General features: G+C 72.0%; 396 protein-coding genes, 1 tRNA gene and 2 pseudogenes (1 of these 399 only partly in view). 237 read left to right on the top strand and 162 right to left on the bottom strand.

Annotation, left to right across the window (positions count from 1 at the left end):
- Positions 1 to 1,051, bottom strand: partial view of a L,D-transpeptidase gene (locus tag BLT97_RS05290; RefSeq protein WP_425442644.1) — the 5' portion only. The gene continues 149 nt to the left of window position 1, outside the view; 1,051 of the gene's 1,200 nt are visible here — the first part of the coding sequence; the start codon lies at positions 1,049 to 1,051; the stop codon falls past the left edge of the window.
- 177 nt (positions 1,052 to 1,228) lie between these two features.
- Entirely contained in the window at positions 1,229 to 1,981 is a 753-nt protein-coding gene (locus BLT97_RS05285; RefSeq protein ID WP_176953648.1) for a hypothetical protein, read from the bottom strand.
- Between the two features lie 272 nt (positions 1,982 to 2,253).
- Here BLT97_RS05285 and BLT97_RS05280 point away from each other — a divergent pair, with 272 nt between their 5' ends.
- Entirely contained in the window at positions 2,254 to 2,913 is a 660-nt protein-coding gene (locus tag BLT97_RS05280) for a glycoside hydrolase family 75 protein (protein ID WP_093607438.1), read from the top strand.
- Between the two features lie 24 nt (positions 2,914 to 2,937).
- On the opposite strand, the gene map is transcribed toward BLT97_RS05280, so the two are convergent.
- Positions 2,938 to 3,705: a type I methionyl aminopeptidase gene (gene map / locus BLT97_RS05275; RefSeq protein ID WP_093607437.1), complete on the bottom strand. Its 768-nt coding sequence runs from the start codon at positions 3,703 to 3,705 to the stop codon at positions 2,938 to 2,940.
- A 64-nt stretch (positions 3,706 to 3,769) separates the two neighbouring features.
- Between map and BLT97_RS05270 the strand changes: the two genes are divergently transcribed.
- Both BLT97_RS05270 and BLT97_RS05265 read left to right on the top strand, forming a co-directional pair.
- On the top strand, positions 3,770 to 4,021 hold the full coding sequence (locus tag BLT97_RS05270) for a helix-turn-helix domain-containing protein (protein WP_093607436.1): 252 nt from the start codon (positions 3,770 to 3,772) through the stop codon (positions 4,019 to 4,021).
- Positions 4,018 to 4,488, top strand: coding sequence for an NUDIX hydrolase (locus BLT97_RS05265; RefSeq protein ID WP_245769135.1), 471 nt, complete (start codon positions 4,018 to 4,020; stop codon positions 4,486 to 4,488). Before BLT97_RS05270 ends, BLT97_RS05265 begins: the two co-directional genes overlap by 4 nt.
- Positions 4,489 to 4,560: 72 nt before the next feature.
- Here the strand turns inward: BLT97_RS05265 and BLT97_RS05260 are convergent, their stop codons facing one another.
- A complete protein-coding gene (locus tag BLT97_RS05260; RefSeq protein ID WP_176953647.1) occupies positions 4,561 to 5,202 on the bottom strand; it encodes an NAD(P)-dependent oxidoreductase in 642 nt (213 codons plus the stop codon).
- 125 nt (positions 5,203 to 5,327) lie between these two features.
- On the opposite strand from BLT97_RS05260, the gene BLT97_RS05255 reads away from it, so the two are divergent.
- From BLT97_RS05255 to BLT97_RS05215, 9 genes are all read left to right on the top strand, one after another.
- Positions 5,328 to 5,714 carry a winged helix-turn-helix transcriptional regulator gene (locus BLT97_RS05255; protein ID WP_093607435.1) on the top strand — a complete coding sequence of 129 codons (387 nt, stop codon included), beginning with the start codon at positions 5,328 to 5,330 and terminating at the stop codon, positions 5,712 to 5,714.
- A gap of 41 nt (positions 5,715 to 5,755) precedes the next feature.
- Complete coding sequence (locus tag BLT97_RS05250; RefSeq protein ID WP_093607434.1) at positions 5,756 to 6,991, top strand: alginate lyase family protein; 1,236 nt, start codon at positions 5,756 to 5,758, stop codon at positions 6,989 to 6,991.
- Positions 6,988 to 8,235, top strand: coding sequence for an alginate lyase family protein (locus BLT97_RS05245; protein WP_093607433.1), 1,248 nt, complete (start codon positions 6,988 to 6,990; stop codon positions 8,233 to 8,235). Before BLT97_RS05250 ends, BLT97_RS05245 begins: the two co-directional genes overlap by 4 nt.
- Positions 8,216 to 8,614: a PPOX class F420-dependent oxidoreductase gene (locus tag BLT97_RS05240; protein ID WP_093607432.1), complete on the top strand. Its 399-nt coding sequence runs from the start codon at positions 8,216 to 8,218 to the stop codon at positions 8,612 to 8,614. Before BLT97_RS05245 ends, BLT97_RS05240 begins: the two co-directional genes overlap by 20 nt.
- 92 nt (positions 8,615 to 8,706) lie before the next feature.
- Entirely contained in the window at positions 8,707 to 9,066 is a 360-nt protein-coding gene (locus tag BLT97_RS05235) for an MmcQ/YjbR family DNA-binding protein (protein WP_093607431.1), read from the top strand.
- A gap of 169 nt (positions 9,067 to 9,235) precedes the next feature.
- Positions 9,236 to 10,594 (top strand): hypothetical protein, encoded by a 1,359-nt coding sequence (locus BLT97_RS05230; RefSeq protein ID WP_093607430.1) that lies wholly within the window; start codon positions 9,236 to 9,238, stop codon positions 10,592 to 10,594.
- A gap of 205 nt (positions 10,595 to 10,799) precedes the next feature.
- A complete protein-coding gene (locus BLT97_RS05225) occupies positions 10,800 to 11,642 on the top strand; it encodes a nitrilase-related carbon-nitrogen hydrolase (protein WP_093607429.1) in 843 nt (280 codons plus the stop codon).
- Positions 11,639 to 12,934: an aspartate aminotransferase family protein gene (locus BLT97_RS05220; protein WP_093607428.1), complete on the top strand. Its 1,296-nt coding sequence runs from the start codon at positions 11,639 to 11,641 to the stop codon at positions 12,932 to 12,934. The genes BLT97_RS05225 and BLT97_RS05220 overlap by 4 nt, the downstream gene beginning before the upstream one ends.
- A 220-nt stretch (positions 12,935 to 13,154) precedes the next feature.
- The gene (locus BLT97_RS05215; protein WP_093607427.1) at positions 13,155 to 14,219 is read left to right on the top strand and encodes a LacI family DNA-binding transcriptional regulator; all 1,065 of its coding nucleotides are present in this window, start codon (positions 13,155 to 13,157) and stop codon (positions 14,217 to 14,219) included.
- 60 nt (positions 14,220 to 14,279) lie between these two features.
- On the opposite strand, the gene BLT97_RS05210 is transcribed toward BLT97_RS05215, so the two are convergent.
- The 3 genes from BLT97_RS05210 to BLT97_RS05200 are packed head-to-tail and all read right to left on the bottom strand — an operon-like array spanning position 14,280 to position 18,150.
- Positions 14,280 to 14,990, bottom strand: a complete 711-nt coding sequence (locus BLT97_RS05210) for a sulfite exporter TauE/SafE family protein (RefSeq protein WP_093607426.1) — start codon at positions 14,988 to 14,990, stop codon at positions 14,280 to 14,282.
- Positions 14,987 to 16,558 carry an amidohydrolase family protein gene (locus tag BLT97_RS05205; protein WP_093607425.1) on the bottom strand — a complete coding sequence of 524 codons (1,572 nt, stop codon included), beginning with the start codon at positions 16,556 to 16,558 and terminating at the stop codon, positions 14,987 to 14,989. The genes BLT97_RS05210 and BLT97_RS05205 overlap by 4 nt, the downstream gene beginning before the upstream one ends.
- The gene (locus tag BLT97_RS05200) at positions 16,558 to 18,150 is read right to left on the bottom strand and encodes a uracil-xanthine permease family protein (protein ID WP_245769134.1); all 1,593 of its coding nucleotides are present in this window, start codon (positions 18,148 to 18,150) and stop codon (positions 16,558 to 16,560) included. Before BLT97_RS05200 ends, BLT97_RS05205 begins: the two co-directional genes overlap by 1 nt.
- 366 nt (positions 18,151 to 18,516) lie before the next feature.
- Between BLT97_RS05200 and hydA the strand changes: the two genes are divergently transcribed.
- Positions 18,517 to 19,908, top strand: a complete 1,392-nt coding sequence (gene hydA / locus BLT97_RS05195) for a dihydropyrimidinase (RefSeq protein WP_093607424.1) — start codon at positions 18,517 to 18,519, stop codon at positions 19,906 to 19,908.
- Positions 19,909 to 20,034: 126 nt separating this feature from the next.
- Here hydA and BLT97_RS05190 read toward each other — a convergent pair whose 3' ends face one another.
- Complete coding sequence (locus tag BLT97_RS05190; protein ID WP_093607423.1) at positions 20,035 to 21,465, bottom strand: endo-1,4-beta-xylanase; 1,431 nt, start codon at positions 21,463 to 21,465, stop codon at positions 20,035 to 20,037.
- Positions 21,466 to 21,779: 314 nt separating this feature from the next.
- Between BLT97_RS05190 and BLT97_RS05185 the strand changes: the two genes are divergently transcribed.
- Entirely contained in the window at positions 21,780 to 23,261 is a 1,482-nt protein-coding gene (locus BLT97_RS05185) for a non-reducing end alpha-L-arabinofuranosidase family hydrolase (protein WP_093607422.1), read from the top strand.
- A 56-nt stretch (positions 23,262 to 23,317) separates the two neighbouring features.
- Here the strand turns inward: BLT97_RS05185 and yjfF are convergent, their stop codons facing one another.
- The 5 genes from yjfF to BLT97_RS05160 form a co-directional block, all read right to left on the bottom strand.
- Positions 23,318 to 24,340, bottom strand: coding sequence for a galactofuranose ABC transporter, permease protein YjfF (gene yjfF, locus BLT97_RS05180; RefSeq protein ID WP_093607421.1), 1,023 nt, complete (start codon positions 24,338 to 24,340; stop codon positions 23,318 to 23,320).
- Positions 24,340 to 25,434, bottom strand: coding sequence for an ABC transporter permease (locus BLT97_RS05175; protein WP_093607420.1), 1,095 nt, complete (start codon positions 25,432 to 25,434; stop codon positions 24,340 to 24,342). Before BLT97_RS05175 ends, yjfF begins: the two co-directional genes overlap by 1 nt.
- The gene (locus BLT97_RS05170) at positions 25,431 to 26,963 is read right to left on the bottom strand and encodes a sugar ABC transporter ATP-binding protein (RefSeq protein ID WP_093607419.1); all 1,533 of its coding nucleotides are present in this window, start codon (positions 26,961 to 26,963) and stop codon (positions 25,431 to 25,433) included. Before BLT97_RS05170 ends, BLT97_RS05175 begins: the two co-directional genes overlap by 4 nt.
- A gap of 216 nt (positions 26,964 to 27,179) precedes the next feature.
- Entirely contained in the window at positions 27,180 to 28,193 is a 1,014-nt protein-coding gene (locus BLT97_RS05165) for an ABC transporter substrate-binding protein (protein WP_093607418.1), read from the bottom strand.
- Between the two features lie 114 nt (positions 28,194 to 28,307).
- Positions 28,308 to 29,354, bottom strand: coding sequence for a LacI family DNA-binding transcriptional regulator (locus tag BLT97_RS05160; RefSeq protein ID WP_093607417.1), 1,047 nt, complete (start codon positions 29,352 to 29,354; stop codon positions 28,308 to 28,310).
- A 398-nt stretch (positions 29,355 to 29,752) separates the two neighbouring features.
- On the opposite strand from BLT97_RS05160, the gene BLT97_RS05155 reads away from it, so the two are divergent.
- Positions 29,753 to 32,392 carry an RICIN domain-containing protein gene (locus BLT97_RS05155; RefSeq protein ID WP_093607416.1) on the top strand — a complete coding sequence of 880 codons (2,640 nt, stop codon included), beginning with the start codon at positions 29,753 to 29,755 and terminating at the stop codon, positions 32,390 to 32,392.
- Positions 32,393 to 32,446: 54 nt separating this feature from the next.
- On the opposite strand, the gene BLT97_RS05150 is transcribed toward BLT97_RS05155, so the two are convergent.
- From BLT97_RS05150 to rpmB, 7 genes are all read right to left on the bottom strand, one after another.
- A complete protein-coding gene (locus BLT97_RS05150) occupies positions 32,447 to 34,672 on the bottom strand; it encodes a glycoside hydrolase family 3 N-terminal domain-containing protein (protein ID WP_093607415.1) in 2,226 nt (741 codons plus the stop codon).
- 54 nt (positions 34,673 to 34,726) lie between these two features.
- Entirely contained in the window at positions 34,727 to 35,572 is an 846-nt protein-coding gene (locus tag BLT97_RS05145; protein ID WP_093607414.1) for a carbohydrate ABC transporter permease, read from the bottom strand.
- Positions 35,569 to 36,558 carry a carbohydrate ABC transporter permease gene (locus tag BLT97_RS05140; RefSeq protein WP_093607413.1) on the bottom strand — a complete coding sequence of 330 codons (990 nt, stop codon included), beginning with the start codon at positions 36,556 to 36,558 and terminating at the stop codon, positions 35,569 to 35,571. Before BLT97_RS05140 ends, BLT97_RS05145 begins: the two co-directional genes overlap by 4 nt.
- Before the next feature lie 6 nt (positions 36,559 to 36,564).
- The gene (locus tag BLT97_RS05135) at positions 36,565 to 37,872 is read right to left on the bottom strand and encodes an extracellular solute-binding protein (protein ID WP_093607412.1); all 1,308 of its coding nucleotides are present in this window, start codon (positions 37,870 to 37,872) and stop codon (positions 36,565 to 36,567) included.
- A gap of 138 nt (positions 37,873 to 38,010) precedes the next feature.
- The gene (locus BLT97_RS05130) at positions 38,011 to 39,069 is read right to left on the bottom strand and encodes a LacI family DNA-binding transcriptional regulator (protein ID WP_093607777.1); all 1,059 of its coding nucleotides are present in this window, start codon (positions 39,067 to 39,069) and stop codon (positions 38,011 to 38,013) included.
- Between the two features lie 308 nt (positions 39,070 to 39,377).
- Positions 39,378 to 39,683 carry a 30S ribosomal protein S14 gene (gene rpsN, locus BLT97_RS05125; protein ID WP_093607411.1) on the bottom strand — a complete coding sequence of 102 codons (306 nt, stop codon included), beginning with the start codon at positions 39,681 to 39,683 and terminating at the stop codon, positions 39,378 to 39,380.
- Positions 39,683 to 39,919, bottom strand: a complete 237-nt coding sequence (gene rpmB / locus BLT97_RS05120; protein ID WP_093607410.1) for a 50S ribosomal protein L28 — start codon at positions 39,917 to 39,919, stop codon at positions 39,683 to 39,685. The genes rpsN and rpmB overlap by 1 nt, the downstream gene beginning before the upstream one ends.
- A gap of 89 nt (positions 39,920 to 40,008) precedes the next feature.
- Between rpmB and rpmG the strand changes: the two genes are divergently transcribed.
- The 4 genes from rpmG to rpsR are packed head-to-tail and all read left to right on the top strand — an operon-like array spanning position 40,009 to position 41,816.
- Positions 40,009 to 40,173 carry a 50S ribosomal protein L33 gene (gene rpmG / locus BLT97_RS05115; RefSeq protein WP_093607409.1) on the top strand — a complete coding sequence of 55 codons (165 nt, stop codon included), beginning with the start codon at positions 40,009 to 40,011 and terminating at the stop codon, positions 40,171 to 40,173.
- Positions 40,174 to 40,179: 6 nt separating this feature from the next.
- Positions 40,180 to 40,440 carry a type B 50S ribosomal protein L31 gene (locus BLT97_RS05110; RefSeq protein WP_093607408.1) on the top strand — a complete coding sequence of 87 codons (261 nt, stop codon included), beginning with the start codon at positions 40,180 to 40,182 and terminating at the stop codon, positions 40,438 to 40,440.
- Positions 40,440 to 41,567 (top strand): CobW family GTP-binding protein, encoded by a 1,128-nt coding sequence (locus BLT97_RS05105; RefSeq protein ID WP_093607407.1) that lies wholly within the window; start codon positions 40,440 to 40,442, stop codon positions 41,565 to 41,567. The genes BLT97_RS05110 and BLT97_RS05105 overlap by 1 nt, the downstream gene beginning before the upstream one ends.
- Positions 41,568 to 41,570: 3 nt before the next feature.
- Complete coding sequence (rpsR, locus tag BLT97_RS05100; protein WP_093607406.1) at positions 41,571 to 41,816, top strand: 30S ribosomal protein S18; 246 nt, start codon at positions 41,571 to 41,573, stop codon at positions 41,814 to 41,816.
- Positions 41,817 to 41,864: 48 nt separating this feature from the next.
- Here rpsR and BLT97_RS05095 read toward each other — a convergent pair whose 3' ends face one another.
- Positions 41,865 to 42,266: a MerR family transcriptional regulator gene (locus tag BLT97_RS05095; protein ID WP_176953674.1), complete on the bottom strand. Its 402-nt coding sequence runs from the start codon at positions 42,264 to 42,266 to the stop codon at positions 41,865 to 41,867.
- A gap of 308 nt (positions 42,267 to 42,574) precedes the next feature.
- On the opposite strand from BLT97_RS05095, the gene BLT97_RS05090 reads away from it, so the two are divergent.
- On the top strand, positions 42,575 to 44,092 hold the full coding sequence (locus BLT97_RS05090; RefSeq protein WP_245769133.1) for a SulP family inorganic anion transporter: 1,518 nt from the start codon (positions 42,575 to 42,577) through the stop codon (positions 44,090 to 44,092).
- A 33-nt stretch (positions 44,093 to 44,125) separates the two neighbouring features.
- Here the strand turns inward: BLT97_RS05090 and BLT97_RS05085 are convergent, their stop codons facing one another.
- On the bottom strand, positions 44,126 to 45,214 hold the full coding sequence (locus BLT97_RS05085) for a PucR family transcriptional regulator (protein WP_093607404.1): 1,089 nt from the start codon (positions 45,212 to 45,214) through the stop codon (positions 44,126 to 44,128).
- Between the two features lie 312 nt (positions 45,215 to 45,526).
- On the opposite strand from BLT97_RS05085, the gene BLT97_RS37760 reads away from it, so the two are divergent.
- The 7 genes from BLT97_RS37760 to BLT97_RS05055 all read left to right on the top strand — a co-directional run bounded on the left by BLT97_RS37760 (position 45,527) and on the right by BLT97_RS05055 (position 56,330).
- Positions 45,527 to 45,688 carry a hypothetical protein gene (locus BLT97_RS37760; RefSeq protein WP_176953645.1) on the top strand — a complete coding sequence of 54 codons (162 nt, stop codon included), beginning with the start codon at positions 45,527 to 45,529 and terminating at the stop codon, positions 45,686 to 45,688.
- A 92-nt stretch (positions 45,689 to 45,780) separates the two neighbouring features.
- The gene (locus BLT97_RS05080) at positions 45,781 to 47,901 is read left to right on the top strand and encodes an SPFH domain-containing protein (RefSeq protein WP_093607403.1); all 2,121 of its coding nucleotides are present in this window, start codon (positions 45,781 to 45,783) and stop codon (positions 47,899 to 47,901) included.
- A gap of 105 nt (positions 47,902 to 48,006) precedes the next feature.
- Positions 48,007 to 53,067 (top strand): DNA repair ATPase, encoded by a 5,061-nt coding sequence (locus BLT97_RS05075; RefSeq protein ID WP_093607402.1) that lies wholly within the window; start codon positions 48,007 to 48,009, stop codon positions 53,065 to 53,067.
- Positions 53,068 to 53,071: 4 nt separating this feature from the next.
- Entirely contained in the window at positions 53,072 to 53,509 is a 438-nt protein-coding gene (locus tag BLT97_RS05070) for an NfeD family protein (protein ID WP_093607401.1), read from the top strand.
- A 55-nt stretch (positions 53,510 to 53,564) separates the two neighbouring features.
- The gene (locus BLT97_RS05065) at positions 53,565 to 54,677 is read left to right on the top strand and encodes an SPFH domain-containing protein (protein WP_093607400.1); all 1,113 of its coding nucleotides are present in this window, start codon (positions 53,565 to 53,567) and stop codon (positions 54,675 to 54,677) included.
- 153 nt (positions 54,678 to 54,830) lie between these two features.
- The gene (locus BLT97_RS05060; RefSeq protein ID WP_093607399.1) at positions 54,831 to 55,412 is read left to right on the top strand and encodes a redoxin domain-containing protein; all 582 of its coding nucleotides are present in this window, start codon (positions 54,831 to 54,833) and stop codon (positions 55,410 to 55,412) included.
- Positions 55,413 to 55,418: 6 nt separating this feature from the next.
- Positions 55,419 to 56,330 (top strand): cytochrome c biogenesis CcdA family protein, encoded by a 912-nt coding sequence (locus tag BLT97_RS05055; RefSeq protein WP_093607398.1) that lies wholly within the window; start codon positions 55,419 to 55,421, stop codon positions 56,328 to 56,330.
- On the opposite strand, the gene BLT97_RS05050 is transcribed toward BLT97_RS05055, so the two are convergent.
- The 5 genes from BLT97_RS05050 to BLT97_RS05030 form a co-directional block, all read right to left on the bottom strand.
- Positions 56,272 to 56,529, bottom strand: a complete 258-nt coding sequence (locus tag BLT97_RS05050; RefSeq protein ID WP_093607397.1) for a hypothetical protein — start codon at positions 56,527 to 56,529, stop codon at positions 56,272 to 56,274. The two genes, BLT97_RS05055 and BLT97_RS05050, sit on opposite strands and share 59 nt — an antisense overlap.
- Positions 56,526 to 56,897 carry an ArsR/SmtB family transcription factor gene (locus BLT97_RS05045; RefSeq protein WP_093607396.1) on the bottom strand — a complete coding sequence of 124 codons (372 nt, stop codon included), beginning with the start codon at positions 56,895 to 56,897 and terminating at the stop codon, positions 56,526 to 56,528. Before BLT97_RS05045 ends, BLT97_RS05050 begins: the two co-directional genes overlap by 4 nt.
- A gap of 169 nt (positions 56,898 to 57,066) precedes the next feature.
- The gene (locus BLT97_RS05040) at positions 57,067 to 57,750 is read right to left on the bottom strand and encodes a pyridoxamine 5'-phosphate oxidase family protein (RefSeq protein WP_245769182.1); all 684 of its coding nucleotides are present in this window, start codon (positions 57,748 to 57,750) and stop codon (positions 57,067 to 57,069) included.
- Positions 57,751 to 57,955: 205 nt separating this feature from the next.
- Positions 57,956 to 58,810, bottom strand: coding sequence for a class II fructose-bisphosphate aldolase (locus tag BLT97_RS05035; RefSeq protein ID WP_093607395.1), 855 nt, complete (start codon positions 58,808 to 58,810; stop codon positions 57,956 to 57,958).
- Between the two features lie 25 nt (positions 58,811 to 58,835).
- Positions 58,836 to 59,720 carry an SIS domain-containing protein gene (locus tag BLT97_RS05030; protein WP_093607394.1) on the bottom strand — a complete coding sequence of 295 codons (885 nt, stop codon included), beginning with the start codon at positions 59,718 to 59,720 and terminating at the stop codon, positions 58,836 to 58,838.
- Positions 59,721 to 60,048: 328 nt separating this feature from the next.
- On the opposite strand from BLT97_RS05030, the gene BLT97_RS05025 reads away from it, so the two are divergent.
- Both BLT97_RS05025 and BLT97_RS05020 read left to right on the top strand, forming a co-directional pair.
- Positions 60,049 to 61,140 carry a LacI family DNA-binding transcriptional regulator gene (locus BLT97_RS05025; protein ID WP_093607393.1) on the top strand — a complete coding sequence of 364 codons (1,092 nt, stop codon included), beginning with the start codon at positions 60,049 to 60,051 and terminating at the stop codon, positions 61,138 to 61,140.
- A gap of 159 nt (positions 61,141 to 61,299) precedes the next feature.
- Positions 61,300 to 62,289: a glycoside hydrolase family protein gene (locus tag BLT97_RS05020; protein WP_093607392.1), complete on the top strand. Its 990-nt coding sequence runs from the start codon at positions 61,300 to 61,302 to the stop codon at positions 62,287 to 62,289.
- Positions 62,290 to 62,328: 39 nt separating this feature from the next.
- Here the strand turns inward: BLT97_RS05020 and BLT97_RS05015 are convergent, their stop codons facing one another.
- Positions 62,329 to 63,087, bottom strand: a complete 759-nt coding sequence (locus BLT97_RS05015) for a DeoR/GlpR family DNA-binding transcription regulator (RefSeq protein WP_093607391.1) — start codon at positions 63,085 to 63,087, stop codon at positions 62,329 to 62,331.
- 287 nt (positions 63,088 to 63,374) lie between these two features.
- On the opposite strand from BLT97_RS05015, the gene BLT97_RS05010 reads away from it, so the two are divergent.
- Positions 63,375 to 64,316, top strand: coding sequence for a carbohydrate kinase family protein (locus BLT97_RS05010; protein ID WP_093607774.1), 942 nt, complete (start codon positions 63,375 to 63,377; stop codon positions 64,314 to 64,316).
- Positions 64,313 to 65,632, top strand: a complete 1,320-nt coding sequence (gene melA, locus BLT97_RS05005; protein ID WP_093607390.1) for an alpha-glucosidase/alpha-galactosidase — start codon at positions 64,313 to 64,315, stop codon at positions 65,630 to 65,632. The genes BLT97_RS05010 and melA overlap by 4 nt, the downstream gene beginning before the upstream one ends.
- Before the next feature lie 53 nt (positions 65,633 to 65,685).
- Here the strand turns inward: melA and BLT97_RS05000 are convergent, their stop codons facing one another.
- On the bottom strand, positions 65,686 to 66,894 hold the full coding sequence (locus tag BLT97_RS05000) for a Gfo/Idh/MocA family protein (protein WP_093607389.1): 1,209 nt from the start codon (positions 66,892 to 66,894) through the stop codon (positions 65,686 to 65,688).
- 179 nt (positions 66,895 to 67,073) lie between these two features.
- A complete protein-coding gene (locus BLT97_RS04995) occupies positions 67,074 to 69,086 on the bottom strand; it encodes a DUF4832 domain-containing protein (protein ID WP_093607388.1) in 2,013 nt (670 codons plus the stop codon).
- Positions 69,087 to 69,299: 213 nt separating this feature from the next.
- On the opposite strand from BLT97_RS04995, the gene BLT97_RS04990 reads away from it, so the two are divergent.
- The 6 genes from BLT97_RS04990 to BLT97_RS04965 all read left to right on the top strand — a co-directional run bounded on the left by BLT97_RS04990 (position 69,300) and on the right by BLT97_RS04965 (position 79,540).
- Positions 69,300 to 70,253 (top strand): carbohydrate ABC transporter permease, encoded by a 954-nt coding sequence (locus BLT97_RS04990; RefSeq protein WP_093607387.1) that lies wholly within the window; start codon positions 69,300 to 69,302, stop codon positions 70,251 to 70,253.
- A gap of 14 nt (positions 70,254 to 70,267) precedes the next feature.
- Positions 70,268 to 71,230 (top strand): carbohydrate ABC transporter permease, encoded by a 963-nt coding sequence (locus BLT97_RS04985; protein WP_093607386.1) that lies wholly within the window; start codon positions 70,268 to 70,270, stop codon positions 71,228 to 71,230.
- A 75-nt stretch (positions 71,231 to 71,305) separates the two neighbouring features.
- Positions 71,306 to 72,652 carry an ABC transporter substrate-binding protein gene (locus BLT97_RS04980; protein WP_093607385.1) on the top strand — a complete coding sequence of 449 codons (1,347 nt, stop codon included), beginning with the start codon at positions 71,306 to 71,308 and terminating at the stop codon, positions 72,650 to 72,652.
- A 109-nt stretch (positions 72,653 to 72,761) separates the two neighbouring features.
- Positions 72,762 to 74,261 (top strand): glycoside hydrolase family 36 protein, encoded by a 1,500-nt coding sequence (locus tag BLT97_RS04975; protein WP_093607384.1) that lies wholly within the window; start codon positions 72,762 to 72,764, stop codon positions 74,259 to 74,261.
- 141 nt (positions 74,262 to 74,402) lie between these two features.
- Positions 74,403 to 75,560: an ROK family transcriptional regulator gene (locus BLT97_RS04970; RefSeq protein WP_093607383.1), complete on the top strand. Its 1,158-nt coding sequence runs from the start codon at positions 74,403 to 74,405 to the stop codon at positions 75,558 to 75,560.
- 266 nt (positions 75,561 to 75,826) lie between these two features.
- Positions 75,827 to 79,540 (top strand): S8 family serine peptidase, encoded by a 3,714-nt coding sequence (locus BLT97_RS04965; RefSeq protein WP_093607382.1) that lies wholly within the window; start codon positions 75,827 to 75,829, stop codon positions 79,538 to 79,540.
- A 130-nt stretch (positions 79,541 to 79,670) separates the two neighbouring features.
- Here the strand turns inward: BLT97_RS04965 and BLT97_RS04960 are convergent, their stop codons facing one another.
- Positions 79,671 to 81,278: a dienelactone hydrolase family protein gene (locus tag BLT97_RS04960; RefSeq protein WP_093607381.1), complete on the bottom strand. Its 1,608-nt coding sequence runs from the start codon at positions 81,276 to 81,278 to the stop codon at positions 79,671 to 79,673.
- A 157-nt stretch (positions 81,279 to 81,435) separates the two neighbouring features.
- Here BLT97_RS04960 and BLT97_RS04955 point away from each other — a divergent pair, with 157 nt between their 5' ends.
- Positions 81,436 to 82,374 (top strand): MerR family transcriptional regulator, encoded by a 939-nt coding sequence (locus BLT97_RS04955; protein WP_093607380.1) that lies wholly within the window; start codon positions 81,436 to 81,438, stop codon positions 82,372 to 82,374.
- A gap of 118 nt (positions 82,375 to 82,492) precedes the next feature.
- Here the strand turns inward: BLT97_RS04955 and BLT97_RS04950 are convergent, their stop codons facing one another.
- Complete coding sequence (locus tag BLT97_RS04950) at positions 82,493 to 83,344, bottom strand: aldo/keto reductase (protein WP_093607379.1); 852 nt, start codon at positions 83,342 to 83,344, stop codon at positions 82,493 to 82,495.
- 167 nt (positions 83,345 to 83,511) lie between these two features.
- On the opposite strand from BLT97_RS04950, the gene BLT97_RS04945 reads away from it, so the two are divergent.
- Complete coding sequence (locus BLT97_RS04945) at positions 83,512 to 84,333, top strand: SAM-dependent methyltransferase (protein ID WP_093607378.1); 822 nt, start codon at positions 83,512 to 83,514, stop codon at positions 84,331 to 84,333.
- A 48-nt stretch (positions 84,334 to 84,381) separates the two neighbouring features.
- On the opposite strand, the gene BLT97_RS04940 is transcribed toward BLT97_RS04945, so the two are convergent.
- Positions 84,382 to 84,585, bottom strand: a complete 204-nt coding sequence (locus BLT97_RS04940; RefSeq protein WP_143041309.1) for a hypothetical protein — start codon at positions 84,583 to 84,585, stop codon at positions 84,382 to 84,384.
- A 146-nt stretch (positions 84,586 to 84,731) separates the two neighbouring features.
- Between BLT97_RS04940 and BLT97_RS04935 the strand changes: the two genes are divergently transcribed.
- Positions 84,732 to 87,233: a DUF4132 domain-containing protein gene (locus BLT97_RS04935; RefSeq protein ID WP_093607376.1), complete on the top strand. Its 2,502-nt coding sequence runs from the start codon at positions 84,732 to 84,734 to the stop codon at positions 87,231 to 87,233.
- A gap of 30 nt (positions 87,234 to 87,263) precedes the next feature.
- Here the strand turns inward: BLT97_RS04935 and BLT97_RS04930 are convergent, their stop codons facing one another.
- Together BLT97_RS04930 and BLT97_RS04925 are read right to left on the bottom strand one after the other, a co-directional pair.
- Positions 87,264 to 88,316, bottom strand: coding sequence for a hypothetical protein (locus BLT97_RS04930; RefSeq protein WP_093607375.1), 1,053 nt, complete (start codon positions 88,314 to 88,316; stop codon positions 87,264 to 87,266).
- Between the two features lie 142 nt (positions 88,317 to 88,458).
- Positions 88,459 to 89,088: a maltokinase N-terminal cap-like domain-containing protein gene (locus BLT97_RS04925; protein ID WP_093607374.1), complete on the bottom strand. Its 630-nt coding sequence runs from the start codon at positions 89,086 to 89,088 to the stop codon at positions 88,459 to 88,461.
- Positions 89,089 to 89,278: 190 nt separating this feature from the next.
- Between BLT97_RS04925 and BLT97_RS04920 the strand changes: the two genes are divergently transcribed.
- Entirely contained in the window at positions 89,279 to 89,866 is a 588-nt protein-coding gene (locus BLT97_RS04920) for a dihydrofolate reductase family protein (protein WP_093607373.1), read from the top strand.
- Between the two features lie 277 nt (positions 89,867 to 90,143).
- Positions 90,144 to 91,145 (top strand): TIGR03842 family LLM class F420-dependent oxidoreductase, encoded by a 1,002-nt coding sequence (locus tag BLT97_RS04915; protein WP_093607372.1) that lies wholly within the window; start codon positions 90,144 to 90,146, stop codon positions 91,143 to 91,145.
- A gap of 109 nt (positions 91,146 to 91,254) precedes the next feature.
- Here the strand turns inward: BLT97_RS04915 and BLT97_RS04910 are convergent, their stop codons facing one another.
- Genes BLT97_RS04910 through BLT97_RS04900 form a run of 3 tightly spaced genes read right to left on the bottom strand, consistent with a single transcriptional unit; the run spans position 91,255 to position 94,640 of the window.
- A complete protein-coding gene (locus tag BLT97_RS04910; protein ID WP_093607371.1) occupies positions 91,255 to 92,781 on the bottom strand; it encodes an ABC1 kinase family protein in 1,527 nt (508 codons plus the stop codon).
- Positions 92,778 to 93,203, bottom strand: a complete 426-nt coding sequence (locus BLT97_RS04905; protein WP_093607370.1) for a hypothetical protein — start codon at positions 93,201 to 93,203, stop codon at positions 92,778 to 92,780. The genes BLT97_RS04910 and BLT97_RS04905 overlap by 4 nt, the downstream gene beginning before the upstream one ends.
- Before the next feature lie 9 nt (positions 93,204 to 93,212).
- Positions 93,213 to 94,640, bottom strand: a complete 1,428-nt coding sequence (locus BLT97_RS04900; RefSeq protein ID WP_143041308.1) for an EF-hand domain-containing protein — start codon at positions 94,638 to 94,640, stop codon at positions 93,213 to 93,215.
- A 375-nt stretch (positions 94,641 to 95,015) separates the two neighbouring features.
- Between BLT97_RS04900 and BLT97_RS04895 the strand changes: the two genes are divergently transcribed.
- From BLT97_RS04895 to BLT97_RS04875, 5 genes are all read left to right on the top strand, one after another.
- Positions 95,016 to 95,807: a squalene/phytoene synthase family protein gene (locus BLT97_RS04895; RefSeq protein WP_176953644.1), complete on the top strand. Its 792-nt coding sequence runs from the start codon at positions 95,016 to 95,018 to the stop codon at positions 95,805 to 95,807.
- Positions 95,808 to 96,159: 352 nt separating this feature from the next.
- Positions 96,160 to 96,360, top strand: a complete 201-nt coding sequence (locus tag BLT97_RS38870) for a hypothetical protein (RefSeq protein WP_176953643.1) — start codon at positions 96,160 to 96,162, stop codon at positions 96,358 to 96,360.
- A 72-nt stretch (positions 96,361 to 96,432) separates the two neighbouring features.
- On the top strand, positions 96,433 to 97,197 hold the full coding sequence (locus BLT97_RS04885) for a bestrophin-like domain (RefSeq protein ID WP_093607367.1): 765 nt from the start codon (positions 96,433 to 96,435) through the stop codon (positions 97,195 to 97,197).
- A 173-nt stretch (positions 97,198 to 97,370) separates the two neighbouring features.
- Complete coding sequence (locus BLT97_RS04880) at positions 97,371 to 98,933, top strand: NCS1 family nucleobase:cation symporter-1 (protein WP_093607366.1); 1,563 nt, start codon at positions 97,371 to 97,373, stop codon at positions 98,931 to 98,933.
- A 52-nt stretch (positions 98,934 to 98,985) separates the two neighbouring features.
- The gene (locus BLT97_RS04875) at positions 98,986 to 99,378 is read left to right on the top strand and encodes a DUF6578 domain-containing protein (protein WP_245769132.1); all 393 of its coding nucleotides are present in this window, start codon (positions 98,986 to 98,988) and stop codon (positions 99,376 to 99,378) included.
- A 33-nt stretch (positions 99,379 to 99,411) separates the two neighbouring features.
- On the opposite strand, the gene BLT97_RS04870 is transcribed toward BLT97_RS04875, so the two are convergent.
- From BLT97_RS04870 to BLT97_RS04850, 5 genes are all read right to left on the bottom strand, one after another.
- Positions 99,412 to 100,251, bottom strand: coding sequence for a carbohydrate ABC transporter permease (locus tag BLT97_RS04870; RefSeq protein ID WP_093607365.1), 840 nt, complete (start codon positions 100,249 to 100,251; stop codon positions 99,412 to 99,414).
- A complete protein-coding gene (locus BLT97_RS04865) occupies positions 100,241 to 101,206 on the bottom strand; it encodes a carbohydrate ABC transporter permease (RefSeq protein WP_093607364.1) in 966 nt (321 codons plus the stop codon). The genes BLT97_RS04870 and BLT97_RS04865 overlap by 11 nt, the downstream gene beginning before the upstream one ends.
- Positions 101,207 to 101,238: 32 nt before the next feature.
- On the bottom strand, positions 101,239 to 102,498 hold the full coding sequence (locus tag BLT97_RS04860; RefSeq protein WP_093607363.1) for an ABC transporter substrate-binding protein: 1,260 nt from the start codon (positions 102,496 to 102,498) through the stop codon (positions 101,239 to 101,241).
- A gap of 15 nt (positions 102,499 to 102,513) precedes the next feature.
- Positions 102,514 to 104,109, bottom strand: a complete 1,596-nt coding sequence (locus tag BLT97_RS04855) for an FAD-dependent oxidoreductase (protein WP_093607362.1) — start codon at positions 104,107 to 104,109, stop codon at positions 102,514 to 102,516.
- 127 nt (positions 104,110 to 104,236) lie between these two features.
- Positions 104,237 to 105,262, bottom strand: coding sequence for a LacI family DNA-binding transcriptional regulator (locus BLT97_RS04850; RefSeq protein ID WP_093607361.1), 1,026 nt, complete (start codon positions 105,260 to 105,262; stop codon positions 104,237 to 104,239).
- Between the two features lie 372 nt (positions 105,263 to 105,634).
- Here BLT97_RS04850 and BLT97_RS04845 point away from each other — a divergent pair, with 372 nt between their 5' ends.
- The 3 genes from BLT97_RS04845 to BLT97_RS04835 are packed head-to-tail and all read left to right on the top strand — an operon-like array spanning position 105,635 to position 110,005.
- The gene (locus BLT97_RS04845; protein WP_425442642.1) at positions 105,635 to 106,651 is read left to right on the top strand and encodes a LacI family DNA-binding transcriptional regulator; all 1,017 of its coding nucleotides are present in this window, start codon (positions 105,635 to 105,637) and stop codon (positions 106,649 to 106,651) included.
- Between the two features lie 46 nt (positions 106,652 to 106,697).
- Positions 106,698 to 108,983 (top strand): glycosyl hydrolase family 28-related protein, encoded by a 2,286-nt coding sequence (locus BLT97_RS04840; protein ID WP_093607360.1) that lies wholly within the window; start codon positions 106,698 to 106,700, stop codon positions 108,981 to 108,983.
- On the top strand, positions 108,980 to 110,005 hold the full coding sequence (locus BLT97_RS04835) for a glycoside hydrolase family 26 protein (protein WP_093607359.1): 1,026 nt from the start codon (positions 108,980 to 108,982) through the stop codon (positions 110,003 to 110,005). Before BLT97_RS04840 ends, BLT97_RS04835 begins: the two co-directional genes overlap by 4 nt.
- On the opposite strand, the gene BLT97_RS04830 is transcribed toward BLT97_RS04835, so the two are convergent.
- Entirely contained in the window at positions 109,941 to 111,116 is a 1,176-nt protein-coding gene (locus BLT97_RS04830; protein WP_245769131.1) for a serpin family protein, read from the bottom strand. The genes BLT97_RS04835 and BLT97_RS04830 overlap by 65 nt on opposite strands.
- Positions 111,117 to 111,488: 372 nt before the next feature.
- On the opposite strand from BLT97_RS04830, the gene trpS reads away from it, so the two are divergent.
- Positions 111,489 to 112,595: a tryptophan--tRNA ligase gene (gene trpS / locus BLT97_RS04825; RefSeq protein WP_093607357.1), complete on the top strand. Its 1,107-nt coding sequence runs from the start codon at positions 111,489 to 111,491 to the stop codon at positions 112,593 to 112,595.
- 49 nt (positions 112,596 to 112,644) lie between these two features.
- Here the strand turns inward: trpS and BLT97_RS04820 are convergent, their stop codons facing one another.
- From BLT97_RS04820 to BLT97_RS04810, 3 genes are all read right to left on the bottom strand, one after another.
- Positions 112,645 to 113,268 (bottom strand): hypothetical protein, encoded by a 624-nt coding sequence (locus BLT97_RS04820; RefSeq protein ID WP_093607356.1) that lies wholly within the window; start codon positions 113,266 to 113,268, stop codon positions 112,645 to 112,647.
- 268 nt (positions 113,269 to 113,536) lie between these two features.
- Positions 113,537 to 114,352: a class I SAM-dependent methyltransferase gene (locus tag BLT97_RS04815; protein ID WP_245769130.1), complete on the bottom strand. Its 816-nt coding sequence runs from the start codon at positions 114,350 to 114,352 to the stop codon at positions 113,537 to 113,539.
- On the bottom strand, positions 114,349 to 115,446 hold the full coding sequence (locus tag BLT97_RS04810) for a carboxymuconolactone decarboxylase family protein (protein WP_093607355.1): 1,098 nt from the start codon (positions 115,444 to 115,446) through the stop codon (positions 114,349 to 114,351). The genes BLT97_RS04815 and BLT97_RS04810 overlap by 4 nt, the downstream gene beginning before the upstream one ends.
- A gap of 791 nt (positions 115,447 to 116,237) precedes the next feature.
- Here BLT97_RS04810 and BLT97_RS04805 point away from each other — a divergent pair.
- The 3 genes from BLT97_RS04805 to BLT97_RS04795 all read left to right on the top strand — a co-directional run bounded on the left by BLT97_RS04805 (position 116,238) and on the right by BLT97_RS04795 (position 118,792).
- The gene (locus BLT97_RS04805; protein ID WP_245769129.1) at positions 116,238 to 117,353 is read left to right on the top strand and encodes a sensor histidine kinase; all 1,116 of its coding nucleotides are present in this window, start codon (positions 116,238 to 116,240) and stop codon (positions 117,351 to 117,353) included.
- Complete coding sequence (locus tag BLT97_RS04800) at positions 117,350 to 118,012, top strand: response regulator (protein WP_093607353.1); 663 nt, start codon at positions 117,350 to 117,352, stop codon at positions 118,010 to 118,012. The genes BLT97_RS04805 and BLT97_RS04800 overlap by 4 nt, the downstream gene beginning before the upstream one ends.
- 105 nt (positions 118,013 to 118,117) lie before the next feature.
- Positions 118,118 to 118,792, top strand: a complete 675-nt coding sequence (locus tag BLT97_RS04795; protein WP_093607352.1) for a DUF4232 domain-containing protein — start codon at positions 118,118 to 118,120, stop codon at positions 118,790 to 118,792.
- 72 nt (positions 118,793 to 118,864) lie between these two features.
- On the opposite strand, the gene lplAB is transcribed toward BLT97_RS04795, so the two are convergent.
- Positions 118,865 to 119,926: a lipoate-protein ligase LplAB gene (gene lplAB, locus BLT97_RS04790; protein WP_093607770.1), complete on the bottom strand. Its 1,062-nt coding sequence runs from the start codon at positions 119,924 to 119,926 to the stop codon at positions 118,865 to 118,867.
- 60 nt (positions 119,927 to 119,986) lie between these two features.
- Between lplAB and BLT97_RS04785 the strand changes: the two genes are divergently transcribed.
- Positions 119,987 to 120,709 carry a M15 family metallopeptidase gene (locus BLT97_RS04785; RefSeq protein WP_093607351.1) on the top strand — a complete coding sequence of 241 codons (723 nt, stop codon included), beginning with the start codon at positions 119,987 to 119,989 and terminating at the stop codon, positions 120,707 to 120,709.
- 39 nt (positions 120,710 to 120,748) lie between these two features.
- Here BLT97_RS04785 and BLT97_RS04780 read toward each other — a convergent pair whose 3' ends face one another.
- Entirely contained in the window at positions 120,749 to 121,564 is an 816-nt protein-coding gene (locus tag BLT97_RS04780; protein WP_143041306.1) for a TIGR02569 family protein, read from the bottom strand.
- 75 nt (positions 121,565 to 121,639) lie between these two features.
- On the opposite strand from BLT97_RS04780, the gene BLT97_RS04775 reads away from it, so the two are divergent.
- From BLT97_RS04775 to BLT97_RS04760, 4 genes are all read left to right on the top strand, one after another.
- Entirely contained in the window at positions 121,640 to 123,436 is a 1,797-nt protein-coding gene (locus BLT97_RS04775; RefSeq protein WP_093607349.1) for a gamma-glutamyltransferase family protein, read from the top strand.
- Positions 123,437 to 123,575: 139 nt separating this feature from the next.
- Complete coding sequence (locus BLT97_RS04770; RefSeq protein WP_093607348.1) at positions 123,576 to 124,439, top strand: inositol monophosphatase family protein; 864 nt, start codon at positions 123,576 to 123,578, stop codon at positions 124,437 to 124,439.
- Between the two features lie 109 nt (positions 124,440 to 124,548).
- Positions 124,549 to 125,964, top strand: coding sequence for a phytoene desaturase family protein (locus BLT97_RS04765; RefSeq protein WP_093607769.1), 1,416 nt, complete (start codon positions 124,549 to 124,551; stop codon positions 125,962 to 125,964).
- A gap of 8 nt (positions 125,965 to 125,972) precedes the next feature.
- Entirely contained in the window at positions 125,973 to 126,479 is a 507-nt protein-coding gene (locus tag BLT97_RS04760) for an O-acetyl-ADP-ribose deacetylase (protein ID WP_093607347.1), read from the top strand.
- Between the two features lie 47 nt (positions 126,480 to 126,526).
- Here the strand turns inward: BLT97_RS04760 and BLT97_RS04755 are convergent, their stop codons facing one another.
- The 8 genes from BLT97_RS04755 to BLT97_RS04720 all read right to left on the bottom strand — a co-directional run bounded on the left by BLT97_RS04755 (position 126,527) and on the right by BLT97_RS04720 (position 133,620).
- Positions 126,527 to 126,880 carry an STAS domain-containing protein gene (locus BLT97_RS04755; protein ID WP_176953642.1) on the bottom strand — a complete coding sequence of 118 codons (354 nt, stop codon included), beginning with the start codon at positions 126,878 to 126,880 and terminating at the stop codon, positions 126,527 to 126,529.
- Positions 126,877 to 128,280, bottom strand: a complete 1,404-nt coding sequence (locus BLT97_RS04750) for a PP2C family protein-serine/threonine phosphatase (protein WP_093607345.1) — start codon at positions 128,278 to 128,280, stop codon at positions 126,877 to 126,879. The genes BLT97_RS04755 and BLT97_RS04750 overlap by 4 nt, the downstream gene beginning before the upstream one ends.
- Positions 128,277 to 129,299, bottom strand: a complete 1,023-nt coding sequence (locus BLT97_RS04745) for a SpoIIE family protein phosphatase (RefSeq protein ID WP_093607344.1) — start codon at positions 129,297 to 129,299, stop codon at positions 128,277 to 128,279. The genes BLT97_RS04750 and BLT97_RS04745 overlap by 4 nt, the downstream gene beginning before the upstream one ends.
- Positions 129,296 to 129,787 carry an anti-sigma regulatory factor gene (locus tag BLT97_RS04740; RefSeq protein ID WP_093607343.1) on the bottom strand — a complete coding sequence of 164 codons (492 nt, stop codon included), beginning with the start codon at positions 129,785 to 129,787 and terminating at the stop codon, positions 129,296 to 129,298. The genes BLT97_RS04745 and BLT97_RS04740 overlap by 4 nt, the downstream gene beginning before the upstream one ends.
- Entirely contained in the window at positions 129,771 to 130,181 is a 411-nt protein-coding gene (locus tag BLT97_RS04735; protein ID WP_093607342.1) for an STAS domain-containing protein, read from the bottom strand. The genes BLT97_RS04740 and BLT97_RS04735 overlap by 17 nt, the downstream gene beginning before the upstream one ends.
- Entirely contained in the window at positions 130,178 to 131,068 is an 891-nt protein-coding gene (locus BLT97_RS04730; protein WP_093607768.1) for an STAS domain-containing protein, read from the bottom strand. The genes BLT97_RS04735 and BLT97_RS04730 overlap by 4 nt, the downstream gene beginning before the upstream one ends.
- Positions 131,069 to 131,291: 223 nt before the next feature.
- Positions 131,292 to 131,744, bottom strand: coding sequence for an ATP-binding protein (locus tag BLT97_RS04725; RefSeq protein WP_176953641.1), 453 nt, complete (start codon positions 131,742 to 131,744; stop codon positions 131,292 to 131,294).
- Between the two features lie 199 nt (positions 131,745 to 131,943).
- Positions 131,944 to 133,620, bottom strand: a complete 1,677-nt coding sequence (locus tag BLT97_RS04720) for a hypothetical protein (RefSeq protein ID WP_093607341.1) — start codon at positions 133,618 to 133,620, stop codon at positions 131,944 to 131,946.
- 183 nt (positions 133,621 to 133,803) lie between these two features.
- On the opposite strand from BLT97_RS04720, the gene BLT97_RS04715 reads away from it, so the two are divergent.
- The 3 genes and pseudogenes from BLT97_RS04715 to BLT97_RS38390 all read left to right on the top strand — a co-directional run bounded on the left by BLT97_RS04715 (position 133,804) and on the right by BLT97_RS38390 (position 135,528).
- The gene (locus tag BLT97_RS04715; RefSeq protein ID WP_093607340.1) at positions 133,804 to 134,352 is read left to right on the top strand and encodes a hypothetical protein; all 549 of its coding nucleotides are present in this window, start codon (positions 133,804 to 133,806) and stop codon (positions 134,350 to 134,352) included.
- Positions 134,353 to 134,783: 431 nt separating this feature from the next.
- Positions 134,784 to 134,843, top strand: a pseudogene (locus BLT97_RS38395) (hypothetical protein); the annotation flags it as partial.
- Between the two features lie 190 nt (positions 134,844 to 135,033).
- Complete coding sequence (locus BLT97_RS38390; RefSeq protein WP_245769128.1) at positions 135,034 to 135,528, top strand: GAF domain-containing protein; 495 nt, start codon at positions 135,034 to 135,036, stop codon at positions 135,526 to 135,528.
- Between the two features lie 231 nt (positions 135,529 to 135,759).
- On the opposite strand, the gene BLT97_RS04705 is transcribed toward BLT97_RS38390, so the two are convergent.
- The gene (locus BLT97_RS04705; protein WP_093607339.1) at positions 135,760 to 136,659 is read right to left on the bottom strand and encodes a SigB/SigF/SigG family RNA polymerase sigma factor; all 900 of its coding nucleotides are present in this window, start codon (positions 136,657 to 136,659) and stop codon (positions 135,760 to 135,762) included.
- Positions 136,660 to 136,959: 300 nt separating this feature from the next.
- Here BLT97_RS04705 and BLT97_RS04700 point away from each other — a divergent pair, with 300 nt between their 5' ends.
- Complete coding sequence (locus tag BLT97_RS04700; protein ID WP_093607338.1) at positions 136,960 to 137,202, top strand: DUF5133 domain-containing protein; 243 nt, start codon at positions 136,960 to 136,962, stop codon at positions 137,200 to 137,202.
- 30 nt (positions 137,203 to 137,232) lie between these two features.
- Here the strand turns inward: BLT97_RS04700 and BLT97_RS04695 are convergent, their stop codons facing one another.
- A complete protein-coding gene (locus tag BLT97_RS04695; RefSeq protein WP_093607337.1) occupies positions 137,233 to 137,595 on the bottom strand; it encodes a zinc ribbon domain-containing protein YjdM in 363 nt (120 codons plus the stop codon).
- A gap of 115 nt (positions 137,596 to 137,710) precedes the next feature.
- Complete coding sequence (locus BLT97_RS04690) at positions 137,711 to 138,964, bottom strand: FUSC family protein (RefSeq protein WP_093607336.1); 1,254 nt, start codon at positions 138,962 to 138,964, stop codon at positions 137,711 to 137,713.
- A gap of 227 nt (positions 138,965 to 139,191) precedes the next feature.
- On the opposite strand from BLT97_RS04690, the gene BLT97_RS04685 reads away from it, so the two are divergent.
- Both BLT97_RS04685 and BLT97_RS04680 read left to right on the top strand, forming a co-directional pair.
- On the top strand, positions 139,192 to 140,664 hold the full coding sequence (locus tag BLT97_RS04685) for a DNA-3-methyladenine glycosylase 2 family protein (protein WP_093607335.1): 1,473 nt from the start codon (positions 139,192 to 139,194) through the stop codon (positions 140,662 to 140,664).
- 80 nt (positions 140,665 to 140,744) lie between these two features.
- Entirely contained in the window at positions 140,745 to 141,236 is a 492-nt protein-coding gene (locus BLT97_RS04680) for a methylated-DNA--[protein]-cysteine S-methyltransferase (RefSeq protein ID WP_093607334.1), read from the top strand.
- A 31-nt stretch (positions 141,237 to 141,267) separates the two neighbouring features.
- Here the strand turns inward: BLT97_RS04680 and BLT97_RS04675 are convergent, their stop codons facing one another.
- Together BLT97_RS04675 and BLT97_RS04670 are read right to left on the bottom strand one after the other, a co-directional pair.
- Entirely contained in the window at positions 141,268 to 142,008 is a 741-nt protein-coding gene (locus BLT97_RS04675; protein WP_093607333.1) for an SIR2 family NAD-dependent protein deacylase, read from the bottom strand.
- A 142-nt stretch (positions 142,009 to 142,150) separates the two neighbouring features.
- Positions 142,151 to 143,329, bottom strand: coding sequence for a glycerate kinase (locus tag BLT97_RS04670; RefSeq protein ID WP_093607332.1), 1,179 nt, complete (start codon positions 143,327 to 143,329; stop codon positions 142,151 to 142,153).
- A 155-nt stretch (positions 143,330 to 143,484) separates the two neighbouring features.
- Between BLT97_RS04670 and BLT97_RS04665 the strand changes: the two genes are divergently transcribed.
- The 4 genes from BLT97_RS04665 to BLT97_RS04650 all read left to right on the top strand — a co-directional run bounded on the left by BLT97_RS04665 (position 143,485) and on the right by BLT97_RS04650 (position 147,100).
- Positions 143,485 to 145,215 (top strand): BCCT family transporter, encoded by a 1,731-nt coding sequence (locus tag BLT97_RS04665; RefSeq protein ID WP_093607331.1) that lies wholly within the window; start codon positions 143,485 to 143,487, stop codon positions 145,213 to 145,215.
- 1 nt (position 145,216) lies between these two features.
- A complete protein-coding gene (locus BLT97_RS04660; RefSeq protein WP_093607330.1) occupies positions 145,217 to 145,435 on the top strand; it encodes a hypothetical protein in 219 nt (72 codons plus the stop codon).
- A gap of 175 nt (positions 145,436 to 145,610) precedes the next feature.
- Positions 145,611 to 146,609 carry an ADP-ribosylglycohydrolase family protein gene (locus BLT97_RS04655; protein ID WP_245769180.1) on the top strand — a complete coding sequence of 333 codons (999 nt, stop codon included), beginning with the start codon at positions 145,611 to 145,613 and terminating at the stop codon, positions 146,607 to 146,609.
- A complete protein-coding gene (locus tag BLT97_RS04650; RefSeq protein ID WP_093607328.1) occupies positions 146,606 to 147,100 on the top strand; it encodes an NUDIX domain-containing protein in 495 nt (164 codons plus the stop codon). The genes BLT97_RS04655 and BLT97_RS04650 overlap by 4 nt, the downstream gene beginning before the upstream one ends.
- Positions 147,101 to 147,474: 374 nt before the next feature.
- On the opposite strand, the gene BLT97_RS04645 is transcribed toward BLT97_RS04650, so the two are convergent.
- On the bottom strand, positions 147,475 to 148,671 hold the full coding sequence (locus BLT97_RS04645) for a PucR family transcriptional regulator (RefSeq protein ID WP_093607327.1): 1,197 nt from the start codon (positions 148,669 to 148,671) through the stop codon (positions 147,475 to 147,477).
- A 211-nt stretch (positions 148,672 to 148,882) separates the two neighbouring features.
- Between BLT97_RS04645 and BLT97_RS04640 the strand changes: the two genes are divergently transcribed.
- From BLT97_RS04640 to BLT97_RS04620, 5 genes are read left to right on the top strand one after another with little or no spacing between them, the layout of a single operon-like run.
- A complete protein-coding gene (locus BLT97_RS04640) occupies positions 148,883 to 149,692 on the top strand; it encodes an ABC transporter ATP-binding protein (RefSeq protein ID WP_093607326.1) in 810 nt (269 codons plus the stop codon).
- On the top strand, positions 149,674 to 150,495 hold the full coding sequence (locus tag BLT97_RS04635) for an ABC transporter ATP-binding protein (RefSeq protein WP_093607325.1): 822 nt from the start codon (positions 149,674 to 149,676) through the stop codon (positions 150,493 to 150,495). The genes BLT97_RS04640 and BLT97_RS04635 overlap by 19 nt, the downstream gene beginning before the upstream one ends.
- Entirely contained in the window at positions 150,495 to 151,385 is an 891-nt protein-coding gene (locus tag BLT97_RS04630) for a branched-chain amino acid ABC transporter permease (RefSeq protein ID WP_093607324.1), read from the top strand. The genes BLT97_RS04635 and BLT97_RS04630 overlap by 1 nt, the downstream gene beginning before the upstream one ends.
- Complete coding sequence (locus tag BLT97_RS04625; protein WP_093607323.1) at positions 151,378 to 152,505, top strand: branched-chain amino acid ABC transporter permease; 1,128 nt, start codon at positions 151,378 to 151,380, stop codon at positions 152,503 to 152,505. Before BLT97_RS04630 ends, BLT97_RS04625 begins: the two co-directional genes overlap by 8 nt.
- The gene (locus BLT97_RS04620; protein ID WP_093607322.1) at positions 152,502 to 153,779 is read left to right on the top strand and encodes an ABC transporter substrate-binding protein; all 1,278 of its coding nucleotides are present in this window, start codon (positions 152,502 to 152,504) and stop codon (positions 153,777 to 153,779) included. The genes BLT97_RS04625 and BLT97_RS04620 overlap by 4 nt, the downstream gene beginning before the upstream one ends.
- Positions 153,780 to 153,892: 113 nt before the next feature.
- Here BLT97_RS04620 and pssA read toward each other — a convergent pair whose 3' ends face one another.
- The 9 genes from pssA to BLT97_RS04575 all read right to left on the bottom strand — a co-directional run bounded on the left by pssA (position 153,893) and on the right by BLT97_RS04575 (position 164,814).
- A complete protein-coding gene (pssA, locus tag BLT97_RS04615; RefSeq protein WP_093607321.1) occupies positions 153,893 to 154,675 on the bottom strand; it encodes a CDP-diacylglycerol--serine O-phosphatidyltransferase in 783 nt (260 codons plus the stop codon).
- Between the two features lie 55 nt (positions 154,676 to 154,730).
- Positions 154,731 to 155,387, bottom strand: a complete 657-nt coding sequence (locus BLT97_RS04610) for a phosphatidylserine decarboxylase (RefSeq protein ID WP_093607320.1) — start codon at positions 155,385 to 155,387, stop codon at positions 154,731 to 154,733.
- Positions 155,388 to 155,556: 169 nt separating this feature from the next.
- A complete protein-coding gene (locus BLT97_RS04605) occupies positions 155,557 to 156,762 on the bottom strand; it encodes an acyl-CoA dehydrogenase family protein (protein ID WP_093607319.1) in 1,206 nt (401 codons plus the stop codon).
- Between the two features lie 2 nt (positions 156,763 to 156,764).
- Positions 156,765 to 157,274, bottom strand: coding sequence for a MaoC family dehydratase (locus tag BLT97_RS04600; RefSeq protein WP_093607318.1), 510 nt, complete (start codon positions 157,272 to 157,274; stop codon positions 156,765 to 156,767).
- Between the two features lie 6 nt (positions 157,275 to 157,280).
- Positions 157,281 to 158,246 (bottom strand): HpcH/HpaI aldolase/citrate lyase family protein, encoded by a 966-nt coding sequence (locus BLT97_RS04595; protein WP_093607317.1) that lies wholly within the window; start codon positions 158,244 to 158,246, stop codon positions 157,281 to 157,283.
- Positions 158,243 to 160,258: a protein meaA gene (locus BLT97_RS04590; RefSeq protein WP_245769178.1), complete on the bottom strand. Its 2,016-nt coding sequence runs from the start codon at positions 160,256 to 160,258 to the stop codon at positions 158,243 to 158,245. Before BLT97_RS04590 ends, BLT97_RS04595 begins: the two co-directional genes overlap by 4 nt.
- Before the next feature lie 74 nt (positions 160,259 to 160,332).
- Positions 160,333 to 161,670 carry a crotonyl-CoA carboxylase/reductase gene (ccrA, locus tag BLT97_RS04585; RefSeq protein WP_093607315.1) on the bottom strand — a complete coding sequence of 446 codons (1,338 nt, stop codon included), beginning with the start codon at positions 161,668 to 161,670 and terminating at the stop codon, positions 160,333 to 160,335.
- A 443-nt stretch (positions 161,671 to 162,113) separates the two neighbouring features.
- Positions 162,114 to 162,923, bottom strand: a complete 810-nt coding sequence (locus BLT97_RS04580) for a TetR family transcriptional regulator (RefSeq protein WP_218137282.1) — start codon at positions 162,921 to 162,923, stop codon at positions 162,114 to 162,116.
- A 91-nt stretch (positions 162,924 to 163,014) separates the two neighbouring features.
- Entirely contained in the window at positions 163,015 to 164,814 is a 1,800-nt protein-coding gene (locus BLT97_RS04575; protein ID WP_093607314.1) for a 3-hydroxyacyl-CoA dehydrogenase family protein, read from the bottom strand.
- A 479-nt stretch (positions 164,815 to 165,293) separates the two neighbouring features.
- On the opposite strand from BLT97_RS04575, the gene BLT97_RS04570 reads away from it, so the two are divergent.
- Together BLT97_RS04570 and BLT97_RS04565 are read left to right on the top strand one after the other, a co-directional pair.
- Positions 165,294 to 165,875, top strand: a complete 582-nt coding sequence (locus tag BLT97_RS04570) for a HEAT repeat domain-containing protein (RefSeq protein WP_093607766.1) — start codon at positions 165,294 to 165,296, stop codon at positions 165,873 to 165,875.
- Positions 165,876 to 165,960: 85 nt separating this feature from the next.
- Complete coding sequence (locus BLT97_RS04565; protein ID WP_093607313.1) at positions 165,961 to 166,305, top strand: SCO4225 family membrane protein; 345 nt, start codon at positions 165,961 to 165,963, stop codon at positions 166,303 to 166,305.
- Positions 166,306 to 166,341: 36 nt separating this feature from the next.
- Here the strand turns inward: BLT97_RS04565 and BLT97_RS04560 are convergent, their stop codons facing one another.
- The 4 genes from BLT97_RS04560 to BLT97_RS04545 all read right to left on the bottom strand — a co-directional run bounded on the left by BLT97_RS04560 (position 166,342) and on the right by BLT97_RS04545 (position 170,270).
- Complete coding sequence (locus tag BLT97_RS04560; protein ID WP_342742691.1) at positions 166,342 to 166,860, bottom strand: GNAT family N-acetyltransferase; 519 nt, start codon at positions 166,858 to 166,860, stop codon at positions 166,342 to 166,344.
- A 32-nt stretch (positions 166,861 to 166,892) separates the two neighbouring features.
- The gene (locus BLT97_RS04555; protein WP_093607312.1) at positions 166,893 to 167,303 is read right to left on the bottom strand and encodes a RidA family protein; all 411 of its coding nucleotides are present in this window, start codon (positions 167,301 to 167,303) and stop codon (positions 166,893 to 166,895) included.
- A 148-nt stretch (positions 167,304 to 167,451) separates the two neighbouring features.
- Positions 167,452 to 169,041, bottom strand: a complete 1,590-nt coding sequence (locus BLT97_RS04550) for an alpha/beta hydrolase (RefSeq protein ID WP_093607311.1) — start codon at positions 169,039 to 169,041, stop codon at positions 167,452 to 167,454.
- Between the two features lie 143 nt (positions 169,042 to 169,184).
- Positions 169,185 to 170,270: an Rv2578c family radical SAM protein gene (locus BLT97_RS04545; protein WP_245769125.1), complete on the bottom strand. Its 1,086-nt coding sequence runs from the start codon at positions 170,268 to 170,270 to the stop codon at positions 169,185 to 169,187.
- Positions 170,271 to 170,411: 141 nt separating this feature from the next.
- On the opposite strand from BLT97_RS04545, the gene BLT97_RS04540 reads away from it, so the two are divergent.
- From BLT97_RS04540 to BLT97_RS04520, 5 genes are all read left to right on the top strand, one after another.
- Positions 170,412 to 170,858 carry a hypothetical protein gene (locus BLT97_RS04540; RefSeq protein WP_143041305.1) on the top strand — a complete coding sequence of 149 codons (447 nt, stop codon included), beginning with the start codon at positions 170,412 to 170,414 and terminating at the stop codon, positions 170,856 to 170,858.
- A 125-nt stretch (positions 170,859 to 170,983) separates the two neighbouring features.
- The gene (locus BLT97_RS04535) at positions 170,984 to 171,436 is read left to right on the top strand and encodes an SRPBCC family protein (RefSeq protein ID WP_093607309.1); all 453 of its coding nucleotides are present in this window, start codon (positions 170,984 to 170,986) and stop codon (positions 171,434 to 171,436) included.
- A gap of 214 nt (positions 171,437 to 171,650) precedes the next feature.
- Positions 171,651 to 174,023: an MFS transporter gene (locus tag BLT97_RS04530; RefSeq protein ID WP_093607308.1), complete on the top strand. Its 2,373-nt coding sequence runs from the start codon at positions 171,651 to 171,653 to the stop codon at positions 174,021 to 174,023.
- A gap of 149 nt (positions 174,024 to 174,172) precedes the next feature.
- Positions 174,173 to 176,641: a SpoIIE family protein phosphatase gene (locus BLT97_RS04525; protein ID WP_176953638.1), complete on the top strand. Its 2,469-nt coding sequence runs from the start codon at positions 174,173 to 174,175 to the stop codon at positions 176,639 to 176,641.
- A 206-nt stretch (positions 176,642 to 176,847) separates the two neighbouring features.
- Complete coding sequence (locus BLT97_RS04520) at positions 176,848 to 177,585, top strand: class I SAM-dependent methyltransferase (RefSeq protein ID WP_093607306.1); 738 nt, start codon at positions 176,848 to 176,850, stop codon at positions 177,583 to 177,585.
- A 211-nt stretch (positions 177,586 to 177,796) separates the two neighbouring features.
- Here the strand turns inward: BLT97_RS04520 and BLT97_RS04515 are convergent, their stop codons facing one another.
- Positions 177,797 to 178,396: a TetR/AcrR family transcriptional regulator gene (locus BLT97_RS04515; protein ID WP_093607305.1), complete on the bottom strand. Its 600-nt coding sequence runs from the start codon at positions 178,394 to 178,396 to the stop codon at positions 177,797 to 177,799.
- Positions 178,397 to 178,635: 239 nt separating this feature from the next.
- On the opposite strand from BLT97_RS04515, the gene BLT97_RS04510 reads away from it, so the two are divergent.
- From BLT97_RS04510 to BLT97_RS04495, 4 genes are read left to right on the top strand one after another with little or no spacing between them, the layout of a single operon-like run.
- Positions 178,636 to 179,295 carry a (2Fe-2S)-binding protein gene (locus tag BLT97_RS04510; RefSeq protein ID WP_245769124.1) on the top strand — a complete coding sequence of 220 codons (660 nt, stop codon included), beginning with the start codon at positions 178,636 to 178,638 and terminating at the stop codon, positions 179,293 to 179,295.
- On the top strand, positions 179,292 to 180,296 hold the full coding sequence (locus tag BLT97_RS04505; protein WP_093607304.1) for an FAD binding domain-containing protein: 1,005 nt from the start codon (positions 179,292 to 179,294) through the stop codon (positions 180,294 to 180,296). Before BLT97_RS04510 ends, BLT97_RS04505 begins: the two co-directional genes overlap by 4 nt.
- Complete coding sequence (locus tag BLT97_RS04500; protein ID WP_093607303.1) at positions 180,293 to 182,485, top strand: xanthine dehydrogenase family protein molybdopterin-binding subunit; 2,193 nt, start codon at positions 180,293 to 180,295, stop codon at positions 182,483 to 182,485. The genes BLT97_RS04505 and BLT97_RS04500 overlap by 4 nt, the downstream gene beginning before the upstream one ends.
- On the top strand, positions 182,478 to 183,671 hold the full coding sequence (locus BLT97_RS04495; protein ID WP_093607302.1) for an XdhC family protein: 1,194 nt from the start codon (positions 182,478 to 182,480) through the stop codon (positions 183,669 to 183,671). Before BLT97_RS04500 ends, BLT97_RS04495 begins: the two co-directional genes overlap by 8 nt.
- A 40-nt stretch (positions 183,672 to 183,711) precedes the next feature.
- On the opposite strand, the gene BLT97_RS04490 is transcribed toward BLT97_RS04495, so the two are convergent.
- On the bottom strand, positions 183,712 to 184,407 hold the full coding sequence (locus BLT97_RS04490; protein WP_176953637.1) for a VanZ family protein: 696 nt from the start codon (positions 184,405 to 184,407) through the stop codon (positions 183,712 to 183,714).
- A 270-nt stretch (positions 184,408 to 184,677) separates the two neighbouring features.
- Here BLT97_RS04490 and BLT97_RS04485 point away from each other — a divergent pair, with 270 nt between their 5' ends.
- The gene (locus BLT97_RS04485; RefSeq protein ID WP_093607300.1) at positions 184,678 to 185,499 is read left to right on the top strand and encodes a DUF1206 domain-containing protein; all 822 of its coding nucleotides are present in this window, start codon (positions 184,678 to 184,680) and stop codon (positions 185,497 to 185,499) included.
- 57 nt (positions 185,500 to 185,556) lie between these two features.
- On the opposite strand, the gene BLT97_RS04480 is transcribed toward BLT97_RS04485, so the two are convergent.
- Positions 185,557 to 186,252 carry an aspartate/glutamate racemase family protein gene (locus tag BLT97_RS04480; protein ID WP_093607299.1) on the bottom strand — a complete coding sequence of 232 codons (696 nt, stop codon included), beginning with the start codon at positions 186,250 to 186,252 and terminating at the stop codon, positions 185,557 to 185,559.
- A 206-nt stretch (positions 186,253 to 186,458) separates the two neighbouring features.
- Here BLT97_RS04480 and BLT97_RS04475 point away from each other — a divergent pair, with 206 nt between their 5' ends.
- The 4 genes from BLT97_RS04475 to BLT97_RS04460 are packed head-to-tail and all read left to right on the top strand — an operon-like array spanning position 186,459 to position 191,649.
- Entirely contained in the window at positions 186,459 to 187,292 is an 834-nt protein-coding gene (locus BLT97_RS04475; protein WP_093607298.1) for a M55 family metallopeptidase, read from the top strand.
- Positions 187,285 to 188,643 carry a M20/M25/M40 family metallo-hydrolase gene (locus BLT97_RS04470; protein WP_093607297.1) on the top strand — a complete coding sequence of 453 codons (1,359 nt, stop codon included), beginning with the start codon at positions 187,285 to 187,287 and terminating at the stop codon, positions 188,641 to 188,643. Before BLT97_RS04475 ends, BLT97_RS04470 begins: the two co-directional genes overlap by 8 nt.
- Positions 188,644 to 188,647: 4 nt before the next feature.
- On the top strand, positions 188,648 to 190,672 hold the full coding sequence (locus tag BLT97_RS04465) for a S9 family peptidase (protein WP_093607296.1): 2,025 nt from the start codon (positions 188,648 to 188,650) through the stop codon (positions 190,670 to 190,672).
- A 17-nt stretch (positions 190,673 to 190,689) separates the two neighbouring features.
- Positions 190,690 to 191,649 carry a S66 peptidase family protein gene (locus BLT97_RS04460; protein ID WP_093607764.1) on the top strand — a complete coding sequence of 320 codons (960 nt, stop codon included), beginning with the start codon at positions 190,690 to 190,692 and terminating at the stop codon, positions 191,647 to 191,649.
- Between the two features lie 279 nt (positions 191,650 to 191,928).
- On the opposite strand, the gene BLT97_RS04455 is transcribed toward BLT97_RS04460, so the two are convergent.
- Positions 191,929 to 192,753: a class I SAM-dependent methyltransferase gene (locus tag BLT97_RS04455; protein ID WP_093607295.1), complete on the bottom strand. Its 825-nt coding sequence runs from the start codon at positions 192,751 to 192,753 to the stop codon at positions 191,929 to 191,931.
- Positions 192,754 to 192,962: 209 nt separating this feature from the next.
- Here BLT97_RS04455 and BLT97_RS04450 point away from each other — a divergent pair, with 209 nt between their 5' ends.
- From BLT97_RS04450 to BLT97_RS04435, 4 genes are all read left to right on the top strand, one after another.
- The gene (locus BLT97_RS04450; protein ID WP_093607294.1) at positions 192,963 to 193,199 is read left to right on the top strand and encodes a LapA family protein; all 237 of its coding nucleotides are present in this window, start codon (positions 192,963 to 192,965) and stop codon (positions 193,197 to 193,199) included.
- Positions 193,196 to 193,522 (top strand): hypothetical protein, encoded by a 327-nt coding sequence (locus BLT97_RS04445; protein WP_245769123.1) that lies wholly within the window; start codon positions 193,196 to 193,198, stop codon positions 193,520 to 193,522. Before BLT97_RS04450 ends, BLT97_RS04445 begins: the two co-directional genes overlap by 4 nt.
- Before the next feature lie 131 nt (positions 193,523 to 193,653).
- Entirely contained in the window at positions 193,654 to 194,199 is a 546-nt protein-coding gene (locus BLT97_RS04440) for a GNAT family N-acetyltransferase (RefSeq protein ID WP_093607293.1), read from the top strand.
- A gap of 61 nt (positions 194,200 to 194,260) precedes the next feature.
- The gene (locus BLT97_RS04435) at positions 194,261 to 195,334 is read left to right on the top strand and encodes a methyltransferase (RefSeq protein ID WP_093607292.1); all 1,074 of its coding nucleotides are present in this window, start codon (positions 194,261 to 194,263) and stop codon (positions 195,332 to 195,334) included.
- A 72-nt stretch (positions 195,335 to 195,406) separates the two neighbouring features.
- Here the strand turns inward: BLT97_RS04435 and BLT97_RS04430 are convergent, their stop codons facing one another.
- Entirely contained in the window at positions 195,407 to 195,742 is a 336-nt protein-coding gene (locus BLT97_RS04430) for a DUF6204 family protein (RefSeq protein ID WP_093607291.1), read from the bottom strand.
- 158 nt (positions 195,743 to 195,900) lie between these two features.
- Here BLT97_RS04430 and BLT97_RS04425 point away from each other — a divergent pair, with 158 nt between their 5' ends.
- Positions 195,901 to 196,806 (top strand): arginase family protein, encoded by a 906-nt coding sequence (locus tag BLT97_RS04425; RefSeq protein ID WP_093607290.1) that lies wholly within the window; start codon positions 195,901 to 195,903, stop codon positions 196,804 to 196,806.
- A gap of 48 nt (positions 196,807 to 196,854) precedes the next feature.
- Complete coding sequence (locus BLT97_RS04420; RefSeq protein WP_093607289.1) at positions 196,855 to 198,867, top strand: DUF5107 domain-containing protein; 2,013 nt, start codon at positions 196,855 to 196,857, stop codon at positions 198,865 to 198,867.
- Between the two features lie 3 nt (positions 198,868 to 198,870).
- Here BLT97_RS04420 and BLT97_RS04415 read toward each other — a convergent pair whose 3' ends face one another.
- Positions 198,871 to 199,227, bottom strand: a complete 357-nt coding sequence (locus tag BLT97_RS04415) for a VOC family protein (RefSeq protein WP_093607288.1) — start codon at positions 199,225 to 199,227, stop codon at positions 198,871 to 198,873.
- 124 nt (positions 199,228 to 199,351) lie between these two features.
- On the opposite strand from BLT97_RS04415, the gene BLT97_RS38385 reads away from it, so the two are divergent.
- The gene (locus BLT97_RS38385; RefSeq protein WP_245769122.1) at positions 199,352 to 199,939 is read left to right on the top strand and encodes a hypothetical protein; all 588 of its coding nucleotides are present in this window, start codon (positions 199,352 to 199,354) and stop codon (positions 199,937 to 199,939) included.
- Between the two features lie 48 nt (positions 199,940 to 199,987).
- Here the strand turns inward: BLT97_RS38385 and BLT97_RS04405 are convergent, their stop codons facing one another.
- On the bottom strand, positions 199,988 to 200,515 hold the full coding sequence (locus BLT97_RS04405; RefSeq protein WP_093607287.1) for a nucleoside/nucleotide kinase family protein: 528 nt from the start codon (positions 200,513 to 200,515) through the stop codon (positions 199,988 to 199,990).
- 142 nt (positions 200,516 to 200,657) lie between these two features.
- Positions 200,658 to 201,755, bottom strand: a complete 1,098-nt coding sequence (locus BLT97_RS04400; RefSeq protein WP_093607286.1) for an enolase C-terminal domain-like protein — start codon at positions 201,753 to 201,755, stop codon at positions 200,658 to 200,660.
- Between the two features lie 249 nt (positions 201,756 to 202,004).
- On the opposite strand from BLT97_RS04400, the gene BLT97_RS04395 reads away from it, so the two are divergent.
- The 12 genes from BLT97_RS04395 (at position 202,005) to BLT97_RS04340 (ending at position 210,984) form a co-directional block, all read left to right on the top strand.
- The gene (locus tag BLT97_RS04395) at positions 202,005 to 203,321 is read left to right on the top strand and encodes an NAD(P)/FAD-dependent oxidoreductase (RefSeq protein ID WP_093607285.1); all 1,317 of its coding nucleotides are present in this window, start codon (positions 202,005 to 202,007) and stop codon (positions 203,319 to 203,321) included.
- On the top strand, positions 203,305 to 205,161 hold the full coding sequence (locus BLT97_RS04390; protein WP_093607284.1) for a transketolase: 1,857 nt from the start codon (positions 203,305 to 203,307) through the stop codon (positions 205,159 to 205,161). The genes BLT97_RS04395 and BLT97_RS04390 overlap by 17 nt, the downstream gene beginning before the upstream one ends.
- 140 nt (positions 205,162 to 205,301) lie before the next feature.
- Positions 205,302 to 205,712 carry a gas vesicle protein GvpO gene (locus tag BLT97_RS04385; RefSeq protein WP_093607283.1) on the top strand — a complete coding sequence of 137 codons (411 nt, stop codon included), beginning with the start codon at positions 205,302 to 205,304 and terminating at the stop codon, positions 205,710 to 205,712.
- 70 nt (positions 205,713 to 205,782) lie between these two features.
- Positions 205,783 to 206,223 carry a gas vesicle structural protein GvpA gene (locus BLT97_RS04380; RefSeq protein WP_093607282.1) on the top strand — a complete coding sequence of 147 codons (441 nt, stop codon included), beginning with the start codon at positions 205,783 to 205,785 and terminating at the stop codon, positions 206,221 to 206,223.
- Complete coding sequence (locus tag BLT97_RS04375; protein WP_093607281.1) at positions 206,220 to 206,975, top strand: GvpL/GvpF family gas vesicle protein; 756 nt, start codon at positions 206,220 to 206,222, stop codon at positions 206,973 to 206,975. The genes BLT97_RS04380 and BLT97_RS04375 overlap by 4 nt, the downstream gene beginning before the upstream one ends.
- Position 206,976: 1 nt before the next feature.
- The gene (locus BLT97_RS04370) at positions 206,977 to 207,231 is read left to right on the top strand and encodes a gas vesicle protein GvpG (protein WP_093607280.1); all 255 of its coding nucleotides are present in this window, start codon (positions 206,977 to 206,979) and stop codon (positions 207,229 to 207,231) included.
- Between the two features lie 5 nt (positions 207,232 to 207,236).
- Positions 207,237 to 207,905 (top strand): DNA primase, encoded by a 669-nt coding sequence (locus BLT97_RS04365; RefSeq protein ID WP_342742690.1) that lies wholly within the window; start codon positions 207,237 to 207,239, stop codon positions 207,903 to 207,905.
- A complete protein-coding gene (locus tag BLT97_RS04360; RefSeq protein ID WP_093607278.1) occupies positions 207,898 to 209,058 on the top strand; it encodes an SRPBCC family protein in 1,161 nt (386 codons plus the stop codon). Before BLT97_RS04365 ends, BLT97_RS04360 begins: the two co-directional genes overlap by 8 nt.
- Positions 209,055 to 209,480: a gas vesicle protein gene (locus BLT97_RS04355; RefSeq protein ID WP_245769121.1), complete on the top strand. Its 426-nt coding sequence runs from the start codon at positions 209,055 to 209,057 to the stop codon at positions 209,478 to 209,480. Before BLT97_RS04360 ends, BLT97_RS04355 begins: the two co-directional genes overlap by 4 nt.
- A 31-nt stretch (positions 209,481 to 209,511) precedes the next feature.
- Positions 209,512 to 210,291, top strand: coding sequence for a GvpL/GvpF family gas vesicle protein (locus BLT97_RS04350; RefSeq protein ID WP_093607277.1), 780 nt, complete (start codon positions 209,512 to 209,514; stop codon positions 210,289 to 210,291).
- The gene (locus BLT97_RS04345) at positions 210,288 to 210,500 is read left to right on the top strand and encodes a gas vesicle protein (protein ID WP_093607276.1); all 213 of its coding nucleotides are present in this window, start codon (positions 210,288 to 210,290) and stop codon (positions 210,498 to 210,500) included. The genes BLT97_RS04350 and BLT97_RS04345 overlap by 4 nt, the downstream gene beginning before the upstream one ends.
- Before the next feature lie 220 nt (positions 210,501 to 210,720).
- Complete coding sequence (locus tag BLT97_RS04340) at positions 210,721 to 210,984, top strand: gas vesicle protein GvpK (RefSeq protein WP_093607762.1); 264 nt, start codon at positions 210,721 to 210,723, stop codon at positions 210,982 to 210,984.
- Between the two features lie 30 nt (positions 210,985 to 211,014).
- Here the strand turns inward: BLT97_RS04340 and BLT97_RS04335 are convergent, their stop codons facing one another.
- A complete protein-coding gene (locus tag BLT97_RS04335) occupies positions 211,015 to 211,824 on the bottom strand; it encodes a class I SAM-dependent methyltransferase (RefSeq protein WP_093607275.1) in 810 nt (269 codons plus the stop codon).
- Positions 211,825 to 211,945: 121 nt separating this feature from the next.
- Positions 211,946 to 213,448, bottom strand: coding sequence for a bifunctional phosphatase PAP2/diacylglycerol kinase family protein (locus BLT97_RS04330; protein WP_093607274.1), 1,503 nt, complete (start codon positions 213,446 to 213,448; stop codon positions 211,946 to 211,948).
- A 141-nt stretch (positions 213,449 to 213,589) separates the two neighbouring features.
- Here BLT97_RS04330 and BLT97_RS04325 point away from each other — a divergent pair, with 141 nt between their 5' ends.
- Together BLT97_RS04325 and BLT97_RS04320 are read left to right on the top strand one after the other, a co-directional pair.
- Positions 213,590 to 215,209 carry an ABC-F family ATP-binding cassette domain-containing protein gene (locus tag BLT97_RS04325; RefSeq protein WP_093607273.1) on the top strand — a complete coding sequence of 540 codons (1,620 nt, stop codon included), beginning with the start codon at positions 213,590 to 213,592 and terminating at the stop codon, positions 215,207 to 215,209.
- Positions 215,210 to 215,293: 84 nt separating this feature from the next.
- Positions 215,294 to 215,869, top strand: a complete 576-nt coding sequence (locus BLT97_RS04320) for a TIGR03086 family metal-binding protein (RefSeq protein ID WP_093607272.1) — start codon at positions 215,294 to 215,296, stop codon at positions 215,867 to 215,869.
- 102 nt (positions 215,870 to 215,971) lie between these two features.
- On the opposite strand, the gene BLT97_RS04315 is transcribed toward BLT97_RS04320, so the two are convergent.
- Entirely contained in the window at positions 215,972 to 216,400 is a 429-nt protein-coding gene (locus BLT97_RS04315; RefSeq protein ID WP_093607271.1) for a CBS domain-containing protein, read from the bottom strand.
- A 93-nt stretch (positions 216,401 to 216,493) separates the two neighbouring features.
- Entirely contained in the window at positions 216,494 to 216,631 is a 138-nt protein-coding gene (locus BLT97_RS37750) for a hypothetical protein (protein WP_176953636.1), read from the bottom strand.
- A 258-nt stretch (positions 216,632 to 216,889) separates the two neighbouring features.
- Between BLT97_RS37750 and BLT97_RS04310 the strand changes: the two genes are divergently transcribed.
- A complete protein-coding gene (locus BLT97_RS04310) occupies positions 216,890 to 217,723 on the top strand; it encodes an RNA polymerase sigma factor SigF (protein ID WP_093607270.1) in 834 nt (277 codons plus the stop codon).
- Positions 217,724 to 217,868: 145 nt separating this feature from the next.
- Here the strand turns inward: BLT97_RS04310 and BLT97_RS04305 are convergent, their stop codons facing one another.
- Positions 217,869 to 218,990, bottom strand: coding sequence for a PAS domain-containing protein (locus BLT97_RS04305; protein ID WP_093607269.1), 1,122 nt, complete (start codon positions 218,988 to 218,990; stop codon positions 217,869 to 217,871).
- A 153-nt stretch (positions 218,991 to 219,143) separates the two neighbouring features.
- On the opposite strand from BLT97_RS04305, the gene BLT97_RS04300 reads away from it, so the two are divergent.
- From BLT97_RS04300 to BLT97_RS04285, 4 genes are all read left to right on the top strand, one after another.
- Complete coding sequence (locus tag BLT97_RS04300; RefSeq protein WP_093607268.1) at positions 219,144 to 219,863, top strand: ANTAR domain-containing response regulator; 720 nt, start codon at positions 219,144 to 219,146, stop codon at positions 219,861 to 219,863.
- Between the two features lie 194 nt (positions 219,864 to 220,057).
- Entirely contained in the window at positions 220,058 to 220,618 is a 561-nt protein-coding gene (locus BLT97_RS04295) for a hypothetical protein (protein WP_093607267.1), read from the top strand.
- Positions 220,619 to 220,823: 205 nt separating this feature from the next.
- Positions 220,824 to 222,071: an aminotransferase class I/II-fold pyridoxal phosphate-dependent enzyme gene (locus BLT97_RS04290; RefSeq protein ID WP_093607266.1), complete on the top strand. Its 1,248-nt coding sequence runs from the start codon at positions 220,824 to 220,826 to the stop codon at positions 222,069 to 222,071.
- Positions 222,068 to 223,150 (top strand): MBL fold metallo-hydrolase, encoded by a 1,083-nt coding sequence (locus BLT97_RS04285; protein ID WP_093607265.1) that lies wholly within the window; start codon positions 222,068 to 222,070, stop codon positions 223,148 to 223,150. Before BLT97_RS04290 ends, BLT97_RS04285 begins: the two co-directional genes overlap by 4 nt.
- A gap of 53 nt (positions 223,151 to 223,203) precedes the next feature.
- On the opposite strand, the gene BLT97_RS04280 is transcribed toward BLT97_RS04285, so the two are convergent.
- Positions 223,204 to 223,827, bottom strand: a complete 624-nt coding sequence (locus BLT97_RS04280; RefSeq protein ID WP_093607264.1) for a DedA family protein — start codon at positions 223,825 to 223,827, stop codon at positions 223,204 to 223,206.
- Positions 223,824 to 224,597: an MBL fold metallo-hydrolase gene (locus tag BLT97_RS04275; RefSeq protein ID WP_093607263.1), complete on the bottom strand. Its 774-nt coding sequence runs from the start codon at positions 224,595 to 224,597 to the stop codon at positions 223,824 to 223,826. The genes BLT97_RS04280 and BLT97_RS04275 overlap by 4 nt, the downstream gene beginning before the upstream one ends.
- Positions 224,598 to 224,763: 166 nt before the next feature.
- On the opposite strand from BLT97_RS04275, the gene BLT97_RS04270 reads away from it, so the two are divergent.
- The 4 genes from BLT97_RS04270 (at position 224,764) to BLT97_RS04255 (ending at position 229,452) form a co-directional block, all read left to right on the top strand.
- Positions 224,764 to 225,168, top strand: coding sequence for a hypothetical protein (locus BLT97_RS04270; protein ID WP_093607262.1), 405 nt, complete (start codon positions 224,764 to 224,766; stop codon positions 225,166 to 225,168).
- Between the two features lie 212 nt (positions 225,169 to 225,380).
- Positions 225,381 to 227,462, top strand: coding sequence for a phage holin family protein (locus tag BLT97_RS04265; RefSeq protein WP_093607261.1), 2,082 nt, complete (start codon positions 225,381 to 225,383; stop codon positions 227,460 to 227,462).
- A gap of 19 nt (positions 227,463 to 227,481) precedes the next feature.
- Positions 227,482 to 228,888 (top strand): amino acid permease, encoded by a 1,407-nt coding sequence (locus BLT97_RS04260; protein ID WP_093607761.1) that lies wholly within the window; start codon positions 227,482 to 227,484, stop codon positions 228,886 to 228,888.
- A gap of 138 nt (positions 228,889 to 229,026) precedes the next feature.
- Positions 229,027 to 229,452, top strand: coding sequence for an OsmC family protein (locus tag BLT97_RS04255; protein WP_093607260.1), 426 nt, complete (start codon positions 229,027 to 229,029; stop codon positions 229,450 to 229,452).
- Positions 229,453 to 229,590: 138 nt separating this feature from the next.
- Here the strand turns inward: BLT97_RS04255 and BLT97_RS04250 are convergent, their stop codons facing one another.
- Positions 229,591 to 230,028, bottom strand: a complete 438-nt coding sequence (locus BLT97_RS04250; protein ID WP_093607259.1) for a VOC family protein — start codon at positions 230,026 to 230,028, stop codon at positions 229,591 to 229,593.
- Between the two features lie 131 nt (positions 230,029 to 230,159).
- On the opposite strand from BLT97_RS04250, the gene dnaK reads away from it, so the two are divergent.
- Positions 230,160 to 232,064: a molecular chaperone DnaK gene (dnaK, locus tag BLT97_RS04245; protein ID WP_093607258.1), complete on the top strand. Its 1,905-nt coding sequence runs from the start codon at positions 230,160 to 230,162 to the stop codon at positions 232,062 to 232,064.
- On the opposite strand, the gene BLT97_RS04240 is transcribed toward dnaK, so the two are convergent.
- Positions 232,037 to 233,062: an ArsR/SmtB family transcription factor gene (locus BLT97_RS04240; RefSeq protein WP_093607257.1), complete on the bottom strand. Its 1,026-nt coding sequence runs from the start codon at positions 233,060 to 233,062 to the stop codon at positions 232,037 to 232,039. The two genes, dnaK and BLT97_RS04240, sit on opposite strands and share 28 nt — an antisense overlap.
- Positions 233,063 to 233,137: 75 nt before the next feature.
- Between BLT97_RS04240 and BLT97_RS04235 the strand changes: the two genes are divergently transcribed.
- The gene (locus BLT97_RS04235) at positions 233,138 to 234,475 is read left to right on the top strand and encodes an MFS transporter (RefSeq protein ID WP_093607256.1); all 1,338 of its coding nucleotides are present in this window, start codon (positions 233,138 to 233,140) and stop codon (positions 234,473 to 234,475) included.
- On the opposite strand, the gene narI is transcribed toward BLT97_RS04235, so the two are convergent.
- The 4 genes from narI to BLT97_RS04215 are packed head-to-tail and all read right to left on the bottom strand — an operon-like array spanning position 234,403 to position 240,989.
- Complete coding sequence (gene narI / locus BLT97_RS04230) at positions 234,403 to 235,128, bottom strand: respiratory nitrate reductase subunit gamma (RefSeq protein WP_093607255.1); 726 nt, start codon at positions 235,126 to 235,128, stop codon at positions 234,403 to 234,405. The two genes, BLT97_RS04235 and narI, sit on opposite strands and share 73 nt — an antisense overlap.
- Positions 235,125 to 235,694, bottom strand: coding sequence for a nitrate reductase molybdenum cofactor assembly chaperone (gene narJ / locus BLT97_RS04225; RefSeq protein WP_093607254.1), 570 nt, complete (start codon positions 235,692 to 235,694; stop codon positions 235,125 to 235,127). The genes narI and narJ overlap by 4 nt, the downstream gene beginning before the upstream one ends.
- Positions 235,691 to 237,304, bottom strand: coding sequence for a nitrate reductase subunit beta (narH, locus tag BLT97_RS04220; protein ID WP_093607253.1), 1,614 nt, complete (start codon positions 237,302 to 237,304; stop codon positions 235,691 to 235,693). The genes narJ and narH overlap by 4 nt, the downstream gene beginning before the upstream one ends.
- Position 237,305: 1 nt before the next feature.
- The gene (locus BLT97_RS04215) at positions 237,306 to 240,989 is read right to left on the bottom strand and encodes a nitrate reductase subunit alpha (RefSeq protein ID WP_093607252.1); all 3,684 of its coding nucleotides are present in this window, start codon (positions 240,987 to 240,989) and stop codon (positions 237,306 to 237,308) included.
- Between the two features lie 220 nt (positions 240,990 to 241,209).
- On the opposite strand from BLT97_RS04215, the gene BLT97_RS37745 reads away from it, so the two are divergent.
- From BLT97_RS37745 to BLT97_RS04195, 4 genes are all read left to right on the top strand, one after another.
- The gene (locus BLT97_RS37745) at positions 241,210 to 241,377 is read left to right on the top strand and encodes a hypothetical protein (protein ID WP_176953635.1); all 168 of its coding nucleotides are present in this window, start codon (positions 241,210 to 241,212) and stop codon (positions 241,375 to 241,377) included.
- A gap of 55 nt (positions 241,378 to 241,432) precedes the next feature.
- On the top strand, positions 241,433 to 242,587 hold the full coding sequence (locus tag BLT97_RS04205; protein ID WP_176953673.1) for a sensor histidine kinase: 1,155 nt from the start codon (positions 241,433 to 241,435) through the stop codon (positions 242,585 to 242,587).
- Positions 242,575 to 243,219, top strand: coding sequence for a LuxR C-terminal-related transcriptional regulator (locus BLT97_RS04200; protein WP_093607250.1), 645 nt, complete (start codon positions 242,575 to 242,577; stop codon positions 243,217 to 243,219). The genes BLT97_RS04205 and BLT97_RS04200 overlap by 13 nt, the downstream gene beginning before the upstream one ends.
- A gap of 271 nt (positions 243,220 to 243,490) precedes the next feature.
- Positions 243,491 to 244,477 (top strand): aldo/keto reductase, encoded by a 987-nt coding sequence (locus BLT97_RS04195; protein WP_093607249.1) that lies wholly within the window; start codon positions 243,491 to 243,493, stop codon positions 244,475 to 244,477.
- A gap of 143 nt (positions 244,478 to 244,620) precedes the next feature.
- Here the strand turns inward: BLT97_RS04195 and BLT97_RS04190 are convergent, their stop codons facing one another.
- Positions 244,621 to 247,158 carry an ABC transporter permease gene (locus BLT97_RS04190; RefSeq protein ID WP_093607248.1) on the bottom strand — a complete coding sequence of 846 codons (2,538 nt, stop codon included), beginning with the start codon at positions 247,156 to 247,158 and terminating at the stop codon, positions 244,621 to 244,623.
- Entirely contained in the window at positions 247,155 to 247,967 is an 813-nt protein-coding gene (locus tag BLT97_RS04185) for an ABC transporter ATP-binding protein (RefSeq protein WP_093607247.1), read from the bottom strand. Before BLT97_RS04185 ends, BLT97_RS04190 begins: the two co-directional genes overlap by 4 nt.
- A 266-nt stretch (positions 247,968 to 248,233) precedes the next feature.
- Between BLT97_RS04185 and BLT97_RS04180 the strand changes: the two genes are divergently transcribed.
- Positions 248,234 to 248,662: a hypothetical protein gene (locus tag BLT97_RS04180; protein WP_093607246.1), complete on the top strand. Its 429-nt coding sequence runs from the start codon at positions 248,234 to 248,236 to the stop codon at positions 248,660 to 248,662.
- Between the two features lie 6 nt (positions 248,663 to 248,668).
- Here the strand turns inward: BLT97_RS04180 and BLT97_RS04175 are convergent, their stop codons facing one another.
- Positions 248,669 to 249,496 (bottom strand): helix-turn-helix domain-containing protein, encoded by an 828-nt coding sequence (locus BLT97_RS04175; protein ID WP_093607245.1) that lies wholly within the window; start codon positions 249,494 to 249,496, stop codon positions 248,669 to 248,671.
- 90 nt (positions 249,497 to 249,586) lie between these two features.
- On the opposite strand from BLT97_RS04175, the gene BLT97_RS04170 reads away from it, so the two are divergent.
- From BLT97_RS04170 to BLT97_RS04150, 5 genes are all read left to right on the top strand, one after another.
- Positions 249,587 to 249,892 (top strand): 4a-hydroxytetrahydrobiopterin dehydratase, encoded by a 306-nt coding sequence (locus tag BLT97_RS04170; RefSeq protein ID WP_093607244.1) that lies wholly within the window; start codon positions 249,587 to 249,589, stop codon positions 249,890 to 249,892.
- The gene (locus BLT97_RS04165; RefSeq protein ID WP_093607243.1) at positions 249,893 to 250,624 is read left to right on the top strand and encodes a class I SAM-dependent methyltransferase; all 732 of its coding nucleotides are present in this window, start codon (positions 249,893 to 249,895) and stop codon (positions 250,622 to 250,624) included. It begins immediately after the preceding gene.
- A gap of 119 nt (positions 250,625 to 250,743) precedes the next feature.
- Positions 250,744 to 251,796 carry a class I SAM-dependent methyltransferase gene (locus BLT97_RS04160; RefSeq protein ID WP_093607242.1) on the top strand — a complete coding sequence of 351 codons (1,053 nt, stop codon included), beginning with the start codon at positions 250,744 to 250,746 and terminating at the stop codon, positions 251,794 to 251,796.
- A 205-nt stretch (positions 251,797 to 252,001) separates the two neighbouring features.
- On the top strand, positions 252,002 to 252,628 hold the full coding sequence (locus tag BLT97_RS04155; protein WP_093607241.1) for a ClpP family protease: 627 nt from the start codon (positions 252,002 to 252,004) through the stop codon (positions 252,626 to 252,628).
- A 2-nt stretch (positions 252,629 to 252,630) separates the two neighbouring features.
- Positions 252,631 to 253,239 (top strand): ClpP family protease, encoded by a 609-nt coding sequence (locus BLT97_RS04150; RefSeq protein WP_093607240.1) that lies wholly within the window; start codon positions 252,631 to 252,633, stop codon positions 253,237 to 253,239.
- A gap of 48 nt (positions 253,240 to 253,287) precedes the next feature.
- On the opposite strand, the gene BLT97_RS04145 is transcribed toward BLT97_RS04150, so the two are convergent.
- From BLT97_RS04145 to BLT97_RS04110, 8 genes are all read right to left on the bottom strand, one after another.
- Positions 253,288 to 253,761 (bottom strand): helix-turn-helix domain-containing protein, encoded by a 474-nt coding sequence (locus BLT97_RS04145; protein ID WP_093607239.1) that lies wholly within the window; start codon positions 253,759 to 253,761, stop codon positions 253,288 to 253,290.
- Between the two features lie 145 nt (positions 253,762 to 253,906).
- Positions 253,907 to 254,740 carry an aldo/keto reductase gene (locus tag BLT97_RS04140; RefSeq protein WP_093607238.1) on the bottom strand — a complete coding sequence of 278 codons (834 nt, stop codon included), beginning with the start codon at positions 254,738 to 254,740 and terminating at the stop codon, positions 253,907 to 253,909.
- A gap of 215 nt (positions 254,741 to 254,955) precedes the next feature.
- A complete protein-coding gene (locus BLT97_RS04135) occupies positions 254,956 to 255,729 on the bottom strand; it encodes an ABC transporter ATP-binding protein (RefSeq protein ID WP_093607237.1) in 774 nt (257 codons plus the stop codon).
- The gene (locus tag BLT97_RS04130; RefSeq protein ID WP_245769119.1) at positions 255,726 to 258,647 is read right to left on the bottom strand and encodes an ABC transporter permease subunit; all 2,922 of its coding nucleotides are present in this window, start codon (positions 258,645 to 258,647) and stop codon (positions 255,726 to 255,728) included. Before BLT97_RS04130 ends, BLT97_RS04135 begins: the two co-directional genes overlap by 4 nt.
- A gap of 12 nt (positions 258,648 to 258,659) precedes the next feature.
- Positions 258,660 to 259,922: an ABC transporter substrate-binding protein gene (locus BLT97_RS04125; protein WP_093607236.1), complete on the bottom strand. Its 1,263-nt coding sequence runs from the start codon at positions 259,920 to 259,922 to the stop codon at positions 258,660 to 258,662.
- Positions 259,923 to 260,064: 142 nt separating this feature from the next.
- Entirely contained in the window at positions 260,065 to 261,891 is a 1,827-nt protein-coding gene (locus BLT97_RS04120; protein WP_093607235.1) for an AMP-dependent synthetase/ligase, read from the bottom strand.
- 203 nt (positions 261,892 to 262,094) lie between these two features.
- The gene (locus BLT97_RS04115) at positions 262,095 to 262,568 is read right to left on the bottom strand and encodes a hypothetical protein (protein ID WP_093607234.1); all 474 of its coding nucleotides are present in this window, start codon (positions 262,566 to 262,568) and stop codon (positions 262,095 to 262,097) included.
- Positions 262,565 to 263,053: a hypothetical protein gene (locus BLT97_RS04110; RefSeq protein WP_093607233.1), complete on the bottom strand. Its 489-nt coding sequence runs from the start codon at positions 263,051 to 263,053 to the stop codon at positions 262,565 to 262,567. The genes BLT97_RS04115 and BLT97_RS04110 overlap by 4 nt, the downstream gene beginning before the upstream one ends.
- 133 nt (positions 263,054 to 263,186) lie before the next feature.
- On the opposite strand from BLT97_RS04110, the gene BLT97_RS04105 reads away from it, so the two are divergent.
- Both BLT97_RS04105 and BLT97_RS04100 read left to right on the top strand, forming a co-directional pair.
- A complete protein-coding gene (locus BLT97_RS04105; protein ID WP_093607232.1) occupies positions 263,187 to 264,122 on the top strand; it encodes an ADP-ribosylglycohydrolase family protein in 936 nt (311 codons plus the stop codon).
- A complete protein-coding gene (locus BLT97_RS04100) occupies positions 264,119 to 265,078 on the top strand; it encodes a helix-turn-helix transcriptional regulator (RefSeq protein ID WP_093607231.1) in 960 nt (319 codons plus the stop codon). The genes BLT97_RS04105 and BLT97_RS04100 overlap by 4 nt, the downstream gene beginning before the upstream one ends.
- 90 nt (positions 265,079 to 265,168) lie before the next feature.
- Here BLT97_RS04100 and BLT97_RS04095 read toward each other — a convergent pair whose 3' ends face one another.
- Positions 265,169 to 265,957, bottom strand: a complete 789-nt coding sequence (locus tag BLT97_RS04095) for an ABC transporter ATP-binding protein (protein ID WP_093607230.1) — start codon at positions 265,955 to 265,957, stop codon at positions 265,169 to 265,171.
- A gap of 188 nt (positions 265,958 to 266,145) precedes the next feature.
- On the opposite strand from BLT97_RS04095, the gene BLT97_RS04090 reads away from it, so the two are divergent.
- The gene (locus BLT97_RS04090; RefSeq protein WP_093607229.1) at positions 266,146 to 267,138 is read left to right on the top strand and encodes an ABC transporter substrate-binding protein; all 993 of its coding nucleotides are present in this window, start codon (positions 266,146 to 266,148) and stop codon (positions 267,136 to 267,138) included.
- Between the two features lie 137 nt (positions 267,139 to 267,275).
- On the opposite strand, the gene BLT97_RS04085 is transcribed toward BLT97_RS04090, so the two are convergent.
- The gene (locus BLT97_RS04085) at positions 267,276 to 268,427 is read right to left on the bottom strand and encodes a M20 family metallopeptidase (protein ID WP_093607228.1); all 1,152 of its coding nucleotides are present in this window, start codon (positions 268,425 to 268,427) and stop codon (positions 267,276 to 267,278) included.
- Positions 268,428 to 268,622: 195 nt separating this feature from the next.
- Between BLT97_RS04085 and BLT97_RS04080 the strand changes: the two genes are divergently transcribed.
- From BLT97_RS04080 to BLT97_RS04070, 3 genes are read left to right on the top strand one after another with little or no spacing between them, the layout of a single operon-like run.
- Complete coding sequence (locus BLT97_RS04080) at positions 268,623 to 276,353, top strand: amino acid adenylation domain-containing protein (protein WP_093607227.1); 7,731 nt, start codon at positions 268,623 to 268,625, stop codon at positions 276,351 to 276,353.
- Positions 276,350 to 276,553 (top strand): MbtH family protein, encoded by a 204-nt coding sequence (locus BLT97_RS04075; RefSeq protein WP_093607226.1) that lies wholly within the window; start codon positions 276,350 to 276,352, stop codon positions 276,551 to 276,553. The genes BLT97_RS04080 and BLT97_RS04075 overlap by 4 nt, the downstream gene beginning before the upstream one ends.
- Complete coding sequence (locus BLT97_RS04070) at positions 276,550 to 277,977, top strand: DHA2 family efflux MFS transporter permease subunit (protein ID WP_093607225.1); 1,428 nt, start codon at positions 276,550 to 276,552, stop codon at positions 277,975 to 277,977. Before BLT97_RS04075 ends, BLT97_RS04070 begins: the two co-directional genes overlap by 4 nt.
- A gap of 51 nt (positions 277,978 to 278,028) precedes the next feature.
- On the opposite strand, the gene fes is transcribed toward BLT97_RS04070, so the two are convergent.
- Positions 278,029 to 279,219: an enterochelin esterase gene (fes, locus tag BLT97_RS04065; protein WP_093607224.1), complete on the bottom strand. Its 1,191-nt coding sequence runs from the start codon at positions 279,217 to 279,219 to the stop codon at positions 278,029 to 278,031.
- Positions 279,220 to 279,276: 57 nt separating this feature from the next.
- A complete protein-coding gene (gene fhuB, locus BLT97_RS04060) occupies positions 279,277 to 281,412 on the bottom strand; it encodes a Fe(3+)-hydroxamate ABC transporter permease FhuB (RefSeq protein WP_093607223.1) in 2,136 nt (711 codons plus the stop codon).
- 110 nt (positions 281,413 to 281,522) lie between these two features.
- On the opposite strand from fhuB, the gene BLT97_RS04055 reads away from it, so the two are divergent.
- The 6 genes from BLT97_RS04055 to BLT97_RS04030 all read left to right on the top strand — a co-directional run bounded on the left by BLT97_RS04055 (position 281,523) and on the right by BLT97_RS04030 (position 287,430).
- The gene (locus BLT97_RS04055; protein WP_093607222.1) at positions 281,523 to 282,335 is read left to right on the top strand and encodes a 2,3-dihydro-2,3-dihydroxybenzoate dehydrogenase; all 813 of its coding nucleotides are present in this window, start codon (positions 281,523 to 281,525) and stop codon (positions 282,333 to 282,335) included.
- A gap of 109 nt (positions 282,336 to 282,444) precedes the next feature.
- Positions 282,445 to 283,668, top strand: coding sequence for an isochorismate synthase DhbC (dhbC, locus tag BLT97_RS04050; protein ID WP_093607221.1), 1,224 nt, complete (start codon positions 282,445 to 282,447; stop codon positions 283,666 to 283,668).
- Complete coding sequence (locus BLT97_RS04045) at positions 283,665 to 285,308, top strand: (2,3-dihydroxybenzoyl)adenylate synthase (protein WP_093607220.1); 1,644 nt, start codon at positions 283,665 to 283,667, stop codon at positions 285,306 to 285,308. Before dhbC ends, BLT97_RS04045 begins: the two co-directional genes overlap by 4 nt.
- A 35-nt stretch (positions 285,309 to 285,343) precedes the next feature.
- Complete coding sequence (locus BLT97_RS04040; RefSeq protein WP_093607219.1) at positions 285,344 to 286,003, top strand: isochorismatase family protein; 660 nt, start codon at positions 285,344 to 285,346, stop codon at positions 286,001 to 286,003.
- A gap of 3 nt (positions 286,004 to 286,006) precedes the next feature.
- Positions 286,007 to 286,240 (top strand): phosphopantetheine-binding protein, encoded by a 234-nt coding sequence (locus BLT97_RS04035; protein WP_093607218.1) that lies wholly within the window; start codon positions 286,007 to 286,009, stop codon positions 286,238 to 286,240.
- A complete protein-coding gene (locus BLT97_RS04030; RefSeq protein ID WP_093607217.1) occupies positions 286,237 to 287,430 on the top strand; it encodes an AMP-binding protein in 1,194 nt (397 codons plus the stop codon). Before BLT97_RS04035 ends, BLT97_RS04030 begins: the two co-directional genes overlap by 4 nt.
- 38 nt (positions 287,431 to 287,468) lie before the next feature.
- On the opposite strand, the gene BLT97_RS04025 is transcribed toward BLT97_RS04030, so the two are convergent.
- Positions 287,469 to 288,335: a LysR substrate-binding domain-containing protein gene (locus BLT97_RS04025; protein WP_093607216.1), complete on the bottom strand. Its 867-nt coding sequence runs from the start codon at positions 288,333 to 288,335 to the stop codon at positions 287,469 to 287,471.
- 250 nt (positions 288,336 to 288,585) lie between these two features.
- Between BLT97_RS04025 and BLT97_RS04020 the strand changes: the two genes are divergently transcribed.
- Positions 288,586 to 289,662, top strand: coding sequence for a bile acid:sodium symporter family protein (locus BLT97_RS04020; protein WP_093607215.1), 1,077 nt, complete (start codon positions 288,586 to 288,588; stop codon positions 289,660 to 289,662).
- Here BLT97_RS04020 and BLT97_RS04015 read toward each other — a convergent pair.
- Together BLT97_RS04015 and BLT97_RS04010 are read right to left on the bottom strand one after the other, a co-directional pair.
- On the bottom strand, positions 289,595 to 290,809 hold the full coding sequence (locus BLT97_RS04015; protein WP_425442641.1) for a DUF4185 domain-containing protein: 1,215 nt from the start codon (positions 290,807 to 290,809) through the stop codon (positions 289,595 to 289,597). The two genes, BLT97_RS04020 and BLT97_RS04015, sit on opposite strands and share 68 nt — an antisense overlap.
- Before the next feature lie 71 nt (positions 290,810 to 290,880).
- A complete protein-coding gene (locus tag BLT97_RS04010) occupies positions 290,881 to 292,650 on the bottom strand; it encodes an exo-alpha-sialidase (RefSeq protein ID WP_425442640.1) in 1,770 nt (589 codons plus the stop codon).
- Here BLT97_RS04010 and BLT97_RS39060 point away from each other — a divergent pair.
- Together BLT97_RS39060 and BLT97_RS04005 are read left to right on the top strand one after the other, a co-directional pair.
- Positions 292,604 to 292,756 (top strand): annotated as a pseudogene (locus BLT97_RS39060) (hypothetical protein); the annotation flags it as partial. The gene BLT97_RS04010 and the pseudogene BLT97_RS39060 sit on opposite strands and share 47 nt — an antisense overlap.
- 408 nt (positions 292,757 to 293,164) lie before the next feature.
- Entirely contained in the window at positions 293,165 to 295,201 is a 2,037-nt protein-coding gene (locus BLT97_RS04005; RefSeq protein ID WP_093607212.1) for an NAD(+) synthase, read from the top strand.
- 124 nt (positions 295,202 to 295,325) lie between these two features.
- Here BLT97_RS04005 and fdhD read toward each other — a convergent pair whose 3' ends face one another.
- The 6 genes from fdhD to BLT97_RS03975 form a co-directional block, all read right to left on the bottom strand.
- On the bottom strand, positions 295,326 to 296,189 hold the full coding sequence (fdhD, locus tag BLT97_RS04000) for a formate dehydrogenase accessory sulfurtransferase FdhD (RefSeq protein WP_093607211.1): 864 nt from the start codon (positions 296,187 to 296,189) through the stop codon (positions 295,326 to 295,328).
- Positions 296,190 to 296,195: 6 nt separating this feature from the next.
- Positions 296,196 to 297,068, bottom strand: coding sequence for a 2Fe-2S iron-sulfur cluster-binding protein (locus BLT97_RS03995; protein WP_093607210.1), 873 nt, complete (start codon positions 297,066 to 297,068; stop codon positions 296,196 to 296,198).
- 11 nt (positions 297,069 to 297,079) lie between these two features.
- Positions 297,080 to 298,999, bottom strand: a complete 1,920-nt coding sequence (locus BLT97_RS03990; protein WP_093607209.1) for an NAD(P)H-dependent oxidoreductase subunit E — start codon at positions 298,997 to 298,999, stop codon at positions 297,080 to 297,082.
- A gap of 8 nt (positions 299,000 to 299,007) precedes the next feature.
- Positions 299,008 to 300,987, bottom strand: coding sequence for a molybdopterin oxidoreductase family protein (locus BLT97_RS03985; RefSeq protein ID WP_093607208.1), 1,980 nt, complete (start codon positions 300,985 to 300,987; stop codon positions 299,008 to 299,010).
- Positions 300,988 to 301,132: 145 nt separating this feature from the next.
- A complete protein-coding gene (locus BLT97_RS03980) occupies positions 301,133 to 302,110 on the bottom strand; it encodes a 2-dehydropantoate 2-reductase (protein WP_093607207.1) in 978 nt (325 codons plus the stop codon).
- Positions 302,111 to 302,349: 239 nt separating this feature from the next.
- Positions 302,350 to 302,772 carry a pyridoxamine 5'-phosphate oxidase family protein gene (locus BLT97_RS03975; RefSeq protein WP_093607206.1) on the bottom strand — a complete coding sequence of 141 codons (423 nt, stop codon included), beginning with the start codon at positions 302,770 to 302,772 and terminating at the stop codon, positions 302,350 to 302,352.
- Positions 302,773 to 302,908: 136 nt separating this feature from the next.
- Between BLT97_RS03975 and BLT97_RS03970 the strand changes: the two genes are divergently transcribed.
- The 5 genes from BLT97_RS03970 (at position 302,909) to BLT97_RS03955 (ending at position 306,486) form a co-directional block, all read left to right on the top strand.
- Positions 302,909 to 304,243 (top strand): OFA family MFS transporter, encoded by a 1,335-nt coding sequence (locus tag BLT97_RS03970; RefSeq protein WP_093607205.1) that lies wholly within the window; start codon positions 302,909 to 302,911, stop codon positions 304,241 to 304,243.
- A complete protein-coding gene (locus BLT97_RS37740) occupies positions 304,212 to 304,367 on the top strand; it encodes an MFS transporter small subunit (protein WP_176953633.1) in 156 nt (51 codons plus the stop codon). Before BLT97_RS03970 ends, BLT97_RS37740 begins: the two co-directional genes overlap by 32 nt.
- A gap of 204 nt (positions 304,368 to 304,571) precedes the next feature.
- Positions 304,572 to 305,249 carry a GntR family transcriptional regulator gene (locus tag BLT97_RS03965; RefSeq protein ID WP_093607204.1) on the top strand — a complete coding sequence of 226 codons (678 nt, stop codon included), beginning with the start codon at positions 304,572 to 304,574 and terminating at the stop codon, positions 305,247 to 305,249.
- Between the two features lie 23 nt (positions 305,250 to 305,272).
- Positions 305,273 to 305,695 carry a DUF6153 family protein gene (locus BLT97_RS03960; protein ID WP_093607203.1) on the top strand — a complete coding sequence of 141 codons (423 nt, stop codon included), beginning with the start codon at positions 305,273 to 305,275 and terminating at the stop codon, positions 305,693 to 305,695.
- A gap of 128 nt (positions 305,696 to 305,823) precedes the next feature.
- On the top strand, positions 305,824 to 306,486 hold the full coding sequence (locus tag BLT97_RS03955; RefSeq protein ID WP_093607202.1) for a DUF305 domain-containing protein: 663 nt from the start codon (positions 305,824 to 305,826) through the stop codon (positions 306,484 to 306,486).
- 90 nt (positions 306,487 to 306,576) lie between these two features.
- Here BLT97_RS03955 and BLT97_RS03950 read toward each other — a convergent pair whose 3' ends face one another.
- The gene (locus tag BLT97_RS03950; RefSeq protein ID WP_093607201.1) at positions 306,577 to 307,401 is read right to left on the bottom strand and encodes an NAD(P)H-binding protein; all 825 of its coding nucleotides are present in this window, start codon (positions 307,399 to 307,401) and stop codon (positions 306,577 to 306,579) included.
- A 288-nt stretch (positions 307,402 to 307,689) separates the two neighbouring features.
- Here BLT97_RS03950 and BLT97_RS03945 point away from each other — a divergent pair, with 288 nt between their 5' ends.
- The 6 genes from BLT97_RS03945 to BLT97_RS03920 all read left to right on the top strand — a co-directional run bounded on the left by BLT97_RS03945 (position 307,690) and on the right by BLT97_RS03920 (position 315,304).
- Complete coding sequence (locus BLT97_RS03945) at positions 307,690 to 308,880, top strand: ROK family transcriptional regulator (RefSeq protein ID WP_093607200.1); 1,191 nt, start codon at positions 307,690 to 307,692, stop codon at positions 308,878 to 308,880.
- A gap of 384 nt (positions 308,881 to 309,264) precedes the next feature.
- The gene (locus tag BLT97_RS03940; RefSeq protein WP_093607199.1) at positions 309,265 to 310,755 is read left to right on the top strand and encodes a sugar ABC transporter ATP-binding protein; all 1,491 of its coding nucleotides are present in this window, start codon (positions 309,265 to 309,267) and stop codon (positions 310,753 to 310,755) included.
- Positions 310,752 to 311,798 carry an ABC transporter permease gene (locus tag BLT97_RS03935; RefSeq protein WP_093607198.1) on the top strand — a complete coding sequence of 349 codons (1,047 nt, stop codon included), beginning with the start codon at positions 310,752 to 310,754 and terminating at the stop codon, positions 311,796 to 311,798. Before BLT97_RS03940 ends, BLT97_RS03935 begins: the two co-directional genes overlap by 4 nt.
- A gap of 85 nt (positions 311,799 to 311,883) precedes the next feature.
- Entirely contained in the window at positions 311,884 to 312,927 is a 1,044-nt protein-coding gene (locus BLT97_RS03930) for a substrate-binding domain-containing protein (protein WP_093607197.1), read from the top strand.
- 120 nt (positions 312,928 to 313,047) lie between these two features.
- On the top strand, positions 313,048 to 314,274 hold the full coding sequence (locus BLT97_RS03925) for a Gfo/Idh/MocA family protein (protein ID WP_245769118.1): 1,227 nt from the start codon (positions 313,048 to 313,050) through the stop codon (positions 314,272 to 314,274).
- 28 nt (positions 314,275 to 314,302) lie between these two features.
- A complete protein-coding gene (locus tag BLT97_RS03920) occupies positions 314,303 to 315,304 on the top strand; it encodes a sugar phosphate isomerase/epimerase family protein (RefSeq protein ID WP_093607196.1) in 1,002 nt (333 codons plus the stop codon).
- Between the two features lie 93 nt (positions 315,305 to 315,397).
- Here BLT97_RS03920 and BLT97_RS03915 read toward each other — a convergent pair whose 3' ends face one another.
- Both BLT97_RS03915 and BLT97_RS03910 read right to left on the bottom strand, forming a co-directional pair.
- Complete coding sequence (locus BLT97_RS03915; RefSeq protein ID WP_093607195.1) at positions 315,398 to 316,123, bottom strand: hypothetical protein; 726 nt, start codon at positions 316,121 to 316,123, stop codon at positions 315,398 to 315,400.
- An 11-nt stretch (positions 316,124 to 316,134) separates the two neighbouring features.
- Positions 316,135 to 316,752: a hypothetical protein gene (locus tag BLT97_RS03910; protein WP_245769117.1), complete on the bottom strand. Its 618-nt coding sequence runs from the start codon at positions 316,750 to 316,752 to the stop codon at positions 316,135 to 316,137.
- Positions 316,753 to 317,091: 339 nt separating this feature from the next.
- On the opposite strand from BLT97_RS03910, the gene BLT97_RS03905 reads away from it, so the two are divergent.
- The 9 genes from BLT97_RS03905 (at position 317,092) to BLT97_RS03865 (ending at position 330,110) form a co-directional block, all read left to right on the top strand.
- On the top strand, positions 317,092 to 320,826 hold the full coding sequence (locus tag BLT97_RS03905) for a ThuA domain-containing protein (protein WP_093607194.1): 3,735 nt from the start codon (positions 317,092 to 317,094) through the stop codon (positions 320,824 to 320,826).
- A 352-nt stretch (positions 320,827 to 321,178) separates the two neighbouring features.
- Positions 321,179 to 322,321 carry an inositol-3-phosphate synthase gene (locus BLT97_RS03900; protein ID WP_093607193.1) on the top strand — a complete coding sequence of 381 codons (1,143 nt, stop codon included), beginning with the start codon at positions 321,179 to 321,181 and terminating at the stop codon, positions 322,319 to 322,321.
- A gap of 485 nt (positions 322,322 to 322,806) precedes the next feature.
- Complete coding sequence (locus BLT97_RS03895; protein ID WP_425442660.1) at positions 322,807 to 323,850, top strand: SCO3242 family prenyltransferase; 1,044 nt, start codon at positions 322,807 to 322,809, stop codon at positions 323,848 to 323,850.
- A gap of 31 nt (positions 323,851 to 323,881) precedes the next feature.
- Positions 323,882 to 324,754, top strand: coding sequence for a sugar phosphate isomerase/epimerase family protein (locus tag BLT97_RS03890; protein ID WP_093607191.1), 873 nt, complete (start codon positions 323,882 to 323,884; stop codon positions 324,752 to 324,754).
- Positions 324,751 to 325,503 (top strand): EboA domain-containing protein, encoded by a 753-nt coding sequence (locus tag BLT97_RS03885; RefSeq protein WP_176953632.1) that lies wholly within the window; start codon positions 324,751 to 324,753, stop codon positions 325,501 to 325,503. Before BLT97_RS03890 ends, BLT97_RS03885 begins: the two co-directional genes overlap by 4 nt.
- Complete coding sequence (locus BLT97_RS03880) at positions 325,503 to 326,351, top strand: TatD family hydrolase (protein ID WP_093607190.1); 849 nt, start codon at positions 325,503 to 325,505, stop codon at positions 326,349 to 326,351. Before BLT97_RS03885 ends, BLT97_RS03880 begins: the two co-directional genes overlap by 1 nt.
- 3 nt (positions 326,352 to 326,354) lie before the next feature.
- Positions 326,355 to 327,524, top strand: a complete 1,170-nt coding sequence (gene eboE / locus BLT97_RS03875) for a metabolite traffic protein EboE (protein WP_093607189.1) — start codon at positions 326,355 to 326,357, stop codon at positions 327,522 to 327,524.
- On the top strand, positions 327,521 to 328,993 hold the full coding sequence (locus BLT97_RS03870) for an alkaline phosphatase family protein (protein ID WP_093607188.1): 1,473 nt from the start codon (positions 327,521 to 327,523) through the stop codon (positions 328,991 to 328,993). Before eboE ends, BLT97_RS03870 begins: the two co-directional genes overlap by 4 nt.
- Positions 328,994 to 329,051: 58 nt before the next feature.
- A complete protein-coding gene (locus tag BLT97_RS03865) occupies positions 329,052 to 330,110 on the top strand; it encodes a sugar phosphate isomerase/epimerase family protein (RefSeq protein ID WP_093607187.1) in 1,059 nt (352 codons plus the stop codon).
- Between the two features lie 92 nt (positions 330,111 to 330,202).
- Here the strand turns inward: BLT97_RS03865 and BLT97_RS03860 are convergent, their stop codons facing one another.
- The 5 genes from BLT97_RS03860 to BLT97_RS03840 all read right to left on the bottom strand — a co-directional run bounded on the left by BLT97_RS03860 (position 330,203) and on the right by BLT97_RS03840 (position 337,383).
- Complete coding sequence (locus BLT97_RS03860) at positions 330,203 to 330,820, bottom strand: dihydrofolate reductase family protein (protein WP_093607186.1); 618 nt, start codon at positions 330,818 to 330,820, stop codon at positions 330,203 to 330,205.
- Between the two features lie 327 nt (positions 330,821 to 331,147).
- Positions 331,148 to 332,536 (bottom strand): OFA family MFS transporter, encoded by a 1,389-nt coding sequence (locus tag BLT97_RS03855; RefSeq protein WP_093607185.1) that lies wholly within the window; start codon positions 332,534 to 332,536, stop codon positions 331,148 to 331,150.
- Positions 332,537 to 332,655: 119 nt separating this feature from the next.
- Positions 332,656 to 334,800, bottom strand: coding sequence for an acetate--CoA ligase family protein (locus tag BLT97_RS03850; RefSeq protein WP_093607757.1), 2,145 nt, complete (start codon positions 334,798 to 334,800; stop codon positions 332,656 to 332,658).
- Between the two features lie 4 nt (positions 334,801 to 334,804).
- Positions 334,805 to 336,043, bottom strand: a complete 1,239-nt coding sequence (gene frc, locus BLT97_RS03845) for a formyl-CoA transferase (protein WP_093607184.1) — start codon at positions 336,041 to 336,043, stop codon at positions 334,805 to 334,807.
- Between the two features lie 14 nt (positions 336,044 to 336,057).
- A complete protein-coding gene (locus tag BLT97_RS03840; RefSeq protein WP_093607183.1) occupies positions 336,058 to 337,383 on the bottom strand; it encodes a hypothetical protein in 1,326 nt (441 codons plus the stop codon).
- A gap of 188 nt (positions 337,384 to 337,571) precedes the next feature.
- Here BLT97_RS03840 and sucC point away from each other — a divergent pair, with 188 nt between their 5' ends.
- From sucC to BLT97_RS03825, 3 genes are all read left to right on the top strand, one after another.
- The gene (sucC, locus tag BLT97_RS03835; RefSeq protein WP_093607182.1) at positions 337,572 to 338,702 is read left to right on the top strand and encodes an ADP-forming succinate--CoA ligase subunit beta; all 1,131 of its coding nucleotides are present in this window, start codon (positions 337,572 to 337,574) and stop codon (positions 338,700 to 338,702) included.
- Positions 338,703 to 338,732: 30 nt separating this feature from the next.
- Positions 338,733 to 339,617 carry a succinate--CoA ligase subunit alpha gene (sucD, locus tag BLT97_RS03830; protein WP_093607181.1) on the top strand — a complete coding sequence of 295 codons (885 nt, stop codon included), beginning with the start codon at positions 338,733 to 338,735 and terminating at the stop codon, positions 339,615 to 339,617.
- A gap of 169 nt (positions 339,618 to 339,786) precedes the next feature.
- Positions 339,787 to 341,337 carry an aldehyde dehydrogenase family protein gene (locus BLT97_RS03825; protein ID WP_093607180.1) on the top strand — a complete coding sequence of 517 codons (1,551 nt, stop codon included), beginning with the start codon at positions 339,787 to 339,789 and terminating at the stop codon, positions 341,335 to 341,337.
- 68 nt (positions 341,338 to 341,405) lie between these two features.
- Here BLT97_RS03825 and BLT97_RS03820 read toward each other — a convergent pair whose 3' ends face one another.
- The gene (locus BLT97_RS03820) at positions 341,406 to 342,728 is read right to left on the bottom strand and encodes a DUF2254 domain-containing protein (protein ID WP_093607179.1); all 1,323 of its coding nucleotides are present in this window, start codon (positions 342,726 to 342,728) and stop codon (positions 341,406 to 341,408) included.
- 131 nt (positions 342,729 to 342,859) lie between these two features.
- Between BLT97_RS03820 and BLT97_RS03815 the strand changes: the two genes are divergently transcribed.
- Positions 342,860 to 342,944, top strand: a tRNA-Leu gene (locus BLT97_RS03815).
- Positions 342,945 to 342,948: 4 nt separating this feature from the next.
- On the opposite strand, the gene BLT97_RS03810 is transcribed toward BLT97_RS03815, so the two are convergent.
- Positions 342,949 to 345,003 (bottom strand): FAD/NAD(P)-binding protein, encoded by a 2,055-nt coding sequence (locus tag BLT97_RS03810; RefSeq protein ID WP_093607178.1) that lies wholly within the window; start codon positions 345,001 to 345,003, stop codon positions 342,949 to 342,951.
- Entirely contained in the window at positions 345,000 to 346,082 is a 1,083-nt protein-coding gene (locus tag BLT97_RS03805) for an amino acid ABC transporter permease (RefSeq protein WP_093607177.1), read from the bottom strand. Before BLT97_RS03805 ends, BLT97_RS03810 begins: the two co-directional genes overlap by 4 nt.
- 645 nt (positions 346,083 to 346,727) lie before the next feature.
- On the opposite strand from BLT97_RS03805, the gene BLT97_RS03800 reads away from it, so the two are divergent.
- The 16 genes from BLT97_RS03800 (at position 346,728) to BLT97_RS03725 (ending at position 364,781) form a co-directional block, all read left to right on the top strand.
- A complete protein-coding gene (locus tag BLT97_RS03800; RefSeq protein WP_093607176.1) occupies positions 346,728 to 347,879 on the top strand; it encodes an LLM class flavin-dependent oxidoreductase in 1,152 nt (383 codons plus the stop codon).
- Positions 347,876 to 348,472, top strand: a complete 597-nt coding sequence (locus tag BLT97_RS03795) for a GNAT family N-acetyltransferase (RefSeq protein ID WP_093607175.1) — start codon at positions 347,876 to 347,878, stop codon at positions 348,470 to 348,472. The genes BLT97_RS03800 and BLT97_RS03795 overlap by 4 nt, the downstream gene beginning before the upstream one ends.
- Positions 348,473 to 348,474: 2 nt before the next feature.
- A complete protein-coding gene (locus tag BLT97_RS03790) occupies positions 348,475 to 349,431 on the top strand; it encodes an ABC transporter substrate-binding protein (protein ID WP_093607756.1) in 957 nt (318 codons plus the stop codon).
- A gap of 15 nt (positions 349,432 to 349,446) precedes the next feature.
- Entirely contained in the window at positions 349,447 to 350,454 is a 1,008-nt protein-coding gene (locus BLT97_RS03785; RefSeq protein ID WP_093607174.1) for an amino acid ABC transporter permease, read from the top strand.
- Entirely contained in the window at positions 350,451 to 351,215 is a 765-nt protein-coding gene (locus BLT97_RS03780; protein ID WP_093607173.1) for an amino acid ABC transporter ATP-binding protein, read from the top strand. Before BLT97_RS03785 ends, BLT97_RS03780 begins: the two co-directional genes overlap by 4 nt.
- Positions 351,216 to 351,271: 56 nt before the next feature.
- Positions 351,272 to 352,273, top strand: coding sequence for an ABC transporter substrate-binding protein (locus BLT97_RS03775; protein ID WP_093607755.1), 1,002 nt, complete (start codon positions 351,272 to 351,274; stop codon positions 352,271 to 352,273).
- An 11-nt stretch (positions 352,274 to 352,284) separates the two neighbouring features.
- Entirely contained in the window at positions 352,285 to 353,154 is an 870-nt protein-coding gene (locus BLT97_RS03770; RefSeq protein ID WP_107406987.1) for an LLM class flavin-dependent oxidoreductase, read from the top strand.
- The gene (locus BLT97_RS03765; protein WP_093607172.1) at positions 353,151 to 354,236 is read left to right on the top strand and encodes an LLM class flavin-dependent oxidoreductase; all 1,086 of its coding nucleotides are present in this window, start codon (positions 353,151 to 353,153) and stop codon (positions 354,234 to 354,236) included. The genes BLT97_RS03770 and BLT97_RS03765 overlap by 4 nt, the downstream gene beginning before the upstream one ends.
- A gap of 53 nt (positions 354,237 to 354,289) precedes the next feature.
- A complete protein-coding gene (gene ssuE / locus BLT97_RS03760) occupies positions 354,290 to 354,847 on the top strand; it encodes an NADPH-dependent FMN reductase (protein WP_093607171.1) in 558 nt (185 codons plus the stop codon).
- Positions 354,848 to 355,196: 349 nt separating this feature from the next.
- Positions 355,197 to 356,489 (top strand): phosphatase PAP2 family protein, encoded by a 1,293-nt coding sequence (locus BLT97_RS03755; protein ID WP_176953631.1) that lies wholly within the window; start codon positions 355,197 to 355,199, stop codon positions 356,487 to 356,489.
- 105 nt (positions 356,490 to 356,594) lie between these two features.
- Positions 356,595 to 357,938 (top strand): tetratricopeptide repeat protein, encoded by a 1,344-nt coding sequence (locus BLT97_RS03750; RefSeq protein WP_176953630.1) that lies wholly within the window; start codon positions 356,595 to 356,597, stop codon positions 357,936 to 357,938.
- Positions 357,939 to 357,970: 32 nt separating this feature from the next.
- Positions 357,971 to 359,590: a nickel transporter gene (locus BLT97_RS03745; protein ID WP_245769115.1), complete on the top strand. Its 1,620-nt coding sequence runs from the start codon at positions 357,971 to 357,973 to the stop codon at positions 359,588 to 359,590.
- 152 nt (positions 359,591 to 359,742) lie between these two features.
- Complete coding sequence (locus BLT97_RS03740) at positions 359,743 to 361,137, top strand: DUF4331 domain-containing protein (RefSeq protein ID WP_093607168.1); 1,395 nt, start codon at positions 359,743 to 359,745, stop codon at positions 361,135 to 361,137.
- 31 nt (positions 361,138 to 361,168) lie between these two features.
- A complete protein-coding gene (locus BLT97_RS03735) occupies positions 361,169 to 362,719 on the top strand; it encodes a DUF4331 domain-containing protein (RefSeq protein ID WP_093607167.1) in 1,551 nt (516 codons plus the stop codon).
- 136 nt (positions 362,720 to 362,855) lie between these two features.
- Complete coding sequence (locus BLT97_RS03730) at positions 362,856 to 363,641, top strand: hypothetical protein (RefSeq protein ID WP_093607166.1); 786 nt, start codon at positions 362,856 to 362,858, stop codon at positions 363,639 to 363,641.
- A 195-nt stretch (positions 363,642 to 363,836) separates the two neighbouring features.
- Positions 363,837 to 364,781: a LysR family transcriptional regulator gene (locus BLT97_RS03725; RefSeq protein WP_093607165.1), complete on the top strand. Its 945-nt coding sequence runs from the start codon at positions 363,837 to 363,839 to the stop codon at positions 364,779 to 364,781.
- Between the two features lie 43 nt (positions 364,782 to 364,824).
- Here BLT97_RS03725 and BLT97_RS03720 read toward each other — a convergent pair whose 3' ends face one another.
- Positions 364,825 to 366,372 (bottom strand): FadD7 family fatty acid--CoA ligase, encoded by a 1,548-nt coding sequence (locus BLT97_RS03720; protein ID WP_093607164.1) that lies wholly within the window; start codon positions 366,370 to 366,372, stop codon positions 364,825 to 364,827.
- Positions 366,373 to 366,695: 323 nt separating this feature from the next.
- On the opposite strand from BLT97_RS03720, the gene oxc reads away from it, so the two are divergent.
- The 5 genes from oxc to BLT97_RS03695 all read left to right on the top strand — a co-directional run bounded on the left by oxc (position 366,696) and on the right by BLT97_RS03695 (position 371,374).
- A complete protein-coding gene (oxc, locus tag BLT97_RS03715; protein ID WP_093607163.1) occupies positions 366,696 to 368,441 on the top strand; it encodes an oxalyl-CoA decarboxylase in 1,746 nt (581 codons plus the stop codon).
- A 303-nt stretch (positions 368,442 to 368,744) separates the two neighbouring features.
- The gene (locus tag BLT97_RS03710; RefSeq protein ID WP_093607162.1) at positions 368,745 to 369,056 is read left to right on the top strand and encodes a hypothetical protein; all 312 of its coding nucleotides are present in this window, start codon (positions 368,745 to 368,747) and stop codon (positions 369,054 to 369,056) included.
- Complete coding sequence (locus BLT97_RS03705) at positions 369,049 to 370,230, top strand: hypothetical protein (RefSeq protein ID WP_093607161.1); 1,182 nt, start codon at positions 369,049 to 369,051, stop codon at positions 370,228 to 370,230. Before BLT97_RS03710 ends, BLT97_RS03705 begins: the two co-directional genes overlap by 8 nt.
- A gap of 8 nt (positions 370,231 to 370,238) precedes the next feature.
- Entirely contained in the window at positions 370,239 to 370,820 is a 582-nt protein-coding gene (locus tag BLT97_RS03700) for a hypothetical protein (protein ID WP_093607160.1), read from the top strand.
- Positions 370,817 to 371,374 (top strand): hypothetical protein, encoded by a 558-nt coding sequence (locus BLT97_RS03695; protein ID WP_093607159.1) that lies wholly within the window; start codon positions 370,817 to 370,819, stop codon positions 371,372 to 371,374. Before BLT97_RS03700 ends, BLT97_RS03695 begins: the two co-directional genes overlap by 4 nt.
- Here the strand turns inward: BLT97_RS03695 and BLT97_RS03690 are convergent.
- Positions 371,371 to 371,904, bottom strand: a complete 534-nt coding sequence (locus tag BLT97_RS03690; RefSeq protein WP_245769114.1) for an HAD domain-containing protein — start codon at positions 371,902 to 371,904, stop codon at positions 371,371 to 371,373. The two genes, BLT97_RS03695 and BLT97_RS03690, sit on opposite strands and share 4 nt — an antisense overlap.
- Before the next feature lie 42 nt (positions 371,905 to 371,946).
- A complete protein-coding gene (locus BLT97_RS03685; RefSeq protein WP_093607158.1) occupies positions 371,947 to 372,546 on the bottom strand; it encodes a gamma carbonic anhydrase family protein in 600 nt (199 codons plus the stop codon).
- Between the two features lie 256 nt (positions 372,547 to 372,802).
- Between BLT97_RS03685 and BLT97_RS03680 the strand changes: the two genes are divergently transcribed.
- The 6 genes from BLT97_RS03680 (at position 372,803) to BLT97_RS03655 (ending at position 378,608) form a co-directional block, all read left to right on the top strand.
- Positions 372,803 to 373,756: an ABC transporter substrate-binding protein gene (locus BLT97_RS03680; RefSeq protein WP_176953629.1), complete on the top strand. Its 954-nt coding sequence runs from the start codon at positions 372,803 to 372,805 to the stop codon at positions 373,754 to 373,756.
- Positions 373,749 to 374,516, top strand: a complete 768-nt coding sequence (locus BLT97_RS03675; protein WP_245769113.1) for an ABC transporter permease — start codon at positions 373,749 to 373,751, stop codon at positions 374,514 to 374,516. Before BLT97_RS03680 ends, BLT97_RS03675 begins: the two co-directional genes overlap by 8 nt.
- Before the next feature lie 14 nt (positions 374,517 to 374,530).
- Positions 374,531 to 375,373 (top strand): ABC transporter permease, encoded by an 843-nt coding sequence (locus BLT97_RS03670; protein WP_245769112.1) that lies wholly within the window; start codon positions 374,531 to 374,533, stop codon positions 375,371 to 375,373.
- A 6-nt stretch (positions 375,374 to 375,379) separates the two neighbouring features.
- Positions 375,380 to 376,132, top strand: coding sequence for an ABC transporter ATP-binding protein (locus tag BLT97_RS03665; RefSeq protein ID WP_093607156.1), 753 nt, complete (start codon positions 375,380 to 375,382; stop codon positions 376,130 to 376,132).
- Positions 376,129 to 377,385, top strand: a complete 1,257-nt coding sequence (locus BLT97_RS03660; protein WP_093607155.1) for a flavin-dependent oxidoreductase — start codon at positions 376,129 to 376,131, stop codon at positions 377,383 to 377,385. The genes BLT97_RS03665 and BLT97_RS03660 overlap by 4 nt, the downstream gene beginning before the upstream one ends.
- A gap of 92 nt (positions 377,386 to 377,477) precedes the next feature.
- A complete protein-coding gene (locus BLT97_RS03655; protein ID WP_093607154.1) occupies positions 377,478 to 378,608 on the top strand; it encodes a winged helix DNA-binding domain-containing protein in 1,131 nt (376 codons plus the stop codon).
- A gap of 98 nt (positions 378,609 to 378,706) precedes the next feature.
- On the opposite strand, the gene BLT97_RS03650 is transcribed toward BLT97_RS03655, so the two are convergent.
- Together BLT97_RS03650 and BLT97_RS03645 are read right to left on the bottom strand one after the other, a co-directional pair.
- Positions 378,707 to 380,038 carry an enolase C-terminal domain-like protein gene (locus tag BLT97_RS03650; protein ID WP_093607153.1) on the bottom strand — a complete coding sequence of 444 codons (1,332 nt, stop codon included), beginning with the start codon at positions 380,036 to 380,038 and terminating at the stop codon, positions 378,707 to 378,709.
- Between the two features lie 59 nt (positions 380,039 to 380,097).
- Complete coding sequence (locus tag BLT97_RS03645) at positions 380,098 to 381,039, bottom strand: 5-dehydro-4-deoxyglucarate dehydratase (protein WP_176953628.1); 942 nt, start codon at positions 381,037 to 381,039, stop codon at positions 380,098 to 380,100.
- A gap of 308 nt (positions 381,040 to 381,347) precedes the next feature.
- Between BLT97_RS03645 and BLT97_RS03640 the strand changes: the two genes are divergently transcribed.
- The gene (locus BLT97_RS03640) at positions 381,348 to 381,947 is read left to right on the top strand and encodes a response regulator (RefSeq protein ID WP_093607152.1); all 600 of its coding nucleotides are present in this window, start codon (positions 381,348 to 381,350) and stop codon (positions 381,945 to 381,947) included.
- Between the two features lie 56 nt (positions 381,948 to 382,003).
- Here the strand turns inward: BLT97_RS03640 and BLT97_RS03635 are convergent, their stop codons facing one another.
- On the bottom strand, positions 382,004 to 382,876 hold the full coding sequence (locus BLT97_RS03635; RefSeq protein WP_093607151.1) for an LLM class flavin-dependent oxidoreductase: 873 nt from the start codon (positions 382,874 to 382,876) through the stop codon (positions 382,004 to 382,006).
- A gap of 98 nt (positions 382,877 to 382,974) precedes the next feature.
- Between BLT97_RS03635 and BLT97_RS03630 the strand changes: the two genes are divergently transcribed.
- Positions 382,975 to 383,757 carry a class I SAM-dependent methyltransferase gene (locus tag BLT97_RS03630; protein ID WP_093607150.1) on the top strand — a complete coding sequence of 261 codons (783 nt, stop codon included), beginning with the start codon at positions 382,975 to 382,977 and terminating at the stop codon, positions 383,755 to 383,757.
- On the opposite strand, the gene BLT97_RS03625 is transcribed toward BLT97_RS03630, so the two are convergent.
- Positions 383,745 to 384,536 carry an N-formylglutamate amidohydrolase gene (locus tag BLT97_RS03625; protein WP_093607149.1) on the bottom strand — a complete coding sequence of 264 codons (792 nt, stop codon included), beginning with the start codon at positions 384,534 to 384,536 and terminating at the stop codon, positions 383,745 to 383,747. The two genes, BLT97_RS03630 and BLT97_RS03625, sit on opposite strands and share 13 nt — an antisense overlap.
- 84 nt (positions 384,537 to 384,620) lie before the next feature.
- Positions 384,621 to 385,661 carry a DUF3048 domain-containing protein gene (locus tag BLT97_RS03620; RefSeq protein WP_093607148.1) on the bottom strand — a complete coding sequence of 347 codons (1,041 nt, stop codon included), beginning with the start codon at positions 385,659 to 385,661 and terminating at the stop codon, positions 384,621 to 384,623.
- 494 nt (positions 385,662 to 386,155) lie between these two features.
- Here BLT97_RS03620 and BLT97_RS37480 point away from each other — a divergent pair, with 494 nt between their 5' ends.
- Complete coding sequence (locus BLT97_RS37480; protein ID WP_143041303.1) at positions 386,156 to 386,575, top strand: hypothetical protein; 420 nt, start codon at positions 386,156 to 386,158, stop codon at positions 386,573 to 386,575.
- Here BLT97_RS37480 and BLT97_RS03615 read toward each other — a convergent pair.
- Positions 386,480 to 387,433: a DUF3048 domain-containing protein gene (locus BLT97_RS03615; RefSeq protein ID WP_093607147.1), complete on the bottom strand. Its 954-nt coding sequence runs from the start codon at positions 387,431 to 387,433 to the stop codon at positions 386,480 to 386,482. The two genes, BLT97_RS37480 and BLT97_RS03615, sit on opposite strands and share 96 nt — an antisense overlap.
- 186 nt (positions 387,434 to 387,619) lie before the next feature.
- Positions 387,620 to 388,339, bottom strand: a complete 720-nt coding sequence (locus BLT97_RS03610; RefSeq protein WP_093607146.1) for a GntR family transcriptional regulator — start codon at positions 388,337 to 388,339, stop codon at positions 387,620 to 387,622.
- 215 nt (positions 388,340 to 388,554) lie between these two features.
- Between BLT97_RS03610 and BLT97_RS03605 the strand changes: the two genes are divergently transcribed.
- The 5 genes from BLT97_RS03605 (at position 388,555) to BLT97_RS03585 (ending at position 394,755) form a co-directional block, all read left to right on the top strand.
- A complete protein-coding gene (locus BLT97_RS03605; protein ID WP_218137281.1) occupies positions 388,555 to 389,571 on the top strand; it encodes a BMP family ABC transporter substrate-binding protein in 1,017 nt (338 codons plus the stop codon).
- A complete protein-coding gene (locus tag BLT97_RS38380; RefSeq protein WP_107406986.1) occupies positions 389,568 to 391,289 on the top strand; it encodes an ABC transporter ATP-binding protein in 1,722 nt (573 codons plus the stop codon). The genes BLT97_RS03605 and BLT97_RS38380 overlap by 4 nt, the downstream gene beginning before the upstream one ends.
- Before the next feature lie 262 nt (positions 391,290 to 391,551).
- Positions 391,552 to 392,706, top strand: a complete 1,155-nt coding sequence (locus BLT97_RS03595) for an ABC transporter permease (RefSeq protein WP_093607145.1) — start codon at positions 391,552 to 391,554, stop codon at positions 392,704 to 392,706.
- A complete protein-coding gene (locus BLT97_RS03590) occupies positions 392,703 to 393,629 on the top strand; it encodes an ABC transporter permease (RefSeq protein WP_093607144.1) in 927 nt (308 codons plus the stop codon). The genes BLT97_RS03595 and BLT97_RS03590 overlap by 4 nt, the downstream gene beginning before the upstream one ends.
- A gap of 100 nt (positions 393,630 to 393,729) precedes the next feature.
- Entirely contained in the window at positions 393,730 to 394,755 is a 1,026-nt protein-coding gene (locus BLT97_RS03585) for an ornithine cyclodeaminase family protein (protein ID WP_093607143.1), read from the top strand.
- A 65-nt stretch (positions 394,756 to 394,820) separates the two neighbouring features.
- Here the strand turns inward: BLT97_RS03585 and BLT97_RS03580 are convergent, their stop codons facing one another.
- Positions 394,821 to 395,810, bottom strand: coding sequence for an aldo/keto reductase (locus tag BLT97_RS03580; RefSeq protein ID WP_093607142.1), 990 nt, complete (start codon positions 395,808 to 395,810; stop codon positions 394,821 to 394,823).
- A gap of 106 nt (positions 395,811 to 395,916) precedes the next feature.
- Positions 395,917 to 397,005, bottom strand: coding sequence for an ATP-dependent DNA ligase (locus BLT97_RS03575; RefSeq protein WP_093607141.1), 1,089 nt, complete (start codon positions 397,003 to 397,005; stop codon positions 395,917 to 395,919).
- 91 nt (positions 397,006 to 397,096) lie between these two features.
- On the opposite strand from BLT97_RS03575, the gene ligD reads away from it, so the two are divergent.
- Together ligD and BLT97_RS03565 are read left to right on the top strand one after the other, a co-directional pair.
- Positions 397,097 to 398,116 (top strand): non-homologous end-joining DNA ligase, encoded by a 1,020-nt coding sequence (gene ligD, locus BLT97_RS03570; RefSeq protein ID WP_093607140.1) that lies wholly within the window; start codon positions 397,097 to 397,099, stop codon positions 398,114 to 398,116.
- A 32-nt stretch (positions 398,117 to 398,148) separates the two neighbouring features.
- Complete coding sequence (locus tag BLT97_RS03565) at positions 398,149 to 398,865, top strand: pyridoxamine 5'-phosphate oxidase family protein (protein WP_093607139.1); 717 nt, start codon at positions 398,149 to 398,151, stop codon at positions 398,863 to 398,865.
- 133 nt (positions 398,866 to 398,998) lie between these two features.
- Here BLT97_RS03565 and BLT97_RS03560 read toward each other — a convergent pair whose 3' ends face one another.
- Both BLT97_RS03560 and BLT97_RS03555 read right to left on the bottom strand, forming a co-directional pair.
- A complete protein-coding gene (locus BLT97_RS03560) occupies positions 398,999 to 401,224 on the bottom strand; it encodes an OmpL47-type beta-barrel domain-containing protein (RefSeq protein WP_093607138.1) in 2,226 nt (741 codons plus the stop codon).
- Entirely contained in the window at positions 401,221 to 403,749 is a 2,529-nt protein-coding gene (locus BLT97_RS03555; RefSeq protein ID WP_093607137.1) for a ThuA domain-containing protein, read from the bottom strand. The genes BLT97_RS03560 and BLT97_RS03555 overlap by 4 nt, the downstream gene beginning before the upstream one ends.
- A gap of 200 nt (positions 403,750 to 403,949) precedes the next feature.
- Here BLT97_RS03555 and BLT97_RS03550 point away from each other — a divergent pair, with 200 nt between their 5' ends.
- The 3 genes from BLT97_RS03550 (at position 403,950) to BLT97_RS03540 (ending at position 406,533) form a co-directional block, all read left to right on the top strand.
- A complete protein-coding gene (locus BLT97_RS03550) occupies positions 403,950 to 405,005 on the top strand; it encodes a multicopper oxidase domain-containing protein (RefSeq protein ID WP_093607136.1) in 1,056 nt (351 codons plus the stop codon).
- Positions 405,006 to 405,130: 125 nt separating this feature from the next.
- Complete coding sequence (locus BLT97_RS03545; RefSeq protein ID WP_093607135.1) at positions 405,131 to 405,919, top strand: VOC family protein; 789 nt, start codon at positions 405,131 to 405,133, stop codon at positions 405,917 to 405,919.
- 170 nt (positions 405,920 to 406,089) lie between these two features.
- Positions 406,090 to 406,533 (top strand): cupin domain-containing protein, encoded by a 444-nt coding sequence (locus BLT97_RS03540; protein WP_093607134.1) that lies wholly within the window; start codon positions 406,090 to 406,092, stop codon positions 406,531 to 406,533.
- A gap of 30 nt (positions 406,534 to 406,563) precedes the next feature.
- On the opposite strand, the gene BLT97_RS03535 is transcribed toward BLT97_RS03540, so the two are convergent.
- The gene (locus tag BLT97_RS03535) at positions 406,564 to 406,827 is read right to left on the bottom strand and encodes a hypothetical protein (protein ID WP_093607133.1); all 264 of its coding nucleotides are present in this window, start codon (positions 406,825 to 406,827) and stop codon (positions 406,564 to 406,566) included.
- A 142-nt stretch (positions 406,828 to 406,969) separates the two neighbouring features.
- The gene (locus tag BLT97_RS03530) at positions 406,970 to 407,503 is read right to left on the bottom strand and encodes a GNAT family N-acetyltransferase (protein WP_093607132.1); all 534 of its coding nucleotides are present in this window, start codon (positions 407,501 to 407,503) and stop codon (positions 406,970 to 406,972) included.
- A gap of 364 nt (positions 407,504 to 407,867) precedes the next feature.
- On the opposite strand from BLT97_RS03530, the gene BLT97_RS03525 reads away from it, so the two are divergent.
- Positions 407,868 to 408,104: a WhiB family transcriptional regulator gene (locus tag BLT97_RS03525; RefSeq protein WP_425442639.1), complete on the top strand. Its 237-nt coding sequence runs from the start codon at positions 407,868 to 407,870 to the stop codon at positions 408,102 to 408,104.
- 156 nt (positions 408,105 to 408,260) lie between these two features.
- On the opposite strand, the gene BLT97_RS03520 is transcribed toward BLT97_RS03525, so the two are convergent.
- Complete coding sequence (locus BLT97_RS03520; protein WP_093607130.1) at positions 408,261 to 409,238, bottom strand: acyl-ACP desaturase; 978 nt, start codon at positions 409,236 to 409,238, stop codon at positions 408,261 to 408,263.
- A gap of 225 nt (positions 409,239 to 409,463) precedes the next feature.
- Positions 409,464 to 411,104: an ABC-F family ATP-binding cassette domain-containing protein gene (locus BLT97_RS03515; protein WP_093607129.1), complete on the bottom strand. Its 1,641-nt coding sequence runs from the start codon at positions 411,102 to 411,104 to the stop codon at positions 409,464 to 409,466.
- Between the two features lie 403 nt (positions 411,105 to 411,507).
- Between BLT97_RS03515 and BLT97_RS03510 the strand changes: the two genes are divergently transcribed.
- Positions 411,508 to 412,335 carry an isocitrate lyase/PEP mutase family protein gene (locus BLT97_RS03510; RefSeq protein WP_093607128.1) on the top strand — a complete coding sequence of 276 codons (828 nt, stop codon included), beginning with the start codon at positions 411,508 to 411,510 and terminating at the stop codon, positions 412,333 to 412,335.
- Positions 412,336 to 412,437: 102 nt separating this feature from the next.
- Here the strand turns inward: BLT97_RS03510 and ssgD are convergent, their stop codons facing one another.
- Complete coding sequence (ssgD, locus tag BLT97_RS03505; RefSeq protein ID WP_093607127.1) at positions 412,438 to 412,854, bottom strand: spore wall synthesis regulator SsgD; 417 nt, start codon at positions 412,852 to 412,854, stop codon at positions 412,438 to 412,440.
- Between the two features lie 332 nt (positions 412,855 to 413,186).
- Between ssgD and BLT97_RS03500 the strand changes: the two genes are divergently transcribed.
- The 3 genes from BLT97_RS03500 to BLT97_RS03490 all read left to right on the top strand — a co-directional run bounded on the left by BLT97_RS03500 (position 413,187) and on the right by BLT97_RS03490 (position 416,500).
- A complete protein-coding gene (locus BLT97_RS03500) occupies positions 413,187 to 414,326 on the top strand; it encodes a beta propeller repeat protein (protein ID WP_176953625.1) in 1,140 nt (379 codons plus the stop codon).
- Between the two features lie 291 nt (positions 414,327 to 414,617).
- Positions 414,618 to 415,538 carry a factor-independent urate hydroxylase gene (pucL, locus tag BLT97_RS03495; RefSeq protein WP_093607125.1) on the top strand — a complete coding sequence of 307 codons (921 nt, stop codon included), beginning with the start codon at positions 414,618 to 414,620 and terminating at the stop codon, positions 415,536 to 415,538.
- Between the two features lie 71 nt (positions 415,539 to 415,609).
- On the top strand, positions 415,610 to 416,500 hold the full coding sequence (locus tag BLT97_RS03490) for an inositol monophosphatase family protein (protein ID WP_093607124.1): 891 nt from the start codon (positions 415,610 to 415,612) through the stop codon (positions 416,498 to 416,500).
- Positions 416,501 to 416,528: 28 nt separating this feature from the next.
- Here the strand turns inward: BLT97_RS03490 and BLT97_RS03485 are convergent, their stop codons facing one another.
- Positions 416,529 to 417,353, bottom strand: a complete 825-nt coding sequence (locus BLT97_RS03485) for a GntR family transcriptional regulator (protein WP_093607123.1) — start codon at positions 417,351 to 417,353, stop codon at positions 416,529 to 416,531.
- 194 nt (positions 417,354 to 417,547) lie between these two features.
- Here BLT97_RS03485 and BLT97_RS03480 point away from each other — a divergent pair, with 194 nt between their 5' ends.
- From BLT97_RS03480 to BLT97_RS03450, 7 genes are all read left to right on the top strand, one after another.
- On the top strand, positions 417,548 to 418,819 hold the full coding sequence (locus tag BLT97_RS03480; RefSeq protein ID WP_093607122.1) for a sugar ABC transporter substrate-binding protein: 1,272 nt from the start codon (positions 417,548 to 417,550) through the stop codon (positions 418,817 to 418,819).
- Between the two features lies 1 nt (position 418,820).
- Positions 418,821 to 419,786: a carbohydrate ABC transporter permease gene (locus BLT97_RS03475; protein WP_093607121.1), complete on the top strand. Its 966-nt coding sequence runs from the start codon at positions 418,821 to 418,823 to the stop codon at positions 419,784 to 419,786.
- Between the two features lie 83 nt (positions 419,787 to 419,869).
- The gene (locus tag BLT97_RS03470) at positions 419,870 to 420,619 is read left to right on the top strand and encodes a carbohydrate ABC transporter permease (RefSeq protein WP_093607747.1); all 750 of its coding nucleotides are present in this window, start codon (positions 419,870 to 419,872) and stop codon (positions 420,617 to 420,619) included.
- 18 nt (positions 420,620 to 420,637) lie between these two features.
- Positions 420,638 to 422,041, top strand: coding sequence for a beta-N-acetylhexosaminidase (locus BLT97_RS03465; protein WP_093607120.1), 1,404 nt, complete (start codon positions 420,638 to 420,640; stop codon positions 422,039 to 422,041).
- Between the two features lie 76 nt (positions 422,042 to 422,117).
- Complete coding sequence (locus BLT97_RS03460) at positions 422,118 to 423,509, top strand: cellulose binding domain-containing protein (RefSeq protein WP_093607119.1); 1,392 nt, start codon at positions 422,118 to 422,120, stop codon at positions 423,507 to 423,509.
- Positions 423,510 to 423,560: 51 nt separating this feature from the next.
- Complete coding sequence (locus BLT97_RS03455) at positions 423,561 to 424,313, top strand: endonuclease V (protein ID WP_093607118.1); 753 nt, start codon at positions 423,561 to 423,563, stop codon at positions 424,311 to 424,313.
- A gap of 60 nt (positions 424,314 to 424,373) precedes the next feature.
- Positions 424,374 to 425,150 (top strand): GNAT family N-acetyltransferase, encoded by a 777-nt coding sequence (locus BLT97_RS03450; RefSeq protein WP_093607117.1) that lies wholly within the window; start codon positions 424,374 to 424,376, stop codon positions 425,148 to 425,150.
- Positions 425,151 to 425,171: 21 nt separating this feature from the next.
- Here BLT97_RS03450 and BLT97_RS03445 read toward each other — a convergent pair whose 3' ends face one another.
- Both BLT97_RS03445 and BLT97_RS03440 read right to left on the bottom strand, forming a co-directional pair.
- A complete protein-coding gene (locus BLT97_RS03445; RefSeq protein WP_093607116.1) occupies positions 425,172 to 425,603 on the bottom strand; it encodes a DUF4240 domain-containing protein in 432 nt (143 codons plus the stop codon).
- A gap of 47 nt (positions 425,604 to 425,650) precedes the next feature.
- A complete protein-coding gene (locus tag BLT97_RS03440; protein WP_093607115.1) occupies positions 425,651 to 426,835 on the bottom strand; it encodes a saccharopine dehydrogenase family protein in 1,185 nt (394 codons plus the stop codon).
- Between the two features lie 100 nt (positions 426,836 to 426,935).
- On the opposite strand from BLT97_RS03440, the gene BLT97_RS03435 reads away from it, so the two are divergent.
- The 5 genes from BLT97_RS03435 (at position 426,936) to BLT97_RS03415 (ending at position 433,556) form a co-directional block, all read left to right on the top strand.
- Complete coding sequence (locus BLT97_RS03435) at positions 426,936 to 427,340, top strand: MmcQ/YjbR family DNA-binding protein (RefSeq protein ID WP_093607114.1); 405 nt, start codon at positions 426,936 to 426,938, stop codon at positions 427,338 to 427,340.
- Between the two features lie 203 nt (positions 427,341 to 427,543).
- Positions 427,544 to 428,776 carry a CaiB/BaiF CoA transferase family protein gene (locus BLT97_RS03430; protein ID WP_093607113.1) on the top strand — a complete coding sequence of 411 codons (1,233 nt, stop codon included), beginning with the start codon at positions 427,544 to 427,546 and terminating at the stop codon, positions 428,774 to 428,776.
- The gene (locus BLT97_RS03425; protein WP_425442638.1) at positions 428,773 to 429,933 is read left to right on the top strand and encodes an acyl-CoA dehydrogenase family protein; all 1,161 of its coding nucleotides are present in this window, start codon (positions 428,773 to 428,775) and stop codon (positions 429,931 to 429,933) included. Before BLT97_RS03430 ends, BLT97_RS03425 begins: the two co-directional genes overlap by 4 nt.
- Positions 429,934 to 429,996: 63 nt before the next feature.
- Positions 429,997 to 431,211, top strand: a complete 1,215-nt coding sequence (locus BLT97_RS03420) for an acetyl-CoA C-acetyltransferase (protein WP_093607112.1) — start codon at positions 429,997 to 429,999, stop codon at positions 431,209 to 431,211.
- Positions 431,212 to 431,363: 152 nt separating this feature from the next.
- Positions 431,364 to 433,556 carry a 3-hydroxyacyl-CoA dehydrogenase NAD-binding domain-containing protein gene (locus BLT97_RS03415; protein ID WP_093607111.1) on the top strand — a complete coding sequence of 731 codons (2,193 nt, stop codon included), beginning with the start codon at positions 431,364 to 431,366 and terminating at the stop codon, positions 433,554 to 433,556.
- Positions 433,557 to 433,639: 83 nt separating this feature from the next.
- On the opposite strand, the gene BLT97_RS03410 is transcribed toward BLT97_RS03415, so the two are convergent.
- On the bottom strand, positions 433,640 to 434,485 hold the full coding sequence (locus BLT97_RS03410; RefSeq protein WP_093607110.1) for a helix-turn-helix transcriptional regulator: 846 nt from the start codon (positions 434,483 to 434,485) through the stop codon (positions 433,640 to 433,642).
- A gap of 192 nt (positions 434,486 to 434,677) precedes the next feature.
- On the opposite strand from BLT97_RS03410, the gene BLT97_RS03405 reads away from it, so the two are divergent.
- Complete coding sequence (locus tag BLT97_RS03405; protein WP_093607109.1) at positions 434,678 to 435,622, top strand: SDR family oxidoreductase; 945 nt, start codon at positions 434,678 to 434,680, stop codon at positions 435,620 to 435,622.
- Positions 435,623 to 435,778: 156 nt separating this feature from the next.
- On the opposite strand, the gene BLT97_RS03400 is transcribed toward BLT97_RS03405, so the two are convergent.
- A complete protein-coding gene (locus BLT97_RS03400) occupies positions 435,779 to 436,615 on the bottom strand; it encodes a MerR family transcriptional regulator (RefSeq protein WP_093607108.1) in 837 nt (278 codons plus the stop codon).
- 345 nt (positions 436,616 to 436,960) lie between these two features.
- Between BLT97_RS03400 and BLT97_RS03395 the strand changes: the two genes are divergently transcribed.
- Positions 436,961 to 438,421, top strand: a complete 1,461-nt coding sequence (locus BLT97_RS03395) for an amino acid permease (protein ID WP_093607107.1) — start codon at positions 436,961 to 436,963, stop codon at positions 438,419 to 438,421.
- Positions 438,422 to 438,489: 68 nt separating this feature from the next.
- On the opposite strand, the gene sph is transcribed toward BLT97_RS03395, so the two are convergent.
- On the bottom strand, positions 438,490 to 439,467 hold the full coding sequence (sph, locus tag BLT97_RS03390) for a sphingomyelin phosphodiesterase (RefSeq protein WP_093607106.1): 978 nt from the start codon (positions 439,465 to 439,467) through the stop codon (positions 438,490 to 438,492).
- 263 nt (positions 439,468 to 439,730) lie between these two features.
- Between sph and BLT97_RS03385 the strand changes: the two genes are divergently transcribed.
- The 3 genes from BLT97_RS03385 (at position 439,731) to BLT97_RS03375 (ending at position 444,794) form a co-directional block, all read left to right on the top strand.
- Complete coding sequence (locus tag BLT97_RS03385) at positions 439,731 to 441,713, top strand: Xaa-Pro dipeptidyl-peptidase (RefSeq protein WP_093607105.1); 1,983 nt, start codon at positions 439,731 to 439,733, stop codon at positions 441,711 to 441,713.
- The gene (locus BLT97_RS03380) at positions 441,710 to 442,999 is read left to right on the top strand and encodes a M14 family metallopeptidase (protein ID WP_093607104.1); all 1,290 of its coding nucleotides are present in this window, start codon (positions 441,710 to 441,712) and stop codon (positions 442,997 to 442,999) included. The genes BLT97_RS03385 and BLT97_RS03380 overlap by 4 nt, the downstream gene beginning before the upstream one ends.
- 76 nt (positions 443,000 to 443,075) lie before the next feature.
- Positions 443,076 to 444,794, top strand: a complete 1,719-nt coding sequence (locus tag BLT97_RS03375; RefSeq protein WP_093607103.1) for a BCCT family transporter — start codon at positions 443,076 to 443,078, stop codon at positions 444,792 to 444,794.
- A gap of 118 nt (positions 444,795 to 444,912) precedes the next feature.
- Here BLT97_RS03375 and BLT97_RS03370 read toward each other — a convergent pair whose 3' ends face one another.
- Positions 444,913 to 445,836 carry an FAD-dependent oxidoreductase gene (locus BLT97_RS03370; protein ID WP_176953624.1) on the bottom strand — a complete coding sequence of 308 codons (924 nt, stop codon included), beginning with the start codon at positions 445,834 to 445,836 and terminating at the stop codon, positions 444,913 to 444,915.
- 339 nt (positions 445,837 to 446,175) lie between these two features.
- Here BLT97_RS03370 and BLT97_RS03365 point away from each other — a divergent pair, with 339 nt between their 5' ends.
- Positions 446,176 to 447,207 (top strand): oxidoreductase, encoded by a 1,032-nt coding sequence (locus tag BLT97_RS03365; protein ID WP_093607102.1) that lies wholly within the window; start codon positions 446,176 to 446,178, stop codon positions 447,205 to 447,207.
- Positions 447,208 to 447,329: 122 nt separating this feature from the next.
- On the opposite strand, the gene BLT97_RS03360 is transcribed toward BLT97_RS03365, so the two are convergent.
- The 3 genes from BLT97_RS03360 to BLT97_RS03355 form a co-directional block, all read right to left on the bottom strand.
- Positions 447,330 to 449,711 carry a Tex family protein gene (locus BLT97_RS03360; RefSeq protein ID WP_093607101.1) on the bottom strand — a complete coding sequence of 794 codons (2,382 nt, stop codon included), beginning with the start codon at positions 449,709 to 449,711 and terminating at the stop codon, positions 447,330 to 447,332.
- Between the two features lie 127 nt (positions 449,712 to 449,838).
- The gene (locus BLT97_RS37735) at positions 449,839 to 449,982 is read right to left on the bottom strand and encodes an LPFR motif small protein (RefSeq protein ID WP_176953623.1); all 144 of its coding nucleotides are present in this window, start codon (positions 449,980 to 449,982) and stop codon (positions 449,839 to 449,841) included.
- Positions 449,983 to 450,075: 93 nt separating this feature from the next.
- Positions 450,076 to 450,939 carry an SCO6745 family protein gene (locus BLT97_RS03355; protein ID WP_093607100.1) on the bottom strand — a complete coding sequence of 288 codons (864 nt, stop codon included), beginning with the start codon at positions 450,937 to 450,939 and terminating at the stop codon, positions 450,076 to 450,078.
- A 138-nt stretch (positions 450,940 to 451,077) separates the two neighbouring features.
- Here BLT97_RS03355 and BLT97_RS03350 point away from each other — a divergent pair, with 138 nt between their 5' ends.
- From BLT97_RS03350 to BLT97_RS03340, 3 genes are all read left to right on the top strand, one after another.
- Positions 451,078 to 452,064, top strand: coding sequence for a GlxA family transcriptional regulator (locus tag BLT97_RS03350; RefSeq protein ID WP_093607099.1), 987 nt, complete (start codon positions 451,078 to 451,080; stop codon positions 452,062 to 452,064).
- A gap of 56 nt (positions 452,065 to 452,120) precedes the next feature.
- Entirely contained in the window at positions 452,121 to 452,756 is a 636-nt protein-coding gene (locus tag BLT97_RS03345; RefSeq protein WP_093607098.1) for a DJ-1/PfpI family protein, read from the top strand.
- 93 nt (positions 452,757 to 452,849) lie between these two features.
- Entirely contained in the window at positions 452,850 to 453,461 is a 612-nt protein-coding gene (locus tag BLT97_RS03340; RefSeq protein ID WP_093607097.1) for a DJ-1/PfpI family protein, read from the top strand.
- Between the two features lie 84 nt (positions 453,462 to 453,545).
- Here BLT97_RS03340 and BLT97_RS03335 read toward each other — a convergent pair whose 3' ends face one another.
- Positions 453,546 to 454,301 (bottom strand): enoyl-CoA hydratase/isomerase family protein, encoded by a 756-nt coding sequence (locus BLT97_RS03335; protein ID WP_093607096.1) that lies wholly within the window; start codon positions 454,299 to 454,301, stop codon positions 453,546 to 453,548.
- Positions 454,302 to 454,393: the final 92 nt, after the last annotated feature.

Below are 454,393 nucleotides of genomic sequence, written 5' to 3'. Positions count from 1 at the left end.
GCCAGTCGGCGTCGGCGTCGCTCATGCCCACGCAGCCCGAACTGTTGTTGACCCGGCCGTAGTTGCCCGCGTTCCACGGGGCCGCGTGCACGTACATGCCCGAGTCCGTCAGGCGCATCGAGTCGCGCACCATCTTGTCGTAGGCGTCGCCCAGGCCCACCGACTGCGAGGTCATCCGGATGGTGCCCTCCTTGCGCATCAGCACCATCTTCCCGTCCCAGGAGGCCTTCTCGCCGCCGGGCGTACCGGCCGCCACCGGAATGGACTTGACCACCTGGCCGTCCCGTACGAGCTGCAGCCGCTTGCTGTCGAGGTCGACCTCGACCTGCTGGTCCTTGCCGATGGTGAAGGTGTTGTCGTAATCACGGACGAACCAGCCGCCGTCCGCGCCCGAGTCCACGCCCTTCAGGTCGGCGTCCAGCTTCACCTTCGTGCCGGGCTTCCAGTACGTCTGCGGGCGCCAGTCCACGCGCTGGCGGCCGGCCTGGTCCTGGTACCAGCCCCAGGAGCCCTTGGTGCCGTTGTCGGTGGTGAGCTTCAGCTGCTTCTCCACCGCCGCCTTGTTCTTGACCGGGTGGTCGAAGGTGATGGAGACCGGCATGGCGGTGCCGACGGTGGAACCGGCCTTGAAGTTGAAGTCCAGCTTGTTGACCTTGCCGGCCTGCTGTGTGGCGAACCGCTGCGTGCCGGTGCGGCCCCGGTCGTCCTTCGTCTCGACCGTGTACGTGGTGCCGGGCGCGGCCACGCGGTCCGAGGTCCAGGTCCTGCCGTCGCCCGCTATCTTCCCGGCGAGCGCGTCGCCCTCGCCGTCCTTCACGGAGACGTTCTCGAGGGTGCCCTCGGTGGCGGTGACCTTGACCTGCTCCCCGGCCTTCGCGTTGTCGCCGGTGAGGTTCACCGCGACCTTCGCGCCGGCGTCGGCGCCGAGCGCGCCCTTGCCGTCGCCTCCGCCGCCCGAACAGGCGCTGAGGGCGACCGCGAGCATCGAGGTGCCGGCGAGCGCGGCGATCCGGGCCGTGCGGGGCAGGGGGTGACGGCGGGTGCGGCTCACAGGGTCCTCCTCCAGTGGTGCTGTTCCTGGGGGAGGAGTCGGAAGTCGCTCGTGTGGTTGCGAATTGCCGGGAAAAATCTCGGTAATTCGGGCAGACGCGGACGCCGGAGTGCGAGGAGGTGGCTTTCGGCATGCGGTGCGGGACGAAAGTCCCGGCATGCGCAGGCGCGGGCGGTGCTAGGACTTCGCCCGGTGCGAGTTCTTCGGGGCGGGGGCCTGCTCCTGGGCCGCGCGCGTCACGTCCGCGACCAGCTCGACCACGTCCGGGCCGTACGCCTGGGAGTTGACCACCTTCAGGAGCAGCACGAAGGAGTTGCCGCCGTACTTGCGGGTCAGGCGCTCGTGATGCTTGGCGAGGTAGCGCGTGGCCGCCTGGTTGGTGACGGCGCGCTGGCCGCAGAAGAGGAACACCGGGCGGGCCTCGCGGCCCTGGCCCGCGGTGAGCCGGGCGAGGATCACGTACTCCGTGATGCCGGGCTCCATGCGGTAGCGCTCGGAGCCGATCTGGAAGGCGCCGCGGTCGGGGCCGGGCTCGGGGTCGGTGTTGACGCGGACGCCGGGCAGCAGCGAGTGCATGTGGGCGGCCATCCGGCGGTTCGACGAGGGGCCGCCGACGCAGAACTCGGTGCGCTCGCCGAAGCCCTGCTGGGCCGAGTCGTGCGTGATGAGCTGGGCGTGCGCGCCGCAGTCCTTGATCAGGGCGGAGAGTTCGAGCAGCGCGAACACGTCGTTGCGCGAGATCATCAGGTCCGGGCCGCCCGCGTCGCGGTTCACGACGAGCAGCGACTCGGAGTTCTGCGGGAGGCCGAAGAAGGCCTGCTTGCGTCTGAGCTTGCGGCGCCAGAAGTACGTACGGGCGTACCAGCCGAGGGCGACCGCGACCACGGCGACGGCCGCGGCGATGACGACTATGCGCAGGGCTTCACTCATGGGCGCGCACTCTAGCGGGCCTGCGGACCTCTGTTCGAGGGTCCCCCGGCGTCTTTTCCGCGGCCACCGAGGGTGTGTCCCGGCAAGGTGCGACACGTCGGGACACGGGGCCGACGGGGAGGTGAAAGGGATGATCCGGGCAGGCGGCAGGTGCGGACCGGGGCAGCAAAAGGTGCGAGGCGGACGGGCGTCGGTGAAGGTGGGCCGGGTGTGCGCCGGCCCCTGCGGCGTACCGAGCCGGCCCGTCCCGCCCGCGTCCGAGGAGTGGTCCCTTGCGTGCAGTCCTTCCCGCCGTACTCGCCCCGGTGCTCCTGGCCGCGGCGCTCCCGCCGGCGAGCGCGCAGGAAGGGTCGGTGGCGGCGGACGCGCTCCTGTCGAAGGTGCGCGACTGCCGTCCCGTCTCCGCGGGACGCTTCCGTACGGACGCCGGGGCACGGGCGGACATCCCGGTGTGCGGCGGCAAGGGCGTCGTGTTCTGGAAGGCCGACCTCGACATCGACTGCGACGGCCGCCCGAGCCGGGCCTGCAGCAAGAAGACCGACCCGTACTTCCAGCCCACCACCGCCTTCCAGGACTCGGCCGGCCGCCAACTCGACTCCGCCGCGCTGCCGTACGTGGTCGTGCCCGGCGCGAGCAAGGCCTGGGACCACCGCAAGTGGGGCGTGCACGGCGGGGGAGTCGTCGCCGTGATCTACCGCGGCAAGGTGCAGTACGCGGTCGTGGGCGACACGGGTCCGACCGACCTCATCGGCGAGGCTTCGTACGCCACGGCCCGCGCCCTCGGCATCGACCCGCATCCGGTGCACGGGGGCGCCGACGGCGGAGCCACGTACATCTTCTTCCGCGACTCGCGCGTGCGGCCCATCGAGAGCCACCGTGAGGCGGTGCGGCTCGGGCAGGCGCTGGCGCGGCAGTTCGTGAACGGCGGCTGACCGGGCTCGGGGCCGGAGCAGGGGTCAGAGCTGTGTGAGGATGCGCGGGCCGTCGTCCGTGATCGCCACCGTGTGCTCGGCGTGCGCGGCGCGGCTGCCGTCCACGGTGCGCAGGGTCCAGCCGTCGCGGTCCTCGTAGTAGCGGTCCGTGCCGCCGCCGATCAGCATCGGCTCGATCGCGAGCACCATGCCGTGCTTGAGGATCATGCCGCGCCCGGGGCGGCCCTCGTTCGGCACGGACGGGTCCTCGTGCATCTGGCGGCCGATGCCGTGTCCGCCGAAGCCCTCGGGGATCCCGTAGCCGGCGGCCCGGCCGACCGTGCCGATCGCGTGGGCGATGTCGCCGATGCGGTTGCCGACCGTGGCGGCCGCGATGCCCGCCTCCAGGGCGGCGAACGCGGTGTCGATCAGCTTCGTGTCCGCCGGGCGCGGGGTGCCGACCGTGAAGCTGATCGCCGAGCCGCCCGCCCAGCCGTCCAGCTCGGCGCCGAAGTCGATGGAGACGAGGTCGCCGTCGCGCAGCCGGTAGCCGTCGGGGATGCCGTGCACGATCGCGTCGTTCACCGAAGCGCAGATCACCGCGGGGAAGGGGGTGGGGGCGAAGGCGGGCTTGTAGTGCAGGAAGGGCGAGGACGCGCCCGCCGCGCGCAGCACCTCGTGCGCCACCTCGTCCAGTTCGCGCAGGCTGCTGCCCACGCGGGCCTGCTCCCGTACCGCCGTGAGTCCTTGCGCCACCACGCGCCCCGTGGCGCGCATGGCTTCGAGCGACTGATCCGTCTTGATCTCAACCATGCCAATTACTATACCGGTCGATGCGGTATAACAATAACGGTCCGGTCGGTATTAGAATAACGGCATGGTGCGCACCCCTCTCACCCCCGAAGAGCGCGAGCGCGGCGAGCGGCTCGGCCGGCTCCTGCGCGAGGCCCGCGGCTCCCGCAGCATGAACGAGGTGGCCGCGGTCGCCGGCCTGTCCGCCGAGACCCTCCGCAAGATCGAGACCGGCCGCGCGCCGACCCCGGCGTTCTTCACCGTCGCCGCGCTCGCCTCCGCGCTCGGCCTCTCCCTCGACGAGGTCCTGGCCCGCTGCACACCACTGCCCGCGTGATCCGTACGCCGCGCAGGGCGGCCCGCGTCGCGGTGCTCGCCCCCGACGGCTCGCTCTTCCTGCTCCGTTACGAAAACGAAGAGGTCGGCCCGCACTGGGCGATGCCCGGCGGCGGACTGGACGAGGGCGAGACGCCCCGGGCCGGAGCGCTGCGCGAGCTGCACGAGGAGACCGGCTGGCGCGACCTCGCGCTCGGCGGGCTGCTGTGCACCTGGGAGCACGACTTCACGCGCGCCGGGATCCCCGTACGCCAGCACGAGCACATCTATGGCGCCCACGGGCCGCGGCGCGCCCCTGGCCCCGAGGTGGCGGAGGCGCACGCCGCGGACGGCATCCTGGGCGCGCGCTGGTGGACGCCGGCCGAGCTCGCGAGCACCCAAGAGGCGCTCTGGCCCCCGCAGTTGGCGGCCGTGCTCGCCTCGGAGCAGCATCCGGTCCACCTCGGGTTCGTGCCGAACGTGGGCTGAGGGCCGCTACGGGCCGGGGTGCGCCAGGGCTTGCCCGGGGCCCGTTCCGGGCGGCCGGGGATCGGTGGCCGCTCAGGCCGACACCGCCAGCTGCACCCCGTGGTGGGCGGGGCGCTCGATCTCGTCCAGCAGGGCCACGGCCAGGTCGGCGTGCGAGATCCGGCCCGCCCCCTCGACCACCGTGCCCACGGCCGTTCGGTACGCACCCGTGGCCGGGGCGTCCGCGGCGAGGTCCATCGGCGGCACCACCATCAACCAGTCGAGCCCGCCCGCGCGTTCACCGAGCAGCTCGAACTCGGCGACATGCCCCTGTGAGAAGGCCCGGTATTCCGCGGGGAACGCCGGATCGTCCATCACCCGTACACCCGGCGCGGTTTCGAGGGTCGTCGCGATCCCGAGGACGAGCAGCCGGCGCACCCCCGCCTCGCCGAGGCCGGTGACCAGCGCGCGGGCCGCCGCGGTGAAGTGCTCCTCGGACGGGACATCGAGCCGCGCCGACGCGTTCAGCGCCGCGTCGTGCCCCGCCGCGACCGCGGTCACCACCGAGGCGTCGGTGACATCGCCGCGTACGACGGTGACCTGATCCGCGCCGAGATGCGGGTACTTCGCCGGGTCGCGCACCACGGCCGTCACCGTGTGCCCGCGCCGCACCGCCTCCGCGACCGCCGCACCGCCGACCCGGCCGCCGGCACCGAAGATCACGATCTTGCTCATGGGGACTCCCTGGTCCGTAGGTGTGCTGAGGGCTGGACCGTAGGACGGGGAGGTCCGGTTACTTCAAGGGAACCGGGGCCAGGACGCTTCGAGAAGCCCCGGAGCCGCCGCCGTACCCTTCACCCATGAGCCGGATCGAACCGCTGCGCGCGGACATGTTCGAGGCCGACTGCGGGCACCGGATGCCGTTCCGCGTCGGCGACAAGTGGAGCGGCATGGTCCTGCGCTGCCTCGAAGCGGGACCGCGCCGCTTCACCGAGCTCAAGGTGCCCCTGCACAGGGTCAGCCCCAAGGTGCTCACCGAGACCCTGCGGGCGATGGAGCGCGACGGCTGGGTGAGCAGGACCGCGTACGACGAGAACCCGCCGCGGGTCGAGTACGCGCTCACGGAGCTCGGCCGCTCCCTGATGGCTCCCCTCGACCACCTGTGCGCATTGACCCGCGCCCACCGCGAGGACCTGCTCGCCGGGGCGGGCGAGCGGCCGAGCAGGGGCGGGGCGCAGGGGGAGTAACAGATCCTGCGCGCGGGACCGGGCGGGGCCAGGCTGCCCGTATGGTTCGTCCCTCGGCTCTCGTGCGTGCCGTGCTCGCCGCGGTGCTGCTGCCCCTCCTCGTCTCCACCGCCCCCGCGCCGCGTACCGTTCCGCTGCCGCGCCCCGCCCCCGCGCCCCGCCCGCTCCAGCATCCCGGTGCGGTGCTCGACCGGGCGCGGCTCGATTTCGTACGGGCCCGGGTGCGGGCCGGCGACGAGCCGTACGCCTCGGCCTTCGACGCGATGCGGGCCAGCCGCTACGCCTCGCTCTGGTACTTCGTGCAGCCGCAGACCGAGGTCGTCTGCCCGCCGGGCGACCGCCCCGGCAAGGGCTGTGTGCAGGAGCGCGAGGACGCGATCGCCGCGTACACACACGCGTTGATGTGGGTGGTCACGCGCCGGGCGGACCATGCCCGCAAAGCGCTGGAGATCATGGACCTGTGGTCCGGCACGCTGCGCAGCCACAGCGGGGGCAACTCCGGTCTGCAGTCCGCCTGGGCGGGATCGATGTGGGCGCGGGCCGGCGAGATCATGCGGTACGTGTACAAGGGCTGGCCCCCGGAGAACGTCGCGCGCTTCGACCGGATGCTGCGCGAGGTGTATCTGCAGCAGGTGGCGGGCGGTTCGCTCGGGCGCAATGGCAACTGGGACCTGGTGATGGCCGACGCGGCGGCGGGCATCGGGGTGTTCCTCGACGACCGTGCGGTCCTGGCGCGGGCCGTCGAGCGGGTACGGCAGCGCGTGCCCGCGTACTTCTATCTGCGCTCCGACGGACCGCACCCGAAGAGCCCGCCGGGCGGACTCGTCGAATCCCGCGCGGAGTTGACCCGCTACTGGTTCGGCCAGGAGCGGTTCGTGGACGGCCTCGCGCAGGAGACCTGCCGCAACTTCGAGCACGTCGGATACGCGATCGCCGCCACCGCGCACGTCGCCGAGACCGCGCGAGTCCAGGGCATCGACCTCTACGAGGACGTGGCCGAACGGCTGCGCGCCGCCCTGGAGTTGCACGCCCGGTACCAGGTGAGCGAGGCGGAGGCGGGGCCGGAGTGGCTGTGCGGCGGGCAGCTCACGCTCACCATGGGGCCCGACGCGGAGATCGCGCTCAACCACCTGCAGAACCGCCTGGGCCTGCGCCTGCCGCACGCGCGGCGGCTGGCCGGCGAGCTGCGGCCGGCCGGGACCGACAACCTGTTCGTGGCCTGGGAGACGCTCACCCATGGCGGGGAGCCGCCGCGGACGAGGGAGCCGGTGGCATGAGGCGTTCGCTGCGGATTCGTACGGGACGGGTTGTCGTGCTGTCGCTCCTGACCGCCGCCCTGCTCGGGGCCGCCGCACCCCCGCCCCCGCCGCCCGACGACATCCGCTCCGGCTTCCGGCACCCCGGCGTGCTGCTCGACCTCGACGGGATCGACACGCTGCGGCGCGCGGTGGCCCAGGGCCGCGAGCCGCAGGCCTCCGCGTACCGCCGCATGAAGGAGAGCCGGTACGCGGCCGCGGACTACCGGCCGCACCCGCACAAGGTCGTCGCCTGCCCGCCGTACAAGAAGCCGCCCGCCTGCACGGCCGAGCGCGAGGACGCCATCGCCGCCTACACCCAGGCGCTGCTCTACACGGTCACCCGCGACCCCGCCCACGCCCGCCGCGCCGTGCGGATCATGGACGCCTGGTCGCAGGTGCTCACCGACCACACCGAGGGCAACTCCGCGCTGCAGGCCGCCTGGGCGGGCTCGACCTGGGCGCGCGCCGCCGAACTCGTGCGCCACACCTACGAGGGCTGGCCGGTCGCGGACGCGGCGCGCTTCGGCCGCATGCTGCGCCACGCCTACCTCGGCGAGTACGCGGAGGAGGTCGCCGACTACAACGGCAACTGGGACCTCACGATGACCGACGCCGCACTGGCCATCGGCGTCTTCCTCGACGACCGCCGCGTGTTCGAGGAAGCGGTACGCCGCTTCAAGGCCCGCGTCCCCGCGTACTTCTATCTGCGCAGCGACGGCGAGGTGCCCCTCGCGCCGCCCGGCGGCAAGGCCGATACGCCCGAGGAGATCCGGGAGTTCTGGTTCGGCCAGCGGACCTTCGTGGACGGGCTCGCCCAGGAGTCCTGCCGCAACTTCGAGCACGTCGGCTACGCCCTCGCCGCCACCGCGCACGCCGCCGAGACCGCCCACCTCCAAGGGGTCGACCTGTACGGGCCCGTACGCGAACGGCTGCGCGCCACCGTCGAGTTCCACGCCCGCCACCAGCTGGGCGCGCCCATGCCGACGTCGCTCTGCGGCGGCAGGCCGCGGCTGACCATGGGGCCCGACCTCGAGGTGGTCCTGCACCACCTGAGCGGACGGCTCGGCCTCGCGCTGCCGTACGGACAGAAGCTGGCGCAGCGCATGCGGCCGGCCGGCACCGACGACCTCTTCGTGGCCTGGGAGACCCTGACGCACGGCAGGGCCTTCGGCGGCTGCACCGGCACGGATAGGGTCGGCTGTCATGACCAGCGATGCCCTTGAGGCCCTCGGCCGCTCCCGCTACATCTCCCTCACCACGTACCGGAAGAACGGCACCCCCGTCTCCACACCGGTCTGGGTGGTCAGCGACGGCGCGCTCCTCTACGTATGGACGAAGACCGACACGTGGAAGGTGAAGCGGCTGCGCCACGACAAGCGGGTCGTCGTGACCGCCTGCGACCTTCGCGGCCGCGTCGCCGACGGGGCCGTCAGCGCGGAAGGCACCGCGACGCTCCTGGACGAGAGCGAGATGCCGAAGGTGCGGCGGCTGCTCTCGCGCAAGTACAAGTGGCAGTACTGGATGGTGGATTACCCGGCGATGCTCGCGCGGCTCGGCAAGCGGCCGCACACGGGCATCGCGGTGAGCCTGTCGCAGACCTGAGACCACAAGGGCGACTGCGCCGGCCCGACACCCGGGCCGCGAGGCGCCCGCACACCCGGGGCCCTCGTGCCCCGGACCGCCCGGAGGCCGTGATGCCCCTGAACTCCGACGACGCACGCCGGATCGCGCTCGCCCTGCCGGGCGCCTTCGAGAAGCTCGCGTGGGGACTGCCCACGTTCCGGGTCGAGGGCGGCAAGGTGTTCGCCTCGCTCGACGACTCCGACACGGTGCTCGGCGTGAAGTGCCCGCAGGAGGACCGGGCCGAACTGATCGCCGCGGAACCGGAGAAGTTCTTCCTGCGCGAGGGCCACGACGACCGCTACCCCTGGCTGCGGGTGCGGCTCGGCGCGCTGGACGACGAGCAGGAGCTCGCCGCGATCCTCGCCGACTCGTGGCGGCAGGCGGCGCCCAAGAGGCTGGTGGCGGAACATCCGGAGACCGGGTCCATGTGAGAGGGAACGGGGCGGTTTGTCACTCTGCCCGGCAGACCCCGCGGTGCCACCTTTTCCTCGGCTCTTATGCGCACCTACGAAAACTCCGCGTAGCCGCCCCGTAACGCGCGAGGTGTGGAATGCTGCCGGACACACATGGACCGGAAGGGTCCAGTCTGGTGGGGGACACATGACGGCGGGGCAACACGCGGACCCTGTGCGGGAGTTCGCGGAGTATCTGCGAGGCCTGGTCGGACGCATCGACCAGGACGGTGGGTGGTGCGGCGTGTTCCTCCGCCGCGACCCCGACGGGATGCGCGCCTGCCTGCAAGGACGCGAGGCCCCGCCCTGGGACGTGGTCGAGGCGCTGCTCAACGATCTCGCGGCAGCCCACGGCCGGGACCGGGCCGCCCAGGAGATGGCCCACGCCCGCGCCCTGCACCAGCGCCTGCTCCGCCATGTCGACACCCGCCCCGGCGCGCGCGAACGGCTCGGCGAGCGGCTCGAGCTGATGCTCAAGGAACAGCGGTACGCGGCCGAACGGCAGGGCGAGATAGGGGAGTTGCTCCAGACCGCCTCCCCCTTCGACGCCGACCGGCTGCGGCTCGACCTCGCGTGGGCGCAGGACGACCACGAGCGGGCGAGCGCGCGCGTGGCGGAACTCCAGGGGCGGTTGCAGCGGATCCAGGCACCGCCGCGGCACGGACAGCCGCGCCACGAGCCCCGCGTCATGCCGCCCGACACGGACCACTTCTTCGCACCCCGGCAGCCGGATGCGGCACCCGCCGAGGAGGAGCGGAGCAGCCGGGGCGCCCCGCACCCGCGCCGGTTCGCGCGCAGAGGCGCCCGGTACGCGCCCGGGGCGGACACCGCCGGTTCCGTCCCGCCGACCGCGGCGCAGACCCCGCCGCGCGGCGCCCGCTACGGCCAGATCGCCGAGCAGACCCCGCCCCGCGGCGCCCGCCACGGCCGCATGTCCGAGCAGGCCGCACCCGCGGCGCCGCCCGGGAGCGCACCCGGCGCCGCGGCCCGCGCCACCGCCGCCACCGTCGCCCAGCTGATCGCGCTGCGCGGCGCGGGCCGCACCGGCGAGGCCCATGTGCTGCTGTGCGAGGCGGCCCGCCGGCCGCCCGGGCAACTGCCGCTGCTCGCCGAGGAGTTGCAGCGCGCCGGGCTCGGCGCCGACTGGGCCACGCTCCTGTGGGAGGCGGCCTCGCTGCCGCCCGCCGACCTCGTCGCCGTCGCCGAGGCGCTCGGCACCGCCGGCCGCCACGACGACGCGAAGCGTCTGCTGCGCCAGGGCGTGGGCCGGCCCGCGTCCGAGATCGGCGAGGCCGCGCTCGTGATGGCCGACGCCGGGCGCAGGGTGCAGGCCGAGGTGCTGCTCGAGGCGTTCCTGCGCGTCCGTACGCCGGAGGAGGCCGCGCGCATCGTCACCGCCGACCCGGACCGTCTGATCCCGCCGCTGCTCAAGGCCGCCGAGTCGGTCTCGGGGGACTGCCGGCGCGACCTGGCGCACGCGCTGCGGGTGGCGGGATTCGGGGTCTAGCCCGCCTCTCCCGGTGCCCGCGCGCCGGGAGCGTCCCTCACCCGTACGAGTAGGAAAAGCCGCCGGTGGCGCGGGCTTGCGGCAGGCGGTCTTGCCCCGCACCTGGACTGGTCGTACGTTCATGGCTCCACCTCCGTCGTCTACGGGCGTAGAGCCCGGCGGGGTCGAGAGGTCGACAGCGAGCGTCTCGTCGAAGGAGCAGCTCATGGCCACCGTCGTACGCGCCGCACTGGTCCAGGCGACCTGGACAGGCGACACCGAATCCATGATCGCCAAGCATGAGGAGCACGCCCGGGAGGCCGCGCGCCAGGGTGCGCAGGTGATCGGCTTCCAGGAGGTGTTCAACGCGCCGTACTTCTGCCAGGTGCAGGAGCCGGAGCACTACCGCTGGGCCGAGCCGGTGCCGGACGGGCCCACGGTGGTCCGGATGCAGGCACTCGCCCGCGAGACCGGCATGGTGATCGTCGTCCCGGTCTTCGAAGTCGAGCAGGCCGGCTTCTACTACAACACCGCGGCCGTGATCGACGCGGACGGCACGTATCTCGGCAAGTACCGCAAGCACCACATCCCGCAGGTCAAGGGCTTCTGGGAGAAGTACTACTTCAAGCCCGGGAACCTGGGCTGGCCGGTGTTCGACACCGCGGTCGGCAAGGTCGGCGTGTACATCTGCTACGACCGGCACTTCCCCGAGGGCTGGCGGCAACTCGGCCTGAACGGTGCCCAGTTGGTCTACAACCCCTCCGCCACCTCGCGCGGTCTGTCCGCGTACCTCTGGCAGCTGGAGCAGCCCGCCGCCGCGGTCGCCAACGAGTACTTCATCGCGGCCATCAACCGGGTCGGCCAGGAGGAGTACGGCGACAACGACTTCTACGGGACCTCGTACTTCGTGGACCCGCGCGGCCAGTTCGTCGGCGAGACCGCGAGCGACAAGACCGAGGAACTGGTGGTCAGGGACCTGGACTTCGGCCTGATCGAGGAAGTGCGCAACCAGTGGGCGTTCTACCGCGACCGCCGTCCCGACGCGTACGAAGGGCTGGTGCAGCCGTGACGTCGACGTCATCCGCGGAGCTGTACGAACGGCACCGCAAGGTGCTGCCCGACTGGCTCGCCCTCTACTACGAGGACCCGATCGAGCTGACGCACGGCGAGGGCCGCCACGTCTGGGACGCCGACGGCACCAAGTACCTGGACTTCTTCGGCGGCATCCTCACCACGATGACCGCGCATGCGCTGCCCGAGGTGACCAAGGCGATCAGTGAGCAGGCGGGCCGGATCATCCATTCGTCCACGCTCTACCTCGACCGCCCGATGGTCGAACTCGCCGAGCGCATCGCCGCGTTGTCCGGCATCCCCGACGCCCGCGTGTTCTTCACCAGCTCGGGCACCGAGGCCAACGACACGGCGCTGCTGCTCGCGACGGCCTACCGCGGCTCGAACACCCTGCTCGCGATGCGCAACAGCTACCACGGCCGCTCGTTCTCGGCGGTCGGCATCACGGGCAACCGCGCGTGGTCGCCCACGTCGCTGTCCCCGCTCCAGACGCTGTACGTGCACGGCGGCGTCCGCACCCGGGGCCCGTACGCCTCGCTGAGCGATGCCGAGTTCATCGCCGCGTGCGTGGCCGACCTGGAGGACCTCCTCGGCCACGGCCGTACCCCTGCCGCCCTGATCGCCGAGCCGATCCAGGGCGTCGGCGGCTTCACCTCGCCTCCCGACGGCCTCTACGCCGCCTTCCGCGAAGTCCTCGCCGCGCGCGGGGTGTTGTGGATCTCGGACGAGGTGCAGACCGGCTGGGGCCGCACCGGCGACCACTTCTGGGGCTGGCAGGCGCACGCGCAGTCCGGGCCGCCGGACATGCTGACCTTCGCCAAGGGCATCGGCAACGGCATGTCGATCGGCGGGGTCGTCGCCCGCGCCGAGGTCATGAACTGCCTGGACGCCAACTCCATCTCCACCTTCGGCGGTTCTCCGGTCACCATGGCGGCGGGCCTGGCGAACCTCTCGTACCTCCTGGAACACGACCTCCAGGGCAACGCCCGCCGCGTGGGCGGCCTCCTCCTGGAGCGCCTGCGCGCGGCCTGCGCCTCGGTCCCCGCCGTACGGGAGGTCCGCGGCCGGGGTCTGATGCTCGGCATCGAGCTGTGCGAACCGGGCACGGACGAGCCGTCGCCGCAGCGCGCCACGGCGGTCCTGGAGGCCGCACGCGCCGGCGGCCTCCTGATCGGCAAGGGCGGCGGCCACAGCACGAGCGCCCTGCGCATCGCGCCCCCGCTCAGCCTGACCGTGGCGGAGGCGGAAGAGGGCGCGGCGATTCTGGAGCGGGCGCTGCGCGAGGTGTGAGACGCGTGGCTGTAGCTGTAGCTGTAGCTGTAGCTGTAGCTGTAGCTGTAGCTGTAGCTGTAGCTGCGGGCGGGCCCGGGGCGTGGAGTGCCGCGTGGTGCTCCGGGCGCCGGGCCCGGCCGATGAGGCGGCGGCTGCCCGGTCGATGGGGATCGCCTGTGTCCGGTGGGCGAGGATAGGGTCGTCGTCCGCCGTCCGCACGCGAGGAGTCCGCGCCCAGATGTCACCTTCCGGTTCCGGTACGTCCGGTACGCGGCCGCCGACGATCGCCGATGTCGCCCGGGTCGCCGGAGTGTCGCGTACGACGGTCTCGCACGCGCTGAACGGGCTCGGCAAGGTGGACCCCCGTACCAGGGAGCGCATCAAGCAGGTCGCCGCCGACCTCGGCTACCGGCCGAACCTGCGTGCGCAGCGCCTGCGTCGGGGGCAGGCCAAGGCCATCGCGCTGGCCTCGTCGATGCCCTTCTCCGTGGCCGGCGGACCGTCGCGGCTCGGCTTCTACATGGAGGTGGCCGCCGCTGCCGCCGAGAGCGCCCTCGCCCACGACTACGCCCTCGTGCTCGTGCCCCCGGTGGAGGCGTCCGGATCGGCGCTGTACTCCGTGGACATCGACGGCGCCATCGTCGTCGAGCCCGACGTGGACGACGCGGCCACGGCCCGGCTCAAGGAGCGCGGCCTGCCGTACGTCACGCTCGGCCGTCCCGTGGCGCCGGAGGAGGACGCGCCTTACGTGGACCTGCGCGGCGCCCTCGTCACGGACCTGCTCCTGTCCCACCTGAAGGAGCAGAGCGCGCGGCAGCCCGCGCTGATCATCGGCTCCGGCGCGCGGCACTCGTCGGTGGACGCGCGGGAGGCCTACGAACGCACCGCCGCGGCAGAGGGGTGGACGCCGCTCGTCCGTACGGCGCCCGAGGCGGGCGGCGAGGAGGCCGGTTACGCGGCCTGCGCGCAGCTGCTCGCCGAACACCCCGGCATCGACGCGGTCTGCGCCCTGGTGGACGTGTTCGCCGTCGGCGCGGTCCGGGCGATCAAGGACAGCGGACGCGCCGTCCCGGACGACGTCCTGGTCGTCACGCGCTACGACGGGCTGCGCGCCCGCACCTGCGAACCGCCGCTGACCGCCGTGGACCTGCACCTGGACCGGGCGGCGGCGGATGCCGTGGAACTGCTGCTCGCCCGCCTGCGCGGCGACGCGGAGGCCGCACGAACGGCCACGGCGCCGGCGCCCCGGGTGGTCGTCAGGGCTTCGTCGGTACGGAACAAGCCCTCGCAGCCCGGCAATTGACGGGGAGGGCCGGCGCCCGACCGGGACCGGCCCTCCCAACTCCTGCGCGCACGCGGCCGGTTACAGGCCCAGCATCAACACGGCCCCCGAGACCAGCGCGAAGACGAGCACGAACAGGCGCATCCTGCGTGCGTCGAAGCGGTGGTGCACCAGGCGGCTCAGCCACGCGCCCACCGCGATCGCGGGCAGCAGCGCGAGCGCCCAGCCGAGGTCGGCCGCATGGCCCTCACCGGTGGCGAACAGCAGCAGCAGGGACGCGAGTTCACCGACGAGGAAGCACAGGGCGACCGTCGCGCGCAGTTCGGCGGGCGGCCGGTGCTGGTAGACGAGGGCCAGCGGAGGGCCGCCCACTCCCGTCGCGGTCTCCGTCAGGCCGGTGACCGCACCCGCCGCCACGTACGCGGAACGCCCGGGCGCGAACGCCGGAGCGAGCAGGCTCACCACCGCCGCGAGCACCGTCGCGAGGCCCACGAAGAGCCCGAGACTGCGGTCGGGGATCAGCCAGAGCAGCGCCAGCCCGCCGGGAGTGGCGGCGATGCGCGCCACCGTGATCCAGCCGGCCCCGCGCAGATCGAGCGCGTCCCGCTCGCGCCATGCCACGTACACGTTGAGCGGGATCATCGATGCGAGGACGAACACCGGGAGCAGGCCGGGATCGAGGATCCCGGCCACGGGTGCCACGATCAGCGCGAAGCCGAGCCCGCTGCTGCCCTGGACGAACGAGGCGGCGGCCACCGTGAGGGCGAGCACCACGAGGGTTGTGACGGTCACCGCTCCGCACTCCGTCCCGGTGCCGTCAGGGCCCGCGCGCGGGCCGTCGTGGAGGTGGGATGGGCGCGTCTCACCTCGGCCCTTTCCCTTACGGTGCGGGCCAGTTCGCCGGCTCTGCGCACCAACGCGCGGCCGTCCCAGCCGACCGGTGCGCCCTGCCACAGGCGCAGCCGCCCGCCGACGAACACCGCGCTGATCTGGTCGCGGTTGCCGCGCCGCACCAGCTCCCAGGGCAGGTCCCAGGAGAGCGCGAGTTCCGGGGTCTCGGTGTCCACGAGCAGGAAGTCGGCGGCGCGCCCCGCGGCGATCGTGCCGGTGCGGGCGCCGAGTCCCAGGGCGTCGGCGCCGCCCCGCGTGGCCTGTTCGAGCCAGGTCCAGCCGGCGCCGCAGGACGAGTCGCCGGTGGCGAGTCCGTACGCGAGCCGCTGGGCGAACTCCGCGGCGTCGGCGAGCCGGAACCCGTCGCCGCGGGTGCCGTCGGTGCCGAGCCCGAAGCGGATGCCGCGCTCGGCCAGGGCGACGGCGGGCGCGACCGCGTTGCCCTTCCAGGCGCTGGCGACCGGGTTGTAACTGACGGCGGTCCCGGTGTCGGCGAGCAGGGTCAGCTCGCGCGGCGTGAGCAACGTGGCGTGCGCGGCCAGGAGTTGAGGGCCGAGTGCGCCGATCCGGTGCAGGTGTTCCAGCGGGCGCAGACCGTGGCGTACGAGGGAGCGCTCGACGCCCGCGAGGTGCTCGTTCACGTGGATCTGCACCACGGCACCGGCCTCGGCGGCCAGACGTGCGGTGTGCCGCAGAGTCCGCTCGGTGGCCGCCTCGGGGATGGAGATCGCGAGGGAGGGGTGGACGAGCGGGTCGCCGGCGTACCGGGCGAGGTGCTTCTCGGCACGCTCGGCGACGGTGGAGCCTCCGGGAGTCGCCTCGGCCACGGGAGCGGCGGATGTGCGGGCCGGGTCCTCCGCGGGGGCGTCGTTGCAGACGAGCCCGAGCACGCACCGCAGGCCCGCGTCCCGGGCCGCCGAAGCGATCACGTCCACGTCGACCGGCGCGCGCGTGCCGGCGTCGGCGACCGTGGTGAAACCGCCGCGCAGGGCTTCCAGCGCCGCCAACTTGGCGGCCACGTACGCCGATTCCTCGTCGAGCGCGTTCTCCAGGGGCACCCACACGCGGCGGAAGATCTCCGAGGGCTCACCGAAGGCCAGCGCGGAACCGAAGCTCTGGGTGAGGTGGTGGTGGGCGTCCACGAAGCCCGGCATCAGGAGGTGGCCGGCCAGGCGGACCGGGGCGAGGCCGGGGTGGGTGCGCCGCAGCTCCGCGAGGGGACCGACGGCACGGAAGACACCGCCGTCCACCACCACGCCGTACCCGTCGGCCGGCCCCTCCGGCAGCAGGACGGCGTCGGGGGCGAGGAGCAACGGGCCGGTGGTGTCGAGGAGTTGGGAACGGAGCCGATCGGGAGCGGCGGGGGTTCCGGGGTGGCGCGGGTCGTCCGGGCGGTCCGGGCGGTCCGGGCGTTCGAGGTTGTCCACGGGCTCAGGGCCGGCCGGGGGAGCGTCGGTGCGCTGGTTCATCAGTCGCTTTCGGTACGGGGGCGGGTCAGGCGGGCGACGACGCCGGGCCTGACGTGGTGGAAGAGGACGTTGAGGACGGCGGCGACGAACGCGCCGACCGCGACTCCGCTTTCGAGGAGGATGCGGAGGTTCGGCGGGAAGCCGCCGTACACCCCCGGGACGAGGATCGGCAGCAGACCGAGGGCCAGCGCGACCGCGCAGATGAACGTGCTGGTGTGCCGGTCGAGGTCGGAACGGCCGAGCATCTGCACCCCGAGCACGGTGATCACCGCGAACACCACCATCGCGGTGCCGCCGACCACCGCCGACGGGATCACGCTGATCGCGTGGGTCACGGGGGCGAGGAAGCCGATCGCGATGAGCACCACACCGGCCGCGGCGGTCACGTACCGGCTGCGGACGCCGGTGACCCGGACGATGCCGATGTTCTCGCCGCTGGTCACCATGAGCGGCAGCCCGAAGAAGCCGCCGGCGAGCGAGGTGAGCGCATCTCCGCGGATGGTCTTGGGCACGGCCGTGCGCCGGTCGATCTCCTTGCCCACGGCCTCGGCGTTGATCACGGTCTGGCCGGTGGCCTCCGCCATGGACGCCAGGCTGTAGAGCATCAGCGGCAGCGCGGCCACGAGGTTGAACTGCGGTGAACCGAACGGCATCGGCTGCGGCACGCTCAGCAGACCGTCCGCCCCGGCGGCGCCGAAGTCGATGCCGCCGAGCACGGCGGCGAGCGCGGTGCCCGCCAACAGGCCGAGCATCACCGCGAGTTGCCGCAGGATGCCGCTGAACAGCAGATAGAACGCGACGGTGAAGCCGATCGTCGCCATGCCGAGACCGAGGTTGCCCGGGTCGGCGAAGCCGGGCTCGCCGGGCCGCCCGGTGACGAGGGTCGCGCCGACCTTCACCAGGTTCACGCCCACGATGACGATCATCGTGCCGATCACCAGGGCGGGGAAGAAGGCCAGGAGCCGCGAGAACACCGGCAGCACGACGAAGTAGAACACCGCGGTCAGGACCACCGCGCCGGTGGCCGTGGGCAGGCCGTGCTGCTCGGCGATGGCGAGGAAGAGGATGAGCGGCGCACCGCCCGGCAGCATCACGAACGGCAGCCGCGGCCCGAACTTCCAGGGCCCGAGCGACTGGACGAGCGAGCCGACGCCGGAGAGCACGAAGGCCGCGGAGAGCAGCCCGACCGTCAGCTCGGGGTCGAGCCGGAGCGTGGCGCTCATCAGGAAGATGGCCGAGATGGGCGTGGCCGCCATGACGAGGACGTGCTGGATCCCGAAGAGCAGGATCCGCCCGCGGGGGCGGGATTCGTCTACGGGGTGGGGGAGTTGACGTTGCGCCCCGGCCTCGGTTCCGGACCCGGACCCTGCCCCTGCCCCGGCCTCGGGTGGTGGCTCGGCGTCCATGGGCGGGGGGACTTCGGCGGCGCGGGGCGCGGGTACTGCGACCTGCTCCGTACCGGAGAGAGTTTCCGTGCCGGGGAGCACTTCGGCGTCGGGCTGGGCCTCGGTACCGGGCCGGGCCTCCGCACCGGGCTTGGCCTCGGCGCTGGGCAGAGCTTCGGTGTTGGAGTGGGTCTCGGCGCTGGGCATGGCTCCGGCACTGGACCGGGCTTCCGTACCGGGCGGGGACTGGCGTGGTCGGGACACGTTCGGGCTCCTCTCGGGAGTCTCGGCACGCTCGGATGTCCACTTCGATCCGGCCCTGGAGCGGAGAGCCAAATCGATTTGGCCAAATCGATTTGGCCGTCAGTATCCGAGGGTGTGGGTGGGCCGTCAAGGGGTCCCGCGCGGCGGGCCCTCTTGGCAGCGGCCCGCGCGCGAGAGAGGGTCGGGGGATCGACGCCTGCCGACCTGCGGGCCGGCGGGTTCACCGGCGACCTGACCTGGAAAGAACCCCGACACCCGACCCGACGACCGAACCGGGGTGTGCCACCCGCGGTTGAGGAGGTGCGAACGATGACCCGCACGCTGATCACTGGTGGCCTCGTCATCACGGCTGCCGACGAGATCCACGCCGACGTGCTGATCGAGGGCGGCCGGATCGCCGCGCTCGGCACGCCGGGCACGCACGGGTGGACGGCCGACCGCGTGATCGACGCAGCCCAGAAGTTCGTGATCCCGGGCGGCGTCGACGTCCACACGCACATGGAGCTGCCGTTCGGCGGCACCTTCGCCTCGGACACGTTCGAGACGGGCACGCAGGCGGCGGCCTGGGGCGGTACGACCACGATCGTGGACTTCGCCGTGCAGTCGAAGGGGCAGTCGCTGCGCGCCGGCCTCGACGCGTGGCACGCGAAGGCGGACGGCCGGTGCGCGATCGACTACGGCTTCCACATGATCATGTCGGATGTCACCGAGCGGTCCCTGAAGGAGATGGACCTCCTGGTCGAGGAGGGCGTCAGCAGCTTCAAGCTGTTCATGGCCTACCCCGGCGTCTTCTACAGCGACGACGGACAGATCCTGCGGGCGATGCAGCGCGCCGCGGCCAACGGCGGCATGATCATGATGCACGCGGAGAACGGCATCGCGATCGACGTCCTGGTCGAACAGGCCCTCCAGCGCGGCGAGACGGACCCCCGCTACCACGGGGAGGTGCGCAAGGCCCTGCTCGAAGCCGAGGCGACCCACCGCGCCATCAAACTGGCCCAGGTGACCGGCGCCCCGCTCTACGTCGTGCACGTCTCGGCCGAGCAGGCGGTCGCGGAGCTGGCCCGCGCCCGGGACGAGGGCCTCCCGGTCTTCGGCGAGACCTGCCCGCAGTACCTCTTCCTCTCCACGGACAACCTCGCCGAGCCGGACTTCGAGGGCGCGAAGTACGTCTGCTCAACTCCCTTGCGCCCGAAGGAACATCAGGCCGCCCTGTGGCGGGGCCTGCGCACCGACGACCTCCAGGTGGTCTCCACCGACCACTGCCCGTTCTGCTTCGTGGGCCAGAAGGAGCTGGGCCGCGGCGACTTCTCGAAGATCCCCAACGGCATGCCGGGCGTCGAGAACCGCATGGACCTCCTCCACCAGGCGGTCGTCGAGGGCCGCATCACCCGCCGCCGCTGGATCGAGATCGCCTGCGCCACCCCGGCCCGGATGTTCGGCCTCTACGGCAAGAAGGGCACGATCGCCCCGGGCGCGGACGCGGACGTGGTGATCTACGACCCGCACGCGGAGCAGGTGATGTCCGCCGAGACGCACCACATGAACGTGGACTACTCGGCGTATGAGGGCAAGCGCGTGACCGGGCAGGTGGAGACGGTCCTTTCGCGCGGTGAACTCGTCATCGACAAGCGGGAGTTCGTGGGCCGGGCCGGACACGGCGCCTATCTGGCGCGGGGGACCAGCCAGTACCTCGGCTGATCAGGACGGGCGGGCGACGCCCCGGGGTCGCGGGTGCGCCCGGGGTGTCGCCCGCCCATCCGGACGCGCAAGGGTGTCACCTGCCCGGCCCGGAGCGCTCCTCCAGACCGGGCCGGGCAGGCTGGATCAGCTGCGGGTCCAGCGCTGGTTGCCGCTGTTCCAGCAGGAGTAGAGCTGGATCATGGTGCCGTTGGCGGTGCCCGCCGCGGCCGCGTCCAGGCAGAGGCCCGACTGGACGCCGACGATGGAGCCGTCGGAGTTGAGCCGCCACTTCTGGTTCTCGCCGCCCCAGCAGCTGTAGATCTGCACCTTGGCGCCGTTGGCGGTGCCCGCGGCGTCCAGGCACTTGTTGCCGTAGACCCTCAGTTCGCCGGCGGCCGTGTGGGTCCACTGCTGGTTGGTGCCGTTGCCGCAGTCCCACAGCTGGACCTGGGTGCCGTCCGTGGTGCTCGCGCCGGGCACGTCCACACAGCGGCCCGAGGCGACGCCTCGGATCCGGGCTGCGCCCGAAGGGGGCGTGGTGGAGCCGGAGTTGAGTGCGTTGAGCACGGCGTCGTAGGCGGGCTTCTTGCTGCCGTTGCCCTGGAAGAGCAGAGGTGTGTGCTCCGGGCGCCAGGAGTCGGTGTCCCGCACGCCCCAGACGGTGATGCCGAGGCAGCGCGGGACGGCCAGGCAGTCGTTGGTGACGCCCGCGTAGGCCGAGGACGGGGCGCCCTGGATGTCGAGCTCGGTCACCGCCACGTCGACGCCGAGGGCGGCGAAACTCTGGAGCGTGGTGCGGAAGTTGCTGTGGTACGGGTTGCCCTCGTTGAAGTGCGACTGGAAGCCGACGCAGTCGATCGGCACACCCCGCTGCTTGAAGTCCTTGACCATGTTGTACATGGCCTGGGTCTTGGCCGCGGTCCAGTTCTCGACGTTGTAGTCGTTGTAGCAGAGCTTGGCGGCCGGGTCGGCGGCGCGTGCGGTGCGGAAGGCGACCTCGATCCAGTCGTTTCCGGTGCGCTGAAGGTTGGAGTCGCGGCGGGCCCCCGAAGGGCCGTCGGCGAAGGCCTCGTTCACGACGTCCCACTGGGCGATCTTGCCCTTGTAGTGGCCCATCACGCCGTTGATGTGGCTGATCATGGCCTGGCGCAGGGTGCTGCCGCTGAGGGCCTGCATCCAGGCGGGCTGCTGCGAGTGCCAGGCCAGGGTGTGGCCGCGCACCTGCTTGCCGTTCTGGACCGCCCAGTTGTAGACCCGGTCGCCGGCGGTGAAGTTGAACTGCCCCCGCTGGGGCTCGGTGGCGTCGATCTTCATCTCGTTCTCGGCGGTCACCGAGTTGAACTCGCGGTTCGCGATCGTGGTGTACGCGGAGTCGCCGAGCCGGCCGCCGGCGATGGCGGTGCCGAAGTAGCGGCCGCTCTGCGCCGCCGCCGCGCCGAGCGTGCTCTCGGCCGCCTGGGCACTCGGCGGCGCGGCCAGCACGCCGGTCGTACCGAGTGCGCCGACGGCCAGTGACGCCAGCAGGACGCGGAGCCTTCTGCGGCGGGCAGGTGGGGGGAGGGCGTACGAGCCCATGACGGTACCTCCAGGTCGTGACGGGGCGGGCTGATCGGACGGCAGCCCGTATTCGAAATGTCGAACGCTGACCGGTACTTCAGACGGGAAGATTGGTCGCTTGACGGTGGCGCGTCAACACCTCGGGCGGAAGAGGTTTCCGTTCATCGTCCGAGAGTTTTCGGGAGGCGCAAGGTCACCGAAATGGCGTCAGCAGCGCTTGTTTTACGGCCAGTTCAACCCCGTCCCTTGACCGATGGCTCGCCCCTCCCTACTTTGTGGCGTCGTTTCTCCGTTACGTTTCCGGAACTTTTCCGATACCTAGGAGACCCTCGATGCGTTTCCGCTCCATCACCCTGCTCCACCTCAGACGACTGCTCGCCGTCCTCGCGCCCCTGCTCCTCGTGGCCGGCGTCCTGGGCGCCCAGCCCGCCGGTGCGGCGACGGTCGACCCCACCGCCTCGTATGTGCTGGTCAACCGCGGCAGCGGCAAGGCACTCGACGTCTACAACCTGGCGACCGGCGACGGCGCCCGCATCACCCAGTGGGCCAGGAACGACCAGCCCCAGCAGCAGTGGCAGTTCGTCGATTCCGGCGGCGGCTACTTCCGGATCAAGTCCCGCCACTCCGGCAAGGTGCTCGACGTCAGCGGCGCCTCCACCGCCAACGGCGCCGCGGTCCACCAGTGGACCGACGTGAACGCCGCCAACCAGCAGTGGCGCCTCGCCGACAGCCCGGACGGATACGTGCGGCTCATCGCGCGCCACAGCAACAAGGCCCTTGAAGTGCAGGGGGCTTCGACCGCCGACGGCGCGAACATCGTCCAGTACGACGACTGGGGCGGCGCCAATCAGCAGTGGCAGCTGGTCAAGGTGGGCGGCGGCAACCCCGGCACCTGCGCCCTGCCTTCGAGCTACCGCTGGTCGTCCACGGGTGCGCTGGCGCAGCCGAACCCGGGCTGGGCCTCGCTGAAGGACTTCACCGTCGCCCCGTACAACGGCAGACAGCTCGTCTACGCGACGACGCACGGGGCCGCGGGGACGGGCAAGGCGTGGGGCTCGATGGCCTTCACTCCCTTCACCAACTGGCCGGAGATGGCCACGGCCGGCCAGAACGCGACACCGTTCAACGCCGTCGCCCCGACGCTCTTCTACTTCCGGCCGAAGAACATCTGGGTGCTCGCCTACCAGTGGGGCAGTGCCAAGTTCACGTACCGGACCTCCAGCGATCCCACCAACCCGAACGGCTGGTCCGCGGAGCAGCCGCTGTTCACCGGCAACATCTCCGACTCCGGAACCGGGCCCATCGACCAGACGCTGATCGCCGACGGGTCGAACATGTACCTGTTCTTCGCCGGTGACAACGGCAAGATCTACCGGGCGAGCATGCCGATCGGGAACTTCCCCGGCAGCTTCGGATCCTCGTACACGACGATCATGAGCGACACGGTGAAGAACCTCTTCGAGGCCCCGCAGGTCTACAAGATCAAGGACCGGAACCAGTACCTGATGCTCGTCGAGGCCCGTGGCGCGGACGAGAAGCGCTACTTCCGCTCCTTCACCGCCACCAGCCTGAACGGCAGTTGGACCCCGCAGGCCGCCACGGAGGCCAACCCCTTCGCGGGCAAGGCCAACAGCGGTGCGACCTGGACCGACGACATCAGCCACGGCGAACTGCTCCGCACCAGCGCGGATCAGACCATGACTGTCGACCCCTGCAACCTTCAGCTGCTCTACCAGGGGCGCAGCCCGAGTTCGGACGGCACCGACTACGGCCTCCTGCCGTACCGCCCCGGCCTGCTGACCCTCCAGCGCTGACGGCGTGACGCGGCCGGCCCGAGCTCCCCCTCGGGCCGGCTCCGTCCTGCTGTCGCTCAGGTCTTCCTGCGGGCCGTCATCGCCCGCTGGATCAGGATGAACGCGCAGAGCAGCACGCCTGTCGCGATCTTCGTCCACCACGAGCTGAGCGTGCCCTCGAACTGGATCAGGCTCTTGATCAGGCCCAGGACGAGGACGCCGAACAGCGTGCCGATCACGAAGCCGGAACCGCCCGTCAGGAGGGTGCCGCCGATGACCACCGCGGCGATCGCGTCCAGCTCCATGCCGGTGGCGTGCAGCGGGTCCCCGGACTGGATGTAGAGCGTGAAGAGGAGCCCGGCGAGCGCCGAGCAGAAGCCGCTCACCGTGTAGACCGAGATCTTCGTGCCGCCCTGCGGCAGACCCATCAGCAGGGCCGACTGCTCGTTGCCGCCGACGGCGTACACCCGCCGCCCGAACCGCGTGTAGTGCAGGACGTAGAAGGCCGCCGCGAGGACGACGAGAGCGACGATCGCCCCGATCGACAGGAAGGCTCCGCCCAGGGAGACCTGGGTCTGGGCCATGCTGCTCACCGAGGCGTCGCCGATCGCGATGGACTCCTTGCTGATGACCAGGCACAGGCCCCGGTAGAGGAACAGACCGGCGAGCGTCACGATGAACGGCTGGATCTCGAAGTTGTGGATCACATAGCCCATCAGGAAGCCGCCGAGCGCACCCACGCCGAGTGCCAGCGGGATCACGAGCACGAGCGGCAGGCCCTGCCGCTCCACCAGCCACGCGGTGAACATGGTGGTGAAGCCGATGACGGAGCCCACGGACAGGTCGATGCCGCCCGAGAGGATGACGAAGGTGGCACCGACCGCGGCGACCAGCAGGTAGCTGTTGTCGATGAACAGGTTGAGGAAGACCTGCGCCTCGCCGAACCCGTAGTTCTGGTAGCGGCTCAGGCCGGCCGCGTACATCACGAGGAAGAGCGCGGCCGTCACCATGACGGGCAGCCGCCGGTCGGCGAGGACGCGTGCGGCCTTGCTCGTGGGGTGGCTGTCGGCCGCCTTCGGCCTCGCGGTGGTCGTGCTCATCACGACACCTCCAACTTCGGTGCGGCATCGGCGGTCGGGGCGGTGTCCGCGGGGGCCGCCGGTGCCGGGGGCTGCTGGGCGGCGCGCTTCGCGCCGAACACCTTGGCGCGGAACTTCGGGGACTGCATCAGGCAGACGACGATGACGACGGCGGCCTTGAAGACGAGGTTGGTCTGGGTCGGTACGCCGATGGTGTAGATCGTGGTGGTCAGCGTCTGGATCACCAGGGCGCCGACGACCGTGCCGCCGATCGAGAAGCGGCCGCCCGTCAGCGCCGTACCGCCGATGACCACGGCGAGGATGGCGTCGAGTTCGATCCACAGACCGGCGTTGTTGCCGTCCGCGGCCGAGGTGTTGGAGCTGATCATGAGGCCCGCGATGCCGGCGCACAGCGCGCAGAACACGTACACCATGATTTTGATACGGCGGGAGCGGATGCCGACCAGCCGGCTGGCCTCGGCGTTGCCGCCGACGGACTCGACGAGCAGGCCGAGCGCGGTGCGGCGGGTGAGCAGCGCGGTGACGGCCACGACGGCGAGCACCACGAAGATCGAGAAGGGCAGGGTCAGCCAGTAGCCGCCGCCGATGAGCTTGTACGGCTCGCTGCTGACCGTGATGATCTGCCCGTCGGTGATCAGCTGGGCGACACCGCGCCCGGCGACCATGATGATCAGCGTGGCGATGATGGGCTGGATGCCCATCCTGGCGACCAGGAAGCCGTTCCACAGACCGCAGACGACCGCGGCCGCGAGTCCGATGGCCAGGGCCGTGAACACCCCGGACAGGGCGTTCTGGTCGGCCTGTTCACTGAGGTGCGCACAGGTCAGGGCGCCGGTGATGGCGACCACGGCGCCGACGGAGAGGTCGATGCCGCCGGTGGCGATGACGAGGGTCATGCCGACCGCGACCAGGATCAGGGGCGAGCCGAACAGCACGATCGAGACGAGGCTGCCGTAGAGGTGGCCGTCCGTCATCTTGATCGAGAAGAAGTCGGGCGTGAAGGGGATGTTGACCAGCAGCAGGACGACCAGGACCGCGACCGGCCAGAACAGGTGATGGTGCGTCAGCGCTCGCCAGCGTGGCGTGGTGGTCACTGGTGCTCTCCGCTCGCGATGGTCTCCAGGATCCGGGTGGGCGTGATCTCCGGCCCGTTGGCGATACGCGCCACGAGCTTGCGGTCGCGCAGCACGCCGATGGTGTGGCTGAGCCGGAGGACCTCCTCCAGCTCGGCCGCGATGTACAGGACGGCCATGCCCTCCTCGGAGAGCGAGACCACGAGTTTCTGGATCTCGGCCTTCGCGCCGATGTCGATACCGCGCGTCGGCTCGTCCAGGATCAGCAGCTGGGGCCGGGTGATCAGCCAGCGGGCGAGCAGCACCTTCTGCTGGTTGCCGCCGCTGAGTTGGCCGACTCGCGCCTCCGGATTGGCGGGGCGGATGTCGAGGGCCGCGATGTACTTGGCGACGAGTTCGTCGCGCTGGGCGGTGGGGATGGGACGGGTCCAGCCGCGGGCTGCCTGGAGCGCGAGGATGATGTTCTCGCGCACGGTCAGGTCCGGTATCAGGCCCTCGGTCTTGCGGTTCTCCGAGCAGAAGGCGACGCCTGCGCCGATCGCGTCGTTCGGCGCGCTCATCGCGACCTCCTTGCCGCCGACGGTGACCTTGCCGCTGTCCGGCTGGTCGGCGCCGAAGAGCAGCCGGGCGAGCTCGGTGCGGCCCGAGCCGAGCAATCCGGCGAGTCCGATGACCTCGCCCTTCTTGATCTCCAGGTCGAACGGCTCGATGCCGCCGGCCCGGCCGACGCCCTCCGCCTCGAGCAGCGGCTCGCCTACGTCGGCGTGCAGTTGGTGCTCGTGCAGCTCGTCGAGCTGGCCGAGGGCCTTGCCGATCATCAGCTGGACGAGGCCGACCTGGTCGAGATCGCGGACCATGTGCTCGCCGACGAGGGTGCCGTTGCGCAGCACCGTCATGCGGTCGCAGACCTCGTAGATCTGGTCGAGGAAGTGTGAGACGAACAGGATCGCGACGCCCTCGTCCCTGAGCCGCCGCATCAGGGCGAAGAGTTCGAGCACCTCGCCGCGGTCCAGACTGGAGGTCGGCTCGTCCAGGACGAGCACCTTGGTGCCCGCCCCCTCGCCGTCCGCGGTGCCCACCGACCGTACGATCGCGACCAGTTGCTGCACGGCCAGCGGGTACGAGGACAGCGGAGCGGTGACGTCGATGTCCAGGCCGAGCCGGTCGACGAGCCCGGCGGCCTCGCGGCGCAGCCGCTTCCAGTCGATGCGGCCGAAGCGGGTGGGCTCGCGCCCGATGAAGATGTTCTCCGCCACCGACAGGTTGGGGCAGAGGTTGACCTCCTGGTACACGGTGCTGATGCCGGCCTGTTGCGCCTGCGCCGGGCCGGCGAAGCGTACGGGCCGGCCGCTCAGCGTGATGCTGCCGCCGTCCAGGGTGTGGACTCCGGTCAGCACCTTGATGAGGGTGGACTTCCCGGCGCCGTTCTCGCCGAGCAGGGCGTGGATCTCGCCGGGGAAGAGCCGGAAGTCGACACCCGACAGAGCTCGCACCCCCGGAAACTCTTTGACTATGCCCGTCATCTCCAGGACGGGCCGCGGCTCTGCCATGGCAGCGCTCCTCATGGATGTCGTATCCGCCTGCGGGGAGCCCTCCGGCCGGCCCTCGGTCGTCGGGCCGGCCGAGCGGGGCTCCCTGCCGGTGTGTGCGGTGGGTCGTGACGTGCGCGTCAGCGGGTCGTGACGTGCGCGTGCAGGTGGGTCCTGACGTGCGCGCGGTGCGTCGTGATCTGCGCGCGCGGTGGGTCGTGACCTGCGTGCGGCAGGTCAGTACTTGCGGGTGGGGAGCGCGTCCTTGGCCTGCTCCTGAAGGAAGTCGCTCTCCTCGGTCTTGACCCAGCGCTCGACCTTCTCGCCGTTCTTGACCTTCTGCACGACCTCCATCAGCTGGGGGCCGAGCAGCGGGTTGCACTCGACGATGGCGTTGATCTTGCCCTCGGACATGGCGACGAAGCCGTCCTTCACGCCGTCGACGGTGACGATGAGGATGTCCTTGCCCGGCTTCTTGCCGGCCGCCTCGATGGCCTGGATCGCGCCGATGCCCATGTCGTCGTTGTGCGCGAACAGCACGTCGATGTCCGGGTTGGACTGGAGGAAGGCCGACATGACCTGCTTGCCGCCGGCGCGGGTGAAGTCACCGGTCTGGCTGACGACGATCTTCCAGTCGTCCTTGTGCTCCGCGTCCATGACCTCCTTGAAGCCCTTGGCGCGCTCGATCGCCGGGGCGGCACCGGTGGTGCCCTCCAACTGGGCGATCTTCACAGGGCCCTTGTGGCCGGCCTTCTCGAGGACCTTCTCCAGGATCTTGGCGGCACGCCGCCCCTCGTCCGTGAAGTCCGAGCCGACCAGGGTCACGAACAGGGACTCGTCGGAGGTCTCGACGCTGCGGTCGGTGAGGACCACCGGGATGTTCTTGGCCTTGGCCTCCTTCAGGACCGCGTCCCAGCCGGTGACGACCACCGGCGAGAAGGCGATGACGTCCACCTTCTGGGCGATGAAGCTGCGGATCGCGGAGATCTGGTTCTCCTGCTTCTGCTGTGCGTCGGAGAACTTGAGGGTGAACCCCGCCTCCTGGGCGGCGGACTTCACCGACTCGGTGTTGGCGGTGCGCCAGCCGCTCTCCGAGCCGACCTGCGAGAAGCCGAGGGTGAGCTTCTTGCCGCCCCCGCCGCCGTTGCTGCCGGTGCCCGTCGAGCCCTTGTCCTCCTTGGCGCAGGCCGCCAGGGCACCCGCGGATGCCACGCCGACCGCGGCGGTCAGGAACTTCCTTCGGTTGAGCATGGTCCATCTCCTTGCGTTCCGGGACAGGCTGCGCGTTGTCCAGCCTGCCGATCACTGTTCGAAATCTCGGCCAAAAAAACGGGGTGGAACATCGGTGGTACGTCGGGTGCCGTCTCAGGCGGTGCGGGCATCCTGCCCGGGCGTGTACGGGAAAGTGCTGGCGCGCACGACCAGTTGGGGCTCGATGGCGATCGGCGCGGGACCGGGCGGGCCGCACCCCTCGATCAATCCGAGGAGCATGGCGATGCTCTGCCGGCCCACCGCCGGGAAGTCCTGCCGCACGGTGGTGAGCGGAGGAGCGTAGAACTCCGACTCCGGAATGTCGTCGAATCCGACCACGGCCACATCCTCAGGAGTGCGCACGCCCGCCTCGCGCAGCGCCCGCAGCACCCCGAGTGCCATCTGGTCGTTGGCGACGAAGACCGCGGTCAGCCCGCTGCCCGCCCGGCGGGCCAGTTCCTGGCCCGCCCGGTAGCCGGACTGCGGACTCCAGTCGCCGCGCAGCATCAACGGCGGTTCCACGCCCGCCGCTTCGAGCGTGGCCCGCCAGCCGGCGGCCCGGTCGGCGGCTTCCTGCCAGTCCTCTGGGCCGGCGAGGTGCCAGACCTGACGGTGGCCCGCGGCGAGCAGATGGCCGGTGGCCAGACACGCTCCCGCGTACTGGTCCACGCAGACGCTGGGGATGCCGAGGCCGGATCCGCTGCCCACCGTCACCACCGGGAACGGGTAACGCAGTCCGGCGAGCGCCTCGACCGCCGACCGCTGCGGTGCGATGGCGACCACGCCCTCCACTCCGCCCTCGCTGAGGTGGTCGAGCGCCTCGGACAGTTTGTCCACGGTCAGCCTGCGCAGGCTGACCGTGGAGACGAGATAGCCCTCGGCTCGTGCGGCCTCCTCGAGTGCGAACAATGTGCTGGCGGGGCCGTACAGCGTGGTGTCGGAGGCGACCACGCCCAGGGTCCTGGTGCGCCGGGTGGCCAGGGCGCGTGCGGAGGAGTTGCGGCGGTAGCCCATCTCCTCGATCGCCCGGAGCACCTTGGCCCGGGTCTCCTGCCGCACGTTGGGGTGGTTCCCCAGGACGCGCGAGACGGTCTGGTGGGACACGCCGGCCAGCCGCGCGACATCGGCCATGGTGGGCGGCCGAAGCTGCGCCTGCGTCATAACCACCCACCCCCTCAAGCCGATTGGACAACCGCGGGGGTCATTGTGAGCGCTAACAATTCACCTCGGTCAAGAGGTCGCGCAGCAGGGCGACGTCACGTTTGCGTAACGCGGCCGAAGCGTGCGGGCCATGGGGAGAGGGCTCCCGACGCGGTTCCGTGAGAGGTGTTGACGCGCCCGGAACGCGGCTCTACCTTCTGCACCGAAACTTCGAACTCCGTACGAAATACCGGACGTTGACCGTTTCGCCGCGCGACGGAGAAGAAGACGGAGAGAAAAGTGCCGACCGACGGCAACCTTTGCGACGCCCGTGACGACCAGAAGGCGGAACCCGGCTCCGACCAGGCCCGGTTCGTCCGACTTCCGTCCATGAACGGCACGCAAGGAGAACACCCCCCATGAACCACCACTCGCCCGGCAGACGCCGCGGACGTCACCGCCGCCGCTGGACCGCCACCGGACTCGTCGTCGGTGTGCCGGCCGTCCTCGTGCCGTATCTCCTGTTCGCCCAGGAGGACTCGCAGGCGGCGACCGTCGAGGACGGTGTCTTCTACCGGCTGGTGTCCGTGCGCAGCGGCAAGGTCCTGGACGTCAACGCCTTCTCCACCGCGGACGGCACCCGCGTCCAGCAGTGGAAGGACCAGAACACCGCCAACCAGCAGTGGCGGCTGCGACCCACCGGGGACGGCTATCACGAGCTGGTCAACCGCAACAGCGGCAAAGTCCTCGGCATCGCGCGGGAATCGGCCGCGCGCGGGGCCGCCGCCGAGCAGCAGAGCGACAGCGCCTCGACCGCGCAGGAGTGGAGGATCGAGGACGCGGGCGGCTCCGGCGCCGTCACCCTGGTCTCGCGCAGGAGCGGACAGGTCCTCGACGTCTCGGGGGGCTCACGCACCGACGGCGCGGCAGTGATCCAGTATCCGGGGCACGGCGGCACCAACCAGCAGTGGAAGCTGGTGAAGGCGGCCCCGGCCGGTGACCCGCAGGAGGCCGCGGCCTCCGGTCCGTACACCTGGAAGAACGCCCAGGTGGTGGGCGGCGGTTACGTCACCGGCCTTGTGTTCAACCCGAGCGAGAAGGGCCTGCTCTACGCGCGCACCGACATGGGCGGTGCCTACCGCTGGGACACCGGCGCCGAGCAGTGGATCCCGCTGACCGACTGGATCGGCGAGAAGGACTGGAACCTGCTCGGCATCGACGCGGTCGCCACGGACCCCGTCGACCCCCGGCGCCTCTACCTCGCCGCGGGCACCTACACCAACGGCTGGGCGGGCAACGGCGCGCTCCTGCGCTCCACCGACCGGGGCCGCACCTTCCAGCGCACCGAACTGCCGTTCAAACTGGGCGCCAACGAGGACGGACGCGGCGCCGGCGAGCGCCTCGCGGTCGACCCCGCCGACCACCGCACCTTGCTGCTCGGCACCCGCAAGAACGGCCTGTGGCGCAGCACCGACCACGGCGCGACCTGGAGCCAGGTCTCCTCGTTCCCCGTGCAGGACGGGGCGAGCAGCGGCGGCGGGATCTCCTTCGTCTCCTACGGGAAAGCCGGCAGCCGGACCGTGTACGTGGGCGTCGGCGACACCTCGACCTCGCTGTACCGCTCGACGGACGGCGGCAGCACCTGGCGGGCCGTCGCCGGGCAGCCCACGGGCCAACTGCCGCAGCACGGCGTGGTCTCGGGCGACGGCTCGCTGTACCTCACGTACACCGACAAGCTCGGGCCCAACGGTGTGACCGCCGGCTCGGTGTGGAAGTACACGCCGGCGAGCGGGACGTGGAAGAACGTCTCGCCGTCCAAGGGCGCCTACGGATTCTCCGGGCTGGCCGTCGACCCGCGCAGGCCGGACACGGTGATGGTCACCACCCTCGACCGCTGGTGGCCCGAGGACGAGATCTACCGCAGCACCGACGGCGGTTCCACCTGGCAGGCGCTGGCCGAGAAGTCGGTACGTGACGCCACCGCCGCTCCGTATGTGGGCACCCACACCGGCCACTGGATGACCGCCCTGGCCATCGACCCCTTCGACTCCGGGCATGTGCTGTACGGCACCGGCAACGGCATCTGGCGCAGCAGGGACGCCACGGCGACCGACAGCGGCGGCACCAGCCACTGGAGCGTGGGCGCGCGGGGTCTGGAGGAGACCGCGCTGCTCGACGCGGTCGCCCCGCCCGGCGGCGCCTCCGTCGTCACGTCCATGGGGGACCAGGGCGGCTTCCGCCACGACGACCTGACCAAGGTGCCCGCAGGGCGCCTGAGCAACCCGCTGATGACCAACAGCACCGACATCGACTTCGCCCAGGCCGAGCCCTCGACGATGGTCCGCGTCGGCCGGGGCGGCGCCCAGGACGGGGCCTACTCCACCGACGGCGGCCGCAGTTGGCAGGGCTTCAAGGCGGAGCCGGTGCCCGGTGCCCAGGACGGACGCGTCGCACTGTCCGCGGACGGCTCCGCCCTCGTCTGGACCCAGGCGGGCCAAGTGCCGTACCGCTCGACGGACATGGGGGCGAGCTGGGCGAAGGTCGGCGGCCTCGGCACGGACGCCGTGGTGGTCGCCGACCGCCGCGCGGCCGGGACGTTCTACTCCCTGTCCGGTGGCACGCTGTACGCCAGCACCGACGGCGGCGCGAGCTTCCGGGCCCGCGCCACGGGCCTGCCCGAAGGGCGCCTGACGGCCGTGCCCGGCGTCTCCGGAGACCTGTGGATCGCCGGACACGGCAAGGGGCTGCTGCACTCCACCGACGGCGGGCGCACCTTCGCGCCGCTCGCCACGGTGCAGTCCGCCTCGGCCGTCGGCTACGGCAAGGCGGCACCGGACGCCTCGTACCAGACCCTGTATCTGATCGGCACGGTCAAGGACGTCACGGGCGTGTTCCGCTCCACCGACAAGGGCGCCACCTGGCTCCGGGTCAACGACGACGCCCACCAGTGGGGCGGCATCGGCGGCACCGGCGTCATCACCGGTGACCCCGACGTGTTCGGACGCGTGTACGTCGGCACCAACGGGCGCGGGCTCCAGTACGGGGACCCGGCGTCCTGACGGCGAACCGACGACGGGGCCACGGGCACCCTGCCCGTGGCCCCGCGCGGCGGGCTACTTGACGCGCAGCTCGCAGCGCAGCCGCCTGCCGGGCCCGGCCTCGCGTACCGGACCGGTCAGGGCGAGCGGCACGGTGTGGTGGACGCGGGCGCTGGAGGAGGCGACCCGCAGTTCGAGCGCACCGGGTTCGACGACGCGCCGGCCGTCGGCCCCGGTGTAGGCGGCGAGGTCGGCCGGGAACGTGGCGTGGACCTCCGCCTCCGCGCCGGCCTCCAGCGGCACGCGGACGTAGCCGACGAGCCGGACCTCGGGCCGGGCGACGGTGCCCACGGGGTCGTGCAGATAGAGCTGGACGACCTCGGTGCCCGGCCGCTCGCCGTTGTTGCGGACGGTCAGCCGGATCGTGGTCTCCCCGTCGGTGGGGAGTTCGGGTGCCTCGCACTGGGGGACGCCCCACTCGAAGCTCGTATACGACAGGCCGTGCCCGAACGGGTACAGCGGCGTGGGGTCCACGGTGCTGGGGAAGCCGTTCATGCCCAGCGGCGGAGCGAGGTAGGAGGCAGGCTGGCCGCCGGGGCCGCGCGGCACGGAGACCGGCAGCCGCCCCGACGGCTCCACCCGCCCGGACAGGACTCCCGCGACGGCCGGGCCGCCTTCCTGTCCGGGGAAGAAGGCCTGCACGACGGCCGCCGCACGCCCGGCCCAGCGGCCCAGGGCGTAGGGCCGGCCGCTGAGCGCGACGATCACGAACGGCACGCCCGAGGCCGCCACTTCGTCGAGCATCTCGGCCTGCCCGTACGGCAGTTGCAGGTCCTCGGCGTCGCAGCCCTCGCCCGAAGAGCCCCGCCCGAAGAGGCCGGACCGGTCGCCGACCACGGCGAGGACGACGTCCGCGCCGTCCGGCCCGGCGAGGAACTCGGACCCCGGGAACGCGGCACGGAGCGACTCGGCGAGGGTCGGCACCTCGACGCCGGCGGGCAGTTCGGGGTGGTGCACCCCGACGTGCCGCGGGAACGTGTAGCAGCCGAGCATGGCCGCCTGCTCCTCGGCGAGCGGCCCCACGAGGGCGATCCGCAGCCCGTCGTCCAGCGGCAGCACCCCCGTGTCGTTGGCGAGCAGCACCACCGACTCCTCGGCCACACGGCGGGCGAGGTCGCGCAGGTGGGGCGGGTCGAGGTCGACGGGCGCGCCGCCGGTGCCTTCCGGTTCCCATCCCGGGTCGAGCAGCCCCAGTTCGCACTTCTGGGTCAGGACGCGCAGCACCGCCCGGTCGAGATCCGCCTGGTCCAGGGGCCGGCCCGGGGTGTAGCAGCGGGCGGCGGGCAGTTCCACGTCGACCCCGGCGGCGAGGGCGAGCCGGGCCGCCGCGTCCTCGCCGTCGGCGACCTTGTGCGCCTCCTCCAGGAGCGAGACGCCGAAGTAGTCGGAGACGACCGTCCCCGTGAACTCCCACTCCTCGCGCAGGAGTTGGGTGAGCAACTGCGGGTGCGCGTGCGCGGGCAGCCCGTCGATGTCGTTGTACGCGGGCATCACGGACCGGGCGCCGCCCTCCCGTATCGCCATCTCGAACGGCGGCAGGATCACATCGGCGAGCTCGCGCGGACCGATCGAGGCGGGTGCGTGGTTGCGGGCCGCGCGCGAGGCCGAGTACGCCGCGAAGTGCTTGAGCGTGGCGACGATCCCGGCGGCCTCCAGGCCCTTCACGTACGCGCTGCCGACCGTGCCCACCAGATACGGGTCCTCGCCGATGGCCTCCTCGGTACGCCCCCAGCGGGCGTCCCTGACGACGTCGAGCACCGGGGCGAGGCCCTGGTGGACGCCGACCGAGCGCATCGACGCTCCGATGCCGCGGGCCATCTCGCCGACGAGGTCGGGGTCGAAGGTGGCGCCCCACGCGAGCGGGGTCGGGAAGACGGTGGCCTGCCAGGCGGTGAACCCGGTCAGGCACTCCTCGTGCGCGATCGCCGGCAGCGCGAACCGGTTGCCGGCCCGGATGGCGCGCTGGAGACCGGCCAGGCGCTCGGCGCCTTCGGCCGGATCCACGGGGACCGTGCCGAACGGGCGGGTGAGATGGCCGAGTCCGTACGGGAGCAGCGCCTCGAGCGCGGCGCTGCGCGAGGCGTAGGTGTGCTGGCCGGGAGCGACGTCGGCACCGTCGGTATCGGCGCCGATCCACACACTGGCCAGTTGGGCGGTCTTCTCCTCGGTGGTCATCCGGGCGAGCAGGTCCGCCGCCCGGGTGTGCGCGGGCAGGGTGGTGTCCTGCCATGGCTCGACCATGGAACTCCTCAAGTGCGGTACGTGTAGGTGGTGTTGGCGAGTGGGTGGCGCAGGTCAGCCCTTGGTCGCGCCCATCGTGATGCCGCCGATCAGCTGCCGTTCGGCCACCGCGTAGAAGGCGAGCGCGGGCGCCATGGACAGGACGAGGTAGGCGAAGATGCGGGCCGTGTCGCTGGAGTACTGGCCCTGGAACTGCTGCACGCCGACGGGGATCGTCCACCAGGTGGGTTCGCTGAACACGAGCAGCGGGAGCAGGAAGTTGTTCCAGCTGGCGACGATGGCGAGGACCGAGACCGTGCCGAGCGCGGGGCGCGCCATCGGCAGCAGGATGCGCCAGAAGAACCCCAGCGGCGAGCAGCCGTCGAGCGTGGCGGCCTCCTCCAGCTCACCGGGGATCTCCCGGAAGAAGCCGCGCAGGATGACGATGGTCATGGGCAGGCCGAACGCGGCCTGCGGCAGGATCACGCCCCAGGGGTTGTCGAGCAGCCCGAAGGTGCGCAGCAGCACGAACAGCGGCAGGATCGCCACGGCGAACGGGAACATCAGGCCGACGGTGAAGAGGGTGAACATCACCTCTCTTCCCTTGAAGGCGAACCGGGCGAGCCCGAACGCGGCGAGCGCGGCCGTGCCGACGGTGAGCACCGTCGTGCCGACGGCGATCAGCGTGGACGAGCCGAGCATCCGCCAGAACGCGCTGTCCGCGAGGATGTCCGTGTAGTTCGAGACGTTCCACGGCGACGGCAGCCCGAAGGGGTTCTGGGAGAGCTGGTCGGTGGATTTGAACCCGGACACCAGCGCGTACAGGATCGGCGTGACCATGAGGACGCCGACGAGCCACAGGGTGACGTACAGGGGAGTGGAGCGCAGGCGCCGGCGCGCGGTGTGGCTGAGGCCGCTCATCGGTTGCCTCGCATGGTGGTGAGGGCTCCTTCGGTGTCGCGGCGCAGCACGAACCGCTGGTAGGCGAGGGCGAAGACCAGGCTGATGAGGAACATCGCGATGCTGATCGCGCTGGCGTAGCCGATCTGGTAGCGCTTGAAGCCGAACTGGAAGAGGGTGACCGCCATCGTCTCGGAGTGGTGGTCGGGGCCGCCCTGCGTGGTCACCCACACGAGGTCGAACAGCTGGATGGCGCCGATCACGGAGAGGAAGACGCTGATCCGGATGGTGGGGCCGAGCAGCGGCAGCGTGATGGCGCGGAACCGCTGCCAGGCGTTCGCCCCGTCGATCCGGGCCGCCTCGTGCAGCTCGGCGGGGATCCCCTGGAGACCGGCGAGGTAGAGCATCATGTGGAAGCCGAAGTACTTCCACATCATGACCAGGAACAGGGTGGGCAGCACCCAGTCCTGGTCGGCGAACCACAGGCCGCCGACGTGGTCGAGGCCGACGGCGCCGAGGACCCGGTCGGCGAGCCCCTCGTCCGGCGCGAAGATCATCGCGAACAGGACTCCGGTGATCACCTCCGACAGGACGTACGGGGCGAAGAACAGCATCCGGTAGACGGCCCGCCCGCGCACCTTCTGGTTGAGCAGCACCGCCATGGCGAGCGCGAACGGCAGTTGCAGGCCCACGGACAGCAGGACGAGCAGCAGACCGCGCCACAGGTCGCCGAGGAAGACCGGGTCGTCCAGGAGGCGGGAGTAGTTGTCGCCCCCGGCGAAGTCCGAAGGGGCCCCGAATCCGCCCCAGTTGAAGAAGCTGACGTACAGGGCGTACAGGATCGGTGTGAGCACGAACAGCGCGAACAGGACGAGCGCGGGGACGGTGAACGAGAAGGCGGTCAGCCAGTCCCGTACCCGCAGCGCCAGGGGGCGCCGGTTGGCCGGCGGGTCGGCCTGCTCCTTCGCGGGAGCGGGCCGCGCCTCCTTGATCTGGGTCGAGGTCATCGTCGGTTACTGGCTCTTCGCCACCTGGGTGATGGAACGCGCCACGTCCGCCGGGGACTTGGAGCCCGCGATGAGGGCGGCCACCGAGTCGTTGACCTCCTGGCCCACGGCCGGCGGGTAGGCCTGGTCGAGGTAGAGCTGGAAAGCCGTGGTCGAGTTGAGCAGGTCCGAGACGGCCTTGAGGTTGGGGTCGGTGAGCGCGTCCAGGGCCTTCGTGTTCACCGGGATCATCCCGCCGTCCTTGACGATGACGCGGTTGTTCTCGGGGCCGACGAACCACTTCAGGAACTCGAGGGCCTCCTTGGGCGCGCCCTTGCGCAGGGCGTAGCCGCCACCGCCGCCGAAGACGTCGGTGGACTTGCCCTTGCCGCCCTCGACGGCCGGGAAGGGGAAGAAGCCGAGGTCGTCGCCGAGGCCCTTGCCCTCCGAGCTCTGCACGTTGGGGGCCCACTGGCCCATCAGCTCCATGGCCGCCTTGGCGTTGCCCATGGTCGCGCCCTGACCGGTCGGGCCCGGGTACGCGGCGCCAAGGAAGCCCTTCTGGAACGGGTCGAGGTCGACCAGCTCCTTGAGGTGCTCGCCCGCCTTGACGAACTCGTCGCCGGTGAAGTCCTTGGCGTCGGCGGCCTTCTGCATGCCGTCGACCCCGGCGATGCGGATCGCCAGATACGCCCAGTAGTACATGCCGGGCCACTTCTCCTTGCCGGCCAGGGCGATCGGCGTGATGCCGGCGTCCTTGAGCTTCTTGACGGCGTCGAGGAACGCGGCCCAGGTCGCGGGCGGGGAGGCTATCCCGGCCTCCTTGAAGTGCGCCTTGTTGTACCAGAAGCCGACGGCGCCGATCTCCTCGGGAACGGCGTAGATCCTGCCGTCGAACTCGTACGGCACGCGCGACGCGGGCACCAGGTCGCCGATCCAGTCCTTCACCTGGTCGGTGATGTCCTCCGTCAGACCGGCGTCCACCTGCTGCTTGAGGACACCGCCGCCCCAGGTGTTGTACATGTCCGGCAGCTTCCCCGTGCCGACGAGCGCCGTCATCTTCGCCTTGAACGCGTCGTTCTCCAACGGGACGAGCTTGATCCTGGTGTCGGGGTGCGCCTTCTCGTACGCCTTGGCCTGCTGCGGCCACAGGGTCTTGCCGGGCTCGGTGGTCCGGATGTGCCACCACTCGACGACAGTTCGGCCCTGGCTGTCCGTGCTGCCGCCGTCGTCGGAGTCCCCGCAGGAGGTGAGCACGGCGGTGCCGAGGCCGGCGACGGAGACCACCCCGAGGAACCGGCGCCGGGAGAAGGACGAGCGGACTGCATGCGGCATGGCGCACCTTCCGGAAGAGATCCGATAATTATCGGGAGATGGTCACGGAAGTTACGGACGCACGACGGGGGTGTCAACGGCCTGAACAAAAAAGGCCGTTGACACCCCCGGGAGGAGTGCCGGATCGCGGTGCCGCCGCTATACGCCGCGGGGCGCCGCCGTACTGGCTCTGACCACGAGTTCCGTCGCCAGCTCCACGCGCGGCGCGGCCGGTGCGACGGACCGCGCGAGGTCGAGCACCGTACGGGCCCCCAACTTTCCCATGTCCGCCAGCGGTTGGCGCACCGTGGTGAGCGGCGGCGAGGACCAGCGCACCTCGGGCAGGTCGTCGAAGCCGACCACGCTCATGTCCTCGGGCACCCTGAGGCCGCGCCGGCGCAGGGCCTCGATCGCGCCCAGCGCCATCTGGTCGCTGGCCGCGAACACCGCGGTCGGCGGGTCCGCCAGGTCGAGCAGCTGGTTGCATCCGGTGAACCCGGACTCGTGGTAGAAGTCGCCGGGCACGATGAGCGCGTCGTCCACCGCCACGCCCGCGACGTCGAGCGCCGCCCGGTAGCCGTCGAGCCGGGCGCGCGAGCACAGCAGCCGGGGCGGGCCCTCGATGAACCCGATCCTGCGGTGCCCGAGCGTCAGGAGATGCTCGGTCGCCGCCATGCCCCCGGCCCAGTTCGTGGCACCGATGGTGGGCTCCTGCGAGGCGGGCGAACCGGCGGGGTCGATGACCACCAACGGCACGCCCAGGCGGCGCAGTTCCTCGTGGAAGACCGGTTCGAGCACCGACGTCACGAGGAGCACGCCGTCCGAGGCGCGGGCCCGCAGATTCGTCATCCACTGCTGGGCCGAGCCCACCCGGTCGTGCAGGGCGGAGACCACGGTCCCCACACCGGACTCGTGCGCGACCTCCTCGACCCCTCGGATGATTTCCACCGCCCAAGGGCTGTCGAGATCGTTGAAGACCAGGTCGATCAGGGCCGCGCGGTCGCCGGGCGCGGGCGGCTTCCGCCGGTAGCCGTGCCGGTGGAGCAGGTCCTCGACCTTGGCCCGGGTGGCGGGTGAGACATCCGACCTCCCGTTGACGACGCGCGACACGGTCGGTACGGAGACCCCGGCCTCCCGCGCGATCTCGGTGATCGTCACCTTGGCGGGCCCGTCCGGGCTCCGCGTGGCTGTCTTGCGCTGAGCGGCATCCGGGGCCACCGTCACACCTCCGTCACGTCACGTCCGGAAAAAGCCGGGCGTCTTCCGGAAACCGTAGAGCATGGGTGCGTCCGTCCGGCAGTCGAGGCGTCCAACTCGTCCGACCCGTCGGACACACGCCCCAGAATCTACGCCCGCGCCGCGCCGGACGTCCCGGCCGAACGTCCCTGCGGGCCGGCCGGACCAGTTGCGGCCGGCTCGCAGGGGGTGCGGGTACGCGTCCGACCTCCAGGCGTGAGGTTCCGCGGGCCCGACAGACGAATGCCTCCCGCAGCGCGCGCCGCGGGAGGCATCCGCCTTCATGCGTCCTACCAGGACGACTTGCGCACCCCGGGCAGATGCCCCGCGTGCGCCAGCTTCCGCAGGTTCACGCGCGAGAGGCCGAACGCGCCCACGTATCCGCGGGGCCGGCCGTCCACGCTGTCGCGGTTGCGGACGCGGGTGGCGGAGGCGTCGCGCGGCTGGCGGGACAACTCCTCGCGGGCGGCGAGGCGTTCGGCTTCGCTGGACGACGGGCGGCGGAGGATCTCCTTGAGTTCGGCCCGGCGGGCCGCGTGGCGTGCGACGGTCGCGCGCCGCCGCTCGTTCGCCGCGATCTTGCTCTTCTTCGCCATCAGATCTTCACCCCTCGCGCGCGGATCCGGGCCACCGCGGCCTCGATGCCGATCGAGTCCACCGTCTTGACGGCGGCGGCGCTCAGCGTGAGCCGGACATGGCGGCCCTCGCTCGCGAGCCAGTAGCGCTTGCGCTGGATGTTCGGGTCGAAGCGGCGCGAGGTGCGCCGGTGCGAGTGGGAGATGCGGTGGCCGAAGCCGGGCTTGCGGCCGGTCAGCATGCAGTGCGCGGACAAAGGTCGGTCGCCTTTCGGTGGGCGGGCCTGCGGCGCTCGTCGCAGACCGTGGTTGGTAATGGGAACCATTTTCATTTACTGTACCGGACATGGCCCGCAACGAACTGCGCCCCGTGATCAAACTCCGCTCCACGGCAGGCACCGGATACACCTACGTCACCCGCAAGAACCGCCGGAACAACCCCGACCGCCTCGTCCTGCGCAAGTACGACCCCGTGGCCGGGCGGCACGTCGACTTCCGAGAGGAGCGCTGAGCATCCATGAAGCAGGGCATCCACCCGCCGTACGGCCCGGTCGTCTTCCGTGACCGCGCCGCGAACCACGCCTTCCTGACCCGGTCCACCGCGACCAGCGACAAGACGATCGAGTGGGAGGACGGCAACGTCTATCCCGTCGTCGACGTCGAGATCTCGAACGTCAGCCATCCCTTCTATACGGGCACCGCGCGCGTCCTCGACACCGCGGGGCGCGTCGAGCGCTTCGAGCGGCGCTACGGTTCCGTGCGCGGCGGGGAGAAGTGATGGAGCTCGCCGTCGCCCTGGTCGGCGGCCTGCACGCGGACGCGCGCCGGGCCGCCGTCGAGCGGCTGCTCGCCACGGTGCCCGGCAGCGTGGCGCTGCACCATGACCTCTCAACCGCCGCCCACGGCACGGTGATACGGACCCTGCGCGACGCGAACGGCCCGGTGAGCAGCGGCGAGGCGCCGCTCGTCAACGACTGCGCCTGCTGCGCGCTGCGCGAGGACCTGCTGCCCGAGCTGGAGCGGCTGGCCGACGCGGGACTGACCCGGCTCGCGGTCGTCGAACTGTGGGACTCGGTCGAGCCCAAGGCGATGGCCGAGGTCGTGGCCGGCGGCGGGTTCACCGTCACCGCCGTGATCACCGCCGTCGACCCGGCGCTGCTGCTGCCCTGCCTGGGCAACGGGGACGATCTCGCGGCCGCCGGTCTGGCCGCCGCCCGCACCGACCAGCGCACCGTCGCCGACACCTTCGCGCGGCAGCTGGAGTACGCGAATGTGCTCGCCGTGGCCGACAGCGAGGAGGCGGACGACGAGGACCGGGCGCTGTTGCGCCAGTTGCACCCGACCGCACGTCAAGTGCGGCTGGGGGAGTGCGACTTGGCGGCCGCGGCGCTCGCCGGGTTCGATGTCGAGGCGGCCGCCGCCGCCCAGCACCCCGCCTGCGCACTGCTGCCGCAGGAGGCCGACGAGGCCGGTGTCGCCACGTACGTCTGGCAGGCGCGCCGGCCCTTCCACCCCGCGCGGCTGTACGCGGCCCTGGAGGATCTGACCTGCGCCGCCGCTCGCAGCCGCGGCCGGTTCTGGCTGGCCGACCGGCCCGACACCCTGCTCGCCTGGGACGCCGCGGGCGGCGCCCTGTGCGTGGAGAGCGCCGGGCCCTGGCTGGCCTCGCTGCCCGACGCCGCCTGGGAGCTCGTACCGCCCGTGCGCCGCGCGGCGGCGGCCCTCGACTGGCATCCCGAGCACGGCGACTGCGGCCAGCATCTCGTGTTCACCTCGCCGGGTCTGGACCGCGACGGGCTGCAACAGGTCCTCGAATCCTGCCTGTTGACCGACGGCGAGTACGCGGCCGGGCGCGCCGCCTGGCAGCACCTGCACTCCGACTTCGACACCCTCCTGGAGGTCTGACCCATGTCCCCGCGCCGCGACAGCGCCGCCCGCAAGCCCCTCAAGTCCCGTCCGAACCCGCTGGATCAGGCAGGGATCACGTACATCGACTACAAGGACACCGACCTGCTGCGGAAGTTCATCTCCGACCGGGGCAAGATCCGCAGCCGCCGGGTGACGCGGGTGAGCGCCCAGCAGCAGCGGCAGATCGCCACGGCCGTCAAGAACGCGCGCGAGATGGCGCTGCTGCCGTATGGGACGGGCAAGTGACGGTTTGACCGGCTGGTCCGCCGGCGCCCGGCTGCCGGGGTCGGCGGGTCAGCCCTGCCCCGACCCCGGGTCGGCCTGCCGCAGCCGTGTGCGCAACGTGGCCGCGAAGTCCTCGGCGCGGGCGAGCTGGACGCGGAGCTTCTCGACCTGTTCCGTCGCGGACTGCTCGTAGGTCCGGACACGCTGGAGAAGGTCCTGGCGCTCTTCGGGCGGCAGGTCCCCGCCGGTGTCGAGGCGGTCGGTGGCGTCCAGGAGCTCGCGCATCTGCTCCAGGGTGAAGCCCAGCGGCTTCATCCGGCGGATGACCATGAGGCGCGCCACGTCGGCCTCGGTGTAGAGACGGAAGCCGCCCTGCGAGCGGGCGGACGGCGTGACCAGGCCCGTCTCCTCGTAGTGCCGGATCGTGCGCAGCGACAGCTCGGTGCGTGCGGCGACCTCGCCGATCTGCATGTGCCCGCTGCCCACGTGGCCCGCCACCCTTCTCTCTGTTCCGCCGAGCCGCCGGACCCGGTTCATCTCTACCGTAACGTGAGGGTAGAGTTGTGAGCGTCGGGTCCGGCTCCGTGCCGTCCCCGCTTCCATGGTGCGGGAGCGATCATCCCGCATCTCGGGCGGAACCCCCTCAGGTGCTCCCGCCCCATGACGTCAGCCCGCCGTCGTCCGCGGGTCCGGCGCGGGAACCTTCGTGCGTTCCCGCGCGCAGTTCCGCGCGCCGGTGGTGATCTCCGGAGTGCCCGAGCCCGATGGGTCCGCGTTCCGTGTCCTCTGCCGCTGCCGTGTCCCCGCGCTCCGCCACCGAGCGGCTGCGCGGCCTGAAGCCCGACTGGTGGTCCGATCCGAAGGTCTGGCGCACCGAGATCCTCGGCGGTCTCGTCGTGGCCCTCGCCCTGATCCCCGAGGCGATCTCCTTCTCGGTGATCGCCGGGGTGGACCCGGCCATCGGTCTGTTCGCCTCCTTCACCATGGCCGTCACCATCGCGGTCGTCGGCGGCCGGCGGGCGATGATCTCGGCCGCCACGGGTGCCGTGGCCCTGGTGATCGCGCCGCTCAACCGCGAGCACGGTCTCGGCCACCTGGTGGCCGCCGTCATCCTCGCCGGCGTCTTCCAAGTGGTCCTCGGCCTGCTCGGGGTGGCCAGGCTGATGCGGTTCATCCCGCGCTCGGTGATGGTCGGCTTCGTCAACTCCCTCGCCATCCTGATCTTCATGGCCCAGATCCCGGAACTGACGGACGTGCCCTGGGCCGTCTACCCGATGCTCGCGGCCGGGCTCGCGCTGATGGTGTTCTTCCCGAAGGTCACCACGGTGGTGCCGGCGCCGCTGGTCTCCATCGTCGTCCTCACCGTCGTCACCCTCGCCGCGGGCATCGCGGTGCCGACCGTCGGGGACAAGGGCCAACTGCCCTCCTCGCTGCCGGTTCCGGGGCTGCCGGACGTGCCGTTCACCCTGGACACGCTCGGCACCATCGCGCCGTACGCCTTCGCGATGGCGCTGGTCGGTCTGATGGAGTCCCTGATGACCGCCAAGCTCGTCGACGAGATCACCGACACCCCCTCGGACAAGCGCCGGGAGTCCATCGGGCAGGGCATCGCCAACATCGTCACCGGGTTCTTCGGCGGCATGGGCGGCTGCGCCATGATCGGCCAGACGATGATCAACGTGAAGGTGTCCGGGGCGCGCACGCGGCTCTCCACCTTCCTCGCGGGCGCCTTCCTGATGGTGCTCTGCATCGTCTTCGGGCCGGTCGTCTCCGACATCCCCATGGCCGCGCTCGTCGCCGTCATGGTGATGGTCTCCTTCGCCACCTTCGACTGGCACTCCGTCGCCCCGAAGACCCTCAAGCGGATGCCCGCGGGCGAGCTGGCCGTCATGGCGGTCACGGTCGCCGTGGTCGTGGCCACGCACAATCTCGCCATCGGAGTCGTCGTCGGCTCGGTCACCGCCATGGCCGTCTTCGCCCGGCGGGTCGCCCATGTCGCCGAGGTCACGGCCGTCACCGACCCCGACCGCACCACCGTGGTCTACCGGGTGACGGGCGAGCTGTTCTTCGCCTCCGCCAACGAACTCGTCGGCCGCTTCGACTACGCGGGCGACCCGGACAGGGTGGTCGTCGACCTGAGCGCCGCCCACGTCTGGGACGCCTCCTCCGTGGCCGCCCTCGACACCGTCGAGGCCAAGTACCGCCAGCGCGGCAAGTCCGTGGAGATCACCGGACTGAACGCACACAGCGCCCACCTGCACGGCCGGCTCAGCGGCGAGCTCGAAGCAAGCCACTGAGCGGGCGGGCCGCGCCAAGGTCTTGGCCGAGGCCTACAGGCCCTCGCCCGGCCAGCCGAGCAGTCGTGCCCCGATGACGGCGGTCTGCAAGGTGTAGCGGTGGGTGGGATTCGCGGTGTCGTAGCCGGTGAGGGTGTGGATGCGTTCGAGGCGGTACGTCATCGCGCGCACGCTCAGGGACAGCCGGCGGGCAGCTTCGGCGGCCACGCAGCCGCTGTCGAAGTAGGCGGCCAGGGTGTCGATCAGAGGTTGGGCGCCGCCGCGGGCCCGGGCGAGCGGGCCCAGTGCGCTCTCGACCAGGTCGGTCATGGCCTGCCGGTCGCGGGCGAGGACGGGGTAGACGAGCAGGTCGGCCGCGTGCAGCACCGGTCCTTCGAGGTCCATGCGCGCGGCGAGGTCGAGGGCGCCGAGCGCCTCCTCGTAGGAGTGGACCACGCCGCCCGCGCCCGGGTGGGGGCGGCCGATGCCGACGCGGCCGCCGTCCGTGGCCGCGTACGCCTGTTTGGCGAAGTAGGTGACGACCTCGGACTCGTCGCCGGGCGCGATGCAGATCAGCCGGTCGTCCTTGGTGGTGAGCAGGATGCGGCGGTGGCCGAAGCGGGCGGTGAGTGCCGCTTCGATGCGGCGGCTCGCGGCGTAGCCGTCGGCGTACGGTTCCGGGCCTTCGGCCACCGCCACCGTATGGGCGTGGGACAGGAGCAGGCCGAAGCGTTCGGCGCGCTCGGCCAGGCGTCCCAGGTCGCTGCGGCCGTAGAGGAGGTCGTCGATGAACTCCCGGCGGGCGGCCTCCTCCTGACGGATCGCCAGGCGCTGCGCGCGTTCGTGGCCCTCGGCGAACGCGTCCACGGCCTGGGCGGCGGCCGACAGCAGGTGGCCCGTCTGCGTGCCGGGAAGTGACGGACGGACGTCCTCGGCGGCCGCGAGCAGGACGCGGACGAGGGAGCGCAGGCCGATGCCTGCCTCCGCGGCCAGTTCGCCGTGCGCGCGCTGCGTGTCGAGTTCGTCGCGGGTCAGGCGACGGCCGGTCGCGCAGGCCTCCGTCAGACACCGGGCGTATCCCGCCAGGTGCTCCTCGGGTACCTCCGGCCGCGTGCCGACTCCCGTGCTGCCTTCGCCCGTCATGCCGTTCCGCCAGTCATGCCGTTCCGCCCGTCATGCTGCCCGCCCCTCATGCCGTCCCTCCGGTCGTGCCGTCCCGGTGGCGCGGGCCCGGTGCGCGTCGGCCGGGGACGGTGCGGTGCCTCCATGGGACCGCTCCGGCATTAAAGACGCGTCAAGACTGCCGGTCAACGGCAATGTGCCGGTGCGCGCTCCGATGCGAGGATGCCTTCCGAGCGGCACCGAGGGGGATCCCGGTGGGATTCCGGTGAGATTCCGGTGCCGGGTACCGGCAATGCGTGCTTCCCGAGGGCGCGCGGGCAAGGGAGGGGAACCATGGGCGGCTTCATCGACAGCCTCGCCGTTTCCCTCGTGCCCGTGGCCGCGCTCCTGCTGCTCGCCGCCTCCGCCTTCCGGCCGCCCGCCTCCGCGCCGGCGAAGTGGGTCCCCGACGAACCCGGGGCGGACGCCCGGCCGTCCGCCGACCGCTCCGTCTGAGGCTTTCGACCCGTCCGAACCCGTCGCGCCCCGCGGCCAGTTGTCCGCGCCCGCGCGCCGCGCTCCACCCATCTCTCGACCGGGGATTTCACATGGATGCCACCACTGTGGGCATCGGCCTGTCCGCTGCCGCCGTCCTGCTCGTCACCCTCGCCGTCCTCTTCGCGCTCAGCCGACTGTTCCGCAAGGTCGAACAGGGCAAGGCGCTGATCGTCTCCAAACTCCGCAAGGTGGACGTCACGTTCACCGGGCAGGTCGTGCTGCCCGTGCTGCACAAGGCCGAGGTCATGGACATCTCGGTGAAGACCATCGAGATCAGCCGGACCGGCCGGGACGGGCTGATCTGCCGGGACAACATCCGCGCCGACATCCGGATCTCGTTCTTCGTACGGGTCAACAAGACCGTCGACGACGTCATCAAGGTCGCCCAGGCCATCGGCACCGCACGCGCCAGCGACCAGGCCACGCTCCAGGAGCTGTTCAACGCCAAGTTCTCCGAGGCGCTCAAGACCGTCGGCAAGCAGATGGACTTCACCGACCTCTACACCAAGCGCGAGGAACTCCGTTACAAGATCATCGAGTTGATCGGCATCGACCTCAACGGCTACAGCCTGGAGGACGCGGCGATCGACTACCTGGAGCAGACCCCGCTCACCCAGCTCGACCCGGCCAACGTCCTGGACGCGCAGGGCATCCGGAAGATCACCGAGCTGACCGCCGTCGAGCACGTGCGCACCAACGAGTTCCAGCGGCACGAGGAGAAGGAGATCACCCGGCAGAACGTCGACGCGCGCGAGGCCATCCTCGAACTCGAGCGCCGGCAGGCGGACGCGGAGATCAAGCAGCGCCGCGAGATCGAGACGGTGCGGGCCCGCGAGGAGGCCGAGACCGCGAAGGTGGTCGAGGAGGAGCGGCTGCGCGCGCAGAGCGCCTTCCTGCGCACCGAGGAGGCGCTCGGCATCCAGCGCGAGAACCAGGCGCGCGAGGTCGCGGTCGCCACCAAGAACCGCGAGCGCGTCATCGCCATCGAGAACGAGCGCATCGAGAAGGACCGCCTCCTCGAAGTCATCGCCCGCGACCGCGAGACCGAACTGACCCGGATCGCCGCCAACAAGGAGGTCGAGACCGAGAAGCGGGACATCGCCGAGGTCGTACGGGAGCGGGTGGCCGTGGACCGTACGGTCGCCGAGCAGGAGGAGTCCATCAAGAGGCTGCGGGCCGTCGAGGAGGCCGAGCGGGAGCGGCAGGCCGTGATCATCGCGGCGGAGGCCGAGGCGCAGGAGAAGCTGGTCAAGGACATCAAGGCGGCCGAGGCCGCCGAGGCCGCGGCCACCCACAAAGCCGCCGAACAACTCACCCTGGCGGAAGCCCAGTTGAAGTCCGCCGACCTGGAGGCCAAGGCGAAGCTGCGGCTGGCCGAAGGCATCCAGGCCGAGTCCGCCGCCGAGGGCCTGGCCGCCGTCCAGGTGCGCGAGAAGGAGGCGGACGCGATCGAGAAGGCGGGACGCGCCGAGGCCGAGGCCACCGAGGCGCGGCTGCGGGCCGAGGCGGAAGGCCTGCGGGCCAAGGCCCTGGCCGAGGCGACCGCGATCGGCGAGAAGCTCAAGGCCGAGGCGGAGGGCCTGAACCAGAAGGCCGTGGCGATGGCCGCCCTCGACGAGGCCTCGCGCGGACACGAGGAGTACCGGCTGCGCCTGGAGGCGGAGAAGGACATCCGGCTCGCCGGTATCGATGTGCAGCGCCATGTGGCCGAGGCGCAGGCCACGGTGCTCGCGACCGGCCTGGAGAGCGCCGACATCAGCATCGTGGGCGGCGAGTCGGTGTTCTTCGACCGGCTGCTCTCGTCGATCTCGCTCGGCCGGAGCGTGGACGGCTTCGTGCAGAACTCGCAGACCGCGCAGTCCCTGGCCGGCCCGTGGCTGGACGGTTCGGCCTCCTTCACAGACGACCTGACCCGCGTCCTCGGCTCGGTGTCCTCGGCCGATGTGCAGAACCTGACGGTGTCGGCGCTCCTGATGCGGCTGATGCCCTCCGGCGGCGGCGCACCGGGCGGGCCGCTGGGTGAACTCCTGGACAAGGCACGCCAGTTGGGCGTGGCCGACATGCCGCTCAGCGAACTGGCCACCGGCAGCGGAGCGGGCGCGACCACCGGCACGGCAGCGGACGCGGACCCTGTCACGGCCGCCACGCTCAACGGCACCGCCAAGGCCTGACCGCCCCAGGGGGGAGCGGTCGGGGTGCCGGAGCCGCCGCACGGGGGGCGGTGGCTCCGGCACCGGAATCAGCAGGTGGGCGGGGCCCACGGAGGAGGGCAATTCATGGGGACCGGCAGGGAGGCGACGGCGGGGGCCGATGTGACGGGTGCGGGCGTGGGTGATGTGACGGGGGCGGGCGCCGGTGGTGTGTCGGCTGCGGCCCGTGGTGACGCGACGTCAGCCGATGGGGACGTGACGGCTTCGGGCAAGCCTGACGCGGTGGCGGCTGCGGGCCGGAGCCCTGAGGGGGGCGACGCCGCCCCCGCCGTCGGGATCGACGCCGGCGCGTACGAGGTGCTCCGCGACCGTCTCGCCGCGCAGGCCGCCGAACTGGCCCGCCGCGCCCAGGCCTTGAACGAGGCGCGTATCGCCGAGTTCGGCACCACCGGGCTCACGCTCACCGGGACGGCGCAGCTGCGCTCCGACTCCGCCCGGGTGCTGCGGGATGTCGTCGCGGTGGACGGCCGCCTGCTCGTCGGCGCGCGGACGCCGCTCGCGCCGGGCGCCGCCCCCGCGGTCGGCGACGTACTCGCCCTCTATGACCGGGAGTTGACCCGGCTGCCCGACGACGCCGTGCCCGGATTGCTCGACGATCCCTCCTTCGCCCACGAGTTCACCGCCCTGCACCGCTACTTCCGGGGTGCGCGGCTGCTCCGGCTGCGGCACGTGGACGGCAAGCTGCTCGCCGTCTTCCAGGCCGGTGAACAGCCGGACGACATCCGGGTCCTGCGCTGGTCCGTCTCCCGGGACGGCGTGCGGTTCCTGGACGCGCGCGGCGAACGCGACCATGTCCTGCCGCCGCCCCACGACTTCGACTGGACCGCCGCCACCCGCGACGACCACGTCACCGGCCGTCACCCGCACGTGCGGATCGACGACGGTGCGGTGTACGTCTCGACCGTCGGCGGCCGGCTCACCGTCAAGACCGAGGACGACACCGAGACGGGCGAGGGGATCCACGCCGAGCCTGTCGAGGAGCAGTTGCAGTCCCTCGCGGACGCCGAGATCGCGTACGCACGGCTCGGTGTGCTCGTGCTCCTGCGCGTCCGCCCGTACAAGGAGGACACCTACCGCCACCTGGTCTTCAACACGGTCACGCGCGGCGTGGTGCGCCTGGACGCGATCGGCCGGTCCTGCCGGCGTCTGCCGGACGGCCGGGGCATCGTCTTCCCCGGCGGCTCCTGCCTGGCCACCGGCGAGGTGAAGACCTTCGACACGGACACCGATGACCTGGAGTTCGAACGCTGCGTCCGCTCGCCGAACGGCGAGGACCTCCTGTACGCCTACCACTCCCGCGCATCGGGCCGCAGCCTCCTGCTGCCGTACAACCTGATCCGCGAGGAGATCGCCACCCCGCTCGTCTGCGCGGGCCACGCGCTGTTCGAGGACGGCACGATGGCCGTGCTGCGGGGCGGCGCGGGGGAGCCCGCGCGGGTGCACCCGTTGCAGTTCTGGCAGACGCCGTACGTCTCCGACACCCATATCGCGCCCGCGGGCGACGGCCCCCTCGGCCGCTTCGGCAACGCCGACCTGGTCACCGGCATCTCCGACTGCCTCTCGCTCGCCCGGCAGGCACGGGAGGCGACACCGAACAGCGCGGTGTACGCGGCGCTGGCCGCCGCCTGCGTCCGCGCCGCCGACCGGCACCACTGGCTCGGCGACCCCGTCACCGGCGATCTGCGCACGCCGCTCGACGCCCTGCGCGCCACCGCCGAACAGGTCCTGACCGAGTTCGAGACCGTGCAGACGCTCACCCGGCAGGCCGCCGAAGCGCTGGCGGATTCGGCCGCCCACATCGCGCGCCTCGTGCGCCGGATCCGCGGCGAGGCCCCCGCCGGCGCCGACGCGTGGGTGTCCCGGATCAGCGAACTGCGCCGGGCGCAGGGGCACTTGGCGACGCTCAAGGAGATGCGGTACGCGGACACTGAGCGGATCGACGCCCTCGCCGCGGACGTCGCGGGGGACATCGAAGCGGCGGCCCGGCGTGCCGTGACCTTCCTGCGGCGCGAGGACGCCTTCGCCGACCACCACGCGGAGACCGAGCGGCTGACCGCCCGGGCCGCAGCGATCGCAACGGCCGCCGAGGCCGCGCCGGTCGGCGAGCGCATCGACGCGCTCACCTCCGGTCTGCGCACCCTGACCGAGGTGGTCACCGGCCTCGACATCGCCGACGCCACCGTCCGCACCGCCGTCCTGGAGCGGATCGCGGCCGTCCTCGGCGGCGTGAACCGCGCCCGTGCCGCGCTCGCCGCCCGCCGAGCCGAACTGCTCGAACGGGAGGGCCGCGCGGAGTTCGCCGCCGAACTCGCCCTGCTCGGCCAGTCCGTCACGGGCGCGCTCGCCGCGGCCACCACCCCGGACGCCTGTGACGACCAACTCGGCGGTCTCCTGGCCCAGTTGGAGGGCCTGGAGTCCCGCTTCGCCGAACACGAAGACCTGCTCGCGGAACTCGACGGCCGGCGCGAGGAGATCCACGAGGCGTTCACCGCGCGCAAACAGGGCCTTCAGGACGCCCGCGCCCGCCGCGCACAGCACCTCGCGGACTCGGCCTCCCGCGTCCTTGCGACGCTCACCCGCCGCGCCGCCCGACTGGACTCCGCGGACGCGGTCGCCACGTACTTCGCCTCCGACCCGATGGTGGCCAAGGTCCGCCGCACCGCCGCCGAGCTGCGCGAACTCGGCGACCAGGCACGGTCCGAAGAGCTGGCCGGCCGGCTCAAGTCCGCCCGCCAGGAGGCCGTACGGTCCCTGCGCGACCGCACCGAGCTGTTCGCCGACGGAGGGGCCACCGTGCGGCTGGGCCGGCACCGGTTCGCCGTGCACCGGCAGCCGCCCGAGCTCACCCTCGTCCCGCACGGGGACGGCCTCGCGTTCGCCCTGACCGGCACCGACTACCGCGCGCCCATCACCGATCCCGAGGTCACCACCGGCAGCCCTTACGGGGAGCGGCAGCTGCCCTCGGAGTCCGCGTCGGTGTACCGCGCCGAGCACCTGGCCGCCCGATTGCTCGCCGCACACGGTGCGGAGGCGTTGGGCGAGGCCCTGGCCGCGGGTCAACTCGCCTTGCTGGTAAGGCGGGCGGCCGAGGCCGCGTACGACGAAGGCTACGAGCGCGGCGTCCACGACCACGACGCCACCGCGATCCTCACCGCCCTGCTGCGTCTGCTCGACGGCGCCGGGCGGCTGCGTCACACGCCCCGGGCCAGGGCGGCGGCTGCCCTGTACTGGGCTCACGACATCGCGGAGGACGAGCGTGCCGCCCTGTCGCGGCGGGCGGTGTCCCTCGCCCGGGCCCGCGACACCTTCGGGCCCTCGCCCGCCGTGGCCGCCTTCGAGGCGGAACTGGCCGCCGCGACCGGCAGCGCCGCGGCCGCCGCGTACCTCTTCGAGGAGCTGACCTGCGCCCCGGCCGGGTTCGCGCGGTCCGCCACGGCCCGCACGCTCCTGGACAAGTTCCGCCGCGCGGTGGGCGGTTCGGCCTACGCCGACGACCTGAGCGCGCTCACCGGGCCGGCCGAGCGGCGGCAGCTCGTCGAAGGGTGGCTGCACGCGTACGCCGCGGCGTCGGGCGAGGACCTCGACGCCGGGGACCTCGCCGAGGCGGTGGCCGTCGAGCTCTGCCCGGACCTCACGTGGTACGAGGCCGAGGGCCGCACCACCGCCGTCGTCACCGGTCTGCTCGGCACCCACCCCCGCATCACCCGGGGCGTGCTCGCCCTGCGCCTGGACGAATTCCTGGCGCGCACCGGGGAGTTCGCCGCGGTGCAGGTCCCCGGCTTCCGCGCGTACCAGAAGCGGCGCGGCGCACTCCTCGCGGCCGAGCGCGCGCGCCTCGACGTGGACGCGCACCGCCCGCGCGTGATGACGACGTTCGTCCGCAACCGGCTGGTCGACGAAGTCTTCCTGCCGCTGATCGGCGACAGCCTCGCCCGGCAGATCGGCGCGGCGGGCGACGCGAAGCGCACGGATTCCAGCGGGCTGCTGCTGCTCGTCTCGCCGCCCGGATACGGCAAGACGACGCTCATGGAGTACGTGGCCGACCGGCTCGGCATGCTCCTGGTCAAGGTCGACGGGCCCGCGCTCGGCTCCACCGTGACCTCGCTCGACCCGGCCGAGGCGCGCGACGCCGCGGCCCGCAGGGAGCTGGAGAAGATCGCCTTCGCGCTGGCCGCCGGCACCAACACCCTGCTGTACCTCGACGACATCCAGCACCTCGCGCCGGAACTGCTCCAGAAGTTCATCCCGCTGTGCGACGCGACCCGCACCCTCAACGGCCACGACCTGCGCGGCAAGCGGTTCGCCGTGTGCATGGCCGGCAACCCGTACACCGAGTCGGGCAGCCGCTTCCGTATCCCCGACATGCTGGCCAACCGGGCCGACGTGTGGAACCTGGGCGACGTCCTGACCGGGAAGGAGGAGGCGTTCGCGCTGAGCTTCGTCGAGAACGCCCTCACCTCCCATCCGCTCCTCGCCCCGCTGGCCGGGCACTCACGCGCCGACCTCGACCTGCTGGTACGGCTGGCGTCCGGCGATTCGGCCGCCCGCCGCGACCGCCTGGAGCACCCCTGGGTGCCGGCCGAACTCGACGCGGTCCTGGCCGTGTTGGGGCATCTGCTCACCGCGCGGGCCACCGTCCTCGCCGTGAACGCGGCGTACATCGCCTCGGCCGCCCAGGACGACGCGACCCGCACCGAGCCGCCCTTCCGCCTCCAGGGCTCCTACCGCGACATGAACAAGATCGCGGCCCGGATCTCCCCGGTGATGAACGAGGCCGAGCTCGCCGCCGTCGTCGAGGACCACTACCGGGCCGAGGCCCAGACGCTGACCACGGGCGCCGAGGCCAACCTGCTCAAGCTGGCCGAGCTCAGGGGGACGCTCACCCCGGGGCAGGCCGCGCGCTGGGCGGAGATCAAGGCCGCCCACGTACGGCGGCACACGCTCGGCGGCGCGGACGAGGACCCCGCCGTGCGGGCGGTCGCCGCGCTCGGTCTGCTCGCCGACCGCCTCGGCGCGATCGGGACGGCCCTCGGCACGCGGGCCGCGGACCCCCGGCCGCAGGGAGAAGTCTGTTCTGTCCGGGTTCCGCGGCGTAGCGTGGTGGACAAGTCCCCCGAGGGAGGCTGATCCCATGCCGTGGTTCCTGTGGCTGCTCGCCGCCGGGGTGCTCGGTGTCGCGGAGTTCTTCACCATGACGCTGGTGCTCGGCCTGCTCGCGGGCGCGGCCCTGGTCGCCGCGGTGGTCGCCGGCGTGGGCGTCGGGCTGCTCGGCCAGCTCGTGGCCCTGGGCGTGGCGGCCGCGGCGGGCCTCCTCGTCGTCCGGCCCGTCGCCCTGCGCCAGCTGGACCAGGCACCCCTCTCGCGCGACGGCACCGACGCCCTGATCGGCAAGCGGGCCGAGGTGCTGCGGGAGGTCACCGCGACCCGGGGGCTGATCAAGATCTCCGGTGAGGAGTGGTCCGCCCGCAGCCTCGACGAAAGCCATGTGATTCCCGCAGGCGCGCTGGTGGACGTGATGGAGATCGACGGCGCCACCGCCCTGGTCTACCCCCGGGAGCTGCTGCCCTGAGCGGACCTCGCACGGAACGGTCCGTGCACGGCCGACCCCTCGAGAAGGAGGAAACGTGGATCCGGTGGTCATCCCGATACTCGTCGCGGCGCTCGTCGTGGTCTTCCTGGTGGCCTCGACGGTGCGGATCGTTCCGCAGGCGCGCCGCTACAACATCGAGCGGTTCGGCCGGTACCGGCGCACGCTCCAGCCCGGCCTGAACTTCGTGCTGCCGGTCGCGGACCGCATCAACACCAAGCTCGACGTGCGCGAGCAGGTGTACTCCTCCGACCCCAAGCCGGTGATCACCGAGGACAACCTCGTGGTGAACATCGACACGGTGCTCTACTACCAGATCACCGACCCGCGGGCGGCGGCCTACGAGGTGGCCGACTACCTCCAGGCGATCGACCAGCTCACCGTCACCACGCTGCGCAACGTGATCGGCAGCATGGACCTGGAGGAGACCCTCACCTCCCGCGAGGAGATCAACACCCGGCTGCGTACGGTCCTCGACGACGCCACCGGCAAGTGGGGCATCCGCGTCAACCGCGTGGAGATCAAGGCCATCGACCCACCCCACACCATCAAGGAGGCGATGGAGAAGCAGATGCGCGCCGAGCGGGACAAGCGCGCGGCGATCCTGCACGCCGAGGGCGAGCGGCAGGCGAAGATCCTCACGGCCGAGGGCACCAAGCAGAAGGACATCCTGGAGGCGCAGGGCACCCAGCAGGCCATGATCCTGCGGGCGGACGGCGAGGCGAAGGCCGTCGAGCGGGTCTTCCAGGCGGTGCACCGCAACAACGCCGACGCGAAGGTCCTGGCGTACAAGTACCTGGAGACGCTGCCGCATCTGGCACGCAGCGACAACAACACGTTCTGGGTGATCCCGGGCGAGCTGACCGAGGCGATCCGCACGGTGACCAGCGCCTTCGGCGACCAGTCGGGCGCCGCGCGGCCGGGAGAGGGCGGCGCGGACGGCTCCGACGGCGGGTCGGCGGCCGCGCTCGAAGCGGGCGGGCAGCTGTCCCTGGACTCCGCTGCGCCGGACGTCGCGTCGCTGGACTCCGCCAAGGCGGCCGACGAGGTCGCCGAGCAGGCGGCAGCCGCGGTGAACGACGCGAAGGCTGAGGCGGAGGCGGCGCGCACGAACCGGGTGCCGGGGCGGGACGGGGCGGTCGGCGCCTGAGTGCGGAGCCCGGCCGGCTGAGGGCACCGTCACGCCGCCACAACTTCACGACTGCACGACGTCACAGAACCGTAAGCCGCACGGCAGGCCGCCCGTCCGCCTGCCGTGCGTAGGGTCGGCTCCGACCGGCAACTGCCCCTGCCAGGAGGAGCGATGCGCCCCCGAACCGCCGTGCCCGCCTTGTTGACGGCCGCACTTCTGACCGCCGCCGCCACCGGCTGCGGTACGGAGGAACCCCCCGCTGCCGGCACCGACAAGCCTGCCGCGCGGGCGAGTTCCACCCCGGCCGCACCGTCCACGACGCCTCCGTCCAAGGGTGGCGCCGAGGTGCCCGAAGCGCTGCGCTTCACCGGAACGACCGTGGACGGCAAGGAGTTCGACGCCGCGACGCTCGCCGGCAAGCCCGTCGTGCTGTGGTTCTGGGCGCCGTGGTGCCCCAAGTGCCGTGCGCAGGCGGCCGAAACCGCGTCCGTCGCCGCGGACTTCGCGGGGAAGGCACACGTACTCGGCGTCGCAGGACTCGACGGCAACGACGCCATGCGGGAGTTCGTCGCCGGCACCGGCACCGGCGGATTCCCGCATCTGTCCGACGGGAAGGGCGAGATCTGGCGGCGGTTCGAGGTCACCGAGCAGAGCCGCTACGTCATCCTCGACGGGGACGGCAAGCAGGTGTACGAAGGCGTGCTGCCCGCGGGCAAGGGCCTCGCGGACAAGCTGACCGGCCTCACCGGCTGACGCCCCGTGGCCGACATCCCCTTCGCCCTCGCGGTCGGCGCCGGGCTGCTCGCCGCCGTCAACCCGTGCGGATTCGCCCTGCTGCCCGCGTATCTCTCCCTGCTCGTCCTGGGCGACGGACCCGGCGCGCAGCCCGCGCGCCGCAGCACCGCCGTGACGCGCGCGCTCGGCGCCACGCTCGCACTCACGCTCGGGTTCGGTGCCGTGTTCGGCGTCTTCGGCCTTGCCGTGCAGCCGGTGGCCGGCCGGGTGCAGGAGCAACTGCCCTGGTTCACCGTGGTGTTCGGGCTGCTCATGGCCGGCGCGGGCGGCCTGCTGCTCGCCGGGCGGCGGCTGCCGCTGCCGCTGCCCACGGTGCGCCGGGCCCCGTCCGTGACCCGCTCGCTGCCGTCGATGTTCCTGTTCGGAGCGGCGTACGCGGTCGCCTCGCTCGGCTGCACCATCGCGCCGTTCCTGGCCATCGTCGTCTCCGCGTTCCGCGCCGGGTCCACCGTCGAGGGCATCCTGCTGTTCGTCGCGTACGCGGCCGGGATGGGCCTCGTCGTCGGCGCGGCCGCCCTCACCGTCGCCCTGACCCGCAGCACCGCCGCGACCCGGCTGCGCCGCCTCGGCGCCGGCGCACCGCGGGCGGGCGGCGCGCTGCTGCTGCTCTGCGGGGCGTACGTGGCGTACTACGGCTGGTACGAGATCCGCGTGCAGCGCGACCCGGCCCACGAGGACCCGGTGATCGACGCGGCCGGCACCGTCCAGCGAGGGCTCGCCGACGCCGTGGACACCGCGGGCCCCTGGGCCTTCGGCGGGCTGGTCGTGGTGCTGGCGGCGGGGGCCTGGGTGCTGCGGCTTCGCGCCCGCGGCCGCCCTACTCGATCTCGCGCATCATCTTCTCCATCGAGGCCACCGACATCCGGGCCTGCGTGAGCTCTTCGACGGTACGGCGCTGCATCTCGACGCTGTCCTCCAGGAGTTGCTGGTACTTCAGCGCCATCAGCTTGTACTGCTCCTCGCGGGCGGCCAGCATCCGGGCCCGCCAGGTCGCGGCGAGCTGCCAGACGACCACGATCAGGAAGAGGAAGAGGCCGCCGGCGCCGACCGCTCCCGCCCAGTCCGCACCGTTCATGTCGAGGTCTCCTTCACTGGCGTCTTCTTCTCTTCTTCCTTGAGCGTCCGCTCTTCCTCGGTGAGCGTCCGCGCGGCGGCCGCCACGGCCTGAGGGGTCAGGGCGTACGAGAACGGGGTCAGCTCGTAGAACTTCATCGCCTTGCCGCTCTCGGACAGCTCCAGGGACCCGCTGATCAGCCCGGCCGCCTCCAGGCGCTGGAGATGCATGTGCAGCAGCGGCCGGCCGATGCCGATGTCACGGGCCAGCGCGCTGACGTAGTTGCGGCCCTCGGCCAGGGCCGCGACGATCCGCATCCGGTGCGGATTGCCCAGCGCCGAGAGCACCTTCAGCAACTCGTCTCCCGAGGGGACGGGACCGTGTGCCATGCCGATCCCTCCGCTCGTTCCGGGCCCTGCCACCGTCGCGCCCACCCGCCGCACCTGTCAAAGGAATCTGACACATGTCGGGGAAGGCTGGGGGCTTCTCGGGGTTGTCTCGGGGTTCCCCTGACCAGGCGGGTCCTGCGGTCCGTCCCGGGGCCCGCACGGGCGCTCCTCAGCCCTGCAACGCGGCGATGTGAGCCGGGAGTTCGATGCCGGGTGCCAAGTCGGGGGCGGGGACGGGGGCGTCGCGCACCGTGCGGATCGGGACGTTGCCCGCCCACAAACCCAGAGCCGCGTCCGGGCCCTCGCCGTCGTCCGGGGGGCCGGCCGCGATCTTGACGGAGGCCTCGGCCAGGTCGAGGGCCAGGAGCGTGGTGGCGGCCAGTTCCTTGCGGGACGGGCCGCGCGCGTAGTCCCACTGGCCCGGGGCGCACTGCTCGGTGAGGACGCGCAGACCCTCGAGCTTCTCCTCGCCCTCGGTCACGCGGGGGACGCCGTAGACCATCGCGCAGCGGTAGGCGATCCCGTGCTCGAAGACCGAACGGGCCAGGATGAGGCCGTCCACGTGCGTCACCGTCACGCACACCTCGGCCGCCGGGGCCTCGCGCAGACTCCGGCTCGCGACCGAGCCGTGGAAGTAGAGCGTGTCCGCGGTGGCGCCGTAACACGTCGGGACGACCATGGGCGTGCCGTCGACCACGACCCCGAGGTGACAGACGAAACCGGCCGCCAGCACGGCGTCGAGGTCGGCCTTGCGGACCCTCCCGTTCTCGCGCAGCCTGCGGTGCCTGGTCCGCTCGGTGACGCCGATCTCGGGGTCGCCGGGCTGTTCGCTCTGTGCCTGCGCTTCGACGATTTCCGACACTGTGAAGGCCCCCTGGCTGCTGATGTCGTCAGTGGTACTCGGGTGTGACGACGCATTCCGTGCTGATCGCCCGTACGGTAAAGGACTTCGTCACGAGCGGCAACGGGTGGCAACGGACGGCAACGGGCGGGAATGAGCGGCAACGAGGGCAGGCATGGCAGCGGCGCGGTCCGCGCCGCACCGCTGCCGTGGTGCGTCACCCGGCGGCGAGCACCCCAATCGTCCGCGCCACCGCTGCCGCCATCGCCTCGCGTCCGGGCGCCAGGTACTTGCGCGGGTCCACCACGCTCTCGTGATCGGCGAGGTAGGTGCGCACGGCACCGGTGAGGGCGATGTTCAGGGCCGTGCCGACGTTGACCTTCGCGATGCCGCCGGCGACCGCCTCGGCGAGCTCCGCGTCCGGGACGCCGGAGGAACCGTGCAGCACCAGCGGCACGTTGAGCGTCTCGCGCAGCCGGGCGATCAGCGCGTGGTCGAGGGCCGCCGTGCGCGAGGTCATCGCGTGCGAGCTGCCGACGGCCACCGCGAGCGCGTCCACCCCCGAGTCGGCGACGAAGGCGCGGGCCTCGTCCGGATCGGTGCGAGCGCCGGGCGCGTGCGGGTCGAGCGGGGGCCTGCCGTCCTTGCCGCCCACCTCGCCCAACTCGGCCTCGATCCACAGACCTTGGGTGTGCGCCCAGTCGGCGGCGGCGCGCGTGGCGGCGAGGTTCTTCCCGTACGGCAGATGCGCCGCGTCGTACATCACCGAGCTGAACCCGGCGTCGGCCGCCTGCCGCAGCAGCTCGTCCTTCTTGACGTGGTCCAGGTGCAGCGACACCGGGACGGAAGCCGTCTCGGCGAGGGCGACGGCGGCCCGCGCGAGCGGGAGCAGCCGGCCGCCGCGGAAGGCGACCGCGTTCTCGCTGATCTGGAGGATCACCGGGGACGCGGCGGTCTCGGCGCCCGTGACGACGGCCTCGACGTGTTCGAGCGTGATGATGTTGAACGCGGCTACGGCGCGCTGTTTCGCGGCGGCCTCGGCGACGAGTGCGCCGGTCTCGGCGAGTGGCATCGGACTCTCCCCCCTTCCCTGTCCGTCAGGCCGAGGGCAGGACGACGGAACGGGTCAGGTGCCGCGGCCGGTCCGGGTCCAGGCCCTTGAGCGCGGCCACGGCGACGGCCAGGCGCTGGGCGCGCACCAGCTCGGCCAGCGGGTCGAGCGTGCCCTCGATCCAGAGCGCACCGGTCTCGCCGACCTGCGCGGCGAGACCCTCCGGCGCCTCGCCGAACATCCATGTGGCCGTGTCCGTGGTCGAGATGGAGATCGGGCCGTGCCGGTACTCCATCGCCGGGTAGGCCTCGGTCCACGACAGGGAGGCCTCACGCATCTTCAGGGCTGCCTCCTGTGCCAGGCCGTTGGTCCAGCCGCGGCCGAGGAAGCTGAACTGGGCGCACTCCACGAGCCCTTCGGGCAGCGGCTCGGCCAGCGCGGTGCGCGCGTCGGCCACGGCCTGCGGCGTGTGCAGCCCGAGGTGGGCGCGGAGCAGCGTGAACGCGGTGGTGGCGAAGCGGGTCTGCACCACCGACTCCTCGTCGGCGAACGCGAGCACGACCACGTCGTCCGCGGCCTCCATCACCGGCGTGTGCGGATCGGCGGTGATCGCCGTCGTCGCCGTACGGCCGCGCAACTCGCCGAGCAGCCGCAGCACTTCGGTCGTGGTGCCGGAGCGGGTCAGGGCTATGACGCGGTCGTACGCGCGCGAGACCGGGAACTCCGAGGCCGCGAAGGCGTCGGTCTCGCCGAGTCCCGCCGACTCCCGCAGCGCGGCGACGGCCTGCGCCATGAAGAACGACGTGCCGCACCCCACCACGGCGATCCGCTCGCCGGAGGCGCCGAGTACATCGCGGTGCTCCGCGGCCAGCGCCGCGGCGCGCTCCCAGCACTCCGGCTGGCTGGTCAGTTCCTTGTGCACGTGGCTCATGCGCGCGACTCCAGTCATCGGGATGATTGTTTCTGCAAGATATAGCCTCTGTTCGAGCAGGAGCAAGCAATCGGGTGAGCGCTCGGCCGAGCACGCGGACGCAGGGCGGGATGCATCGCTCCCAGGCCCCCGGCGCACGTCCTCGCGGACCCGTATCGCCCCTGGTCGCAGGCCCGCATCGGGCCCGTCCGCTATTAGTCGGGCATTAGCCGGCCACCCCTCTTGACGCTGCTTTCGCGGGGGCGGCAGGGTTCGGCTCGATCCGCATCGCACGACGGCGCCCCGCGCGCTGCCGGTGACTAATGCGCATTAGTCAGGGGAGTCGACCATGGCCGAGCAGCCGGTGGCGAAGGCGCGGCGGGGGCGTCCGCGGCAGGCGGAGGTGGCCCGGCTCGCCGGGGTCTCGCAGACCACGGTGTCGCTGGTCCTGAGCGGCAACAAGCAGGGCATCGCGCTGCACCCGGACACCCGGGCCCGAGTCCTCGAAGCCGCACGGCAGTTGGGGTACGCGCCCGACCCGGCCGCCCGGCGCCTGGCGGCGGCCCGCAACGACCTGCTCGGGGTGTTCAGCTTCACCGCCACCTTCCCCACGGATGTGGCGCACTCGTACTACCCGATCCTGGTCGGGGTCGAGCAGGAGGCCGTCGCGCGCGGCTACGACCTCGTGCTGTTCACCGGGTCGAGCGCCGCACCGGGGCGGGGCGGCGGCGGGGCGGCCGAGCTGAACCGGGTGCGGCTGGCCGACGGCTGCCTGTTCCTGGGGCGGCACGTGCCGGCGGACCCGTTGCGCCGGCTGGTCGAGCAGGGCTATCCGGCGGTGCACATCGGCCGCCGCGACGAACTCGAGGGCCTGGCCTGGGTCGGTGCCGACTACGCGGCGGCCACGGCGGAGGTCGTACGGCGGCTCGCCGCCCTCGGCCACCGGCGCATGGTGCTCGTCTGTGAGAGCGACCAGGCGCTCGCCTCCGTCGACCGCGAGCGCGGATTCCGCGCGGCCCTGGGGGAGGGGGAGTTGGCGCGGGCTTCGGACGCCGGGCCCGGCCCCGTCGTGCGCGTCGCCGACCCCGCCGCCGAGATCACGGCCTCCTGGGTACGCGCCCGGCTCGCCGAGGGCGTCACGGCGTTCGTGGCAGAGGAGACCGACACCTGCGCCGCCTGGCGGGCCCTGGTCGCCGCCGTCGACGCGGCCGGGCTCACCGCACCGGCCGACCTCTCGCTCGCCCTCCTCGGCGCACCGCCCGCCGACCTCGCCGGCCGCACCGAACCCACCGGCTTCGACGTCCCCAAGGCCGAGTTGGGTGCCGCCGCCGTCCGCACCCTCACCGCACTCCTCACCGAAGGCGGGGCCGACTGCTCCCCGCTCGTGCCCTGCGCGTTCCGTTCCGGGCACACCGCCGGACCGCCGCCGCCCGCTCCGTAACCCGCCAGGCCGGACCCGGCCGCTCCACAACTCGACGACCCCGCACGGCAGTTTGCACCGCACCGCGCCGGCTGCCGACCACCCCTGCCCGCATGCCCCACACCGCATGCCCCCACCACCCGCACGCACCCGTACCCGCACCCGAAGGAGCCGCATCTCATGTCACTCGACCGCCGCCGTTTCCTGCGGACCGCCGCCACCGGAGGAGCCGCCCTCACCTTCGGCGCCCTCGGCGCCCCCGCGGCCGCCGCCGCTCCCGGCGGCTTCCCCGACTACCGCTACGTGCGCACCCTGCTCACCCCGGGGCAGCTCGCCTACAACCCCACCGGCGAGATCATCTTCCCGTGCGTACGGGGTGTCTACGACAAGCTGACCTCCCCGTTGGGCCGTTACTACCTCTACTACGCGCCGCACGACGCCCCCGGCGGCATCTGCCTCGCGTACGCGGACTCCCTGGAAGGGCCGTTCACCGAGTACCCGGGCAACCCGGTCGTGTCGAACGACTGGTCCCCGCACTACAAGGTCAGCCACGTGTCCTCGCCGCACGTGATGTGGAACGCCGAACACCGCGAGCTGTGGCTGTACTTCCACGGCGAGAACACCACCACGCGCCTCGCCCGCTCCAAGGACGGCATCCACTTCACGTACGACCGGACCGTCCTGACCACGTCCATGCTCCCGGCGGGCACCACCGAGGCCTCCTACGCCCGGGTCTTCCGGCACGACCTGCCGGCCCGGGGTGCCAAGTACGTCATGGTCTTCATGCGCAACGACACCACCAACCACCGCGACATCGGCTGGGGTTGGTCCCCGGACGGGCTGAGCTGGCAGTACGCCGCCGAGCCGCTGATCGACCACGCCGACGTCGGCGCGGTCAACGTGTCCGGTGCGCACCTGCTCTCGCGCGGCGGCAGCACGTACGTCGTCTACCACACGGACAAGGCCAGCGGCGGCAACATCCTGATCACCGAACTCGGCAACGACTTCTCCCGCCGCACCCACCTGGGCGTCTTCTACGACTCCTCGTCCGCGGCCCCGGAGAGCGGCCGCGCGGCCGCACCCTGCTTCGGCACGGACGGCGGGGTGCCGTACATGATCTACGAGGCGGGAGACCGGCTGGCCGGGTCCATCGCCCTCGCGCGCGGCTGAGCCAACGGTGCGATGAGGCGGCGGCGCCGGGCCGTCGCCTCACACCACCGTGATCCGCGCCCCCGCCGCCGCGATGGCCGCCAACTCGCCCTCGGGCGCCCGCTCGTCGGTGATGAGGGTGTGCACCTCGGACACCGGGCAGATCTTCGCGAAGGTGGCGCGGCCCAGCTTCGTGTGCTCGGCGACCACGACCGTGCTGCTCGTGTGCCGTGCGAACGCCCGGTCCGTCGCGGCCTCCAACTGGTCGTGGGTGGTGCACCCCTGGGCCGCGCTGATGCCGTCCACGCCGAGGAAGGCGATATCGGTGTGGTGGTCGGCGAGGGTCTTCTCGGCGATGGGGCCGACCAGTTCGTAACTCTCCTTGCGCGCCGTGCCGCCGACCACGATCAGCGTGACCTCGGGCCGCAGCACCAGCGCGGCCGCGATGTTCACGGCATTGGTCACGATCGTGACGGGCCCGCGGTCGGCGAGGAGCCGCGCCACCTCCGTGGTGGTGCTCCCGCCGGTCAGGCCGACCACCGCCCCCTCGGGCACGAGATCCGCCGCGGCCCGCGCGATCGCCTGCTTCTGCGGGGAGCGCTGGTCGAGGCGGTGCTGGAGCGGCAGTTCGAGACTGAGCCCGCCGCGCACCGCACCCCCGTGCGTGCGCTCGAGCAGACGCTGCTCGCTCAGCTGCTGGAGATCGCGGCGCACGGTCGCCTGGGAGACGCCGAGCAGCAGCGAGAGACGGCTCACGTCCGCGCTGCCGTGCGCGGCGACGTGCTCGATGATGCGCAGGTGGCGGTCGCTTTTCAGCACGTGGTGAGCATAGTGCCGAGGGCGCGTTCCTGATCCCGTACGGGACCTGCATCTTGCGCGAATCTGCGCGATCAGGCGCGCTTCCGCTCAACTCCGTGCTCTTGACATGGCTGAGCGCGCTCGGTTTACTCCCTGGCGCGCCGATGCCGCACCTCGGCGCAGAGGTACGCCCAGCCGGTAATGCAGGCCGCAGCGCCGTGAGTCCGGACCGAGTCGCCAGGACCGTTCCGTGTCCGAGGCGGGGACGTGCCCTCCACAGGTGGAGCTCCGTGATGAGCCTCGATCGTGTGCCGCACCGGTACGACCTGCTCGTCGTCGGGGACGCCAACCCCGACGTCATCCTCGGCCCCCTCACCGAACCACTCGCCTTCGGACAGCGCGAACAGCTCGTGGCATCGGGCTCGTTCACCGTCGGCGGCTCCGCCGCGATCATGGCCTGCGGGGCCGCGCGCCTCGGCCTGAGGACGGCCTTCGCCGGCCGGGTCGGGGACGACGACGCCGGACGCTATCTGCGCGACGCCCTCGCCGCCCGCGGCGTGGACACCCGCGCCCTGCACATGGACCCCGCCCTGCCCACCCCGCTCACCGTCGTCCTCACCCGCGGCGACGACCGTGCCGTCCTCACCTCGCCCGGCACCCTCACCGCCGTCAGTGGCGCGGACGTACCCGAGGAGCTGCTCGCCGCCGCCCGGCACGTCCACACCTCCTCGTACTTCCTCCAGCCGCGGCTCGCCGCCGACCTGCCCGGGCTCCTGCACACGGCACGCTCGTACGGGGCGACCACCTCGCTCGACACCCAGGACGATCCGTCGGGACGGTGGCACGGACTCGGCCCGGTGCTCGCCGAGACCGACATCCTGCTGCCGAACGCCCAGGAGGCCCGGCGCCTCGCCGGACCGGACGCACGGACCCCGCACGAGGCGGCCGAACTCCTCGCCGCACAGGGCCCGTTGACCGTGGTCAAGAACGGCGCGGACGGCGCGCTCTGCCACGACGGCCGCACCCTGCACAGCGCGCCCGGCCTTCCGGTGGAGGTCGCCGACGCCGTCGGCGCGGGCGACAGCTTCGACGCCGGCTTCGTCGCCGCGACCCTCGACGGCCAACCCCCTTACGAAGCCCTGCGGTTCGCCGTGGCCTGCGGTGGCCTGTCCACGCGGGCCCACGGCGGCACCGCGGCCCAGGCCACCCGGGACGAAGCCCTCGCCCACACCGGAGCACACCTCGCATGAGCCACGCACCCCGCCCGAAGATCGCCTTCATCGGCGCCGGCAGCGTCGTCTTCACCCAGGGCCTGCTCGCCGACCTGTTCGCCTTCCCCGAACTCGCCGGCGCCCATATCGCCCTGCACGACATCGACCCCGGGCGCCTCGCCACCGCACAGGCCGCCGCCGCGTACATCGCGCACGAGCGCGGCGCCCGCGCGACGGTCACCGCGCACGCCGAGCGCCGCGCGGCCCTCGCGGACGCGGACTTCGTCATCGACATCGTGCAGATCGGCATGGGCGAGGCCACCCGCACCGACTTCGACGTGCCCGCCCGCTTCGGGCTGCGCCAGACCATCGGCGACACCCTCGGCATCGGCGGCATCTTCCGCGCCCTGCGCACCTTCCCGTTCCTGAAGGAGCTCGGCGAGGACATCGCGGAACTCTGCCCGGACGCCTGGCTGCTCAACTACACCAATCCGATGGCGATGAACGTCCAGTACGTCACGGCCGCCACCGGCCTCACGAAGGTCGTGGGCCTGTGCCACTCGGTGTACTGGACCATGCACGACCTGGCGAAGCTGGTGAACGTCCCCTACGAGGAGATCACCTACCGGGCCGCGGGCGTCAACCACCAGGCGTGGGTCCTGCGCTTCGAGCACGAGGGCCGCGACCTCTACCCCGTACTCGACGAACGCATCGCCGCCGACCCGGAGTTGCGCCGCCGCGTCCGCGTCGACATGTACCGCAGGCTCGGCGCCTACCCGACCGAGACGAGCGAGCACTCCAGCGAGTACGTGCCCTGGTATCTGCGCCACGACAGCGAGGTGGAGCGGCTGCGGCTGCCGGTGGGCGCGTATCTCGGCATCGTCGAGGAGAACGTGGCCGCGTACCACCGCACGAGGGAGTCGCTCGCGACCGGCCGGCCGCTGCCCGTCGAGGGCACGATGGAGTACGCGCCGCAGATCATCCACAGCGTCGTCACCGGCACCCCGCGCACCGTCTACGGCAACGTCCCGAACCACGGCCTGATCGACAACCTGCCCGCGCACGGCGTGGTGGAAGTCCCGTGCCTGGTCGACGCCTCCGGCCTCCAGCCCACGCGCATCGGCTCACTGCCTCCCCAACTGACCGCGCTGAACCGTACGTATCTGAGCGCCAACGACCTCGTCGTGCGCGCCGCCCTCGACGACGATCCCCGGCACATCCGGCACGCCGCGATGACGGACCCGGCGACCGCGGCGGCCCTGCCGGTCGAGCGGATCTGGGAGCTGTGCGACGCGATGGTGCGGGCGCACGGGGAGCGGCTGCAGCCGGGGTTGCGGGCGCTGCTGGGTTCCTGACGCAGCGGTGCGGCGCCCTTCCCGTCCGGCGGGAAGGGCGCCGCCGATGCTGCCTACAGGCTCTGCCCCCGCTCGAAGTACGCGACAAGCTCCGGATCCAGGTCCGGGACCGCACGCGGCATGCCCCCGTCCCGCAGCGACTCCGTGGCCCGTACCCCCGCCGCCACGGCCATCCGTGCCGCGACCGGCGAGGTGTCGGTCGGGCCGCCCTCGCGCGCGAACCGGAGGAACTCGTCGACGAGCAGCGGATCGGCGCCCCCGTGGTCACCGTCCGCGTCCGGCACCCGGTAGGCGGCGTCGGGTTCGGCCCGGTACGCGGACCGGCGCGCGTTCCACACCTTCACGACCGCCCCCGGACCGTCCCCGAAGTTCTCCAGCCGGCCCGCGTCCCCGATGACGGTGTAGTTCCGCCAGTAGTCGGGCGTGAAGTGGCACTGCTGGTACGCGGCCAGCACCCCGTTGTCCAGGCGCAGGTTGACCAGGGACACGTCCTCCACATCGATGACCGGGTTCAGGCCGCGCTGGGTGTGCGGGGGCCAGTGGTCCTCGTCGGCGGATTCGGCGTCCGCGGTGTTCCAGTCGTCCCGCTTGGGCTCGCCCGGTGCGCGCCGGTGCGGATTGTCCCCGTACACCATGAGGTCGCCGAGCGCCTGCACCTGCCGCGCGTAACCGCCCGCGAGCCAGTGCAGCACGTCGAGGTCGTGGGCGGCCTTCTGGAGCAACAGGCCGCCTGTGTACCGGCGTTCGGCATGCCAGTCCTTGAAGTACCAGTCGCCGCCGTACCCGACGAAGTGCCGTACCCACACCGACCTGACCCGTCCGATTTCGCCGCGCGCGATCACCTCGCGCATCAGGCGAATCACGGGCATGTGCCGCATGTTGTGCCCGACGTAGAGGCGGGTGCCGGTCTCGCGGGCGGTACGGAGCAGCTCGTCGCAGCGTTCGACGGTGATGTCCAGGGGCTTCTCCACGAAGACCGGTCTGCCCGCGCGCAGTGCCGCGCAGCCGAGGTCGGCGTGGGTGTGGTCCGGGGTCAGGACGAGGACGGCCTCGACCTCCGGGTCGTCGAGCACCTTCCGGTGGTCCTCGGATATCCGCGCGCCGGGGAACGCCGCGGCCGCCTCGGCCCGTACGGCCGGAAGGTGGTCCGCGAGTGCGACCACGCGCGACCCTTCGCCGGGCCGGTGCGCGAGGCGGGCGATCGAGCCGCGCAGTCCGAAGCCGAGGACGCCGAGGCGCAGGTCGGAGGAGGGGTGGGGCATGTGCGGTGTGCCTTTCGGTGGATCGGGCGGGCGAGCCGCCCGGGCCGGTATCGGGCGGGTGAGCCGCCCCGGGCCGGTGGCGGACGGGTGAGCCGCCCTGGGCCGGTATCGAGCGGGTGAGCCGCCCCGGGCCGGTGGCGGTCCGGGGCGGCTCACCCTCGGGGTCGGTGCGCGCCGGGTCAGCTCACGGTGATCCGGTCGATGTCGGGAGCCCAGCCGGAGGGGTTGGCGATCGTGACGCGATTACCCGTCCCCGCCTGGAGATTCACCTGCACCGTGACCGTCGAGGTGGTCCACCAGTCGGCGGTAGGACCGAACTGGACGGTCTGCGCCGTGCCGTTGTTCGCCTGCACGGTGGCGGTGCGCGCGGTGCCGGTGGCGTAGTGCAGGGTCACCGTGCGGGTGCCGCCGCTGCCGCCGTCGATTCCGTTGAAGGTGAGCGTGCCGCCGTTGCCGAGGTATCCGACCTTCTTGCCGCCGGAGCAGCCGCCGCAGTCGGCGACCACCGCGCCGCCCGCGAGCGTGTTGCCGCCCGCTTCGGCCTCGTAGCTCTTCGGATCCGAGCCCTGGCCCGCGTCCACCGTCATGTCACCGAGGTCGAGCCAGCCGTCGGCGCCCTGCCCGGCGTTGGCGAAGCGCAGCTTCTTCGCGTTCGGACTGATGTCCTCCAGCGGATTCTTGGCCTTCATGACCAACTGGTAGTCACCGGCCGCCACGGCGGACAGGTCGACCGTCGTGTCGAAGTAGTGCGGCCGGCCGAAGTCCAGGTACGTGGGGTCGGATCCGACGTTCCAGTCCGGGAAGGCGCGGATCTTGAGCGGCATGACCTTGCGCAGGTCCCAGGAGGTGTTCCAGGTCTTCACCAGGTTCCCGGCACTGTCCTTGAGGCCGAGGCTGACCTGCCAGGGGTAGTAGAAGGGCGCCACGCCGTTGTTGGCGAGCTGCACGCCCACCTTGGTGCTGCCCTGCGCGCTGCCGTGGAAGTACGCATTCTTGACGCTGAGGTCGTAGCCCATGAGCCGGACCGCCTCGGCCACCTTCGGATCGCCGGCCGCGTACTCGCCGCTGCGTTCGTTGATCTTCCAGGTGGTGTGCTCCAGCTCGATGCAGGCCTTCATGTCGTCGACGCTGCCCGAGCCGCCGGGCCAGTTCGCGAACGCGGTGCTCTGGATCTCCGGGCGCACCTCACCGCCCATGGACGCGGTGATCCACTTGTTCTCCACGCCCTGCTCGACGGCCTTCTGCAACTGCGCCCAGGGCGCGCCGCCCATCGAGACCGGCAGCGTCACACCGGCCGCCGGGCTGCCTTCGCGGTAGCAGAAGGAGTCGTCGTGGTAGCCGATGGCGGGCAGGCTGTTCGCGGCGCCGCCCGCCGACTCCGGGTAGCGCACTTCGAGGCGGGTCTTCTTGAACGCCGTGTTGTACGCGTTCATGATCTCCGCGCCGTGCGCGTCGGTCGGCATGTAGTTCGGATACGAGTCGCCCGCCGTGTCCGTGTCGTAGGGCCAGGTGTGCCACTCGCCCCACAGGCCGATCAGACCCAGGTGGATGTAGCCCAGGCGCGGATCGCCGTCGTAGCGCGCGCCGAAGGCGGCGATGAAGTTCTTGAGCCCGGCGAGCAGGTCCGGGTCGTCGTAGTCGGGGCTGGTCGTGCCCCAGTACGCGTTGTCACGGTTGGCGACCTTGCCGGCGAAGCAGGGCGGGATGGCGTTGGCGGGGTGGGTGCCGGTGCCGCCCGGATACTCCAGGTAGAAGCGGATGGCCGCCTGGTGCCCCTCCTCGGCGATCTCCGCCAGGGCGCTGTCGAGCACGCTCCAGTCGTAACTCCCGCAGTTCGAGGCGTTGTTCATGACCTCGGAGAGCCCGAAGTACGCCCAGGTCAGGGAGTGCGGGTAGCCCGCGTTCTGGTCGCCGCCGGGCTGGTAGAAGCGGGCGAAGCCCTTGAGCGGGTTGTCCACGGGGGACTGGCCCGGCGCCAGGGCGTGGACCGGCAGTGAGGGGTCCGGGCTCGGGCCGGGTGCCGGGCGCTCGGGGACGCCCGCGGCCGCGACGGCGGCCTTCTTGCGGGCGGTCTGTGCCTCGGGGTCCGCGGCGTGGGCGCCGGCGGGCAGCGCCACGAGGGCCAGGGCCGCCGCCGCGGCGCCGAGGGCGGCCGTCAGTCCTCTGCCGCGTCTGCGCAGGGACATGCGCATGGATCAACCTCCAGGAAATCGGGGGGAGTTGCAGGTCGGTTCCGTCGGCCCGTGCGTACCGGGCCCGAGAGCCCCGAGCCGAGCCGGATGTTCGGCCCGGTCTCACAGGGTTATGCGCCAGCATTGACAAACTTTCGCTGTTGCTCATCAATATGTGTGCACGGCGCCACACTGACAAGAGGTGCGGCACGAGTTCTCTTCGGAGGCGTAACCATGGGCGCCAACACGGCAGTTGCGCCGCCGCACAAGAGCAACGGCATACGCACGGGTGAGGCCGCGGGGCCGGAGAAGCCGCGACGGCCGCGCGACGACCGCAAGGCGGCCTGGTTGTTCCTGGCCCCGGTCCTGGTGGGCTTCGCGCTGTTCTACGCGTATCCGACGCTCCGCGGCGTCTACTACTCGCTCACCGACTACAACATGCTCGCGCCGCCGAACTTCACGGGCGCAGAGAACTACCAGCAGCTCATCGGGGACGAGCAGTTCTGGAACGCGCTCCGGGTCACCGGCTACTACGTGGTCCTGAACATCGGCTCGCAGATCCTGCTCGCCCTGATCCTCGCGACGCTGATGCACCGCCTGACGCGGTCGGTGGCGCTGCGGGCGCTGCTGCTCGTGCCGTGGCTCGTACCGAACGTCACCGTCGGCCTGGTGTGGCTCTGGCTGCTCGACGCCAACCTCGGCTTCGTCAACCACATGCTCGACGCGCTCGGCATGGAGACCACCAGCTTCTTCAACTCGCCTTCCCTCGCCATGCCGACCGTGGCCCTCGTCAACACCTGGGCGTACACGGGCTACACGGCCCTGCTCCTGTACGCCGGAATGCTCCAGGTGCCGCAGCACCTCTACGAGAGCGCCTCCCTGGACGGCGCCGGCGAGTGGCGGATGTTCAGCCGGATCACCCTGCCGCTCCTGCGGCCCGTGCTCGCGCTGGTCCTGGTGGTCTCGCTGATCGGCTCGTTCCAGATCTTCGACACCATCGCCGTGACCACGAAGGGCGGCCCGGTGAGCGCCACCCGGGTCATCTACTACTACATCTACGAACAGGCCTTCACACAGTTCCACATGGGCTACGCCTCGGCCATCGCAGTCGTCCTCGCCCTGCTGCTCGGCGTGCTGACCGCCGTGCAGATGCGGCTGCTGCGCGCCTCCCGCTCGGACCTGGCCTGAGGAGGACGACGACCATGAGCCGCACCACGACCGCCACCACGACTGCCGCCACGACGCCCGCCATCGGCCGCAGTGACCTGCGCACCAAGCGCCGTACCCCGACGAGGATCTCGCCCGCCCGGATCGCCGCCTGGACGGTGCTCGTCCTCGCCCTCGCCGCCACCCTCTTCCCCTTCTACTGGATGGTCCGCACCGCCCTCACCCCGGCGGGCGACCTCTACACCGACTCCGCCGGGCTCGTCCCCGACCACCCCACCCTGGTCAACTTCCTGCGGGTGCTCGGTCTGACCAGCCAGGAGGAGGCCGTGGCCGCCGGCGGGTCCGGCGCCCAGGTGGACTTCCTGCGCTATCTGCTCAACTCCGTGGTCTACAGCGGGCTGATCGCCACGTTCCAGACCCTGTTCTGCGCGATGGCCGGCTACGCGTTCGCCCGGCTCCGCTTCCCCGGACGCGACGCCGTCTTCGGCATCCTGATCGCCGCCCTGATGGTGCCGCCGATCTTCACGCTGCTGCCCAACTTCGTCCTCGTGAAGAACCTCGGCTGGCTCGGCACCTTCGCCGGCATGGTCGCGCCCAGCATCCTCATGACCCCGTTCGCCGTGTTCTTCCTGCGGCAGTTCTTCCTCTCCATCCCGCGCGAGGTGGAGGAGGCCGCCGTGCTCGACGGTGTCGGCGCCTGGGGGGTGTTCTGGCGGGTCGTCCTGCCGATGAGCCGCGGTCCGCTGATCACCATCGGCCTGACCACGACCGTATGGGCCTGGAAGGACTACCTCTGGCCGCTGCTCACCGGCCGCGACGAGGAGACCCGGCTGCTCACCGTGGCCCTCGGCATCTTCCAGCAGCAGTCGCCCAACACCAACCCCGACTGGACCGGCCTCATGGCGGGTTCGACCTTGTCCGTGCTGCCCGTCCTGCTGCTCCTGCTCCTGGTCGGCCGCCGCCTCGTGGAGTCCCTGAACTTCACCGGCATCAAGTAGCCCGGCAGGTTCCTCCCCCCCCCACCGCACCACGCACGTCCTCCCGTAACCCACCCATCAGAGAGGTTCGCCATCATGCGATCCATCAACCGGCGTGCGGGCGCAGCCCTGCTGTGCCTGGCCGCCACCGCCGGTCTCGTCTCCTGCGGAGGTTCCGACAGCGCCGGAGGAAAGACCACGCTCGACTACTGGCTCTGGGACGACCGGCAGCTGCCCGCGTACAAGGAGTGCGCCACCGCCTTCGAGAAGGCCAACCCGGACATCACCGTCAAGATCACGCAGACGGCCTGGGACCAGTACTGGCAGAACCTCACCACGCAGCTGGCCTCCGGCGAGGCGCCCGACGTGTGGACCAACCAGAGCACGTACTACCCGCAGTTCGCCGCCAACGGCCAGCTCCTCGACGTCCAGCCGCTGGTCGACCGCGACAAGGTGGACCTCAGCGGCTTCCAGGCCGGCCTCGCCGACACCTGGGTGAAGGACGGCAAGCGGTACGGGCTGCCGAAGGACTGGGACACGATGGGCCTGGTCTACAACACCGCGCACTTCGAGAAGCAGGGCGTGTCCGCCGCGGAGCTCGCCGACCTGACCTGGAACCCGCAGGACGGCGGCACCCTGGAGCAGGCGATCGCCAAGGCCACCGTCGACGCCGAGGGCCGCAACGGCCTCGACCCCGACTTCGACAAGAAGCACGTCAAGACCTACGGCTTCCTGCCCGAGTGGGCCGACGGCGGGCACGGGCAGAACGGCTGGGGCCCGCTCGCCGCCTCCATAGGCTTCCAGTACCTCGACAAGAACCCCTGGGGCACCCACTACAACTACGACGACCCCAAGCTCGCCGCCACCATCGACTGGTTCAAGCACCTGATCGACAAGGGCTACGCACCGCGCTTCGACAAGTCCTCCGACGTGGCCAACTCCGAGCTGATCACCGCGGGCAAGGGCGCGATGACCATCGTCGGCTCCTGGACCATCTCCATGTTCACGGACCCCAAGGTGAAGGAGAAGTTCGCCTTCGCCCCGCTGCCGGCCGGTCCCGAGGGGCGCAAGTCCTCCATCAACGGGCTCGCGGACTCGATCTGGGCGGGCACCGAGCACAAGGAGGAGGCCTGGAAGTGGGTGAAGTTCCTCGCCTCGCCGGAGTGCCAGAAGAGCGTGGGCAAGCACGCCGTCGTGTTCCCCGCCCAGAAGGCGGGCACGGAGGAAGCCCTCGCGGCCCACAAGGCGCAGGGCCGTGACGTGACGGCCTTCACCGACGCCGCCGCTTCCAAGGACGGCACCTTCCTGCTGCCCGTCACCGAGCACGGCACCGAGATCAACCCGCTGGTCCAGGACGCGGTCCAGTCCGTGATCCTCGGCCAGACCGGGGCGGAGTCCGCCCTCAAGAGCGTCAACGACAAGGTCAACGGCCTCTTCAAGTAAGCCCGTTCCCCACGGGTTCAAGCGAGCCCGTTCCGCACGGGACGACGTGACCGGCATGGGCGGCAGGACTCCTGCCGCCCATCCCCCTCGTACACACGCAAGGAGATCCATGGCCCAGCTCCTGGACGTCGGCGAGCGCACCTTCGCCGTCGAACTCGAAGGCGAAGGCGCACCGCGGCCCGTCGACGGCGGACTGCTGCTGCCGCCCGGTCGCGTCGCGGTCCTGCACGGACTCGGCGACGCGCAGTTCTACCGGCACGGACACAACTCCTGGAGCCCCTGCGGCTGGCGCCGGCTCTCCGAGGAGCCGCTGCGCATCGAGAGCGCCGAGCGCCGCCTCACCGCCGACGACACGGTGTGGGACGACCCCGCACGCCACCACTCCTCCGCGCTCGCTGCCCTGGAGGGACCCGACGGCAGGGTGCTGCTGCTCGGCGCGCTCGGCCTCGACATCCCGCGGCTCGTGGCCGACCGGGACACCCTCGCCGGCTGGTACGAGGACGGCGGCGCGCCCTGGTTCCTCGCGTACGGCAGCGAGGAGGAGGTCTTCGCCGCATACGCCGCCCAGCTCGGCGAGCGGCTCGGGCGCAGCACCAGGCGGGCGGGCAACGTGTGGTGCAGCTGGTACGCGTACTACGAGAACATCACCGAGGAGCAGCTCACCAAGGACATCACCGCCCTGCGCGGACTGCCCTTCGACGTCGTGCAGGTCGACGACGGCTGGGAGCAGCAGGTGGGGGACTGGGAGGCGAACGACAAGTTCCCTTCCGGCATGCGGGCGTTGGTGGACCGGATCCAGGACGCCGGACTGCGCGCGGGGCTGTGGATCGCGCCGTTCATCGCCCTGCCCACCTCGCGCACCGCGCGCGAACGCCCGGAGCTGCTGCTGCGCGGCGAGGACGGCGAGCCGGTGATCACCGGGCACAACTGGGGGACCGGCTACTACGCGCTCGACCTCAGCCGCCCCGACGCGCAGGACCATGTGCGCGAGATGATCCGGCGCATCACGCAGGACTGGGGATTCGGCTATCTCAAGGCCGACTTCATCGGTGCCGCCGCGGCGCCCGGCGTCCGCTCCGTGCCCATGGGTCGCGAGGCCTCGTACCGGCTCGGTCTGGAGATCATCCGCGAGGCGGCCGGCCCGGACACGTATCTCCTCGGCAGCGGCGCCCCGTTGCTGCCCTCGCTCGGTCTCCTCGACGGCATCCGCAGCGGGCCCGATGTCGCTCCACAGTGGGAGCACTACGCCACCCAGGACCCGTCCGACGCCCTGGCCCGCAACGCGGTGGTCAACACGCTGCACCGGCTGTGGCAGTCGCCGCTCCTGGAGGTCGACCCGGACGTGGTCTACTTCCGCAGCCGGCTCAACCTCCTGACGGAGCATCAGCAGAGCTGGCTGCGCGATCTCGCGGACATCTGCGGGTTCCGCGCGGTCTCGGATCCGCCGGGCTGGCTGCACCCCGACGAACTCGACGCGCTCACCGCGTACTTGGCGGCCCGGCCCGAGGTCCGCAGGCTGGGACGCTACCGGTTCGCACTGGACGGGCGGGAGGTGGACTTCACGGCGGCCGTGGAGCGCGAGGGCCAACAGCGCTATCCGATCTCGTGAGGTGAGCCGGCCGCACCCCCGAGGTGCGGCCGGACCCGGGCGGCCCGCGGGATTCGTCCACGGGCCGCCCGGGGATTAGTAAACTGCTCAGCGATATCCAACGGCGGGTACCGCGCGATCCCCACCAGGGAGTAGACCAGCATGGCGACCACGGGCACGGACCTGTCCCGGATGCGCGAGATGAACCAGTTGTCCATCGTGTGGGCGCTGCGCGGCAACCCGCCCTCGACCGTCACCGAACTCGCCGGCCGCACGGGCCTGTCCCGCCCCGCCGTCGACGTCCTCGTCCAGGCGCTGGTGACCGAGGGCTGGGCCGCGGTCGAGGAGCCCGGCGCCAAGAGCGTCGTCGGGCGCCCGGCCCGCCGCTACCGGTTCCGCGCCGACGCCGGTCACGCACTCGGCATCGACATCGGGGTCCACAAGATCCTCGTGATGCTCAGCGACCTGGAGGGCAACCTGGTCAGGACGGTGCGCCGGCCCGCCGACCCCGAAGCGGACCCGGCGGCCCGCCTCGCCGCGGCGGACGCCGCGATCGACGCGCTGCTCGACGAGTCCGGCATGACCCCGTCCGACATCTGGGGCATGACCGTCGGCGTGACCGGACCCGTCGACGCGAGCGGCCGCACCTCGCTGTTCACCCCGCTGCCCGGCTGGAGTTCGGCCGACCCGGCCGGCCACTTCGCGGCCCGCTTCCGCTGCCCCATCCAGGTGGAGAACGACTGCAAGCTCGCCGCCGTGGCCGAACGCTGGAAGGGCGTCGCGCAGGACGCGGACGACATCGTGTACCTGCTCGCCGGCATCCGTACGGGCGCGGGCCTCATCCTCGACGGCACCCTGCGGCGCGGGCACGGCGGCGCGGCGGGCGAGATCGGCGCGCTCAAGGCGGTCCGCTGGCTGGACGCGCCGGGCCATCTCGCCGCCTGCGCCGGGGTGCCCGCGAGCGCGCGGCCGGGCGAGGCGGCGGCCTGGGTGTTCGAGGCGGCCCGCGCGGGCAACCGCGAGGCGAAGACGGCCGTACGGCGCTACACGCGCGACCTCGCGGTGGGCGTGGCCGCGCTGGTGCTCGCGCTCGACCCGGAGATCGTGGTGCTCGGCGGCGGCTTCTCGCGCTCGGCCGACGTGATCTTGCCGCTCCTGGAGGGCGAACTCACCAAGCACTGCCTGCGCCTGCCCGAGCTGCGCACCTCCACCCTCGGCGACGAGAGCGTGGCACTCGGCGGCCTGCGGCTGGCCCTCGACGACATCGACAGCCGCCTGCTCAGCGCGGAACTCGCGGCTCCGCGGGCGCCGCGCGGCTGAGAGCGGGCGGTGTACGGCTGACTGTGGGCGCCGCGCGGCTGAGCGAAGGCGGCGTGCGTGCAGGCGAGCGCGGGCGGCACTTGCCCGAAGACGTGCAGGTGGGCGGCGGTGTGAGCCGGTTGTCCCGGTCCCTCCTGGCAGGTTGCCGCCATGGCGGCTTCCCGCCCGGATCAGGTCATCGTGCTGCAACATTCAACAGCTGACACTCTCCCCAGCACCCGGGAACACCCCACCCCGCCCGGGGCTTTCGCAGGAGAGGCAGTTCCATGGACAGAGCACCCTCGCGGCGCAGAGCCCGGCTGACGGCAGCCGGGCTCGCGCTCGTCCTGCTCCCGCTCGGGCAGCAGGCGCACGCAGCCGGCGACCCGGCCGCGGCGCCAGGGGCGGCAGCCGGGCAGACCGCCCGCGCCGCGCACACCGTCATGCTGATCACCGGCGACAAGGTGACCGTCACCGACCTCGGCGGCGGGCGCAGGACCGTCGACGTGCAGCGGCCCGAGGGCGCGCGGGGCAAGGTGTGGACGCGGACCGACTCCGACGGCGACCTCACCGTGATCCCCGAGGAGGCACGCGGGTTCCTCGACTCCGGCCGCCTCGACAAGCGGCTGTTCGACGTCAGCGAGCTCATACGCCAGGGATACGCGGCGAAGGCCGGCCAGCGCGCCGAAGGACTGCCGCTGATCGTCACGTACGCGAAGAACGCGCGGGCCGGGCGGCTCCAAGGGGCCGAGCGGTCACGGGAGTTGCCCAGCATCAACGGCGCGGCCTTCGAGGCCGGGCGCAGCTCCGCACTGTGGCGCACCCTCACCGACGACGCCGCGCGCTCCCGCAGCTTCGGCGCGGGCGTGCAGAAGGTCTGGCTGGACGGCAGGGTCAAGGCCGAGATGGCCGAGTCCAACGCGCAGATCGGCACGGCCAAGGCCTGGGAGGCCGGGCTCACCGGCAAGGGCGTGAAGGTCGCCGTCCTCGACACCGGCGCCGACCTCACCCACCCCGACCTCAAGGACCGTGTCACCCGGTCCAAGTCGTTCATCGCCGGCCAGGAAGTCGCCGACCGCAACGGCCACGGCACCCACGTGGCCTCGACCGTCGGCGGCAGCGGCGCTGCGAGCGACGGCAAGGAGAAGGGCGTCGCACCCGGCGCCGAACTCGCCGTCGGCAAGGTGCTCTCCGACGAGGGCTCGGGCCAGGACTCCGAGATCATCGCGGGCATGGAATGGGCGGCGAAGGAGATCGACGCGAAGATCGTGTCGATGAGCCTCGGCAGCCAGATCGGCACCGACGGCACCGACCCGATGGCCCAGGCGGTGAACAACCTGACGGAGGAGACCGGCGCCCTGTTCGTGATCGCCGCCGGCAACAACGGCGCGCCGGGCACGATCGGTTCGCCCGGCTCCGCCGACTCCGCGCTCACCATCGGTGCGGTCGACCGCACGGACACCGCCGCGTACTTCACCAGCAAGGGCCCGCGCACCGGCGACCAGGCGCTCAAGCCCGACCTGTCCGCGCCCGGCGTCGAGATCCTCGCCGCCCGCTCCTCGCTGATCACCGAGGGCGGCGACGGCCCGTACTGGAGCATCAGCGGTACGTCGATGGCCACCCCGCACGTCTCCGGTGTCGCCGCGCTGCTCGCCGAGCAGCACCCCGACTGGGACGCGCGGCAGCTCAAGAACGCGCTGATGTCCACCTCCAAGACCCTCACCGACTCCCCGTACGACCTCGGCGCGGGCCGGCTCTCCGTGCCGGACGCCGTCGGGGCTCAGATCACGGCGACCGGCAGCGTCGACTTCGGCTTCCACTGCTGGCCGTACGAGAACAACGAGCCGGTCACGAAGACGCTCACCTACACCAACCACACCGGCCGGCCGGTCGAGTTGACGCTCGCGGCCGAGGGCGCCGACTACCTGACCCTCGCCGACCGCACGCTGACCGTCCCGGCGCACGGCACCGCGTCCACGACCGTCACCGGCGACGGCGCGAAGGCCCCCGTCGGCAACAACGGCGGGCAGATCACCGCGACCGCGGGCGGCAAGCCCGTCGCGCACACCGCGTGGGGCCTGGTGAAGGAGGAGGAGCGGTACACGCTCACCGTGCACATCAAGGACCGTGACGGCGCACCGGCGCCCGGCTCGTTCAGCCTGCTCAAGCTGGCCGCCCGCGAGCAGGCCGAGGGCTACGGCGTGGACGAGAGCGGCACCGTCGAACTCCGGCTGCGGCCCGGCTCCTACGCGCTCAACGCCTTCGCCGACGTGCGGGGCAGCCACGGCAAGGACTCGCTCGGCCTCGGCTACTTCACCGAGCCCGAGATCGAGCTCGACCGCGACCGCGAGATCACCCTCGACGGCCGCAGACTGCGGGAGCTGGACACCGAGGTCGACCGGCGCACCGAGACCCGCCAGCTGACGATGGAGTTCACGCGCGAGGCCAACGGCACGGCCGTCTCCGAGGCCGTGCAGGTCCCGCCGCTGTACGACTCGGTGTTCGCCGCGCCGAGCAGCAAGCCCGCGACCGGTACGTACGCGTACCGGACCGTGTGGCGCCTGGGCAAGCCACTGCTGTCCGTCGAGGCCGGCGGCCGGCGGCTCGGCGAGGCCACCGTGCAGAACGGCGGCGCGATCCTCGACGGCGAGCTGCGGCTCCCGGTCGTCGACGCGGGCGACGGCACCGCGGCCGCGTACGCCGGCAAGGACGTGCGCGGCAAGGCCGTGGTGATCCACGCCGACGGGGCGACCCCGGCCGCACAGTTGGCGCAGAACGCGCAGGACGCCGGTGCGAAGGCGCTGTTCGCCAGCGACGACGCGGCGGGCCGGCTCATGGACTGGTGGGGCACCGAGGCGTACGAGCCCCGCGAGCTGTACGTGGCCACGGTCGGCGACACCGACGGCGACCGGCTGCGCGAGGCGGCCCGCGAGGGCGACCGGCTGGCACTCGAGGGCACCGAGTACACCCCGTACGTGTACGACCTCACCGACGGCCACGCAGGCGCCGTCCCGGACCGCGATCTGACCTTCGCGCCCACGCGGCGTGAACTCGCGGTCGTGGAGCAGAAGTTCCACGCGGACGAGAAGGTCGCGGGAAGCGAGTTCCGCTACTCGATGACGGACACCTACCCGATCGGGGTCGGCTTCCCGGAGCGCATCGCGTTCCCGCGCGAGCGCACGGACTACGTCTCCACCGGGGCGGGCCAGGAGTGGCACGAGTCGGTGACCACGGGGCCGGGCGTGGTCGAGCAGCGCAGCGGCGTGTTCCCGTACAAGGGCGGCAGCCGCCAGGAGCTCGACTGGTTCAAGCCGGTGCAGCACCCGTGGCTCGGCACCGGCCTGGGCTGGGGCCAGACCCGCAACGGCGACAACCTCGAGTTCAACGTGCCCGGTTGGGGCGACTCGGGCCCGGACCACACCGGCTTCGGTGACGTCTGGAGCGAGGGCACCGGACTGACCCAGGCCACCAAGGTGTACGTGGACGGCCGCCTCGTCGACGACCGGCAGGGCTCCGGCGCCTATGCACGGCCGGAGGACGTGGCCTCACGCGAGCAGCAGTTCAAGGTCGTCACCGACACCACGGCGGACCCCGCGCGGTACAAGCTGACCACGAAGGGCCACACCGAGTGGACCTTCAAGTCCGCCCCGACGCCCGCCGACCGCCTCACCTTCCTGCCGATGCTCAACCTCGGCTACGCCGTGGACACCGACCTCGCGGGCGACGTCCGCGGCGGCCGTCCGCTCCCCGTCGGCCTCTTCGCCGAGTACGTGAAGGGCGCACCGGACACGGGCCGGATCGGCTCCGGCAGCCTGGAGGTGTCGTACGACGACGGCGCGACCTGGCAGCGCGTGCAGCTCCGCGACGGTGCGGGTGCGGCCTGGAAGGGCACGCTCGCGGTCCCGCGCGACGCGGAGTTCGTGTCACTGCGCGCCTCGGTCTCGGACGACCGCGGCGGATCCGTGCGGCAGGAGATCATCCGGGCGTTCGGGGTGAAGTAGGTCGGTGGTGACGGCGCACTGAACCGGACGGCGCCGACGGCCCGGCGAGGCGAACTGCCTTGCCGGGCCGTCGTGTTGCCGGGACCTTGCGCTCAGGCTCCACAGCTCCACAGGGTCCGCGGGCTCCCCCTCAGGCGAGCCCGAGTTCCGTCAGGACCAGTCTCATCGCCTCCCGTACCGCCGCGCGGGACTCGTCCGTCGGGTCGAGGCCCTCGAAAGCGTGGTGGCCGTTCGGGACGTCCACGAGGCGCAGGCGGGCGCCGGCCTGCTGAGCCGCGGTGACGAACTCCGCGACCGTGGCCGCGATCGCCGAGGTCTCCAGGCCCGCGCGGGTGAGGACCAGCGGCAGGCGGCCCGCGGAGGCGACCACGTCCGCCGGGCGGAAGTGCCCGGCGGGCAGGCCCCAGTTGGGGAGCGGGGCCATGATCGGGTAGTTGGCGGCGAGGCAGCGCAGCCACGGGGGAGGGGCACTCAGCCACGGGGTCGTCAGGGGGCCGCTGCCCGAGAAGAACCAGAGGGCGATGCGGGAGGAGTCGACGCGCGGATCGGCACGGATCTGATCCACCGCGGCCGCCAGGTCCGCCGCCGCCCGCGGGTAGTCCGAGACGTCGTGCAGGCCGTGGTTCAGGGTCACGCCCACCGCCCCCCGCGCGGCCGCGTACCGCGCGTATCCGACGAACGTCGGCCACTCGCGCGGCTCCGGGCGCATCCCCGCGGGGACCGGCCCGCCGTGGATGATCACCACGGCGGGGCGCGGTGGCGCCGAAGGGGTGTCCGTGGCCGGGAAGAAGAAGTCCACGCTCCCGTCGCGTACCGGTGCGATCTCCGGTGCGATCTCCGGTACGTCGAGGAGGAAGGGCCTCAGGTAGCCCGGCGTCTCCGGCTCTTCGTCCGCCGCGAGGCTGACGCCCCGGCCCGCGGCCGCGTCGAGGAGGGCCTGCGCCAGTTCGCGCGGCTGCGACAGCATCGGCCAGTGCCCGGTGGACAGTTCGAAGAACGTGACCTCCGGACGGGCCAGCGCCTGAAGGGCCGGATCACCGAAGCCGACCAGCATGCGCACCGTCGCGATGGTCGAGCCGCTCTCCGCGCACAGCACCCCGGTCGTCGGGAGCGCCGCGGCCGCACCGGTCAGACGCAGCGGCTGCACCAGGGTGCCGGACGGATGGGGTGCGGCCAGGGCTGTGAGCCGGTCAAGGTGGGCGTCGGACAGGCCGGCCGTACTGCCCCAGCGCGCCCACTCCTCGCGGTCGGGCGGTGGCAACTGGTCGGCAGTCCCCAGGAGTTCGCGCAGCTCGGGGTCGGGCACCGTGGCCGCGGCGACCGCGCCGTCCTGCACCAGCGGGCCGTCCACGTAGACGACGCGGGCGACCTGACCGGCGCGTCGGTCCGCCGCGCCCACGGCCGGGTACACGCCGTACGCGTGCCCGACGAGGACCACCTCCGGTGCGTTCCGGGCCGCGGCCTGCCCGTCGCCCGCGTCCGCGTCGCTCCCGTCCGCCTTGCCCCCGTCAGCGTCGCCCCTGACCACGCCGGCCCGGTCCACGCCGCCGCCGTCCGCGTCGATCGCGGCGACCACGCGTGCGATGTGCGCCTCCAGGTCGACGGCCGCCGCGCCCTCACCGGTACGCGGCGCCTCCACCACCTCCGCCTTCGCGCCGGCCGCGAGCAGCGCGTCGATCGTCTCCTGCCAGATCCCGGCCCCCGTGAACAGGCCGGGAACCACAATGAACCGGGTCATCCCGTACTCCCTCCTCCGTCGCCCGCGCACCGGTCCGCAGCCGGTCCGAGGTCGCGGGTACGTTAGGAACTCCCCCCAAGGGAGGTTCAAGGGATGGCCCGCGCGTCCCGGAACCGGCCGCGGGGGCGCGCACCGGCCGCAGGAGAGGGAGGGGCAGATGCCGACACCGCCCGAGGGTTCGTGGAGCATCGGCGAGCTCGCCGAGCACGCCAGGACCACGGTGAAGACGGTCCGCTTCTACTCCGACCGCGGCCTGCTGCCCGAACGCCCGCGCAGCGGCGGCGGCCACCGGCGCTACGGGCCCGACGCCCTGGACCGCCTCCGTCTGATCCGCTCCCTGCGCGGCCTCGGCGTCCCGCTGCCGGAGGTCCGGCGCATCGTGGAGGAGCGCGCCGGCGCCCTGGAGGACGCCGTGGCGGGCCAGTTGCGCACCCTCGGCTCCCAACTGGCCGCGCTGCGCTGGCAGGAGGCCGCACTCCGCCTCGTACAGGAGTCGCCCGAGCGCGAACGCGCCGACCGGCTGCACCTGATCGGCGCGCTCGGCACCCCGCCGAGCACCGAGCCGCTCGCCCGGTTCTGGCGTGCGTGGCTGCCGGTGCGTATGCCGGCCAAGGCGACCGCGGCCTTCCTCGACGTGGCCGTGCCGCAGCCCCCGGACAGCCCGACCGCCGGCCAGGTCCTAGCCTTCGCCCGCCTCAACGCCCTGGTCACGCGCCCCTGCACCGTGAAGGAGCCCACGCAGCCCGCCGCGCACGGCTCGGCGGGCGCCCGCGAGTCCGCGCTCCTGTACACGGGACTCGCCGAGGCGTACGAGCTGGCGAACCGGCAGATCCTGGCCGGTGCGGCCCCGCATTCCGGCGAGGCGCTGGTCTCGTTCGTGCACACGTACGCGGCGGTGGCCGGGCACCGCGACACCCCCGCGTTCCGCCGCGCCCTCGCCGACCAACTGGCCGCCGATCCGCGCTTCGACGGCTACTGGGAGCTGGTGTCCGAGGTGACCACGCCGCCGGGGGAGCGGCCGGCGCCGACCCCGGGCGAGTCGCACGACTGGCTGCTCGCGGCGCTGACGGCGGAGGTGCGGCAGGAGGCGGCCTGAGCGGCTGGCGGTGGCTTGAGATGGAGTGGGGCGGCCTGAGCGGCTGGCGGTGGCTTGAGGCGGAGTGGGGGCGGCTGCCCGGTCCGACGGCCTGCACCCGGCGGCGGCCCGCCGGACCTCACGCGGGCAGCGCCCCCAATCCGTCCAGCCGCCCCAACTGCTCGGCCGTCAGCCGCACATCCTGCGCCGCCACGTTCTCCTCGAGATGCGCGATCTTCGCCGTGCCCGGGATCGGCACCATGACCGGGGAACGGGCGAGCAGCCACGCGAGCGCCACCTGCGTGGGCGTGGCGCCCGACTCGGCCGCCACCGCGGCGACTTCCTGCCGTGCGCCCGCGTTCCCCCACGCCACCGTGCGCCACGGCAGAAACGCGATGCCGTCCCGCTCGCACGCGGCGAGCACCGGCTCGTGCTCGCGGTCCAGGAGGTTGTAGCGGTTCTGCACGCTCGCCACATCGATGATCTGCTGCGCCGCACGCAGCTCCTCGACCGACACCTCGGACAGGCCGAGCCGCCCGACCTTCCCCTCGTCCTGGAGTTCGCGCAGAGTGCCGAGCTGGTCCTCGAGCGGGGTCTTCGGGTCGATGCGGTGCAGCTGGAGCAGCTCGATGCGCTCCACGCCCAACCGCGTCAGCGCCCGCTCGACCTGCTCGCGCAACACCTGCGGGCGGCCGTCCAGCTCCCATTCACCGGGCGCCCCCGTCAGCGCCACACCCACCTTGGTGGTGATCAACAAGCCTTCCGGATACGGGTGCAGGGCCTCGCGCAGCACTTTCTCGTTCTCGCCCCCGCCGTACATGTACGCCGTGTCGATCAGCGTGACCCCGAGCTCGACGGCCCGCCGGGCCACGGCCACCGACTGCTGCCGGTCCGCGCCGGGCCCGGCCGGCAGATGCATCGCGCCGAAACCGAGCCGCCCCACCTCCAGATCCCCGCCGATCCGGAACGTCGTCCTGTCCGCTGCCCCCATGATGCTTCCCCCTCGCTCCACGCCGGCCGCTGCCGGCGGACGATCACGCTAACAGCGTGGTCCGACACCGCAGTCGATTCCCGGGCTGTTCGGCCGAGGACCTCCCAACAAGCTGCGCAAACCCGTAAGTTGACCTCGGACGGTTCGAACAGAGGGAGGGGCCGACCGTGGCCAACGAAGAGTCCGAGAAGTCCGGTTCCGCGGTACAGGGCCGGATCGACGTGTCACGGCCGCACTCGGCGCGGATCTGGAACTACCTCCTCGGCGGCAAGGACAACTACGAGGTCGACCGCATGGCCGGCGACAAGGTCGTCGAGGTCTATCCCGGCATGCGCGACGTGACGCGGCAGTCCCGCCTGATGCTCACGCGCGTCGTCTCCCACCTCGCGGGCGAGGCGGGCATCCGCCAGTTCCTCGACATCGGCACCGGCCTGCCGAGCGCCAACAACACCCACGAGGTCGCCCAGTCCATCGCCCCGGACGCGCGCATCGTCTACGTGGACAACGACCCGCTGGTCCTCGTCCACGCGCAGGCGCTCCTCACCAGCACACCCGAGGGGGCGTGCGACTACATCGAGGCGGACGTGCGCGATCCCGAAACGATCCTGCGCGAGGCGGCCCGCACACTGGACTTCTCGCAGCCGGTCGCGCTGATGCTGATGGGCATCCTCGGCCTGGTCACCGACGAGCAGAAGCCGCAGGCCCTCGTCGACCGGCTGCTCGCCGCCCTGCCCTCCGGCAGCTACCTCGCCCTGTACGACGGCTCGGACGCCGACCCCGCGTACGTCGAGGCCATCACACGCCACAACAAGAACAGCGGCGCCGTCCCGTACACCCCGCGCAGCATCGAGCAGATCGCCCGCTACTTCGACGGCCTCGAGCTCCTCGAACCCGGCGTGGTCTCGGTCGAGCGCTGGCGCCCGGAGCCGAACCGCTGGGGCGAGGCGGTCCCGGTCTCGTGCGCGGGCGGAGTGGCGCGCAAGCCGTGAGCACGGGCGGGTGCACCTTGGTACGCAGACCGTGAGAGGTGCGGGGCCTCAGCCTACGTACGCGCTAGTGAACTCGGGTCCCTCCAGGCCCTGTTGACACCCCTCGTGGTCGTCGGGCGCGCCCACCTTCGTCAGAACCAGCGCGTACCCCTGCCCCGGGCTGCACCCTTTGTCGCTCCAGGCCCGCGCCATGACCGTCCAGACGACGGCGAGCGCGACGGCTCCGATGATGAGGAACAGCCGTGGCTTCATGAACCCCCCTTGTGCGTCGGCCCGCCCCATGGTGGCGGGCCGGCGCCGGCGTCGCCAGCCTCGTCCGCGGGGCGCCGCCGCCCGTGCGGGGATCGCATGGCCCGCGCGGGGACCGCATTGTCAGACCCCCCTGCCATGATCCCGGCATGCTGTACGAGACCTTGGCGGCCGAAGCCCGCAAGAACGACTCCCTGGACGAGGTGCGCCTCGCCGCGCTCGACCGCGTCCGGTGGCTGCCCGACGTATTGGAGCGGCAGCGCGAGGCGCACGCGCGGGCGCTCAGGTTCGACTGCACGCGGGCTTCGGACCTGCGGGCCTCCGCCACCAGGGCCGCCGTGGACGAGCAGTTGGCCGCCTGCGGCGACGAGGACGGCCGGGCCGCGGTCCTCTGTCTGATGCTCGCCGCGCGCTCCGACGCCGTCGCCCTGTGGCACCACGGGGACGAGATACGGCCCTTGCTGCGCCGGGTGCGCGGGTGGACGGCGCCCGAGGCCGCCGTGCTGCTCGCGCGGGTCGCGGAGTACGACACGGGCTGGTGGTTCGCGGACGGCCTGACCTTTGCGCTCGACGCCGCCGAGCAGCTCGGCACGGAGGAACGGCGCGCCATCGCGCCCTGGGTGCGGCAGGCGTACGTGGCGCTGCGGGACCGGAGCATGGAGGCGCCCGTGCGCTCCCGGCTCAGCCGCCGGCTGAGCTCCCTCCTCGCGAGCGCGGACGAGGCGGACCTTCCCGCCGCCCTGCTGCCGGCCCGCGCGCCCTGGGCCGCGGCGCTGCGCGAGCGGGCCGAGAAGGAGCCGACGGCCGAACTCGCCGCTCTGCTGAGGCACTTCACGGCACTCTCCGGACCCCGCCCGTCCCAGAAGTGGCGAGGCACCTGCCAGGAGCTCATGGCGGCCGCCGACGCCGCGGACGCGGTGGCCGCGACCCTGCGGGACCTCGCCGAGGGCGAGACGGTGTGCAGCCGCGGGCACGGCCCGCACACCGCCTGGCTGCCCGACGACTACCACCACCACTACGTGGCGCACCAGAATGACGGCGACCTCGTCCGCGGCCTCGTCTGGGCCGCCGCGCTGTCCGACGGACCGGCCGCCGTGCGGCACCTCGGCACCCTCGCGCTGCGGGTGAGCGGCGCCGAACGCGGCATCCTCGAGGACCTCAAGCTGGCGGGCGCGGCCCTCAACGCGCTGTCCGAGACCGGGGACCCGGCCTCCCTTGACGCCCTCTGGCGGCTGCGCACCCGCATCAGGCACCGTGCCCTGCGCAAGCAGCTCGACACCGCCCTGACCACCGCGGCCGGCCAACAGGGCATCACCCCGCAGCAGCTCGTCGAGCGCACCGTGCCCGACCACGGACTCGGCCAGGACGGCCTCCGCGCCTGGGAGTTGGGCGACCACCAGGTGCGCGTCACCATCGAGGACGCCACCACCGTGCGCCTCACCTACGTCCGCCCCGATGGCACCACCTCCCGCACGGCCCCCGCAGCGGTGAAGAAGCAGCACGCCGAGGGACTGAAGCAGGCCAAGGCCTTCGCCAAGGAGCTGCGCGGCACCCTCGCGAGCGAGCGCGCCCGCGTCGAGGCCCTGCTGTCCACCGAACGCGAGTGGCCGTACGACGAGTGGCGCCGCCACTACCGGGACCACCCCGTGACAGGGGTCCTGACACGCGCCCTGATCTGGGAGTTCCGCACCGCGGACGGCCCCTGGCGGCCGGCTGCCCCCGGCAGCGCGGCGCCCGCCGAAGCCTCCCGCGTACGCCTCTGGCACCCGGCCCGCTCCTGCGCCGACGAGGTCCGCGGATGGCGCGAGCACCTCATGGCCGAGCGGCTGCGCCAGCCCTTCAAGCAGGCCTTCCGGGAGATCTACCTGCTGACGCCGGCCGAGGAGGAGACCCGGACCTACTCCAACCGCTTCGCCGCCCACATCGTCCGCTACCAGCAGCTCTACGCCCTGTTCAAGGAGCGCGGCTGGCAGGCCCGGTACCTCGGGCGGCACGAGGGGGGATACGACGGTGCCGCACGGGGCGAGTTCGCCGACGGCACCTGGCGCGCCGTACTCCACCACGAGCCCGCCGACGAGGACTTCGACCACTCGCCCGCGCACGCCGCCACCGACCAGGTCCGCTTCGAGCGCCGCACCGGCCGCCAGTGGCGCGAGGCACCGCTCACCGAGGTGCCGCCGCTGGTGTTCAGCGAGGCGATGCGCGACGCGGACCTCTTCATCGGTGTGACCTCCATCGCCGCCGACCCCGAGTGGACCGACCGGGGCGAGCACCGCCACACCGCCTACTGGCGCACCACCGCCTTCGGCACCCTGACCGCCGGTGCCGAGATCCGCCGCGCGGCCCTGGAACGCATCGTCCCCCGACTGAAGATCGCCGACCGGTGCGCACTGGAGGGCCGTTTCCTGGTCGTGCGGGGGGAGTTGGCCACGTACCGGATTCATCTCGGGTCGGCGAACGTCCTGATGGCGCCGGACGACCGGTACCTGTGCATCGTGCCGGCGGGGCGCGCGCCCTCGGGCGGCGGTCGGGTGTTCCTGCCGTTCGAGGACGACCGCCTGTCGCTGATCCTGAGCAAGGCGCTGTTGCTCGCCGCCGACACGAAGATCACCGACGGGACGATCCTGCGGCAGATACGGGGAGAAGGCTGAGGCATCCGGTGACGCGCGGGCGGCGTCGGCTCAGGAGCGGCTCGCCGTCTCGCAGGCGTCGCCGCGGCCCGTGCCCTCCAGGCCCTCGGTGCGGTCGTACGGATCCAGGGACGGGCCGCCGTCGGCCGGCTTGTGGTCCTCCGTGAAGGTGGGCGAGAGGAAGCCGAAGACGTCACAACCGCCGTTCGTCGTATGGAGTTTGTAGGAGAGGAAGGAGAACGTGCCGGGTTCCGTCTTCACCTCGGCCGGGTCGTCCCAGCTCATCACCAGCTCGCGGCGCACGATGGTGCGGGTGACCTCGTCGTCCCCGCCGGTGCGGACGAAGGGGTAGACGAAGGTGACGTCCGCGGTGACGACCACCGAGCCGTGCTCGCCCTCCTCGTACGTGAGACCGCCGCGCGACTTGACCACGTCACCGACGAGTTCGACCTCGTCGGTGCGGTAGCGCGTGAACAGGAGCAGGGGGTCGTTGTCGCGGGTCGGCTCGGTGAGCGCCGTGGTGAGCAGGCCGCGGACGTCCTTCTGGTGCGGGTTGACCAGGGCGATCGCCGTGTCGGGGCGGCCGCCGCGCAGGACGTCGGGGTCCAGGTTGGACTCGGTGAGGAAGTCCAGGGAAGCGTCGAGGGCCTCGTCGACCTGCCGCTGGTCCATCCAGCCCGTGGCCCGCGCCTCGGGCCGCTCGATGCCCGCCGCGCCCTCGGCCCAGCCGGCGGCCGGGGAGCCCTTGAACGGGTCGCTCGGAGTGGCCTGCCCGGCGTCCGCGCCGCCGCCCGCTCCGCGGCTGCCGCTGCCGCCGCCCGTCAGCCCGGACAGGGCCCCCGGCCAGAGCGCCAGGACCAGCGCGGCGAGGGCGAGGAGGAGTCCGAGGACCTGCCAGGCCTTGAACCGCCGCTCCCGGGGCGGACGATGGGCCCGCCACGCCTCCGGCTGCTGCGGCTGCGCCCGCAGCCGGCCGGCCACCATGCGCGCCCGCGCCGAAGGTTCCTCGGGTGCGCCGGGAGTGCCGGACTCGGCCTCGCGCAGGAACCGCTCCCACTCGTCGTCCGGTATCGACGACCCCGACTCGTCCTTGCGGCTGCTCAACTCCCCGCCCCCTGCCTGTTCCCGCGGGCGTTCGACTCCCGGATCCCCTCCGCCCGCCGAGCGATGATCGCACAGGGGCGGAAGGGAGGGGAGGGGTGCCTGGGAGGGGTGGGCCGCTCCGTGATCCGGCAGGGACCTGCGGTCAGGCTCCGTGGTGCAGCGTCACGAACGTCCCGCGCTCCTGCGCGTCCTCCGGCGGCTGCCATACGGCGGTCACCCGCCCGGCGGCCGTCGCGTCGCCCTCGCCGGGCTCCGGCACGCGCACGAGACGCAGCACGGCGCCACCGGTCAACCGGATCTCGGTGCCGGCCTCCGTGTCGGTGACCGCCGCGATCCCGGCGTCGCCGAGGGGGCCGCCCTCGTAGGCGGCCAGGACCTCACGGTCCTCCTGGTCGCTGATGCTCTGCGCCTGCGCCTTCACCCGGCCCTCGAAGAACGCCGCCAACTCCGCGACCAGGACCGGGTCCTGGCACCCGTCGTACACCCAGCGCCTGCCGAGCACGCCGTGGTCGGCGGTCCCGATCAGCGCGTCCTCGACACCTTCCAGGGGAGCGCCCCGGTAGGTCAGCGGCACCAGGTACGCGACCTCCGCATCGCGCACCACCATGAACTCGATCCCGACCTCGCCCGCGGGGTCGTCGAGCCGGAACCCGCCGGCCTTCGCGAGCTGCGGTGCCCGGCCGCCGCCCCGGTACCAGGGCCGCCCGGGCAGCCAGCCGGTGAGCAGTTCCAGCTTGGCGGGTGTGAGGGTCGTGCGGTGGATCTCGGCCATACGGAAGTGTCCTCCAGCAAGTCGGGCTGCGATCGCCGTCTCCGGCCACCCTTTCATCCCGCCGGCGCCGCCTCGCGCCGAGGTCACGGACCGCCGGGGCGCAGTGGGCCCCGGACCGATGACTTCCCGCGCCGCCGGCGGTCTGTCCAGGTGAAGGGCCGCGCGGGCCCACCGGACCACGGGAGCAGCCATGGGCAAGGTAGTGATGCAGAACGTCGTCTCCGTCGACGGGTTCATCGCCGATGAGAACGACGAGGTCGGGCCGCTCTTCGAGTGGTACGGCAACGGCGACGTGGACCTCGGCGGGCCCGGCGGACCGCGGGTCTCGAAGGTGTCGGCCGCCTATGTGCAGCCCGTGTGGAACGCACTCGGCGTCCTGGTGATCGGGCGCCGGCTCTTCGACATGACCAACGGCTGGGAGGGCAACCAGCCCGCCGGCGAGCACGTGGTCGTGGTCTCGCACCGGCCCAAGCCCGAGGGCTGGCACCCCGAAGCCTCGTACCACTTCGCGACCGACGTGCGCGGCGCGATCGCGAAGGCGCAGGAACTGGCGGGGGAGCGCCCCGTCGGGGTCGCCGCCGGGGACGTGGGCGGTCAGGCGCTCGCGCTCGGTCTCGTGGACGAGGTCGCGATGGACGTGGTGCCGGTGGTGTTCGGGTCAGGGAAGCGGTTCTTCGGCTCGGTCGCCGCCCAGCATCTGCTCGAGGATCCGCATGTGGTCATCCAGGGCGAGCGCGTCCTGCACCTCGCGTACCGCGTACGGCGGGAGAACGGCTGACTCCGTACGACGGGACTACGGCTCGCCCCGTACGGCAGGACAACGGTGACCCCGTACGGCGAGGGCGACGACCGCCGCCGTACGGGGCCGGCGTGCGTGTCCCCGTACGGCGGCAGGACGGGGAAACCGTCTGGGTGGACACGCGTAGAGCCCTCTTGCCAACCCCTCGGAACAAGTCCACGATGGTCGCTTCCCGGTGGCCCACGGCCTGCGGAAGCGCCCCCGGAGACGCAGGTCGCGAACCACCCGACGCGGGCCCTGATTCCTGGAGACCAGCATGGACTTCGGACTCGTTCTGCAGACCGACCCGCCGGCCGCGCAGGTGATCAGCCTGATGAAGCGGGCCGAGCGCAACCGCTTCCGCTACGGCTGGACCTTCGACTCGGCCGTGCTGTGGCAGGAGCCCTTCGTCATCTACAGCCAGATCCTGGCCCAGACGCAGCGGCTCACCGTCGGCCCGATGGTCACCAACCCCGGCACCCGCACCTGGGAGGTCACCGCCTCCACCTTCGCCACCCTCAACGACATGTACGGCAACCGCACGGTGTGCGGGATCGGGCGCGGCGACTCCGCGATGCGGGTGGCCGGACGCAAGCCCAACACCCTTGCCCGGCTGGGCGAGGCGATGGACGTCATCCGCGATCTCGCCGAGGGACGGGAGGCCCAAGTCGACGGTGCGGCCATCCGGTTGCCGTGGGTGCGGGACGGGAAGCTGCCGGTCTGGATGGCCGCGTACGGCCCGAAGGCGCTGGCGCTCGCCGGGCAGAAGGCCGACGGGTTCATCCTCCAGCTCGCCGATCCGTTCCTCACCGAGTGGATGGTGCGCGCGGTACGGGACGCCGCGGAGGCGGCCGGGCGCGACCCGTCGTCCGTCACCATCTGTGTGGCCGCCCCCGCGTACGTGGGCGAGGACCTCGCGCACGCGCGCGAGCAGTGCCGCTGGTTCGGCGGCATGGTCGGCAACCACGTGGCCGACCTGGTCTCCCGCTACGGCGAGCACTCCTCGCTCGTGCCCGAGGCCCTCACCGCGTACATCAAGCAGCGCGAGGGTTACGACTACAGCCACCACGGGCGGGCCGGGAACCCGTCGACCGACTTCGTGCCGGACGAGATCGTCGACCGCTTCTGCCTGCTCGGCCCGGTCGAGGCGCACATCGAGAAGCTGCGCACGCTGAAGGCGCTGGGCGTCGACCAGTTCGCGGTGTACGCGATGCACGACGCACGGGAGCAGGTCATCGACGCGTACGGGAGTTCCGTCATTCCGGCGCTCCAGGACTGAGGGGGCGGAGCGCGCGGGACGGGGCTCACGGCGCGCTCGCCGCGTCCACCGGGCGCGGAGCGGCCGACCGGCCGGGTTCAGCGCTCCTCGGCGGGCCGGTCAGCCGCGTTCAGCCGCTCCTCGGCGGGCCCGTCAGCCGCCGTACGCCCCACACCGCGAGCCCGCCCGCCACCACCGGGGCGACACGGCGGGTCAGGATGCCGTTGCTGTCGCTGCCGATGCCGTGTCCGGGCAACAGGCCGATGCGCATGGTCAGTTCACGGTTCGCCAGGTCGCGCAGGGTGGAACGGAGCTGGTCGAAGGTCGAGTTGGCCGCCAGGATCAGCTCAAGGGCCCGGCGGGCCGCCTGCTCACGGGAGAGCACATCGCGCGCGAGCTCCACCATGACGTCGGTGAGCGCGTCCTCGAAGACGTCGAGGGCGGACAGTTCGGGGGCGACCAGGCGCACCGAGCCCTCGATGTTGGTGATCGACTTGCCGAGCATGCCGACCATGGGACTGGTGCGGATCCCGCGCTGGGCCGCGCAGCGAAGCACCTGGGTGAGGGCCACGCCGAAGTCGAGGTCCTCCAGGGCCGCTGCGGTGATCAGCGGCACGAGCCGGGTCATGTCCTCCTGGAAGCCGAGGAGATCGGCGAACGGGGTCGCCCGGCCCATCTCGGTCCAGGCGGAGGCGAGACCGCGCGCGTCGTTCTGGGCCAGGCTGGTGAGGGCCATGATGCCGAGTGACCCGAGGTTCCGGTCGATCCGGCCGACCATGCCCCAGTCGATGAGCGTGGCGCCGTGTTCCGGGTGCACGAAGATGTTGCCCGGGTGCGGGTCGGCGTGGAACATCCGCTCCACGAAGTAGCCCCGGTACATGAAGGTGAGCAGGTCGCGGCCGATCCGGCGGCGCTGCCTGGCCGAGAACTCCGACAGGTCCGTCTGGTTCAGCGCCGTGCCCCGTGCGGTGCTCTGCAACAGGACCTCGGGCGTGGCGAGATACACCTCGGGGATGTGGATGCCCTTGAAGTCCCGTGCCATGCGCCGGCCTTGGGCCATGTGCTTGGCCTCGGTGGTGAAGTCCAGCTCCGGCTGCATGCAGTCGAAGATCACCTGAAGGGTCGCCTCGACGTCGAGCACGGACCCGATCCGGGGCACCGCGTGGCCCGCGAGCCGCGCCCCGCGCCGCAGATACGCCATGTCGGCGTACACGCGCTCCCGGGTGCCGGGCCGCATCACCTTGAGCACGCCGTCGCGGCCGTCGGCGAGCACCACCCGGTAGACCTGGGCGAGCGAGGCCGAGCCGAGCGGTGCCTCCGTGTCGATCTCCCGGAACGTGGCGGCCCACCGGGGGCCGAGCTGCTGCCGGAGCACCGGTTCGAAGACGGGGAACGGCTCGGAGTGCACGGAGTCCTGGAGCCCGGCCAGCTGTGCCAGGACGGCGTCGGAGACGACATCGGATCGGGTGGCGAGGATCTGTCCGACCTTCACCCAGAACGGCCCCAGGTGCTCGATCACCTCCCGGATGCGGCGGGCGCGGCGCTGTCTGCGCGCCAGCTCGGTGTGCTCGACGCCGATGCGCTCGCGCGAGGTGAGCACATCGGCGACGAGCAGCGTCATCAACTGGCCGACCTTGAAGCTGCGTCCGTGGGTCACCGGGCCCGCTCCCTGCCCGCCGCTCCCGGCCCACCGCCGCCGAGGAGTCCGGCGGGTCCGCCTCCGAACAGCCCCGCGAGACCGCCCGGCAGTGCGCCCTCCTGTGGCAGGGCGGAGACGAGGAGCTCGGTGACCACGTCCAGCGTGCAGTCCCCGCCCGTCGTCCCGTCCCGTACCCGCAGCCGCTGGCCCGCCTGCAACAGCGCCCGCACCTCGGCGAGGCCGACCGTGCGACCGGGGGATCCGTCGCCGGTGGGACGTCCGTCGTCGGTGGGACGTCCGTCGTCGGTGAGCCGCCCGTCCTCGGCAGGGCGTCGGTCCTCGGTGAGCCGCCCGTCCGCGCTCCGCAGCAGCCTGCGCGCAGGCCGTGGACCCTCGGCGGTCCCGTCCGGGGACTCGTGCTCTTCGTCGTGGTCGCGCAAGGGCACTCCTCAGGAACGGCCGAACAGGTGCACGGCGGCCTCGGTGTCGCCGCGCGCGGTGAAGAACTGCGCCAGGGCGTCGAGGAGTTCGGGTTTCGTGATCTGCCCGTCGCCGTCCCGGTCGATCTCACGGAACCCGCGGCCCAGGTCGTCCGGATGCAGCTTCGGGCCGAAGATCCGGCGGTACTCGGCCAGGTCCAGACAGCCGCTGCGGTCGCTGTCGGCCGCGTCGAAGACCGCTCCCATGGCGGTGAGCAAACCGGACGGCGGCTCCCCCGCGGACTCCGCCGCCGTGTCGGCCGGCGACTCCACCCGCGCGCCCGCCACGAACTCCTCCCGCGAGACACGGCCGTCGCCGTCCGTGTCCAGGCCCGCCAGCTGTTCCCACCACGCGTCGAAGGCCTCGTAGACCCGCTGCTCGGCGTCCTCGTCGAGGTCCAGGGGCCAGCACACCGAACGCACCATGGCCTGGAGGTCCTCGCGGGTCAGATAGCCGTCGCCGGTCTGGTCGAGCACCTCGTCGAAGAAGCGCCCCACCCTGACCGGGCGCGCATCGCCCGCGCGCTGCACCGGCACCGGGCCGCGCCGCCGCGCCGGGCGCGGCAGAACCGGGCGGCCCTCGAGCGCGGCCGCCGCGAGCGGCAGGTACCGCCACCGTACGGGCCGTCCGGCCAGACAACTGCGGGCCGTACGGTGCACCAGTCGCGAGAGGACACGGTCCCGGCGCCGGGCGGTGAGCCCCAGGCGCCGGCGGTACGCGGCGGGCAGGTCGGCCCGCAGCACGGACCGCATCACCACCTCCGCGAGGGCGCACGCCGCCTTCCACACCGGCGCCGGACAGCGGGCGAGCCACGGCGGCCGGGGCAGCGAGGCGTACAGGGCGCCGAGGAGATGGCGCACCTCGGGGTTGTCCTCCAGGGTCTCCTCGACCATGGACGCGAGGTACGCACGGCACTCCGCCACATCCCGCGGGATGGTGCTGTCGGCCATGCCGAACGCGAGCATGATGAGCCGCCACTCGTCGTACAGCTGCGCTTCCTGGTCCTCGGTGAGCGGCCGTCCGCCCAGGCGCTCCATCGTGACCATCGCGTCGTACAGCGTGACCGCGATCCAGGTGCGGCTGGAGTCGTCCAGGCCGTCGTAGCGGCGGCCCTGTTCATCGGTTCCGTTGATGTGCCGGTGGACGCGGCGGATGCGGGCGAACTCGCGGGCCCGGGTGTCCGGGTCGCCGTAGGTGAGGCGTTGCAGGCTCTCCAGGGTGAGTTCGAGCCGGCGCAGCGGGCGCGTCCGGTACGTGGAGTGCCGGGCCAGTGCCGCACCGCCCGCCGGCAGGGCGGCCTCCAGGACCAGCGCCCGGCCGGTCACGAGGAGCATTCTGCGCTGGCCGAGCAGCCGCCAGCACAGCGATCCGGGTCCGGGCAGGGGAAGGTCACTCACGAAGGTACCTCCTGCGAACAGGCCGGGCGGCCGCTGTCGTACGGATACGCGGCGGCCCGGCGCATTTCTACGGCGCGGCCCCCGCAGACTTCCTGGGGACCGCCGCTCGTAAACGCGGCGTGACGGCGGCGACCGGGACTCCCGACGGCGGCAAAAGTGCCTTTTCCCGCGCCAGTTCAGGCATCCGTGCTTTCAAACACCGGGATTTATCAAGGGATGACACGGAGTGTGGGAACACGATCGAGTGATGAGTTCCCGGATTGCGGCGGAAATTCCCGCTCCCGGAATGCCGTCAAAGCGCCCTGGGTAACACGGAATCGTCCACGCGGAGCGCCGAATGCCACGAGACGGAAGTACATGCTGGATACGCACGTCATGGAAACGCTGAAGGGCACGAGCAGGACGTTCTTCCTGCCCATCATGCGCCTCGACGGGGAGTTGAGGGACGCGGTCGCGGCGTACTACCTCGCGAACCGCGCCCTCGACCAGATCGAGGACCACCCGCGCCTCCCTGCCGAGGCCAAGATCGCCCTGCTGCGCGGGGCGAGCCGCCTGCTACAGACGGATGCGTTCACGGAACAGCAGGTGGACCACCTCTTCCGCCCGTACCGCGCCCAACTGGAGCCCGTCACACGGGACTTCCACCGCTGGGCCGTGCAGCTGCCGCCGCACGACATGGCGCCCCGCCTGTGGGACTCCCTCGCGGCGCTCGCCGACCGGATGGCGGACTGGGTCGCGGCCGGATTCCGGATCAAGGATGAGGCCGATCTGGACCGCTACACCTTCGCGGTGGCGAGTTCCATCGGCATCACGCTCTCGGACCTGTGGAACCGGCACGCCGCGATCGTCACCCGCTTTCCCGAAGCCGTCGCATTCGGCCGTGCGGTGCAGGCGGCGAACATCGCCTGGAACCGTGAATCAGACCTCGGGCGGGGTGTGGATTTCTTCCCCGAGGGCTGGTCCAGGGACGACATGTGCCGTTACGCGCGCAGGCATCTGCCCGGCGCGCAGGCGTACACGGACTCCATTCCCCGCGGGCCGGTGAGAGATTTCTGTGCGCTCACTCTGGACATCTTCCGCGCCACCCTGTCCGCGCTCCAGGACGGAACTCCCATGAACCGCAAGACCATTGCCGCCCTCGCCGAGCGCTATGCCGTCCCGGAGTGAGCCGCCGCGCGCCGCGGTGCCGCTGAGAGTGGCCGGCGCACTGCTCGTCTGCGCCGCGGCCGTGGCGGTGCCCGTCCTGCCGGTCACGCCCGCCGCGGCGGCAACGGCACACGCACCCGCTGCCCTCCCGGCCGAAGGCTGCGGCTTCACGGGCACAGACCTCGATCTCGGTGAACTCGCCCGGATCGCCCGAGAGAAGGACGTCGAGGACGCGGTACGGGCAGCCTGCCGGCGCACGCCGCCACCGCCCCCTGCCCCGACCAGACGGCCACCACCGCCGCCACCGCCTCCACCCGCACCGCCCCCACCCCCGCCTCCGGCCTCCGCACCACCCGCTCCTCCGCCGGACCCCGTGCGCGCCGATCCGCCGCCGCGACCCACCCCCACTCCCACCCCAACCCCGAGCCCCACTCCCGCCATCCCGCGCGCCTATCGCGGAGCGTCCGCCGCCGAGAAGCCCGAGGGCGGGGCCCTCACCACCAGAACCCTGCTGCTCGTCGCCCCTGCCGTACTCGCCGCCGCCGCGCTCGGTGCGGGCCGCGGCCGACGCTGACCCGCGCACACCCGCCATCCCGCAGCACAGCGCTCCACCCCGCACCACCCGTACACACACCCGGAGTTGGGCATGCCTCCTTGGCTCGTCATGCTGGCCGCCGTGGCCGCGATCGGTGCCGTCATCTACGTGACCAGCGGGCTCATCCGGCGCCGGCTCGGCGACGACGACGATCCCACGCAGACCCCCGACGTGATCGAGTACATGACGATGATGATCGGCGTGGTCTATGCCATCGTGCTCGGCCTCGCGATCGCCGGCGTGTGGGAGGCCCGCGGCGCCGCCCAGAGCGTCGTGGACACCGAGGCCCAGGCGCTGCACGAGGTGTACGAGCGGGCCGAGGTCTTCCCCGGGGCCGAACGTGCCGCGATCCGGAGCAGCGTGGACGCGTACGTCACGTACGCGGTGCGCAGCGAGTGGGCCCACGTGGCCGAGCACCACCGGCCGACCGAGGAGGGGAACCGGCTCTTCGCGGCCGTGCGCCGCACCGTGCAGGAGAGCGAACCGCGCGACGAGCTCCAGGGACAGGCCTACGCGCCGATGACCGACCAGGTCGCCCTCGCCGACGACGCCCGCGCCGACCGGATGGCCGCGGCGGAACCCACCATGCCCGGCGTGGTGTGGTTCGGCCTCGTCACCGGCGCGCTGGTGTCCATCGGCATGGTCTTCGCGCTGCAGATCCGGCGCACACCGCGGGAGTTGACGGTGGCCGGCCTGTACTCCGCGCTCTTCGCCTTCCTGCTCTACCTCATCTGGGACATGGACACGCCCTTCAGCCGCTCGATGGCGATCGGCGCGGACGCGTTCCTCCAGCACTTTCCGGCGGCCGGTACCTGACCCGCGCGCCGCTGCTCCGGCCGCCCGGCGCACCACTGCTCCGGCTGACCGGACCGCCGCGGCCCGGGCGACCGTACCGCCACGTCCCAAGGGGTGTATTCCAGCCGTCGGGTGGGCAGTTTCCGTCATCGGCTCGGTGTGTCATCACGGCAATCCTCAAGAGGGGACCGGACATGACGTACGCGAAACCTGCACCCCAAGACAGCGGCGAGACCGGACCCGGCACCCAGTCGGTCAACGCGGAAGGCCAGGTCGAACTCGCACCGGGCGCCTATCCCGCCGACAGTCCGTACGCCAACGAGGACCTGCGGCCGGTGCCGCTGGCCGACCGCCACTGGACCACGTACAACTTCGCGGCCCTGTGGATCGGCATGGCGCACTGCATCCCCTCCTGGACGCTGGCCTCCGGCCTGATCGCGCTGGGGATGGACTGGAAGCAGGCGGTGTTCACCATCGCGCTCGCCAACGTCCTGGTGCTCTTCCCGATGCTCCTGACCGGGCACGCGGGCCCCAAGTACGGCATTCCGTTTCCGATCCTCGCGCGCGCCTCCTTCGGGATCCGGGGCGCCAACCTGCCCGCGCTGCTGCGGGCCGCCGTGGCCTGCGGCTGGTTCGGCATCCAGACCTGGATCGGCGGCCAGGGCATCTTCGTACTGCTCGACAAGCTCTTCGACGGTTCGTTCGCGAAGACCTCCGTGATCGGCGGCCAGCCCTGGGCGCTGTGGCTGTGCTTCCTGCTCTTCTGGGTGCTCCAACTCGCCATCATCTACCGGGGCATGGAGACGCTGCGGCGGTTCGAGAACTGGGCGGCGCCGTTCGTGCTCGTGGGCGCCGCGGTGCTGCTGATCTGGATCGCGGACAAGGCCGGCGGCTTCGGCCCGCTCCTCGACCAGCCCTCGACGCTCGGCTGGGGCGCGGAGTTCTGGCCCGTCTTCTTCCCCGCGCTCATGGGCATGATCGGCTTCTGGTCCACGCTGAGCCTCAACATCCCCGACTTCACGCGCTTCGGGCGCGGCCAGCGCGCGCAGGTGTGGGGACAGACTCTTGGTCTGCCTACGACCATGACATTGTTCGCCCTCATGTCGGTCCTGGTCACGTCCGGTTCGCAGGCCGTCTACGGCGAACCGATCTGGGAGCCGGTCCCGCTCGCCGCGAAGGCCGACAACGCCTTCGGGCTGGTCTTCGCGCTGATCACGGTCCTGGTGGCCACGATCTCGGTGAACCTCGCGGCGAACGTGGTCTCGCCCGCCTACGACCTGTCCAACCTGGCCCCGCGCCTGATCAGTTTCCGTACGGGAGCGCTGATCACGGGCGTGGTCGGCGTGCTGATCTTCCCGTGGGAACTGATCTCCACGCCCGAGTTCTACATCTTCGTCTGGCTGGGTGTGGTCGGCGGACTGCTCGGCACGGTGGCCGGAATCCTGATCACCGACTACTGGCTGCTGCGCCGAACGCACCTGGCCCTGGTCGAGCTGTACGTGAAGGAGGGCCGCTACTGGTACCGCGGCGGCTGGAACTGGCGCGCGGTGACCGCCTTCGTGGTGGGCGCGGTCCTCGCGGTGGGCGGCTCCCACTCGGCCCCGGGCAAGGGCCCGTTCCCGGAGGACGGCCTGATCCCGTTCCTCAAACCCCTGTCGGATTACGGCTGGGCGGTGGGGCTGGCCTCGGCGGCGCTGCTCTACCTGCTGCTGTCCACCGGGTCCCGCGACCGGGCCGCGGGGCGCGGCATCGCGTGACGCGGCACTCCGGCACCGGCTCCCGGCGCCCCGCACCTGGTAGACACGGCGCATGGACGCGCTGACGGTGACGGTGTGGATGGACAGCTGGCAGATGGAGTGCTGCGGTGAGCCCTTCTCCACCGGGGACGCCGTGGACTGGACCGTGCACCGGCCCGACCGCGAGTGGCTCGCGAAGGTGCTGGGGCCCGAGCGTGCCGCGGGGGTCGACTTCGCCGAGGAGCATCACGGCGACGCCGACCCCGAGCGGGAGGAGAACAGGGTGCGCGGCACCGTGACCGCCCTCCAGTACGTGCACTGCCGGTACGCCCCGGGAGCGGACCGCACCCTGCACGCCGTGCCGGGCACCGCTCTGCTCAGCGACGTGGACCGGGCCGAGAAGTGGGTCGAGGACCGCGGCGAGCACCGGTTCCTCGGCTACCTGGTGCGGCTGCGACGGGCCTGACCGAACCGCCGCAGCTTCAGTCACGCACCACCCCTACTTCAGCCCCGTATGCGCAAGCCCCTCCACGAACTGCCGCTGCGCGAACACGAACACCGCCAGGACCGGGAAGGCCGTCAGCGAAGCAGCCGCCAGCTGGACGTTCCACATCGGGCCGCCGTACGCGTCCACGTACTGCGTGAGGGCCTGGGGGAGCGTGAACATGTCCGGGGTCGTCAGGTACACGATCGGTTCGAGGAACAGGTTCCAGCTGTGCAGGAAGGTGAAGATGGCCACCGCCGCCAGGGCCGGGCGGGCCAGCGGCAGCGCGATCCGCCAGTAGATCGCGAAGCGGCCGAGACCGTCCATGCGGGCCGCCTCCTCCAGCTCACCCGGCAGCGCGATGAAGAACTGCCGCATGATGAAGGTGGCCAGCACGCTGGGCGCGCCCAGGACCGGGACGAGGATCAGCGGCCAGTGCGTGTCGATCATGCCCCAGTCGTTGAACATCTGGAACAGCGGGACGATCGTCACCTCGGACGGGATCAGCAGGCCGGTCAGGACGACCAGGAAGAGCACGTTCTGGCCGCGGAAGCGGATGCGCGCGAAGGCGTAGCCGGCCATCGACGACACGACCAGCGTGCCGAGCGTCACGACCACAGCGATGTACATGCTGTTGAAGTACTGCTGCCCGAATGGCTGGAGCTCGAAGACCTTCTCGTACGCCGAGGCCGTCGGGTTCGCCGGAAGCAGCGACGGCGGGAAGGCGAACACCTCGCTCACCGGCTTCAGGGACGAACTGGCCATCCACCACGTCGGGAAGACGAACGGGACGCACAGGACCAGCATGACCCCGTACAGGACGAGCTTCGCGCGCGGCGAGAGCTTACGACTCATGGAAGACCCACTTCTTGCGCATCTGCCACTGGATCACGGTCAGCACGAGCACGATCACGAAGAGGAGCACGGAGAGCGTCGCGCCGTAGCCGAAGTGGTGGAACTTGAAGGCCTGTTGGTAGAGGTAGTAGACGAGGACGGTCGTGGAGCTGTTCGGCCCGCCCTGCGTGAGCACCGCGATCTGCGCGAACACTTGCAGTGAGCCGACCACCGTGATGATCGAGGTGAGCAGCACCGTCGGGCTGATCATCGGCATCGTGATCTTCCAGAACTGCAGCCAGCGCCCGGCGCCGTCCATCGTCGCCGCCTCGTACAGCTCGCGCGGCACGCCCTGGAGGGCGGCGAGGAAGAGCACCATGTTCAGGCCCACGTTCTTGAAGACCTGGACCACGATGACGGCGGCCATCGAAGTGCCTTCGCTGCGCAGCCAGTTGGGCCCCTCGATGCCGAACAGGTCCAGGCCCGCGTTGATGCCGCCGTTCTTCTGGAGCAGGAAGCCCCACACGATCGTCCAGGCGACGAGCGAGACCACGACCGGCGAGAAGAACAAGGTCCGGAACACCACGCTGCCGCGCAGCTTCTGGTTGAGCAGCACCGCGAGGGCCAGGGCCAGCGAGAGGTTGAGGACGACGAGCCCGACCGAGAAGTAGGCCGTGGACTTCAGGACGCCCGGAAGCTTCGGATCGTCCAGGAGCTTCTGGTAGTTGTCGCCGCCCACCGAGTGGAAGGTGCCGGCGAGCACGTTCCACTCGTGGAAGCTGTACCAGACCACCAGGCCCAGCGGGATCAGCACGAACAGGACCGAGCCGATCAGCTGCGGCGCGATGAAGAGGTAGCCGGCCAGCTGGTCGCGGCGCCTGGCGGTCCACAGCGGACGCCGGGTGGCGGGGCGGCCGGCCTCCCCGCCGCCGGACCGGCCGGCGGCGGGGGTGCGGGGACGTTCGAGGGTTTTCATGGGGACGTCCGATCGGGGGTCTTCATCCGAGGTCACTGCTCCAGCAGGGGCTTGATCGCGGTGCACACGCCCCGCAGGACCTTCTCGACGTCCGCGTCCTTCTTCCACAGCGGGTCGAGCGCGCCGCGCACCGCTTCGTTGATCTCCGCCTGGCCGATGTGGACCGGCTTGACCTTGCCCTTCTTGATGCCGTCGACCACCACGTCCGCGAGCTGCTGCTCACTGAGCTTCGGATTCGACTTGGCGAGGGTGGCGGGGTCCAGCTGGGAGGTGCGGGCCTGCGGGAAGTAGGCGCCGAGCTTCGCGGAGTTCTCCGGGTTCGTCAGGAACTCCAGGAACCCGTCGGCCTCTTCGGGGTGCGCGCTCTTGGCAAGCCGCGCGATCCCAGCCTGCCCGATCACGTCGTACTCACCCTTCGGGCCGCTCGGCAGCGGCACGAAGTCCCACTTGAACTTGTCCTCCAGGAGGGAGGCGCGGCTCATCTGCGTGACGGTCATCGCGGACTCGCCCGCGAAGAAGTCCGCGGTGGTGCCCGGGGCGAGCATCGACTCGTCCTCGAAGACCGCCTTGTGCAGCGAGGTCATCGCCTCGACCATCTCGGGCTTGTCGAACCCGCAGGTCTTGCCGTCCTCGGACCAGGCCTCGGCGCCCCAGGCGCTCCAGTACGTGGCGAGGTTGTCCCAGGCCTTGTAGTCGAAGTCGCGGATCACCATGCCGGTCCTGCCGCTCTTGTCGTGCACCGCGGCGCCGAGCTTCGAGACCTCGTCCCAGGTCCACTTGCCCTGCTCGATCAGCTCGGCGGGCGTGGGCTGCCCGGCCTCCTTCAGCATGTCCGTGTTGACGAACACGCCGAACGGGGAGGTGGAGAAGGGGTAGGCGTACAGCTTGCCGTCCTGCTCCCAGAGCTTCTTCGCCGACGGCAGGACGTCCTCGGCGTTCTTCACCTTCGCCTCGGCGAGCGCGCCCGAGGACACGAAGTCCGCGGCCGAGTTCTCGAAGATCCACGCCAGGTCGGGTGACTTGCCGCCGGCGATCTGGGTGGTCAGCGTCGTCGTGTAGTTCTCCAGCGGCAGCACGTCGAACTTGACGGACTTCACGTCCGGGTGCGCCTTGCGGTACTCGTCCGCGATCCCGTTCAGGAGCTTCAGGTGCTCGGGGGAGCCGGACCAGACCGTCATCCGCAGATGGACGGGACCGTCGGACGCGGTGCCGGATCCGCCGCCGCAGGCGGTGAGCGCCAGGACCGAGCCGGCGGCGAGTGCGGTGAGCCGTATGCGGGTCTGCTTGCGCATGAGGGGTGCTCCTGATCAGTAGCCGCTGATGTCGGGCCAGCGCAGCTCCACGCCATGCGAGGTGAGCAGTCGCTGGAAGGTCTCGAGCCGTTCGGGGGTGTTGCGCACGGCGCGCGGGCTCAGCCCCTGCTCGACGCAGTGCGCCGCGAGGAGCCCTGCGGCCTCGCCGATGTTCCACTCGACGGGGTGCAGCCGGTAGCAGCCGTTGGTGATGTGGGTGGTGCCGAGGTTCTTGGACGCCGGCAGGAGGTTCTCCATGCGCTGCGGGATCAGCGCGCCCAGCGGGATCTCGAACGGGCTGGACGGCACGTCGATGTAGTTGTCGCCGCCCGTCGAGGGGTGCAGGTCGATGCGGTACATCCCGATGCCGACCGTGTCCCCGTAGTTCACGGCGCCCTTGCCGCCGCGCACGTCGAGCGAGAGATCCTGCTCGACGACGGTGTACTCGGCGCGGATCCGGCGCGATTCACGGTGGTACGGGGCCTGCGCGAGGCCGTCCGCCGAGCCGGTGACGTCGCCGCGCAGCCGCAGGCCCGGGAAGCCGGTGCCGCCGTCGGCGCGCGGGGCCTCGGTCTGCAGCCAGTACAGCATCGAGAACGACAGCTCCTTGGCCCGCGCCAAGTGCCCCGCGGCGTCCGGCACTTCGAGGGCCGGACCCTCCAGGTAGTCGATCATCGGCCAGTTGACGAGCGTGATGTCGCTCTCGTACGCGCCCGGCGTGAACATGTCGCGGGCCGCGATACGCCGGAACGTCCACAGGTTCATGTCCCCGCCGCTGACCCGCTGGTCGGCGATCACCGACAGCGGATCGTCCCCCGGGTTCGGCGTGAACCCGCGCTCGACCAGCTCCAGGGTGCGCGGATGCGGGGCCTTGAAGGAGAGCAACGGCGCGCCCCAGAAGGAGGGTTGGTAACTGCGCCAGAAGTCGTACGAGGCCGGCTTGTCGATGGTGTGGTCGCCGTCGACGTGGTCGAGCGCGAAGCAGTACGAGACGGCCTGGAGGTTCAGCGGCTGCGCCTCCTCGGGCGCGCTGGGCTCCCCGGTGTCGGACTGCGCCTCGAACCCGGTGACGTACTCCGTCCCCGTGAGCGGCAGCAGCTCACCGGTCTCGGTGGCGTCCAGGACGTACGCACCGGTCAGGGTGAGCCGCTCGCCGGTGTCCCGGTGCTCCACCGTCACGGCGGTGACCCGGTCGCCGTCGGTCTCGGCCGCGACCGGACGGTAGGGCTGGAGCACGGTCAGCCGGCCCGAGCCGCGGTACGGGGCGAGCATCGCGTCGATCACGGCCACCGAGACCCGGGGCTCGTGGCACAGCCGGCTGACGTGTCCCGCACCGGGGTTGAGGTCCCGGCGGGCGCGGGCCGCCTCGGTGAGCGGGTAGTGGCGCCGGTAGTAGTCGCGGACGCCGTCCCGCAGCGAGCGGTACGAGGCCGTCGCGCCGAACTGCTCGATCCACGTGTGCTCGTCCGGGGGCACGGCCTGGCTGGTGAGCTGCCCGCCGAGCCAGTCGTACTCCTCGGTGAGCAGCACGCTCCGGCCGGCCCGCAGCGCACCGAGCGCCGCGGCGACTCCGCCGGTGCCGCCGCCTATGACGAGGACGTCCGCTTGCATGGGTCTCCTTTGTGTGGAAGGAACGTGTGCGGTGGTGCTGTGCCGTGCGGTGGTGCTGTGCGGCGAGTTGCCGTGGTGCGGCCGTGGTGCGTCGGTGCAGTGCGTGGTGCTGTGCAGGGGCGTCGGTTCAGCGGCGCGGCGGCGGGGCGAGCGTGCCGCCCTGTACCGGCCGGCAGGCGAGCAGGCGCTGGGTGACCGGCGCCTGGCCGTGCAGCATCTGCGTCAGGAGCTCGACGGCCTGGCGGCCCATCTCCTGGCGGGGGATGGTGAAGCCCGTGTAGGCGTACGGGGCTTCGACCGGCGTCGTGGGATCGCCGAGCGCGATCACCGAGAGGTCCTCGGGGATGCGCAGACCACGGGCGTGCGCCGCGTGGGTCAGCTCCACGGCGTCGGAGAGGAAGTCCACGAAGACGGCCGTGGCGCCCGCGTCGAGGATCCGCTCCAAGCGGTCGGCCGGCTCGGGCACCTCCACGCCGACCTGCGGCGCGTCCTCGCCGGCCGCGCGGCGGAAGCCCGCGAGCCGGTCCGCCGAGGACTCGGCACCCGCACCGGGCCCGACGAACGCGAACCGCTCGTGCCCCGACGCCCGTGCCCGGTCGACCTGTTCGGCCGTCGCGGCCACATAGTCGGCACCCACGTACGGCACCGCGCGCCCGTCCGCGTCGTCCCGCCGTCCGACGCAGACGAACGGGTACTCCTCGGCGACCAGGCGGCTCAGCTCGGCCGCGGGGATCTCGCGACCGAGCAGCACACAGCCGTCGGCCACCCGCAGCCGGTTGTTCTCGTGGAAGATCCGGCGCAGCCCGTCCTGCACCGGAGCGCTGGTGAACAGCAGCAGATCGCAGCCGCTCTCCTCGGCGCTCTCCTCGATCCCGCGCAGGAACGGGTAGTAGAAGTCGGCGCTCGTGGAGGGGAAGACCGGCTCGTAGGTGAACACCCCGAGGATCTGGTTGAGCTGCTTGAGCATCCGGCGGGCCAGCGGATCGGCCGCGTACCCGGTCTCGCGGATCACCCGCAGCACCCGCTCCCGCGTCTCGGGCGCGATACGGGCCGCGTCCGGCCGGTTGTTGAGCACCAGCGACACCGTGGTCTGGCTGACTCCGGCGAGACGCGCGATGTCCCGCTGGGTGAGCCGGCCGGGAGCCTGAGACATGGGCGGGAAACCCCTCACGTAGCGTGGCTAATACGTATTGCTTGGAGCGGATGCCGAGGAAGCTAGGGGCGGATCACGCGCTGCGTCAAGGGTGTTGCGGCAGGAGTAATACGGATTAGCAATTCAGTGCCGACGCTCGGGTGGGGTCACGCCCGGCAAGTGCCCTGGTGGGGGCGGGAGTTGGGGCCCGGAAGGTCCGGCGTCCGTCCCCCTCGGCCGGCAAGTCCGCGCCTCCCGGTTATACGGATAACAACAGCCCGGCCCTTGACACCCCGGTTCCGCAGCCTTGAGCATCCGTGCCCAGACGGCCCCGGCGGACAGCCCGGCCGGGGCAGCCAGTTATGCGCATGACGGACCGGCGGGAGGTGGGGCGTGGCAGGGCGCGTGACGCAGGCCGATGTGGCACGGATGGCCGGGGTGAGCCAGGCGACTGTCTCCCTCGTCCTCAACGCCGCGCACGACCGCGTGGGCGAGGCCACCCGGCGGCGCGTCATGGACGCGATCACCCGTACCGGATACACCGCGAACCCGCTGGCCCAGCGTCTGGCGCGGGGCCGCAACCAGATCGTCGGCGTCTTCACGTACGAGCCGGTCTTCCCCTCCACCGGCGCCGACTTCTACTTTCCGTTCCTGCGCGGCATCGAGGCCGAGGCCGAACGGCGCGCCTGCGACCTGCTGCTGTTCACCAGCGCCCCGGTCGTGGACGGCCGGCGCAGCCTCACCGCACAGGGCCGTGCCCAACTGGCGGTCACCGACGGCTGCGTGCTGCTCGGGCGCGGCGAGGACAAGGCGGAGCTGGCACGGCTGAGCGAGGACGGCTTCCCGTTCGTTTTCGTGGGTCGGCGCGAGCTGCCCGGCGGGGCGGACCTCGCGTTCGTCGGGGCCGACTATGCGCGGGCCACGGCCGACGTCGTCGGCGTCCTCCTCAGCCATGGCCACGAGCGCATCGGATACGTGGGTGCCGCGGGCGACCGGGAGGCGCACCGGGACCGCCTCGCCGGCTACCGCGCGGCGCTGCGCGAGGCGGGACTGCGGCCGCTCACCCTCGACCCCGCCGGTCTCACCCCGGACGAGATCGTCGACCTCGTCCTCGACAACCGGCTCACCGGGCTGCTGCTCGCCGAGAGCCACCGCGCCGAGGAGCTCCGCGCCGCGGCAGCGCGGCGCGGCCTGGACGTGCCCCGCGACCTGTCCCTCGCCGTGCTCGGACAACCCGAACTGCCCCTGCGCAGCGAGCTGTCCTGGACCGGCTTCCGCATCCCCCGCGAGGAGATGGGTGCGCAGGCCCTGGCCCTGCTCGCCGACCTCATCGACGGGCGTGCGGTGGACCGCCACCGGATCCTGCCCTGCGCCCCGCAGCCGGGGCAGACCGTGGCGGCCGCCCGCTGACCGCACCGAACCATCCCAACTGCCCGCACAGTAGAGGGAGTTCCGCATGTCTTCGCCTGCCCCCGGCGCGTCCGGCACGCCCGGCGCGTCCGGAGCGACACACCGCGGCGCGACCGCCGCGCCGGACCGCAGCCTGTCCAGACGAGGCTTCGTCGGCCTCGGAGCCGCCGTCGCCGCCGTACCGCTGCTGCCGCGGCCCGCGTCGGCCGCGACCCCGGCGGCGTCACCGGCCGCCTACGCCGACCCCGTCCCGTACCGCTCGATCCACACCAGCCGGCCGCCGGACCCCGCCGCCGTCCTGCTCGGCAGCCCCGGCTACGAGGTGCACGCGGACGGCGTGGGCGACGACACCGCCGCCGTCCAGGCCGCACTCGACGAGGCCTCGCGGCGCGGCCAGGCCAACGGGCTCGGCGACATCCTGCTCGGCGCCCGGGACTTCCCGAAGGGCGACGGCGGCGGAGTCGTCCTCGTTCCCGAGGGCAGCTACCGGCTGACCTCGCGCGTCACGGTGCCCGACTCGGTGCGCGTCATCGGATACGGCCGCCGCCGCCCCCTCTTCGTGCTCGCGGCCCACACCCCCGGATACGCCGACGGCACACCGCGCGAGATGTTCGGCTTCCTGCGCCGCCCGGTCGGCGGACCCGTCTCGTACGCCAACAACGACACCTTCGGCTCCGGGCTGATCAACCTCGACCTGCGCATCGAGCCCGGCAACCCGGACGCGCTCGCCGTCCGCTTCGGCGGCGCCCAACTGTGCGTCCTCCAGGATCTGGACATCGAGGTGGGCGAGGGCCTCGCGGGCATCGACCACAACGCCAACCTGATCCAGCGCGTACGGGTCTTCGGCGGCGACGTCGGCCTCCAGGCGTACGCGGCCTCGGCGGGCTGGCAGACCACGCTGCTCGACTGCCGCTTCGAGGGGCAGCGCAGGGCCGCGGTCACGATGTTCAACGACGCCAAGCTGACCGTCGTCCGCGCCGTGGTGGCCCGCACCCCGCGCGGCTTCGAGTCCTTCCCGGACCAGTGGCAGCACCTCTACGTCGAGCGCTCCCACTTCGACGCGGTCACCGACGCGGTGGCGGTGCTCAACGACAGTACGTCGATCCCCGGCGCGGAGAACGACCTGATCCGCCTCGGCAACCAATTCACGCTCCTCGACTGCACGACCACCGCGACCCCGACCCTGCTCCGGCGTGCGCAGAGCGGCACGCGTACCGGCGGCCCGGGAGACGGCGTCGTCCGCGAGCTCACGTACGGCCTGCGCGTCGAAGACGCCCTGACCGGCGCCGAGTCGAGGCGCGACGGCGTTTCCGTGCAGACCGCGAGCGGAGTGAGTGCCGACCGTGTCCGGTCCGTGCTGCGCACCGACGCCCCACCGCCCCCACCCGTCGAGGAATGGGTGAGCGTGGCCGACGTGGCGCGGCGGATGGGCCGCACGATCGGCCGGGGCGCGGACGACCTCGCGGTCTTCCAGGCGGCGGTCGACCGGCACGACACCGTCTTCGTGCCCATCGGCCAGTACCACCTGAGCGACACCCTGGCCCTGCACACCCGTTCACGGCTCATCGGCCTGCACCCGCGCCAGACCTGGCTGCGCACGGTGGACGCCCACCCGCACTTCGGCGACCCGGACCGCCCACGGGCCCTGCTCTCCACGCCGCACGGGGGACGCAACCACGTCAGCGGCCTCGGCCTCGACACCGCCGAGCAGACCCCCGGCGCGGTCAGCCTCCTGTGGCGCTCCGGCCCGGGGTCCCAACTCGCCGACATCACCACCCAGTTCGTGAAGTGGCACCCCGAGGGGGCCGCCGAGACCGGCAACCCCGGCTACACCTATCGCGGCCGCCACAAGCACAGCATCTGGGTGCGCGGCGGAGGCGGCACCTTCGCCAATATCTGGAGCGCCAACGGCTGGTCGGACAACGGCCTTCTGGTCCAGGACACCGCGATACCCGCGCGCCTGTACGAGCTGTCGGTCGAGCACCACGAACGGCGCGAGGTCGTCCTGAGCGCCGTGGCGCACTGGGAGTTCCTCGCCCTCCAGACCGAGGACCACATCCACGGCTGGCGCTCCCAGGCCGCCGTACTCGACCGCTGCCGCGACCTGCTCTTCGCCAACTCGGTGTTCTTCCGCGTCGCGACCGTCCTCGGACCGCACCCGTCAGCGATGAGCGTCCGCGACAGCCGACGCATCACCCTGCGCGGCAACCGCGGATACCGCGACAAGACACCGGAGTTCACCCAGTGGGGCGCGGCCGTCACCGACGCGCGCACCGGACGCCGCGTACCGGAGCCGGAGTTCACCCTGATCGAGATCGGGGGCGGACGATGACCGGCCTTCCCGGGCCGGGCCCGTCCCGACGCGGCTTCGGACGCGGCGCGCTGGCGCTGGCCGCGGCACCCCTGCTCACGGCGGTCCCGGCGCGGGCCGCCGGCACGGCATCCACGGCCTCGCTGATCCCGCCCTCCGGCGCGCACCTCGGCGCGTACAACTACATCGGCGACGACACCGGTGTCTCCGGACCCGAACCACTCGAATCGAAGCTCGGGCAGAGGCTCGGCATCAACCACTGCTTCCAGATGTACGACGCCGCCCCGCCCCTGGCCCGGATGCGCACCGACCTCGCGGCCGGCCGTATCCCGATGCTCTCGTGGGCCGCGGGCGACACCGCACGCCTGCGGGCGATCCTCGCGGGCACGCACGATGCGTGGATCGACGGCCAGGCACGGGCGCTCGGCTCGCTCGGGGCGCCTCTCCTGCTGCGTTTCACCTGGGAGTTCGATCTGCGCTACGCCGACTCCGCACTGTTCAAGGACGTCTGGCGGTACGTGCACGGCAGGTTCGCGCGGGAGGCGCCCCTGGTCGCGTTCGTGTGGTGCCCGACCTGGCGGGCCTACCGCGAGACGGCCAAGGCGGAACCGTTCTACCCCGGGGACGCGTACGTCGACTGGATCGGCGCCGACGGGTACGCGCGGCCGCGCCCGGCGGAACCGGCGTACGACTACCGGCCGTTCAGCCTGCTGTTCGACGCGGCGCACGCCTTCGCGGTGGACCGCGGCAAACCGTTCGTCGTCGGGGAGACAGGGGTGCACCGGGCGGACTCCGACCCGGTGCAGGCCGCCTGGCTGACCGCGGCACACGGCGCGGTCAAGGAGTCCTTCCCCGGCCTCAAGGCCCTGGTCTACTTCCACCGCGACGGCGAGCAGGAGGACGCGCACTGGCGGGTGACGGTCCCGGACGGAGGTCCCGCGCAGCGGGCCTTCACGGCGATCGCGGCCGACCCCTGGTTCAGTCCCACGGGCCGTCGTCGTCCTCGGAGTACGGCACCGGATCGGCGACCCAGCCGGCCGTGAGCGCCAGCTTCGAGGTGCGGTGGACGGTGAGGAAGCCGAAGGGGCGGTCGAAGACGGCCTCGATGTGACGCACCGTGTGCCGCGGCGGGCGCGGGGCCGAACCGGGCGCCGCGAGCAGCACCGAGACGGCGGCGGACTCGAAGCCCTCGGAGTCGAAGACCGCGAGCGCCGCCTGCGCCGCGGTGGTGACGGCCAGCGGCTCCGGTCCCGTGCCCGGGAAGTGGCCCCGGCCCGCATCCGAGGCGGTGCGCAGCCCGTACAGCTCCGCCCGCTTCAGCAGATCGTGCTGAGACCGGATGCGGAACGGGCTGGTGGTGACGTCGAGTTGAGGGTCCGGGCGGGTGCTGCGCTCGTGGCTGACCGTGAGCCCGGGCCCCGGCCGGCCGAGCGGCAGCCGGTCTCCCGTGACGAGATCCTTCGCGTGCAGCGCGTCCATGCCCTGCGCCAGGACCTCGGAAGGCTCCGCGTCTTCGGGGCCGAGCAGCAGATGGACGTCCACGCCGGTGTCGCCGAGCACCTTCAGGACGGTGAGCGGCCCCGACGGAGTCCCCACGACGGCCACCCGGTCGAGTACGGAGGTGAAGCGGTGCAGCCCGAGCAGTTCGCGACCGCGCCAGGGTCCCCGGTCGGTCCGGAGCAGCGTCTCGCGGAAGGGCCGCAGCCACCGCGTCCGCACCAGCTGGGCGGCGGCGAGGACGAGCCGCGTGTCCTGGTCGAACTTCGCCGGCATGGCCGGGATCAGGCCGTCCGTGCGCTCCGCGGCCCACGCGTCCAGCCGCTCCTTGCTGACCCGCGGATCCTTGTCGAGCCGCCCCGCCATCCCCGCGGGCAGCCGCAGCGTCCACTCCGGATGCAGCGGGAGATCCTCTCCGGTCCAGAGCCCGAGTGCGGTGCGGGTGCCCCGCAGCGCCGCGAACGCGTCGAGCAGGTCGTGCACCGCCCGTATCGCGTGCTCGGCCCGCAGACCGACGGCGTCCTCCAGCTCGTCGCGGGCCGCACCCGCGGCCGGATCCGCGAGCAGCGCGAGCAGCGGCCAGAGGCTCGGCGCCGAGAACACCGTCGACTCGTCCCCGGGCAGCGCCTCGGCCCAGCGCCGCGTCAGACGGTTCACGGCCCGTACGGTGCCGGCCCTCGGCTGCATCGGATCCTCCCGGATCGGTTCGGAGTCCGGTGATCATACGGATCCGACGGCCACCGACGCCGGGCCATTTCCGCTCGCGGGGCGCCCCCACCGCGGTCAGGACGAAAGCCGTACCCGAAGACGGGCAGAAAGGCCGGTGCGCGCCCCGGCCGCCCTGCCGTACGCTGAACCCATGTCGATCACGTGCTGTCCGTCCTGGTGGCGCTCCTCCTAGGAGCGGCCACTGTTCAGACACACCCCGGGCCGATCCCTTTCGGACGGCCCGATCCCTGCGTGCAGTGGACCCGCTCGGCCCGTTCCGGCCCGGATGCCCACCCCGCCCACGCACCGCAGGAGCCCCCGATGCAGACCGACATCCTCACCCGCGCCACCCCCACCGCCGACACCATCACCGGCACCGCCCTCACCACCGACAGCCTCGCCGTCGCGCGCCGCCGCAGCGCCGAGCTCGAAGAGCGGATCCGGCGCGAGCCCGGCAGCTTCCGGGTGCTCACCGGCGACCGGCCCACCGGGCCGCTGCACCTCGGCCACTACTTCGGGACGCTCCGCAACCGCGTCAGACTCCAGGACGCGGGCGTCGAGACCTTCGTCCTCGTCGCCGACTACCAGGTGCTCACCGACCGCGACGTCGCCGAGCGGCAGGCGGAGACCGTCGAGGAGCTGCTGCTCGACCACCTGGCCGTCGGCATCGACCCCGAGCGTTCCGTCATCTTCGCCCACAGCGCCGTCCCGGCACTCAACCAACTCCTGCTGCCGTTCCTGTCGTTGGTGTCCGTGGCCGAGTTGCAGCGCAACCCCACCGTCAAGGACGAGATCGCCCACTCGCGCCAGTCGGCGGTCAGCGGCCTGATGTTCACGTATCCCGTGCACCAGGCGGCGGACATCCTCTTCTGCAAGGCGAACCTGGTGCCCGTGGGCCAGGACCAGCTGCCGCACCTGGAGGTCACGCGCACCGTCGCGCGGCGCTTCGACGACCGCTACGGGCCGGTGTTCCCCGTCCCGGACGCACTCCTCTCCGAGGCGCCGCTGCTGCTCGGCACCGACGGCACCAAGATGAGCAAGTCCCGCGGCAACTCGATCGCGCTCGGCGCCACGGCCGACGCGACCGCGAAGCTGATCAAGGGGGCGAGGACCGACGCCGAGCGGCACATCACGTACGACCCGGAGCACCGGCCCGAGGTGTCGAGCCTCGTGCTGCTCGCCGCGCTGTGCGAGGGCGGGGACCCGCACGCGGTCGCCGAGGAGATCGGCGGCGGGGCGGCCGCGCTCAAGCGGCGCGTGACCGAGTCGGTCAACACGTTCATGGCGCCGATGCGCGCCCGCCGCGCCGCGTACGCGAAGGACCGTACGTATCTCCGCGAGGTGCTGCGCAGCGGCAACGAGCGGGCCGGCGCCGTGGCCGAAGCCACCCTCGCCGAGGTGCGGCAGGCGATGGGGACGCACTACTGAGCCAGGCGCGGGCCGGCGTCGAGGGCCCGGAGCCGCAACCCCTGAGGGCTCAGGCCTGCGCGGTGAGCTGCTCCATCGCCGCGCGGGCCGCCGCCTCCGCGCCCTCCTGCATCGCGGAGGCGCCCGGCGCCTTGCGGGACTCGAAGTCGCACCCGTTGTACGTGACGGTCACCAGGGCGTTGCCCGAGCGCGCCACCACCACGGCCTCGCGCGTCTGCTGCTTGTCCTTCGTGGTGAGCTCGACGCCGAGCGTCGCGGACTCGCCGAGGCCGTCGAGCGGCCGCGGGTCCTTGAGCTCGCGCTTCTTGTACGCGGCCGCCGCGGCCTTCTGCGTGGCGAACACCTCGTAGGAGACGTCGAGCCAGCGGTAGTCGTAGTCCTTGAGTGCGCTCCAGGAACAGGTGCGCCGCCGGTCGGGGTCGGTGAGCTCTATCTCCTTGCCCGCCGGCTTGGCGCCGGGCACCAGCTTCTTGACCGCGGCCGAGTCGATCGCGCCGCAGGGCTCCGGCGGCTTGTCGTAGGCGACGGCCTCCGCGGTGGGCTGGGGGCGCGGTGCGGCGGCCGGCTTGATGTCGTCGGGAGCGTACGGGCCGCTCGTCCAGGCCCAGCCGGCCGCGGCGAGGACGGCGACCGGCAGCAGGCGCGCGGCGAGCAGCAGTGGCAGCGAACGCATGGCGTCCACCTCCTGCAAGGGAAACGCGGGGGTCAGCCGCGCGAGAGCGGGGGTGTGAGGGAAGACAGTGCCACAAGTGCAGCCGTGGGGAACAGGGGAGCCGGACGAGAGGAAGGTCATGTCCCGTCCGGCGCCTGCCAGTTGCTTCCTTGTTTGGTCCATTTTGGTCAGGTAATGCCGGAATTGCGGCAGATGGCCGGTCGCTGCGGAGCTGCGGCCTCGCGCCGAGCTGCCAGGGCCGTCAGCGCCGTCAGGGCCGTCAGGTCCCTCAGGGCCGCCGCCCCGTCACCAGCCACACGCTCGACGGCAGCCGCACCCCGAGCGGGCCCGCGTACGGCGCGAACTCCTCGGCCATCGCCGCCCGCGTCCCGCCGGGCACCTCGGTGTGCGGACGGCGCGAGAGCACGAAGTCCACCGCATCCTCGGGATCGCTGCCGTACCGCGAGGTGGCGTGCACCGCGCTGATCGCCACGTCCGCGAAACCGGCGAGCGCGGCCCGCAGCTGCTCGGGCCGGGAGAGCGAGGCCATCGCCCGGTGGGCCGCGAGCGCCGCCGGATCGGGCGCGGCCGGATCGATCTCGGCGAGCCGGCCGAAGACCCGGGCCTCCGCGCTGTCCGCGTCCACCGGCCGCGGACAGACGAAGGCGAAGCGGCCGCCCGGCGCGAGGGCGCGGGCGAGGTTGGCGAAAGCGGCCCGGTGGTCGGCGAAGAACATCACGCCGCCCCGGCTGATCAGCACGTCGAAACCCGCTTCTTGGAAGGCGTACGTCTCCGCGTCCGCCAGCTCGTACCAGAGGTTGGGCAGCAGATCGGCCCGCGCCCGCTCGATGAGCGGCGCCGAGATGTCCACGCCCAGCACTCGGCCGCGTCCCGCGAGCCACGCCGCCTCGCGCGAGGTCGCGCCCGCGCCGCAGCCGATGTCGAGCACCCGGTCGGTGGACCGGATCGCGGCCGCCGCGAAGAGCGGCTTGTCGAACTCGGCGAGCATCGCGTCGTAGCGGTCGTGGTGCGCGGCCCAATGGGCGCCGACGCTGCCGTTCCACACCTCGGACTGCGGCAGGGCGGAGGTGTCGAGCGTGGTCATCGTGTCTCCTGGGCGGGGTCGTCGGCGGTGTCGGCCGCGCGGTCGGTGGCGTCGGTGAGCCGGGCCGGCTCGGGCGGGGGAGCGTGCCGGTCGGTGAGCGCGGCGGCGTCGACCGCGGCGGCGTCGATCGCGGTCGCGATCCGGTCCACGGCGAGGAAGGCGCCGTAACCGATCAGATGCACCAGGCAGTGGTCGGCGTGCTGCGGGGTGCGCCAGGCCGCCACGTCCGCGTCCGTGATGCGGTACGGGGCCAGCGCGGCGAGCAGCGCGACGCGGACGCCGGGCCGCTCCTCGCGTGCGGGCAGCGCGGGCCAGTCGGGCGGCGGATGCTCCCCGCGCCATGCGGCGACCCGCGCCTCGACCTCCTTCCGCTCGTCCGGCTCGAGGAGGCCTGCGCCCATCAGGGCGGCGTTGCGCAGCGCCGCGAACGCGCCGCCGACCTCGGTGCCCGCGGCCCAGGCCGGACCGGCGGCGCGGTGCGTGAGCAGCGGCAGGCTCAGACCGGGCTCCAGGGTGCGGCGCACCGCATGCGCCAGGGAACGTCCGGCCAGCGAGCGCACCGCGCGGTACCGCTGGGCGCCGCCCGGCAGCAGATCCGGCGTGAGCAGCGCGGAGGCGATGCGGTTGATGAAGTGGAACGACAGGGCCGTGCCGATGTACGCGGGGTGCTCGGCCGTCGCGACCGGCGGGAGCGCGGCATGTTCCGGTGCGCGGCTCTCCCGCGCCCAGGCGAGGATCCGCGCCTGCCCCTCGTCCTCCGGTACGCCGTCGGCCGCCAGCCGTTCGGCGAGCCGGTGTTCACCGGTGGCGTGCAGCAGCATGGTGTGCGCGTCCACGCAGAACCGGCAGCGGTTGGCCTGCGAGACACCGAGGGCGGCGAGCTCCTTGCCGGTGCGCGAGCCCTCGCCGGCGAGCAGCGACTCCCGCATCAACGCCCAGGCGGAGCTGAGGAGTTCGTACGAGGGCGAGAGGACCTGGAAGGTGGGCAGGCTGTCCCTGCCGAAGTCCGTGCCGATCTGGGCGTAGACCGCGGCGGTGCGGCCGGTGGCCGCCTTGGCCGGGGTGGGGTTCGTGTAGCGGAACGGTCCGGGCATCGTGGGCCTCCGAGGTGGGTGCGGGGCGCCCGTCCGGCCTGCGGAACCGGCGCCTTCCGATGCCCTCGATGCTGGCCCCGGCAGGCTGCCCGGGTCGTCGTACACCCGGACCGCCCCGCGGCTGCTGCCCGCGACGCGGTGCCCAACGGGCCCTACTACAGGGGGAGTAGACGGGAAACGGTGCCGACGGATGACGTGGGGCGGGGTGAGCTGCGTCTAGGGTGCGCGTGGGGCGGGGTGCGGGTGTGCCGGGTGCGTGCGTACGCGGAGTTCGCAGGCCGGGGGTGCGGGTGCGCCAGGTGCGTGCGGGCAGGGTGCGTGCGGGCCGGAGCGTCAGGTGCCGCCGTGCATGGAGGGCGCGGCCCGCGTGGGTCGGTAGGTAAGGACGGGAGGGGAGCGCGGTGGCGGCAGAGGGGCAGGGCGAGGGCGGCGTGGGTGCGGTCGGGGCCGCCGGCTCGCGGACCGGAGGCTCGGGTGATGCGCACCCGGCGGGCCTCGGCGCAGCACATCCGGCCGGTCCCGGCGATTTGGCCGGCCCTGACAACACTGCGGGTCTCGAACACCCGGCTGGCCCCCACGACTTGGACGGTTCCGGCGATTCGGCCGACCCTGGCCGCCCGGCCGGTCGGGACCACCCAGGTGGTCGCGATGACTCGGCCGGGCCCGTCCACCCCACCAGTCCTGACCGCCCCGCCGATCCCGCCCACCCGCAGCCCGCCAACTCGCGCAAGGCACGCGCGGCCGAGTACCGGAGGGCGCAGGCGGCTGCCGCCGAGCGGGTGCGGCCGCCCGTGACCTGGCGGGCCCGCGCGGCCGACGCCGTGCTCGCCGTCGTGGTCGGCGGCCTCGTGGCCGCCTCCGCGCCGGACGACACCCGCGTGACCGCCTATGCCCTGGCCCTCGCGGGCTCCCTCGCCCTGGCCGGCTACCGCAGCGCACCGCGCGCGGTCCTCGCCGTCACCACCCTTCTGCTGTCCGGTTACGTGGTGCTCGCCGAGCCGGGCGCGGCGGCGGCCCTGCCCGTCGTCGGCGCGGTGCACACGGCGTCGCGGGCGGGACACCGGGGGCTCGGCGCCCTCGCCGGCCTGCTGTTCCTCGCCGTCTTCGCCGTGGCGGGGGAGGGGCTCGACGCGACGCTGCTGCTCGCCGGCTGGTTCCTCTGCGCGGTCGTGACCGGGCTCGCCGACCAGAACTGGCAGGCGTATCTGCGCCAGACCGAACAGCGCGCCGTGGAAGCCGAACGCACCCGCGAGGAGGCCGCCCTGCGCCGCGCGGGCGAGGAGCGCCTGCGGATCGCCCGCGAACTGCACGACTCCCTCACCCACAGCATCGCCGTGGTCAAGCTCCAGGCGGGCGTCGCCGTGCACCTGGCCCGCAAGCGCGGCGAGGAGGTGCCGCCGGCGCTGCTCGCGATCCAGGAGGCGAGCGGCGAGGCGATGCGCGAACTGCGCGCCACCCTCGTGGTGTTGCGCGACCAGGGGCCCGCGGGCCGGGTCGAGGAGGTCGTGGAGCGGGCCCGCGCGGCCGGCCTCGCCGTCACCCTCACCGACTACGACGGCGACCTGCCCGACGAGGTCGGCCACACCGCGTATCGCATCGTCCAGGAAGCCCTCACGAACGCGGCCCGGCACGCGGGCGCCGCGCGGGTGCGGGTCCGACTCGGCGTCGAGGCAGGGGTGTTGGAGGTGGCGGTGGAGGACGACGGACGAGCCCGCGCCGGCGCGGACTTCGTCCCGGGCATCGGTCTGACGGGGATGCGCGAGCGGGTCGAGGCGGTGGGCGGCACGCTGGAGTGCGGTCCCCAGGAGGCGGGCGGCTTCCTCGTACGGGCCCGACTCCCGCTCCTCGTACGGCAGTCGGCGCCCGACCGCGGGGACGGGCACGTGCGGGTCGGTGAGGCGCAGTGATCCGCGTCGTGCTCGTGGACGACCAGGCCCTCATGCGCGCCGGCTTCCGTGCGCTGCTCGATGCCGAGGACGGGATCGAGGTGGTGGGCGAGGCGGCCGACGGGGCACAGGGCGTCGCACTCGTGCGCGCCAAGGTGCCGGACATCGCGCTCGTCGACGTGCAGATGCCGGTGATGACCGGGATCGAGGCCACCCGCGCCATCGTCGCCGACCCCGCGCTCGCCGGGGTGCGGGTGGTGATCCTCACCAACTACGGCCTGGACGAATACGTCTTCGAGGCACTGCGGGCCGGGGCGAGCGGCTTCCTGCTCAAGGACACCGAACCCGCCGACCTGCTCCAGGCCGTCGAGGTCGTCGCGGCCGGGGACGCGCTGCTCTCACCCGCGGTGACCCGTCGCCTCATCGGCGAGTTCGTCGCCCGCCCGCCGGACCGCGCGACGGCACCCGGTCTCGAACACCTCACCCCGCGCGAACGTGAGGTCACCGCGCTCGCGGCGCGCGGCCTGAGCAACGAGGAGATCGCCGCCCACATGGTGATCAGCCCGTACACGGCGAAGACCCATGTCAGCCGGGCGATGACGAAGCTCGGGGCGCGGGACCGGGCCCAGCTGGTGGTCTTCGCGTACGAGAGCGGGCTCGTCCGGGCCCGCGGTGCGTGAAGCGCCGGTGCCCCGGGCCCGCGGTGCGTGAAGCGCCGAAGCGCCGGTGCCCCCAGGCCCTGAAGCCCCGGAAGGCGCGGCGGCCGCTCGTGGCATGATCGGCCCGTGACCCGCATACCCGTACGGACCGCACTCGCCCTGGCGCTCGCCGCCTCCCTTGCCGCCGGGTGCAGTTCGCTCGCCGACGAGCTGGAGCGCGAGGCCGACCCGGCGCGCTCCTCCCAGCCGGCCGCGGGCGGGGAACCGCCGGTCGACGTCGACCCGTTGACGCCGCCCGGCCCCACCGACCCGGCGGGCGATCCGCCGTCGGTGCCGATGGAGGTCCCCTGCTCCGGCGAGGGGTTCAAGGCGTCGGCGGGCATGGTGAGTTCGGCGATGGGGCTACGTGCCATGAGCATCACGCTCACCAACTGCGGTACGGGCGCCTACGAGTTCCACGGCTATCCGGCCCTCACGGTCCTCGACGAGCAGCGCGACCCCGTCGCGATCGAGGTGCTCAAGGGCACCGACGGCATCTCCAGCGGCATCAGGAACACCGAGCCCAAACCGATCCTGTTGCAGCCGGGGGAGTCCGTCAGCGCCACCGTGGCCTGGCGGAACACCGTCACCGACGCCGCGCGGCCCGCCCCGCACGGCACCTACTTCGACGTGGCACCGGCACCCGGACGGGCCGGCCACGCGGTGAAGCCGGGCGACGGCGGCCCCATCGACATCGGCAGCGCGGCCCGCATCGGCGTCTCCGCCTGGGAGAAGACCGCCGCCGACGGCACGCCCGAATGAGTCGGCGCGGGCAAACGAGCCGGCAAACCCGAATGAGCCGGCACGCCCGAACGAGCCGTCCCGGCCTCGCGCCTACGGAACGCGGGCCGTCCACTCCGGCGAGCCGAACTTGGTGCGCGCGAGCTCCTCGGCCCGCGCCAGCTCCTCGTCCGTGACCTTCCCCGCCGTGAGTCCGTAGCGCGTGCGGAAGGACTCCACCATCCGCTCGATGACCGCCGCCCGCGGCAGACCGGTCTGCCGCCGCAGCGGGTCCACCCGCTTCTTCGCGCTCTTGGTGCCCTTGTCGGAGAGCTTCTCGCGGCCGATCCGCAGCACCTCGAGCATCTTGTCCGCGTCGATGTCGTACGCCATCGTCACGTGGTGCAGCACGGCGCCCCCGCCGGCCGCGACCCGCTTCTGCGCGGCGCCCGCGATCTTCCCGGCCTCGGTCGCGATGTCGTTCAGCGGCTGGTACCAGGCCTTGATCCCCATGTCGCCGAGCGCGCCGAGCACCCAGTCGTCGAGGTACGCGTAGCTGTCCGCGAAGGACAGGCCCTGCACCAGGGCGTCGGGCACCGACAGCGAGTACGTGATGGTGTTGCCCGGCTCGCAGAACATCGCGCCGCCGCCGCTGATCCGCCGGACGACCTCGATCCCGTGCCGCTCGGCACCTTCCGGGTCCACCTCATTGCGCAGCGACTGGAAACTGCCGATCACCACCGCCGGTGCGCCCCACTCCCAGATCCGCAGGGTCGGCGGCCGCCGCCCCTCGGCGACCTCGGTGGTCAGCACCTCGTCGAGGGCCATGTGCAGGGCGGGCGGCTGCGGACCCTCGTGGATCAGCTGCCAGTCGTAGTCGGTCCAGTCGGTGGCGTGCGCGAGCGCGCGGCGCACCGCGATGCCCACGCCCTCCGTTGTCAGCCCGTACAGGACCGTGCCGGGCGGCAGCGCGGCGTCGATCCGGGCCGCGAGGCCCGCCGCGTCGGTGTCGGCGGGCGTGCCGTCCAGCGCCCGGCTCAGCACCTCGAAGGCGTCGTCGGGCTCCAGGAAGAAGTCCCCGGCCACCCGCACGTGCCGCAGCACGCCCGCTCTCTCGTCCACGTCCAGATCGACGGTCACGAGCTTGCCGCCGGGAACCTTGTACTCGCCGTGCACTGTGCTGCCTCCCGGCTTGTCGACCGAGCCCACCCCGGTCGCCCTCTTTATGGTGATTCGGTGGAAATCGTACTTCGGGTCGCTGCCGCGGCCGGTGCCCTGCTGCTCACGGCCGGCGCGAGCCCCGCGGCGGCCGCGCCTCCTCCGACTCCCTCCCCCTCACCCGTGCGGTCCGCGCCGTCGCAGGCCGCCCTCCAGGCAGCAGCGCCGGAGCGCCCCGTATTCCGGCACCGCACCCTGCCCGTCACGCGGGCCGCGCTCGGCCGCACCTACCGGCCGGGCTGCCCCGTGCCGCCGCACCGCCTCCGCCTGCTGCGGATGAGCCACTGGGGCTTCGACGGCAAGGTGCACACCGGCGCGATGGTGGTGCACGAGCGGGTCGCCAAGGAGGTGCTTTACGTGTTCGGGAAGGCGTTCGCCGCGAAGTTCCCGATCCGCAAGATGCGGCCCGTCTCCGCGTACAACGGCAGCGACCACGCCTCGATGGCCGACGACAACACCTCGGCCTTCAACTGCCGCCAGGTGGTGGGCAATCCGGGCCGGCTCTCGCAGCACGCGTACGGGGACGCGATCGACATCAACACGGTGGAGAACCCGTACGTCGACCGCACGGGCCGGGTCCATCCGCCGGCCGGGGCGCGCCACCTCGACCGCACGCACAGGGCCAAGGGCGTGATCCGCGAGGGCGACGCGCTCACGCGGGCGTTCCGCGCGGTCGGCTGGCAGTGGGGCGGCCGCTGGTCGAACCCGGACTACCAGCACTTCTCGCGGAACGGGCGCTAGTACGGAGGAGGGCGGCCGAGCGCCCAGTGTCCGGCCGCCCTACGCGCCGCCGAGCACCAGCTTCGCCGTGCGCGCGTACGTGGGTTCGGGCGCCCGGCCCAGCTCCTGTGTCGTCGCGATGCGGTAGACCAGCGCGCGCAGCAGGAGTTGATGCCGGTACGGGTCGTCGGTCCACGGCGCGAGCAGGCCCGGGTCCTTCTCGTCACCCTCGTACCAGAGCAGGGAGTCCACGACGGCGACCGCCGAGGCCCAGGCCGGCGGCCGCCAGTACACCGGCCAGTCGATCACGGCGGGCGGCAGTCCGTCCGCGAACAGGACATTGCCGAGGAGATCGCCGTGCACGGGCTGCTCGTCGCGCGGGGAGATCGGCTCCCGCGCGGCGAGCAGCGGCGCGAGCATCCCGAACCCTCCTTCGCCGTCGGCCGGTCGGCCGTCCTGGGAAAGATCCCACGACATCCGGTCGGCCCGCGTCCAGGCGTCGTCCCGCTCGTCCAGGAACTCCGGCCGCCCGAGGGCGAGTTCGGCGACCGCCGCGTGGAAGGCGGCTCCGGTGCGGACGACATCGGCCGTACGGTGCGGATCGGGCCGGCCCGCCACGAGCCGCCAGGCCTCCCAGCCGTCCGCAGTCCACCGGCCGTCGGCGGCACGCACCGGACGGGCCACCCGGAACTCCGGGGACTCGGGCAGCGCGGCCACGACCTCCGCGCGCCAGGCCGCCTCCTCGGGCATCCCGGTCGGCTTCAGGACGACCTCACCGGCACGCCATGTGGTGCCCTGACCTCCGGGCAGCGGAACGGGCGCGGCCCCGGCGGCGAACGCGGCCAGCACGTGGGTCGGGGGCGGTGATCCGGTCATGAGGCCCGAGCGTAAGGCCTGTTGACAGACCCCGGCGTCAGGCCTGTTGACAGACCCTGGCGTTAGCCTGCGGGCATGGCCGATCATCAGTTCACCACACGACCCACCCTCCAGGGCACGTTCGGCATGGCGTCCTCGACGCACTGGCTCGCCTCGCAGAGCGCGATGGCCGTACTCGAGGACGGGGGGAACGCCTTCGACGCGGCGGTCGCCGCCGGATTCGTGCTGCACGTCGTGGAGCCGCACCTCAACGGTCCGGCCGGCGAGGTGCCGATCCTCCTCGCGCCCGCCGGCGGCGAGGTGCGGGTGCTGTGCGGGCAGGGGCCCGCGCCCGCAGGCGCGAGCGTGGCGCACTACCGCGGGCTCGGCCTCGACCTCGTGCCCGGCACGGGACCGCTCGCCGCCGCCGTGCCCGGCGCGTTCGACGCATGGATGGTGCTGCTGCGCGACCACGGCACCAAATCCCTCGACGAGGTCCTCAAGTACGCGATCGGATACGCCGATTCAGGGCACCCGCCCGTCGAGAAGATCCGCGAGACCATCACCACCGTCGGCGAACTCTTCGCGACCGAATGGACCTCATCGGCCGAGGTGTACCTGCCGGTGGTGCGCCCGGGCCGGCTGCTGGTGAACCGCCCGCTCGCCGCCACCTGGCGCCGCCTGCTCGCCGAGGCCGCCGGGCCCACGCGCGAGGCCCGGATCGACGCCGCGCGCCGCATCTGGCGCGAGGGCTTCATCGGCGAGGCGCTGGTCCGCCAGAGCGCGCGGCCCACCCTCGACACCAGCGGCGAGCGGCACACCGGCACGCTTACTGGCGAGGACCTCGCCGCTTTCCGTGCCGGATACGAGGCGCCGGCCACGTACGACTGGAACGGCTGGACCCTCTGCAAGGCCGGCCCCTGGAGCCAAGGACCCGCACTGCTCCAGCAGTTGGCGCTGCTGCCCGGCGAACTGCCCGCGCGTGGCACCGCCGACTACGTCCATCTGCTCGTCGAGGGCTGCAAGCTGGCCATGGCCGACCGTGAGGCCTGGTACGGGGACGCCGGGTCCGACGTGCCGCTCGACGCGCTGCTCTCGGAGGCGTACAACGCGGAGCGCCGTGCGCTGATCGGTGCGAAGGCCTCGCTCGAACTGCGGCCCGGTGCGCCGCTCGGCCGGATACCCCGGCTCGCCGCCCCCGCGCAGGACGTGGAGGGCCGCACGGCCTTCGACGCCCTCGGCCTCGCCTCCGGCGCCGGCGAACCGACCGTGAGCGAGTACGGAGAGACCCGGGGCGACACCTGCCACATCGACGTGGTCGACCGCTGGGGCAACATGGTCGCCGCCACCCCGAGCGGCGGCTGGCTCCAGTCCAACCCCGTCGTGCCCGAACTCGGCTTCCCGCTCGGCACCCGGTTGCAGATGGCCTGGCTGGAACCGGACCTGCCGAACTCCCTCACGCCCGGACGCCGGCCCCGCACCACCCTCACGCCCTCGCTCGCGCTGCGCGGCGGCGTCCCCGTGATGGCCTTCGGCACCCCGGGCGGCGACCAGCAGGACCAGTGGCAGCTGCCCTTCTTCCTGCACGTGGCGGGCGCGGACGCGGTCCGCGGCGGGCTCGACCTGCAAGGGGCGATCGACGCCCCGAACTGGCACACCGACCACGTGCCGTCCTCCTTCTACCCGCGCGGCATGCTGCCCGGCCAGCTCACGGTCGAGTCCCGCCTCGGTGAGCCCGTGATCGAGGACCTGCGGCGGCGCGGGCACCAGGTCACGGTGGGAGCGCCCTGGTCGGAGGGCCGACTGAGCGCGGTGGCCCGTGATCCCGAGACCGGGGTGCTGTCGGCGGGCGCGAATCCGCGGGGGATGCAGGGGTACGCGGTGGGGCGCTGAGCTTCGCACCGGGCCGGGCCCGGCGGGCGGGTCCGGCCCCGGCGGTCCGTGCGGGGGCCGAGCCCAGGGTTCACGTGGATTCCACCCGGGGTCCACCCTCCGGGTGGGGGCTGTCAGTGCTCCGTGGTGGGATGGACACATGATCGACGACAAGACAGGCAACGAAGACCTTCTCGACATCCGGCTCACCGACCTCCTCGACACCCGCCTCCACGAGGTGGAGGCCGCTGTGCGCAAGGCCGCCGCCGAGGAGATCACACCGCGCTTCCGCCAGCTGGCCGCGCACGAGGTGGTCCAGAAGAACGGGCCGCACGACCTGGTGACGGTCGCCGACCGCCTCGCCGAGCAGCACCTCACCCGGTCCCTGACCGCCCTGCTGCCCGGCTCGGTCGTGGTCGGCGAGGAGGCGGTGCACGCCGACCCCTCGATCCTGGAGGCGCTGCACGGCGACGCCCCGGTGTGGATCGTGGACCCCGTGGACGGCACCCGCCAGTTCGTCCACGGCGACCCCGGCTTCTGCACCCTCGTGGCCCTCGCCCGCCGCGGCGAGGTGCTCGCCTCGTGGACGTACGCGCCCGCGCGCGACGAGATGGCGGTGGCCGTGCGCGGCCGCGGCGTGCAGCTCAACGGGCAGCCGCTGGTCCGCCGGCCCGCCGCCGCGGACTGCGAGCTCCAAGTGGCCACCTCGCACCCGGACTTCACCACCCCGGACCAGAAGCGCGCCCTGCTCGGCCTGCGCACCGAAGGCGTGGCCCCGCGCCCGTGCGGCTCGGCGGGCCTGGAGTATCTGGCCATCGCCAAGGGTGAGTTGGACGCGGTGGCGTTCAGCTGGGAGAACAGCTGGGACCACGCGGCGGGTCTGCTCCTCGTCACGGAGACGGGCGGCGGCCACCTGACGGTGGCGGGCGAGCCGTTCCGTATCGGGGGAGGCAATGCCCTGCCGTTCACGGCGGCGCGGGACGCGGAGACGGTGCGGCGGATCGTGGCGCTGCTGGCCGGCTGAGGGAGCGAGCGCTTTCCGTGCAAGTGGGGGCACGGAGCGAGGGCGCGGACCGGGGTCCGTATGCTGAACGCACTGGCCCCGGCCGACAGAGGAGTCCAAGGTGCCGTCGATGCTCGACGCCGTAGTCGTGGGCGCAGGTCCGAACGGGCTGACCGCCGCGGCCGAGCTGGCCCGCCGAGGCCACTCCGTGGCCGTGTTCGAGGCCAAGGACACCATCGGCGGCGGCGCCCGCACCGAGGAGCTCACCCTCCCCGGCTTCCGCCACGACCCGTGCTCGGCCGCCCACCCGCTCGGCATCTCGTCCCCGGCGTTCAACGCGATGCCGCTGGGGCGCTACGGCCTTGAGTGGCGGCACGCCCCGCTCCCGATGGCGCACCCCTTCGACGACGGCACGGCCGCGGTCCTTTCCCGTTCCGTCGCGGAGACGGCCTCCTCCTTCGGGCCGCGTGACGCGGGCGCGTACCGGCGGCTCGTCACCCCGTTCCTGGCGCACACGGACACCCTGTTCCGCGACTTCATGTCGCTGCCGCTGAGCTCCCTGCCGCGCGACCCGGTGGGTCTCGCGCGCTTCGGGCTCGCAGGCCTGCCGCCGTCCACCTGGCTGATGAACCGCCGCTTCCACGACGACCGCGCCAAGGCCCTCTTCGCCGGCCTCGTCGCCCACGTCATCGCCCCGCTCGGCGGCTTCGCCACCAGCGCGGTGGGCCTGGTCTTCGCGCTGGCCGCGCACGCGCACGGCTGGCCCGTGGCCCGCGGCGGCTCGCAGTCCATCTCGGACGCCCTGGCCGCGTATCTGAAGGACCTCGGCGGCGCCGTGCACACGGACTACGAGGTCAAGCGCCTGGACGACCTGCCGCCCGCGCGCGCGTACGTCTTCGACACTTCGCCGACTGCGCTCGCCCGGATCGCGGGCCTGGGAAGCGCGTACGCGAACTACCGCTACGGCGCGAGTGTGTTCAAGGTCGACTACGCCCTGGACGGGCCGGTCCCGTGGACCGCCGAGGCGCCGCGCCGGGCGGGCACCGTGCAGGTGGGCCCGGGCAGCCGGGACATCGCCGCCGCCCTGCATGCCGCCGCCCGCACGGACCTGGCGCCCGAGAACCCGTTCCTGATCACGGTGCAGCCCACCCTCGCGGACCCCTCGCGCGCCCCGGAGGGCAAGCACGTCTTCTGGGCGTACGGGCATGTGCCGAACGGCTGGACCGGCGACCTCACCGAGGCCATCGAGCGCCAAGTGGAGCGCTTCGCCCCGGGGTTCAGGGACCTCGTCCTCGCCCGCGCCACGGCAGGACCGCCCGAACTCGCCGCGCGCAACGCCAACTACGTCGGCGGCGACATCGCCTGCGGAGCCGCCTCGGGTCTTCAGCTCCTGCTGCGCCCGAAGCTCTCCGCGTCCCCGTACACCACCTCCCACCCGGCCGTGTTCCTCTGCTCCTCGGCCACGCCGCCGGGCCCGGGCGTGCACGGCATGTCGGGCCACAACGCGGCGAAGGCGGTCTGGCGCCGCCTCCGGCAGCAGCGCTAGGAGGCGCCGTGCCCACGCTCACCCTCGTTCAGGGGGACATCACGGCGCAGACCGCCGACGCGATCGTCAACGCCGCCAACTCCTCGCTGCTCGGCGGCGGGGGAGTGGACGGCGCGATCCACCGCAAGGGCGGCCCGGAGATCCTGGAGGCCTGCCGCAAACTGCGGGCTTCGCACTACGGCAAGGGACTCGCGACCGGGGACGCCGTCGCGACCACCGCGGGCCGGCTCGACGCGCGCTGGGTGATCCACACGGTCGGTCCGGTGTGGAGCGCGGGCGAGGACCGCTCGGAGCTGCTGGCCTCCTGTTACCGCCGCTCGCTCGCCGTGGCCGACGAGCTGGGCGCGCGTTCCGTGGCCTTCCCGGCGATCTCCACCGGCGTCTACGGCTGGCCGCTCGACGACGGCGCGCGGATCGCGGTCGCTACGGTGCAGGGCGCGGAGACCGCCGTGGAGGACGTGCGGTTCGTGCTCTTCGACGAGCGGGCGTACGAGGCTTTCGCGCAGCAGGTCTGAGCTGTACGGCCGGACGGTCCGAGCCTTACGGCACGCCGGTCCGAGCCTCACGGCACGTCGGCGAACGCCTCCTCCGGCGTCCCGTACACGGCGAGCACCGTGTCGAGCCCGGTGATCCGCAGCACCTTCGCCACCGGCGGCAGCAGCCCTGTGACGGCGAGGTCCGCGTCCTGTGCGCGGGCGGTGCGGTGGGCGCCGACGAGCAGCGTGACGCCGTTGGAGTCGCAGAAGGTGACCGCGGACAGATCGAGGACCAGCCGCTCCCCGGCGGAGAGCCGCACATGCCGCAGGGCCTCCTGCACGCACCCGGTGGCCTCGTAGTCGAGCTCTCCGCACAGGGTGAGCAGGGTGCCCCGGCGGTCGGACGTATGGTCGACGGTGAGCGGGCGTGGCTGTATCACGGTGATTCACCTTGGTCGGGGTGCGTACGGCGGTCCGCTTGGTCGGGGTGTCCACGGCGGGGTGCCGGTCCGGAGTCCGTACGGCGTACCGCGAGCGCGACCGTGTCGTCGGCGTGCAGGATGCGGGTGTGCAGCCGGGCCGCGAGCGCGCCGGGGATCTCCTCTATGGGGTGGTGCCGCAGTTCGGCCGCGCAGGCCTTGAGGCGGGCCTCGCCCTCGATCGGATCGCGCCGGCTCTCGGTCAGCCCGTCCGTGTAGAGCACCAAAAGGTCGCCGGGGAGCAGCCGTTCGTGCAGGACGTCCTCGCTGCCGGCCAGGGGGTAGCCGATGCCGCGGCCCCGGGCCTCGATCAGCGCGGTGCCGCCGTCGGTGCGCACGATCAGCGGGGGCGGGTGGCTGCCGTTGGCCACGGCCACGCGTCCGTCGGCGGGATCGATGCGCGCCAGGAGCACCGTGGACATCAACTCCTGGTCCAGCGGCAGCAGGATCTCGTCCGTGCGGGCCACGATGGAGCCCAGCGGGTGCCCTTCGAGGGCCAGCGTGCGGACGGCATGGGTGACGTCGAGGGCGCCGCGGGTGCTGGTGACCCCGTGCCCCAGGGCGTCGACGACGGTGATGTGGATCGTGCCGTCGGGCAGCTCGAACCAGTCGTAGAGGTCGCCCCCGGTCGGGGCGTGCGGATCGGCGGGCGCGTAGTGCACGGCCATCTCGAGCCCCGCCACCTGCACGGGCGGCGGGCGCAGGGCGTCCTCCAGCTCGCGCAGCACCCGGCCGTGGGCGCTGCGCAGTTGCTCGTCCCGCTCCTCCAACTGCACGTACAGGGCGAGCACCCCGCTGTTCGTCTCGCTCAACTCGCGGGACAGACGCTCGTGTTCGGCGGCGAGCCGGTCCGCCCGCTCGCGGGCCGCACGCAGCTCCTGCTCGAGCTGCTCGACCACGGACGCAGGGCGCGCCGAGCCTTCGGCCTGAACGGGGATCGCGGACTGCGCGCAGAGCCCTCCGGACGCGGCGGCCGCGGGCTGCGAGGGCACGCGCCAGATCGTCAGTTCGCCGCCCAACCGCTCGGCGGGGAGCGGGAGTCCGGCCAGAGCGGGGGCGCGCGGCGCGAACGGGGTGTGCAGGTGGAAGACCAGCTGGGGCGGTCCGCCGTCCGCGGCCGGCTCCGCGGCCACCTGGAGCGAGACCTGGCGGCCCGCGTCGAGTTCGGCGGCGGCCACGGCCGACACCGAGTGCAGCAGCCGCGCCCGCAGGTCCGCGGGCAGCCGCAGCTCCTCGGTCAGCTGCATCAGGGTGTCCCGCAGGCAGGACAGGGTCCGGTGCGTGGTCCCGTGCGGGATCACCGAGTGTCCCCCGTCGTACCTCGGCATCATGGAGCGCTCCTCGCGTGCGGCGTGACTCATGGGTGCGGTGCGTCCGGCCGTGCCGTCCCGGTGACCACGACCGTCGCGTCGTCCCGCCGCAGCCGGTGGCCGTGGACCAGGGACGCGGCGAGCAGCGGCGCGGGCAGACGCAGCAGCGCGGGCGGCGGCTGGTGGGCCCAGGGGTCGCCTATGCCGTCGCTGTGCACGACCAGGGAGCTGCCCGTCGGTGTGGCGAGCTGCTCCACGTACGGCTCGGGCAGGTTCCAGCCGACCACGCCGGGCCGCCCGGCCAGACGGCGCACGGTCCCGTCGGGGCTGGTCAGCGCGGCCCGTACGTTGCCGATGGCGCAGTACTCCAGCCCCGCGGGCCGCAGCCGCCCGAGCGCCACCGCCGCACCGCGCGTATGCCGCAGGGCGCGGTGCATCGTACGCAGCACCTCCGGCAGCGGCCGCGCGGCCGACGTACGGAAGGCGCGCACGGCGGCCTGCGCGGCCTGTGCGGCGGCGTGTCCGTGGCCGAGCCCGTCGACCAGCGCGACGCAGCGGCCCTCCCCGGTCTCCGCGACGGCCCACGAGTCCCCGCACTCCTGCTCGCCCTCCGCGGGCAGGCACAGGGCACCGATCGGGGGGCCGGGCACGGCGGGCGCGCCGGGCGCGGTCACCTCGGCGCAGGCCAGCGTGCCCCGGCCGACCTGCGAGCGGATCGTGAACGTGCCCGCCATGCGGCGGACGGCGCCGAGCCCGGAGCCGAGCGAGCCGGTACTGGTGTAGCCGTCGTCCATGCACCGGGCCGGATCGGCCATCCCGGGACCGCGGTCGACCGCGATGATCTGGACGCCGGTCCCGTGCGGTACGGGCTGGATGTAGAGCGCGCCGTCCCTGGCGTGCTTGACCACGTTGGTGGCGAGCTCGCTGGCGAGCACCGCGGCCCGCTCCGGCAGCGGGCCCGGCAGCCCGCAGGCCACGGCCGAGCTGCGTGCCGCGTTCGCCGCCACATGGACCGCGCTGTGGTGGTCGATGCGGATGTGCGCCGTGGTGTCGGCGGCCACGGCGCTCACCGGTCGTTCCAGCGGATCGCGGTCACCGTGGTGCCCCGGTCCACGGCCGTGTCGATCGTGAACTCGTGCATCAACCGCCGTGCCCCGCCCAGGCCGTGGCCGAGTCCGCTGCCGGTCGTCCAGCCGTCGGTGAGGGCCTTGTCCACGTCGGGGATGCCGGGACCCTGGTCCCGCACCGTAAGGCGGACCCCGCGCCGCGGCCCGTGCCCGAGCACCTCGATGGTCAGGGAACCGCCCCCGCCGTGCACATACGCGTTGCGCGCGAGCTCACTGGCCGCCGTGACGATCCGGGTCTGGTCCACCAGGGCGAAACCGGCCTCGACGGTGGCCGCGCGTACGGCGTGCCGCACGGACAGCAGGTCCTGTTCGCTGCGCACCGCGTGGGTGGCGTGCACCGGTTGCGCCGTCCGCGTACCGCCGGGCGCGCTGGCGTGTCCGCGCAGCGTGAGCCGTCGACGGGCGCTGAACTCCTCATCGTAGAGCGTCATACGGGACCCCTCCCGGTGGCTGGTGCACCTGACTCCAGCCCAGGGCCGACATGCCCTGCTCCGCGTTGAGCGCGGTCTCCACACCCTTCAGTTCGAGGCCCAGCTCCACCAGCGTGATGGCCACGGCGGGGCGCATGCCCGCGACGAGCACCCGCGCGCCCAACAGGCGGGCCATGGTGGTGAGTTCGGTCAGCGTGCGGGCCACGAACGAGTCGATGATCTCAAGGCGCGAGATGTCGATCAGGACGCCCCGCGCGCCCTCCGCGGCGATACGCTCGGTGAGCTCGTCGGTGAAGGCGAGGGCGGAGGTGTCGTCGAGCTCGTTGAGGAGCCCGGTGACCAGGACGTCGCCGAGGCGCAGGATGGGTACGGCCGACGGCCGCGGGCCGTTCACCGGGAAGCCGCCGCGGGGTCGGTGGCGCCACCGGTGGCAAGCGTCGGCTCGTCCGTGAGCTGGATCGCCGCGGCCAGGGCGTCGGCCAGCGTCGCCTTGGTGAGGATGGTCGACAGGTCGATGCCGAGCTGCGCGATGGTCTGCGCGATCGGCGGGCGGATCCCGCTGATGACACAGTCCGCGCCCATCAGGCGTACGGCGTTGACGGTGTGCATCAGATGCTGCGCGACGGCGGTGTCCACCGCGGGCACCCCGGTGATGTCGATGATCGCCACCTGCGCCTCGTGGTCCTGGATCGCCTGGAGCACGCTCTCCATGACCACTTGGGTGCGCGTGGTGTCGAGGGTGCCGATCAGCGGCACCGCGAGCACATGGCGCCACAACCGCACCACGGGCGTGGACACTTCGAGCAGCTGCCGGCTCTGCCGCTGGATGATCTCCTCGCGGCCTTCCACGTACGTCTCGAAGGAGAGCGCACCGGCCGCGTCGAGCAGCCGGTTGATCAGCACCGCCGCCGCGAACAGCTCCGCGGTGTCCCGGGTGGTGTGCTGCACCGCTTCGAGCAGGGCCTGCTTCAGGGAGAGCACGGCGAGCGAGGTGTCGGTGGGGGAGGCGCCGGCGCGGGCGCGGTGCAGCGACAACTCCATGACGCAGCTCCGCAGTTCACCCTGCGAGACGACCAGCCGGTGCACCGGTGTGTCCCCCGCGAGCCCCGCGGTGAGCGCCGAGATCAACTGGGCGGCCTCGGTGTGCAGGTCGCTCGCGTCGAGCTCGTTCGCATCGGTCTGCTCGAGCTGCAGACCGACCCAGCGGTCGGCGATCTCCTTCTCGCGCTCGCAGAGCACGTCGTGCAGACGCTGCCTGGTGGCGTCTTCCCGCGGACTCACATACACCTCTCGTGTTCGACGGCGGTTCCGTCCCGCACGGTGGCCTCGAAGCGAAGATCCCGGCGGAATTCCGGTGCTGCGATTACCCCGATGGAAAGAGGTGATGCCTGGCGAGGTGATGTGATGTGCGGCGCACGTGTATCCGACGGGTCGCCGGGGTGGGTGAGGCTCCTGGTGTACGAGGTCTGGGAGGAGTAAGAGGTCTACGAGGCCGGGGTGCCGCTCAGGCGGAGGCCTCCAGGCTCTCGGCGGGCGGCCTGCGCAGCGGCATCCACACGCTGACCACCTTGCCGTCCGAGCACAGCGTCACGCTCGCCCGGCCGGCCAGGCGGTGGATCAGACGCCAGCCGTAACCCCCCGGCGCCAGGTGCGGTGAGGACTCCGCCCGTGTCACGGGCAGCCGGAAGGAGTGGTCGGCCACGTCCAGGGCCAGACCGCCCTCCTCGAACCGCGCCCGGAACGCCGCGATCCCGCCGCCGTGGGCCAGGGCGTTGCTGCAGAGTTCGGAGGTCACCAGGAGGATGTCGGTGACCCGGACGTCCTTGCACAGATCATCGTCACTGCGGCCGAGACGGCTGCTCAACAGCCGCCGGATCCTGCTCCGTGCCTCCGCGGCCGAGGAGGGCGGCGCCGCAGCCCCGGAGGACAGGTCGGTCCGGCCGGTACGCCGGTGCATGCCCGGCTCCTTTCCTTGCAGGTGTGCGTCGGTCCTGTTGTGCGTCGGTCCTGTTGTGCGTCGCGGTCATCTCGTGCGGCGCGTGGCGTCTTGCCGTCGTATGGCGGACGCCGTGCCTGGTGCCCTGCCCTGCCGTGCGGGCGCGTCGGACCGTGGGCGGCAAGCACCATTGGAGAACGCGTGCCCGACGTGACGGGAGTCACTCCCCGCCACGCGCATCGGACGAGGATCCGTTCGTACGGCCGCCGGACCGCGCGGCCGGGCGAGGGTGTCCCTCTCCGTCGCCCTGCCCCTCCCCGCCGTCGCGCTCCTCCCCGCCGTTCCATTCCTCTACGCCGTTCCGTTCCTCTACGCCGCTTCGGACTTCCCCGAGGAGACCGGCCGACAGCGCGACCAGACGGGCCAGTTCGGGACGCAGGACGTCGTGGTGTGCGCCGGCCGGCGCGTCGCCCTCACGGACCACGGCGGAGACATCGACGTTGAGGCACCGCCGGTCGCCCATCCCGTGCCGCAGCACCTCGTCCAGCGTGGTGGCGGTGAACGACGCCGCGGCCTGGGCGCCGTCGTGGCCGAGCGCGCCCCACTTGCGGTCGAGGCCGACGATGGAGGCCGAGTCGCCGACCATGCGGGTGGCCAGCGGATGCATCAGCGCCAGTTCCAGATCGTAGTGCGAGTAGCAGCACACGATGGGCCCGGACATCCGGTGCTCGCAGTCGGCCAGGACTCCGCTGCCGCGCATCTGGTGGGGCATGTGGTCGGCGAACGCGAAGTGGGACAGGGCGCCTTGGAGCAGCACCAGCGAGGAGACCGTACGCGAACCCTCGGGCTGACAGCGCACGGCGAAGGCCACAAGGCGCGCCCCGAACCCGTGCCCCACCAAGTGGATACGGGCCTGCGGGAGCGCCTGGGCCAGCAGGCCGAGGACCGGAGCGAGCCCGTAGGCGCCCACCACTCCCGCCCGCCGCCGGAAGGTGTGCCCGGCGACCTGGCGCAGCAGTTCGTGCGCCCCGCGCCACAGGTCGGCGTAGTCCGTTTCGTAGCGGTCCGAGCCGAATCCGCCGGCCGTCTGGGTCGGCCCCGGCTCCTGAAGCCGCGGGCTCGGCGGATCAGCGGCGCGTGGTCCGAGCACCGCGGACTCGGCGAGCGTGCCGTGGTGCGAGACCTGCCCTCCGGCCGGTTCCTCCTGCTCCTCGGTGCGTTCCGGACGGCGCCGGTCCGCCTCCACCGCCTCGTGCGCCTCGTCGAGCGCGGTCGCGAACTCCCCGCACACGGCGGCGGTGTCGTCGAACAGGATCACCGGGTCGTGCTGCGGCAGCGCGTCGCCCTCGGCGTCCGTCGCGAACTCCGCGCGGGCGTCGGTCAGCGGCAGTTCGGCCATACGGCGCAGCTCGGAGCCGAAGTCGTCCAGGGCGGGATGGGCGGCGGGCCGGCGGGCGAGCAGGTCGCACAGCCGCTCCACCGCCTCGGTGCTCTCCGGGTACGCCGCCGCGAGGGCCCGTGCCGTCGCCTCGTCCAGAGCGGGGAGCGCGGCGCGCGCGCTGCGGCGCGTCTCCTCGGGGACATGCGGCGCCGACTCGTCCGGAAACCGCATCACCGGCCAGCGCACGCCGACGAACGTCGGTGCGGCGCCGGGCACTTCGGCCCGCAGCAGCTGCGCGAAGAGCTCGTCGAACCGGGCCGCCAGCGCACGGTCGTTGTGCCAGTCGTGGGCCAGGACCACCACGTCGCGCGGATCCTCCTCGCGCAGAGCGGCGATCAGCCGGTCACGTTCCCCGGCGTCGATCTCTCCCCGTGCGTCGAACTCCCAGATGCCGTGGGCGCCGCCCCCGGACGTCCACGAGCCGCTGCCGGAAGCCTCGTGTGCCCGACCGGTCATGTCCCCGCCTCCTCGGCCGTCGTGCGCCGCGGGCACCACCGCCGACGGCCGCTCCACGCGAGTGCCCGGCCGGCCGCGTGTCATGTGGGGTGCCGGGACCGAGGACGTACCGGTGCGCGGGTTCCGGCCGCCGTGATCTTCACCCTGTGTTTGTCCGGCGAAGATCGGGCTAACCGCAACCGCATGACGCATGACAACGGAGAACCGGGCAGCAGCACACAGGGCAAGCGGACCGGCAGGACGGGCACCGGCCGCGCGGCCACGAAGGCCACAGAGGCCACGAAGCAGACGCAGGCCGCGGCGGAGGCGAAGACCGCCGAGGCCACGGAGAAGGCCAAGGGGAGCGCCCGCGCCAAGGGCGGCGCGGCGGCGGAAGCGGCCGAGGCGGCAGGCCGTGCGACGGGTGCGGCCGCCGAGTCGGCGGGCCGTGCCACCGGAGCGGCCGCGCGCAAGGCCGGACAGGCGGCGGAGGAGACGGCCGGGGCCGCGGGGAAGGGCGCGAGCACAGCACTCAAGGGCATCGAGAGCGGCCGCAAGGCGGTTACCTCGGCCGTGGGGCAGGCGGGTGCCGTGGCGCTCACCGCCTGGACCGTACTGAAGAACCGCAAGCTGATCGCCGCGGGCGCGGCCCTCGGCGTCACCGCGGTGAGCGCCGGGTCCTACGCCGTGGGGCGCCGGGCCGAGCGCGGCCGCCGCGGCCCGGTCGCCCGCTGGACCGGCGGGCGCCTCTGAACGGGGCGCGCCCGGTCCGGTCCGGATTTCTGCGTTTCTCCGGTGCTCAGTCGGCGAAACAGGTTTGGCGGATCAGCGGCCGGACTACTCGGAGCGCACCCGAAGGAGCAGTTCTGTCAGTACGTTCCCTGGGTAGGCGTCGGCCGGTTGGGCAAGCAGCCGCCGGCGCCGCTTCGTGTACGGCGGTCCCGCTCGGCCTGCCGTCGGGGACGGGGTGGCAGACATGCTGCCCGAGAGGACCTGAGGAGCGGACCGGATGGATCTGAGGCCCGACCCCGAGCGACGCGATCAGGACACCGAGGACGACGCGTCCGCCGCGCTGCGCAACAGCAACAGCAGCAGTCTCGAAGCGCTCCGCGAGGAACTCGCCCGCTCCGCGGGGGGAGTTGCGTCACCTCAGGGCCCGCGACCGCAGTCGTCCCACCGTCGCCATGGCGCAGGGCATCATCATGGAGCGCTATCGGCTGGCGCACGCCGACGAGGCGTTCGCGCTGCTGCGGCACGCCTCGCAGCGGTTCAACATCAAGCTGCGCACGGTGGTCGACGCGGTGCTGACCACCGCCCGCCCCGCCACCGCGACCGGCCTCTGGTTCCCCGGCCGCCGCGGCCCGGTCGCCCGCGCTCCCGGCCCTGCGCCTGGACGGTTCCCAGCCGGTCCACCACAGCGGAGTCCTGCGCGCCGTGCTGTCCCAGGTGATGGCGATCACCGGCACGGACATGGGCAACGTACAGCTGCCCGACCCGCACACGCGCGGACTGCGCCTGGAGCGGCACGCGGGCCTGAGCGAGGAGTTCGTGGACTACTTCGCGCTCGTCGACGGCCCGGGCACCGCCTGCGCCGCGGCCGAGACGGAGGTCGCGCTGCGTACCGTGCACGACATGCACACGGACCCCGTCTTCAGCGAGGGCGCCCGCCGGGCCGTCCTCGAGGCGGGCAGCCGCGCCTGCCACAGCATCCCGCTGGTCGGCACGGACGGCCGGTGCGTGGGCATGGTCTCCGCCCATCTGGCCGCGCCCACGGCCGAGTTGACCGCCGCGCAGGTCCGCGCCCTGACCGCGATAGGGGGCCAGGCCGGACGGTGGCTGGGCCGGCACCAGGAGACGGTCGTACGGGACGCCCTGGAGTACCTGCACGCCCTCGCCACCCGCCACCGGCGCGGCCACCCCCACCGCTGACCTTCGCCTCACAGGCGCGGTTGATTCCCGCCTGCACAGTCAGCCGGTGATTGCCGCTACGCAGCCGGTGATTCCTGCTCACACCGCTGACGAGGCCACCGGGTCCCGCTCACGCTACCGACCCGGCCCGCCCTGCCGTCCGCCCCCGCAGGCCGCCGGTACGAGCAACCGCCCCCGTCCGGCGGCCGTGGTCACCGGCCGCCGGACAGCACGCGGACAGCACGCCGCCCCTCAGGCCGCGCGGGACAGCCCGGCCGGCTCCGCGACCCCGGCCGCCCCGGCCGTTTCCGCGGTCCCGGCCGCGTCGTCCGCGAGCGCCTGCTCGCGGACCTTGGAGCAGCTGCGCGAGATGAGCCGGGACACGTGCATCTGCGAGAGGTTGAGCCGCTCGGCGATCGCCTGCTGCGTCATGTCCTCGAAGAACCGCAGGTAGAGGATGGTGCGTTCACGCGCGGGCAGCATCCGCAGACCGCGCTTGGCGGCCTCGCGGTCCACCACCGTGTCGTACGCGGTGTCCGGGGCGCCGAGCGCGTCGGCCAGCGTGAACCCGCTGTCGGACGAGCTCAGTTCGACGTCGAGCGACAGCGTCGTATGGCTGTGCAGCGCCTGCATGCCTTCCTTGACCTCGTCGACCGTGATACCCAGATGCTCGGCGAGCGTCTCGATCCCGGCGGTGCCCGTGCCCGGATCCTGCGCGAGCTCCTGCTGGGCCACGCGGATACGGTTGCGCAGATCCTGCACCCGGCGCGGCACGCGCAGGCTCCAGGAGCGGTCACGGAAGTGCCGCTTGATCTCGCCGGTGATCGTCGGCACCGCATAGCTCTCGAACGCGCCGCGCTCGGGCTCGAAGTGGTCGATCGCCTTCACCAGGCCGAGAGCGGCCACCTGGCGGAGATCGTCGAGGTCCTCGCCCCGGTTGCGGAACCGGCCGGCGATGCGGTGGGCCATCGGCAGCCAGGCCTCGATGAGTTCCTCCTTGATGAGATCACGCTCAGGCCCGTCGTCCAGGGACTGCAACCGTGCGAACTGCGCCGAGGTGTCGGGTGCGTCGTCGTGCGGATGACGCCCGCCGCGGACACTGGTGAGCGCGGCACGGTCGGTGTGCGGACGGGCCTGGATGTCGGTGGACATGTGTTCCCTCTTCGCCGTGGAGTCGTGGTGATGTGAATCCGCAGCGACGGATGGTCCAGAACCGGGAGAGCCGGACCCTGGACACACCGCTCCTGCGGCAGCGCCTCCGGTCCGAAGCACGAGACTCGCTTGCCCTGGCCCCACACGCCCAAACGCATCGGACTTCCGGCAGATTTCCGGTGGCCACGGCGGTCCGTGAGCGGCCGCAAAAGGTTCGGAATGATCGTCGGACCGCCGGGTATCCGGCCCTGTGCCGCGATGGAGCTCGCGGTCAACCGGCGTACAGAGAGGGGTATTTCCATGTTGCTGGCGCACCCGGCCGTGCTGCAGGACCTCGTCGAGCAGTACGAGTCGTTGACGGCGTTGCAGGCACACGAGGGTTCGGCCGAGGCGGCACGGCGGCTGGACGACGTGCAGTACACCCTCTGCGTGGCCACGGGGACCCGTGACATCGACATGGCCCTGATCGCGGCCCGCTACCGGCTCTCGGGCGCCCGCACCGAGGACGACTCGCTGCTCACCGAGCCGGTGGCCACCGCCTGACCGCAGCCCGGTGCCGGGCGGCCCCCCGGCTCAGGCCTTCTTCACCACGCTCGACTTCAGCTGCATCGCGCCGAAGCCGTCGACCTTGCAGTCGATGTCATGCCCGTCGACCCCGTCGATCAGGCGGATGTTGCGCACCTTGGTGCCGGCCTTGATCCCGGACGGGCTGCCCTTGACCTTGAGGGCCTTGACGACCGTCACGCTGTCGCCGTCGCGCAGCACATTGCCCACGGCGTCCTTGACCACCCGCTCCTCGGGTCCGGAGCCCTCGGCGCCTTCGGCGTTCTGGCCCGGCACCCACTCGTGGGCGCACTCGGGACACACCACGAGCGCGTTCATCTCGTACGTGTACACACAGGAGCATTTCGGGCAAGGAGGGGGATTCTCGCTCATCCGCCCAGCCTAGCCACGTGGCCCACAGGCGGCTCGCGCAGGCTCGGCACGGAGGCCGGCTCGGTCACCCGAGGCCGAGCGGCCGCAGAAGGCCGACTGGCCACGGATGGTGTGCTCAGTCACGAAAGGCCCGCTGGTGCGGTCCCACCTGCGGATCCAGTTCGTGCAGCACCTTGCGGGCGTCCTCGAGGATCCCGGCCGTGCACAGCTCGCGCCACTCGGCATAGGCGGGCTGCTGTGCGAGTGCACTGGTCAGGAAGCTGGTCTCGGCCGCGCCCAGGCGGTCACGGAGCGTGGCGCGCAGCTGCGGCGTCGGAGTGTCGTGCAGCAGCCGGGGTTCGGTGAGGACCGCGAGCGAGCCGGCGAGATCGGCGAGCACCTGGTCGAGACCCTCCGGCGCACGCGTCGGCTCGGGCCGCAGCGCCCGGTCGTGCTGCGACCAGTGCAGGGCCGGCGGGCGGCCCTCGCGATACGTGAGGTTGTACAGACCGCGCGCGATGCCCCGTATCTGATGCCCCACGTGGTCGAGGCAGCGGGTCGACTCGACGAGCCGCTCCACACGGCGGACCGCGGCCTCGGTGTGCGGGCGCCAGCGGTTGGCGTCCTCGGCCGCCGCGACCGCCTTGCGGACCTTCGTGAGCCGCTCGGACAGGCCGCGCGCCCGCTCCACCCACTCCCCGCAGTGCCGGTCCCAGTCCTCACCGCGCAGCGCCTGCGCCATCTCCGTCAGGAGCGCGCTCATCTCCCCGGACAGCCGCGCGAGCTTCTCCGCGGCCCGTCGTGCGAAGGGCGGCGGCGGCACCGCGAGCCCGACCGCCGCGCCGATCGCGACCCCGATCAGGTTCGCCGCGAGCCGGTGCACGCCGTAGTCGAAGTGCCCGGGCACGCCCATCACGAGCACCGCGGTCAGCGCGATCTGGTGCACCTGGCCGCCGAGCCGCAGCAGCCGGCCCGCGCACATGCCGACGAGCACCGTCGCGAACATCGTCAGGGGCGTGACCCCGACCGTCATCGAGGCGGTCAGGCCCAGGGCCCCGCCGAAGGCCACCCCGGCCCCGCGGTGGAAGGCCCGCCGGGCGGTGCCGTACGGGGTGAGCTGGCAGGCCAGCATGGCGCCGACCGGAGCGAGGTCCGGCGCGGACAGGCCGAGCAGATCGGCCGCGATCCACCAGGCGAGGGCACTGGCCAGCGCGGCCCGCAGCACCAGGTTCGCGTCCCCGAACTGGGGCACGGCGCGCGAGGTGAAGGCCTTCGCGGAGGCTTTCGCGGACGCCTTCACGGAGGCGTGCCCGGAGGTCTTCACAGGCGCGGGCGCGGGCGCGGGCGCGTGCGCGGGGGAGGGGCGGGACGGTGCGGTGGGCTGCGGCATGGTGGGAGGATTCGCGGTGGACAGTGGGCCGCCTTCCAATGTCCCGCGTCCGCGAGGTCCGCCCGGTCAGCCATTGGACCTGTTCCGCCCGCCATTGCTCCCGGACCTTGGCCCTGCCCGTACCGCCCGGACCGTACGTGCGGTGGGACCGTGCCCTCGCCGCTCCCGCACAGGTCCATGTCGGATTTCCGCCAGCCAAGCCCGCGGCCTTGCCCGAAGCTGGTGCCATGCACACCGAGACCGAGCGCTGCATCCGAGCCGTCCAGTCCAAGGACGCGCGCTTCGACGGATGGTTCTTCACCGCCGTACGGACCACCGGCATCTACTGCCGGCCCAGCTGTCCGGTGGTCGCACCCAAGCCCGAGAACATGACCTTCCTGCCCAGCGCGGCCGCCTGCCAGCAGGCCGGCTTCCGGGCCTGCAAGCGCTGCCGCCCCGACGCCACCCCGGGCTCGCCCGAGTGGAACCATCGCGCCGACCTCGTGGCCCGCGCGATGCGGCTGATCGGCGACGGGGTCGTGGACCGCGAGGGCGTGCCCGGCCTCGCCGTCCGGCTCGGCTACAGCACCCGCCAGGTGGAGCGCCAGCTCCAGGCGGAGCTGGGCGCCGGGCCGCTCGCACTCGCCCGCTCCCAGCGGGCCCAGACCGCGCGCCTGCTGATCGAGACGACCGCGCTGCCGATGGCCGAGATCGCGTTCGCCGCGGGGTTCGCCTCGATCCGTACCTTCAACGAGACCGTACGGGAGGTCTTCGCCCTCACCCCGGGCGAGCTGCGCACCCGCGCCGCCGGCCGGCGCGCCGAGGCGGCGGCACCGGGTGTGCTGAGCCTGCGGCTGCCCTTCCGCGCCCCGCTCAACCCGGACAACCTGTTCGGGCACCTCGCCGCCACCGCCGTGCCGGGCGTCGAGGAATGGCGCGACGGCGCGTACCGGCGCACGCTGCGCCTGCCGTACGGACACGGCGTGGTGTCCCTGTCCCCGCGGCCCGACCACATCGCCTGCCGGCTCGCCCTCACCGACCAGCGCGACCTCACCGTCGCGATCAGCCGCTGCCGCCGCATGCTCGACCTGGACGCCGATCCGGTGGCGGTGGACGCCCAGTTGAGCTCCGACGAGCTGCTCGCGCCGCTGGTCGCGAAGGCACCGGGGCGGCGGGTGCCGCGCACGGTGGACGAGGCGGAGTTCGCGGTCCGCGCCGTCCTCGGCCAGCAGGTCTCCACCGCTGCCGCCCGCACCCACGCGGGCCGCCTCGTCCTGGCGCACGGCGACCGGATCGACGACCCCGAGGGCGGACTCACCCACCTCTTCCCCGACCCGCGGACCCTCGCCGGCCTCGACCCCGAGACCCTGGCGATGCCCCGCACGCGCCGGGCGACCCTCCTGAACCTCGTCCGCCGACTGGCGGACGGCTCACTCCAGTTGGGCGTGGAGACCGACTGGAACGAGGCCCGGGCGCGCCTTGCCGCCCTGCCCGGATTCGGCCCCTGGACCATCGAGGTGATCGCGATGCGCGCCCTCGGCGACCCGGACGCCTTCCTGCCCGGCGACCTCGGCGTCCGCAAGGCGGCCCAGGGACTCGGCCTGCCCGCCACCCCCGCCGCGCTCACCGCCCGGGCCGCGGCCTGGCAGCCCTGGCGCGCCTACGCGGTCCAGTACCTCTGGGCCACCGACGACCACCCCATCAACGTCCTTCCCGTATAAGCCCGTTCGAGCCCCTGCGACCCCGCAAGCCCCGACAGGCATCCGGGAAGCGGGAGTTCGAAAGACCCGAGGATCCCGCCATGCGCACCCACACCGTGATCGACAGCCCGTACGGACCGCTGACCCTGGTCGCGACGGACGGCATCCTGTCCGGCCTGTACATGACCGCCCAGCGCCACCGGCCGGCCGAGGAGACCTTCGGCGCACCGGACGACACCGCGTTCGCCCCGGCCGTCGAACAGCTCACCGCCTACTTCGCGGGCGAGCGCACCACCTTCGACCTGCCGCTCCACCTGGACGGCACAGACTTCCAACGCACCGTATGGGCCGAGCTGTTGAAGATCCCGTACGGCGAGACCCGCACGTACGGCGAACTCGCCGAGGCCCTCGGCAACCCCGCCGCCTCCCGCGCGGTCGGCCTCGCCAACGGAAAGAACCCGATCGGCATCATCGTCCCGTGCCACCGCGTCGTCGGCGCCAACGGCAGCCTCACGGGCTACGGCGGCGGCCTCGACCGCAAGCGCCGCCTGCTCGACTTCGAACGCCGGGGCGCGGCCGAGGTGTTGTTCTAGCCGACCGCCCGGAAACGCAGGCTGTCAGGCGCTACGCCGAGAGCGCCGCTAGCAGCCGCGGCAGCGCCGTCCCGATCGGCTCCCGTACGACCTCGTGCGCCACGTCGTCGTACGGGGTCGGTTCGGCGTTGACGATCACCAGGCGTGCGCCGTGCTCGGCCGCGATGCCCGCGAGCGAGGCGGCGGGCTGCACCTGAAGGCTGCTGCCGACCGCGAAGAACACCTGGCAGGCCTTCGCGATGCCCATCGCCTCGCCGATCACCATCGGATCGAGCCGCTCACCGAACATCACGGTCGCGGACTTGAGCACGCCCCCGCAGGAGCGGCAGGCCGGATCCTCCTCACCGGCCTCGACCCGCGCGAGCGCGTCCTCCATCGGACCGCGCTCATGGCAGGCGAGGCACACCACTTCCCGTGCGGTGCCGTGCAGTTCGAGCACCTTGCGGGCGGAGAGGCCGGCGCGCTGGTGCAGTCCGTCCACGTTCTGCGTGAGCACGCGCACGGGGAAGCCGCGCTGTTCGAGCGCGGCGACGGCGCGGTGCGCGGCGTTGGGCTCCGCGTGCCGGGCGGGGCCTTGCAGGCGCATCTGCCAGGAGCGGCGCCGGATGTCCGGATCGCTCACGTAGTAGTCGTACGTGACGAGCTTCTCCGCCTCCGGATCGCGCCGCCACAGCCCGTTGGGCCCGCGGTAGTCCGGGATGCCGGAGTCCGTGGAGATCCCGGCACCCGTGAGGACGGCGACAAGGGGCAGCGCGGCACGTGACTGGGTCATGCCGCGAGGGTACGGAGCCCGGGGTGCGGGGGCGAGCGGGTTTCCACCCGGCCCACCCGGCATCCCGACCCGTTCGGTGTCCGTGCCGCACCCCGGCCCGTGCGCTGTCCGTGCCGCCCCGCCCGCACCCGGGCCCGCGCGCTCAGTTCAGGAAGTCGCGGGCGATCTGCTCGGCCACCCGCTCCAGGATCGGTCCTGCCTCGGCGATGCACTTCGCCACGTCCGGCTCCACCGAGGTCAGCGGGTACGCCCGGCGGATCCCGGCCTTGCCCAGCGCCTCCGGCGGCAGGGCGAGCCGCCCGCACACCGCCACGACCTCGACCCCGGCCGCACGCGCCGCCGCGGCCACACCCGCGGGCGCCTTGCCGTGCAGGGTCTGCTCGTCCAGGGAGCCCTCGCCGGTGATCACCAGCGTGGCCCGCTCCAGGGCCGGCGCGAAGCCCAGCACGTCGAGCATGACCTCGATACCGGGACGGAAGCGGGCACCGAGCGCGACCAGCGCCCCGTAGCCGATACCGCCCGCGGCGCCCGCGCCGGGGGAGGCGGCCAGCTCGCCGGCCTTCGGGCCCACGGACTTCTCCAGGACCTGCGCGAAGTGGGCGAGCGCGGCGTCGAGGGTCTCGACGTCCTCGGGGGTCGCGCCCTTCTGCGGACCGTAGACCGCGGGGGCGCCCTTCGGGCCGGTCAGCGGGTTGTCCACGTCGCTGGCCAGGACCAGGTCCACCTCGGCGAAGCGCGGGTCGATGCCCGACAGGTCCGCGGAGGCCAGGTCGCGCAGCGGACCGCCGCCCGCGCCCACCGGCTCGCCCGCGCCGTCCAGGAAGGTCGCGCCGAGCGCGGCCAGCATGCCCGCGCCGCCGTCGGTCGTGGCGCTGCCGCCGACACCGAACACGATGGTGCGCGCGCCCGCGTCGAGGGCCGCGAGCAGCAGCTCGCCGGAGCCGTACGTTGTGGAGGTGAGGGGCGCGAAGACGCCCTCGGGAAGGAGCTGGAGCCCGGAGGCCTCGGCCATCTCGACCACGGCCGTGTCGCCCCGCAGCGCGTACGCAGCTGTGACCGGCGTGCCCAGCGGGCCCGTGACCTGCACTTCACGTCGCTCGAAGCCGCCCGCGACCGCCGCGGCCACCGTGCCGTCGCCGCCGTCCGCGACGGGCAGCGCCTCGACCGCGAGCTCCGGCAGCACCCGGCGCAGCCCGGCCGTGACCCGCTCGGCGACCTCCACGGCCGTGAGCGAACCCTTGAACTTGTCCGCGGCTATCAGCACCCGGTTCTCTGTCGACGAGTGAGCCGCCGAGTGAGCCGTCTCTGCAGCGTCCGCCACCTTGGTTCCCCTTGCTTTCGGGCCTTGCTCGCGTCAAGGCAGTCGCGCCGCCCCGACCTTAACCGGAGCAAGGGGTCCCTGCCCATGGCCACCCGTACGGCGAGACGGCGTGCCCAGGAGAAAAACCGGTCTATTTCCCACCATAGTGGGGCGTCATGAGCACGGAAACGATCGATCAGAACGGTCCCGCGGACCCGCCGGGCCCGCCCGGACGCACCGAAGAGCCGGCCGCGGGCGGCGGCCCCGGGGAGGCACGGGAGCCCGACTTCACCGTCGTCGGCATCGGCGTCGCGGTGGTCGTGGGCGTGGTGGCCTGGGCCGCGATCGGCAAGGACTCCTTCGCCGGCGCCTCGTCGTCCGCCCTCGCCTGGGTCCTGGAGAACTTCGCCTGGCTCTTCGTGATCGCCGCCGACATCTTCCTGGTGCTCTGCGCCGTGATCGCGGTCAGCCGCTTCGGCCAGATCCGCCTGGGCCGCGACGACTCCGAGCCCGAGTTCACCAACCTCGCGTGGATCGCGATGATGTTCAGCGCCGGCATGGGCATCGGCCTGATGTTCTACGGCGTCGGCGAACCGCTCCAGCACTACCTGAGCCCGCCGCCGGCCGCCGCGGGCGTGGAGCCGCGTACGGCCTCGGCGGCCGGCACCGCGCTGCAGTACTCGTTCTTCCACTGGACGTTCACGCCCTGGGCGATCTACGGCATCGCGGGCCTCGCGCTCGCCTACGCGGGGTTCCGCAAGGGCCGCGGCAACCGGCTCAGCTCGGTCTTCGTGCCGCTGATCGGCGAGCGGCGCGCGGCCGGCTGGCCGGGCCGGATGATCGACCTGCTCGCGGTCTTCGCCACCGTCTTCGGCACGGCGACCAGCCTCGGCGTCGGCGCCCTCCAGGTGGCCAAGGGCCTCAACCTGACCACGGGCGTCAAGGACACCACCACCCTCGAAGTGATCATCATCGTGTCGCTGGGCGCGGCCTTCGTCGCCTCCGCGTTCTCCGGCCTGCACAAGGGCGTCAAGTGGCTCTCGACGCTCAACATCGTGCTCGCGGCCTGCCTGATGACCTTCATCTTCGTCATCGGCCCGACCGTCTACATCCTCGACGCGATCCCCGCGAGCGTCGGCAACTACCTGATCAACCTGATCCCCATGGCCACCCGCACCGGAGCCTTCACCGACGGGTCCTGGCTGGGCAGTTGGACGATCTTCTACTGGGCGTGGTGGATGTCCTGGGCGCCGTTCGTCGGCACCTTCATCGCCCGGATCTCGCGCGGCCGCACCATCCGCGAGTTCCTCGTCGGCGTGCTGCTGGTGCCGAGCGCGGCGACCGTGGTCTGGTTCTGCGTCATGGGCGGTACGGGCATCCGCCTCGACTCCACCGGCAGGACCGACATGGCCGCCGAGATCGCCTCGGGCCCCGAGGCCGCGCTGTTCGCGATGCTGGACGCGCTGCCGATCGGCACGGTCACCTCCTGGATCGCGATGCTGCTCGTCATGACGTACTTCGTCACCAGCGCCGACTCCGCCTCCCTGGTGATGGGCTCGCTCACCAGCCGCGGCGCCCTGCACCCCAAGACCTGGCTCGTCGTGCTGTGGGGTGTGCTCATGGCGGCGGTGGCCGCGGTCCTCCTGGTCGCCGGCGGCCTCAACTCGCTGCAGAGCGCCACGATCCTGGTGGCCCTGCCGTTCGTCGTCGTGATGCTCACGCTGTGCTGGGCGCTGCTCAAGGAACTCCGCGAGGACCCGGGCGCGGGGCCGCGCAGGCACCACGCGCTGCACGGTCTGCGCGACGCGGTGAAGGCGATGGTCGGCGACGCCATCACCGAGCAGTCGCCGACCCGCCACCACCGGCTGCGCAGGGCCGTGAAGTCCCGCAGCCAGGACGAGGACTGAGATGGCGGCCGTGCGCAAGGCGGGTGCGGTCGCGGCGGCGGTGGTCACGGCGCTCACCGTGACCGCTGCCGCCGCCCCCGCGGGCCCGCGCCCCGAACCCCTCATCAGGACCGGGGACATCGACGTACTCGAAGACGTACTCGAACACATCAGCCTGCCGCTCGGCGAGGGCGGCAGGGCGGTGCACCAGTGGTACGGGCCGGAGCAGCAGGAGAGGTGACCGGCCCCCGTGACCGCCGCGCTCCGGTGGGTACACCGGATCCATGACCCCACCGGAGACGGACCGGAGCGCACCACCGGCCCCGGCGGACGTGCCGGACCCGAAGACCTCACCGGACGCGAAGAACCTCGGCGACCGGATCCTGGGCGGCTGGCTCGGCCGGATCGCCGGCAACATGCTGGGCAAGCCGGTCGAGCGGGGCGACTACTGGACCCGTGCCCGCATCGACCGCTACCTGCGCCGCTACGACGCGCTGCCGCTCACCGGCTACCTGCCCGAACCGGTCGGCGCGGAGGCCGAGTTCGAGCTGCGGCCCGAGTGGCGCGCCTGCGTCCGCGGCCGGGTGCGCGGCAGCTGCCGCGACGACGACATCGACTACGCGATCCTCGGGCTCGAACTCCTGGAGACGTACGGCTTCGACTTCACCACCGAACAGGTCGGCGCCCTGTGGCTGCTCCGCCTGCCGTACCTCCAGACCTTCACCGCCGAACGCGCGGCCTACCGCAACCTCGCGAACGGCCTCAAGCCCCCGCTCACGGCCACGTACGACAACCCGTACCAGGAGTGGATCGGCGCCCTGATCCGCGCCGACATCCACGCCTGGACCCACCCCGGACAGCCGCGCCGCGCCGCCGCGAGCGCGCGCCGCGACGCGGTGCTCTCGCACACGGGCAACGGGGTCTACGGGGAGATGTGGGCCGCAGCCCTGATCTCTGCGGCGTTCACCGCCTCCTCGGTCCGCGAGGCACTCGACGTCTCGCTCACGGTCTTCCCGGCGAGCAGCCGCCTGGCGCGCACCGTCCGCCGCGTCATGGGCCTGCACGCCTCGGGCCTCGACTGGTCCGCGACCCTGGACGCCGTGGACACCGAACTCTCCGGCCTCGGCTGGATCCACACGCTCCCCAACGCGGCGGTCCTGACGGCCGGACTCCTGTACGGCGAGGGCGACTTCACCTCGACCATCGCGCTGACCGTACGCGGGGGCCTGGACACCGACTCGAACGGCGCGACCGCGGGCTCCTTCGCCGGGGTCCTGTGCGGCGCCTGCGCGATCCCGCCCTCGTGGGTGGAACCGCTCGAAGACCGGGTCAGCAGCGCGGTGTTCGGCTGGGACGGCACCGCGATCACCGAACTGGCCGCGCGCACCCTGGCCCTGGCTAGAGTTCCAGGGTGACGACCGCTGACTTTGCCACGTACATCGCAGGCCTCCCCAAGATCCTCGCGGGCGCGGCGGCGCTCCTGCGCGACGAGGCGGGCCGCGTCCTCCTCGTCGAGCCCAACTACCGCGAGGGCTGGGCGCTCCCGGGCGGCACGATCGAGTCGGACACCGGCGAGACCCCGCGCGAGGGGGCCCGCCGCGAGACCCTGGAGGAGACCGCCCTGGACATCACCCCGGGCGCACTCCTCGCCGTGGACTGGGTCCCCCTCCGCCCCGACCGCCCCCCGCTGGCGGCGTACTTGTACGACGGCGGAATCCACCCGGAGGCGACCTTCGCCTCGATCGTCCTCCAGAGCGAGGAACTCGACTCGTGGAAGCTGGTACCGGAGGCCGAGTTGGACACGTACCTCCTCCCGAGCCTCGCCCGCCGCGTACGAGCGGCCCTCACGGTCCTGCGGGAGGGCGGCGGGGCGGTGGAGTTGGTGGACGGCCACCGTACGGGGTGAGGCCGGCTGTGGGCACCTCGCGGCTGTGGGCACCTCGCGACTGTGGGTGCCTCGCGGCTGTGAGCGGATGCCGCCCGTGGGGCAACTGTCAGCCCGTCCGGCGTTTGAGGACGAGCGCCGTTCAGGCGCGATACGGGGGCAAGGGGCGAAGCCCCAAAGGGGGGGTGCAGGGGGCGAAGCCCCCGCGTGGGTGCGCACCAAGGCGGGCCCCGAGGCGCAAGCCCCAGCTCGGGTGCCCACCCAGGGGGTCCGGGGGCGAAGCCCCTGGTTTCGGGAAGGGGCGGGTAGGGGAAACCGCCCCCACCGCAACCACGCCCCACCCGCACCCAAGAAGCCCTCCGCACCCAAAGAGCCCCCGGCACCCAAAAACCCCTTCACCCCGCCAACCGATGCGCATCCAACGCCAGCGTCATCTCCGTGAGATCCCGCGGCCGCGACAGATCCCGCCCCGTCAACTGCTCAAGCCGCCGCAACCGGTTGAAGACCGTGTTGCGGTGGCAGTACAGCCGCCCGGCCGCCCGCCCCGCGGACCCCTCGCACTCCAGCCACGCGTCCAGCGTCTCCAACAGCACCGCACGGTCCGCGGGATCGAGCGCGAGCAGCGGCCCGAAGACGTCCTTCACCAGGCGCCCCGCCAGCTCCGGCTGGCCCACGACCAGGGCCGTCGGCACCCGCCGGTCAAGGCGCACGATCGCCGTCGAGTCCGGCGGACAGGTCCGCAGCGCCAGCTCCGCGAGCCGCCGCGCATGCCCCAGCTCCGCGAGCCCGCCCACCACCGGCGAGATACCGCCCGGCCCGGTGCACCCCGCTTCGAGGAGCCCCGACAGGGCGTCCAGACCCACCGAGTCGTCCAGCGCCGCGACCCCCAACTCGCAGTCCGCACGCATCCGCCACACGAACCGCACCCCCGTCACCCGGATCAGCCGGTGCAGCGGCTCGCTGCCGTCACGCCGGTCGAGCGGCAGCACCACCACCGCGTACCGGCCCTGCTCGGGCAGATCGAGGCCGGCCGCCGCCCGCGAGGTGAGCTCCGGCGCGTCCTGGCCGTCGAGCAGCGCGTCGAGCAGCGCCTGGAGCCGTTCGTCCGTGCGCCGGCGCAGCTCCAGTTCCGTGGCCCGGTACGCCTCCGAGAGGATGTCCTCCTGCTCGTTCACCGAGGACCACACCATCGACGCCGCCTGCATCAGGACCGGCAGCCGCTCGGGATGGTGGGACTGCGCCTCGGCGAGCAGCTCGTCCCAGACCAGCCGGCCCGCCTGCCGGTACGCGTGCACCAGGAGGTTCAGCGGCAGCCCCTGCTGCGCGCTGTGCCGCCCCATCCACTCCGCGTTCTCCAGATCGCGGCGCGGCGCGTGCCGCGGCGCGCACATCGTCTCGATCCCGATCCGCATCGCCCGCTCGGCCTGCTGCCAGTGCTGGTCGTACGGGACGACGTGTTCGTAGGTCGGTGAGTGCGCGTCGAGGCGCCGAAGGTGCGCCTCGACGAGGTCCGGCAGGCGCCCGAGCAGCGCCTCGCAGGCCTCGGCGAGGACCTTCCACTCTTCTTTGGTACGCGGTCCACGAGCCGCCATGAGCGCTGAGGATGCCACCTCCCGCGCCGGGCGCACAGGCCCCTGACACGCGATGTTGTGCTGCAGCACAACCGCGGGACCCCTCCTCTGGTCACGGGCAACGTTTCGCTACCGGTCCGTAGACGTACCGACCGGTCGGTGCTGATTCTGTGCCATCCCACCCCGCGCCGGCCCGCCCCCGCGGACGGGCCCCGCCTTCGAAAGGGGAGCCATGCAAGGTGCCGCACTCACTGTGCGCGACCTGTCGGCGTCCTACGGACCCGTGCGCGCCCTGCGCTCGGTCTCGCTCGACGTGCCCGAGGGCGCGTGTGTCACGGTGCTCGGCGGCAACGGCGCCGGCAAGTCGACGCTCCTGCGCGCCATTTCCCGCACCCTCGCCTTCCACGGCGGCTCCGCCACCGGCACCGTGCACTTCGACGGGAAGCCGCTGCACGGCACCGGAGCCGACCGCGTGGTCGGCGAGGGGATCTGCCAAGTGCCCGAAGGGCGGCAGGTGTTCGCGCGGATGACGGTGGAGGACAACCTGCGCGCCGGAGCCCTCGGCGCACGCGGCGACCGCGCCGCGAAGGCCGCCGCACTGCGCCGCGTCCACGAGCTCTTCCCCGTCCTCGCCGAACGCGCCCACCAGCGGGCGGGGCTGCTGTCCGGCGGCGAGCAACAGATGCTCGCCGTGGGCCGCGCCCTGATGGCGGGACCCCGGCTGCTGCTCCTCGACGAGCCGTCGCTCGGTCTCGCCCCGCTGATGGCGGCCCGGATCGCCGACACCATCCGGGAGATCAACTCCCAAGGTGTGTCGGTCCTGTTGGTGGAGCAGAACGCCGCGCTCGCCCTGAAGCTGGCCGAGACCGCGTACGTCCTCGAAGTCGGCGAGGTGACCCTCTCCGGCAACGCCGACACCCTCGCCGCCTCCGACGAGGTCCGCCGCCGCTACCTCGGCGTGGTCGACGAGGACGCCGCCGCGGACGCCGGCCGCGCCACCGCCGAGCATCCGGTCCTCACGCGATGGGAGGACACCCCGTGAGCGACACCGCAGCCGCCACCGCCCAGGACGTGCCCGCGCTCGAAGTCCGCGCCCTCACCGTCAAGTTCGCGGGCCTCACCGCCCTGGACGCGGTGGACTTCACCGTGGCCCCCGGCACCGTGCACGCCGTCATCGGACCCAACGGCGCCGGCAAGTCCACCTGCTTCAACGTCCTGTCGGGCGTCTACCGCGCCACCTCGGGCAGCGTCCGCTTCGGCGCGCACGAACTCACCGGCGAACCCCCGCACCGCATCGCCGCCCGCGGCATCGCGCGCACCTTCCAGAACCTCGCCCTGCCCCCGCGCGCCACGGTCGCCGACTCCCTCCTGCTCGGCCGCCACCGCCTCACCCGCACCGGCTTCGTGGCCGCCGGGCTGCGGCTGCCGCAGGCCGTACGGGAGGAGGCCCGGCACCGCGAACGGGTGCGCGAGATCGCCGCGTTCGTCGGCATCGAGGAGCACCTCGCCAAGCCCGCGGGCTCGCTCCCGTACGGCTTGCAGAAACTCGCCGAACTCGCCCGCGCCCTCTGCATGGAACCCCGGCTGCTGCTCCTCGACGAGCCGGTGGCCGGCATGACCGCCGACGAACGCCGGCGCACGGCGGCCGTGATCGCGGGTGTACGCGACAGCCTCGGAATCTCGATCGTCCTCGTGGAGCACGACATGGGCATGGTCATGCGGCTCGCCGACTCGGTGACCGTCCTCGACTTCGGCAAGCGCATCGCCGACGGCACACCCGCCGCCGTACAGAACGATCCGGCAGTGGTACGCGCCTACCTCGGCCAGAGCGAGGAGTCCGCCTGATGTCCACCTTCGTCGAACTCCTCCTCAACGGCGTCTCGATGGGCTCCGTCTACGCCCTGATCGCCCTCGGCTTCGTGGTGATCTTCAAGGCAACCGAGGTGGTCAACTTCGCCCACGCCTCGCTCCTGCTGGCCGGCGGCTACGTCACCGCCGTCCTGCACGACGACATCGGCTTCTGGCCCGCGCTGCTCGTGGGCATCGCGGGCGCGGCCCTGGTCGGCGCCGCGATCGAGTTCCTGGTGATGCGCCGCTACCGCGGCCACGACCACAGCGTCCTCGCCATCGCGACCATCGGCGTGGACATCCTGCTGGTCACCGATCTGACCCGGCGCATCGGCACCGACGTGCTCGCGGTGGGCGACCCCTGGGGGGACGCGGTCCTGGAGATCGGGCCGCTCACGATCGCGCACACCCGTATCGCCGCCTTCCTCGCGGCCGGACTGCTCATCACCGCGTTCCTGCTCGCCTTCCGCTACACCTCCTGGGGCGTGGCGATGCGCGCCGCAGCCGAGAACGCCGAGACGGCCGCCCTCATGGGCATCCGCCTGGGCCGGGTCTCGCTCGGCGCCTGGGCCGTCGCGGGCGGACTCGCGGCCGTCGCCGCACTCTTCCTGACCGTCTTCCCGACGCCGGGCCTCGAACGGGCCACCTCGCTGGCCGCCCTGAAGGCCTTCCCCGCGGCCATCCTCGGCGGCCTCGACTCCACCACCGGCGCGCTGGTCGGCGGCCTCGTCGTCGGCATCACCGAGTCGCTCGCCACCGGCTACCAGAGCGACCTCACCTTCCTCGGCCGCGGGCTCGGCGAGCTCGCGCCCTACCTCGTGATGGTCGCGATCCTCCTCGTCCGCCCCGCAGGCCTGTTCGGTACGAAGGAGCTCGCCCGTGTCTGACGTCCTCACCAAGCCGGCACCCGAGGCGGCCACACCCCGCACCCGCAAACTGCCGGGCCCGCGCGTCTACGTGTGGCTCGCGGGGTTCGTGCTCCTCCTCGTCCTGCCGTTCTACCTGGAGCGGTTCTGGCTCCAGGCGGGCCTGTTCGCGATGGCCGCCGCGATCGGCGCGATCGGCCTCAACCTCCTCACCGGAGCCACCGGCCAGCTCTCCATGGGCCACGCCTTCTTCCTCGCCGTGGGCGCGTACGGCTACTGCGCCTTCGCCGGGGACGGCGCCGACGGCCTGACCGGGCTCGGCCTGCCGACCTGGCTCGCGGCCGTGCTCGCCGTGGGGCTCGCGGGCGTCGCGGGCGGCGTGTTCAGCCCCATCGCGGGCCGGCTGCGCGGCGCCTACCTGGGCATCGCCACCCTCGCGCTGATCTTCATCGGCCAGCACGTGCTCTTCAACGCCCACGACCTGACGGGCGGCTTCAACGGCCGGGACGTGCCCCCGTTCAGCATCTTCGGCCTCACCTTCGACGACAGCGAGCTGCTCGTCGCCGCCGTGCCCTTCGGCACCGCCGAGAAGCTCTGGTACCTCGGCCTCGTCCTGCTCCTGGCCGGCGGCCTGTTCGCCCGCGGGGTGCTGCGCGGCCGGCCGGGACGCGCGATGAACGCCATCCGCGACCACCAGATCGCCGCGGGCGTCATGGGCGTCCCCGTGGCCCGCTACCGCGCCGCCGTCTTCGTGCTCTCCTCCATGTACGCGGGCCTCGCGGGCGTCCTGCTGGCCCTGGTCTTCCAGCGCACCGTGCCCGAGTACTTCGGCATGGTCCTCTCGCTCGAGTACCTCGCCATGATCGTGATCGGCGGTCTCGGCTCGGTCTCGGGCGCCGTCGTGGGCGCGGTGTTCGTCTCGCTGCTGCCCCAGATCCTCACCCGCTACAGCGACTCCCTGCCGCTCGTCTCCGAGGCCGGCACCGGCGGGGTCAGCCCGGGCGAGGCCGCGAAGTACCTCTACGGCGCCGCGCTCGTGGCCGTCGTGCTCTTCCTGCCGGGCGGGCTCGTCCGCCTCGCCGCCCGGCGCCCGAAAGCAAGCTCCGCCCAACCCTCAGGCACCGAAGGGAACGACCGATGACAACACCACGTGCACACAGGAGCCGCAGGCCGCACAAGGCCACGGCCGCCGCGCTGGCGGCCCTCCTGGCGATCGCGGGAGCCGCGGGCTGCAGCTCCAAGGCGAAGGACAAGGACAGCGGCAAGGCGGGCGCCGGCGGCGTCAAGACCGATGTGGGCGTCACCGACAAGACCATCAAGCTCGGTGTGCTGACCGACATGACGGGCGTGTACGCCACGCTCGGCAAGAGCGTCACCCAGGCCCAGCAGCTCTACGTGAAGCAGGCGAATGCCGAAGGCGGCATTTGTGGTCGCAAACTGGAGCTGGTGGTCAGGGACCACGGTTATGACCCGCAGAAGGCCGTCGCGGGCTACTCGGAGCTGGAACCGGACGTGCTCGGCTTCGCCCAGTTCATCGGCTCGCCCTTCGTCGCGGCCGTCAAGCAGCGCATCACCACGGACAAGGCCCTGGTCCTGCCGCAGGCCTGGTCGGCGTCCCTGCTCGGCAGCGAGTACATCCGCGTCCTCGGCTCCACGTACGACATCGAGACGATCAATGCGATCGACTTCCTGATGAAGGAGAAGGGCCTCAAGAAGGGCGACAAGCTCGGCCATGTGTACTTCGAGGGCGACTACGGCGAGAACGCGCTCGCGGGCTCGAAGTACATGGCGGAGCAGAACGGCCTGACCGTCGTCGAGCAGAAGATCAAGCCCACGGACAACGACATGACCGCCCAGGTCGCCGCCCTGAAGAAGGCCGGCGTCAAGGCGATCGTGATCAGCGCGGGCCCGCGCCAGGCGGCCTCGCTGGTCGGTGTCGCGGCGGCCACGGGTCTCACGGTGCCGATCATCGGCAACAACTCCGCGTACGCCCCGCAGCTGCTCGGCACCCAGGCCGCGCCCGCCCTGGAGAAGATGTACTACATCTCCACCCCGTCGCTGCCCATCGGCGACGACGCCGAGGGCCCGAGCAAGCTCGCCGCGGACTACGCGGCGGCCTACCCGAAGGACTCGCTGGACAACGGCGTGGTCGCCGGCTGGACGGCCGCCGAGACCTTCGGCGAGGCGCTCAAGCGGGCCTGTGAGGCCAAGGACCTGACGCGTGAGGGCGTGGACAAGGCGCTGCTCGGCATCAAGGACTGGAACGCCGGCTTCGGCGTCCACGACTTCACCGACCCGAGCGCGCCCTCGTCCCTGGAAAGCGTGATCATCAAGCCGGACAAGGCGGCGAAGGGCGGCTCGTCGGTGGTCCGCGAGGCCGAGATCTCCGACGCCGCGAAGTCCTTCAAGAGGTAGCCGCTCATCCGCACCCTGCCGGACGGCACTGATCCACCCGCACCAGCCGCCCAAGCACGCGAAGGGCCCCGAACCGAAACGGTTCGGGGCCCTTCGTCACGTACGAGCAAGCCCTACGGCAGCTGCGCCGCCCGAGCCTCCCGCCGGTTGTCCCGGAAGTTGTTCACCCGCCGAGCGGTGGCGAACAGCGGGATCACCGCACCGAGCACCAGCTGCAGCGCACAGCCCGTCTGCAGCAGCAGCTGACCGCCGGGGGCGTCGAAGGCCCACGCGGCGAGCAGACCCATGCTGAGCACGATCCACGACAGCATCGCGACCGCGAGGCGCCCCCGCGGCTTCGGGTACTCGACCCGCGAGACCATCAGCCACGCCGTACCGGCCACCGCGAGCAGCGTCGCGATGAAGGGCAGCTCGAGCAGCACGATCGAGACCACGGTCAGCGCACCGAACGGCGAGGGCATGCCCTGGAAGGTGCCGTCCTTCACGGTGACGCACGAGAATCTCGCAAGCCGCAGCACCACCGCCAGCAGCACCACGATCGCCCCGACCGCGGCCACCTTCTGGTGGGCACCGTCGGTCACCATGCCGTACACGAGCACGAAGTACGCCGGCGCGAGCCCGAAGCTGATCAGGTCCGAGAGGTTGTCCAGCTCGGCGCCCATCGGCGAGGAGCGCAGCTTGCGCGCGACGAGGCCGTCGAACAGGTCGAAGACCGCGGCGCACAGCATCAGGATCACGGCCGTGGCCGCGCTGTGCCGCGCCATGCCCACCTCTTCACTGCCCGTGAAGTGGGGGATGAGGATGCCGGTGGTGGTGAAGTACACCGCCATGAACCCGCAGGTCGCGTTCCCGAGGGTCAGGGTGTCCGCTATTGAGAGGCGGAGCGACAGAGGCATTTCCTCCTCGTCGTCCTCCTCCGCCTCGGGAACCCAGCCGGCCTGTGTGTCAGGATCAACCACGGTCAATGCGAGTCACCCCAGCCACGGTCTTCTGCCCGACCTCGACGTCCACCTCGATGCCCTCGGGCAGGTAGATGTCGACGCGCGAGCCGAAGCGGATCAGACCGATGCGCTCGCCCTGCTCGACCTTGGTGCCCTGGGGCACGTAAGGAACGATGCGGCGGGCGACCGCTCCCGCGATCTGGACCATTTCGATGTCGCCGAGCTCGGTGTCGAAGTGCCAGACAACGCGCTCGTTGTTCTCGCTCTCCTTGTTGAACGCCGGGACGAACCCACCGGGGATGTGCTCGACCGACGTCACCGTGCCCGCGAGGGGCGCACGGTTGACGTGCACGTTCAGCGGGCTCATGAAGATGGCGACGCGGGTGCGCCCGTCCTTCCACGGCATGATGCTCTGCACCACGCCGTCGGCCGGGGAGATGACCCGGCCCTGGGCGATCTCGCGCTCGGGGTCGCGGAAGAACCACAGCATGCCCGCCGCCAGGGCGGTGGCGGGCACGGCGACGGCCTTCGCGGCGCCGGAGCGGCGCGCACGGGCGAGGCTGAGAGCTGCGGTGGCGACGGTCGGCAGAAGCCACGGCGACGCTCCGCGAGCAAGGCGTACGCCACGGCGGCTGTCGCTTGGTGCAGAGTTCTGGCTGTGGGGCATGGATGACCTTCGTAGCGGATGATGCCGCGCTGTGACGGGGGACGGCGGCTTTCCCGGGATGGTAGCGGTTGCGCACCGCAACTGGGCAAGCCAGGAAGCCGAGTCGGAGTCCGAAGAGTGCTCACAGGGTGTGATCTTCGTCCTTGACTTATCGCCCCATTCCGGACGTTCAGCCCTGAACTCGATATTCCTCGAGCAGCCTCCGACCAATGATCATTTTCTGGATCTCGGCGGTACCTTCACCGATCAGCAGCATCGGGGCCTCGCGGTAGAGACGCTCGATCTCGTACTCCTTGGAGAATCCGTAGCCGCCATGGATACGGAACGCGTCCTCCACGACCTCCTTGCAGTACTCGGAGGCGAGGTACTTCGCCATCCCTGCTTCGAGGTCGTTTCGCTCCCCGCTGTCCTTTTTGCGTGCTGCATTCACCATCATCGCATGGGCCGCCTCCACCTTGGTCGCCATTTCGGCCAGCTTGAACTGGATGGCCTGGTGCTGGGCGATGGGCTTGCCGAAGGTGTGGCGCTGCTGCGCGTACGAGACGCCGAGCTCGAAGGCACGCTGAGCGACACCGCAGCCACGCGCTGCGACGTTCACGCGCCCGACCTCGACCCCGTCCATCATTTGGTAAAAACCTCGGCCGGTCTCGCCGCCCAGGACGCGATTGGCCGGAATTCGCAGGTCCTGCATGATGAGTTCGGTGGTGTCGACCCCCTTGTAACCCATCTTGTCGATCTTGCCGGGAATGGTCAGACCCGGTCGGACCTCGCCGAATCCCGGCTCCTTCTCGATCAGGAAGGTGGTCATCGACTTGTGGGCGGCGGTGCCCTCGGGGTGTCCTTCGTCACTTCGTACGAGAACGGCGACCAAAGTTGACGTTCCGCCGTTGGTCAGCCACATCTTCTGGCCGTTCAGGACGTATTCGTCGCCCTCCTTGACCGCCTTCGATGTGATCGCCGACACATCGGAGCCGAGCCCGGGCTCCGACATCGAGAACGCGCCCCGCACCTCGCCGGCCGCCATCCGCGGCAGGAAGTAGTCCTTCTGCTCCTGCGTGCCGTGCTGCTTGAGCATGTACGCCACGATGAAGTGCGTGTTGATGATCCCGGACACGGACATCCAGCCGCGCGCGATCTCCTCCACGCAGAGCGCGTACGTGAGCAGCGACTCGCCCAGGCCCCCGTACTCCTCGGGGATCATCAGGCCGAACAGGCCCAACTCCTTGAGCCCGTCGACGATGTCCTGCGGGTACTCGTCGCGGTGCTCGAGCTCGGTGGCGACCGGAATGATCTCTTTGTCCACGAAGTCCCGTACGGTGGACAGGATTTCCTGCTGTATCTCGGTGAGACCGTGGGTCTGGGCGAGGCGGCTCATGGCTAGTTCTTCTCCTGCAGCTCCGGGCGGCCCGGCTGCTCGCCGCCGCGCTCCTTGATGTACGTCTCGGTGGGGACCATGACCTTGCGGCGGAAGACGCAGACGAGGGTGCCGTCCTGCTTGTAGCCCTTCGTCTCCACGTAGACGATCCCGCGGTCGTTCTTGGACTTCGACGGGGTCTTGTCGAGGACGGTCGTCTCGCCGTAGATCGTGTCGCCGTGGAAGGTCGGCGCCACGTGGCGCAGGGACTCGATCTCCAGGTTGGCGATGGCCTTTCCGGACACGTCCGGGACGCTCATGCCGAGGAGCAGCGAGTAGATGTAGTTGCCCACGACGACGTTCTTGCCGAAGTCGGTCGTCTTCTCCGCATAGTTCGTGTCCATGTGGAGGGGGTGGTGGTTCATGGTGAGCAGACAGAAGAGGTGGTCGTCGTACTCGGTGACCGTCTTGCCGGGCCAGTGCTTGTAGACGGCGCCGATCTCGAACTCTTCGTAGGTGCGGCCGAACTGCATGGTGTCTTACGCCTCCGGGGCCTCGAACTTCGACGTGCGCTGCATGCCGGCCGCACGTCCCTTGCCGGAGATGACAAGCGCCATCTTCCGGCTGGCCTCGTCGATCATCTCGTCGCCGAGCATCGCCGAGCCCTTCTTGCCGCCCGCCTCGGACGTGTAGTACTCGTACGCGTCCAGGATCAGCTCGGCGTGGTCGAAGTCCTCCTGCGAGGGCGAGAAGATCTCGTTCGAGGCCTCGACCTGGCCCGGGTGCAGCACCCACTTGCCGTCGAAGCCGAGAGCGGCGGCGCGCTGGGCGACCGCGCGGTAGCCCTCCACGTTGCGGATCTGGAGGTAGGGGCCGTCGATCGCCTGGAGGTCGTTGGCGCGGGCCGCCATCAGGATCTTCATCAGGATGTAGTGGTACGCGTCCGCGTCGTAGCCGGGCGGCTGCTCGCCCACGACCAGGGACTTCATGTTGATCGAGGCCATGAAGTCGGCCGGGCCGAAGATGATCGTCTCCAGGCGCGGGGAGGCCTCGGCGATCGCGTTGACGTTGTTGAGGCCCTTCGCGTTCTCGATCTGCGCCTCGATGCCGATCTTCCCGACTTCGAAGCCCATGGTCTTCTCGATCTGCGTGAGCAGCAGGTCCAGGGACACGACCTGCTCGGCCGTCTGGACCTTCGGCAGCATGATGCAGTCGAGGTTCTGGCCCGCGCCCTCGACGACGGTCACGACGTCGCGGTACGTCCACTCGGTGGTCCAGTCGTTGACCCGCACCACGCGCGTCTTGCCGGTCCAGTCGCCCTCGTTGAGGAACTTCACGATGGTGTGCCGCGCCTCGGGCTTGGCCAGCGGCGCACAGGCGTCCTCCAGGTCCAGGAAGACCTGGTCGGCGGGGAGGCCCTGGGCCTTCTCCAGGAAGCGGGGGTTGCTTCCCGGCACCGCGAGGCAGGAGCGACGCGGGCGAAGCCGGTTCACGGGGCTGGTCATGCGGGGACCTCCAGAGGGTCGAGCTGGTTCGCTTGCCGGATCTCGTCGACGATACGGCCGATGATCTCCGTGATACCGAAGTCCTTCGGGGTGAAGACGGCGGCCACTCCGGCCGCCTTCAACTGCGCGGCGTCGGCGCTCGGAATGATGCCTCCGACGATGACGGGCAGGTCGGCCGCCCCCGCCTCGCGGAGCCGGGCGAGCACATCCGGCACCAGCTCGGCGTGCGAGCCCGACAGGATCGACAGACCGACGCAGTGCACGTCCTCGGCGAGCGCGGCCGAGACGATCTGCTCGGGCGTGAGTCGGATGCCCTGGTAGACCACCTCGAAGCCGGCGTCACGGGCCCGTACGGCGATCTGCTCGGCGCCGTTGGAGTGCCCGTCGAGGCCCGGCTTGCCGACCAGGAGCCGCAGCTTGCCGCCGAGCTCCTCGCCGGAGCGGCGCACCTTCTCGCGGACGAGGGCGAGAGGGGAGCCCTCCTCCGCGGTGACCGCGACCGGGGCGGAGGAGACGCCCGTGGGGGCACGGAATTCGCCGAACACCTCGCGCAGCGCCCCCGCCCACTCGCCGGTGGTGACCCCGGCGCGCACGCACTCCAGCGTGGCCTCCATGAGGTTCTCCGTGCCCGCCGCGGCCTCCTTGAGGCGTTCGATCGCCTGCCGGGTGGTCGGGTAGTGGAACGGGTCGCCCAGGCCCTGGCGGTCGCTGGACTCCTCACGGGTGGTGCGCCACTCGCCGATCGCCCGCACGACCTTCGCCTCGACGGCGTGGTCCACGGTCATGATCGCGGTGTCCAGGTCGGCGGTGAGCGGGTTGGGCTCGGTGGTCTCGTAGATGTTGACCCCGACGATCTTCTCCTCGCCGGCCTCGATCCGGGCCCGCCGCTCGGCGTGCGAGGCGACCAGCTGCGACTTGAGGTAGCCGGACTCGACGGCCGCCATCGCGCCGCCCATCTCCTGGATCCGGTCGATCTCCGCGAGGGACTCCGCGACCAGCTCGTCGACCTTCTTCTCGACGACGTGCGAGCCCGCGAAGATGTCCTCGTATTCGAGCAGGTCGCTCTCGTGCGCGAGGACCTGCTGGATACGGAGCGACCACTGCTGGTCCCACGGCCGCGGCAGTCCCAACGCCTCGTTCCAGGCCGGGAGTTGTACGGCGCGGGCGCGGGCGTCCTTGGAGAGCGTGACGGCCAGCATCTCCAGGACGATCCGCTGGACGTTGTTCTCCGGCTGGGCTTCCGTGAGGCCCAGGGAGTTGACCTGGACCCCGTAACGGAAGCGCCGCTGCTTGGCGTTCTCGATGCCGTACCGCTCGCGCGTGATCTGGTCCCAGATCCGCCCGAACGCCCGCATCTTGCACATCTCCTCGATGAAGCGGACTCCCGCGTTCACAAAGAAGGAGATGCGGGCGACGACATCCCCGAACTTCTCCTCGGGGACCTGCCCTGCGTCGCGTACGGCATCGAGAACGGCGATGGCGGTGGACATCGCGTACGCGATCTCCTGGACCGGTGTGGCCCCCGCCTCCTGGAGGTGGTAGCTGCAGATGTTGATCGGGTTCCACTTGGGAATGTGGGACACCGTGTAGGCGATCATGTCGGTCGTCAGGCGGAGCGAGGGTCCCGGCGGGAAGACGTGCGTGCCCCGCGACAGGTACTCCTTGACGATGTCGTTCTGCGTCGTGCCCTGCAACTGGGCGATGTCCGCGCCCTGTTCCTCGGCGACCACCTGGTAGAGGGCCAGGAGCCACATGGCCGTGGCGTTGATGGTCATCGAGGTGTTCATGTGCTCCAGCGGGATGTCCTGGAACAGCCGGCGCATGTCGCCGAGGTGCGAGACCGGGACGCCCACCCGGCCGACCTCGCCGCGGGCCAGGATGTGGTCCGGGTCGTAGCCGGTCTGGGTCGGCAGGTCGAAGGCGACCGACAGACCCGTCTGGCCCTTGGCGAGGTTGCGGCGGTACAGGGCGTTGGAGGCCTCGGCCGTGGAGTGGCCCGCGTACGTCCGCATCAGCCACGGACGGTCCTTCTGCCGCGGCCGCTGCGTGGGCTCCCGCGGTGTCTGGGGTTCCTGAGGGGGAGTCATCAGACGTTCCGGAAGCGGTTGATGGCGTCGATGTGCTTGGCGCGCATCTCCTCGTTCCGCACGCCGAGGCCCTCCTCGGGCGCGAGCGCGAGCACGCCGACCTTGCCCTGGTGCAGGTTGCGGTGCACGTCGTACGCGGCCTGCCCGGTCTCCTCCAGGGAGTACGTCTTGGAGAGCGTCGGGTGGATCTTGCCCTTGGCGATCAGGCGGTTGGCCTCCCACGCCTCGCGGTAGTTGGCGAAGTGCGAGCCGATGATGCGCTTCAGGGACATCCACAGGTAGCGGTTGTCGTACTCGTGCATGTAGCCCGAGGTGGAGGCGCAGGTGGTGATGGTGCCGCCCTTGCGCGTGACGTACACGGAGGCGCCGAAGGTCTCGCGGCCCGGGTGCTCGAAGACGATGTCGATGTCCTCGCCGCCGGTGAGCTCGCGGATCCGCTTGCCGAACCGCTTCCACTCCCGCGGGTCCTGGGTCTGCTCGTCCTTCCAGAACTTGTAGCCCTCGGCGTTGCGGTCGATGATCGCCTCGGCGCCCATCTTCCGGCAGATCTCCGCCTTCTGGTCGCTGGAGACCACGCAGATCGGGTTGGCGCCGCCGGCCAGTGCGAACTGCGTGGCGTACGAGCCGAGTCCGCCGCTCGCGCCCCAGATCAGCACGTTGTCGCCCTGCTTCATGCCGGCGCCGTTGCGCGAGACGAGCTGGCGGTACGCGGTGGAGTTGACCAGACCGGGAGCGGCGGCCTCCTCCCAGCTCAGGTGGTCCGGCTTCGGCATCAGCTGGTTGGACTTGACGAGCGCGATCTCGGCGAGGCCGCCGAAGTTGGTCTCGAAGCCCCAGATGCGCTGCTCGGGGTCGAGCATGGTGTCGTTGTGGCCGTCGCTGGACTCCAGCTCCACGGAGAGGCAGTGCGCGACGACCTCGTCGCCCGGCTTCCAGGCGTTGACGCCGGGGCCGGTGCGCAGGACGACGCCCGCGAGGTCGGAGCCGATGACGTGGTACGGCAGGTCGTGCCGCTTCGCCAGCTCGTTGGTGCGGCCGTAGCGCTCCAGGAAGTTGAAGGTGGAGAGCGGCTCGAAGATCGACGTCCACACGGAGTTGTAGTTCACGGAGCTGGCCATGACGGCCACCAGGGCCTCGCCCGGGCCGAGTTCGGGCACCGCGACCTCGTCGAGGTGCAGCGACTTGCGCGGGTCCTTCTCGCGGGTCTCGAGACCGGCGAACATGTCGGCCTCGTCCTTGTGCACGGTGATCGCGCGGTAGGACTCGGGGATGCGCAGCGCGGCGAAGTCGGCGGGGGTGGAGTCCGGCGACTGGATCGCGTCCAGGATTTCCTTCACGGTGTTGCCTCCGGCGAAAGCGGTACGTCGGGGTGAGGGTGCGTTGAGGAACTGCTGGGGTGGTGCCGTCGGTTCGGCGGAGACTGCCAAGTGCGGTGGTATGGCGGCGCGTTGTGTGCGCAGGAGGTGCCTGTGACGCAGGCGTCCGGGCGCTCAGGAGCCTTGCGGAGCCCTGAGGGGACAGCCGGCGCACGAGGGTTCTCTGCGCGCCGGCCGCCCGGACTGATTTCAAGTTATGGCACGGCGTGCCAAGCGGCAAGACACCGAGTGCCAACATTTTCTCTCAGGTGTCACCAGGTGGATTCAGATGAGCGATGATCGATCAAATTCGACGAGCAAACACCCTCTGACCTGCGGAAATGCAAGAACGGCCACCCCTTTTCAGGGGCGGCCGTCCGGTGAATGTGGCGTACGTTACTTGCGAGTATTCGGGGCCTTGCGGGTCAGGCCTGCGGGCGCAGCGCTCGCTCGATGGTGCGCATGACCTCGTCCAGCGGGGCGTCCGTGCGCGCCACCGTCACCAGGACCTCGCCCTCGGTCCGTGCGGAGGCCACGGGCGCCGAGGTCGAGGGGGCCCGGCCCGCGAGGATGCCCGTGCCGAACGTGCGGCGGACGATCGCGAAGGCGTGGTCGAGCTGGCCCTCCAGGTCGCCCTGGCCGCCGGCGCGCAGCCAGCGCCGCAGGACATGGTTGTGCGCGGTCACGACCGCGGAAGCCGCCACCTCGGCGAGCAGCGGGTCGTCGTCGCCGTCGTGGTGGGCCTGCTCGTCGAAGTGGCCGAGCAGATAGCGCGTGAACAGCCGCTCGTAGCGGGCCACCGAGGCGATCTCGCGCTCGCGCAGCGTGGGCACCTCGCGGGTGAGCCGGTAGCGCTCCACGGAGACGGCCGGCGAGGCCGCGTACATCTTCATGACTTCCTTGATGCCGCGGCACACCGTGTCGAGCGGGTTCTCGTGCGGGGGAGCCGCATTGAGCACCGCTTCCGCGCGGATCAGGGTGTCGTCGTGGTCGGGGAAGATCGCCTCTTCCTTGGAGCGGAAGTGGCGGAAGAAGGTGCGGCGCGCGACTCCGGCGCGCGCCGCGATCTCGTCGACGGTCGTGGCCTCGTACCCCTTGGCCGCGAACAGCTCCATCGCCGCGGCCGCCAGCTCCCTGCGCATTTTCAGCCGTTGGGCGGCGGCGCGACTGCCCGCGGCACTTTCCGGTGCGTCGGACGCGGAGGTGGTTCTGGGCGTGTTGGCGGCATTGGGCATGGACCGAACGTACTGCATGGCCTCGGGGTGCTGCGCCGCGGAGGGAGGGCCGGCCGCCGGATCGAGCAGCCCTCCCCAGTCCTGTGCGGTCTCAGCGCCTGGCATATTCGCGGAAGCCGCGACCGGTCTTGCGGCCGAGGCAGCCCGCGGCCACGAGGTGCTCCAGGAGCGGCGCCGGAGCCAGACCCGGGTCGCGGAACTCGCGGTGCAGGACCTGCTCGATCGCCAGCGAGACGTCGAGGCCGACCACGTCGAGCAGCTCGAAGGGCCCCATCGGGTAGCCGCCGCCGAGCTTCATCGCGGCGTCGATGTCGTCGAGGCTCGCGTAGTGCTCCTGGACCATCTTGATCGCGTTGTTGAGGTACGGGAACAGCAGCGCGTTCACGATGAAGCCGGCGCGGTCCCCGCAGTCCACCGGGTGCTTGCGGATCTTCGCGCAGACCTCGCGCACCGTGGCGTGCACGTCGTCCGCGGTGAGGACCGTGCGCACCACCTCGACCAGCTTCATGGCCGGGGCCGGGTTGAAGAAGTGCATGCCGATCACGTCCTGCGGGCGCGAGGTGGCGCGGGCGCAGGCGACGACGGGCAGCGAGGAGGTGGTGGTGGCGAGCACCGCGCCCGGCTTGCAGACCTTGTCGAGCGTGGCGAACAGCTGCTGCTTGATCTCCAGGTCCTCGGCGACTGCCTCGACCGCGAGGTCGACCTCGGCGAAGGAGTCGTACGAGCCCGCGGGCGTGATCCGGGCGAGGGTCTCGTCCCGCGCCTCGGCGGTCATCCGGCCCTTGTCGACGGAGCGCGAAAGCGACTTGGCGATACGGGACTTGGCGGTCTCCGCCTTCTCCTGGCTGCGGGCGGCGAGCACCACGGCGTACCCGGCCTTGGCGAACACTTCGGCGATCCCGGAGGCCATCGTCCCCGAGCCCGCCACGCCCACGCTGCGCACCTCGCGGCCCGCGGCGAGCTGCGCGTCCTCCAGCGGGGTCAGCGCGTCGCGCACGACCTCGGTGCTGCCCGGGGCGGCGTACGTGTAGAAGCCGCGGCCCGCCTTGCGGCCGGTCAGACCGGCCTCGCTGAGCTGCTTGAGGATGGGGGCCGGTGCGTGCAGCCGGTCGTGGGACTCGGAGTACATCGCGTCGAGGACGGTGCGCGCGGTGTCGATGCCGATCAGGTCGAGCAGCGCGAGCGGGCCCATCGGCAGACCGCAGCCGAGCTTCATCGCGGCGTCGATGTCCTCGCGGCTGGCGTACTTCGCCTCGTACATCGCGGCCGCCTGGTTGAGGTAGCCGAAGAGCAGCCCGTCCGCGACGAACCCGGGGCGGTCGCCGACCGACACCGGCTCCTTGCCGAGGTCGTGGGCGAGCGAGATGACCGCGTCCACCGCCTTCGGGTCGGTCAGGACGGAGGAGACCACCTCGACCAGCTTCATCGCGGGGGCCGGGTTGAAGAAGTGCAGGCCGAGCACCCGCTCGGGCCGGCTGGACTCGGCGGCCAGGCGGGTCACCGACAGCGCGTTGGTGCCGGTGGCGAGGATGGTGTCCGGGCGCACGACCGCGTCCAGTTCGCGGAAGAGCCGGCTCTTCTGCTCGTACGACTCGGGGATCACCTCGATGACCAGGTCGGCCTCGGCCGCGGCGGCCAGCTCGGTGAACGTCCGGAAGCGGGCCAGGAGTCCGGCCCGCTGCTCCTGCGTCAGCCGCTCGCGCTGCACGGCGCGTGCGGTGGAGGACTCGAGGGCGGAGACGGCCTGCACGGCCTGGGCCTCGCTGATGTCGATGCCGATGACCTCGCGGCCGGCGCGGGCGAGCACCTCGGCGATGCCGGTGCCCATCGTGCCCAGGCCGATGACGGCGATGGTGCGCAGATTCTGTTCGGGACGGTCGGGACGGTCCATCGAGGACTCCAGGGAGGGAGAGTGACGACTGAGGAGGGGCGCACGCACGGTCGCCGACAGGCCTACGGCGTACGGGAGTTGTGTCGTGTGTCCGGCCGGCCGCGCGAAGGCGGGGCCGGTGAGATCAGGTCCGCGCGAAACGGGGGCCGGTGAAGTCCGGTCCGCGCGCTGCGGCGCGACCGGTGAAGTCCGTTCCGTGCGCACAACACGGAGCCGGTGATCCGGCCCGCGCGCCGAGGCGCAGGGCCGGTGAATTCCGACGGGCCCTGTCCCGGGGCCGCGTCGCGAACGATGTACCGAACCGACAAGCTCTCGCCGGCTGCGTCACCAGGCCGACGGGAGTATCTCTACGGGGTGTGCCCCGCTCGTCTGAGCTTAACCGGCGGGTAACGAGCGCGCCAGCCCCCGGAGTTTGTGGTCTGCCTCACGGCGCCGGGGTCTCGCGGGCGCGCGGAAGTCCCCTCGCTAGGGTGGCCGTCATGGACGAAGCGTGGCGATCAGTGACAGAGCGTTTACGGCGCGAGGCGGGTGAGGAGGGCGCGGTCACCTTCGAACGGCTGCGCGCGAGCAAGGATCCGGACGCCCTCGCCCGCGTGCTCACCGAGCCCCAACGCCCCCTGTGGGCCCGTGAATTCGCCGCGCTCCGGCTGGGCCGGGAGGGCGACGGGCGCGCCTTCGAGCCCCTGGTGCTGCTGCTCAACCACCGTGACCCCGAGCGCTGTTCGGCCGCCGCCCACGCGCTCGCACGCCTCGGCGACCCCCGCACGGCCCGCGCCGCCGCGGCCCTCGCCACCAACGAACTCCGCGTCGCCTACGCACTCCACCCGGTGCGGCTGCTCACCGAGCTGCGGGCGCCCGAGTCGGCACCCGCCCTCATCACGGTCCTCGAACGCCGCCTCGCCTCACCCACCGACCCGTACTGGCGTGTGGCGCTGGCCTGCGTCGAAGGCCTGGGCGCGCTCGCCGACTCGCGCGCGGTCCCGGCCCTCACGGCGGCCCGCGCCCATCCACGGCTCGCCGCGGCGGCCACGGCATCCCTGGCGCGGATGACCACGCCCTGATCCGGCCACTGTCGCACCGCACGCCGTGACGGCGGGCCGTGTCCGCTGCTGTACTGGCCCTGTCCGTACGGGACTTGGGGGAGCGATGAAGTCTCTGCTGCGGCGGCTGATCCGGCTCACCGTCACCAACCCGCTGTCCTTGGGCTACCTCGGCCTGATCGCCGCGTGCGCCCTGGCCGGCGCGGTCTACGAAGGGACCGTCGCGGATGCCGAGGGCTTCGTCCCCGGCTACTGGGCGGCCCTGCTCCCGCTGCTGCCGACGCTGCTCCTCTACGTTCCCCTGGAGGACGTCGTGTACGGAGGGCCCGCCCCCACGGGCTGGCTCTTCCACACCACCGCCGTCCTCAGCTTCCTGCTGCAGTCGGCGGCGATGGGCCGGCTGTGGTCGACCAGGGAACCGGCCGAGGATCAGCCGAGCCGTCGGACGTAGCGAACGATCAGCCGAGCCGCCGGACGTAGCGAACGATCAGCCGAGCTGTCGGACGTAGCGCACCTCGGGCACCGGCACCCCGTCCACGTCGTACGTGGCGGAGGTCCCGTCGGTGCGGAAGCCGGCCCGCTCGTAGAAGCGGCGGGCGCGCTCGTTGCCCGTGAGTACCCACAGGCAGACCGCGGGCGCGCCTGCGGTGCGGCAGCGGTCGAGGGTCGCGTCCATGAGGGCGCGTCCGGCACCGGTGGCGAGCTCCGCCGGCCGTACGTAGATCGCATACACCTGGTACGCGCCCTCCGGCTGATCGTCGTCGCGCGTCGGTCCGAACCCGCAGAAGCCGACGATCCGGCCCGCGCGCTCGGCCACCAACGCCCGCACCCCGGGCGGCCTTTTCGCCCAGAACTCCCGCCGTGCGGCCGCGTCCTCCTCGATGTCCAGCGCGTCCAGATGCGCCTGCGGCATCAGGCCCCGGTACGCGAACTGCCAGCCGCGCACCCGGATCTCGGAGACCGCGTCGATGTCCTCGGCCGTCATCTCGCGTACGTGGGCGTCCACGTGCGCACCTCCCGGGGGCGGCTCGGACCCCTTCACGTGAGCCGCCCGCCGCGGAGCACGGCCAGCGCCTCGATCTCCATCAGGAAATCCGGCGCCACCAGGCCCGCGACCTGCACGGCCGTCGAGGCCGGCAGCCGCTCGGGGTCGATGTACGCGGCGCGGGCGTCCCGGATCGCCGGCATGTACGCCGTGTCCGTCACGAAGTAGGTGAGTTTCACGACGTCGTCGAAGCCGGCGCCCGCGGCCGCCAGGCAGCGCTTCAGGTTCTCGAAGACCTGCCGTGCCTGCGCCGCGGGATCACCGGGACCGACGAGTGCGCCGTCCTCGTCGAGTGCCACCTGACCGGACACGGCGACGAACGTGCCCGTGCCCAGGACGACATGGGTGTACGCGGTGGCCGGGTGGACGCCCTCGGGCGCAGGGATGCGGGTGAGCTCGCTCATGGGGCCCATCCTCTCCCGCACCACGCGGAGTTGTCTGTGGCGGGCCTGCGCCTGACCGTGCGCTGCGCCTGGCCGAGGGTGTGCCCGGCCCGCCCCGGAATGTGCGCCGGGGCGGGCCGGACACCGACGGTTCACGCGGAACCGGGCCTCAGGAGCGGAAGCCCATCAGGCCGTGCAGTGCCGCCCCGCCCCCGGAGGACGAAGCCGCCGCTGCGGTCTCCGGCTCGGGCTCCGGCAGCGCGGCGCACGTGGCATCGACCTCACCGGAACCCCGTGGCACCTTGCCCGAAGCGAGGTAGTCCGCCAGGTACGTGTCCAGGCACGCGTTGCCGCTCAGCGTGATGCCGTGGTTGCCGCCGCCCTCCTCGACCACCAGGCTCGACCCGTGCAGCTTGCGGTGGACGACGAGTCCGCCGCCGTACGGGGTCGCCGCGTCGTCCGTGGCCTGGAAGAGCAGCACCGGCGGCAGCTTGGAGTTGGAGACGTCCGGCGGGTTCAGCGGCTTGGTCGGCCAGAACGCGCACGGCGCGTTGTACCACGCGTTGTTCCACGTCATGAACGGTGCCTTGTCGTGCGCCTTCCACATGTCGTGCCGCCACTGTCCCCAGTCACGCGGCCACCAGGCGTCCCGGCACTGCACCGCGGCGTACACGGAGTACCCGTTGTCGCCCGCGGCGTCCACCGCGGCGAAGTTCTCGTACGCCTCGATCAGCGGGGCGTCGTCCTTCTCGTTCACGAAGGCCGCGAACGCCTCGGCGAGGTAGGGCCAGTAGCCGTTGTAGTACCCGCCGGGGATGAAGGTGTCCTCGAGCTCGCTCGCGCCCACCTTGCCGCCGGCCGGCTTCTTCGCGAGCGCGGCGCGCATCGCGTACCACTTGGCCTCGATCTTCGCCGGGTCCTTGCCCAGCTTGTACGTGGCGTCGTGCTTGGCCACCCACGCCGCGAAGGCCTTGTGGCGGGCGTCGAAGGCGTGGTCCTGGTCGATGTTGTCCCGGTACCAGACGCCCGTCGGGTCGACGATCGAGTCCAGGACCGCGCGGCGTACGCGGTCCGGATAGAGCTTCGCGTAGACGGCGCCGAGGTAGGTGCCGTACGAGTAGCCGAAGTAGTTGATCTTCTTGGCGCCGAGCGCCTTGCGGATCGCGTCCATGTCGCGCACGGCGCTGACCGTGTCGATGTGATCGAGGAGCGAGCCGTACTTCTTGCCGCAGGCGTCGGCGAAGGCCTTGGCCCGCTTGAGGTTGGCCTGCTCGATGCTCTTGGTCACCGGCACCGTGTCGGGCCTGACCGGATCGAAGTGGCCCGGCCGGCAGTTGAGCACCGGTTCACTTTTGCCCACGCCGCGCGGATCGAAGCCGATCACGTCGTACGTCGAAGCGACCTTCTTCGGCAGCGAACCCGCCACGAACCCGGCGAGCGTGAGCCCGCTGCCGCCCGGGCCTCCGGGATTGACGAGGAGCGGTCCCTGGTACGACTTCGCGTCCGAGGTGTGCGGCACCCGCGAGAGCGCGAGGGTGATCTTCCTGCCGTGCGGCTTCGCATGGTCGAGCGGAACCTTGAGCGAGGCGCACTGGAGCGTCGGATAGTTCTCGGTGGAGCAGTCCTTCCACTTGAGCGTGGTGCTGCGCGCCGCCGGGGCCCGCTCGGCGCCCGGGGTGCCCGCGGCCGACGGGACCGCGCTCAGCAGTCCCCCCACCAAGGCGGCGACACCGGCCAACGCGACTGTGCGAGTTCTCATCTGACCTCCCGGTACGGAGGATCCGGACCGCCTCCCGCGGCCCGGGGCCGGGCTGCGCGTGCCGCAACCCACGCCGATCGTCCCGGAATCGGCCTCCGGAAGGACAAATTCTGAAGAGAGTTGACCGTTTCGAGGGGAAACAGTCAGAGGAGGGTGAGCTGAGTCGGTTCCTGGCTTAGTGCTTGACGGGGCACGTGGGGGAGCGGTGCCGGCCCGGAACGCGTGCCTTCCCTGCGGGCCGGTTCTGCGGCGGGACGCTCGATCCGCCGGGCCGCGCCGCGCGAGGAGGGCCCGATCCCGAACTCGGTGGCCAGTTCGTGCACATGGCGGGTGATCCGCCGCTGGTACCACTTCGGCGCGTACGCCCCCTCCGCGTACAACCGCTCGTAACGCCGTACGAGGTGGGGGTGGTGGCGGCCCAGCCAGGCCATGAACCACTCGCGGGCGCCGGGGCGCAGATGCAGCACGAGCGGGGTCACCGAGGTGGCGCCCGAGGCGGCGATCGCCCGCACGGTCGAGCGCAGCTGCGCGGGGGAGTCGCCGAGGAACGGGATCACCGGGGCCATCAGGACCCCGCACCCGATCCCGTGCTCGGTGAGGGTGCGCACGACGTCGAGGCGGCGCTCGGGCGCGGGTGTGCCCGGCTCGACCGTGCGCCACAGCGTCTGGTCCGTGAAGCCCACCGAGACGGAGATGCCCACCTCGGTCACCTCGGCGGCCTGCTTGAGGAGTTCCAGGTCCCGCAGGATCAGCGTGCCCTTGGTCAGGATCGAGAAGGGGTTCGCGTAGTCGCGCAGGGCGGAGATGATGCCGGGCATCAGGCGGTAGCGGCCCTCGGCCCGCTGGTAGCAGTCGACGTTCGTGCCCATCGCGATGTGCTCGCCCTGCCAGCGGCGGTCGGCCAGCTTGCGGCGCAGCAGCTCCGGCGCGTTCACCTTCACCACGATCTGCGAGTCGAAGCCGAGCCCCGTGTCGAGGTCGAGGTAGCTGTGCGTCTTGCGGGCGAAGCAGTACACGCAGGCGTGGGTGCAGCCGCGATAGGGGTTCACGGTCCACTCGAAGGGCATCCGCGAGGCCCCGGGGACGCGGTTCACGATCGACTTCGCCCGGATCTCGTGGAAGGTCATCCCCGCGAACTCCGGAGTGTCGAACGTCCTGGTCGTCACGGCGTCCGCACCGAACAGGGCGGCGTCCCGCGGTCGTTCGTGGGTCAGGTTGTCCCAGCGCATGGAGCCTCCTCGGTTGCACTGCCGCACAGAATAGAACATGTGTTCCCTTGATCGTGCGACTCCGGTCCGGAGACCCGGTGAAGGGCAGGTCATGCGGCGTGTCGCGGCGGGGCGGCCCCGGGCGGACCGGACGCTGACCCCATGACTCGAACCACTCGCCTGTGGAGCTGCGCGCTGGCCGCCGCACTGCTGCTCCCCGTGGCCGCCTATGCGGCCCCCGCGGCCGCGGCCGGCCCCGGACCCGCCCACCACGAGACCCGCCCGCACCGGAGCGTCGTCGGCACCTGGATCTCCCCGCGCGGGGGCGCGGACCGCGCGTACGAGCGCCGCATCACGTTCGAACGCGACGGCCGCTTCGCGATGCAGGAGCGGGTGGCGCCCTGCCCGCCCCGCGTGCAGTGCGTCTGGTCCGGGATCGTCGACATCGACGGGACGTACCGCATCGAAAGGGGGGAAGTGGTGCTGACCTACGCCGTCGTCGGCAGTCACGGCATCGCCGAACTGCCCGCCACCCTGGAGCAGGCGGGTCCGTATCTGGTGCAGAAGCTGGAGGGTTACGGTCGCGCCGTCTATGTCAAGACCGGCTGACGGTGTCAAGGCGGACCGGCCGTTCTCTCCACCCGCGTGACGGAGGGCCTGTGCGTCGCGACACAATGGGGCCCGCCGGGCGAATCGCCCGGCGAGCCCCGTAACGCAGCAGTGGAGGAAAGACCATGGCCCAGGTCGAAGCCGTGACCGAGCGGATCATCGCGGCGGAGCCGGACGATGTCTTCGACGCCCTCGCCGACTACAGCGGCACGCGTGCGAAGCTGCTGCCCGAGCACTTCAGCGAGTACGAGGTGCGTGAGGGCGGCGACGGCAAGGGCACCCTCGTGCACTGGAAGCTCCAGGCCACCAGCAAGCGCATCCGCGACTGCCTGCTCGAAGTCGACGAGCCCACCGACGGGCAGCTGGTCGAGAAGGACCGCAACTCCTCGATGGTCACCACCTGGACCGTCACCCCGGCAGGCGAGGGCAAGGCGCGCGTGGTCGTGCAGACCGTCTGGAACGGCGCGGGCGGCATCGGCGGCTTCTTCGAGAAGACCTTCGCGCCCAAGGGGCTCGGCCGGATCTACGACGCCGTGCTCGCCAAGCTGGCCGCCGAGATGGAGAAGCCGGCGGCCTGAGCCTGGGCCTCGGGTTCCGGCGCCGACGGTCGCCGTACGTACCCGGACACCGGTCTCCCGTGGCGAAGTGCGCCACACGAAAGGGTAGTTGCCCTGGTCACCGTTTCGAGTGGTTCTCGCCCGCTGAGGGTTTTCTGCCGTAACTCGTCGCGCTTATCGCAGTTGTCGCGTATTGCGGGAATTGAGCGAAAAGCGCGACGAGGGGAGCGGGTACGTGGGCGGGACCACTCTGGTGAAGGAAGCGCCGGCCGAGGCGGCGCCCCCGCAGGACCCCGGACCGCCGCCCGCGCAGGCCGTCGAACTCAGCCCGCGCCAGGTGAAGTTGGTCTTCATCGGCCTCATGCTGGCCCTGCTGCTCGCCGCGCTCGAGCAGATGATCGTCGCCACCGCCCTGCCGAAGATCGTCGGTGATCTTCAAGGGCTCGACCGGATGCCCTGGGCGATTACCGCGTACCTGCTGACCTCGACGATCGGGCTGCCGATCTACGGCAAGCTCGGGGACCTGTGGGGGCGCAAGGGCGTCTTCCAGTTCGCGATCGTCGTGTTCGTGATCGGCTCCGCCCTCGCGGGCTGGTCGCGTTCCATGAACGAGCTGATCGCCTTCCGCGCGATCCAAGGCATCGGCGCGGGCGGCCTGTTCATCGGTGTGCAGGCGATCATCGCCGACATCGTGCCGCCGCGTGAGCGCGGCCGCTACATGGGCCTGATCGGCGCCGCCTTCGGGCTCGCCTCGGTCGCGGGACCGCTGCTCGGCGGCTTCTTCACCGACCACGCCTCGTGGCGCTGGTGCTTCTACTTCAACGTCCCGTTCGGCCTGATCACCCTCGCCGTCGTCGCGGTGGTGCTCAAGCTGCCGAAGCCGAAGGTCAGGCCGCGGCTCGACGTGCTCGGCTCGGTGCTGCTCGCCGCGGCCTCCACCTGCCTGGTGCTGCTGACCAGTTGGGGCGGCACCGAGTACGAGTGGGGCGACCGCGTCATCATCGGGCTCGCCGCCGGCGCCGTGGTCTCCACGGCCCTGTTCCTCGTCGCCGAGAAGTACGCGGCCGAACCGCTCATCCCGCTGCACCTGTTCCGCGACGCCACCTTCAACCTCACCGGTGTCGTCGGTGCCGTGATCGGCGTCGGGCTCTTCGGCGCGGCCAGCTATCTGCCGACCTTCCTTCAGATGGTCGACGGCGCCACCGCCACCGAGTCCGGCCTCCTGATGCTGCCGATGATGGGCGGCATCGTCTTCGCCTCGATCATCTCCGGACAGCTGATCAGCAAGACCGGTCACTACAAGGTGTATCCGATCGTCGGCGGCCTCGTCTCCGCGGTCGGCATGTGGCTGCTCTCGCTGCTCGAGACGGACACCTCGCGGCTCGCGTACAGCATCTGGATGGCCGTACTCGGCGTCGGCATCGGCCTGATCATGCCGGTGCTCATCCTCGCCGTGCAGAACGCGGTGCCGCCCGCCGACCTCGGCACCGCCACCAGCGCCAACAACTACTTCCGGCAGATCGGCGGCAGCGTCGGCGCGGCCGTCTTCGGCACGCTCTTCGCCAGCCGCCTCACCGACGCGCTCGCCGACCGGCTCCCCGCCGGAGCCGACCTGCCGGACGCGGAATCGATCACCCCGCAGCTCGTCCACGCCATGGAGCCCGCACTCAAGGACGGCTACATCCAGGCGTACGCGGACGCCATGCCGCGGATCTTCCTCTACCTCGTGCCGGTGCTGCTGCTCGGCTTCGTCCTCGCCCTGTTCCTGAAGGAGAAACCGCTGGTGTCCCACAACGCCCCCGCCGCCGAGCCCGCCGCCCAGATCCCGCCGGCCCGTACGGCGTACGCGGCCGGGGTCCCCGTCTGCGGAACCGTGCAGCACTCCGACGGCAGCAGCGTCCCGCGCGCCGCCCTCACCCTGATCGACGTCTCCGGGCAGCAGATCGGCCGCGGCGCGAGCGGCGAGGACGGGCGCTATGCCCTGTCGACGCCCGGCGCCGGCTCGTACGTCCTGATCGCGGCCGCCGGCGGGCATCAGCCGCAGGCCGTCTCCGTCACGGTCGGCGAACGGCCCGTGGAACTCGACGTGGTGCTCGGCGGCGCGGGCCGCCTGGCCGGGGTGGTCGTCACCGCCGAGGGCACGCCCGTGCGCGACGCCGCCGTCACCCTCACCGACGTGCGCGGCGAGGTGGTGGCCAGCACCCGCAGCGGCCGCGAAGGCGGCTATGTGATCAACGAGTTGGTGGCGGGGGAGTACACCCTGGCCGCCAGCGCCCCCGCCTTCCGCCCGGCCGCGCTGCCGGTCAGCGTGCAGGCCTCGCGCGAGACCCGGCAGGACATCGAGCTCGCCGGCGGGGCGGTGCTTCGCGGCACTGTGCGGGCGAGCGGCGGACGCCCGGTCGAGGACGCGCGGGTGACCCTGCTCGACGCGGCCGGCAACGTGGTCGACACGCTCACCACGGGCCCCGACGGCACCTTCCGTTTCGTCGACCTGTCCTCCGGCGAGTACACGGTGATCGCCGCGGGCTATCCGCCGGTGGCCACGGTCCTCCAGGTCGCGGGCGGCGGACGCACCGAGCGCGATCTCCAACTGAGCCACGAGGACTGAGAGTTGGGCTGACGCGGGGCAGGGGGCGCGCGTGCGCCCCTATTTCCCCGTTGCCGCACATCGCGAGGTGCCGCCGCCGTACCGTGGTTGATGTCGGCATGGACCTTTGGCGCGCCCACGCGCCACGGGAAGGGAGGGGAGCCCACACGATGGACCGGTCCAGGGATCCCCTGCAGGGACCCCGCGAGCTCACGGGCCACGGCGACGGACTGGGGCCGGACGCGCTGCGCGCGGTCACCGGCCGCATCCCGCTGGCCGTGGTCGTCGTGGACGGCGCGGGCTTCGTCTCGCACTGGAGCACCGGCGCACGCCGGCTGTTCGGCCCCACCCGCGAGGAGGCGGTGGGCCGCCCCGCCGTCGACCTGCTGCCCGTCTCCGGCGCGCTCCCCGAGGACCCGGCGCCGATGAGCGCGTACGAGGACTACGAGGCGTACCGCGAATTCGGCCAGGACCTGGAGGCCTCGCTCGGCGGCCGCACCTCCTACCCGGCCGCGGGCCGCGCCCGCCTCGGCGACCCCGGGCCCGACCGGATCGACGTCCTGTGGTGGGCGTATCCCCTGGTGGGCCCCGGGCCCGAGCGGCTGCTCGTGCTCGCCGCCGACGCCGCGGGCCTCGACCAGGACGAGGACGGCACCCCGGTGGAGCGGATCGCCCCCGGGTTCGCCCTGCACACCGAGTTCGACGGCAGCGAGGAGCTGGCCCGCCGGCTGCCCGAGATCCTGCCGAGCATGAGCGTCGGCGAGAGCTCCCGGATCGTCTCGCAGGTGCTCGAACTGGGCTATCCGGTCCTGGAGTTCAGCCAGAGCGACCGCGTTCCCGTGACCCCCGACTGGGGTGTGCCCCGGCGCGAGGAGCGCCGTGCGCGCCGGCGCGCCGCGCAGGAGTCCGCGATCCCCCCGCCGCGACAGGCGCAGGCCGCGGTCGAGGAGGACCTCGAATACGCCGCCGTGCGCGAGCACTTGGAGTTCCTCAACGAGGTCTCCGGGCGCATCGGCACCTCCCTCGATCTGGCGCAGACGATCATCGAGGTGAGCCGCGCGGTCGTGCCGCGGTTCACGGACGTGGCGGGTACGTATCTGCGCGAGCAGGTCGTGGCCGGTGAGGGCTTCCCCGACGGACCGCCGGACGCCACCACCCTGTGGCACCGGGTCGCGGTCGAGCACACCGACGAGCCGGGGCGCTGGGACGACGTGGTGCCGGTGGGCGAGTCCATGCCCTTCCCCGTGCACACCCCGTTCTTCCAGTGCATGACCACCGGGCAGCCGGTGCTCGTGCCGCGGATCAGCGAGGAGATGGGCACCAAGATCGCGGCCCAGTTCGAGAAGCGGGACATCCGGCCGCTGATCAACAACCGCTCGATGCTGGTCGTCCCGCTCAAGGCGCGCAACGTGGTGCTCGGCTTCATGATCCTGCTGCGCCACCCGGAGCGGGCCGTCTTCAACGACATGGACCGCGTCACCGGCGCCGAACTCGCCGCGCGTGCGGGGCTCGTGCTGGACAACGCGCGCATGTACACGTACCAGGAGAGCGTCGCCGAGACCCTCCAGGACTCGATGCTGCCGCACATCGCCCCGCGCATGGCCGGCTGCGACATCGCCACCCGCTACCTGCCGGGCACGCTGCTCGGGCGGGTCGGCGGCGACTGGTTCGACTCGGTCAAGCTGCCCGGCTCGCGTACCGCGCTCGTCGTCGGCGACGTGATGGGACACGGGCTCAACTCGGCGGCGATGATGGGCCAGTTGAGGACCGCCGTGCAGACCATGGCGGCGCTCGACCTGCCGCCCGCACAGCTTCTGCGCAACCTCGACGACCTCGCGCAGCGCCTCGGCGACCAGTACCTCGCCACCTGCCTGTACGCGGTGTACGACCCCATCGCAGGCGAGCTCCAGATCGCCAACGCCGGACACATCCCGCCCGTGGTCGTACGGGCCGAGGACGGGCGCAGCGAGCTGCTCGATCTGCCCACGGGAGCGCCGATCGGCGTCGGAGGCGTGCCCTTCGAGACCGTGCGGGTGCCCGTGGAGCCCGGGGACCGGCTCGTGATGTGCACCGACGGTCTCGTCGAGATGCGCGGCGAGGACATCGGCGTCGGGCTCGCCACCCTCTGCGAGTCGGCCGCCCACCCCGCCGCGTCCATGGACGACGCCTGCGACACCATCATCCGCGCCCTCAACACGCGCGGCGGCCGCAAGGACGACGTGGCGCTCCTGATGGCGCGGCTCAACGGGGTGCGGCCGGAGGACGTGGCGCACTGGCAGCTCGCCCTCGACCCGCGCGAGGCGGCCCGTGCCCGACGTCTGGTGCGCGAGCAGCTGACCGCCTGGGGCCTCCAATCCGTCAGCGACAGCGCCGAGTTGCTCGTGGACGAACTGGTCTCCAACGCACTCCGGCACGCGCACGGCCGCCACATCGGCCTGCGGCTGGTGCGCACCGACGTGCTGCTGTGCGAGGTCGAGGACGACGACCACACCCTGCCGACGCTGCGCAGCGCCGGGCCCGCCGACGAGGCGGGACGGGGGCTGAACGTGGTCGAGCGTCTCGCGCGCGAATGGGGCGCGAGCCGGACCGCCGCCGGCAAGTCCGTATGGTGCGAACTGGGGTTGCCCCGGCGGCGTTGAGCCGGAGTGGCCCCGGGACTGCCGAGGCCGGCTGTTCTGAAGCTGCCGGATGACGTCCGCTCCAGGTGGGGCAGGGGGCGCGCACAGGCGCACATGGGGCGTGCGACGCCCGGATGATCGGTGAAGGAATGCGCCGGTGGCTTGTCCGCATGCCCTTGCCGACGGTAGACCGATCTCTACATGCGACAACCTGGGGAGAGTCGGTCATGAGCGTGACGAGCCGGTACAAAGAGGCGTGGGAGGGCTTCTGGCGCGCGGCGCCGGAGGAGCAGGGCGCCGTCTTCTGGGATGCGGAGCCCGCGCTCACCGCGGGCCTCCATCTCGCCCTGGCGGAACCGTACTTGGCGGCCACCGGCCTGCCCCTGGTCGACCTGGGGTGCGGCAACGGGACACAGACGCGCTTCCTCGCCGACCGCTTCCCGCACGTCGTGGGCGCCGACCTGTCGCAGGCGGCGATCGACCACGCCGAGCACGCCGACCGGGCCGCGCCCGAAACCGTCGGCCGGGCCGAGTACCGGCAGCTCGACGCTGTCGACAAGGCGGCCGTCCAGGCCCTGCACGACGAACTCGGCGACGCGCACGTGTACATGCGCGGCGTGCTGCACCAGTGCGAACCCGCGGACCGCGGTCCCCTCGCCGAGTCGATCGCGACGCTGCTCGGCGAGCGCGGCCGCGCGTTCCTCGTCGAGCTCTCCGAGCAGGCCGGGCCGATCCTGATGGGTCTCGCCCAGCATCCCGCGGGGCCGCCGCCCAAGTTGCTTCCGGTGTTCCAGCACGGGATCGCGCCGGCCGAGGTCTCCGACGCTGCCGTCCCCGAGCTCTTCACAGCGGCCGGCCTGGCCGTGCTCGAGAGCGGCGAAATGCCCCTGATCACCACGGACTTCACCCCGGACGGGAAGCGCATCGAACTGCCGTCGAAGTGGCTGGTGGTGGGGCGGACGTAGGGGGGAGCGCGAGGGGGCGAGTGCGCGCGTACGGGAGTGCGGCTCGGGGCGGCCGGCGGGTGCGCGCGGACGAAGGCACGGTGCGGGGCGGCCGCGGGTGCCCGCGTACGGGAGCGAAGCGCGGGCCGGTGAGCTGGTGCGCGCGGACGAAAGCGTGGCGCGGGCCGGTGAGCTGGTGCGCGCGGACGAAAGCGTGGCGCGGGTCGGTCAGTCAGCGCGTGCGCAGGCTGTCCATCACCAGGTCGAGCATCCGCGTCGACCGCTCCTTCCACTGCTCGTCCGCGGGGATGCTGAACAGCCCCGCGATCAGATAGAAGAAGTCCTCCTCGGTGATGCCCTCGCGGATCGTCCCGGCCTGCTGTCCCGCCGTGAGCAGCGTGCGCACGGCGGCCATCAGGCCGGCCGGCGAGGGCTTCTCCGCGCCGGTCGCGCTCATCGCGTGCCGCAGCGCCTCCGCGAGGCCCGCCTTCGCCAGCGCGTGGTCGGCGAGCCGGTCCATCCAGGCGCGCAGCGCCTCGGCCGGCTCCAGGGTCTCAAGCAGCTGTGCCGCGCTGTCGGCCACCTGCGTCATCTCGTGCCGAAAGATCTCCAGGACCAGGGCGTCCCGGTTCGGGAAGTTGCGGTAGAAGGTGCCCTGTCCCACGCCCGCCTGGCGTGCGATCGCGCTGAGCGGGATCTCGGGGTCGCGGGTCATCTCGGCCAGGGCGACTTCGAGGATGCGCTCCCGGTTGCGCTGCGCGTCCGAGCGCAGGGGAGCCGCCGGGCGCTCAGACGCCGTCTGCTGCGCGCTGTCCGGTCGCTGCTGCGCCATGGGGCCTCATTCCTTCCGCCGCGTCGCCCGTGCGGGCGGCCGTGGCCGTGTTCTCTTGCGAAGCGGACAGCTGTCCGGTACGTTTCCAGGTGAACGGACAGCTGTCCGGTTGCCTCCAGGGTAGCGAGCCGCGCAGCCGATGGACACCGCGGGCGGGCTCGCAGTCGTCACCCGCCGCCCCGGCCCTTCCGCCGAGCCGTTCTCCGACCTTCCCTCCGCCACGCGAAAGAGGGCTGATCATGACCACGTCCGACCCGGCCGCCGCCACACCGTCCGCATCCGCGGCGCCCCCGCACCCGACCGCCGGCGCCATCGTCCTGCACGTCAACGGCGAGAAGCACGCCCTCACCGTCGACCACCGCACCACCCTGCTCGACGCCCTGCGCGAGCGGCTCGACCTGACCGGCACCAAGAAGGGCTGCGACCACGGCCAGTGCGGTGCCTGCACCCTGCTGGTCGACGGGCGCCGCTCCCTGTCCTGCCTCCAGCTCGCCGTGGCCGCCGAAGGGCGCGAGATCACCACGATCGAAGGCGTGGCCGAGCAAGGGCGCCTGCATCCCGTACAAGAGGCGTTCCTCGAATTCGACGGCTTCCAGTGCGGCTACTGCACGCCCGGGCAGATCTGCTCGGCCATCGCCGTCATCGAGGAGCACGCGGCCGGCTGGCCCAGCGCCGCGACCGCCGACGTGCGGCCCGAGGCGGGACCGCCGCCGCTCACACCGGAGGAGATCCGCGAGCGGATGAGCGGCAACCTGTGCCGCTGCGGCGCGTACGTGTCCATCGTCCAGGCGGTGGGGTACGCGGCCGAGGCGAGCCGGGCACCCGGCGCCGGGGCGACGCGCGTACACGGCACCGACGCGAACCGGGAGCCGAGCGGCGCAGAGGAGGCCGTGGCATGAAGGAGTTCGGATACCGCAGGGCCGCCGACGTCGAGGGCGCCGTCGCGCTGCTCGACGCCGACCCGGGGGCACGCTTCCTGGGCGGCGGCACCAACCTCGTCGACCTGATGAAGGCGGGGGTCGAGAGCCCCGGACTGCTCGTCGACATCCGTGACCTGCCGCTCGACGCCATCGAGACCACCGCCGACGGCGGACTGCGGATCGGCGCCACCGTCACCAACAGCGACCTCGCCGCCCACCCCGAAGTGCGCCGCCGCTACCCGGCGTTGGCCCAGGCCGTCCTCGCGGGCGCCTCCGGCCAGCTCCGCAACATGGCCACCGTCGGCGGCAACCTGCTCCAGCGCACCCGCTGCGGCTACTTCACCGACCTCACCCGCGCCTGCAACAAACGCGAGCCCGGCAGCGGCTGTTCGGCCATCGGCGGCGAGCACCGCAACGCGGCCGTGCTCGGCGCCTCCGCGCACTGCGTGGCCGTGCACCCCTCGGACCTGGGCGTGGCGCTCGCGGCCTTCGACGCGGTGGTCACGTATCAAACCGCCCAGGGAGAGGGCGAGTTGCCGCTCGCGGACTTCTACCGTCCGGTCGGCGACACCCCGCACCGCGAGACCGCGCTGCCCGCGGGCGCGCTGATCACCGCGGTGACGCTGCCGCCCGCGCCGGTCCGCTCCCGCTACCGCAAGGTGCGCGAGCGCGCCTCCTACGCCTTCGCGATCGGCTCGGTCGCGGCCGCCCTCGAGGTGCGGGACGGGCGCGTACAGGACGTACGGCTCGCGTACGGCGCGGTGGCCTCCCGGCCCTGGCGCGCCCGCAAGGCCGAGGCCTCCCTGAACGGGGCCGCGGCCGGGCCCGAGGCCTTCGCCGCCGCGGCGGACGCCGAACTCGCCGCCGCGGCACCGCTCGACGACAACGCGTACAAGGTCACGCTGATCCGCAACCTCACGATCGCCGTCCTGACGGAACTCGCCGAAGCAGCACTCGATGAGGAGGGAACGGCCCGATGACCACCACACTTCCCCCGACGACCGAGGGCACGGCAACAGGCGCCGTCGGGACTTCCCGCACCCGCGTGGAGGGCCGCGAGAAGATCACCGGCGCGGCCCGCTACACCGGCGACATCCCGCTCACCGGACTCGCCCACGGCAGCCTGGTGCTCTCCGCGGTCGCGCGCGGCCGGATCCGGTCCATCGACGACGCCGCGGTGCGCGCGATGCCCGGAGTCGTCGCCGTACTGCACCACCACAACGCGCCGCGGGTGCGCGCCGACTACCCCAGCATCATGGGCAGCGCGCCCGACCCGACGGTGCGGGCGTTCCAGGACGACCGGGTGCCGCACCTGGGCTGGCCCGTCGCGCTCGTCGTGGCCGAGACGCCCGAGCAGGCGCGGGCGGGCGCCGACGCGCTGGCCGTGGAGTACGAGACCGAGCCGCACGACACGGAGTTCCGGGCCGGGCGCGCGGACGCGTACACGGTGGACGGCGTCGTGCCCGCGACCGTCGAGAAGGGCGACCTGGACGCCCAGCTCGCCGCCTCCGCGGTCGTGGTCGACGCCTCGTACACGACACCGGAGGAACACCACAACCCGATGGAGCCGCACACCTGCACCGCGTACTGGGAGGACGGGCGGCTCGAGGTCCTCGACTCCAACCAGGGCGCGAGCTGGACCGCCGACGACCTCGCGCAGGCCTTCTCGCTCGCGCCCGGCACGGTCCGCGTGCGCTCCGAGCACGTGGGCGGCGGCTTCGGCTCCAAGGGCGTACGGGTGCACCAGATCGCGGCCGTCATGGCGGCCACCGAGCTGCGGCGCCCGGTACGCGTGGCGATGACCCGCCGCCAGATGTTCAGCCTCGCCGGCTACCGCAGCCCCACCGCCCAGCGCGTCCGCCTCGGCGCCGACCCGGACGGACGCCTGCGCGCGCTGGCGCACACCTCGCTGAGCCAGACTTCTCAGGTGTACGAGTTCGTGGAACCGGCCGGTGCCGCGGGCCGAGTCCTCTACGAGGCGGCGGCCCACCACACCGACGCCCGGATCGTGCGCCTCGACGTGCCGACCCCGACCTCGATGCGCGCGCCGGGGATGGCGCCGGGCTCCTTCGCCCTGGAGTCGGCGCTCGACGAACTGGCCGAGCGCTGCGGCGTCGACCCGGTCGAGCTGCGGCTGCGCAACGAACCCGCGGTGGGTCCGGTGAGCGGGCTGCCGTTCGCGGGACGCAGCCTGCGCGCCTGCTTCGAGGAGGGCGCCCGCCGCTTCGGCTGGGCCGAGCGCGACCCGCGTCCGCGGCTGCGCCGCGACGGGCGCTGGCTGCTCGGCACCGGGGTCGCGGCGGCCACCTTCCACGCCTTCGCGGTGCCGTCCACGGCGGCGGTCACGGCTTGGCCGGACGGGACGTTCACGGTGCGCATCGCCGCGGCCGACATCGGCACCGGAGCGCGTACGGCTCTCCTGCTGATCGCGGCCGACGCCCTGGGCGTCGGCCCGGAGCAGGTCCGCGTCCGCATCGGGGACAGCGCGTTCGGCCCCGCCTGGCTCGCCGGCGGCTCGGCCGGGACCAGCTCCTGGGCCTGGGCGATCACCCCCGCGGCCGAGGAACTGCGCGAGCGGCTCGCCCTCGGCGCCGAGATCCCGGCCGACGGGCTCACCGTCCGCTCGGACAGCACCACCGCGCTCGCCGGCCAGACCCCGGCCGAACGGCACTCGTACGGCGCGCAGTTTGCCGAGGTCGCCGTCGACCCGGCGACCGGTGAGGTGCGCGTACGGCGCATGCTCGGGATGTTCGCGGCGGGCCGGATCGTCAACCCGCTCACCGCACGCAGCCAGCTCGTCGGCGGCATGGTCTGGGGCATCTCGATGGCGTTGCACGAGGAGGCGGTGCGCGACGGGCGCACGGGCGGCCTCGTCGGCGCCGACCTCGCCGGCTACCACGTCGCCTCGCACGCCGACGTGGACCGCGTCGAGGCGGACTGGGTGGACGACCCGACGCCCGGCGACCCGGTCGGCATCAAGGGAGTCGGCGAGATCGGCGTGGTCGGTGCCGCCGCGGCCGTCGCGAACGCCGTACGGCACGCGACCGGCGTACGCCACCGGCAGCTGCCGATCCGGCCGGACCGGGTCCTGGCGGGCGAGGCGTCGGCGGCTGCGGGATCTCGCGCGGGCACGGAGCCTTCGGGGACGGGGGAGTCCCACCGTGCTTGACCTGTCACCGCAGTTGAGCCGCTGGCTGGCCGAGGGCCGGGAGTTCGCCGTCGCCACCGTCGTCGGCGCGAGCGGCAGCGCACCCCGCGGCCCCGGTGCCGCACTCGCCGTGGACGCCGACGGCACCGTCATCGGCTCGGTGTCCGGCGGCTGCGTCGAGGGCGCGGTGTACGAGCTGTGCGCGCAGGCGCTGGCGGACGGTGAGCCGGTGCTCGAGCGGTTCGGGTACAGCGACGAGGACGCGTTCGCGGTGGGGCTCACCTGCGGCGGGGTGATCGACGTCCTGGTCACCCCGGTGCGGCTCGGCACGCGCGAACGGGCCTTGTTCACCAAGGCGGTTGAGGCCGCCGCGGGGGACGAGGGCGTGGCACTCGCCCGCGTGGTCCGAGGGCCCACGGAGTTGGTGGGGCGGGCCGTGGTGGTGCGGACGGACGGGGCATACGACGGGACGCTCGGTGCGGATGAGGAGGTGCCGGACGCACCGGGCCCGGGTGACGACGGGACGCTGGGTGCGGATGAGCTGGTGCCGGACGCACCCGGCCGGGGTGGCGACGGGCTCGCGGACACCGTGGCGCGCGAGGCCCGGGCGCTGCTCGACGGCGGACGCAACGGGAACGTGGAGCTGTCGGAGGACGGCTCGCGGTGCCCCGGCGGGCTCACGGTGTTCGTGGAGTCGAGCCTGCCGCCGCCGCGGATGATCGTGTTCGGCTCGATGGACTTCGCGTCCGCGCTCGTGCGGGCGGGCAAGTTCCTCGGCTACCACGTGACCGTGTGCGACGCGCGCGAGGTCTTCACGACCCGGGCACGCTTCCCCGACGCGGACGAGATCGTGGTCGACTGGCCGCACCGGTACCTGGCCGGCACGCAGGTCGACGGGCGGACCGTGCTGTGCGTGCTCACCCATGACCCCAAGTTCGATGTGCCGCTCCTGGAGCTGGCGTTGCGCCTGCCGGTCGCCTATGTGGGGGCGATGGGGTCGCGGCGTACGCACGAGGACCGCGAGCGGCGGCTGCGGGAAGCGGGCCTCGGCGAGGGCGAGTTGGCGAAGCTGCGGTCGCCGATCGGGCTCGACCTCGGCGGCCGTACCCCCGAGGAGGTCGCGGTCGCGATCGTGGCCGAGACGGTGGCGGTGCGGTACGGGCGCGGCGGCGGGCCGCTCGGCGGGACGCAGTCCGCGCCGAGCTGACCCGCCCGCACAGGACGCTGTGAGCGGCCGGCGGTCCACGTCACGTCCGGCGCCACAGCCTCCACCCGGTGCGGCCGCTCTCCGTCGTCCTCGGTGCGGTCCCGGCCGGTGTCGGTTTCCTCGGGCGTGAGCGGCGTGCCGTACGGGAGGAGCGCTCCTCGCGTACGGCCTCGGCCTCGTCGGGCCTGCCGTACCAGCGGAACCGGCGCCGGCGCGGCGGATGGATCCTGCGGGCGAGCCGCCGCCCCACCAGCAGGTAACCGAGCAGCGCGCCGGTGGTGTTGAGCAGGACGTCGTCGATGTCGAACGCCCTGCCGGTGATCACGGCGCCCTGTACCACCTCGACGCACAGCATGACGAAAGCCGTGACGGCGAACACCCGCAGGATGCCGCGCGCACCTGGGGCGACCACCGGAAGCAGAACTCCGAACGGCACGCCGAGCAGGATGTTGCCGCCGAGCTGTTTGACCGTGTCGCGGAAGGCCGGCTGGGCGAGGTAGTCCCGTATCGACTCACCTGGCCGCAGGTTGGTGTGCGTGAGCGGCACCGATGCCGAGGACGGTTGCAGGGTGAGCCGGGCGAGCACCACCCCGAACGCCACCATCGCGGCCAGCGCGAGCAGCATCGCCAGGGCGCGCACCGGCCAGGGAACGGGCCTGCGCGTCGGGGCGGCGGACGGACGTGCGGGGCGTCTCCCGGACTTCCGGGCGACGCCCCGTGCGCGAGTCTGGGCCATCACTTCCCTCCGAGCGGTGGCGGACGGGCATTCCGCTCCAGTTCCCCGGGCAGGGGCGGCCATGCGGAATTGGTGGGCCTGACGGCTTCTGGGGAGGATGAGGTGCGGGCTCATTCAGGAATGAGGTGCGGGCTCATTGAGGAATGAGGCGCGGGCTCATTCAGGCATACGGGGCGGCAGCGGGGCCCGGGGGACGGGCACCGTGCCGTGCGCCGGAGCGGGGCCGGTTTCCCGGGTGTAGCCCCCGCGTGGCGGGCAATTCGTCAGGCCATGAGCCAACTCTCCTTCCGCGCCCGCCGCCTGGGACGGCGCGCCGACCGCAGCGACTGGGTCGACCGGGCGGCCTCCTTCGGCCTCCTCGCCTACGGGCTCGTCCACGTCGTCGTGGGCTGGCTCGCCGTGCAGCTCGCTCTCGGCGACGGCGCGGGCAGCGCCTCGCCGACCGGTGCGATCGAAGAGCTGGCGCAGGGGCCCATGGGCGGGGCGGTCGTCTGGGCGACCGCCGTCGGGATGTACCTGCTCGTCGTCTGGCAGCTGATCGAAGCCGCCGTCGGCCACCGCACGGAACGCAAACGGACACGGCGGCGGCTGGCTTCCGCGGGCAAGGCGGTCGTGTTCGGCGTGCTGGGCACCTCGGCGCTCGGCATCGCCCTCGGCTCCAAGCAGCAGGACAACGAGCAGGCCACCGACAGCCTGACCGCGCGGCTCATGGACCTGCCGGCCGGGCAGGCGATCGTCGCCGCCGTCGGCGCCGTGATCATCGGCATCGGGGTGCATCTGGTGCGCAACGGCCTCACGGACCGCTTCCTCGACACCTTCGACGGGCGCGGCACGTCGGGGACCACGGGCACGGCGTACACATGGCTGGGGCGTGCGGGCCACGTGGCGAAGGGCCTGGCGCTCGCCGTGGTGGGGGTCCTGTTCGGATGGGCAGCCCTCACCCATGAACCCGACAAGTCGGGCGGCCTGGACCAGGCGCTCCGCGAGGTACTCGACCAGCCCTTCGGCCCGGCGCTCCTGACCGGCATCGCCCTCGGCATCTGCTGCTACGGCTGCTTCTGCTTCGCGTGGGCGCGGCATCTCGACCGCTGAGGCTGCCGTCCGGCTTGCGGCTTCTGGTGACACCGGCCGAGGTGGGCCGCCCCGCCGTCAGCCCTCGCCCAGCGCCAGCGCCACCGCGGCCTCGGCGTGCAGGCGTGCCGTCGGGAAGACGGGGACGGGGCTGTGCTCGGGGGCGATGAGGAGTTCGATCTCGGTGCAGCCGAGGATGATGCCCTCCGCCCCCTCGCCGACCAGCCGGTCGATGACCCTCCGGTACGCGGCGCGGGACGCCTCGCGGACGACCCCGAGGCACAACTCCTCGTAGATGACGTGATGGACGAGCGCGCGCTCCTGCTCGTCCGGCACCAGCACGTCGAGCCCGTGGCGCGCGAGGCGGCCCCGGTAGAAGTCCTGCTCCATCGTGAACGCCGTGCCCAGCAGACCGACCCGCCGCAGTCCCGCGGACGTGACCGCGTGTGCTGTGGTGTCCGCGAGGTGCACCAGCGGGACCGGCACCGCGTCCTGCACCTGGTCGGCGACCTTGTGCATGGTGTTCGTGCAGATCAGCACCATGTCCGCGCCTGCGGCGGCCACCCCGCGTGCCGCGTCCGCGAGGATCTTCCCGGCCGCTTCCCAGGCGCCGGCGGCCTGCAGTTCCTCGATCTCGGCGAAGTCCACGGAGTACAGGACGCAGCGGGCCGAGTGCAGACCGCCGAGGCGCTCGCGCGTGAACTCGTTGAGCAGCCGGTAGTACTCGGCGCTCGACTCCCAGCTCATGCCGCCGATCAGCCCGATGGTCTTCATCTCCGCCTCCTGTCGCCGGCCGGTCCGCGGCCTGCGGCCACTGTGCCCCATAAGCGTTCCTTGGCCTCGGTGGAGGGCGTGGCGGCTAGGTCAGCCAGGTGCCGGACGGGCTCCTGGCAACCCCTGTGGAAGAGCCAGAGGTCCAGTCCAGCGACAGTTATCCACAGGGGTGGTCCGGGCCTCGGCCCAGCGCGTACGGTCTCCGCATGAAGATCCTCATCAGCGCCGACATGGAAGGCGCCACCGGTGTGACCTGGCCGGCCGACGTGCTGCCCGGCCATGCCCAATGGGAGCGCTGCCGCTCCCTGTTCACCTCGGACGTGAATGCCGCGGTGCTCGGTTTCTTCGACGGCGGTGCCGATGAGGTGCTCATCAACGAGGCGCACTGGTCGATGCGCAATCTGCTCCTGGAGCAGCTCGACGACCGGGCGCAGATGCTCACCGGCCGCCACAAGTCGCTGAGCATGGTGGAGGGCGTGCAGCACGGGGACGTGGACGGCATCGCGTTCATCGGCTACCACACGGGTGCGGGCGCGGAGGGCGTCCTCGCGCACACGTATCTCGCCAACTCCATCACCGGCGTGTGGGTCAACGGGGTGCGGGCCAGCGAAGGCCTGCTCAACTCGCATGTGGTGGCCGAGTTCGGCGTCCCCGTCGTGCTCGTCACGGGCGACGACCTCACCTGCGAGGACGCCCTCGGCTATGCGCCGGGCGCGCTCAAGGTGGCGGTCAAGGACCATGTGTCGCGGTACGCGGCGGTGTGCCGCACGCCCGCGCGCACCGCGGCCGACATCCGTGCCGCCGCGAAGGAGGCGGCGGCCCTGGCGGTGCGTCATGAGCCGGTGCGGGGCGGGCCGTTCACCGTGGAGCTGGAGTTCGACGCCGAGCACCTGTCGCTCTCCGCCACCGTGGTCCCCGGAGTCGAGCGCACCGGCGAGCGGAAGGTCGCCTACACCAGTCCGACCATGTATGAGGGCATCCGTACGTTCAAGGCGGTCACCACGGTCGTCTCCGCCGCGGTCGAGGAGCAGTATGGCTGAGCACATCACCCACCAGACGGACACCACCGACAGCGGGATCGACGCGGCCGGGCTCGACGAGGTGGTCCGGTTCACCTCCGAGCTGATCCGGATCGACACCACCAACCGGGGCGGCGGCGACTGCCAGGAGCGGCCCGCCGCCGAGTACGCGGCGGAGCAACTGGCCGGCGCGGGCCTCGAGCCCGTGCTCCTGGAGCGGACGGCGGGGCGGGCGAACGTCGTCGCGCGCATCGAGGGCACCGACCCCTCGGCGGACGCGCTCCTCGTGCACGGCCACCTCGACGTCGTGCCCGCCGAGGCCGCGGACTGGCAGGTCCACCCGTTCTCCGGCGAGCTGCGCGACGGAGTCGTGTGGGGCCGCGGCGCGGTCGACATGAAGAACATGGACGCGATGATCCTCTCGGTGATCCGCTCCTGGGCCCGCCAGGGCATCCGCCCCCGCCGCGACCTGGTCATCGCCTTCACCGCCGACGAGGAGGCCAGCGCCGCCGACGGCTCCGGGTTCCTCGTCGAGCAGCACGCCGGCCTCTTCGCGGGCTGTACGGAGGGGATCAGCGAATCCGGCGCCTTCACCTTCCACGCGGGACCCGGAATGTCGCTCTACCCGATCGCGGCCGGCGAGCGCGGTACCGGCTGGCTCAAGCTCACCGCACGCGGCCGGGCCGGCCACGGCTCGAAGGTCAACCGGGCCAACGCGGTCACCCACCTCGCCCAGGCGATCGCGCGGATCGGCGAGCACCAGTGGCCCGTGCGGCTCACCACCACCGTGCGCGCCGCCCTCGCCGAACTGGCCAGGCTGCACGGCGTCGAGACCGATGTGTACGCGGCCGACTTCGACGTGGACGCGCTGCTCGCCAAGCTGGGCCGGTCCGCCGCCCTGGTCGAGCCGACGGTCCGCAACAGCTCCAACCCGACGATGCTCCAGGCCGGTTACAAGGTCAATGTCATCCCGGGCGAGGCCGTGGCCTTCGTCGACGGGCGGTTCCTGCCGGGCGGCGAGGAGGAGTTCCGCCAGACCCTCGACGAGCTCACCGGACCCGACGTGGAATGGGAGTTCCACCACCGCGAGATCGCCCTGGAAGCCCCCGTCGACTCGCCCACGTACCGGAAGATGCGGGCCGCTCTCGAAGAATTCGAACCGGACGGGCATGTCATTCCGTACTGCATGTCAGGAGGGACGGACGCGAAGCAGTTCTCCCGCCTCGGCATCACCGGATACGGCTTCTCGCCGCTGAAGCTCCCGGAGAACTACGACTATGCGGCGATGTTCCACGGCGTCGACGAACGGGTGCCCGTCGAGGCCCTCCACTTCGGCGCCCGCGTGCTGAGCCGCTTCCTGCGAACGGCCTAGCGGAATGGGGGACATGGTGCGCACCGAGCCGTACGGCGACTGGCCCTCGCCCATCGACGCCGCACTCGCCGCCTCGCACGACGGCAAGCCCGAATGGGTCGGCTTCGTGGGCGACGAGGTGTGGTGGACCGAGCCGCGCCCGGCCGAGGCGGGCCGCCGCGCCCTGGTGCGCCGGCGCGCCGACGGCCGCGAGGAGTCGGTGCTCGCGGTGCCGTGGAATGTGCGCAGCCGCGTCATCGAATACGGGGGACACCCGTGGGCCGCGGTCGTGCGCGAGGCCGGACCGCTCGTGGTGTTCTGCGAGTTCGCCGACCAGCGCCTCTACGCGTACGAGCCGGACGTGCCCGGAGCCGAGCCCGTACCCCTGACACCGGTGTCCCCGGTGGGCGGCGGGCTGCGCTGGGCCGATCCGCGGATCCACCTCGACCGCGGTGAAGTGTGGTGCGTCCTGGAGGAGTTCACCGGCGAGGGGCCCGAGGATGTGCGGCGCGTGCCGGCCGCCGTGCCGCTCGACGGCTCGGCCGCCGCGGACCGCACGGCCGTACGCGAACTGGCGGACGAGCAGCACAAGTTCGTGACCTCACCGCGGGTGTCGCCGGACGGCGGCCTGGCCGCCTGGATCGGCTGGGACCATCCGCGGATGCCCTGGGACGGGACGGAGCTGCTGGTCGCCGAGGTGACGGCCGAGGGCGCCTTCACCCGCCCCCGCGTGGTGGCGGGCGGGCCGCGGGAGTCCGTGCCGCAGGCCGAATGGGCCCACGACGGCACGCTGTTGTTCGCCTCGGACCGCAGCGGCTGGTGGAACCTGTACCGCTGCGAGGTCACGGCCGGGAGCGACGGAAACCCGCCCCCGACCGGCGCGGGCGCCGCGGTGGCGCTCTGCCCCCGGGAGGAGGAATTCGCCGGGCCGCTCTGGAAGATCGGGCTGCGGTGGTTCGCCCCGCTGGAGAACGGGACGGTGGCGGTGCTGCACGGCGCGGGCGTGACCGCGCTGGGCATACTCGACCCCGAGACCGGCGACGTCGTCGACGTGGCGGGACCCTGGACCGAGTGGACCTCCACGCTCGCCGCGCACGGCAGCCGCGTCGTGGGCGCGGCCGCCAGCCCGCGCAGCGCCGTCGAGGTGGTCGAACTCGACACCCGCACGGGCCGCGCCCGGGTCATCGGCGCCGCGCACGACGACCCGGTCGACCCCGTGTACTACCCCGAGCCGCAGATCCGCACGTTCAGCGGACCGCAGGGCCGGGAGATCCACGCCCACATCTACCCGCCGCACCATCCGGCGCGCCGCGGCCCCGACGACACCCTGCCGCCCTATGTGATCTGGGCGCACGGCGGCCCGACCGGACACGCACCGCTCGTACTCGACCTGTCGATCGCCTACTTCACCTCCCGGGGCATCGGCGTCGCCGAGGTCAACTACGGCGGCTCGACGGGGTACGGCCGTGCCTACCGTGAGCGGCTGCGGGAGCAGTGGGGCGTGGTGGACGTCGAGGACTGCGCGGCGGTGGCGCGGGCCCTCGCCGAGGAGGGCACCGCCGATCCGGCGCGGCTCGCCGTGCGCGGCGGCAGCGCGGGCGGCTGGACGACGGCCGCGTCCCTCGCGACCACCGACGTCTATGCCTGCGGGACCATCATCTACCCGGTGCTCGACCTCGTGAGCTGGGCGAACGGCGAGACCCACGACTTCGAATCGCACTACCTCGAGTCGCTCGTCGGACCGATCGCCGAGGTCCGGGGACGCTACGTGGAGCGGTCGCCCGCGGCCCAGGCCGAGCACATCACCGCGCCCTTCCTCCTGCTGCAAGGGCTCGACGACGTGATCTGCCCGCCGAGCCAGGCGGAGCGGTTCCTGGCGCGCATGCAGGGCCGGCAGATCCCGCACGCCTACATCGCCTTCGAGGGCGAGGGGCACGGCTTCCGCCGCGCGGACACCATGATCCGGGCCCTGGAGGCCGAACTGTCCCTGTACGCCCAGGTGTTCGGGCTCCACCCGCCCGGCATCGCGACGCTGGAGCTGAGCAAGTGAGACGCGAGGGGGAGACCATCGACGGCGGCTGGGACGATCCCGCACCGACCCGGGGCCTCGCGCCCCTCACCCGGCCGCAGCGCCTGGCACCGGGAGCCCGCGTGGCCGTGGTCGCGCCCTCGGGGCCCGTGCCCGAGGACCGGCTCCAGGCCGGGCTCGACATTCTGCGCGGCTGGGACCTCGACCCCGTCGTGGCGCCCCATGTCCTCGACGGGCACCCGACGTTGGGCTACCTGGGCGGTGACGACCGGGACCGGGCCGCCGACCTCCAGGCGGCCTGGTGCGACCCCTCGGTGTCCGCCGTGCTCTGTGCGCGCGGCGGCTACGGCGTCCAGCGCATGGTCGACCTGCTCGACTGGGACGCGATGCGGGCCGCCGGGCCGAAGGTGTTCGTGGGGTACAGCGACATCACCGCCCTGCACGAGGCGTTCGCGACGCGGCTCGGTCTGGTCACGCTGCACGGGCCCATGACCGCGACCGCCGACTTCCTGAAGAACGCGCGGGCGCAGGAGCATCTGAAGGCCACGCTGTTCGCCCCGGAGACGGTGCAGACCCTCAGGGGAGGCCGCGCGCTGGTGCCGGGACGCGCCCGGGGAGTGACCCTCGGCGGCTGCCTGGCGCTGCTCGCCGCGGACCTCGGCACCCCGCACGCCAGGACGTCGGCGCGGGGCGGGCTGCTGTGCATCGAGGACATCGACGAGGAGGACTACCGCATCGACCGCCTCCTCACCCAACTCCTGCGCAGCGGCTGGCTGGACGGGGTGGCCGGCGTCCTGCTCGGCTCGTGGGAGGAGTGCGGCCCGTACGAGCAGATCCGCGCGGTGTTCACCGACCGCCTCGGCCCCCTGGGCATCCCGGTCCTGGAGGACGCCGGCTTCGGCCACTGCGACGGCGCCCTGACGATCCCACTCGGCGTCCCCGCCGTGCTGGACGCGGAGGCGGGTGAACTGCGCCTTGAGGTGCCGGCGTTGAGGTGAGCCGGGCCGGGGGCGGGGTGCAGCATGTTCGGCCGGTGAGCCTCGCTGGTCCGGGGTGCGGCACGCTGTCACGTGAGCCCCCGCCGACCGGGGTGTGGTGCGCTGCCGCATGGGCCCCTCCGCACCTGCCCGAACTGGTCCCGCACCGTCCGGGAGCCCCCTGTGACGCACCCGTACGGCGCAGGCCGACCCGACGCCATCCGCCCGCAGCGGACCGCACCCGCACGCCGCTCCTCCCGCCCCGCCCGCAGCGGCCCGCACCCGCACCCCGCCCCGCCCTCACCCGCCCGGCGTGATCCCGAACCGCAGGAACCGCAGCCCGTCGCCGAGGCCCGGGGTCCGGGCGAGGCCTCGCAGCAGGGTGCGGGAGGGGGACGACGAGCGGTGGCGGGCGAGGTCGTCCAGGGCGCTCAGGTCGCTGAGCAGGCGCAGCGGCGGGTGGGCGCGGGCGAAGACGGCGGGTGAGGCCAGGGACCAGCGGAAGGGGCTGTGGGCGCGACGGAGCAGCGGATGCAGGCCGGAGAGCGACCGCACCCAGGGCGCCACGGCGTCGAAGACCAGGCGGCCCGACGGGATGTGCTCCACGACGCGGTTCACCAGGCGGCTCACCTCGTCCGGCGGCAGATACATCAGCAGGCCCTCGGCCACCACCATGGTCGGCCGGTCGCGCGGCACTTCCGCCCACCACCCCGCGTCCGTGACCGAAGCGCTCAGGGTGCGTACGCCCTCGACGGGCCCGTAGAGCCGCTCGCGCAGTGCGATCACCTCGGGCTGGTCCACGTCGATCCACAGCGCCGTCTCCGGCCGCTCCACCCGCAGCGGTCGGCTGTCCAGACCGCAGGCCAGATGCAGCACGAGCGCGTCGGGACACTCGTACAGGAACTCCGCCGTCCACGTGTCGAAGCGCCGGGCCCGCGCCGCCACCAGCGGGGCGATGCACCGCAGGGCGCGCAGCCGCCCGAAGTCGTAGTCGATCCGCTCCACGGCCCGCCGCGCGTGCGGGTCGCCGAGGACGGGCCGCGCCCGGCCCTGGTCGACCGCGCGCAGGTACAGCGTCATCAGCGAGGTCTCCTGCACCCCGCCGAGGTCGGCCCGCTGCGTCATGGCCCGCTCCGTTCCGCGTCGCGGCGCACCCGGCCCGGTGCGCACCTGCCGTGGTCCCAGTGAGCCCGCACCCCGCCCGCCCGGCCACCGGCCTCACCCGTTAGGCCCACCGCGCCACCCGCAGGAGCACCGGCCGCGTGCGCCCCGGGCTTGTGCTGTTCATGCTGACCCCAGGGGGCGACGGCGTTACCCCGGACGGAAGGTCCCGCATGAGCTCCAACAACTCCAGCAGCGGCAAAGCCAAGGCCAAGGGGCTGATGACTCCCGGGCGTCTGACCGTTGCCGCGATCGGCATCCTCGGCCTGATCTTCATCTTCGAGAACACCCGCAGCACCAAGATCCGCCTGCTGATCCCCGAAGTGACCATGCCGTTGTGGATGGCGCTGCTGCTCACGGGCCTGATCGGGGCGCTGTGCGGGGCCTACCTCACCAGGAGACGGAAGTGACTCGACTCATCCAGCGCGCCGGCGTGCTCACCGGCACCGTGCTCGCCGCGACGGCCCTCACCGTGACCACCGCGGCGGCCGCGGGACCGCCGATGCCGGACTTCAGGGGCAAGGCCCTGATGGACGTGTTCCAGACCGTGGACTACCGCACCCGCGTCGACCTGCACGACGTCAGCGGATTCAAGCGCAACATCCTGTGGCCGCTGAACTGGAAGGTCTGCACGCAGAGCCCTGCTCCCGGCGTGGAGCTCGAGGGCCAGGCGCTGCGGATCGGCGTCGTGAAGAAGACGGAGACCTGCCCCAAGCCGGCCGCCAAGAAATAGCGGGCTGGCCGCCAAGAAGTAGCGGGGGGCCGCCCAGAAATAGCGGGCGGGCCGCCAAGAAGCAGCACGCGTGCGGATGGACGGCCCCGCCCCGGCGAGTGACCGGGCCGTCGAAGTCCTAGGGTGCCCGCATGGACGCCCGGACCACCCCGCTCGCCACCGGGCCTCGCGTCGGCATACGTCCCCTGACGTACGCCGACGGCGAGGCCTTCACCACGTTCGCCCGCGCCAGCCGCGCACTCCACCACCCCTGGCTCGCCCCGCCCCTCACCGACGAGCAGTTCACGGTGTACGCGCAGCGGCTGATCGAGGACCCCGCACGCGCCGGGTTCCTCGTCTGCGAGAACGACAGCGGACGGATCGCCGGCTACATCAACATCAACAACATCGTCCAAGGCGCCTTCCGCAACGGCGCGTTGGGATACGGGGCCTTCGCGCACGCGGCCGGGCAGGGACTGATGACCGAGGGGCTGCGGCTCGTCATCGCGTACGCCTTCGCACCCCCGCTCGACCTGCACCGACTGGAGATCAACGTCCAGCCGCTCAACGCCGCGTCCATCGCGCTGGCCCGCCGCTGCGGGTTCCGTCTGGAGGGGTTCTCGCCGGGCTTCTTGTACATCGACGGGGCCTGGCGCGACCATGAGCGGTGGGCCCTCACGAAGGACATGGTCCGGTAGGCGACGCCACCGCGTCCGCCGCCGGAGGAAGGGCCCGGGGGAGCTGGGGAGAGGACGCGCCATGACTGCGGACATTCCGGGCGGCGGAACCGAGGGTTCTTCGGACGGCACCGGCCCGCCCGCCACCGCCCCCGAGCGCGAGCGCCCCGCGCTCCACCGCCTCGCCGAACTGGCCGATCTGGCCACGCCGATGGCGATCCGCGCCGCCGCCACCCTGCGGATCGCGGAAGCCCTCGACGGCGGACCGCGCTCCGCCCGCGAACTCGCCGCCGTGGTGGGCGCCGACGCCGACGCCCTGGACCGGATGCTCGCCCACCTCGCCGGGAAGTCGGTGCTCGACCGTGACGCCGAGGGCCGCTACGCGCTCACCGGACTCGGCGCCGCGCTGCACGCGGACCACGCCGGCGATCTGCACCCCTGGCTCGACATGGGCTCGGCGGTGGGCCGCGCCGACCTGTCCCTGGTCGAGCTGCTGCACTCCGTACGGACCGGGCTGCCGGGCTTTCCGCTCCGGTACGGGGCCTCGTTCTGGGACGACCTGGCCACCACCCCGGACCGGCAGGAGCGGTTCGACACCCACATGAGCCGCGACATCGGCACCGACGGCCCGCTGATCGCCGCCGCCTACGACTGGGGCTCGCTCGGCCGCGTCATCGACGTCGGCGGCGGCAACGGCGCGCTGCTCACCGCCCTGCTCCGGGCGCACCCCGAGCTGCACGGCACGGTGCTCGACCGCGACCGGACCGCGGAGTCCGCGCGGATCCGCTTCACGGCCGAGCGGCTGAAGGGACGGGCGGACGCGGTCGAGGGCAGCTTCTTCGACGCACTGCCCAGCGGATACGGGGGCTACGTGCTCTCGTCGATCCTGCACGACTGGGACGACGCCTCGGCCCTCGCGATCCTGCGCCGCTGCGCGGAGGCGGCGGGCAGCACGGGCCGGGTCTTCGTGATCGAGAAGATCGGCGGTGACGGCGCGCAGGTCCGTACGGAGATGGACCTGCGCATGCTCGTGTTCTTCGCGGGCAAGGAGCGCACCGCGGCCCAACTCGCCGAGCTGGCAGGGGAGGCGGGCCTCAAGACGGTGGCCGTGCACCCGGCGGGAGCGCTGGCGGTGGTGGAGTTCGCGGCGGGCTGACCCGGCACGGAAGCGGCCGGGCCGGTGCACACGGATGCCGTCAGCGCGCCCTTCCGGTGCGCGCGAAAGCCGTCAGCGGCCCTTCCGGTTGATCTTCATCGTGTCCATGTCCGTCACCTTCGACGTGAGCGTCCCGTGCCCGGCCCCGAGCTCCCGCAGCGCACCCTCCGCCCGGTCCTCGGCGATCGCGCCCGCCATCTCCTCGCCGTCGTCGCTGTCCGAGACGACGACATAGCGGAACGAGAAGTGCTTCAGCGTGCGGTCGTACGCGAGCGAGCCCTCCTCGGTGAACCGCATCGCCGTCATCCCGTGGTCGTCGACCTCCGCGAGCAGCCGGGCGCGCACCTCGTCGGCGAGGCCCTCGAACGCGCCTCGGACGATGACCCGGTACGTGTGTGCTGCGCCCATGCCGCTTCTGCTCCCGTCGCGGGGCCCGGGCCCCGTCTCTCTGTCACGGGGGCCGAACCCCGTATGCCTGTGGCGGGCCGGAGCCCGTATGCCTGTCGCGCGGCCCCAGCCCGTATACCCGTTGAGCGATCAACCCTACGTCGTCGAGGATGGGCCCCATGCGACGCATCGTGGTCCTCGACGCACCCTCCAACCTGGGCCTGCGCCCGCCGGCCCCCGGCACCGTGCCCGGTGTCTACAAGCTGGCCGGCGCCCTGCGCGAGCAGCGCATCGTGCAGCGGCTCGGTGCTCTGGAGGGCGGCGTGGTCGTGCCGCCGCGCTACGACCGGGGCGACTGGCAGGAGGGCGACGGGGTGTTCAACGCCGCCGCCATCGCCGCGTACACCGTCAAGCTCGCCGACCGCATCGAGCACCACCTGCGCGCCGGCGACTTCCCCGTGGTGCTCGGCGGTGACTGCTCCATCCAGCTCGGGGCCTCGCTCGCGATGCGCCGTATCGGACGCTACGGGCTCGCCGCGATCGACGGCTCCACCGACTTCCGCCACCCGGGCAACTCGGACCGGGTCGGTGCGGCCGGCGGCGAGGAGCTGGCCCTCGCGACCGGACGCGGGCAGGAGGACCTGACCGACCTGGAAGGCCTGAAGCCCTACCTCAAGGACGAGGACGTCCGGCTCTTCGGCATCCGCGACGACGACCCACAGCGGCCGGAGCTGCGCGAGCTGAAGATTCCGCACGCGAGCGTCGGCGAGATCCGCGAGTGGGGCGCCGCTCAGATCGCGGGCGCTGTGCGGCAGTCCCTGGAGATCCGCGAACTCGAAGGGTTCTGGGTGCACTTCGACGCCGACAGCCTGGACCCCTCCGTCATGCCCGCCGTCGACGCCCCCGACCCCGACGGACTTCAGCCCGGTGAACTCCTCGACCTGCTCGGCACCTTGACCGCATCCGAGCACTGCGTGGGACTCAACGTCACGATCTACGACCCGGACCTCGACCCCGACGGCACCGCGGGCGCACTCCTCGCCGACCTCGTGGTCGACGCACTCGTCGGTTTTGCCCAATCCTGACCCGGAGGTCCCCTGGCGACCGCTGCCGTCGGCAGGTTCCATGGTCGGGTGACGACGATCCGACGTGCCGAACTGACGTTGCCCGGCGCCCCGTTGGGCCCGGCGAACCCGCTGCCCGCACTGTGCCCGCCGACCCGGGTGCACGAGGTCACCGTCGACGAGCGCGTGCGCGCGACGATGCCGCTCGACATGCGCCGCCAGCTCGGCTACCGGCCGCTGACCGGCATCCTGCCCGCACCGGTCCTGGACGGCTACGACCGCGAACGCACCGAGCTCACCCTCGACACCCTGATCCTGGAGAACTCCCGCCTCCGCGTCACCGTGCTGCCGGGCCTCGGCGGCCGGGTCCACTCGATGCACCACAAGCCCACCGGCCGCGAACTCCTCTACACCAACCCGGTGTTCCAGCCCGCCGACTTCGCGCTCAACGGCGCCTGGTTCTCCGGCGGCATCGAATGGAACATCGGCGCCACCGGCCACAGCACCCTGTCCTGCGCCCCGGTCCACGCCGCCCGCGTCGAGGCGCCCGACGGCACACCGATGCTGCGCCTGTGGGAGTGGGAGCGGCTGCGCGACACCCCCTTCCAGGTCGACCTGTGGCTGCCCGAGGACGCTGAATTCCTGTACGTGGGCGTACGGATCCGCAATCCGCACGAGAAGCCCGTGCCCCTGTACTGGTGGTCCAACATCGCCGTCCCCGAGGAGCGCCGCGTCCTCGCCCCCGCCGACGAGGCCTGGCACCACGGCTACGAACGCGCCCTGCAACGCGTCCCGGTCCCCGCCCACGCGGGCACCGACACCTCGTACCCCCTCAACAGCGGTTCCCCGGCCGACTACTTCTACGAACTGCCGGACGGGGAACGCCGCTGGATCGGCGCGCTCGACGACAGCGGCCACGGACTCGTGCAGACCTCCACCGACCGGCTGCGCGGCCGCAAGCTCTTCACCTGGGGCAGCAGCCCCGGCGGCCGCCGCTGGCAGGAGTGGCTCACCGAGCCCGGCACCGGCGGCTACGCCGAGATCCAGGCCGGTCTCGCCCGCACCCAGCTGGAACACATACGGCTCGAAGCCGAGGGCGAGATCAGCTGGTTCGAGGCGTACGGACCGCTGGGCGCCGACCCCGCCCGTGTCCACGGCGACGACTGGAGCGCCGCTCGTGAAGAGGTAGCCGCGCGTCTGGAGGAGGCGCTTCCGCGGGGCGAGGTGCAGAAGGCGTACGAGCAGTGGCAGCCGCACGCCGACCACGAACCCGGCGAGCGGCTGGCCACCGGATCCGGGTGGGGCGCGCTCGAAGTGCTCCGGGCCGGCCACAAACTGCCCGGCACGCCCTTCGACGAGTCCACGCTCGACGCCGACCAGGCCCCCTGGATCGAGCTGTCCCACACCGGCACCTGTCCCGAACCGCGCCGGGTCACCCCGCCGGGCCCCACGCTGGTCGCCCGGCACTGGCGCGACATGCTGGAGACGGCGCCCGCGGCGCCGCTCAACGAGTACCACCTCGGGGTGGCGCAGTGGCATTCCGGGGACTACGCGCAGGCGGTGCGCAGCTGGGAGCGGGGGCTCGAACTCGCCCCGTCCGTATGGCCGTTGCTGCGCTGCCTTGCCGTGGCCGACCGCGAGGCGGGCCAGCTGCAACGGGCCGCCGACCGCTACACGGAAGCCTTCGACGACCTGTGCGCGGAACGGCGCGAGGGAGAGGTCTGGACGGCCGCCTGCGCGGCCCTCGGGCGCGAGGCCATCGCGACCCTGCTCGCCGCGGACCGCCCGGCCGAGGCCCGCTCGGTCTGGGACCGGTTGCGTCCGGTCACCCGGACCCGCGGCCGCTTCCGGCTCATCGAGGCCCAACTCCTCATCGCCGAAGGGGAGAAGGAGGCGGCGCGGCGCATCTTCGACGAGGGCTTCGAGGTGGCCGATCTGCGCGAGGGCTCCGAGGCGCTGGTGGAGACCTGGGCGGCGCTGACGGACGAGCCGCTGCCGGCGGCGTACGACTTCCGGATGCGCCCGCCCGCCGCGCCGCAGCCGGACACCGCCGACGCCGGGCCGGGCGCGGACCGCGGATGAAGGTCAGCCGCGGACGGAGCGCTGGTCCGCGTACTCGAAGACGGTGCCGTCCGGGTGGACCGCGATCAGGTTGCGGCCCGCCGGGGTCGGCACCGGACCGGCGACGATGTGCGCACCGGAGGCGCTGAGCACCTCGTGCGCCTCGTCCACATCGGGCACCGCGATGGTCGCCGTGACCTTCCGCAGCACCTCGAGCTCGGCCTCGGGGCCGCTCATCAGCAGAAAGCAGCCGACGGCCGCGACCTGGACCCCGCCGCGCTCGAAGCGCAGGGCTCTGGCGCCCGCGAGCCGCTCGTAGAAGGCCACCGAGGTGTCCAGATCCTCGACGCAGATACGCAGCGTGGTGCCCAGAATCTCCATACGCCCGAGGGTAGTTGGCGCCCGGCGGCCGGGAGATCGTTTCCCGTGAACGGCCCGTGCCGGGGCCGCGGCGCCCCCAGGCCGGCCCGCGTTAGCCGTGCAGGGGCAGGGGTACCCGGTCCGCATGGAACGCACGGGAAGCTCACCTACGGACACGATCGAGAAGAGCATCAGCGACACCCTCGCCCAGGTCGTCCGGGAGACGGTGCGTGCCGAGCTGCGTGAGGAACTGCGCGCCGAACTCCGCGACGAGCTGCGCAAGCAGACCCGCAAGCAGCGCCGTACCGCCTCGCTCTACGCCGCGTCGGGCGCCGTCGCCCTGTACGCGGGCGCCGCCTGTGCGCTGGCCCTCGGCCTGGTGTTCGCGATCGGGCTGCCCGACTGGGCCGCCGCCCTCATCATGGGCGTGCTCCTGGCCGGTGCGGCCTACGCGCTGCGCAACGCGGCCCGCCCCCACGCCTCCGGTGGCCGGGGCGCGACTCCCGAGGCGCCGCACGGCCGCGACACCCGGGCCCCCGAGGCGCCCCCGGCGCCCGACGTCCCGCCGGTGGTACCGCCGGGCGGCTCGCCCGGAGCCCCGACCCCGCCGGTCTCGCCCCCGCCGACCGAGCCGCCGCTCGAACCGCGGACCCACAACCCCGGACCGCCCGCCCCCGAGCCGCCGGCCGAGCGGCCGACGCGGAATCCCGGTCCGCCGACCGGCGCCAACTGAGTTGCAATTGAACGGACGTTGGCGCGTACGGGTCGGCCATGACGGCCGTCACCAGCCGGTGGCCGCCACGACCTCCCGCGCCACCTCGGTGACCGACCGCCCGTCGGTCGCCACGCGCACGGTCCCCGGCGCGGCGTGCTCATCGAGCCGCCGCGCCGCGAGCGCGCTGCGCCGCAGCTGCTCCGCCAGCTCGGAACCGCGCTCGCGCCCACGCAGCCGGGCCTCGACGGTCGCGTCGGAGGCCGTGAGCAGGACGTGCACGTAGCGGATGCCTGGGCCCAACGCCCCGTGGAACAGCCACTGTTCGCCGCCGAGCACCGCCGCCGTGTTCGTGTAGATGAGCCGTCGGCAGCCCAGCTCCGAGTAGTTGGCCCACAGGGCCTTGAGGTTGCGCCCGGTGATGCCGGAGCGGTCGGGGTCGCCCGCGGGCGCGGGGTGGATGTGGTCGAGGACGTCGCCCTCGATGTACGCATGGCCCACCGAGGCCGCGCGCAGCAGCGCCGAGACCTCGTAGCCCACCGACGACTTGCCCGCCCCGGACCGGCCGCCGATCAGAAGCACCTCCGCACGCTGCATGCCGGAAGGCTCGCACGCCGCCCGCGGCCCGCGCCACGCGATAAGCCCGGCCCGCCGCCACGCGCTGGGCCGGCCCCGGCCCCGGCCCCGCACGAAGCCCGGCCCCGCCCACCGCCGAACCCAGCTCACGTGACGAGCCCGTTCAAGCCACCCGGTACTCCCCGACCTCCTCGGTGCGCAGCCGCAGTCCGTGCCCGATGCCGCCGTCCGGGCGCAGGACGCCGCCCGTGGGGTCAAGGGCGCCGTCGAAGAACATCGACTCGATCCGCACATGGTCGTGGAACCACTCGACATGCCGCAGATTCGGTACGCACGCGGCCACTGCCGCATGGGCGTGCGGTGCGCCGCATGCGGAGATCTCCAGGCCGTGAGCCTGCGCGAGCGCCGCCGCCCGCAGCCAGGCCGTGAGCCCGCCGATCCGTGTGGCGTCCGCCTGCACGCAGTCCACCGCCGGGACCGTCCGGGCGAGCGCGGCCAGGTCGCCCGCGCGCCCGCCGGTCGCCACATCGCACACCACCGCGTCCCGTACGAGCCGCAGGCCCGCCGGATCGTCCGCGGCCACGGGCGCCTCGAACCACCCCACCTCCAGGGCGGCCAGCGCCCGTCCCACCCGGACCGCCTGCTTGCGGGTGTAGGCGCCGCCGGCGTCCACGTACAGGTCCGTGTGCGGGCCGATGACATGGCGGGCCGCCCGCACCCGCGCGAGGTCGCGCGCCACCGCCCGGCCGTGGAACTCGCCGATGCGGATCTTCACGCGCGGGATGCGCTGCCCGTGCACCCAGCCGCCGAGCTGCGCCGCCAGATGCGTGTCGTGATACGTGGTGAAGCCGCCGCTGCCGTACACGGGAACCGTGTCGCGGGCGGCGCCGAGCAGCCGTAACAGCGGCAGTTCGAGCAGCCGCGCCTTCAGATCCCACAGGGCGATGTCCAGGGCCGACAGCGCGCACCCCGTCAGACCGCACGCCCCCGGCTCGTCGAGCGCGGCGCGCATCGCCTCGTGCGCGGCCGGGATGTCGAAGGCGTCCAGACCGGTGACGACGGGGGCGAGCTGCTCCCGTACGACATCGGCGGCGGTCGGCGGCGCATAGGTCCAGCCGGTGCCGGTCGCGGCGCCGGCGCCGATCTCGACCACCACCACCGAGGTGGTGTCCCAGCTGCGGGAGCCGTCGGCCTCGGGCGCGTCGGTGGGGACGGAGTAGGCGGAGACGGCAGGCGTCTGGAGCGCCACGGTGTTCTTCATCGCTGTTCGGCTCTCGGGCGAAGTGGGGGGTGCCCGCCGGACTCCCGATGGGGGAGGGGCGGCGCTCCCGGAAGGGGAGAGACGCCCTGACGGGAGGGGGTGCGGGTCGGGTAACCCGGCCCGGCCCACGGAAACGTTTGGCGCCGGAGGCCAAGGGCACCCGGCAGATCCGTGACCACCAGCAGCAGGCCGACAACGTGACCACAAGCAGCAGGCCGACATCGTGACCACCAGCAGGAGGCCGACAACGTGAGCCGCACCCGCATCGTGATCGTCGGGGCCGGCTTCGCCGGATACCGGGCCGCCCGCACCCTCTCCCGGGCGGCCCGAGACCGAGCCGAAGTGGTCCTGCTCAACCCGACCGACTACTTCCTCTATCTGCCGCTGCTGCCCCAGGTCGCCGCGGGCGTCCTCGAACCGCGCCGCGTCACCGTCTCCCTCACGGGCACGCTGCCGAAGGTGCGGCTGGTGCTCGGTGAGGCCGAGGGCCTCGACCTGGACGGACGCACCGTTCAGTACCGCGACCCGGAGGGCGGGGTCGGCACGCTGTCGTACGACCGGCTCGTGCTCGCCGTCGGCAGTGTCAACAAGCTGCTGCCCGTACCGGGCGTGGCCGAGCACGCGCACGGATTCCGCGGCATGCCCGAGGCGCTCTACCTGCGCGACCACGTGATCCGCCAGACCGAACTCGCCGCCAACGACAAGGACCCGGCGCGCTGCACCTTCGTCGTCGTGGGCGCCGGCTACACCGGTACCGAAGTCGCCGCGCACGGAAAGCTGTTCACCGACTCGCTGCTGCGCCGCCACCCGGACCTCGAAGCCCGCTGGATGCTGCTCGACATCGCCCCGCGCGTCCTGCCCGAGCTGGACACCAAACTCTCGAAGACCGCGCACAAGGTGCTGACGCAGCGCGGCGTGGACGTACGGACCGGGACCTCCGTGAAGGAGGCCACCGAGAAGGGCGTGCTCCTGGACGACGGCGAGTTCGTCGACACACGCACCATCGTGTGGTGCGTGGGCGTACGGCCCGACCCGCTCGTGGAGGCGACGGGGCGGCCGCTCGAACGCGGGCGCCTGCTCGTCGACACCTACCTCCAGGTCCCCGGCCACCCCGAGGTGTACGCCTGCGGGGACGCGGCCGCCGTACCGGACGTGACCAAGCCCGGCTCGTACACCCCGATGACCGCCCAGCACGCCTGGCGGCAGGGCGCCACGGCCGGCAAGAACGTGGCCGCCTCGCTCGGCATCGGCGAGCGCGCCCCGTACAAGCACCACGACCTGGGCTTCACCGTCGACCTCGGCGGGGTGAAGGCCGCGGCGAACCCGCTCGGCCTCCCGCTCGCGGGACCTCCCGCCGCGGCCGTCACCCGCGGCTACCACCTGGCCGCGATGCCCGGCAACCGCATCCGCGTGGCCGCCGACTGGCTCCTGGAGGCGGCACTGCCGCGCCAGGGCGTCCAGCTCGGCATGGTCCGCTCCTGGTCGGTGCCCCTCGACACCTCGTCCCCCGAACTCGCCCGACTGCCCGCACCACACAGGGAGGCACCCGATGACCCCGCCGACTGACGCCGAACTCGCCGAAATCGCCCAGCAGTTGAGGGTGGACTCGGTACGCGTGGCGGCCGCCGCGGGGTCGGGGCACCCCAGCTCCTCGATGTCGGCCGCCGAGCTCACGGCCGTGCTGTTCGCGCGCCATCTGCGCCACGACTTCGAGCGGCCCGAGCACCCCGGCAACGACCGTTTCATCCTCTCCAAGGGGCACGCCTCGCCGCTGCTCTACGCCACGTACAAGGCCGTCGGCCTCGTGGACGACGACGAGCTGCGGACCTTCCGCACCCTCGGCAGCCGCCTCGAAGGCCACCCCACCCCGAGGGCCCTGCCCTGGGTGGAGGTCGCCACCGGTTCGCTCGGCCAGGGCCTGCCGGTCGGTGTGGGCATGGCCCTGGCCGGCAAGCGCCTGGAGCGGGTCGGCTACCGCGTGTGGGTCCTGTGCGGCGACAGCGAGCTCGCCGAGGGCTCGGTGTGGGAGGCCGCCGAGCACGCCGGACACGAACACCTCGACAACCTCACTGCGATCGTCGACGTCAACCGCCTCGGCCAGCGCGGCCCCACCCGCCACGGCCACGACCTCGACGCGTACGCACGCCGCTTCCAGGCCTTCGGCTGGCACACCGTCGAGTGCGACGGCCACGACGTGCGCGACGTGGACCGCGCCTACGCCGAGGCCCGCTCCACGCTCGGCCAGCCCACCGCGATCCTCGCCCGCACCCTCAAGGGCAAGGGCGTGGCCGCCGCGGAGGACCGCGAAGGCCTGCACGGCAAGCCGCTGAAGCAGCCCGAGGAGGCCGTCGAGGAGCTGGGCGGCGTCAGGAACCTGCGCATCGAGGTCCAACAGCCGCCCGCCGCACGGGTGTTGCACGCCGTACGCAGCGGGCATCTCGACCTGCCGCGGTTCGAGGTCGGCGACGAGGTCGCCACGCGCAGCGCCTATGGGCAGGCCGTGGCCGCGCTCGGCTCGGCGCGCGGGGACGTGGTCGCCTTGGACGGCGAGGTGAGCGACTCGACCAAGTCGGAGCTGTTCGCCAAGGAACACCCGGAGCGGTTCTTCGAGTGCTACATCGCCGAGCAGCAGATGGTGGCCGCCGCGACCGGACTCGCGGCGCGCGGCTTCGTCCCGTACGCCTCGACGTTCGCGGCCTTCCTCACGCGCGCCCACGACTTCCTGCGCATGGCCGCCATCAGCGACATGGACATCAAGCTCGTCGGCTCGCACGCCGGTGTCTCCATCGGACAGGACGGGCCCTCCCAGATGGGCCTCGAAGACCTCGCGATGATGCGCGCGCTGCACGGCTCGGCGGTGCTCTACCCGTGCGACGCCAACCAGACGGCCCACCTGGTCGCCGCGCTCGCCGAGCGCCCCGGGATCGGCTATCTGCGCACCACGCGCGGCGAGACACCCGTCATCTACGGGCCCGAAGAGCGCTTCCCGATCGGCGGCTCCAAGGTCCTGCGCTCCTCGGACGAGGACCGCGTGACGATCGTCGCGGCCGGTGTGACGGTACGCGAAGCGCTCGACGCCGCCGACCAGTTGGCGCAGGCCGGCATCGCCGCCCGTGTCATCGACCTCTACTCCGTCAAACCCGTGGACACCGCCACGCTTCAGGAGGCGGCTGACAGGACCGGCTGTCTGGTGACCGTGGAGGACCACCGGGTCGAGGGCGGCATCGGGGACGCGGTGCTCGAGGCCTTCTCGGACGGCCGGCCCGTGCCGCGCTTCGTGCGGCTCGCCGTCGGGCACATGCCGGGATCCGCCACGCCGGGCGAGCAGTTGCGCTCCGCGGGGATCGACGCGGCGTCCGTGGCCGCGGCCGTACGGCTGCTCGTGGAGCAGGCCGTCGTCAGCTGACGGGATCGAGGCCGTCACCTGACCGGTCTTCAGCAGGACGCCATGGGCTCCCGAAGCTGTGGCTCTCCTCACCCGAACGTCAAGCGTTCCGCAAGGGTTTGACGCGCGGGGGTGCGGGTCACTCGGAGCTGGAGGTTCTGATGACAGAAACCAGCAAGACCCGGAAGGACACCCGGTCCGCGAACAACAGCAGCGGCAACGGCGCCCGGCAGAACGAACGGCAGAACGCCCGGCAGGAAAAGGAATCCGAGCCGGAGGCGCAGCAGGACCGCGAGCAGGCCGCGGCGCCGATGGAGGTGCTGCGCGAAGCCCGGCTGCAGCTCGCCGAGCTCACCGGGATGCAGGCCGAGAGCGTCTCGGCGTTCGAACGCACCCAAGACGGCTGGCACTTGGAGATCGAGGTGCTCGAACTCACTCGTGTCCCCGACACCATGAGCCTGCTCGCCACCTACGCGGTCGACCTCGACCCGCAGGGCATGCTCACGGGCTACCGCCGCGTCCGCCGCTACGAACGCGGACGCGCCGACGCCCAGCGTCCCGGCGGGCGCTGACCGCGCCGTACCGGCCGGCCCGCACTGCGGGCCGGGAACCCACCGAAACTCACGAGGAGGACCGGTCCGAATGACCGTAGTTCCTGCACAGCAAACCGGCGGCTCAGGCGGCACCAGCGGCCTGTACGACGTCCTGGAACTCGTGCTCGACCGCGGCCTGGTGATCGATGCGTTCGTGCGTGTTTCCCTGGTCGGCATTGAGATCCTGAAGATCGACATCAGGGTTGTGGTGGCCAGCGTGGACACGTATCTGCGCTTCGCCGAGGCCTGCAACCGCCTGGACCTGGAGGCCGGACCGCGCAAGAGCCCGGGCCTGCCCGACCTGGTCGGCGAGATCACCGAATCGGGTTCGCGCGGCAAGTCCAAGGGCGCGCTCGGCGGTGCCGCCGACACCATCTCCGACGCGTTCCGCCAGTCGCGCGAGGACGGCCGTCGGGAGGAAGGCGAGGAGGCGCCCAAGCGCACCACCAAGCGGAGCACCTCCCGCAAGCGGCAGGAGGAGGCGGAGTGACCACGTACATCTACGGCATCGTGCGGAAGTCGCATCCGTCGCTGCCGGAGGGCACGGAAGGGATCGGGGACCCCGCGCTGCCGGTGCGGACCGTCACCGGGGGTGAACTCGCGGCCATCGTCAGCGACTCTCCGGAGAACCTGCGGCCCAAGCGCCACGATCTGCTCGCCCACCAGAACGTGCTGAGCGAGGCGGGCGCCCAGGGACCGGTGCTGCCCATGCGCTTCGGCTCGACCGCACCCGACGACGACACGGTGGCCGCCGTGCTCGCCGAGCGCGCCGAGCACTACACCGAACGGCTCGAAGCGCTGGACGGCAGGGTCGAGTACAACGTCAAGGCCACGCACGACGAAGAGGCCGTGCTGCACCGCGTGATGGCCGAGAACCCCGAGATACGGACCCTCACCGAGGCCAACCGCGAGGCCGCGGGCGGCACGTACGAACAGCGGCTCAGGCTGGGCGAGATGGTGGTCCAGGCCGTGCAGGCGCGTGAGGCGGCCGACGCGGTGGAGATCCAGGAACGGCTGGAAGGCGCGGCCGAATCCGTCAGCGTGGGTCCGCAGAGCACCGGCTGGCTCGCCAACATCTCCTTCCTCGTGGCGCGGGACTCCTCCGACGGGTTCCTCTCCGCGGTCGACAAGCTGCGGGGCGACCACCCGCACCTGGACCTGAAGGTGAACGGCCCGCTGCCGCCGTACAGCTTCGTCGAACCGGGGCCGGCCCAGCACGCCGCCCAGACCGCGGGCCACTGACATGGGTCTGACGAGCCTCGTGAAAGAGGTCGTGCTGCTGCCGTTCGCGCCCGTCCGCGGTTCCTTCTGGGTGATGGAACAGATCGTGGACGAGGCCGAGCGGCAGTACTACGACCCCGCGGCGATCCGTGCCGAACTCGCGCGCCTCGAGGAGCAGCTCGAAGCGGGCGAGATCGACGAGGACACCTTCGACCGGGGTGAGGACGAGCTCCTCGACCGGCTCCAGCACGCGACGGAACGGACGAATCAACCATGAACCGCATGGCACTTGGCCTCGCCGTAGGGGCGGGATATGTGCTCGGACGCACGAAGAAGATGAAACTGGCCTTCGCCGTCGGCACGCTCGTCGCCGGCAAGAAGCTCCCGCTCTCCCCGCGCGCGCTCGCGGAGCTCGTCCAGCAACAGCTCCTGAACAACCCGCAGTTCAAGGAGATCGGGGACCAGCTGCGCGAGGACGTGCGAGGCGTCGGCAAGGCCGCGACCGGGGCGGTGCTCGAACGCGGCCTCGACGGGATCTCGGACCGGCTGCGCGACCGCACGCTCGGGGTGCAGGACCGGCTGTCCGGGGTGATCCCCGGGGCGCGGTCCGAGGAGGACGAGGACGACGACCGCGCGCGGTCCGAGTCCCGCGATGACGACGCCGCATCCGGCTCCGACGAGGAGGAGAGCTCGCGCGGCGGCGAACGCTCCGCACGCAAGCCGGCCTCGGCCGCGAAGAGCAAGGCGTCGGGCACGGCCCGCAAGTCCACCAGCGCCGCAAGCAAGTCCACCGGCGCCGCACGCAAGACCACCGGCGCCAGGAAGACCGCGTCGGGCGCGAAGAGCGCCGGGGGCAAGACGGCCTCCCGTACCGCCAAGAAGACCACCTCGGCGGCGAAGTCGGCGGCCCGCCGCACCACCCGCGCGAAGGGAGGCCGCAGCGATGGCTGACGCGAAGGACAATCCGCTGACCGGCCTCGCCAAGAGCGAGGCCGCCGACCGTCTCAAGGCCGAGGCGCAGGCCTTCATGCTGGCGCAGCTCGAACGCGCGCTGGTGGGGGTGGGCCACAAACTCGGCTCGGCCACCGTCAAGCTGAACGACATCGCCGAGGGCAAGAGCCCCGGCTTCGCGCAACTGGCCCTCAAGGGCGGCCGCAAGCTCGCCGAGGGCAAGGGCCCGGTGCGCAGCGCCGTGGAGCTCACCGGAAGCCACCTCAAGGACCGCCTGATGGGCGCGGTCAAGGGCCTCGGCGGCAAGCGCAAGAAGGGCGGCGCGGGCCAGAAGCCCACCGTCATCCTCGAATACGTCGACGTCGGTGTGCCGGTGCGCACGGCCTACGACCAGTGGACGCAGTACCAGGAGTTCTCGACCTTCGCCAAGGGCGTCAAGGGCGCCACGGTCGCGGACGACACCCAGTCCGACTGGAACCTCAAGGTCTTCTGGTCCAGCAGGAGCTGGAAGGCGCACACCACCGAGCAGATACCCGACCAGCGCATCACCTGGACCTCCGAGGGCGCCAAGGGCACGACGAAGGGCGTGGTGACCTTCCACCCGCTCGGCGAGAACCTCACGCGGATCCTGCTGATCATCGAGTACTACCCGAAGGGCCTCTTCGAGAAGACGGGCAACATCTGGCGCGCCCAGGGCCGCCGCGCCCGCCTCGACCTCAAGCACTTCGCCCGGCACATCTCGCTCAAGGGCGAGGCGAGCGACGGCTGGCGCGGGGAGATCCGCGACGGCGAGGTGGTCGTCAGCCACGAGGACGCCCTCGCCGAGGAGGAGCGCGCCGAAGGCGAGGAGGGCGAGAGCGCCGAGCTGGAGGAGGCCAAGGGCGAGCAGGACGAATACGGCGAGGAATACGAGGACGAATCCGAGGAACCAGAGGAGGACGACGAGAACGCGTACGACGACCACGGCGAGGAGGATGACGACGAGGTGGCGTACGAGGACGACCGCGAGGCCCGGGACGACCGGGACGACGAGGACACGGAGCCGGAAGGCGAGTACGACGAGGAGGCCGAGGGCGCGTACGAGGACGAGCCCGAGGACGAGGAGTACGAAGAGGAAAGCCGTGACGACTACGCCGGGACCGGGCGCCGATGACCACCGCCAGCCGGCTCCCCGAGCCCTACGGACGTGACGGCGGCGCCAACCTCGCCGACATCCTCGAGCGCGTCCTCGACAAGGGCGTGGTGATCGCGGGAGACATCCGGATCAACCTGCTCGACATCGAGCTGCTCACCATCAAGCTCCGCCTGATCGTCGCCTCCGTCGACAAGGCGAAGGAGATGGGCATCGACTGGTGGGAGGACGACCCCGCGCTGTCCTCGGGAGCGCGCCGCCGCGAGGTGGACCGCCGCAGCTCAGAACTGGCACGGGAGAACGAGGAGTTGCAGGCCCGTATCGCCGAGCTCGAAGGACGGTCCGGAGGCCGGCTCGAAGCGGGCGCCGACGGCGGAGCGCAGGAGATCCGGCAGACGGCGCAGGAGAGCGGGCAGCCGGAGGGTGAAGAGCGCTCGGGATGAATGAGCTCCGCAGGGAGGGAGAGGCCCCCGGATGAATCAGCTCCGCTACGTCTACGCGGTGTGCCGCCCCTTCGAGGCCGCCTTGCAGGCGGACCTCGTGGGGGTGGGCGGCGCACCGCTCAAGCAGCTCGCGCACGGCGGCCTGGTCGCCGTGCTCAGCCACGTGCCGCCCGAGGACTTCGGCTACGAGCCGTTCAAGGCCCACTTGGAGGACCTCGACTGGGTCAGCGAGACCGCCCGTGCGCACCAGTCGGTGATCGCGGCCCTGACCACCGTCACCTGTCCGCTGCCGCTGCGGCTCGGCACGGTGTTCCGGGACGACAGCGGTGTCCGCACGATGCTGGAGGACGAGGGTGAGCAGCTGCGCGCCCTGCTCGCGCGGATCGACGGCCGGGTGGAGTGGGGCGTCAAGGTGTACGCGGAGCCCGTGGAGCCTGCCGGGGCCGCGGCGGCCGCGGACCGTCCCGCGAGCGGCCGTGACTACCTGCGGATGCGCCGCACCCGCCGGCAGGACGCGGACCGGCTGTGGGCGCGCGCGGAATCCTTCGCGCAGCAGCTGCACACGGACCTGGCCGCACGCTCGGCCGCGTCCCGGCTGCACCCGCCGCAGAACCCGGCGCTGTCCCGCGCCGAAGGCCAGAACGTGCTCAACGCCGCCTATCTGGTGGGGCGTTCGGACTCGGAGGAGTTCGTGGAGTGCGTGGAGCGCACCAAGGACCAGGAGCCCGGCCTGCGCGTGGAACTGACCGGCCCGTGGGCCGCGTACTCGTTCAGCGATCCGGACTCCGGTACGGGAGAGGAGGCGCGGTGACCGTCATAGAGCGGCGCGAGATCGCCCTCGTGGACCTCCTCGACCGGCTGCTCGCCGGCGGTGTGGTGATCACGGGCGATGTGACGCTGCGCATCGCGGACGTCGATCTCGTACGGATCGATCTGAACGCCCTGATCAGCTCGGTGAACGAACAGGTGCCCTCCCCCTTCGACCTGCCGGGCGCGGCGGGCGCGATCGAGGCGAGGTGACGCGATGAGCACGCCGGAGACACCCCGCACGACGGAGACGCCGCGTGCGACGGAGGCAGCGCGCACGCCCCATGGTGAGACCGGCGCGGCGGGCGCGCAGTGGTACGACCTGCCGGACGCGGACTCCCCGCGCCCGGTGCCGGACGTCCTGCGCGACCTCTCGGAGTCCGCACTGCGGGACAGCCCGGCGTCCCCCCGCCCCGAGCGCCCGTCGCGCCGGATGGACCTCGACCCCGACACCGTCGAGCGCGACCTGGTCAAACTCGTGCTCACCGTGGTCGAGTTGCTGCGCCAGCTCATGGAGCGCCAGGCGGTGCGCCGCTTCGATACCGGGGACCTCAGTGAGGACCAGGAGGAGCGCATCGGGCTCACGCTGATGCTCCTGGAGGACCGCATGGCCGAGCTGCGCGACCGCTACGGGCTGCGGCCCGAGGACCTCAATCTCGACCTCGGACCGCTGGGCCCGCTGCTGCCGCGGGACTGAACTCCCGGTACGGCAGGGGGCGGAGGGCCCTCAGACCCGGATCAGCAGTTCCCCGTGCAGCACGCAGAACCAGGCGTCGTCGGCCTGCCCCCACGCACGCCATCCGGCGCCGATCCGCTCCAGGTCCTCGCGGCTCGCGTGTCCGCCCTCGACGGCGATGGTCGCGTACGAGGAGGACGTGGTGCGGTCGGCCCACAGGCCGCTCCACCACGCGCGCTCCTCGGGCGTGGCGTAGGTCCAGGTGGCCGAGGTGGCGGTGATGTCCGTACAACCGGCCGCCAGCGCCCACGACTTGAGACGCCGCCCGGCGTTCGGCTCACCGCCGTTGGCCCGCGCGACCCGCTGGTACAGGGCCTGCCACTCGTCCAGGACGGGCAGCTCCGGGTACCAGACCATGCCCGCGTAGTCCGAATCGCGGACGGCGATGATCCCGCCGGGCCGGGTCACCCGGCGCATCTCGCGCAGCGCCTGCACCGGATCGCCCACGTGCTGGAGCACCTGGTGCGCGTGCACGACATCGAAGCTGTCGTCCGCGTACTGCAGCCCGTGCACGTCCGCCACCTCGAACTCCACGTTGTCCAGGCCGCGTTCGGCCGCCGTGGCCCGCGCCTGGTCCAGGACGCCGGCCGCGATCTCGACCCCCGTCACGTGCCCCTGTGGCACCAGGGCCGCCAGGTCGGCGGTGATGGTGCCCGGTCCGCAGCCCACGTCCAGGATCCGGTGGTCGGGCTTCAGCTCCGGCAGGAGGTAGGCCGCGGAGTTGGCGGCGGTGCGCCAGGTGTGCGAGCGCAGCACCGACTCGTGGTGCCCGTGCGTGTAGACGGCGGTCTCCTCGGCCATGACCGGTCCCCTTCCGGCAGTGCCCCGGGCGCCTTCACCCGGGGCGATACCGAGAACCGTACGCGCTCGCGCCATATTATGAGATCTGTGTCTTGCCATGCGAGACGCGCATGACGGAGTGTCAGTACGGCTCGGGGCGGTACACCGTCAGTGCCTCCGGCAGCTTGTCCAGCTCCAACTCGCCGCCCGCCGCGATGACTTCACCGTCGTACGCGAGCGGCGTACCGGGCGCGAGCCGCTGCACCCGCAGCCGGCGCACCCGGACGGCGGCGTGCGCGGGGGAGCGGCTGAGCGGTCCCGCGAACGCGGCCGCGAGCAGCCGGGCACTCGGCCTGCGGCCGCCGTGCGCCACCCGTACGTCGAGCAGCCCGTCGGCCAGGTCGTGCCGGCGCGCGGGGGCCAGGCCCATGCGGTGGTACGTCCCGTTGCCGGCGAACAGCAGCCACAGCGCCCGCCGTTTGCCGCCGATCTCGACCTCGAGCGGATGCTCCGAGCCGAGCACGTCGCCGGCCGCGAGAATGCCCGCGCCCCAGCCGCCGATCCGCTTGGCCCAGCGGTCGCGGTGGCGGACGAGCTCCGGATAGACGCCCAGGCTGAAGGTGTTGAGGAAGATCCCGGTGGACTCCCCGGCGCGGAACCGCCCCACGTCCACCGCCACGGCCTCGCCGCGGGTCAGGGCACGTGCCAGATCGCGCTCGCCCTCCACGCCGAGGTCGTACGCGAAGTGGTTCAGCGTGCCGCCGGGCAGCACCGCGAGGGGCAGATCGTGCCGCAGCGCCACCTGCGCGGCCGAGTTGACCGAGCCGTCGCCGCCGCACACGCCGAGGACGCGCGCCCGCCCCGCGGCCTTCTCCAACTCCTCCTCGAACACGGCCGGTTCGCACTCCACGAGCTCCGCACCCGGCAGATGCGCGAGCAGCAGCTGGGCCCGGGCGGCGGTCTTCGCCCCCGAGTTGACCACCATCACCAGACCCTCGCCCTCGTCCAGGACGGGTGCCTCGGCGTGCGGCCGGCCCGGAGCCCGGATCTGGTCGCGGGTGGGCACGAGCCCCCGTACGGCGAAAGCGGCGCCCACCCCGAGCGCCGCTCCCGCGAGGACATCCGTCGGATAGTGCACGCCGGTGTAGACGCGGGACAGGGCGACCGCACCCGCCACGGGCGCGACCACCGCGCCCCAGCGGCGCGACTCCAGCGCGACGCCCGTCGCGAAGGCCGCGGCCGAGGCGGAGTGCCCGGACGGGAACGAGGTCGTGATCGGCTGGTGCTTCAGCTGCCGGATCAGCGGTACGTCGTCACGCAGCGGTCGGGCGCGGCGCACGGCCCGCTTGCCGAGGGTGTTCACGGTGCCCGAGGCCAGCGCGAGCGAGGCGAGCCCGCGCGCGGCGGCACGGCGCGCACGCGGCGAGCGGGTCAGGGCCAGGGCGCCGGCCGCGGCGAACCAGAGCACGCCGTGGTTGGCGCTGCGGCTCAGCATCGGCAGCAGCGGATCGGCGCCGGGCCAGTGGCGGCGGGCGACGCCGTCGAAGAGCTTCAGGTCGAGGCGGACGAGCCGCGACCGGCCGCTGGAGACCACCGCTACCGGACCTTTGACATGAGGATCGGAGAACACATCGTGATTACCCATGGTCCCCGCGTACCCGCGGGCCGCAACATCAGCCGGGACTGTGTGCGGGGGCACGCGGCGCCGCCGCGGTGTGCCCGGCGGGCCGGGGCGCGGGGGAAATCCGTTTGCCCCGGCCCGAGGGCGCCCCGCACAATCCGCCCCATGGGACATCTGGAAGCCGCGCACCTCGAGTACTACCTCCCCGACGGGAGGGCCCTGCTCGGCGATGTCTCGTTCCGGGTCGGCGAGGGCGCCGTCGTCGCCCTCGTGGGGCCCAACGGCGCCGGCAAGACCACCCTCCTGCGCCTGCTCTCCGGCGAGCTGCAGCCGCACGGCGGCAGCGTCACCGTCAGCGGCGGCCTCGGCGTGATGCCCCAGTTCATCGGCTCCGTACGGGACGAGACCACCGTGCGCGACCTGCTCGTCTCGGTGGCCACGCCCCGTATCCGCGAAGCCGCGAAGGCCGTGGACGCCGCCGAGCACGCGATCATGACCGTCGACGACGAGGCCGCCCAGCTGCAGTACGCCCAGGCGCTGTCCGACTGGGCCGAGGCGCGCGGCTACGAGGCCGAGACGCTCTGGGACATGTGCACCACCGCGGCCCTCGGAGTGCCGTACGAGCGCGCCCAGTTCCGCGATGTGCGCACCCTCAGCGGCGGCGAGCAGAAACGCCTGGTCCTCGAGTCGCTGCTGCGCGGCACCGACGAGGTGCTGCTCCTCGACGAGCCGGACAACTACCTCGACGTGCCCGGCAAGCGCTGGCTCGAGGAGCGGCTCGCCGAGACCCGCAAGACCGTCCTGTTCGTCTCGCACGACCGCGAACTGCTCGCCCGCGCCGCCGAGAAGATCATCAGCGTCGAGCCCAGTCCCGCGGGCGCCGAGGCCTGGGTGCACGGCGGCTCCTTCGCCACGTACCACGAGGCCCGCAAGGAGCGCTTCGCACGCTACGAGGAGCTGCGCCGCCGCTGGGAGGAGAAGCACGCCCAGCTCAAGAAGCTGGTCCTCACCCTGCGCCAGGCGGCCGAGAACAGCGACGGCATGTCCTCCCGCTACCGCGCCGCCCAGACCCGGCTGCGCAAGTTCGAGGAGGCGGGCCCGCCGCCGGAGCCGCCGCGCGAGCAGGACATCACCATGCGCCTGCACGGCGGGCGCACCGGTGTGCGCGCGGTGACCTGCGAGGGCCTGGAGCTGACCGGCCTGATGAAGCCCTTCGACCTGGAGGTCTTCTACGGCGAGCGGGTGGCCGTCCTCGGCTCCAACGGCTCGGGCAAGTCCCACTTCCTGCGGCTGCTCGCGGGCGGCGAGGTCGCCCACACCGGCCACTGGAAGCTGGGCGCGCGCGTGGTGCCCGGCCACTTCGCGCAGACCCACGCCCACCCCGAGCTGTTCGGCCGCACCCTCCTCGACATCCTCTGGCACGACTACGCCAAGGACCGCGGCGCGGCCATGTCGCGGCTGCGGCGCTACGAGCTGACCAACCAGGCGGAGCAGCCCTTCGACCGGCTCTCCGGCGGCCAGCAGGCCCGCTTCCAGATCCTGTTGCTCGAACTGAAGGGCTGCACCGCCCTGTTGCTCGACGAGCCCACGGACAACCTGGACCTGGAGAGCGCCGAAGCGTTGCAGGAGGGCCTGGAGGCCTTCCAGGGGACGGTGCTCGCGGTGACGCACGACCGGTGGTTCGCCAAGTCCTTCGACCGCTATCTGGTGTTCGGGTCGGACGGCAAGGTGCGCGAGACCGCTCAGCCGGTGTGGGACGAGCGGCGGGTCGAGCGGGCGCGCTGAGCACGTCCGCGCAGGTCGGCGGAGGGGCCGCGGGGGCGACCCCGTGGCCCTGCGATCACCGGCCCGCGGCGGGACACTGGAGGCATGGCTGTTGCAAGCGTGCTCACTCAACACCGCGATGCCGTCGCCCTGTTCTCGGACCGGGTGCACCGCATCGCCGACGACCAGTGGACCGCACCCACGCCCTGCACGGAGTGGACCGTGCGCGACCTCGTGAACCACCTCGTCGCCGAGCAGCTCTGGGCCGTCCCGCTCGTCCGGGACGGCGCGGGCATCGACGACGTCGGGGACGCCTACGACGGCGATGTGCTCGGTGACGACCCGGTCGGCACCTGGGACCGCAGCGCCCGTGCGGCGCACGAGGCGTTCGCCGCCCCCGGGGCCCTGGAGCGTACGGTGCGGCTTTCGTACGGCGACACCCCGGCGTCCGCGTACTGCGCGCAGATGACCACGGACCTCGTCGTGCACGCCTGGGACCTGTCCCGGGCGACCGGTGTCGACGAGCGGCTGCCGCAACCGCTGATCGACGCGGCGGTACGTGAAGTCGCCCCGTATGCGGCGGACTTGGCCAAGAGCGGCGTCTTCGCGTCCCCGGTGGAGCCGCCGCCCGGCGCCGACGCCCAGACGAAGCTGCTGTGCCTGCTCGGCCGCCGGCCCTGACGGCCTGACCCGCGGGCGGACCTGGCCCCGGGCTCACCCCGACCGACTCCGGGACTTCACCCCGGCCGACTCCGGGATCTCACCCTGGCCGGCTCCGGCACCTCACCCCGGCCAGCTGTCCGGTGCCGTCTCGCTGATCCTGCCCAGCGTCGAGGCCGGGTCGAGCGCCACGGCCAGGTCGCCCAGGCTCAGCATCCCCACGGGGCGGCCGTCCTCGATGACCGGCAGCCGCCGCACCGCGTATTCGCGCATCAGCGAGACCGCCGTCGTCACCGAGTCGTCCGGGGAGACGGACACCGGATGCGGGGTGCACACCGCCTGGGCGCTCACGGTCAGCGGATCGGCTCCGTCGGCCACGGCCCGCAAGGTGATGTCACGGTCGGTGAGCACGCCGAGCACGGTGCCCTCGGCGGCCACCAGCACGCCCCCGATGTCCTGTGCGCGCATCAGCTGCGCGGCTTCCACCAGGGACGCGTCGGGACGCACGGTCACCACGCCCGGAGTCATCACGTCCCTCACGATGTCCGCCATGGCGGGCCCTTCCTGCGAATCCCCGTGCCCGGGGATGACCGGGTGACCCCGGTCGCTGTACCCCCATCCGGTCCGGACATGCCGCCGCGGTGCTCAGGAAGTGGGCACCTCGCGGATGACCGGGGGCTCTTCGGTATCCGCAGCCGGTGGAAGGAGTAGCTCCTCGTAGCGGCCGAGCGCGATGATCACGCCCAGCATCACCAGGGGGGTCAAGACAGCGAACAGTGCCATGATCGGACCCTTCCCGACGGGATGTCCCCGTCCGGGTCTCCCGCATGACCACGGGCAAACGCGCCCAGGAGGACTGGTCAGAAGGGTGATGTGTTTGGCAGGGCCGCACCGGGGCACGCGCACAGTGTGCTTCGGAACGGAGGCACATCCGCGGGAGCAGCCGTGACTGCCCGGATGTGCTCTGTCCGCCCGGCCGCGCGCTCCTCCCCGGTGACCGTCGCCACACCTTGCGAGCACCACCAGGGAGATGCAGCTTCCATGCGTACCTCCACAGGCTCCACCCGTCACCCGCACGACGACGCCCCCGACACCGCCGCGGACTTCCGCAGGCTGGCCGCCCTGCCGGTCGGCCCCCAGAAGGACGCCCTGCGCCAGCAGCTCGTCTGCGCCTGGCTGCCCATGGCCGACCGCCTCGCGGGCCGCTTCCGCGGCCGCGGCGAGTCCTACGAGGATCTGCGTCAGGTCGCCGCCCTCGGCCTCGTGAAGGCCGTGGACCGCTACGACCCCGAACGCAGCCACGCCTTCGAGAGCTATGCCGTGCCCACCGTGACGGGCGAGATCAAACGGCACTTCCGCGACCACATGTGGACCCTCCACGTACCGCGCCGCGTCCAGGACCTGCGCAACCGTGTGCGCTTCGCCTCCCAGGACCTCGCCCAGACCATCTCCGGCCGCTCGCCGACGATCGAGGAGATAGCCGAGCGGGCCGGCATGACCGTGGACGAGGCCCGCACCGGACTCGAAGCGCTCGACAGCTTCACGGCCCTGTCCCTGGACGCCGAACTCCCCGGCAGCGACGACGGATACGCGCTGCGGGACGCCCTCGGTTCCCCCGATCCCGCGCTCGACGTCGTCGTCGACCGCGAAGCCGTCAAACCGCGGCTGCGCGCCCTGCCGGAACGCGAGCGCGCCATCCTCTACATGCGTTTCTTCGGCGACATGACGCAGAGCAAGATCGCCGAACAGCTCGGCATCTCGCAGATGCACGTCTCGCGCCTCATCAGCCGCTGCTGCGCCTCGATGCGCGAGGAGGTCATGCAGGACCAGGCCGCTGCCCGTGAGGAGCGTGAGCTCCAGGGCACCGCCGCCTGACGCCCGCGGCTACCGCACCGGACCACCTGAGGTCACGAACGGTGACGCCGGTGCGGGCGCCCCGCTCGCCCCGGCGCACCGGCGTGCTGCGAACGCACCGGCGTACCGGAGCAGGGGCCCCGCCTGTCGTACGGCAGAAACGCCCTCAGCGCGCCCTGCGCAACGCGAGCGCCACATGCCGGGACATCACGTCCACCGCCTGGGCCTCCGCCAGCGAGAAGGCGAGCCGCGCGCCGCACCGGAACAGCGTGAGGACGCCCTCGACCGGGCCGCCCTCCGGACCGGCGAGCGGCACGCACAGCAGCGAGGTCACATCGGCCCGTACGAGGACCGGGGTGCCGTCCGCGTCCCGCCCGAAGGCGTCCGGGTCCTCGGGCCGTACCTGGAGGGCCGTGCTGCCGCCCCGTGCCGCCTCCACCACCAGGGGGCACCCGGCGGGATCCTGGCGCAGCACGGCGTCGGCGGCCGCCTTGTCGCCCGGCCCGAGCACCTCCGTACGCGCGGGCTGCCGTGCCCCGAGGTCGGCGACCACCCAGTCCGCGAAGCGCCCGTGCAGCACCTGCGCCACCTTGCGCAGCACCTCCGCACGGCCGGCCCCCGGCTTCGTCGTGAGCAGCTCGGTGGTCATCGCGTCGATCAGGTCGAGCAGCGCCGCGTTGCGCGTCGCCTCGGCGAGGTCCGGGGCCGGACCGTAGGGCCGGTCCGGGCGCGGCAGCCGCTGCGACGTGCCGGGCTGGAGCACCACCAGGACCACCGGCCGGGGCTCGGGCCCCGGCCGCAGCGCGGTCAGCGTGGCCCGTATGCCGTCGTGCGGCCGCTGTTGCAGATGCACGGTCAGGCTGCGGTCGCCGTCACCGCGGGCCACGGCCGCCGTCTGCGAGCGCAGCGCGGCGCGGTCGGCGGGCGCGAACATGCCCGCCAGCGGCCGGCCGGTGGCGAAGCCCGACCTGACCCCGGTCAGCCCGGACGCGGCGAAGTTCAGCCGCCGCACCACGGTGTCGCGGTCCACCAGGGCGACCGGCAGCGGCAGGCGCTGGAAGACGGCGCGCAGCAGCTGCTCCTCGTGACGGTTGGCGAACTGGCCGCTCGCCGCGGCGATCTGCTCGTATCGCGGCCACAACTGCTCCGCCACATGGTCGAGTTCGAAGAGCGCCGTGTCGAGCACGGAGCGCAGATCGCCGTCGGGTGTGGTGCGGGCTGTCTTCAGTTCATCGACGCGGCGCAGGAAATCCGCGAGGTCCTCACCGAACTCATCTTCTTGCGCCATAGGTCGAAAGCTAGCCCCTGGAAGCGCGTTCGCGCAGGGCACTGCGCCGACGTACGGAATTGTCCCGCCAGGTGATATGTGCCGGTCGCTCCCGTGCGCCGGGTTTCCCGCCCTGCCCTGCGGGAACGCGACCGGAGAGAGGAGGAGAGCCCGATGCCGGAACCGGCATGGCACGCGCCCGCCACCGTCCTGCCCGGACGCCAGCTCTCGGAGCTGGCCGAACAGGCCGCCCGCTGCACCGCGGGCTGCTGCGGAGCCGACGCCACGGTCAGCGAGCCGGGCGCCGAAGGGGCCCGCAACGGCCGGCCGGGGCCAGTCGCGGTCACCCACCCCGATCTCGCCTCCGTCGTCACCGCGCAGCTGCGCTCCGGTGAGGGCCCGATTCCCGAGGCGATCGCCACCGGCGAGCCGGTCGGCGCGGACGACCTGCTGCAGGAGCAGCGCTGGCCCGAGTTCCGCGCCCGCGCCCTCGACTCCGGCGTACGCGCCGCCGTCACCCTGCCCTTCCCGCGGGCCGGCCTCACGGTGGCCCTCAGCCTCTACAGCTTCCGCAGCGGCAGCCTCCTGAAGAACGGCTGCTGCGCCGCCCGCGCGCTCGGCGAACTCGCGGCCACCTCGCTGGTCCGCGACGAGCGCTACCGCGCGGCCCTCACGGAGGTGGACCAGCTGGGCACCGCCCTGCGCACCCGCCCCGTCGTGGACCAGGCCAGCGGCATCGTGATGCATGTGCTCGGCTGCGACGCCGACGAAGCCTTCGCGATCCTGCGGCGCATCTCGCAGCACTCCAACGAGAAGCTCGCGGATGTCGCGGCGGCGGTCGTACGGCGCCGGGGGCGCGGTCTGGAGAAGGACCTGACCACCCTGGCCACCTGAGGCCGTTACGCCGGCGCCCCAGTTCGCGCCGTGCGCGGCAAGCGCCGCCCGGAGCGACCGGCGCGGCTCACCCGACCGGCCCCGGACGTCCCGCGAATGGCCCGTCGGCACGCGCGGGTGACGAGGAGTCAGGTTTCCATGGGTGCGCGGCACCGCGTGCGTGCCGTGCCGAAGGCACCGAAGGAGCCGCACCCATGCGCATCGCCCCCGTGTTCGCAGCCGCCGCGCTGGCCGCCGCCGGCGTGGCCGGTGCCGCGCCCGCCCACGCGGCCGACACCGCGGCGGAAGTCAGCCCGCGCACCGTCGCCCCCGGCGGCATGGTGACCATCTCCGTCTCCTGCCCCTACGCGGACCGCGGCTGGTACCCCGACTCCATCACCGCGAACTCGCAGGCCTTCGCCGGCGGCTCGGTCCGGCTGCACAAGGTCGAGAACGCCGCGATCCCGGGCGTCGGACCCGCCTACAACGGCACGGCCCGTATCGCCGCCGGTGCCAACTTCCGCAGCGGCGGCCCCGACTCCGTCGGCACCTCCTCCCAGTGGGGTGTCGACGGCACCTGCCCCGGCGGCTCCCAGTGGAGCGCGAGCTTCACGGTCGACCGGGGCGCCCCCACGCACTATGGGGTGCAGGGCGGTATCGGCGGCAGCTTCACCGACTCCGCGCAGACCATGGTGACCGGAGCCGTCCTCGTCCTGGGCGCGCTCGGCGCCACCTTCTACGTGATCCGCCGCCGGCAGGCGGACCCGGACAGCTGACCCGCGCGTGAAGAACCCGTGCGTGAAGAACCCGCGGGTGCGACGGGACCCGTCCCGCGAGCCCGTACGGAGTGAACCGATCCGCCCGTATCCTCCGGCCCCCGCACGGGCAGGGATACGGGCGGTGGCACGTCCTTTCCCCTCGCCACCCGGCGCCAGAAGACTCCCGGTCCACCGGACCCGGTACGAGAACACGGAGGCAGGCATGCCGCGGACGGTCCCCGAAGGCCACGGCCCGGTCCGGTACGGACCGCCGGCCCCCGACCCCGGACTGCCCGTGCTCCCCGAACTCGCCGCCGTCCTGGCCGCGTCCGCCGGGCGCGCACACGTCGAACCCCCCGGCGGCAGCCCGGCCCTCCTCGACGCCGCGGCCGGCTACTGGAGCCGGCGCGGACTGCCCTCCGAGCGCGGCCACCTCGCCGCCGCGGCGGGCCCGGCCCCGCTCCTGTGCGCCCTGATCGCCGCGACCGGCGGCGACGTCCTGCTGCCGCGTCCGTGCACGGCCTGGTGGGCGCCCCAGGTGCGGCTGCTCGGCCGGCGGGCCTTCCATGTGGCGACCCCGCCCGAGTGCGGGGGAGTGCCCGATCCGTACGCGCTCCTCGAAACCGTCCGCAGGGTGCGCGCCGAGGGCGATGATCCGCGGCTGCTCGTGCTGTCCGTGGCCGACGACCCGACCGCGACGGTGCCGCCCCCCGAGGTGCTGCACGAGACCGTCGAGGCCGCGCTCGGCGAAGGGCTGCACATCGTCTCGGACGAGACCTGGCGCGACACCCTGCACCACCCCGAGGAGACCGTCCTGATCGGCCCGGCCGAGATGGTGCCGCAGCAGGTCACGGTGGTCACCGACCTCGTGGGCGGCTACCTGCCCGCCGACTGGCCGGCCGCCGTCGCCCGCTTCCCGGACACCCCCGGCGGCGCGGAGCTCAGGGCCCGCGCCCTCGACGCCCTGACCGCACTCGGCGCCCAGGTCGCCGCTCCCGTCGCGGCCGCGGCCGCCTATGCGCTCGGCGAGCCCGACGAGGTCACCGGTCGCCTCACCGCCGCGGTACGGCTGTACGCGAAGGTCGCCGAAGCCGTGCACCGGGCCCTGCTCGCCGCCGGTGCCCTCGGCCGGGCCCCCGTCGCCGGACGGCACCTGTACGCGGACTTCGCCCCGCTGCGCGACGCACTCGCGGCCCGCGGGGTCGGCGACGCGATGGAGCTGGAGGAGCACCTCACCGAGCGGCTCGGCATGCCGGTGCCCGGCGGCCACCGCTTCGGCGACGACCTGGGCGCCCTGCGCGCCCGTCTCCCGGTCGGCCCGCTGCTCGGCACCGACACCGAGCAGCGCCTGGCCGCCCTCACCGCACCCGACCCTCTGGAACTCCCGCACGTGGAACGGGCGCTCACCGGTCTCGCCGGAGCGCTCGACGGACTGCGCGCCGACGCCCAGCACTTGGAGCCGCCTCGATGACCCAGGAGTCGCCTTCCCTCGCGGCCGGAGCGGAGCTCACCTCCGCCCCGCAGACCGCCGCCGGCTCGGCGCTGCGGCCGTTGGCCGAACACCGCACCTGGCCCCGCTCGTTCGCCGACCGCCTCACCGCACCGCTGCCCGGTGTGAAGGCGCTGGCCCGCTTCGCCCGCGAAGGGGCGGTGCGCCCGGGCCGCGAAACGCTCAAGGACATCCCCCACCTCCCCTTCGAACCGGGCCCGTTGCCGAAGGTCGACGCCGATACCGTGGCCGTCACCTGGGTCGGGCACGCCAGTTGGGTGGTGCGCATCGGCGGCCTGACGGTGCTCACGGACCCCGTGTGGTCCCGCAAGATCCTCGGCACCCCGGCCCGCGTCACCCCGCCCGGACTCGCCTGGGACGCGCTGGGCACGGTGGACGCCGTGGTCATCAGCCACAACCACTACGACCACCTCGACGCCCCCACCCTCAAGCGGCTGCCGCGCGAGACCCCGGTGTTCGTGCCGGCCGGACTCGGCCGCTGGTTCCGCCGCCGGCGCTTCGTCTGCGTCACCGAACTCGACTGGTGGGAGGCGGCCGAACTGCGCGGGGTGCGCTTCGACTGCGTCCCGGCGCACCACTGGTCCAAGCGAGGCCTCACCGACACCTGCCGCACCTTGTGGGGCGGCTGGGTGCTCACGGACCCGCGCGGACGGAAGGTCTACTTCGCCGGGGACACGGGATACGGCCACTGGTTCGAGCGGATCGGCAGCCGCCACCCGGGCATCGACCTCGCCCTGCTGCCGATCGGCGCGTACGAACCCCGCTGGTGGCTGCGCGACGTCCACTGCGACCCGGAGGAGGCGGTCCGCGCGATGGACGACCTCGGCGCGCAGCGGATGGCCCCCATGCACTGGGCGACCTTCCTGCTCTCGGCCGAACCCGTCCTCGAACCCCTGCACCGCGTCCGCGAGGCCTGGCGCGCGGCGGGCCTCGCCCGCGCGGACCTGTGGGACCTGCCGGTCGGCGCGTCCCGCGTCCTCGAAGGCGTGCCGGGCGCCGACGACTCCGGGGTGGGTGCCGGCGAACTCGGCGCGGGCTGAAGCACGGGGTCGGCCAGGTCTCAGCCCGCGCCGAGCCGAGCCGCTTCCGTGGTTCAGCCCGTGCTGAACCGCGCCCGCATCCGCCGCCACAGCGCGGGCGTCACGCTGATCAGGACCGTCAGCGCGACCGCCGCGACCACGCCCTCCCACGGCTCGGGGAACAGCGAACCGCCCAGGATCCCGATGAGTTGGTACGTCACCGCCCAGGCCAGGCACGCCGGCAGGTTGCCGCGCGCGAAGCGCCGCAGCGGCCACTTCGCGAGCAGACACGCGAGCATCACCGGGATCCGCCCGGCCGGCACGAGCCGGGACAGGACGAGCACCGTCACGTTGTGCTCGTGCAGCTTGTCCTGCGCCTGCTCGAGCCGCTCCTGCGGGGCACGCTCGCGGATGGCCTTGAGCCAGCGCGAACCGTTCTTCGAGCGCAGTCCGCGCGCGCCCAGCCAGTAGAGCATCGAGTCGCCGAGGAACGCGGCGAGCGCCGCCACCGCGAACACGTACAGCTGCGACTGCGGTGCCGAGTGGTGGAAGGCCAGGGCGGCCGCCGAGCTGACGACCGCGCCCGTCGGCACCACCGGCACCAGCGCGCCGAGCACCACGAGCAGGAAGAGCGAGGGGTATCCGACGGCCTGCTGGGTCTCCGGCGGGACGACCTCGGCGATCGCGAGCAGGCTCACCTCGCGACCTCCGGCCACACGCTCTCGCCCTGGGCGAGCAGATGCACGGCCACCTCGGGGGCACGCAGCGCGGCCTGCCGTACGAACTCGTGGCCGGGGGCGTGGAATTCATGCGGCCGCACCGCGTCCATGCCGATCGGCCAGTACGTGCCGAAGTGCACCGGGACCGCACTGCGGGGCGCGATCCGCGCGAGGGCCTCGGCGGCGCGGGCCGCGTCGAGATGACCGTGCCCGAGGAACGGGCCCCAGCCGCCCACCGGGAGCAGCGCCACGTCCACCGCGCCGACCGCCTCGGCCATCTCGTCGAACAGGCCGGTGTCCCCGGCGAAGTAGGTGCGCGCGGCCCCCTCGACCACGAACCCGAGCGCGGGCGAGCGGTGCGGGCCGACCGGCAGGCGCCGCCCGTCGTGCCGCGCGGTGACCACCCGCACGGTCACCTCGCCCACCCGCACCTCGTCACCGGGCACGACCTCGGTGAACCGCAGATGGGCCAGCCTGCGCAGACCGGGCACCGCGGCCCGCGCGCCCTGCGGCAGTACCACGGCAGTGCCCTCGGGCAGCCGCGCCAGCGAGGGCACGTGCAGATGGTCGGCGTGCAGATGCGAGACGAGCGCGGCATCGGCCCGTGCGGCCTGCTCGCCGGGCAGCTCGCCGCGCCGGCGGCGCAGATGCGCCAGCCGCCGCGCGAACAGCGGATCGGTGAGCACGCGGGTCCCCGAGTCCTCGACCGTGCAGGTGGCATGCCCCCACCAGGTGATCTCCACCGGCACCGAGCTGATCCTTCCGCTGTGCGTTCCGCGACTGTTCGCCTCACGTACCTCCTACGACCATACGGGGCGCAGTAGGGTCGGTGCGCACGAGCGGGAGCGGGGACGCGGGTTGCCGCAGCCGGCACCTGCCGGACCCGGGGATGCCGACGGCACAGGGGGATGTCTGATGGCAGGGCTGCGCGTCGCGGCGATCGCCACGCTGACCCCGCTGGAGGAGCTGGACCGCGAGCCGTTCCTCGTCGACAGCCGCGGACAGCACGCGATGTGCGCGCGGTGGGCGGCCGACCACGGCCACGTCATCACCCGTGAACTCCTGCTGCACGCGACCCGCCCCGACCACGGTGCGCTCTGGCAGGCCGTGGACGAGGGCGCGGTGGACGCGTTCGTCGCGCCCAACGAGCGGGTCCTGCACCGCGCCCTGCTCTCCCTGCCCGCCTTCGCCGCGGAGTGCGCCCGCCGCTCGGTGCGGCTGGAGACGGTGGGCTGGACGGAGCCCGCGTACGACGCGGACATGAAAGCCCGGGTCCACCGCCGCCTGTCGATGCCGACGGCGGGGTACGACGGCTGCTGAACCCGCTGCCGCTCACGAGCGGCCCGGCATCCGGACGAAGGCCGGACCCCGCACCGGAGCTCCCCGCACCGCACCGACCCGTCCGCACCACCCCGACCCACCCCCGCCCATATGAAACCCTGGGGTCCGGGCACCCGAAGTGTCCGGAAAGGTGCGAGGTGGACGTGGCCCGAGAAGGACGGTGGCGGCGAGCCGGCGGCACCCTGTGGCGCATGACGGCCGTCTGGGCGGCCAGTACCCTGACCATGCTGATCCTCGCGGGCATCCTGCCCGACTTCCGGTTGCAGGCCGACTCGGGGGACAGCGCCACCCGCATCGGGATCACGGCCGGCATCGGGGCGGCCGTCTTCGGTGTACTGAGCGCCCTCGTCTGGCCGTTGATCGTGCGCGCCCTGCTCCTCGTACCGGCCCTCGTCCTCGGTCTCCTCGTCTTCTTCCTCAACGGCTCGCTGTTCCTGATCGCCCTCAGCCTCATCCCCGACGGCCGAGGCGAGGCCGCCCCGGAGACCGCGGTGCTCGTCGCCGCCGTGATGTCCGCCGTGGCCTCCGCCACCGGCGCGGCCCTCGCCGTGCGCGACGACGACGCCTACCGTCGCCGGCTCTACCGGCTCGCGGACCGCCGGCGCCGCAAGCAGGCCGCCGCCCGCGGCCCGCGGCTGCCCGGCACGGTCTTCCTGCAACTCGACGGCGTCGGCCACGACGTGCTGCAACGCGCCGTCGCCGCCGGTCACATGCCCACGGTCGCCTCCTGGCTGGAGACCACCCACCGGCTCACGCCCTGGCGCACCGACTGGTCGAGCCAGACCGGCGCCAGCCAGCTCGGCATCCTGCACGGGGACAACTTCGACATCCCGGCCTTCCGCTGGTACGAGAAGGAGACCGGCGAGGTCATGGTCTGCAACCGGCCCGCGAGCGCCGCCGAACTCCAGCGCCGCGCCATCAAGCGGACCGGCGACGGCGGCCTGCTCACGGTGGACGGCGCGAGCCGCGGGAACCTGTTCAGCGGGGGCGCCGACCAGGTGGCGCTGGTCCTGTCGATCGCGGCCCGCCGCGGCCGCGAGAACCGGTCGCGCGCGGGGTACTTCGCCTACTTCTCGGACCCCGCCAACGCTGTCCGTACGGCGATGTCCTTCGTCGCCGAGGTGGGCCGCGAGATCGGCCAGTCCGTGCGCGGACGGATCAGGAGGACCCGGCCGCGGGTCAAGCGCGGCGGGCTCTACCCCTTCATCCGGGCCTTCGCCACCGTCGTCGAACGGGACGTGGTCGTCGCCGCGGTGATAGGGGACATGCTGGTCGGCCGCACCGCCGTGTACGCGGACCTGGTCGCGTACGACGAAGTGGCCCACCACTCCGGCCCGGGCAGCAGGGACGCCGAGCTCGTCCTCGAACGCCTCGACCGGTCCATCGCCCTGATCGCGAAGGTCGCCGAGCACGCGCCGCGCCCGTACCGCATCGTGCTGCTCTCCGACCACGGCCAGAGCCCGGGGGAGACCTTCCGGCACCGCTACGGGCTCACCCTCGCCGACCTGGTCCGCGCCGGCTGCGGACTCCCCGTGCCGCGCAAGGCCCGGCGCACCCACAGCGGGGCCGAGGCGCGTTCGGCGGTACGGGCCGCGATGCACCGGCCCGTCGAGGAGGGCAAGGGCGAGCACCGCCCGCCCGCCGGCAAGGGGCCCCTCGTGCTCGCCTCGGGCAACCTCGGCCTGGTGTCGTTCCCCGACGTGCCCGAACGCATGACGCGCGAGCAGATCGACGCCCGCCACCCGGCCCTGCTGCCCACGCTCGCCAACCACCCGGGCATCGGCTTCGTGCTCGTACGCTCCGAGCGCGGCTCCGGTGTGATCCTCGGCGCGCGCGGCGCCGAACTCCACCTGGACGAACTGCCCGAGGACGCGGAGGAGTCGGGCCCGCTCGCGGACTTCGGCCCGGGCACCCTGGCCGCCGTGCGCCGCACCGACTCCTTCCCGCACACCGCCGACATCATGGTCAACTCGGCGGTGGAGGACGGGGAAGTGCTGGCGTTCGAGGAGCAGATCGGCTCGCACGGCGGTCTCGGCGGCGAACAGAGCCACCCGTTCCTGCTCTCGCCCGTCGCGCTGTCCGCGCCCGTGCCCGAAGGCCGTGAACTGGTCGGGGCCGAGCGCGTGCACCGCGTCCTGCGCCGGTGGCTGCGCGAGGCCGACGGCCCGCAGGTACCCGTGCCGGAGCCCGACCCCGCGGAGCTCGACCTCGTGTTGCGGCCGCCCGGTGATGTTGCGGCCGCCGAACGCGCCGCAGCGGACAAAACCGTGTGAAGTGGTGCAGCGTGTCCGCATGGACCGCACCCCAGGACCCCAGCCGGCCGACGCGCCGCACCAGCACGGCGTACTCGACGCACCCGACGAGCCGGACGAGCGCAGCAAGCACGCCCGGCGCTTCGGACTGCCCATCGCCACCTGCCTGGTGATGGGCAACATCGTCGGCGGCGGCATCTTCCTGCTGCCCGCGTCGGTGGCCCCCTACGGCACGATCGCCCTGGTCGCCTTCGGCGTGCTCACCCTCGGCGCGCTCGCGCTCGCGCTGGTCTTCGGCCGGCTCGCGCGGCGCGACCCGCGCACCGGCGGCCCGTACGTCTACGCCCGTGAGGCTTTCGGCGACTTCGCCGGTTTCCTCGCGGCCTGGTCGTATTGGATCACCGCCTGGGTCTCCAACGCGGCCCTCGCCGTCATCGCGGTCGGCTACCTCGGCGTGCTGTTCCCCGCCGTGGTCGAGCACAAGTGGTCCATGTGTCTGGCGGCGCTCGTGGTGCAGTGGCTGCCGGGCTTCGCCAACTTCGCCGGTACGCGGTACGTGGGCGCCGTCCAACTCGTCGCCACCGTCCTGAAGTTCGCCCCGCTGCTGCTCGTCGCGATCGGCGGCCTGTTCTTCTTCGACTCCGGCAACCTGGGTCCGTTCCTCGCCGACGGCGAGAGCCCGCTCGGCGCGATCTCCGCGGCCGCCGCGATCCTGCTCTTCTCGTACCTGGGCGTGGAGTCGGCCGCGATGAGCGCGGGCGAGGTGCGCAACCCGCGGCGCAATGTCGGACGCGCCACGGTCCTCGGCCTGCTGTGCGCCGCGGTCGTGTATCTGCTCGGCACGCTCGCCGTGTTCGGCATGCTGCCGCATGAGCAGGTCGTGAGCTCCACCGCGCCCTTCTCGGACGCGGTCAACGTCATGTTCGACGGCACCTGGGGCGGCACCCTCGTCGCCTGGGCCGCGGTGATCTCCATCATCGGCGCGCTCAACGGCTGGACCCTGCTCAGCGCCCAGGCCCCGTACGCGGCGGCGAAGGACGGACTGTTCCCGCAGGTCTTCACGCACAAGGCGCGCGGTGTGCCGACCGTCGGCGTGGGCGTCACCGTCACCCTCGCCTCGCTTCTGACGATCTACCAGTACGCGGCCGGCGCGGACGGGGTCTTCACCCTCCTCGTCACGGTCACGACGTTCATGGCGACCGTCCCCTACCTCCTGGCCGCGGCCGCCCAGATCTACCACCTGCTGTGCGGCCGGGGAGACTTGGTGAATCGCGGCCGGCTTGCCGCGGACTCCCTGATCGCCCTGGCCGCCTTCGGCTTCTCGATGTGGCTGGTGGCGGGCGCGGGCTACCAACCCGTGTACCAGGGCGTGCTGTTCCTCTTCGCGGGCGTGCTCGTCTACGCGTGGATGTCGGCCCGCAAGGTACGCGCCGCGCAGCCGGTCTGAGGCCCTGACCGGTGCCGTTCACCCGCAATGGTCCCGTTTTCCGCGTGACCTGATCGCGAGCACCGCGGCGGATGTGGTCGGATAAGGGCGGACGTCCAACAACCCGTCCGCTGACGTCCCGCAGAGGAAGGAACCGCCGTGGCCACCACGCGCAGCGCACACACCGTCTGGGAAGGCTCCCTCATGGAGGGCGCCGGCACCGTCACCTTCGACTCGTCCGGCATCGGCGAGCAGCCGGTCTCCTGGCCCTCGCGCGCCGAGGAGGCGAACGGCAAGACCAGCCCCGAGGAGCTGATCGCGGCGGCGCACTCCAGCTGCTTCTCGATGGCCCTCTCGCACGGCCTGGCCGGTGCGGGCACCCCGCCCACCAAGCTGACCACCTCGGCGGACGTCACGTTCCAGCCGGGCACGGGCATCACCGGTATCCACCTCACCGTCGAGGGCGAGGTGCCCGGCATCGACGACGCCGCCTTCCAGGCCGCCGCCGAGAACGCCAAGGCCAACTGCCCGGTCAGCCAGGCGCTCGCCGGCACCACGATCACGCTGAGCGCCAAGCTCGCCTGAGCGGCCGCTGTACCGGGGCGCCCCCGGTCCGGACTTCGTGTCCGGGCCGGGGGCGTCTTGCTGTCCGCTGTCGGCTGCCCGCTCTGTCCGTACGGAAATTCCTCAGCCCGTACGGGAACATCCTCAGGCCGCACATCCTCAGGCCGCGCCGAAGTCCGGCAGTGTGAGCGTGCCGTCCTCGGCCAGCGGGAAGCCCGGGTTGTGCGCCACCTCCCACAGATGGCCGTCCGGGTCGGCGAAGGTGCCGGAGTAGAAGCCCACCGGGTTCACCGCGGCCGGCTTGGTGATCGTGCCGCCCGCCTGTTCCGCGGCCGCCAGGAGTGCGTCCACCTCCTTGTCGGAACGGACGTTGTGCGCGAGCACGATGCCGCTGAAGGCGACGCCCGGTGCGCCGCCCTCGACGCCGCTGTCCGCCGCCAGCTTGTCCCGTCCCCACAGGACCAGTCCCAGGCCGCCCGCCTGGAAGAAGACGGTCTCCTGGACCTCCTGGCCGCGCCAGCCGAGTGCCTCGTAGAAGTGTTTGGCGCGCGGGAGATCGGTGACTCCGAGAGTGATCAGGCTGATGCGCTGCTCCATGCCCCCGACCGTACAACCGCAGACGGCGTGGGCAACCGGGCCGGCCGTCCGGGGCATACCGGGCCATTGACAACGGGCCGCTCAAGTTTTGTGCTGGAGATCCGGGAGCGGGTTGCGGGAAGGGGACTGACATGGCACGTGCGGTCGGTATCGATCTCGGCACGACGAACTCCGTGGTCGCCGTCCTCGAAGGCGGCGAGCCCACCGTGGTCGCGAACGCCGAGGGAGCGCGCACCACGCCGTCGGTCGTCGCCTTCGCCAAGAACGGCGAGGTGCTGGTCGGCGAGGTCGCCAAGCGGCAGGCGGTCACCAACATCGAGCGCACCGCACGGTCCGTGAAGCGCCATATGGGCGACGGGAGTTGGCGCTTCCCCGACGAGGGCACCATCGACGGCAGCCGGCTGCGCGCCCAGGAGCTGTCCGCGCGGGTGCTCCAGAAGCTCAAGCGGGACACCGAGGCCTACCTGGGCGAGACGGTGACCGACGCGGTGATCACCGTGCCCGCGTACTTCGACGACACCCAGCGCCAGGCCACCAAGGAGGCCGGTGAGATCGCGGGCCTCAAGGTGCTGCGCATCATCAACGAGCCGACGGCCGCCGCGCTCGCGTACGGACTCGACCGCGGCGACGAGCAGACGGTGCTCGTCTTCGACCTCGGCGGCGGCACCTTCGACGTGTCGCTCCTCGAGATCGGCGACGGCGTCATCGAGGTCAAGGCCACCAACGGCGATACGAAACTGGGCGGCGACGACTGGGACCAGCGGGTGGTCGAGCACCTCGTCAAGCAGTTCAAGAACGGGCACGGGATCGATCTCGCCCAGGACAAGATGGCCGTGCAGCGGCTGCGCGAGGCCGCCGAGAAGGCGAAGATCGAGCTGTCGAGCGCGAACGAGACGACGGTCAACCTGCCGTACATCACGGCGAGTTCGGCCGGACCGCTGCATCTGGAGGAGAAGCTCACCCGGGCCCAGTTCCAGGAGCTCACCAAGGACCTGCTCGACCGCTGCAAGGAGCCCTTCCACCAGGCGGTCAAGGACGCCGGCATCAAGCTCTCCGCCGTGGACCACGTCATCCTCGTCGGCGGCTCGACCCGTATGCCCGCCGTCACCGACCTGGTCAAGCAGCTCACCGGCAAGGACCCGCACAAGGGCGTCAACCCGGACGAGGTCGTGGCTGTGGGCGCCGCCCTTCAGGCGGGCGTGATCCGCGGCGACGTGAAGGACGTGCTCCTGCTCGACGTGACCCCGCTGTCCCTCGGCATCGAGACCAAGGGCGGCATCATGACGAAGCTGATCGAGCGCAACACGACCATTCCCACCCGCCGTTCGGAGGTCTTCACCACCGCCACCGACAACCAGCCCTCGGTCGGCATCCAGGTCTTCCAGGGCGAGCGGGAGATCGCCGCGTACAACAAGAAGCTCGGCGTCTTCGACCTCACCGGCCTGCCGCCCGCACCCCGAGGCGTCCCGCAGATCGAGGTCACCTTCGACATCGACGCCAACGGGATCATGCACGTCTCGGCCAAGGACCTCGCGACCGGCCGCGAGCAGAAGATGACGGTCACGGGCGGTTCGGCGCTGCCGAAGGACGACATCGACCGGATGATGCGTGAGGCCGAGCAGTACGCGGACGAGGACCGCAAGCGCAGGGAGGCGGCCGAGACTCGCAACACGGCGGAGCAACTGGCTTACCAGACCGAGCGGTTCATGGCGGACAATGCCGAGCGGATTCCGTCCGACACGAAGACGGAGGTCGAGGAGGCGCTGACCGAACTGAAGCGGGTGATCGGCCAGTCGGCCGCCGACACGGAGGAACTACGCGCCGCCACGGAGAAACTGGCGACGGTGAGTCAGCGGATGGGGCAGGCGATGTATGCGCAGACGCAGGGGGCGGGCGGTAGGGGGCCGCAGGACGCGTCGGCCGAGGACGCGCAGCCGCAGGACGCCTCGTCCGCCGACGACGTGGTCGACGCGGAGATCGTGGACGACGAGCGGGACGCGCCCGGCGATCAGGACACCAGGGGCGGGGCGGCCTGAGCCTGCGGGCCGGGCGGGGCGGCCGTGTCCGATCCGCCCGCCCCGGCCACCAGCGCCTCCGCGACCCGCGTACGCGCGTACAGGACCGAGCGGCCGGCCCGGTGCGCCGATACGAGACCGGCCGCGCGCAGGGCGGTCAGATGCTGGGATGTGCCGCCGGGAGTGAGGCCGAGGCGCGCGGCCAGATCGGTGGTGGAGGCGGGTACGGCGAGTGCGGCGAGCAGCCGGGCGCGTGAGGCCCCGAGCACCCCGGCGAGGGCGGCCGAGGCCGGGACGGTTGGTGCCTCCCACAACTGGCCGACCCCGCGCGGCGGATAGCGCAGGGTCGGCTGGTAGGGCGCCTCGGTCTTGGAGCACATCCGGGGCCAGGAGAAGACGGAGGGCACGAGCAGCAGCCCCTGCCCGCGCAGGGGCCGCACGCCGTGGAAGAACAGATGGTGGATCTGGAGGGTCCCCGAGTCCCACGTCACCTGCTCGCCGAGATCCGCGAAGAGATGACGTGTCCCGCCCTCGGCGAAGCGCCGAGCCCGGTACTGGATGTCGGCCTCGTGCAACTCGGCCATCCGCGGCCAGTAGGGCGCCATCGCGAGCTCCCAGTACGCGGAGATCACCTCGGTGAGCCGGCCGAGGCCCCGCCCGGGATCCGCGCGCAGCGCCTCCACCGCGGGCCGCGCCGCCGCAGACGCGGTGTGCAGCAGGTCGCGCGGGGTCGCCCGGAGCGTGGCGAGCTCCACGTCGAGCGAGGGCCCGGGCGTGGTGGGCGGCGGGCTGAGGAAGCTGGGGAGCTGCTGCTCGGCGGGCGGCAGCAGGGAGGTCAGCGGGGTGAGATCGAGCCGCGCCGAGGTGATCCGCGCACGCGTCTGCTCGGCCCACCGCCGGTGCAGCCCCTGGGTGTCGGAGCCGGACAGGACCCGTACGCCGGCGATGACCTCCCACAGCGGCGAGACCGCGAAGCGGGTCCGGGCCACGTCCTCCGCCGTGAACTCGAGCTCCAGCACGGCCGCACCTCCCCATGGATTCAGCCGAGCCTAAAACATTGGCCCTGGCCTGGCGGTCCGGGCACCGTACCGGTCATGCCCACCGCATCTCCCTGGCGGATACGCGACTTCCGTACGCTGTTCGCCGCCTCCACGCTGAGTGTCCTCGGTACGAACGTCTCGTACGTCGCCATGCCCCTGCTCGCCGTCCTGGTGCTCGACGCGAGCCCCGGTCAGGTGGGTCTGCTCGCCGCCTTGAGCACCGTCGCGTTTCTGGCGATCGGGCTGCCCGCGGGCGCGTGGGTGGACCGGATGCGGCACCGCAGGGTCCTGATCGCGGCGGACCTGTGCCGGGGCTCGCTGCTCGCCTCGGTCCCGGTGGCCTGGTGGCTCGACGTCCTCACCTTCGGCCAGCTGTGCGCGGTCGTGCTGTTCGACGGGGTCTGCACCGTGTTCTTCGACGTCACCTCGCAGAGCACCCTGCCCCGTCTCGTCGGCCCCGCGAGCCTCGTACCGGCCAACGCCGCCCTGGTCAGCCTCCAGGCGGCGGGCAACGTCACCGGACGCGGCGCGGGCGGCGGCCTGGTTCAACTCCTCACCGCACCGGTCGCCCTGGCGTGCGCGGCGGCAGGACATCTGGCCGCAGGACTCCAGCTGTGGCGTCTCAAGAGCGCGGACGCCGCCCCGGCGGAGCAGGCCGGGCCGCGGGCCGGCCTGCGCGCCCAGATCTCCGAGGGTCTGCGCCACGTCCTCGGCGACGCCGAACTCCGTGCCCTCGTCCTGACCGGAACACTCGGCAACATGGGCAGCGTGATGGTCAACACCATGCTCCCGGTGCTGTTCGTCCGTGAACTCGCCCTGTCAGAGGGCCTGCTCGGCCTCTATTGGGCGATCGGCGGCATCGGCATCTTCGCCGGCGCGCGCTGCGCCCGTGTCCTCGCTGCGCGTCTCGGATTCGGCAGGGGCCTTGCCCTCGCCAACCTCTGCGCGGCACCGGCGGCGCTGATCGTCCCGCTGATCGGGGGCGGCGGCCTGCTGTGGCTCGCCTCGGCCGCCTGGTTCTGCTTCATGTTCAAGACCGGCCTCGGCAACGTGCTCGGGGTGAGCCTGCGTCAGCAGCTCACCCCGGCGGGACTGCTCGGCCGGATGAACGCCACGTTCCGCTTCATGTTCACCGGGTCGATGGCCCTGGCCGCGGGGGCTGCCGGCCTGATCGGCGAGTTCGCCTCGCTGCGCGCGGTCCTGTGGACCGGTGGCGTCCTGATGGCCCTCAGCTTCCTGCCGATATGGCTCTCACCGATCCGCCGCCGCACCCGGCTGCCCGAGCAGGAACAGGACTCGGTCCGCTCGCCCGGCCAGGGTCAGGACTTCGTCCGCTCCCACCCCGGCCGCTCCGCCCGCGACCCCAGCTGCGACGTGTCGCGGCTGCGGTAGACCACGTACGGGCGGAACAGGTACTGGACCGGTGCGCTGAACATGTGGACCAGGCGTGTGAACGGGATCAGGGCGAAGAGCAGCAGGCCGATGACGGCGTGGATCTGGTACGTCAGAGGGACGCCCACCATCTTGTCGATGTCGGGCTGGAGGGTGAACAAGGAGCGGGCCCAGGGGGCGATCGTCAGGCGGTAGTCGTAGCCGTGGGACGGGCTGGAGTTGGTGAGTTTGGCCCACATGCCCATGACGATCGCCGCGAGGAGGACGAGGTACATGACCTTGTCGTTGACCGTCGTCGCCTTGAAGACGGGGGTCTTGGTGCGGCGGCGGTAGAGCAGGAGCGCGATGCCGAGGACCGCGAGCACGCCCGCCGCCGTGCCGCCGTACAGCGAGAGCTTGTGGTACAGGTCCTCGTCCATGCCCACCTTGTCCGTCCAGGACTCGGGGATGAACAGACCCATCAGATGGCCGACGAGGACGAAGAGCAGCCCGTAGTGGAACATCGGCGAGGCGATGTTGAGCAGCTTGGACTCGTAGACCTGCGAGGAGCGGGTGGTCCAGCCGAACTTGTCGTACTTGAACCGCCAGAAGGTGCCCGCGATGAGCAGCGCGACGGCCACGTACGGCAGGACACCCCAGAGGAGCGTGTTCATGAGGGCTCTCCCACGAGGGTGAAGGGTTCGAGGCCGACGGTTTCGACGGGCGGCCCGCACTTGGCCATCGCCATCGCCGCGGCCTTGTCCTTGGGGGAGGGGCCGGGCAGCGTGGCGCAGACGGCTTGAAGGACGCCCGCGTACGGCGTGCCGTGGTCGGTGAGGGCGAGGCGGAGCAGTTCGAGGCCCGGGCGGAATTCGAGGAGGAGGCGGGTGTCGACCCGCGCGGAGAATTCGAGGACGGCCGGCAGGAAGTCCGGCAGTTCCTCGTCGGAGAACTCCAGGCCGTGCTCGCGGTAGACCTGCTTGAAGCCGACGAGGGTCATGCCGCGCCGCCGCGTGTCCCCGTCGCGCCACCAGCTCAGATACAGGCTGTGCCGGTTCTTGAAGTCGAAGACCTTCACGTAGTGAGCGGCCAGGTCGGTCGGGTCGCTGTCGTCGGCGAAGTCGAGGAACTCGCGCAGCTGCGGGGCGGCTTGGCGGAGGAGCGGGAGCCGCGCGCGGAACTCGTCGTCGGGGTAGGACAGGCAGAAGGCGGCTGCCTGGTAGAGGACCGCGTGGCTCACGGCTGCTGCTCCCTCACGTCGGACGGTTCCTCGTCGGCGGTCTGGCGCTTGCGGGCCGCGTGGAAGTTCTCGATCGAGACCAGCGGCAGCTGCTTCTTGCCCGAGTCCTGTCCGAAGGGCCCGTCGCCGCCCATGCCCGGGCCGTCGGCGTGGTCCAGCGAACAGGTGTCGGGGACCGCCGACTCCTCCAAGGCCTTCGCGTCGCCGATCGCCGCCGTCGGGATCACGTAGCGGTCCTCGTACTTGGCGATGGCGAGGAGCCGGTACATCTCCTCGATCTCCCGGGCGCTCATGCCCACCGAGTCGGCGATGGAGTGGTCGGGCCGGTCGCCGAGGTTGATGGCCCGCATGTGGGAGCGCATCGCGGCCAGCTTGTTGAGGGAGGCGCGGACGGGGGCCACGTCTCCCGCCGTGAAGATCTCGGCGAGGTATTCGAGCGGGATGCGGAGGGTGTCGATCGCGCCGAAGAGGTTGCCCGCGTCCTCGCCGTCGTGGCCCGTCTCGGTGAGTGCGTCCACGACCGGGGAGAGCGGCGGGATGTACCAGACCATCGGCATGGTCCGGTACTCCGGGTGGAGAGGCAGCGCCACCTTGTACTTGCTGATGAGCGCGTGGACGGGGGAGCGGCGCGCGGCCTCCATCCAGTCGTACGGGATCCCCGCCTTCTCCGCGGCCCGCTGCACCTCGGGGTCCTCGGGGTCGAGGAACACCTTCAACTGGGCCTCGTAGAGCGCCTTGTCGTCCTTGGTGGACGCGGCCTCCGTCACCTTGTCGGCGTCGTAGAGGATCACACCGAGGTAGCGCAGACGGCCCACGCAGGTCTCCGAGCAGACCGTCGGCAGGCCGACCTCGACGCGCGGGTAGCACATCGTGCACTTCTCGGCCTTGCCGGTCTTGTGGTTGAAGTAGACCTTCTTGTACGGGCATCCGGTCACGCACATGCGCCAGCCGCGGCAGCGGTCCTGGTCCACGAGCACGATGCCGTCCTCGCTGCGCTTGTACATCGCGCCCGAGGGGCAGGAGGCCACGCAGGCCGGGTTGAGGCAGTGCTCGCAGATGCGCGGCAGATAGAACATGAAGGTCTGCTCGAAGGCGAACTTGACCTTCTCCGCAGCCTGTTCACGGACCTTCTCGACCATCGGGTCCTGCGGCCCGTGCTCGACCGCGCCCGCCAGGTTGTCGTCCCAGTTCGAGGACCACTCGATCTTCATCGGCTTGCCGCTGATCAGCGAGCGCGGCTCCGCCACCGGGAAGTCGTCGCCGAGCGGGGCGTCGGTGAGGTTCTTGTAGTCGTACGTCCAGGGCTCGTAGTAGTCCTTGATCTCCGGCAGCTTCGGATTGGAGAAGATGTGGGCCAGCTTCTTCAGACGCCCGCCGTTCTTCAGCTTGAGCGCGCCGCGCTTGTTCAGGACCCAGCCGCCCTGCCACTTCTCCTGGTCCTCGTACCGCCGCGGATAGCCCTGCCCGGGCCGCGTCTCGACGTTGTTGAACCAGACGTACTCCATGCCGGTGCGGTTGGTCCACGCCTGCTTGCAGGTGACCGAGCACGTGTGGCACCCGATGCACTTGTCGAGGTTCATGACCATCGCCACTTGGGCCATCACGCGCATCTCAGTACTCCACATCCTGCGAACGGCGACGGATGACGGTGACTTCGTCGCGCTGATTGCCCGTCGGGCCGAGGTAGTTGAAGGCCCAGGACAGCTGGGCGTAGCCGCCGATGAGATGGCTCGGTTTCATCAGGACCCGGGTGAGCGAGTTGTGGATGCCGCCGCGCTTGCCGGTGGTCTCCGTCTTCGGGACGTTCACCGTGCGCTCCTGCGCGTGGTGCATGTAGACCGTGCCCTGCGGCATCCGGTGCGAGACGATCGCGCGGGCCACGACCACACCGTTGCGGTTGACCGCCTCGATCCAGTCGTTGTCCTTCACGCCCACCGCGTCCGCGTCCTGCGGGGACATCCAGATGTTCTGGCCGCCGCGCGAGAGCGACAGCATGAACAGGTTGTCCTGGTACTCGGAGTGGATGGACCACTTGTTGTGCGGGGTGAGGTAGCGGACGGTGACTTCCTTCTGCCCGTCCGCGCCGAGCCGCGGTTCGCCGAACAGGCGGTGCATGTCCAGCGGCGGCTTGTACACGATCAGCGCCTCGCCGAGCTCGTGCATCCAGTCGTGGTCGAGGAAGAAGTGCTGGCGGCCGGTGAGGGTGTGCCAGGGCTTCAGGTGCTCGGTGTTGAGCGTGAAGGCCGTGTAGCGGCGTCCGCCCGACTCGCTTCCCGACCACTCGGGGGAGGTGATCACCGGCACGGGAGCGGCCTGCGTGTCTGCGTACGTGATCCGCTTGCCCTCGGCCTCGGCGGCGAGGTGCGCCATCTCCTGGCCGGTGCGCTGCTCCAGGGTGTGGAAGCCCTGGGTGGCGAGGCGCCCGTTGGTCGTGCCGGACAGGGCGAGGATCGTGTTGGCCGCCTTGACCGCGGTGTCCAGGAGCGGGCGGCCGTCCGCCGGGCCGCCGCGCACCGTGCCGTTGCGCTCCTTGAGCTCCTCGACTTCCTGGTCGGGGTGGAGCGCGATGCCCTTAGCGGGCAGGCCCAGCTTCTCCACCAGCGGGCCGAGCGCCGCGAACTTCTCACCGATCGCCGTGTAGTCGCGCTCGACGACGGTGAGGTTCGGCATGGTCCGGCCCGGGACCGGCTCGCACTCACCGCGCTTCCAGTCCAGGACCACACCGCCCGGCTGGGCGATCTCACCCGGAGTGTCGTGCTGGAGCGCCGTGGCCACCAGGTCCTTGCGCGTGCCGAGGTGCGGACGCGCCAACTCGCTGAATTTACGGGCCAGTCCGAGGAAGGTGTCGAAGTCGGTGCGCGCCTGCCACGGCGGGTTCACGGCCGGCGTGAACGAGTGCACGTACGGGTGCATGTCCGTGGTCGACAGGTCGTGCTTCTCGTACCAGGTGGCGGCCGGGAGCACGACATCGGACAGCAGCGTCGAGGAGGTCTGCCGGAAGTCCAGGGACAGGAGCAGGTCGAGCTTTCCTTCCGGGGCCTCCTCGTGCCACTTCACATCGCGCGGCCGTACATCGGGACCGGCCTCCTCGGCGCGCAGCGAGGAGTGCGTGCCGAGCAGGTGCTTGGTGAAGTACTCGGCGCCCTTCGCGGAGGAGCCGAGCAGGTTGGCCCGCCACAGCGTGACCACCCGGGGCCAGTTCTCCTCGGCGTCGGGGTCCTCGCAGGCGAACTTGAGGGTGCCCGCCTTGAGTTCGGAGACGGCATGCGCCACGGGGTCCTCGGCCTCGCCGAGCTCAAGGGGGTTGCGGTTGAAGGTCGGATACGAGGGCATCCAGCCCGAACGCGCCGACAGGGCAAGGCAGTCCGCGCCCGTCATCCCCTCGAAGCGGCCCTCACCGAGCGGCGAGGCGAGCACGTCGGCCTGGAACTTGTCGTAGCGCCACTGGTCGGTGTTGAGGAACCAGTACGCCGCGCCGATCATCTGCCGCGGCGGCCTCGACCAGTCGCCCGCGCCCGCAAGGGTCGCCCAGCCGGTCACCGGACGGCACTTCTCCTGACCGACGTAGTGCGCCCAGCCGCCGCCGTTGCGGCCCTGGCAGCCGGTGAGCTGGAGCAGCGCGAGGAAGGAGCGGTAGATCTGCTCCGAGTGGAACCAGTGGTTCGTGCCGGCGCCCATCAGGATCATGCAGCGGCCGCGGGACTTCTCGGCGGTCTGCGCGAACTCCCGGGCGATTTTCACGGCCTGCGCGGCGGGAACGGAGGTGAGCTCCTCCTGCCAGCCGGGGGTGCCGGGGGCGGAGGTGTCCTCGTACGAGGCGGGCCACTCGCCGGGCAGGTCCTCGCGCTGCACGCCGTACTGCGCGAGCAGCAGGTCGAACACCGTGGTGACGAGCGGTCCGTCCTGGCCGCCGAGCCGCGTGGCCGGCACGCCGCGGGTCATGACCTCGCCGCGGCCCTGGCCGTGCTCGCCGCCCTCCGTGTCGAACCGCGGCAGCTTGACCTCGACGCCGGTCGCGAACTCCGTTCCGTGCAGGGAGAGTTGAGGGGCGATCCCGCCGAGCTGGAGGTTCCACCTGCCCTTGCCGGAATCCGTCCAGCGGAAGCCCAGCGAACCGTTCGGGACGGCGGGCTGACCGGTGTTCTCGTCGAGGACCACCGTCTTCCACTCGGCGGCCTCGCTGTCCTGCCCGATGTCGCTGGCGCGCAGGAACTTCGACGGCACATAGCCGCCGTCCTTCTCGGTCAGCGTCACAAGGAACGGCAGGTCGGTGTACTTGCGGACGTAGTCGTCGAAGAAGTCGGTCTTCCTGTCGACGAAGAACTCCTTGAGGATCACGTGCCCCATGGAGATCGCGAGCGCCGCGTCCGTGCCGGGGTGGGGGTGCAGCCACTCGTCGGCGAACTTCGCGTTGTCCGCGTAGTCCGGCGCGACCACGACCACCTTCTGGCCGCGGTAGCGGGCCTCGGCCATCCAGTGCGCGTCGGGCGTACGGGTCACGGGGACGTTGGAGCCCCACATCATCAGATACGCCGCGTCCCACCAGTCGCCCGACTCGGGCACGTCGGTCTGGTCGCCGAAGACCTGCGGGGAGGCGACCGGGAGGTCCGCGTACCAGTCGTAGAAGCTCAGCATCGGGGCGCCGATGAGCGACATGAACCGGGCGCCGGCCGCGTGCGAGACCATCGACATCGCGGGGATCGGCGAGAAGCCGGCCACGCGGTCCGGGCCGTACTGCTTGATGGTGTGGACGTGGGCGGCCGCGACGATTTCGAGGGCCTCGTCCCAGGTGGCGCGCACCAACCCGCCCTTGCCGCGGGCCTGCTGGTACTTCCTGCGCCGCCCCGGATCGTTCTGGATGTCCGCCCAGGCCTCCACCGGGTCCCCGAGGCGGGCCTTCGCCTCGCGGTACATCTCCACGAGCACGCCGCGGATGTACGGGTAGCGGACCCGCGTCGGCGAGTACGTGTACCAGGAGAACGCGGCGCCGCGGGGGCAGCCGCGCGGCTCGTACTCCGGGCGGTCGGGACCGACGCTCGGATAGTCCGTCTGCTGGGTCTCCCACGTGATGATGCCGTCCTTGACGTACACCTTCCAGCGGCAGGAACCGGTGCAGTTCACGCCGTGCGTGGAGTTCACGACCTTGTCGTGGCTCCAGCGGTCCCGGTAGAAGGTGTCGGCCTGCCGCCCGCCCTCGAGCTGCACGCTGTGCAGGTCGGGGGCGGCGGTGCCGCGCCGGAAGAACTTCCCGGCGCGCAACAGTGCGGCGCCCGGCTCGGTCACTTGGTCGGTCACCGCTCGGCTCCCTCGGTCGGCGCGTGCGGACACGGATGTCGCGTGCGGACACGTATGAGCCGACGGTAAGCCCGTGGGACGAAGGGCACATGTCGGGCAACCCGTACGAGGGTGTAGCCCGCTCCACCCCGGATCCACCAGCGGGCACCGTCGTGGCGGCCGCTCCGCCCCAGGAAGGATGGGTCAGGCAAGCCACCGTTCCGAACCCCCGGAGTTCCTCATGAAGCCCCTGCTCTGGCTGGTGCTCGTCGCCGCCCTGGTCGTCAACGTCTCCAGCAGCTTCCTGTGGGAGGGCGCGACCCAGGTCGCCGTGTCGATCCCCACCGGCGTCGTCCTCCTCGCCTCCGCCGTGGGCCTGTGGCTGCTGCGCGACAAGCCGCAGGTCTGAGCGGCCCGGGCGGCCGACTAGCCTGATGACCATGGACGGAGCGGGGCGGACGAGCATGGACGCGGCAGTGGGGCGCGCCTGGCGCGCCACCCGGCACCTGCTCGTGGGCGCCGCGCTCAGCATCGCCTGCTACGTGATGCTCGGGCTCATCCTGCTCGGCCTTGCCGCCACGCTGCTCGTCGTCGGCGCCGGCCTGCTGCCCGAGACCGTGCAGACCGTGCGGCGCTTCGCCTCCTTCGAGCGGCGCCGGGTCGCGGCCCGTGCGGGCGAGGGCGTGCCCGAGGCGTATCTGCCGCTGACCGGTCCGCTGGCCGAGCGGCTGCGCCACGCCACCACGGACCCGGCCACCTACCGCGACCTGCGCTGGGTCCTCGCCCAGCTTCTGTACGGCCTGATCCTGAGCTACCTGGCCCTGATCCTCTGGGTGCCGGCGGTCCTCGTGGACGGCATCTGGTGCGGGGTGCTCGGGCGGCGGCCCGTCGTGCTGCCCGTCTTCGACGTGCTCGCCGATCTGTCCTGCTCCTGGTCGCGCGCGCTGCTCCAGCCGCCGCCCGGCGCCGACCTCGTCCAGCGCGTGGAACAGCTCACCGCCACGCGCGCGGGCGCCGTCGCCGCGCACGGGGCCGAGCTGCGCCGGATCGAGCGCGATCTGCACGACGGCGCCCAGGCCCGCCTCGTGGCCCTCTCCATGCGGATCGGGCTCGCCAAACGCGCCTACGAGCGCGACCCCGAAGCCGCGCGCAAACTCCTCGACGACGCCCAGGACCAGGCCGAGCAGGCCCTCGCCGAACTGCGGCACGTCGTGCGCGGCATCCATCCGCCCGTGCTCACCGACCGCGGCCTCGACGGCGCCGTGCGCGCCCTCGCCGCCTCCAGCGGGCTCTCCGTGGACGTGTCCGCGGACGGTGTGGCGGACGGGCCCCGCGCCCCTGCCGCCGTCGAGGCCGCCGCGTACTTCGTGGTCGCCGAGGCCCTCACCAACGCGGCCAAGCACAGCGGCGCCACCCGCGCGGAGGTCGAGCTGGCGCGCACCCCCATGAAGCTCCGCGTCCTCGTGCGCGACCACGGGTGCGGGGGAGCGGACGAGTCGGCCGGCAGCGGACTGCTCGGGGTGCGGCGCAGGGTCGCGGCCCTCGATGGCAGGGTGAGCCTGACCAGCCCCGTCGGAGGGCCGACCGAGATCGAAGTGGAGCTGCCGTGCGCGTGGTGATCGCCGAGGACAACGCCCTGTTGCGCGAGGGCCTCGTGCTGCTCCTGCAGTCGGCGGGCCACGAGGTCGCCGGCGTCGCCGCCACCGGCCCCGAGATCCTGCCGCTGCTCCTCCAGCACCGCCCCGACGTCGCGGTGCTGGACGTGCGGATGCCGCCCGGCTTCCGCGACGAAGGGCTGCGGGCGGCGCTCACGGCCCGCGAGTCGCTGCCCGACCTGCCCGTGCTCGTCCTCTCCCAGTACGTCGAGGAGACATACGCTGCCGAGTTGCTCGGCGGGGGTGCGCGCGGCGTGGGCTATCTGCTCAAGGACCGGGTCGGGCGCGTGGACGAGTTCCTCGACGCCCTTGAGCGGGTCGCGTCGGGCGGTACCGCGCTCGACCCCGAGGTGGTCACCGAGCTGCTCTCGCGCCGCCGCCAGGACTCGCCCCTGGAGTCCCTGACCCCGCGTGAACGCGAGGTCCTGCACCTGATGGCGGAGGGGCACGACAACGCGACCATCGCCAAGTCCCTGGTGATCACCGAGCGTTCGGTGCACAAGCACATCGGGAACGTGTTCGCGAAGCTGGAGCTGCCGCCGACGGACGGCGGACACCGGCGGGTGCGGGCGGTGCTCGCGTACCTCAACGCCTGAGACTGCACGGCTGCTTCGGCCGCCGCGCCCACCGGCCTGCGGCGACGGCCGGGGGTCGAGTCCGCCCCAGCGGCCCACGGGTCCCTAGTGTGCCTCGACCGCCCGCACGGCCGGCGGGCCGCTCGCGTGCCTCGACCGCTGAGGCCCCTCGCCCGCCTCGACGGCCGAGGCGCCGGCTTCGTTCGCGAACTCCCTTGCCTTCGCGTGCACTTCAACACGCAGACTCCTCGGCACAGGCACCGCACACCGCGGTCCACCGGGGAGGACACCCATGCGTTACCGCACCATCGGCAGCAGTCCGGCGACCCGCCGCGAGGTGAGCGTGCTCAGCCTCGGGGCCATGCTGTTCGGCACCCGTACCGACGAGGCCACCGCCTTCGCGCTCCTCGACCGGTTCGTCGAGGCGGGCGGCACCTTCATCGACACCTCCGACAACTACGCGTTCTGGGAGACCGGTTCGCAGGGCGGCGAGAGCGAGACCGTCCTCGGCAACTGGCGGCGCAGCCGCGGCATCGGCGACGAGATCGTCATCGCCACCAAGCTCGGCGCCCGGCCCCTGGCCCCCGGCACCAGCTACACCGACAACCCCGAAGGGCTGAGCGCCCGCACGATCCGAGAGTCCGCCGAGGCCAGCCGGGAACGGCTCGGCGTGGAGAAGCTGGATCTTCTTTACGCCCACATCGAGGATCCGAAGACCCCGCTCCAGGAGACCGTCGAAGGGTTCGCCGCCCTCGTCGAGGAGGGCACCGTCGGCCTGCTCGGGGTCAGCAACCACTGGGGCTGGAAGGTGGAGCGGGCCCGCGCTCTCGCGGCCGCCGCGGGACTGCCCGGCTACGAGGTGCTGCAGTACCACCACACGTATCTCCGCCGCCGCGCCGACATCCCCGGCCAGCTCTCGCAGGACGGCGACATCGGGGTCTTCACGGGGGAGCTCCAGAGCTACGTGCGGGCCCATCCCGAGCTGACCCTGGTCGCGTACAGCCCCCTCCTGGCCGGCGCCTACACCCGGGCCGACAAGCCCCTGGACTACCCGCTCGAACACGCCGGCACCACCGCACGCCGGGCCGTGCTCGACGAGGTGGCGAAGGAGACGGGCGCGACCGTCAACCAGGTCGTCCTGTCCTGGCTGATCGACAGCGACATCCCGACGATCCCGCTCGCGGGCGCGTCCTCGCTCGACCAGCTGAACGAGAACCTGGCCGCGGTCGATCTCGAACTCTCCGCGGACCAGCGGGCCCGGCTGGATGCCGCGCACTGAGCGGGGCAGGGCGCCGGGGAGTACGGGGCGCGGCACCCGGCGTCGCGTCGGTCGGCCGCGGGGGCGAACGGGGCCGAGCGACCGCCGGGACGCGGCGCCGGGCATCGCGAGGATGGCGATGCCCGGCGCGGTGCGGATGCGGCTCACCCGGAGGCTCTGCGCGTCGGCAGGAGCGTGCCCGCGAAGGCCGTCGCCGTGACGACCGCCGCGATGGCCGCGGCTTGGGCGAGGGGGAGATACGGGAGCGTACGGGCGGTCGCGAAGGCGAAGGCGAGCAGCGGTACCGCCGCCACCGCCGTCCCCACCACCAGGCCGGTCAGCGTCATCACGGCCGCCTCGGCGCGCAGCATCCCGCGGACCTGCCGCCGTCCGGCACCGACCCGGCGCAGCAGCCGCAGCCCGGGGCGGCGGCCCACCCCGATCAGGGTGAGGGTGCTCAGGACCGCGATCATCGTGAAGCCGCCGATGGCGGCGACGGCGATCCCGCCGAGCCGGTCGTTCAACGCCTGGTCGGGGAGGGTGAGGTGGACGGGCCGGGCCGCGGACACCTCGCGGTCCAGGGACCTGCTCAGGCGCTCGCGCACGGCCGGGACATCCGCACCCGGGGCCGTGGCCACGAGCACGTCGCCGCCGTACGGGGAGGTGACATGCCGGGCCAGTTCGGCGCGCGCGAACAGGAACTCGCCCACGGCCAGGCCGCGTTCATGCACCGCCACCACCTTCAGGGACCGCCGCACGCCGTCCCCGAACCGCACCGTGACCCGCGAACCGACGTGCAGATCCTGCGCCCGGGCGCGGTCGGCGCTCACCGAGACCGTGCCGGGACCCAAGCGCTCGAGCGAGCCCTCGACGGGCTGCGGATCCAGGGTCCGGGTGAGGCCCGCGGGTGTGACACCGAGCACGGGGAGCCGGTCGAGCCGGGGTGAGCCGGCCTCCTTGCCGGCCACGACCACCGTGCTGCGCAGGATCTCCGTGGCGGCCCCGACCCCGGGGATGCGCCGGACCTCGGCCACGTCGGCGCCCCCGGTCACCTGTAGCTCGGCCCGCAGCGCGGCCTTCGCCTGCCGCTCGCCGGCGTGCTGCATCGTGGTCCCCGCACCGAGCTGCACCACGACGAACGCCGTCACCAGCACGATCGGCGTGATCGCCGCACCGAAGCGGCTCGGGTGTGCGCCCAACTCGGCCGCCGCGAGCCTGCCTTGAGGCCCCCGCCGGCGCAGCACGCGCCGCACCGCCGCATGCGCACCGCGCGCGATCCACGGACCGAGCACCGCGCAGCCGATCACCATCGTGAGCGCCGCCGTACTGGCGGCCATCGCCGCCGCCGACCCGCTCTGTGTCACGGACACACCCGCCGAGCTCACGCCGAGGCCGAGCAGCACGACACCGGCGATACGACGCCCCTGTCCCGGATCCGCCGCCGCGCCCCGCGCCTCGCCGAGCGCCAGCGCCGGGCGGATCCGGGCGGCCCGTGCGCAGCCGAAGAACGCGGTCAGGCGTGCGGCACCGATCGTGAGACCGGCCGTCACGACGGGGGCCGCGAACAGCCAGGCAGGGGTGGGGAGTTCGAGCCCCGAGGGTAGCGCACCGCCGCCGCGCAGCAGGTGCAGAAGACCCAGGAACGCGGGCACGGACAGCAGCGCACCCGCCAGCGCCGGACGCACCGCCACGCGCAGCACCTCACGCCCGGCCGCGGCGCGCAGCTGGCGCGGTGCGGCGCCCACCGCACGCAACAGGGCCAGCTCGCCCGCGCGTTGCCGCAGGGCCTGGGCCACCAGGGAGGAGATCACCAGCAGTGCGATCAGGACGACGGAGGCGGCCACGGAGGCCAGCATCTCCAAGGCGCCGCTCCGCGCGGCGGGAGCGTCCAGATGCTCGGCCAGACCTCGCCCGTCACCGGTCAGGACGCGCAGCGGCCGCGCGTCGCCCTCGGCGCGCTCCGAAGCGCTGACATCACGGACACCGGCCTCGTCCAGTGCGGCACGCGCACGCTCGTACAACTCGCCTGCTCCGACGCCGGATTGGGGCAGCAGCCCGATCGCGTCGGCCTCCGCACCGCGGTCACCCGCGAGCGCGCGGACCTGCGCCCCGGTGAAGTAGACACTTTCCTCCCCCTCGGCGACACCGACGACCGTGTACGTACGGACGGTGCCGCCCGCCCGCAGTCGCACCTGGTCGCCCGGCGAGGTGCCGTCGCCCTGCCGCCCGGAGACGACGACCTCACCGGCCTTCGCGGGCGCGCGCCCTTCCAGCAGCCGGTACGGACCCAACTGGGCGGCCTGCCACGGCCGTCCGTCGAGCCGGTCACGGGCACCCGGAGCCGCGACCGGCACGACCGGCACGACCACATCGGGTACGGCCGCCCGTACCCCGTCCACCTTCCGCAGCACATCGAGGGCGGTCGCGGGCACCCGGACCCGCTCGGTGAGCGCCGCCGTCACGGTCTCGGGGTCCGAGCCCCACGGCTTGGCGGTGTACCGCGTGGTCTGATCGCCGGCCACCACGACCGGCGCCCCCGCGTAGCGCTCCACGCGCGCGTGCCCGAGCGCGGTCGCTCCGATCATGAGGGCGAACGTGCCGAGCAGCGTGGAGGTCAGCACCAGCGCGGCGACGACCGCGTACCAGGCCCGGCGGTGCGCTTGCCGCCCGCGGGCCGCAAGGAGAGAGGAGGCCTTGCTCACGACCGGCCTCCCACCACACCAGCCGCACGCGGCAGACCGGCCAACTCCCGCAGCACATCCCGCACATGAGCCGCATCCGGCTCGGGCAGGCGACCCGCGACCCGCCCCTGCTCCAGGAACACCGCCTCGTCCGCCCACTGCGCGGCGGAGGGATCGTGCGTCACCATCACCACGGTCCGGCGCTGCTCGTCCACGGCCGAACGCAGCAGCGCGAGCACGGTGTCCGCCGTGACCGGGTCGAGCGCGGCGGTCGGCTCGTCCGCGAACACCACGGCGGGCGCGGTCACCAGCGCACGCGCGATCGCCACCCGCTGCTGCTGACCGCCCGACAGCCGCGCGGGGGCGTCCCCGCCGCGGTCGGCCAGCCCCACCGCGGCCAGGGCGGCCCGCGCCCGCTCCTCCCGCTCCGCGTCCCCGGCCCCACCCGCAAGGAGCAGCGGCAGAGAAACGTTCTCGAGCACACTCAGCGAAGGCACCAGATTCAGCGCCTGGAACACGAACCCGACCCGGTCACGCCGAAGCCGTGTCAGCCCGGCCTCGTCCAGCCGCGCGAGATCCTGTCCGCCGATCCGCACGGTCCCCGACGTCGGCCGGTCGAGCCCGGCTGCGCACTGCAGCAAGGTGGACTTCCCCGACCCGGAACGACCCATGACGGCGACCAGCCGCCCGGCGGGAACTCGCAGCGTCACCTCGTCCAGCGCCCGCACACCCTTGCGGTACTCGCGACCCACCCCGTCCAGCTCCAGAGCGGCCACAGCCCGGCCCACCTCTGTCCCACCTGCCGGTACGCCCGTACGCCGCCTGAACATCCCGTCCGCCTTCCTGAGCCGAGCACTGACAGGAAAACGGTCGCAACCAGCCCCCGTCCCGGACGAGCCAGCAGACTCCCCACCTGGGGTGTAGCCCGCTCCACCCCGCATGGGCGCTCGCATTACCTCCGACGTAATCGACCACCCCACCCCCTGCCCGCCAAGGTGGACGCACCGGCCACCGAGGCCGCGCACTCGGTCTCGGCGGTCGGCCCCGTTCGCAGCGTCTGCCCGTACGTCCCCGTATCGCCTCGGAGGTTGATCTCATGTCCGCTTCGTCGATGGCCCCCCTCGCCGGTCCCCTGCGCACCCGTGAGCCCCGTGCCGCGCTGCGGCTTTTCCTCGGTCTGGACGCTGTGGTGACCGGGGCGAACGGGCTGGCCTATGTGCTCGCCAACGGGCCGCTCGGGCGTCTGCTCGGGGTCGGGTCCGGGCTGCTGCTCGCGCTCGGTGCCGGGCTCGTGGTGTTCGCGGCGGGGGTGGGGCTGCTCGCCGCGCGGCAGCGGCCGCCCGTGCTGCCCGTGCGCGCCGTGGTCGAGATCAACCTCGCGTGGGCGGTGATGAGTCTGGTCGCGCTCGTCGTGTGGTTCAGTCCCAGCACCGCGGGAACCGTGTGGATCCCGATGCAGGCCGTCACCGTGGCCGGGTTCGCGGCGCTCCAGTACACCGCGCTGCGCGCGATGACCAGGAGCTGAGGAAGGTCAAGGGAGCAGCGACTGAAGGTACTTGACCGTCGCCGGGTCGGCCGGGAGCAGCGTCTCGACGGCCAGCTCGGCGACGGTCACGTCCATGGGTGTGTTGAACGTCGAGATCGACGAGATGAAGGAGAGGGTGCGGCCGTCGTGGTCGAGCTGGAGCGGCAGGGCGACGTAGGCGACGGGGGAGTTGTCCACCGCGCTCTCACCCGGGTTCTCGACCGGGTACGCCGCCACCTCCTCGTACAGCTCGCGCAGCGCGTCCGAGCGGTGCAGGGCGATCTGCCGCTCCATCTGGTGCAGCAGATGGCCGCGCCACTCCGCGAGATTGCGGATCCTCGGGGCGAGGCCGCGGGGGTGGAGGGTCAGGCGCATGGCGTTCAGCGGCGCCGTGAGCACCTCCTCGCCCAGGCCGTCCATGAGCATCGCGATACCGCGGTTCGCGGCGACCACGTTGTACGTGGCGTCCACGATCAGGGCCGGATACGGCTCGTAACCCTGGAGGAGCTGTTCCAGGCCCTCGCGCAGCGTGCTCAGCTCGTCCAGCGGGGTCTCCGGGTAGTGCGGGGCGTAACCGGCCGCCAGGAACAGCGCGTTGCGCTCCCGTACGGGGATCTCCAGGTGGTCCGCGATGCGGAGCAGGAACTCCTCGCTCGGGCGGGACCGGCCCGTCTCCACGAAGCTGATGTGCCGGGCCGACGAGTCGGCCCGCAGGGCCAGTTCGAGCTGGCTGATGCGCCGCTGCTCGCGCCAGGCGCGCAGCAGCGGACCCGCGCCCTTCGCCGGGGCGGTCTGCTTGGTGCGGGCGGAGGCCGTACCGGCGGCAGGAGTCATGCGTACGACCGTAGAGCATCCGTTGTCGCAGGTGTATGGCAGGCTGAAGGTGGCCGGTCGCGAAACCGACGCGGATCTGAGGAGTACGTCATGGCTGTCGAACCGCTCTCGCAGAAGGACATCGAGGACCGCCTGCGCGAACTGCCCGGCTGGTCGCTGGCCGAGGACCGGCTCGAGCGCTCCTACCGCCTCGGCTCGCACTTCGCGGCCACCGCGATGGTGGTCCATATCGCCCAGGTCCAGGAGGAGTTGGACCACCACTCCGACCTCACGCTCGGCTACAACACGGTCGGCCTGTCCGTGCAGACGCACAGCGCGGGCGGCACCGTCACCGAGAAGGACTTCGAGCTCGCCGAGCGCGTGGAGGCGCTCGCGGCCGGACACGGAGCGAGCTGAGTGCTGGACTACACGGCCGAAGCGGCCGTCTACGACCGCACGCGCGGCGGTGTGCCGCGGGCCGAAGCGGCCGCCGCGGCGGTCCGTGAGCTGCTGCCGGCCGGGGCCCGCAGGCTCCTCGACGTGGCCTGCGGCACCGGGATCGTGACCGAACGGCTCACCGCGCCCGGGCTGCGGGTCGTGGGCGTGGACGCGGCCTTCGGGATGGCGGTACGGGCGGCCGGGCGACTGCCCGGATCGGTGGTGCTCGGGGACGGCGGACGCCTGCCGTTCGCCTCCCGTTCGTTCGACGCGGTCAGCGCGGTCTGGCTGCTGCATCTGCTGCCCGACGCCGAGCCCGTGATCGCTGAGTGCGCCCGGGTGCTGCGGGACGGCGGGGTCTTCGTGACCACGGTCGACAAGGACGCGGGGCACGACGTCGGCTCCGACATCGACGCGCTGTTCGCGGCGTATCGGCGCGGGCCTGCGGCGGACGAGGCAGGGCATGTCCTGGAGCTCGCCCGCAGACACGGGCTCGGTTTCGCGGGCGAGACCTGGTTCACCGGGCGGGGGCAGCGCCGGTCTCCCCGGACGGTCGCCGAGGCGCTGCGCGCCGGGCGCTACCGCACGCGGGTGGCGGCGCAAGGCCCCGAGCTCGAGGCGCTCGCACAGGCGGTCGAGGGCCTTCCGCGGCCGGACGAGGGGCGGGACGAGCCGCGCTTCCGGCTGGTGGCGCTGCGGGCCGGCGGCTGAGACGGGGCGTATGCCGGAACGGGCGTTTGCCGGAACCGCAAGAGAACTTGCCGTATCGCCCGAAAGCCCCTGAGGCTGGAAGCACCAGCAGACAGACGCTACGGGCGCGGGAGACGGACATGGCGACCACGGGACACGGCAGCGAAGGCCACGACCACGGCGAGGGCCGGCACGGGCAAGGCCACGGCGGGCACGGGCAGGGCGGCCACGGGCAGGGCGGCCACGGGCAGGGCGGCCACGCCGGGCACGGGCCGGGCGAAGGCCACCACGGGCACGAGGGCCACCAGCACCAGGGCGGCGCGGCCCACGGGCACGGCCACCACGAGAACAAGGACCTCGACTGGGGCGCGATGGCGGAGTACCTCGAACAGCGCGCCACCGTCTACGCCCCGCAGTACACCGGCATCATCGAGGACCTGAAGCACGACATCCTCGACCGCGCCCCCGCCCGCATCATCGACGCGGGCGCCGGCCCCGGCATCCTCACCTGCCGGCTCGCGGAGGCCTTCCCCGAGGCCGAGGCGTACGCCGTCGACGCGGCCCGCCCCCTGCTGGAGCGCGCGCAGGAACGCGCCAAGCGCCTGGGCCTGGACAGCCGGGTCCGCACGCATGAGGCCGAGCTCCCCGAAGGCCTCGACGGCATCGGGCCGGCGGACGTGATGTGGCTCGGCCAGTCCCTGCACCACATGGGCGACCAGCGTGCCGCCCTCGCCCGCCTCGCCGAGTCCCTGGCCCCCGGCGGCGTGCTCGTACTGCTCGAAGGCGGCCTGTCCGCGCGCTTCCTGCCGCGGGACTTCGGGTTCGGACGCCCGTTCCTGGAGAACCGCATGGAGGTCGTACGGGACAACTGGTTCAACGAGATGCGCGAGTCCCTGCACGGCACCAAGCGCGAGACCGAGGACTGGTCGGCCCTCCTGACCGCGGCGGGCCTGCGTCCCGCGGCCACCCGCAGCTACCTCATCGACCTGCCCGCCCCGCCCTCGCCCGAGGCCCGCGCCCACATCGTGGACATCCTCGGCCGCGGCCGCGAGATGCTCGGCGAGCACCTGGACGCGGAGGACCGCGCCGCCCTCGACCGGCTCCTCGACCCGGCGGACGAGCTGAGCGTGCACCGGCGCGACGACGTGTTCGTGCTCGGCGCCCAGACGGTGCACTTCGCCGTAAAGCCGTAAGGGCCGGTCTCAACAGCCTTGCGGGGTGCGGTCCGTTCGGCCCGCACCCCGCTTTCGCGCGCGCCGCGTCCCGCTTCCGCGCGGGGCCCTCCCGCAGTCGCTCTGCCCTCGGCGAATCTGCCCAGGGCCAAGATCCCTTACGGCGGCGCCCTCGTGCGCCGAAGGTGGAGTCGGAAGCTCGACCACCCCACCGTGAGGAGGAGCGATGATCCCGTACGCAGCCGAGGGCGACACCCCGCCGAGCCGCTACGACGACCACCTCGCCGCCCAACTGCTCAGCCAGCGCATCGTGTTCCTCGGCACCCAGGTCGACGAGGTGTCCGCGAACCGCATCTGCGCCCAGCTGCTGGTGCTCAGCGCCGAGGACCCGCGCACCGACATCAGCCTGTACATCAACAGCCCCGGCGGCTCCGTGCACGCCGGGCTCGCGATCTACGACACGATGCGCCTGATCCCCAACGACGTCTCCACGCTCGCGATGGGATTCGCCGCGAGCATGGGGCAGTTCCTGCTGAGCGTCGGCACCGTGGGCAAGCGCTACGCCCTGCCGAACGCGCGGATCATGATGCACCAGCCCTCCGCCGGCATCGGCGGCCAGACCGCGGACATCGCGATCCAGGCGGAGAACCTGGAGTTCATGAAGAAGTCCATCGAGCAGATCACGGCCGAACACACCGGCCAGAGCCCGGAGACGATCGCCCGCGACGGCGACCGCGACCGCTGGTTCACGGCCGAACAGGCCAAGGAGTACGGGATGGTCGACCACGTGCTGGCCTCCCTCGACGACGTGCGGCCGAAGAGCACGAAGCCGCGGATGGGACTGGGGGTCTGACGATGGGTCAGTACACGATTCCGAGCGTCATCGAGCGCACGGCGCAGGGCGAGCGGGTCTCGGACATCTACAGCCGGCTGCTCTCCGAGCGGGTCATCTTCCTCGGCACGGAGATCGACGACGGCGTGGCCAACGTCGTCATCGCGCAGCTGCTCCACCTGGAGTCCTCGGCACCCGACCGGGAGATCTCGATCTACCTCAACTCGCCCGGCGGATCGTTCACTTCACTCATGGCGATCTACGACACGATGTCGTACATCACCGCGCCGATCGCCACGTACTGCGTGGGCCAGGCGGCCTCCACGGCGGCCGTGCTGCTCGCGGGCGGCGACCCCGGCCGGCGGTTCGTGCTCGAGCACGCGCGCGTGCTGCTCGGGCAGCCGGCGGCGGGCGGCTCGCAGGGCACGGTCTCCGATCTCGCCCTGCAGGCCAAGGAGATGGTGCGGATCCGCAGCCAGGTCGAGGAGGTGCTCGCGCGGCACACGGACCACGACGTGGCGACGCTGCGGGCCGACATGGACCGCGACAAGGTGTTCACGGCCGAGGAGGCCGTGGCGTACGGCCTCGCGGACGAGGTCCTGAGCCGGCGGATGGTGAAGGCCGCGGCCTGAACCCGCCCTCGGGCGAGGGCGGGCCGGCCGCAGGGCGAAGGGGCGGGGTCAGGCCGCGAGCCGGACCTCGCCCCGGCCGAGCGTGGAGACGCTCGTGCCGGTCCGCGCGGGTGCCGCGGAGGTGAGCGAGGTGACGCTCGTGGCGGTGTGCGCGGAGACGCTCGTGGCGGCACGGGACGGGGCCGCGGAGGTGAGCGCGGTGACCTTCAGGATCTCGCCCTGCACCCGGCCGAGCAGCTCGGCGAGGCTGAGGCCGAGTGCGCGGGCCGCTGCGGCGAGCACCTCGGACGAAGCCTCCTTGCGGCCGCGCTCGACCTCGGACAGATACGGCATCGAGATCCGTGCCTCGTCCGCGACGTCCTTCAACGTCCGCTGCTGCGCGAGGCGTTCACGGCGCAGCACGTCTCCGACGAGGTCGCGCCAGAGCGGTTCCTTGGGCGGGGCGGCCGGGGGCGCGGGGCGCTGGCCGGGCCTCAGCTGGATGACACGGGCTTGGTCGGGCGCGTTCTCGTGGCTGCTCACCCCTCCAGCCTAGAAGCGGGGGAGCGGCCTGGCGTGCCGGAACGTTCTGCTGTCGGCAGAAGCCAGGTGCGCGGACGCCGCGAAAGGGGCGGGTACGGGACGCAACGTCCTGTACCGGCCCCTTTCGCGTTCCTGCCGGGAGAGATCAGGCCACGTCGAACACGGCCGGGTCCGGACCCAGGCGCTTGCCCTCGTCGAGCGCGGCGAGGGCACCGAGGTCCTCGGCGTCCAGCTCGAAGCCGAACACGTCGATGTTCTCGGCGATACGCGACGGAGTGACCGACTTCGGGATCACGACGTTGCCCAGCTGCAGGTGCCAGCGCAGCACGACCTGCGCCGGGGTGCGGCCGTGCTTCTGCGCGATCGCGACGATCGTCGGCACCTCCAGCAGGCCCTTGCCCTGGCCCAGCGGCGACCAGGCCTCGGTCGCGATGCCGTGCTTGGCGTGCAGCGCCCGCAGCTCGGCCTGCTGCAGCTGCGGGTGCAGCTCGATCTGGTTGATCACCGGCACGACGGAGGTCTCGCCGAGGAGGCGCTCCATGGTCTCGACCGTGAAGTTCGAGACGCCGATGGCCTTGGCGCGGCCGGACTCGTAGATCTTCTCGAAGGCCTTGTACGTGTCCACGTACAGGTCCTTCGACGGCAGCGGCCAGTGGATCAGGTACAGGTCGACGTAGTCGAGGCCGAGCTTGGCGAGCGAGGTGTCGAACGCCTTCAGGGTGGAGTCGTGGCCCTGCTCGGAGTTCCAGAGCTTGGTGGTGACGAAGAGCTCCTCGCGGGCGATGCCGGAGGCGGCGAGCGCCTTGCCGGTGCCCTCCTCGTTGCCGTAGATGGCGGCGGTGTCGATGCTGCGGTACCCGGCCTCCAGGGCAGTGGCGACGGCCTTGGTCGCCTCGTCGTCCGGCACCTGCCAGACACCGAAACCGAGCTGCGGCATCGCTACGCCGTTGTTGAGGGTGATGCTGGGGACCTTGCTCACGAGCTCTCGATCCTTACGTGGTGGGGTGGTACGCCTGACTCCAACAGGGAGCGGGCGTGATCCATTCCGTCGACAGTCGGTTTTGTTCACTTCCGACCCTAACTCCACACCGGGGTTGTCCGCGTCCCGTCAGGGCAGCTCGCGGTGCGCACAGGAAGGTGGCCGGTTCCCGGACGGGAACCGGCCACCCCCGTGGTTTCGCGGGTGCCCGCGAGTCAGGCCGCCGCCCCCAGGTACGCCTCCCGCACCTTCGGGTCGGCGCGGACCTCGGCCGCCGTGCCCTCCGCGAGGACCGAGCCCAGGTCGAGGACGACCACGCGGGCGCAGAGCTCCATGACGAAGGCCACGTTGTGCTCGACGAGGAGCACCGCACAGCCCTCCTCCTCCGCCAAGTGGCGGATCACCGCGGCCAGTTGGGCCCGCTCCTCGGCCGTCATTCCCGAGGCCGGCTCGTCCAGGAGCAGGACGCGGGGCGGGTCGGCCAGGGCGCGGGCCAGCTCGACCATGCGGGCCCGGCCCACCGGCAGGGCGCCCGCATAGTCCTCGGCCAGGTGGTCCAGGCCGCAGGAGCGGAGGACTTCCGCGGCCCGTGCGCGGCGGGCGCTCTCCCGGCTGCGGCGGGTGGGCGACGCGACGAGGTCGGCCGCGAGCCCGCCGCCCCCGCCGCGCCACTCCTGCGCCACGACCAGGTTGTCCGCCACGGTGAGCTGCCCGAAGAGCTGCTGCCGCTGGAACGTACGGCGCATCCCGTGCCGCGCCCGCCACACCGGGGAGCGCCGCGTGATGTCCGTGCCGTCGAGGAGCACGCGCCCCTCGTCCGGCCTGCGGATGCCGGAGACCACGTCGAACAGGGTGGTCTTGCCCGCCCCGTTCGGACCGATGAGTCCGCAGACCTCGCCGGGGGCGATGCCGAGGGAGACGTCGGTCAGGGCCTTGATGCCGCCGAAGCGCACGGCGACGTGCTCGGCTTGCAGCAGGTATCTGCTCATGGCCGGGCCACCTCCGTCGAGGGTGCGGATGGGTCGGTGCCGGTGCCGGTGCTGGTGTCGGTGCCGTTGTCGGCGTCTCCGGTGTCGGCTGCGGTGGGGGTCGGGGCGTCACCGGGCTGCGCAGGGCGCGGCACCGCGCCGTTCACCCCCGCCGAGCCGGCTTCCTGTTCTTCCGAACCCGCTCCTTCCGGACCCGGCCCTTCGGAGCCCGCGCCTTCGGAGTCCGGCCCTTCGGAGTCCGGGCCCTCGGAGCCCTTCGCCCCCGCAATCCCCAGATAGGCCTCCGTCAACCGGTCCGCCTGCACCTCCGAACGCGGACCGCACCAGGTCACCTTGCCCTGGGACAGATACGCCACGGTGTCCGCGACGCCGAGGATCTCCGCCGCCTTCTCCTCCACGAGCAGCAACGCCGTTCCCGCGTCCCGGAGTTCGGTCAGGAGCTGGAACACCTCGTCGACCACGCGCGGCGCGAGACCGAGCGAGGGCTCGTCGGCGATCAGCACCTTCGGCGGGTCCTGAAGGAGCGGGGCGAGCGCCAGCATCTGCTGCTCGCCGCCCGACAGTGAACCCGCCGTCACCTTGCGCCGCTCCGCCAGGCGCGGGAAGCGGGCGTAGACCGCCTCGCGCGCCGCCTTGTCCGGCAGGTGCAGCGCCAGGTTCTCCTCGATGGTGAGCGAGGGGAAGATGCCGCGGCCCTCGGGGGCGAGGACCACCCCGGCCCGGGCCCGGCGTACCGCACCGTGCCGCGTGGCGTCGTGCCCGGCCACGTACACCGTGCCGCCCTGCGCGGAGAGCAGCCCGGCCGCGACCTTGCAGGTGGTGGACTTCCCGGCACCGTTCGGGCCGAGCAGCGCGAGGATCTCGCCGGGGCGTACCGCGAGGTCGACCCCGGTGAGGACGGGCGCACCGTCGTATCCGGCCCGCACGCCCCGCAGTTGGAGCGCGGCGTCCGTCGCGGTGGGTGCGGGATCCGCCGGCCGCGCCCCGCCGTCCGGAGCCGGCGAGGACGCCGCCGCCTTGCGCCGGTGGCGCCGTACGGAAGCGGCTGCGGCGTACCCGTCCGGGTCGTTGGCGAGCGCGAGGCCGGCCAGACCGAACAGGATCACCGGCAGATGCGCGGACTCGGTGACGTAGTCCGACATCAGCGGCGGCATGACCGCGAACACCAGGCCGGCGACCACCGCGAACTGCGGCCTGCGCACACCCGCCGCGACCACCACCGCGAGCCAGATCAGACCCGTCATCGCGGTGAAGTCGGTGGCGGTGATACGGGTCTGATACGAGGCGTACATGACCCCGCCGAAGCCCGCGAGCCCGGCCGACAGGGTGAAGAGCATCAGCTTCGTACGGACCACGGACACGCCCGAGGCCATCGCGGCCGCCGGTGCCGAGCGCACCGCGAGCATCGCGCGCCCGGACGGCGAGTCGCGCAGGGCGCTGACCGCGGCCACGGCCGCCACCACCAGGACCACCATGGCCACGCCCATGGCGCGGTCGTCGGTGAGGTCGACGGGTCCGAAGACCGGTCGCGGGATCTCCCAGCCGGTGTCGCCGTTCCTCAACCAACCCATCTGGAAGAGGACTTGGTCGGCGAGGAACGCCAGCGCCAGCGTGGCGAGCGCGAGGGAGCGGCCGCCGAGCCGCAGCGCCGGCAGCGCGACCAGCGCACCGAGCACCGCCGCCACACAGGTGCCGACGAGCGCGGCGCCGATGAACGGCCAGCCGTGGCTCATCAGCAGGCCCGCCACCATCGCCGCGCCCGTCACGAAGGTCGCCTGTGCGAGCGAGACCATCGCCCCGAGCCCGGTCACCACGGTGAACGAGATGAACACCAGGGAGATCGCCAGGCCTTGGGCGAGGATGCCGCTCCAGAACGGAGTGGTCACGGTGTAGAACGCGAGCGCGAGCAGCACCGCCGCCACGGCCCACGGACCCCACTTGTGCGCCCAGGACTTGCCCGCCAGGTAGTCGATCGGCGGGGCGTCCACCGCGGCCGTCCCCGCCGTCCGCTGCCGCCGGGTGAGGATGAGCAGCCCGGCGAACAGGATCAGGAAGGGCACGGCGGTACGGAAGCCGGTGATGTCGTCGGCGAAGGAGGCGTACCCCGCGACCAGGTTCTGCAGCACACCGAGCCCGAGCCCGCCCGCGAACGCGAGCGGGATCGACATGAAGCGGCCCAGCACCGCGGCGGTCGCGGAGACGAACAGGAACAGCGTGAAGTCGTGCGAGGACAGGCCGAGCAGGGGAGTGGCGAGCACTCCCGCGAGCCCGGCGAGCCCCGAGGACAGCATCCACGCGAGCGAGGAGAGCCGGTCGGCGCTGATGCCGCGCAGCTCCACCAGCGAGCGGTTGTCCACCGAGGCGCGCAGCCTGAGGCCCAGCGGGGTGTGCCGCATGAGGATCCACAGGCCCACCGCCACCACGGCGGTCGCCACCCAGGTGATCAGCTGGTCGGAGTCGATCCCGACCCCGTCCATCAGCTGCCAGGACTCGGCCGGCGAAGGGCCGACGCCCGGCAGGCCGAACTGGTTCTCGGCGGGCTTCACCGAAGCGCCCGCCTCCTCAAGGAGTTCGACCACCCACAGGCCGAGCGCGGGCAGCGCGACGAGCAGACCGATCGTGGCGACGATCTGCGCCGTCTCGCCGACCCGTGCCAGCTTGCGGAACATCAGCCGGTCCAGCGCCCAGCCGAGCCCCGGCGCGATCACGAACACCAGCAGGAGCGCGGTCGGGATCGCCGGCCAGCCGAAGCCGGAGTGCAGCTCGTAGAAGCCGAGCGCACACAGGTAGGCGGTCGCGCCGTGGGCGAAGTTGAACAGTCCGGAGGCCGAATAGGACAGCACGAGTCCGGTCGCGAGCAGGGCGTACAGGGCGCCCGAGACCAGACCGCTCAGCACGAAGCCAAGAAGGTCAGCCATGCCCGTGACCCCTTACTTGAACGGGATCGGTTCGTAGCACTTGAAGGGCGACGACACCTCGTACTTTCCGTTCTTCAGTTGTACGAGCGCACCGCAGCCGAACGCTTCCTTCTGGCCCTTGGGCAGCGCGCGGTCGCCGACCATCGTGCCGGTGTCGGAGTAGGTCGACGCGGCCTTCTGGAAGGACTCGACGGTCAGGTCCTTGCCGGCCTTCTCGGCGATGGCGAGGAAGAAGTCGGCGGACATGTACCCGGTCAACATGTGCATGTTGAGCGGCACGTCCTTGCCCGCGGCCTTCTTGATGTCCTCCTTGAACTGCTGCATCTGCGCGCTGTCCGACTCGAACGGCTCGAAGGAGAGCAGCACATGGACCCCGTCGAGGGCCTGCGCGGTGGTCTTCTTGGCGAGCAGCCCCGGGTCGTAGTCGGTCGGGTCGGTGAGCAGCCCCTTGAAGCCGGAGCGCTTGAGCGCGGTGAACAGGCCGATGTTGTACGGGGTCTGCATCACGGAGACGACCGCGTCGGGCGCCTTGCCGCCGTTGGAGCGCAGGATCTCCTTGGTGTAGGCGGACCAGTCGTTCGGCGTGGAGGTCGCGGGCACGGAGGCCTTGGCGTACGCGACCTTGAAACCGGCCGCAGCGAAGCCCTGCTGGTAGGTGCGGATGCCGAACTTGCCGGCGTCGTTGTCGTTGGCGAGGATCGCCACGGATTTGCCCTTCGCGCCGCCGAGCACATGCGCGAGGCCCTCGGGCCAGGACTGCGTGATGGTGCCGCCGGGCATCGGGACGAGGCAGCCGTTGAAGCCGTAGATGTGCGGGTTGGAGCAGAACTGCGGGATGGTGCCCCAGCCGAAGGTGGGCACCTTCTGCTGCTCGAGGAAGTCGGCGCCGGAGAAGGTCACCGAACTCATCGGCGAGACCGCGAACACCTTCTCCTGCTGGACGAGTTTGCGGGCCGCGGCGAGGTTCTTGCCCGGGTCCTGGCCGTCGTCCTCGGCCCCGATGTAGTCGATCTTGCGGCCGTTGATCCCGCCCTCCGCGTTCGCGCGGTCGTAGCGGGCCTTGGCGCCGAGGTCGGTGTCCTTCTTGCTGTAGCCGCTCGCGGTGGTCATGGAGACGATGCCGCCGACCTTGATGGAGTCGTCGGTCACTCCCCGTACCGTCGCACCCTTGCCCGGATCGCCCGAGCTGCCGGACGAGTTGGAAGCCGAATTACACGCAGTAGCGAGCAGCAGCGCTGCAGACGCTGCTGCGATGGCGCGGAACGATCGCAACACAGCCCTGTCCCTCCGTCGAAGTCTCCGCATTCTGTGGGGGACCTGACGAGTCGTCAATAAGTGACGCATCGCCAATTGATGACCCGTCAGAAATGGTGGGGACGTACAGACATGGCCCGGTCAAGCCCGGTCCTGAGCTGGGTCAGCTGGTGTAGAGCGCCTCGACCTCGGCGGAGTAGGCCTGCTCGATGGCCTTGCGCTTGAGCTTCAGGGACGGCGTGAGCAGTCCGTGCTCCTCGGTGAACTGGTGCGCCAGTATGCGGAACGTACGAATGGATTCGGCCTGCGAGACAAGGGTGTTGGCGGCCACGACGGCGCGCCGCACCTCCATCTCCAGGTCCGGGTCGCGCACCAGGTCCTCGGGGGCGGGGGTGGCCTTGCCGCGCATGCTGAGCCAGTGCTCCACGGCGTCGGAGTCCAGGGTGACGAGCGCGGCGATGTACGGCCGGTCGTTGCCGACCACGATGCACTGGGCCACCAGCGGGTGGTCGCGCACCCGCTCCTCGAGCTGGGTGGGCGAGACGGACTTGCCGCCGGAGGTCACCAGGATCTCCTTCTTGCGCCCGGTGATCGTCAGGAAGCCGTCCTCGTCGAGCGCGCCGATGTCGCCCGTCGCGAGCCAGCCGTCGTGCAGCACCGCGTCGGTGGCCTTGGGGTCGCCGAGGTAGCCCTGGAACACATGCGCGCCGTGCAGCCAGACCTCGCCGTCCTCGGCGATGTGCACGGTCGTGCCGGGCAGCGGCTGCCCCACCGTGCCGAAGCGGGTGCGCTCCGGCGGGTTGGCGGTGGCGGCGGCGGTGGACTCGGTGAGTCCGTAGCCCTCGTAGATGTGCACGCCCGCGCCCGCGAAGAACAGACCCAGCTTGCGGTCCATGCCCGAGCCGCCCGACATCGCGTGCCGCACCCGGCCGCCCATGGCCTCGCGGAGCTTGGCGTACACGAGCTTGTCGAAGAGGCCGTGCTGCATCCGCAGCGCGGCCGAGGGCCCGGGGCCGAGCCCGAACGCCTTCTGCTCCTGCGCCTCCGCGTACTTCACCGCGCAGTCGGCCGCCTTGTCGAACGGGCCCGCCCTGCCGCCGAGTTCGGCCTTGCGGCGGGCCGCGTGGAAGATCTTCTCGAAGATGTACGGCACGGCGAGGAAGAACGTCGGCCGGAACGCGGCGAGGTCGGGCAGCAGCGCCGCCGCGCTCAGGTCGGGCTGATGGCCGAACCGCACCTTGCCGCGCACCGCGGCCACCTGCACCATCCGCCCGAAGACGTGGGCGAGCGGCAGGAAGAGCAGGGTGGAGGGCTCGTCGCCGGGCTTGGTGTGGAACACCGGCTCCCAGCGGCGGACGATGGTGTCGCACTGGAACATGAAGTTGGCGTGCGTGATCACACAGCCCTTGGGGCGGCCCGTGGTGCCGGAGGTGTAGATCACGGTCGCGACCGAGTCCGGCGTGACCGCCCGGCGGTGGCGGTGCACCGTCTCGTCCTCGATGTGCGCCCCCGCCGCGGTGAGTTCGCCGACCGCGCCGGCGTCCAGCTGCCACAGGCGCTCGAGGGCGGGCAGCCGGTCGATCACCGAGCCGATGGTCATCGCGTGGTCCTCGTGCTCCACGACGCAGGAGGAGACCTGCGCGTCGTGCAGCATCCAGAAGACCTGCTCGGCCGAGGAGGTGGGGTAGATCGGCACCACCTGGGCGCCGATGGTCCACAGCGCGAAGTCGAAGAGCGTCCACTCGTAGCGCGTACGGGACATCAGGGCGACCCGGTCGCCGAACCGCACGCCCTGCGCGAGCAGCCCCTTGGCGAGGGCGAGCACCTCGGCGCAGAACTCGGCCGAGGTGACATCCGTCCACTGCCCGTCGACCTTGCGGCCGAGGGCGATGTGCAGCGGGTCCTCCTGGGCATGGTCGAACACCACGTCCGCCAGGCCGCCCACCGCAGGCGCCGAGGACGCCAGGGGAGGTGAGGTGAACTCGCGCAAGTGGAATCTCCTTGTGGCTCCTTGATGCGCGGTGAACGTACCCCACGGCGAGCCCGGGCGGGAGGGGGCGTTCCGGCCCGGGACGTGGTCGATACGTACAGGTCAGCACCTTAAATGGGGCCACAAGGTAGGAGGGTGGGACTAATTACTGACCCGTCGGTAAGTTTCGGTGGCGTAATCTCCACCGAATTTGTACGACGCGGTCACCGGGCCGCCGTGCCCTCCTTCGCGAACTCCATGATCCAGTTGGTGACCCAGGTCCGTCCCTCGTCCACCGAGAAGGCCTGCTCCCAGCGCGCGGTCGTCGCGGAGATCCCCGACCACACGAAGCGGACCTTCACCGGCTTGCCCTCGTGGCTGTCGTCCCCGAAGAACTGCCCGGTGCCGTCCGCGCCGAACCGCCCCGTCACGGGCGGGTAGAGCTTCCCCGACCGGCTGTCCGCCCAGTACAGCGACCACTGACCGGTCTCCCGGTCGTAGAGCCGCAGCGTGAGCCCCGCGTAGTCGGGCATCGTGATCTCGTCGAAGTGCGCGGCGCCCCCGAAGTGCGTGCCGCCCTCGGTCACGGAGTCGAACTCCCGCCACCCGGCGGCCTCCGGATCGAGGAAGTCCAGCGCCTTGCGATGCCGCACCCGCCACCGCCCGGTGAGGAAGTCGAAGTCGTACGCGCTGCTCATGCGGGGTCTCCGAACGGTCCGGTGGTGCCTTCGGGCAGGGAGTCGGCGAGATAGCCGTCGAGGTCGGGCGCATCGGGCGCGAGCATGTGCCGTACCCAGGCGTTGCGTTCATGCGTGATCGGCGTGATCTCCCAGACACACCCGATCCAGGGCAGATCCGGCCGGACGAAGTGCGCCGGATCGCGGTCGGGACACCCGAGCACGGGCTGCCCCGCGGCCGCACCGCCGAAGTGCAGCACGTTGTCCCACACCCAGCTGTACGCGTTGAGATACGCCCCGTCGTCCCCGCCCCGGTGCAGCACGACGAAGGTCGCGGGCGGTGTGCCGTCGGCTTCGGGCAGCAGCTCGGGCAGGATCGCGTACGCCGCCTTCTCCACCTCCGGCGCGATGCCCGCCGGATCGGCACTGACGTGGTAGCGCTTGATGTGCCGGCCGCCCACGGTCAGGGGCGGCGGCGTCCACAGGTACTTCTCGGTGAAAGCCATGGGTGGACGGTAGGAGGGCTTCACTGACATCTTCTGTCAGTGAAAATCCCGGTTCTCGCCCGAGGGCGGCGGGCTTGCTGAACGTCCGGGAAAATAAGGGGCGTTCACAGGGAGCCCTCGGCATGATCCCCGTATGACCCCCTCCCTCACGCCTGCCCCGAACCGATCCGCCGCGCGCCGCAGTCTCGAAGGCCTCGCCCTCGGGGACGCGTTCGGGGAGCGGTGGTTCCCCTTGTTCCGCACGCCGAGTGAGGCGTACGAGCAGATACAGGCCCGGCAGATGCCGGCGGAGCCCGAGTGGCACTTCACCGACGACACGGTGATGGCGCTCGGCATCCAGCGGGTGCTCGACGAGTACGGCGAGATCCGCCAGGGCCCGCTCGCTCTCTCCTTCGCGCTGCTCTACGACATGGACCGGGGTCGCGGATACGGCTACGGCATGCACCAGTTGCTGCCGCGCCTGCTCCAGGAGTCCGGCCGCTGGGAGGACTTGGCGGCGGAGCTCTTCGACGGTCAGGGCAGTCTCGGCAACGGGGCGGCGATGCGTGTGGCGCCCCTGGGTGCCTGGTTCTCACACGATCTGCAACGGGCCGCCGACCAGGCCGTCTTGTCGGCCGAGGTGACGCACCGGCATCGGATCGGCGTCGCGGGCGCCGTGGCGGTCGCGGTGGCCTCGGCCCTGTCCGCACGCGGCGAGCTCGACCTGCGCGAGGTCGCGGACCGTACCCCCGACGGCCCGGTGCGCGAGGGGCTGCACCGAGCCGCGGAGGTCCCGTCCGACACCGCGCCCTGGCGGGCCTCGGACCTCCTCGGCAACGGCCAGCGCGTGCGCGCCGACGACACGGTTCCCTTCGCGCTCTGGTCCGCCGCCCGCCACCCCGACGACCTGGTCTCCGCCCTGTGGAGCACGGCCGAGGGCCTGGGCGACGTGGACACCACCTGCGCCATCACCGGCGGGGTGGTGGGCGCTCGCACCGGTCTCGACGGGGTGCCGGAGGAATGGCTGCGGCGCAGGGAGCCGGTCCCGGGCGGCCGGCCGTCGGCGCCGGATGACATTCTCGGTCGGTGAAGTCCAGCCGGCTCGTCTCCATCCTCCTGCTGTTGCAGAGCCGCGGCCGGATGACGGCCGCGCAGCTCGCCGGTGAGCTGGAGGTGTCGGTGCGGACCGTGTACCGGGACGTCGAGGCGCTGGCCGCGGCCGGCGTTCCGCTGTACGGGGATGCCGGGCACGCCGGCGGGTACCGGCTGCTCGACGGGTGGCGGACCCGGCTGACCGGGATGACCACCGGCGAGGCGGAGGCGCTCTTCCTGGCCGCGGTGCCGGGGGCTGCCGCCGAGCTCGGGCTCGGGTCGCTGCTCGCCGCGGCCCAGCACAAGGTCGAGGCGGCGCTGCCGCCCGAACTGCGCGCCCACAGCGCCCGGATCAAGTCCCGCTTCCACCTGGACGCCCACGGCTGGTACGCGGACGCCGACGAGGTTCCGTATCTGACCGATGTCGCGCACGCCGTGTGGAACCGCAGGGTGCTGCGGGTGCGCTACCGGCGCTGGAAGGAGCCCACCGAGGTCGACCGGCGCCTGGAACCGTACGGACTCGTCCTGAAGGCGGGCCGCTGGTACGTGGTGAGCGGGCCGCGGCCCGTGACGTACCGCGTGGACCAGATGCTCCGACTGGACGTGACGGACGAGGAGTTCGAGGCGCCGGAGGAGTTCGATCTCGCGGGCTACTGGCGGCGCTATCAGGAGGATTTCCAGGACCGGCTGCACTCCGGTACCGCCCTGGTGCGGGTCACCGACGCGGGGGCGGCCCGCCTCACCGGGAGGCAGGCCGCGGCCTGTGCGCAGAACGGGCGGCCGGACGGCGAGGGGTGGACACGCACCGAACTGCCGGTCGAGTCCACGGCGTTCGCGGTGGGCGAGTTCCTGCGGCTCGGGGCAGAGGTGGAGGTGCTCGGGCCGCCCGAGCTGCGGGCGGAAATGGCGCGGGTGGTAAGGGAGTTGGGGGTGCGGTACGGCGACTGCGGGTAGGTCGGGCGCGCGGCTCCCTGCGGGGGAGGCTTGGGCGGGCGTGCGGTCCCGGGCGGTCCGGACGGGCATGCGGCCCGGCCCCGGGGCCGTCTAGACGGGCATACGGTCCCGGGCGGTCGGGATGACCACCGGGGCGCCGTCGCCCGGGGCCGCGAGGATGTCGGCCTCGATCCCGTAGAGCCGCTCGACCAGTTCGGCCGTGACCACCTCGTGGGCCGGGCCGTGCGCGACCACATGCCCCGCGTGCATCGCGACGATGGTGTCGGCGTAGCGGGCGGCGCCGGCCAGGTCGTGCAGCACCATCATCACCGTGCGGCCCGCGGCGGCCACCTCCCTGACGAGTTCGAGGACTTCGACCGCGTGGCCGAGGTCGAGCGCGCTGGTCGGCTCGTCGAGCAGCACCACCGGAGTCTGCTGTGCGAGCACCATCGCCAGCCAGCAGCGCTGGCGCTGGCCGCCGGAGAGCTGGTCGAGGCGGCGGCCGGCGAGGGCCGTCGTGCCGGTGGCGGCGAGTGCGTCCCGTACCGCCGCCTCGTCCTCGCGTGACCACTGCCGGAACAGGCCCTGGTGGGGGTGGCGGCCGTAGCGGACCAGCCCTTCGACGGTGACCGCCTCGGGAGCCTGGGGTGACTGGGGGAGCAGCGCGATGAGGTGGGCGGCCCGGCGCCGGCTGAGCTGCCAGACGTCCTCGCCGCCGATGCGGACCCGGCCCTCCGCGGGGCGGTGCAGACGGGCGACGGTGCGCAACAGGGTTGATTTGCCGCACCCGTTGGGGCCCACCACGGCGACCACCTGTCCGCTGGGCACGTCGAGGTCGACGTTCTGCACGACCGGGTGGCCGGGGTAACCGGCGCTGAGACGTTCGGTGGTGATCTGCACCGGTTCAGTGGCCTTTCCTGCCGTCTGTCGCCCACGGGCGATTGCTTTGCAAGGTAAGGCTAACCTAATCTCTGCTCGTTGTCGGCGGCCCGTCGTGCGGCGGTCCGGTGTGCTCCCGCATGCCCCAAACCGCACGTCCCGGGCCCCGTCATGCCCTCACGTCCCCCACCGGATTCCGGAGCGTTCTCATGAAGTCCCTTACTCTCACCGGCAGTCGCGCACTGCGCTCGCTCGCCGTCGCGGGAGCGGCCGCCCTGCTGCTCGCCGGCTGCGGAGGCTCCGACTCCGGGGGCGACAAGGCGAAGTCCACCGACCAGGCCGCCGCGTCCGGCGGCACCCGTACCGTCAAGGACGCCACGGGCAAGGCGATAGAGGTCCCCGCCCACCCCAAGCGGATCGTCACCCTCACCCAGGAGGACCTCGACGCGGTCCTGGCGCTCGGCATCGAGCCGGCCGGCATCACCAACGGCCAGGGACTCAACAAGCCCCCGGCCTACCTGGAGGAGAAGGTCGAGGGCGTCCCGGTCGTCGGCAATCTGTTGCAGCCGGTCATGGACAAGGTGATCGCCGCCAAGCCCGACCTGATCCTCGCCGGAGACATGCAGGACGAGCAGGTGCTCAAGCAGCTGCGCGAGATCACCCCGGCCACCCTGGTCACCATGGCGCCCACCGACGACTGGAAGCTGTCGCTGCGCGGCATCGGCAACGCCGTGAACAAGCTCGACGCCGCCAACAAGGTCATCGCCGACTACGACAGTGCCGCCAAGAAGGCCGGCGACGAGCTCGGCAAGGCCAAGGGCTCCGAGGTCAGCATCGTGCGCTGGAACCCGGACGGTCCGAGCTGGATGGAGAACAAGCAGTTCGCCAGCGGCATCGCCCTCGACATGGGGCTCAAGCGGCCCAAGGCGCAGGACAAGGACGGCAACGCGCACACGCCGGCCCTGAGCCTGGAGAAGATCGAGGAGATCGACGGCGACTGGCTGTTCCTTTCCACCCTGACGCCGGACGGCGAGAAGGCGCTGAAGGACGTCCAGGGCAAGCCCGCCTACAAGGAGCTGGACGCCGTCAAGAACGGCCATGTCACCACCGTGGACGGCTCGGTGTGGTCCACGCGCGGCGGACCGCTGGCCGCGCAGGTCGTCCTCGACGACATCAAGACGGCGCTGACTGCGAAGCAGTGAGTTGGGGGGCCTGGGGTGGCCCGCGGCGCCTTGACTCGCTGGGGGCCGCCGCTCGCTCGCCCGCCCGCTCGCGTGCCCGCCCGCCCGTGTCAGGGCGGGCGGGCGGCGGCACGTCCGGAGGACCGGAGGTCCGGAGGTCAGGCGGTGCGCGCGGCGGCGAAGTCCGCCGCCGTCCACGCCAGGCCCACCGCCCCGTCGAGCAGGGCCTGTTCGCCCTTGGGGGAGCGGGCGGCCTCGGCGAACTCCGGCTCGTGCGGGCCGCAGGCGCCGCCCGTGATGTCGAGCACCGGATGGATCGCCGGCACGCGATGGGAGACGTTGCCCATGTCCGTGCAGGCGAACGCGCCCTTCGCCATCGGCTCGGGCCGCCCGAGCCGCGCGGCGTTCTGCCGCCACAGCGCGATCAGCGCCGGGTCCGTGCGGAAGTCCAGGTAGTCGGGCTCGGGGCGGGTGAGCGTCACCTCGCAGCCGGTGGCGAGCGCGCCCGCGCGGAAGCAGGCCTCGACGCGCTCGCGCAGCTCCCGCAGATCCTCCGCCGCGAGGGCGCGTATCTCGTACGAGGCCGTGGCGCGGGCCGGGACGAGGTTGGGCGCGTCGCCGGCGAACGTCGTGACGCCGTGCACCTTCCAGTGCGCGGGCAGCTGCTGACGCAGCAGGCCGATGGCGACCTGTGCGACGGTCAGGGCATCGGCCGCGTTGCGCCCCTCGTGCGGATCGAGGCTGGGATGCGCGGCCTGCCCGGTGAACTCCACCTCCAGCGTGCCGAGCGCGAACGAGCTGAACTCGGCCACCTCGAACGGGCACGGATGCACCATCATCGCCGCGTCCACCCCGTCGAACGCGCCCGCGTCGATCAACAGCGCCTTGCCCGCGCCCCGTTCCTCGGCCGGCGTGCCGAGCACCCGTACCGTCAGACCCAGTTCGTCCGCGTACGGGGCCAGGCCGAGCGCCGCGCCCACCCCGGCCGCCGCGATCAGGTTGTGGCCGCAGGCGTGCCCGAGGCCGGGGAGCGCGTCGTACTCGCAGACCAGCGCGACGGTCGTGGGTCCGCTGCCGGCCGTCGCGGTGAAGGCGGTCTCCAGGCCGTACGCGGGCGACGTCACCAAGTAGCCCTGCTGCTCCAGGAGTTCGGCGCACCAGGCGGCGGCCTGACGCTCCTCGAACGCTGTCTCGGGGTGCTCGTGGATGCGGCGGCTGAGCGCGAGCAGGGCATGGCGGTGGCGTGCCGTGATGCGTTCCGCGATGGCCGATTTGAGTGCGGTGGGTGCGGTGGCGGCGGTGATGGTCATGATTCGTAAGATAGCTTAGGCTTACCTAAGTTCGCGGCTCCGGTCCTTGGGGCCGCACGCGTCCCGCGCCTGCCTGCACCGCTGCGGACCATCGACCGACCGCTGCCGCGAACCGTCGACCGACCGCTTCCGCGGGTCAACGACCCACCGCTTCTGCGGACCACCGACCAGCCGTACACCTCGGGGAGTCCTCCCATGCGTGATCCAGAGACCGAAGACCGCACCGGCGCGAGCTCCGCGGGCATATCCGGAGGCGAGGTCCGGCTCCCGCTCCTCGCCGCCCAGTCGGGCATCTGGCACGCGCAGCACCTCGACCCCGCGAACCCCGTCCTCAACACCGGCGACCGCGTCGAGATCACCGGACCGCTGGACGCGGACCTCTTCGAACAGGCCCTGCGCCAGGCCGTCTCCGAGGCCGACACGCTCAACCTGGAGTTCTCCGAGGGGCCCGACGGGCCGCTTCAGCAGGTCGTACGCGACCGCCCTTGGACCCTCGAACGGCTCGACCTGCGCGCCGACCCCGACCCGCGCGCGACCGCCGAGGCCTGGATGCGGGCCGACCTGGAACTCCCCGTCGATCCCGTCGCCGGCCCCCTCATGACACAGGCCCTGCTGCGCATCGACGACGAGACGCACTGGTGGTACCGACGCGTGCACCACATAGCCGTCGACGCCTACGCGCTCACCCTGATCTCCTCCCGCGTGGCCGCCGTGTACACGGCGCTGACCAAGGGCGAGGACCCCGCGCCGAACCCGTTCGGCGCGCTCGGCGCCCTGATCGCCGACGAGCAGGCGTACCTGGGCGGCGAACAGCACGCCGCCGACCGCGAGTTCTGGCGCACCCGCTTCGCCGACCGGCCGCGACCCGTCACGCTCGCGGGCCGCCCCGCCGCCCCCGCCCGCCACGTCCTGCGCCGCGCCCACGACCTCGCGCCGGGCACGGCCGACCGGCTCACCGAGGCGGCGCGCGCCGTCAAGGCCACCTGGGCCGAGCTGGTCATCGCCGCCACCGCCGGCTACACCCACCGCATCACCGGCGCCGAGGACATCGTCCTCGGTCTGCCGTTGATGAACCGGCGCGGTCCCGAAGCCCTGCGCACCCCGGCGATGCTCGTGAACGTCATGCCGCTGCGCATCGCCGTGCGCCCCGCCGACACCGGAGCCGAACTCCTGCGCCGTGTCGTCCTGGAGGTCCGCTCGGTGCGCCGCCACCAGCGCCACCGGCTCGAAGAGCTCCGCCACGACCTCGGACGGTCCGCCGACCCGGGCCCGCTCTTCGGGCCCATGGTCAACATCAAGGCCTTCGAGGACGAGACCCTGGACTTCGCCGGCCTGCCCGGCACGGTGCACAACCTCGCCGCCGGACCCGTCGACGACCTGGCCGTCACCGCCGCACCCGGCCGCGCGGGCGGACTGCGGCTCGGCCTGGACGCCAACCCGGCCTGCTACGACGCCGGTTCACTCGCCACGCACGCACGCGGCTTCCTGCGCTACCTCGATGCCCTCACCTCCCTTCTGCTCGACGACCCCGGGCGGCCGGTCGGCTCCCTGGACCTGCTGGACGCGGACGAGATCCGCTCGGCCACGGCGGGACGCACGGAGCCGCCCTGCCCGCGCACCCTGCCCGAACTCTTCGCCGAGCAGGCCGCGCGCACCCCGGACGCGGTCGCGGTGCGCGGAGCCGCGGACGGCGCCGGGCAGGCCCTGACCTTCGCCGAACTGGACCATGCGGCCAACCAACTAGCCCACGAACTCAGCGCGTCGGGCGTGGTGCCCGGCGATCCCGTGGCCCTGGCCCTGCACCGCGGCACCGACACCGTGCTCGCGCTGCTCGCCGTGCTCAAGGCGGGCGGCGTCTGTCAGTCGCTCGACCTCGGCCACCCCGCGCAGCGCCTCACAGCCGTTGTGGCGGATGCCCGCCCGGTGTGCGTGCTCGGCCACGCGGCCACCGTGCGCGCCCTGCCCGCGCCGGTACGCGAGGGCCTGCCCGCGCTGCTGCTCGACGACGCGGAGACGCGCGGGCGGATCGCGGGCCGGCCGGGCACGGCGCCTGCCGCGCCCCGCCCCGAGCAGGACGCGTATCTGATCCACACCTCCGGCTCCACCGGACGCCCCAAGGGCGTCGTGGTCACGCACGCCTCCCTCGCCAACCTGTACGCGGGCCACGGCACCGACCACATCGCGCCCGCCGTCGCCCGCACCGGACGTGAGCGGCTCGCGGTGGCGCACAGCGCCTCGTTCGCCTTCGACGCCTCCTGGGATCCGATTCTCTGGATGGCGCACGGCCATGAACTGCATGTCCTGGACGACGCCACCTACCGCGACACCGGCGCGCTGAACGCGTACGTGCAGACGCACCGCATCGACTACCTCGACGTCACCCCCTCGTACGCCGAAGCGCTCGTCGCCGAGGGCCTGTTGGAGCCCGGGCGGCACCACCCCGCCGTGATCGTGGTCGGCGGCGAGACCGTGCCCCCGGCGCTGTGGCGGCGGCTCGCCGGCACGCCCGGTGTGCGCCCGATCAACCTGTACGGGCCGACGGAGACGACGGTCGACGCGTACTACTGGCTGCCGGCCGGAACGGAGGGCGCGGGATCGGAGGGCGCAGGAACCGAGGGCGCTGTAGCGGGGGACGCCGGAACGGAGGCCGCCGCAGCGGCGGTTGCGGCCGGTGCCGCGGCGGCCGACTCGGCGGGCGCGGCAGACGCGCAGGGGGCGGGCGGCGTGCCCGCCGACGTCGGCCGTCCCATGCGCGCATCCCGCGCCTACGTCCTCGACTCCTCCCTCCGGCCCGTCCCGCCGGGCGTCACCGGTGAGCTCTACATTGCGGGCGCCTGCCTCGCGCGCGGCTACCTCGGACGCCCGGACCTCACCGCCGAACGCTTCGTCGCCGACCCCTTCGGGCCGCTGCACGGAGAGCCCGGAGCCCGGATGTACCGCACCGGCGACCTCGTGCGCCGGCGTGCCGACCACACCCTCGAGTTCCTCGGGCGCGCCGACGACCAGGTGAAGATCCGCGGCTTCCGGATCGAACCCGGCGAGATCCAGACCGTGTTGGCGGCGCACCCCCAGGTGGCGCAGGCCGCCGTGATCGCCCGTGACTCCGCGCACGGCAAGCGGCTGCTCGCCTACGCGGTACCGGCCAGCGGGGCCGCCCCCGACCCGGCCGCACTCCGGGACCACCTCGCCGCCCGCCTGCCCGAGCACATGGTGCCGAGTGCGCTGCTGCTGCTCGACGCGCTGCCCCGTACGCCGAACGACAAGCTGGACCACCACGCGTTGCCCGATCCCGTGCCCACGGCCGAGGAGCCCGCCGAGACGGGCCAGGGCACGCCACAGCAGGACCTGGTCCGCGGACTGTTCGCGCGCCTTCTCGACCTGCCCGAACTGCCCTCCCCGCACGCCGACTTCTTCGCCCTCGGCGGTCATTCCCTGCTCGCGGGCAGGCTCGCCGCGCGCCTGCGCGAGACCTTCCGGGCCGAGGTCACGCTCGCCGACGTGTTCCGCGCCCCGACGCCCGCCCGGCTCGCCGCGCTCGTCCGTGAGGCCGCGCACGACGCGGACCGGCCCGTGCTCGAGCCCGCCCGCCGCCCGGCCGCCGACGCACCGCAGCAGCCGAACGCCCCACGCCTGGACGGCACCTCGCACCCGGACGGCACCTCGCGCCGAGACGACGCCCCACACCCGGACGGTGCCACGCACCACATCGCGTCCCACCACACCACTCACCCCCCGCTGTCCCCGGCGCAGAAGCGCCTCTGGTTCCTGCACCGTCTCGAAGGCCCCAGCCCCACCTACAACATCCCGCTCGTCCTCACCCTCACGGGCCCTCTCGACCAGAGCGCGCTCCAAGCTGCCCTGCGCGATGTCACGGAGCGTCACTCGACACTGCGGACCGTATACGGCACCGCTGACAACGAGCCGTTCGCGCAGGTCATCCCGGCTGCCGAGGCTCACGTACCGTTCGCCGTCGAACCGCTGACGGACCCCGCCCCGCTCGCGACCCGGCTGCGGGCCGCCGTCCGCCACCCCTTCGACCTCGCGTCCGAACTGCCGCTCCGCGCCACACTGTTCACCGACGACACGGATGGGCAGCACACCCTCCTCCTGCTCCTCCACCACATAGCCGCCGACGGCGCCTCCACCACGCCCCTCGCCCGCGACCTCGCCACCGCCTACGCGGCCCGGTCCGAAGGCCGCGCCCCGCAGTTCACCGCGCTCCCCGTCGCATACGCCGACCACACCGCCTGGCAGCAGCGCCTGCTCGGCACCCCCGAGGCGCCCACCCCGTATGCCACCCGGCTCCTCGACCACTGGCGCGCCACGCTCAGCGGCCTCCCCGACGAGCTCGAACTCCCCACCGACCGGCCGCGGCCCGCCGTCGCCTCGTACGAGGGAGACGCCGTCCCCTTCGAGATCGACGCGGCCACCCACACCGCCCTGCGCACCCTCGCCCGCGACACCGGCACCACCGCGTTCATGGTCGTGCAGGCCGCGCTCGCCACGCTCCTCACCCGGCACGGCGCCGGCACGGACCTCCCCATCGGCACCCCGGTCGCCGGCCGCGAGGAGGACGCGACCGCCGATCTCGTCGGCTTCTTCGTGAACACCCTGGTGCTGCGCACTGACACGTTCGGTGCGCCGACTTTTTGTACGCTCCTCGACCGGGTCCGCAGCACAGTGCTCGCCGCGCACCAGCACGCCGAGCTGCCCTTCGACCGCCTGGTCGAGGACCTCAACCCGCCGCGCTCGCTGGCCCGGCACCCGCTGTTCCAGACCATGTTGGTCTGGCAGTCCGTGCCCGACACGGAGTTCCGGCTCGGTGCGCTGACCGCCCGGATGGACGCCGTGCCCTCGGGCACCGCGAAGTTCGACCTCACGCTGAACGTGGGGGAGCGGGCCGGGGGTGGGATCGGCGGGTTCCTGGAATTCCGTACGGACCTCTACGACCGCGCCACCGCGCAGGCCTTCGCCGACCGCCTCGCACGGCTCCTGACCGCCGCCGTCGCCCGCCCCGACACCCCGATCGGCCTGCTCCCGCTCCTCTCACCCGAGGAGCACCACCAGGCGATCGTCGAGTGGAACAACCCGACGTCCCCGGCCCTCGGCCCCACTGAGCCCACGGACCGACCTACCACCCCGGCGCCATCCACCACCGAGCACCCCACCACCGAGCCCCCCACCACCCTCGCCACCCGCTACGAAGCAGTCGCCGCCCGCCACCCCCACCGCACCGCCGCCACCTGCGGCGAGGAGCACCTCACCTACGCCGAACTCTCCGCGCGCGCCAACCGCCTGGCCCGCACCCTCACCGCGCAGGGCATCGGCCCCGGCGCCATCGTGGCCCTCGCCCTGCCGCGCTCGCTCGACCTCGTCGTGGGGCTCCTGGCGGTCGCCAAGTCGGGGGCCGCGTATCTGCCGATGGACCCGGACTATCCCGCGGACCGGCTGGCGTACATGCTCCAGGACGCGCGGCCCGCCGCCCTGGTCACCGACTCCGCCACGGTGCGCAGGCTGCCCGCCAACGACCTGCCCCTCGTCCTCGTCGACGCCCCGCAGGGCGAACGCCCGGCCTTCCTCGGCCCGCACGACCGGTTCCCGCAGCACCCCGACCACGACCTCACCGACGCCGAACGCACTCGCCCGCTGCGCCCCACCGACATGGCGTACGTCATCTACACCTCGGGCTCCACGGGCCGGCCCAAGGGCGTCCCCGTCACGCACCACAACGTCCTGCGCCTGTTCACCGCCACCGAGCACTGGTTCGGCTTCGAGGGGGCGGCCGAGCCCGACGTGTGGACGCTCTTCCACAGCTACGCCTTCGACTTCTCCGTCTGGGAGCTGTGGGGCGCGCTGCTGCACGGCGGCCGCGTCGTGGTCGTGTCCCACCTCGTCAGCCGCGACCCGGCGGCCTTCCTCGACCTGCTCGCCCGCGAGAAGGTCACCGTCGTCAACCAGACCCCGTCGGCCTTCTACCAGCTGGCCGCCGCCGACCGGGAACGCCCCGGCACCGAACTCGCCCTGCGCTACGTCGTGTTCGGCGGCGAGGCCCTGGAGCTCGGCCGGCTCGACGACTGGTACGCCCGGCACGCCGAGGACGCTCCCGTCCTGGTCAACATGTACGGGATCACCGAGACCACCGTGCATGTCTCGTACTTCGCGCTCGACCGCGAGACGGCGGCCGCGAGCGCGTCGAGCACCATCGGGGTCAACATCCCCGACCTGCGCGTCTACGTCCTGGACGAGTACCTGCAACCCGTACCGCCCGGCGTCACCGGCGAGATGTACGTGGCCGGCGAGGGCCTCGCGCGCGGCTACCTGGGCCGGCACGCCCTGACCGCGGAACGCTTCGTCGCCGACCCCTACGGCCCGCCCGGCACCCGCATGTACCGTTCGGGCGATCTCGCGCGCCGCCGCACGGACGGCCGGCTCGACTACTTCGGACGCGCCGACCACCAGGTCAAGATCCGCGGCTTCCGGATCGAACTCGGCGAGATCGAGGCCGTGTTGGCCGCCCATCCGGAGGTGGCCGACGTCGCCGTGATCGTCCGCGAGGACACCCCGGGCGACAAGCGCCTGGTCGCGTACGCGGTCAGCGACCGTACCGATGTGAGCGAGGACGCGGCCGGAGACGGTACGAACTTGCCCGGGCACGCGGCCGGAGGCCGCATCGACCTGCGCGAGCACGCAGCCCGTGAACTGCCCGCCCACATGGTGCCGTCCGCCGTCGTGCTCCTCGACCGGCTGCCGCTGACGGCCAACGGCAAGCTGGACCGCAAGGCCCTGCCCGCGCCGGACCACGCGGCGGCTGTCACCGCAGGCCGCGCACCGCGCGGGCCGCGCGAGGCCCAGCTGTGCGAGCTGTTCGCCGACGTGCTCGGCCTGCCCCGGGTGGGCGTGGACGACAACTTCTTCGATCTGGGCGGCCATTCGCTGCTCGCCGTCCGCCTCGCGGGCCGCATCAAGGCCGCGCTCGGGCGCGAGGTCACCATCGGCACGGTCTTCCAGGCGCCGACGCCCGCCGCCCTGGAGGCCGCCCTCGACACCGGCGACCTGGCCGACGACCCGCTCGACGTCCTGCTGCCGCTGCGGCCCGCAGGCCCGGACGCCCCCGGCAACCCGTTCTTCGCCGTCCATCCGGCCGGCGGCCTCAGCTGGTGCTACGCGGGTCTCATCCGCCATCTGCCCGAGCACATCCCGCTCTACGGCCTCCAGGCGCAGGGCGTGGGCCGGGCCACGGCGGACCGACCGCTCCCGACGACCCTCGAAGAGCTGGCCGCGCACTACGTGGACCGGCTGCGCGAGGTCCGGCCCGAGGGCCCGTACCGTCTGCTCGGCTGGTCGACCGGCGGCATCATCGCGCACGCCATGGCCACCCGCCTCCAGGACCTCGGCCAGCGCGTCGAACTGCTCGCGATCCTCGACGCCTACCCGGCCGAGGGCTTCCGCGACCTGCCCGTGCCCGACCAGGCCGAAGCCCTCGAAGCGCTCCTGACCATGGGCGGATACGGCCCTGACAGCCTTGAGGGCAAGCCGCTCGAACTGGCCGCCGTCGCCGAGGTGCTGCGCCGCGAGGGCTCCCCGCTGGCAAGCCTCGACGACCGCACCATCGAGGCGCTCAACTCCCTCTACCTCAACACCAATCACCTGGTACGAGGCTTCGACCACCGCCTCTTCGACGGCGACGTGCTCTTCTTCCGGGCCACCGTCGACACCATCGACGACACCCTCACGCCCGAGACCTGGACCCCGTATGTGACCGGCCGGATCGAGAACACCGACGTGGCCTGCTCGCACAAGGACATGACGCTGCCCGAGCCGATCGGGCACATCGCGCGCGTGGTCGCGGACCGCATCGAAGAGATCGAGCGGACCCCCGCGCACCGCCCCACCACCCCCCACCCCGACACCCTGGAGACCCGATGAGCGACGCCCCCGCCAACCCCTTCGACGGCGACGGCGAGTTCCTGGTGCTCGTGAACGACCAGGACCAGCACAGCCTCTGGCCCTCCTTCGCCGCCGTGCCCGAGGGCTGGCGGGCCGCCCACGGCCCGTGCGCGCGGCAGCAGGCGCTGGACTGGATCACCGCCCATTGGACGGATCTGACGCCGGCCGCCGCCCGATGACCGCGGAGACCCCCAGGATCCCGGTGGCGCCCTCGCGCGCCGCCGTGGTGGTCGTCTACACCGCCGCCATGTGCATGAACGGCCTGGACTCGACCATCGTCAACCCGGCCCTGCTCACCATCGCCCGCGACTTCGGCCGGCCGGTCTCGGCGGCGAACACGGTCGAGGTCGCCTTTCTCGTCAGCCTCGCCGTCGCGCTGCCGGTGGCGGGCTGGCTGGGCGACCGGTTCGGCACCAAGCGGGTGTTCCTCGGCGCGCTCGCCGTGTTCACCCTGGCCTCGGCGGCCTGCGGCCTGTCCGGCTCCCTGACCGCTCTGGTGCTGGCACGCGTGATGCAAGGGCTGGCCGGCGGTCTGCTGACCCCGGTCGGCATGACCCTGCTCTTCCGTACGTTTCCGCCGCACGTCCGCGTGAAGCTGGCGAAGGTGCTGATCGTGCCGACCGCCCTGATGCCCGCGCTCGGGCCGCCGCTCGGCGGGTTCCTGACCGAACACCTCTCCTGGCACTGGCTGTTCTTCGTGAACGTGCCGATCGGCGCCGCCGCCGTCCTGATCGGCCTGGTCGGCATCCGGGAGCACGTCGAGGGGACCGAAGGCGGCTTCGACCGCACGGGCTTCCTGCTCGCGACCCCCGCCCTCGGCTTCCTCACGTACGCGCTGGGCTTCGGGCCCTCGCACGGCTGGACCACCGCGTCCATCCTGGTCAGTGCCCTCGCGGGGAGCGTCCTCGCGGTGGCCGCGGTGCTGCATCAACTCCGGGCCACGACACCCCTGTTGGAGCTACGGCTGTTCAAGGACCGGGAGTACGCCGCGGCGACGGTCCTTGCCCTGGTGACCTCGGCCGGTCTGATGGGCGTGCTGTTCGTGTTCCCGCTGCTCTATCAGGCGGTGCTCGGCGCCTCCGCCCTCGACGCGGGGCTGAGCGTCTTCCCGGAGGCACTCGGTCTGATGCTGGCCTCGCAGGCGGTCGACCGGCTGCTGCCGCGGCTCGGCCCGCGGCGGCTCGCGGCGCCCGCGCTGGTCCTGGCGGCGCTGGTGTTCGCGGCCCTCGCGCTGCCGGCCGTGGCGGAGAACGCCTGGGCGGTACGGATCCTCATGTTCGCGGTCGGTCTGGTGCTCGGCACCGCGGTCCTGACGATCCAGATCGCCGGGTTCGCCGGCATCGCGCCGCCCCACATGGGCCAGGCAATGGGCCTGTTCACCATCGTCCGCACGCTGGGCGGCGCCTTCGGCATCGCGGTGACCGCGGCGGTCGTCTCGGCCCTCGGCGCCTCCGGCCACGGCGACGCCGACGCGGGCCCGTACCGGGTCGCGATCCTGGTCACGGCCGGGCTGGTCGCCCTCGGCGTGGTCTGGGCCCTTCGCATGCCGCAGCGGGCACCGCAGCCACCGGTCCTGGAGGAGGAAGAGGCCGCGACGGTCTGAAGCCTCGTTGGACGAAGGGGGCGGACTCCAGATGGAGTCCGCCCCCTTCGGCTACCACCCCTTGGCCAGCCCCACGAGCCCGTCCAGGAGCCCGACCCGCCAACACGCGTAGTCGTGCCCGCCGTTGAACTCCCGGTACGTCACCTCGTATCCCTTGGCCTCGAGCACATTGCGCAGGTGCCGGTTCTGCGCGAGCAGCATCCATTCCTGAAGCCCCACCTCCAGATGGAAGCGCACGGGCCGCCGTTCGGTGATCGCGTACTGCCGTGTCAGCCACTCGCTGCCCGCGTCGAACTCGGTGTCGTCCGGCCACCAGAAGGACCCCGACTGCGACAGCACGTTCCCGAACCGCTCCGGCCGCCGGAAGCCCGCGAACGCGGCCGTGAGTCCGCCCGCGCTCTGCCCGGCGATCACCGTGCGCCTCGGATCGTGCGTGGCCCCGAACTCGGCCCGTACCCACGGCAGCAGCACATCGGCCAGCCAGTCCACGAAGGCGCCGCTGCAGCTCAGATCCCGTACGCGGGCGTCGCGTCCCATGGTGTCCACCATGACGGTGACCATCGGGGGCAGCAGTCCCTGGTCGACCGCGGCGTCGAGTGCCCGGCCGAAGCCGAGCCGCGGACCCCAGACCTCCCCGTCGAGCAGTACGGCCACCGGGTGCGGGCCGGGACGCGAGGGCCGGTGGACGTAGACCCGGCGCCCGGACACCTCGGCCTCGACCGTCCGGTCCTCCCCGTCCTCGTACGTCATCTGGGCCGGGGCGTCCGGCAGTTCGAGGACCGACGCCCCCTGCCGCCTGCCGTCCCCCGGAAGCAGCGCACCCCGGTTCAGCGGATCGGGCACGGCCCCGTCGAGCGTCCGCAGCCACGCCGCGCGATGGGTGCCGAGCGTCTCGGACCTGGGCCCGCGCGCCACGTGGAACTGGTACGAGGCGCGGTGGTCGGCCCGCAGCCGGTACGCCAGCGCCCACACGTCCGTGCCCTCGACCCGCCGCATCGCATGCGGCGTGAGGTCCCCGGCGTGCCGGTCCTTGTCGGTGACGGTGTGCAGGAGCACCACCACGTCGTCCGCCGGCTCCTTCTGATCGTCCCGCCATACGAAGGTCACCTGACGGTACGCCGGATCCGCCGGGTCCTCCTCGACCAGCGGGGTGCCGAGCGTCTCCAGGCGCTCCCAGAACTCCCGGACCGCTTGCGGCCCGCCGTCCCGCAGCGCGGTGAGGACAGGGCTTTCGTACGACATCGGACTCCTTGCGTCACGGGAAGGCGCGGTGGCCGGGAAGAGAGGGAGGGGGATCGGTCAGAGGCGGACGGCCGAGGAGCGGCCGAGCAGCACCCACAGCAGGAAGGGCCCGCCGAGCACGGTGGTCACCACGCCCACCGGCACCTCCACACCGTCGAACACGGTCCGCCCGAGCGTGTCCGCGAGCAGGATCAACATGGCGCCCACCAGGACCGATCCGAGGACCGGCACCCGCAGCGGGCCCGCCAGCCGCGAGGCGATCACGGGGGAGGCGAGGGCGACGAAGCCGACCGGGCCGCAGATGCCCACCGCGAGCCCGGCGAGGGCGACGGCGAGCAGCATGCAGACCAGCCGCACGCGGGCGGGGGAGACGCCGAGGGAGGAGGCCGTCGCGTCGTCGAACCGGAGCACATTGAGCTGGCGGGCCACCACGAGCGAGGCCGGGATGAGCAGCGCGAGCCCGATGAGTACCGGCCAGGCGACGTCGTACGAACGCCCGTTGAGGCTGCCCGAGGCCCAGGTGTAGAGCGAGCTCGCCGAGCTGAGCGAGCGCCGCGCCAGGACGACCTGGGTGGCGGCCGAGGCGAGCGCGGACATCGCGAGGCCGACGACGAGCACGCGGTAGCCGCGCTGCCCGAGTCCGCCCGCCACCAGCGTGACCACGAGCACGGCGACCAGGGCGCCGATCGGGCCGGCCCACCAGGCGCCGAACGTGCCGGACACGGTGACCGAGACCAGGACGGCGGCCGTCGCCCCGTCGTTGACGCCGAGCAACTCCGGGGTGGCGAGCCGGTTGCGGGCCAGGGTCTGGGTGAGACAGCCCGCGAGCCCGAGCGCGGCGCCCGCCGTCAGGGCCGCGACGATCCGCCCGAGCCGGAACTTCTGCACGAGCAGCACGTCGAAGTGGTCGCCCACCCCGAAGATCGCGCGGAACGTGCGCGGAATGTCCAGATCGCTCTGGCCCGCGTACGCGGCGAACACCACGGCCGCCACGAGGAAGGCCGAGAGCAGCAGCGCGGCCAGCGCGGGCCGCCAGGCCACGAGCAGAGACAAGGGACCGCGCCGCACCACCAGACGGCGGTCGGACGGTGCGGCTTGACGGCCCGCGGCCGAAGCGGGCTCGGGGTCGGTCATGCCGAGGGCGCCGAGGCGCTGGGAGCGCACGATGGCGATCAGGACCGGGGCGCCGATCAGCGCGAGGATCACGGACACCGGAGCCTCGTACGGCTTCGAGACCACGCGCGCCAGGACGTCGGCGCCCGTGAGCACCCCCGCACCGATCAGCCCCGCGCAGCCGATCTGCGCGAACAGGCGCGGCCCGGCGAGCGTGCGGGCCGCGAACCCGGCAAGCAGTCCGAGGAAGGAGACCGGCCCGACGAGCGCCACCGCAGACGCCGTGAGCAGCGTCACCGAGAGCGCCACCACCACGCGGATGAGACCGGGCCGGTGGCCGAGACCGCGCGCCAGATCGTCGCCCAGGGCGAGGGCCGAGAGCGGCCGCACCACGCACAGGGCGACGAGGAACCCGACGGCGAGGACCGGGGCGAGCGTGCGCAGTTCGCCGAAGCCCTCGATCCCCGCCAGCGAACCGAGCACCCACTGCCGGAAACCGTCGTAGGCCTGGGCCGAGTTGACCACGATCAGGCTGGTCAGACCGCCGAAGATGGCACCGAGCGCGGAGCCCGCGAGCACCAGGCGCAGCGGAGAACTGCCCCCGGAGCCGCTCGCTATGAGCAGCACGAGTCCACTGGCGAGGACGGCGCCCGCGAACGCCCAGACCAGATGGCCGAAACCGGTCTCCACGCCCAGGAACGCGATGCCGGCGACGACCCCGAGGGAGGCTCCGGCGTTCACGCCGAGCAGTCCGGTTTCGGCCAGCGGATTACGGGTGACGGCCTGCAACAGGCAGCCCGCGACACCGAGCGCGGCGCCCACGAGGAGCGCGGTGGCGGTGCGCGGCAGCCGCAGTTCGCCGACGACGAGCTGGAGCCGCGCGCTGTCGCTGCCGCCCAGGTAGTCCAGGACGCCGGCCGCGCCGACCTCGCCCGCGCCGATGCACAGCGAGGCCGCGGCGAGCGCGAGCACCGCGGCGAGCAGGAGCCCGGCCGACCGGGGGAGGCGGCGGGTGGGTCGGGCCGGTGGGGAGGGTTCCGGTTCGGCCAACTCGGCGCGTTCCCCTTGCAGTAGCGACATAAGGTAAGGCTAACCTAATGCGCATCCGCGACCCCCTGCCTCCCCTCAAGATCGTTGTGTTAGGTTAGCCTTACCTAAGTCAATCGGACGGTGCGGTCGAGGGGGCTCCTGTGCACCAGAAGGAACTCGACGGGCGGATCGCGCTCGTCACCGGCGCGGGTCAGGGGATAGGCGAAGCCGTCACCCGCACCCTCGCCGCACGCGGGGCGCGCGTGGTCGCCGTCGACCGGAACGCCGCCGCCGTCAAGGCACTTGAGGCCGAATACCGGCGGAAGGCTGAGGAAGGGGCCGGACCCGAGCCCGCCGTCCTCGCACGCCCCGCCGACATCACCGACGCGGCCGCGGTCGACGCCCTCGTCGAGGACGTGGAGCGCACGGTCGGCTCGCTGGGCATCCTCGTCAACGTCGCCGGCATCCTGCGCCCCGCGCCGGTGGTCGAACTCGGAGACACCGACTGGGCCGAGACCTTCGCCGTGAACACCACCGGCGTCTTCGCCACCTCACGGGCGGCAGCCCGGCGCATGCGTGCCCGCCGCTCCGGCTGCATCGTCACCGTCGGCTCCAACGCGGCCGGCGTGCCGCGCGCCGGCATGGCCGCCTACGCCGCGTCCAAGGCCGCCGCGACCATGTTCACCAAATGCCTCGGGCTCGAACTCGCCCGCGACCAGGTGCGGTGCAACGTGGTCTCGCCCGGCTCCACCGACACCGCCATGCAGCGCCAACTCTGGGACGGCGACGAGAAGTCGGCCGAGCGGCGCGTCATCGACGGCGACCCCGCCGCGTACCGCGTCGGCATCCCGCTCGGCCGGATCGCCGAGCCCGTGGACATCGCCGAGGCCGTCGCCTTCCTGGTCTCCGACCGGGCGCGGCACATCACCATGCACGACCTGTACGTGGACGGCGGCGCGACCCTGCGCGCCTGACTCCCTGTGCCTTCCCGCGGCGCCCGGACCACCTGTCCCGGGCGCCGACGCCCGCGGCCGCGAACCGGCCGCGCGCATCCCCCACACCCCGACCATCAAGGAGTCACTGGTGACCACGGCACACGAGGCGCCGGCCACCCCCGAGGACGCCGACAGCATCGTCGGCGCCGCCACCGGGCTGCTCGACGCCTACGCGCCCGGCGACGCCCGGTTCTTCGCCTCGCCCACGCGGACCCTGCTCGCGCACGGCACCAGGGCCGAAGTCCCGCACGACGCAAGGCCGTTGCCCCTGCGGGTGGCCGAGACGCTCACCGCGCAGAGACGGGCGGGCAACCTGGCGCCCCTCGTCGTCGGCGCCGTGCCCTTCGACCCCGCCGCGCCCGCGCGGCTCGCCGTGCCCGAGGTCGCCCACTGGGCCCCGCCCCTGCGCGAGGACCCGCTCACCGCGCTGCCCGCACCCGCCCCGCACTCCGGGGACTGGGACCTGCTGCCGGTGCCCGCGCCGGAGACGTACGCCGCCTCCGTGGCCGAGGCCGTACGCCGTATGAAGGCGGGCGCGTTCGCCAAGGTGGTCCTCGCCCGCACCCTCGAACTCCGCGCCCCCGGCGGCGAGTTCGACCTCCCCGCGATGCTCCAGCGCCTCGCCCGCCGCGACCCCTCCGGCTACACCTTCGCCGTTCCTGCCGGACCCGGCCGCACCCTCCTGGGCGCCAGCCCCGAACTCCTCGTCGCCCGCCGCGGCACCACCCTGACCGCCAACCCGCTCGCCGGCTCCACCCCGCGCAGCGCCGACCTCGCCGAGGACGTCCGCCGGGCCGCCGCCCTCCTCGAATCCGCCAAGGACCTGCACGAGCACGCCGTGGTCATCGACGCCGTACGCGAAGCACTCGCCCCGTACTGCAGCGAGCTCGACGTGCCCGCGCAGCCCACGCTCATCCGCACCGCCACCATGTGGCACCTGTCCACCACCGTCACCGGCACCCTGCGCCAACCCGCCGTGTCCGCCCTCGAATTGGCGTACGCGATGCACCCGACCCCCGCCGTCGGCGGCACCCCCACCGCCACCGCGCGCGAGGTCATCCGCGAGCTCGAACCCTTCGACCGCGGCCTGTACACCGGCATGGTCGGCTGGGGCGACGCGGGCGGCGACGGCGAGTGGGTGGTGACCATACGCTGCGCCGAGGCCGAACGGGACCGGCTCCGCCTGTACGCGGGCGCCGGCATCGTCGCCGACTCCTCGCCCGCCGCCGAGACCGCAGAGACCGGCGCGAAGTTCCGCACCTTCCTCGACGCCGTGGGCGTCGACCGCGGCGTCACGGGAGCCGCGCGATGAACCACCCCGACGCACCCCTGTGGCCCGAGGAGTTCGCCGAGCGCTACCGCGCCGCCGGCTACTGGCGCGGCGAGACCTTCGGCCAGATGCTCGCCGAGCGTGCCGCGGCACACCCCGGCCGCGTGGCGGTCAGCGACCCCGCGCGCGACATCGCCTGGACCTACGGCGAGCTGGACCAGCGGGCCCGGCGCCTGGCCGCCGGATTCACCTCGTACGGCATCGGCAAGGGCGACCGCGTCGTGGTCCAACTGCCCAATGTCGCCGAGTTCTTCGAGGTGGTCTTCGCGCTCTTCCGGATCGGCGCGCTGCCCGTCTTCGCGCTGCCCGCACACCGGCACACCGAGATCCGCTACTTCTGCGCGTTCACCGAAGCGGTCGCGTACATCATCCCCGACACACGGCTCGGCGGCTTCGCCTACGACGAGCTCGCCACGCGCGTCCAAGCCGAAGTGCCCACGCTCCAGCACGTGTTCGTGGTCGGCGAGGCCGGCCCGCACACCGCCCTCGGCGACCTCGCCCTGCACCCGGACGCCTTCGCGTACGAGCAGCCCGAGCCGTCCGACCTGGCCTTCCTCCAGCTCTCCGGCGGCAGCACGGGCGTGCCCAAACTGATCCCGCGCACCCACGACGACTACCTCTACTCGCTGTGGGGATCGAACGAGATCTGCGGCGTCACCGAGGACTCCGTCTTCCTCGTCGTGCTGCCCGCCGCGCACAACTTCCCGCTCAGCAGCCCCGGTTCACTCGGCACGCTGTACGCCGCCGGGCGGGTCGTGCTGTGCCCCGCGCCCGACCCGGACACCGCCTTCCCGCTGATCGCGCGCGAGAAGGTCACGCTCACCGGGCTCGTGCCGCCGCTCGCCCTCGTCTGGACCGAGGCGGCCCCCGACACCCGGCACGACCTGTCGAGCCTCCAGGTACTCCTCGTGGGCGGCGCCAAGTTCAGCGAGGCGGCCGCGCGCCGGGTCGGGCCCGCGCTCGGCTGCACCCTCCAGCAGGTCTTCGGCATGGCCGAGGGCCTGGTCAACTACACCCGCCTGGACGATCCGTACGAGACGATCGTCACCACCCAGGGCCGGCCCATCTCCCCGGACGACGAGATACGGATCGTCGACGACCAGGACCGGGAGGTCGAGCCCGGCGGCACCGGCCACCTCCTGACGCGCGGCCCGTACACCATCCGCGGCTACTGGCGCGCGCCCGAGCACAACAAGCGCTCCTTCACCGAGGACGGCTTCTACCGCACCGGCGACGTGGTCCGCAGGACCGCGACCGGACACCTCGTCGTCGAGGGACGGGCGAAGGACCAGATCAACCGGGGCGGCGAGAAGATCGCCGCCGAGGAGGTCGAGAACGTCATCCTCGGCCACCCCGCCGTCCACGACGTCTCCGTGGTCGCCGTGCCGGACCACTACCTCGGCGAACGCACCTGCGCCTACGTCATCCTGCGGGCCGGCGCCGACCCGGGCCTGAAACCGGTCGCGATCAAGAAGTACGTGCGCGAACGGGGCCTGGCCGCCTACAAGGTGCCCGACCGCGTCGCGTTCGTCCACGCCTTCCCGCAGACCGGCATCGGCAAGGTCTCCAAGAAGGACCTGCGCAGCAGCGCTGCCGGAGATCCAGGCCCCGGCGTCGCCTAGCCCACCCCGCCCCGCACCGTCGAAAGGCCCCTCCCATGGCGCTGCCCGCCATCACCCCCTACTCCCTGCCCACCGCCGAGGAACTGCCCGCCAACCGGGTCGGCTGGACGGTGGACCCGGACCGTGCCGTCCTGCTCGTGCACGACCTCCAGAACTACTTCCTGCGCGCGTTCAAGCCCGACCAGTCGCCCGTTCCCGAACTCCTGGCGAACGTACGGCAGTTGACCGGGCAGGCCCGTGCGCTCGGCATCCCCGTGGTCTACTCGGCCCAGCCCGGCGGCCAGTCGCCCGGCGAACGGGGACTCCAGCAGGACTTCTGGGGGCCGGGCCTGCCCGACGACCCGCAGGCGAAGGCCATCGCCGACGCGGTGGCGCCCGAGCCGGGGGACACCGTGCTCACCAAGTGGAAGTACAGCGCGTTCGTCCGCACCGACCTCGACGAGCGGATGCGGCTGCGCGGCCGCGACCAACTGGTCATCACCGGCGTGTACGCGCACATCGGCGTGCTCATGTCCGCCTGCGACGCCTGGATGCGGGACATCCAGGCCTTCGTCGTCGCCGACGCCGTGGCCGACTTCTCGCGCGCCGACCATGACATGGCGCTCGCCTGGGCGGCCGGCAAGTGCGCCGTCGTCACCACCACCGACCGCGTCCTGGCCGCCGCCACAGTCGGCCACGCGCCGAAGGGAGCCTGACCGATGGCCGCACTCACCGTGGAACGGATCCGCGCCGACGTCGCCGACGTGCTCGGCGAGGAACCCGCCGACATCCCCGAGGACGAGAACCTCGTCGACTACGGCCTTGACTCGGTGCGTCTGATGACCCTGCGCGAGCGCTGGGCGCGCGAGTTCGGCATCACGGCCTCCTTCGCCGACCTCGCCGAACGGCCCGCCATCGAGGTCTGGGCGCCGCTGCTCGGGGCCGAGCGGTGACCGTAGCGCTCAGCCGTGCGGAGCTGCCGCGGATCGTCCACGCCCCGCCCACCGCGGCCGAACTCGCCCTGGTCGTCCACGAGTTCAACGCCACCGCACACCCCGTACCGCCCACGACCGCGATCGGCCCGTTCGAGGCGCAGGCCGCCCGCACCCCGGACGCGCCCGCGCTCGTGACGGCCCGCGGCAGCCTCACCTACGGGGAGCTCAACGCGCGGGCCAACCGCGTCGCCCGCCGCCTGATCTCCTACGGGGCGGGGCCCGGCCGCGCGGTACGCCTGGCGCTTCCCTCGGTCACCGACACGCTCATCGGTGTGCTCGCCGTCCTCAAGTCGGGCGGCGCATGGGTGCCGGGCCCCGCGCCCGCCGCCGTCACCGAGCTGCGCGAACTGGGTCCGGAGAACGGCTACTTGAGCATCGACCCGCCGCGCGCCCTCACCCCGCAGCACGCCGCCGCCGTCTGCCCGCGCACCGCCGCGGTGGTCCCGCACTCCGCGCTCGACCACCGCGTCCGCTGGCTCCAGTCCGTCGCGCCGGTCGGCCCCGGCGACCGGGTGCTGTTCCTGACGGCCGGCATCGAGGACGTGGCCGAGGCCCTGCGCGCCCTGCGGCACGGAGCGGCCGTCGTCACCGGCGACGCACGCGAGCCCGCGCGGCTCGCACGCACGCTCCACCAACGGGGCGTCACCAGCTGCCACATGGACCCCTCACTGCTGCGCGGCCTGCTGCCGCACCTCGCGACGACGGGCGAAGCGCCGCCCCTGCGCCAGGTGATCTGCACGGGAGACGTCCTCACCCGCGAGGACGTACGGAACGCCGCACGGCGGCTTCCCGACGCGGACCTGCACCGCCTGTTCGGGCACGCCCACGGCACCGGGGCCGTCACCCACCACCTCTGCCGCCCCGACGCCCTCGGCCCGGTCCCGCTCGGCCGCCCCGCCTGGAACACCCGCGCCTACGTGCTCGACGCGACCCTGAGCCCCTGCCCGCCCGGTGTGCCCGGCGAGCTGTACGTGACCGGGCCGCATCTGATCACGGCCAGCCGCGGCGTCCCCGCGTCCCGGTTCGCCCCCGATCCGTACGGGCCCGCGGGCTCACGCCTGTACCGGACGGGCACACGCGCGCTGTGGACCGACCAGGGCGAGCTCCTGGGCGTACGGGAAGGGGAGGGGCCCTTCCGGCGCGTGTGACGGGAACCTCCCCTCGGCCTTCGGGAAGGGGGAGGCACTCAGCCCCTGCTCCGCAACCGGTCCCCGCCCGCCAGGATCGCCCGGGCCAGCGCCTGCGCCGCCTCCTGCGTCCCGGCCCCGCGGTGCCGCCCGTGCAGCAGAACGAAGTCGACCGGCCCCAGCTCCGGCAGCCCGCCGCTCCGTACCCGGCTCAGACCCGGCGGGATGAGCCCGCGCGCGTGCGCCATCACTCCGAGGCCCGCGCGGGCCGCCGCCACCAGGCCGTTGAGGCTGCCGCTGGTGCAGGCGATGCGCCAGGCGCGGCCCTGCTGCTCCAGGACATCGAGCGCCCGGGCCCGGGTGATGCCCGGCGGGGGATAGAGGATCAGCGGCACAGGGCGGTCCGGCTCCAGGCGCAGCCCGGGCGCGCCGATCCAGGCCAGCTCGTCGCGCCAGACCATCGCGCCGTGCCGGTCCTTCGGGCGGCGCTTGGCGAGCACCAGATCGAGAGCGCCCTCCGCGAGCTGCTCGTGCAGCGTGCCCGACAGCTCCACCGTCAGTTCGAGATCCACCTCGGGGTGCTCGTGCCGGAAGGTCTCGAGGATCTCCGGCAGCCGGCCGAGGACGAAGTCCTCCGAGGCCCCGAACCGCAGCCGCCCGCGCAGCCGCGTACCCGCGAAGAACGCGCTCGCCCGCTCGTGCGCCTCCAGGATCGACCGCGCGAAGCCCAGCATCGCCTCGCCGTCCTCCGTCAGCTCCACGCTGTGCGTGTCCCGCGTGAACAGCGCGCGCCCGGCCGCCGCCTCCAGGCGCCGCACATGCTGGCTGACCGTGGACTGGCGCAGGTCGAGGCGGCGCGCGGCCTGCGTGAAGCTCAGGGTCTGCGCCACCGCGAGGAAGGTCTGCAGATGCACCGGGTCGTACATACGCCCAGCGTAGACGGTTATCGCGGAGCGTGATGACAGTAAGTGCTGTATGCAGGATTCCCGATTTCGGTGATCAGGAGGACGATGGAGAGGGCACGTTCCGGGCCCGGTGGTCCGTCACCGGCGACCCGTCCCGGAACCCCGCCCGCGTCCGGGCACCACCCCGTCCGGCGCCCGAACCGACCGACCCTCGCGGCCCACCCCGCACGTGAGCACCACCAGCAGCCCCCCACTTTGGAGCACCACGCACGTGAAACGCCCCACCTGGCCCTCCTGGCTGCCGATCGACCCGTACATCCTGGCGCTGCTCGGCACGGTCGGGATCGCCGCACTCCTCCCGGCGCGCGGCACCGGCGCGGACCTCGCCTCGGGCGGTGCGACCGCGGCCGTGGCGCTCCTCTTCTTCCTGTACGGGGCGCGCCTGTCCACCCGCGAGGCGCTGGACGGGCTGCGCAATTGGCGGCTGCACCTGACGGTCGTCGCCTGTACGTTCGCGCTCTTCCCGCTGCTCGGCCTGGCCGCCAAGGGCTTGGTCCCGTACGTCCTGACCCCGGCGCTCTACAGCGGTTTCCTGTTCCTGACGCTGGTGCCCTCGACCGTGCAGTCCTCCATCGCGTTCACCTCGATCGCGCGCGGCAACGTGCCTGCCGCGATCTGCGCGGGCTCCTTCTCCTCGCTCATCGGTATCTTCCTGACGCCGGTCCTCGCGGCCGTGCTGATCGGCGGGCAGGCCGGGTTCTCCGCCGACTCCCTGGTGAAGATCGTGCTCCAGCTGCTCGTGCCCTTCGTCGCGGGCCAGCTGCTGCGGCGCTGGGTGGGCCCGTTCATCGCCCGGCACAAGAAGGTGCTCGGCTACGTGGACCGCGGCTCGATCCTGCTCGTGGTCTACAGCGCGTTCAGCCTCGGCATGGTCGAGGGCATCTGGAGCCAGGTGACGCCGCTGCGTCTGGTCGCGCTGCTCGGCGTGGAGGCGATGCTGCTCGCGGTGATGCTGACCGTCACCTGGTTCGGGGCGAAGCGGCTCGGGTTCGATCGCTCGGACCGGATCGCGATCCAGTTCGCGGGCTCCAAGAAGTCCCTGGCCGGCGGCCTGCCCATGGCCAGCGTCCTGTTCGGCGCGCACGCCTCGCTCGCCGTGCTGCCGCTGATGCTCTTCCACCAGATGCAGCTGATCGTCTGCGCGGTGATCGCCAAGCGGCGCGCGCGTGACCCGGAGGCCCGCGCCCTGGACGGACGCGCGGGACCGGAGATCACCGGGACTACTCCTGGGGCTCCTCCAGGCGCAGTCGCACGAACCGCGGCCGGTACAGCGACACGTTCCGGCTGATGTGGGTCTCCCCGACGCGCGGGGCGGCGTCCAGCCAGTTCACGTCGTAGCTGAGCGCCAAGCCGTTGCCGCCGAGATCCGGATGGATCTGCGGGTTGTACGCGGCGAGGTCCTGGCGCGGCGCGCTGTCCTCGGGCAGCGGCGGCGCGAAGTCCCGGGTCGGTCCGTGCCAGGGTCCGTGCGGGGCGCAGGCCCAGTACGTCTGGATGGTGCGCAGGCCCGCGGTGCCCGGAGCCATCGTGAACAGCACCCAGTTCCCGTCCTGCCGTATCACCGCGAACGCGGAGCCCACGCCCTTGCGCTCCCCGTCGCCCAGCACGGGCTCCGCCTTGCCGACGGCCGTGTTCCAGCCCTCGCCGTCCCAGTAGCGCCAGGCGTCGGGCTCGGCCAGGCGCCCGCTCGGGACGCGCGCGAGATAGGCGTGGGAGGCGGGACGCTGTGCGGCTTTCCCGTCGTTGCCGCCGTAGACATACGTGAAGCCGTCCTCGTGCACTGCCGTCGTGCCGTACAGGACCCGCCGGGAGGGATCCTGCACCGAGCTCTGGTCGGAGATCCGCACGATGCCCTCCAGACGCAGGTCCGGCAGCGAGAGCGTGGCCACCTCGGTCGCCGTCGGCACCCCGTAGATCCACGGTGCGGGGGCCGCGGCCCGTGTCCACAGCAGCACCCGGACCACCTGCTCGGAGGAGCCCGGCGAGCGCGGCTCGACCTGCGCCGCCACCGGCCAGCGCCACTGCTGCGGCGCCGGATCCGGGAACAGCGGGGCGGGCAGGGTCTGTTCGAGCCGCCCCGAGGGCGACATCACCACCGCGCTGTTGCGCACGAAGGGGGCGCCGGCGTCCCGCCAGTGGTGCGGCTGGCCCTCGAGGTTCGGCGGCATGTGCACCTGCCCCAGATAGCTGTCCGAGAACAGCCAGAGGATCTGACCGTTCGGCAGCCGCACCGAGTGCGTGCCGTCGCCGCCGGTCCAGTCGTCGAGGCGCGTCCCGTCGTTGCCGTAGCGGGCGAACTCCCCGGTGGTGGCCTCGTCCGGCTTCCACGAGGCGACCGTGCGGCCCTCGCAGGCCGCACCGCCCTGCCGGTCCTCCTCCGGCAGGGCGATGAGCAGCACGGCCGCGCAGGCCAGGGCGAGCAGCACGATCAGCAAGGAGCGTGATCCCGGCCTGCGCGCACCCGGCCTTCCCCTGACGGACCCCGTGGCGGACATGGAAGGCGACGCTAGTTCCTGTCGCTGATCCGGTCCATGGGCAGCCACAGGATTGCGTCGCGACCGGACGCGGCCGCCAGCTCCGCGTCGGTCAACAGCCGGTCGTACACCCGCACTTCGTCGAGCGCCCCGGTGAAGTGCGCGCGCGAGTCGAGCTTCTGGCCGAGGTGCACACCGAAGCCCGAGGTCCGGCTCACCGACCCCGGCACGTCGGCCACCGCCGTGCGCACGCCGTCGACGGTGAGCGAGAACTCCCCGTTCCCGCGCCGCAGCACCGCCTGGTGCCACTGCCCGTCGTCGTACGCGGAGGTGGTGCGGGCCACCGCGGTCCGCACCGGGGTCATGCCCTCGCGCGTGGTGATCAGGGCGCTCACCCGGTTCTGCTCGGGCTCGCCGCGCAGCCACACCTGCGGCTGGTTGGTGCCCACGCCGCCCATCCAGAGCATCGGCTGCTCGCCGGACGTGGCGTCGTAGCGGAACCAGACGCTCGCCGTGAAGTCCACGGTCCCGAGCGGGAGTTCACGCCGGAACGGCAGACGTACGGCGTCGTCCGTGCCGTCGAAGGCCACCGCCCGGCCGAAGCGGCCCGGTGTGGTGCGCGCGCCTCCGAGCACCGCCGCGTCCGCGGCTCCGCGCGCCCGGTCCGCGGTCTTCGGGTCCGGCCCGCGGCGCGGCTTCAGCCAGTCCTCGGTGAACCGCGCGAACCGGATCTCGTCACGGGCGTCCACCGCGCCGCCCTCGTACATCAGGCCCACCGTGTCCTCGTCGGCGAGCACCATGTCCGAGTAGCCCGACCAGTCCGCCGTGACCTGCGTACCGCGGTCCACGCTGTCCCAGGTCCGGCCGCCGTCGTAGGAGGAGCGCACCATCATCGTGCGCCGCCGGTCCGGGTCCGCGGGACCGGCGAAGAGCATGCGGCCCTTGAACTGGAGCGTGGAGCCCTGGACTTGAGGGGTGTAGAAGTCGGGGATCGTGGTGAACGGACCGGTGAAGGAGTCGCCGCCGTCGCGGCTCACGGCGTGCGTGCGGTGCCCGAGATCGGTGCCGTCCTGCTCGCGGCCGTTGATGTAGAGCGAGCCGTCCGGACGCTCGGTGAGCGCCATCTCGCTCGGCTTCTGCCGGAAGGTGCCGTCCTTTGCCGAGACCGGATACGTGTCCGTGGCGCCGATCCTCCAGTTGTCGCCGCCGTCGTCACTGGTGATCAGGGCCGCGTGGTTGGCCGTGACGCGGGTGCCGTCCCAGGTCTCGGTGTTCACGCCGAACACCAGGCGGCCCTTGTGCTTGCCGCGGCTGAGCTGCACACCGTGGTGCGGCCCCGTCGCGTACCAGGAGTTCCAGTGGTCCGGCAGGATCTGGTCGCTCAGGTCGCGCGGCTTGGACCAGGTGAGACCGTCGTCGTCGCTGTGCTGCATATGCGGGGTGCGGTCGCAGGGGACCGCGCAGTTCTTCCCGTCGGTGCGGCCCGTGTTGTACGTCTCGGCCAGCACGATCCGGCCGGTCTCGCGGTCCACGATCGGGGCCGGGTTGCCGTGCGTGTCCCCGTCGCCCTCGTTGATCACCTGGAGCGGGCCCCAGGTGCGGCCCCCGTCCGTGGAGCGCTTGAGGACCAGGTCGATGTCCCCGGCGTCCGAGCAGTCGTTCACGCGCCCCTCGGCGAACGCGAGCAGTGTGCCCTTGGTGGTCTTCACGACGGCGGGGATGCGGAAGCAGGCGTAGCCCGGGTCCTGCGAGGCCTTGAACAGGATCTGCTGCTCGAAGACCGGGGCGGCCGCGCTCCGCACGTCGGGAGCGGCGGCCGATATCAGGCCGGGGAGGAGCAGCGCGGCGGCCGCGCTGACCAGGGCGGGCCTCCGACGTGCGGATCTCAGACGTGCAGGCCTCAGGCGTACGGATCTCAGGGGTGCGGACCCCACGGGAGCGGATCTCTGTCGTGCGCGATGCGGTGCCGGCATGCGGGTGGTCCCTTTCTGCGAGTGCGAACAGGGCTGTGCCGGGTGCGAACAGGGCTGTGCCGGGTGCGTACGGACGCAAACGGACATCAGACGTAGGACGTCCAACGTGCAAGTCCCAGACGGTACTTGGGGCGCCCGCGGGCCCACAAGGCACGTGCACCGCCGAATCCCGCAGCCGTCACGGGGCACCCGTACGACCTGGAACACCCCGCCTCACGACCCGGGGCACGCCGCCCGACGGGCCTCGTGTCCGCCGCACCGGTGGCGCCCCGGATTGGGCCCCCGGGCAGGTCGGAGGGAGGATGGGGCGAGAACGAGTCCGTCGAGCCGGGGAAGGCGCGCCTTGAACTTCTGGTCCCTCTACAGCCAGGGCTTCGCACGTATCGCCGCGTGCACGGGTCATACGCACATCGCTGACCCGCACGCCAACGCCGCCGCGGTGCTGCGCCAGGCGCGGGAGTGCGCGGAGGAAGGCGTGGCCCTCGCCGTCTTCCCGGAGCTGACCCTCACCGGGTACTCGATCGAGGACCTGCTCCTTCAGGACGTCGTCCTCGACGAGGTGGAGTCGGCGCTCCAGGAGATCGTGGCGGGCTCCGCCGACCTCCTTCCGGTGCTCGTGGTCGGCGCCCCGCTGCGCCACCGCCACCGCGTCTACAACTGCGCGGTCCTGGTCCACCGCGGCCGCATCCTCGGCGTCGTGCCCAAGACGTACCCGCCGACCTACCGCGAGTTCTACGAGCGACGCCAGCTCGCCGACGGCGACGACGAGCGCGGCGGCACGATCCGCCTCGCGGGACAGGAGCTGCCGTTCGGCACCGACCTGCTGCTGCGCGCCGAGGACGTGCCGGGACTCGTGGTGCACACCGAGATCTGCGAGGACATGTGGGTGCCGGTGCCGCCCAGCGCCGAGGCCGCGCTGGCCGGGGCCACGGTCCTGCTCAACCTCTCGGGCAGCCCCATCACGGTCGGCCGCGCCGAGGACCGCAAGCTGCTCTGCCGCTCGGCGTCCAGCCGCTGCCTGGCCGCCTACGTGTACGCGGCGGCGGGACCGGGGGAGTCCACCACGGACCTTTCCTGGGACGGCCAGACGATGATCTACGAGAACGGGGTGCTGCTCGCCGAGACCGAGCGCTTCCCCGACGGCGACCGGCGCGCGGTCGCCGACGTCGACCTGGACCTGCTGCGCCAGGAGCGCATGCGGATGGGCACCTTCGACGACAACCGGCGGGTGCACGAGGCGCGCACCGGCGGCTTCCGCGAGATCGCCTTCACCCTCGACCCGCCGACCACGGACCTCGGCCTCAGGCGGCGCCTGGAGCGCTACCCGTTCGTGCCCGCGGACGCCGAGCGGCTCGCGCAGGACTGCTACGAGGCGTACAACATCCAAGTCGCGGGCCTGCAACAGCGGTTGGCCTCGATCGGCAACCCGAAGATCGTGATCGGCGTCTCCGGCGGCCTGGACTCCACGCACGCGCTGATCGTCGCGGCGCGCGCCATGGACCGGGCGGGCCGGCCCCGCACCGACATCCTCGGCTTCACCATGCCGGGCTTCGCCACGGGTGAGCACACCAAGGGCAACGCGCACCGGCTGATGAACGCGCTCGGCATCACGGCCGCCGAGCTGGACATCACGGCGACGGCCCGCCTCATGCTCGACGAAATGGACCACCCGTTCTCCGAGGGCGAGCCCGTCTACGACGTGACCTTCGAGAACGTGCAGGCCGGCCTGCGCACCGACTACCTCTTCCGGCTCGCCAACCAGCGCGGCGGCATCGTGCTCGGCACCGGCGACCTCTCGGAGCTGGCGCTCGGCTGGTGCACGTACGGCGTCGGCGACCAGATGAGCCACTACAACGTGAACGCGGGCGTGCCGAAGACGCTGATCCAGCACCTGATCCGGTGGGTGGTCAGCAGCGGACAGTTCGACGCGGAGACCGGGGCCACGCTCACGGCCGTACTCGACACGGAGATCAGCCCGGAGCTGGTGCCGGGCGAGGAGCTCCAGTCCACGGAGTCGAAGATCGGCCCGTACGCCCTGCACGACTTCACGCTCTTCCACGTGCTGCGCTTCGGGTTCCGCCCCTCGAAGATCGCCTTCCTGGCCTGGCACGCCTGGCACGACGTGAAGGCGGGCGCGTGGCCGCCGGGCTTCCCCGAGGACAAGCGCGGCGCCTACGACCTGCCGGAGATCCGCCACTGGCTGGAGGTCTTCCTGAAGCGCTACTTCGCCTTCGCCCAGTTCAAGCGCTCGGCCCTGCCGAACGGCCCGAAGGTCTCCCACGGCGGCTCCCTGTCACCGCGGGGCGACTGGCGGGCGCCTTCGGACAGCACGGCGGAGGCCTGGCTGCGGGATCTGCGGCGGGTGGACGAGGTGCTGTAGGGGCGGCTGCCGCGGAGCACAGTGCTCTGTGGGCGTACGGAAGTACGAAAGGGGCCCGGTCGGACGCAGGGGGCGCTCCCCGTCCGACCGGGCCCCGCCTTTCGTGTCGCGGGCGACGCGGCGTTCAGCCGGTCGAGGCCGTCGCCCCGAGCGCCAGGCGCTGCTCACCCGCGTACACGTTCATGGAGTCGCCGCGCAGGAACCCGACCAGTGTCAGGCCGGTCTCCGCGGCCAGGTCGACCGCCAGCGAGGACGGTGCGGAGACCGCGGCGAGCACCGGGATGCCCGCCATCACGGCCTTCTGCGCCAGCTCGAACGAGGCGCGTCCCGAGACGAGAAGGACCGAGCGCGAGAGCGGAAGGCGTCCGTCGCGCAGGGCGCGGCCCACGAGCTTGTCCACCGCGTTGTGCCGGCCCACGTCCTCGCGTATGTCGACCAGTTCGCCGTCCTCCGTGAAGAGGGCGGCGGCGTGCAGACCCCCGGTCCTGTCGAAGACCCGTTGTGCTTCCCGCAGCCGGTCGGGGAGGCGGGCGAGCAGGTCCGTGTCCAGACGGACCGGGGGAGCGGTGTCACCTTGCGTGTCGTCGATCGGCCAGCGCGCGGTGGTGCGCACGGCGTCCAGGGAGGCCTTTCCGCACAGCCCGCAGGAGGACGTCGTATAGACGTTGCGCTCCAGGGTGATGTCGGGGATGACGACATCGGGGGCGGTACGGACATCGACGACGTTGTACGTGTTCGAGCCGTCCACGGTCGCGCCCGCGCAGTACACGATCGACTGGAGCTCCTCCGCGGCGCCGAGCACGCCCTCGCTCACGAGGAAGCCCGCCGCGAGCGCGAAGTCGTCGCCCGGCGTGCGCATCGTGATGGCGAGCGGCTTGCCGTTGAGCCGGATCTCCAGAGGTTCCTCGGCGACCAGGGTGTCCGGGCGCGCGGAGATGTGTCCGCCCCGCACCCGGATGACCCGGCGCCGTTCCGTGACGCGTCCCATGAGTGATCAGTCCCGGTTCTGTACGTGCTGGTAGCCGAAGCGGCCCTTGATGCAGAGATTGCCGTGGGTCACCGGGTTGTCGTGCGGCGAGGTGACCTTGACGATCTCATTGTCCTGCACGTGCAGGGTCAGATTGCAGCCCACTCCGCAGTACGCGCAGACGGTGGTGGTCTGCGTCTGCTGCGACTCGTCCCAGGTGCCGGCCTCGCGCATGTCGAACTCCGACTTGAAGGACAGCGCGCCCGTGGGACAGACCTCGATGCAGTTGCCGCAGTACACGCAGGCCGACTCGGTGAGCGGGCCGTCGTGCTCCACCGCGATCCGCGCGTCGAAGCCGCGGCCGACGACGGAGATCGCGAAGGTGTTCTGCCACTGGTCGCCGCAGGCGTCCACGCACTTGTAGCAGAGGATGCACTTGTCGTAGTCGCGGACGTACAGGTCGTTGTCGACCCGTGGTTCCTCGTTGAGCCGGGCCGCGTCCGGTCCGAAGCGGTCCGGCTTCGCGTCGTACTCCTTGATCCACTCCGCCACCTTCGGGGTGGTGGAGAGGTCCACGGAGGACGCGAGCAACTCGATGACGATCTTGCGGCTGTGCCGGGCCCGCTCGGTGTCCGTGCGGACCGTCATCCCGGCTTCGGCCTTGCGGGAGCACGCGGGCGCCAGCGTACGGGCGCCCTCGACCTCGACGACGCACACGCGGCAGGCGTTCTTCGGCCGCAGCGTGTCGCCCTCGCACAGGGTCGGTATGTCCTTGCCCTCGGCCCGGCAGGCGTCCAGGATCGTGGACCCCTCCGGGACCCGGACCTCCTGGCCGTCGAGGGTGAACTCGATGAGCCGGCGCGGCAGTCCGAGCGGCACGGCGGAGGAGTTGCGTGGCATGGCCGGTGCTGTCATTCGTACGCTCCCAGACGGTCGATGGCCGATTCCACGGCGTTCCACGCGGTCTGCCCCAGACCGCAGATCGAGGCGTCCTTCATGGCCGCCCCCACTTCCCGCAGAAGGGCGATGTCCTCCGCCGCGGCCGCTCCCGTGCGATCCGCGATCCGGTGCAGCGTCTCCTCCTGCCGTACGGTGCCGACCCGGCAGGGCACGCACTGGCCGCATGACTCGTCGCGGAAGAACTCCGCGATACGGAGCAGCATCCGCGGCAGCGGCACGCTGTCGTCCAGCGCCAGCACCACACCCGAGCCGAGCGTCGTGCCCGCCTCGCGCGTGCCCTCGAAGGTGAGCGGGATGTCCAGCTCGTCGGCCCGCACGAAACCGCCGGCCGCGCCGCCGAGCAGCACCGCCTTCAACCGCTCGGGCGGTCCCGCCAGTTCGAGCAGGTCGCCGAGGGTCGCGCCGAACGGCAGCTCGTAGATCCCGGGGCGTTCGACGTTCCCGGACACGCAGAACAGCTTCGGCCCGGTGGACTTCTCGGTGCCGATCGCCGCGAACGCCTGGGCGCCCATGGTCAGGATCGGCAGCACGTTCACCAGCGTCTCGACGTTGTTCTCGACGGTGGGCTTGCCGAACAGGCCCTTCTCCACCGGGAACGGGGGCTTGGAGCGCGGCTCACCGCGGTAGCCCTCGATGGAGTTGAAGAGCGCCGTCTCCTCACCGCAGATGTACGCGCCCGCTCCGCGGCGGATCTCGATGTCGAAGTCGTAGCCCTGGCCCATGATGTTCTCGCCCAACAGGCCGCGGGAACGGGCCTGTTCGATGGCGTGCGTGAGGCGCTCCAGGGCCCGTGGGTACTCGCCGCGCAGATAGAGGTAGCCCTGCCGCGCGCCGATCGCGTAGCCCGCGATCGTCATCGACTCGACGAGCGCGTACGGGTCGCCCTCCATGATCACCCGGTCCTTGAAGGTGCCGGGCTCGGATTCGTCGGCGTTGCAGACCAGGTAGTGCGGGTGGTCCGGTTGCGAGGCGGTTGCCTGCCACTTGACGCCCGTGGGGAAGGCCGCGCCGCCGCGCCCCACCAGACCCGAGTCCTTGACCTCGCGGATCACGCCCGCGGGGCCGATCGAGAAGGCCGTACGAAGGGCCGTGTAGCCGCCGTGCGAGCGGTAGTCGTCGAGGTCGTACGGGTCCACGACGCCGATGTTCTTCAGCAGGACGAGACCGTCCTGTCCGGCCTGCGGCACCGCGAGCGCAGCGGGCGGCTCCTCGGGGGCCGTCTCGGGCGCGGTGGCCGCGAGGATCGCGCTGTCGACGGTCGCCGGGCCGATGACGGCGGTGGCCCGCGTCCGCTCGCCGGGCAGCGGGTCGCCCCCGCTCAGTGCGCCCAACAGCCGCTTGCCGGGGCCCATTTCGGCGGCCGGCTCGGCCCCCGCCCGTATCACCAGCGCTGCCGGCGCCCGCTCGCACAGGCCCAGACACGGGCTCTTCTCCCAGAGGACCCCCGCCCCCGACGGTGTGCCCGCCGGACCCAGGCGTGCTTCGAGACCCGCGCACAAGGAGGCGGAGTCCCGGGACGCACACGCCAGGTCCGTGCACACGTGCAGCACCGTCGCGGGGCGGGGCTTCACGGCGAACATGGAGTAGAACGTCGCGACCCCGTACGCCTCCGCCGGCGGGACCGTGAGCCGCCGGCAGAGGTAGTCGAGTGCGCCCTCGCTGATCCATCCCACCCGGTCGTTGACCGCGTGCAGCCCCGGCAACAACAGATCGCGCCGCTCCCGTGCGGCCCGGCCTCCCCGCGCCCAGCGAAGGTCGGTGTCCGTACGGTCCGACGCCCCCTCCCAGGCCGACTCCGGAGGGCCGAGCAGCGCGTCGATCGCGGCCCGTTCCTCATCGGTCGGCTTGCTGTCACCGAAGTGCAGATCCATGTCCTGCCTCAGCTCCTCACGGCCGCGACGGGCTCATTCGCGTGCAGCTTCTCGATACGGATCGCCGAGGCCTTGAACTCGGCGGTCCCCGCGATCGGGCAGTTGGCCTCGATCGTCAGCTGGTTGGTGTCCACCTCGTCCGGGAAGTGGAACGTCATGAAGGCGAGCCCGGGCCTGAGCCCCGGGTCCACCCACACGGGCGCGGTGACGGTGCCGCGGCGCGAGGCCACCCGCACCTCCTCGCCCACCCGGACCCCGAGCCGCTCGGCGTCCTCCGGACAGAGCTCGATGTACTCGCCGCGGCGCAGCGGAGAGGCGAAACTGCCGCTCTGCACCCCGGTGTTGTACGAGTCGAGGCGCCGGCCGGTGGTCAGCCGGATCGGGAAGTTCTCGTCGGTGAGGTCCACCGGCGGATCGTGCTCGACCAGGCCGAACGCGGCGGGCTTCCCGCGCCGTTCGGGGTCGGTCTCCCAGAGCCTGCCGTGCAGGAAGGACGACGGGAGCTTGTCCGTGTCCGGGCAGGGCCACTGCAGGCCCTGGTGTGCGTCGAGCCGGTCGTACGTCATCCCGAAGTGGTCGGGGGACAGGGAGCGCAGCTCGTCCCAGACGGCCTGGGCGTCGGCCCACTTCCAGTCGTGGCCGAGCAGGCCCGCGATGTCGCAGATGATCTCGATGTCCTCGCGCGCCTCACCCGGCGGCGTGAGGGCGGCCCGCACCCGCTGAACTCGCCGTTCGCTGTTGGTCGTCGTGCCGTCGGTCTCGGCCCAGGCGGCCGTCGCGGGCAGCACGACATCCGCGAGTTCGGCGGTCTTGGTGAGGAAGATGTCCTGCACCACGAGGTGGTCGAGGTTCTTCAGGCGGCGCAGGGCCTGGTCGCTGTCGGCCTCGGACTGGGCCGGGTTCTCGCCGATGCAGTACACGGCCTTGAGCTCGCCGTGCTCCATCGCCTCGAACATGTCGGTGAGCGTCATGCCGTACTTCGGCTGGATCACCACGTCCCAGGCGGACTCGAACTTGGCGCGGTGGCCGTCGTCGAGGATGTCCTGGAAGCCGGGCAGGCGGTTGGGGATCGCACCCATGTCGCCGCCGCCCTGCACGTTGTTCTGGCCGCGCAGGGGCTGCACGCCCGCGCCCCACCGTCCGACGTGGCCGGTGAGCAGCGACAGGTTGATCAACGCCCGTACGTTGTCCGTGCCGTTGTGGTGCTCGGTGATGCCGAGGGTCCAGCACAGCTGGGCGCGCTCGGCGCTCGCGTACGCGTGGGCCAGGTCCTTGATGGCGGCCGCCGGGACGCCCGTGACCTTCTCGGCGAGCGAGAGCGTCCAGGGCTCGACCAGCTTCTTGTACTCCTCGAAGCCGGTGGTGGCGCGCTCGATGAAGGCCTTGTTGTGCAGTCCGGCGGCGATGATCTCGCGGCCGACCGCGTGCGCGAGCGGGATGTCGGTGCCGACGTTCAGCCCCAGCCAGCTCTCCGCCCACTCGGCGGTGGAGGTGCGGCGCGGGTCGACGGCGTACATGCGCGCCCCGTTGCGTATCCCCTTCAGGACGTGCTGGAAGAAGATCGGGTGCGCGAAACGGGCGTTGGAGCCCCACATCAGGATGAAGTCGGTGTGCTCGACCTCCTCGTAGGAGGAGGTGCCGCCGCCCGATCCGAAGACCGCGGAGAGGCCGGCCACGCTCGGGGCGTGACAGGTGCGGTTGCAGGAGTCGACGTTGTTGGTCCCCATCACCACGCGGGTGAACTTCTGCGCCACGTAGTTCATCTCGTTGGTGGCGCGGGCGCAGGAGAGCATGGCGAACGCATCCGGTCCGTGCTCGGTCCGGGTGCGCCGGAAGCCCTCCGCCGCCTTCGCCAGCGCCTCGTCCCAAGTGGCCCTGCGCAGCGGACCGTTCTTCTCGTCGCGGACCATGGGGTGGGTAAGTCGGCTGTACGTCTTGGGAGTTCGGTCTCGCTTCTTCACGCTGAGCTCCTCATGCCTGTATTGCATACAGTATTCTGTCGCCCGAGTGACAACGGAAGCCTCGTGCAAGGGGTTTGTCGGAGGGCTTGTCGATCGGCCGGCGGATCAGGACGGGCATGCGGGCCCTGCGTGCGCATGCCCGGCCCGGTCCTCAGGCCGTGACGGCCGTGCCCTAGGCCGCGACGGCCGTGCCCTGGGCGAGCAGATCCGAGATCGCCGCGACCGTGCGCAGCGTCGGGACCTCGACTCCCGAGATCCCGGCCAGTTCCACCACGGCCGAGAGCAGGACGTCGAGTTCGAGCGGCTTGCCCTTCTCCAGGTCCTGGAGCGTGGACGTGCGGTGGTCGCCCACGCGCTCCGCGCCCGCGATCCGGCGTTCGATCGAGATCTCCGGACGGCAGTCGAGGGCCTCGGCCACGGCGAGCGTCTCGGCCATCATCTGCTCGATCACCCCGCGCGTGGAGTCGTGCAGGCACATCTCCCGCATCGTCGCCCGGGTCAGGGCGCTGATCGGGTTGAACGAGATGTTGCCGAGCAGCTTGATCCAGATGTCGTTGCGCAGATCCGGCTCCACCGGGCACTTGAGGCCGCCGGCCTGCATCGCCTCGCTGAACTCCAGACAGCGCTTGGAGACGGAGCGGTCCGGCTCGCCGATCGAGAAGCGGGTGCCTTCGATGTGGCGTACGACGCCCGGGCCGTCCAACTCGGTGGCCGCGTAGACGACACAGCCGATCGCGCGCTCCTGCGGCAGGACCGCACTCACCGCGCCGCCCGGATCCACGCTCTCGATCCGCTTGCCGTCGTGCGGGCCGCCGTGGCGGTGGAAGTACCACCACGGGATGCCGTTCTGGGCCGCGATCACCGAGGTGTGGTCCTGGAGCAGCGGCTCGACCAGCGGCCCGCACGCCGCGTAGGAGTTGGCCTTCAGCCCCAGGAAGACATGGTCGACGGGGCCGATGTCCTCGGCCCGGTCGGTGGCGTGCACCCGCGCGGTCCAGTCCCCGCGCGGGCTGTGCACCTGGACGCCGTGCTGCCTCATGGCCGCCAAGTGCGGTCCACGGGCCAGGAGATGGACGTCGGCGCCGGCGCGATGCAGCGCCGCTCCGACGTAGGCGCCGATCGCACCGGCGCCGACAACTGCAACTTTCACTGTGGAGCTCTCCGTTCGGTCGAGGGAAGCCGATCTTCGGGAGCGTGGGCTCGTGGCCCGTGGTGTGACGGGCCTGGTGGCCCGGGGGTACGGCGGGCCTGGTGGCCCGGGGGAGTGCCGGGTCGGCGTGACCCGAACTGCTTAGTGTCGACGAAATATTGTCTACAGTATGGGAACCATCCCGACAACCCACCGCGTACGAGCGGAAGTTGTGGGACGGCACGGGCGAGCCCGAGTCGTCACCTCGCAGGGCGTACGGAGTAACTGAGGTCCTGGGCCTTCAGCGAGGCGGGGGTGAGCCGCAGCCACAGGGTGCCCCGCTCGGCCGGGTCGTCCAGGAGGTAGCCCAGGAAGCGCTCGTCCCAGAGGCTTTCGTCCGGCCCCAGGTAGCGCGACAGCTTGCGCCGCCCCCGCGGGACGTCGAACGGCAGGAGCTCGGCCCGGCCCCGGGCGATCACCTGCTGGACGCGGCCTGTGGCCACCTCACACTCGTCCACCACGAGGGCGACGGCGGGATTCCGGCGCACCAGGTCGGGCAGCCGGGCCCAGGGGCCGGTCAGGACCCAGAAGGACCCGTCCTCCCACAGGTACCAGACGGGCCGCACCGTGGGCCCTTCGGTCGCCAGGCGGGCGGTCAGCGGCCGCCGCAGAAACGTATCCATGTCGAAGTCGTGAGCAGTCACGGCCTCATCCTGGGGCCTGGAGGCGCTCCGGCCCCTCAACCGGCGCACTCATCCGACCACTTGGCGAGTTCCTTCCTCTTTTCAACCACCTTGGTGATCTCTAGGGTGCGCACCCATGACCCCTCCGATCGCCCCACCCGGTTGGAGCCGCTGGCTCGTCCCGCCCGCCGCCCTCTCGGTGCATCTGTCCATCGGTCAGGCCTACGCCTGGAGCGTCTTCAAACCCCCACTGGAATCGGCGCTCGACCTCACCGGGACGCAGAGCGCCCTGCCCTTCCAGCTCGGCATCGTGATGCTGGGCCTGTCCGCCGCCTTCGGCGGCACCCTCGTCGAACGCAACGGGCCGCGCTGGGCGATGACCGTCGCCCTCGTCTGCTTCTCGTCCGGCTTCCTGCTCGCCTCGCTCGGGGCCGCCACCGAGCAGTACTGGCTGATCGTCCTCGGTTACGGGTTCGTCGGCGGTGTCGGGCTCGGCATCGGCTACATCTCCCCGGTGTCCACGCTCATCAAGTGGTTCCCCGACCGGCCCGGCATGGCCACGGGCATCGCCATCATGGGCTTCGGCGGCGGCGCGCTCATCGCCTCGCCCTGGTCCGCGCAGATGATCGAGTCCTTCGGCGCCACCAGCGGCGGCATCGCCCTGGCCTTCCTGGTGCACGGCCTCACGTACGCCGTCTTCATGTCACTGGGCGTGCTCCTGATCCGGGTGCCGCGGCCCGAGCAGACACCCGACGGCAGGCCGGCCGAACTCACCGGCGTGCAGGTCTCCGCCCGCCAGGCCATCCGCACCCCGCAGTTCTGGTGTCTGTGGGTGGTGCTCTGCATGAACGTCACGGCCGGCATCGGGATCCTGGAGAAGGCCGCCCCGATGATCACCGACTTCTTCGCGGACACCGCCACACCGGTCTCCGTCTCCGCCGCGGCCGGCTTCGTCGCGCTGCTCTCGGCGGCCAACATGGCGGGCCGGATCGGCTGGTCCTCCACCTCCGACCTGATCGGCCGCAAGAACATCTACCGGGTCTACCTCGGTGTCGGAGCGCTGATGTACCTGCTCATCGTGACGCTCGGCGACTCCTCCAAGCCGCTGTTCATCCTCTGCGCCCTGGTGATCCTCTCCTTCTACGGCGGAGGGTTCGCGACCGTCCCCGCGTATCTCAAGGACCTGTTCGGCACCTATCAGGTCGGCGCCATCCACGGCCGGCTGCTGACCGCATGGTCCACCGCCGGAGTCCTCGGACCTCTCATCGTCAACTGGGTGGCCGACTCCCAGGAAAGCGCCGGAAAGAGCGGCCCGGGCCTGTACGGAATGTCCCTGACCATCATGATCGGGCTGCTGGTCGTCGGGTTCGTCGCCAATGAGCTGGTACGCCCGGTGCATCCGCGCCACCACCACATCCCCGCACCCCGAAAGGCCACCGATGACTCCTCCGTCGAGCAGCAGTCCGCCTGAGCCGGGCGCCGGTGCGCCCGACCGGCGAGCCCTGATCGCCTTCGCCTGGCTCTGGGTGCTGATCCCGCTGGGATACGGCCTCTACGAGTTGGTGCGGAAGGCCACCCAGCTCTTCACGGGCTGAAGAAGGCGTTCCGTCTGCGACGGCCGAGGTGCGAGGACGCGCCTCGGTCGTCGCTTTGTGTACGCAGGCGTATCCCTGTGTGATGAGGGCAACTCTTACCCACGCTGGAAATTGTGCTCGGTAGACTGTAGACGATAGCCAATGCCCATCCGTGTGGGGCGAGTTGACCGTGCGGCGGTGGCGCCGCCCAGGAGGGGGTTCGTGATGTTGTCCGCTGGACTGCCGCAAGGAGCGGTGCCCAAGCTCGAACGCCCCGGCCCGCTGCGCGAACGCGTGTACGTGGCCCTGCTCGAACTCATCACGACCAGGTCCCTGCGCCCGGGCCAGCATCTCGTCGAGAGCGAGCTCGCCGGACACCTCGGCGTCTCGCGCCAGCCGGTGCGCGAGGCGTTGCAGCGTCTGAACACCGAAGGCTGGGTGGATCTGCGGCCGGCACAGGGCGCGTTCGTCCACGAGCCCACCGAGGAGGAGGCCGACCAGCTCCTCACCGTGCGTACGCTCCTGGAGGCGGAGGCCGCGCGGCTCGCCGCGGCGAACGCGGGCTCGGCCGGCATTGCCGCGCTCGAGGAGCTCTGCGCCAAGGGCGAGCAGGCGGTCGCCGACGGCGAGGTGGACCTGGTGGTCGCCACCAACGCCGAGTTCCACGCGAAGGTCATGCAGCTGGCGGGCAACCTCGTCCTGTCCGAACTGGCCGCCCGCGTCGACCAGCGCGTGCGCTGGTACTACACCCCCGTCGCACGCCAGCGCGGCAAGCAGTCCTGGATCGAGCACCGCGAGCTGATCGCGGCGATCTCCGACCGCGACGAGCAGCGCGCCACCGAGATCATGCGCGCCCACACCGAGCACACCCGCCGTACGTACCACCAGCGCAATGCTGGCTGAAGTGCCCTGCGTACGATGAGCGGGTGACCGTCAGCAGCGCATCGAGGAGCCGTCCCGCGGGGCGGCTCCTCGTGCTGCTGGTCCTCGCCGTGCTGACCGGGGTCCTCGGCATGCACGCCCTGCCGCCCGGCGGCGCCGCCCTCGCGCAGACGCCGGCGACGCCCCACGCGGCCGCCATGGCGCATACGAAGGACACGGCCCAGGTGCCCGGCTCCGGTCACGAGCGTGCGCGGTGCGCACACGAAGGCCACGGCTCCGACCACCTGGAGCATGCGGACGGCACCTGCGCGGCGACCGGCATCGGCTCGCCCTACGCACCGCCCGCCCTTAGCCCGGCCGGTGTCGGCGAGTCCGACGCCCCGCCGCGGCCGGCCGGTGCCTTCGCCTCGGCCGAGCGCGGCCGGGCACCGCCCGACCTCGCCGAACTCCAACTCCTGCGGATATAGGCCGTACCGCCACGGCAGCACACCCCGGCCCGCGCCGGAGTACCGCGCTGCCGTGCCCGCGTACACCCGGAATCCGCAGATCCGCGCGGCCCGCAGCGAAGGGCCGTGCGGGAAGGAGTCATACCCGCATGTCATCGCGCAAGACCCGTATGTCATTCCGCAAGAGCAGCACGCGCACCCGTCTCCGCCGTGCCGTGGCGGTCGCCGCCGCCGGTGCCGCCGCCTTCGTCCTGGCCGCCTGCGGCGGGAGCGAGGACGCTTCCGCCGGGCACGGCGGCGGCCACACCGCGGCCTCCCCGTCGGCTCCGCAGGACGGGAAGAGCACGTTCAACGCCGCCGACGTCGCCTTCGCGCAGGGCATGATCCCGCACCACCGCCAGGCGGTCGAGATGGCCGAACTCGCGCCCGAGCGCGCCCGGTCGGCCGAGCTCAAGCGACTGGCCGAGGAGATCAAGAAGGCCCAGGACCCGGAGATCAAGACCCTCACGGGGTGGCTCACCTCCTGGGGCGAGGACGTGCCCGCCGAGGGCGACGCCGGCCACGGCAGCCATGGCGGGGGCGGCGGCATGATGACCGCCGAGGAGATGGCGGACCTCGAGAAGGCCTCGGGCGAGGCCTTCGACACCGCCTTCATGGAGCTGATGATCAAGCACCACGAAGGGGCTGTCGCCATGGCGAAGACGGAGCAGGCCGAGGGCGCCCACGGGCCCGCGAAGAAGATGGCCGGCGCCATCATCACCTCGCAGTCCGAGGAGATCGACGCGATGAACGAGATGCTCGGCAAGAGCTGATCCGTCGTGTGAGCGGGGGCGGGCGCGCGCCTGTGCGCTCGCCCCCGCGTCCGGGCCTCCGTGTGGTGCCAGTGGGCAGACCGTGCGAGCTCAGCGGAACGCCCCGGCATGCTCCGTGGCCCAGGTGCGGAACGTGCGCGGCGGCCTGCCCGTGAGCTGCTCCACGGCCGGCCGCACCGGCGACTCGTCCAGCGTCCCGTCCACGTAGAAGCGGAAGAACGCCGCCACGTACTGCGCCGGCATCTGCGCGCTCATCTCGGCCCGCGCCTCCTCGTCCGTCTGACCGGCGAAGACCAGCTTGCGCCCGAGCACCTCCCCGAGGATCCGCACCCGCTCCTCGGGCAGCAGCGGCTCCGGGCCGCTCAAGGCGTAGGCCCGGCCCTCGTGACCGGGTGAGGTGAGGGCGAGGGCGGCGACCGCGCCGATGTCGTACGGGTCCAGGGTGGCCTGCCGTACGTGCGGGAAGGGCGCGCGGATCACATCGCCGGCCGCCAACTGGTCCTTCCATTGCAGGGCGTTGGAGGCGAAGGCGCACGGCCGCAGGAAGGTCCAGGCGAGGCCGCTCGCCCGCACGGCCTCCTCCGACTCCATCATGTAGCGGGTGACGGCGTTGGTGCGCTCGCCGCCGGGGATCGAGCTGCTGGAGAGCAGCACCACGCGCTCCACGCCCGCCTCCGCGCACCGCGCCAGCGTCTCGGGGAGCCGCTGGTAGCCGGGGAGCAGGAAGATTCCGCGGACGCCGTCGAGCGCGGCCGCCACCGAGGACGGAGCGTTGAGATCGCCCGCGAAGGGCTCGGCGGAGTCGGTGCGAGGGCGGCCCGAGCGGCTGAACGCCCGTACTGGGGCGCCCTGTTGCAGCAGGTGGGAGACGACTTCCGAGCCGACGTTGCCGGTGGCGCCGGTGACCAGGAACATACGAGCCCTCTCGTCGTTCGCGCGCGGACTCCCACCTCAGCAAGCCCGGGCCGGGCTGTCCACCCCACCACCACGCCGCGCACTGGGCTGTCCACCCCGCGGCCCTGACCGCCCGGCCCACCCCGCGACGCACCCGTCCCAGCGGGCCCGAACGCATCTTTGTCCTGTCCGTGGAGAAAGTTGGACCGGATTCCTGCGCAACTTCTTCCCCCACAGGTCAACCGCTGCTACTTTCCCCTCGAAAGCCAGCGGATGCCGGAGAACGGCGGGAGGGGCGGCGTGAGACGAATGACGGCTCGACCCGCGAACGCGCACCAGGCGCGACTGCTCCGTCTGCTGCGTGACGGCGGGCCGAACTCACGGGCACAGCTCGGCGACCAGGTCGACCTGTCACGGTCGAAGCTGGCCGTCGAGGTGGACCGTCTCCTGGAGACGGGCCTGGTCGTCGCCGACGGCCTGGCCGCCTCGCGGGGCGGCCGCCGCTCCCACAACATCCGGCTCGCGCCGGAGCTGCGCTTCCTCGGCGTGGACATCGGCGCGACCTCCGTCGACGTGGCCGTCACCAACGCGGAGCTCGAGGTGCTCGGCCACGTCAACCAGCCGATGGACGTCCGCGAGGGCCCCGTCGCGATCTTCGAGCAAGTCCTCGCCATGGCCGCGAAGTTGAAGGCCTCGGGGCTCGCCGAAGGCTTCGACGGGGCCGGGATCGGGGTACCGGGTCCGGTGCGCTTCCCCGAGGGCGTTCCGGTCGCGCCGCCGATCATGCCGGGCTGGGACGGCTTCCCCGTCAGGGAGGCGCTCAGCCAGGACCTCGGCTGCCCGGTCATGGTCGACAACGACGTGAACCTCATGGCGATGGGGGAGCAGCACGCGGGCGTCGCGCGCTCCGTGCAGGACTTCCTCTGCGTCAAGATCGGCACCGGTATCGGCTGCGGCATCGTCGTCGGCGGCGAGGTCTACCGCGGTACGACGGGTTCGGCCGGCGACATCGGCCACATCCAGGTGGAGCCGGACGGCAGGCCCTGCGCCTGCGGCAACCGGGGCTGCCTGGAAGCCCACTTCAGCGGTGCGGCGCTCGCGCGCGACGCCGAGGAGGCGGCCACCTCGGGCCGTTCCCCCGAACTCGCCGCGCTGATCGAGGCCGAGGGCTTCGAGGGCCGGCTCAGCGCCGCCGACGTGGCCGCCGCGGCGGCCGCCGGTGACGCCGCCGCCCTGGAGCTGATCCGCGAGGGCGGCAACCGGACCGGGCAGGTCATCGCCGGTCTGGTCTCCTTCTTCAACCCCGGGCTCGTGGTGATCGGTGGCGGTGTGACCGGACTCGGGCACACCCTGCTCGCCGCGATCCGCACCCAGGTCTACCGCCAGTCGCTGCCGCTCGCGACCGGCAATCTGCCCATCGTCCTGGGCGAGTTGGGCCCCACCGCCGGAGTGATCGGCGCGGCCCGGCTCATCAGCGACCACCTGTTCTCGCCGGCCTGATCCAGACCGGCGCGCACCACCTGCGCCACCCGTTCCACCTGCGCCACTCGCACGAGCCGCACCACCCGCACGGCCGCGCGGCGCCCACGTGCCGCCCGAGCACCATCGCGCACCGCAGCACCACACCCACGTACCTACCGCCCCGAGCACGATCCCGTACGACCGCAAGAGCCGCACCAGTCAACAGGCTGCTCCCCCTTGCCGGGAGCCCCTGTCCCGCCCCATCCGGACCCGCGCCCGGTACGACGCGCGGCTTCGCCCTGCCCGCTCACGGCACGCACCGCACCCGCCCTGCCCGCTCACCGGCAACGAACCGCACGCCCGCCGAGGGGAAATGCCATGGCACCAGAGCACGACCTTCCGCCCCAACAGCCGTTGCTGCACATGGACGGCATCACCAAGTCCTTTCCCGGTGTCCGCGCGCTCGACGGCGTCGCCCTCGAAGTGCTGCCCGGAGAGGTGCACTGTCTGCTCGGGCAGAACGGCGCCGGCAAGTCCACCCTGATCAAGGTGCTCGCCGGGGTCCACCAGCCCGACGACGGCGCGATCACCTGGCAGGGCGAGCAGGTCACGCTGCGCTCGCCCATCGCGGCGATGCGGCTCGGAATCGCCACCATCTACCAGGAGTTGGACCTCGTCACGCACCTGTCCGTGGCCGAGAACGTCTTCCTCGGGCACGAGCCGACCAGCGCCGGTTTCGTCGTACGGGGCCGGGAGGCCAAGGAGCGGGCGGCCCAGCTGCTCAAGCGGCTCGGACACCCCGAGATCGACCCCGGCACCCTCGTCGGGCGGCTCTCCGCGGCGCACCAGCAGATCGTGTCGATGGCCCGCGCCCTGTCGCACGAGGTGCGGCTGATCGTGATGGACGAGCCCTCGGCCGCCCTGGACCCGGACGAGGTCGAGAACCTCTTCCGTATCGTCGGAGACCTGACCGCCGACGGTGTCGCGGTCGTCTACATCTCGCACCGCCTGGAGGAGATCCGGCGCATCGGCGACCGGGTCACCGTCCTCAAGGACGGCCGGGCCGTGGCCGTCGGACTGCCCGCCAAGACCACGCCCACCAGTGAGGTCGTCTCCCTGATGACCGGGCGGAACGTGGAGTACGTCTTCCCCGAGCGGCCCGCGGAGGCCGCCGCGGGAAAGGCTCTTCTGAAGACCGAAGGCCTGTCCCGCGAGGGCGAGTTCGAGCCGCTGGACCTGGAGGTCAGGCCCGGCGAGATCGTCGGACTCGCGGGTCTCGTCGGCTCGGGGCGCTCCGAGATCCTGGAGACCATCTTCGGTGCCAGGAAGGCCAGTTCGGGCCGTGTCCTCGTGGACGGCGAGGAGCTGAAGCCGGGCAGTGTGCGGGCCGCGGTCCGGGCCGGACTCGGGCTCGCCCCCGAGGAGCGCAAGCACCAGGCGCTGCTCATGCTGGAGTCGGTCACGCGCAATGTCTCCGTCTCCTCCATGTCCCGCTTCTCCCGCAGCGGTTGGCTCGACCGGCGCGCCGAGTTCACGGCCGCGCAGAAGGCCGTACGGGAGCTCTCCCTGCGCCCCGACAACCCCGCCGTGCCCGTGCGGACCCTGTCCGGCGGCAACCAGCAGAAGGCCGTACTCGCCCGCTGGCTGCTGCGCGGCTGCAAGGTGCTGCTGCTCGACGAGCCCACGCGCGGCGTGGACGTCGGTGCGCGCGCCGAGCTCTACGCCGTCATCCGGCGGCTCGCCGACGAGGGTCTCGGCGTCCTGCTCGTCTCCAGTGAAGTCCCCGAAGTGCTCGGTCTCGCCGACCGGGTGCTCGTCCTGCGCGAAGGCCGCGTCGTGCATACGTCGCCCGCGCAGGAGCTCGACGAACACCGCGTACTCGATCTCGTGATGGAAGGGAGCCCGGCGACATGACCACCCCCGCCTCGAAGGCGGACCAGGACGGCCGCGAGGCCGCCACTGTGCTCGCCGCACCCAAGGAGCCCTCGAAGCCGAGCTCTCGGCGTCTCACGTTCTTCCGCGCCGACACGCAGACGCTGTCCCTGCTCGGTGTGCTGATCGCCCTGATCGTGGCGGGAGGCATCACCAAGCCAGACAACTTCCTCGCGGTCGACAACTTCCAGCTGATGATCACCCAGGCCTCGGTCATCGGCGTGGTCACCGTCGGCATGACCTTCGTGATCATCAGCGGCGGCATCGACCTCTCCGTCGGTGCGATCGTCGCGCTCGCCTCGGTGTGGGCGACGACGGTGGCCACCCAGGAGTTCGGGTTCTGGGGGATCCTGTTCACCGCGATCCTGGTCGGTGTCGCGTGCGGACTCGTCAACGGCGTGCTGATCGCCTTCGGCAGGATGGTGCCGTTCATCGCCACCCTCGCGATGCTCGCCTCGGCGCGCGGACTCGCCCTGCAGATCACCGACGGCAGCACCCAGTCGGTCACCGTCACCTCGGTCGTGGAGCTGAACTACAAGGACTCCTACGTCCTCGGCATCCCGCCGCTCGCGCTGATCTTCGCCGGCGTCGCGGTCATCGGCTGGCTGGTGCTCAATCGCACCACCTTCGGCCGCCGCACCGTCGCCGTCGGAGGCAATGACGAGGCCGCGCGCCTGGCGGGCATCGACGTACGCAGGCAGCGCCTCTACGTCTATCTGCTCTCCGGACTGTGCTGCGGTATCGCCGCGTTCATGCTGATCGCGCTCACCAGCTCGGGCCAGAACACCAACGGCAATCTCTACGAGCTCGACGCCATCGCCGCGTGCATCATCGGCGGCACCCTGCTCAGCGGCGGGCGCGGCACCATCGTCGGCGCCGTGCTCGGCGTGCTGATCTTCCAGACGATCACCAACATCTTCTATCTCAACAACCTGGAGACCGCGACCCAGCAGATCGCCAAGGGCGCGATCATCGTCGTCGCCGTCCTCGTGCAGAACCGCACGTCGCGCAACCAGACGACGTAGCGCACCCCCTCACGTCCCACGCTCATCGCACCCCCGCACTTCCCCCGCTCATTCCGTCGTACCCACACTCAGCGAAGGGTCCGTCATGCCAGAGTTCACGAGCCGCAGAGGGCTGCTCTTCGGGGCCGCCGCCGTCTCCACCGGTGCATTCCTCACCGCCTGCACCAGCAACGAGCCGAGCGACAAGTCGGAGGACAAGCCCTCGGAGGCGCCGGTCGCCGACGACAAGCCCGGCAAGCAGGTCACCATCGGCTTCGCCGGACCCCAGGCCGACCACGGTTGGCTGAACGCGATCAACGACAACGCCCGCAGCCGCGCCAAGAAGTACTCCGACGTCACGCTCGACATCACCGAGGGCTCCAACGACGCGGCCGCCCAGATCGGCCAGATCGACTCGCTGATCAACAAGAAGGTCGACGTCCTGGTGATCCTGCCGGCCGACGGCAAGGCGATGACCCAGGCCGGCCTCAAGGCCATGCGGGCCGGCATCCCGGTGATCAACCTGGACCGCATCTTCTCCTCGCCGCAGGCCTACCGCTGCTGGATCGGCGGCGACAACTACGGCATGGGCCTCAACGCCGGGCACTACATCGGCGAGAAGCTGAAGGACAAGAAGGACGCCAAGGTCGTCGAGCTCGCGGGCCTGGACAACCTGGAGCTCACGCAGCAGCGCACGAAGGGCTTCGACGACGCCCTGAAGAACTACCCGAACATCAAGAAGGTGGCCCGCCAGGCCGCCGAGTTCACGGTCGAGTCGGGGCAGGCGAAGATGGCCGGCCTGCTGCAGGCACAGAAGAACTTCGACGCGCTGTGGAACCACGACGACGACCAGGGGGTCGGCGCCCTCCAGGCGATCCAGCAGGCCGGCCGCGACGACTTCCTGATGGTCGGCGGCGCCGGCGCCGCCAGCGCCTTCGAGCACATCGAGAAGGACGACGGGGTCCTCAAGGCCACCGTCCTGTACCCGCCGACCATGGCCGCCTCGGCGATCGACCTGGCCCGCGCCCTCGGCCAGGCGAAGGGCATCGGCGGGATGGCCGAGTTCGAGATCCCGTCCTCGGTCACCTTGTACTCGGCGGTCGTCGACAAGACCAACGTCGCCCAGTACAAGCCCACCGGCTTCAAGTGATGCGGACGCGGGTCCCGGGCCCGGCGGGCCCGGGGGCCGTCACATCCGCACCTCGTGCCGCGGTCATCCCCCCCACGGCAGACGACCGCGGCAGCGCAAGCCGACTAGGAGGAATCCCGTATGGAGGACGTACAAGGCAAGCAGGAGTCCGCCGCCGTGAGGCGCGGCGGGCTCGGCGTGGGCATGGTCGGCTACGCCTTTATGGGCGCCGCCCACTCCCAGGGGTGGCGCACCGCGGGCCGGGTCTTCGACCTGCCGCTTGAGCCCCGGCTCGCCGCCATCTGCGGACGGGACCCGGCCGCGGTGCAGGCGGCAGCGGACCGGCACGGCTGGGCCGCGGCGGAGACGGACTGGCGGGCGCTGATCGCGCGCGACGATGTGCAGCTCGTCGACATCTGCACACCGGGCGACAGCCACGCGGAGATCGCGATCGCCGCTCTGGACGCCGGCAAGCATGTGCTGTGCGAGAAGCCCCTGGCCAATACGGTCGAGGAGGCCGAGGCGATGCTGGAGGCGGCCGAACGGGCCGCCGCCCGCGGACAGTTGGCCATGGTCGGCTTCAACTACCGCCGGGTGCCGGCCATGGCCCTGGCGCGGAAGATGGTCGCCGAGGGCAGGCTCGGCACCATCCACCACGTACGCGTGACGTATCTTCAGGACTGGCTGGTCGACCCGGAGTTCCCGCTGACCTGGCGCCTGGAGCGCGAGCATGCGGGCTCGGGGGCGCTCGGTGATCTCGGGGCGCACATCGTGGACCTCGCGCAGTACGTCACCGGATCGCTGATCGCCGGGGTGTCCGCGCTCACGGAAACGTTCATCCGCGAGCGGCCGCTGCTCGCCGGTTCTTCGGCCGGGCTCTCCGGTGCGGCCTCGGCGGAGCGCGGCCAGGTGACCGTGGACGACGCGGCCCTGTTCACCGGGCGGTTCGCCGACGGGGCGCTCGCGTCCTTCGAGGCCACCCGGTTCGCGACCGGCCGCAAGAACGCGCTGCGGCTGGAACTCAACGGCTCCGAGGGCTCGTTGGCCTTCGACCTGGAACGGCTCAACGAGCTGGAGTTCCACGACCACACCCTGCCCGCCGGCTCGGCCGGCTTCCGCCGCATCCTCGTCACCGAACCCGAGCACCCGTACCTGGAGGCCTGGTGGCCGCCGGGCCACGGTCTCGGTTACGAGCACACCTTCGTCCACCAGGCGCGCGATCTCGTGCACGCGATCGCCTCCGGCACCGCGCCCGCGCCGTCCTTCGCGGACGGTCTGCAGGTGCAGCGGGTCCTCGCGGCGGTCGAGGAGAGCGCGGCCAAGAACTCCGCCTTCACCCCCGTACCGGCACAGGAGGCCCGGACATGACCCGTACACCTGCCGAGGAGGCCCGGACATGACGCGTCCCTTCACGCTCTTCACCGGCCAGTGGGCCGATCTCCCGCTCGAGGAGGTGTGCGAGCACGCCCGCGACTTCGGCTACGACGGTCTCGAACTCGCCTGCTGGGGCGACCACTTCGAGGTCGACAAGGCCCTCGCCGATCCCGCGTACATCAAGGGGCGCCACCAGCTCCTGGAGAAGTACGGCCTCAAGTGCTTCGCCATCTCCAACCACCTCGTCGGCCAGGCCGTCTGCGACTCGATCATCGACGAGCGGCACCAGGCGATCCTGCCCTCGCGGATCTGGGGCGACGGCGGGGGGGAGGGGGTGCGGCAGCGTGCTGCGAAGGAGATCGCCGACACCGCACGGGCCGCCGCCGCCTTCGGGGTCGACACCGTCATCGGCTTCACGGGGTCCTCGATCTGGCATCTCGTCGCAATGTTCCCGCCCGCGCCCGAGTCCATGATCGAGCGCGGTTACGAGGACTTCGCCGAGCGCTGGAACCCGATCCTGGACGTCTTCGACGCCGAGGGTGTGCGCTTCGCCCACGAGGTGCACCCCAGCGAGATCGCCTACGACTACTGGACCACGGTGAAGGCCCTCGAAGCGGTCGACCGGCGCCCGGCCTTCGGCCTGAACTTCGACCCGTCCCACTTCGTCTGGCAGGACCTCGACCCGGTCGGCTTCCTCTACGACTTCCGCGACCGCATCTACCACGTGGACTGCAAGGAGGCCCGGCGCCGCCTCGACGGCCGCAACGGGCGGCTCGGCTCGCACCTGCCCTGGGGCGACCCGCGGCGCGGCTGGGACTTCGTCTCCGCCGGGCACGGTGACGTGCCCTGGGAGGACGTCTTCCGGATGCTCAACTCCATCGGCTACGACGGTCCGATCTCCGTCGAGTGGGAGGACGCGGGCATGGACCGGCTGCGGGGTGCCCCGGAGGCGCTGACCATGCTGAAGGCGTACGACTACGAGCTGCCGACCACGTCCTTCGACGCGGCCTTCGGGAGCGACTAGGGCGCCGGCGAGGCGGCCGGCGCCGTGGATCCGGGGCCCGCGCCCATGGCGGCGGGCCCCGGTGACCCGGCGCGACTGCGCGGGCCGGGCCGGTCAGCGGCCGAAGTCCTCGGCCGGCAGCGGTTCGGCGGAGTTCAGTGCGGAGACGAGGGCGGAGGTGTCCTTACCGGTGAGCGAGTCCTCGAGCGAGAGCCCGTCCGGTCCCGTTTCGGCGGCCGCCAAGGTCTGTGCGGGGCTGAGGATTTCGCCCTCCGACTCGCCCTGGCCGAGCACGCCGTCGTCGTACGGAATGGTGGAGCCGGAGCCGAGTCCGCGCCACTGGCCGGGTATCTCGTCGCCGCCTTCGCTGATGCCGGGCTGCCATTCGACGGCCATGACGTACGTGTGCCCGACCTCCATCCGCGGGGTCCCCTCCATGACCATGGGGGTGCGTTCCGTGCCGTGGAAGGACCAGCCGTCGGCCAGCCAGGGGAAGGAGGCGGGCACCTGGGTGGTGGACTTCTCGCTGGACCAGAGGACCTTCTGCACCGCGAGGTCGACCTGGCGGGGGAGATACCCCTCCCCGGCCGCCAGCTCCTCCTGGGAGGCGGGCAGTTCGCGTTCGGCGGTCACCTTCACCACCACGACGTGTTCGGCGTACGTCACCCAGTCCGCGGCGGTGTGGTTGGGGCGGCGGTCCTCGCCGTGCGAGACCACGACGTCACGGCCGGCGGGCTTTGCTTCCGCGTGTGTGTCGCCCTGGCTGAAGAACGGCCACGAGACGAGGGCCGAGGCGGTGGCGAGGCCGGCCGCGGTGGCGAAGCGGGTCAGTCGTCTCACTGTCGGCCTCCTCAGTAGACCTGGTTGATGTGTTCGCGGTTGTTGGACCCGAGCTTCTCGCCGCCGCTGGTCGGGGTGACGAGGCAGCCGAGCGCCGAGTTGCTGTTCGACAGGCGCGGGTTGGCGTCCGCGCCGTGCAGCAGGCCGACCGCGTGGCCGGTCTCGTGACAGGTGCGGCCGTAGGTGTAGTCGCCGCCGCCTTCGATACGGACGTACTGCTGGTCGCAGCGCCACGAGGAGACCGTGTCGTCGCACCAGTTACGGCCGACCGCGGTGCCGGAGACGGTGTCCTCCTGATAGATGACGTCGGTCTCCGAACTGCCCGTGTACTGGGCGGAGGACGGGTAGCTGATGGCCAGATCGGTCGGGGAGTACTCGTTGGAAAGGACGTTCGCGACCATGTTTCTGTCGACCGTTTCCAGGGTGCCCTGGCGCCAGATCGACATCGCGGCATTGTCGGTCTGGCATCGTCCGGACCCGCTGGAATCGCCGGCGTAGCAGATGGGGCCGTTGGAAGCGCCGGTCGGCACCATGTTGTCCGTGGCGGCGGCCCAGACGAGGGTGACCCCGGCCGCGATGGAGGCGACGCCGATCCCGAGCGTCCCGAGGACGCGTTTGGTGATACGCACTCCGTTTTCCCTTCTGTCCAGTTGTTTCTGTAGTGGCGCAGATGTGGCAGGGCGTGGCTTCTGTGATGTGTGTGACAGGGCTGCTTGAGCGTTCCCTGCATCCGGTGCAGCGTCAAGTGGTCCTGGGTGTACGGGAGTTGGGCTTCGCTCTGCGGCTTTGTCCTCCGCGAGGAAAAAGTTCAACTTCCTTGCTGCACAACGTCTTTCGGAAGTGGACGAACCCGGCTACGGTCCCTGAGGTGTACAGGACATGAGTCCTTCGGGGTGACGGCGCACCCCGCTCGCAGAGCACGTCTAAGCACCGTTTCGTACGGCCCACCCGCATTCCGGAGGGACTTCGTGCACAGAAGCAGAGATCTCACTCCAAGAGCTCCGAGAGCAGACAAGCGTCCGAGACTCCGTTCCACCCTCGCCCTGTTCACCGGCCTCCTGCTCGCCGTGGGCGCCCCGGCGACCGTGGCCGGCGCCCACCCCGGCCACCCCGAGCACGACGAACAGCCGGCCGCCGCCGAAGGGCAGTTCCAGCAGGTGCCGCTCGCCAAGGGCGAGCCCGAGACCGGCGAGCCCATGTCGCTCGCCGTGCTGCCGGACCGCAGCGTCCTGCACACCTCGCGCGACGGCACACTGCGCCTGACCGACCAGGGCGGCGTCACCAAGATCGCCGGCAAGCTCGACGTGTACAGCCACGACGAGGAAGGCCTGCAAGGCGTCGCCGTCGACCCGGACTTCAAGAACAACCGGGCGATCTACCTCTACTACGCCCCGCCGCTCGACACCCCCGCGGGCGACGCCCCCGAGACCGGCACCGCCGAGGAGTTCAAGAAGTGGGAGGGCGTCAACCGCCTCTCGCGCTTCACGCTGAACACCAACGGCACGCTGAACACCGCCAGCGAGAAGAAGGTCATCGACGTCGCGGCCTCGCGCGGCCTGTGCTGCCACGTCGGCGGCGACATCGACTTCGACGCGCAGGGCAACCTCTACCTGTCGACCGGCGACGACACCAACCCCTTCGCGTCCGACGGCTACACGCCGATCGACGACCGCGAGGGCCGCAACCCCGCCTTCGACGCCCGCCGCAGCTCCGGCAACACCAACGACCTGCGCGGCAAGATCCTGCGCATCAAGGTGGCCGAGGACGGCTCCTACACCATCCCGGAGGGCAACCTCTTCGCCCCGGGCACCGAGAAGACCCGCCCCGAGATCTACGCGATGGGCTTCCGCAACCCGTTCCGGATGAGCGTCGACGACAAGACCGGCATCGTGTACGTCGGTGACTACGGGCCCGACGCAGGTGCCGCCTCCGCCACCCGCGGCCCCGCCGGACAGGTCGAGTTCGCCAAGGTCACGAAGGCCGCCAACTTCGGCTGGCCCTTCTGCACCGGCAACAACGACGCGTACAACGACTACGACTTCGCCACCAAGGAGTCCGGTCCGAAGTTCGACTGCGCGAACCTGAAGAACACCTCGCCGCACAACACCGGCCTCACGGATCTGCCGCCCGCCCAGGCCGCGTGGATCCCGTACGACGGCGGCAGCGTGCCCGAGTTCGGCACCGGCTCCGAGTCCCCGATGGCGGGCCCGGTCTACCGCTACGACGCGAACCTCGACTCCAAGGTCAAGTTCCCCGCCTCGTACGACGGCGACTTCTTCGCCGGCGAGTTCGGCCGCCGCTGGATCAAGCCGATCTCGCAGAACGAGGACGGCTCGGTCAAGGAGATCAAGACCCTGCCGTGGACCGGCACGCAGATCATGGACATGGAGTTCGGCCCCGACGGCGCGCTCTACGTCCTCGACTACGGCGTCTCCTGGTTCCAGGGCGACGAGCACTCCGCGCTCTACCGGATCGAGAACGCCGAGGACGGCTTCTCGCCGATCGCCGAGGTCAGCGCCAACAAGACCTCGGGTGCGGCCGGCCTGAAGGTCGCCTTCACGGCCTCCGCCAAGGACGCGGACTCCACCGATCTCACGTACAGCTGGGACTTCGGCGACGGTACGAAGGGCGAGGGCCTCAACCCCACCCACCAGTACAAGAAGGTCGGCACCTACACCGCGACCTTCACCGCCAAGGACCCCGAGGGCAACACCGGCAACGCCAGCGTCCGGATCGTGGTCGGCAACACCGAGCCCAAGGTGAAGATCGACGTTCCCGGCAACGGCACCCTGGCCGAGTTCGGCAAGCCCGTCCCCTTCAAGGTGACGGTCACCGACCCCGACGAGACCGTCGACTGCTCCAAGGTCAAGGTCACCTACAGCCTCGGCCACGACTCCCACGCCCACGAGCTGACCAGCGAGATGGGCTGCGAGGGCACGCTGACGCCGCCTCCGGGTGACGGCGGCCACGACCCCAACGCCAACATCTACGGCGTCGTCGGTGCCTCGTACACCGACGGCGGTTCCAACGGCCAGGAGGCGCTGACCGGTACGGCCCGCGCCGTGCTCCAGCCGCTGCACCGCCAGGCCGAGCACTTCGGCAAGCAGTCGGGCGTCAAGACGTACGACAAGGCCGGCGCCAACGGCGGCAAGACCGTCGGGGACATCAACGACGGCGACTGGATCTCCTTCACCCCGTACAAGTTCTCCGGGCAGAAGAAGATGACCGTACGGGCCTCCTCCGGCGGCGCGGGCGGCTTCATCGAACTGCGCACCGGCTCGCCCACCGGACCGCTGCACGGCTCCGCGTACATCCCGCCGACCGGCAGCTGGGACACCTTCCAGAACGTGGACGTCCCGCTGCGGGCCCTGCCCGGCAAGACCACCGAGATCTACCTGGTCTTCAAGGGCGGAGAAGGAGCGCTCTACGACGTGGACGACTTCGAGTTCTCCACCGAGCCCTTCAAGGGCGGCAAGAAGGTCCTCGTCTTCTCCAAGACCGCGGGCTTCCGCCACGACTCCATCCCGGCGGGCATCGCGGCCCTGAAGGAACTCGGCACGCCGGCCGGCATCACGGTCGACGCCACCGAGGAGGCGGGGCAGTTCACCACCACCAACCTCGCCAAGTACGACGCCGTGGTCTTCCTCTCGACCACGGGTGACGTGCTCAACGCCGAGCAGCAGAAGGCGTTCGAGGGCTACGTGGCGAACGGCGGCGGCTACATGGGCATCCACGCGGCCGCCGACACCGAGTACGACTGGGAGTTCTACGGCGGCCTCGCCGGCGCCTACTTCCACTCGCACCCGGCCATCCAGAAGGCCACGGTCCGCGTGGAGGACCACGACCACCCGTCCACCGCGCACCTGGACGAGGCCTGGGAGCGCACCGACGAGTGGTACAACTACCGCTCCAACCCGCGGGACAAAGCCAAGATCCTCGCCACGCTCGACGAGACCACGTACTCCGGCGGCAACATGAAGGGCGACCACCCGATCGCCTGGTGCCAGAGCTACGGCGGCGGCCGCTCCTTCTACACCGGCGGCGGCCACACCAAGGAGTCGTACGCCGAGGACGCCTTCCGCAAGCACCTGCTCGGCGGCCTCCAGTACGCCACCGGCCAGGTCAAGGCGGACTGCAAGCCGAACACCGACTACCGGTCGATCTTCAACGGGAAGACCCTGGACGGCTGGAAGCAGGCCGGCCCCGGCAAGTTCGTGGTCAAGGACGGGGTCATGGAGTCCGAGGGCGGCATGGGTCTGCTCTGGTACCAGGCCAAGGAGCTGAAGTCGTACTCCCTGAAGCTCGACTGGAAGATGCAGGGCGACGACAACTCCGGGATCTTCGTGGGCTTCCCGGCCTCCGACGACCCGTGGTCCGCGGTGAACAAGGGCTACGAGATCCAGATCGACGCGACGGACGCACCGGACCGCACCACCGGCGCGGTCTACTCCTTCAAGTCGGCCAACATCAAGGCCCGTGACCAGGTCCTGCGGCCGCCGGGCCAGTGGAACTCGTACGAGATCAGGGTCCAGGGGGAGCGCCTCCAGGTGTTCCTCAACGGAGTCAAGATCAACGACTTCACCAACACGGACCCCGAGCGGAGTCTGAAGGACGGCTACATCGGCCTGCAGAACCACGGCGCGGCCGACAAGGTCTCCTTCCGCGACATCCAGCTCAAGGAACTGCCCACTTCGGGCGCCTAGAACGGCGTCGGGCGGAGGACGCCGGACCTCCGCCCGACGTCTCGGGCCCGTCGCCACCTCCCCTCCCTGTGGGGGAGCGAGACGTCGGGTCCCGGCCGGACCGGCCGCCCCCGAATTGATCACGGGGGCGGCCGGCCACCGGTCCTCCTTCCGGCGACCTGCGCCGGGGCCGGCCCCGCCCGGCACCCGGCGCGACGCTGTCCGAGCGCCGGCTCCGATCGGCACCCGGGCGAGGCGCAATCCGAGCGCCGGCTCCGGCCGGCGGCCCGGGCGCGACCCTGCCCGGGAGCCGGCCCCGCCCGGCCCCGGCGCAACCATCCGGCATTGGTCCGTGCACGACAGGAGGCTCCCTGTGTCCACGTCCGCATCCCCCCGCCCGCCGTCCACCGCACCCGCCCTCGGGGTGTGGCTCATCGGGGCCCGTGGCTCCGTCGCCACCACTGTCGTCGCCGGCGCGGCGGCCGTCGCCGCCGGGCTGCACCCGGCCACCGGCATGGTCACCGAGACCCCGCCGTTCGCGGACTGCGCACTGGCCCCCCTCTCCTCCCTGGTCTTCGGCGGCCACGACACGACGAGCTGCCCCCTGCCCAAGCGCGCCGAACACCTGGCCGCCGGGGGAGTGCTGCCGCACGGCCTGCCGCAGGCGGTCGCGGCCGAACTCGCCGCGGCGGACGCCGAGATACGGCCCGGCGGCCCACAGGCCGGCGACACCCGCACGGACGAGGAACTGATCACCGCCTTCGCCGCCGACCTCACCGACTTCGTACGCCGCCGGGAACTGGCCGGAGCCGTCGTGGTCAACGTCGCCTCGACCGAACCCCTGCCCGGCCCCGACTCCGACCGGCTCCCCGTCAGCTCGCTGTACGCGGCGGCCGCCCTGCGCGCCGGTCAGCCGTATGTCAACTTCACCCCCTCCACCGGCATGCACCATCCCGCCGTGTCCCGTGAGGCCGCCGCGTCCGGGCTCACCTGGGCCGGCCGGGACGGCAAGACCGGCCAGACCCTGCTGCGCTCCGTGCTCGCGCCGATGTTCCTGCAGCGCGCCCTGGACGTGCGCGCCTGGTCGGGCGCGAACCTCCTGGGCGGCGGGGACGGCGCGGCCCTCGCCGACCCCGCCGCTGCCGCCGCGAAGAACGCCGGCAAGGAGCGCGTGCTCGCCGACGTGCTCGGCAAGGCACCGCAGGGCGAGGTGCACATCGACGACGTCCCGGCCCTCGGCGACTGGAAGACCGCCTGGGACCACATCGCCTTCGACGGCTTCCTCGGCTCCCGCATGGTCCTGCAGACCATCTGGCAGGGCTGCGACTCCGCGCTCGCGGCGCCGCTGGTCCTCGACCTCGCCCGGCTCGTCGCGCGCGCCCGGGACGCGGGTCTGACGGGCCCGCGCCCGGAACTCGGCTTCTACTTCAAGGACCCGGACGGCGGCTCCTCCTCCCTGGGCGAACAGTTCACGGAACTCCTCTCCTTCGCCGAACAGCTGCGGGCCGACCGATGAGCGGCGGCACCCTGCGTCTCCTGTCGCTGGCGGGTGCGGTCGCGCTGGTGGGTGCTGCCGGAGCGGCTTGGGCGGCGACCGGCCGCGGACGCACCGCCGGCGATTCCCGGCGCACGGTCGGCGAGGTCGGGCGTACGGTCGGTGAGGCCGGGCGCGTGGTTGGTGAGGCCGGGCGCGTGGTTGGTGAGGCCGGGCCCAAAGTCGGCGAGGTCGGGCGTACGGTCGGCGAGGCCGGGCCCACAGCCGGTGAGGTCGGGTGCACGGTCGGCGAGGTCGGGCGCACTGACCCTGCCGGTGCTGCACGTTCGGCCGCCCGGGGCGGGTCCGGACCGGACGCGCGGCGAGCCGGGGCGTCAGCGCATGGGACCACTGCGGAGAACGTTGTCAACGAGGACGGGGAGCCCTCCGCCTCCGCTCCCCTCGCTGACGACACCGGCCAGGAGCCGTCCCGCAGCCGGCCACGGCCGGGCGACTGGGCCGAACTCCTGCGCGTCCCGGCCCTGTTCACCGTCCCCGGCGACGCCTTGGCCGGCGTCGCGGCGGGCGGCACGCGCCCCAAGGCGCGCACCCTCCTCGCGATCGGCTCCTCGCTGTGCCTGTACGAGGCGGGGATGGCCCTGAACGACTGGGCCGACCGCGAGATCGACGCCGTCGAGCGCCCCCACCGCCCGCTGCCTTCGGGCCGTATCACCCCTGGCGCCGCGCTCGCCGCGGCCGCCGGCTTCACCACGGCCGGACTCGCGCTCGCGGCGCTCGCCGGACGGCGCGCCCTGGCGGTCGCGGGCGCGCTCGCAGGGGCGGTGTGGGCGTACGACCTGGGGCTGAAGAACACCCCGGCCGGTCCGCTCGCCATGGCGGGCGCACGCTCCCTCGACCTCCTTCTCGGCGCGGCCGCGACGACCGGACACATCCGCCCGGCCCTGTCGTCCTCCGCCCTGCTCGGCGCCCACACCCTCTCGGTCACCGCGGTCTCCCGCCGCGAGGCGGAGGGCGGCTCAACCCTCGCCCCGTTGGCGGGACTTGCGGTCACGGCCGTGCTGTCCCGCGCGGTGGCGCACGGGCGGGTCGGCGGAGCTGCCGATGCCTCGGATGCCGCGGATGCCGCCCATGGCGCAGGTGTCGCCGGGGCCGCGGGGCCTGCCGGAGCTCCAGGAGGCTCCGGCGAGTTTGCCGCCCGACAGCCGACTGCCCGCCGGCTCTCCGCACGCCGGTCGGACGCGGTCGCCCACCGACTCCCGGCAGGCCGGGCGATCACAGCCGTCCTCGGCCTGCCGGGCCCACGCCCGGCCGACAGTCTTCGATCGGCGCTGGGGGCCCTGTACGCCCTCACCGCGGCCCAGCCTCTCCTCCACGCCCTCCTCAACCCCTCGCCCCAGCTCACCCAGCGCGCCGTGGGCGGCGGGATCCGCGCGACGATCCCGCTCCAGGCGGCACTGGCGGCCCGGGCCGGACGTCCCGGACTCGCGCTCGTCACCGCCGCACTCGCGCCGGCCGCCCGGCGCTTCGGACGGAAGGTGAGCGTCACATGAGCCTCCGCTTCGGACAGAAGGTGAGGCGCGCATGAGCCTCCGCTTCGGTTACGGCACGAACGGGCTGACCGACCTGCGCCTGGACGACGCCCTCGGCCTGCTCGCCGACCTCGGATACGAGGGCGTCGGACTCACGCTCGACCACATGCACCTGGACCCGATGGCCCCCGACCTGGCGGCCCGCACCCGACGGGTGTCCCGCCGCCTGGACCAACTCGGCCTCACGGCCACCGTCGAGACCGGCGCACGCTATGTGCTCGACCCGCGCAGCAAGCACGGCCCCTCGCTGCTCGACCCGGACCCCGACCGGCGCGCCGCACGGGTGCGGCTGCTGACCCGGGCCGTCCGCGTCGCCGCCGACCTGGGCGCCCACGCCGTGCACTGCTTCAGCGGCATCAAGCCCGCGGACACACCGGACGACACCGCGTGGAAGCGGCTGGCCGAGGCGATCGCGCCGGTCGTCGAGGCGGCCGAGGGCGCCGGCACACCCCTTGCCATCGAGCCCGAACCCGGCCACCTCCTGTCCTGCATCGCCGACTTCCACCGGCTCCGCACAGACCTCGGCGCGCCGGCCGCGCTCGGCCTCACGCTCGACATCGGCCACTGCCAGTGCCTCGAGCCGGCGCCGCCCGCCGCGTGCGTGCGCGACGCCGCGCCGTGGCTGCGGCATGTGCAGATCGAGGACATGCGCCGCGGCGTCCATGAACACCTTCCTTTCGGTGCGGGCGAGATCGACTTCCCACCCGTTCTCGAGGCGCTGGCCGCCACCGGCTACCAAGGCCTCACCGTCGTCGAACTGCCCCGCCACTCCCACGCGGGACCCCAACTGGCCGAGCAGTCCATCGAGTTCCTGCGCCGCGCGGAGAACGCGGTGCGCGCCGCCGCCGAAGGAGGCAGGCCATGACCAGCACCCCAGGGATCGCGACCCTCCGCGCCGGTCTCGAATCCGCCCTGGACGAAGGCGCCAGGAGCTGGCTCGACCAGGCACTCTCCGAGGCCGCGGCGCCTCAAGGCGAGGCAGCCCAAGGTGCTCTCCCCGTCTGGGAGTTGAGGTTCGCCCAGGCCGGCCGCCGCTGCGGCACCCGGCACGCGGACGACGCCAGGCTGCTGCTCCTGCACGCCGCCCGCGCCGACGCCGCGGCGCTGACGCGCCTGTACGAGCAGGGCACCGCCGCCGAACGCCGAGCCGTCCTGCACGCGCTCGCCCACCTCGTCCCCGGGCCCGAGGCGGTCGGTCTCGTCCAGGACGCCCTGCGCACCAACGACACCTCGCTCGTCGCCGCGGCCGTCGGCCCGTACGGGGCCGAGCACCTCGACGCCCACGACTGGCGGCACGCCGTCCTCAAGTGCCTGTTCACCGGCGTGAGCGTCGACGCCGTGGCCGCACTCGCGGACCGTGCCCGCGGCGACGCGGAACTCGCCCGCATGCTCGGCGACTACGCGCGTGAGCGCACCGCCGCAGGCCGCCCCGTCCCCGGCGACCTGCACCGCGTCCTCACGCTCACACAGTGCGCGACCGAGCCGCCCGCCGACACAGAGCCCGCCGGCACCGCGTCCGCCGGTCCCGCGTCAGCCGAGGTCCCCGCCGGCACCGTCCCCGCCCAGGACCCCGCCGAGCCCGCGTCCGCCGCCGCGTCCCCCCAGGAGAACTGATGCGCATCTTCGACCCCCACATCCACATGACCTCGCGCACCACCGACGACTACGAGGCCATGTACGCGGCCGGCGTCCGTGCCGTGGTCGAGCCGGCCTTCTGGCTGGGCCAGCCCCGGACCTCCCCGTCCTCCTTCTACGACTACTTCGACTCGCTCCTCGGCTGGGAGCCCTTCCGCGCCGCGCAGTACGGCATCGCCCACCACTGCACGATCGCCCTCAACCCCAAGGAGGCGAACGACCCCCGCTGCACCCCCGTCCTCGACCAGCTGCCCCGCTATCTGATGAAGGACAACGTCGTCGCCGTCGGCGAGATCGGCTACGACTCCATGACCCCGGCCGAGGACGCCGCCCTCTCCGCCCAGCTCCAGATGGCCGCGGACGCGGAACTCCCGGCGCTCGTCCACACCCCGCACCGCGACAAACTCGCCGGCCTGCACCGCACCATCGACGTGGTCCGCGAGTCGGCGCTGCCGCTCGACCGCGTCCTGCTCGACCACCTCAACGAGACCACCGTCAAGGACGCCAAGGAGGCGGGCTGCTGGCTCGGCTTCTCCGTCTATCCGGACACCAAGATGGACGAGGACCGGATGGTGGCGATCCTCAAGGAGTACGGAGCGGAGAAGGTCCTGGTCAACTCCGCCGCGGACTGGGGCAGAAGCGACCCCTTGAAGACCCGCAAGGTCGGCGACGCCATGCTCGCCGCCGGCTTCACGGACGACGAGGTCGACCAGGTCCTGTGGCGCAACCCCGTGGCCTTCTACGGACTCAGCGGACGCCTCGACCTGGACGTCGCCGACACCGACGCCACGCACGAGGGGAACTCCATCCTGCGCGGCGGTGAGTGAGCCATGCGCTTCCGGCACCCCGACGGCTCCACCATCCACCTCTCGTACTGCACCAACGTCCACCCCGCCGAGACCCTCGACGGCGTGCTCGCCCAGCTCCGCGACCACTGCGAGCCCGTACGCAAACGGCTCGGCAGGGACCGGCTCGGCATCGGCCTGTGGCTCGCCCGCGACGCCGCACGCGCCCTGGTCGCCGACCCCGCGGCCCTGCGCGGACTGCAGGCCGAACTCGACCGCCGCGGCCTCGAAGTGGTCACCCTCAACGGCTTCCCCTATGAGGGCTTCGGCGCCGAGGAGGTCAAGTACCGCGTCTACAAGCCGGACTGGGCCGACCCCGAACGCCTCACGCACACCACCGACCTGGCCCGCCTCCTCACCTCCCTGCTCCCGGACGACGCCACCGAAGGCAGCATCTCGACCCTGCCGCTCGCCTGGCGCACGGCCTACGACGACGCCCGCGCCGCCACCGCACTCGACGCCCTGCGCACCCTCGCCCAGCGCCTCGACGCCCTCGAGGAACTCACGGGCCGCTCCATCCGCATCGGACTCGAACCCGAACCCGGCTGCACGGTCGAAACCACCGCCGACGCCATCGCGCCCCTGACCGCCATCGGCCACGACCGCATCGGCATCTGCGTCGACACCTGTCATCTCGCCACCTCCTTCGAAGATCCGGGGTCCGCGCTCGACGCCCTGGCCGCCGCACGCATTCCCATTCCCAAGGTCCAGCTGTCCGCCGCACTCCACGCCGAGCAGCCCCAACTGGCCGAGGTCCGCGCCGCGTTGGCGGCCTTCGACGAACCCCGCTTCCTGCACCAGACCCGCACCCGCACCGCCGACGGACTGCACGGCACCGACGACCTCGGCGAGGCGCTCGCCGGCCGCGCGCTGCCCGAGGCCGGCGCCTGGCGCTCCCACTTCCACGTCCCGCTGCACGCGGCCCCCGTGCCGCCGCTCACCTCCACCCTCGATGTCCTGAAGGACGTCCTGACCCGCCTGGTGGGCGGCCCGGCCCCGCGCACCCGGCACCTGGAGGTCGAGACGTACACCTGGCAGGCCCTGCCCGACGAGCTGCGCCCGCGCGCCCGCACCCAGCTCGCCGACGGCATCGCCGCCGAACTCACCCTCGCCCGCGACCTCCTCGTCGACCTGGGCCTGAAGGAGCTGCCATGACCGTCACCCCCACGCCGGACAACGCGAAGCCCGACGGCCCCGTGCCGGCCACCCCGCAGCCCGAGGCCAAGGGCCAAGGCACCTCGAAGCCCGACGGCCCCACCCCCCTCCTCGTCCTGGACGTCGTCGGCCTCACCCCCCGTCTGCTCGCGCACATGCCGAACCTGAAGTCCCTTGCCGCAGCGGGCTCCCAGGCCACCCTCGGCACCGTCCTGCCCGCCGTCACCTGCGCCGCCCAGTCCACGTTCCTGACCGGCACGCTCCCCGCCGAGCACGGCATCGTCGGCAACGGCTGGTACTTCCGCGAGCTCGGCGACGTCCTGCTGTGGCGCCAGCACAACCGGCTCGTGTCGGGCGACAAACTCTGGGACGCCGCCCGCCGTGTGCACCCCGGCTACACGGTCGCCAATATCTGCTGGTGGTACGCCATGGGCGCGGACACCGACATCATCGTCACCCCCCGTCCTGTCTATTACGCCGACGGCCGCAAGGAGCCCGACTGCTACACGCGGCCGCCTGCGCTGCACGACGAACTCACCGAAAAGTTCGGCACATTCCCCCTCTTCACGTTCTGGGGCCCGGGCGCGAACCTGACCTCCTCGCAGTGGATCATCGACGCGACCCGCCACATCATGCGCACCCGCCACCCCGACCTGACGCTCTGCTACCTCCCGCATCTCGACTACGACCTGCAGCGGTTCGGCCCCGACGACCCCCGCTCCCTGAAGGCGGCCCGCGACATCGACGCCGCCCTCGCCCCGCTCCTCGCCGACGCGAAGGCCGAGGGCCGCACCGTGGTCGCCCTGTCCGAGTACGGCATCACCCGGGTCAGCCGCCACGTGGACATCAACCGCGCCCTGCGCAGGGCAGGCCTGCTCGAGGTGCACACCCAGGACGGCATGGAGTACCTCGACACCATGGCCTCCCGCGCGTTCGCCGTGGCCGACCACCAGCTCGCGCACATCTACGTGCGCAGCCCGGAGTACATGGACGCGACGAAGCAGGCCCTGGAGGGCCTCGAAGGAATCGACGAACTCCTCGACGACGAGGGCAAGAAGAAGCACGGCCTGGACCACCCGCGCTCGGGCGAACTCGTCGCCGTCGCGGAACCGGACGCCTGGTTCACGTACTACTACTGGCTCGACGACGAGCGCGCCCCCGACTTCGCGCAGCTCGTCGAGATCCACCGCAAACCCGGCTACGACCCGGTCGAACTCTTCATGGACCCCGAGGACCCCTACGTACGGCTCAAGGCCGCCGGCGCACTGGCCCGCAAGAAGCTGGGCATGCGCTACCGCATGGCGGTCGTGCCCCTGGACCCGTCACCTATTCGCGGGAGCCACGGCAGGCTCCCCGACGACCCGCAAGACGGTCCGCTCATCCTGATCTCCACCCCCCGCGCTGTCGATGGCTCCTTGCGGGCCACCGATGTGAAGTCGCTGTTGCTCACGCTCGCGGGACTCGGCTGAAGCCCGCGAAGCAGCCTGACACCACTCCCAACGCCCCATGAATCAAAGGAGTTCCCGCATGGCCCGCACTCCTCGTACTCCTCAGGACCCGGAGCTCGCCCAGCGCCTCAGCAGACGGAACGTGCTGGGCGTGGCGGCCGGCGTCTCCGCCGCGGCACTGATCGGCGCGGCCGCCACCCCGTCCGCCGCGGCCGACACCCAGGCGGCGTCCCAGGGCCACGGCCGCGGCCGCCCGGTCCTGCCCGAGGGCCGCCTCGGCATCCAGCTCTACAGCCTGCGTGACAAGGTCTCCACGCTCGGCTTCGCCGCCGTCTTCGCCGAGCTCAAGAAGTACGGCTACGACGAGGTCGAGTACGCCGGATACACCCAGGGCTCGGCGGGCGCCATCACCCTCGCCCAGCTCAAGCAGCTCACCCGGGACCACGGTCTGAACGCGATCGGCAGCCACGTCGGCTACTACTCGAACGACCCGAATGCGTACACCTTCGCCACGAACCTCAACAAGGTCCTGGACGACGCCCAGGCGCTCGGGCTCAAGCACATCGGCACGGCCTCGGGCCCGTTCCGCTACGGCGACACGGTCGACGCGTGGAAGCGCGCGGCCGAGGAGTTCAACACCTACGGTGCCGAGGCCAGGAAGCGCGGCATGAAGTTCTACCAGCACAACCACTCGGAAGAGTTCATGTTCGCCTCGGACAAGCCCAACGTCCGCCTCTACGACGTCCTGCTCGCCGAGACCGACCCCGACCTGGTCTTCCTGGAGATGGACATCTTCTGGGCGTACGCCGGCCAGTTCCGCTTCTCGAAGCAGGTCGACGGCACACCGCGTCCCTTCGACCCGCTGAAGTACGTACTCAAGCAGCCGCACCGATACCCGCTGTTCCACGTCAAGGACGGCACGAAGGACCCGACGTCCACATACGGCTACCGCATGACGGACGTGGGCGACGGCGACATCGACTACAAGACCTTCCTCTCGGAGGTGACCCGCAGGTCGCACAACGGCCGCCGCTACCACCACTGGCAGGCCGAGCACGACAACCCGGTGGAGTCCTTCGCGTTCGCCCGCAAGTCGAGCGCGCACCTGCACTCGCTGCGCGAGCGCTGCGGCGACTGACGGCCGTCCCCTGACCGGCAGCCGGCCCGGCCCCTGACCGGACCGCGCCGCGCGAAGCCCCTGGCCACCCGGCCAGGGGCTTCCGCGTGCCGTCAGCCCTTGGTGAACCGGTACTTCACGTGCGTGGCCAGGGGAGTGTCCACGACCCGCACCTTCTCCAGCGGGCCCTTCACCGCCCCGAGCCCGTCGAAGATCCGCAGCCCGCCGCCGAGCAGCACGGGCACGACATGCAGCTGCAGTTCGTCGATCAGTCCGGCGGCGAGGTACTGCCGTACGGTGTCGGCTCCGCCGGCGATGTCGACGTCGCGGCCGCCCGCCGCGGCCTTCGCCCGGTCGAGCGCGCTGTGGATGCCGTCCGTGACGAAGACGAACGACGTGCCGCCCTTCTTCACCAGCGTCTCCTGCGGCCGGTTGGTGAGCACGAAGACAGGGGTGCGGAAGGGCGGGTCCTCACCCCAGAACTCCGCGCCCAGCTCGTACATCGTGCGCCCCATGACGACGGCTCCCGTGCCGTCGAACCACTCGCGGACGATCTCCGAGTCCGGCCCTTCGACGCCGCCTTCCAGGCCCTGCCGCTCACGCCAGCTCGCGCAGTCGTGCAGCCAGGCGAAGATCGCCTCGGCCCCGTCGCCGCCCGGGTTGTCGGGTGCGATGCCGGGGCCGGCGAGGTAGCCGTCGAGGGATACGACGAAGTCCGCGGTGACGATCATGATCGGTGCTCCTGTGGTCTCGGGTGCTGCGTTCCCTTGTACGTCGACCGGTCGGCGTTCCCTTGTACGTCGGCCGGTCTGCCTTCACCCGTACGTCGATCGGCAGGTGCCGTAATCGACACAGCCCGTCAGGCGGATACGAACGGGCGCCGGAACAGCGGCCGTTGGGCACTATGAGCCGGACCACAGCGGACTTGAGATAGTAGACAGTATGCAATCACGGTGGGAGACTGGAGGAAGAACAGCGAGGGCCCGCCCCTGGGGAGCGGGCGGGCCCTGATGCGCTGCGTATGACGTGCTCCGAGACGTTGCTGCGAGCGGTGGAGGCTACTCGGCCTCGCGGCTGATCGGCTGCGGGTTGGGCTTCACGAGGCGCCCCTTGTAGTCGCGTCCGGGAGCCTTGAGGAACAGGGCGATGAAGAACGCGGCGAACGACAGGGAGCCGGCCAGGGTGAAGGCCCCGTTGAGGCCCCAGGCGGTCACGGCGACGGAGCCCATACCGGCACCCAGGCCGGAGACCAGCTTCGAGCTGTAGACCATGCCGTAGTTGGAGGCGTTGTGGTTCTCACCGAAGTAGTCGGCGGTCATCGCCGCGAACATCGGGAAGATGGCGCCGCCGCCGAAGCCGGAGATGGCGGAGAAGATGAGGAACAAGGGCAGGTTCTTGGCCTCGGCGGACCAGATGATGCCGAACTGGGAGGCGCCGAGGACGATACAGACGAAGAGCAGACACTGCTTGCGGCCGTACCGGTCGGACAGCCAGCCGATGACACCGCGCCCCGTGCCGTTGACGATGGCCTTCAAGGACATGGCCGTGGCCACGATGCCCGCGGCGAACCCGGCGGACTCGCCGATGTCGACCTGGAACGAGATGCCGAAGATGTTCACGCCGGACGTGAAGGCGAGACAGACCCACATGACCGCCACACGGCCCGTCTTCCAGGCCTCCTTCGGCGTCATCTGCTTGACAGCCGGCGGGTTCTTCTGCAGGGAGCGGGCCGCGCGCGGGTCCGCGGGCGGGTTCAGCGGGTCGACCTCGGCCGGCCACCAGTTCTTCGGCGGGTCCTTGAAGAAGAAGCCCGCGTACGCGACGACTCCGGCGAGGAACAGACCTGCGGAGACCAGCACCCACTGGTAGTTGGACCCGTCCATGTAGCCGTGGAAGAGGAAGACGAACGGCACCGAACCGTAGGCGAAGCCGCCGTTCACGAAGCCCGTCTTGCCGCCCTTGCGCTCCGGATACCACTTGCCGACCATGTTGACGCAGGTGGCGTACACCATGCCCGCGCCCATACCGCTGAACATGCCGAACCCGATCACCGCCAGCATCACGTGCGGTGCGTAGGCCAGCGACAGATAGCCGATGAAGGTGCCGGCCGCGCCGAGCATCATCGCCCAGCGGGCGGGCAGCTTCCCGGACTCACGCAGCTTGCCCGCCGGGAAGGCGACCGCCGCCTGGAAGAACACCCACGTCGTCAGCATCCAGTAGATGCTGGTGCTGGACCAGTTGTGTGCCTGGTGCAGCGTGTCCTCGGCCGAGGCGAACGCGTACTCCGCCGAGCTGATCCCCATCATCCCGACCCACGGCAGGATGACCATCCACTTGCGCTTACGGCCCATGATGTCGATGTCGGACTCGCCGACCCGGTACACACGGCCGTTCTTGTCGACCAGCTCGCGATATGGAGCCGACGTCGGCAGATCAGTTGTAGTCATTGAGCTACAGCACCCCTAGCGTCGAAGAAGCCTGGCCAGCGCCCCCTGTCCAACTTCCTTGCTGGTGCCGGGGCCTGCGGCGAGCGGTCGCCGCAGGCCCCGTGGTGAGCTCGCTCAGCTCATCGACCGCCCCCCAACAACCCGGCCGCGCGCGCCCAGCGGTACTTCGCGCCGAGCACCGCGACCGGCTTCTCCGTCGTGTAGGGGTAGGCCACCACGCCGTGCTCGAAGAGGTACTGGCAGGCCTCCTCGACCTCGACATCGCCCGCGAGCGACGCGACGACGGGCTTTTCGATGCCGCGCTCCTTGAACTCGGCCACCACCTTCGCGGTGAGCTCGGCGAAGACCATCGGGGGAGTGACGATCGTGTGCCAGTAACCGAGCACCAGGGAGTGGATCCGCGGGTCCTCGAGTCCGAGCCGGATGGTCGCCTCGTACGTCGAAGGCGGTTCGCCGCCCGTGATGTCCACGGGGTTGCCCGCGGCGCCGAACGGCGGGATGAACTTCCGGAAGGACGCGTCCAGGTCCTCCGGGATCTCCATCAGGGACAGGCCGTTGTCCATCACGGCGTCCGAGAGCAGCACCCCGCTGCCGCCCGCACCCGTGATGATCACGACGTTGTCGCCCTGGGGCGTGGGCATGATCGGCAGCGCACGCGCGTACTCGAGCATGTCGTTCAGCCCGGGCGCCCGGATCACACCGGCCTGCTTGAGGATGTCGTCGTACACCGCGTCGTCGCCCGCGAGGGCCCCGGTGTGCGAGCCGGCCGCCTTCGCGCCGGCCTCCGTACGGCCGGCCTTGAGCACGACCACCGGCTTCTTCGGCACGGTCGCCTGCGCGGCCTCCACGAAGGCCCGCCCGTCCTTGAGGTCCTCCAAGTGCATCGCGATGCACTGGGTGTTGGGGTCCTCGCCGAACCAGGTGAGCAGGTCGTCCTCGTCGAGGTCGGACTTGTTGCCGAGGCCGACGATCGCCGACACACCGGTCTTGGTCGTACGGGCGAAGCCCAGGATCGCCATGCCGATACCGCCGGACTGGCTGGTGAGCGCGACCCCGCCCTTCACGTCGTACGGCGTGCAGAACGTGGCGCACAGGTCCTGCCACGTCGAGTAGTAGCCGTAGATGTTGGGGCCGAGGAGCCGGACGCCGTGCCGCTCGGCGATCGCGACGATCTCCTCCTGGAGCTGGTGCTCGCCGGTCTCCGCGAAGCCGGAGGGGATGAGGACGGCGTTGGGTATGCCCTTGCGGCCCACCTCCTCCAGCGCCGATGCCACGAACTTGGCGGGGATCGCGAAGACCGCCACATCCACCTCACCGGGAACGTCCGTGACACTCTTGTACGCCTTGCGGCCCAGAATGTCATCGGCCTTGGGGTTCACCGGGTGGATGTCCCCGGCGAAACCGCCGTCGATGAGGTTGCGCATGACCGAATTGCCGATCTTGCCCTGCTCGTTGGAGGCGCCGATCACCGCGACGGCGCGCGGCTGCATCAGCCGCTTCATCGAGCGCAGGATCTCGTCGCGGCTGTAGCGCCGGCGCTGCTTGGGCTGCTCGTCGGTGAGGATCACGCGGATGTCCGCGGCCACCGCGCCCTCGGGCGTGGCGATCACCGGGTTGAGGTCCACCTCCACGATCTCCGGGAAGTCCGTGACCAGTTCGGAGACCCGGCGGATCTGCTCGGCCACCGCCCAGCGGTCCACCGGCTGCCCGCCGCGCACACCCTTCAGGACCTCCGCTGCCTTGATCGAATCGAGCATGGTCTGCGCCTCGTCGGCGCTGACCGGAGCGAGCCGGAAGGTGACGTCCTTCAGCACCTCGACGAGCACACCGCCGAGCCCGAAGGCGACCACCTTGCCGAAGGTCGGATCGGTGACGGCACCGACGATGACCTCCTGGCCGGGCGGCAGCATCTGCTGCACCTGGATGCCGTCGATCTTCGCCGCGGAGTTGTACGCCTTGGCGTTGGCGATGATCTTGTGGAAGGCGGCCCGTACGTCCGCGGCCCCCTCGACCCCGACGATCACACCGCCGGCGTCGGTCTTGTGCAGGATGTCGGGGGAGACGATCTTCAGGACCACCGGTCCGTCGAAGCGTGCCGCAGCGGCGACCGCCTCGTCGACATCGCGGGCCAGCTCCTCGCCGGGTACAGCGATGCCGTACGCGTCGGCGATCACCTTGCCCTCCGGCGCGGTGAGAGTGCTGCGCCCCTCGGCGCGGACGGTGTCGAGCAGGGCCCGCACCGTCAGCGCACGGTCTTCGGCCATCACGTCAGATCACTCCAGTCGACTTGAGCAGACGGACTTCCTCGTCGCCGAGCCCGAGCTCGCCGACGTAGATCTCTTCGTTGTGCTCGCCGAGCAGCGGCGAACTCTTCACATCCACCGGGGAGTCGGAGAGCTTCAGCGGGGAGCCGACCGTGGTGAACTCGCCGCGCTCGGGGTGCGGAACCTTCACGACCATCTCGTTCGCGACCAGCGAGTCGTCCTCGATGATCTCCTTGGTCGAGAGGATCGGACCGCACGGGATGTTGTGCGCGTTGAGCTTCTCGAGCACCTCCCACTTGGGCAGGGTCGCGCTCCACTCCTCGATGAGCTGGAACATCTTGTTGAGCTTGGGCAGCCGGGCCTCGGGCGTGGCCCACTCGGGGTCGTCGGCGAGCTCGGGGCGGCCGATCAACTCGGAGATCGGCTTCCAGCCGACGGGCTGCACGATCACGTACACGTAGTCGTTCGGGCCGCCCGGTGCGCACTTGACCGCCCAGCCCGGCTGGCCGCCGCCGGACGCGTTTCCGGACCGGGGAACTTCGTCGCCGAAGTCCTCGTTCGGATATTCAGCGAGCGGGCCATGGGCCAGACGCTGCTGATCGCGCAACTTCACCCGGCAGAGGTTGAGCACAGCGTGCTGCATGGCCACATTGACCCGCTGCCCCCGACCGGTGCTCTCCCGCTGGAAGAGCGCCGCCAGAATGCCGGCGACGGCGTGAATGCCTGTCCCCGAGTCGCCGATCTGCGCCCCCGTCGCCAGCGGGGGGCCGTCCTCGAAGCCCGTGGTCGACATCGAGCCGCCCATGGCCTGAGCCACGACTTCGTACGCCTTGAAGTTGGTGTACGGACCGTCGCCGAACCCCTTGATGGAGGCATAGACGATACGAGGATTGATCTCCTGGATCTTCTCCCAGGTGAACCCCATGCGGTCCACCGCGCCCGGACCGAAGTTCTCGACCATCACGTCCGAGCGGCGGATCAGCTCGGTGAGGATCTCCTTGCCGCGCTCCGTCTTGGTGTTGAGGGTGATGCTCCGCTTGTTGCAGTTGAGCATCGTGAAGTAGAGGGAGTCGACATCGGGCAGGTCGCGTAGCTGCTTGCGGGTGATATCTCCGGTCGGGGCCTCCAACTTGACCACGTCCGCACCGAGCCAGGCGAGCAGCTGCGTCGCCGATGGCCCGGACTGGACGTGTGTCATGTCGAGGACGCGGACGCCGTCCAGTGCCTTCGTCTGTGTCGTCATGGCACAGCGCTCCTCTACTGGTTCCTGGGTTCGTCGGTCTGGTGGGGCGGGTGGTGCCGGTTGCTCTGTTCATTGGGGGTGGGCGGGTCGCCGTGGGGCGGTCGGTCCGGGTGGCCCATGCCGTGCGGTCGGTCCGGTCGGCTCGTGCCATGCGGTCGGTCCGGTCCGCTCGCGTCATGTGGTCGATCCGGCTGGTTCACGGCCCCCGGCAGGTACGCGTCCTGATCGGTGCGCACGCCGATGAGGGCCGGGATGCCCGCGGCGCGGGCGCGCTCCAGGGCGGGGCGGAGGGCGGCGGGGTCCCGCACGTCCTCGCCGTAACCGCCGTGCGCCCGGGCCCGGTTGACGAAGGGGGCGGCGCCCGTGTGGGCGACGACCCCGATGAAGGGGAGGTGATGGCGGACCAGGGACGCGAAGCCCCCGGCCGCCGTGGAGAGCGGATCGTCGCGGAACAGCACGACGGATTCCCGGTGCGCGCCGCTCGCCCCGACGGCGAGCGCGAACGGGAACCCGACGCCTGCGGTGCCGAGCGGCCCCGGGTCCATCCAGTGCCCGGGAGTCCAGGGCCGCACCACCCGGCCGGCCAGCTCGGCCGACCACGGGTCGTCGGCGATGAACACCGAGTCCTCGGTGAGGAACCGGTCGATCTCCGCGAGCAGACGGAAGGGGTGGACGGGCGAGGCATCCGAGGTCAGCTGCTTCGTCCACAAGGACTCGGCGGTCCGTTCCGCGGCCCGCACCTCGTCCAACCACGCCTTGCGCCGCGTGGCCGCCTGGTCTGCGCGCACCCCGACGGCATGGCCCGCGGCGCACTGCGCCACGGCACGCAGGACCCGGCCCGTGCCGCCGGCGTCGAGCTGTACGACGGTCGCGTGCGGCGAGATCCGCCTGCCGTAACCGGCACGGAAGTCCCGTAGACCGGAGTCCCGAACACCGAAAGGAGAACCGACGACGAGGATCACATCGGCACCGGCGAACGCATACGCCCGCGAGTGCAGGAAGTGATGGGTGTCCCCGGGCGGCAGGGTGCCGCGACCGGCTCCGTCCGCATACGCCGGCATCCCCAGCGTGCGGATCAGCTCGACGGCCGCATCGGTGGCGCGCGCCGCCCATACGCCGCTGCCGAGCACGGCCACGGGCTGTTCGGCGTGCGCCAGCAGATGTGCCAGGCTCTCAATCGCCGTCGCATCCAAGGCGGTTGACGCAGCCCGACCGTGTGCGGCCAGAGCCTCGAAGTGGGCCAGCCCCAGAGCGAAGGCGACCTGTGCGGCGTCACCGCCGAGCTCCCGGGCGAGGTGCCGCCCGTCGGTGACGGGTGGTGCGATCAGACCGTCGGGCATGGCGAATTCCCTTCTCTCCCTGCGGAGTTCGAGCGCCTGCGGCCAGCCGGAAAAGCGGCCTTGAGCGGGGCAGGAGTGCTGTCGCGGTAGATTGCATACAGTCGACGAATACTGTATGAACCTTGTTATCCCGCATCCGGTGGGTGGTGTCCAGGGGGCGTGCGGCACTTTCGAGTCAGGAGCCGAAATTGGACCTGTACGAACACCAAGCCAGGGAACTCTTCGCGGACTACGGCGTGTTGGTGCCGGACGCGGACGTGGCCGACACCGCCAAGGAGGCCCGCGCGATCGCGGAACGCCTGGGCGGGAAGGTCGTCGTCAAGGCGCAGGTGAAGACCGGCGGACGCGGCAAGGCGGGCGGCGTCAAGCTCGCCGCCGACGCCGCGGCCGCGGAGATCACGGCCCGCCAGATACTCGGCATGGACATCAAGGGCCACACCGTCCACAAGGTGATGCTGGCTCAGCCGGTGGACATCGAGAGCGAGTTCTACGTCAGTTACGTGCTCGACCGGGCGGCCGGCCAGTTCCTCGCGATCGCCTCCGCCGAAGGCGGCATGGACATCGAGGAGGTCGCCGCCACCCGGCCCGAGGCGGTGGCCCGTATCCACATCGACCCGGCGGTCGGCGTCACCGCCGACAAGGCCGCGGAGATCGCCGCCGCCGCGAAGCTCCCGCCGGAGAGCGCCGACATCCTCGTACGGCTCTGGACGGTCCTCACGCAGGAGGACGCCGTCCTCGTCGAGGTCAACCCGCTCGTCCGTACCGCGAACGGCCGGCTGATGGCCATCGACGGCAAGGTAACCCTCGATGACAACGCCCGGTTCCGGCAGGCGCGTTGGGGTGATGCGGAATCCGCCCACGACGACCCGCTCGAAGCGAAGGCGGCCGCCAAGGGCCTCAACTACGTCAAGCTCGAAGGCCAGGTCGGTGTCATCGGCAACGGCGCGGGCCTGGTCATGTCCACCCTCGACGTCGTGGCCGGCTGCGGTGCGAAGCCCGCCAACTTCCTCGACATCGGCGGCGGCGCATCGGCTCAGGTGATGGCCGACGGTCTCTCCGTGATCCTCTCCGACCCCGAGGTGAAGTCCGTCTTCGTCAACGTCTTCGGCGGGATCACGGCCTGCGACGCCGTGGCCGACGGCATCGTCCAGGCGCTCGGCGAGGTCAACCTGACCAAGCCCTTGGTCGTACGCCTCGACGGCAACAACGCGGCACAGGGCCGCGCGATCCTCGACGCACACGCGCACCCGCTCGTCGAGCAGCAGCCCACGATGGACGGCGCCGCCCAGCGCGCCGCCGACCTCGCCGCAGCCAAGTAGCCGTCACCCACAGGACACCAGGAGCACACCATGGCCATCTTCCTGACCAAGGAGAGCAAGGTCCTCGTCCAGGGCATGACCGGCGCCGAGGGCATGAAGCACACCCGCCGCATGATCGCGGCCGGCACGAACGTCGTCGGCGGCGTCAACCCCCGCAAGGCGGGCCGGAGCATCGACTTCGACGACCGCGTGGTCCCCGTCTTCGGCGGGGTGCGCGAGGCAATGGACGCGACAGGCGCGGACGTCACGATCGTCTTCGTGCCGCCCGCTTTCTGCAAGGCCGCCGTGATCGAGGCCGCCGACGCCGGCATCGGCCTCGCGGTCGTCATCACCGAGGGCATCCCGGTCCACGACTCGGTCGCCTTCGTGGCGTACGCCAAAGAACGCGGCACCCGCATCGTCGGCCCCAACTGCCCGGGCCTGATCACCCCCGGCCAGTCCAACGCGGGCATCATCCCGTCCGACATCACCAAGCCGGGCCGCATCGGCCTGGTCTCCAAGTCCGGCACGCTCACCTACCAACTCATGTACGAGCTGCGGGACATCGGCTTCTCCACCTGCGTGGGCATCGGCGGCGACCCCGTCATCGGCACCACGCACATCGACTGCCTCGAAGCCTTCGAGGCCGACCCCGACACCGAACTCATCGTGCTCATCGGCGAGATCGGCGGCGACGCGGAGGAGCGTGCGGCCGCGTACATACGCGAGCACGTCACCAAGCCCGTCGTCGGTTACGTCGCAGGGTTCACCGCCCCCGAAGGCAAGACCATGGGCCACGCCGGCGCGATCGTCTCCGGCTCGTCCGGCACGGCGGCGGCGAAGCAGGAAGCGCTGGAAGCCGTAGGCGTACGGGTGGGATCCACCCCGTCCGAAACGGCCCGACTGGTCCTGGAAGCCCTCGACACCGAGCACTGATCACGAGCGCTGATCGCGAGCCGCGGAGGCTGTGGCTGCCCGGCCACAGCCCTCGCCGTACCGCCTCAAGTGGCCCCGGCCACAGCAGAGTTGCCCCATCACGCCCTACCGTCAGGTAGCAAGCGCCATACGCCCCGCCCCGACTGTGCACCGTGAGCGGAGACCCTTCATGGCAACAACCCTCAATTCCCTGTCCCTCAAGCCGGGTACGACCTGGAGCGACGCCTGGCAGCGTTGCCGGGCCGTCGCCCCCGAGGCCTTCGACGAGGACCGCGTCCGCAACCTCTGGAACGGCACCTGGCACGCCGACGGCCGGGCCCTCCCGGCCACCAGCCCGATCGACGGCACCCCGATCGCCGGGCCGCCGCGGCTCGACTCCGACACCGCCCGGGCCGCGGTCCGCGCCTCCCTCGACCAGCACCGCGCCTGGCGCCACCTGCCGCTCGACGAACGCCGCGCGAGGGTCGCCGCCACCCTCGACGCCCTCACCGAACACCGCGAACTGCTCTCCCTGCTCCTCGTCTGGGAGATCGGCAAGCCCTGGCGCCTCGCGCAGGCGGACGTCGACCGTGCGATCGACGGCGTCCGCTGGTATGTGGACCACATCGACGCGATGCTCGAAGGCCGCGCACCCCTGCCCGGCCCCGTCTCGAACATCGCCAGCTGGAACTACCCCATGTCCGTCCTGGTCCACGCGATGCTGGTGCAGGCCCTGGCCGGCAACGCGGTGATCGCGAAGACCCCCACCGACGGCGGCGTCGCCTGCCTCACCCTGGCCTGCGCGCTCGCCCACCGCGAGGGCATCCCCGTCACCCTCGTCTCGGGCAGCGGCGGCGAACTCTCCGAAGCGCTGGTCCGCTCACCGGAGATCGGCTGCGTCTCCTTCGTGGGCGGCCGCGACACCGGAGCCGCCGTCGCCACCGCCGTCGCGGACCTCGGCAAGCGCCACAACCTGGAGCAGGAGGGCCTCAACACCTGGGGCATCTGGAACTTCAGCGACTGGCCCTCGCTCTCCGCGGTCATCCCCAAGCTCTTCGACTACGGCAAGCAGCGCTGCACGGCCTACCCGCGCTTCGTGGTCCAGCGCTCGCTCTTCGACCAGTTCCTGGACGCGTACCTGCCGGCCGTACGCACCCTCCGCATCGGCCACCCCCTCGCGGTCGCCGACCCCGCCGACCCGCTCCCCACCCTGGACTTCGGCCCTCTGATCAACGCGGCCAAGGCCAAGGAACTGGCCGACCAGGTCGCCGAGGCCATCGACCGAGGAGCCGTCCCCTTGTACCGGGGCTCGCTCGCGGACGGCCACTTCCTGCCGGGCCAGGACACCTCCGCGTACCTCACCCCCGTCACCCTCCTGAACCCTCCACCCTCCTCCCCCCTCCACCACGCGGAACCCTTCGGCCCGGTCGACACGATCGTCCTGGTCGACACGGAGGCAGAACTCCTCGCCGCGATGAACGCCTCGAACGGCGCCCTGGTCGCCACCCTCTCCACCGACGACAAGGCGACCTACGACCGCCTGGCCCCGCAGATCCGCGCCTTCAAGGTCGGCCACGGCAAACCCCGCTCCCGCGGCGACCGCGAAGAACTCTTCGGCGGCTTCGGCGCCTCCTGGCGCGGCGCCTTCGTCGGCGGCGAGCTCCTGGTCCGCTCGGTCACGGAGGGGCCGGCGGGGGAGCGCATCCCGGGGAACTTCCCGGACTACCACCTGATGCCGTAACGCCACCGGCGCTACCCCGGACGCCCTTGCATCCATCGAGGGCGTCCGTACATCCCTGAACCCGCCCTTCAGCCGATGCCCTGCTGGTCCGGCTGAAGGGCGAACTCACGGTCCGCCGCCTCCGGCACAGCGGCCTGCACCGCCGCAGCCAGCAGCGCGCGGTGCCGCAGCAGACAGGCCGCGCGGTCCGGCGGCGCGAGCAGCAAGAGATCATCGAGCCCGGCCAGCAGCCGCCGCGTCACCTGCGGATGGCCCGCCGCACACCCGCGGATCTCGGCGAACCCCAGATCCACCAGCTCCTCCCAGCCGGGCACCGGCTGGATCAGCCGTACCCGCCCGCGGCGATCGCAGTGACGCAGGGATTCCAGCGGCCTGTCCGCCAGCGCCGCCAGGAACTGGACGATCCGGTCCACCGCCTGCACCGCGGTGGTCGGATCGTTCACCGCGGAGGACAGCGCGCGCAGCGCGATGTCCGACAGCTGCCGCAGCCCGAACCCGAGATCCTGATGAAAGGTCCGCTCGATCCCCACCGACAGGGAGTAGACGGGCACCTTCCGCACCGCGGCGGTCCCGCCGTGCACCGCGAGCACCGGCGTCCCCGGCACCACGAAGTCCCCGATCTGCGGGATCAGCCGCAGCACCACACCGTGCTTGCGGGCCGACCGCACGAGGCGAGCGATGTTCACGTCGCGCAGCACGCCGGCCCGGCCCTTGTGCACGATCCGCCCGGTCTCCGGTTCCGCGTCCCACTCGACCCCGCGCACCGGCGGCAGCTTGGCCACCACACGGAACGCCTCCTGCGTGATCCGGTCGATCACGAAGCCGACCCGCATGAGCCGCAGCGTCGCGTTCACGTACCCGATGAACAGGACCAGACTCAGCCCCACCATCAGCAGCGCCAGCCCGGCCTGCAGCAGCGGCACGCTCACGACCTCCTGCGGGTCGGTGGCACCGTCGTAGGCGATCAGCACGAGCAGCGACAGCAGGAAGGTCGACAGGAAGACGCTGAACGTCAGCTTGGTGATCCGGGAGCGCACGAAGACCCGTACGACCCGAGGCGTGAACTGGCCGCTCGCCATCTGCACGGCCACGAGCGAGATGCTGAACACCACACCGATGAACGTCATCATCGCGGAGCTGATCGCACTCACCACGGGCTTCACGTCCTCGGCGAACCGGACCGCCGCGGCAACGCCCTCCGTGTCGCCGTCCGCCTGCATCGCCCGCAGGATCTCCTGATCGATCTCCGACGTGAAGACCCACAGCGCGGCGGTCACGACAAGCCCTGCCGTCGGCGCGAACCAGAACGTGTCCCGCAAGTGCTCTCTCACCTGCGACAAAGGCCGCGGAAGCCGCGCGACGGCGCTCTCGGTGACGTGGCGATCACTCATGGTCAGACGGTAGGCCGCCCCTGCCCGCCCCCTCCGCAGCCGCCCCGTATACGCAGGTGAAAGGCACCCCGAAAGCTTGGTATTGTTGTCCATGTCGCCGCGGGGAACACCCCGCGAACGGCAGACACCTAGTCCGGGTGGCGGAATGGCAGACGCGCTAGCTTGAGGTGCTAGTGCCCTTTATCGGGCGTGGGGGTTCAAGTCCCCCCTCGGACACACATCAGATCCCCGCGGTCTCTCCGGAGACCGCGGGGATCTGTCGTTCTCCGGCAGTCGACGTTCCCCGCAGTATCCGGAGCACCCCCCGAGCCACCCCATCGTTCTGCCGAAACGCCGGTGCATCCGTCCGTGGGCGGGCGAAGGCTGCGATGCCGCGGCTGTTGGTCGGGGCGCCCAGGGCTATGCGGCGGGGGTGCGGGCCATTGCTCAGCGACGGGTCCACGACGTGGGCTGTTGTAGGGGTGACCTTCAGCAAGCCCGTGGGGTGGGGGTGGGGTGTGGTGGGGTCCGTGAGGGTTTCCTCCGTGAGGGCGTTCGCCGTGTGGAGGGAGTGGAGGAGGGGGTCTCTCGTGCGCGTCAGGGACGGAGTGGGGAGGTAGGACTCGATGAGGGCTGTGGCGTGGGTGGTGTGGCCGGGGACCGTGGGGGACGTGGCCGTGAAGGTGCCGGTTGATTCGTCTGTGGCGATGGTGACGTCTGCGCCCAGGAAGTGGACGATGCCTGCCTCCGAGAGGGCCAGGAGCTGGCGGAGGCGGAAGCCCGGGGGGCCCGAGGCGAGGAAGCTGAAGAAGCCGCGCCACCAGCCGTCCAGGTCCTCGGTGACCGAGCGTGCGGAGAGGCGGCCCGCGTCGACGAGGCGGGGGAGCTGGCCGTAGATCGAGAGCAGGGCGTGGAAGGCGCCCAGGTCGGCGCTGTGGTGCGGGTTCTCGCGGCGGTTCACGTCCTCCGCGATCAGAGTGCGGAGATGGTTCTGGAGGGCGGAGGGGGAGGGGAGCCGGACGCCCGCCAAGGGGCGGTCGAGCGTGGCGAAGTCCAGGCGGTCTGTCGGGTTCGGGATGGATGAGGCGATGAGGGTCTTCATGTGCGGGGAGTGCCAGGGGAGTTGGTCGTAGGTGGAGGAGAAGGCCGGCCACGGCAGCGTTACGCGGTTCGGGTGGGCGTGGAAGAGCTCGTGGTAGTGGCCGTAGGCGATCTCCTTGGCCATCAAGGGCCAGACGTCGCGGTGGAAGTCGAGGGGGCCGTGGGTGCTCTTGGCGAGGAGGGTGTCCAGGGCTTCGGGGCCGAAGTAGCGGGGGAGGGGTGGGCGGGGGCCCTGGAGGCGGTAGCGGGTTTTGGCGTGGTACGGGACTCCGCGGCGGGAGCCGATGTGGAGGATCGGTTCTTGGCCTGACGGGTGGTAGGTGAGGGCGCCGTCGGCTGAGTTCGAAGGGGTGAAGGTGCCTCCTCTGCCCTCGGTCAGCAGCGCCATCAAGTCGATGAACGCCAGGCCGAAGCCGCGGACCAGGACGTGTTCGCCGGGACGGAGGGAGGAGAGGTCGGCGTCCGCCGTGAAGGCGGGTGGCAGGTGGAAGCGGCCGTGGCGGCGGGCGAAGGCGGCGTTGGCCGCGTGGCGGGGGTCCGGGGACGAGTCCAGGTGGCCTTGCGCCAGGATCACAAGGTCGGCGCGGAGTGAGGTGCGGTGGCTGGTGAAGTGGATCTCCTGCACGCCGTCGACCTCGCCGGAGACGGCGGTCGCGGTCGTGCGGTGCCACGTGACCGTGATCGTGGGCGGGAGTTCGGTGAGCACGCGTCGGAACACCCAGTCCAGGTAGGCACTTTGCGCGCGGCGAGTGGGGAAGTCGGTGGGTGCGAGGGTGCGGAGTTCGGCCAGGACCTCCGGGTCGCCGGGTTCCGTGTACGGGAGATGGCGCGGACCGGCGCCGGAGAACTGGGCGGCCCACTCCGCGAGCGACGGGCCGGGGCGCACCGGCCCGTCGACCGTCGAGGACTCGTCCGTGAACATCGTGACGTCCTCGGCCATGGAGTTCATGCGAAGGAGCGGGGACTGGTCGTGGCGCCAGATCCGGCCCGGGCCCGGTGGGTGCGGATCGATGAGATGGATCTCCAACGGGCGGTCGTCCGGCCAGAGTTCAGGGGCATTGGCCGCCAAGCGTTCGAGGAGGCCGGTGGTGCGCGGGCCCGCGCCCACGATGGCCAGGACCGCCGGGCGGTGGCCGGTCTGGTGGGGCGCAGGACGGTGGCCGGTCAGCTGGGGCGCGGGGAGGTGACCGGTCATCGCTGGCCGCCCGCAGTCGTACCCGTACCTTCGTTGGTCGGACCCGCGTCGGTCGTGCCGCCGTCGGCCGTACGAGGCCTCGGTGCCGTGACCGCGTAGACGCGGCCGCGCAGGACGGAGGTCCTCGCGCGCACCCGTTGCAGCGGCGTGGGCGGCAGGCTGCGGGAGGTGCCGCGGGCGTAATGCCGTTCCACGTAGTACTGGCCCGTGCTCAGGACGCTCGTGACCGCGATGTACCAGAGCGTGGCGACCATCAGGAGCGGGATGACCTGGTACGTCTGGTTGTAGATCAGTTGGGTGGAGTACAGCAGGTCGTGCACGGCCAGGACGCTGACGATGCTCGTGCCCTTCAGGGTGCCGATCAGCATGTTGCCCGCGGTCGGCACGATCGAGCGCATCGCCTGCGGGATGACGATCCGGCGCAGGGTGCGGGACTTGCTCAGACCGAGCGCCTGCGCGGCCTCCGTCTGGCCGGACTCCACGGCGACGATGCCCCCGCGCACCACCTCCGCGGCGTACGCGCTCTCGTGCAGGGTCAGACCGATCACGGCGGTCAGGGTCGGGCCGAGCAGGTTGACCGTCTTGACGGACAGCAGTTCCGGGCCGAAGGGGATGCCGAGGCTCAGGGTCGGGTAGAGCGCGCCGATGTTGAACCAGAAGAGGAGCTGGACGAGCAGCGGCGTGGACCGGAAGATCCACACGAAGCCCCAACTGAGCGTGGCGAGGACCGGGTTGGCGGACAGGCGCATGACGGCGAGGACGGTGCCGAGGGCGAAGCCGAGGACCATGACCACGCCGGTCAGCCACAGGGTGAGGAGCAGGCCGTCGAGTACGGCGGCGGTGGTGAAGTAGCGGCCCACCACGCCCCATTGGAAGGCGTCGTTGCGGAGGACGGAGTTGAGGACGAGGGCGAGGAGGAGAAGGGCCAGAGCCGCGGTCGTCCATCGGCCCACGTGCCGGCGCGGCACGATGCGCGGGGCGGTGTCCGTGGCCGTGTTCGTGTCCGTGGTTTTCTTCGGGGACGGATGAGGGGAGCCGGCCGGTGCCGGGACGGGCTTCACTTCGGAGGGCGTGACCATGAAGAAGGCTCCGGGGAGGGATCGCGGGCGACAAGGACAGACGTCATAGGCGTCACATGCGCCGCGTCCCTCAACACGGCAGGGCCGCCCGTCGCGCAGGACGGAGCCGGCCCGATTCCGATCGTATGCGGCGTGCGCAGAGAGGTGTCAACAGCTCTTTTGTTGCGGGCAGTTGAAGCATTTGTTGCGCGCCTGGAATCGGCATCCCATTATCCGGTCACTCCTTGACGGGCCGCCCGGCGTCCTGCTGAATGGATCGCATGACTGCCCAGGAGCGCTTGGTGACGCGCAGCCACATCGACTTCGGTCGGGTGTGGTCCGCGGCGTGTTGCGCCTGACGCGGCAGCGGGCCTTCTGACCGGCCCTTCCCTCCCTCGGTGACCCCGTCGCGGGCCGAGTTCCGCCCTGCGCGCGCTGCCTCCTCCGCCGCCTTTTCCCGTCGTCTGCGCCGCGCTGCCGGTAACTCCAGTTCCTCCGGCGCATTCGGTATTTCTTCCGACGTCCGGCGTCTTCACTCCTGCCTTTTCCCGGATTTCCTCCGCCCGCCGCAATCGGCTGACGATCAGCTGACGGCTGCTCATTTTCCGCTGCATTCACGGCAGTTCTCCCCTGCCTGCATGCGGTCCTGCCCGAAAGGTCACTGCCATGCCCGTGGAATTCCTCGGTATCGCCGCCACCAACGACGGCTCCGAAACCACGCCCCGCTCCGGCGGAGCCTTCGACAAGGAGTACACGCTCCGCCTCGGCCGGGCGCACGAGGACCACGGCTGGGACCGGGTCCTGTTCGCCTACGGTTCCGGCTCGCCCGATCCCGCGCCTGCCGCCGCCTATCTCGCGAGCCACCTCGACCGGCTGCAGATCCTGCTGGCCCACCGGCCGAACGTCTCGTATCCCACGTTCGCCGCGAAGACCTTCGCGACCCTCGACCGGATCAGCGACGGCCGGCTGACCGTGCACTTCATCACCGGCGGCAACGACCACGAGCAGGGCCGCGAGGGCGACACCCTTACCAAGGACGAGCGGTACGCCCGCACCCGCGAGTACATCCGCATCGTCAAGAAGATCTGGACCACCCACGAGCCCTTCGATCACGAGGGCGAGCACTACCGCTTCCACGACTTCGTCAGCGATGTGTTCCCGGTGCAGCAGCCGCGGCCGAATGTCTCGTTCGGCGGTTCGTCGGAGGCCGCGTACGGGGCCGGGGGAGCCGAGGCCGACATCTACTGCCTGTGGGGCGAACCCCTCGCGAAGACCGCCGAGCAGATCGAGCGGGTGAAGGCCGCTGCCAAGGCCGCGGGCCGCACGGACGTGCCCCGCATCCAGGTCGCCTTCCGCCCGATCATCGCGCCCACCGAGGAACTGGCCTGGGAGAAGGCGCACCGCACGGTCGGTGCCATCCGGGAGCGACGCGAATCCGGTCTCGTACGCCATCACCGTGGCCAGGCCCCGGAGAACGCCGGCTCCCAGCGCCTGCTCGCCATCGCCGAGGCAGGCGAGCGCTATGACCGCGCCCTGTGGACCCCGACCGCCGCGGCGACCGGCGGCGCCGGCAACTCCAACGCGCTGGTCGGCACGCCCGAGACGGTCGCGCAGGCGCTGCTCGACTACTACGACCTCGGCGTCGACATCCTGTCCGCCCGCGGCTACGACCTGCTCGGTGACGCCATCGACTTCGGCCGGCACGTGATCCCGATCGTCCGCGAGGAGGTCGCCAAGCGTGATGCCGAGCGTGAGGCGAAGCGTGCCGGCGAGCACGCGGCCGGCACGGACCGGACCCTCACGGCGGTGAACGGATGACTTCCGCACCTCAGCGAACGGCCACCGCGCCGCAACCGGTGACCTCGGCACCCCAACAGCCAACCCCCACACCCGAGTTGACCGTCATCGAGGTCACCGTCGCCGACCCGCGCGTACGCCCGCTGCTGCGCGAGCTCGGGCACGAGTACACCGAGCGCTACGGCAAGGACGCCCACGCCGAGATCTCCCGCTATCCGGACGAGGAGTTCACCCCCGCGTACGGCGGACTGCTGCTGTTGCTGCTCGAACGCGGCGAGGCCGTGGCCGGCGGGGCCTTCCGGCGGTACGACGCCGAGACGGCCGAACTCAAGCGCATCTGGACGCACTCCGCGGCCCGGCGCCGCGGGCTCGGCCGCCGGGTCGTCGCCGAGCTGGAGCGCGAGGCCGCCGCCCGCGGGTACCGGCGCGTCTACCTGACGACCGGGCCGCGCCAGCCCGAGGCGCGCGGCCTGTATCTGGCCACCGGCTACACGCCCCTGTTCGACACCGGCGCCGACCCGGAAACCATCGGCCCGCTGCCCTTCGAGAAGCACCTCACCCCTTTCGAGGAACACCTCACGCCCGCCACCCCCGGAAAGGCCCCCGCCCCGTGAAGATCCGCGCATCCGGAACCCGCATACGGCTCGCCGCCGGCCTGGTCCTGCTGCCCCTGCTGGCCGTGACCGCCTGCGGAGCCGACTCCGGTACGGCCGCCGCGCCGGCCGGGGCCCAGGCCTCCGCCGCGCCCACCGATGACCCGGTCGCGGCCGTACGCAAGGTGGAGTCGGCAGCGGCACTGCTGCCCGCGGAGGTACGCGAGGCGGGCACCCTGCGCGTCGGCAGCTCGGTCGGCTTCCCGCCCGGGGCGTACTACCCGAACGGCGCGGACAAGCCGCCCGCCGGCCAGGACATCGACCTCGCCGACGCCGTCGCCAAGGTCCTCGGGCTGCGCCTCGAGCGCCAGGACGCCTCATTCGAGACGATCCTGCCCGCGCTCGGCAGCGGCAAGTACGACGTCGGCACCGGCAACTTCGGCGTGACCACCGAACGCCTCAAGACCATCGATTTCGTCACCTACATCAACGACGGCCAGGGCTTCGCCGTGAAGAAGGGCAACACCGAGCTCGGCAAGAAGGTCACCGACCTCGTGCAGCTGTGCGGCCTGACCATCGGCACCGGCGCCGGCACCACCTTCGAGGCCACCCTCACCGCGCGGAAGGAGGTGTGTGCCGAGCACGGCAGGAAGCCGTACGAGGTGAAGGTCTACTCCGAGAACGGAGCCACCCTCACCGCGCTCCAGCAGGGCCGGATCGACGTGGTCATGTCCACCATCAACGGCCTGCGGTACCAGGCGGCCCAGCCCGCCTCGCAGACGGAGTTCCTGGGCGAGTTCCACCGCCTCGACGTCGGCTTCGCCTTCAAGAAGGGCTCCCCGCTCACCAAGGCGTTCCAGGCCGCGGTCGACGAACTGATCAAGGACGGCACGTACGCCCGGATCCTGAAGAAGTGGGGCACCTCCGCCTCCGCGATCGAGGCCTCCCGTATCAACCCGCCCGAACACCCGCAGAGTTGAGCGGAGCCGGCTGCCATGTCATCGCTCACCGACCAAGCGCCGCCCGGCGCGGCCGCACCCGTGGCGGACCCGCCCGACAAGGCCGGGTACACCGTCGTCCCCACCCGCCACTACGCCCGCTGGGCGGCGGCGTTCGCCGTGCTCGTCCTCGTCGCCCAGTTCACGCACGGCCTCGCGACCAACCCCGTCTGGGAGTGGGAGGTCTTCGCCGCCTACTTCTTCTCCGACACGATCGTCCAGGCCGTCTGGGTGACGCTGCAACTCACCGCGTACGCCACCGTCCTCGGCTTCCTGCTCGGCACTCTGCTCGCCTTCATGCGGCTGTCGCGCAGTCCGGTCCTGCAGACCGTCGCCTGGACCTACATCTGGATCTTCCGTTCGATCCCGATGATCGTCCAGCTGGTGTTCTGGTTCAACCTCAGTGCCCTGTATGAGCAGTTGGGGGTCGGGATCCCGTTCGGGCCGGTGTTCTGGTCTGTGGACAGCAACAGTCTGATCGGCACGATCGGCGCCGCCGTCATCGGGCTCACGCTCCACCAGGCCGCGTACGCCGCCGAGATCGTGCGCGGCGGGGTGCTCGCCGTGGACAGCGGGCAGTCCGAGGCGGCCGCCGCGCTCGGGATCCCGCGGCTGCGGCAGATCCGCCGGATCGTGCTCCCGCAGGCCATGCGCGCCATCCTGCCCACCGCGGGGAACGAGATCATCGGCCTGCTCAAGGGCACCTCGGTGGTCTACGTGATGGCCATCGGCGAGCTCTTCTACCAGGTGCAGGTGATCTACGGCCGCAACGGCCGGGTGATCCCGCTGCTGCTCGTGGCCACCGCCTGGTACGTGGTGCTGACCTCGCTGCTCTCCCTCGCCCAGTACTACGTGGAGCGGCACTACGCCCGCGGCGCGGACCGCACCCCGCCACCCACCCCGCTCCAGCGCGTCCGCCGCCTCGTCCTCGGGATGCGGGCCGCGGCCGCCCGGCCCGGGCCCCCGACTCCCGTACCGCTCAAGCCCTTTGGAGACCGCCGATGAGCGAGGTGATGGTGGACGTGCACGGCGTCCACAAGAGCTTCGGACCCCTGCACGTGCTGCGCGGCGTGGACCTCCGGGTCCGCGCCGGCGAGGTCACCGTGATCCTCGGGCCCTCGGGCTCGGGCAAGTCCACACTCCTGCGCACCATCAACCACCTGGAGAAGGTCAACCGCGGCTGGATCAGCATCGACGGCGAGCTCATCGGCTACCGACGGGCCGGTGACAAGCTGTACGAGCTGAAGGAGAAGGAGGTCCTGAAGCAGCGCACCCACATCGGGTTCGTCTTCCAGAACTTCAACCTCTTCCCGCATCTGACCGTTCTGGAGAACCTCGTCGAGGCCCCCGTCTCCGCCCTGCGCCGGCCGCGCAGGGAAGCCGAGGACACCGCCCGGCGGTTGCTCGACCGGGTCGGGCTCGCCGACAAGGCCGGGGCCTACCCGCGCCAGCTCTCCGGAGGACAGCAGCAGCGTGTGGCCATCGCCCGCGCCCTCGCCGTATCGCCGAAAGTGCTGCTCTTCGACGAACCCACCTCCGCGCTCGACCCCGAGCTGGTGGGTGAAGTCCTCGATGTCATCAAGGACTTGGCGCGCTCCGGCACGACGATGGTGGTCGTCACCCACGAGATCGGCTTCGCCCGCGAGGTGGCTGACACCGTGGTGTTCATGGACGACGGCCTGATCGTGGAGCAGGGGCCGCCCGCGGCCGTACTCGACGCCCCGCAGCACGAGCGGACCCGCGCCTTCCTCTCCAAGGTGCTCTGACACCCCTCCCGCTTCTCCATGTCCTCACTTCCGCAAGGAGCTCTGCCGTGCCAGCCCTGACCGTCTCCCGCCCTCGCCGTGCTGCCGCCCCGCGCCCCCGCCGTTTCGCCGCCTCCCTGCTGGCCGCCTCGGCGCTCGTCCTGGCCGCCTGCGGCAACCCCGAGGCCGGCACCACCGACGTGGCCGCCGCCCCCGGATCCAAGACGAGGATCGACACGAGCCCCGACCGGAAGCGCATCACCACCGCGAAGGTGGACGCGATCGCCGCCCAGGTCCCCGAGGAGATCCGCGAGCGCGGCACCCTCGAGATCGTCGACTCCTCCGGCTCGGCCGCCCCGCTCACGTTTTACGCCACCGACAACAAGACCGTCATCGGCGTCGAACCCGACCTCGCCCACCTGGTCGCCGACGTGCTCGGTCTGAAGCCGCGGATCAACACCGTCTCCTGGGAGAACATCTTCGTCGGCCTGGACAGCGCCAAGTACGACGTGGGCTTCAGCAACATCACGGTCACCGAGGAGCGCAAGGAGAAGTACGACTTCGCCACCTACCGCGAGGACAACCTGGGCTTCGCCGCGAAGAAGGGCAGCGGTCTGAAGGTCGCGGGACCCGAGGACGTGGCGGGTCTCAAGGTCGCCGTGTCCAGCGGCACCAACCAGGAGAAGCTCCTCGTCGAATGGAGCAAGGAGAACGAGAAGGCCGGACGCGAGCCGGTGGACATCAAGTACTACCAGAGCGAGAGCGACACCTATCTCGCGCTCAGGTCCGGCCGTATCGACCTCTACGTCGGGCCCAACCCGACGGCCGCCTACCACGCGGTGACCAGCGGGAACACCGAGGTGGTCGGTACCTACTCGGGTGCCGGAGCCACGCTCCAGGGCCTCATCGCGGCCACCACCAAGAAGGACAGCGGCCTGGCGAAGCCGCTCGCCGCGGCCCTCAACCACGTGATCGAGAACGGCAGTTACGCCAAGGTGCTCGCGCGCTGGGGCCTGTCCGACGAGGCCGTGCCGAAGTCCGAGATCAACCCGCCGGGCCTGCCGAAGAACGCCGCGTAGGGAGCACCGGCATGCCCCGAGAGCTGAACCTCGCCGTGGAGCTGGGCGCGCCCGACCGCCTCGCCGCCCCCGCACGCACCGCCCTGGTCGGACTGGCCGAGCAGGGCGCCCTGGACTTCGTCACGCTCGGCACCTCCTTCGCCCCCGACCCGCTCGCGGAAATCGCCCGGGTCGCGCCCCTGACCCGCCGCATCGGCCTCGTACCGACGGCACCCTCGCCGCCCACCCCTCCTGACCTGGCAGCCCTGGACTCCGTGAGCGACGGGCGGGCCGGCTGGCTGGTGAGTGACGCCGAGGAGGAGAGGGAGGAGACGGTGATACGCGACGGGCGGCGCCCTCCCCGGGGCGCCCCGCCCCTCGTCGTCTCCCTGTCCGCCCAAGCGCCGGACAGCACCTGGGAGTTGGCAGCACGGCACGCCGACGTCGTACTCCTGCACGCGACAGATACCGCCGCGGCACGCACCGCACGGACCGAACTGCTCCGCCGCGTACGCGGAGCCGGACGCGACCCGCGCGAGCTGCGCCTCCTGCTGCGCGTGGAGGTCGATCTGTGCAACGGCTCCGACCTGGGCGACGGCTACGACCTCCGCCCGCCACCCGCCCCCGGAACCCGCTTCACCGGAGCCGCCACCGCCCTGGCGGCCCGACTGGCGCAGTGGCGCACCGAGACCGGGGCGGACGGCTTCCACCTCGTGCCGACCACCTTGCGGGCCGAACTGCCGCAGCTCGTCCACGGACTGGTGCCCCGGCTGCGCGAAGCCGGCCTGTTCCGGGCCGCCTACGCCGGCCGCACCCTCCGCGAACACCTCGGCCTGCCCGGCCCCGTACGGCCGGTCACGGACCGCACCGCCCACCTGCTCAAGGAGCCCACGGCACCATGAAGTTCCTGGCCATCACCCTCATCGTGCACAGCCCGCACCCGGTGACGGGCGAGCAGACCACGACCACCGAACGATTCCGTGAAGTCGTCGACAACGCCCTGCTCGCCGAGGAGCTGGGCTTCGACGGGTTCGGCGTGGGGGAGCGGCACGAGTACCCGTTCCTCTCCTCCGCGCCCCCTGTCGTGCTCAGCCACATCGCCGCCCTCACCACCCGCATCCGGCTGTTCACGGCCGTCACCACGCTCAGCCTGCTCGACCCGGTCCGCGCCTACGAGGACTACGCGACGCTCGACCATCTCTCCGGCGGGCGGCTCGAGTTGATGATCGGCAAGGGCAACGGCGCCGCGCAGCGCGAGCTCTTCCGGGTCACGCCCGAGGATCAGTGGGAGCGCAACGCCGAGAGTTACGAGGTGTTCCGGCGGATCTGGCGCGAGGACAAGGTGAGCGCGGCGACACGGTTCCGGCCCGCGCTGGAGAACGCGGAGGTGTGGCCCCGGCCGCTGCAGCGTCCCGTCCGCGTCTGGCACGGCAGCGCCACCAGCAAGGAGTCCGTGGAGCTCGCGGCCCGCTACGGCGACCCGCTGTTCTCCGCGAACGTCACCCATCCCATCGAGCCGTACGCGGCGCTCATCCGCCACTACCGCGAGCGCTGGGAGCACCACGGTCACGACCCGGCCCGGATCACGGTCGGCGCGGGCACGGCCGGTGTGTACGTGGCGCGCACCTCCCAGGAGGCGCTGGCCGCGTACCGCCCGGTGTTCGAAGGCAGTCTCGCCCTCCAGAAGAGCCTCGGCCTCGACCCCGTCTTCACCACGCTGGAGGACTTCGTCGCCCGCAGTTCCGCGCTGGTCGGCAGCCCGCAGCAGGTGATCGACAAAGTGCACCGCTACCACGAGCAGTTCGGGCACACCGTGTTCCATGTGGCCGCGGACGCGGCCGGGCTGACGCCGGCCCAGCACCGGGACTCGCTCGCGCGCTTCCAGTCCGAGGTGGCCCCGGTGCTGCGCCGCGAGATCCCCGATCCGCCGTTCCCGTGGGCCCCCGTGCTCGATGGGCCGGCCCCCGAACGCGCCGGCGCCTGACCTCCCCTCTCCGCTTCTCCTCCTCGCTCGCCCCTCCCGAGAAAGGCCCCGCCATGGCCACCGTCCTGTCCGTCTCCGGCAGCCCCTCCGCCACCTCCCGCACCGCCCGGCTGCTGCGTCAGCTCGACCGCCGGCTCGCCGCACAGGGACACGAGGTGATCCCCCTCGACGTCCGTACGCTCCCGGCCGAGGCGCTGCTGCACGCCGACTTCGCCCACCCGGCGATCATCGAGGCCACCGCCCTGTTCGGGCAGGCCGACGGCGTGGTCATCGGCACTCCCGTGTACAAGGCGGCGTACTCGGGACTCCTGAAGTCGCTCCTGGACCTTCTGCCGCAGTACGCCCTGAAGGACAAGACCGTCCTTCCGCTCGCCACCGGCGGCACCACCGCGCACGTCCTCGCCATCGACTACGCCCTGCGCCCGGTCCTCGCGTCCATGGGGCCCGCCCATATCACGCCTGGCTGGTTCGTTCTGGACAAGTTGATCGAACCGCGCCCGGACGGCACGCTCGAGGTCGAGCCCGCCACGCGCGAGGCGCTGGAGCAGGTCACCGACCAGTTCTCGCGCGCGCTGGGCGGCCGTACGACGGTGCTCGCGGCCACCGGATGATCCGCCGCCTGCTGTAGCGCGAGGTGGAGGTGGAACGTAGGGGGAACCGCGCAGAGAGGACGAGACCTCGGGCCGGGGCTTGGACGGGACGTTGATTCAGAGGTGGGATTGCGCCACATCCGCGCCCCGAGTCACAGCCGATGCACAGGCGCCCGTCCTGCTCCGTTAGCATGTTCGATCCGTCACGATCACTAGCATCGTCATCCTCCAGGGAAGCAGCGCAGCCGAGGACAGACAGCGACCATCCAGCCACTATCGAGCGAACTGGCCAGGGGAATTGATACCGAAAACGGCAAAGGAGCCGTCGCCCAGCACGAACCGCCTCCGGGGGGTCGCGACGTGGCGGCCGATGACGATCGTGTGGGTCGTCGCCGGTGTCGTCGCCCTGTCGTTCGTGACCGGCCTGGAATTCGCGGCCCGGCACTACGGCGTCCCCGGCCCGCTCACCCAGCAGGCGCGTGAACTGATCTTCGCACCCGCGTCGGGACCGCTGCTCTACGCGGCCATGGCCCTGATGATGGTGGTCCTCACCAGACGGGAGCGCCTCATCGCGCTGGGCGCGGCGGTCACCGTCGACCTGGCCTTCTGGGCGGTGCGCTGGGCGCTGGGCGCGGCGATGAACTTCGGCAACGGTGCCCTGTGGGTGATGGTGGGCGTCACCGTGATCGCCCTCACGCGCCGCGAGGGCGCGGAACGTGTCCTGCTCCTCAAAGGCGTCGGACTCGGACTGCTCCTGGTGGCGGGGCGCAAGACCGGCGACGCCTGGCTGCTGATCACCTCCAAGACCAAGCCCACGGTCCTCGACCCGTACCTCGCCACCGCCGACCACGCGCTCGGCAACCCCTCCTGGGTGGCGGGCCAGGTCCTCGAAGCCGTCGGTCCCGTCGGGTCGCACCTCCTCGACTGGGTCTACGTGCAGCTCGCCGTCGCCGCCGTGGTCATCGCGCTCTACCAGCTGCGCAACGTCGCGGGCAACCGGCGCTTCCCGCGCCACCACCTCGTACGGACCTTCCTCGTCATAGGCCTGCTCGGGCCCGGCATCTACATGATCTTCCCGGTGGTCGGCCCGGTCTTCGCGTACGGCGTCGACGGCGGGATCTGGGCCGCCGGGCAGATGTGGCCGCACATCCCGGTCAAGCTGACCGCACCGCAGCCCGTCCTCTTCGACCAGATCACCCCACGCAACTGCATGCCCAGCCTGCACACCGCCTGGGCCACCGCCCTGTTCATCCACTCCCGGCAAGGGCCGCGGCTGCTGCGCTTCGCGGGCACGTTCTGGCTGGTGGCCACGCTCTGCGCGACCCTCGGGTTCGGCTACCACTACGGCGTGGACCTCGTGTCGGGCGTGGTGTTCGTGCTCACCATCGAGGCGGCCCTGCGGGCGCAGGCCCACGGCTGGGACCGCCCGGCCCTGCGCCTTGCCGCGTACGGCGCCGTGGTCTTCACCGGCCTGCTTCTCATGTACCGCTTCCGCGCGGTGGCCATGTCCCAGTACCCGGCCCTCTTCGGCCTCCTGATCCTGGCCGCTATGGGCTCCGTGATCTACGGCTACATCCGGGTCAGCAAGCGCTGGGAACAGGCGTCCCTGCCCACGCCGCGCCGGCCGATGACCCCGCAGCCCGAGGCCGCCGCCGTTCCGTAGCCGCCGCCTGCCTCCGGAAGGCGGCGGTCTGCCAACCGGGTGGGCTCGTGGCGTTCGTCGTACCGCCGCCGTCCCGGACCCTCGCGTGCGCCGCACAGTGAGGGCGTGGACGGCGAGACGATCAAGGAACAAAGGGCGCGGCAGCCGCGTCGGCGCAAGGCCGCGGCGACGGCGGTCGCCTGCGCGGTGGTCGGCGGGCTGACCGCAGGACTGATCAGCCTCGGGCCGGAGGCCCCGCCCCGGCCTGCCCAGGGAGCGGTGCCGGTCACCGCCGGAGCCCAGGACCTCGGGGAGCAGATCGCGGCCCGCCGCGCCTGGCTGCGCGAGCACCCGAAGGACGCCACGGTCTGGGCGGGCCTCGCCGCCGGCTACATCGAGCAGGCCCGGCGCAGCGCCGATTTCTCGTACCACTCGCGCGCCGAAGAGGCCCTGGAGCGCGCCCTCGCCCTGAGCCCCGGCCATGTCCCGGCGCTCGTCGGCATGGGCGCACTCGCCAACGCACGCCACGACTTCGCCGCCGCCCGCACCTGGGGCGAGCGGGCGCAGCGGGCGGAGCCGGGGAACTGGACCGTGTACCCGGTGCTCGCCGACGCGTACACCCAACTCGGCCGCTACCCCCAGGCGACCGCTGCCGTGCAGCGGCTGCTCGACCTCAAACCCGGAGTGCCCGCCTTCACGCGTGCCGCCTACGAACTGGAGATGCAGGGACGCACCGACGAGGCCGCGGAGGCCCTGCGGCGCGCGCTCGAGGACGCCTCCGACCCCGCCGACCGCGCCTTCTGCCTGCACCGGCTCGGCGAACTCGACTGGGAACGCGGCCGAGTCGCACCGGCCCTTGCCCGCTACGAGGAGGCCCTGCGCGCCGACCCCGCGGCACACGCCGCGCTCGCCGGACGGGCCAAGGCACGCGCCGCGCTCGGCCGCACCGAGGACGCCCTCGCGGACTACCGCACCGTGACCGGACGGGTCCCGCTGCCCGAGTACGTCCTCGCGTACGGCGAACTCCTCGAATCGCTCGGCCGCGGTGCCGAGGCGCGGCGGCAATACGAGGTGCTGCGCGCCCAGATCCGTCTCCTAGAGGCGCAGGGGGCCGAGGACGACCTGACGCTCGGCCTGTTCGAGGCGGACCACGGGGACGCCCGCGCGGCGGTCGAACGGCTGCGGGCCGAGTGGTCGCGCCGCAGAAGTGTGCTTGTGGCGGACGCGCTCGCCTGGGCGCTGCACCGGGCGGGCCGTCCGGCCGAGGCGGCTCCGCTCGCACGGACGGCGGCCGCGCTCGGCTGGCGCCCGGCCTCGTTCGCGTACCACCGCGGGGAGATCGCGCGGGCACTCGGCGACGAGGCCGGTGCGCGCAAGCACCTGCACGAGGCCCTGCGCATCAACCCGCACTTCTCCCCGCTGAAGGCCCGGGCGGCCCGCGCGGCGCTGCGGGCGGGGGGCGGGGCGTGAGCGGCGCGGGGACTCGGCGCCCGGTGCGGAGCGTGAGCCGGGTGCGGCGGCGGTCGGTGGTCCTGGCCCTGACGGCCGCGGTCCTGTGCATCGGGGCAGGTGCTCCCGCGCAGGCGCATCCGCTCGGCAACTTCACCGTGAGCCGGTACCACGGACTGAGCGTGGAGCCCGGGCGGATCGTCGACCACGCGGTGGTCGACCGTGCGGAGATCCCCACCCTGCAAGCGAAGGACGGCATCGACACCGACCGCGACGGACGCCTCGCGGCGGGGGAGTTGGCGGCCCACGCGCGGGAGGTGTGCGCCACGACGGCGCGGGACGCCGAGGTGCGCGTGGACGGGCGCGCGCTCGGCTGGCGGGTGGAGCACAGCGCCATGGAGGAACTGCCGGGACAGGCGGGCCTGAAGATCAGCCGCATCACGTGCCGGCTCGGCGCCCAGGCGCCCGCTGCGGGCGAGTTGAGCTTCGCCGACCACGGGGGAGAGGGCCGTATCGGATGGCGCGAGGTCACCGCGGCGGCCGGTCCCGGCCTGCGCCTCGTCTCCTCGGACGTGCCCGAGCGCAGCGTCTCCGGTGAGCTGCGCCGCTATCCGCAGGACCTGCTCGGCGACCCCTTGGACGTACGGGTGGCACGGCTGCGGTACGCGAGCGGGGGAGCGGGCGGCGGGCAGGCGGGACCGTACGGGCAGGGCATGCCCTCGGACGCCGGCTGGACCACGGCGATGGACCGGCAGCTGGCCTCGCTCGCCGCGCGCGACGGACTCACCTGGCCGGTGGGGCTCGCGGCGGTGGCGCTCGCGCTGCTTCTGGGCGCGGGGCACGCGCTGCTGCCCGGACACGGCAAGACCGTGCTCGCCGCGTGCCTGGCCGGGCGGCGCGGCTCGGTACGGGACGCGGTGACGGTCGGCGCGACTGTCACCTTCACGCACACCGCGGGCGTGCTCGCGCTCGGCGCGGCAATCACGGTCTCGGCCGCCTTCGCCGCGGAACGCGTGCTGCACCTGCTCGGGGTGGCGAGCGGGCTCGTCGTGGTGGGGGTCGGGGCGGTGCTGCTGCGGGGGGCGGGGGCGAGGAGGGGGTGGGGGCATGGACATGCGCACGGGCATGGGCACGCATACGGGCACGGGCATGGGCATGGGCACGCATACGGGCATGGGCATGGGCACGCATACGGGCATGGGCATGGGCATGTGCACGAGCCCGTCCACGCACACGGTCACAGTCACGCGCACGCTCAGGGTGACCCGCACGTTCACGGTGACGAGCACGGCCAAGGTCACGCTCATGGTGACGAGCACGCCCACAGTCACGCGAACACCCACCGCCGCACCCTCCTCGGCGCGGGCGTCGCCGGTGGGCTCGTGCCCAGCCCCTCCGCGCTCGTCGTGCTGCTCGGCGCGATCGCCCTGCACCGCACCGCGTTCGGTGTCGGGCTCGTGTTCGCGTACGGGCTCGGCATGGCCGCCGTCCTCACCGCGGCCGGTCTGCTGGTCGCACGATTCGGGCACCGCGCACGGACGCTCCTGGAGGCAGGGCGCACCGCGCGCACGGTGGCCCGGATCCGGGCGGTCCTGCCCCGGCTCACGGCCGGGTTGGTGATCCTCGTCGGCGCGGGTCTGGCCCTGCGCAGCGCCGCCGAGCTGCTCCTCTGAAGAGCCTTTGAAGGTCCTTCCCCGCTGGGCCGGGACACCGGATGGCCTACCCCGTCCCCCGCGCGGCGCACCCCGATCGCCAACCGCCCCCAGGGGCCGTTCAGTGGGGGCGGGTGCCCGTCGCTCCGCGGGCCTGATGGAGAGGTCGTCACGTGAGGGTCCGTCAACTCACTCTGCCCGCGTCGTCCGTGGCGCTCGCCTGCGCCGTGCTCGCCGCCGGCTGGTTCGCCGGCCCGGTCTCCGGTCAGGCCGGGGCCGCCAGCCACGTGGACGCGCCGTCCACCTTCGCCGACCTGCCGCGCGACGGCAGCGACCTGTACGCGTTCACCAGCCCGGACGCCCCGGACACCGTGACCATCGCGGCGGACTACCACGCCCTTCAGTTGCCGGGCAGCCCGCTCACCCTGTACCCGTTCGCCACCGACACCCGGTTCGAGGTCCACGTCGACTCGACGGGTGACGGCAAGGCGGAGGTGACGTACCGCTACGCGTTCCGCACCGAGGACAAGCGTCCGCCGGGCACGGGCGCGGCCGTGAGCGCGCCGGTCCGTTCGCTCGCGGACGACGCGGTGCGCTTCCGGCAGACGTACACCTTGCAGGAGCTGCGCCCGGGCAGACCCGCCCGCACCCTCGTCGAGAACGGCGCGGTCGCCCCCTCGTACGCGGGCGGCCGCCTGATGCCGGACTACGACGCGCTGCGCCGGGACGCCACCGCCCAACTGCCGGGCGGCGGGCGCACGTACGTGGGGCAGATCGCCGACTCGTTCCTCTTCAACGTCGGTCTCTACGCGAAGATCCGCTTCGGCATCCCGCTCGTGCCGGAGTTCAACCCGGTGCAGTTCACCAACGCCAACACGATGACCCTGCAGATCCCGAAGAAGGACCTGGCGCTGCGCGGCGATCCGCAGCGCAACCCCGTCATCGGGATCTGGGCCACCGCCTCCCGCCGCTCGCTCGACGTGCAGGGCGGCGAGGACGCAGGGTGGGTGCAGGTCTCGCGGATGGGGCAGCCGCACTTCACCGAGACGATGTTCCCCGACGGTCTGCCGCTGATCGGCACGCCCGGCGGCCTCAGCGACCAGTACCAGAGCCGTACCCCCGACCGGGACGGCGACTGGGAGGCGATGATCGAGCAGGTGCGTGAGCCGTTCGGGCCGCGCAACATCAGCCTGGCCACCGGGACCGAGCCCCCGGACAACCCCCGCCCCGACCTCGTCGAGTACCTGCTGCACGGCCTGAAGAAGGTCACCGCGCACACCCTCAACAAGGACGTGGACGCCAAGGCCGTACGTCCCGCCGAGGTGCTGCGGCTCAACATGGCCACCCCGGTCTCGCAACAGCCGCAGCGCGAAACGATGTTCGACGGCGACCCCGAGGGCTACCCCAACGGGCGGCGGTTCACGGACGACACGGACGCGCTCCAGATGCGCTTCCTCATGGGCGGCCTCACCGGGGTGCAGACGGACGCACTGACCAAGCACGCGCTGGTCAAGACCCCGCCCAAGCCGTCCACGCGCACCTTCCCCTACCGGCCGCTGCCGCACTGACCGGCCGCCCGCACGCGCCAGGAGACCCGCCATGGCACCCAAGCCACCGAAGCCGCTGAAGTTGCTGAAGTTGCTGAAGTCGCAGAAGTCACTGATGTCACCGAAGAGCCGTCGCGGTCCCGCGGCCGCCGCAGTCGCCACCCTGACCCTGCTCGGTTTCGCCGCGTGGGCCGGGCCCGGCAGCGACAGCGCACGGGCCGGCAGCCACATCGACGCGCCGAGCGCCATGCTCGACCCGGAGATCAACGCTGGTGACCTGTACGCGTTCACCAGCCCCGAGGCGCCGGACACGGTCACCCTCATCACCACGTACCAGGCCCTGAGCCTGCCCGTGAACGGCGTACTGCCGCCCACGGCCTTCGCCACCCGTGCCCGCTACGACCTGAACATCGACAGCCGCGGCACCGGCAGACCCGAGGTCACCTACCGCTGGACCTTCCGCGACGAGGGCAGCCGCGAGTTCCTCGGTGTGCTCAACGGGCCGGTGGAGTCGCTGAGTTCGCCGCATCTGAAGTTCAAGCAGCGTTACACGCTGGAGGAACTGCGCCCCGGCAAGCCCGCGAAGGTGCTCATCCGTGACGCCGTGGCGGCGCCCAGCCGGGCGGGTGCGGCCGGCATGCCGGACTACGGCAGGCTGCGCGCGGAGGCCACGCTGCCGCTGCCGGGCGGCGGCAAGGTGTACACCGGGCAGGCCGCGGACCCGTTCTTCAACGACGCCCGCGAGATGGAGATCCTCAAGAGCGGTACGGAACTGCCCACCCCGTTCAGCCCGTTGCAGGGCACCAACGTCACGGTGATGGCCCTGCAAGTGCCGAAGAAGGCCCTCGCTCTCAACGGCGACCCGGCCCGCAACCCCGTCGTCGGCATCTGGGCCACGGCCGCGCGCGAGACGATGAACGTGCAGCAGGGCGCGTCCGGCGGGCCGCGCTACGCGCAGGTCTCCCGGGTCGGCAACGTGATCGTCAACGAGGCGCTCGCGCCCGACAACTACCTGACCCCGGCGGCGATCTCCCGCGGCATGCCCCTCGGGGTGCTCGGCGGCGTGGCCGACCAGTTCAACACCTGGGACGCCGCCGACGACGCCAGCAACCGTCAACTCATCGACATGGTGACGAAGTTGCGCGGCCCGAAAGCCTTCCACGCCACCCATCCCGGGATGACGGCGCCACCCGCCAACCCCCGCAAGGACATGTTCGAGCTCCTGATGACGGGCCTGTCCGCGAAGGTGCGCTGCCCCGTCGGCGAGGGCAGCTCCTGCCCGATCACCCAGGACCTCAACTCGCAGGTGATGAACGCCGACGCGGACGCCGGCGCCTTCCGCCCCGCCGAGCAGCTGCGCCTCAACATGTCCACCCCGGTGAGCGCCGCACCCCGCAAGGGCGGCTTCCTCGACGGCGACCCGCAGGGCTTCCCGAACGGGCGCCGGCTCACCGACGACCCGACGCACGTCCTCGTGCGGGTGGCGATGGGGGAGCCGGGCAGCAAGGAGTACGCGCCCCTGTTCCGGTTCACGACCTCGGGGCCGCCGACCGAGCTGTCGCGCAGCTTCCCGTATCTGGCCGTTCCGCACGGGGTGTTCTGAGCGCGGCCGCCGAGCACGCGCCGGTCACCGACCGTGACCGGAGCGTCCCCCGTACGGACCCTTCTGGTCGCACGCTGTGTCCGGCGCCCTTTCACTGATCTTGTCCGAGGGGGGACGAGCTCCCCGGGAGAACCCGATGCACCTGCGTACCACCACCGTGGCCGTCGCCACGTCGGTCCTGCTGTCCCTCACCGGCACCGCCGCCGCGGCCACCGCCTCCGGCCCGCTGCCGCCCGGCAACCCGCCGGCCACCAACTGCATCCCGACGGCCCACACCCTGGAGAAGGACGCGCCCGGCTACTACGACAAGGCGCCCGAAATGGGCACCGCCTTCTGGTTCTTCATGCAGAGCGGCACCGGCACCCTGCCCTTCGCCCCGGCCACGCTCGCCGAGCTCAAGCGCCTGAACATCAAGGTCGAGGCGGTGTGCCCGGTCGGTCCGCTCAAGGACGGCAAGGGCGTCTGGACCCCGGTGGGCGCCGTCGGCTACAGCAACATCAACTTCACCAACGGGCGCATCTGGTACCCGGGCGGCTGGAAGTTCACCAACACCAAGACCGGCCGCTCGCACAAGGTCGACGGCTTCTGGCTGCACGACTTCCCGCTGATCAACAAGGCCAGCGCGAACGTCTACATCGACGACAAGCCGGTCCCGCACGAGCTCGAACTGGCCCACTACAACACCGCCGAGTTCTACGCGGACCTGGTGAACCCGCGGGTCAACGGCGGGAAGATCTCCTTCGGGCCCCGGGACTGGAAGTTCAAGCTCTCCGAGTCGTACGCCAAGGAGCTGCGCGAGGTCCTGGGGGTCGACCTCAAGCCCGGCACCCACGTGATCACGCTGGAGATCAACGCCAACCCGTTCGAGGTCACCGCCATGCCGCTCAAGCCCGGCATGGAGAAGGAGACCGGCAAGAACTAGGCCCGGCGCTTGTACGAGGGGTCCGCTTCGGAGGAGGCGGACCCCTTCGGGGCGCTCGGGGCCGGCCTGTGAGGGAGGCGCTCAACTGCCGCCGTACGCGAACTGGTTGCCGTCTACTGTATGCAATCCGTGATCGCTTCTGTAGCGTAGCCATGGGGTCGTCACCCCGCGGACGCCGCGGAGGGAGGGGTTGCCGTGCTCTTTCGCCAGCTGGAGTACTTCGTGGCGGTCGCACGCGAACGGCACTTCGCGCGTGCGGCCGAGTCCTGCTACGTGTCGCAGCCCGCCCTGTCGGCGGCCATCGCGAAGCTGGAACGCGAGCTCAACGTCACGCTGATCAACCGCGGACACACCTACGAAGGACTGACACCCGAGGGTGAGCGGCTCGTGGTGTGGGCCAAGCGGATCCTCGCCGAACAGGACGCGTTCAAGGCCGAGGTGGCCGCCGTGCAGTCGGGCATCACCGGGACGCTGCGGCTCGGCACGGAACCGACCGCGTCCACCACGCTCGCGCTGCCCGTGGGCGCCTTCTGCTCGGCGCACCCGCTGGCCAAGGTGCAGGTGCGCTCGCGGCTCGCGACCAAGGAACTCCTGCGTCAGCTCAGGGAGTTCGAGCTCGACGCGGTGATCGGCTACTTCGGGGCCGACGACCAGGAGGGACTCCAGGTCGTGCCGCTGTACGAGGAGCGCTACATGGTCGTCTCCGGCGAGCAGCTCCTGCCCCAGGCGGCGACGATGACCTGGGCCGAGGCGGCGCAGCTGCCGCTCGCGCTGCTCACCCCGGACATGCGCATCCGCCAGCTCATCGACGACGTGCTCACCGAGGGCGGCCTGGTCGCCACCCCGCAGGTCGAGACCGACTCGATCGCCTCCCTGTACGCGCATGTGGGCGTGGGGGAGTGGGCCAGCATCGTGCCGCACTCGTGGCTGCGGGCGATGCCGGTGATCGGGCGCACCCGGGCGGTGCGCCTGGTCGAGCCGGACGCGCGGGCCCGGGTGTCCCTGGCCATCCACGCGGCCACACCCGGCTCGGTGGCGGCACGGGCCTTCGTCACCGCGGCCACCGGCCTCGCCCTCGACGAGTTCTTCGAGGGGTCGGTGTCGGCCGAGGGGCATCGGGTGCGGGCGGCCGTCGGATGAGAGCGGGGCAACGGACAGGGCCGGATGGCCGACAGGGCGGGACTCACGCGAACATCGCGCGGATCGCCTGCCGGTCCAGGCCGCCCTGCGCCGTATGGGGCAGAGCGCCGACGATCTCCACCCGGTCGGGCACCCCCGGCATCGCGAGGCGCCCCCGGCAGTAGTGCAGCACCTGCTCCGAGCCCAGGTACTCGCCCTCCCGCACGACCACCGCCGCGCCCACGCGCTGCCCCAACTCCGCGTCGGGCAGCCCGTAGACGGCCGCTTCGAGGACCCCGGGGCACCCCGCCAGGATGTCCTCGACGTACTCCGGGGAGATACGGCGCCCGCCACGGTGGATCAGATTCCTGATGCGGCCCGACAGGAACAGGTAGCCGTCCTCGTCCAGGCGGCCCAGGTCGCCGGTGCGCAGCCAGCCGTCCAGGAAGCTGCGGGCCGTCGCCGCCGGGTCCGCCAGATACCCGCGGGCCACGGCGGGCCCGCGCACCCAGACCTCGCCCTCGGTCCCCGTCGGGCACGGCCGCCCGTCTGCGTCCGCGATGCGCAGCTCCACCCCTGTGGGCCGGCCGGCCGAGGCGTGCTTGAGGAAGCCGTGCTGCGGCAGCGGTTCGCTGGTGACCTGGTGGGTGGACTCCGTCATGCCGTACGCGGTGAGCAGCGGGGCGCCGAAGGTGCGTTCCAGGGCGCGCTGGGTGGCCGTGTTGAGGGGTGCGCCGGCGCTGCGGACGAACTTGAGGGGGGCCGCCCCGGGCCCGGGGTAGTCGAGCTCCGCGCGTTCCAGGAGCAGTTCGTGCACAGCCGGGACCGCCGTGAACCAGGTGGCCGCCACGGCCCGTACGTCGTCCCAGAACGTGGCCGCCGAGAAGCGGCCGCCGTCGGGCAGCAGGACACAGCCGCCGCTCGCGAGCGAGGAGAGCAGGGTGGCGAGCAGGCCGTGGCTGTGGAAGAAGGGCATCACCGCGACCGTCGCGTCGCCGGGGCCGAGTTCGTACGTGCCGCAGATCCCGCGGACCGCCGCCGTCACGTTGGCGCGCGTCAGCGGGACCATCTTCGCGCGGTCGCTGGTGCCGACGGTGAACAGGACCAGGCTGTCGTCGGGGTGCGGGCCGGGGCCCCGCCGCCGCTCGCACAGATCGCCGGGCTCGAGCTCCACGGCCGTACGCGGCACATCGACGCCGAGCGTCCACGCACCCGGCACGTCGAGGTCCGCGGACGCGAGGACCGCGCGCGCCCCCAACCCCTCGATCCGGTCGGCCAGTTGACCCGCGGCCCACCCCGGATCGACCGGCGCCGCCACCAGCCCCGCGCGCGCCGTGCCCAGCAGGCCCACGACGAACTCCACGGTGTCGGCGCACACGAGCGCCACCGTGTCGCCGCGTCGCAGCCCGGCGCGTGCGAGCCGCCGCGCCGCGTCGTCGACCAGGGTGTCGAGTGCGCGGTATGTGAGGCGGACGCGGTCGGCCGTGACCACCAGCGCCGTCGCCGCGGGCCGCTCCCGTACGGACTGGTCGAGCAGATCCGCGAGGCCGGTCAGGGCCGGCGGGCGGTGCAGCGACACACCCCGCACGGACGCCGCGGTCGACACGGCCATGACCACCACCTCTTCGTACGGGACGCGAACGGGACACACCCGGTCGGGACGGCGAACGGGACACACCCGATCGCAACGACGAACGGGACACACCCGATAGCGAGACTGCGCGGCCGATCCGCGCACGTCCAATACGCACTGGCGAACACCCGATAGCAGGCGCTTATCAAACGGTCCGAACTCCCAGGTGGCGGGCGGGAGTCGAGCGCTCGATAGACGCCGTCTATCGGCTGGTCGCCGAAAGGTCTTGGACGGCCGCGAGCGGGGTGCGCAAGGTGAGACGAGTAGCCGCACGTACCACCGCCCAAGGAGGAGCTCGGACCATGACCGACACTGCTGCTGCCACCGACACCGCGGCGAGCGCTGAAGCCGAGGCCGAGCTCACCGACGGCTATCACCTCGTCGTCGACGCGCTCAAACTCAACGACGTCGAGACGATCTACGGGGTCGTCGGCATCCCGATCACCGACCTCGCCCGCCTCGCACAGGCCGAGGGCATCCGCTACGTGGGCTTCCGGCACGAGTCCAACGCGGGCCACGCAGCCGCCATCGCCGGCTACCTCACCAAGAAGCCCGGCATCGCGCTGACCGTATCGGCGCCCGGGTTCCTGAACGGACTCGTGGCCCTCGCCAACGCCACCACCAACTGCTTCCCGATGGTGCAGATCTCGGGCTCCAGCGAGCGCCACCTCGTCGACCTCAAGCAGGGCGACTACGAGGAGATGGACCAACTCGCCGCCGCCCAGCCCTTCGTGAAGGCCGCGTACCGCATCAGCCGCGTCGAGGACATCGGCCGCGGCATCGCCCGCGCCCTGCGCACCGCGATCTCCGGGCGGCCGGGCGGCGTGTACCTCGACATCCCGGCGGCCGTGCTCGGCGCGATCATGCCCGCGGAAGAGGGCGCGCGGACCCTCAGCAAGCTGGTCGACCCGGCGCCGAAGCAGCTGCCCGCGCCCGAGGCCGTGGACCGCGCGATCGAGCTGCTCGCCGCGGCCGAGCGGCCTCTGGTCGTGCTCGGCAAGGGCGCGGCGTACGCCCAGGCGGACGACAAGATCAAGGAGTTCATCGAGTCCACGGGCATTCCGTACGTCCCGATGTCGATGGCCAAGGGCCTGCTGCCCGACGGGCACGAGCAGTCCGCGGCCGCCGCGCGCTCGCTCGCCCTGAAGCGGGCCGACGTGGTGCTCCTGATGGGCGCGCGCCTCAACTGGCTCCTGAACCACGGCGAGCGGGGCTGGAACCCGGACGCCAAGTTCATCCAGATCGACATCGAGCCCAAGGAGATGGACTCCAACCAGCCGATCGCCGCACCGCTCGTCGGCGACATCGAATCGGTGCTCGACGCGCTCGCCGAGCGCACCAAGCCCGGCCAGATCAGCGCCCCGCAGGCCTGGAAGGACGAGCTCGGCGCCAAGAAGGCCGACAACACCGCGAAGATGGCCAAGCGCCTGGAGGCGGACCCGCACCCGATGGCGTTCATGAACGCGCTCAAGGCGGTACGGGACGTCCTGCGCGAGCGCCCGGAGGTGTACCTCGTCAACGAGGGCGCCAACGCCCTGGACATCACGCGCAACGTCATCGACATGAGCGTGCCGCGCCACCGACTCGACAGCGGCACCTGGGGCGTCATGGGCATCGGCATGGGATACGCCATCGCCGCCGCCGTGGAGACCGGGCAGCCCGTGGTCGCGGTCGAGGGCGACAGCGCCTTCGGGTTCAGCGGCATGGACCTGGAGACCATCTGCCGCTACAAGCTGCCCGTCGTCACCGTCATCATGAACAACGGCGGGGTGTACAAGGGGAACGAGGCCAGCGGCGGCGGCTCCGCCGACCCGTCCCCGACCACCCTGATGAGCGCGGCCCGGCACGACCAGATGATCGAGGCCTTCGGCGGCAAGGGCTACCGCGCCACCACCCCGGCCGAGATCACGGCGGCCCTCACCGAGGCGCTGGCCTCCGGCGGCCCCGCCCTGATCGACTGCGTCATCGACCCCTCGGCCGGCACGGAGAGCGGCCACATCGCCCACCTCAACCCGAAGGGTCTGGGCAACTTCGGCGCCAAGAAGTAGCAACTCCCAAGCGGCTGCGCGCACGAGCGGGCCGGGTGCTTCCCTGTGCGGGGAGCGCCCGGCCCGCTTGCCGTCTTGCCGTCTTGCCGTCTTGCCGTCTTGCCGTCTTGCCGTCCTGCCGTCCTGCCGTCCTGCCGTCCTGCCGTCCTGCCGTCCTGGCGCTCGACTCTGCCCACCACCTGTCCGGGCGACACCAGGGACTGGTCCGTCGGGGGCGCCCCGGCCCTTCCTCACCGGACCGATCCCCGTACGGGTGACACCGGATTGTCCGATGAGCCGCGCGCTCTGCCAGGGTGCTCCGCCATGACAGACGATCACTCGGACCTGCGGGTGCGGACCAGCGAACTGGGCCGCTTCGCGAAGGCCCTGGCCGACTCGGTGGACTCCCTGGCCGAGGCCCGCCGCGCCCTCGACCACGTCCGGGCCGACCAGATCGGCACGGCCGAACTCGACGCGGCGTGCGACAGCTTCCAGGAGTCGTGGAGTTACGGCGCCGAACAGCTCGGCGCCCGCATCGCCGGCATCCAGTCCGCGGTCGCACTCAGCCACAACGGCTACGTCGAACTGAACCGGGCGATCGCGGAGGCGCTGAAGGCGGTGCGGACGGATGGCTGAATCGGAGTACCCGAACCTCGGATTCGACCCGGTCCCCGGAAACCCCGCGGAGATCTCCGCCCTCCAGAAACAGGTGGCCAAGGCGGCGAAGGCCCTGGGCACCTCCCACGAACTGGTCGACCGCCTGCAGCGCTCGTCCACCTCGTGGAAGGGCGAGGGCGGCGACGCCTTCCGCCGCGCCCTCACCCAGGACCTTCCGCAACGACTCCGGTCGGCCCACGAGTCCCTGTCGAAGGCCTCGTCGGCCCTGCTCCGCTGGCACGACGGCGTCGTCGCCCGCCGCACGACGGCCCGCGACTACGAATCCCGCGCGGCCCGCGCGACCTCGGCCCTCACGGCCGCGGCATCCCACGCGACGGAGGACCCCGAGGGCCTGGAACGCGCCCGTGATGCGGTGGCCGATGTGCTGCGGCTTGCGCGGGAGTTGGAGGGGGTGCACCTGGAGGGTGCCCGGGAAGTGGGGCGGGCTTTGGAGGGGGCGGGGGAGGGGGCTCCGGAGGAGCCGGGGGTTCTTGATGAGATCGTCGAGTTCATCGACGAAGATCTCGGCGACTACCTGGCTCTGGGCGCCTCGCTCGCCGGGCTCGCTGCGGTTGTCGCCACCACCCCGGTAGGTGTGGCGATCGCGCTGACCATCGCCTCGACAGCGAGCATCGGAGCGCTCGGCCTCCACGCGCGAGATCCGAAGACCACGGGAGCGATCAAACGTGGCTTCACGGAGGGCAAGTTCGATGCCGAGTTCTGGAACAGCACTGTCACGCTCGCCGGCGACGCGCTGGGAGCCCTGCCGATCGTCGGCACGGCCGCCCACGGCGCCAAGGGCGCGGCCGCGGCTATGAGGGCAGCGAGCGCAGCGGATGATGCGGGTATGGCCGTTGCACGTGCTGGCGTCACTGGCTTCAAGGACAGCGCGAAAGCGGGCGGCCTGGAGATCGCCCGGGTCAAGAACCCGCTGTCCGAGTGGGCACTGCATGGGGTGAGTCCTCGCACGAAGGAAGCCGTGGAGGTGGGCGTCTCGGCGACCGGTGTGGCGACGGGTGCCGCCAATGTCACTGATGCCAAGGACAACGAGACCTACGCGGCCACGGCAACAGCTGTCGACGCGGCACGGATCGCCTCTGACGACGCCCCATCCAACTTGGCTCGCATTTCGCGCGCCTTCTCCACGCTGTGAGGCTCTCGATGGATCGGGTTCCGCCGCTCTGGTTCCGGCTGCCCCCGGGGTATCTGCAATTCGACCAGAAGGAGTTGATGCCGCTCAGGGAGATGGATCCGGAGCTGGCGGACACCTTGGGCGGCATCCTGGAGAACGGCACCTTCTACTCGGCACTCGGTTTGCACAGAAGCGGACCCGGTGACGCAGTGACGACTTCGCTGTTCGCGCTGCAGGCCGTTCGGACCGCCGTGCGGAATCCGCAGATCGCGGCTGCCCGGGCCCTGCTCGTTCGCCAGGAGTGGCCGCACTGGACGGCGGACACCTTCGAGCTCCGAACGGTCGCGGGTGCGGTTCCGGCCGGTTTCACGGCTGGACTGCTCCAGTGCGGCGGTGACGCGGCAGTGACGGTCTGCCAGGCGGCGTGTTCGTTCCTGATCCCCGGCACGCCGTGCCTGGTCACAGCGACTCTGACCAGCTCCGACCTGACTCAGGCCGAGGTCTGCACCGAGATCCTCGGAGCGATTGCGTCCACGTTCAGCCTCGACGAGCCGAACCGCCCTCCTGCTGTTCGCCAACCGAAGTCTCGCCTCGCGGAGTTGCTCACATGACTCGCATTGCCCTCACCAAGACAGCCATCGACGAGGCCGCGACCGCGGCCGGGCTCAAGAGGTTGCACGCGCGCGGGCGGCGCTGGACGGCTGCGACCGCGGCAATCGCCCTGGCCGTACCGCTCCTGGCGGCCACCGGTGTCCCCATCGGCGTTGCCCTGCCCCACGCCATTGCCCTTTCGCTGATCTGCGGAGGCGCCGCAGTATGGCTGGCTTCCCTGGGCGTGTATCACGCCAGACACGCCGATCGGATTCTGCGTACGTACCCCTGGCAAACACTCCCTTGTGAGCACGTGGTGCACAGTGAGAACACAGAACGATTCCGGATCAAGACGACTTTCGCCAAGGACACACTGATCCTTCAGCCCGTTCCCTACAGCTACAAGCTGGAAGGGCGCTCAGGCGCCCACCCCACCACCATCTGGTACGCAGGCCCCCCCAGCGGCAAGGGCGTCGTCTCGCCCGTGGGCGGCCACTTCCCAGTCCGTGTGGTCCCGATCACCGGAGCGCACGGTCCCCAGGTCCCGAGCCGGCGCGGACGGCGACAGCGCTAGAGGCGGGAGGAGGGGGCCCGCAACCAGCGGGCCACCTCCTGGAGGTCGGCCTCCGTGAGGCCGAGTTGGGGATCGATCCGGTAGAGGAGAGCCGGGCCCGGGTGGGCGGATGCCACCCAGGCCCGGTCCGCGTCCGTGATCTCGTCGTCGATCCAGACGAAGGGGCGGCCATTCGCCCACTCCACGATCGGCCGGGTCTTCCAGTGCAGCCGGCCTTCCTCCCTGGTCCAGCCCAGAAGGGGCAGCGCCGGAAGGCCCAGCCGGGGTGCGACCTCCGTGTTCGCTTCCTCGCCCCATGTCGTTGCCCACACGAGTTCGCAGGGAAGCCCGAGCAGACAGGGCCCCAGGCCGGGGTCGATCCGGGCAAGGAGGGGGTTCGCGTCCGGTGCGCTCGGCTCGTGACCGTACGTCGCGTGGTCGCTGCCGCCGAACGGAATCAGCGGCCCGTCGATGTCGAGGAAGAGGACAGGGATGACAGGGAGGGCAGGGCGGAGGGGGCGGGCGGGGAGAGGCTGCGGCGAGGGCGTCACCGGGGCACGGTAGCCCCCAGAGAGCTCGGGTCACGAACGAGTTCAACCTTCCTCGATGACCCGGTCAGCCAGATGCGCCCCGTAATACTCCGACTGCCCCGACATGATCGTCCGCAATGACGTGCCGCGCGGGACGCCGTAGAGCGTGCGGGGGAAGTCCAGGGGCATCTGGACCGGCTGGAGTTCCTCGTGGCGGTCTGGGGAGAAGAGCTGGGCCGGGGTGCCGGCGGCGATCCAGGCGATGGGGACGACCGTGTCCGGGGGCAGGGTCGAGTTGGCGTGCAGGACGCTGTTGATGCGCAGTTCCGAGCGGGTGCCCGCGACCGCGCCAGGGAAGACCGAGACGCCGGTGGCGGCGAAGACCTCGTCCTCCAACGTCGCGCCGTTGATGTGGGCGTGCGGGCCGACGAGGACCGAGTCGCCGATGACGGCGGGGTGGTCGGCGCGGCCCCGGATCAGGGCGTGTTCCATGACGACGGTGTTCACGCCGACCCGCACTTCGCCGTCCTCCGCGGTGAGGACCGCACCGTGCAGGACGCGCGCCCCCTCGCCGAGGGTGACGGCGCCGCAGACTACGGCGGAGGGGGCTACGTAGGCGGTCTCGTGGACGACGGGCCGGCGGCCGCGGTGTTCGATCAGCATCACCGGAGCGTATGTCGAAGGGTGGGTGTCTGGTCGACCCCGGGGCGACAGGGGTGTCACGTACGGCAGTTGGGCGCGAGGCCGTCTGGGCACGCGTGTTCTCGCGCGCTACCCTCCCCGCGGGCATGCACATGACCGGTGCGTGGCGCCGTTGCGGCGATGAGGGGGAGCAGTCATGCGTCTGCGATTACTCCGATTACTCCAATTACTCCGATTTCTGCGATTTCTGCGATTACTGCGATTACGGGGTCTCGCGGTGGTTGTCGGGGCCGCGCTGCTGGCCACCGCCTGTGGGGGAGAGGGCGGGGGTGACGGGGAGGGTGCGAAGGGCGGCAAGGGGCTCGAGAAGCGCACGCTGACCGTCGGGACCATGCCCGTCGCCGACACCGCGCCGTTCGAACTCGCCCGGTCCAAGGGGCTGTTCGCGAAGGAAGGGCTGACCGTGCGGACGCAGACGCTGAGCGGCGGCGCCGAGTCCATCAGCCGGCTCAAGGCCGGCGCCCTCGATGTCTCCTTCGGGAATTACGTGTCGTTCATGCTGGCCGACACGAACAAGGCCATCGACGTCCGGATCGTCGCCGACGCCTTCCAGTCCGCTCCCGGGACGCACGCGCTCCTCGTGAAGCAGGATTCGCCCATCAAGTCGCTGGCCGATCTGAAGGGCAAACGGATCGGCGTCAACACCAAACGCAACATCAGCGCGCTGCTCGTGAAGGCCGCCGCCAAGGAGGCCGGGGTCGCGCTCGACGACGACAAGGCCTTCGCCGAGGTGGACATGCCCAACATGGGGACCGCCCTGAAGTCCGGCAGTGTGGACGCGGTGCAGGCCGTCGAGCCGTTCGTCACGCAGATCACCGCGTCGGGCACCGGCCGGGTCCTCCGCGACCTCGGGGCCGAGCCGACGAAGGACTTCCCGATCGCCGGATACGGGACCACCGCCGAGTTCGCCGAGAAGCATCCCAAGACGGTCGCTGCGTTCCAGCGTGCCCTCGCCGCAGCGCAGGCCATGGCCGAGGACAGGTCGCTCGTCGAGCAGACCCTTCCCTCGTACACGAAGATCACCGCGCCGGTCGCGAAGGAGATCTCCCTCGGCACGTATCCGACCGAGGTCAGCGAGGAACGGCTGCGCAGGGTCGCCGACCTGATGACCGAGTTCGGTTACGTGAAGGGCGAGGTCGACGTGCCGGGGCTGCTCATCCGTGGTGGCTGACCGGGCCCGGCGCGTCCTGCTGGGCGGCGCCGGAGTGCTGCTCGTGCTCGGCGTCATGGAGGCCGCGTCCCGTACCGGAGTCGTGGACGCGGCCTCCGTGCCGCCGGCCACCGAGATCCTCTCCGGCGCCGTCGAGATGGCGGCGGACGGGGAGTTCGGCGGGCATCTTGGCGCGACCGTGGCGGCGTGGCTGAGCGGGGTGCTGCTCGCCGTCGTCCTCGCCGTGCCCGCGGGCCTGCTGCTCGGCTCGGTGCCGGTGCTCGACCGGGCCGCCCTGATCGTGGTCGAGCTGCTCCGCCCCATTCCGTCGGTCGCGCTGATCCCGCTCGCGATCCTCGTGTTCGTCGAACCGGGGCGCGTGGAGCGGTCGTTGGTCTGCTACGCCTGCCTGTGGCCGATCCTGCTCAACACGCTGTACGGGCTGCGCGAGGTGGAGCCGGTCGCCAAGGAGACCCTGCGGAGCTTCGGCTTCGGGCCCCTCGGCGTGCTCCTCCGGGTGTCGCTGCCGTCGGCCGCGCCGCTCGTCCTGACCGGGGTCAGGATCGCGCTCGCCGTGGGCCTGGTCGTCGCCGTGAGCGCGGAGCTGCGGGCTGGGGGCGAGAGCGGGCTCGGCATCTATCTGCTCGCCACGCAGTCGGGCGGCGGGCGGCCCGACCTGATGCTCGCCGGCGCGCTGTGGGCCGGTGTCCTCGGGCTCCTGGCGAACGGCCTGCTGGTCGCGGCCGAGCGGCGGATATTCCGCTGGCGGGCCGTGCGGTGACGGGCAAGGAGGGTGTGGCGGGGAAGGAAGGTGTGGCGAGCGAGGCGGGCAAGGTGGGTCTGGCGGGGAGGGCGCGTGCGGTGCGTGGGTTCGTGGGGCGGATCTGGCTGGCCGTCCTGCTCCTCGCCCTTTGGGAGGCGGCAGCGCGGGCCGCCGGTGACCTGTACTTTCCGCCGCCCACCGAGATCGCCTCCACCGCACGGGAGTTGTGGTGGTCGGGGCCCGCCTCCCGGCTGTTCCTCTCCGACAAGGCTCTGGACGACTTCGGCCCCAGCCTCACGCACCTCCTCGCCGGCTGGGCGATCGCCGCCGCCGTCGGGATCGCGGCGGGCGTGGCCATCGGTCTGAGCAGGGTTCTGTTCGAACTGCTCGATCCCGTCCTGCAGTTGGGCCGCGCCATTCCGCCGCCGACTCTGATCCCGTTCTTCCTCGTCGTCTTCGGGCTCGGCACCGAGATGCAGGTGGCCACCATCGTCTTCGGGGCCGTGTGGCCCGTACTGCTCAACACGGTCGAAGGGGTACGGGGAGTGGAGCCGCTGTATCTCGACACCGCACGCGCCTTCGGGTTCGGCAGGGCGACGCGGATCCTGCGCGTGGTCCTGCCCGCCGCCGCGCCCAGGACCGCGGCCGGACTGCGGGTGGCGCTCGGCTTCGCCCTGATCCTCATGGTGATCGCCGAACTCATGGGCGCGGGCGGCGGCATCGGCGCCCACCTCAACGACGCCGAACGGGGCTTCCTGCCCACCGAACTATGGGCAGGAATAGCCCTGTTGGGTCTCATCGGCTATCTGCTCAACGGAGTGTTCCTGCTCGTCGAGCGCCGGCTCATCGGCCACCACCGCGAAAGGCAGGACTGACCGCACGTGCTGGAGATCAAAGGGCTCGGCCACCGCTACGCCGACGGCCACCGCGCCCTCACGGGTATCGACCTCGGAGTCGAACGCGGCGAACTCGTCTGCCTCGTCGGCCCCTCGGGCTGCGGCAAGTCGACCCTGCTGCGCTGCGTCGCCGGACTGCTGCGCCCGACCGAAGGGACCGTGACCCTCGACGGGAACACGGTCGACCGCGTGCCGGACGGCCTGGCCGTGGTCTTCCAGGACTACACGCGCTCCCTCTTTCCCTGGCTCACGGTCCGGGACAACGTGGCGCTCGTGCTGCGGCGCCGCGGCCTCGGACGGCGCGAGCGCAGGGCCGCGGCCGAGGAGGCGCTCGCCGCGGTGGGGCTCGCGGACGCGGTGCGCAAGTATCCGTGGCAGCTGTCCGGCGGGATGCAGCAACGGGCCGCCATCGCCCGGGCGTTGGCGTACCGGCCGAGCCTGCTCCTCATGGACGAACCGTTCGGCTCCGTGGACGCCCAGACCCGCGAGGACCTGGAGGATCTGCTGCTCACCGTCAGAGGAGGCGAGGGCGGCATGACGATCCTGCTTGTCACGCACGACATCGACGAGAGTGTCTACGTGGGGGACCGCGTGGTGGTCCTCACCGGCGCCCCCGGCACCGTCCACACCGAACTCCGCGTGGACCTGCCCGCACCCCGCGACCAGATCGCCACCCGCGAGCACCCCGCTTTCGTGGCGCTGCGGGCCGAGGTGGGCAGGGCGGTGCGCCGCCCATGACCCACGTCCTCGTCGCGGGCGCCGGCATCGGCGGCCTCACCACCGCCCTGTCCCTGCACGCCGCGGGACTCGGCGTGACCGTCGTCGACGCGGCGCGCTCCCTGCGGCCGGTGGGCGTGGGCATCAACCTGCTGCCGCACGCCGTACGGGAGCTGACCGAGCTCGGCCTGGGCACCGTACTGGCCGAGACCGGCATCCCCACCGCCGAGATGGTCCACTTCGACCGCCACGGCAGCCGCATCTGGGGCGAGCCGCGCGGCCGCGACCTCGGCTATCTGTGGCCGCAGTACTCCCTGCACCGCGGCGACCTCCAGCGGATCCTCCTGGACGCGGTGCTCGCTCGGATCGGCGAGGTGCACACGGCCGCTGCGGTCACCGGATTCCACGACGAGGGCACCCGGGTACGGGTGGACTTCGCGAGCGGCCGCGCCCTCACCGCGGACGTCCTGGTGGGCGCCGACGGACTGCACTCCACCGTCCGCGCCCGGCTACACCCCGGCGAGGGGCGCCCGTTGTGGAACGGGATCCGGATGTGGCGCGGGCTCGCCAAGACCGAGCCGTTCCTGGGCGGCCGCACCCTCGCGGTCGCCGGCAGCAACGAGACCGCGAAGTTCGTGGCGTACCCGGTGTCGCGGTCCGCCGAGATCCGCGGGCGGGCGCTCGTCAACTGGGTGGCCGAGGTACGGCTCGGCGGCAGCGGCAGCGGCAGCGGCAGCGGCAGGGCCGCCGCCGACTGGGACCGCACCGGGAAACGCGCGGACGTGCTCGCGCACTTCGCCGACTGGGACCTCGGCTGGCTCGACGTACCGGACCTCATCAGGTCCACGGGCCGCATCCTCGAATACCCCATGGTCGACCGCGATCCGCTGCCCCGGTGGGGCCGCGGCCGCGTCACCCTGCTCGGCGACGCCGCGCACCCCATGTACCCGATCGGCTCGAACGGTGCGTCCCAGGCCGTGCTCGACGCCCGCTGCCTCGCCCGCCACCTGGCGACGGCCGGCGGGCCCGAGGAGGCGCTGCGGGCGTACGAGGCGGAACGGCTGCCGGTCACCAACGCCCTCGTGCTCGCCCACCGCGACATGCCCGCCGACCGGATCCTCGCCACGGTGGCCCGGCGGGCCCCGCAAGGGTTCGAACGGATCGAGGACGTGCTCACCGAGGCCGAACTCGCCGGGATCGACGCCGCGTACCGCAGGACGACCGGCGCGGACGTGGCGTATCTGAACGGGCGGGAGTCGTGGTCGGTGGGGTGAGACCTGCGGTTCCGAGGTGTGCGAAGAGCGCTGCGGACGCCGCGCCACCTCAGCCGCGGGCCGCTGTCGTACCCGCCGTGCATACTGCCCGGATGACCCTCAGCGCGCGCCGCCTCGCCCTCGCCACCCTGGACCGCCAAATGCTGTTGCAGCGGCGGCCCTTGAGCGTGCCGGACGCGGTCCGGCAGGTCTGCGCGCTGCAGGCGCAGACCCCGGCCTCCCCGTATCTCGCGCTGTGGAACCGCATCGAGAACTTCGCCGCCGAGCAGCTCGACGCGGCCTTCGCGGACGGCCGGATCGTGAAGGCCGGCCTGATGCGGATCACCCTGCACGCCGTCCACGCCGAGGACTACCCGGCCTTCCATGCGGCGATGGTGAGCAGTCTGCGGGCCTCGCGCCTCTACGACCGCCGCTTCACGGACACCGGGCTCACCGCGGAGGACGCCGACACCCTGCTCGCCGAGCTCACGCCGTATCTGCAACAGGCCCGCACCTCCGCGGAGGTGGAGGCCGAGGTGCTCGCCCGGCGCGGCGCCGGCACCGAGCGCGCGTGGTGGGCCCTGCGCACGTACGCGCCGCTGCACCACGTACCGGTGGGCGGACCCTGGTCCTTCGGTCACCGCAACACCTTCCGTGCCGCGCCCGCGGCCCCCGAGGTGAGCGCGCGGGAGGGCGTGCAGCGGCTGCTGCTCTCGTATCTGCGGGCCTTCGGACCCGCCACCGCACAGGACTTCGCCCGTTTCACCCTGCTGACCAGCGCGGTGATCAAGCAGGCGGTCGAGGATCTCGGCGAGCGGCTCGCCCGCGTCGGCGGCACGGGACGGAGCATGCTGTACGACCTGCCGGATGCCACCGTCCCCGACGAGGACACCCCCGTATCGCCTCGGCTGCTGCCCATGTGGGACAGCTCGCTGCTCGCCCATGTGCTGCCGGGCCGGCTCATGCCCGCCGAGTTCCGCCCGGCGGCCGTGCGGCGCAACGGCGATGTGCTGCCCTGCCTCCTGGTGGACGGCCGGGTCGCCGGTGTGTGGCGGGCCGTCGGCGGCGGGCTCGAACTCACCGCGTTCCGCAGGCTCACGGCCGGCGAGTGGCGGGACCTTACGGAGGAGGCGGCACGCCTGGTGAGCTGGCTGGCCGACCGCGATCCGCAGGTGTACGGGCGGTACGGGCACTGGTGGGACAAGGGGCTGCCCGGCGTGGAGACCCGGGTCGTCAAGGGCTGACCGGGCCGGGGGTTTGCGTGGTCACGGGCTGACCGAGCCGGGCCCGGGGGCTTGCGTGGTCAATGGGCTGGGACAGGCCGCCGGGCACGGCCGCCCGCTCACCGCACCAGACAGGGCCGCTTCGGGTCGAACTCCCAGCCGGGGACCAGGAATTGCATGCCGGCCGCGTCGTCCCGCGCCCCCAGCGCCTTCTCCTCGTACAGCTCGTGGGCCGCGAGCAGCCGGTCCATGTCGAGCTCTACACCGAGGCCGGCCGCGTCCGGCACCGCGATCTTGCCGCCCACGATCCGCGGGGGCTCGACCGTCAGGCGCTCCAGACCCTCCTGCCAGATCCAGTGCGTGTCGAGGGCGTTGTACGCGCCGGGCGCCGCGGCCCCGCAGTGCGTCACCATCGCGAGCGAGATGTCGAAGTGGTTGTTGGAATGGCAGCCCCAGGTCAGGCCCAGCGCGTGGCAGAGCTGGGCGACGCGCACCGACCCCTGCATGGTCCAGAAGTGCGGGTCGGCCAGCGGGATCGACACCGACTGCAGGGCCAGGGCGTGGGTCAGCTGCCGCCAGTCCGTGGCGATCATGTTGGTGGCCGTCGGCAGACCGGTGGCCCGCCGGAACTCCGCCAGGATCTCGCGCCCCGAGTAGCCCTCCTCGGCCCCGCACGGATCCTCGGCGTACGCGAGCACGTCGCGAAGCGGTGCGCACAGCTCCACCGCCTCGCGCAGCGACCAGGCCCCGTTGGGGTCGAGGGTGATCCTGGCGTCGGGGAAGCGCCGCTTGAGCGCGCGCACCGCCTCGACCTCCTCGGCCCCGGCGAGGACACCACCCTTGAGCTTGAAGTCCTCGAACCCGTACCGCTCGTACGCGGCCTCGGCCTGCCGCACGATCGCGTCGGGCGTCAGGGCCTCCTCGTGCCGGATGCGGTACCACGCGTGCTCCGCTTCCGGTTCGCGTACGTACTCCAGGTCCGTGCGGTCCGGGTCGCCGACGTAGAAGAGGTAGCCGAGGACGCGTACGGAGGAACGCTGCTGGCCGTCGCCGAGCAGCGCCGCGACCGGCACGTCCAGGTGCTGCCCCAGCAGGTCGAGCAGGGCCGACTCCACGGCCGTGACCGCGTGCACGGTGGTGCGCAGATCGAAGGTCTGCGCGCCGCGGCCGCCCGCGTCCCGGTCGCCGAACCGCTCGCCGACCGACCGCAGGACCCGCTTGTAGTCGCCCACCCGCGCGCCGACGACCAGCGGCTCGGCCTCGCGCAGCGTCTGCGTGATCCGCTCGCCGCCGGGCACTTCGCCCAGGCCCGTACGGCCCTCGGAGTCGGTGAGCAACACGATGTTCCGGGTGAAGTACGGTCCGTGCGCACCGGACAGGTTGAGCTCCATGGAGTCCCGGCCGGCGACCGGGTAGACGGCGAAGGCGGTGACGGTCGGCTGCTTCGGCATGGCGTCCGTTTCTGTGGGAGGGAGCGGTCGGCTCCTTGACAGGGAGGAGTCGGCGGGGCTCAGGAAATCAACTTCAGGCCTGTGTCGAGCAGTTGGCGCAGTACGGCGAGATCCGCGGCAGTCGGGTCGGTGAGCGGGGCGCGGACCGGGCCGACCGGCAGGCCGCGCAGCCGGGCGGCGGCCTTGACCAGCGACACCGAGTAGCCCGGGACCGTGTCGCGCAGCTCGACCAGCGGGATGTAGAACTCGCGCAGGAGCCGCGCCGTGGTCGCCTCGTCCCCGGTCCGCAGGGCCGTGAAGAAGGCGTTCGCGATCTCGGGGGCGAAGGCGTGCACCGCCGAGGAGTACGCGGGGACGCCGACGGTCGCGTATGCGCGGGCCTGGATCTCCGCGGTGGGCGCCCCGTTGAAGAACAGGAACCCCTCGGGTGCGGCAAGCGTCAGACGCTGGAGCCGGTCGAGGTCGCTGTGCCCGTCCTTCAACCCGATCACGCCGGGGATCCGCGCGAGCGCCCGCACGCCCTCCGCACCGAAGGCGACCTGGCCCCGCTGGTAGGCGATGAGCGGCAACGAGGTGCCCGCGGCGATCCGGCGGACCTGCTCGACCAATCCGGACTCGGGGGCCTCCACCAGATAGTGCGGCAGCACCAACAGGGCGTCCGCCCCTGCCTCTTCGGCGATCCGGGCGAACCGCAGTGCCTGCGCCCAGCCGTAACCGACCCCCGCGACGACGGGCATGCGGCCCGCGGTGAGCTGCACGGTCGCTTCGACGACCGCGCGGTACTCGTCCTCGTCCAGCGCGTGGAACTCACCGGTGCCGCACGCCGGGAACACCGCACCGGGCGCGGTCGCCAACTGCCGCTCCAGATAGGCCCGGTAGCCCGCGATGTCGAGCGCGCCGTCGGAGTCGAAGCTGGTGAGGGGGAAGGAGAGGACCCCGCGCGCCATGCCGTCGCGCAGCCGCCCGGTGGTGTGCTCCGGCCGCGCCGTGATCTCTTCCATGACTGCATCCCCATATGTAGACGACGTTCGTGTATGGAGATGGAGATTAGGTGGGTGAACGAGGGGGGTCAATGGATCCGGGAAGAGCTGTGGCTTATGCGCGGGATGTCCGGCACTGTGCCCGCGCCCCCGGGTGACGTGGCGGTACGCAGGCCGTGCGTGTGCCGCGCGAGGACGAACGCGCCCTGTGGGCCTGGTTCCTGTCGGTGAGTCAGCTCACGGACACTCGGAGTGAAGCCCTTTCCCCATCCGGGCCATCTCGGCCGCCGTCGGCCCTACCCTGGACGTGTGAGCGAGGGGGCTGGGGTATGGCGAGTGGTGAGGAGAGGGTGCTTCTTGTCGACGACCACGAGGACAACCTGTTCGCCCTGGAGAGCGCGCTGGCGCCGCTCGGCCAGCCGTTGGAGCGTGCCACCAGCGGCAATGACGCACTGAAGGCGGTGCTGCGCGGCGGCATCGGACTCGTCCTGCTCGACGTGGTCATGCCGCAGGTCAGCGGACTCGACGTGGTGCGCTACATGCAGCGCGTGGAGCAGACTCAGCACATTCCGGTGATCCTCCTGACCGGGTTCGGCCGGGACAGCGAACTCGCCCGGGTCGCCTACCGGTTGGGCGTCGCGGACCTGGTGATGAAGCCGGTGGACCCGTGGTCGCTGCGCACCAAGGTGCGCTACCTGCTGGCCCAGCGGCGCCGGATGCAGGCACTCGACATCCAGGTGCAGTTGCAGGACGTGGAGCTGCGGGCGCTGCGCGCCCAGCTGGAAGCGGCCCGCGCCCCGCACGCCGCCGTGCCGCTCCAGCACCCCGACGTGCGGGTGCCGCTCCAGCCGGGCCCGCGGTCCGAGCCCGACTGCGAGGAGCATCCGCCGCAGCCGGAGTCGCAGTACGCGGACGAGAAGGAGGCCTGAGCCCACGGGCCGGGCCTCGCCCTCGGGCGTGCGTCGCACAGGCCGCCCCCCGGCGCTCAGCCCACGAGCGGCCGTACCTCCTCCGCGACGAACCGTACGAACGCCACCGGGTCCGGCTCGTCCGCCGTCGGCTGGAGCACCACCGAGTCGGCGCCCGCGTCCGCGAGCAGCTCCACGGCCTTCGCGATCGTCTGCGCATCGCCCGCCGCGCCGAGCCCTGGCCGCAACTCCTCCCCGAACGCGGCGATTTCCGCCCGCAGCCGGTCCTCGGCGCCCGGCCCGGTGGCCGCGGCCATGTACACCACCACGTGGTGGTCGCCGTCGCGGCCCGCCGCCGCCCGGCCCTCGTCGATCAGGCGCAGCCCGGCGCGCAGATCCGCGGGCGTGGTGGAGGCCTCGAACACCGTGCCGTCCGCCGCCTCCCCGCTGAGCCGCACCGTGCGCGGACCCTTCGCCCCGGCGTACACCGGCACGGGTGCGGCGGGCGGCCAGTCGAGCGCCACGCCGTCCAGGCGTACGTACCGGCCCTCGCAGGTCACCCGCTCGCCGCGCAGCAACGCCCGCATCGCGTCGAGGTGTTCGCGCAGCAGCGTCAGCGGCGACTCGGCGCGCGCCCCCACCTGCCCCATCCAGCTCTGCACCCCGTGGCCCATGCCGAGAAGGAAGCGGCCGGGGAAGAGCCGGTCCAGGGTGGCCGCCTCCATCGAGGCGAGCGCCACGTTGCGCAGCGGCACCGGCAGCAGCCCGATGCCGACCTTCAGCCGCTCGGTCCAGGCCAGCGCGGCCGCGGCGGAGGCGATGCCGCTCTCCAGGAAGCAGTCCTCCCAGAGCCAGAGCTGCTCCAGGCCGGCGGCTTCGGCGGCCTGGGCCACCGCACGCAGCTGCTCGGGCGGGGACTGGGGACGGAACACAGCGCCAAGGGATGTCATGGTCCCTTCCTACCCGGGCCGCCGCTTCGGGGGTAAGCCTTTTCCGACGTCGGACAGGTGCACTCCGCGCGGCGTCGGCGGACTTATCCTTGCGCGTGATGTTCGATCCCCAAGGCCCGAGCCTGCGTGAACTTGCCGTCCAGGCCCTGTCGTCCGTGGAGCACGGCTACGACCTCCTGGCGCCCAAGTTCGACCACACGCCCTTCCGCACCCCCGACGCCGTCCTGGACGCCGTCGAACGCGAGCTGCGCCAGCTCGGCCCGTTCGACCGCGGCCTCGACCTGTGCTGCGGCACGGGCGCGGGGACCGAGGTGCTGCGCGCGGTGTGCCGGCAGCGGGTGACGGGGGTGGACTTCAGCGCGGGGATGCTCGCCCAGGCCGCCGCTGCCGCCCGAGCCGACGGACTCGCCGAAGCCGAGGGAGTCGCCGAAGCCGCCCATCCCACCGTCCCCGTGGACCTGGTGCGCGGCGACGCGTTCGCCCTGCCGTTCGCCGGGTCCGCCTTCGATCTCCTCGTCAGCTTCGGCGCGTTCGGCCATTTCCTGCCGCGCGAACGACCCGCCCTGTTCGCCGAGGCGTACCGCGTCCTGGGCCCCGGTGGCCGCTTCGTCTTCCCGATCGGGGCGCCGCCGCCGATCCGCTCGCGCGCGTACTGGATGCTGCTCGGCTTCGACGCGGTGATGAAGGTGCGCAACGCCGTGTGGCGGCCGCCCTTCGTCATGTACTACCGGGGCTTCGGCCTCGCCGAGGTCTGCGCCGAGCTGACCCGTACGGGCTTCGAGGTCTCGCTGCGCGAGCTCACGGACCTCGGCCGGCGCGCCGACGGCTCACCGAGGGCCCGCGCCGTGGTCGCCACCAAGCCGTACCGTCAGGGAAGTTGACCCACGCGCTCGACCAGCTCGGCCAGAGCCGCCCCCAGTTCCCGCAGACCTTCCCCCGCGGGCCCGCCCGGCTCGCTCATGTACAGGTCGCGGCGGATCTCGATCATCAGTGCCTGGACGCGTTCCTCGCGCCCGTGGAAACGCAGCGGGACGTACGTCCCCGCGAACGGGGAGTTCACCGCCGTGCCGCCGAAGCGGGCGAAGACCTCCTCGGCCGCCGCGAGCAGCCCGGGCGGTGTGTGGAAGGCGTCCACCCCCAGGCACACGGGCGGGCGCGGCCCGTCCCCGTGCAGCTCGTAGGGGAGCGGCCGGCTCGGATACGAGTGGACATCGACGACCACCGCACGTCCCGCCGCCTCCAGCCGCTCCTCCACCGCCTGTGTCATCGCCGCCGCGTACGGCCGGAAGTACCGTTCCAGGAGCGGTTCGTGGTCGAAGCCGTCCGGCCGCAGGTCCTCGCGGTGCGTGGTCCTCGTGTAGACCGCGCCCATGCCGACGGCCCGCATCTCCTCGCGCTCGTCGGGGAAGCGCTCGGGGTCGACCACCAGACGCGAGAGCCGGTTCACGAACCGCCACGGGGTGGTGACGGCCGTGCGGGCCGCCGCCTCGGCGATCTCCGCCGTGTGTGCGTCGGTGATGTGCCGCGCCTCCGCGGCGAGGGCCTCGTCGTCCAGGACGATGTCCCGCCGAACCGCCGCGGGGATCTCCCATGCGCCGTGCGGCACATGCAGCAGGACAGGGGAGTCGTCGGCCCCGGCGAACACCTCGAACGCAGTCATCGGCCCACCTTAGAGGCCCGCTCCGGGCACGCAGAAGCGCGGCCGCCCCCAGCACCGGGGGCCGCCGCGCTTCCTGTCTGTGGCTCAGGCGTCCTCGTACACGATCCAGACCTGGCCCTGCGCGAACGGCATCGGCTTGCCGCCCTTCTGGATGAACTTCGTGCCGCTCTTGGCGTTCGGCCGCATCCACCACGACTTGTACGCCTTGCCGTCCCGCAGGACGTACGCCCAGCCCTCGCCGATGGTCTTGATGTACGGCGTGACGGCACCGTTGACGTCGCGGTACTTCGACGGCGGCATCTTCACCTTCTGGATCACGATGGTGCGCGCGCTCATCTGCTGCCCGTTGCTCAGCCGCGCGGGCGCCCCGTCGAAGGAGACGAACCAGCGCTTCTTCGACGGCGACCAGCGGAAGGTGTGGCTCGCCGAGGCGTAGCGCACCGTGCGCTCGGCGGTCGGCGTGCCGCCCTTGGGCGCCGGGCCGAAGCGGAAGCCGATGTCACGCGGCTTCCAGGCACCCGGAGCGGACTTCAGGACCTTGGCCGGGTCCACGAACAGGTTGTGCGGGGCCGAGCGGCCCGGGACGCGGAAGTAGGCGCGCGGCAGCGCCCCGTGCGAGCGGACGTACAGCGGGGAGTTCTTCAGGTACTTGTGCAGCGCGCTGCGCACACCGGAGTAGGCGAGGGCCGGCCGGCCGAACTGCTTGAGCAGCTCCACATCCGACTCGCGGGCACTACGCACCGGGCCGACGCTCTTGGGGAGCCGGCTGGAGTACATGCCCATCAGACGGCTCATGCCGCCTTCGACCTTCTCGACGTACACGATGTCGGCCTTGTCGAGGTTGTGGTGCGGCCGGGCCCGCCGTGCGTTGTCGAACTTCACGGCGAGCACCGGTCCCTGTTTGGCCATCAGACCGGTGTACGGCGAGATCTTCCACGGGCCCTTGACCTGCTGGTACGCCTCAAGCGGCGTGTACTCGTCGAGCTCGGCGGCCTGCGGGCCCTGCGGCGGTACGGGGTCGTGGCGGTCGACGGCCGGTGCGGCGCCGAGGGTGAGGGAGCCCGCGGCGAGCAGCGCGAGCAGCGGAACCGTGCGGCGACGGCGTCCGGTGGCGAGAGAGGACAATCGAGGCTCCTTGGGAGGGCGCGCCCGCGAGCGCGCTGCGGCTGTGCAGGCGCAGCTTTCCTCCCCGGCGCCCTGTTCGAATCAGTGCGAGCCCCGTGATCGCCTGAACGAGGTTGCCTTTGCGGTCCGAGGGGACGAGCGCGATGGGGGAGATATGCGAATTTTGCGCGTTTCTTCGCGCCCGTCGGCCCGCTGACCTCCCCGCATCACAGCACCCTCACGCGCCTGTACTCCCCGTCGAACTAGTTGGCCGTGCCATCTATCTTCTCGGCTTCGAGCATCGAGGGACTGCACCCGATGTGTGAAGGATCACGATGGCCAAGAAGGCGAGGCATGCTGCACCGCGCGGTTCGAGGCACGGCAGGGAGCGCACCGGTCCCGGCGGCCGCACCGGTCCCAGGGATCGCACGGACCGGGCGGACCGTATTGAGCGGATGCAGCGCACGGGGGCGGACCGCAGCCGCGCGCCGCTCGGGGGCGCAGCGGAGCCGGACGTGCGAGGCGGCCCGGGGTCGGCGAGGGCGGGTGGGGCCGAGGAGGGTACGGCCGGGCCCGAGAAGTCCGGAGGCGGACTCACCCCCGAGAGGGCCGTGGCCGCAGGGGAGTTGAGCGTCGCGCAGGTCTCCGGCTCGGCGCTCGGCGTCGTCTCCGGAGCGCTGCTGGCCTCCGCCCTCGGCCTGTTCGGCACGGTCGTGGGCGCGGTCGTCTTCAGCCTCACCGCGACCGTCGGCGGAGCCGCGATCCAGGTGGGGCTCCAGCGCGGCAGCCGGCGCTACCGGGCCCTGCGCCGCCCTGCGGGCAGGCGCCGCAGAGGGCCGTCAGCGGGCGGCGGTGTGCACGATCCACACCTGGCCGTCGGCGAACGCCACCGGCTGGCCGTCCCGGTCGGTGTAGACCGTCGGTTCCACGGCTGAGGCGCGGCGCCAAGTCCCCTCGTACGCCCGCCCGTTGCGCAGCACGAGCACATCCCCGTCGCCCACGGTCTCGGTGTACGGCGACACGTTGCCCCAGCGGTCGCGGAAGCGGGAGTCTCGTACGACCCCGTACTGCACGACGACCGTCGAGGGCGTCAGACCGGAGCGGCCCCCGTCCATCGACACCCGCCAACGGCCGCGCGCGGCTGACCAGGTGAAGGTGTACCGCGCCGCCGGATAGCGGACCGTGTGCTCCTCGGTGGCGCGCCCGCCGGCCGGTGCCTCGCCGAACCGCAGCCCGAGGTCCGTCGCCCTCGCCTCCTTGTCGGGGGCGGGGGACAGGCGTGCGGGCCGGAGGTAGAGGTTGTGCGGCATGGGCCGGGCGGATGAGCGGAAGTACGCGGCCGGGGCCTGCGCGGGCGACCGCGGATACAGCTCCGCCCGGTCGATCAGCGGCAGCAACTTGCCTTGTGCGCCGGAGAACGCGAGGATCGGCTTCCCGTACTGCCGCAGCAGTTCCAGGTCCGTCTCGCGCGCGCTGCGCACCGGCCCGACGGACTGCGGCAACCGCCCGCCCGTATAGACCGCGAGGAGCCTGGTCAGACCCGACTCGACCTGCTCGACATGGATGACGGCGGCCTCGCGCAGGCCCGTGTGGGGCCGGGCGGGGCGCACATTGTCGATCTTCACAGCGAGCACGGTGGGCCTGCGGACGGTGCGCGGCCGCGGCTCCGGCGGTGCGGAACTCGACGGCGTGCGGCGGGGCGCCTTGCGGTCGCCGGGGTCCTCGCGGTTCCCGGAGGTACAGGCGGCGAGCGTGGCGGCGGCGGGCAGCGCGAGAAACAGCCGGCGCCTCATGAGGCGGACCGGAGGCGGGGCGCGAGGGAAGCGGCGGGGCATGCGGGACGACGGGCCGTGCGTGCACAGGGCGTCATGGAGATACGGATACCCGGTCGCGGTGCCGCTCAGGCGAGGGGAGGGACGGTCTCCGCTTCCCTTGAAGTGCCGAATGTCTTAAGGGAGTTCGTGTGAAGCGCCGGGCGTCTACTCCGGACCGCGCCGCCGCCTCCGTGCCGCCACCCGCTGCGGGTCGATCACCGGGTGGGCCCACTCCTCGGCGAGGGCCAGGGACTCCGCGCGGCCGTCCACCACGTGCGCGTGCGCGAGCGCGGCCGCGCGGTCCGCGTCGCCCGCCGCGATGGCCTCGTACATCTCCTCGTGCTCGGCGCACTGCTGCGCGGGGTCGCGCTGCGCGGTCAGCCGGAAGAGCCAGTGGGTGCGGGCCTCCAGCGGCCGCATCATGTTGCTCAGGAGCGGGTTGTCCGCGAGGTCGACGATGTCCGTGTGGAAGCCCGCGTTGGCGGCGGCGATGCCCGCGCGGTCCTGCGCCTCGATCGCCGTACGGGCGGCCTTCAGGCGCGCCGCGAGCCGGCCGAGGCCGTCGGAGTCCGCGCGCTCGGCGGCGAGCCGGGCCGCGAGGGACTCAAGGGACTCCCGTACGTCGAACAGGTCGCGCACGTCCGCCGGCGTGAACGGCGAGACCAGCGCGCCCCGGTGGGGCACGAGCAGCACCAGGCCGTCCGCCTCCAGCCGGCGCAGCGCTTCGCGCAAGGGGATCCGGGAGACCTCGAGTTCGGCGGCCAGGTCGCGCTCGACGAGCCGTGTGCCCGGTGCGAGTTCGGCGTCGAGGATGCGCCGCCGCAGCGCGTCGTATGCGAGATCCCGCAGGGAACCGCGTGCTGTGCCCGCCCGGCCTGCCGCCATCGCCAAGGTCTTCCTCCGCTCGCTGTGCCGCCCAGCCTATGCGGACGGTGCGGCAAGCGCGTACTTCGCCGATGAGCCCGGGTGCGTACTGCTTACCGGCCGCTAACACGCAGGCAACAAGCGGCTTCCAGACTGAGGGCGCGTAACGGTATACCACTAGCGGGCTCGCGGTGCCGCCCAGCCAGGCACCCGGCCCCTCCCTCTGGAGGCACCCCGTGGCACTCATCCACTCCCGGCGCACCCTCGCCCCCGCGGCGCTCCTCTCCGTGGCCGGACTGCTCGCACTCACCGCCTGCGGCGGCAACTCCTCGGCGCAGGACGGCGCTTCGGGCTCGGGGGCGCTGAAGGTCGGGGTGCTGTTCCCCGGCTCGCTCTCGGACGGCGGCTTCATGGAGTCCGCCTACCGCGGCTACCAGCGGGCCGCGAAGGAGCACGCGGGAAAGGTCACCTTCCGCAAGGTCGAGCAGGTGCAGGCCGCCGACTACGAACAGGCCCTCGTGCGCTTCGCCACCAGCTCCGACCTGGTGATCTCCATGGGCGGCCAGACCGACGCGGCGGTACGGAAGGTCGCCGCGCGCTTCCCGAAGGTGAAGTTCGCGGAGATCGGCGGCCCGGCGGACGGCAAGCCCACCGCCAACCTCGCCCTCTACGACCCGCAGCAGGCCGAGGCCGCGTACCTCTCGGGCGCGGCCGCCGCCCTCCTGTCGAAGAAGAAGACGGTCGGCTTCGTCGGCGGCGCGGAACTCCCGGCGATCGTGAACGCGGCCAAGGAGTTCGAGCGCGGCGCCAAGGCCGTCGTGCCGGACGTCGAGGTGCTCACCCCGCAGTACGTGGGCGACTTCAACGACGCCGCGAAGGCCAAGCAGTCCGCGCTCGCCGACTACAGCGCCGGCGCCGACGTCCTCGGCCAGATCCTGAACCTCGGCCAGAAGGGCGTGGTCCAGGCGGCCGCCGGCAAGGGCGGCACGCTCATCGGCGGACCGATCCCGGCGGACTGCGGCACGCAGAAGGCGTACGCGGCGTACGTGGAGACCGACATCGGCGCCGAGATCGAATACGCCACCGACCAGCTGGTGAAGGGGAGTTGGCAGCCCGAGGCGGTGCACTTCGGGCTCACCTTCGAGGACCCGCAGAACAACATCCACCTCTGCGGCGAGGCCGACCCCTCGATCGCGAAGAAGCTCGACGAGGTGAAGGCCGGCATCGAGTCCGGGAAGGTGAAGACCCGGTGACGGCGGCCCTGGAGGTCTCCGGCCTCGCCAAGTCGTACGGCGGCACGGTCGCGTTGGACGGCGTGGACTTGGTCGTCGAGGCGGGCACGGTGCACTGCGTGCTCGGCGAGAACGGCGCGGGGAAGTCGACCCTGTGCCACGCCGTCGCGGGTTCGCTCACCCCGGACGCCGGGACGCTGCGGCTCTACGGGCAGCCGTACGCGCCCCGCCGCCCGGCCGACGCGCTCGCGGCCGGCGTCGCGATGGTGCACCAGCACTTCTCCCTGGTGTCCACGCTGACGGTGGGTGAGAACCTGCGGCTGCTCAGGCTGCCGGGCCTGGCCGCCCGGATCGCGCGCGTACGGGAGACGTACGGTCTGGAGCTCGAACCGGACGCCGTGGTCGGGCAGTTGCCCGTCGGGGTGCGCCAGCGTGTCGAGATCGTCAAGGCGCTGCTGCGTGATCCGCGCCTGCTGGTCCTCGACGAACCGACGGGCGTTTTGGGCCCTGCGGAGACCGACGCGCTCCTGGAGACCTGCCGCCGGATCGCCGACGCCGGCCACGCCGTGGTCCTCGTGACGCACAAGCTCGGCGAGGCCGTACGCGCCGGGGACGCGGCGACGGTGCTGCGCGGCGGGCGGGTCGCGGGGGACGGGACGACGAAGGACCTGTCCGCGCGACGACTCGTCCCGCTGATGATCGGCCGCGCGGCCGGGGACCTGGATGCGACGCTGGCGGGGGCGGTGGGGCTGGAGGATCCCGAGGCGGTGGGCCCGGATGCCCCTGGGCCGGACGGGCTGGATGACCCTGGAGTGTTGGGGCTGGATGACCCTGCGGCGGTGGGGCTGGATGACCCTGCGGTGGTGGGGCCGGATCCGGTGGTTCCTGGTGAGGTGGTCCCGGCCGCCGGGCCCGTGCGTGCCGACGACGCCCGCACCCCGCAAGGGGCCGCACTGCGCCTGCGCGAGGTGACCGTGCGGCGCGCGGACGGTGCGTACGCCCTGGAGGACGCGACGCTCGACGTCGCCTTCGGCGAGATCGTGGGCGTGGCCGGCGTCGAGGGCAACGGGCAGAGCGAACTGACGGCGGTCCTCGGCGGATCACTGACCCCCGAACGCGGGCGCGTGGAACTCGACGGCCGGGAACTGACGCGGGCCCTCCCGGCCGCCCGCACCCGGGCGGGCCTCGGCGTCGTACCCGAGGACCGGCACCACGAGGGATGCGTCCCGGCGCTGTCGGTGGCCGAGAATCTGCATCTCGGGCGGCTGCGGGAGTTCCGGCGCTTCGGTGTGTTCCTCGACCGGGCGGCGCTCGGCCGCGCCACCGAGGCGGCCCTGGCCGAGCACGACGTCCGCGCGTCCGGGCCGTTCGCGCCCATGGCCTCGCTGTCCGGCGGCAACCAGCAGAAGGTCGTCCTGGCACGGGAGTTGGCGCTCGACCCGCTCAAGTGCCTGGTCGCGGCGCAGCCCACGCGGGGCCTCGACATCGGCGCGGTCGCCGCGGTGCACGCGCGGATCCGCGCCGCCGCCGGGCGGGGTGCGGGCGTCCTGGTCGTCTCCGCCGAACTCGACGAACTGCTCACCCTGTGCGACCGCGTGGTCGTCGCCTACCGGGGGCGGCTGCTCGGTCCCGTGGACCCGCGGGCCGCGGACGCGCGGGAACGGATCGGGGCGCTGATGGTGGGGGTGGAGGGGGAGCGGGGGGCGGCTTCGGGGGTGGGGGTGGGCGCCGGGGCGTAAGTCCGAAACGGCCCCTCGCGCAGACCCCTCCCTCCCGGGGGGCCGAGCCCTTTTCAAGGCTACCGCCCACCACTGACAACGCCCGCTGCTCCCGTCACCAGCTCGGCTCCCGTCACCGGCCCCCTGCCGACTCCGGCCCTCCCCGCCAAGTCCCGGCCCGCCCCGTCAAGTCCCAGCCCACACCAACACCCAAGCACCTGCCTCGACCCACAAGCACACCCTCACCCACCCACCCCAACACCCCCTCCCCGCAAGGACCTTCATGTCAGCCCCAGTCACCACCACCCAACCCCCGTCCCCACCACCCCCCGACCCGCACCCGCCCCGCCCCGCCGCACTCGACCCCACCCGACTCCGCCTCGCCCTCCGTGCCGCGCCGCGGCACCCCCTCGCCGTCGCCGGCCTCGCCGCGCTGTTCGCCCTCGGGGTCGGCATGCTGCTCGTCCTCGCCGCCGGGGCCGAGCTCGCCACCGCTTGGCAGGCGCTCGACGAGGGCATGTTCGGGTCCCCGTACGCCATCGGAAGCTCGCTCAACTCGGCCGCGGTGCTCGCCCTCATCGCCGCCGGATTCACCGTCGCCCACCGCGCGGGCCTGGTGAACGTCGGCGGGGAAGGGCAGCTCTGCGCCGGTGGGACCGCGGCCGCCGCCGTCGGGCTCGCGCTGCCCGCCGGCGTGCCCGCCGCCCTCGGAGTGCCCCTGGTCCTGGTCGCCGGCTTTCTCGCCGGTGCGGCCTGGGCGGGGATCGCGGCCTGGCTCAGGGTGCGGCGCGGCACCAGTGAGGTGATCACCACCCTGCTGCTCAACTTCATCGGCATCGGCCTGGTCTCGGTCGCCGTCCACGAGGAGGCTCTGCTCCGGCAGCCCGTCACCTCCTCCGAGACCCTCCCGCAGTCCGCGCCCCTGCCCACGGGCGCCCAACTCCCACTGATCGGCGGCCCGGAGTCACCCGCCACCGCCGTGGTGCCGATCGCCGTACTCGCCGTCGTGGTCACCGGCATCGTCCTGCGGCACACCGCGCTCGGCCTCAGGCTGCGCGCCGTCGGCCACTCGCCGGCCGCCTCCGCACGGCTCGGGCTGCCCGTCGGGCGGCTCGAAGGCGGCGGGCTCGCGGTCGCCGGCGGCCTCGCGGGTGTCGCGGGCGCGGCGCTCGTCGCCACCGCACCGTACGTCCTCGCCGAACACTTCTCCTCCGGCTACGGCTTCGCCGGTCTCGTCGTCGGGCTGCTCGCGCGCGGCTCGCTCACCGCCGTGGCCGCGGCCTCCCTGCTGTTCGGCTTCCTCACCAGCGGCGGGATCAACCTTCAGCTCGCCGCCCAAGTCCCCGCGTCGACCGTGCAGATCGTCCAGAGCGTCCTGGTCCTGTCCATCGCCGCCGCCATGCTGTTCACCACCCGCCGACCGGGGAGCCGTCGATGAGCGCCGTAGCCGAAGAACTCGCCTCGGGAGGCGTACGGATGGCGCTCCCGCTGCTCCTCGCCTCCTCCGGTGAACTCCTCAGCGAACGCGCGGGAGTTCTCAACCTCTCCGTCGAAGGCATGATGCTCACCGGGGCCTTCGCCGGCGCCGTGGGCGCGGACGCGTCCGGCAGCGCGGCCGTCGGCGTCCTCACGGCTGTGGTCGCGGGGCTGCTGTTCGCCGCGCTCCAGGCCCTGCTCAGCATCACCCTGCGCGCCGACCAGATCGTCACCGGCATCACCGCGAACGCCCTCGCCCTCGGCGCCACCACCTACGGGGCACGCCTGGTCTTCGGCGACGGCGCGGGCGCCAAGACCCTGCCCGGCCTCGATCCGCTGGCCGTCCCGCTCCTGCACGAGATCCCGGTCCTCGGCCCGGCCCTCTTCGAGCAGACCCTGCTCGGCTACCTGGCCTTCGCGCTCGCTCTCGCGCTCGCCCTGGCGTTCAGCCGTCGCAGGACGGCCGGGCTCGCGGTGGACGCCGTGGGCGAGGACGCGCTGTCCGCCGACCGCAGCGGACTGCCCGTCACCGCGATCCGCTACGGGACCGTCCTGCTCACCGGCGTCACCTCGGCGCTCGCCGGCGCCCATCTCGCGCTCTCCGAAGTGCACGCGTTCAGCGACAACATCACCGGCGGTATCGGCTATCTCGCCGTGGTCGCGGTGATCGCGGGTCGCTGGCGCGCCTGGCCGACGCTGCTCGCCTGCCTGGTGTTCGGGCTCGCGCAGTCCCTCCAGTTCGCCGCGCCGGCGCTCGGCCTGCATCTGTCCGCACCGCTGCTCGTGGCCCTGCCGTATGTGTTCGCGCTGCTGGCGGTGAGCGGTCTGGTCGGGCGGAGCCGGGCGCCGTCCGGGCTCACGGTGCCCTTCGTACGGGCGAGTTGAAAGCCGGACAGGGCCGCCGCTCAGCGCCCTGCTGTCTGCCCCGCACCGCACCCGGACCGCCGCATCCGGCCCACCCTTCGACGCCAGGAGTACCCGCACGATGACCCTGATCCTGACCCGTTCCGTGATCCGTACGCTGCTCGCCGACGCCGTCGAGGACGTGGAGCACGCCGTCGCCCGCGCCCATCGCGAACTGGCTGTAGGCCAGGCGAAGTTGCCGGCGCCACCCGCGATGCGCCTGCGCGACGAGGAGGGCACCGGCGAGGGGAACGCCGGCGCCGACGGCGCCTTCCTCGCCATGGCGGCGGCCTCCGCGCCGGACCGCCTCGCCACCGTGAAGCTCCTCGCGGACCTGCCCGCCAACCGGGCGCGCGGTCTGCCCGTGCAGCGCTCCGCCGTGCTCGCCGTGGACGCGCGGACGGGCGCCTGCGCCGCCCTTCTCGACGGCGCCGAGCTGACCCGTATCCGCACCGCCGCCGCCACCGCCGTCGCCACCCGCGCCCTCGCCCGCCCGGACGCCCGCACGCTCGGCCTGCTCGGCACCGGCCCGCTGGCCCGCGCCCACGTGCGGGCCCTGCTGCCGGGGCGCCCTTACGAGCACGTCCTGATCTGGGGCCGCACACCGGCCAACGCACAGGCCCTGGCGGGCTGGGTGACCTCCGAACTCGGCCTCCCCGCCAAGGTGTTCGCCGACCCGCGCTCCGTCACCGAGCACGCCGACGTCCTGTGCACCCTCACCCCCGCCCGCGACCCCTTCGTGCACGGACCATGGCTCAAGCCCGGCCAGCACATCAACGCCGTCGGTGCGCCGCCCCGCCCCGACCACCGCGAACTCGACACGGCGGCGGTGCTGCGCTGCCGCATCGTCGTCGACGCGTACGAGACGGCGCGCGCGAAGTCGGGCGAGGTGCTGATCCCGCTCGCCGAAGGCGCCCTGGGCGAGGAGGACTTCCGTACGGAGCTGGGCTCGGTCCTGACGGGCGAAGTACCCGGACGCACCGCCGACGACGAGCTGACCCTCTTCAACTCGGTGGGCGTCGGCCTCCAGGACCTCGCCGTGGCGCGCCTCCTGATCGACCGGGCGGGGGAGCGAGGCCTCGGGCTCACCGTCGACCTCGCCGGGTGAGCCCCAGCTCGTGCCCCCGGGGCCTGCTGCCCTCGCAGGCCCCCAGTCGGCCGACGACTACTGCCTCAGCCCGCCAACAGCTTCTCGATCCGCTGGAGTTCCTCCGGCGCGAACGCGAGGTTCTCCGTCGCCGCCACGCTGTCCGCCAGCTGCTCGGGGCTGCTGGCGCCCGCGATCGCCGAGGTCACGGTCGGCTCCCGCAGCACCCACGCCAGGGCCATCTGCGCGAGCGACTGGCCGCGCTCGCGCGCGATGTCGTTCAGCGCCCGCAGCCGCGCGACCGTTTCGTCGGTGATGTTGTTGCTGCTGAGGAACGGGCTGAGCCCCGCGGCGCGCGAGTCGGCCGGGATGCCGTCCAGGTACCGGTTGGTGAGCAGTCCCTGTGCCAGCGGCGAGTACACCACGGACCCGGCGCCCGCCTCGTTCAGCGCCGGCCACAGACCGTCCTCCGGAGTGCGGTCGAACATCGAGTACTTGGGCTGGTGCACCAGGAGCGGGGTGCCCAACTCGCGCAGGATCCGGGCGGCTTCGCGGGTCTGCTCGGGGGAGTAGTTGGAGATGCCCGCGTACAGCGCCTTGCCCTGTCGTACGGCCGAGTCCAGCGCGCCCATGGTCTCCTCGAGCGGCGTCTGCGGGTCGGGACGGTGCGAGTAGAAGATGTCGACGTACTCCAGGCCCATCCGCTTCAGGGACTGGTCCAGGGAGCTGAGGACGTACTTGCGCGAGCCCCATTCGCCGTACGGGCCGGGCCACATGAGGTAGCCGGCCTTCGTGGAGACCACGATCTCGTCGCGGTGGGCGCGCAGGTCCTCCTGGAAGATGCGGCCGAAGGCGGTCTCGGCGGCGCCGGGCGGCGGACCGTAGTTGTTGGCCAGGTCGAAGTGGGTGACGCCGAGGTCGAACGCCTTGTGGATGATGGCGCGCTGCCGGTCCAGGGAGCGGTCGGTGCCGAAGTTGTGCCACAGGCCGAGGGAGACGGCGGGCAGCAGCAGGCCGCTGCGGCCCGTGCGGCGGTAGGGCATGGAGTCATAACGGCCGGGTGCGGCTGCGTACACGGAAGGGACCTCTCTCCATGGTCAGAAAGCGTTCTCGCCCAGCCTCGCCGCCCACGGGCTCGCCTGTCCAACAAGAACGCACAAAATCTGAGATGCGCAGGTCACCTCATGGCGAGGTGTCGCCCGCCTGCCGCGGACCGAGCACCTGACTGAGGTCGTACGACACCGGCTCCTCCAGCTGCTCGTACGTACAGCTCTCCGGCGTGCGGTCGGGCCGCCAGCGGCGCCACTGCGCGGTGTGCCGGAAACGGGCGCCGTTCTCCATGTGGTCGTATGCCACCTCGGCCACCCGCTCCGGCCGCAGCGGCACCCAGGTCAGGTCCTTCTTGCCGCTCCAGCGGTTGACCGAGCCGGGCAGCCGGGCGGATTCGTGCGCGGACTCGTCGGCCCAGTCCGCCCACGGATGCCCGGCCACGGACTCCATACGGAGCGGCTCCAGCTCCACGACCAGCTCGGCGCGCCGCTTCATCGGGAACGCCGCGACCACCCCGACGTGCTGGAGCACGCCCTGGCCGTCGTGCAGCCCGAGCAGCAGCGAGCCGACGACGGGCCCGCTCTTGTGGAGGCGGTATCCGGCGACGACCACATCGGCCGTGCGCTCGTGTTTGATCTTGTACATCAGGCGTTCGTTCTGCCGGTAGAGCAGGTCCAGCGGCTTGGCGATCACGCCGTCCAGACCGGCGCCCTCGTACTGCTCGAACCACTGGCGCGCCACCTCCTCGTCGGTGGTCGCGGGAGCGATGTGCACGGGCGCCTGTGCACCCGCGAGGGCCATCACCAGCTTGGCCCGCCGGTCCGCGAGCGGGGTGTCGACGAGGGACTCGTCGGCCAGCGCGAGCAGGTCGAAGGCGACATACGAGGCCGGGGTCTGCTCCGCGAGCAGCTGCACGCGGGAGGCCGCCGGGTGGATGCGCTCGGTGAGCGCGTCGAAGTCGAGCCGGCCGTCCCGCGCGATCACCACCTCGCCGTCGAGCACGCACCGCGCCGGCACATTCGCCCGGAGCGACTCCACGAGCTCGGGAAAATACCTGGTCAGCGGCTTGCCCGTACGGCTGGTGACCTCGATCTCGTCCCCGTCGCGGAACACGATCGCCCGGAACCCGTCCCACTTCGCCTCGTACTGCATATCCGGCGGGATCTTGGCCACGGACTTCGCGAGCATCGGCTTGACGGGCGGCATCACCGGCAGGTCCATGCCTTCGATTGTGCTGGCTCGGGCGGCGGCCCGCCTGGTGTACGGGCGCTTCCGTATGCAGGGCGGGCCGCCCCGGCCTACCGTGACCTGCATGGGTGGAGCTGCGATCGAGCTGGACGCGGGCGGCCGCAAGGTGCGCCTGTCGAGCCCGGACAAGATCTTCTTTCCGGAGACCGGGTACACGAAGCGTGACCTCGGCGAGTACTACCTCGCGGTCGGCGACGGCATCCTGCGGGCGCTGCGCGACCGCCCGACGACCTTGGAGCGCTTTCCGGACGGGGTGGGCGGCGAGTCCTTCTTCCAGAAGCGCGCCGCGAAGAACACCCCGGACTGGATCCCGACCGCCGAGATCACCTTCCCGAGCGGGCGCACGGCGCACGAGATCTGCCCGAGCGACGTTGCCGCGGTGATCTGGGCCGCCCAGTTCGGCACCCTCACCTTCCACCCCTGGCCGGTGCGCGCCGACGACACCGACCACCCCGACGAGCTGCGCATCGACCTCGACCCGCAGCCCGGCACGGACTTCGCGGACGCCGTGCGTGCGGCCCACGAACTGCGCGCCGTACTGGACGAGTTCGGCGGACTCGTCGGCTGGCCCAAGACCTCCGGCGGCCGCGGACTGCATGTGTTCGTGCCGATCGAGCCGCGCTGGGACTTCGTCGAGGTGCGGCACGCGGTGATCGCCGCGGGGCGTGAACTGGAGCGCCGGATGCCGGAGTTGGTGACCACGGCCTGGTGGAAGGAGGAGCGCGGCGCGAAGATCTTCGTCGACTACAACCAGGCGGCCCGCGACCGCACCATCGCCTCCGCCTACTCCGTACGCCCGAAGCCGCACGCTCCGGTCTCGGCGCCGCTGAGATGGGAGGAGGTGGACGACGTGGCGCCGGAGGATTTCGACATCAGGACGATGCCGGCCCGCTTCGCCGAACTCGGCGATGTGCACGCGGACATGGACGTCAAGCGTCACACCCTCGACGCCCTGCTCGAGCTCTACGCGCGCGACGCGCAGGACCGCGGCCTCGGCGACCTGCCGTACCCGCCGGACTACCCGAAGATGCCGGGCGAGCCGAAGCGGGTGGCACCGAGCCGGGCGAAGAAGGTGGAGGAGTAGGGTTCCGATCACCTGGAGCCTGGGGGGCGTTCATGAGTACGGCAGAGGTCACCGCGCACACCGATGCGCAAGCCACCGCGCACACCGATGCGCAAGCCGCGGACACCGATGGGAAGGTCGCCGCGCACACCTATACGGAGATCCGCAGCGTCGAGGAGCTGCGCGAGCTGATCCGGGAGCCGGACGCTCCCGCCGCCGGCAAGGTGCGCACCAGCCTGCACCCGTACGACAAGGCATGGCTCGCCAAGTCGCCGCTCGTGGTGATGGCCACCGCGGACGCCGACGGCCGGTGCGACACCTCGCCCAAGGGCGACCCGGCCGGCTTCGTGAAGGTGCTCGACGACACGACCATCGTGATCCCGGAGCGGCCCGGCAACCGGCGGGCCGACGGCTGGCTCAACGTCCTGCAGAACCCCCACGTGGGCCTGCTCTTCCTCGTCCCCGGCCGCAGCGACACCCTGCGCATCAACGGGCGCGCGAAGCTGGTCAAGGACGCCTCGTTCTTCGACGAGATGCTCGTGAAGGGGCACCGGCCGACGCTGGCCCTGGTCGTGGAGATCGAGGAGGTCTTCTTCCACTGCGCCAAGGCCTTCATCCGCTCCGCCACCTGGCAGCCGGAGACCTGGGACCCGAAGGCGGTGCCGTCCACGGCGCAGATCGCCAAGGCGACCACCCGCAAGCACCAGGACATCGAGGAGATCGAGGCCTTCTACGGGGCGGCGTACGGGGAGAAGCTGTACGAGGCCTGAGCCGCGCCGTACGGCCCTCGCCGGCCCCGCACAGAGACCTCGCCCGGCCCGCACAGAACCTCGTCGGGCCCGTACGGAAAGGTGCCCCCATCCCGTGCAGCAGGATGGGGGCACCCTCCGTGTCACCGTGCGCCTACAGCTCCTTGATGCGGATGTCGCGGTACGAGACCACGTCCGTCACACCGTGGACCTGGATCCCGATGTAGCCGGAGGCGAAGCGCCGTCCGTCCGTGCCGGGGTCGTCGGACCGCGGCGGCTCGAAGACCTGGCCGCCGGTGTTGTCGAACTCGTTGATCAGCACACCGTTGCGGAAGATCTTGTAGTGCTGGTCGACGACCTGGATCTCGTAGTCGTTCCACGTGCCCTTCGGGGTCACGCCCGCACCGGCCAGACCCACGCGGTCGAAGCCGTAGATCGAACCGGTCTTGTACATGTCGCCGGTCGGGCTGTCGAACTCCTGCACCTCATGCCCGTACTTGATGGCGACCCACTCCGGACGCGACTCCTCCGGGTGGTCGTGGACCCACGGGAAGCGGACGAAGACACCGGAGTTGGCGTTGCCGTTGGCCGGAGCGTCGTCGCGCCACTGGAGCTTCAAGGAGAAGTCCGTGTACTTGCGCTCCGGGAACCACAGCATGCCGAGCCCGGCCTTCGAGGTGCCCGAGGTCATCGTGCCGTCGGCGTTCAGCTGGAACGAACCGCCGCCCACGTGCTGCCACTTGTCGAACGACGACCGGGTGCCGTCGAAGAGCGGGCGGTAGCCCGTGGTGTTGCCGGGCGTGCCGATGCCGGACTTCTTCGCGGCCTGGTAGATCAACCGCCCCTCGCGTCCGTCGATGATGCCCTCGGCGATCAGCCGGTCGCGGACGGTGTCCACGTGCTTGAGGAACAGTGCGTGCGACGACCAGGACTTCTCGTCCTCGATCAGCTCGCCGATGGTGCACCGCGACTTCGTCATACGGTTCGGCACACCCGTGTTGATGGAGCCGACGAACACCGTCTCGCGCTCGTCGTACTCCGGGCAGTTCGGCGCCGACGGGTCGCCGCCCTCGACGACGGTCAGCGCCACCTCCTTCGCCTCGGAGGCGTTGCCCGCCTTGTCCGTGGCGCGGTAGAGGACCTCGTGCCGGCCGAAGCGGTCGAGGGTCAGCGGACCCGTGTACGCCACGTACGGGGCGCCGTCGAGCGAGTACTCGATCTTCTCGACCCCCGAGTCGTCGTCCGTCGCGGTCAGCGTGATCTTCGCCGAACCGACGTACGCACCGTCGAAGTTGCGGTTCCCGTCGACCTTCGCCGTGACCACCGGCGGGGTCTTGTCCTCCACCGGAGGCGCCACGAGCGTGAAGTCCACGCTCTTCTCGGCCGCCGCGTTCCCGGCCTTGTCCGTGGCCCGGTAGCGCACCTTGTAGGTGCCCGGGTCGTGGAACATCACCGGAGCGGTGTACGGCTGCCAGGCACCGTCCGCGCCGACCGCGTACTCGGTGGTGTTGACCCCCGAGCCCGCGTCCGAGGCCGAGACGGTGACCGTGGCCATGCCCACGTACTGGCCCTGGCCGTTCTGCTCACCGGTCACCGTCGCCGAGGTGTCCGGCGGCGTGGTGTCGTTCGTGTCCGGAGCGACCACCTTGAAGGACTCGCTCTTCTCGGGGGCCACGTTGCCCGCCTTGTCGGCGGCCCGGTAGCGGATCTTGTGGTCGCCCACCGTGTTCACCACGACCGGGCCGGTGTACGGCTGCCACTCGCCCGCGTCACCGACGGCGAACTCCACCTTCTCGACGCCCGAACCGCCGTTCTCGTCCACGGCGTCCACCGTGACGGTGGCCTGGCCGATGTACGCGCCGTCGGCGTTCTTCGTGCCGTCCACCTTCGCCGAGGTGGTCGGCGCCGTGGTGTCCTCGCCGCCGCCCTCGGTCACGACGAGGATGCCCTGCATCGTGCCGTGGCCCGGGATGGTGCAGTGGTACAGGTAGCGGCCCGGGGTGAGGACCACCTCGGCGGTGTGCCGGCCGCCCTGGTCGTCGTTCGGGTTGGCCAGGATGTTCAGCGGCACGTCGTTGTTGTACTCGGGGTCCGCGATGTCGAACGTCAGCGTGTGCGGCATCCCGGTGGTGTTCCCGGTGGCCTCGCTGTTCTCGAAGACGATCGTCGTCGCACCCGCCACCGCCGTGGTCGGCGCCGACAGATAGCGGTCGATGGGGTCGCCCGCCGTCCACGTCAGCGTCTGGGCCGCGGCCGCCGCCTGCTTCGCCTCCGCCTGCCCGAGCTCCTCGCCGTACGCGACGGGCGCGGACAGTCCGAGCATGAGGAGCAGCGTCGCGAGCAGCACCCGCAGCTGCGGTCTCTGGATCAAATTCCTCATGACTGGGCTCCTCTCGCCAGCTTGTCCGCCGCCGGAGTCGCCGCGCCGCCGTGGTAAGTGACCTTCCACAACGCCGACTTGGCGTCCGAGGTGAAGAAGCCGCGGCCGTAGTCGAGGACGTACAGCGAACCGTCAGGGCCGAACTTCCAGTCCATCAGGTTGTTGATGGCGTCGTTGCCGCCCGGGATGATCTTCTTCAGGGACTCGGCGTGCACCGGGGTGCCGCCCTTGCCGACCGTCCTCGGGTCGGTGAGCAGGGCGTGCCGCGGCTGGTCGCCGAAGTAGAAGTCGCCGACGAACCACTTGCCGTCCCAGTACGAGGGCCAGGCGCCCTCGCCGGCCTTGGCCGCGTCGTAGCGGTAGACCGGGCCGTTCATCGTGGCCTGGCCGCCGCCCTTGAGCCACGGCAGCAGGAACTTCTGCTCCTCGGCCTTGTACGACGGGATGCCGTTGGCGTCCCGGGGGAAGTCCGGGCCGCCGCCCGCGGGCGAGTACCAGATGGTGTTGGACGTGACCGGCGGCAGCTTCACGAGACCGTCGTTGTTCGGCGACTCGTTGCGCGGGGCGTCGCAGTCGTACCAGCCCAGCGGCTTGGTCGGATCCGGCAGGTTGCGGTCGCGGTAGGGCTGCTTGTTGCCCATGCAGTACGGCCAGCCGTGGTTGCCGGGACCGGTGATCGCGGCGAACGTGTCGTACTTCGCCGGACCCCAGGTGGTCGAGGGCTGACCGGCGTCGGGGCCGACCCAGCCCGCGTACAGGATGTCGGTCTTCTGGTCCACGAAGATGCGCGCGGGGTTGCGCACGCCCATCACGTAGATCTCACCGCGGGTCTTGCCGCCGCCCTCGTCCGGCTCGTTCCCCGTGAACAGGTTGCCGGCCGGGAGCGTGTACGTGCCGTCGTCCTCGGGGTGGATCCGCAGGATCTTGCCGTTGAGGTTGTTGGTGTTGCCGGCGGTGCGCCGCGCGTCGGCGAAGGAGACGCCCTTGTAGTTCGGCTCCGGGTTGTTGCCCGAGTAACCGTCGCTGAACCGCGAGGAGTTGTTGTCCCCGGTCGCGATGTACAGGTTGCCCTTCGAGTCCCACGCCATGCCGCCGCCCGCGTGGCAGCAGCTGTGGATCTGCACCGGCCACTGGAGCAGGACCTTCTCGCTGGCCAGGTCCAGCTTGTTGGTCGCGAGGTCGAGCGTGAACCGGGAGACGTAGCGCTGGGCCATCCGCTTGTCACGGTCGATCTTCGCGTGCGGCGTGTAGTGCAGGTACACCCAGCCGTTGGTGAGGAAGTCCGGGTCGAGCTCGATGCCGAGCAGCCCCTCCTCGACCTTGATCAGCTCGTCGCCGCCGCCCTTGTTGCCGAAGACGCTGAGCGCGGCCGCCTTGGTGACCGTCTTCGTCTTCGGGTCGTAGACGTGGACCTCGCCGTTGCCCTTGCCGATGTCCGGGTTGTTCCAGTCCGTGACCACCGGCTGCGAGGAGTCCGCGCCGCCGCGGCCGATGTACAGGACCCGGCCGTCCTTGGCGGTCACCAGTCCGTGCGGCTCGCCGATCTGGTCGTTCTGGCCCGGCTGGTTGGGCTGGGTCAGGCGCTCGGCCTTGTAGTTGGCGTCGATCGTGGCCTTGCAGTCGGCGCGCACCAGACGCGTGGTCCAGTTGAGGGCGCCGCGCAGGTGCGTACGGAAGTCGACCTCGCTGTACGCGTCCGCCGTACCGCCCATCGCGGTGTAGAAGGACCGTCCGCCGTCGTAGTCACGGCACCAGGAGACCGGGTGGTCCCAGCCGTTGGCGCCCTCGCCCGGCTTGTAGGTTGACTCGCGCAGGCGCGCGACGGTGTGGACCTTGCCCGACGGGTTCTCCTTCCAGTTGAACCACTTGTCGAGCCGCTTCCACTCCAGAGGCAGGTCCTTGGTGGCCGGGTGCTGGCGGTCGCCGACCTCGACGGTGGCGCGCTGCGCGCTCGCGCCGCTGCCGGCCGCGGGCCGGGCGCCGATCAGACCGGTGAACCAGTCCGAATACGGTTCCGTACGGGCCGCGTTGTGCAGGCCGACGAACCCGCCGCCCGCCTCCATGTACGCCTCAAGGCCCAACTCCTGCTCGGCGTCGAGCACATCGCCGCCGCCGGTCAGGAACACCACGGCGTTGAACTTGCCGAGCGCCTTCTCGTTGGTGAAGATCCCCGCGTTGTCCGAGGCGGTGATCGTGAAGCGCTGGTTCTCGGGTCCGGTCTGGCCGATCCGCTCGATCGCCTCGATCCCCGCGTTGACCACGGGAGACTCCTCGGTGGCCGAGGCGTAGAAGACCAGGACGCGCACATTGCTACCGCCCGGCGGGGACGGCAGTGACATCGTTGTCTGCTCGGTCGCGGTCCGCGGCGGATCCGGGTAGGGGCGCGCGGTGGCCGGTGCCGTGGCGAGCAGCCCCACGGTCATCGTCCCGGCCGCGATCCCGGCCGCCCAGGCCCGTCTCGATCTGCGTCGTGCCGCGCTCAACCCTCGGTGTTTCCAGGGCTGTTGATGCGGTGGTAGCCGCATGTGTTCACCCACCCCTCGTCCGTAACGGCAACAGCGCATAGGAAGCTAGCCAGCTTTGCCCGTCCCGCCAATAGCTATGACCGGACTGGATCGAACTTTGTCCTGAGTGTGGATAAATGAAGATCCCGTCGCTACCGTGTGCCCGTCACCGGGGCCACCCGCGCCTCAGCAACCTCCGTACGGACATGGGGAGTTCGCAGATGCCCGAGCAGTCGGCAAGCAGCCTCGAAAACCTCGGCAGACGGGTCTTCAACCGGCGGCTTCTCGCCGGCGGAGCGGTGGTCGCCACCGGTCTGACATCGATGTCGGCGGCCGGATCCGGCAGTTCCGCCTCGGCCGTGGCGGAGGCGGCGGTGGCGCCCGCGGGCGGTGCGGTGCGCCATATGACGCTCTACGTCGAGGAGTTGGCCGACGGCCAGCTCGGCTACGGCCTGGAGAAGGGCAAGGCGTCCATACCGGGGCCGCTCATCGAGATGGTCGAGGGCGACACCCTGCACATCGAGGTGATCAACACTCTCGACATCGATGTCTCGCTGCACCCGCACGGCGTGGACTACGAGATCACCAGCGACGGCACCCGGCACAACAACTCCCATGTGGAGCCGGGGGGTTCGCGCACGTACACCTGGCGCACCCACGCGCCGGGGCGCCGCGCGGACGGCACCTGGCGCGCCGGGAGCGCGGGCTACTGGCACTACCACGACCACGTCGTCGGTACGGACCACGGCACCGGCGGTCTGCGCAAGGGGCTGTACGGGCCGCTGATCGTGCGGCGCAAGGGCGACATCCTGCCCGACAAGACCTTCACGATCGTCTTCAACGACATGACGATCAACAACCTGAAGACCGGGCCCGACTTCAAGGCCACGGTGGGCGACCGCGTGGAGATCGTGATGATCACGCACGGCGAGTTCTACCACACGTTCCACATGCACGGTCATCGCTGGGCGGACAACCGCACCGGCATGCTGTCCGGCCCCGAGGACCCCTCGCCGGTGATCGACAACAAGATCACCGGACCCGCCGACTCCTTCGGTTTCCAGATCATCGCGGGGGAGCGGGTGGGGGCCGGCGCATGGATGTACCACTGCCACGTCCAGAGCCACTCCGACATGGGGATGGCGGGCTTCTTCCTCGTCGCGAAACCGGACGGGACGATCCCCGGGCACGACGGTGGGCATGAGGGCCACGGGGCCGCGGAGAAGTCGTCGGCGAAGGAGCCGGCCGAGGACTCGGGGGCCGCACACGCGCACTGAGTGCGCCCGCGCACTACCACCGCAGGTGACCGCCCCGCTCCGCTTCGGCAGTGGCGGGGCGGTTGTCAGTGGGCGGTGCAAGACTCGGGAGCGGCAGGACAACGGGACCCACAAAGGAGTGGCTCATGCTCACCACCCGTTTTGTCACCGGTTCTCTGGTCTGGGTCGACCTCGGCACCCCGGACATCGAAGCCGCCAACGCGTTCTACGGCGCCCTCTTCGGCTGGGAGGCGCAGTCGTCCGAGGAGTTCGGCGGCTATGTGACGTACCGCAGCAAGGGGCAGGCCGTCGCCGGCGGCATGCAAGTCGCGCCCGAGGAGGGCGAGCCCGGCTGGGGGATCTACTTCCAGACACCCGACGCGGACGCGACCGCGAAGGCGGTCGAGCAGGCTTCGGGCGCCGAGCTCATGGCGCCCATGGATGTCGGACCGCTCGGGCGCATGGCGCTCTACAGCGACCCGGCGGGCGCGGGCTTCGGCATCTGGCAGCCGGGCGAGATGAAGGGATTCGAGCTGGTCAATGAGCCGAACTCGCTGAACTGGGTCGAGCTGTACACCACGGACGTCCCCGCGGCGGCCGCGTTCTACGGTGCGGCGCTCGGGCTGCGCACCAGCGCGGTCGAGTTCCCGGGCGGGTCCTACACCTCCGTGCACCCGGGCGGCACGGACGAGGACGCCATGTACGGCGGCATCGTGGACCGGTCCGACGACCCGGTCGAGGCCGAGCGCGGCCCGCACTGGCTGCCGTACTTCGAGGTGGAGGACGTGGACCAAGCCGTGGCCAAGGCGCGCGAGCTCGGGGCGAGCGTGCAGATGGAGCCCACGTCCATGACGGGCGTCGGGCGCCTGGCGAAGGTGACCGATCCGCAGGGCGCGCGGCTCGCGCTGATCAAGGGCGATCCGAACCAGGAGTGAGGCGCTGCGGGCGCTGCTCGGGCGGGGTGTGCCGTGGGTCCGGTGTCGCGGGGCCCTCGGCGCATCGCGTCCGGGCGCGGGCGCCCTCGAATGCGTGGCAAATGTCCGGGATGTGATAATCGACGATGTCGTCTTCGGGGGATGCCGTACGGGCCGTCCGAGCCCGGTCCGTGAGGCAGGCGCATGCGGCCGGCCCGTGGTCCGAGCACCTGGAGCCCGAGATGTACCCGATCCGTATCGACCCCCGGCCCGTGGCGGGCGAGGAGTCCGTCGCGCGCCTCGATCCCCGGGGCGCGCCGCTGGAGGAGCTGGCCGTCGCGCGGATCCGGATGCTTCCCGGCGCGGAGCGCGAGGCGCATGCGTACGAGGGCTCCGAGGCGATCCTGACCTGCGTGGACGGCGAGGTCGACGTGGAGAGTCCGGGCCGTGGGCGGATCACGCTGCGGCCGGCCGCGTGTGTGATGGTGCCGCGCGGCGAGCTCTTCACGCTGGCCAACCGCACGAGCCGCCCGGCCACGCTGCTCGCCGTACTCACCCGCGGCCCGGCCGTCGACCGCCTGCCGCGCGCGGAGCGGACCTCGCGTGATCCGCGGCATCTGAAGGCGGTGGCCTGACCGGTGTCCGGTCGCCTCGCGGCCCGAGGGTCAGGGCGCCGGTGCCGCATCCGGTCCTGCCGGAGGCGGCGCGCCTCCCGGGTCGGTGGGCGGCGTGCCTGTCGGGTCCGCGGGCGGCGTGACCTCTGGTGCGGTGAGGTCGCCGAACTGTCCCCGGAGCGACTCGAGGATGCTGTCGAGTGTGCCGGGGTGCGTGGCCGCGTAGACGATGAAGCCGAGAAGGATCAGGAAGCCGATGCCGGCGCCAGGGCCCCGGTAGTAGCCGTCCCAGGTGAAGTAGCGGTTGCCGCCCATGGTGTGTACCCCTTCGGCACGGTGACTGGTTGTGCAGGGGAACACCAGTCGGCGGCGCTACGGGTTCCTCGGGACCGGGGCCCGCAGCGGTGGCGTGACACGGGCGGCACGGATCCGCGACCAACCGGACCCGGCGCGGAACTTATGCCGCGTACTCCGTGAGATCGATGCCGTGGATCTGCAGCGGTACGTCGTACTCGGGATGGGTCGTCTCGCGTTCGGGGACCATGCCGAGCTTGCCGATCACGTTCGCCGAGGCCGTGTCGCCGACCCTGCTGATGGCGACGACGTGGTCGAGGCCGCGGTCCTGGAGCGCGAACTCCAGCGTGGCGTGGGCGGCTTCGGAGGCGTAGCCCTGGCCCCAGAACGGTGCGCCGAGCCGCCAGGCGATCGCCGGGTGGGGCAGTGCCTCCGGCAGGTACTCGGGCAGGGTGAGGCCGGTGAAGCCGGCCAGTTCGCCCGAGGCGAGGAGTTCGACCGCGAAGAGGCCGAAGCCCTCCTCGTCCCACTCCTCCTCCCACCGCTCGATGTCCTCGGCGGTCTCGTCCAGGCTGCGCACCGAGCCGTCGTCCACCCAGCGCATGACCCGCCGGTCGGCGTTGATCTCCGCCATCGGTACGAGGTCGCTGTCGAGCCAGCGGCGGAGGAGGAGGCGGGGCGTGCGGATCTCGGTCATGACGCCCATCTTGCCGAAGCCGCCGGTGTCACCGGTAATCGCGGCGTCGCGGCGGGCGCGTGCAGGTGCGGGCAGGCACCTCTGGCCCGGCAGTCGGCGCCCCGGTCCGGCGTGGCATGCGGCGCCCCGCGATCGGGCGGCCGCGCGGCACTCCGGGACCGGGCGGGCAGGCGGCACCCGGCCCGGCACGCGGCACCGCGCAACCGGTCAGCCCCGCGGCACCTCGCCGGTCAGCCGCGCGGCACCACGCCACCGGCCCGGCACGCGGCACCCCGAGCCCAGCAGGCCCGCAGCCCCCGTCCACGTTGATCTCTCGTTGAGCGAACGTTTCACGCCACGCGGCAGGCTTCTGCCCATGCCCCGCATGACTGCAGCCACCCCCACACCCGCCTGGCACGAGGACGCCCTGTGCGCTCAGACCGGGCCGGAGTTCTTCTTTCCGGAACCCGGGAGTTCCGTGAGTGAGGCCAAGCGCATCTGTGCCTCCTGTCCCGGCCGCGCCGCCTGCCTCGACCACGCGCTCCGGCACGACGAGCGCTTCGGCGTCTGGGGCGGCCTCTCCGAGAAAGAGCGGCTCGCCCTCAGGCGCTCCCGGCGCTAGCGGGTGCCCCGGGCCGCGGTTCAGGCCTACTCGACCGAGAACATCCACTCATGGGTCTGCGCCATGGGGGCAACGTGGCACCGCCGGGGTGCTTCGTGAACGGGCCGGTTCGGCCGGAATCGGCGGGCCGGTGCGGCCCGCCGATCAGAGGGGTGGCTACTGGGCGGCCGCGCGCGCCGCGAGCCGCGCCTTGCGCGCGGCCAGCTTCTCGTCGAACTTCGCGGCCTCCGCGTCCAGCCCGTTCATGAACAGGCCGAGCTCCTCCTGCGCCTTGAGGCCCTCCGGGCCCAGGCCCTGGATCTCCAGGACCTTCAGGAAGCGCAGGACGGGCGAGAGCACGTCGTCGTGGTGAATGCGCATGTTGTAGATCTCGCCGATGGCCATCTGCGCGGCGGCGCGCTCGAAGCCGGGGATGCCGTGGCCGGGCATGCGGAAGTTGACCACCACGTCGCGGACGGCCTGCATGGTCAGATCCGGGGCGAGCTCGAAAGCGTTCTTGAGCAGGTTGCGGTAGAAGACCATGTGCAGGTTCTCGTCCGTGGCGATACGGGCGAGCATCCGGTCGCAGACCGGGTCACCGGACTGGTGGCCGGTGTTGCGGTGGGAGATGCGGGTGGCCAGCTCCTGGAAGGCCACGTACGCGATGGAGTGCAGCATCGAGTGCCGGTTGTCGGACTCGAAGCCCTCCGACATGTGGGACATACGGAACTGCTCGAGCTTGTCCGGGTCCACCGCGCGCGAGGCGAGCAGGTAGTCCCGCATCACGATGCCGTGCCGGCCCTCCTCGGCGGTCCAGCGGTGCACCCAGGTGCCCCAGGCGCCCTCGCGGCCGAAGAGGGTGGCGATCTCGTGGTGGTAGCTCGGGAGGTTGTCCTCGGTCAGCAGATTGACCACCAGAGCGGTCTTTCCGATGTCGGTCACCTTGGACTGGCTGGGGTCCCAGGCCTCGCCGTCCTCGAAGAATCCGGGGAAGTTGCGGCCGTCGGACCACGGCACGTACTCGTGCGGCATCCAGTCCTTGGTGACCTTGAGGTGCCGGTTGAGCTCCTTCTCGACAACCTCTTCCAGCGCGTACAGCAACCGGGCGTCGGTCCAGCCGGTCGGACTGCCGAGGTGGGGAGAGGTAAGAGTCACGGGTGCTCCTGGGGACTGGGGCAGGGGGATACGCGGGCAGCGCGAAGTCGCGCAGTACCTACGGGTTCGTAGGTTACGAAACCGTAGGTTAAGCATCGCGTAAAGGAGATCCCTGATCAGGGCCCCGCGCAGTCCGTTTTGTCCCCAACGCGCAGCGTGAGTGCGGCCGTCCCGCGACCGCACTCACGCCCGCGTCATGCCTCGATTTCCGGGGCGTCCGGCGCCTCAGTTCAGTGCCATCAGCTCCCGCACCTCCTCCAGGCTGGTGTCGCGCAGCTCACCGTCGAGCAGCAGCCACCGGGTGATCCCGATCGACTCCAGGAACGGCAGATCGTGGCTGGCCACGATCAGCGCTCCCTCGTACGCGTCCAGCGCGTCGGTGAGCTGACGGACGCTGGCCATGTCGAGGTTGTTCGTCGGCTCGTCCAGCATCAGCAGCTGCGGCGCCGGCTCGGCGAGCATCAGCGCGGCGAGCGCCGCGCGGAACCGCTCGCCGCCCGACAGGGTCGACGCGAGCTGATCGGCCCGCGCGCCCTTGAACAGGAAGCGGGCCAGGCGCGCCCGCACCCGGTTGTTGGTGGCGTCGGGCGCGGCCTTCGCCACGTTCTCCGCCACCGTCAGGGCGCCGTCGAGCACGTCGAGGCGCTGCGGCAGGAAGCGCAGCGGCACATGCGTCTCCACCTCGCCCCCGACGGGCCGCAGTTCACCCGTGACCGTGCGCAGCAGCGTGGTCTTGCCCGCACCGTTGCGCCCGATCAGCGCGATCCGCTCGGGCCCGCGCAGGTCGAACTCGCCCTTCACGCGCGCCCCGTAGGCGAGTTCGAGGTTCCGCAGGGTCAGGACCTGACGGCCCGGCGGCACCGCCGTGTACGGCAGGTCGACCCGGATCTCCTCGTCGTCGCGTACGGCCTCGATCGCCTCGTCCAGACGTTCCTTCGCCTCCTTCAGCTTCTCCTCGTGCATGATGCGGTGCTTGCCCGCGGAGACCTGGGCCTCGCGCTTGCGGGCGTTCATGATGATCTTCGGCTCGCGCTTCTGTGCGTACATCTTGTTGCCGTAGCGCACGCGCTTGGCCAACTTGACGTGGGCGTCGGACAGTTCGCGCTTCTGCTTCTTGAGGTCTCCCTCGGCGACGCGCACCATCCGCTCGGCCGCCTCCTGTTCGATGGCGAGCGCCTCCTCGTACGCCGTGAAGTTGCCGCCGTACCAGACGACCTCGCCGGAGCGCAGATCGGCGATCTGGTCGACCAGGTCGAGGAGTTCACGGTCGTGGCTGACCACGATCATGACTCCGGACCAGGCCGCGACGGCGGCGTACAGCCGGCGCCGCGCGAACAGGTCGAGGTTGTTCGTCGGCTCGTCGAGCAGCAGCACGTCGGGGCGGCGCAGCAGCAGCGCCGCCAGCCTGAGCAGCACGGACTCGCCGCCGGAGACCTCGCCGATGGTGCGGTCGAGGCCGATGTGGCCGAGGCCGAGCTGGTCGAGCATCGCGACGGCGCGCTCCTCGACGTCCCAGTCGTCGCCGACCGCCGTGAAGTTCTCCTCGCTCGCGTCGCCCGCCTCGATGGCGTGCAGCGCGGCGCGGGTCGCGGCGATCCCGAGCGCCTCGTCGACTCTGAGTGCGGTGTCGAGCGTGACGTTCTGCGGCAGGTAGCCGACCTCGCCGGCGATCCTGAGGGAGCCGTCGGTGGGGGTGAGCTCACCGGCGATCAGTTTCAACAGGGTTGATTTTCCCGACCCGTTGACGCCGATGAGGCCGGTGCGGCCGGGGCCGACGGCCAGTTGGAGGTCGTCGAAGACCTCGGTCCCGTCGGGCCAGGTGAAGTCGAGCGCGGTGGCGGATACGGAGGTGGGGAAGGTAGACATACGGGCTGCCTCTCGAGGTCGCGGTGGGTGGCGGGCGACGTACGAGACACCGCGGGCGACAGCTCGCAGGAGACAGGTCCTGGGGCGGCGGGACGGTCCGTGAAGGAAAGGCTTCAGGGAGGTCCCGGGGCAACAAAGAAGCCCTGTTCCGCAAGGAGGACGGCTCACATGCCGAGGTCGCACACGACGCGCACAGTGCACAGGCACTGCATCAGGCGCGGTGTCTCAGGACCTCAGACGAGCAACGTCCTTCTCCAATCGGCGGCAACAGAAGCCCTTACACCGTAAGACGGCGCTGCTCGGACTGTCAACCGATCTTTCTGGTGACCGGGGGGCAGGGACCGGCGCCTCGATGTCGGAAATTCGCCAGCGTCCCCCGCCCGGTGCTTGATTGAGTGGGGGCATGACGAACACCGCCGCTCTCATCGCCAAGGCCCGTGCCCTGCACGCCCTGCACACCCCCGGACGTCCGCTCGTCCTCGCCAACGTCTGGGACATCCCCTCCGCCCGCATCGTCCAGGACGCCGGAGCCGCCGCCCTGGCGACCACCAGCTCCGGGGTGTCCTGGGAGCTGGGCGCCGCCGACGGGGACCATTTGGAGCGCGAGCGCGCGGTCGAGGCAGTCAGCAGGATCACCGCGGCGGTCGAGCTGCCGGTCACGGCCGACATCGAGCGCGGCTACGGCGAGCGCCCCGAGGACGTGGCCGCCACCGTACGGGCCGTATTCGGAGCGGGAGCGGTCGGCGTCAACCTCGAGGACTCGGTGGACGGCGGACTGCGCCCGGCCGAGGAGATGGCCGAGCGGATCGCGGCCGCGCGGGCCGCCGCGGACGAGGCCGGAGTGCCGCTGTTCCTCAACGCGCGCACCGACACGTATCTGCGGCAGGCGGGCGAGGAGAGCGGGCGGCTCGCGGAGACCCTGCGCAGGGCCGCGGTCTACCGGGAGGCGGGCGCCGACGGGATCTTCGTGCCCGGCGTCGTGGACCTCGGGCTGGTCAAGGAGCTGGTCGACGGGATCGACGCGCCGCTGAACGTCCTTGCCGGGCCCGGTGCGCCCGAGGTGGGCGAGTTCGCGGGGGCCGGGGTCGCGCGGGTGAGCGTCGGCGGCCGGATCGCGGAGGCCGTGCACGGCCTGGTGCGCCGGGCCGCGAAGGAGGTGCTCACCACGGGCGGCTACACGCACATGGCGGGCGCGATCGAGTACGGCGAGCTGAACGAGCTGTTCGGCTGAGGCGGCGGTTCGACGGGCTCCACGGCTCTTCGGCCGAGCCGAGCTCGACGAGTTGTTCCGTCGCGGCGGACCGGACGTACCTCCGGGCTGGGGCGGTCCGCCTCAGCAGGCTCCGCCAAGGAGCTCCGCCAGGTTCTGGTCCACGTCCAGGTGCAGGTGCTCGCGGCCGGCCGGCACCAGGGCCGTGGACCGCTTGAGGAAGCGGCGCAGCTCGCCCGTGCGGACATGCACGATGGCCGTGCCCTCGGGGGCGTGGAACTCGAGCACGGTCCGGTCGTAGCCGTACGGGCGCACCCGCACGTCACCGTCTCCGGACGGCTCCTCCACGCCCGCGGTGAGCAGCTCGCGGGCGAAGGTCCAGGAGACCTCCACGCCTTCGAGGGTGGCGGGCGCCGGGAAGGTCATGCGCACGGCGAAGGGGTCGCTGCGGTCATAGGCCAGCGTCGCGGGGATGGTGGGCATCCGCGGTGCGGCCGCGACGAGTCGGGCCTCGACGTCCTGTTCGATGACGGTGGTCAACCCTTGCTCCCTTACGACGGCTGGCTGGATGGGCCTGCACTGGAATAGACGGCGGAATCCCTCGATCCGTGCACGCGGCGGGCCGTGACGTGTGTCACCGCGCGCCACGCCAGGGGTACCCACATCGGGGCGCGTGCCGCATCGCGCGGTCCGGCTGCGCGCCACGCTAGGGGTGCCCGCACCGGGCCGCGACCGCCGCGCGGGGGACAGCGCCGCGTTGACGCCGCAGGTCGGAGCCGCGCGCCCGGGCCCCAACACGGATGCCGCCGGGGGCGGTTGAGGCCACCGCGCCCTCTGGACGCCCCGGGGCGCGTCGGCTAGCTTCGCCGCGCATGACAGCTTTGGGGAAGTCGAGGCGTACACGGCGTCGAGTGGCGGCAGGTGCCGCAGTCGCGGCGGTGGCCGCTGTGCTGAGCGGTCCGGCTCCGGCGGCCGCGGACGGCGGTGCGGCACCGGGAGCGCGCGCGGACGGCACCGGTGACGTGTCCGCGTACACGAAGAGTCTGCGCTGGGACCTCAAGCCGAGCGGGGCCGAGGTGCGCTTCCGCGGGCTCGCCGCCGTCAGCCGCAGCACCGCGTGGGTGGCCGGATCCAAGGGGACCGTCCTGCGCACCACCGACGGCGGCGCGAGCTGGGCGGACGTGTCGCCGCCCGGCGCGGGCGAGCTCGAGTTCCGCGACATCGAGGCCTTCGACCGCAAGCGGGCCGTGGTCCTGGCCATCGGTGAGGGCGAGGCCTCGCGGGTGTTCCGCACCGAGGACGGCGGAGCGACCTGGACCGAGGCTTTCCGCAACGACGAGCCCCGGGCCTTCTACGACTGCCTCACCTTCTTCGACACGAAGAACGGGCTCGCGATGAGCGACCCCGTGGACGGCAAGTACCGGATCCTGTCCACGCGCGACGGCGGCCGCAACTGGAAGGTGCTGCCCAGCGCGGGCATGCCGCCGGCGCAGCCCGGCGAGGCCGGGTTCGCGGCGAGCGGGCAGTGCCTGGTCAGCCACGGACGCTCCGACGTGTGGCTCGCGACGGGCGGCGGTGCCACGGCGCGCGTGCTGCACTCCTCGGACCGCGGCCTGACCTGGACGGCCGCCGAGACCCCGATCCCCGCGGGCGACCCGGCCAAGGGCGTGTTCGCCCTGGCCTTCCGCTCCCGTGCGCAGGGCATCGCGGTGGGCGGCGACTACCGGGCCGACCAGGCCTCGCCCAAGGCCTCGGCGGTCAGCCGCGACGGCGGCCGTACGTGGCAGACCTCGGCGGAGCCGGTGCCCGCGTACCGCTCGGGCGTGACCTGGCTCCCGCACACGAAGTCCGTGGCGCTCGCGGTCGGCCCGACGGGCACCGATGTCACCTTCGACGGCGGCCGTACGTGGCGGGCCTTCGACCAGGGTTCCTTCGACACCGTGGACTGCGCCCAGGACTTCGGGTGCTGGGCCTCCGGCGAGAAGGGCCGGATCGCCCGCCTGGAGCCGTAAGACCCGGGCGCGGGGCGGGGGTTGGAGTGCGGTCCGGCAGGCACGCGCCATGTCGGACCGCACAAGATCACCGTCCTGATCTTGGGTGATCGACTACCTGCGGGCGGCGCACGGGCCGTGTTCGAATCCGTAGGCACCGACGGACCGGGATGCACGTCAGGCCCGGGGCGGTCCGCAGCGCGCCGACGCAGGCAGCGCGCGGGCCGGACGGCGGGGAGCGTCTGCCGTGATCAGACGCTGGACGCCGGGCGTACGGGATCGACGTATCCACGTACCCGAAGGGTCAGCCACATGAGCAAGCACGTACTCGCGCAGAACCAGTACGGCAAGGCCGAGAACCGCATCGTCCATGTCACCCGCAAGGGCAGCGACGGCTCCTGGCACGAGATCCGCGACCTGAACGTCTCGGTCGCGCTGCGCGGCGAGTTCCGCGATGTCCACCTCACCGGCGACAACGCCAACTGCCTGCCGACGGACACCACGAAGAACACCGTCTACGCCTTCGCCAAGGAGCACGGCATCTCCTCGCCGGAGGCCTTCGGCATCCTGCTCGCCAAGCACTTCGTGACCTCGCAGGCGCCGATCCACGAGGCGCAGATCCGTATCGAGGAGTACTCCTGGGAGCGGATCCCGGTCCCCACGCGCAAGGAGCAGCACTCCTTCGTCCGCAAGGGCCAGGAGGTGCGCACCTCGCAGATCACCTTCAGCGAGAACACCGGCAAGCTCCAGGTGATCTCCGGTCTGAAGGACCTGACCGTGATGAACTCGACCAACTCGGAGTTCCACGGCTACATCAAGGACAAGTACACGACCCTCCAGGAGGCGTACGACCGCATCCTGGCCACCAAGGTCACCTCGCGCTGGGCCTACTCGGCGGCCGCCGCTGCGGACGAGGAGTTCGACTGGGACCGCTCGTACGCCAAGGTGCGCACGCACATGCTGGACGCCTTCGCCGAGACGTACAGCTACTCGCTTCAGCAGACCCTGACGCAGATGGCCGAGCGCGTCCTCGACCACTGCCCGAAGGTCAACGAGGTCCGGCTCAACCTGCCCAACAAGCACCACTTCCTCGTCGACCTGGAGCCCTTCGGGCTGAAGAACGACAACGAGGTGTACTTCGCGGCCGACCGGATGTACGGCCTGATCGAGGGCACCATCCACCGCGACGGCGTCGAGCCCGTGATCGCCACCAGCGACTGGATCGTCGCGTAACTCCACGCGGACACGGGGCTCTTGGGGTCCGCCGGGGGGCGGATCGCGAGGGCCCCGTTACGCTGCACGGCATGATCGACTGGACAGCGGACCACGACGACGCCGAGGTGGCCGTGGCCGCCGCCCGTGCCGGTGCCGACGTGGTGCGGCGCATGTACGGCCAGGACCTCGACCGGACCGACAAGGGCGCGGGCGACTTCGCCACCGCCGCCGACCTCGCGGCGGAGCGCGCGATCCTCGACCTGCTGCGGACGGCTCGCCCCGGGGACGCCATCGTCGGCGAGGAGACCGGCCGCCAGGGCGCCGCGGGCTCCGGCCGCGAATGGCTGGTGGACCCGCTGTGCGGCACGCTCAACTACGCCTCCGGCACCCTGGCCGTGGGAGTCAACGTGGCGCTGCGCGAGGGCGCGGCGGCGGTGGCGGACCCGTTCACGGGCGAGGTGTACGCGACGGACGGCAGGCGTGCGTGGTGCCGGACCGGGGACGGGGAAGCGCCGCTCGTCCCGACGGGCAACGCCGACACTCCACTCGCCACGACAGGGGACGCCGACACTCCGCTTGTCCCGACAGGGAGCGCCGTCACCCCGCTCGTCCCGACGCCCGCCACGCACCTGGTGGACGTCAACCTGGACCCGCCCTTCCCGAGCGCCCCCGCCTTCCGCGCGGTCGACCTGCTGGCCCACCCCGCTTTCGTGGCGCGCTTCCGCCCGCGCGTCCTCTCGACCTCACTGGCCCTGGCCTGGGTCGCGGCCGGGAAGCGCGCCGCCTACGTGACGGACGGCGGAGACCTGTCCGGGAGCGTGCACTTCGCCGCCGGGATCGCCCTGTGCCGGGCCGCCGGGTGCGTGGTCACGGGAGTGGACGGGCTGCCGATCGGCCGCGGCGGCAAGGGACTTGTGGCGGCGGCGGACGAGGACACCCACCGGGCGCTGATGTCGATGATCACCACTTCGGGCTCCTGAACCAGCCTTCAGCGCCGGGTGCACGGGACTAGTCCACCCCGTGCACATCCCCCCGCGTCATCGAGCGCACCGCCGCCCCGAAGCCCAGGCCGTCCGGCGGCATGCCCGGGTGGTGGGCCGCGGTGGTGGCCGAGGCGCCGAGCGTGAGGCGCGAGACGATGCGGTAGCGGTCGCCCCGGTAGACGGAGTGCACGTACTCCACGTGCCGGCCCGTCGTGTCCGTGGTCAGGCGCTCGAAGAGCAGGGCGGGGGAGAGCACGGGTACGTCGAGCAGTCGGGACTCGGCCTCGCTGGTGACCGTCGGCTCGATCGACTGGACCGCGTCGCGCACCTGCACCCCGTGCTGGGTGCGCAGATGCTCGTAGAGATCGCCGCCCTCCAGCTCCTCGGCGCTCAGACCCGGCACCAACTCGGCCGGGATGTGCAGGTATTCGAGGGCCATGGGCGCCTCGTCGACGATGCGCAGCCGCGCCACGTACATGATCTCGGCGGCCGGGGAGATGCGCAGCCGGCGGCCCACCCGGGCGCCCGCCGGCATCGTGGTGAACTCCAGGAGCCGGCTGGACCAGGTGCCGGAGGCCTGTGGCAGGGCGAGCGCGTGATCGTCCGAGACCATCTCCTGCGTGATCTTCTCCGGCGCCACGAACATGCCGCGGCCGTGTTCGCGTACGAGCACGCCCGTGGCCACCAGTTCGTCCACCGCGGCGCGCAGGGTCGGCCGGGAGACGCCGAGCCGGCTGCACAGGGTGCGCTCGGAGGGGATCGCGTCGCCCGGGTGCCGCGACTCGACCAGTTCGAGCAGGAACTCCCGTACGCGGTCCCGTTTCAGCACTCCTGAGGATTCACCGTCCATGCGGGGACCTTACCAGAGCTGACCAGTTGGTTTGGGTGGTCGGGTGGCAATCGGTCCGAGTGGTAAGTGCTTGCCGTCGCGGTGTGCCCAATTTCCCACGGGTACAGACCTCTTGACGCCCTCATTGGTCCATGCCACCTTGCTCCATCAGCAACTGGTCACCTTTCCAATTGGTCATCTTGCCGGGGTGGGTCATGAAGATAGTACGTTTCTTCGCAGGCGCCGCCGCACTCGCGGTGGCCGCCTCGCTCAGCGCATGCGGTGGCAGTGACGACAAGGGCAGCGGCGACGGCAAGGGCGACGGAGGGCGGACCACGCTCGACGTCTGGCTCATGCGCGACAGCGTGTCCGAGGAGTTCCAGACACAGTTCGAGAAGGACTTCGAGAAGCAGCACCCGAAGATCGACGTCAAGATCCAGATCCAGGAGTGGAACGGGATCGGACAGAAGATCACCGCGGCCCTCGCCTCCAACGACGCCCCCGACGTGATCGAGGTCGGCAACACCCAGGTCGCCCAGTACGCGGCGAGCGGCGGCGTGAAGGACCTCAGCGACAAGGTCTCCCAGCTCGGCGGCAGCGACTGGATCCCGGGCCTCGCCGAACCGGGCAAGGTCGACGGCAAGCAGTACGGCATCCCGTACTACGCGGCGAACCGAGTCGTCATCTACCGCACCGACCTCTACGAGAAGGCCGGGATCAAGCAGCCGCCCACCACGCGCGAGGAGTGGCTGGCCGCCACAAGGAAGCTCAACACCGGCAAGCAGCAGGGCATTTACCTGCCCGGCCAGAACTGGTACACCCTCGCCGGCTTCATCTGGGACGAGGGCGGCGACCTCGCCGTCAAGGAGGGCGACACCTGGAAGGGTGCGCTCGACACCCCCGAGGCGCTGGCCGGCATGGAGTTCTACAAGGAGCTCCAGAGCCTCGGCAAGGGCCCGAAGGACTCCGACGAGGCCGAGCCGCCGCAGGTCGAGGTGGTCGCCAAGGGCGACGTCGCCCAGGTCATCGCCGTGCCGGGCGGGGCCAAGCTGATCGAGGAGGCGAACCCCGAACTCAAGGGCAAGCTCGGCTTCTTCCCGATCCCCGGCAAGACCGCCGACAAGCCCGGTGCCGTGTTCACCGGCGGCTCCGACCTGATCATCCCCGAGGCCTCCGGCAACCCGGACGAGGCGTACGCCTTCATCAAGGCGCTCGCCGGCGACGACGCCCAGAAGAAGCTGGCCACGGCGATGAGCTACGTGCCGAACAAGAAGTCCCTGGCGAGCGTCCTCGCCTCCGACCCGGGCGCCTCCGCCATGGCCACCGGCGCGACCAACGGCCGCGCGACCCCCAACTCCCCGGAGTGGGCCGCCGTCGAGGCCAACAACCCGATCAAGGAGTTCATGACGCAGGTGCTGACCGGCGCCGACCCGAAGAAGGCCGGAGCCGACGCCACCGAGGCCGTCAGCAAGGCGCTCGGCGGCTGAGATGGCCCTGCACACCGCCCCGCGCGAGACGCGCGACCCGGGGCAGGAGCTGCGGCGGCCGGCTGCCCCCGGCCGCCGCAGGTCCGCGGTCCTGTGGCCGTACCTCCTCATCGCGCCGACCGTGCTCGGCGTGGCCTTCCTGCTGCTCTACCCGCTCCTTCGCAACCTCCAGCTGTCCTTCCAGAGCTTCGGGATGGGCGAACTCATCCGCGGCGGCGCCGAGTTCGTCGGCCTGGACAACTACCGCGAGCTGCTCGGCGGCGGCGAGTTCTGGGACGTGGTGGTACGCACCCTGGTCTGGACGGTGGTCAACGTCGTCCTGATCGTGGGCCTCGCCACCCTCGTCGCCCTGATGCTCCAACGCCTGGGCCGCACCCTGCGCGTCCTGGTGATGAGCGCCCTGGCCCTGGCCTGGGCCACGCCGATCCTCGCGGCGACCACCGTCTTCCAGTGGCTCTTCGCCTCCCGGCTCGGCGTGGTCAACTGGGTGCTCGTCCAGCTCGGGTTCGACTCGTACGAGGGCTACTCCTGGTTCGCGGACGGCACCGCCACCTTCACCATCCTGGTGATCCTCGTGGTCTGGCAGTCCGTCCCGTTCGCCGCGATCACCCTCTACTCGGCGCTCACCACCGTGCCCGCCGAGATCTACGAGTCCGCCCGGCTCGACGGCGCGGGGGAGTGGCGGATGTTCCGCTCGCTGACCGTGCCGATCCTGCGGCCCATCTTCGGCCTCGTGCTCTGCCTCGAAGTGATCTGGGTGTTCAAGTGCTTCGCGCAGATCTGGGTGGTCAGCGAGGGCGGACCCAACGACGCCACGACCACGCTGCCGGTCTATGCGTACCAGATCGCCATCTCACTGCACCACTACGACCTCCAGGCCGCATCGTCCACGATCACCGTGCTCCTGCTTGGCGTGATCCTCTTCGTCTATCTGCGCCAACTGTTCCGGCAGGAGGGCGAGTTGTGAACCTCCGTTCCCTCGTGCGGCGGCTGCCGCTCAACCTCGCCGCCGTCGCCGTCTTCGTCGTCACGATCTTCCCCGTCTACTGGATGGCCTCCACCGCGTTCAAGCCGGCGGGGGACATCAACGCGGACACCCCGGTGTTCGTGCCGACCCGGCTCACGCTCGAGCACTTCCGTACGGCCGTGGCGGCGGACGGCTTCGCCACGTTCTGGCGCAACAGCCTGCTCGTGACCGCCACCGCCGTGCTGCTCGCGCTGGTCATCGCCCTCGGCTCGGCCTTCGCCGTGGCCCGGCTGCGGTTCCGCGGCAAGCGGGGCTTCGTCCTCATGGTGTTCATCGCGCAGATGGCGCCCTGGGAGGCCATGCTCATCCCGGTCTACATCATCGCCCGCGACACCGGCCTGCTCGACCGGCTCGCGATGCTGACGCTGCTCTACTTCATCATCACGCTGCCGTTCACCATCATCACCCTGCGCGGATTCCTCGCCGCCGTCCCTGTGGAGTTGGAGGAGGCGGCCCAAGTCGACGGCTGCACCCGGCTCTCGGCCTTCCGGCGCGTCACCTTCCCGCTGCTCGCCCCCGGTCTGCTCGCGACCTCGCTCTTCGGATTCATCACCGCCTGGAACGAGTTCGCCTTCGCCAACATGCTCATCGTCAAGAACCAGGACGACCGCACCCTGCCCGTCTGGCTCTCCTCCTTCTCCAACACCTTCGGCACCGACTGGGGCGCCACCATGGCCGCCTCCACGCTCTTCGCGCTGCCGGTCCTGATCCTCTTCCTCGTCCTGCAACGCCGGGTCACCACCGGCTTCGTCTCGGGTTCCGTGAAGGGCTGACCCCATGGGAGCTACCGCATGCTGATCCCCCGCCCCCGCCAAGCCGTCCGCCAGACCGGGCACTTCCTCCTCGACACGGCCACCACCCTGCACCTGGCACCCGGCGCGGAGCCCGCCGCGGAGCTGCTGCGCCTCCGCACCGGACTGCCGCTGCGGGCCTCGGCGGACAGCGCGTTCGTGCTCGCGATCGACCCGGCGCTCAGCGGACTCGGCGAGGAGGGGTACGGACTCACGGTCGGCCGTGACGCCGTCCTGCTGCGGGCCCGCACCCGGGCCGGCCTGCTCAACGGCGCCCACACCATCTCCGCACTCCTGGAGCGCGGGGGCCGGCTGCCCTGCACCCAGATCAGCGACAGCCCGCGCTTCGCCTGGCGCGGTCTGATGCTCGACGTGGCCCGCCACTTCCTGCCGATGGCGTACGTACGCGACGTGGTCGACCGGATCGCCGCGTTCAAACTCAACGTCCTCCACCTGCACCTGACGGACGATCAGGGCTGGCGGATGCCCGTCGACGCCTACCCGCTGCTCACCGAGATCGGCTCGGTGCGGGCCCGGACGGCCGGTGACGGCACCCCGCACGGCGGGCACTACACCAAGGCGGAACTGCGGGAGTTGGTGCACTACGCCGCTGCGCGCGGGGTGCGCGTCGTGCCGGAGATCGAGATGCCCGGCCACGCCCGCGCCGCCCTCGCCGCCTACCCGCACCTCGGCAACCGCCCCGAGCGCCGGCTCGACGTCTGGGACCGCTGGGGCATCTGCGAGAACGTCCTCGGGGTGCACGACGAGGTGTTCGCCTTCGTACGGGACGTCCTGGACGAGGTCGTCGAGGTCTTCGACAGCCCGTACATCCATCTCGGCGGCGACGAATGCCCGACCGTCGAATGGGAGGAGAGCCCGCGCGCGGTCGCCGTCGCCGCCGAGGCCGGGATCTCGCCGAAGGAGCTCAACGCCTGGTTCCTCAGCCGCGCCGGATCCCACCTCCTTGACCTCGGGCGTACGCCGGTGTGCTGGGCCGAGCCCGACGCGACCGCGCTGCCGCCGGAGTTCGTGGTGATGCCCTGGCGCGACGCCGGCCACGGACTCGGCGCCGCACGGCGCGGCCACCGGGTCGTGATGACCCCGCACCTGGACACGTACCTCAACTACCCCCAGTCCGACGCCCCGCACGAACCGGCAGGCCAGCCGGGCGCGACCGTGACCCTCGAGGACGTGTACGCGGCCGAGCCCGCGCCGCCCGACTGGTCGCCCGAGGAGTCCGCGCGCGTCCTCGGCACCCAGGCCCAGGTCTGGACGGAGTACGCGGCCACCCCGGACGCCATCGACTACCTGCTCTTCCCGCGGCTCGCCGCACTCGCCGAGGTCGCCTGGAGCGAAGGCCCGCGCGACCTCCCGGATTTCCGGCGCCGCCTCACGGCGCGCTGACGCGGCCGCCGACCCCCCGTCGGCCGCACACCACCCCCACCATGAGGAGGAACACCTCGTGCACGGAAGACTACGGATGACGGCCGTCGCGGCCGCTCTCACTGTGGCTGCGGCGGGTGCGCTCACCGCACCCAGCGCGGCCGCCGCCTCGGAGTCCGTCAGCGCCCAGTACCACACGGGCTCCACCGGCAGCGACCAGGCCGAGCCGTGGCTGAAGCTCACCAACAAGGGCTCGGACACGGTGCAGTTGAGCGGCCTGACCGTCCGCTACTACTTCAAGGCCGACTCGGCCGCCGCCCAGTACCGCTTCGCCTGCTCCTGGGCGGTGAAGGGCTGCGCCAACATCACCGGCACCTTCGGCACCCTCGCCAAGCCCACCGCGACCGCCGACCGCTACCTGGAGATCGGCTTCACCTCCGGTGCCGGCTCGCTCGCGCCCGGCGCGAACACCGGCGACATGCAACTGCGCTTCCACCGGGCCGACTGGCAGTCGCTGAACCAGCAGGACGACTACTCCTTCGGCGCCGCGCAGACCTCGTACGCGGACTGGTCCAAGGTGACCGTCCAGCGCGGGGGCACGCTCCTGTGGGGCACCGCGCCCGAGGGCAACGACCCCGGAGACCCGGGCGGGCCCGGTGACCCCGGTGGTCCGGGCGGCCCCGACCCGACGAAGCCCGCGCTCTTCGACGACCTCAACTACACCGCGCACAACGACCCGCGGATCGCCCAGCGCGGCTGGACCGTCAAGTCCGGCCAGGGCGGACCCGGTGTGCCCGGCGCGACCTGGGCCCCCGAACAGGTCACCTTCGCCCAGGAGTCGGGCAACAGCATCATGACGCTGCGCACCAGCACCGACGGCACCGCGGCGGGCACCCGGCAGACCGAGCTGTACCACCAGCGCAAGTTCACCAAGGGCACCTACGCGTCCCGGGTGTACTTCAGCGACACCCCCAACTCGGGCCCGGACGGGGACCACATGGTGCAGACGTTCTTCACCATCACCCCGCTCGATGCCCCCATGGACCCGGACTACGGCGAGCTCGACTTCGAGTACCTGCCGAACGGCGGCTGGGGCGAACCGGCCAACATCCTGTACGCCACGTCCTGGGAGACGTACAACCCCGAGCCGTGGCAGGCCGTGAACACCCACACCGAGGTCCGCCAGAGCTACGCCGGCTGGCACGACCTGGTGATCACCGTCGACAACACCTCCATCAAGTACTACGTCGACGGGCAGCTCTTCGGTACGCACAACGAGCCCTACCTGCCCGAGACCGCCATGTCCATCAACCTCAACAACTGGATCATCTCCGGCGGCCTCGTCGCCTCCAGCACCCCGCGCGCGTACGACGAGAAGGTCGACTACGTGTACTACGCCAAGGACCAGATCCTGACCCCGGACCAGGTCAAGGCCCAGGTGGCGAAGTACCGCACGGACGGCGTGACGCACACGGACAACGTGAGCTGACGCCCCTGGCCGGTCGGGGGTGCGCGCCCCTCGCGTACCCTCGACCGCACCATGGATCACGCCGCCACCGACGCCGCCACCGACGCCGCCACCGACACCGTTCCCGCAGCCGTCCCCGCTCCCGTGCCCGCCGGCTGGCCCACCACCGAGGCCGAGGCCCGCGCGGTGCAGGACCGGCTGCGTCCGCAGGTCGTGCTCGACGAGGACGGTCCGGTGCCCGGCGAGGGCCTGGTCACCGGCGTGGACGTGGCCTACGACGACGAGCGCGACCTCGTGGCGGCGGCCGCGGTCGTCCTCGACGCGCGCACCCTGGAGGTCGTCGAGCGCGCCACCGCACTCGGCCGGATCTCCTTCCCGTACGTCCCCGGCCTCCTGGCCTTCCGTGAACTCCCCGCCGTACTCGCGGCGTTGGGCGCCCTGAAGTCACCGCCCGGCCTGGTGGTCTGCGACGGCTACGGCCTGGCCCACCCCCGCCGCTTCGGCCTCGCGGCCCACCTCGGCGTCCTCACCGGACTGCCCGCCCTCGGCATCGCGAAGAACCCCTTCACCTTCTCGTACGAGGAGCCGGGCGCCGCGCGCGGAGCGGTGGCCGCCCTCGTGGACGGGACCGAGGAGGTCGGACGGGCCGTACGCACCCGGGACGGCGTCAAGCCGGTCTTCGTCTCGGTCGGCCACCGCGTCTCCCTGGACCGCGCCTGCGCGCACGCCCTCCACCTCGCTCCGCGCTACCGCCTGCCGGAGACGACGCGGCGCGCGGACGCGTTGTGCCGCCGGGCACTCGCCGAGGCGTCCTCGTCCTCCTAGCGTTCCGCCGCGTCTCGAAAAGCGTTTGTGGGCGTCCACCCGGGGTGCTGCAATGCGCCCATGGATCATCACGAAGTACTGCGCCTCTTCGACCGCCAGATGCGCCGCGAGGTGGCACCCGACCACCCCGGCGTCCGCGTCGAGCGCACCGGGACGGTGGTGCGGCAGAGCGGGGGAGCGGGGGACTGGAACGGCGTGGTCTTCTCCGATCTGGACGAGTCCACGGCGGACGCGGAAATCGCCGCCCAGGTACGGCACTTCGGGGCGCTGGGCGTCGAGTTCGAGTGGAAGACGTACCGCCACGACCGCCCGGCCGATCTCGGCGAGCGGCTCACGCGCGCCGGTTTCGTGGCGGACGAACCGGAGAGCCTGATGATCGCCGAGGTGGCGGGCCAGGCCGAGCCGGTCGCGCTCCCGGACGGCCTGCGCCTCGTGGACGCCACGGACGAGGCGGGTTTCGCGCTCGCCGCCGAGGTCCACGAGCAGGCCTTCGGCACCGATGCGTCCCGCCTGCACGGACAGCTCCTCGACCGTCTCGCCCACGACCCGGACACCTTCGTGATGACCCTCGCCCTGGCCGGCGACCGCCCGGTCAGCGCCGCCCGCGTCGAGTTCGCCCCCGGCAAGGACTTCGCGGGCCTGTGGGGCGGCGGCACGGTCGCCGAGTACCGAGGCCGCGGCCTCTACCGCGCCCTGGTCGCCCACCGAGCCGCCCTGGCCGCCGCCCGCGGAGTCCACTACCTCCAGGTCGACGCCCTCCCGACGAGCCGCCCGATCCTGGAACGCCTGGGCTTCACGCAACTGAGCGTGACGACGCCGTACATCTGGAAGCCGTGACGTGTGGCGTGGTCGCGCCCGTCATGCGCGCGCCCACCCCGCGGAGTTGGAGTACGACTCGCAGCTGTACCGGGTACGGCGGTCCCATGGTTCACCGGTGAGGTGTCCGTACGCGCGGTCGGGGACGTAGAGGAGCGCCTCGGCCCAGACAAGCCCGTCGCGATACGGCCTGAACAGCGCCGGGTCTCCGAGCACGCTCTCGAACTCGGCCCGCCCCGCCGCGACGACGGCGGCCCGGGAGTACAGGAACGCGTCGCCGGAGAGGTCTGCGCCGTACTCCCTGCGGTCCAACCGGTAGAGCGCCCAGGCCAGTTGCTCGGCGAAACCGATCACCGCCGCGACCGGGCCGCTCATCAGCCGGGACGCCAGGGCATCGGCGAGCTCATCACCCTCGGGATCGGGGCGGGCAGGCCCGCACGCCTCGATGAGCTGCCAGAAGGAGTTCTCGTTCATGGCCCGAGCATGGCGTACGGGTCCGACAGCCCCGTACGCCGGAAACCTCAGCGCACCGCCGCCACCCTGAACACGATCCCCGCCCGCTGAAGGCGCTTCAGGAGGGCGTCGCCCATGGCGGTCACCGGGGTGACCTGGCCGGCTGTTGCGGGGAGGTCGTCGTGGACCAATGCGAGGGCCGACTCGGCGAAGATCTTTGCGGTTTCGCCGTAGCCGGGGTCTCCGCCGGAGACCTCCGTGTAGACGCGGCGGCCGCCGCCCTCGCCGACGAAGCGGACCGAGAACCAGCTGCGGGCGCGGCGCTGCTCGTCCGGGCCCTCGCCCGGGGCGACCCGGGAGGACAACCAGCGGCGCAGGGGCGGGACTTGGGCGGCGGCGAGGAGCGAGCCCATCGCCGTGACGCCGCCGATCGCGAACGGCAGGGTCTTGACGGCCGCGTAGTGGCGGTAGCGGAAGTCCGGGCCGTAGCGGTCGAGCGCGCGGGCCGAGCGCTGCACCACCTGGGCGTCGATCGTCGGCAACGGCAGCGCCCAGGCGCCGACTTCGGGGGCGAAGCGCGGGGCCGCGACCGGGGCGTACGCGCGCCGGCCGACCAGGCGCGGCTGGTGGCGGCGCCGGTCCTGGGCCGCCGCGGCCATCTGCCGGCCGCGCGCGAACTGCCCGAGCGCGGAGGCGAACGTGCCGCCGGAGAACATGGCCGAGGCGCGCACGAATCCGTCGATGCGCAGCGGCACGTCCCGAGGAAGCTGCTTGACCGTGTAGTAGACGCCGAGGTCGTGCGGGACCGAGTCGAACCCGCACGCGTGGATCAGCCGGGCACCCGTCTCGCGGGCGCGGGCGTCATGGCGTACGTAGGTGACGTCGACGAACTCCGGTTCCCCGGACAGGTCCAGATAGTCCGTGCCGAGATCGGCGCAGGCCGCGACCAGTTCGTGCCCGTACTCCACGTACGGGCCGACGGTCGTCGCCACCACCCGTGCGGAGGAGGCGAGCCGGCGCAGTCCCGCGCCGTCCGCGGAGTCCACCGCGATCACCGCGACCTTCGCCGCCCGCGGGTCGACACCCGTGAGGTGCTCGCGCAGCCGCTCCAGCTTGTCCGCGCTGCGCCCGGCGATCGCCCAGCGCAGCCCGTCGGGCGCGTGGCGGGCCAGATACTCGGCGGTCAGCGTGCCGACGAAGCCGGTCGCCCCGTACAGCACGATGTCGTGGTCGCGCCGGTCCCGCTCACTCATGGCTCACCCTTCAGCCTGCCCCCGCGCCGTTGTCAGTGGGCGAGGCTAGCGTGCACCGTGCAGGCCGGTGCAAGGGGCCCGGCCAGGACAGGAGGACACCATGGCCGGGGCCGAGTCCGCAGCACGCCCGCCCGCGAAAGCCGCCCTCACCACGTGGGAGAAGGTCCGGGCCTTCGCCCTCGCGCTGCCCGGCGCGGTGGAGGACTTCCCCTGGGGCGACACCGTCGCGAAGGTCAACAAGAAGGTGTTCGTGTTCATGGGCGTGACCGACGGCTCCTGGCCGCTCGGCATCACGGTCAAGCTCAAGGACCCGGAGGCGCACGCGCACGCCCTCACCTCACCGGGCGCGGAGCCCGCGGGCTACGGCCTGGGCAAGGCCGGCTGGGTCCGCATCCCGCTGGAGGGCAAGGGCGCCCCGGCCGCCGACCTGCTGTGCGACTGGGTGGAGGAGAGCTACCGGGCCGTCGCCACGAAGAAGCTGGTCGCGGAGCTCGACGCCCGGTAGAGGGCGAGCGAATGGCGGCAGCGCGGATCCGGCCCGCCGTGACAGTGGTGCCCGGCCCGCCCCCGTACAAAAATAAGCGCTTGCTCGGAAACCCTTGTCTTCGCTGCGCCCCGTTCCTAACATCACTGATGTTACAGCGGTTGTGTCACAGTCGGAGCGGGCCGCATCCCCGCGACAACTCACCAGCGGAAGCAGGGGGTTCGATGGCAGGGACGGCAGGTACAGCAGGCGTGCACGGGGGCGGACCGCTCGCCGGTGTGCGCGTGGTCGAGCTCGCCGGCATCGGCCCGGGCCCCTTCGCCGCGATGCTCCTCGCCGACCTCGGCGCCGACGTCGTCCGCGTCGACCGGCCGAACGGCGCGGGGCTCGCCATCAAGGCCGAATTCGACATCACCAACCGCAACAAGCGCTCCGTGGTCGTCGACCTCAAATCCGCGACGGGCGCGGCCCGCGTCCTCGACCTCGTCGAGCGCGCCGACATCCTCATCGAGGGCTACCGGCCCGGCGTCGCCGAGCGTCTCGGCGTCGGCCCCGAGGCCTGCCACGCCCGCAACCCCCGCCTGGTGTACGGCCGGATGACCGGCTGGGGCCAGGAGGGCCCGCTCGCCCGGCGCGCCGGACACGACGTCTCGTACATTGCCGTCACCGGCGCCCTCGGCATGATCGGCAAGCCCGACGAGCCGCCCACCATCCCCGCCAACCTCGTCGGCGACTACGCGGGCGGCTCGCTCTACCTCGTCGTCGGCGTGCTGGCCGCACTGCAGCACGCCCGCGCCACCGGCCAGGGCCAGGTGGTGGACGCCGCCATCGTGGACGGCACCGCGCATCTGTCCGCGATGATCCACGGCATGATGGCGGCCGGCGGCTGGCAGGACCGGCGCGGAGCCAACCTGCTCGACGGCGGCTGCCCGTTCTACGGCACGTACGAGACGGCGGACGGCGGCCACATGGCCGTGGGCGCCCTTGAGCAGCAGTTCTACGAGGAGTTCGTCCAGCTGCTCGGCATCGCCGAGAAGGCTCCCGCCCGCAAGGACCTGGCGCGCTGGGGCGAGCTGCGCGAGGCGATCGCGGCACAGTTCAAGACCCGTACCCGGGACGAATGGACCGCCGTCTTCCAGGACTCGGACGCCTGCGTGGCCCCGGTCCTGTCCCTGCGCGAGGCCCCGGAGCACCCGCATCTCAAGGAGCGCGGCACCTTCGTGGAGCACGCGGGCCTCACCCAGCCCGCGCCCGCACCGCGCTTCTCGGCCACCCCCGGGACGGTACGCACCGGACCGGCGCTGCCCGGGGCGCACACGGCGGACGTGGCCCGGGACTGGGACGTGCCGGGCCTCGGAGCGGACGCGGCCGGGCCGCCCGGCGGCACCGAGGACGACCCCGGCAGCGCGCCCCACGACAGCAGCGAAGACGACCGCGGCGAAACGGAGCAGGCATGACCACCCCTTCCGGCCTGGAGCGCAGGCTCTACGGCGAGGAGCACGAGGCCTTCCGCACCACCGTGCGCACCTTCCTGGAGCGCGAGGTGATCCCGCACCACGACCAGTGGGAGAAGGACGGCATCGTCTCGCGCGACGCCTGGCGCGCGGCCGGCAAGCAGGGCCTCCTCGGGCTCGCGGTGCCGGAGGAGTACGGGGGCGGCGGCAACACCGACTTCCGCTTCTCGGCCGTGCTCGCCGAGGAGTTCACGCGGGCCGGCGCCTCCGGCCTCGCGGTCGGCCTGCACAACGACATCATCGGCCCGTATCTGACCTCCCTCGCCACCGAGGAGCAGAAGCGGCGCTGGCTGCCCGGCTTCTGCACCGGCGAGATCGTCACGGCCATCGCCATGACCGAACCCGGCGCGGGCTCCGACCTCCAGGGCATCAAGACGCACGCGGAGGACCAGGGCGACCACTGGGTGCTCAACGGCTCGAAGACCTTCATCTCCAACGGCATCCTCGCCGACCTGGTGATCGTCGTCGCGCGGACCACCCCCGAGGGCGGCGCCAAGGGCCTCTCGCTGCTCGTGGTCGAGCGCGGCATGGAGGGCTTCGAGCGCGGCCGCAACCTCGACAAGATCGGCCAGAAGGCCCAGGACACCGCCGAGTTGTTCTTCCGGGACGTGAAGGTCCCCAAGGAGAACCTGCTCGGTGAGCTCAACGGCGCCTTCCTGCACCTGATGACCAACCTCGCCCAGGAGCGCATGGGCATCGCGGTCGCCGCCATCGCGGCCGCCGAGTACCTGTTGCAGATCACCATGGAGTACGTGCAGGAGCGCGAGGCCTTCGGGCGCAAGCTCGCCAAGCTCCAGCACATCCGCTTCGAGATCGCCGAGATGGCCACCGAGTGCGCCGTCACCCGTACGTTCCTCGACCGCTGCATCGAGGACCACGCGAACGGGGTGCTCGACCACGTCCACGCCTCCATGGCCAAGTGGTGGGCGACCGAACTCCAGAAGCGCGTCGCCGACCGCTGCCTCCAACTGCACGGCGGCTACGGCTACATGACCGAGTACCGCGTGGCGCGCGCCTTCACCGACGGCCGCATCCAGACCATCTACGGCGGCACCACCGAGATCATGAAGGAGATCATCGGCAGGTCGCTGCTGCCGTAGGGCTCAGGACCCGGACCCTGGAACTCCCACCCTCACTCCCGCACCCCCGAAAGGGCTTGATTCGTGAGCACCGAAGCGTACGTCTACGACGCGATCCGCACCCCGCGCGGCCGCGGCAAGGCCACCGGATCCCTGCACGGCACCAAGCCGATCGACCTGGTGACCGGTCTGATCAAGGAGATCCAGTCCCGCAACCCCGGCCTGGACCCGGCCACCATCGACGACATCGTGCTCGGCGTCGTCGGCCCGGTCGGCGACCAGGGCTCGGACATCGCCCGGATCGCCGCGATCGCGGCCGGACTTCCGGACACCGTCGCGGGCGTCCAGGAGAACCGCTTCTGCGCCTCGGGCCTGGAAGCCGTCAACATGGCGGCGATGAAGGTCCGTTCGGGCTGGGAGGACCTCGTCCTCGCGGGCGGTGTCGAGTCGATGTCGCGCGTGCCGATGGCCTCGGACGGCGGCGCCTGGTTCGCCGACCCGATGACGAACTGGGACACCAACTTCGCCCCGCAGGGCATCGGCGCCGACCTCATCGCCACCATCGAGGGCTTCTCGCGCCGCGATGTCGACGAGTACGCGGCCCTGTCCCAGGAGCGCGCCGCGACCGCGATCAAGGAGGGCCGTTTCGAGCGCTCGGTCGTTCCCGTACGCGACCGCAGCGGCCTGACCGTGCTCGACCACGACGAGTTCGTGCGCCCCGGCACCACCGCCGACTCGCTCGCCAAGCTCAAGCCCTCCTTCGCGGACATCGGCGACCTCGGCGGCTTCGACGCGGTGGCGCTGCAGAAGTACCACTGGATCGAGAAGATCGACCACGTCCACCACGCGGGCAACTCCTCCGGCATCGTCGACGGCGCCTCGCTGGTGGCGATCGGCTCGAAGGAGGCGGGGGAGCGGAACGGGCTCACGCCGCGCGCCCGGATCGTGTCGGTCGCGGTCTCCGGCTCCGAGCCGACCATCATGCTGACGGGGCCGGCGCCTGCGACCCGTAAGGCCCTCGCCAAGGCGGGGCTGACCATCGACGACATCGATCTGGTCGAGATCAACGAGGCGTTCGCGGCGGTCGTCCTGCGCTTCGTGAAGGACATGGGGCTGTCCCTGGACAAGGTCAATGTCAACGGTGGGGCGATCGCGCTCGGGCACCCGTTGGGTGCCACGGGCGCGATGATCCTCGGCACGCTCGTGGACGAGCTGGAGCGTCAGGGCAAGCGTTACGGGCTTGCGACGCTGTGTGTCGGTGGCGGGATGGGGATCGCCACGGTTGTGGAACGGGTCTAGCGCCGTTGGGGCCTGTGCGCGCTGCCGACTCCAGGTAGTCGGTGGCTGGTGGCGCAGTTCCCCGCGCCCCTTAGAGGCGTGCGGCTTCGCCGACGCCTCCCCTCGGAGCCTCAACGAACCATCCCCATCACAGACTTGACGGAGACCGCACCATGACGCAGAGCAGCACCATCCACTGGGAACAGGACGAGACCGGCATCGTCACGCTCGTCCTCGACGACCCCAACCAGTCCGCGAACACCATGAACCAGGCGTTCAAGGAGTCCATCGCCGCGATCGCCGACCGCGCCGAGGCCGAGAAGGACTCGATCCGCGGCATCATCTACACCTCCGCGAAGAAGACCTTCTTCGCCGGCGGCGACCTCAAGGACATGATGAAGGCCGGCCCCGAGGACGCCCAGGCCGTCTTCGAGACCGGCACCGGCATCAAGTCCTCGCTGCGCCGCATCGAGACCCTCGGCGTCCCGGTCGTCGCCGCCATCAACGGCGCGGCGCTCGGCGGCGGTTACGAGATCGCCCTCGCCAGCCACCACCGCATCGCCCTCGACGCCCCCGGCTCGAAGATCGGCCTACCCGAGGTCACCCTCGGCCTGCTGCCCGCGGGCGGCGGCGTGACCCGCACCGTACGCCTGATGGGCATCGCGGACGCGCTGCTCAAGGTGCTGCTCCAGGGCACGCAGTACAGCCCGAAGCGCGCCCTCGAGAACGGCCTCGTGCACGAAGTGGCCGCCACCCGCGAGGAGATGCTGGCCAAGGCCCGCGCCTTCATCGAGGCCAACCCCGAGTCGCAGCAGCCCTGGGACAAGCCCGGCTACCGCATCCCGGGCGGCACCCCGGCCAACCCGAAGTTCGCCGCGAACCTGCCGGCCTTCCCGGCCAACCTCAAGAAGCAGCTGAACGGCGCCCCTTACCCGGCCCCGCGCAACATCCTGGCCGCGGCCGTGGAGGGCTCGCAGGTCGACTTCGAGACCGCCCTCGTCATCGAGGCGCGCTACTTCACCGAGCTGGTCACCGGCCAGACCGCGAAGAACATGATCCAGGCGTTCTTCTTCGACCTCCAGGCCGTCAACTCCGGTGCCAACCGCCCCAAGGACATCGAGCCGCGCAAGGTCCGCAAGGTCGCCGTGCTCGGCGCGGGCATGATGGGCGCCGGCATCGCGTACTCCTGCGCCCGCGCAGGCATCGAGGTCGTGCTCAAGGATGTCTCCGCCGACGCCGCCGCCAAGGGCAAGGGTTACTCCGAGAAGCTCTGCGAGAAGGCGGTGAAGCGCGGCCGCACCACCCAGGAGAAGGCCGACGCCCTGCTCGCCCTGATCACCCCGACCGCCGACCCGGCCGACCTCGCGGGCTGCGACGCCGTGATCGAGGCGGTCTTCGAGGACCCGGCGCTCAAGCACAAGGTGTTCCAGGAGATCCAGCACGTCGTCGAGCCCGACGCGCTGCTCTGCTCCAACACCTCGACTCTGCCCATCACCGTCCTGGCCGAAGGCGTGGAGCGCCAGGACGACTTCATCGGGCTGCACTTCTTCTCGCCCGTGGACAAGATGCCGCTGGTCGAGATCATCAAGGGCGAGCGCACCGGCGACGAGGCGCTGGCCCGCGCCTTCGACCTGGTCCGCCAGATCAACAAGACCCCGATCGTGGTCAACGACTCGCGCGGCTTCTTCACCTCCCGCGTCATCGGCCACTTCATCAACGAGGGCGTCGCGATGGTCGGCGAGGGCATCGAGCCCGCCTCCGTCGAGCAGGCCGCGGCCCAGGCCGGCTACCCGGCCAAGGTGCTCTCGCTCCTGGACGAGCTGACGTTCACGCTGCCGCGCAAGATCCGCGAGGAGACCCGGCAGGCGCTCGCGGCCGAGGGCATCGAGATGCCGGTGCACCCCGCCGAGGCCGTCATCGACCGGATGATCGACGAGTTCGGCCGCAAGGGCCGCTCCTCCGGCGTCGGCTTCTACGAGTACGGCGAGGACGGCAAGCGCGGCCTCCTGTGGCCGGGCCTGCGCGAGCACTTCACCAAGCCGGGTTACGAGATCCCGTTCCGCGACATGCAGGAGCGGATGCTGTTCTCCGAAGCCCTGGACACGGTGCGGCTCCTCGAAGAAGGCGTCCTCACCTCGGTGGCCGACGCCAACATCGGCTCGATCTTCGGCATCGGCTTCCCGGGCTGGACGGGCGGTGTGCTCCAGTACATCAACGGGTACGACGGCGGCGCCGGGGGAGGGGCTGGCCTGCCCGGGTTCGTGGCCCGCTCGCGCGAGCTGGCCGAGCGCTACGGCGACCGCTTCCTGCCGCCGGCCCTGCTGGTGGAGAAGGCGGAGAAGGGCGAGGTCTTCACGGACAAGTAGCGTCCGAGGGGCGGACCCGCCAGGCGCACCCCGCAGAAGCCGGACACCCGGCGCTCACCTCACAAAAGCGGGAAACCCCGCGCTCACCCCACAGAAGCTGCAGCTCCCAGGACCGACAGGAGCTGCAGCTTCTGTGCGTTCTCACTGCCCGGGACCGCCGTGTACACGAGCAGCATGTGGGACTGGGCCGGATCGAGCAGCGTCTGGCAGGTCAGCTCCAGGGCCCCGACCGAGGGATGCACGAACCGCTTCACCTCGTGCGGCCGGACACCCACCTCGTGCCGTTCCCAGACCGTACGGAACTCCTCGCTCCGCGCCAGGAGCAGGTCCAGCAGTTCCGCGGCCCGCGATCCGGGTCCGCGCAGCGTCACCAGACCGCGCAGCCCCGAGGCGAACATCCGCGAGAGGAACGCGTGGTCCTCCGGTGCGTACAGCGCGCGCGTGCCCGGGTCGGTGAACCAGCGGTAGCCGATGCTGCGCGCCGGCCCGGTGAACGAGGTCAGGTCGCCGGTGAGCGCCACCCCGGCCGGGGTCTGCCGCAGCGTCTCGCCCAGCTCGGTGACGATCTCCGCGGGTGTGTCCTGCAACCGGTCGAAGATACGCAGCATCCCGGGGCCGATGTGCTCCCCGTACGTCCCCCGCACGGGCGGCCGGTGCCCGGCCAGACGGAACAGGTGGTCCCGCTCGTCCAGCGAGAGCCTGAGCCCCTGCGCGATGGACGCGATCATCTGCTCCGAGGGGTGCGGGCCGCGCTCGCGCTCCAGGCGCGCGTAGTAGTCGGCCGACATGTGGCAGAGCGCGGCCACCTCCTCGCGCCGCAGCCCGCCGGTCCTGCGGCGGCTGCCGCGCGGCAGGCCGACGTCCTCGGGCTGCAGCGCCTCCCTGCGCCGCCGCAGGAACTCCGCGAGCCCGGGCCGGTCGATCCCCATGCAGGCCTCCTCCGCCGCCTTTGCCGGAGCACCTTTCTACCGGCCCCGCACCTCCGTATCCACGACTCGTCGATCCCCCCTTGAGGGCCTGCGCGGTGGCCTTCCCGGGGGAATGATGATCCGTGGGTGCCTGCCCGCAGGCCCCGGGCCAGGCCCTTTGCCGCGTACGTCGTCCCGTTCCCAGGAGTGAATATGTCCCGCAGGCCGATCGACCTCCCGCTGCCCGACCTGACCGGCCGGCGCGCCGTCGTGACCGGCGCGAGCGACGGCATCGGGCTCGGCATCGCCCGGCGGCTCGCGGCGGCGGGCGCCGAAGTGGTGCTGCCGGTGCGCAATCCGCGCAAGGGCGAGGCGGCCCTGGCCGCGATCCGTGAACGGGTGCCCGCGGCGAAGGTGTCCCTGCGCGAGCTCGACCTGTCCTCGCTCGCCTCCGTGGCGGCGCTCGGGGAGGCACTGCGGGCCGAGGGGGAGCCGGTCCACCTCCTCATCAACAACGCGGGCGTCATGACCCCGCCCGACCGGCAGACCACGGCCGACGGCTTCGAGCTCCAGTTCGGCACCAACCACCTCGGCCACTTCGCCCTGGTGGCCCACCTGCTGCCGCTGCTGCGCGCCGGCCGGGCCAGGATCACCTCGCAGGTCAGCGTCGCGGCGGACCAGAGCGGCATCAACTGGGACGACCTGAACTGGGAGCGCTCGTACGACGGCATGAAGGCGTACAGCCAGTCGAAGATCGCCTTCGGGCTCTTCGGGCTCGAACTCGACCGCCGCAGCAAGGCCCACGGCTGGGGCATCACCAGCAACCTCTCGCACCCCGGCGTCGCCCCGACGAACCTGCTCGCCGCCCGCCCTGAGGTCGGCCGCGCCAAGGACACCCTCGGCGTCCGGCTGATCCGGGCGCTGTCCAAGCGCGGCATCGTCGTCGGCACGGTCGAGAGCGCCCAGCTGCCGGCGCTGCTCGCCGCCACCGCGCCGCAGGACGCGGGCGGCAGGCTCTACGGGCCGCGCGGCTTCCGGCACTTGGGCGGCCCGCCCGCCGAGCAGCAGCTCTACTCGCGGCTGCGCGGGGAACGGGACGCCGTGCGCATCTGGCAGGCATCGGAGGAGCTCACCAAGGTGACGTTCCCGAACGACTGACGGACGCCGCACGGACCTCGGCGCGCGTGGTCCGCTACGTGCACTCCGCGCGCGCCCGGTCCGTCACGTGCACTCCACGCGCCGAGGTCCTCTACGCGTACTCCGCGCACGCCGGGGCCGTCACGTGGACTCCGCGCGCGCTCGCCCAGTCCGTTGTTACGTGTACTCCGCGTCCGGCCCGTCCACGTACCGCCGCCGCAGCTCGTCCTTCAGGGACCGCTGGAAGGCCGTGACCAGCGCCTGCACCACCATCGGCTGCATGTCCGCCGACAGCGACCTCATCGCCTCGACCGCCTCCGGGTCCGACTCGCGCTCGCGGTAGGGCCCCCACACCTCGGCCTGGAACAGCCGGGTCAGCTCCCTGGCCGCCTGCCGCGAGTGCTCCAGCATCACATCGCGCGCAGCGAGGATCGCGTCGTGCGAGATCGGCACGTCGAGCAGCCGCAGCCCCAGGTGCAGCAGCCCCGGGTCGATCCGGAAGGTGTCGGGGTCCTCGGTGCGCTCCAGGACACTCATCGCCGCGAGCCGGTCCACGTCCGCGTCCGACAGGGCTCCGCCCGCGCGCCGGGCGAGCTGCTCCCGGCTCATCTCGGTGGCGCCCTCGGGGATCCAGCTGGCCACCAGGGCGCGGTGGATGGCGAGGTCGTGCGCCGTCATGTCGGCGGGGAGCTGCTCCATGTAGCGCTCGATCGCCGCCAGGGTCAGGCCGTGGTGCTGGAGCTCCTCGATCAGCGCGAGCCGCGACAGATGCGCCGCTCCGTACCGGCCCACGCGGCGCGGCCCGATCGACGGCGGCGGCAGCAGCCCGCGCGTGCTGTAGAAGCGGATGGTGCGCACGGTGACCCCGGCGCGGGCCGCCAACTCGTCGACGGTGAGCGAGGGTTCGTACCTGCCGGACCCGCGCTCCCGCTCCGGCTGCCCGGATCCGCGCTCGCGCACCGGCTGCCCGGACCCGTGCTCACGCACCGGCTGCCCCTCCGCCTGGGTGGTCATTGCTCGCGGCCTCGCTTCCCGCCCTCGCCTCGCACCGCCCCGTACAGAAGTCGTCCCCGCACGGCCCGGCACCTTGCACCAACGCGGTGCAACAGTATTGCTGTCTCACCACCTCTGTGAAACGGTCCGCGACATTGCGGCCGCGCGCCGTCACAGAGCGGTACAGGGCGGACATCGACCCGTTGTACAGCCCCTGATCACCATGTGAGATGTCCCGCTCTGTGACCTCGATCACCGTCAGTCACGGGAACCGTGGGTAATGGTGTGCCAGGTCCGTGCCGCGTCAGGGGTGGCACGGACTTTGCACTGTCCCCCTACTGTCCCCCCACTGAGAGTGAACAGCGCGTGAGCAAGGAAGCCGTCACCGCGGCACAGGAGGCGCCCCGCACGGTCGCCTCCGACGTGCCCGCCGATGCAGGCGACGCGGGTTACAACAAGGACCTCAAGGCCCGCCACATCAACATGATCGCGATCGGTGGAGCGATCGGCACCGGCCTCTTCCTCGGAGCGGGTGGCCGCCTCAACTCGGCCGGCCCCGGTCTCGCCCTCGCCTACCTGGTGTGCGGCATCTTCGCGTTCTTCGTCGTGCGCGCGCTCGGCGCGATGGTCGTCTACCGGCCCTCGTCCGGTTCGTTCGTCTCGTACGCGCGCGAGTTCCTCGGTGAGAAGGGCGCGTACGTCGCGGGCTGGGCGTATTTCCTCAACTGGTCCACGACCGGTATTGCCGACATCACCGCCATCGCGATGTACACGCACTACTGGAGCTTCTTCACCGACATCCCGCAGTGGGTGCTCGCGCTGATCGCCCTCGCGATCGTGCTCGTGGTGAACCTCATCTCCGTGAAGATCTTCGGTGAGATGGAGTTCTGGTTCTCGATCATCAAGGTCGCGGCCCTCGTGATCTTCATGCTGATCGGCATCTTCCTGCTCGTCACGCAGCAGGAAGTCGGCGGCGAGACCCCGGGCCTGCACGTGATCACCGAGAACGGCGGCCTCTTCCCGTCCGGCATGATGCCGGTGGTCATCGTCATGACCGGTGTCGTCTTCGCGTACGCCTCGCTCGAACTGGTCGGCGTCGCGGCGGGCGAGACCGCCGAGCCGCAGAAGATCGTGCCCCGCGCGGTGAACTCGATCATGTGGCGCGTGGGTCTGTTCTACGTCGGCTCCGTCGTGCTGCTCGCGCTGCTCATGCCCGGCTCGAAGTACTCCGGCGACGAGAGCCCCTTCGTCACCGTGCTCTCCTCGATCGGCGTCCCGGCCGCCGGCGACGTGATGAACCTCGTGGTGCTCACGGCCGCGATGTCCTCGCTCAACTCGGGTCTGTACTCCACCGGCCGCATCCTGCGCTCGATGGCCATGGCGGGCTCGGGCCCGGCCTTCACCGCGAAGATGAGCAAGAACAAGGTGCCCTACGGCGGCATCCTGCTCACCTCCGCCGTGTGTGTCCTCGGCGTCGGCCTGAACTTCCTGATGCCCGAGAAGGCCTTCGAGATCGTCCTCAACGTGGCGGCGCTCGGCATCATCACCACCTGGGTCACGATCATGCTCTGCCACCTGGTGTTCCGCCGCCGGGCCGAGGCGGGCCTGCTGCCCCTGCCGAAGTTCAAGCTCCCCTGGAGCCCGGTCACCGAGATCGTCACGATCGTCTTCCTGCTGACCGTGCTCGGCCTGATGTGGAAGGACGCCGAGATCGGCCGCCCGACCCTGTACCTCATCCCGGTCATCGCGCTCGCGCTGGTCGCCGGCTGGTACAAGGTCCGCGGCAAGGTCGCGGCGGGCGGCCTGGCCGCCGAGCAGTCGAAGTAGCAGCACGCACACCGCCGCGGCCGGTCCCACCCTCTGGGGTGGGACCGGCCGCGGCGTTTTCCCGATCCTCAGGACGCCGAGGCCGTCACCGGATAGTGGTCCGAGAGATTCGTGTACGTGTACGAGGTGCCCCAACTCGTCACCGTCCAGGGCGCCGACTGCTCCTTGACGACGTGGTTGGTCCAGCCCGCCGGCCGCGCGTGCCCGGTGCGGTGCAGCACGTAGTCGAGGTCCTCGCGCGGGTCGTCCGGGTAGCGGTCCTTCGCGATCGAGTTGTCGCGGGTGTCGAAGGAGTACGGGTGCCCGGTGCGCGCCTCCGCCCCGGCCAGGCCGCCGTCCGCGAGCATCGAGGCGTACTCGGCGGAGTGCGAGTCCACGTTCAGGTCGCCCGCCACGATCACCTGCTCCGAGGCCGGGATCGCCTTCGCGTCGAGGAACGCGTCGATGTCCTTGAGCTGCGCACTGCGCATCGCCGCCGCCTCGCCCGCACCGCAGCCCGGGTCGGTGGACTGAAGATGCGTGCCGACCACGTGCACCCGGGCGCCGTTCACGTCCAGGACCGCATACGCGAAGCCCTTGTTGGAGTACCAGTCGGCGCCGCAGGCGTCCGGGAAGACGTACTGCTCCTTGCGCAGGACCGGCCACTTGCTCAGGACGGTCACGCCGCCGTCCTCGGGCGTGGTCGCCGAGTAGTTCCCGCCGGTGGCGTCCCAGCCCGAGGTGGAGCGGCCCACCACCGGCGTCTGGTGCGGGTATTCGGTACGTGCCCGGGAGAGCAGCGCGTCGGACGAGGAGTTGTCGAAGGCCTCCTGGAGGACCACGACGTCCTGGCCGCGGAAGAAGGAGGTCTTCGGGATCTCGGCCGCGCGGTGGTCCTGGCCCCAGTTGGGGTAGAGCGTCTTGCTGAACAGGAAGGCGTTGTAGGAGAGCACCTTCAGCTCCGGTACGGCGGCCGCCGCGGCGGGCACGGGCGCGGCGGCGACGAGACCGGCACCGGTGAGCAGACCGGCGAGGGCGAGGCGGGTGAGACGGGGTGCGTACGGCACGAGGGACTCCCGTGATCGGTGGGGTTACGCAGGGGACGTGCGGGACGTGCGTGCACATCAAAGCAGCGGGAGTTACTTCCCGGTAGCGGGCGGATGGCGCACAGTGGGCGCACACCCGTCGCCACATCCGCGACGGCGTGCCCGGCCGCCGGCGAACCGCACGCCCTGCCACCGGCGAACCGGCGGCACCACCTGTCCGGTTCTCCTCTTGATCCTCTCCTGCCCTCTTCTGTGCGGGAGTTGACCGGAGTACCTTCCGCCGCATGCCGATACCTGCGCGGGCCACCCGCTTCAGACTCGTCGTGCTCCTGGCCGCCTCGGCCGCCCTCCTGCTGCCGCTGCTCTCACCCGCGTACGCCGCCGACCGCGGCCGCCCCACCGAGAGCAAGCCGGTCTACTCGTACGCGAACGCCCTCCGTGAATCCGTCTGGGTCGACACCGGGCTCGACGGCGACGGCGACGGTAGGAGCGACCGCGTCGCGGCCGACATCATCCGGCCGCGCGAACCCGCCGAACGCGGCCGGAAGATCCCCGTGATCATGGACGCCAGCCCGTACTACGCGTGCTGCGGCCGGGGCAACGAGAGCCAGAAGAAGACCTACGACGCCGACGGCGACGTGGTGCAGTTCCCGCTGTACTACGACAACTACTTCGTCCCGCGCGGCTACGCCTTCGTCGCCGTGGACTTCGCCGGCACCAACCGCTCCGACGGCTGCGTGGACGTCGGCGGACGCTCCGACGTCACCTCGGCGAAGGCCGTGGTCGACTGGCTCAACGGCCGCGCCCGCGGCTACACGAGCCGCACCGGCGACGAGCGCGCGCGGGCGACCTGGTCCAACGGCGCCACCGGCATGATCGGCAAGAGCTACGACGGCACCGTCGCCAACGGCGTCGCCGCCACCGGCGTCGAGGGCCTGAAGACCATCGTGCCGATCGGCGCCATCTCCTCCTGGTACGACTACTACTTCCAGCAGGGCGCCCCGCTCTACGACAGCGGCCCCGAGTGGCTGTCGAACTATGTCGAGAGCCCGGAAGCCCGCGCCCGCTGCGGCGCCGTACAGCAGCGTCTGATCGACGAGGCGCCCCGCAACGGCGACTGGACCCGCCTGTGGGACGAGCGCAACCACGTCCCGGACGCCGGCAAGGTGAAGGCCAGCGTCTTCGTCGTGCACGGGCAGCAGGACCTCAACGTCCGGGCCAAGCACTTCGGCCAGTGGTGGGACGCGCTCGCCGCGGAAGGCGTGCAGCGCAAGATCTGGCTGAGCCAGACCGGCCACGTGGACCCGTTCGACTTCCGGCGCGCCGAGTGGGTGCGCACCCTGCACCGCTGGTTCGACCACGAACTCCTCGGCTACGACAACGGCATCGACGACGAACCGATGGCCGACATCGAGACCGCGCCCGACCGGTGGCAGACCAGCCGGCACTGGCCGCCGCGCGGCACCGACGCCGTGGCCGTGAAACCCGGCAAGGGCACCCGGGACGGCGTCGGCACCCTGGGCCTGAAGCCCGCGCCCCGCGGCGCGGCCGAGACCTTCACCGACGACCCCGCGCGCGGCGAGGCCGACTGGGCCGCCCGGCTCGATACCCCGACCCCCGACAAGGCGGGCTTCGTCACCGCGCCCCTCGCCAAGGACCTGCGGATCTCCGGCAGTTCACGGGTCACGGTCACCGCGACCCCGTCCACCGCCACCGCCCACCTCTCCGCCGTCCTGGTCGACCTCGGCCCGGACACCATCCGCGACTACACCGCGGCCGGCGAAGGCATCGTGACCCTGCCCGAACGCAGCTGCTGGGGCGCGGCCCGCGAGGGCGACAGCCCCTGCTTCAAGGAGACGGCCGCGAAGACCGCGGACGTGGACTACACCGTGTTCAGCCGCGGCTGGGCCGACCTCGGCACGTACGCGGATCCCCGCACGGAACGCCCGCTGACACCGGGCCGTGCCCACACCCTTACGATCGACCTCGCATCCAGCGATCATGTGATCCCGGCCGGCCACCGCCTCGCCCTGATCGTCGCCGGAACCGACGCCGGACTGATCGAACCGCCCGCCACCCCGGGGCAGTTGACCCTCGATCTGCGCCGCACCACCGCCGAGCTGCCGTTCGTGGGCGGCCTGCGGGCCTTCGCCGACGCCACCCGTCCCGGCGCGCCCGCCGCGGCACCCCGCGAGAGCCGCTACGAAGGTCTGCCCCAGGCCCCCGAAGCGCTCCGCCTGCCCTCCGAGAAAGGCCTGATCCCGTGAAGCGCGCACTTTCGCTGACAGCCGCCGCCACCGCGTTCGCGGCGGCCCTGACCGCACCCGCCACCGCCACGCCCGACACGGCCACGGGCACGACAGCCGGACCCCGCACCGGATTCGAGGCCTCGAACGGCGCCCGCTGGACCACGCAGCCCGAGGAGCAGGAATTCCTGCGGACGCTCGACCGGAGCAGCGACCGGCTGAGCGTCGAGCGGATCGGCACCACCAAGCAGAACCGCCCGCTCCAGCTCGTCCGCCTCGGCAACCCCCGGGCCTCGCTCACCGTCCTGCTCATCTGCTCCCAGCACGGCGACGAACCCTCGGGCCGCGAGGCCTGCCTGTCCACCGTCCGCAACCTCGCCCACACCCAGGACCGGCGCACCCGCGCCCTGCTCGAACGCAGCGAGATACTCGTCGTCCCCACCGCGAACCCCGACGGCCGCGCCGCCGACACCCGCGGCAACTCCGACGGCGTGGACATCAACCGCGACCATGTCGCCCTCGCCACGGCCGAGGGCCGCACCCTGGCCCGGCTCATCCGCGACCAGCGGCCCGACGTCATCTACGACCTGCACGAGTACGGGGCCACGCCCCCGTACTACGACAAGGACCTCTTCGACCTGTGGCCGCGCAACCTCAACACGGCCCCCGACGTGCACGACCACGCCCAGGACCTCTCGGGCGACCACGTGCGGCCCGCCGCCCAGGAGGAGGGCTACTCCACGGGCACGTACGGGATCTGGACCGATCCGGAGACCGGTGAGCCGATCAAGCAGAGCGCGGGCGACGGCCAGGAGCGCATCCTGCGCAACGCCTCCGGCATCAAGCACGCGGTCGGCCTGCTGATCGAGAGCCGCGTCGACCCCCTCACGGACGAGGAGAAGGCGGACGCGGCCCTCAACAACCGGCGCCGCGTGCACTCCCAACTGGCCGCCCTGGACGGGCTCTTCTCCTTCGCGGGGGAGCGGGGCCGCAGCGTGGACCGCGCCACCGCCGAGGCTCGCCGCGCCGGCTACGCCGACCAGGGCCCCGTCTACCTCGGCGGCGCCGACAACGACCCCGCCGAGCCGACCGAGCTCCTCACCGACCCGCCCTGCGGCTACCGGCTCACCCCCGAGCAGTACGCCGAGGTGGGCGACGAACTCGCCCTGCACGGCATCAAGGTGCGGCCCGAGGGCAAGGGAGCCTTCGTACCGCTGCGGCAGCCGCTGCGCGCCCTGGTCCCGCTGCTGCTCGACGAGCGGGCGCAGTACAACCTCGTGAACGGGCAACCCGCCGACGAATGCTGATGGCATGTGAGCTGTGACACACGTGTGGTAGCGAGGTAGCAGCACCCTCACGCCGCTCCCTCGAAAGGTGCCGCTGATGCCGCACGACGAGCACAACAGCCCGCAGAAACACGAGAAACGGGCCGGCCGGGGCGATCCGCATCTGTCCGCGGGTCTCCCCGGCAGCCCGCACGACCATGGCGCGGTGACGACCGACCGGGTGGTGTTCGGCGTCACCGCCGCGCTGACCCTCGCCTTCGTCCTGTGGGGCGCGATCGCCACCGACACCCTTGAGGACGTCTCCCAGAAGGCCCTCAACGGGCTCATCCACAACGCCGGTTGGGCCTTCGTCCTGGCCGCCTCCGGCTTCGTGGTCTTCGCCCTGTGGCTGGCGATCAGCCGCTACGGGAAGATCACCCTCGGCGGCGAGGGCGAGGACCCCGAGTTCCGCACGGTGTCCTGGGTCGCGATGATGTTCAGCGCCGGTATGGGGATCGGCCTGATGTTCTACGGGGTCAGCGAACCCCTTGCGCACTTCACGACGCCCCCGCCGGGCACCGACCCCGCCGACTCGGCCACCGCCATGATGACCGCGATGGCCACCACCCTCTTCCACTGGACGCTGCACCCGTGGGCGATCTACGCGGTGGTGGGCCTGGCGATCGCGTACAGCAGCTTCCGCAAGCGGCGCCGGCAGACCATCAGCGCGGTGTTCACCCCGCTCATCGGCAAGAAGCACGCCGACGGCGGCTGGGGCCGCGTCATCGACATCCTCGCCATCTTCGCCACGCTCTTCGGCTCCGCGGCCTCCCTCGGCCTCGGCACGCTGCAGATCAGCAGCGGCATGCGCGAGCTCGACTGGGCCAAGACGATCAGTACGGGCGTCCTGGTGGCGATCATCGCGGTCCTCACCGCGGCCTTCGTCCTCTCCGCTGTCTCCGGCGTCGACAAGGGCATCCAGTGGCTGTCCAACACCAACATGGTGCTCGCCCTGATCCTCGCGCTGTTCGTGTTCATCGCGGGCCCCACCGTGATCGTCCTCGACCTGCTGCCCACCTCGATCGCCTCGTACTTCGGTGATCTGCCGCAGCTCGCGGGCCGCACCGAGGCCAGCGGCGGCGAGGGCGTGGCCGACTGGCTGGGCAGCTGGACGGTCTTCTACTGGGCCTGGTGGATCTCCTGGACGCCGTTCGTCGGCATGTTCATCGCGCGCATCAGCCGCGGCCGCACCATCCGCCAGTTCGTCGGCGGGGTGATCCTCGTGCCCAGCACGGTCAGCCTGGTCTGGTTCGCCATCTTCGGCGGTACGGCGATGAAGATGAAGGAGAGCGGGCGGCTCGCCGACGAGTCCACGCCCGAGGGCCAACTCTTCGCGCTCCTGCGGGAGTTCCCCATCCCCACCGTGATGAGCATCCTCGTGATGATCCTCGTCGGCATCTTCTTCGTCTCCGGCGCCGACGCGGCCTCCATCGTCATGGGCACGCTCTCGCAGCGCGGCACCTTCGAGCCGACCCGGTTCGTGGTCGTCTTCTGGGGTGTGGTCACCGGAGCCGTCGCGGCCGTGATGCTGATGATCGGCAACGGCAAGCCCAACGCCCTGCAAGGCCTGCAGAACCTCACGATCCTGGCCGCCGCGCCCTTCGTGGTCGTGATGCTCGGCATGTGCTGGGCGCTGATGCGCGATCTGCGCAAGGACCCGCTGATCGTCCGCGGCGAGAAGGGCGAGGAGGCCGTCGAGATGGCGGTGATCGCGGGCCACGAGAAGTACGACGGCGAGTTCGAGCTCCGGATCGGCCCGGCGCCGACGGAGGACTGAGCGAGACCCGGTCCTGCGGCCGGGGGTCCGGCCGTGGGGCCGGGGGAGCGGGGCATGCCGTGACGCACGGCATGCCCCGCTCCCGTGTCCCGGCATGACACGCTCCCGTGTCCCGGGATCAGTCCAGCAATGCGGCCACGTCGTGCGCGCACCCCCAGGCCGCCGTGACCCCTCCGCCGCCGTGCCCGTAGTTGTGCACCAACACGGTGCCCTCGGCGGTCAGTTCACGCTCCAGGCGTACGGAGGGGCGGGCGGGCCGCAGCCCCACGCGGTGCTCCAGGATCCGGGCCGAGGCGAGCTCCGGGTGGATGCGTGCGCAGCGCTCCACGATCCCCGCCGCCGTCGCCGGGTCGGGCTCCCGGCTCCAGTCGTGCTCGTCCGCCGTGCCGCCGAGCACGACACCGCGCGGATGCGGGATGAGATAGGCCTCGGTACCGCCCACGAACCACCGGTCCAGGCCCGGGTTCTCCACCACGACGAGCTGCCCGCGCACGGGGTACACGGTCTCGTCCGGCACGAGCTCGCGCGCCCCGAGCCCGCTGCAGTTCACGACCGCCGGGGCCTCGGCCGCCGGCTCGCCGAGGTCCGTCACCGTACGCTCCTCCACGGCGCCGCCCGCGTCGAGGAGCCGCCGGACCAGGTAGCGCAGAAAGACCGGCATGTCGAGCACGGGGACGGTGGCCTCCACACCATCCGCATAGCCGCCCGGCAGGCCGCTGACGGGCCGCGCGCCGGTCAGCGCTTCGGCCCAGGCGCCGACCAGCGAACTGTCCGCCATCACCCCGGTGACCCTGCGGACCCCCGTCTCCTGCGGCAGCGCGGCGATCTCCTCGTACACCTCGAGCGTGCGCAGGGACCAGTCGACGGCCTTCTCGAGCGGCTCGATCCGGTACGGCCAGCAGATCGCACCGGCGGCCGCCGAAGTCGTCCGCGCGGTGGGCTCCTTCGCCCACACCCGCACCCGCCGCCCACCCTCCGCGAGCACCACCGCCGCCGCGAGCCCGACGACCCCGCCACCCACCACGATCACATCCGCACCCATGGCGGCGACCTTAGCTTCTGCGCACCCCGCCGTGGAGGGGTGCCCGTGCTGCCGGTGGGGGGCGAACTCCCGCGTACCGGAACCCGATCAGTCGAATCCCCGATGCATGCTCGCTCGGCAGCCGGACGCCCGCGCCGACACCCGCAGTCCGCCCGCGCTGGTCGCCCGCACCCGCGCTGGTCGCCCGCACCCACATTGATCGCCGCGCTGCCCCCGGAGCAGGTCGCCGGACACCGCCGCCCTCAACGGCGAGGCCGTCAACACCCGCCGTACCGGAACCCGATCAGCCGAATCCCCGATGCATGCTCGCTCGGCCTCCTCGATGGGGATACTCGTGGCATGTGTGCCGAGTACGCGACCTTCGGTCTTGCCCCGGCGATGCGGGCCGGCGGTGTCCTGGCCAACGGTGACTATCAAGTCCACCGTGATTTCACCGACTTCATCGTGGACGGCCGGCCGCTGCTCTTCCAGCTGTCCGACCTCGACGCCGTCTCCCCGCTGGCCTCGGACGTACCGCCCGCGATCTTCACCACGCATGTGCGCAGACTGCTGCTCGAGGCCGAACCTCCCCTTCCCGAGGGGAGGTTCGTGATCTACGGCTGCCCGGAGTGCGAATCCCTGGAGTGCGGCGCGGTCACGGCCGTGATCGAGCGCGACCCGGAGAACGCCGAGGACTACATCTGGCGGGACTTCGCCTGGCAGACCCAGGAAGAGGTGGACCTGGAGCGTGACGGCTACCACGGCATCGGACCCTTCCGCTTCCGCGGCGAGGGCTACCGCAGCGAGCTCGGCCGGCTGCTCGCGGCCCCCGAACCCGCCCTGCCACGAAGGGTGCTGCTCATCGGCGCCCGCGTCGCCGTGCTCGCCAAGCTCGCGGCGGCCCTGCGGACCATCGGTATAGGCGCGGAGATCACCCAGGACGCGTCCGCCGTGCCCACCGAGGAGCTGCGGACCTACGGAGCGGTCGCCTTCGGGCGGGCCGTGACCGACACCCAACGCGCCCTCGTGCGCGAGGCGTTCGAGCGCACCGGCGCCGACGTGGCGTATGTGGAAGGGCTCGCCCCCATCATCCCGATCCTCGTCGCGCAGATCGAGGACGCCCTGGACCGCAGCCCCGTGGAGCAGCGGCGGCTCACGCGCCTGGTCGCGGCGGACGGCGAGGCCGGGGTGGAGGTGACCTCGACCTGCCGGGTGCAGCTGACCGGGTACCGCCTCGACCGGCTCTACCGCACGCACACCCACGAGCTCTTCGACGACGTCCTGGAGGCCGGCAGGCACCGGATCGCCCTCGACGCGAAGGCGGTCAAGGGGGAGTCGTACATCGTGGCGCGGACGACGGACAGCGTGCTGGTGGCGCCGATGGTGCGGTGAGGGGGCGGTGCATCGCCGGTGATTCGGCGCGTGTGAGTCGTCGCAGCCTGGCGGGCGCCGGGACCCAGCCATGCGGAAGGGGGCGGCCCTTGCACAGGACCGCCCCCTTCACCCGTCTACCGTCAGCGCCGCTTCGGGTCCACCAGACCCGCCTTGCGCAGCGCGTCCGCCATCGCGCTGTTCGCCGGCGGCGGAGCCTGACGCCCGCCACCGCCGCCACCGCGCCGGTCCCGGTTGCCGCCGCCGCGCTGCTGCGGCGGACGGCCGCCCTGGCCACCGCGTTCGCGCCGGCCGCCGCCGCCCTGCCGCTCGCCGCCGTCCTTCGCGGCCTCGTCGTCCAGCCGCAGCGTCAGCGAGATCCGCTTGCGCGGGATGTCGACGTCGAGCACCTTCACCTTGACGATGTCGCCCGGCTTCACCACGTCCCGCGGGTCCTTGACGAAGGTCTTGGACATCGCCGAGACGTGCACCAGGCCGTCCTGGTGCACGCCGATGTCGACGAACGCGCCGAAGGCCGCCACGTTCGTGACCACGCCTTCGAGGACCATCCCGGAGGCCAGGTCGCCGATCTTCTCGACGCCCTCCTTGAAGGTGGCCGTCTTGAACGCCGGCCGCGGGTCGCGCCCGGGCTTCTCCAGCTCGCGCAGGATGTCCGTGACGGTCGGCAGACCGAAGGTGTCGTCCACGAAGTCGGCGGCGCGCAGGGACTTGAGCGTCGAGGTGTTGCCGATCAGCGCCGCGACTTCGCCGCCGGTCTGCTTCACCATCCGCCGCACCACCGGGTACGCCTCGGGGTGCACCGCGGAGGCGTCCAGCGGGTCGTCGCCGCCGCGGATCCGCAGGAAGCCCGCGCACTGCTCGTACGCCTTCGGGCCGAGCCGCGGCACGTCCTTGAGGCCGGAGCGGGAGCGGAACGGGCCGTTGGCGTCCCGGTGCGCCACGATGTTCTCGGCCAGCCCCGCGCCGATGCCGGAGACGCGGGCGAGCAGCGGCGCGGAGGCGGTGTTCACGTCCACGCCGACACCGTTCACACAGTCCTCGACCACCGCGTCGAGCGAGCGCGAGAGCTTCACCTCGGACAGGTCGTGCTGGTACTGGCCCACACCGATCGACTTCGGGTCGATCTTCACCAGCTCCGCGAGCGGGTCCTGGAGGCGGCGCGCGATCGACACGGCGCCGCGGATCGACACATCGAGGTCGGGCAGCTCCTGGGAGGCGAAGGCCGAGGCCGAGTACACCGAGGCGCCCGCCTCGGAGACCATCACCTTGGTGAGCTTCAACTCCGGGTGCTTCGTGATCAGTTCAGCGGCGAGCTTGTCCGTCTCGCGCGAGGCCGTCCCGTTGCCGATCGCGACCAGCTCGACCTTGTGCTCGGCGCAGAGCCGCGCGAGCTTCGCGAGGGCCTCGTCCCACTTGTTGGCCGGGACGTGCGGGTAGATCGTGTCGGTCGCGACCACCTTGCCGGTCGCGTCGACGACGGCCACCTTCACACCCGTACGGAATCCGGGGTCGAGGCCGAGCGTGGCGCGCGTGCCCGCGGGGGCGGCGAGCAGCAGATCGCGCAGATTCGCCGCGAACACCTTGACCGCCTCGTCCTCGGCGGCGGTCCGCAGCCGCAGCCGCAGGTCGATGCCGAGGTGCACCAGGATGCGGGTGCGCCAGGCCCAACGGGCCGTGTCGAGCAGCCACTTGTCGGCCGGACGCCCACGGTCGGCGATCCCGAACTTGTGGGCCACGATGCCCTCGTACGAAGAGGGCCCGTCCGTCGGCTCCTCGGGCTCGAGGACCAGGTCGAGCATGCCCTCCTTCTCGCCGCGCAGCAGCGCGAGGATGCGGTGCGAGGGGAGCTCGGTGAAGGGCTCGGAGAAGTCGAAGTAGTCCGAGAACTTCGCGCCCTCGGTCTCCTTGCCCTCGTGCACCTTGGAGGCGAGCCGGCCGCGCGTCCACATGCGCTCGCGCAGCTCGCCGATCAGGTCGGCGTCCTCCGCGAAGCGCTCGGTGAGGATGGCGCGGGCGCCGTCCAGGGCGGCCTGCGCATCCGCGACGCCCTTGCCGGGGTCCACGAACGCGGCCGCCGCCGCGAGCGGCTCCACGGTCGGGTCGCCGAACAGGCCGTCGGCCAGCGGCTCGAGCCCCGCCTCGCGGGCGATCTGCGCCTTGGTGCGCCGCTTCGGCTTGAACGGCAGATAGATGTCCTCGAGCCGCGCCTTGGTGTCGGCCGCCCGGATCTGCGCCTCCAGCTCGGCGGTGAGCTTGCCCTGCTCCCGTACCGAATCGAGGACGGCCGTGCGGCGCTCCTCCAGCTCGCGCAGATACCGCAGCCGCTCCTCGAGCGTGCGCAGCTGCGCGTCGTCGAGCATGCCGGTGGCTTCCTTGCGGTACCGCGCGATGAAAGGCACGGTCGAGCCCCCGTCGAGCAGCTCGACCGCGGCCTTGACCTGCCGCTCCGCTACGCCGAGCTCCTCGGCGATCCTGCTCTCGATGGACAACGTGGGTGTGGTCACGATTTCCCGTACCGCCTTCTCGCTGAGCTTGAGGGCGCCATTGTGGCAGGCGGCACCGGCAGGGCGGGAAACCGGTCAGGCCGGACGCGGCGCGCCGACCTGACCGGACGGGGCGCCGGCGCTCGGGTCAGGCGCGGCGCGGCGACCTCGTCCGGCGTCCCGAGGAGGAGGCGCCGCCGAACAGCCGGGCCAGGGCCCGGAACGGCAACGTCACCACGGTGGCGATCGCCCCGGCGATCTGGCGCAGTACATCGGCGATGGCGCGGAACACGATGTCCCCTTTCGTCTGCGGACGCGTACAGACGAGCGGGTAGCCGGTGCCGTACCGGTCAAACGCCCAGCCGGTACGGCGCCATCGTGCGGGTCAGTCCTTGCCGATGAGGTCCGCCGGGAAGGCACCGGCGCCGAGCGCGGTCATCAGGAAGCCGCCGGCCAGTTCCGTCAGACGTTCCACACCGGCTGCCCCGAGGTGCTCGTACGGGGCCGCGTCCAGCCGGTCCGTCACCAGCTCCAGCTCGGTGCGCAGCTCCTTGCCCGCAGCGGTCAACTCCCGCTCCGCGTCGAGGAGTCCGCGGTCCTGAAGGCTCGCGACGGCCGCGTCCCACTCCGCGCGGTTCCAGCCGCGCGTCTCGATGTTCCACTTGACCGAGAAGCCCTTGCCGGTCGCGGTGTGGGTGACCAGCGCCTCCACCGGGCCGAGCCCCGCGTCGAGCAGGGCCGCGATGTGTCCGTCGCCCCGGTGCTCGCGCAGCAGCGTGGCGGCGTGCCAGAGCGCCAGGTGCGGCTCCTCCGGTACGGGCAGGTCGGCGTGGGCCGCGTACAGCGGGCGGGCGTGCCGCGTGCAGGCCTCGGCGGCGGTCAGCGCGAGCCGCGCCGCCTCCGCCATCTCCGCGCTGCCGACCGCCTCTCCGAGCATCCGCCGCAGGTTCGCGTCCACCGCGCGCAGCCGCCCGGCGAGCACCTCCTCGGGCGAGGCGCTCTCCCAGATCGCCGGCACGTGCGCGGCGATCAGCTCGTACTTGAAGTTGTAGTACGTCGCCGCCACCGTGCCCGCACCCACGGCGCCCATCGCCGCCGAGCGGCCCGCGAAGTACGCGGGGCTCCAGCCGTCCAGCCCGAGCGCGCCCATCTCCTTCGCGAACTCCGGCGAGAAGTAGTGCGTGGAGTGCAGCGGATTGAGCACGTTGTGGCAGCGGCGTCCGGCCTTGGCCGGCAGGGGAGAGGTCATGCGCCGCACGTTACCGACGGGTCGGTATGGAGGGAAGAGCAAGCGCTTAGGGGAGGGCCGCTCAGTGGCCGGCGGCATGGCAGGAAAGGTGGGGTACTCGACATTGCTGTCATCCCGCGCCGCCAAAACAATGGAGTCATGACGAAGCGCAGCGTGCTCGTCGTCCTCTTCGACGGCGTCCAGAGTCTCGATGTCACGGGCCCCGTCGAGGTGTTCGCCGCCGCCGGGCACTACGGGGGCGGCCGGGCCGACCTCGACGGGGCGAGCAGCGAGCCGTACGAGATCCGCACCGCGTCCCTCGACGGACGCCCGGTGCGCACCTCCAGCGGACTCACGCTCGTCCCCGACGGGCCGCTGGACGCGATGCCCGCCCCGCACACCCTGCTCGTGCCCGGCGGCACCGGTACCCGCGCACCCGACGACGGCCTGGTCGCCTGGTTGAGGGCGCACGCGCCGAGCGCCGAGCGCCTGGTGTCGGTCTGCACCGGTGCGCTCCTGCTCGCCGGAGCCGGACTGCTCGACGGCCGCCGCGCGACCACCCACTGGGGCTTCTGCGACACGCTCGCCCGGCACCACCCCGAGATCGACGTGCAGCCGGACGCGATCTACGTGCGCGACGGCCATGTGGCCACCTCCGCCGGGGTCACCGCCGGCATCGACCTCGCGCTCGCCCTGGTCGAGGAGGACCTCGGCCGCGACGCCGCGCTCATGGTCGCCCGCGTGCTCGTGGTCTTCCTGCGCCGCCCCGGCAACCAGGCCCAGTTCAGCGCCCAGTTGGCGGCCCAGACGGCGCAGCGCGAGCCGCTGCGCGACGTGCAGCAGTGGATCAGCGAGCACCCCGCCGCCGACCTCAGCGTGGACGCGCTCGCCGCCCGCGCCCGCCTCTCGCCCCGGCACTTCGCGCGCGCCTTCCAGGCCGAGACGGGCATGACGCCCGGCCGGTACGTGGAACGCGTCCGTCTGGAGCAGGCCCGCAGGCTCCTGGAGGACAGCACGCAGGGCGTCGAGGAGATCTCCCGGGCCTGCGGCTACGGCACACCGGAGGCCATGCGCCGCGCCTTCCTCAAGACGCTCGGCGTCCCGCCGGCCGAGTACCGCCGCCGCTTCCGCCCGGTCCCGGTCTGAGCCGCGCCCTCGGGGCAGCTCCAACCACCCGTCACCGCCACCGACTTGGAGTCACCATGCAGCTCGCGATCGTCCTCTTCGACCGCTTCACCGCGCTGGACGCCGTGGGCCCGTACGAGATCCTCAGCCGCCTGCCGGACACGGAGACGGTCTTCGTCGCGGAGCAGACGGGCCCGGTCCGCAACGACGGCGGCTCCCTCACGCTCACCGCCGACCGCACGTTCGCCGAGGTGCCGCACCCGGACCTCGTCCTGGTGCCCGGCGGACCCGGCCAGACACCGCAGATGGACAACCCCGTCCTCCTGGACTGGCTGCGCGCCGCCGACGCCACGAGCACCTGGACCACCTCGGTCTGCACCGGCTCGCTGCTGCTCGCCGCCGCGGGCCTGCTCAAGGGCCGCCGCGCGACCTCGCACTGGCTCGCCCTGAACCACCTCGGCAGCTTCGGCGCCGAGCCCACCGGCGAACGGGTCGTCTTCGACGGCAAGTACGCCACGGCCGCCGGAGTCTCCTCCGGCATCGACATGGCCCTCGCGCTCGCCGGCCGGATCGCCGGTGAGCGCACCGCCCTGTCCCTGCAGTTGCTCACCGAGTACGACCCGCAGCCTCCGTACGACGCGGGCTCGCCTGACAAAGCACCGGCCGACCTCGTGGCCGAGTTCCGTGCCGGCACCCGGCACCCGCAGAACTGACCCGGGCCCGCACGGACCCACCACACCGGGCGCAACGAGCCCACCACACCACTGGGCGCACAGGTGCCCACCACACCGATCACAGGGGGAACCATGCAGATCGCCATCGTCCTCTTCGACGGGTTCACGGCCCTCGACGCCGTCGGCCCGTACCAGACGCTCGGCCCGCTGCCGGGCGCCGAGACCGTGTTCGTGGCCGCCCGGACCGGGCCGGTCAAGGACGACACCGGCAACCTGGCGCTCGTCGCCACCAGGACCTTCGCCGAGGTCACCCGCCCCGACCTGGTCGTCGTCCCCGGCGGCCCCGATGTGCCCGTGCGCGACCAGGAGCTCAGGGACTGGCTGCGCGCCGCCGACGCCACCACGACCTGGACGACCTCCGTGTGCACCGGCTCGCTGCTGCTCGCCGCTGCCGGACTGCTCGAAGGCCGCCGCGCCACCGCGCACTGGCTGTGGCTGGACAGGATCCGGCAGTACGGCGTGGAGCCGACGAGCGAGCGGGTCGTCTTCGACGGCAAGTACGTGACGGCCGCCGGGGTCTCCTCCGGCATCGACATGGGCCTGGCGCTCGCGGGCCGGATCGCGGGCGACGACCACGCCCAGGTCGTCCAGCTGATGACGGAGTACGACCCGCAGCCGCCCTACGACGCGGGCTCGCCCGACAAGGCGCCCGCCCACCTGGTGGAGATGATGCGCAGCCTCTGAACCGCGCGGCCGTGCAGGGCAGGGGCCGCCCGGCTCGGTGCGCCGGTGGCCGTCCGGCTCAGGGCGCCCACAGTGCCGTCCGGCTCAGGGCGCCCACCGGAACTGCGGCTTCCTGCGCTCCAGAAAGGCGGTGACACCCTCCACGGTGTCGCCGCCCGCGCGCATCTGCGCACTCCAGTGGTCCTCGCGGTCGGCGCGCCCGGCCGCGAACTCCTTCGCCGCGACCTGCGTGAGCAGCGACCTGGACGCGAGGATCCCCGCGAACTCCGCCACCCGCTTGTCCAGTTCGTCCTCCGCGAGCACCTCGTCCACGAGCCCGGTGCGCAGCGCACGCGCGCTGTCGATCAACTCGCCCGAGAACAGCAGGTACTTGGCGGTCGCCGGGCCGACCAGGTCGACCAGGCGCCGGGTCGACGAGGCCGCGTACACGATCCCGAGCTTCGACGGCGTGATCCCGAACGTGGCGCCCTCGGTCACGAACCGCAGATCGCAGGCCACCGCCAGCTGGCAGCCCCCGCCCACGCAGTGCCCCCGTACCGCCGCGAGCGTGGGCTTCGGGAAGGCGGCCAGCGCCTCCTCCGCCCGCACCGCCAGCTCCCGCGCCTCGTCCGCGGACTCGACGAGCCCCGAGATGTCGGCGCCGGCGCAGAATGTCGCCCCGTCACCCGTCAGGACCAGAACGCGCACCCCGGGATCGGCGGCGAGCTCGTCGAGCAGCGGCGGCAGCGCCCGCCACATGGCGTTGGTCATGGCGTTGCGCTTGGCCGGATGCGAGATCACCACGGTGGCGACCCCGTCGGCGCAGGCATGGACGAGCTGCGGCTGGGGATCCGATGACATGCGCCGGATGCTACCGGCAGCCCCTGCTCGTACGATCGGACCAGGGGGCGCCCCGAGGGAGACGCCATGGCCACACCCGAAGACTCAGCCGC

The sequence above is a fragment of the Streptomyces indicus genome (assembly GCF_900100315.1).
GTDB lineage: Bacteria > Actinomycetota > Actinomycetes > Streptomycetales > Streptomycetaceae > Streptomyces > Streptomyces indicus.
This window is presented reverse-complemented; position numbering and strand designations above follow the sequence as displayed.

Excerpts from the sequence above, each read along its gene's own strand:
- BLT97_RS03640 (WP_093607152.1), top strand. The coding sequence starts at position 381,348 with ATGGCGAGTGGTGAGGAGAGGGTGCTTCTTGTCGACGACCACGAGGAC.
- BLT97_RS04430 (WP_093607291.1), bottom strand. The coding sequence starts at position 195,742 with ATGGGCGCAGCACACACGTACCGGGTCATCGTCCGAGGCGCGTTCGAG.
- BLT97_RS03850 (WP_093607757.1), bottom strand. The coding sequence starts at position 334,800 with ATGGCCGAAGACCGTGCGCTGACGGTGCGGGCCCTGCTCGACACCGTC.
- ssuE (WP_093607171.1), top strand. The coding sequence starts at position 354,290 with ATGGCCACCGTCCTGTCCGTCTCCGGCAGCCCCTCCGCCACCTCCCGC.
- BLT97_RS05150 (WP_093607415.1), bottom strand. The coding sequence starts at position 34,672 with ATGGTCGAGCCATGGCAGGACACCACCCTGCCCGCGCACACCCGGGCG.
- BLT97_RS04705 (WP_093607339.1), bottom strand. The coding sequence starts at position 136,659 with ATGTCCACCGACATCCAGGCCCGTCCGCACACCGACCGTGCCGCGCTC.
- pucL (WP_093607125.1), top strand. The coding sequence starts at position 414,618 with ATGAGCAAGCACGTACTCGCGCAGAACCAGTACGGCAAGGCCGAGAAC.
- BLT97_RS04070 (WP_093607225.1), top strand. The coding sequence starts at position 276,550 with ATGACCGCGGAGACCCCCAGGATCCCGGTGGCGCCCTCGCGCGCCGCC.
- BLT97_RS04545 (WP_245769125.1), bottom strand. The coding sequence starts at position 170,270 with ATGCGCTGGGACAACCTGACCCACGAACGACCGCGGGACGCCGCCCTG.
- BLT97_RS05215 (WP_093607427.1), top strand. The coding sequence starts at position 13,155 with ATGTCACCTTCCGGTTCCGGTACGTCCGGTACGCGGCCGCCGACGATC.
- BLT97_RS03975 (WP_093607206.1), bottom strand. The coding sequence starts at position 302,772 with ATGGATACGTTTCTGCGGCGGCCGCTGACCGCCCGCCTGGCGACCGAA.
- BLT97_RS04885 (WP_093607367.1), top strand. The coding sequence starts at position 96,433 with ATGCCTCCTTGGCTCGTCATGCTGGCCGCCGTGGCCGCGATCGGTGCC.
- BLT97_RS04040 (WP_093607219.1), top strand. The coding sequence starts at position 285,344 with ATGGCGCTGCCCGCCATCACCCCCTACTCCCTGCCCACCGCCGAGGAA.
- BLT97_RS04195 (WP_093607249.1), top strand. The coding sequence starts at position 243,491 with ATGCGTTACCGCACCATCGGCAGCAGTCCGGCGACCCGCCGCGAGGTG.
- BLT97_RS03475 (WP_093607121.1), top strand. The coding sequence starts at position 418,821 with ATGGCCCTGCACACCGCCCCGCGCGAGACGCGCGACCCGGGGCAGGAG.
- BLT97_RS05075 (WP_093607402.1), top strand. The coding sequence starts at position 48,007 with ATGGGGACCGGCAGGGAGGCGACGGCGGGGGCCGATGTGACGGGTGCG.
- BLT97_RS04960 (WP_093607381.1), bottom strand. The coding sequence starts at position 81,278 with ATGACCCGGTTCATTGTGGTTCCCGGCCTGTTCACGGGGGCCGGGATC.
- BLT97_RS04700 (WP_093607338.1), top strand. The coding sequence starts at position 136,960 with ATGTTGCTGGCGCACCCGGCCGTGCTGCAGGACCTCGTCGAGCAGTAC.
- BLT97_RS03385 (WP_093607105.1), top strand. The coding sequence starts at position 439,731 with ATGCCGATACCTGCGCGGGCCACCCGCTTCAGACTCGTCGTGCTCCTG.
- BLT97_RS04180 (WP_093607246.1), top strand. The coding sequence starts at position 248,234 with ATGTCCGCTTCGTCGATGGCCCCCCTCGCCGGTCCCCTGCGCACCCGT.
- BLT97_RS04855 (WP_093607362.1), bottom strand. The coding sequence starts at position 104,109 with ATGCAAGCGGACGTCCTCGTCATAGGCGGCGGCACCGGCGGAGTCGCC.
- BLT97_RS03700 (WP_093607160.1), top strand. The coding sequence starts at position 370,239 with ATGGATCGGGTTCCGCCGCTCTGGTTCCGGCTGCCCCCGGGGTATCTG.
- BLT97_RS03935 (WP_093607198.1), top strand. The coding sequence starts at position 310,752 with ATGACCACCCCCGCCTCGAAGGCGGACCAGGACGGCCGCGAGGCCGCC.
- BLT97_RS04895 (WP_176953644.1), top strand. The coding sequence starts at position 95,016 with ATGGAAACGCTGAAGGGCACGAGCAGGACGTTCTTCCTGCCCATCATG.
- BLT97_RS05225 (WP_093607429.1), top strand. The coding sequence starts at position 10,800 with ATGGCCACCGTCGTACGCGCCGCACTGGTCCAGGCGACCTGGACAGGC.
- rpmG (WP_093607409.1), top strand. The coding sequence starts at position 40,009 with ATGGCCCGCAACGAACTGCGCCCCGTGATCAAACTCCGCTCCACGGCA.
- pssA (WP_093607321.1), bottom strand. The coding sequence starts at position 154,675 with ATGCCTCTGTCGCTCCGCCTCTCAATAGCGGACACCCTGACCCTCGGG.
- BLT97_RS04360 (WP_093607278.1), top strand. The coding sequence starts at position 207,898 with ATGGCTGACGCGAAGGACAATCCGCTGACCGGCCTCGCCAAGAGCGAG.
- BLT97_RS04635 (WP_093607325.1), top strand. The coding sequence starts at position 149,674 with ATGGGAGGACACCCCGTGAGCGACACCGCAGCCGCCACCGCCCAGGAC.
- BLT97_RS04995 (WP_093607388.1), bottom strand. The coding sequence starts at position 69,086 with ATGCGCATGTCCCTGCGCAGACGCGGCAGAGGACTGACGGCCGCCCTC.
- BLT97_RS03335 (WP_093607096.1), bottom strand. The coding sequence starts at position 454,301 with ATGTCATCGGATCCCCAGCCGCAGCTCGTCCATGCCTGCGCCGACGGG.
- BLT97_RS04450 (WP_093607294.1), top strand. The coding sequence starts at position 192,963 with ATGAGCTCCAACAACTCCAGCAGCGGCAAAGCCAAGGCCAAGGGGCTG.
- BLT97_RS03860 (WP_093607186.1), bottom strand. The coding sequence starts at position 330,820 with ATGATCGTCACCGCGGACTTCGTCGTATCCCTCGACGGCTACCTCGCC.
- BLT97_RS05020 (WP_093607392.1), top strand. The coding sequence starts at position 61,300 with ATGTCACTCGACCGCCGCCGTTTCCTGCGGACCGCCGCCACCGGAGGA.
- BLT97_RS03590 (WP_093607144.1), top strand. The coding sequence starts at position 392,703 with ATGAGCGCCGTAGCCGAAGAACTCGCCTCGGGAGGCGTACGGATGGCG.
- BLT97_RS03635 (WP_093607151.1), bottom strand. The coding sequence starts at position 382,876 with ATGACATCCCTTGGCGCTGTGTTCCGTCCCCAGTCCCCGCCCGAGCAG.
- BLT97_RS05060 (WP_093607399.1), top strand. The coding sequence starts at position 54,831 with ATGCGCCCCCGAACCGCCGTGCCCGCCTTGTTGACGGCCGCACTTCTG.
- BLT97_RS04645 (WP_093607327.1), bottom strand. The coding sequence starts at position 148,671 with ATGGCGGCTCGTGGACCGCGTACCAAAGAAGAGTGGAAGGTCCTCGCC.
- BLT97_RS05185 (WP_093607422.1), top strand. The coding sequence starts at position 21,780 with ATGCGTTTCCGCTCCATCACCCTGCTCCACCTCAGACGACTGCTCGCC.
- BLT97_RS03785 (WP_093607174.1), top strand. The coding sequence starts at position 349,447 with ATGTCATCGCTCACCGACCAAGCGCCGCCCGGCGCGGCCGCACCCGTG.
- BLT97_RS38385 (WP_245769122.1), top strand. The coding sequence starts at position 199,352 with ATGGAACGCACGGGAAGCTCACCTACGGACACGATCGAGAAGAGCATC.
- BLT97_RS03995 (WP_093607210.1), bottom strand. The coding sequence starts at position 297,068 with ATGCCACGCAACTCCTCCGCCGTGCCGCTCGGACTGCCGCGCCGGCTC.
- BLT97_RS03440 (WP_093607115.1), bottom strand. The coding sequence starts at position 426,835 with ATGAGTGAGCGGGACCGGCGCGACCACGACATCGTGCTGTACGGGGCG.
- BLT97_RS04105 (WP_093607232.1), top strand. The coding sequence starts at position 263,187 with ATGACCCCCTCCCTCACGCCTGCCCCGAACCGATCCGCCGCGCGCCGC.
- BLT97_RS03610 (WP_093607146.1), bottom strand. The coding sequence starts at position 388,339 with ATGGCGGCAGGCCGGGCGGGCACAGCACGCGGTTCCCTGCGGGATCTC.
- BLT97_RS03480 (WP_093607122.1), top strand. The coding sequence starts at position 417,548 with ATGAAGATAGTACGTTTCTTCGCAGGCGCCGCCGCACTCGCGGTGGCC.
- BLT97_RS04935 (WP_093607376.1), top strand. The coding sequence starts at position 84,732 with ATGCTGTACGAGACCTTGGCGGCCGAAGCCCGCAAGAACGACTCCCTG.
- BLT97_RS04085 (WP_093607228.1), bottom strand. The coding sequence starts at position 268,427 with ATGACCATCACCGCCGCCACCGCACCCACCGCACTCAAATCGGCCATC.
- BLT97_RS03455 (WP_093607118.1), top strand. The coding sequence starts at position 423,561 with ATGGATCACGCCGCCACCGACGCCGCCACCGACGCCGCCACCGACACC.
- BLT97_RS04720 (WP_093607341.1), bottom strand. The coding sequence starts at position 133,620 with ATGACCGGTCGGGCACACGAGGCTTCCGGCAGCGGCTCGTGGACGTCC.
- BLT97_RS04400 (WP_093607286.1), bottom strand. The coding sequence starts at position 201,755 with ATGAAGAACACCGTGGCGCTCCAGACGCCTGCCGTCTCCGCCTACTCC.
- BLT97_RS03755 (WP_176953631.1), top strand. The coding sequence starts at position 355,197 with ATGACGATCGTGTGGGTCGTCGCCGGTGTCGTCGCCCTGTCGTTCGTG.
- BLT97_RS05255 (WP_093607435.1), top strand. The coding sequence starts at position 5,328 with ATGAGCCGGATCGAACCGCTGCGCGCGGACATGTTCGAGGCCGACTGC.
- BLT97_RS04385 (WP_093607283.1), top strand. The coding sequence starts at position 205,302 with ATGACAGAAACCAGCAAGACCCGGAAGGACACCCGGTCCGCGAACAAC.
- BLT97_RS05270 (WP_093607436.1), top strand. The coding sequence starts at position 3,770 with ATGGTGCGCACCCCTCTCACCCCCGAAGAGCGCGAGCGCGGCGAGCGG.
- BLT97_RS04970 (WP_093607383.1), top strand. The coding sequence starts at position 74,403 with ATGGCGACCACGGGCACGGACCTGTCCCGGATGCGCGAGATGAACCAG.
- BLT97_RS03515 (WP_093607129.1), bottom strand. The coding sequence starts at position 411,104 with ATGTCTACCTTCCCCACCTCCGTATCCGCCACCGCGCTCGACTTCACC.
- BLT97_RS04875 (WP_245769132.1), top strand. The coding sequence starts at position 98,986 with ATGGACGCGCTGACGGTGACGGTGTGGATGGACAGCTGGCAGATGGAG.
- BLT97_RS04325 (WP_093607273.1), top strand. The coding sequence starts at position 213,590 with ATGGGACATCTGGAAGCCGCGCACCTCGAGTACTACCTCCCCGACGGG.
- BLT97_RS04300 (WP_093607268.1), top strand. The coding sequence starts at position 219,144 with ATGCCGGAACCGGCATGGCACGCGCCCGCCACCGTCCTGCCCGGACGC.
- BLT97_RS03770 (WP_107406987.1), top strand. The coding sequence starts at position 352,285 with ATGCCCCGAGAGCTGAACCTCGCCGTGGAGCTGGGCGCGCCCGACCGC.
- BLT97_RS05135 (WP_093607412.1), bottom strand. The coding sequence starts at position 37,872 with ATGCCGCATGCAGTCCGCTCGTCCTTCTCCCGGCGCCGGTTCCTCGGG.
- BLT97_RS03375 (WP_093607103.1), top strand. The coding sequence starts at position 443,076 with ATGCCGCACGACGAGCACAACAGCCCGCAGAAACACGAGAAACGGGCC.
- BLT97_RS04260 (WP_093607761.1), top strand. The coding sequence starts at position 227,482 with ATGGACCGCACCCCAGGACCCCAGCCGGCCGACGCGCCGCACCAGCAC.
- BLT97_RS04540 (WP_143041305.1), top strand. The coding sequence starts at position 170,412 with ATGACTCGAACCACTCGCCTGTGGAGCTGCGCGCTGGCCGCCGCACTG.
- BLT97_RS04080 (WP_093607227.1), top strand. The coding sequence starts at position 268,623 with ATGCGTGATCCAGAGACCGAAGACCGCACCGGCGCGAGCTCCGCGGGC.
- map (WP_093607437.1), bottom strand. The coding sequence starts at position 3,705 with ATGGTTGAGATCAAGACGGATCAGTCGCTCGAAGCCATGCGCGCCACG.
- BLT97_RS03595 (WP_093607145.1), top strand. The coding sequence starts at position 391,552 with ATGTCAGCCCCAGTCACCACCACCCAACCCCCGTCCCCACCACCCCCC.
- BLT97_RS04870 (WP_093607365.1), bottom strand. The coding sequence starts at position 100,251 with ATGAGTCGTAAGCTCTCGCCGCGCGCGAAGCTCGTCCTGTACGGGGTC.
- BLT97_RS04205 (WP_176953673.1), top strand. The coding sequence starts at position 241,433 with ATGGACGCGGCAGTGGGGCGCGCCTGGCGCGCCACCCGGCACCTGCTC.
- BLT97_RS04185 (WP_093607247.1), bottom strand. The coding sequence starts at position 247,967 with ATGTTCAGGCGGCGTACGGGCGTACCGGCAGGTGGGACAGAGGTGGGC.
- BLT97_RS03560 (WP_093607138.1), bottom strand. The coding sequence starts at position 401,224 with ATGAGGAATTTGATCCAGAGACCGCAGCTGCGGGTGCTGCTCGCGACG.
- BLT97_RS04320 (WP_093607272.1), top strand. The coding sequence starts at position 215,294 with ATGGCTGTTGCAAGCGTGCTCACTCAACACCGCGATGCCGTCGCCCTG.
- BLT97_RS04335 (WP_093607275.1), bottom strand. The coding sequence starts at position 211,824 with ATGGCCGAGGAGACCGCCGTCTACACGCACGGGCACCACGAGTCGGTG.
- rpsN (WP_093607411.1), bottom strand. The coding sequence starts at position 39,683 with ATGGCGAAGAAGAGCAAGATCGCGGCGAACGAGCGGCGGCGCGCGACC.
- BLT97_RS04975 (WP_093607384.1), top strand. The coding sequence starts at position 72,762 with ATGGCCCAGCTCCTGGACGTCGGCGAGCGCACCTTCGCCGTCGAACTC.
- BLT97_RS03710 (WP_093607162.1), top strand. The coding sequence starts at position 368,745 with ATGACAGACGATCACTCGGACCTGCGGGTGCGGACCAGCGAACTGGGC.
- BLT97_RS04525 (WP_176953638.1), top strand. The coding sequence starts at position 174,173 with ATGGACCGGTCCAGGGATCCCCTGCAGGGACCCCGCGAGCTCACGGGC.
- BLT97_RS04600 (WP_093607318.1), bottom strand. The coding sequence starts at position 157,274 with ATGCAGTTCGGCCGCACCTACGAAGAGTTCGAGATCGGCGCCGTCTAC.
- BLT97_RS04750 (WP_093607345.1), bottom strand. The coding sequence starts at position 128,280 with ATGAGTCACGCCGCACGCGAGGAGCGCTCCATGATGCCGAGGTACGAC.
- yjfF (WP_093607421.1), bottom strand. The coding sequence starts at position 24,340 with ATGAGCACGACCACCGCGAGGCCGAAGGCGGCCGACAGCCACCCCACG.
- BLT97_RS04610 (WP_093607320.1), bottom strand. The coding sequence starts at position 155,387 with ATGCCCCACAGCCAGAACTCTGCACCAAGCGACAGCCGCCGTGGCGTA.
- BLT97_RS03535 (WP_093607133.1), bottom strand. The coding sequence starts at position 406,827 with ATGGGCGGCAACCGCTACTTCACCTGGGACGGCTACTACCGGGGCCCT.
- BLT97_RS03425 (WP_425442638.1), top strand. The coding sequence starts at position 428,773 with ATGACCACCCCTTCCGGCCTGGAGCGCAGGCTCTACGGCGAGGAGCAC.
- BLT97_RS04175 (WP_093607245.1), bottom strand. The coding sequence starts at position 249,496 with ATGACTCCTGCCGCCGGTACGGCCTCCGCCCGCACCAAGCAGACCGCC.
- BLT97_RS04950 (WP_093607379.1), bottom strand. The coding sequence starts at position 83,344 with ATGGGGGCAGCGGACAGGACGACGTTCCGGATCGGCGGGGATCTGGAG.
- BLT97_RS04435 (WP_093607292.1), top strand. The coding sequence starts at position 194,261 with ATGACTGCGGACATTCCGGGCGGCGGAACCGAGGGTTCTTCGGACGGC.
- fhuB (WP_093607223.1), bottom strand. The coding sequence starts at position 281,412 with ATGTCGCTACTGCAAGGGGAACGCGCCGAGTTGGCCGAACCGGAACCC.
- BLT97_RS03705 (WP_093607161.1), top strand. The coding sequence starts at position 369,049 with ATGGCTGAATCGGAGTACCCGAACCTCGGATTCGACCCGGTCCCCGGA.
- BLT97_RS03575 (WP_093607141.1), bottom strand. The coding sequence starts at position 397,005 with ATGGACCTGCCGGTGATGCCGCCCGTCAAGCCGATGCTCGCGAAGTCC.
- BLT97_RS04640 (WP_093607326.1), top strand. The coding sequence starts at position 148,883 with ATGCAAGGTGCCGCACTCACTGTGCGCGACCTGTCGGCGTCCTACGGA.
- BLT97_RS04770 (WP_093607348.1), top strand. The coding sequence starts at position 123,576 with ATGATCGACGACAAGACAGGCAACGAAGACCTTCTCGACATCCGGCTC.
- narI (WP_093607255.1), bottom strand. The coding sequence starts at position 235,128 with ATGAACACGCTCCTCTGGGGTGTCCTGCCGTACGTGGCCGTCGCGCTG.
- BLT97_RS04915 (WP_093607372.1), top strand. The coding sequence starts at position 90,144 with ATGGACTTCGGACTCGTTCTGCAGACCGACCCGCCGGCCGCGCAGGTG.
- fdhD (WP_093607211.1), bottom strand. The coding sequence starts at position 296,189 with ATGGGACGCGTCACGGAACGGCGCCGGGTCATCCGGGTGCGGGGCGGA.
- BLT97_RS37740 (WP_176953633.1), top strand. The coding sequence starts at position 304,212 with ATGACTCCTCCGTCGAGCAGCAGTCCGCCTGAGCCGGGCGCCGGTGCG.
- BLT97_RS04690 (WP_093607336.1), bottom strand. The coding sequence starts at position 138,964 with ATGCCGCAGCCCACCGCACCGTCCCGCCCCTCCCCCGCGCACGCGCCC.
- BLT97_RS04630 (WP_093607324.1), top strand. The coding sequence starts at position 150,495 with ATGTCCACCTTCGTCGAACTCCTCCTCAACGGCGTCTCGATGGGCTCC.
- BLT97_RS03800 (WP_093607176.1), top strand. The coding sequence starts at position 346,728 with ATGCCCGTGGAATTCCTCGGTATCGCCGCCACCAACGACGGCTCCGAA.
- BLT97_RS03990 (WP_093607209.1), bottom strand. The coding sequence starts at position 298,999 with ATGGATCTGCACTTCGGTGACAGCAAGCCGACCGATGAGGAACGGGCC.
- BLT97_RS04295 (WP_093607267.1), top strand. The coding sequence starts at position 220,058 with ATGCGCATCGCCCCCGTGTTCGCAGCCGCCGCGCTGGCCGCCGCCGGC.
- BLT97_RS04990 (WP_093607387.1), top strand. The coding sequence starts at position 69,300 with ATGGGCGCCAACACGGCAGTTGCGCCGCCGCACAAGAGCAACGGCATA.
- BLT97_RS05085 (WP_093607404.1), bottom strand. The coding sequence starts at position 45,214 with ATGACGGGCGAAGGCAGCACGGGAGTCGGCACGCGGCCGGAGGTACCC.
- BLT97_RS04155 (WP_093607241.1), top strand. The coding sequence starts at position 252,002 with ATGATCCCGTACGCAGCCGAGGGCGACACCCCGCCGAGCCGCTACGAC.
- BLT97_RS04775 (WP_093607349.1), top strand. The coding sequence starts at position 121,640 with ATGGCCGATCATCAGTTCACCACACGACCCACCCTCCAGGGCACGTTC.
- BLT97_RS37750 (WP_176953636.1), bottom strand. The coding sequence starts at position 216,631 with ATGGCACTGTTCGCTGTCTTGACCCCCCTGGTGATGCTGGGCGTGATC.
- BLT97_RS04475 (WP_093607298.1), top strand. The coding sequence starts at position 186,459 with ATGAAGATCCTCATCAGCGCCGACATGGAAGGCGCCACCGGTGTGACC.
- BLT97_RS03930 (WP_093607197.1), top strand. The coding sequence starts at position 311,884 with ATGCCAGAGTTCACGAGCCGCAGAGGGCTGCTCTTCGGGGCCGCCGCC.
- BLT97_RS04725 (WP_176953641.1), bottom strand. The coding sequence starts at position 131,744 with ATGCACCGGCGTACCGGCCGGACCGACCTGTCCTCCGGGGCTGCGGCG.
- BLT97_RS04235 (WP_093607256.1), top strand. The coding sequence starts at position 233,138 with ATGCCCACCGCATCTCCCTGGCGGATACGCGACTTCCGTACGCTGTTC.
- BLT97_RS05000 (WP_093607389.1), bottom strand. The coding sequence starts at position 66,894 with ATGCCCCACCCCTCCTCCGACCTGCGCCTCGGCGTCCTCGGCTTCGGA.
- BLT97_RS04390 (WP_093607284.1), top strand. The coding sequence starts at position 203,305 with ATGACCCCGCCGACTGACGCCGAACTCGCCGAAATCGCCCAGCAGTTG.
- BLT97_RS04490 (WP_176953637.1), bottom strand. The coding sequence starts at position 184,407 with ATGGCCCAGACTCGCGCACGGGGCGTCGCCCGGAAGTCCGGGAGACGC.
- BLT97_RS04550 (WP_093607311.1), bottom strand. The coding sequence starts at position 169,041 with ATGAGAACTCGCACAGTCGCGTTGGCCGGTGTCGCCGCCTTGGTGGGG.
- BLT97_RS03655 (WP_093607154.1), top strand. The coding sequence starts at position 377,478 with ATGACCCTCAGCGCGCGCCGCCTCGCCCTCGCCACCCTGGACCGCCAA.
- BLT97_RS04350 (WP_093607277.1), top strand. The coding sequence starts at position 209,512 with ATGAATCAGCTCCGCTACGTCTACGCGGTGTGCCGCCCCTTCGAGGCC.
- BLT97_RS04535 (WP_093607309.1), top strand. The coding sequence starts at position 170,984 with ATGGCCCAGGTCGAAGCCGTGACCGAGCGGATCATCGCGGCGGAGCCG.
- BLT97_RS03445 (WP_093607116.1), bottom strand. The coding sequence starts at position 425,603 with ATGAACGAGAACTCCTTCTGGCAGCTCATCGAGGCGTGCGGGCCTGCC.
- BLT97_RS03925 (WP_245769118.1), top strand. The coding sequence starts at position 313,048 with ATGGAGGACGTACAAGGCAAGCAGGAGTCCGCCGCCGTGAGGCGCGGC.
- BLT97_RS03645 (WP_176953628.1), bottom strand. The coding sequence starts at position 381,039 with ATGGAAGAGATCACGGCGCGGCCGGAGCACACCACCGGGCGGCTGCGC.
- BLT97_RS04565 (WP_093607313.1), top strand. The coding sequence starts at position 165,961 with ATGAAGTCTCTGCTGCGGCGGCTGATCCGGCTCACCGTCACCAACCCG.
- BLT97_RS04620 (WP_093607322.1), top strand. The coding sequence starts at position 152,502 with ATGACAACACCACGTGCACACAGGAGCCGCAGGCCGCACAAGGCCACG.
- BLT97_RS03400 (WP_093607108.1), bottom strand. The coding sequence starts at position 436,615 with ATGACCACCCAGGCGGAGGGGCAGCCGGTGCGTGAGCACGGGTCCGGG.
- BLT97_RS03550 (WP_093607136.1), top strand. The coding sequence starts at position 403,950 with ATGCCCGAGCAGTCGGCAAGCAGCCTCGAAAACCTCGGCAGACGGGTC.
- BLT97_RS04520 (WP_093607306.1), top strand. The coding sequence starts at position 176,848 with ATGAGCGTGACGAGCCGGTACAAAGAGGCGTGGGAGGGCTTCTGGCGC.
- BLT97_RS04880 (WP_093607366.1), top strand. The coding sequence starts at position 97,371 with ATGACGTACGCGAAACCTGCACCCCAAGACAGCGGCGAGACCGGACCC.
- BLT97_RS04680 (WP_093607334.1), top strand. The coding sequence starts at position 140,745 with ATGCGCACCCACACCGTGATCGACAGCCCGTACGGACCGCTGACCCTG.
- BLT97_RS04285 (WP_093607265.1), top strand. The coding sequence starts at position 222,068 with ATGACCCAGGAGTCGCCTTCCCTCGCGGCCGGAGCGGAGCTCACCTCC.
- BLT97_RS04765 (WP_093607769.1), top strand. The coding sequence starts at position 124,549 with ATGCTCGACGCCGTAGTCGTGGGCGCAGGTCCGAACGGGCTGACCGCC.
- BLT97_RS04025 (WP_093607216.1), bottom strand. The coding sequence starts at position 288,335 with ATGTACGACCCGGTGCATCTGCAGACCTTCCTCGCGGTGGCGCAGACC.
- BLT97_RS04310 (WP_093607270.1), top strand. The coding sequence starts at position 216,890 with ATGCGTACCTCCACAGGCTCCACCCGTCACCCGCACGACGACGCCCCC.
- BLT97_RS05110 (WP_093607408.1), top strand. The coding sequence starts at position 40,180 with ATGAAGCAGGGCATCCACCCGCCGTACGGCCCGGTCGTCTTCCGTGAC.
- BLT97_RS03630 (WP_093607150.1), top strand. The coding sequence starts at position 382,975 with ATGTTCGATCCCCAAGGCCCGAGCCTGCGTGAACTTGCCGTCCAGGCC.
- BLT97_RS05165 (WP_093607418.1), bottom strand. The coding sequence starts at position 28,193 with ATGCTCAACCGAAGGAAGTTCCTGACCGCCGCGGTCGGCGTGGCATCC.
- dnaK (WP_093607258.1), top strand. The coding sequence starts at position 230,160 with ATGGCACGTGCGGTCGGTATCGATCTCGGCACGACGAACTCCGTGGTC.
- BLT97_RS03435 (WP_093607114.1), top strand. The coding sequence starts at position 426,936 with ATGGCCGGGGCCGAGTCCGCAGCACGCCCGCCCGCGAAAGCCGCCCTC.
- BLT97_RS05245 (WP_093607433.1), top strand. The coding sequence starts at position 6,988 with ATGAGGCGTTCGCTGCGGATTCGTACGGGACGGGTTGTCGTGCTGTCG.
- BLT97_RS05250 (WP_093607434.1), top strand. The coding sequence starts at position 5,756 with ATGGTTCGTCCCTCGGCTCTCGTGCGTGCCGTGCTCGCCGCGGTGCTG.
- BLT97_RS04170 (WP_093607244.1), top strand. The coding sequence starts at position 249,587 with ATGGCTGTCGAACCGCTCTCGCAGAAGGACATCGAGGACCGCCTGCGC.
- BLT97_RS04580 (WP_218137282.1), bottom strand. The coding sequence starts at position 162,923 with ATGCCCAATGCCGCCAACACGCCCAGAACCACCTCCGCGTCCGACGCA.
- BLT97_RS03795 (WP_093607175.1), top strand. The coding sequence starts at position 347,876 with ATGACTTCCGCACCTCAGCGAACGGCCACCGCGCCGCAACCGGTGACC.
- BLT97_RS04965 (WP_093607382.1), top strand. The coding sequence starts at position 75,827 with ATGGACAGAGCACCCTCGCGGCGCAGAGCCCGGCTGACGGCAGCCGGG.
- BLT97_RS04160 (WP_093607242.1), top strand. The coding sequence starts at position 250,744 with ATGGCGACCACGGGACACGGCAGCGAAGGCCACGACCACGGCGAGGGC.
- BLT97_RS05035 (WP_093607395.1), bottom strand. The coding sequence starts at position 58,810 with ATGCCACTCGCCGAGACCGGCGCACTCGTCGCCGAGGCCGCCGCGAAA.
- BLT97_RS03470 (WP_093607747.1), top strand. The coding sequence starts at position 419,870 with ATGGCCTCCACCGCGTTCAAGCCGGCGGGGGACATCAACGCGGACACC.
- BLT97_RS03355 (WP_093607100.1), bottom strand. The coding sequence starts at position 450,939 with ATGACCTCTCCCCTGCCGGCCAAGGCCGGACGCCGCTGCCACAACGTG.
- BLT97_RS04865 (WP_093607364.1), bottom strand. The coding sequence starts at position 101,206 with ATGAAAACCCTCGAACGTCCCCGCACCCCCGCCGCCGGCCGGTCCGGC.
- BLT97_RS03885 (WP_176953632.1), top strand. The coding sequence starts at position 324,751 with ATGACCAGCACCCCAGGGATCGCGACCCTCCGCGCCGGTCTCGAATCC.
- BLT97_RS04035 (WP_093607218.1), top strand. The coding sequence starts at position 286,007 with ATGGCCGCACTCACCGTGGAACGGATCCGCGCCGACGTCGCCGACGTG.
- BLT97_RS04595 (WP_093607317.1), bottom strand. The coding sequence starts at position 158,246 with ATGACCAGCCCCGTGAACCGGCTTCGCCCGCGTCGCTCCTGCCTCGCG.
- BLT97_RS04365 (WP_342742690.1), top strand. The coding sequence starts at position 207,237 with ATGGCACTTGGCCTCGCCGTAGGGGCGGGATATGTGCTCGGACGCACG.
- BLT97_RS04570 (WP_093607766.1), top strand. The coding sequence starts at position 165,294 with ATGGACGAAGCGTGGCGATCAGTGACAGAGCGTTTACGGCGCGAGGCG.
- BLT97_RS04315 (WP_093607271.1), bottom strand. The coding sequence starts at position 216,400 with ATGGCGGACATCGTGAGGGACGTGATGACTCCGGGCGTGGTGACCGTG.
- BLT97_RS05145 (WP_093607414.1), bottom strand. The coding sequence starts at position 35,572 with ATGAGCGGCCTCAGCCACACCGCGCGCCGGCGCCTGCGCTCCACTCCC.
- BLT97_RS04740 (WP_093607343.1), bottom strand. The coding sequence starts at position 129,787 with ATGACGCTCTACGATGAGGAGTTCAGCGCCCGTCGACGGCTCACGCTG.
- BLT97_RS04500 (WP_093607303.1), top strand. The coding sequence starts at position 180,293 with ATGACCACCACACTTCCCCCGACGACCGAGGGCACGGCAACAGGCGCC.
- BLT97_RS03530 (WP_093607132.1), bottom strand. The coding sequence starts at position 407,503 with ATGACCGAGATCCGCACGCCCCGCCTCCTCCTCCGCCGCTGGCTCGAC.
- BLT97_RS03855 (WP_093607185.1), bottom strand. The coding sequence starts at position 332,536 with ATGACTACAACTGATCTGCCGACGTCGGCTCCATATCGCGAGCTGGTC.
- BLT97_RS04115 (WP_093607234.1), bottom strand. The coding sequence starts at position 262,568 with ATGAGCAGCGCGTACGACTTCGACTTCCTCACCGGGCGGTGGCGGGTG.
- BLT97_RS04135 (WP_093607237.1), bottom strand. The coding sequence starts at position 255,729 with ATGAGCAGATACCTGCTGCAAGCCGAGCACGTCGCCGTGCGCTTCGGC.
- BLT97_RS03450 (WP_093607117.1), top strand. The coding sequence starts at position 424,374 with ATGGATCATCACGAAGTACTGCGCCTCTTCGACCGCCAGATGCGCCGC.
- BLT97_RS03340 (WP_093607097.1), top strand. The coding sequence starts at position 452,850 with ATGCAGATCGCCATCGTCCTCTTCGACGGGTTCACGGCCCTCGACGCC.
- BLT97_RS05030 (WP_093607394.1), bottom strand. The coding sequence starts at position 59,720 with ATGAGCCACGTGCACAAGGAACTGACCAGCCAGCCGGAGTGCTGGGAG.
- BLT97_RS04305 (WP_093607269.1), bottom strand. The coding sequence starts at position 218,990 with ATGGCGCAAGAAGATGAGTTCGGTGAGGACCTCGCGGATTTCCTGCGC.
- BLT97_RS05170 (WP_093607419.1), bottom strand. The coding sequence starts at position 26,963 with ATGGCAGAGCCGCGGCCCGTCCTGGAGATGACGGGCATAGTCAAAGAG.
- BLT97_RS04405 (WP_093607287.1), bottom strand. The coding sequence starts at position 200,515 with ATGCAGCGTGCGGAGGTGCTTCTGATCGGCGGCCGGTCCGGGGCGGGC.
- BLT97_RS03430 (WP_093607113.1), top strand. The coding sequence starts at position 427,544 with ATGGCAGGGACGGCAGGTACAGCAGGCGTGCACGGGGGCGGACCGCTC.
- BLT97_RS05070 (WP_093607401.1), top strand. The coding sequence starts at position 53,072 with ATGCCGTGGTTCCTGTGGCTGCTCGCCGCCGGGGTGCTCGGTGTCGCG.
- BLT97_RS03500 (WP_176953625.1), top strand. The coding sequence starts at position 413,187 with ATGACAGCTTTGGGGAAGTCGAGGCGTACACGGCGTCGAGTGGCGGCA.
- BLT97_RS04510 (WP_245769124.1), top strand. The coding sequence starts at position 178,636 with ATGACCACGTCCGACCCGGCCGCCGCCACACCGTCCGCATCCGCGGCG.
- BLT97_RS05140 (WP_093607413.1), bottom strand. The coding sequence starts at position 36,558 with ATGACCTCGACCCAGATCAAGGAGGCGCGGCCCGCTCCCGCGAAGGAG.
- BLT97_RS03465 (WP_093607120.1), top strand. The coding sequence starts at position 420,638 with ATGCTGATCCCCCGCCCCCGCCAAGCCGTCCGCCAGACCGGGCACTTC.
- BLT97_RS03870 (WP_093607188.1), top strand. The coding sequence starts at position 327,521 with ATGACCGTCACCCCCACGCCGGACAACGCGAAGCCCGACGGCCCCGTG.
- BLT97_RS03950 (WP_093607201.1), bottom strand. The coding sequence starts at position 307,401 with ATGTTCCTGGTCACCGGCGCCACCGGCAACGTCGGCTCGGAAGTCGTC.
- BLT97_RS03840 (WP_093607183.1), bottom strand. The coding sequence starts at position 337,383 with ATGCCCGACGGTCTGATCGCACCACCCGTCACCGACGGGCGGCACCTC.
- BLT97_RS03985 (WP_093607208.1), bottom strand. The coding sequence starts at position 300,987 with ATGCAATACAGGCATGAGGAGCTCAGCGTGAAGAAGCGAGACCGAACT.
- rpsR (WP_093607406.1), top strand. The coding sequence starts at position 41,571 with ATGTCCCCGCGCCGCGACAGCGCCGCCCGCAAGCCCCTCAAGTCCCGT.
- BLT97_RS03415 (WP_093607111.1), top strand. The coding sequence starts at position 431,364 with ATGACGCAGAGCAGCACCATCCACTGGGAACAGGACGAGACCGGCATC.
- BLT97_RS04860 (WP_093607363.1), bottom strand. The coding sequence starts at position 102,498 with ATGCGCAAGCAGACCCGCATACGGCTCACCGCACTCGCCGCCGGCTCG.
- BLT97_RS03615 (WP_093607147.1), bottom strand. The coding sequence starts at position 387,433 with ATGAGGCGCCGGCTGTTTCTCGCGCTGCCCGCCGCCGCCACGCTCGCC.
- BLT97_RS04380 (WP_093607282.1), top strand. The coding sequence starts at position 205,783 with ATGACCGTAGTTCCTGCACAGCAAACCGGCGGCTCAGGCGGCACCAGC.
- BLT97_RS04265 (WP_093607261.1), top strand. The coding sequence starts at position 225,381 with ATGACGGCCGTCTGGGCGGCCAGTACCCTGACCATGCTGATCCTCGCG.
- BLT97_RS04110 (WP_093607233.1), bottom strand. The coding sequence starts at position 263,053 with ATGGCTTTCACCGAGAAGTACCTGTGGACGCCGCCGCCCCTGACCGTG.
- oxc (WP_093607163.1), top strand. The coding sequence starts at position 366,696 with ATGACCGACACTGCTGCTGCCACCGACACCGCGGCGAGCGCTGAAGCC.
- BLT97_RS05230 (WP_093607430.1), top strand. The coding sequence starts at position 9,236 with ATGACGGCGGGGCAACACGCGGACCCTGTGCGGGAGTTCGCGGAGTAT.
- BLT97_RS03695 (WP_093607159.1), top strand. The coding sequence starts at position 370,817 with ATGACTCGCATTGCCCTCACCAAGACAGCCATCGACGAGGCCGCGACC.
- BLT97_RS03585 (WP_093607143.1), top strand. The coding sequence starts at position 393,730 with ATGACCCTGATCCTGACCCGTTCCGTGATCCGTACGCTGCTCGCCGAC.
- BLT97_RS03890 (WP_093607191.1), top strand. The coding sequence starts at position 323,882 with ATGAGCCTCCGCTTCGGTTACGGCACGAACGGGCTGACCGACCTGCGC.
- BLT97_RS03955 (WP_093607202.1), top strand. The coding sequence starts at position 305,824 with ATGTCATCGCGCAAGACCCGTATGTCATTCCGCAAGAGCAGCACGCGC.
- BLT97_RS03565 (WP_093607139.1), top strand. The coding sequence starts at position 398,149 with ATGAGTACGGCAGAGGTCACCGCGCACACCGATGCGCAAGCCACCGCG.
- BLT97_RS04850 (WP_093607361.1), bottom strand. The coding sequence starts at position 105,262 with ATGTCTCAGGCTCCCGGCCGGCTCACCCAGCGGGACATCGCGCGTCTC.
- BLT97_RS04440 (WP_093607293.1), top strand. The coding sequence starts at position 193,654 with ATGGACGCCCGGACCACCCCGCTCGCCACCGGGCCTCGCGTCGGCATA.
- BLT97_RS03865 (WP_093607187.1), top strand. The coding sequence starts at position 329,052 with ATGGCCCGCACTCCTCGTACTCCTCAGGACCCGGAGCTCGCCCAGCGC.
- BLT97_RS03780 (WP_093607173.1), top strand. The coding sequence starts at position 350,451 with ATGAGCGAGGTGATGGTGGACGTGCACGGCGTCCACAAGAGCTTCGGA.
- BLT97_RS03965 (WP_093607204.1), top strand. The coding sequence starts at position 304,572 with ATGTTGTCCGCTGGACTGCCGCAAGGAGCGGTGCCCAAGCTCGAACGC.
- BLT97_RS04660 (WP_093607330.1), top strand. The coding sequence starts at position 145,217 with ATGGCGGCCGTGCGCAAGGCGGGTGCGGTCGCGGCGGCGGTGGTCACG.
- melA (WP_093607390.1), top strand. The coding sequence starts at position 64,313 with ATGAGCCACGCACCCCGCCCGAAGATCGCCTTCATCGGCGCCGGCAGC.
- BLT97_RS04515 (WP_093607305.1), bottom strand. The coding sequence starts at position 178,396 with ATGGCGCAGCAGCGACCGGACAGCGCGCAGCAGACGGCGTCTGAGCGC.
- BLT97_RS04290 (WP_093607266.1), top strand. The coding sequence starts at position 220,824 with ATGCCGCGGACGGTCCCCGAAGGCCACGGCCCGGTCCGGTACGGACCG.
- BLT97_RS03730 (WP_093607166.1), top strand. The coding sequence starts at position 362,856 with ATGCACCTGCGTACCACCACCGTGGCCGTCGCCACGTCGGTCCTGCTG.
- BLT97_RS04250 (WP_093607259.1), bottom strand. The coding sequence starts at position 230,028 with ATGGAGCAGCGCATCAGCCTGATCACTCTCGGAGTCACCGATCTCCCG.
- BLT97_RS04480 (WP_093607299.1), bottom strand. The coding sequence starts at position 186,252 with ATGAAGACCATCGGGCTGATCGGCGGCATGAGCTGGGAGTCGAGCGCC.
- BLT97_RS03545 (WP_093607135.1), top strand. The coding sequence starts at position 405,131 with ATGCTCACCACCCGTTTTGTCACCGGTTCTCTGGTCTGGGTCGACCTC.
- BLT97_RS04075 (WP_093607226.1), top strand. The coding sequence starts at position 276,350 with ATGAGCGACGCCCCCGCCAACCCCTTCGACGGCGACGGCGAGTTCCTG.
- BLT97_RS05050 (WP_093607397.1), bottom strand. The coding sequence starts at position 56,529 with ATGAACGGTGCGGACTGGGCGGGAGCGGTCGGCGCCGGCGGCCTCTTC.
- BLT97_RS05155 (WP_093607416.1), top strand. The coding sequence starts at position 29,753 with ATGAACCACCACTCGCCCGGCAGACGCCGCGGACGTCACCGCCGCCGC.
- BLT97_RS03625 (WP_093607149.1), bottom strand. The coding sequence starts at position 384,536 with ATGACTGCGTTCGAGGTGTTCGCCGGGGCCGACGACTCCCCTGTCCTG.
- frc (WP_093607184.1), bottom strand. The coding sequence starts at position 336,043 with ATGACGACACAGACGAAGGCACTGGACGGCGTCCGCGTCCTCGACATG.
- BLT97_RS03720 (WP_093607164.1), bottom strand. The coding sequence starts at position 366,372 with ATGGCCGTGTCGACCGCGGCGTCCGTGCGGGGTGTGTCGCTGCACCGC.
- BLT97_RS04955 (WP_093607380.1), top strand. The coding sequence starts at position 81,436 with ATGCCGACACCGCCCGAGGGTTCGTGGAGCATCGGCGAGCTCGCCGAG.
- BLT97_RS04485 (WP_093607300.1), top strand. The coding sequence starts at position 184,678 with ATGAGCCAACTCTCCTTCCGCGCCCGCCGCCTGGGACGGCGCGCCGAC.
- BLT97_RS04985 (WP_093607386.1), top strand. The coding sequence starts at position 70,268 with ATGAGCCGCACCACGACCGCCACCACGACTGCCGCCACGACGCCCGCC.
- BLT97_RS04045 (WP_093607220.1), top strand. The coding sequence starts at position 283,665 with ATGAACCACCCCGACGCACCCCTGTGGCCCGAGGAGTTCGCCGAGCGC.
- ligD (WP_093607140.1), top strand. The coding sequence starts at position 397,097 with ATGGGTGGAGCTGCGATCGAGCTGGACGCGGGCGGCCGCAAGGTGCGC.
- BLT97_RS05285 (WP_176953648.1), bottom strand. The coding sequence starts at position 1,981 with ATGAGTGAAGCCCTGCGCATAGTCGTCATCGCCGCGGCCGTCGCCGTG.
- BLT97_RS05190 (WP_093607423.1), bottom strand. The coding sequence starts at position 21,465 with ATGGGCTCGTACGCCCTCCCCCCACCTGCCCGCCGCAGAAGGCTCCGC.
- BLT97_RS03685 (WP_093607158.1), bottom strand. The coding sequence starts at position 372,546 with ATGCTGATCGAACACCGCGGCCGCCGGCCCGTCGTCCACGAGACCGCC.
- BLT97_RS03810 (WP_093607178.1), bottom strand. The coding sequence starts at position 345,003 with ATGACCGGTCACCTCCCCGCGCCCCAGCTGACCGGCCACCGTCCTGCG.
- fes (WP_093607224.1), bottom strand. The coding sequence starts at position 279,219 with ATGTCGTACGAAAGCCCTGTCCTCACCGCGCTGCGGGACGGCGGGCCG.
- BLT97_RS04555 (WP_093607312.1), bottom strand. The coding sequence starts at position 167,303 with ATGAGCGAGCTCACCCGCATCCCTGCGCCCGAGGGCGTCCACCCGGCC.
- sucD (WP_093607181.1), top strand. The coding sequence starts at position 338,733 with ATGGCCATCTTCCTGACCAAGGAGAGCAAGGTCCTCGTCCAGGGCATG.
- BLT97_RS03525 (WP_425442639.1), top strand. The coding sequence starts at position 407,868 with ATGACTGCAGCCACCCCCACACCCGCCTGGCACGAGGACGCCCTGTGC.
- BLT97_RS03880 (WP_093607190.1), top strand. The coding sequence starts at position 325,503 with ATGCGCATCTTCGACCCCCACATCCACATGACCTCGCGCACCACCGAC.
- BLT97_RS03735 (WP_093607167.1), top strand. The coding sequence starts at position 361,169 with ATGGCACCCAAGCCACCGAAGCCGCTGAAGTTGCTGAAGTTGCTGAAG.
- BLT97_RS03805 (WP_093607177.1), bottom strand. The coding sequence starts at position 346,082 with ATGGTCACGCCCTCCGAAGTGAAGCCCGTCCCGGCACCGGCCGGCTCC.
- BLT97_RS03485 (WP_093607123.1), bottom strand. The coding sequence starts at position 417,353 with ATGGACGGTGAATCCTCAGGAGTGCTGAAACGGGACCGCGTACGGGAG.
- BLT97_RS03460 (WP_093607119.1), top strand. The coding sequence starts at position 422,118 with ATGACGGCCGTCGCGGCCGCTCTCACTGTGGCTGCGGCGGGTGCGCTC.
- BLT97_RS03920 (WP_093607196.1), top strand. The coding sequence starts at position 314,303 with ATGACGCGTCCCTTCACGCTCTTCACCGGCCAGTGGGCCGATCTCCCG.
- BLT97_RS04150 (WP_093607240.1), top strand. The coding sequence starts at position 252,631 with ATGGGTCAGTACACGATTCCGAGCGTCATCGAGCGCACGGCGCAGGGC.
- BLT97_RS05045 (WP_093607396.1), bottom strand. The coding sequence starts at position 56,897 with ATGGCACACGGTCCCGTCCCCTCGGGAGACGAGTTGCTGAAGGTGCTC.
- BLT97_RS04835 (WP_093607359.1), top strand. The coding sequence starts at position 108,980 with ATGACCGGCCTTCCCGGGCCGGGCCCGTCCCGACGCGGCTTCGGACGC.
- BLT97_RS04455 (WP_093607295.1), bottom strand. The coding sequence starts at position 192,753 with ATGACGCAGCGGGCCGACCTCGGCGGGGTGCAGGAGACCTCGCTGATG.
- BLT97_RS03410 (WP_093607110.1), bottom strand. The coding sequence starts at position 434,485 with ATGGGGATCGACCGGCCCGGGCTCGCGGAGTTCCTGCGGCGGCGCAGG.
- BLT97_RS05200 (WP_245769134.1), bottom strand. The coding sequence starts at position 18,150 with ATGCCCAGCGCCGAGACCCACTCCAACACCGAAGCTCTGCCCAGCGCC.
- BLT97_RS03490 (WP_093607124.1), top strand. The coding sequence starts at position 415,610 with ATGATCGACTGGACAGCGGACCACGACGACGCCGAGGTGGCCGTGGCC.
- BLT97_RS04925 (WP_093607374.1), bottom strand. The coding sequence starts at position 89,088 with ATGGCCGAGATCCACCGCACGACCCTCACACCCGCCAAGCTGGAACTG.
- BLT97_RS04590 (WP_245769178.1), bottom strand. The coding sequence starts at position 160,258 with ATGCGGACGTACGCGGGCCACTCCACGGCCGAGGCCTCCAACGCCCTG.
- BLT97_RS04090 (WP_093607229.1), top strand. The coding sequence starts at position 266,146 with ATGAAGTCCCTTACTCTCACCGGCAGTCGCGCACTGCGCTCGCTCGCC.
- BLT97_RS03405 (WP_093607109.1), top strand. The coding sequence starts at position 434,678 with ATGTCCCGCAGGCCGATCGACCTCCCGCTGCCCGACCTGACCGGCCGG.
- BLT97_RS04810 (WP_093607355.1), bottom strand. The coding sequence starts at position 115,446 with ATGCCCGGACCGTTCCGCTACACGAACCCCACCCCGGCCAAGGCGGCC.
- BLT97_RS05025 (WP_093607393.1), top strand. The coding sequence starts at position 60,049 with ATGGCCGAGCAGCCGGTGGCGAAGGCGCGGCGGGGGCGTCCGCGGCAG.
- BLT97_RS03350 (WP_093607099.1), top strand. The coding sequence starts at position 451,078 with ATGACGAAGCGCAGCGTGCTCGTCGTCCTCTTCGACGGCGTCCAGAGT.
- BLT97_RS05105 (WP_093607407.1), top strand. The coding sequence starts at position 40,440 with ATGGAGCTCGCCGTCGCCCTGGTCGGCGGCCTGCACGCGGACGCGCGC.
- BLT97_RS04415 (WP_093607288.1), bottom strand. The coding sequence starts at position 199,227 with ATGGAGATTCTGGGCACCACGCTGCGTATCTGCGTCGAGGATCTGGAC.
- BLT97_RS04425 (WP_093607290.1), top strand. The coding sequence starts at position 195,901 with ATGCGACGCATCGTGGTCCTCGACGCACCCTCCAACCTGGGCCTGCGC.
- BLT97_RS04780 (WP_143041306.1), bottom strand. The coding sequence starts at position 121,564 with ATGACCGGATCACCGCCCCCGACCCACGTGCTGGCCGCGTTCGCCGCC.
- BLT97_RS05205 (WP_093607425.1), bottom strand. The coding sequence starts at position 16,558 with ATGAACCAGCGCACCGACGCTCCCCCGGCCGGCCCTGAGCCCGTGGAC.
- BLT97_RS37760 (WP_176953645.1), top strand. The coding sequence starts at position 45,527 with ATGGGCGGCTTCATCGACAGCCTCGCCGTTTCCCTCGTGCCCGTGGCC.
- BLT97_RS03765 (WP_093607172.1), top strand. The coding sequence starts at position 353,151 with ATGAAGTTCCTGGCCATCACCCTCATCGTGCACAGCCCGCACCCGGTG.
- BLT97_RS03650 (WP_093607153.1), bottom strand. The coding sequence starts at position 380,038 with ATGCCGAAGCAGCCGACCGTCACCGCCTTCGCCGTCTACCCGGTCGCC.
- BLT97_RS03940 (WP_093607199.1), top strand. The coding sequence starts at position 309,265 with ATGGACGGCATCACCAAGTCCTTTCCCGGTGTCCGCGCGCTCGACGGC.
- BLT97_RS04980 (WP_093607385.1), top strand. The coding sequence starts at position 71,306 with ATGCGATCCATCAACCGGCGTGCGGGCGCAGCCCTGCTGTGCCTGGCC.
- BLT97_RS04675 (WP_093607333.1), bottom strand. The coding sequence starts at position 142,008 with ATGACCCAGTCACGTGCCGCGCTGCCCCTTGTCGCCGTCCTCACGGGT.
- BLT97_RS04820 (WP_093607356.1), bottom strand. The coding sequence starts at position 113,268 with ATGCGTTCGCTGCCACTGCTGCTCGCCGCGCGCCTGCTGCCGGTCGCC.
- BLT97_RS04815 (WP_245769130.1), bottom strand. The coding sequence starts at position 114,352 with ATGACCACGCTCGACACCTCCGCCCTGCCGCAGTCCGAGGTGTGGAAC.
- BLT97_RS05240 (WP_093607432.1), top strand. The coding sequence starts at position 8,216 with ATGACCAGCGATGCCCTTGAGGCCCTCGGCCGCTCCCGCTACATCTCC.
- BLT97_RS03945 (WP_093607200.1), top strand. The coding sequence starts at position 307,690 with ATGACGGCTCGACCCGCGAACGCGCACCAGGCGCGACTGCTCCGTCTG.
- BLT97_RS04840 (WP_093607360.1), top strand. The coding sequence starts at position 106,698 with ATGTCTTCGCCTGCCCCCGGCGCGTCCGGCACGCCCGGCGCGTCCGGA.
- BLT97_RS04685 (WP_093607335.1), top strand. The coding sequence starts at position 139,192 with ATGCACACCGAGACCGAGCGCTGCATCCGAGCCGTCCAGTCCAAGGAC.
- BLT97_RS04465 (WP_093607296.1), top strand. The coding sequence starts at position 188,648 with ATGGGGGACATGGTGCGCACCGAGCCGTACGGCGACTGGCCCTCGCCC.
- BLT97_RS04470 (WP_093607297.1), top strand. The coding sequence starts at position 187,285 with ATGGCTGAGCACATCACCCACCAGACGGACACCACCGACAGCGGGATC.
- BLT97_RS03510 (WP_093607128.1), top strand. The coding sequence starts at position 411,508 with ATGACGAACACCGCCGCTCTCATCGCCAAGGCCCGTGCCCTGCACGCC.
- narH (WP_093607253.1), bottom strand. The coding sequence starts at position 237,304 with ATGCGCGTGATGGCCCAAGTGGCGATGGTCATGAACCTCGACAAGTGC.
- BLT97_RS04130 (WP_245769119.1), bottom strand. The coding sequence starts at position 258,647 with ATGGCTGACCTTCTTGGCTTCGTGCTGAGCGGTCTGGTCTCGGGCGCC.
- hydA (WP_093607424.1), top strand. The coding sequence starts at position 18,517 with ATGACCCGCACGCTGATCACTGGTGGCCTCGTCATCACGGCTGCCGAC.
- BLT97_RS03660 (WP_093607155.1), top strand. The coding sequence starts at position 376,129 with ATGACCCACGTCCTCGTCGCGGGCGCCGGCATCGGCGGCCTCACCACC.
- eboE (WP_093607189.1), top strand. The coding sequence starts at position 326,355 with ATGCGCTTCCGGCACCCCGACGGCTCCACCATCCACCTCTCGTACTGC.
- trpS (WP_093607357.1), top strand. The coding sequence starts at position 111,489 with ATGCAGACCGACATCCTCACCCGCGCCACCCCCACCGCCGACACCATC.
- BLT97_RS05080 (WP_093607403.1), top strand. The coding sequence starts at position 45,781 with ATGGATGCCACCACTGTGGGCATCGGCCTGTCCGCTGCCGCCGTCCTG.
- BLT97_RS03365 (WP_093607102.1), top strand. The coding sequence starts at position 446,176 with ATGTGTGCCGAGTACGCGACCTTCGGTCTTGCCCCGGCGATGCGGGCC.
- BLT97_RS04940 (WP_143041309.1), bottom strand. The coding sequence starts at position 84,585 with ATGAAGCCACGGCTGTTCCTCATCATCGGAGCCGTCGCGCTCGCCGTC.
- BLT97_RS04665 (WP_093607331.1), top strand. The coding sequence starts at position 143,485 with ATGAGCACGGAAACGATCGATCAGAACGGTCCCGCGGACCCGCCGGGC.
- BLT97_RS05260 (WP_176953647.1), bottom strand. The coding sequence starts at position 5,202 with ATGAGCAAGATCGTGATCTTCGGTGCCGGCGGCCGGGTCGGCGGTGCG.
- BLT97_RS03345 (WP_093607098.1), top strand. The coding sequence starts at position 452,121 with ATGCAGCTCGCGATCGTCCTCTTCGACCGCTTCACCGCGCTGGACGCC.
- BLT97_RS37745 (WP_176953635.1), top strand. The coding sequence starts at position 241,210 with ATGAAGCCCCTGCTCTGGCTGGTGCTCGTCGCCGCCCTGGTCGTCAAC.
- BLT97_RS03820 (WP_093607179.1), bottom strand. The coding sequence starts at position 342,728 with ATGAGTGATCGCCACGTCACCGAGAGCGCCGTCGCGCGGCTTCCGCGG.
- BLT97_RS04505 (WP_093607304.1), top strand. The coding sequence starts at position 179,292 with ATGAAGGAGTTCGGATACCGCAGGGCCGCCGACGTCGAGGGCGCCGTC.
- BLT97_RS04270 (WP_093607262.1), top strand. The coding sequence starts at position 224,764 with ATGGCAGGGCTGCGCGTCGCGGCGATCGCCACGCTGACCCCGCTGGAG.
- BLT97_RS05160 (WP_093607417.1), bottom strand. The coding sequence starts at position 29,354 with ATGACGCAGGCGCAGCTTCGGCCGCCCACCATGGCCGATGTCGCGCGG.
- BLT97_RS03555 (WP_093607137.1), bottom strand. The coding sequence starts at position 403,749 with ATGCGGCTACCACCGCATCAACAGCCCTGGAAACACCGAGGGTTGAGC.
- BLT97_RS03370 (WP_176953624.1), bottom strand. The coding sequence starts at position 445,836 with ATGGGTGCGGATGTGATCGTGGTGGGTGGCGGGGTCGTCGGGCTCGCG.
- BLT97_RS04655 (WP_245769180.1), top strand. The coding sequence starts at position 145,611 with ATGCTGGGCAAGCCGGTCGAGCGGGGCGACTACTGGACCCGTGCCCGC.
- BLT97_RS04340 (WP_093607762.1), top strand. The coding sequence starts at position 210,721 with ATGGACCTCGACCCCGACACCGTCGAGCGCGACCTGGTCAAACTCGTG.
- BLT97_RS04920 (WP_093607373.1), top strand. The coding sequence starts at position 89,279 with ATGGGCAAGGTAGTGATGCAGAACGTCGTCTCCGTCGACGGGTTCATC.
- BLT97_RS04355 (WP_245769121.1), top strand. The coding sequence starts at position 209,055 with ATGACCACCGCCAGCCGGCTCCCCGAGCCCTACGGACGTGACGGCGGC.
- BLT97_RS03970 (WP_093607205.1), top strand. The coding sequence starts at position 302,909 with ATGACCCCTCCGATCGCCCCACCCGGTTGGAGCCGCTGGCTCGTCCCG.
- BLT97_RS04370 (WP_093607280.1), top strand. The coding sequence starts at position 206,977 with ATGGGTCTGACGAGCCTCGTGAAAGAGGTCGTGCTGCTGCCGTTCGCG.
- BLT97_RS05235 (WP_093607431.1), top strand. The coding sequence starts at position 8,707 with ATGCCCCTGAACTCCGACGACGCACGCCGGATCGCGCTCGCCCTGCCG.
- BLT97_RS04715 (WP_093607340.1), top strand. The coding sequence starts at position 133,804 with ATGACGCATGACAACGGAGAACCGGGCAGCAGCACACAGGGCAAGCGG.
- BLT97_RS04695 (WP_093607337.1), bottom strand. The coding sequence starts at position 137,595 with ATGAGCGAGAATCCCCCTCCTTGCCCGAAATGCTCCTGTGTGTACACG.
- BLT97_RS04575 (WP_093607314.1), bottom strand. The coding sequence starts at position 164,814 with ATGGACCGTCCCGACCGTCCCGAACAGAATCTGCGCACCATCGCCGTC.
- BLT97_RS05095 (WP_176953674.1), bottom strand. The coding sequence starts at position 42,266 with ATGCAGATCGGCGAGGTCGCCGCACGCACCGAGCTGTCGCTGCGCACG.
- BLT97_RS04330 (WP_093607274.1), bottom strand. The coding sequence starts at position 213,448 with ATGGGTAATCACGATGTGTTCTCCGATCCTCATGTCAAAGGTCCGGTA.
- BLT97_RS03825 (WP_093607180.1), top strand. The coding sequence starts at position 339,787 with ATGGCAACAACCCTCAATTCCCTGTCCCTCAAGCCGGGTACGACCTGG.
- BLT97_RS04605 (WP_093607319.1), bottom strand. The coding sequence starts at position 156,762 with ATGAGCCGCCTCGCCCAGACCCACGGTCTCACCGAGATACAGCAGGAA.